This is a genomic window from Streptomyces sp. NBC_00009, from assembly GCF_045040855.1.
GTDB lineage: Bacteria > Actinomycetota > Actinomycetes > Streptomycetales > Streptomycetaceae > Streptomyces > Streptomyces aureus.
In genome coordinates this window covers 3,037,377-3,493,536 of record NZ_CP108312.1, presented here as the reverse complement: position 1 = coordinate 3,493,536, position 456,160 = coordinate 3,037,377, and the positions used below count along the sequence as shown (strand labels likewise).

General features: G+C 70.4%; 416 protein-coding genes, 4 tRNA genes, 3 rRNA genes, 8 pseudogenes and 2 riboswitches (2 of these 433 only partly in view). Of the genes and pseudogenes, 293 read left to right on the top strand and 138 right to left on the bottom strand.

The features are described from left to right. Both OHA58_RS15615 and OHA58_RS15610 read left to right on the top strand, forming a co-directional pair. A protein-coding gene (locus tag OHA58_RS15615; RefSeq protein WP_405479270.1) for an ATP-binding cassette domain-containing protein crosses the window boundary here: on the top strand, positions 1-606 show its 3' portion. It extends 372 nt beyond the left edge of the window; the window shows 606 of its 978 coding nt (coding positions 373-978); the start codon falls outside the window, past its left edge; its stop codon occupies positions 604-606. Beyond that, positions 603-1,373 carry an ABC transporter permease gene (locus OHA58_RS15610; protein ID WP_405479269.1) on the top strand — a complete coding sequence of 257 codons (771 nt, stop codon included), beginning with the start codon at positions 603-605 and terminating at the stop codon, positions 1,371-1,373. The genes OHA58_RS15615 and OHA58_RS15610 overlap by 4 nt, the downstream gene beginning before the upstream one ends. Positions 1,374-1,432: 59 nt before the next feature. Here OHA58_RS15610 and OHA58_RS15605 read toward each other — a convergent pair whose 3' ends face one another. Next, positions 1,433-2,845 (bottom strand): glutamate decarboxylase, encoded by a 1,413-nt coding sequence (locus OHA58_RS15605; RefSeq protein ID WP_405479267.1) that lies wholly within the window; start codon positions 2,843-2,845, stop codon positions 1,433-1,435. A 107-nt stretch (positions 2,846-2,952) separates the two neighbouring features. Then, positions 2,953-4,230 carry an ion channel protein gene (locus OHA58_RS15600; RefSeq protein ID WP_405479266.1) on the bottom strand — a complete coding sequence of 426 codons (1,278 nt, stop codon included), beginning with the start codon at positions 4,228-4,230 and terminating at the stop codon, positions 2,953-2,955. Between the two features lie 121 nt (positions 4,231-4,351). Here OHA58_RS15600 and OHA58_RS15595 point away from each other — a divergent pair, with 121 nt between their 5' ends. Next, positions 4,352-5,110 carry a MerR family transcriptional regulator gene (locus OHA58_RS15595; protein WP_405479264.1) on the top strand — a complete coding sequence of 253 codons (759 nt, stop codon included), beginning with the start codon at positions 4,352-4,354 and terminating at the stop codon, positions 5,108-5,110. A gap of 5 nt (positions 5,111-5,115) precedes the next feature. Here OHA58_RS15595 and OHA58_RS15590 read toward each other — a convergent pair whose 3' ends face one another. Beyond that, positions 5,116-5,481 carry a YbjQ family protein gene (locus tag OHA58_RS15590; RefSeq protein ID WP_405479263.1) on the bottom strand — a complete coding sequence of 122 codons (366 nt, stop codon included), beginning with the start codon at positions 5,479-5,481 and terminating at the stop codon, positions 5,116-5,118. Between the two features lie 131 nt (positions 5,482-5,612). On the opposite strand from OHA58_RS15590, the pseudogene OHA58_RS15585 reads away from it, so the two are divergent. After that, a pseudogene (locus OHA58_RS15585) lies at positions 5,613-6,275 on the top strand (DedA family protein); the annotation flags it as partial. A 79-nt stretch (positions 6,276-6,354) separates the two neighbouring features. On the opposite strand, the gene OHA58_RS15580 reads toward OHA58_RS15585, so the two are convergent. Beyond that, positions 6,355-8,052, bottom strand: coding sequence for a threonine/serine exporter family protein (locus tag OHA58_RS15580; protein WP_405479261.1), 1,698 nt, complete (start codon positions 8,050-8,052; stop codon positions 6,355-6,357). A 91-nt stretch (positions 8,053-8,143) separates the two neighbouring features. Continuing rightward, positions 8,144-8,635 carry an inorganic diphosphatase gene (locus OHA58_RS15575; RefSeq protein WP_100597700.1) on the bottom strand — a complete coding sequence of 164 codons (492 nt, stop codon included), beginning with the start codon at positions 8,633-8,635 and terminating at the stop codon, positions 8,144-8,146. A 131-nt stretch (positions 8,636-8,766) separates the two neighbouring features. Between OHA58_RS15575 and dacB the strand changes: the two genes are divergently transcribed. The 6 genes from dacB to folE all read left to right on the top strand — a co-directional run bounded on the left by dacB (position 8,767) and on the right by folE (position 16,205). Continuing rightward, entirely contained in the window at positions 8,767-10,206 is a 1,440-nt protein-coding gene (gene dacB, locus OHA58_RS15570; protein WP_405479258.1) for a D-alanyl-D-alanine carboxypeptidase/D-alanyl-D-alanine-endopeptidase, read from the top strand. 115 nt (positions 10,207-10,321) lie between these two features. Beyond that, entirely contained in the window at positions 10,322-11,464 is a 1,143-nt protein-coding gene (locus tag OHA58_RS15565; RefSeq protein ID WP_405479257.1) for a zinc-dependent metalloprotease, read from the top strand. Between the two features lie 215 nt (positions 11,465-11,679). Continuing rightward, a complete protein-coding gene (tilS, locus tag OHA58_RS15560) occupies positions 11,680-12,708 on the top strand; it encodes a tRNA lysidine(34) synthetase TilS (protein WP_405479256.1) in 1,029 nt (342 codons plus the stop codon). A gap of 45 nt (positions 12,709-12,753) precedes the next feature. Further along, on the top strand, positions 12,754-13,314 hold the full coding sequence (gene hpt / locus OHA58_RS15555) for a hypoxanthine phosphoribosyltransferase (protein ID WP_116511523.1): 561 nt from the start codon (positions 12,754-12,756) through the stop codon (positions 13,312-13,314). A 197-nt stretch (positions 13,315-13,511) separates the two neighbouring features. After that, the gene (ftsH, locus tag OHA58_RS15550) at positions 13,512-15,521 is read left to right on the top strand and encodes an ATP-dependent zinc metalloprotease FtsH (RefSeq protein ID WP_405479254.1); all 2,010 of its coding nucleotides are present in this window, start codon (positions 13,512-13,514) and stop codon (positions 15,519-15,521) included. A 78-nt stretch (positions 15,522-15,599) separates the two neighbouring features. Next, the gene (gene folE / locus OHA58_RS15545) at positions 15,600-16,205 is read left to right on the top strand and encodes a GTP cyclohydrolase I FolE (protein WP_405479252.1); all 606 of its coding nucleotides are present in this window, start codon (positions 15,600-15,602) and stop codon (positions 16,203-16,205) included. Between the two features lie 75 nt (positions 16,206-16,280). Here folE and OHA58_RS15540 read toward each other — a convergent pair whose 3' ends face one another. The 6 genes from OHA58_RS15540 to OHA58_RS15515 all read right to left on the bottom strand — a co-directional run bounded on the left by OHA58_RS15540 (position 16,281) and on the right by OHA58_RS15515 (position 21,313). Beyond that, positions 16,281-16,769 (bottom strand): DUF3180 domain-containing protein, encoded by a 489-nt coding sequence (locus tag OHA58_RS15540; RefSeq protein ID WP_266672938.1) that lies wholly within the window; start codon positions 16,767-16,769, stop codon positions 16,281-16,283. Between the two features lie 58 nt (positions 16,770-16,827). Continuing rightward, on the bottom strand, positions 16,828-17,454 hold the full coding sequence (gene folK, locus OHA58_RS15535; protein WP_405479250.1) for a 2-amino-4-hydroxy-6-hydroxymethyldihydropteridine diphosphokinase: 627 nt from the start codon (positions 17,452-17,454) through the stop codon (positions 16,828-16,830). Next, a complete protein-coding gene (gene folB, locus OHA58_RS15530; RefSeq protein ID WP_116511517.1) occupies positions 17,451-17,810 on the bottom strand; it encodes a dihydroneopterin aldolase in 360 nt (119 codons plus the stop codon). The genes folK and folB overlap by 4 nt, the downstream gene beginning before the upstream one ends. 213 nt (positions 17,811-18,023) lie before the next feature. Then, complete coding sequence (locus tag OHA58_RS15525) at positions 18,024-18,575, bottom strand: nuclear transport factor 2 family protein (protein ID WP_405479248.1); 552 nt, start codon at positions 18,573-18,575, stop codon at positions 18,024-18,026. Then, positions 18,572-19,435 carry a dihydropteroate synthase gene (folP, locus tag OHA58_RS15520; protein WP_405479247.1) on the bottom strand — a complete coding sequence of 288 codons (864 nt, stop codon included), beginning with the start codon at positions 19,433-19,435 and terminating at the stop codon, positions 18,572-18,574. Before folP ends, OHA58_RS15525 begins: the two co-directional genes overlap by 4 nt. Before the next feature lie 60 nt (positions 19,436-19,495). Beyond that, positions 19,496-21,313 (bottom strand): phosphatidylglycerol lysyltransferase domain-containing protein, encoded by a 1,818-nt coding sequence (locus tag OHA58_RS15515; RefSeq protein WP_405479246.1) that lies wholly within the window; start codon positions 21,311-21,313, stop codon positions 19,496-19,498. Between the two features lie 185 nt (positions 21,314-21,498). Here OHA58_RS15515 and OHA58_RS15510 point away from each other — a divergent pair, with 185 nt between their 5' ends. Next, positions 21,499-22,614 carry an alpha/beta hydrolase gene (locus OHA58_RS15510; RefSeq protein WP_405479244.1) on the top strand — a complete coding sequence of 372 codons (1,116 nt, stop codon included), beginning with the start codon at positions 21,499-21,501 and terminating at the stop codon, positions 22,612-22,614. Positions 22,615-22,658: 44 nt separating this feature from the next. Here the strand turns inward: OHA58_RS15510 and OHA58_RS15505 are convergent, their stop codons facing one another. After that, on the bottom strand, positions 22,659-23,807 hold the full coding sequence (locus tag OHA58_RS15505) for an ABC transporter ATP-binding protein (RefSeq protein WP_405479243.1): 1,149 nt from the start codon (positions 23,805-23,807) through the stop codon (positions 22,659-22,661). A 184-nt stretch (positions 23,808-23,991) separates the two neighbouring features. Between OHA58_RS15505 and OHA58_RS15500 the strand changes: the two genes are divergently transcribed. The 4 genes from OHA58_RS15500 to OHA58_RS15485 all read left to right on the top strand — a co-directional run bounded on the left by OHA58_RS15500 (position 23,992) and on the right by OHA58_RS15485 (position 27,763). Further along, positions 23,992-24,771: an ABC transporter permease gene (locus tag OHA58_RS15500; RefSeq protein ID WP_405479242.1), complete on the top strand. Its 780-nt coding sequence runs from the start codon at positions 23,992-23,994 to the stop codon at positions 24,769-24,771. Then, positions 24,768-25,487, top strand: a complete 720-nt coding sequence (locus OHA58_RS15495; protein ID WP_405479241.1) for an ABC transporter permease — start codon at positions 24,768-24,770, stop codon at positions 25,485-25,487. The genes OHA58_RS15500 and OHA58_RS15495 overlap by 4 nt, the downstream gene beginning before the upstream one ends. A 119-nt stretch (positions 25,488-25,606) precedes the next feature. Next, on the top strand, positions 25,607-26,584 hold the full coding sequence (locus OHA58_RS15490) for an ABC transporter substrate-binding protein (protein ID WP_405479239.1): 978 nt from the start codon (positions 25,607-25,609) through the stop codon (positions 26,582-26,584). Positions 26,585-26,713: 129 nt separating this feature from the next. Next, entirely contained in the window at positions 26,714-27,763 is a 1,050-nt protein-coding gene (locus OHA58_RS15485) for a hypothetical protein (RefSeq protein WP_405479237.1), read from the top strand. Positions 27,764-27,899: 136 nt separating this feature from the next. Here the strand turns inward: OHA58_RS15485 and OHA58_RS15480 are convergent, their stop codons facing one another. Both OHA58_RS15480 and OHA58_RS15475 read right to left on the bottom strand, forming a co-directional pair. Then, the gene (locus OHA58_RS15480; protein WP_405479236.1) at positions 27,900-29,246 is read right to left on the bottom strand and encodes a PH domain-containing protein; all 1,347 of its coding nucleotides are present in this window, start codon (positions 29,244-29,246) and stop codon (positions 27,900-27,902) included. Then, complete coding sequence (locus tag OHA58_RS15475) at positions 29,243-29,755, bottom strand: PH domain-containing protein (RefSeq protein WP_405479234.1); 513 nt, start codon at positions 29,753-29,755, stop codon at positions 29,243-29,245. The genes OHA58_RS15480 and OHA58_RS15475 overlap by 4 nt, the downstream gene beginning before the upstream one ends. 31 nt (positions 29,756-29,786) lie before the next feature. On the opposite strand from OHA58_RS15475, the gene OHA58_RS15470 reads away from it, so the two are divergent. Further along, on the top strand, positions 29,787-30,938 hold the full coding sequence (locus tag OHA58_RS15470) for an NADH-quinone oxidoreductase subunit D (protein WP_405479233.1): 1,152 nt from the start codon (positions 29,787-29,789) through the stop codon (positions 30,936-30,938). On the opposite strand, the gene OHA58_RS15465 is transcribed toward OHA58_RS15470, so the two are convergent. After that, complete coding sequence (locus tag OHA58_RS15465) at positions 30,903-31,928, bottom strand: SAM-dependent methyltransferase (RefSeq protein ID WP_405479231.1); 1,026 nt, start codon at positions 31,926-31,928, stop codon at positions 30,903-30,905. The two genes, OHA58_RS15470 and OHA58_RS15465, sit on opposite strands and share 36 nt — an antisense overlap. Before the next feature lie 243 nt (positions 31,929-32,171). Between OHA58_RS15465 and OHA58_RS15460 the strand changes: the two genes are divergently transcribed. Both OHA58_RS15460 and OHA58_RS15455 read left to right on the top strand, forming a co-directional pair. Further along, positions 32,172-33,374: a sensor histidine kinase gene (locus tag OHA58_RS15460; protein ID WP_405479230.1), complete on the top strand. Its 1,203-nt coding sequence runs from the start codon at positions 32,172-32,174 to the stop codon at positions 33,372-33,374. Between the two features lie 54 nt (positions 33,375-33,428). Next, positions 33,429-34,103 carry a response regulator gene (locus OHA58_RS15455; protein ID WP_405479229.1) on the top strand — a complete coding sequence of 225 codons (675 nt, stop codon included), beginning with the start codon at positions 33,429-33,431 and terminating at the stop codon, positions 34,101-34,103. A gap of 13 nt (positions 34,104-34,116) precedes the next feature. Here the strand turns inward: OHA58_RS15455 and OHA58_RS15450 are convergent, their stop codons facing one another. Then, complete coding sequence (locus OHA58_RS15450; RefSeq protein WP_405479228.1) at positions 34,117-35,223, bottom strand: DUF5937 family protein; 1,107 nt, start codon at positions 35,221-35,223, stop codon at positions 34,117-34,119. A gap of 232 nt (positions 35,224-35,455) precedes the next feature. Here OHA58_RS15450 and OHA58_RS15445 point away from each other — a divergent pair, with 232 nt between their 5' ends. Then, on the top strand, positions 35,456-35,674 hold the full coding sequence (locus OHA58_RS15445; protein ID WP_405479227.1) for a hypothetical protein: 219 nt from the start codon (positions 35,456-35,458) through the stop codon (positions 35,672-35,674). A 25-nt stretch (positions 35,675-35,699) separates the two neighbouring features. On the opposite strand, the gene OHA58_RS15440 is transcribed toward OHA58_RS15445, so the two are convergent. Next, entirely contained in the window at positions 35,700-36,890 is a 1,191-nt protein-coding gene (locus OHA58_RS15440) for a threonine aldolase family protein (protein ID WP_405479226.1), read from the bottom strand. Between the two features lie 156 nt (positions 36,891-37,046). On the opposite strand from OHA58_RS15440, the gene OHA58_RS15435 reads away from it, so the two are divergent. The 11 genes from OHA58_RS15435 (at position 37,047) to OHA58_RS15385 (ending at position 47,042) form a co-directional block, all read left to right on the top strand. Continuing rightward, positions 37,047-37,976 (top strand): Rossmann-like and DUF2520 domain-containing protein, encoded by a 930-nt coding sequence (locus OHA58_RS15435; protein ID WP_405479225.1) that lies wholly within the window; start codon positions 37,047-37,049, stop codon positions 37,974-37,976. Further along, positions 37,973-38,962, top strand: coding sequence for a pantoate--beta-alanine ligase (panC, locus tag OHA58_RS15430; RefSeq protein WP_405479224.1), 990 nt, complete (start codon positions 37,973-37,975; stop codon positions 38,960-38,962). Before OHA58_RS15435 ends, panC begins: the two co-directional genes overlap by 4 nt. After that, positions 38,959-40,713: an L-aspartate oxidase gene (locus OHA58_RS15425; protein ID WP_405479223.1), complete on the top strand. Its 1,755-nt coding sequence runs from the start codon at positions 38,959-38,961 to the stop codon at positions 40,711-40,713. The genes panC and OHA58_RS15425 overlap by 4 nt, the downstream gene beginning before the upstream one ends. A 5-nt stretch (positions 40,714-40,718) precedes the next feature. Next, positions 40,719-41,702: a carboxylating nicotinate-nucleotide diphosphorylase gene (gene nadC / locus OHA58_RS15420; RefSeq protein WP_405479222.1), complete on the top strand. Its 984-nt coding sequence runs from the start codon at positions 40,719-40,721 to the stop codon at positions 41,700-41,702. Positions 41,703-41,707: 5 nt separating this feature from the next. Beyond that, positions 41,708-42,505 (top strand): type III pantothenate kinase, encoded by a 798-nt coding sequence (locus OHA58_RS15415; RefSeq protein ID WP_405479221.1) that lies wholly within the window; start codon positions 41,708-41,710, stop codon positions 42,503-42,505. Positions 42,506-42,732: 227 nt separating this feature from the next. After that, positions 42,733-44,331 carry a hypothetical protein gene (locus OHA58_RS15410; RefSeq protein ID WP_405479220.1) on the top strand — a complete coding sequence of 533 codons (1,599 nt, stop codon included), beginning with the start codon at positions 42,733-42,735 and terminating at the stop codon, positions 44,329-44,331. A 127-nt stretch (positions 44,332-44,458) separates the two neighbouring features. After that, complete coding sequence (locus tag OHA58_RS15405; protein ID WP_405479218.1) at positions 44,459-45,094, top strand: hypothetical protein; 636 nt, start codon at positions 44,459-44,461, stop codon at positions 45,092-45,094. Between the two features lie 13 nt (positions 45,095-45,107). Next, entirely contained in the window at positions 45,108-45,290 is a 183-nt protein-coding gene (locus OHA58_RS15400) for a hypothetical protein (RefSeq protein ID WP_266672987.1), read from the top strand. 96 nt (positions 45,291-45,386) lie between these two features. Next, entirely contained in the window at positions 45,387-45,905 is a 519-nt protein-coding gene (locus OHA58_RS15395) for a BlaI/MecI/CopY family transcriptional regulator (protein ID WP_405484990.1), read from the top strand. 9 nt (positions 45,906-45,914) lie between these two features. Next, entirely contained in the window at positions 45,915-46,463 is a 549-nt protein-coding gene (locus OHA58_RS15390; protein WP_405479217.1) for an amino-acid N-acetyltransferase, read from the top strand. Positions 46,464-46,703: 240 nt separating this feature from the next. Further along, positions 46,704-47,042 carry an Lsr2 family protein gene (locus OHA58_RS15385; protein ID WP_405479215.1) on the top strand — a complete coding sequence of 113 codons (339 nt, stop codon included), beginning with the start codon at positions 46,704-46,706 and terminating at the stop codon, positions 47,040-47,042. Here OHA58_RS15385 and OHA58_RS15380 read toward each other — a convergent pair. Beyond that, on the bottom strand, positions 47,021-47,596 hold the full coding sequence (locus OHA58_RS15380; protein ID WP_405479214.1) for an SCO3374 family protein: 576 nt from the start codon (positions 47,594-47,596) through the stop codon (positions 47,021-47,023). The genes OHA58_RS15385 and OHA58_RS15380 overlap by 22 nt on opposite strands. Positions 47,597-48,028: 432 nt before the next feature. On the opposite strand from OHA58_RS15380, the gene OHA58_RS15375 reads away from it, so the two are divergent. Beyond that, complete coding sequence (locus OHA58_RS15375; RefSeq protein WP_405479213.1) at positions 48,029-50,557, top strand: ATP-dependent Clp protease ATP-binding subunit; 2,529 nt, start codon at positions 48,029-48,031, stop codon at positions 50,555-50,557. Positions 50,558-50,637: 80 nt separating this feature from the next. Here OHA58_RS15375 and OHA58_RS15370 read toward each other — a convergent pair whose 3' ends face one another. After that, a complete protein-coding gene (locus tag OHA58_RS15370; protein ID WP_405479211.1) occupies positions 50,638-53,676 on the bottom strand; it encodes an NACHT domain-containing protein in 3,039 nt (1,012 codons plus the stop codon). A 464-nt stretch (positions 53,677-54,140) separates the two neighbouring features. Here OHA58_RS15370 and OHA58_RS15365 point away from each other — a divergent pair, with 464 nt between their 5' ends. Next, entirely contained in the window at positions 54,141-54,839 is a 699-nt protein-coding gene (locus OHA58_RS15365) for a M23 family metallopeptidase (protein ID WP_405479209.1), read from the top strand. A gap of 68 nt (positions 54,840-54,907) precedes the next feature. Here OHA58_RS15365 and OHA58_RS15360 read toward each other — a convergent pair whose 3' ends face one another. Further along, entirely contained in the window at positions 54,908-55,480 is a 573-nt protein-coding gene (locus tag OHA58_RS15360) for a TetR/AcrR family transcriptional regulator (RefSeq protein ID WP_405479208.1), read from the bottom strand. A gap of 147 nt (positions 55,481-55,627) precedes the next feature. Here OHA58_RS15360 and OHA58_RS15355 point away from each other — a divergent pair, with 147 nt between their 5' ends. From OHA58_RS15355 to OHA58_RS15345, 3 genes are all read left to right on the top strand, one after another. Then, complete coding sequence (locus OHA58_RS15355; RefSeq protein WP_405479207.1) at positions 55,628-57,364, top strand: MDR family MFS transporter; 1,737 nt, start codon at positions 55,628-55,630, stop codon at positions 57,362-57,364. A 153-nt stretch (positions 57,365-57,517) separates the two neighbouring features. Beyond that, positions 57,518-57,955: a helix-turn-helix transcriptional regulator gene (locus OHA58_RS15350; protein ID WP_405484988.1), complete on the top strand. Its 438-nt coding sequence runs from the start codon at positions 57,518-57,520 to the stop codon at positions 57,953-57,955. Between the two features lie 52 nt (positions 57,956-58,007). Then, positions 58,008-58,454 carry a VOC family protein gene (locus OHA58_RS15345; protein WP_405479205.1) on the top strand — a complete coding sequence of 149 codons (447 nt, stop codon included), beginning with the start codon at positions 58,008-58,010 and terminating at the stop codon, positions 58,452-58,454. Between the two features lie 20 nt (positions 58,455-58,474). Here OHA58_RS15345 and cseC read toward each other — a convergent pair whose 3' ends face one another. From cseC to OHA58_RS15320, 5 genes are all read right to left on the bottom strand, one after another. Further along, entirely contained in the window at positions 58,475-59,854 is a 1,380-nt protein-coding gene (gene cseC / locus OHA58_RS15340; protein ID WP_405479204.1) for a two-component system sensor histidine kinase CseC, read from the bottom strand. A 170-nt stretch (positions 59,855-60,024) separates the two neighbouring features. After that, a complete protein-coding gene (cseB, locus tag OHA58_RS15335) occupies positions 60,025-60,741 on the bottom strand; it encodes a two-component system response regulator CseB (RefSeq protein WP_366121611.1) in 717 nt (238 codons plus the stop codon). A gap of 81 nt (positions 60,742-60,822) precedes the next feature. Beyond that, a complete protein-coding gene (locus tag OHA58_RS15330) occupies positions 60,823-61,479 on the bottom strand; it encodes a hypothetical protein (protein ID WP_384683103.1) in 657 nt (218 codons plus the stop codon). Next, entirely contained in the window at positions 61,467-62,015 is a 549-nt protein-coding gene (locus tag OHA58_RS15325; protein WP_405479202.1) for a SigE family RNA polymerase sigma factor, read from the bottom strand. The genes OHA58_RS15330 and OHA58_RS15325 overlap by 13 nt, the downstream gene beginning before the upstream one ends. A 181-nt stretch (positions 62,016-62,196) precedes the next feature. Further along, complete coding sequence (locus OHA58_RS15320; RefSeq protein ID WP_405479200.1) at positions 62,197-63,093, bottom strand: A/G-specific adenine glycosylase; 897 nt, start codon at positions 63,091-63,093, stop codon at positions 62,197-62,199. Between the two features lie 143 nt (positions 63,094-63,236). On the opposite strand from OHA58_RS15320, the gene OHA58_RS15315 reads away from it, so the two are divergent. From OHA58_RS15315 to OHA58_RS15305, 3 genes and pseudogenes are all read left to right on the top strand, one after another. Then, complete coding sequence (locus tag OHA58_RS15315) at positions 63,237-63,635, top strand: hypothetical protein (RefSeq protein WP_405479198.1); 399 nt, start codon at positions 63,237-63,239, stop codon at positions 63,633-63,635. Beyond that, positions 63,608-63,682: pseudogene (locus OHA58_RS15310) on the top strand (hypothetical protein); the annotation flags it as partial. The gene OHA58_RS15315 and the pseudogene OHA58_RS15310, both read left to right, overlap by 28 nt. 130 nt (positions 63,683-63,812) lie before the next feature. After that, a pseudogene (locus OHA58_RS15305) lies at positions 63,813-64,112 on the top strand (response regulator transcription factor); the annotation flags it as partial. On the opposite strand, the gene OHA58_RS15300 reads toward OHA58_RS15305, so the two are convergent. Continuing rightward, positions 64,113-64,754: a phosphatase PAP2 family protein gene (locus OHA58_RS15300; protein ID WP_405479197.1), complete on the bottom strand. Its 642-nt coding sequence runs from the start codon at positions 64,752-64,754 to the stop codon at positions 64,113-64,115. 185 nt (positions 64,755-64,939) lie between these two features. On the opposite strand from OHA58_RS15300, the gene OHA58_RS15295 reads away from it, so the two are divergent. Beyond that, positions 64,940-65,740 carry a hypothetical protein gene (locus tag OHA58_RS15295; protein WP_405479195.1) on the top strand — a complete coding sequence of 267 codons (801 nt, stop codon included), beginning with the start codon at positions 64,940-64,942 and terminating at the stop codon, positions 65,738-65,740. Between the two features lie 444 nt (positions 65,741-66,184). On the opposite strand, the gene disA is transcribed toward OHA58_RS15295, so the two are convergent. Beyond that, positions 66,185-67,309, bottom strand: coding sequence for a DNA integrity scanning diadenylate cyclase DisA (gene disA, locus OHA58_RS15290; protein WP_127832608.1), 1,125 nt, complete (start codon positions 67,307-67,309; stop codon positions 66,185-66,187). A gap of 112 nt (positions 67,310-67,421) precedes the next feature. Beyond that, entirely contained in the window at positions 67,422-68,831 is a 1,410-nt protein-coding gene (radA, locus tag OHA58_RS15285; RefSeq protein WP_405479193.1) for a DNA repair protein RadA, read from the bottom strand. Positions 68,832-69,108: 277 nt separating this feature from the next. Between radA and OHA58_RS15280 the strand changes: the two genes are divergently transcribed. Further along, the gene (locus tag OHA58_RS15280) at positions 69,109-70,827 is read left to right on the top strand and encodes a BACON domain-containing protein (RefSeq protein WP_405479191.1); all 1,719 of its coding nucleotides are present in this window, start codon (positions 69,109-69,111) and stop codon (positions 70,825-70,827) included. Between the two features lie 31 nt (positions 70,828-70,858). Here the strand turns inward: OHA58_RS15280 and OHA58_RS15275 are convergent, their stop codons facing one another. Further along, the gene (locus tag OHA58_RS15275; RefSeq protein WP_405479190.1) at positions 70,859-71,788 is read right to left on the bottom strand and encodes a hypothetical protein; all 930 of its coding nucleotides are present in this window, start codon (positions 71,786-71,788) and stop codon (positions 70,859-70,861) included. Positions 71,789-71,859: 71 nt separating this feature from the next. On the opposite strand from OHA58_RS15275, the gene OHA58_RS15270 reads away from it, so the two are divergent. From OHA58_RS15270 to ilvD, 4 genes are all read left to right on the top strand, one after another. Next, entirely contained in the window at positions 71,860-72,792 is a 933-nt protein-coding gene (locus OHA58_RS15270) for a Ppx/GppA family phosphatase (RefSeq protein ID WP_405479188.1), read from the top strand. Between the two features lie 191 nt (positions 72,793-72,983). Further along, entirely contained in the window at positions 72,984-73,808 is an 825-nt protein-coding gene (locus OHA58_RS15265) for a sugar phosphate isomerase/epimerase family protein (RefSeq protein WP_405479186.1), read from the top strand. Further along, the gene (locus OHA58_RS15260) at positions 73,805-74,437 is read left to right on the top strand and encodes a TetR family transcriptional regulator (protein WP_405479184.1); all 633 of its coding nucleotides are present in this window, start codon (positions 73,805-73,807) and stop codon (positions 74,435-74,437) included. The genes OHA58_RS15265 and OHA58_RS15260 overlap by 4 nt, the downstream gene beginning before the upstream one ends. A gap of 274 nt (positions 74,438-74,711) precedes the next feature. Further along, complete coding sequence (gene ilvD / locus OHA58_RS15255; protein ID WP_405479182.1) at positions 74,712-76,565, top strand: dihydroxy-acid dehydratase; 1,854 nt, start codon at positions 74,712-74,714, stop codon at positions 76,563-76,565. Between the two features lie 249 nt (positions 76,566-76,814). Here ilvD and OHA58_RS15250 read toward each other — a convergent pair whose 3' ends face one another. Continuing rightward, the gene (locus tag OHA58_RS15250; protein ID WP_405479180.1) at positions 76,815-79,058 is read right to left on the bottom strand and encodes a serine/threonine-protein kinase; all 2,244 of its coding nucleotides are present in this window, start codon (positions 79,056-79,058) and stop codon (positions 76,815-76,817) included. A 235-nt stretch (positions 79,059-79,293) separates the two neighbouring features. On the opposite strand from OHA58_RS15250, the gene OHA58_RS15245 reads away from it, so the two are divergent. Further along, complete coding sequence (locus tag OHA58_RS15245) at positions 79,294-79,593, top strand: peptidase (protein ID WP_405479178.1); 300 nt, start codon at positions 79,294-79,296, stop codon at positions 79,591-79,593. A gap of 88 nt (positions 79,594-79,681) precedes the next feature. Here the strand turns inward: OHA58_RS15245 and OHA58_RS15240 are convergent, their stop codons facing one another. Beyond that, a complete protein-coding gene (locus OHA58_RS15240) occupies positions 79,682-80,380 on the bottom strand; it encodes an alpha/beta fold hydrolase (protein WP_405479177.1) in 699 nt (232 codons plus the stop codon). Positions 80,381-80,519: 139 nt separating this feature from the next. On the opposite strand from OHA58_RS15240, the gene OHA58_RS15235 reads away from it, so the two are divergent. Further along, complete coding sequence (locus OHA58_RS15235) at positions 80,520-81,047, top strand: EamA/RhaT family transporter (RefSeq protein WP_405479176.1); 528 nt, start codon at positions 80,520-80,522, stop codon at positions 81,045-81,047. 111 nt (positions 81,048-81,158) lie between these two features. Beyond that, entirely contained in the window at positions 81,159-81,932 is a 774-nt protein-coding gene (locus OHA58_RS15230) for a class I SAM-dependent methyltransferase (RefSeq protein WP_405479175.1), read from the top strand. A 128-nt stretch (positions 81,933-82,060) separates the two neighbouring features. Here OHA58_RS15230 and OHA58_RS15225 read toward each other — a convergent pair whose 3' ends face one another. Next, entirely contained in the window at positions 82,061-83,572 is a 1,512-nt protein-coding gene (locus OHA58_RS15225) for a SulP family inorganic anion transporter (RefSeq protein ID WP_405479174.1), read from the bottom strand. 242 nt (positions 83,573-83,814) lie between these two features. Here OHA58_RS15225 and OHA58_RS15220 point away from each other — a divergent pair, with 242 nt between their 5' ends. The 3 genes from OHA58_RS15220 to proC all read left to right on the top strand — a co-directional run bounded on the left by OHA58_RS15220 (position 83,815) and on the right by proC (position 86,287). Further along, positions 83,815-84,669 (top strand): ABC transporter ATP-binding protein, encoded by an 855-nt coding sequence (locus OHA58_RS15220; RefSeq protein WP_405479172.1) that lies wholly within the window; start codon positions 83,815-83,817, stop codon positions 84,667-84,669. Next, positions 84,666-85,403, top strand: coding sequence for an ABC transporter permease (locus OHA58_RS15215; protein ID WP_116511397.1), 738 nt, complete (start codon positions 84,666-84,668; stop codon positions 85,401-85,403). Before OHA58_RS15220 ends, OHA58_RS15215 begins: the two co-directional genes overlap by 4 nt. A 71-nt stretch (positions 85,404-85,474) precedes the next feature. Beyond that, the gene (gene proC, locus OHA58_RS15210) at positions 85,475-86,287 is read left to right on the top strand and encodes a pyrroline-5-carboxylate reductase (RefSeq protein ID WP_405479170.1); all 813 of its coding nucleotides are present in this window, start codon (positions 85,475-85,477) and stop codon (positions 86,285-86,287) included. A 789-nt stretch (positions 86,288-87,076) separates the two neighbouring features. Here the strand turns inward: proC and OHA58_RS15205 are convergent. Further along, positions 87,077-87,679 carry a cysteine hydrolase family protein gene (locus OHA58_RS15205; protein ID WP_405479169.1) on the bottom strand — a complete coding sequence of 201 codons (603 nt, stop codon included), beginning with the start codon at positions 87,677-87,679 and terminating at the stop codon, positions 87,077-87,079. 74 nt (positions 87,680-87,753) lie between these two features. On the opposite strand from OHA58_RS15205, the gene OHA58_RS15200 reads away from it, so the two are divergent. Next, entirely contained in the window at positions 87,754-88,782 is a 1,029-nt protein-coding gene (locus OHA58_RS15200; RefSeq protein WP_405479167.1) for a GlxA family transcriptional regulator, read from the top strand. A gap of 95 nt (positions 88,783-88,877) precedes the next feature. Here the strand turns inward: OHA58_RS15200 and trpS (OHA58_RS15195) are convergent, their stop codons facing one another. Beyond that, the gene (gene trpS, locus OHA58_RS15195) at positions 88,878-89,876 is read right to left on the bottom strand and encodes a tryptophan--tRNA ligase (protein WP_405479165.1); all 999 of its coding nucleotides are present in this window, start codon (positions 89,874-89,876) and stop codon (positions 88,878-88,880) included. 875 nt (positions 89,877-90,751) lie between these two features. On the opposite strand from trpS (OHA58_RS15195), the gene OHA58_RS15190 reads away from it, so the two are divergent. The 12 genes from OHA58_RS15190 (at position 90,752) to OHA58_RS15135 (ending at position 103,882) form a co-directional block, all read left to right on the top strand. Beyond that, positions 90,752-92,279: ribosomal RNA gene (locus OHA58_RS15190) — 16S ribosomal RNA — on the top strand. 318 nt (positions 92,280-92,597) lie between these two features. Beyond that, positions 92,598-95,721 (top strand): 23S ribosomal RNA (locus OHA58_RS15185). 89 nt (positions 95,722-95,810) lie between these two features. Continuing rightward, positions 95,811-95,927 (top strand): 5S ribosomal RNA (rrf, locus tag OHA58_RS15180). Together the 16S, 23S and 5S rRNA genes form the textbook arrangement of a ribosomal RNA operon. A 70-nt stretch (positions 95,928-95,997) precedes the next feature. Next, the gene (locus OHA58_RS15175) at positions 95,998-96,642 is read left to right on the top strand and encodes an HAD family hydrolase (protein WP_405479163.1); all 645 of its coding nucleotides are present in this window, start codon (positions 95,998-96,000) and stop codon (positions 96,640-96,642) included. 136 nt (positions 96,643-96,778) lie between these two features. Continuing rightward, positions 96,779-97,507, top strand: coding sequence for a VC0807 family protein (locus OHA58_RS15170; RefSeq protein WP_405479161.1), 729 nt, complete (start codon positions 96,779-96,781; stop codon positions 97,505-97,507). A 130-nt stretch (positions 97,508-97,637) separates the two neighbouring features. Continuing rightward, positions 97,638-98,867 (top strand): MFS transporter, encoded by a 1,230-nt coding sequence (locus OHA58_RS15165; protein WP_405479159.1) that lies wholly within the window; start codon positions 97,638-97,640, stop codon positions 98,865-98,867. Beyond that, positions 98,818-99,993 (top strand): acetoin utilization protein AcuC, encoded by a 1,176-nt coding sequence (locus tag OHA58_RS15160; RefSeq protein ID WP_405479158.1) that lies wholly within the window; start codon positions 98,818-98,820, stop codon positions 99,991-99,993. The genes OHA58_RS15165 and OHA58_RS15160 overlap by 50 nt, the downstream gene beginning before the upstream one ends. Before the next feature lie 107 nt (positions 99,994-100,100). Continuing rightward, positions 100,101-100,916, top strand: a complete 816-nt coding sequence (locus tag OHA58_RS15155) for a phosphatase (RefSeq protein WP_405479156.1) — start codon at positions 100,101-100,103, stop codon at positions 100,914-100,916. Between the two features lie 129 nt (positions 100,917-101,045). After that, entirely contained in the window at positions 101,046-101,258 is a 213-nt protein-coding gene (locus OHA58_RS15150) for a helix-turn-helix domain-containing protein (RefSeq protein WP_127832639.1), read from the top strand. A gap of 120 nt (positions 101,259-101,378) precedes the next feature. Then, positions 101,379-101,477 (top strand): 30S ribosomal protein bS22, encoded by a 99-nt coding sequence (locus tag OHA58_RS15145; protein WP_003948845.1) that lies wholly within the window; start codon positions 101,379-101,381, stop codon positions 101,475-101,477. 276 nt (positions 101,478-101,753) lie between these two features. Then, a complete protein-coding gene (locus tag OHA58_RS15140; protein ID WP_116511381.1) occupies positions 101,754-102,815 on the top strand; it encodes an NAD-dependent epimerase/dehydratase family protein in 1,062 nt (353 codons plus the stop codon). A gap of 14 nt (positions 102,816-102,829) precedes the next feature. Next, positions 102,830-103,882 carry a lysophospholipid acyltransferase family protein gene (locus OHA58_RS15135; protein ID WP_405479154.1) on the top strand — a complete coding sequence of 351 codons (1,053 nt, stop codon included), beginning with the start codon at positions 102,830-102,832 and terminating at the stop codon, positions 103,880-103,882. A 117-nt stretch (positions 103,883-103,999) separates the two neighbouring features. Here OHA58_RS15135 and OHA58_RS15130 read toward each other — a convergent pair whose 3' ends face one another. From OHA58_RS15130 to OHA58_RS15120, 3 genes are all read right to left on the bottom strand, one after another. Then, positions 104,000-105,205, bottom strand: coding sequence for a DUF5667 domain-containing protein (locus OHA58_RS15130; RefSeq protein ID WP_405479152.1), 1,206 nt, complete (start codon positions 105,203-105,205; stop codon positions 104,000-104,002). Between the two features lie 257 nt (positions 105,206-105,462). Beyond that, positions 105,463-106,254 (bottom strand): ECF subfamily RNA polymerase sigma factor, BldN family, encoded by a 792-nt coding sequence (locus tag OHA58_RS15125; protein ID WP_100599392.1) that lies wholly within the window; start codon positions 106,252-106,254, stop codon positions 105,463-105,465. A gap of 326 nt (positions 106,255-106,580) precedes the next feature. Further along, the gene (locus tag OHA58_RS15120; protein ID WP_405479150.1) at positions 106,581-107,525 is read right to left on the bottom strand and encodes an HAD family hydrolase; all 945 of its coding nucleotides are present in this window, start codon (positions 107,523-107,525) and stop codon (positions 106,581-106,583) included. Between the two features lie 127 nt (positions 107,526-107,652). Here OHA58_RS15120 and OHA58_RS15115 point away from each other — a divergent pair, with 127 nt between their 5' ends. The 6 genes from OHA58_RS15115 (at position 107,653) to hemB (ending at position 114,128) form a co-directional block, all read left to right on the top strand. Beyond that, the gene (locus OHA58_RS15115; protein ID WP_405479148.1) at positions 107,653-107,940 is read left to right on the top strand and encodes a glutaredoxin family protein; all 288 of its coding nucleotides are present in this window, start codon (positions 107,653-107,655) and stop codon (positions 107,938-107,940) included. Positions 107,941-108,268: 328 nt separating this feature from the next. Then, the gene (locus OHA58_RS15110) at positions 108,269-109,039 is read left to right on the top strand and encodes a redox-sensing transcriptional repressor Rex (RefSeq protein ID WP_405479146.1); all 771 of its coding nucleotides are present in this window, start codon (positions 108,269-108,271) and stop codon (positions 109,037-109,039) included. Further along, positions 109,036-110,427: a glutamyl-tRNA reductase gene (locus OHA58_RS15105; protein ID WP_405479144.1), complete on the top strand. Its 1,392-nt coding sequence runs from the start codon at positions 109,036-109,038 to the stop codon at positions 110,425-110,427. Before OHA58_RS15110 ends, OHA58_RS15105 begins: the two co-directional genes overlap by 4 nt. Next, positions 110,424-111,386, top strand: coding sequence for a hydroxymethylbilane synthase (hemC, locus tag OHA58_RS15100; RefSeq protein ID WP_405479142.1), 963 nt, complete (start codon positions 110,424-110,426; stop codon positions 111,384-111,386). Before OHA58_RS15105 ends, hemC begins: the two co-directional genes overlap by 4 nt. Next, positions 111,383-113,068 carry a uroporphyrinogen-III synthase gene (locus tag OHA58_RS15095; protein ID WP_227296657.1) on the top strand — a complete coding sequence of 562 codons (1,686 nt, stop codon included), beginning with the start codon at positions 111,383-111,385 and terminating at the stop codon, positions 113,066-113,068. Before hemC ends, OHA58_RS15095 begins: the two co-directional genes overlap by 4 nt. A 70-nt stretch (positions 113,069-113,138) precedes the next feature. Then, positions 113,139-114,128 carry a porphobilinogen synthase gene (gene hemB, locus OHA58_RS15090; RefSeq protein WP_376543259.1) on the top strand — a complete coding sequence of 330 codons (990 nt, stop codon included), beginning with the start codon at positions 113,139-113,141 and terminating at the stop codon, positions 114,126-114,128. 73 nt (positions 114,129-114,201) lie between these two features. Here the strand turns inward: hemB and OHA58_RS15085 are convergent, their stop codons facing one another. After that, the gene (locus OHA58_RS15085) at positions 114,202-114,939 is read right to left on the bottom strand and encodes a DUF4232 domain-containing protein (protein WP_405479140.1); all 738 of its coding nucleotides are present in this window, start codon (positions 114,937-114,939) and stop codon (positions 114,202-114,204) included. A gap of 173 nt (positions 114,940-115,112) precedes the next feature. On the opposite strand from OHA58_RS15085, the gene OHA58_RS15080 reads away from it, so the two are divergent. Beyond that, positions 115,113-116,384, top strand: coding sequence for a helix-turn-helix domain-containing protein (locus tag OHA58_RS15080; RefSeq protein ID WP_405479139.1), 1,272 nt, complete (start codon positions 115,113-115,115; stop codon positions 116,382-116,384). 62 nt (positions 116,385-116,446) lie between these two features. Here the strand turns inward: OHA58_RS15080 and argS are convergent, their stop codons facing one another. Then, complete coding sequence (argS, locus tag OHA58_RS15075; protein WP_405479138.1) at positions 116,447-118,213, bottom strand: arginine--tRNA ligase; 1,767 nt, start codon at positions 118,211-118,213, stop codon at positions 116,447-116,449. 158 nt (positions 118,214-118,371) lie between these two features. On the opposite strand from argS, the gene lysS reads away from it, so the two are divergent. Continuing rightward, positions 118,372-120,126 (top strand): lysine--tRNA ligase, encoded by a 1,755-nt coding sequence (lysS, locus tag OHA58_RS15070; protein ID WP_405484986.1) that lies wholly within the window; start codon positions 118,372-118,374, stop codon positions 120,124-120,126. A gap of 57 nt (positions 120,127-120,183) precedes the next feature. Here the strand turns inward: lysS and OHA58_RS15065 are convergent, their stop codons facing one another. The 3 genes from OHA58_RS15065 to OHA58_RS15055 form a co-directional block, all read right to left on the bottom strand. After that, complete coding sequence (locus OHA58_RS15065; protein WP_405479137.1) at positions 120,184-121,518, bottom strand: DUF2637 domain-containing protein; 1,335 nt, start codon at positions 121,516-121,518, stop codon at positions 120,184-120,186. A gap of 199 nt (positions 121,519-121,717) precedes the next feature. Then, positions 121,718-122,593, bottom strand: coding sequence for a DUF3558 domain-containing protein (locus tag OHA58_RS15060; RefSeq protein ID WP_405479136.1), 876 nt, complete (start codon positions 122,591-122,593; stop codon positions 121,718-121,720). 130 nt (positions 122,594-122,723) lie between these two features. Further along, the gene (locus OHA58_RS15055) at positions 122,724-123,620 is read right to left on the bottom strand and encodes a DUF3558 domain-containing protein (protein WP_405479135.1); all 897 of its coding nucleotides are present in this window, start codon (positions 123,618-123,620) and stop codon (positions 122,724-122,726) included. A 213-nt stretch (positions 123,621-123,833) separates the two neighbouring features. On the opposite strand from OHA58_RS15055, the gene OHA58_RS15050 reads away from it, so the two are divergent. Continuing rightward, on the top strand, positions 123,834-125,027 hold the full coding sequence (locus tag OHA58_RS15050; protein ID WP_382613599.1) for an RtcB family protein: 1,194 nt from the start codon (positions 123,834-123,836) through the stop codon (positions 125,025-125,027). A gap of 42 nt (positions 125,028-125,069) precedes the next feature. Here OHA58_RS15050 and OHA58_RS15045 read toward each other — a convergent pair whose 3' ends face one another. The 3 genes from OHA58_RS15045 to OHA58_RS15035 form a co-directional block, all read right to left on the bottom strand. Next, positions 125,070-125,252, bottom strand: coding sequence for a hypothetical protein (locus OHA58_RS15045; protein ID WP_405479134.1), 183 nt, complete (start codon positions 125,250-125,252; stop codon positions 125,070-125,072). Next, positions 125,252-126,028 carry an SDR family NAD(P)-dependent oxidoreductase gene (locus OHA58_RS15040; protein ID WP_266673090.1) on the bottom strand — a complete coding sequence of 259 codons (777 nt, stop codon included), beginning with the start codon at positions 126,026-126,028 and terminating at the stop codon, positions 125,252-125,254. Before OHA58_RS15040 ends, OHA58_RS15045 begins: the two co-directional genes overlap by 1 nt. A 73-nt stretch (positions 126,029-126,101) precedes the next feature. Continuing rightward, complete coding sequence (locus OHA58_RS15035; protein WP_405479133.1) at positions 126,102-126,440, bottom strand: YnfA family protein; 339 nt, start codon at positions 126,438-126,440, stop codon at positions 126,102-126,104. A 244-nt stretch (positions 126,441-126,684) separates the two neighbouring features. On the opposite strand from OHA58_RS15035, the gene OHA58_RS15030 reads away from it, so the two are divergent. Further along, a complete protein-coding gene (locus tag OHA58_RS15030) occupies positions 126,685-127,122 on the top strand; it encodes a hypothetical protein (RefSeq protein WP_405479132.1) in 438 nt (145 codons plus the stop codon). Positions 127,123-127,193: 71 nt separating this feature from the next. Next, a complete protein-coding gene (locus OHA58_RS15025; RefSeq protein WP_405479131.1) occupies positions 127,194-127,625 on the top strand; it encodes a GNAT family N-acetyltransferase in 432 nt (143 codons plus the stop codon). A gap of 92 nt (positions 127,626-127,717) precedes the next feature. On the opposite strand, the gene OHA58_RS15020 is transcribed toward OHA58_RS15025, so the two are convergent. Continuing rightward, complete coding sequence (locus OHA58_RS15020; RefSeq protein WP_405479130.1) at positions 127,718-128,554, bottom strand: DUF6597 domain-containing transcriptional factor; 837 nt, start codon at positions 128,552-128,554, stop codon at positions 127,718-127,720. Positions 128,555-128,615: 61 nt separating this feature from the next. On the opposite strand from OHA58_RS15020, the gene OHA58_RS15015 reads away from it, so the two are divergent. From OHA58_RS15015 to OHA58_RS15005, 3 genes are all read left to right on the top strand, one after another. Beyond that, positions 128,616-129,251: a TIGR03086 family metal-binding protein gene (locus tag OHA58_RS15015; RefSeq protein ID WP_405479129.1), complete on the top strand. Its 636-nt coding sequence runs from the start codon at positions 128,616-128,618 to the stop codon at positions 129,249-129,251. A gap of 80 nt (positions 129,252-129,331) precedes the next feature. Continuing rightward, positions 129,332-130,429, top strand: coding sequence for an LLM class flavin-dependent oxidoreductase (locus OHA58_RS15010; RefSeq protein ID WP_405484984.1), 1,098 nt, complete (start codon positions 129,332-129,334; stop codon positions 130,427-130,429). Continuing rightward, positions 130,426-131,028, top strand: coding sequence for an FMN reductase (locus OHA58_RS15005; RefSeq protein ID WP_405479128.1), 603 nt, complete (start codon positions 130,426-130,428; stop codon positions 131,026-131,028). Before OHA58_RS15010 ends, OHA58_RS15005 begins: the two co-directional genes overlap by 4 nt. 15 nt (positions 131,029-131,043) lie before the next feature. On the opposite strand, the gene OHA58_RS15000 is transcribed toward OHA58_RS15005, so the two are convergent. Continuing rightward, complete coding sequence (locus OHA58_RS15000) at positions 131,044-132,378, bottom strand: hypothetical protein (protein ID WP_405484982.1); 1,335 nt, start codon at positions 132,376-132,378, stop codon at positions 131,044-131,046. Positions 132,379-133,105: 727 nt separating this feature from the next. Further along, positions 133,106-134,380 (bottom strand): glycosyltransferase family 4 protein, encoded by a 1,275-nt coding sequence (locus OHA58_RS14995; RefSeq protein ID WP_405479127.1) that lies wholly within the window; start codon positions 134,378-134,380, stop codon positions 133,106-133,108. A gap of 210 nt (positions 134,381-134,590) precedes the next feature. Between OHA58_RS14995 and OHA58_RS14990 the strand changes: the two genes are divergently transcribed. After that, on the top strand, positions 134,591-135,292 hold the full coding sequence (locus tag OHA58_RS14990; protein WP_376543288.1) for a response regulator transcription factor: 702 nt from the start codon (positions 134,591-134,593) through the stop codon (positions 135,290-135,292). Positions 135,293-135,294: 2 nt separating this feature from the next. Further along, the gene (locus tag OHA58_RS14985) at positions 135,295-136,764 is read left to right on the top strand and encodes an ATP-binding protein (RefSeq protein ID WP_405479126.1); all 1,470 of its coding nucleotides are present in this window, start codon (positions 135,295-135,297) and stop codon (positions 136,762-136,764) included. A 24-nt stretch (positions 136,765-136,788) separates the two neighbouring features. On the opposite strand, the gene OHA58_RS14980 is transcribed toward OHA58_RS14985, so the two are convergent. Further along, positions 136,789-137,388 carry a hypothetical protein gene (locus OHA58_RS14980; RefSeq protein ID WP_383997028.1) on the bottom strand — a complete coding sequence of 200 codons (600 nt, stop codon included), beginning with the start codon at positions 137,386-137,388 and terminating at the stop codon, positions 136,789-136,791. 283 nt (positions 137,389-137,671) lie between these two features. Between OHA58_RS14980 and hemL the strand changes: the two genes are divergently transcribed. The 8 genes from hemL (at position 137,672) to OHA58_RS14940 (ending at position 146,112) form a co-directional block, all read left to right on the top strand. Then, on the top strand, positions 137,672-139,036 hold the full coding sequence (gene hemL / locus OHA58_RS14975; RefSeq protein ID WP_405479125.1) for a glutamate-1-semialdehyde 2,1-aminomutase: 1,365 nt from the start codon (positions 137,672-137,674) through the stop codon (positions 139,034-139,036). Next, positions 139,033-139,746, top strand: a complete 714-nt coding sequence (locus OHA58_RS14970) for a histidine phosphatase family protein (RefSeq protein WP_383095284.1) — start codon at positions 139,033-139,035, stop codon at positions 139,744-139,746. The genes hemL and OHA58_RS14970 overlap by 4 nt, the downstream gene beginning before the upstream one ends. A 145-nt stretch (positions 139,747-139,891) precedes the next feature. Beyond that, positions 139,892-141,133 carry a hypothetical protein gene (locus tag OHA58_RS14965; protein WP_405479124.1) on the top strand — a complete coding sequence of 414 codons (1,242 nt, stop codon included), beginning with the start codon at positions 139,892-139,894 and terminating at the stop codon, positions 141,131-141,133. A 99-nt stretch (positions 141,134-141,232) separates the two neighbouring features. Beyond that, positions 141,233-141,853 carry a TlpA family protein disulfide reductase gene (locus tag OHA58_RS14960; protein WP_405479123.1) on the top strand — a complete coding sequence of 207 codons (621 nt, stop codon included), beginning with the start codon at positions 141,233-141,235 and terminating at the stop codon, positions 141,851-141,853. A 6-nt stretch (positions 141,854-141,859) separates the two neighbouring features. Continuing rightward, complete coding sequence (locus tag OHA58_RS14955; RefSeq protein WP_100597990.1) at positions 141,860-142,636, top strand: cytochrome c biogenesis CcdA family protein; 777 nt, start codon at positions 141,860-141,862, stop codon at positions 142,634-142,636. Positions 142,637-142,639: 3 nt separating this feature from the next. Then, complete coding sequence (locus OHA58_RS14950) at positions 142,640-144,340, top strand: cytochrome c biogenesis protein ResB (protein WP_405479122.1); 1,701 nt, start codon at positions 142,640-142,642, stop codon at positions 144,338-144,340. Continuing rightward, on the top strand, positions 144,337-145,428 hold the full coding sequence (gene ccsB / locus OHA58_RS14945; RefSeq protein ID WP_405479121.1) for a c-type cytochrome biogenesis protein CcsB: 1,092 nt from the start codon (positions 144,337-144,339) through the stop codon (positions 145,426-145,428). Before OHA58_RS14950 ends, ccsB begins: the two co-directional genes overlap by 4 nt. Positions 145,429-145,563: 135 nt before the next feature. Further along, the gene (locus OHA58_RS14940; protein WP_405479120.1) at positions 145,564-146,112 is read left to right on the top strand and encodes an SRPBCC domain-containing protein; all 549 of its coding nucleotides are present in this window, start codon (positions 145,564-145,566) and stop codon (positions 146,110-146,112) included. Here OHA58_RS14940 and OHA58_RS14935 read toward each other — a convergent pair whose 3' ends face one another. From OHA58_RS14935 to OHA58_RS14925, 3 genes are all read right to left on the bottom strand, one after another. Continuing rightward, entirely contained in the window at positions 146,113-147,096 is a 984-nt protein-coding gene (locus OHA58_RS14935; RefSeq protein WP_405479119.1) for an isopenicillin N synthase family dioxygenase, read from the bottom strand. It abuts the gene before it with no gap. Between the two features lie 80 nt (positions 147,097-147,176). Next, positions 147,177-147,635, bottom strand: coding sequence for a nucleoside deaminase (locus tag OHA58_RS14930; protein ID WP_405479118.1), 459 nt, complete (start codon positions 147,633-147,635; stop codon positions 147,177-147,179). Further along, the gene (locus OHA58_RS14925; protein WP_405479117.1) at positions 147,632-148,021 is read right to left on the bottom strand and encodes a PLD nuclease N-terminal domain-containing protein; all 390 of its coding nucleotides are present in this window, start codon (positions 148,019-148,021) and stop codon (positions 147,632-147,634) included. Before OHA58_RS14925 ends, OHA58_RS14930 begins: the two co-directional genes overlap by 4 nt. Before the next feature lie 168 nt (positions 148,022-148,189). Between OHA58_RS14925 and OHA58_RS14920 the strand changes: the two genes are divergently transcribed. The 3 genes from OHA58_RS14920 to OHA58_RS14910 are packed head-to-tail and all read left to right on the top strand — an operon-like array spanning position 148,190 to position 151,252. Next, the gene (locus OHA58_RS14920) at positions 148,190-149,641 is read left to right on the top strand and encodes a menaquinone biosynthesis decarboxylase (RefSeq protein WP_100597997.1); all 1,452 of its coding nucleotides are present in this window, start codon (positions 148,190-148,192) and stop codon (positions 149,639-149,641) included. Then, positions 149,638-150,540, top strand: a complete 903-nt coding sequence (gene mqnP, locus OHA58_RS14915; protein ID WP_405479116.1) for a menaquinone biosynthesis prenyltransferase MqnP — start codon at positions 149,638-149,640, stop codon at positions 150,538-150,540. The genes OHA58_RS14920 and mqnP overlap by 4 nt, the downstream gene beginning before the upstream one ends. A 31-nt stretch (positions 150,541-150,571) precedes the next feature. Then, entirely contained in the window at positions 150,572-151,252 is a 681-nt protein-coding gene (locus OHA58_RS14910) for a UbiX family flavin prenyltransferase (protein ID WP_327578229.1), read from the top strand. Here the strand turns inward: OHA58_RS14910 and OHA58_RS14905 are convergent. Then, entirely contained in the window at positions 151,249-151,380 is a 132-nt protein-coding gene (locus tag OHA58_RS14905; RefSeq protein ID WP_264484737.1) for a hypothetical protein, read from the bottom strand. The two genes, OHA58_RS14910 and OHA58_RS14905, sit on opposite strands and share 4 nt — an antisense overlap. A 172-nt stretch (positions 151,381-151,552) precedes the next feature. Here OHA58_RS14905 and OHA58_RS14900 point away from each other — a divergent pair, with 172 nt between their 5' ends. Together OHA58_RS14900 and mqnE are read left to right on the top strand one after the other, a co-directional pair. Beyond that, on the top strand, positions 151,553-152,008 hold the full coding sequence (locus OHA58_RS14900) for an Lrp/AsnC family transcriptional regulator (protein WP_116511305.1): 456 nt from the start codon (positions 151,553-151,555) through the stop codon (positions 152,006-152,008). Between the two features lie 89 nt (positions 152,009-152,097). Further along, positions 152,098-153,261, top strand: a complete 1,164-nt coding sequence (gene mqnE, locus OHA58_RS14895) for an aminofutalosine synthase MqnE (RefSeq protein ID WP_405484979.1) — start codon at positions 152,098-152,100, stop codon at positions 153,259-153,261. A gap of 130 nt (positions 153,262-153,391) precedes the next feature. Here mqnE and OHA58_RS14890 read toward each other — a convergent pair. After that, a pseudogene (locus OHA58_RS14890) lies at positions 153,392-153,910 on the bottom strand (GNAT family N-acetyltransferase); the annotation flags it as partial. 105 nt (positions 153,911-154,015) lie between these two features. Here OHA58_RS14890 and OHA58_RS14885 point away from each other — a divergent pair. From OHA58_RS14885 to OHA58_RS14875, 3 genes are all read left to right on the top strand, one after another. Next, a complete protein-coding gene (locus tag OHA58_RS14885; RefSeq protein WP_266673143.1) occupies positions 154,016-154,312 on the top strand; it encodes a DUF4229 domain-containing protein in 297 nt (98 codons plus the stop codon). A gap of 402 nt (positions 154,313-154,714) precedes the next feature. After that, positions 154,715-156,061 (top strand): dicarboxylate/amino acid:cation symporter, encoded by a 1,347-nt coding sequence (locus OHA58_RS14880; RefSeq protein ID WP_326774602.1) that lies wholly within the window; start codon positions 154,715-154,717, stop codon positions 156,059-156,061. 126 nt (positions 156,062-156,187) lie between these two features. Next, positions 156,188-156,835 (top strand): TetR/AcrR family transcriptional regulator, encoded by a 648-nt coding sequence (locus OHA58_RS14875; protein WP_405479115.1) that lies wholly within the window; start codon positions 156,188-156,190, stop codon positions 156,833-156,835. Here OHA58_RS14875 and OHA58_RS14870 read toward each other — a convergent pair. Both OHA58_RS14870 and OHA58_RS14865 read right to left on the bottom strand, forming a co-directional pair. Continuing rightward, the gene (locus OHA58_RS14870; protein ID WP_405479114.1) at positions 156,815-157,657 is read right to left on the bottom strand and encodes a MaoC family dehydratase; all 843 of its coding nucleotides are present in this window, start codon (positions 157,655-157,657) and stop codon (positions 156,815-156,817) included. The two genes, OHA58_RS14875 and OHA58_RS14870, sit on opposite strands and share 21 nt — an antisense overlap. Before the next feature lie 5 nt (positions 157,658-157,662). Then, a complete protein-coding gene (locus tag OHA58_RS14865) occupies positions 157,663-158,976 on the bottom strand; it encodes a 3-oxoacyl-ACP reductase (protein WP_405479113.1) in 1,314 nt (437 codons plus the stop codon). Positions 158,977-159,046: 70 nt separating this feature from the next. Between OHA58_RS14865 and OHA58_RS14860 the strand changes: the two genes are divergently transcribed. Then, the gene (locus tag OHA58_RS14860) at positions 159,047-160,348 is read left to right on the top strand and encodes an acetyl-CoA C-acetyltransferase (RefSeq protein WP_405479112.1); all 1,302 of its coding nucleotides are present in this window, start codon (positions 159,047-159,049) and stop codon (positions 160,346-160,348) included. Positions 160,349-160,361: 13 nt separating this feature from the next. Here the strand turns inward: OHA58_RS14860 and OHA58_RS14855 are convergent, their stop codons facing one another. Then, positions 160,362-161,234 (bottom strand): helix-turn-helix domain-containing protein, encoded by an 873-nt coding sequence (locus OHA58_RS14855; RefSeq protein WP_405479111.1) that lies wholly within the window; start codon positions 161,232-161,234, stop codon positions 160,362-160,364. Between the two features lie 276 nt (positions 161,235-161,510). Here OHA58_RS14855 and OHA58_RS14850 point away from each other — a divergent pair, with 276 nt between their 5' ends. Next, the gene (locus OHA58_RS14850; RefSeq protein ID WP_405479110.1) at positions 161,511-162,941 is read left to right on the top strand and encodes an MFS transporter; all 1,431 of its coding nucleotides are present in this window, start codon (positions 161,511-161,513) and stop codon (positions 162,939-162,941) included. Here the strand turns inward: OHA58_RS14850 and OHA58_RS14845 are convergent. The 3 genes from OHA58_RS14845 to OHA58_RS14835 form a co-directional block, all read right to left on the bottom strand. Then, positions 162,938-163,987, bottom strand: a complete 1,050-nt coding sequence (locus OHA58_RS14845) for an ATP-binding protein (protein ID WP_405479109.1) — start codon at positions 163,985-163,987, stop codon at positions 162,938-162,940. The genes OHA58_RS14850 and OHA58_RS14845 overlap by 4 nt on opposite strands. 296 nt (positions 163,988-164,283) lie before the next feature. Continuing rightward, positions 164,284-164,598: an AzlD domain-containing protein gene (locus OHA58_RS14840; protein ID WP_405479108.1), complete on the bottom strand. Its 315-nt coding sequence runs from the start codon at positions 164,596-164,598 to the stop codon at positions 164,284-164,286. Further along, positions 164,595-165,428 carry an AzlC family ABC transporter permease gene (locus OHA58_RS14835; RefSeq protein WP_405479107.1) on the bottom strand — a complete coding sequence of 278 codons (834 nt, stop codon included), beginning with the start codon at positions 165,426-165,428 and terminating at the stop codon, positions 164,595-164,597. Before OHA58_RS14835 ends, OHA58_RS14840 begins: the two co-directional genes overlap by 4 nt. A gap of 85 nt (positions 165,429-165,513) precedes the next feature. Between OHA58_RS14835 and OHA58_RS14830 the strand changes: the two genes are divergently transcribed. Then, positions 165,514-166,077: a helix-turn-helix domain-containing protein gene (locus OHA58_RS14830; protein WP_405479106.1), complete on the top strand. Its 564-nt coding sequence runs from the start codon at positions 165,514-165,516 to the stop codon at positions 166,075-166,077. A 121-nt stretch (positions 166,078-166,198) separates the two neighbouring features. On the opposite strand, the gene OHA58_RS14825 is transcribed toward OHA58_RS14830, so the two are convergent. After that, on the bottom strand, positions 166,199-166,402 hold the full coding sequence (locus tag OHA58_RS14825; RefSeq protein ID WP_006138897.1) for a cold-shock protein: 204 nt from the start codon (positions 166,400-166,402) through the stop codon (positions 166,199-166,201). Between the two features lie 292 nt (positions 166,403-166,694). Here OHA58_RS14825 and OHA58_RS14820 point away from each other — a divergent pair, with 292 nt between their 5' ends. The 8 genes from OHA58_RS14820 (at position 166,695) to OHA58_RS14785 (ending at position 176,410) form a co-directional block, all read left to right on the top strand. Beyond that, a complete protein-coding gene (locus OHA58_RS14820) occupies positions 166,695-167,558 on the top strand; it encodes a menaquinone biosynthetic enzyme MqnA/MqnD family protein (protein ID WP_399971014.1) in 864 nt (287 codons plus the stop codon). A 296-nt stretch (positions 167,559-167,854) separates the two neighbouring features. Then, positions 167,855-169,531, top strand: coding sequence for a serine/threonine-protein kinase (locus tag OHA58_RS14815; protein WP_405479105.1), 1,677 nt, complete (start codon positions 167,855-167,857; stop codon positions 169,529-169,531). Between the two features lie 54 nt (positions 169,532-169,585). Further along, the gene (locus tag OHA58_RS14810; RefSeq protein ID WP_405479104.1) at positions 169,586-170,281 is read left to right on the top strand and encodes a hypothetical protein; all 696 of its coding nucleotides are present in this window, start codon (positions 169,586-169,588) and stop codon (positions 170,279-170,281) included. Positions 170,282-170,329: 48 nt separating this feature from the next. After that, positions 170,330-171,067, top strand: coding sequence for a prepilin peptidase (locus OHA58_RS14805; protein ID WP_405479103.1), 738 nt, complete (start codon positions 170,330-170,332; stop codon positions 171,065-171,067). A 79-nt stretch (positions 171,068-171,146) separates the two neighbouring features. Further along, positions 171,147-172,346, top strand: a complete 1,200-nt coding sequence (gene mqnC, locus OHA58_RS14800) for a cyclic dehypoxanthinyl futalosine synthase (protein WP_266561359.1) — start codon at positions 171,147-171,149, stop codon at positions 172,344-172,346. Positions 172,347-172,353: 7 nt separating this feature from the next. After that, positions 172,354-172,953, top strand: a complete 600-nt coding sequence (locus OHA58_RS14795; RefSeq protein WP_405479102.1) for a hypothetical protein — start codon at positions 172,354-172,356, stop codon at positions 172,951-172,953. A 34-nt stretch (positions 172,954-172,987) separates the two neighbouring features. After that, positions 172,988-173,677, top strand: coding sequence for a demethylmenaquinone methyltransferase (locus tag OHA58_RS14790; RefSeq protein WP_405479101.1), 690 nt, complete (start codon positions 172,988-172,990; stop codon positions 173,675-173,677). 180 nt (positions 173,678-173,857) lie between these two features. Beyond that, the gene (locus tag OHA58_RS14785; RefSeq protein WP_405479100.1) at positions 173,858-176,410 is read left to right on the top strand and encodes a zinc ribbon domain-containing protein; all 2,553 of its coding nucleotides are present in this window, start codon (positions 173,858-173,860) and stop codon (positions 176,408-176,410) included. A 78-nt stretch (positions 176,411-176,488) separates the two neighbouring features. Here the strand turns inward: OHA58_RS14785 and OHA58_RS14780 are convergent, their stop codons facing one another. Continuing rightward, positions 176,489-176,830: a PASTA domain-containing protein gene (locus OHA58_RS14780; RefSeq protein ID WP_405479099.1), complete on the bottom strand. Its 342-nt coding sequence runs from the start codon at positions 176,828-176,830 to the stop codon at positions 176,489-176,491. Positions 176,831-176,941: 111 nt separating this feature from the next. Then, complete coding sequence (locus tag OHA58_RS14775) at positions 176,942-177,448, bottom strand: GNAT family N-acetyltransferase (RefSeq protein ID WP_405479098.1); 507 nt, start codon at positions 177,446-177,448, stop codon at positions 176,942-176,944. 98 nt (positions 177,449-177,546) lie between these two features. Here OHA58_RS14775 and OHA58_RS14770 point away from each other — a divergent pair, with 98 nt between their 5' ends. Both OHA58_RS14770 and OHA58_RS14765 read left to right on the top strand, forming a co-directional pair. Further along, positions 177,547-178,830, top strand: coding sequence for a geranylgeranyl reductase family protein (locus OHA58_RS14770; protein ID WP_405479097.1), 1,284 nt, complete (start codon positions 177,547-177,549; stop codon positions 178,828-178,830). A gap of 190 nt (positions 178,831-179,020) precedes the next feature. Beyond that, positions 179,021-179,347 (top strand): putative quinol monooxygenase, encoded by a 327-nt coding sequence (locus tag OHA58_RS14765; RefSeq protein ID WP_405479096.1) that lies wholly within the window; start codon positions 179,021-179,023, stop codon positions 179,345-179,347. 102 nt (positions 179,348-179,449) lie between these two features. Here OHA58_RS14765 and OHA58_RS14760 read toward each other — a convergent pair whose 3' ends face one another. Continuing rightward, positions 179,450-180,256 carry a C40 family peptidase gene (locus tag OHA58_RS14760; RefSeq protein ID WP_405479095.1) on the bottom strand — a complete coding sequence of 269 codons (807 nt, stop codon included), beginning with the start codon at positions 180,254-180,256 and terminating at the stop codon, positions 179,450-179,452. Between the two features lie 713 nt (positions 180,257-180,969). On the opposite strand from OHA58_RS14760, the gene OHA58_RS14755 reads away from it, so the two are divergent. From OHA58_RS14755 to recQ, 15 genes are all read left to right on the top strand, one after another. Next, entirely contained in the window at positions 180,970-181,329 is a 360-nt protein-coding gene (locus tag OHA58_RS14755) for an NADH-quinone oxidoreductase subunit A (RefSeq protein WP_007383963.1), read from the top strand. 13 nt (positions 181,330-181,342) lie between these two features. Continuing rightward, positions 181,343-181,897 carry an NADH-quinone oxidoreductase subunit B family protein gene (locus OHA58_RS14750; RefSeq protein ID WP_006133126.1) on the top strand — a complete coding sequence of 185 codons (555 nt, stop codon included), beginning with the start codon at positions 181,343-181,345 and terminating at the stop codon, positions 181,895-181,897. After that, positions 181,894-182,634, top strand: a complete 741-nt coding sequence (locus tag OHA58_RS14745) for an NADH-quinone oxidoreductase subunit C (RefSeq protein WP_227296709.1) — start codon at positions 181,894-181,896, stop codon at positions 182,632-182,634. Before OHA58_RS14750 ends, OHA58_RS14745 begins: the two co-directional genes overlap by 4 nt. Then, a complete protein-coding gene (locus tag OHA58_RS14740; protein ID WP_405479094.1) occupies positions 182,634-183,956 on the top strand; it encodes an NADH-quinone oxidoreductase subunit D in 1,323 nt (440 codons plus the stop codon). The genes OHA58_RS14745 and OHA58_RS14740 overlap by 1 nt, the downstream gene beginning before the upstream one ends. 41 nt (positions 183,957-183,997) lie before the next feature. After that, positions 183,998-184,735, top strand: a complete 738-nt coding sequence (nuoE, locus tag OHA58_RS14735; protein ID WP_405484977.1) for an NADH-quinone oxidoreductase subunit NuoE — start codon at positions 183,998-184,000, stop codon at positions 184,733-184,735. Continuing rightward, a complete protein-coding gene (nuoF, locus tag OHA58_RS14730) occupies positions 184,732-186,087 on the top strand; it encodes an NADH-quinone oxidoreductase subunit NuoF (RefSeq protein WP_405479093.1) in 1,356 nt (451 codons plus the stop codon). The genes nuoE and nuoF overlap by 4 nt, the downstream gene beginning before the upstream one ends. Continuing rightward, positions 186,084-188,606 carry an NADH-quinone oxidoreductase subunit G gene (locus OHA58_RS14725; RefSeq protein WP_405479092.1) on the top strand — a complete coding sequence of 841 codons (2,523 nt, stop codon included), beginning with the start codon at positions 186,084-186,086 and terminating at the stop codon, positions 188,604-188,606. Before nuoF ends, OHA58_RS14725 begins: the two co-directional genes overlap by 4 nt. Continuing rightward, positions 188,603-189,985 carry an NADH-quinone oxidoreductase subunit NuoH gene (gene nuoH / locus OHA58_RS14720; RefSeq protein ID WP_405479091.1) on the top strand — a complete coding sequence of 461 codons (1,383 nt, stop codon included), beginning with the start codon at positions 188,603-188,605 and terminating at the stop codon, positions 189,983-189,985. The genes OHA58_RS14725 and nuoH overlap by 4 nt, the downstream gene beginning before the upstream one ends. Beyond that, on the top strand, positions 189,978-190,589 hold the full coding sequence (gene nuoI, locus OHA58_RS14715; protein ID WP_227296714.1) for an NADH-quinone oxidoreductase subunit NuoI: 612 nt from the start codon (positions 189,978-189,980) through the stop codon (positions 190,587-190,589). Before nuoH ends, nuoI begins: the two co-directional genes overlap by 8 nt. Further along, complete coding sequence (locus OHA58_RS14710) at positions 190,586-191,410, top strand: NADH-quinone oxidoreductase subunit J (RefSeq protein WP_405479090.1); 825 nt, start codon at positions 190,586-190,588, stop codon at positions 191,408-191,410. The genes nuoI and OHA58_RS14710 overlap by 4 nt, the downstream gene beginning before the upstream one ends. Further along, positions 191,407-191,706: an NADH-quinone oxidoreductase subunit NuoK gene (gene nuoK, locus OHA58_RS14705; protein ID WP_100598032.1), complete on the top strand. Its 300-nt coding sequence runs from the start codon at positions 191,407-191,409 to the stop codon at positions 191,704-191,706. Before OHA58_RS14710 ends, nuoK (OHA58_RS14705) begins: the two co-directional genes overlap by 4 nt. 14 nt (positions 191,707-191,720) lie before the next feature. Then, positions 191,721-193,622 (top strand): NADH-quinone oxidoreductase subunit L, encoded by a 1,902-nt coding sequence (gene nuoL / locus OHA58_RS14700; RefSeq protein WP_405479089.1) that lies wholly within the window; start codon positions 191,721-191,723, stop codon positions 193,620-193,622. Positions 193,623-193,627: 5 nt separating this feature from the next. Continuing rightward, positions 193,628-195,199: an NADH-quinone oxidoreductase subunit M gene (locus OHA58_RS14695; RefSeq protein WP_405479088.1), complete on the top strand. Its 1,572-nt coding sequence runs from the start codon at positions 193,628-193,630 to the stop codon at positions 195,197-195,199. Next, complete coding sequence (gene nuoN / locus OHA58_RS14690) at positions 195,196-196,860, top strand: NADH-quinone oxidoreductase subunit NuoN (RefSeq protein ID WP_405479087.1); 1,665 nt, start codon at positions 195,196-195,198, stop codon at positions 196,858-196,860. The genes OHA58_RS14695 and nuoN overlap by 4 nt, the downstream gene beginning before the upstream one ends. A gap of 297 nt (positions 196,861-197,157) precedes the next feature. Further along, a complete protein-coding gene (gene recQ / locus OHA58_RS14685) occupies positions 197,158-199,152 on the top strand; it encodes a DNA helicase RecQ (RefSeq protein ID WP_405479086.1) in 1,995 nt (664 codons plus the stop codon). Positions 199,153-199,225: 73 nt separating this feature from the next. Here recQ and fahA read toward each other — a convergent pair whose 3' ends face one another. After that, positions 199,226-200,488 carry a fumarylacetoacetase gene (gene fahA, locus OHA58_RS14680; protein WP_405479085.1) on the bottom strand — a complete coding sequence of 421 codons (1,263 nt, stop codon included), beginning with the start codon at positions 200,486-200,488 and terminating at the stop codon, positions 199,226-199,228. Between the two features lie 213 nt (positions 200,489-200,701). On the opposite strand from fahA, the gene OHA58_RS14675 reads away from it, so the two are divergent. The 3 genes from OHA58_RS14675 (at position 200,702) to OHA58_RS14665 (ending at position 204,282) form a co-directional block, all read left to right on the top strand. Further along, positions 200,702-202,069, top strand: coding sequence for an ATP-grasp domain-containing protein (locus OHA58_RS14675; RefSeq protein ID WP_405479084.1), 1,368 nt, complete (start codon positions 200,702-200,704; stop codon positions 202,067-202,069). An 88-nt stretch (positions 202,070-202,157) separates the two neighbouring features. Next, complete coding sequence (locus OHA58_RS14670; protein ID WP_405479083.1) at positions 202,158-203,360, top strand: NAD(P)-binding domain-containing protein; 1,203 nt, start codon at positions 202,158-202,160, stop codon at positions 203,358-203,360. Positions 203,361-203,460: 100 nt separating this feature from the next. Next, complete coding sequence (locus OHA58_RS14665) at positions 203,461-204,282, top strand: HAD family hydrolase (protein ID WP_405479082.1); 822 nt, start codon at positions 203,461-203,463, stop codon at positions 204,280-204,282. Positions 204,283-204,318: 36 nt separating this feature from the next. Here the strand turns inward: OHA58_RS14665 and OHA58_RS14660 are convergent, their stop codons facing one another. Both OHA58_RS14660 and OHA58_RS14655 read right to left on the bottom strand, forming a co-directional pair. Beyond that, complete coding sequence (locus tag OHA58_RS14660) at positions 204,319-206,319, bottom strand: CocE/NonD family hydrolase (RefSeq protein WP_405484975.1); 2,001 nt, start codon at positions 206,317-206,319, stop codon at positions 204,319-204,321. A 28-nt stretch (positions 206,320-206,347) separates the two neighbouring features. Beyond that, positions 206,348-207,862 carry a peptide MFS transporter gene (locus OHA58_RS14655; protein ID WP_405479081.1) on the bottom strand — a complete coding sequence of 505 codons (1,515 nt, stop codon included), beginning with the start codon at positions 207,860-207,862 and terminating at the stop codon, positions 206,348-206,350. A 224-nt stretch (positions 207,863-208,086) separates the two neighbouring features. On the opposite strand from OHA58_RS14655, the gene OHA58_RS14650 reads away from it, so the two are divergent. Further along, positions 208,087-209,097 carry a polyprenyl synthetase family protein gene (locus OHA58_RS14650; RefSeq protein WP_116511201.1) on the top strand — a complete coding sequence of 337 codons (1,011 nt, stop codon included), beginning with the start codon at positions 208,087-208,089 and terminating at the stop codon, positions 209,095-209,097. 43 nt (positions 209,098-209,140) lie between these two features. On the opposite strand, the gene OHA58_RS14645 is transcribed toward OHA58_RS14650, so the two are convergent. Then, complete coding sequence (locus OHA58_RS14645; RefSeq protein WP_405479080.1) at positions 209,141-209,674, bottom strand: hypothetical protein; 534 nt, start codon at positions 209,672-209,674, stop codon at positions 209,141-209,143. Between the two features lie 393 nt (positions 209,675-210,067). Between OHA58_RS14645 and OHA58_RS14640 the strand changes: the two genes are divergently transcribed. From OHA58_RS14640 to OHA58_RS14620, 5 genes are all read left to right on the top strand, one after another. After that, positions 210,068-211,336, top strand: coding sequence for a LolA family protein (locus OHA58_RS14640; RefSeq protein WP_405479079.1), 1,269 nt, complete (start codon positions 210,068-210,070; stop codon positions 211,334-211,336). A 100-nt stretch (positions 211,337-211,436) separates the two neighbouring features. Further along, positions 211,437-212,393 carry an ABC transporter ATP-binding protein gene (locus OHA58_RS14635; RefSeq protein ID WP_405479078.1) on the top strand — a complete coding sequence of 319 codons (957 nt, stop codon included), beginning with the start codon at positions 211,437-211,439 and terminating at the stop codon, positions 212,391-212,393. Then, positions 212,380-213,288, top strand: coding sequence for an ABC transporter permease (locus OHA58_RS14630; protein WP_405479077.1), 909 nt, complete (start codon positions 212,380-212,382; stop codon positions 213,286-213,288). The genes OHA58_RS14635 and OHA58_RS14630 overlap by 14 nt, the downstream gene beginning before the upstream one ends. A 381-nt stretch (positions 213,289-213,669) precedes the next feature. Then, positions 213,670-215,535 carry an ABC transporter ATP-binding protein gene (locus OHA58_RS14625; RefSeq protein ID WP_405479076.1) on the top strand — a complete coding sequence of 622 codons (1,866 nt, stop codon included), beginning with the start codon at positions 213,670-213,672 and terminating at the stop codon, positions 215,533-215,535. Continuing rightward, positions 215,532-216,458, top strand: coding sequence for a serine/threonine-protein kinase (locus OHA58_RS14620; RefSeq protein ID WP_405479075.1), 927 nt, complete (start codon positions 215,532-215,534; stop codon positions 216,456-216,458). The genes OHA58_RS14625 and OHA58_RS14620 overlap by 4 nt, the downstream gene beginning before the upstream one ends. Before the next feature lie 60 nt (positions 216,459-216,518). On the opposite strand, the gene OHA58_RS14615 is transcribed toward OHA58_RS14620, so the two are convergent. Continuing rightward, a complete protein-coding gene (locus OHA58_RS14615; protein ID WP_405479074.1) occupies positions 216,519-217,265 on the bottom strand; it encodes a hypothetical protein in 747 nt (248 codons plus the stop codon). Continuing rightward, positions 217,258-217,842, bottom strand: a complete 585-nt coding sequence (locus tag OHA58_RS14610) for an RNA polymerase sigma factor (RefSeq protein ID WP_405479073.1) — start codon at positions 217,840-217,842, stop codon at positions 217,258-217,260. The genes OHA58_RS14615 and OHA58_RS14610 overlap by 8 nt, the downstream gene beginning before the upstream one ends. Positions 217,843-217,941: 99 nt before the next feature. Here OHA58_RS14610 and OHA58_RS14605 point away from each other — a divergent pair. Next, positions 217,942-218,064, top strand: a pseudogene (locus OHA58_RS14605) (ABC transporter permease); the annotation flags it as partial. A 12-nt stretch (positions 218,065-218,076) separates the two neighbouring features. Here OHA58_RS14605 and OHA58_RS14600 read toward each other — a convergent pair. Both OHA58_RS14600 and OHA58_RS14595 read right to left on the bottom strand, forming a co-directional pair. After that, on the bottom strand, positions 218,077-218,667 hold the full coding sequence (locus tag OHA58_RS14600; RefSeq protein ID WP_405479072.1) for a flavodoxin family protein: 591 nt from the start codon (positions 218,665-218,667) through the stop codon (positions 218,077-218,079). Positions 218,668-218,766: 99 nt separating this feature from the next. Beyond that, entirely contained in the window at positions 218,767-219,240 is a 474-nt protein-coding gene (locus tag OHA58_RS14595; RefSeq protein ID WP_405479071.1) for a winged helix-turn-helix transcriptional regulator, read from the bottom strand. 102 nt (positions 219,241-219,342) lie between these two features. Here OHA58_RS14595 and OHA58_RS14590 point away from each other — a divergent pair. Continuing rightward, positions 219,343-220,773, top strand: a pseudogene (locus OHA58_RS14590) (MFS transporter); the annotation flags it as partial. Here the strand turns inward: OHA58_RS14590 and rarD are convergent. Further along, the gene (gene rarD / locus OHA58_RS14585) at positions 220,694-221,689 is read right to left on the bottom strand and encodes an EamA family transporter RarD (RefSeq protein ID WP_405484973.1); all 996 of its coding nucleotides are present in this window, start codon (positions 221,687-221,689) and stop codon (positions 220,694-220,696) included. The pseudogene OHA58_RS14590 and the gene rarD overlap by 80 nt on opposite strands. Before the next feature lie 199 nt (positions 221,690-221,888). Continuing rightward, complete coding sequence (locus tag OHA58_RS14580; RefSeq protein WP_405479070.1) at positions 221,889-222,746, bottom strand: SDR family oxidoreductase; 858 nt, start codon at positions 222,744-222,746, stop codon at positions 221,889-221,891. 92 nt (positions 222,747-222,838) lie between these two features. Between OHA58_RS14580 and OHA58_RS14575 the strand changes: the two genes are divergently transcribed. Beyond that, positions 222,839-223,228 carry a winged helix-turn-helix transcriptional regulator gene (locus OHA58_RS14575; RefSeq protein WP_405479069.1) on the top strand — a complete coding sequence of 130 codons (390 nt, stop codon included), beginning with the start codon at positions 222,839-222,841 and terminating at the stop codon, positions 223,226-223,228. Positions 223,229-223,259: 31 nt separating this feature from the next. Here OHA58_RS14575 and OHA58_RS14570 read toward each other — a convergent pair whose 3' ends face one another. From OHA58_RS14570 to OHA58_RS14550, 5 genes are all read right to left on the bottom strand, one after another. Further along, positions 223,260-224,339, bottom strand: coding sequence for a 2-oxoacid:ferredoxin oxidoreductase subunit beta (locus tag OHA58_RS14570; RefSeq protein ID WP_405479068.1), 1,080 nt, complete (start codon positions 224,337-224,339; stop codon positions 223,260-223,262). Beyond that, positions 224,332-226,263 (bottom strand): 2-oxoacid:acceptor oxidoreductase subunit alpha, encoded by a 1,932-nt coding sequence (locus OHA58_RS14565; RefSeq protein WP_405479067.1) that lies wholly within the window; start codon positions 226,261-226,263, stop codon positions 224,332-224,334. The genes OHA58_RS14570 and OHA58_RS14565 overlap by 8 nt, the downstream gene beginning before the upstream one ends. 346 nt (positions 226,264-226,609) lie before the next feature. After that, on the bottom strand, positions 226,610-227,269 hold the full coding sequence (locus OHA58_RS14560; protein ID WP_276314690.1) for a response regulator transcription factor: 660 nt from the start codon (positions 227,267-227,269) through the stop codon (positions 226,610-226,612). Positions 227,270-227,443: 174 nt separating this feature from the next. Further along, on the bottom strand, positions 227,444-228,793 hold the full coding sequence (locus OHA58_RS14555) for a sensor histidine kinase (protein WP_405479066.1): 1,350 nt from the start codon (positions 228,791-228,793) through the stop codon (positions 227,444-227,446). Between the two features lie 123 nt (positions 228,794-228,916). After that, positions 228,917-230,095, bottom strand: a complete 1,179-nt coding sequence (locus tag OHA58_RS14550) for a sensor histidine kinase (protein WP_405479065.1) — start codon at positions 230,093-230,095, stop codon at positions 228,917-228,919. Positions 230,096-230,260: 165 nt separating this feature from the next. On the opposite strand from OHA58_RS14550, the gene OHA58_RS14545 reads away from it, so the two are divergent. The 20 genes from OHA58_RS14545 (at position 230,261) to OHA58_RS14450 (ending at position 255,646) form a co-directional block, all read left to right on the top strand. Continuing rightward, positions 230,261-230,653, top strand: coding sequence for an NADH-quinone oxidoreductase subunit A (locus OHA58_RS14545; protein ID WP_329571295.1), 393 nt, complete (start codon positions 230,261-230,263; stop codon positions 230,651-230,653). After that, positions 230,644-231,285 carry an NADH-quinone oxidoreductase subunit B gene (locus OHA58_RS14540; RefSeq protein ID WP_405479064.1) on the top strand — a complete coding sequence of 214 codons (642 nt, stop codon included), beginning with the start codon at positions 230,644-230,646 and terminating at the stop codon, positions 231,283-231,285. The genes OHA58_RS14545 and OHA58_RS14540 overlap by 10 nt, the downstream gene beginning before the upstream one ends. After that, complete coding sequence (locus tag OHA58_RS14535) at positions 231,282-232,475, top strand: NADH-quinone oxidoreductase subunit C (protein ID WP_405479063.1); 1,194 nt, start codon at positions 231,282-231,284, stop codon at positions 232,473-232,475. The genes OHA58_RS14540 and OHA58_RS14535 overlap by 4 nt, the downstream gene beginning before the upstream one ends. After that, complete coding sequence (locus OHA58_RS14530; RefSeq protein ID WP_405479062.1) at positions 232,472-233,440, top strand: NADH-quinone oxidoreductase subunit H; 969 nt, start codon at positions 232,472-232,474, stop codon at positions 233,438-233,440. Before OHA58_RS14535 ends, OHA58_RS14530 begins: the two co-directional genes overlap by 4 nt. Continuing rightward, positions 233,440-234,027 (top strand): NuoI/complex I 23 kDa subunit family protein, encoded by a 588-nt coding sequence (locus OHA58_RS14525; protein WP_405479061.1) that lies wholly within the window; start codon positions 233,440-233,442, stop codon positions 234,025-234,027. The genes OHA58_RS14530 and OHA58_RS14525 overlap by 1 nt, the downstream gene beginning before the upstream one ends. Further along, positions 234,024-234,644 (top strand): NADH-quinone oxidoreductase subunit J, encoded by a 621-nt coding sequence (locus OHA58_RS14520; RefSeq protein WP_405479060.1) that lies wholly within the window; start codon positions 234,024-234,026, stop codon positions 234,642-234,644. The genes OHA58_RS14525 and OHA58_RS14520 overlap by 4 nt, the downstream gene beginning before the upstream one ends. After that, positions 234,644-235,060 carry an NADH-quinone oxidoreductase subunit NuoK gene (nuoK, locus tag OHA58_RS14515; RefSeq protein WP_116511162.1) on the top strand — a complete coding sequence of 139 codons (417 nt, stop codon included), beginning with the start codon at positions 234,644-234,646 and terminating at the stop codon, positions 235,058-235,060. Before OHA58_RS14520 ends, nuoK (OHA58_RS14515) begins: the two co-directional genes overlap by 1 nt. Then, on the top strand, positions 235,057-237,051 hold the full coding sequence (locus tag OHA58_RS14510) for an NADH-quinone oxidoreductase subunit L (RefSeq protein WP_405479059.1): 1,995 nt from the start codon (positions 235,057-235,059) through the stop codon (positions 237,049-237,051). The genes nuoK (OHA58_RS14515) and OHA58_RS14510 overlap by 4 nt, the downstream gene beginning before the upstream one ends. Positions 237,052-237,057: 6 nt before the next feature. Continuing rightward, positions 237,058-238,632 carry a NuoM family protein gene (locus tag OHA58_RS14505; protein ID WP_405479058.1) on the top strand — a complete coding sequence of 525 codons (1,575 nt, stop codon included), beginning with the start codon at positions 237,058-237,060 and terminating at the stop codon, positions 238,630-238,632. Then, positions 238,629-240,170, top strand: coding sequence for an NADH-quinone oxidoreductase subunit N (locus OHA58_RS14500; protein WP_405479057.1), 1,542 nt, complete (start codon positions 238,629-238,631; stop codon positions 240,168-240,170). Before OHA58_RS14505 ends, OHA58_RS14500 begins: the two co-directional genes overlap by 4 nt. Before the next feature lie 51 nt (positions 240,171-240,221). Then, positions 240,222-240,677 carry an MscL family protein gene (locus OHA58_RS14495; RefSeq protein WP_405479056.1) on the top strand — a complete coding sequence of 152 codons (456 nt, stop codon included), beginning with the start codon at positions 240,222-240,224 and terminating at the stop codon, positions 240,675-240,677. A 189-nt stretch (positions 240,678-240,866) separates the two neighbouring features. Continuing rightward, the gene (gene htpX, locus OHA58_RS14490) at positions 240,867-241,730 is read left to right on the top strand and encodes a zinc metalloprotease HtpX (protein ID WP_266561267.1); all 864 of its coding nucleotides are present in this window, start codon (positions 240,867-240,869) and stop codon (positions 241,728-241,730) included. Further along, positions 241,727-242,119, top strand: a complete 393-nt coding sequence (locus OHA58_RS14485; RefSeq protein ID WP_405479055.1) for a YccF domain-containing protein — start codon at positions 241,727-241,729, stop codon at positions 242,117-242,119. Before htpX ends, OHA58_RS14485 begins: the two co-directional genes overlap by 4 nt. A gap of 175 nt (positions 242,120-242,294) precedes the next feature. Next, positions 242,295-245,372: an AAA family ATPase gene (locus tag OHA58_RS14480; RefSeq protein ID WP_405479054.1), complete on the top strand. Its 3,078-nt coding sequence runs from the start codon at positions 242,295-242,297 to the stop codon at positions 245,370-245,372. Continuing rightward, entirely contained in the window at positions 245,350-246,636 is a 1,287-nt protein-coding gene (locus tag OHA58_RS14475) for a serine/threonine-protein kinase (protein WP_405479053.1), read from the top strand. Before OHA58_RS14480 ends, OHA58_RS14475 begins: the two co-directional genes overlap by 23 nt. 3 nt (positions 246,637-246,639) lie before the next feature. After that, positions 246,640-251,391: a hypothetical protein gene (locus OHA58_RS14470; protein WP_405479052.1), complete on the top strand. Its 4,752-nt coding sequence runs from the start codon at positions 246,640-246,642 to the stop codon at positions 251,389-251,391. Next, positions 251,388-251,849, top strand: coding sequence for a hypothetical protein (locus tag OHA58_RS14465; RefSeq protein WP_405479051.1), 462 nt, complete (start codon positions 251,388-251,390; stop codon positions 251,847-251,849). The genes OHA58_RS14470 and OHA58_RS14465 overlap by 4 nt, the downstream gene beginning before the upstream one ends. After that, positions 251,833-252,507 carry a hypothetical protein gene (locus OHA58_RS14460; RefSeq protein ID WP_405479050.1) on the top strand — a complete coding sequence of 225 codons (675 nt, stop codon included), beginning with the start codon at positions 251,833-251,835 and terminating at the stop codon, positions 252,505-252,507. The genes OHA58_RS14465 and OHA58_RS14460 overlap by 17 nt, the downstream gene beginning before the upstream one ends. Before the next feature lie 32 nt (positions 252,508-252,539). After that, positions 252,540-255,167, top strand: a complete 2,628-nt coding sequence (locus OHA58_RS14455) for an Hsp70 family protein (protein ID WP_405479049.1) — start codon at positions 252,540-252,542, stop codon at positions 255,165-255,167. Further along, a complete protein-coding gene (locus OHA58_RS14450) occupies positions 255,164-255,646 on the top strand; it encodes a tetratricopeptide repeat protein (protein WP_405479048.1) in 483 nt (160 codons plus the stop codon). Before OHA58_RS14455 ends, OHA58_RS14450 begins: the two co-directional genes overlap by 4 nt. On the opposite strand, the gene OHA58_RS14445 is transcribed toward OHA58_RS14450, so the two are convergent. The 3 genes from OHA58_RS14445 to OHA58_RS14435 all read right to left on the bottom strand — a co-directional run bounded on the left by OHA58_RS14445 (position 255,534) and on the right by OHA58_RS14435 (position 258,635). Then, positions 255,534-257,597 (bottom strand): CHAT domain-containing protein, encoded by a 2,064-nt coding sequence (locus tag OHA58_RS14445; RefSeq protein ID WP_405479047.1) that lies wholly within the window; start codon positions 257,595-257,597, stop codon positions 255,534-255,536. The genes OHA58_RS14450 and OHA58_RS14445 overlap by 113 nt on opposite strands. After that, the gene (locus OHA58_RS14440; RefSeq protein WP_116511133.1) at positions 257,594-258,019 is read right to left on the bottom strand and encodes a hypothetical protein; all 426 of its coding nucleotides are present in this window, start codon (positions 258,017-258,019) and stop codon (positions 257,594-257,596) included. The genes OHA58_RS14445 and OHA58_RS14440 overlap by 4 nt, the downstream gene beginning before the upstream one ends. A gap of 127 nt (positions 258,020-258,146) precedes the next feature. Next, a complete protein-coding gene (locus tag OHA58_RS14435) occupies positions 258,147-258,635 on the bottom strand; it encodes a YajQ family cyclic di-GMP-binding protein (RefSeq protein WP_116511131.1) in 489 nt (162 codons plus the stop codon). Between the two features lie 216 nt (positions 258,636-258,851). Here OHA58_RS14435 and OHA58_RS14430 point away from each other — a divergent pair. Further along, positions 258,852-258,933: transfer RNA gene (locus OHA58_RS14430), tRNA-Tyr, on the top strand. A 213-nt stretch (positions 258,934-259,146) separates the two neighbouring features. Continuing rightward, on the top strand, positions 259,147-259,563 hold the full coding sequence (locus OHA58_RS14425) for a hypothetical protein (RefSeq protein ID WP_405479046.1): 417 nt from the start codon (positions 259,147-259,149) through the stop codon (positions 259,561-259,563). 7 nt (positions 259,564-259,570) lie between these two features. Here OHA58_RS14425 and OHA58_RS14420 read toward each other — a convergent pair. Continuing rightward, positions 259,571-259,714, bottom strand: a pseudogene (locus tag OHA58_RS14420) (site-specific integrase); the annotation flags it as partial. 140 nt (positions 259,715-259,854) lie between these two features. Here OHA58_RS14420 and OHA58_RS14415 point away from each other — a divergent pair. Beyond that, on the top strand, positions 259,855-260,736 hold the full coding sequence (locus OHA58_RS14415) for an NmrA/HSCARG family protein (protein ID WP_405479045.1): 882 nt from the start codon (positions 259,855-259,857) through the stop codon (positions 260,734-260,736). A 420-nt stretch (positions 260,737-261,156) separates the two neighbouring features. Here OHA58_RS14415 and nadE read toward each other — a convergent pair whose 3' ends face one another. Beyond that, positions 261,157-261,987, bottom strand: coding sequence for an ammonia-dependent NAD(+) synthetase (nadE, locus tag OHA58_RS14410; RefSeq protein WP_405479044.1), 831 nt, complete (start codon positions 261,985-261,987; stop codon positions 261,157-261,159). Between the two features lie 126 nt (positions 261,988-262,113). Between nadE and OHA58_RS14405 the strand changes: the two genes are divergently transcribed. After that, positions 262,114-262,338: a hypothetical protein gene (locus OHA58_RS14405; protein WP_405479043.1), complete on the top strand. Its 225-nt coding sequence runs from the start codon at positions 262,114-262,116 to the stop codon at positions 262,336-262,338. A gap of 7 nt (positions 262,339-262,345) precedes the next feature. Here the strand turns inward: OHA58_RS14405 and OHA58_RS14400 are convergent, their stop codons facing one another. After that, positions 262,346-263,002, bottom strand: a complete 657-nt coding sequence (locus tag OHA58_RS14400) for an SDR family oxidoreductase (RefSeq protein WP_405479042.1) — start codon at positions 263,000-263,002, stop codon at positions 262,346-262,348. Positions 263,003-263,289: 287 nt separating this feature from the next. Here OHA58_RS14400 and OHA58_RS14395 point away from each other — a divergent pair, with 287 nt between their 5' ends. Next, positions 263,290-264,162: a hypothetical protein gene (locus OHA58_RS14395; protein ID WP_405479041.1), complete on the top strand. Its 873-nt coding sequence runs from the start codon at positions 263,290-263,292 to the stop codon at positions 264,160-264,162. Between the two features lie 114 nt (positions 264,163-264,276). Here OHA58_RS14395 and OHA58_RS14390 read toward each other — a convergent pair whose 3' ends face one another. Continuing rightward, complete coding sequence (locus tag OHA58_RS14390) at positions 264,277-265,536, bottom strand: amidohydrolase family protein (protein ID WP_405479040.1); 1,260 nt, start codon at positions 265,534-265,536, stop codon at positions 264,277-264,279. A gap of 101 nt (positions 265,537-265,637) precedes the next feature. Next, positions 265,638-265,817 carry a hypothetical protein gene (locus OHA58_RS14385; RefSeq protein WP_405479039.1) on the bottom strand — a complete coding sequence of 60 codons (180 nt, stop codon included), beginning with the start codon at positions 265,815-265,817 and terminating at the stop codon, positions 265,638-265,640. A gap of 5 nt (positions 265,818-265,822) precedes the next feature. On the opposite strand from OHA58_RS14385, the gene OHA58_RS14380 reads away from it, so the two are divergent. The 9 genes from OHA58_RS14380 (at position 265,823) to OHA58_RS14340 (ending at position 271,115) form a co-directional block, all read left to right on the top strand. After that, positions 265,823-265,895: transfer RNA gene (locus OHA58_RS14380), tRNA-Thr, on the top strand. Between the two features lie 45 nt (positions 265,896-265,940). After that, positions 265,941-266,013, top strand: a tRNA-Met gene (locus tag OHA58_RS14375). A gap of 87 nt (positions 266,014-266,100) precedes the next feature. Further along, positions 266,101-266,265, top strand: coding sequence for a 50S ribosomal protein L33 (rpmG, locus tag OHA58_RS14370; RefSeq protein WP_100594914.1), 165 nt, complete (start codon positions 266,101-266,103; stop codon positions 266,263-266,265). Positions 266,266-266,392: 127 nt separating this feature from the next. Next, positions 266,393-266,845: a MaoC family dehydratase N-terminal domain-containing protein gene (locus OHA58_RS14365; protein ID WP_116511118.1), complete on the top strand. Its 453-nt coding sequence runs from the start codon at positions 266,393-266,395 to the stop codon at positions 266,843-266,845. Between the two features lie 2 nt (positions 266,846-266,847). Continuing rightward, on the top strand, positions 266,848-267,276 hold the full coding sequence (locus tag OHA58_RS14360) for a MaoC family dehydratase (protein WP_405479038.1): 429 nt from the start codon (positions 266,848-266,850) through the stop codon (positions 267,274-267,276). Positions 267,277-267,405: 129 nt separating this feature from the next. After that, positions 267,406-267,969 (top strand): TetR/AcrR family transcriptional regulator, encoded by a 564-nt coding sequence (locus OHA58_RS14355; protein ID WP_405479037.1) that lies wholly within the window; start codon positions 267,406-267,408, stop codon positions 267,967-267,969. Positions 267,970-268,057: 88 nt separating this feature from the next. Beyond that, the gene (locus tag OHA58_RS14350; protein ID WP_405479036.1) at positions 268,058-269,515 is read left to right on the top strand and encodes an MFS transporter; all 1,458 of its coding nucleotides are present in this window, start codon (positions 268,058-268,060) and stop codon (positions 269,513-269,515) included. A gap of 42 nt (positions 269,516-269,557) precedes the next feature. Continuing rightward, complete coding sequence (locus OHA58_RS14345; protein ID WP_356279168.1) at positions 269,558-269,938, top strand: DUF3291 domain-containing protein; 381 nt, start codon at positions 269,558-269,560, stop codon at positions 269,936-269,938. 40 nt (positions 269,939-269,978) lie between these two features. Next, positions 269,979-271,115 (top strand): UDP-N-acetylmuramate dehydrogenase, encoded by a 1,137-nt coding sequence (locus tag OHA58_RS14340; protein ID WP_405479035.1) that lies wholly within the window; start codon positions 269,979-269,981, stop codon positions 271,113-271,115. A 28-nt stretch (positions 271,116-271,143) separates the two neighbouring features. Here the strand turns inward: OHA58_RS14340 and OHA58_RS14335 are convergent, their stop codons facing one another. Next, a complete protein-coding gene (locus OHA58_RS14335) occupies positions 271,144-271,776 on the bottom strand; it encodes an NAD(P)-dependent oxidoreductase (RefSeq protein WP_405479034.1) in 633 nt (210 codons plus the stop codon). 88 nt (positions 271,777-271,864) lie between these two features. Here OHA58_RS14335 and OHA58_RS14330 point away from each other — a divergent pair, with 88 nt between their 5' ends. Genes OHA58_RS14330 through OHA58_RS14320 form a run of 3 tightly spaced genes read left to right on the top strand, consistent with a single transcriptional unit; the run spans position 271,865 to position 273,217 of the window. Next, positions 271,865-272,461: a TetR/AcrR family transcriptional regulator gene (locus OHA58_RS14330; RefSeq protein ID WP_405479033.1), complete on the top strand. Its 597-nt coding sequence runs from the start codon at positions 271,865-271,867 to the stop codon at positions 272,459-272,461. A gap of 31 nt (positions 272,462-272,492) precedes the next feature. After that, the gene (locus tag OHA58_RS14325) at positions 272,493-272,690 is read left to right on the top strand and encodes a hypothetical protein (protein WP_405479032.1); all 198 of its coding nucleotides are present in this window, start codon (positions 272,493-272,495) and stop codon (positions 272,688-272,690) included. Further along, positions 272,687-273,217 carry a DsbA family protein gene (locus tag OHA58_RS14320; RefSeq protein WP_405479031.1) on the top strand — a complete coding sequence of 177 codons (531 nt, stop codon included), beginning with the start codon at positions 272,687-272,689 and terminating at the stop codon, positions 273,215-273,217. Before OHA58_RS14325 ends, OHA58_RS14320 begins: the two co-directional genes overlap by 4 nt. A gap of 18 nt (positions 273,218-273,235) precedes the next feature. On the opposite strand, the gene OHA58_RS14315 is transcribed toward OHA58_RS14320, so the two are convergent. Both OHA58_RS14315 and OHA58_RS14310 read right to left on the bottom strand, forming a co-directional pair. Further along, on the bottom strand, positions 273,236-274,261 hold the full coding sequence (locus tag OHA58_RS14315; protein ID WP_405479030.1) for an adenosine deaminase: 1,026 nt from the start codon (positions 274,259-274,261) through the stop codon (positions 273,236-273,238). A gap of 229 nt (positions 274,262-274,490) precedes the next feature. After that, positions 274,491-275,729 (bottom strand): pyridoxal phosphate-dependent aminotransferase, encoded by a 1,239-nt coding sequence (locus OHA58_RS14310; protein WP_405479029.1) that lies wholly within the window; start codon positions 275,727-275,729, stop codon positions 274,491-274,493. 190 nt (positions 275,730-275,919) lie between these two features. Here OHA58_RS14310 and OHA58_RS14305 point away from each other — a divergent pair. From OHA58_RS14305 to OHA58_RS14255, 11 genes are all read left to right on the top strand, one after another. Further along, positions 275,920-275,992, top strand: a tRNA-Trp gene (locus OHA58_RS14305). 109 nt (positions 275,993-276,101) lie between these two features. After that, positions 276,102-276,389 carry a preprotein translocase subunit SecE gene (gene secE / locus OHA58_RS14300; RefSeq protein ID WP_100594904.1) on the top strand — a complete coding sequence of 96 codons (288 nt, stop codon included), beginning with the start codon at positions 276,102-276,104 and terminating at the stop codon, positions 276,387-276,389. A gap of 77 nt (positions 276,390-276,466) precedes the next feature. Next, positions 276,467-277,375 carry a transcription termination/antitermination protein NusG gene (gene nusG, locus OHA58_RS14295; RefSeq protein ID WP_405479028.1) on the top strand — a complete coding sequence of 303 codons (909 nt, stop codon included), beginning with the start codon at positions 276,467-276,469 and terminating at the stop codon, positions 277,373-277,375. 176 nt (positions 277,376-277,551) lie between these two features. Beyond that, positions 277,552-277,986 (top strand): 50S ribosomal protein L11, encoded by a 435-nt coding sequence (gene rplK, locus OHA58_RS14290; protein ID WP_100594902.1) that lies wholly within the window; start codon positions 277,552-277,554, stop codon positions 277,984-277,986. A gap of 82 nt (positions 277,987-278,068) precedes the next feature. Beyond that, complete coding sequence (rplA, locus tag OHA58_RS14285; protein WP_100594901.1) at positions 278,069-278,797, top strand: 50S ribosomal protein L1; 729 nt, start codon at positions 278,069-278,071, stop codon at positions 278,795-278,797. Between the two features lie 141 nt (positions 278,798-278,938). Further along, positions 278,939-279,658, top strand: coding sequence for a hypothetical protein (locus OHA58_RS14280; RefSeq protein ID WP_405479027.1), 720 nt, complete (start codon positions 278,939-278,941; stop codon positions 279,656-279,658). 59 nt (positions 279,659-279,717) lie between these two features. Continuing rightward, positions 279,718-280,566 carry a DUF1396 domain-containing protein gene (locus tag OHA58_RS14275; RefSeq protein ID WP_405479026.1) on the top strand — a complete coding sequence of 283 codons (849 nt, stop codon included), beginning with the start codon at positions 279,718-279,720 and terminating at the stop codon, positions 280,564-280,566. A 278-nt stretch (positions 280,567-280,844) separates the two neighbouring features. Next, positions 280,845-281,375, top strand: a complete 531-nt coding sequence (gene rplJ / locus OHA58_RS14270) for a 50S ribosomal protein L10 (RefSeq protein ID WP_405479025.1) — start codon at positions 280,845-280,847, stop codon at positions 281,373-281,375. A 111-nt stretch (positions 281,376-281,486) separates the two neighbouring features. Then, positions 281,487-281,870 (top strand): 50S ribosomal protein L7/L12, encoded by a 384-nt coding sequence (gene rplL / locus OHA58_RS14265; protein WP_405479024.1) that lies wholly within the window; start codon positions 281,487-281,489, stop codon positions 281,868-281,870. A 675-nt stretch (positions 281,871-282,545) separates the two neighbouring features. Then, entirely contained in the window at positions 282,546-286,031 is a 3,486-nt protein-coding gene (gene rpoB, locus OHA58_RS14260) for a DNA-directed RNA polymerase subunit beta (RefSeq protein ID WP_405479023.1), read from the top strand. A gap of 124 nt (positions 286,032-286,155) precedes the next feature. Further along, positions 286,156-290,055: a DNA-directed RNA polymerase subunit beta' gene (locus OHA58_RS14255; RefSeq protein ID WP_383087275.1), complete on the top strand. Its 3,900-nt coding sequence runs from the start codon at positions 286,156-286,158 to the stop codon at positions 290,053-290,055. A gap of 81 nt (positions 290,056-290,136) precedes the next feature. Here OHA58_RS14255 and OHA58_RS14250 read toward each other — a convergent pair whose 3' ends face one another. From OHA58_RS14250 to OHA58_RS14225, 6 genes are all read right to left on the bottom strand, one after another. Then, entirely contained in the window at positions 290,137-290,979 is an 843-nt protein-coding gene (locus OHA58_RS14250) for a M48 family metalloprotease (RefSeq protein ID WP_405479022.1), read from the bottom strand. 631 nt (positions 290,980-291,610) lie between these two features. Beyond that, on the bottom strand, positions 291,611-292,138 hold the full coding sequence (locus OHA58_RS14245) for a Pycsar system effector family protein (RefSeq protein WP_405479021.1): 528 nt from the start codon (positions 292,136-292,138) through the stop codon (positions 291,611-291,613). Further along, positions 292,135-293,286, bottom strand: coding sequence for a PE-PGRS family protein (locus OHA58_RS14240; protein WP_405479020.1), 1,152 nt, complete (start codon positions 293,284-293,286; stop codon positions 292,135-292,137). Before OHA58_RS14240 ends, OHA58_RS14245 begins: the two co-directional genes overlap by 4 nt. 3 nt (positions 293,287-293,289) lie before the next feature. Next, positions 293,290-295,431, bottom strand: a complete 2,142-nt coding sequence (locus OHA58_RS14235) for a hypothetical protein (RefSeq protein ID WP_405479019.1) — start codon at positions 295,429-295,431, stop codon at positions 293,290-293,292. Then, complete coding sequence (locus OHA58_RS14230) at positions 295,428-296,318, bottom strand: hypothetical protein (RefSeq protein ID WP_405479018.1); 891 nt, start codon at positions 296,316-296,318, stop codon at positions 295,428-295,430. The genes OHA58_RS14235 and OHA58_RS14230 overlap by 4 nt, the downstream gene beginning before the upstream one ends. Positions 296,319-296,463: 145 nt before the next feature. Next, positions 296,464-297,204 (bottom strand): Crp/Fnr family transcriptional regulator, encoded by a 741-nt coding sequence (locus tag OHA58_RS14225; RefSeq protein WP_405484971.1) that lies wholly within the window; start codon positions 297,202-297,204, stop codon positions 296,464-296,466. A gap of 332 nt (positions 297,205-297,536) precedes the next feature. Here OHA58_RS14225 and rpsL point away from each other — a divergent pair, with 332 nt between their 5' ends. The 4 genes from rpsL to tuf all read left to right on the top strand — a co-directional run bounded on the left by rpsL (position 297,537) and on the right by tuf (position 301,878). Continuing rightward, entirely contained in the window at positions 297,537-297,908 is a 372-nt protein-coding gene (rpsL, locus tag OHA58_RS14220; protein WP_003948652.1) for a 30S ribosomal protein S12, read from the top strand. Positions 297,909-297,910: 2 nt separating this feature from the next. Next, entirely contained in the window at positions 297,911-298,381 is a 471-nt protein-coding gene (rpsG, locus tag OHA58_RS14215) for a 30S ribosomal protein S7 (protein WP_116511074.1), read from the top strand. Positions 298,382-298,420: 39 nt separating this feature from the next. Next, positions 298,421-300,547 carry an elongation factor G gene (gene fusA / locus OHA58_RS14210; RefSeq protein ID WP_405479017.1) on the top strand — a complete coding sequence of 709 codons (2,127 nt, stop codon included), beginning with the start codon at positions 298,421-298,423 and terminating at the stop codon, positions 300,545-300,547. 137 nt (positions 300,548-300,684) lie between these two features. Then, positions 300,685-301,878 (top strand): elongation factor Tu, encoded by a 1,194-nt coding sequence (tuf, locus tag OHA58_RS14205; protein WP_405479016.1) that lies wholly within the window; start codon positions 300,685-300,687, stop codon positions 301,876-301,878. A 105-nt stretch (positions 301,879-301,983) separates the two neighbouring features. Here the strand turns inward: tuf and OHA58_RS14200 are convergent, their stop codons facing one another. Both OHA58_RS14200 and OHA58_RS14195 read right to left on the bottom strand, forming a co-directional pair. Then, positions 301,984-304,020, bottom strand: a complete 2,037-nt coding sequence (locus tag OHA58_RS14200) for a PIG-L family deacetylase (protein ID WP_405484969.1) — start codon at positions 304,018-304,020, stop codon at positions 301,984-301,986. 218 nt (positions 304,021-304,238) lie between these two features. After that, on the bottom strand, positions 304,239-304,550 hold the full coding sequence (locus tag OHA58_RS14195; RefSeq protein WP_405479015.1) for a hypothetical protein: 312 nt from the start codon (positions 304,548-304,550) through the stop codon (positions 304,239-304,241). Positions 304,551-305,057: 507 nt separating this feature from the next. Between OHA58_RS14195 and rpsJ the strand changes: the two genes are divergently transcribed. The 31 genes from rpsJ (at position 305,058) to truA (ending at position 322,406) form a co-directional block, all read left to right on the top strand. After that, positions 305,058-305,366 (top strand): 30S ribosomal protein S10, encoded by a 309-nt coding sequence (gene rpsJ, locus OHA58_RS14190; protein WP_003948644.1) that lies wholly within the window; start codon positions 305,058-305,060, stop codon positions 305,364-305,366. 14 nt (positions 305,367-305,380) lie between these two features. Then, the gene (gene rplC / locus OHA58_RS14185) at positions 305,381-306,025 is read left to right on the top strand and encodes a 50S ribosomal protein L3 (protein WP_100594886.1); all 645 of its coding nucleotides are present in this window, start codon (positions 305,381-305,383) and stop codon (positions 306,023-306,025) included. 7 nt (positions 306,026-306,032) lie between these two features. Next, positions 306,033-306,686, top strand: a complete 654-nt coding sequence (gene rplD, locus OHA58_RS14180; protein WP_100594885.1) for a 50S ribosomal protein L4 — start codon at positions 306,033-306,035, stop codon at positions 306,684-306,686. Further along, positions 306,686-307,102, top strand: a complete 417-nt coding sequence (gene rplW, locus OHA58_RS14175; RefSeq protein ID WP_405479014.1) for a 50S ribosomal protein L23 — start codon at positions 306,686-306,688, stop codon at positions 307,100-307,102. The genes rplD and rplW overlap by 1 nt, the downstream gene beginning before the upstream one ends. A gap of 39 nt (positions 307,103-307,141) precedes the next feature. Continuing rightward, on the top strand, positions 307,142-307,978 hold the full coding sequence (gene rplB, locus OHA58_RS14170; RefSeq protein ID WP_266561187.1) for a 50S ribosomal protein L2: 837 nt from the start codon (positions 307,142-307,144) through the stop codon (positions 307,976-307,978). Between the two features lie 12 nt (positions 307,979-307,990). Beyond that, positions 307,991-308,272, top strand: coding sequence for a 30S ribosomal protein S19 (gene rpsS, locus OHA58_RS14165; protein ID WP_266673342.1), 282 nt, complete (start codon positions 307,991-307,993; stop codon positions 308,270-308,272). A 42-nt stretch (positions 308,273-308,314) separates the two neighbouring features. Continuing rightward, positions 308,315-308,662 (top strand): 50S ribosomal protein L22, encoded by a 348-nt coding sequence (rplV, locus tag OHA58_RS14160; RefSeq protein ID WP_026249422.1) that lies wholly within the window; start codon positions 308,315-308,317, stop codon positions 308,660-308,662. Then, positions 308,662-309,504: a 30S ribosomal protein S3 gene (rpsC, locus tag OHA58_RS14155; protein ID WP_116511058.1), complete on the top strand. Its 843-nt coding sequence runs from the start codon at positions 308,662-308,664 to the stop codon at positions 309,502-309,504. Before rplV ends, rpsC begins: the two co-directional genes overlap by 1 nt. Before the next feature lie 5 nt (positions 309,505-309,509). Beyond that, positions 309,510-309,929 carry a 50S ribosomal protein L16 gene (gene rplP, locus OHA58_RS14150; RefSeq protein ID WP_030782563.1) on the top strand — a complete coding sequence of 140 codons (420 nt, stop codon included), beginning with the start codon at positions 309,510-309,512 and terminating at the stop codon, positions 309,927-309,929. Beyond that, entirely contained in the window at positions 309,929-310,153 is a 225-nt protein-coding gene (gene rpmC, locus OHA58_RS14145; protein ID WP_059079052.1) for a 50S ribosomal protein L29, read from the top strand. Before rplP ends, rpmC begins: the two co-directional genes overlap by 1 nt. Next, on the top strand, positions 310,153-310,437 hold the full coding sequence (gene rpsQ / locus OHA58_RS14140) for a 30S ribosomal protein S17 (RefSeq protein WP_100594880.1): 285 nt from the start codon (positions 310,153-310,155) through the stop codon (positions 310,435-310,437). Before rpmC ends, rpsQ begins: the two co-directional genes overlap by 1 nt. 128 nt (positions 310,438-310,565) lie before the next feature. Next, the gene (gene rplN, locus OHA58_RS14135; protein ID WP_003974257.1) at positions 310,566-310,934 is read left to right on the top strand and encodes a 50S ribosomal protein L14; all 369 of its coding nucleotides are present in this window, start codon (positions 310,566-310,568) and stop codon (positions 310,932-310,934) included. Between the two features lie 2 nt (positions 310,935-310,936). Continuing rightward, positions 310,937-311,260: a 50S ribosomal protein L24 gene (gene rplX / locus OHA58_RS14130; RefSeq protein ID WP_100594879.1), complete on the top strand. Its 324-nt coding sequence runs from the start codon at positions 310,937-310,939 to the stop codon at positions 311,258-311,260. After that, positions 311,260-311,817 (top strand): 50S ribosomal protein L5, encoded by a 558-nt coding sequence (gene rplE, locus OHA58_RS14125; protein ID WP_100594878.1) that lies wholly within the window; start codon positions 311,260-311,262, stop codon positions 311,815-311,817. Before rplX ends, rplE begins: the two co-directional genes overlap by 1 nt. 5 nt (positions 311,818-311,822) lie before the next feature. Then, on the top strand, positions 311,823-312,008 hold the full coding sequence (locus OHA58_RS14120) for a type Z 30S ribosomal protein S14 (RefSeq protein WP_003948630.1): 186 nt from the start codon (positions 311,823-311,825) through the stop codon (positions 312,006-312,008). Between the two features lie 223 nt (positions 312,009-312,231). Further along, a complete protein-coding gene (rpsH, locus tag OHA58_RS14115) occupies positions 312,232-312,630 on the top strand; it encodes a 30S ribosomal protein S8 (RefSeq protein ID WP_030221010.1) in 399 nt (132 codons plus the stop codon). A 21-nt stretch (positions 312,631-312,651) separates the two neighbouring features. Beyond that, positions 312,652-313,191: a 50S ribosomal protein L6 gene (gene rplF, locus OHA58_RS14110; protein WP_405479013.1), complete on the top strand. Its 540-nt coding sequence runs from the start codon at positions 312,652-312,654 to the stop codon at positions 313,189-313,191. A gap of 3 nt (positions 313,192-313,194) precedes the next feature. Next, positions 313,195-313,578, top strand: coding sequence for a 50S ribosomal protein L18 (rplR, locus tag OHA58_RS14105; protein ID WP_100594876.1), 384 nt, complete (start codon positions 313,195-313,197; stop codon positions 313,576-313,578). A gap of 42 nt (positions 313,579-313,620) precedes the next feature. After that, positions 313,621-314,223: a 30S ribosomal protein S5 gene (rpsE, locus tag OHA58_RS14100; RefSeq protein ID WP_326711615.1), complete on the top strand. Its 603-nt coding sequence runs from the start codon at positions 313,621-313,623 to the stop codon at positions 314,221-314,223. Beyond that, the gene (gene rpmD, locus OHA58_RS14095) at positions 314,223-314,405 is read left to right on the top strand and encodes a 50S ribosomal protein L30 (protein WP_041985698.1); all 183 of its coding nucleotides are present in this window, start codon (positions 314,223-314,225) and stop codon (positions 314,403-314,405) included. Before rpsE ends, rpmD begins: the two co-directional genes overlap by 1 nt. Positions 314,406-314,407: 2 nt before the next feature. Beyond that, the gene (rplO, locus tag OHA58_RS14090; protein ID WP_100594874.1) at positions 314,408-314,863 is read left to right on the top strand and encodes a 50S ribosomal protein L15; all 456 of its coding nucleotides are present in this window, start codon (positions 314,408-314,410) and stop codon (positions 314,861-314,863) included. Between the two features lie 281 nt (positions 314,864-315,144). Further along, positions 315,145-316,458, top strand: coding sequence for a preprotein translocase subunit SecY (gene secY / locus OHA58_RS14085; protein ID WP_116511045.1), 1,314 nt, complete (start codon positions 315,145-315,147; stop codon positions 316,456-316,458). After that, entirely contained in the window at positions 316,458-317,111 is a 654-nt protein-coding gene (locus tag OHA58_RS14080; RefSeq protein WP_116511042.1) for an adenylate kinase, read from the top strand. Before secY ends, OHA58_RS14080 begins: the two co-directional genes overlap by 1 nt. 103 nt (positions 317,112-317,214) lie before the next feature. Beyond that, complete coding sequence (map, locus tag OHA58_RS14075) at positions 317,215-318,051, top strand: type I methionyl aminopeptidase (protein WP_405479012.1); 837 nt, start codon at positions 317,215-317,217, stop codon at positions 318,049-318,051. 139 nt (positions 318,052-318,190) lie between these two features. Further along, a complete protein-coding gene (infA, locus tag OHA58_RS14070; RefSeq protein WP_003948620.1) occupies positions 318,191-318,412 on the top strand; it encodes a translation initiation factor IF-1 in 222 nt (73 codons plus the stop codon). Positions 318,413-318,471: 59 nt separating this feature from the next. After that, positions 318,472-318,585, top strand: a complete 114-nt coding sequence (rpmJ, locus tag OHA58_RS14065) for a 50S ribosomal protein L36 (RefSeq protein WP_003974245.1) — start codon at positions 318,472-318,474, stop codon at positions 318,583-318,585. A 187-nt stretch (positions 318,586-318,772) separates the two neighbouring features. Then, entirely contained in the window at positions 318,773-319,153 is a 381-nt protein-coding gene (gene rpsM / locus OHA58_RS14060; RefSeq protein ID WP_100594870.1) for a 30S ribosomal protein S13, read from the top strand. Positions 319,154-319,218: 65 nt separating this feature from the next. Beyond that, on the top strand, positions 319,219-319,623 hold the full coding sequence (rpsK, locus tag OHA58_RS14055) for a 30S ribosomal protein S11 (RefSeq protein ID WP_003956432.1): 405 nt from the start codon (positions 319,219-319,221) through the stop codon (positions 319,621-319,623). Positions 319,624-319,776: 153 nt separating this feature from the next. Next, entirely contained in the window at positions 319,777-320,799 is a 1,023-nt protein-coding gene (locus OHA58_RS14050) for a DNA-directed RNA polymerase subunit alpha (RefSeq protein ID WP_003966937.1), read from the top strand. 160 nt (positions 320,800-320,959) lie between these two features. After that, complete coding sequence (gene rplQ / locus OHA58_RS14045) at positions 320,960-321,457, top strand: 50S ribosomal protein L17 (RefSeq protein ID WP_405479011.1); 498 nt, start codon at positions 320,960-320,962, stop codon at positions 321,455-321,457. Positions 321,458-321,536: 79 nt separating this feature from the next. Continuing rightward, complete coding sequence (gene truA, locus OHA58_RS14040; protein WP_405479010.1) at positions 321,537-322,406, top strand: tRNA pseudouridine(38-40) synthase TruA; 870 nt, start codon at positions 321,537-321,539, stop codon at positions 322,404-322,406. Positions 322,407-322,410: 4 nt separating this feature from the next. On the opposite strand, the gene OHA58_RS14035 is transcribed toward truA, so the two are convergent. Further along, complete coding sequence (locus tag OHA58_RS14035) at positions 322,411-323,268, bottom strand: hypothetical protein (protein ID WP_405479009.1); 858 nt, start codon at positions 323,266-323,268, stop codon at positions 322,411-322,413. Between the two features lie 429 nt (positions 323,269-323,697). Between OHA58_RS14035 and rplM the strand changes: the two genes are divergently transcribed. The 3 genes from rplM to glmM all read left to right on the top strand — a co-directional run bounded on the left by rplM (position 323,698) and on the right by glmM (position 326,255). Further along, positions 323,698-324,141, top strand: a complete 444-nt coding sequence (gene rplM, locus OHA58_RS14030) for a 50S ribosomal protein L13 (protein ID WP_010986363.1) — start codon at positions 323,698-323,700, stop codon at positions 324,139-324,141. A 44-nt stretch (positions 324,142-324,185) separates the two neighbouring features. Further along, positions 324,186-324,707, top strand: a complete 522-nt coding sequence (gene rpsI, locus OHA58_RS14025; RefSeq protein ID WP_100594864.1) for a 30S ribosomal protein S9 — start codon at positions 324,186-324,188, stop codon at positions 324,705-324,707. A gap of 189 nt (positions 324,708-324,896) precedes the next feature. Beyond that, the gene (gene glmM, locus OHA58_RS14020) at positions 324,897-326,255 is read left to right on the top strand and encodes a phosphoglucosamine mutase (protein WP_405479008.1); all 1,359 of its coding nucleotides are present in this window, start codon (positions 324,897-324,899) and stop codon (positions 326,253-326,255) included. Between the two features lie 15 nt (positions 326,256-326,270). On the opposite strand, the gene OHA58_RS14015 is transcribed toward glmM, so the two are convergent. Together OHA58_RS14015 and coaA are read right to left on the bottom strand one after the other, a co-directional pair. Then, positions 326,271-327,221 carry a DUF389 domain-containing protein gene (locus tag OHA58_RS14015; RefSeq protein ID WP_405479007.1) on the bottom strand — a complete coding sequence of 317 codons (951 nt, stop codon included), beginning with the start codon at positions 327,219-327,221 and terminating at the stop codon, positions 326,271-326,273. A 25-nt stretch (positions 327,222-327,246) separates the two neighbouring features. Next, positions 327,247-328,236: a type I pantothenate kinase gene (coaA, locus tag OHA58_RS14010; protein WP_100594970.1), complete on the bottom strand. Its 990-nt coding sequence runs from the start codon at positions 328,234-328,236 to the stop codon at positions 327,247-327,249. A gap of 247 nt (positions 328,237-328,483) precedes the next feature. On the opposite strand from coaA, the gene OHA58_RS14005 reads away from it, so the two are divergent. The 8 genes from OHA58_RS14005 to OHA58_RS13970 all read left to right on the top strand — a co-directional run bounded on the left by OHA58_RS14005 (position 328,484) and on the right by OHA58_RS13970 (position 336,191). Further along, positions 328,484-328,717, top strand: coding sequence for a hypothetical protein (locus OHA58_RS14005; RefSeq protein WP_405479006.1), 234 nt, complete (start codon positions 328,484-328,486; stop codon positions 328,715-328,717). A 23-nt stretch (positions 328,718-328,740) separates the two neighbouring features. Then, positions 328,741-330,600: a glutamine--fructose-6-phosphate transaminase (isomerizing) gene (gene glmS, locus OHA58_RS14000; protein ID WP_405479005.1), complete on the top strand. Its 1,860-nt coding sequence runs from the start codon at positions 328,741-328,743 to the stop codon at positions 330,598-330,600. A gap of 30 nt (positions 330,601-330,630) precedes the next feature. Next, positions 330,631-330,999, top strand: coding sequence for a holo-ACP synthase (locus tag OHA58_RS13995; RefSeq protein ID WP_326711607.1), 369 nt, complete (start codon positions 330,631-330,633; stop codon positions 330,997-330,999). A gap of 158 nt (positions 331,000-331,157) precedes the next feature. Continuing rightward, the gene (locus OHA58_RS13990) at positions 331,158-332,603 is read left to right on the top strand and encodes an NAD(P)H-hydrate dehydratase (RefSeq protein WP_405479004.1); all 1,446 of its coding nucleotides are present in this window, start codon (positions 331,158-331,160) and stop codon (positions 332,601-332,603) included. A gap of 385 nt (positions 332,604-332,988) precedes the next feature. Then, positions 332,989-334,152, top strand: a complete 1,164-nt coding sequence (alr, locus tag OHA58_RS13985) for an alanine racemase (protein ID WP_405479003.1) — start codon at positions 332,989-332,991, stop codon at positions 334,150-334,152. After that, on the top strand, positions 334,145-335,350 hold the full coding sequence (locus OHA58_RS13980) for an alpha/beta fold hydrolase (RefSeq protein WP_405479002.1): 1,206 nt from the start codon (positions 334,145-334,147) through the stop codon (positions 335,348-335,350). The genes alr and OHA58_RS13980 overlap by 8 nt, the downstream gene beginning before the upstream one ends. Then, entirely contained in the window at positions 335,322-335,837 is a 516-nt protein-coding gene (gene tsaE, locus OHA58_RS13975; protein WP_405479001.1) for a tRNA (adenosine(37)-N6)-threonylcarbamoyltransferase complex ATPase subunit type 1 TsaE, read from the top strand. The genes OHA58_RS13980 and tsaE overlap by 29 nt, the downstream gene beginning before the upstream one ends. Before the next feature lie 135 nt (positions 335,838-335,972). Next, on the top strand, positions 335,973-336,191 hold the full coding sequence (locus OHA58_RS13970; RefSeq protein WP_405479000.1) for a hypothetical protein: 219 nt from the start codon (positions 335,973-335,975) through the stop codon (positions 336,189-336,191). Between the two features lie 32 nt (positions 336,192-336,223). On the opposite strand, the gene OHA58_RS13965 is transcribed toward OHA58_RS13970, so the two are convergent. Beyond that, positions 336,224-336,778 carry a hypothetical protein gene (locus tag OHA58_RS13965; protein ID WP_405478999.1) on the bottom strand — a complete coding sequence of 185 codons (555 nt, stop codon included), beginning with the start codon at positions 336,776-336,778 and terminating at the stop codon, positions 336,224-336,226. 108 nt (positions 336,779-336,886) lie between these two features. Here OHA58_RS13965 and tsaB point away from each other — a divergent pair, with 108 nt between their 5' ends. From tsaB to OHA58_RS13940, 5 genes are all read left to right on the top strand, one after another. After that, on the top strand, positions 336,887-337,540 hold the full coding sequence (gene tsaB, locus OHA58_RS13960) for a tRNA (adenosine(37)-N6)-threonylcarbamoyltransferase complex dimerization subunit type 1 TsaB (RefSeq protein ID WP_405478998.1): 654 nt from the start codon (positions 336,887-336,889) through the stop codon (positions 337,538-337,540). A 17-nt stretch (positions 337,541-337,557) separates the two neighbouring features. Then, positions 337,558-338,061 carry a ribosomal protein S18-alanine N-acetyltransferase gene (gene rimI / locus OHA58_RS13955; RefSeq protein ID WP_405484966.1) on the top strand — a complete coding sequence of 168 codons (504 nt, stop codon included), beginning with the start codon at positions 337,558-337,560 and terminating at the stop codon, positions 338,059-338,061. After that, positions 338,054-339,151 (top strand): tRNA (adenosine(37)-N6)-threonylcarbamoyltransferase complex transferase subunit TsaD, encoded by a 1,098-nt coding sequence (gene tsaD, locus OHA58_RS13950; protein ID WP_405478997.1) that lies wholly within the window; start codon positions 338,054-338,056, stop codon positions 339,149-339,151. Before rimI ends, tsaD begins: the two co-directional genes overlap by 8 nt. Then, a complete protein-coding gene (locus tag OHA58_RS13945) occupies positions 339,148-339,405 on the top strand; it encodes a hypothetical protein (RefSeq protein WP_266673399.1) in 258 nt (85 codons plus the stop codon). The genes tsaD and OHA58_RS13945 overlap by 4 nt, the downstream gene beginning before the upstream one ends. Before the next feature lie 130 nt (positions 339,406-339,535). Then, positions 339,536-340,522 carry an LCP family protein gene (locus OHA58_RS13940; RefSeq protein ID WP_405484964.1) on the top strand — a complete coding sequence of 329 codons (987 nt, stop codon included), beginning with the start codon at positions 339,536-339,538 and terminating at the stop codon, positions 340,520-340,522. Between the two features lie 16 nt (positions 340,523-340,538). On the opposite strand, the gene OHA58_RS13935 is transcribed toward OHA58_RS13940, so the two are convergent. After that, positions 340,539-341,123 carry a class I SAM-dependent methyltransferase gene (locus OHA58_RS13935; protein ID WP_405478996.1) on the bottom strand — a complete coding sequence of 195 codons (585 nt, stop codon included), beginning with the start codon at positions 341,121-341,123 and terminating at the stop codon, positions 340,539-340,541. A 209-nt stretch (positions 341,124-341,332) separates the two neighbouring features. On the opposite strand from OHA58_RS13935, the gene OHA58_RS13930 reads away from it, so the two are divergent. Together OHA58_RS13930 and OHA58_RS13925 are read left to right on the top strand one after the other, a co-directional pair. Next, positions 341,333-341,689 (top strand): YciI family protein, encoded by a 357-nt coding sequence (locus tag OHA58_RS13930; protein ID WP_405478995.1) that lies wholly within the window; start codon positions 341,333-341,335, stop codon positions 341,687-341,689. A gap of 56 nt (positions 341,690-341,745) precedes the next feature. After that, the gene (locus tag OHA58_RS13925) at positions 341,746-343,011 is read left to right on the top strand and encodes an RNA polymerase sigma factor (protein ID WP_405478994.1); all 1,266 of its coding nucleotides are present in this window, start codon (positions 341,746-341,748) and stop codon (positions 343,009-343,011) included. A gap of 38 nt (positions 343,012-343,049) precedes the next feature. Here OHA58_RS13925 and OHA58_RS13920 read toward each other — a convergent pair whose 3' ends face one another. Further along, positions 343,050-344,273, bottom strand: a complete 1,224-nt coding sequence (locus tag OHA58_RS13920; RefSeq protein ID WP_405478993.1) for a THUMP-like domain-containing protein — start codon at positions 344,271-344,273, stop codon at positions 343,050-343,052. 82 nt (positions 344,274-344,355) lie between these two features. Between OHA58_RS13920 and OHA58_RS13915 the strand changes: the two genes are divergently transcribed. The 4 genes from OHA58_RS13915 to groL all read left to right on the top strand — a co-directional run bounded on the left by OHA58_RS13915 (position 344,356) and on the right by groL (position 348,562). Beyond that, positions 344,356-345,291 (top strand): polysaccharide deacetylase family protein, encoded by a 936-nt coding sequence (locus OHA58_RS13915; protein WP_405478992.1) that lies wholly within the window; start codon positions 344,356-344,358, stop codon positions 345,289-345,291. Then, on the top strand, positions 345,291-346,304 hold the full coding sequence (locus tag OHA58_RS13910; RefSeq protein ID WP_405478991.1) for a polysaccharide deacetylase family protein: 1,014 nt from the start codon (positions 345,291-345,293) through the stop codon (positions 346,302-346,304). The genes OHA58_RS13915 and OHA58_RS13910 overlap by 1 nt, the downstream gene beginning before the upstream one ends. Before the next feature lie 213 nt (positions 346,305-346,517). Further along, positions 346,518-346,826 carry a co-chaperone GroES gene (gene groES / locus OHA58_RS13905; protein WP_017239619.1) on the top strand — a complete coding sequence of 103 codons (309 nt, stop codon included), beginning with the start codon at positions 346,518-346,520 and terminating at the stop codon, positions 346,824-346,826. A 110-nt stretch (positions 346,827-346,936) separates the two neighbouring features. After that, positions 346,937-348,562, top strand: a complete 1,626-nt coding sequence (gene groL / locus OHA58_RS13900) for a chaperonin GroEL (protein WP_405478990.1) — start codon at positions 346,937-346,939, stop codon at positions 348,560-348,562. Positions 348,563-348,696: 134 nt separating this feature from the next. Here groL and OHA58_RS13895 read toward each other — a convergent pair whose 3' ends face one another. The 3 genes from OHA58_RS13895 to OHA58_RS13885 form a co-directional block, all read right to left on the bottom strand. Further along, positions 348,697-349,404, bottom strand: a complete 708-nt coding sequence (locus tag OHA58_RS13895) for an ester cyclase (RefSeq protein ID WP_405478989.1) — start codon at positions 349,402-349,404, stop codon at positions 348,697-348,699. A 218-nt stretch (positions 349,405-349,622) separates the two neighbouring features. Next, positions 349,623-350,396: an SDR family NAD(P)-dependent oxidoreductase gene (locus OHA58_RS13890; protein WP_405478988.1), complete on the bottom strand. Its 774-nt coding sequence runs from the start codon at positions 350,394-350,396 to the stop codon at positions 349,623-349,625. A gap of 447 nt (positions 350,397-350,843) precedes the next feature. Then, complete coding sequence (locus OHA58_RS13885; protein ID WP_405478987.1) at positions 350,844-351,536, bottom strand: MOSC domain-containing protein; 693 nt, start codon at positions 351,534-351,536, stop codon at positions 350,844-350,846. An 80-nt stretch (positions 351,537-351,616) separates the two neighbouring features. Between OHA58_RS13885 and OHA58_RS13880 the strand changes: the two genes are divergently transcribed. Further along, complete coding sequence (locus tag OHA58_RS13880) at positions 351,617-352,567, top strand: LysR family transcriptional regulator (RefSeq protein WP_405478986.1); 951 nt, start codon at positions 351,617-351,619, stop codon at positions 352,565-352,567. A gap of 59 nt (positions 352,568-352,626) precedes the next feature. On the opposite strand, the gene OHA58_RS13875 is transcribed toward OHA58_RS13880, so the two are convergent. Then, the gene (locus OHA58_RS13875; protein ID WP_405478985.1) at positions 352,627-352,965 is read right to left on the bottom strand and encodes a WhiB family transcriptional regulator; all 339 of its coding nucleotides are present in this window, start codon (positions 352,963-352,965) and stop codon (positions 352,627-352,629) included. Between the two features lie 381 nt (positions 352,966-353,346). On the opposite strand from OHA58_RS13875, the gene OHA58_RS13870 reads away from it, so the two are divergent. The 4 genes from OHA58_RS13870 (at position 353,347) to OHA58_RS13855 (ending at position 357,853) form a co-directional block, all read left to right on the top strand. Next, positions 353,347-353,958, top strand: coding sequence for a response regulator transcription factor (locus OHA58_RS13870; RefSeq protein ID WP_003948568.1), 612 nt, complete (start codon positions 353,347-353,349; stop codon positions 353,956-353,958). Positions 353,959-354,211: 253 nt separating this feature from the next. Next, positions 354,212-354,796, top strand: coding sequence for a sigma-70 family RNA polymerase sigma factor (locus OHA58_RS13865; protein WP_116510977.1), 585 nt, complete (start codon positions 354,212-354,214; stop codon positions 354,794-354,796). Positions 354,797-355,107: 311 nt separating this feature from the next. Next, complete coding sequence (gene guaB / locus OHA58_RS13860) at positions 355,108-356,613, top strand: IMP dehydrogenase (protein ID WP_405478984.1); 1,506 nt, start codon at positions 355,108-355,110, stop codon at positions 356,611-356,613. A 115-nt stretch (positions 356,614-356,728) separates the two neighbouring features. Beyond that, complete coding sequence (locus tag OHA58_RS13855) at positions 356,729-357,853, top strand: GuaB3 family IMP dehydrogenase-related protein (protein ID WP_405478983.1); 1,125 nt, start codon at positions 356,729-356,731, stop codon at positions 357,851-357,853. An 86-nt stretch (positions 357,854-357,939) separates the two neighbouring features. On the opposite strand, the gene OHA58_RS13850 is transcribed toward OHA58_RS13855, so the two are convergent. Next, positions 357,940-359,193, bottom strand: a complete 1,254-nt coding sequence (locus OHA58_RS13850) for a nucleotide sugar dehydrogenase (protein WP_405478982.1) — start codon at positions 359,191-359,193, stop codon at positions 357,940-357,942. A gap of 285 nt (positions 359,194-359,478) precedes the next feature. On the opposite strand from OHA58_RS13850, the gene OHA58_RS13845 reads away from it, so the two are divergent. Continuing rightward, positions 359,479-361,185: a glycerol-3-phosphate dehydrogenase/oxidase gene (locus OHA58_RS13845; protein WP_405478981.1), complete on the top strand. Its 1,707-nt coding sequence runs from the start codon at positions 359,479-359,481 to the stop codon at positions 361,183-361,185. Positions 361,186-361,323: 138 nt separating this feature from the next. Here the strand turns inward: OHA58_RS13845 and OHA58_RS13840 are convergent, their stop codons facing one another. Continuing rightward, positions 361,324-362,373, bottom strand: a complete 1,050-nt coding sequence (locus OHA58_RS13840; protein ID WP_405478980.1) for a serine hydrolase domain-containing protein — start codon at positions 362,371-362,373, stop codon at positions 361,324-361,326. A 114-nt stretch (positions 362,374-362,487) separates the two neighbouring features. Between OHA58_RS13840 and OHA58_RS13835 the strand changes: the two genes are divergently transcribed. The 7 genes from OHA58_RS13835 to OHA58_RS13805 all read left to right on the top strand — a co-directional run bounded on the left by OHA58_RS13835 (position 362,488) and on the right by OHA58_RS13805 (position 376,176). Further along, entirely contained in the window at positions 362,488-364,581 is a 2,094-nt protein-coding gene (locus tag OHA58_RS13835; protein ID WP_405478979.1) for a serine/threonine-protein kinase, read from the top strand. 129 nt (positions 364,582-364,710) lie between these two features. After that, positions 364,711-367,233, top strand: coding sequence for a protein kinase (locus tag OHA58_RS13830; protein WP_405478978.1), 2,523 nt, complete (start codon positions 364,711-364,713; stop codon positions 367,231-367,233). 225 nt (positions 367,234-367,458) lie between these two features. Then, positions 367,459-369,024 carry a protein kinase domain-containing protein gene (locus OHA58_RS13825; RefSeq protein ID WP_405484962.1) on the top strand — a complete coding sequence of 522 codons (1,566 nt, stop codon included), beginning with the start codon at positions 367,459-367,461 and terminating at the stop codon, positions 369,022-369,024. Between the two features lie 99 nt (positions 369,025-369,123). Beyond that, complete coding sequence (locus OHA58_RS13820) at positions 369,124-370,716, top strand: serine/threonine-protein kinase (RefSeq protein ID WP_405478977.1); 1,593 nt, start codon at positions 369,124-369,126, stop codon at positions 370,714-370,716. A 70-nt stretch (positions 370,717-370,786) separates the two neighbouring features. Further along, entirely contained in the window at positions 370,787-372,523 is a 1,737-nt protein-coding gene (locus OHA58_RS13815) for a serine/threonine-protein kinase (RefSeq protein ID WP_405478976.1), read from the top strand. Between the two features lie 161 nt (positions 372,524-372,684). After that, a complete protein-coding gene (locus tag OHA58_RS13810; RefSeq protein WP_405478975.1) occupies positions 372,685-374,313 on the top strand; it encodes a succinic semialdehyde dehydrogenase in 1,629 nt (542 codons plus the stop codon). 30 nt (positions 374,314-374,343) lie between these two features. Then, complete coding sequence (locus tag OHA58_RS13805; RefSeq protein ID WP_405478974.1) at positions 374,344-376,176, top strand: GMC oxidoreductase; 1,833 nt, start codon at positions 374,344-374,346, stop codon at positions 376,174-376,176. A gap of 97 nt (positions 376,177-376,273) precedes the next feature. Here OHA58_RS13805 and OHA58_RS13800 read toward each other — a convergent pair whose 3' ends face one another. Next, a complete protein-coding gene (locus OHA58_RS13800; protein WP_405478973.1) occupies positions 376,274-377,302 on the bottom strand; it encodes an LAETG motif-containing sortase-dependent surface protein in 1,029 nt (342 codons plus the stop codon). Between the two features lie 300 nt (positions 377,303-377,602). Here OHA58_RS13800 and OHA58_RS13795 point away from each other — a divergent pair, with 300 nt between their 5' ends. Continuing rightward, positions 377,603-378,331: a hypothetical protein gene (locus OHA58_RS13795; protein ID WP_405478972.1), complete on the top strand. Its 729-nt coding sequence runs from the start codon at positions 377,603-377,605 to the stop codon at positions 378,329-378,331. A gap of 601 nt (positions 378,332-378,932) precedes the next feature. Here OHA58_RS13795 and OHA58_RS13790 read toward each other — a convergent pair. Next, positions 378,933-379,265: a chorismate mutase gene (locus OHA58_RS13790; protein WP_405478971.1), complete on the bottom strand. Its 333-nt coding sequence runs from the start codon at positions 379,263-379,265 to the stop codon at positions 378,933-378,935. Positions 379,266-379,587: 322 nt separating this feature from the next. On the opposite strand from OHA58_RS13790, the gene guaA reads away from it, so the two are divergent. Continuing rightward, positions 379,588-381,174: a glutamine-hydrolyzing GMP synthase gene (gene guaA, locus OHA58_RS13785; RefSeq protein ID WP_405478970.1), complete on the top strand. Its 1,587-nt coding sequence runs from the start codon at positions 379,588-379,590 to the stop codon at positions 381,172-381,174. Positions 381,175-381,263: 89 nt separating this feature from the next. On the opposite strand, the gene OHA58_RS13780 is transcribed toward guaA, so the two are convergent. Beyond that, a complete protein-coding gene (locus OHA58_RS13780; protein WP_405478969.1) occupies positions 381,264-381,743 on the bottom strand; it encodes a pyridoxamine 5'-phosphate oxidase family protein in 480 nt (159 codons plus the stop codon). 117 nt (positions 381,744-381,860) lie between these two features. On the opposite strand from OHA58_RS13780, the gene OHA58_RS13775 reads away from it, so the two are divergent. The 3 genes from OHA58_RS13775 (at position 381,861) to OHA58_RS13765 (ending at position 384,764) form a co-directional block, all read left to right on the top strand. Continuing rightward, complete coding sequence (locus tag OHA58_RS13775) at positions 381,861-382,652, top strand: class II aldolase/adducin family protein (protein WP_405478968.1); 792 nt, start codon at positions 381,861-381,863, stop codon at positions 382,650-382,652. A 193-nt stretch (positions 382,653-382,845) separates the two neighbouring features. Then, a complete protein-coding gene (locus OHA58_RS13770; protein WP_405478967.1) occupies positions 382,846-384,111 on the top strand; it encodes a hypothetical protein in 1,266 nt (421 codons plus the stop codon). Between the two features lie 125 nt (positions 384,112-384,236). Continuing rightward, positions 384,237-384,764: a DoxX family protein gene (locus OHA58_RS13765; protein WP_405478966.1), complete on the top strand. Its 528-nt coding sequence runs from the start codon at positions 384,237-384,239 to the stop codon at positions 384,762-384,764. A 121-nt stretch (positions 384,765-384,885) separates the two neighbouring features. Here the strand turns inward: OHA58_RS13765 and OHA58_RS13760 are convergent, their stop codons facing one another. Together OHA58_RS13760 and OHA58_RS13755 are read right to left on the bottom strand one after the other, a co-directional pair. Next, positions 384,886-385,110, bottom strand: coding sequence for a hypothetical protein (locus tag OHA58_RS13760; protein WP_405478965.1), 225 nt, complete (start codon positions 385,108-385,110; stop codon positions 384,886-384,888). Further along, positions 385,097-386,488 carry a PspC domain-containing protein gene (locus OHA58_RS13755; protein WP_405478964.1) on the bottom strand — a complete coding sequence of 464 codons (1,392 nt, stop codon included), beginning with the start codon at positions 386,486-386,488 and terminating at the stop codon, positions 385,097-385,099. The genes OHA58_RS13760 and OHA58_RS13755 overlap by 14 nt, the downstream gene beginning before the upstream one ends. Before the next feature lie 162 nt (positions 386,489-386,650). Here OHA58_RS13755 and OHA58_RS13750 point away from each other — a divergent pair, with 162 nt between their 5' ends. Both OHA58_RS13750 and OHA58_RS13745 read left to right on the top strand, forming a co-directional pair. Next, positions 386,651-387,940 carry a PspC domain-containing protein gene (locus tag OHA58_RS13750; RefSeq protein ID WP_405478963.1) on the top strand — a complete coding sequence of 430 codons (1,290 nt, stop codon included), beginning with the start codon at positions 386,651-386,653 and terminating at the stop codon, positions 387,938-387,940. Then, on the top strand, positions 387,937-388,662 hold the full coding sequence (locus OHA58_RS13745) for a response regulator transcription factor (RefSeq protein ID WP_266561056.1): 726 nt from the start codon (positions 387,937-387,939) through the stop codon (positions 388,660-388,662). The genes OHA58_RS13750 and OHA58_RS13745 overlap by 4 nt, the downstream gene beginning before the upstream one ends. A gap of 25 nt (positions 388,663-388,687) precedes the next feature. Here the strand turns inward: OHA58_RS13745 and OHA58_RS13740 are convergent, their stop codons facing one another. Together OHA58_RS13740 and OHA58_RS13735 are read right to left on the bottom strand one after the other, a co-directional pair. After that, positions 388,688-389,326 (bottom strand): hypothetical protein, encoded by a 639-nt coding sequence (locus OHA58_RS13740; RefSeq protein ID WP_405478962.1) that lies wholly within the window; start codon positions 389,324-389,326, stop codon positions 388,688-388,690. Between the two features lie 32 nt (positions 389,327-389,358). Further along, a complete protein-coding gene (locus tag OHA58_RS13735) occupies positions 389,359-390,429 on the bottom strand; it encodes an NlpC/P60 family protein (protein ID WP_405478961.1) in 1,071 nt (356 codons plus the stop codon). A 293-nt stretch (positions 390,430-390,722) separates the two neighbouring features. On the opposite strand from OHA58_RS13735, the gene OHA58_RS13730 reads away from it, so the two are divergent. Continuing rightward, the gene (locus tag OHA58_RS13730) at positions 390,723-391,076 is read left to right on the top strand and encodes a hypothetical protein (RefSeq protein ID WP_116510905.1); all 354 of its coding nucleotides are present in this window, start codon (positions 390,723-390,725) and stop codon (positions 391,074-391,076) included. On the opposite strand, the gene OHA58_RS13725 is transcribed toward OHA58_RS13730, so the two are convergent. Beyond that, positions 391,054-392,025: a tellurite resistance/C4-dicarboxylate transporter family protein gene (locus OHA58_RS13725; protein WP_405478960.1), complete on the bottom strand. Its 972-nt coding sequence runs from the start codon at positions 392,023-392,025 to the stop codon at positions 391,054-391,056. The genes OHA58_RS13730 and OHA58_RS13725 overlap by 23 nt on opposite strands. A 27-nt stretch (positions 392,026-392,052) precedes the next feature. Beyond that, positions 392,053-393,216 (bottom strand): NlpC/P60 family protein, encoded by a 1,164-nt coding sequence (locus OHA58_RS13720; protein ID WP_405478959.1) that lies wholly within the window; start codon positions 393,214-393,216, stop codon positions 392,053-392,055. An 8-nt stretch (positions 393,217-393,224) separates the two neighbouring features. Next, positions 393,225-393,388, bottom strand: a riboswitch (cyclic di-AMP (ydaO/yuaA leader). A gap of 254 nt (positions 393,389-393,642) precedes the next feature. On the opposite strand from OHA58_RS13720, the gene pcrA reads away from it, so the two are divergent. Next, complete coding sequence (pcrA, locus tag OHA58_RS13715; RefSeq protein WP_405478958.1) at positions 393,643-396,153, top strand: DNA helicase PcrA; 2,511 nt, start codon at positions 393,643-393,645, stop codon at positions 396,151-396,153. Positions 396,154-396,180: 27 nt separating this feature from the next. On the opposite strand, the gene OHA58_RS13710 is transcribed toward pcrA, so the two are convergent. Both OHA58_RS13710 and OHA58_RS13705 read right to left on the bottom strand, forming a co-directional pair. Continuing rightward, positions 396,181-397,782, bottom strand: coding sequence for a M23 family metallopeptidase (locus OHA58_RS13710; RefSeq protein WP_405478957.1), 1,602 nt, complete (start codon positions 397,780-397,782; stop codon positions 396,181-396,183). Positions 397,783-398,003: 221 nt separating this feature from the next. Next, positions 398,004-399,008 carry a lipase family alpha/beta hydrolase gene (locus tag OHA58_RS13705; RefSeq protein WP_405478956.1) on the bottom strand — a complete coding sequence of 335 codons (1,005 nt, stop codon included), beginning with the start codon at positions 399,006-399,008 and terminating at the stop codon, positions 398,004-398,006. Positions 399,009-399,447: 439 nt separating this feature from the next. On the opposite strand from OHA58_RS13705, the gene OHA58_RS13700 reads away from it, so the two are divergent. After that, complete coding sequence (locus OHA58_RS13700) at positions 399,448-399,864, top strand: cobalamin B12-binding domain-containing protein (RefSeq protein ID WP_100594811.1); 417 nt, start codon at positions 399,448-399,450, stop codon at positions 399,862-399,864. A 112-nt stretch (positions 399,865-399,976) separates the two neighbouring features. Here the strand turns inward: OHA58_RS13700 and OHA58_RS13695 are convergent, their stop codons facing one another. After that, positions 399,977-401,620: a DUF5691 domain-containing protein gene (locus OHA58_RS13695; protein ID WP_405478955.1), complete on the bottom strand. Its 1,644-nt coding sequence runs from the start codon at positions 401,618-401,620 to the stop codon at positions 399,977-399,979. 62 nt (positions 401,621-401,682) lie between these two features. Continuing rightward, the gene (locus OHA58_RS13690; protein WP_405478954.1) at positions 401,683-403,065 is read right to left on the bottom strand and encodes an SWIM zinc finger family protein; all 1,383 of its coding nucleotides are present in this window, start codon (positions 403,063-403,065) and stop codon (positions 401,683-401,685) included. 179 nt (positions 403,066-403,244) lie between these two features. Here OHA58_RS13690 and OHA58_RS13685 point away from each other — a divergent pair, with 179 nt between their 5' ends. The 7 genes from OHA58_RS13685 (at position 403,245) to sucD (ending at position 413,247) form a co-directional block, all read left to right on the top strand. Beyond that, positions 403,245-404,384: an AAA family ATPase gene (locus tag OHA58_RS13685; RefSeq protein ID WP_405478953.1), complete on the top strand. Its 1,140-nt coding sequence runs from the start codon at positions 403,245-403,247 to the stop codon at positions 404,382-404,384. Further along, entirely contained in the window at positions 404,381-406,783 is a 2,403-nt protein-coding gene (locus OHA58_RS13680) for a DUF5682 family protein (RefSeq protein WP_405478952.1), read from the top strand. Before OHA58_RS13685 ends, OHA58_RS13680 begins: the two co-directional genes overlap by 4 nt. After that, positions 406,783-407,988 carry a VWA domain-containing protein gene (locus OHA58_RS13675; RefSeq protein WP_405478951.1) on the top strand — a complete coding sequence of 402 codons (1,206 nt, stop codon included), beginning with the start codon at positions 406,783-406,785 and terminating at the stop codon, positions 407,986-407,988. The genes OHA58_RS13680 and OHA58_RS13675 overlap by 1 nt, the downstream gene beginning before the upstream one ends. A gap of 491 nt (positions 407,989-408,479) precedes the next feature. Continuing rightward, positions 408,480-409,094: a hypothetical protein gene (locus tag OHA58_RS13670; protein WP_405478950.1), complete on the top strand. Its 615-nt coding sequence runs from the start codon at positions 408,480-408,482 to the stop codon at positions 409,092-409,094. Between the two features lie 150 nt (positions 409,095-409,244). Then, positions 409,245-410,630, top strand: a complete 1,386-nt coding sequence (locus tag OHA58_RS13665; protein ID WP_405478949.1) for a hypothetical protein — start codon at positions 409,245-409,247, stop codon at positions 410,628-410,630. Between the two features lie 532 nt (positions 410,631-411,162). Beyond that, the gene (gene sucC / locus OHA58_RS13660) at positions 411,163-412,344 is read left to right on the top strand and encodes an ADP-forming succinate--CoA ligase subunit beta (protein ID WP_116510889.1); all 1,182 of its coding nucleotides are present in this window, start codon (positions 411,163-411,165) and stop codon (positions 412,342-412,344) included. A 21-nt stretch (positions 412,345-412,365) separates the two neighbouring features. Beyond that, positions 412,366-413,247, top strand: coding sequence for a succinate--CoA ligase subunit alpha (gene sucD, locus OHA58_RS13655; protein ID WP_405478948.1), 882 nt, complete (start codon positions 412,366-412,368; stop codon positions 413,245-413,247). Between the two features lie 128 nt (positions 413,248-413,375). Here the strand turns inward: sucD and OHA58_RS13650 are convergent, their stop codons facing one another. Continuing rightward, a complete protein-coding gene (locus OHA58_RS13650) occupies positions 413,376-414,554 on the bottom strand; it encodes a helix-turn-helix domain-containing protein (protein WP_405478947.1) in 1,179 nt (392 codons plus the stop codon). A 122-nt stretch (positions 414,555-414,676) separates the two neighbouring features. On the opposite strand from OHA58_RS13650, the pseudogene OHA58_RS13645 reads away from it, so the two are divergent. Beyond that, positions 414,677-415,927, top strand: a pseudogene (locus OHA58_RS13645) (DUF6350 family protein); the annotation flags it as partial. A gap of 404 nt (positions 415,928-416,331) precedes the next feature. On the opposite strand, the gene OHA58_RS13640 reads toward OHA58_RS13645, so the two are convergent. Continuing rightward, complete coding sequence (locus OHA58_RS13640; protein ID WP_405478946.1) at positions 416,332-417,168, bottom strand: hypothetical protein; 837 nt, start codon at positions 417,166-417,168, stop codon at positions 416,332-416,334. 213 nt (positions 417,169-417,381) lie between these two features. Between OHA58_RS13640 and purN the strand changes: the two genes are divergently transcribed. Further along, positions 417,382-418,047 carry a phosphoribosylglycinamide formyltransferase gene (purN, locus tag OHA58_RS13635; protein ID WP_405478945.1) on the top strand — a complete coding sequence of 222 codons (666 nt, stop codon included), beginning with the start codon at positions 417,382-417,384 and terminating at the stop codon, positions 418,045-418,047. Continuing rightward, on the top strand, positions 418,044-419,606 hold the full coding sequence (purH, locus tag OHA58_RS13630) for a bifunctional phosphoribosylaminoimidazolecarboxamide formyltransferase/IMP cyclohydrolase (protein ID WP_405478944.1): 1,563 nt from the start codon (positions 418,044-418,046) through the stop codon (positions 419,604-419,606). The genes purN and purH overlap by 4 nt, the downstream gene beginning before the upstream one ends. A 204-nt stretch (positions 419,607-419,810) precedes the next feature. Here the strand turns inward: purH and OHA58_RS13625 are convergent, their stop codons facing one another. Further along, the gene (locus OHA58_RS13625) at positions 419,811-420,425 is read right to left on the bottom strand and encodes a hypothetical protein (RefSeq protein ID WP_405478943.1); all 615 of its coding nucleotides are present in this window, start codon (positions 420,423-420,425) and stop codon (positions 419,811-419,813) included. Positions 420,426-420,661: 236 nt separating this feature from the next. On the opposite strand from OHA58_RS13625, the gene OHA58_RS13620 reads away from it, so the two are divergent. The 9 genes from OHA58_RS13620 (at position 420,662) to OHA58_RS13580 (ending at position 432,841) form a co-directional block, all read left to right on the top strand. Further along, positions 420,662-421,525, top strand: coding sequence for a bifunctional methylenetetrahydrofolate dehydrogenase/methenyltetrahydrofolate cyclohydrolase (locus OHA58_RS13620; RefSeq protein ID WP_405478942.1), 864 nt, complete (start codon positions 420,662-420,664; stop codon positions 421,523-421,525). Then, positions 421,512-421,991 carry a DUF3017 domain-containing protein gene (locus tag OHA58_RS13615; RefSeq protein ID WP_405478941.1) on the top strand — a complete coding sequence of 160 codons (480 nt, stop codon included), beginning with the start codon at positions 421,512-421,514 and terminating at the stop codon, positions 421,989-421,991. The genes OHA58_RS13620 and OHA58_RS13615 overlap by 14 nt, the downstream gene beginning before the upstream one ends. Before the next feature lie 645 nt (positions 421,992-422,636). Further along, on the top strand, positions 422,637-423,779 hold the full coding sequence (locus tag OHA58_RS13610) for an XRE family transcriptional regulator (RefSeq protein WP_405478940.1): 1,143 nt from the start codon (positions 422,637-422,639) through the stop codon (positions 423,777-423,779). Positions 423,780-424,122: 343 nt separating this feature from the next. Further along, positions 424,123-425,115 carry a malate dehydrogenase gene (locus OHA58_RS13605; protein WP_405478939.1) on the top strand — a complete coding sequence of 331 codons (993 nt, stop codon included), beginning with the start codon at positions 424,123-424,125 and terminating at the stop codon, positions 425,113-425,115. 349 nt (positions 425,116-425,464) lie between these two features. Then, the gene (locus OHA58_RS13600; protein ID WP_405478938.1) at positions 425,465-426,967 is read left to right on the top strand and encodes an aldehyde dehydrogenase family protein; all 1,503 of its coding nucleotides are present in this window, start codon (positions 425,465-425,467) and stop codon (positions 426,965-426,967) included. A 102-nt stretch (positions 426,968-427,069) separates the two neighbouring features. Continuing rightward, entirely contained in the window at positions 427,070-428,608 is a 1,539-nt protein-coding gene (locus OHA58_RS13595) for a GMC family oxidoreductase (protein WP_405478937.1), read from the top strand. Further along, complete coding sequence (locus OHA58_RS13590) at positions 428,608-429,846, top strand: glycine betaine/L-proline ABC transporter ATP-binding protein (protein WP_405478936.1); 1,239 nt, start codon at positions 428,608-428,610, stop codon at positions 429,844-429,846. Before OHA58_RS13595 ends, OHA58_RS13590 begins: the two co-directional genes overlap by 1 nt. Continuing rightward, positions 429,846-431,813: an ABC transporter permease gene (locus OHA58_RS13585; RefSeq protein WP_405478935.1), complete on the top strand. Its 1,968-nt coding sequence runs from the start codon at positions 429,846-429,848 to the stop codon at positions 431,811-431,813. The genes OHA58_RS13590 and OHA58_RS13585 overlap by 1 nt, the downstream gene beginning before the upstream one ends. Positions 431,814-431,899: 86 nt before the next feature. Then, positions 431,900-432,841: an ABC transporter substrate-binding protein gene (locus OHA58_RS13580; protein WP_405484960.1), complete on the top strand. Its 942-nt coding sequence runs from the start codon at positions 431,900-431,902 to the stop codon at positions 432,839-432,841. Between the two features lie 60 nt (positions 432,842-432,901). On the opposite strand, the gene OHA58_RS13575 is transcribed toward OHA58_RS13580, so the two are convergent. Together OHA58_RS13575 and OHA58_RS13570 are read right to left on the bottom strand one after the other, a co-directional pair. Further along, positions 432,902-433,390 (bottom strand): carboxymuconolactone decarboxylase family protein, encoded by a 489-nt coding sequence (locus OHA58_RS13575; RefSeq protein WP_405478934.1) that lies wholly within the window; start codon positions 433,388-433,390, stop codon positions 432,902-432,904. Beyond that, positions 433,387-433,929: a carboxymuconolactone decarboxylase family protein gene (locus OHA58_RS13570; protein WP_405478933.1), complete on the bottom strand. Its 543-nt coding sequence runs from the start codon at positions 433,927-433,929 to the stop codon at positions 433,387-433,389. Before OHA58_RS13570 ends, OHA58_RS13575 begins: the two co-directional genes overlap by 4 nt. A gap of 47 nt (positions 433,930-433,976) precedes the next feature. Between OHA58_RS13570 and OHA58_RS13565 the strand changes: the two genes are divergently transcribed. Then, the gene (locus OHA58_RS13565) at positions 433,977-435,401 is read left to right on the top strand and encodes a PLP-dependent aminotransferase family protein (protein WP_405478932.1); all 1,425 of its coding nucleotides are present in this window, start codon (positions 433,977-433,979) and stop codon (positions 435,399-435,401) included. A gap of 52 nt (positions 435,402-435,453) precedes the next feature. Here the strand turns inward: OHA58_RS13565 and OHA58_RS13560 are convergent, their stop codons facing one another. Both OHA58_RS13560 and rocD read right to left on the bottom strand, forming a co-directional pair. After that, on the bottom strand, positions 435,454-436,299 hold the full coding sequence (locus OHA58_RS13560; protein WP_405484958.1) for a hypothetical protein: 846 nt from the start codon (positions 436,297-436,299) through the stop codon (positions 435,454-435,456). Positions 436,300-436,459: 160 nt separating this feature from the next. Beyond that, complete coding sequence (gene rocD / locus OHA58_RS13555; protein ID WP_405478931.1) at positions 436,460-437,689, bottom strand: ornithine--oxo-acid transaminase; 1,230 nt, start codon at positions 437,687-437,689, stop codon at positions 436,460-436,462. Positions 437,690-437,806: 117 nt separating this feature from the next. Beyond that, a riboswitch (ZMP/ZTP riboswitch) is annotated at positions 437,807-437,893 on the top strand. Positions 437,894-437,954: 61 nt separating this feature from the next. Between rocD and OHA58_RS13550 the strand changes: the two genes are divergently transcribed. Continuing rightward, positions 437,955-439,403: a glycine hydroxymethyltransferase gene (locus tag OHA58_RS13550; RefSeq protein WP_405478930.1), complete on the top strand. Its 1,449-nt coding sequence runs from the start codon at positions 437,955-437,957 to the stop codon at positions 439,401-439,403. Positions 439,404-439,483: 80 nt separating this feature from the next. Here OHA58_RS13550 and OHA58_RS13545 read toward each other — a convergent pair whose 3' ends face one another. From OHA58_RS13545 to OHA58_RS13535, 3 genes are all read right to left on the bottom strand, one after another. Then, positions 439,484-440,239 carry a hypothetical protein gene (locus OHA58_RS13545; protein ID WP_405478929.1) on the bottom strand — a complete coding sequence of 252 codons (756 nt, stop codon included), beginning with the start codon at positions 440,237-440,239 and terminating at the stop codon, positions 439,484-439,486. A 134-nt stretch (positions 440,240-440,373) separates the two neighbouring features. Further along, positions 440,374-441,237, bottom strand: coding sequence for a hypothetical protein (locus OHA58_RS13540; RefSeq protein WP_405478928.1), 864 nt, complete (start codon positions 441,235-441,237; stop codon positions 440,374-440,376). Beyond that, complete coding sequence (locus OHA58_RS13535) at positions 441,230-441,877, bottom strand: RNA polymerase sigma factor (RefSeq protein WP_405478927.1); 648 nt, start codon at positions 441,875-441,877, stop codon at positions 441,230-441,232. Before OHA58_RS13535 ends, OHA58_RS13540 begins: the two co-directional genes overlap by 8 nt. A 206-nt stretch (positions 441,878-442,083) precedes the next feature. On the opposite strand from OHA58_RS13535, the gene trpS (OHA58_RS13530) reads away from it, so the two are divergent. Continuing rightward, a complete protein-coding gene (gene trpS / locus OHA58_RS13530) occupies positions 442,084-443,097 on the top strand; it encodes a tryptophan--tRNA ligase (protein ID WP_116510850.1) in 1,014 nt (337 codons plus the stop codon). A 74-nt stretch (positions 443,098-443,171) separates the two neighbouring features. Beyond that, on the top strand, positions 443,172-443,753 hold the full coding sequence (locus OHA58_RS13525) for a 2'-5' RNA ligase family protein (protein ID WP_405478926.1): 582 nt from the start codon (positions 443,172-443,174) through the stop codon (positions 443,751-443,753). 36 nt (positions 443,754-443,789) lie between these two features. Here the strand turns inward: OHA58_RS13525 and OHA58_RS13520 are convergent, their stop codons facing one another. Together OHA58_RS13520 and OHA58_RS13515 are read right to left on the bottom strand one after the other, a co-directional pair. Beyond that, positions 443,790-444,545, bottom strand: coding sequence for a decaprenylphospho-beta-D-erythro-pentofuranosid-2-ulose 2-reductase (locus OHA58_RS13520; protein WP_266673498.1), 756 nt, complete (start codon positions 444,543-444,545; stop codon positions 443,790-443,792). Positions 444,546-444,744: 199 nt separating this feature from the next. Further along, positions 444,745-446,082, bottom strand: coding sequence for an FAD-binding protein (locus OHA58_RS13515; protein WP_405484956.1), 1,338 nt, complete (start codon positions 446,080-446,082; stop codon positions 444,745-444,747). Between the two features lie 363 nt (positions 446,083-446,445). On the opposite strand from OHA58_RS13515, the gene OHA58_RS13510 reads away from it, so the two are divergent. From OHA58_RS13510 to OHA58_RS13495, 4 genes are all read left to right on the top strand, one after another. Then, on the top strand, positions 446,446-446,964 hold the full coding sequence (locus tag OHA58_RS13510; RefSeq protein ID WP_405478925.1) for a phosphatase PAP2 family protein: 519 nt from the start codon (positions 446,446-446,448) through the stop codon (positions 446,962-446,964). Positions 446,965-447,002: 38 nt separating this feature from the next. Further along, the gene (locus OHA58_RS13505; protein ID WP_405478924.1) at positions 447,003-448,013 is read left to right on the top strand and encodes a decaprenyl-phosphate phosphoribosyltransferase; all 1,011 of its coding nucleotides are present in this window, start codon (positions 447,003-447,005) and stop codon (positions 448,011-448,013) included. Positions 448,014-448,090: 77 nt separating this feature from the next. Further along, positions 448,091-448,597, top strand: a complete 507-nt coding sequence (locus OHA58_RS13500; RefSeq protein WP_405478923.1) for a GtrA family protein — start codon at positions 448,091-448,093, stop codon at positions 448,595-448,597. Next, the gene (locus tag OHA58_RS13495) at positions 448,585-449,505 is read left to right on the top strand and encodes a YihY/virulence factor BrkB family protein (protein WP_405478922.1); all 921 of its coding nucleotides are present in this window, start codon (positions 448,585-448,587) and stop codon (positions 449,503-449,505) included. Before OHA58_RS13500 ends, OHA58_RS13495 begins: the two co-directional genes overlap by 13 nt. Positions 449,506-449,580: 75 nt before the next feature. On the opposite strand, the gene OHA58_RS13490 is transcribed toward OHA58_RS13495, so the two are convergent. Further along, positions 449,581-451,104 carry a D-alanyl-D-alanine carboxypeptidase gene (locus tag OHA58_RS13490; protein ID WP_405478921.1) on the bottom strand — a complete coding sequence of 508 codons (1,524 nt, stop codon included), beginning with the start codon at positions 451,102-451,104 and terminating at the stop codon, positions 449,581-449,583. Here OHA58_RS13490 and OHA58_RS13485 point away from each other — a divergent pair. The 3 genes from OHA58_RS13485 (at position 451,043) to OHA58_RS13475 (ending at position 454,493) form a co-directional block, all read left to right on the top strand. Further along, positions 451,043-451,282, top strand: coding sequence for an SCO4848 family membrane protein (locus OHA58_RS13485; protein ID WP_227296876.1), 240 nt, complete (start codon positions 451,043-451,045; stop codon positions 451,280-451,282). The two genes, OHA58_RS13490 and OHA58_RS13485, sit on opposite strands and share 62 nt — an antisense overlap. A gap of 78 nt (positions 451,283-451,360) precedes the next feature. After that, entirely contained in the window at positions 451,361-452,680 is a 1,320-nt protein-coding gene (locus OHA58_RS13480; RefSeq protein ID WP_405478920.1) for a metallophosphoesterase, read from the top strand. A gap of 256 nt (positions 452,681-452,936) precedes the next feature. Continuing rightward, a complete protein-coding gene (locus OHA58_RS13475; RefSeq protein ID WP_405478919.1) occupies positions 452,937-454,493 on the top strand; it encodes an ABC transporter substrate-binding protein in 1,557 nt (518 codons plus the stop codon). Here the strand turns inward: OHA58_RS13475 and OHA58_RS13470 are convergent. Both OHA58_RS13470 and OHA58_RS13465 read right to left on the bottom strand, forming a co-directional pair. Continuing rightward, a complete protein-coding gene (locus tag OHA58_RS13470; protein ID WP_405478918.1) occupies positions 454,426-455,982 on the bottom strand; it encodes an ATP-binding protein in 1,557 nt (518 codons plus the stop codon). The two genes, OHA58_RS13475 and OHA58_RS13470, sit on opposite strands and share 68 nt — an antisense overlap. 158 nt (positions 455,983-456,140) lie before the next feature. After that, on the bottom strand, positions 456,141-456,160 hold the 3' portion of the coding sequence (locus OHA58_RS13465) for a response regulator transcription factor (RefSeq protein WP_405484954.1). The gene runs 655 nt beyond the window's last position; the window shows 20 of its 675 coding nt (coding positions 656-675); its start codon lies beyond the right edge, outside the window; the stop codon is at positions 456,141-456,143.

Below are 456,160 nucleotides of genomic sequence, written 5' to 3'. Positions count from 1 at the left end.
CTCGCCGGGACCGGGCGCAAGGCGGTCAGGCAGTACAGCGGCGGCATGCGGCGTCGGCTCGACCTGGCCGCCTCGCTCATCACGGACCCCGAGGTGCTCTTCCTGGACGAGCCGACGACGGGCCTCGATCCGCGCGGGCGCGCCGAGGTGTGGGGCGCGGTGCGCTCGCTGGTCGGGGGCGGTACGACGGTGCTGCTCACGACGCAGTATCTGGAGGAGGCAGACCAGCTCGCCGACTGCATCTCGGTCGTGGACCGGGGCCGGGTCGTCGCCGAGGGGACGGCCGACGAGCTGAAGGCGCGGCTCGGCGGTGACCGGATCGACGTCGTCGTGCGGAACGGGGCCCAACTGGACGTAGTAGCACGGCTGTTGCCGGACGGCGCCACGGTCGACGCGGACCGCCGGCTGGTCAGCGCGCCCGTCGCCGACCGGATGGCCGCGCTCACCAGGGCCGTGCGCGCGCTTCAGGACGCGGGTGTGGAGGCGGAGGACATCGCGGTGCGCAGACCGACCCTGGACGAGGTGTTCCTGCATCTGACGGGACCGGGACAGAAGGACACGGCGGAACGTGGACACGTGGCGGACCGGCCGGAGGTGACCGCATGAGTACGCCGATGAGCTGGGCCGTCGCCGACTCGTGGACCATGACGCGGCGCGAGCTCGCGCACTGGGCGCGGCAGCCCACGCAGATCGTGGTGGGTCTGGTCTTCCCGGTGATGCTGCTGCTGATGTTCGGCTTCCTGATCGGCGGCGGCAAGGGCGTCGAGGGCGAGTACGTCGACTATCTGGTGCCGGGCATGCTCGCGCTCACCATGGCATTCGGGCTCGAGGCGACGATGCTGGCGGTGACGCAGGATCTCAACAAGGGTGTGATCGACCGGTTCAGATCGATGCCGATGGTCAACGGAGCGGTGCTGGTGGGCCGTTCGGCCGCCGACATGCTCCAGTCGGCCGCCGCGCTTGTCGTGATGACCGGCGTCGGTTATGTGATCGGCTGGCGTCCGCACGGTTCGACCGGGGCCCTCCTGGGCGCGCTCGGCCTGCTGCTCCTCTTCCGGTTCGCGATGCTGTGGATCGGCATCCACCTGGCGATGGTGGCGGGGAAGCCGGAGCTGGTGCAGGCCGTGCAGATCCTGGTCTGGCCGGTCGGGTTCCTGTCGAACGCGCTCGCCGAGCCCGGCTCGATGCCCGGCTGGCTGGGCACGGTCGTCGAATGGAACCCGATGTCGCACACGGCGACGGCCGTACGGGACCTGTTCGGCGGCCCTGGTGGGGAGCCGGGGCACCTGTGGGCCGCGGTGCTCTGGCCGCTCGCGCTGCTCGCGGTGTTCTTCCCGCTGGCGGTACGGAAGTTCGCGGCGCTCAGCAAATAGGGCTCAGCATGTGCGGCGCTCAGCAAACAGGGCTCAGCGGATGGGGCCCGTAAACAGTGTCAGTGGTGGAAGCCGGTCGCCGCTTCCTTGTCGCGGGTCAGCGGGTGCGCCTGCTGGCGCAGTTCGGGCAGCAGGCGGTTGAGGTCGGAGAGGAAGAGCGCGGCCAGGTCTGCCGAGAAGCCGTTGCGGCACACCAGTCGCAGCACCGCCAGGTCCTGGCGGTGCGCGGGGAAGGTGTACGCGGGCACGAGCCAGCCGAATTCGCGCAGGCGGCGTGACACGTCGAAGACGTCGTACGCCTTCACCTCGGGTGCTGTCGTGAAGGTGACGACCGGTAGTTGGTCGCCGCGCGTGATGAGCTGGAAGTCGCCGAGGGTCTCGATGCGTTCGGCGAGGCCCCGGGCGACGTTCCGGGTCGACTGCTGGACCGCTCGGTAGCCCTCGCGGCCCAGGCGCAGGAACGTGTAGTACTGCGCGACGACCTGCGCGCCGGGCCGGGAGAAGTTGAGGGCGAAGGTAGGCATGTCGCCGCCCAGGTAGTTGACCCGGAAGACCAGATCCTCCGGCAGGTCGTCCGCCGTACGCCACAGGGCCCAGCCGACCCCGGGGTAGACGAGGCCGTACTTGTGGCCCGACGTGTTGATGGACGACACCCGCGGCAGACGGAAGTCCCAGACCAGCTCGGGGTCGATGAAGGGCGCGATCATGGCCCCGGAGGCGCCGTCGACATGGACGGGGATGTCGAGCCCGGTCTTCTCCTGGAGGGTGTCGAGGGCGGCGCACAGCTCCTCGATCGGCTCGTACGAGCCGTCGAACGTCGAGCCGAGGATGCCGACGACGCCGATGGTGTTCTCGTCGCACAGCTCGGCGGCGGCCTGCGGGTCGAGGTGGAAGCGGTCGCCCTCCATGGGGACCTGGCGCGCCTCGACCTCCCAGAAGTTGCAGAACTTCTCCCAGCAGACCTGGACGTTGATGCCCATGACGAGGTTCGGGCGGGCGTGCTTGGAGGGGTAGCGGTCGGCGTTCCGCTTCATCCAGCGGCGCTTGAGGGCCATCCCGGCGAGCATGCACGCCTCGCTCGACCCGGTGGTCGAACAGCCGACGGAGCCGTCCGGGTCGGGCGCGTTCCACAGGTGGGCGAGCATCGACACGCAGCGCCGCTCCAGCTCGGCGGTGCGCGGGTACTCGTCCTTGTCGATCATGTTCTTGTCGCGGCACTCGGCCATCAGGACGCCGGCCTGCGGTTCCATCCAAGTGGTGACGAAGGTGGCGAGGTTGAGCCGTGCGTTGCCGTCGAGCATCAGCTCGTCGTGGACCAGCTGGTACGCCGTCGAGGGTGGCATGGGGTCGTCGGGCAGCCGGTGCTTGGGCGGGGCGTCGGTCATGCCGCCGACCGGATTGGCCTCGCCGTAGAAGGGGTTGACGGCCATCGGGTGCTCGTCGTGCTGGTGGGGACCGTGGTGCAGCGGCATCGTCGCGGGCTCCCTCGATACGGGGTCGTGACCTCATCGCGAGGATACGGAGGGGTGGGGCGTACCGCCCGGCGAGAGAGCGCGGCCGCGCCGTTCGGCGGTACCGCTCAGCGCACGGACGTGCCGTCGTCGCGCAGCTGCATCTGGGGGCGTCCGGTGACCAGGAGCCAGGCCGGCAGCGAGGCGATGCACAGCAGGGCGATGATCGCCGGGGACGCGACGAGGACGGCCGCGGTGAACAGGCTGATCCAGCCCTGCCGGGTGATGGCGAGCAGGATGCCGAGGACGCCCGCCGAGACTCCGACGGCGGGGTGCACGCCCGGCACGAGCGCGTGGGCGAGGAGGCCGAAGGCCGACCCGATGAAGACCGCGGGGAAGATCCGGCCGCCGCGGAAGCCGCAGGAGGCGGCGACCAGGAGGGCCGCCAGCTTCACCACCGTCATCAGGGCGAACTGGCCGGCCGACCAGCCGTCGGGGTGCCGGGCCAGCTCGGCGACCTCGTCGAGGCCCTTGAAGAGCGTGAGATGTCCGCCGAGCGCGCCGAGCAGGCCGAGCACGAGCCCGCCCGCGGGCAGCATCAGCATGGGGTGCTTGAGGCGTCCGAACGCGGCGTGCGTGTGAGGGAAGGCGTAGACGGCCGCCATGCCGAGGACCGCGGCCGCAGAGGCGATCACCAGGGAGGCGAGGAGGTCGCCCCAGTCCGGCCGGGGGACGGAGGGCAGGCCGAGGTCGAAGGTGGGGTGTGCGACGAGGGCCGTGGTCATCGCGCCGGTGGCGGCCGCGGTGAGCGGCGCGAACAGGGCGTCCCACAGCGAGCCCCTGATCTTCCTGCCCGCGAGGGCCTCGGAGATGACGAGGGCGGCGGCGACGGGCGTGCCGAACAGCGCGCCGAGCGTCGCCGCCTCGGCCAGCGAGGCCCACAGCGCGGGGGCCACGGCCGGCAGGGCTTTCGCGCCGAGCCAGAACACGAGGGCGATGTTGGCGGCGATGATCGGGTTCTCGGGGCCGAGGCTGGGCCCGCCGGCCAGCATCAGCGCGGTCGCGACGAGCAGCCCGGGCAGCACGAACGGCGGCAGCGGCGCGCTCGCGAGCCCGATGGTGGCCGGGTCGGGGCCCGCGTGACCGGGCGCCTTCCAGACGACGAGGCCCACGAGGATGCCGGTCGCGGTCAGCATGACGATCATCCAGAGCGAGGAGTACCCGCCGATGCCGAGCGCGTCGGGCAGGTCCTTCCACAGCACGTGCTGGAGCTTCTCGGCGAGCTCGCTCACGCCGAGGAACAGCAGGCTGCACGCGACGCCCACGACGAGCGCGGGGACGACCAGCGGGAGCAACGTCCGTGCCGGGGTGCTCTCCTGGGGCGCGGCCTGCGCGTCGGTGGTCACCGGCACACCATAAGCGGACGAAAGCCGCACAACACCCGGAGGAAATGCCGCTTGCACCTCACGTGACGTGAGGCTGCACGCTGGGACCCGTACCGACAACGACAGGGAGGGGGCGGGAGCCGTGAGCTACTCCGTGGGGCAGGTCGCCGGGTTCGCCGGCGTCACGGTGCGCACGTTGCACCACTACGACGAGATCGGCCTGCTCGCGCCGGTCGGGCGCAGTCACGCGGGTCACCGGCGCTACAGCGACGCCGACCTGGACCGGCTCCAGCAGATCCTGTTCTACCGGGAGCTCGGCTTCCCGTTGGACGAAGTCCAGGCCCTGCTCGACGACCCGGCGACCGACCCGCGCGAACACCTCCGGCGCCAGCACCGGGTGCTGACCGCCCGTATCGAGAAGCTGCAGAAGATGGCCGACGCTGTCGAACACGCCATGGAGGCACAGAAGATGGGAATCCAGCTCACACCGGAAGAGCGCTTCGAGGTCTTCGGGGACAAGGACCCCGAGCAGTACCAGGAGGAGGCCGAGCAGCGCTGGGGGAACACCGAGGCCTGGGCCGAGTCCCAGCGCCGCGCGGCCACGTACACCAAGGAGGACTGGCAGCGCATCCAGGCGGAGGTCGACGACTGGGGCCGGCGGTACGCGGCGCTCGTGGCGGCCGGCGAGCAGCCGTCCGGCGAGGCGGCGATGGCCCTCGCCGAGGAGCACCGGCAGCACGTCAGCCAGAACTACTTCGAGGTCTCCTACGAGATGCACGTCTGCTTCGGCGACATGTACGTGGCCGACGAACGCTTCAAGGCGTTCTACGACTCCATGGGTGAGGGCGTCGCCGAGCACCTGCGGGACGCGATCCACGCGAACGCCGCCCGCAACGCGTAGCCGCGCTACATCGGCGCGATCACCACCGCCGTCCCGTACGCGCATACCTCCGTGCCGACGTCCGCCGCCTCCGTCACGTCGAAGCGGAACATCAGCACCCCGTTGGCGCCCCGCGTGCGGGCCTGCTCGACGAGCCGCTCCATCGCCTGGTTACGGGTCTCCACCAGCGTCTTGGTGAGGCCTTTCAGCTCGCCGCCGATCATCGATTTGAGGCCGGCGCCGATCTGACTGCCCAGGTGCCTGGAGCGGACGGTGAGGCCGAAGACCTCGCCGATCACCTTCTCCACCCGGTAGCCCGGCACGTCGTTCGTGGTGACGACGAGCACATCCGTCTGCGGATTCTGGCCGCCGCCGAAGTCTTCGATACCCATACACACAGGTTTGCCACAGTTGACGCACAGTGCATCCTGGGAGGGCCGCTGGAACCTGGTGCCGTCATCCGGCGTTGATAACTTTGCACCGCCATTGCCCTCGCTTCACCACCCCTCAGGAGTCCGGAACCGTGACGACGCTTGCTCTCGGACCAAGCTGGCTGGACCCGGACCACCTGCTCAACACGTTCGGCATCTGGGGCCTGCTCCTGATCGTGTTCGCGGAGTCCGGCCTGCTCATCGGCTTCTTCCTGCCGGGCGACTCCCTGCTGTTCACCTGCGGACTGCTGATCACCGCCGGCACGCTGGACTTCCCCCTGTGGGGCGCCGTCGGCCTGATCTGCGTCGCCGCGATCCTCGGTGACCAGGCGGGTTACCTCTTCGGCAAGAAGGTCGGCCCCTCGCTGTTCAACCGCCCGGACTCCCGCCTCTTCAAGCAGGAGAACGTGGTCAAGGCCCACGAGTTCTTCGAGAAGTACGGCCCGAAGTCCCTGGTCCTGGCCCGCTTCGTGCCCATCGTCCGCACCTTTACGCCGATCATCGCGGGCGTCAGCGGCATGAAGTACCGCTCGTTCATCACGTTCAACATCATCGGCGGCGTGCTCTGGGGCGCGGGCGTCACGCTCCTCGGCTCCTGGCTGGGCAACATCGAGTTCGTCCACAAGAACATCGAGGCGATCCTGATCCTGATCGTCCTCGTCTCGGTGGTCCCCATCGGGATCGAGTTCCTGAGGGCGCGCAGCAAGTCGAAGAAGGCCGAGGCGGCGATGCCCCAGCAGCAGACGCCGCCGCAGGGCCAGCGCGGCCGCCACGCGAAGCGCTAGACCGCCAGGGCGCCTCGCAGCGTCCTAGTTCCAGAGAAAAAGCGGAGTGCTAGAACCCTCGGGTCCGCTTCGCCGCCCGGCGCCCCGCCGCGCCGGGCGAGCGCAGGAACAGCCGCGCGATCTCAGACCCGAGGTTGACCCCGATCGCGATGGCCATGGCGAGAGCCGCCGCCTTCGTCAGCGACACCAGACCCGCGTCCACATCGTTCTGCGCGATGGCAAGGAGACCGAAGTACGTCGCGGAACCCGGCAGCAGCGGCCCGATCGCCGCCGTCACGTACGGCAGCGCGGACGCGAACCGGTAGCGCGAGAAGAGCTGCCCGAACAGGCCGACGAGCCCGGCAGCCGCCGCGGTCGAGGCGACCGGCGAGATCCCGCCGACGACGTGCATGGCCCCGTACACGACCCACGCCACACCGCCGTTCAGCGTCACCGCGAGCACGGTGGAGCGTTCCTGCTGGAGCAGGACGGCGAAGGCGAGCGAGAGCGCCATCGAGGCCGCGATCTGCCAGTAGGGGCGGTCGATGACCTGGAGGGCCGCCTCCGGGTTCAGCTGCGCGTGCAGCTGGACGCCGAGATAGAGCACGACCAGGACACCGATGACGATGCCGACGAAGAAGTACATGACTTCGAGCAGGCGCGCGGCCGCGGTGATGTAGTAGCCGGTCAGACCGTCCTGCACGCCCGCCACGAGGGCCCGCCCCGGCAGCAGCGCGAACAGCCCACCGGTGATCACCGCGGAGGCGCGTACGTCCACGAGGTTGTGCGCGAGGGTCAGCAGGATCCCTATGGCGGCGGGCGGCATCGCGGCGACGGTGAACTGGTAGAACTCCGGCAGCCCGCGGCCCGCGCACAGCCAGGCCAGCCGGTCGCCGAGGATCGCGCCGAGCGCCGCCGCGACGAAGACGATGAGGTCACCGCCGACGAGGATCGAGGCGCCGCCCGCCAGGAGCCCGGTGGCCGCGGAGAGCACCCAGCCGGGGTAGGGGTGGCGGTTGCGGCGGATCTCGGCGAGACGCCGGTAGGCCTCCTCCAGGGAGACTTCGACCTCCGGGTCGCTGATGTCGTACACCAGCTGGAACACGGCCGCGAGGCGCGTGTAGTCGGTGCCGCGCCGCCGCACGGTCCGTGACGCGGTCACCGGGTCGTCGACCAGCGACGGCTGGTACGAGATCGAGAGCAGCGTGAACGTCACCGTCGGCTCGCACCGGTCGAGGCCGTAGGAGCGGCACACGGCGAACATCGCCGCCTCCACGTCCTCGGCGCCCTCACCGCCCGCGAGGAGCAGCTCGCCGATACGCAGGGTCAGGTCGAGGACGCGCGGAACGGCCGGGCCCTCCTCGTCGTGCTTCTGCACGGGCTCGGCCGCGGGACGCTCGGCCACCGGCATGCGCAGCATCGTGCGCATCCGGTCCTGCCAGGGCGCCTCCTTGGTCAGCTTGACCATGGGGATGCCGTGCGCGGGTGTGAACGCGGGCGGCGCGTGCCGGGAGCTGTAGGTCTGCGGGGGCGTGAAGGCCGAACCGCCGGTGTCGGCGGGTGCGGCGGCCGGGGTGCTGAGCCCGTCGGGGAGCGCGAACTCGGACGTCGTCTGTGACTCGTCCTGCTCGGGCGCCGGGGTCTGCGGCACCACCCCGGGCGGCGGGGTGAAGGCGCTGCGTGCCTCGTCCGACTGCGGTTTGCGGTCTTCGGCCGCCTCCGGCTCCCGCTCCGTCACCAACTCGCCCTTCGTATGACGCCTGCGCACCTCCCGGTACGCCTCAGTATGAGCACAGATACGCGAACGGGCCGCCCCACCCCCGAAAGGAGTCGGACGGCCCGTGCGTGGCGGGGGGAGGTCAGTGACCGCCCTCGTCCTTGAAGCGCTTGTAGGACCGCTCGATCTCGGCCTCGGCCTCGGTGCGGCCGACCCAGTCGGCGCCCTCGACGGACTTGCCGGGCTCCAGGTCCTTGTAGACCTCGAAGAAGTGCTGGATCTCCAGGCGGTCGAACTCGGACACGTGGTGAATGTCGCGCAGGTGCTCCACGCGGGGGTCCGAGGCGGGGACGCACAGCAGCTTGTCGTCGCCGCCGGCCTCGTCCGTCATCCGGAACATGCCGATGGCGCGGCACTTGATGAGGCAGCCGGGGAAGGTCGGCTCCTCCAGGATGACCAGCGCGTCCAGCGGGTCCCCGTCCTCACCGAGCGTGTTCTCGACGAATCCGTAGTCGGCCGGGTAGCTGGTCGAGGTGAAGAGTCGACGGTCCAGGCGGATCCGACCGGTCTCGTGGTCCACCTCGTACTTGTTCCGCGAACCCTTCGGAATCTCGATCGTGACGTCGAACTCCACCGGTGGCTCCTCCATGATCAACACATACGACTGGTGGTTAAGTGTCCCTCACGCAGGTGTGTGATCGCGAAAGGGGCTGGTCCGTGGTGCCCGAGCTCAAGGCTTCGCAGGCAGTTTCACAGGCAGTGAAGGTGCTTACGAAGGTCAAGACCTGGCAGCTCACAGCGGGCGCTGCCACCCTGGGCCTGGCGCTCTCGGCCGTGGCGGTGGCCTCGGCCGGTCCGTGGGACTCCAGCGGTCAGCGTACGGCGGAGGCGCGCCGGGCTGTGTCCCAGGAGGCCGGGGGTGGCACAGATCACGGCCGCGGCGGGCGCTCCGACGAGCCGGACGCCGCCCCGAGCGCCCGTGCCGTCCTCGCGCCGCCGGGCGGCTCGGTCCCCGGCCCCACCAAGGGCGCGCTCGCCGACGTGCTCGACCCGCTCCTGAACGACCCGGCCCTCGGCAAGCGGCGCACCGCGGCCGTCGTCGACGCGGCCACCGGCGAGCGGCTGTACGGCAAGAGCTCCGGCGACGCCCTGACGCCCGCGTCGACCACCAAGCTCGCCACGGCGGTCGCCGCCCTGTCGATGCCGGGATCCGACCACCGCATCGACACGAAGACCGTCATCGAGCCCGACTCGTCGGCGCACCAGGTCGTCCTCGTCGGCGGCGGCGACCCCACGCTCACCGCCCGCAAGGACGCCGGACCGAACGCGAGCCTGCGCGCCCTCGCCGACGCCACCGCGAAGGAACTCAAGGACCGGGACACGGACGAGATCACGCTCTCGTACGACACCTCGCTCTACTCGGGGCCGCTCCTGCACCCCATCGGGCCCAACGAGAACATCGCGCCGGTCAGCGCCCTCATGGCCGACGAGGCGCGCATGGACGACTCGTCGAGCGGCCCGGCGCCCCGCGAGTCCGACCCGGCGGCCGCCGCCGCGCGGAAGTTCGCGGATCTGCTGCACGACCGCGGCATCAAGACGAAGGGCGAGCCGGGCCCGGGCAAGGCGTCGGGCAACGCCGAGAAGCTGGCCAAGGTGTCGTCGCCGCCCGTGTCGGCCCTGGTCGAGCGCATGCTGACGCACAGTGACAACGACATCGCGGAGGCCCTGGCCCGCCAGGTGGCGCTCACCACGGACGAGGCCGCGAGCTTCGACGGCGGGGGCGCGGCGATCCGCAAGGAGCTGGACAAGCTCCGACTCCCGCTCTCCGGAAGCCACTTCGCGGACGGCAGCGGCCTCGACCGCGCCGACAAGGTCTCCGCCGACCTGCTCACCCAGGTCCTCGCGCACGCCGTCGAACGCGAGCGCCCCGGGCTGCGCCCGGTCCTCACCGGACTGCCCGTCGCCGGCTTCACGGGCACGCTGAGCAAGCGGTACACCGACGCGGCCGACGCGGCGGGCATCGGCCTCGTACGGGCCAAGACCGGCACGCTGACCGGGGTGAACACGCTGGCCGGAACGGTCGTCGACGCGGACGGTCGGCTCCTGGTCTTCGCGTTCATGACGGACGGCACCGTGAACCCGGGACAGGCTCAGGCGGCCCTGGACCGGCTCGCGTCGACGGTCGCGAACTGCGGCTGCCGCTGACCCGCCCAGCACCCCGGCCCCGTCCGTCCCGGCCGTGTCCCCTAGGGGGCACAACCGGGGCGCTGTCCGGGGCCAAGCCCCTGTGCACCAGGACCCGAGCACGTACGGTTGACGCATGACGAGCATCGGTGGTGCTTCTGGGATGGTCGACTGGAATCTCGCGGTGGCGACCGCGACCCGACTCGTGCGGCCGGGTCCGGAGGTGACCCGGGACGAGGCGCGAGCCATCGTCGCGGAGCTGCGCCGGCACGCCAAGGCCTCCGAGGAACACGTCCGCGGCTTCACACGGATGGCGACCGACGAGGTGCACGACACGCCCGTCCTCGTCGTCGACCGCCCCGGCTGGGTCCGGGCGAACGTGGCGGGGTTCAGGGAGCTCCTCAAGCCCCTCCTGGACAAGATGGAGGAGCGGCGCGGCTCCGGCCCCGGCGGAGCGGTCCTCGGCGCCGTCGGCGGCAAGGTCACGGGCGTCGAGCTCGGCATGCTGCTGTCGTTCCTGTCCTCCCGCGTCCTCGGGCAGTACGAGACCTTCGCCCCCGCCACCCGGGACCTGCCGGCCGCGCCGAACGGCGGCGGAAGACTGCTCCTCGTCGCGCCGAACATCGTGCACGTGGAGCGCGAACTCGACGTGGATCCGCACGACTTCAGGCTCTGGGTGTGCCTGCACGAGGAGACGCACCGCACGCAGTTCACGGCCGTGCCCTGGCTGCGTGACCACCTCGAGGGCGAGATCCAGTCATTCCTCGCCGAGACCGACGTCGACCCGATGACGTTCCTGGAGCGCATCCGGGAGGCAGCCCAGTCCCTGGCGGGCGCACGCCCCGAGGGCGAGCAGGGCGAGGGTGACGACGGGGGCCGCTCCCTGGTCGAGCTCGTGCAGTCCCCGGCCCAGCGCGAGATCCTCGCCCGGCTCACCTCCGTGATGTCGCTGCTCGAAGGGCACGCGGACTTCGTGATGGACGGGGTCGGGCCCGCGGTGGTGCCGTCGGTGGCCGAGATCAGGGAGAAGTTCAAGGAGCGCCGTCAGAAGGGTGCGTCCCGCCTGGACCTGGCGCTGCGCAAGCTCCTGGGCCTCGACGCGAAGCTGCGCCAGTACCGCGACGGCGAGCGGTTCGTCAGGGCCGTGGTGAACGAGGTGGGTATGGACGGATTCAATCGCGTATGGACATCGCCGAACACGCTCCCCACCAAGGCGGAGATCGCCAAACCGGCGGACTGGGTCGCGCGGGTGCACCGCAAGTCGGAGGGTGCACCGTAAGGCAGGGTCGTGAAACAAATACGGCCAACGGCAGGAGGACGCCCCCGTAATCACCCATCCGAGGGACCGTGGGCCGTGGGTAGGCGTGCAATGCTCGGGGAATGGCTCGGCTCTGTCACCATCGACACACTCTGAGTGACTGAAATCACCGAGTCACTGTTGAGTGACTAGTCCGAGCCACACCCCCACCGAAAACTTCATGAAGGGAACCGGACATGGGTCCCCATCCTGCGGTCGCGGCGATACGCCTGGCGGTCCGCCGCGTACTCCACGACGTACTCAACGACCACGGCGCCAGCGCCCCCCACACGGTGCCAGAAGCCCCGCGCACCCCGCCCCTGGTGCTTGTCGCCTGCTCCGGCGGTGCCGACTCCATGGCGCTCGCCTCCGCCCTCGCCTTCGAGGCCCCCAAGCTCGGCATCCGCGCCGGTGGTGTGACGGTCGACCACGGTCTGCAGCCCGGCTCCGATCTCCGCGCCGCCGAAGTCGTCGCGCGGCTGACCGCCCTGCGCCTCGACCCCGTCGAGTCCGCGGCCGTGCACGTCGGCCGCGACGGCGGGCCCGAAGCCGCCGCGAGGGACGCCAGATACGCCGCGCTCGACGCCGCCGCGGAACAGCACGGCGCCGCCGCGATCCTGCTGGGCCACACCCGCGACGATCAGGCAGAGACGGTCCTGCTCGGCCTCGCCCGCGGCTCCGGCATCCGCTCTCTGTCGGGAATGGCCGCGACCTCGGGGGTCGACGGCCGTTACCGCAGGCCCTTCCTGCACGTCGACCGCCAGACCGCCCGCAAGGCGTGCATGGCCCAGTCGCTGCCCGTCTGGGACGACCCCCACAACGCCGATCCGGCGTACACACGTTCCCGGCTGCGCCACGAGGGGCTGCCCGCCCTGGAGAAGGCGCTCGGCAAGGGCGTCGTCGAGGCGCTCGCCCGTACGGCCCAGTTGTCCCGTGACGACGCCGACGCCCTGGACACGTGGGCCGCGCAGGCCGAAGCCATGGTGCGGGACCCCGCGGGCCTCCTGGAGTGCGCCAAGCTCTACGCGCTGCCGCCCGCCGTACGCCGCCGTGTACTGCGCCGCGCGGCCATCGAGGCCGGCGCCCCGGCGGGTGCTCTGTTCGCCCGGCACATCGAAGAGGTCGACCGTTTGATCACCGGTTGGCGCGGCCAGGGGGAGATCAACCTCCCCGGCAAGGTCGTGGCTCAGCGGCAGGGTGGCAGACTGGTCATCCGGCAAGGCTGACGAGGGGCGCGAGTCCTTCAGCGGCCGGTGGGACGACCGAAAGTGATGCGGGTGGACGCGAAAGACATGGGCACCGACCTTCAGTCGGTGCTCATCACCAAGGAAGAGATCGACGCGAAGCTGGCCGAGCTGGCCGCGAAGATCGATGCGGAATACGCGGGCAAGGACCTGCTGATCGTCGGTGTCCTCAAGGGCGCCGTGATGGTCATGGCGGACCTGGCGCGTGCGCTGTCCACCCCCGTCACGATGGACTGGATGGCGGTGTCCTCGTACGGCGCGGGCACCCAGTCGTCCGGCGTCGTGCGGATCCTCAAGGACCTCGACACCGACATCAAGGGCAAGCACGTCCTGATCGTCGAGGACATCATCGACTCCGGCCTGACGCTGTCGTGGCTGCTCACCAACCTCGGCACCCGCGAGCCCGCGAGCCTCGAGGTCTGCACGCTGCTGCGCAAGCCGGAGGCGGCGAAGGTGGCCATCGACGTGAAGTGGACCGGGTTCGAGATCCCGAACGAGTTCGTCGTCGGGTACGGCCTGGACTACGCGGAGAAGTACCGGAACCTGCCGTTCGTCGGCACTCTGGCTCCCCACGTCTACGGCGGCTGAGCGGCCGCCGAAGCCATGTGAGACGGTCGGGAACCCCTGCGGGTTCCCCGCCGTTGGAGCATGCGTGGGCGAGATTCTCAGCCGTCCCCTGCGGCTTCGGGTGACAATGCTGGGGTACCGTCCGAAGAACAGTCTTCAAAACAGCCTTTATCAAACTCACTATGGCAGGAGGGACGGGGCGGCATCGCTCCGTATGGATGGACGTGAAGCGATACTTCCGTGGGCCGGTCATGTGGATCGTGCTGGCCGTCCTTGCCGTGGTCGTGTTGATGCAGGTCGTCGGTTCGTCCGGTGGCTACAAGACAGTGGACACCGGCCAGGTCATTCAGGCCATCGACGACAACAAGGTGCAGTCGGCCAAGCTGACCACCGGCGACGAAAACAACATCAAGGTCGAGCTCAAGGACGGCCAGAAGGTCCAGGGCAGCAGCAAGATCCAGGCGAGCTACATCGGCGACCAGGGCGTCGAGGTGGCCAAGGATCTGCAGGCCAAGTTCGAGGACAAGAAGATCCCCGACGGGTACACCGTCGCTCCGACGAAGCAGAACGCCTTCGTGGGGATCCTGCTCTCCCTGCTCCCCTTCGTCCTGATCGTCGTCGTCTTCCTGTTCCTGATGAATCAGATGCAGGGCGGCGGCTCCCGAGTCATGCAGTTCGGGAAGTCCAAGGCGAAGCTCATCACCAAGGACACCCCGAAGACGACGTTCGCCGATGTGGCGGGCTCGGACGAGGCAGTCGAGGAGCTCCACGAGATCAAGGAGTTCCTCCAGGAGCCGGCGAAGTTCCAGGCCGTCGGCGCCAAGATCCCCAAGGGTGTGCTGCTCTACGGCCCGCCCGGAACCGGTAAGACGCTGCTCGCGCGCGCCGTAGCCGGTGAGGCGGGGGTTCCCTTCTACTCGATCTCGGGTTCCGACTTCGTCGAGATGTTCGTCGGTGTCGGTGCCTCCCGAGTCCGTGACCTGTTCGAGCAGGCCAAGGCGAACGCCCCGGCGATCGTCTTCGTCGACGAGATCGACGCTGTCGGCCGGCACCGCGGTGCGGGTCTCGGCGGCGGTCACGACGAGCGCGAGCAGACGCTCAACCAGCTGCTCGTCGAGATGGACGGCTTCGACGTGAAGGGCGGCGTCATCCTGATCGCCGCCACGAACCGGCCCGACATCCTCGACCCGGCACTGCTGCGCCCGGGACGTTTCGACCGGCAGATCGCGGTCGACCGCCCGGACATGCAGGGCCGTCTGGAGATCCTCAAGGTTCACCAGAAGGGCAAGCCGGTCGCACCCGATGTCGACCTCTCCGCCGTCGCCCGGCGTACCCCGGGCTTCACCGGCGCCGATCTGGCGAACGTGCTGAACGAAGCGGCGCTCCTCACGGCGCGCAGCGACCTCAAGCTCGTCGACAACTCGATGCTGGACGAGGCGATCGACCGCGTAGTGGCGGGCCCGCAGAAGCGGACCCGGATCATGTCCGACAAGGAGAAGAAGATCACCGCGTACCACGAGGGCGGACACGCCCTGGTCGCGGCGGCTTCGCCCAACTCCGACCCGGTGCACAAGATCACGATCCTGTCCCGTGGACGGGCCCTCGGTTACACGATGGTCCTGCCCGACGAGGACAAGTACTCCACCACGCGCAACGAGATGCTCGACCAGCTCGCCTACATGCTGGGCGGGCGCGCGGCCGAGGAGCTGGTCTTCCACGACCCGACCACGGGCGCGGCGAACGACATCGAGAAGGCGACCACGACCGCGCGGGCCATGGTCACGCAGTACGGCATGACCGAGCGGCTCGGCGCGATCAAGTTCGGCGGCGACAACACCGAGCCCTTCCTGGGCCGGGAGATGTCGCACCCGCGCGACTACTCGGAAGAGGTCGCCGCGCTCGTCGACGAAGAGGTCAAGAAGCTCATCGAGAACGCGCACAACGAGGCCTGGGAGATCCTGGTCGAGAACCGCGACGTCCTCGACCAGCTGGTGCTCCAGCTCCTGGAGAAGGAAACGCTGAACAAGGAGCAGATCGCCGAGATCTTCGCTCCGATCGTGAAGCGCCCGGCCCGCCCCGCGTGGACCGGCTCCTCCCGCCGCACCCCCTCGACCCGCCCGCCGGTGCTCTCCCCCAGGGAGCTGTCACTGACGAACGGTTCGAACGGCGCGGCAACGGGCGTCGAGTCCGGGCTGGACATCGCTCCTACGGACAGCCCCGAGGCCTGATCACCCGGAATGGATAACCGCGTCCCCCACGCCTTACGGTGTGGGGGACGCGGTTCTTTGTTCAAGGAAGAGGCACAGATGACCGACCCGGTGACGCTGGACGGCGAGGGTCCGATCGGCGAGTTCGACGAGAAGCGCGCCGAGAACGCCGTGCGTGAGCTGCTCATCGCTGTCGGGGAGGACCCGGACCGCGAGGGCCTCAAGCAGACGCCGGCGCGGGTGGCGCGGGCGTACAAGGAGATATTCGGGGGCCTGTGGCAGAAGCCAGAGGACGTCCTGACGACGACGTTCGACCTCGGTCACGACGAGATGGTCCTGGTGAAGGACATCGAGGTCCAGAGCAGCTGTGAGCACCATCTGGTGCCGTTCGTCGGCGTCGCCCACGTCGGCTACATCCCGTCGAGCGACGGCAAGATCACGGGCCTGTCGAAGCTGGCCCGCCTCGTGGACGTCTACGCCCGGCGCCCGCAGGTCCAGGAGCGTCTGACCACGCAGATCGCCGACTCCCTGATGGAGATCCTGGAGCCGCGCGGTGTGATCGTGGTCGTCGAGTGCGAGCACATGTGCATGACGATGCGCGGGGTGCGCAAGCAGGGCGCGAAGACCATCACGTCCGCGGTGCGCGGCCAGCTGCGCGACCCGGCGACGCGCAACGAGGCGATGAGCCTGATCATCGCGCGCTGAGCCCCTGCGGGGACGCGGCAGGCGCGTTGCGGGACCCCGGTGGCCCCCGGGCCCTCGGCGGGCGCCCTCGGCGGGTCAGGCCGCCGGTGCGGCCCCGCCGTGGTCCTCGTCGTCGTCCTCAGGGAGCTTGCAGACGCGCTCCAGGAAGAGGGCGGCCGCTATCACGGCGATGCCGGTGAGGACCGAGAAACCGGCGTAGATCGCCTGGTCGCGGCGGGCCGGGACGTCGAGGTGCTCGAGCAGGAAGGCGCCCGTGCCGCCGTACATCCCGGCGACCAGGGCGGCGACCAGGGCGCTGGCCTGGCCGAAGACGAGGGCGCGGGCCGCCATCAGCGGGTCGACGCCCTTGGCGCCGGGGCGCCGCTCGCGCTGGGCGCGCAGCCGGGCCCGGATGGAGAGCGCGGTCGCCAGCAGGATGACGGCGATCACGGCGAGGACGATCGGCGCCGCCAGCGGGACCCTCGGCAGCGTGCCGATCGAATCCCACAGGCGGGCGCCCGCCCAGCTCAGTACACCGGCGACCAGGAAGAGGCCGGCCAGCGTCCTGATGCGCAGTTGCTTCATTCCGGTGGTCGCCCCTCAGTCCCCGCGCTGTCTTCGTGTGCCCGCATGACCCTAACGACTATTCGGGCAGCTGGAGTTCCAGGTCGGCGCGCGGCGCGACGCCTTCGCGGGTGACCGCGGCGAGCAGCTCGGCGACCGGCCCGTGGCCCGGCAGCTGCGCCTCCGGCTCCACGTCGAACCAGGGTGCGAGGACGAAGGCCCGCTGGTGCGCGCGCGGGTGGGGGAGCGTGAGGACCGGGTCGTCGGAGACGACGTCGGCGTACGTGACGATGTCGACGTCGATCGTGCGGGCGCCCCAGCGCTCGTCACGGACGCGGTGGAAGGCCTCCTCGACGGCGTGCGCCCGCTCCAGGAGGGAGGACGGGGGAAGGGTCGTGCGGAGCACGATCACCGCGTTGAAGTACGCGGGCTGGCTGCCCGGCTCGACGCCCCACGGCTCGGTCTCGTAGACGGGCGAGACGGCCTTCACGCGGACGCCGGGGGTGTCCTCCAGCGCGTCGATGGCGCCCTGGAGCGTCTCGAGGCGGTTCCCCAGGTTCGAGCCGAGGGCGAGCACCGCGCGTTTGGGGTTGGAGAGTGTGGTGTCGGCCGCATCCACCTGCTCGACCACGGAGGCGGGCACCGGCTGTACCGTCGGGTCGCTCTGACCCTCGGTGAAAGATCCCTCGGTGAAAGATGCAGTCATACTCGGCTCCGGGTGATGGTGACGGTCACATCGTCGAAGGGGACGGTGATCGGGGCGTCCGGCTTGTGGACGCAGACCTCGACCTCCAGGACTCCTTCGTGCTTCAGGCACGTCCCGGCGATGCGCTCGGCGAGCGTCTCGATGAGATCGACCGGATCGCCTTCGACGACGGCCACGACCTCCTCCGCCACGATGCCGTAGTGCACGGTCTTCGCCAGGTCGTCGTCGGCCGCGGCCGCGCGTGTGTCCAGTCCGAGCACCAGGTCCACGATGAAGGTCTGGCCTTCCTCACGTTCCTTGGGGAAGACGCCATGGTGCCCGCGGGCCTTGAGGCCGCGCAGCGCGACACGATCCACGCGAATCACTCCTGCAATCGTCGGTAGCGGCGGGTTCGTACCGAGTGCGGTCGGCACACCAGCCTCGATCGAATCTACCTGCGAGCACCGACAGCGCTCGCCCGCGGGGGCTATGGACAGGGCGGCTCACCGCTGGTAGCCGCCCCTACCCACCAGCGCGCTCCGGCAATCACGTGGGGGCCACGTGTACCCGCCTACCCCGTCAGGAGCCACTCAGGAGGGTGTCTCGTCGCTTTCCTCGTCGGCGTCGCCCTCGGTCTCGGACTCGGCGAGTACGGGCGACGCGTGGTGTGACCACAGTTTCCAGCCGTCACGTGTGCGACGGAGCACATTTGTGGCGACGACGCGCTGGCCGACGAGCGGGCCGAGTTCGTCGCCCTCCTCGGGGGCCGGGCCGCCGCTGAGGATGTTCTCGGTGCAGGTGATCAGAGCGGTGTCGGCGACGATGCTGATGTGCACATCCGTGAGGAAGAACTGGATGTACTCGGTGTTCGCCATGATCAGCGCGTACGAGCGCAGGACCTCGCCGCGGCCGGTGAGCACGGGCCAGCCGGGGTGCACGCAGCTGATGGACGTGTCCTCGACCTCGTCGGAGTCCTCGCTGTACGAGACGTCCTCGGGGGCGAGCCAGAGCGCCGTCAGCAGTTCGAAGTCGCCCCGCTCCAGTGCCTCGTAGAAGGCGCGGTTTGCGCGGTCCACGGCCTCCGCGTCGGTGCGCCGGGCTGCCGCACCGCGCGGCTCCTCGGGCTCCCTCGGTGGGGTCACTGGGCTCCCTCTACGGCGCGGGCGACACGGACCGCGTCCGCCGTGGCGCGGACCTCGTGGACGCGGACCGCCCAGGCGCCCTGATGGGCCGCGATCGCGGAGACGGCGGCCGTGGCGGCGTCGCGCTCGCGGGCCGGGGGCGGGGCGCCCTGGTCGCCGGCCAGCACATGGCCGAGGAACCGCTTGCGGGAGGCGGCGACCAGCAGGGGGTGGCCGAGCGCGCGCAGCTCCTCCAGGTGGGCCAGGAGCTTCAGGTCGTGGGCGGCCTCCTTGGAGAAGCCGAGGCCAGGGTCGACGACGATGCGCTCGGGGGCGATGCCGCCCTCGATGACGGCCTCCACGCGCGCGTGGAGCTCGGCGACGACTTCTGAGACCACGTCCTCGTAGGTGCCCTTGACGTTGCCGCCCTCCAGGAAGCCGCGCCAGTGCATGACGACGAAGGGGGCGCCCGCCGCGGCGACGACGGGGATCATCGCCGGGTCGGCGAGGCCGCCGCTGACGTCGTTGACGAGGGAGGCGCCGGCCGCCAGGGAGCGCTCGGCCACGGAGGCGCGCATCGTGTCGACGGACACGGCGACGCCCTCGGAGGACAGGCCCTGCACGACGGGGATGACGCGCTTGAGCTCCTCGTCCTCGTCGACGCGGGTGGCGCCGGGGCGGGTCGACTCGCCGCCGACGTCGATGAGGTCGGCGCCCTGTGCGACCAGGTCGAGGCCGTGTTTCACGGCGGCCGTCGTGTCGAACCAGCGGCCCCCGTCGGAGAAGGAATCGGGCGTCACATTGACGACTCCCATGACCGCGCAGCGGTCCCATTCGGGAAGGCCTATGACGTGGCCGCGACGGCCCTGCGACGTGCTCATGCCTTCAAGCCTAGGCCCGGCGGCCCGGTGGCCGTGCCACGGAGGGATACCGGACCGGCCTCAGGCGGCCCGTACCCCGCGCGGACCGCCGTCGGGCGCGCCGTCGTGGGCGCAGGGCCGGGGCGCGGCCGTACGCCGCCGCAGGACGCGCGGCATGCCGAGGTTCACGAAGCCCTCCGCCTGCATGGCGGCGAAGCCGATCCGGGGCAGGTCGCGCGGGGAGCGGTAGACCACGAAGCGGGGCTCCCAGCGCGGCCGGAACTTCGCGTTGAACCGGTACAGCGACTCGATCTGGAACCAGCGGGACAGAAAGACGAGCAGCCCGCGCCAGGCCCGCAGGACCGGGCCCGCGCCGATCTTCTCGCCGCGCGCGAGGGCGGCACGGAACATCGCGAAGTTCAGCGAGATCCGCGTGATGCCGAGCTTCGGGGCGGCCTGGAGGGCGGCCACGATGAGGAGTTCGTTCATGCCGGGGTCGGCGGCGCGGTCGCGGCGCATCAGGTCGAGGGAGACGCCGTCGGTGCCCCAGGGGACGAAGTGGAGTACGGCCTTCAGGTCGCCGTGGCGTCCGGCCGGGTCGTCGGCCTTGTGAGCCGTGGCGACCAGACAGTTGCCGTCCGCGGCGTCGCCGATGCGGCCGAGCGCCATGGAGAAGCCGCGTTCGGTGTCGGTGCCGCGCCAGTCGTCGGCGGCGCGCCTGATCCGCTCCAGCTCCTGGTCGCCGAGGTCACGGATGCGCCGCACCCGGGTCTCGTAGCCATTGCGCTCGATCCTCTTGACCATCTGGCGTACGTTGCGCATCGCACGCCCGGCCAGGGAGAAATCCGCGGTGTCCACCACCGCCTCGTCGCCCAGTTCGAGTGCGTCGAGGCCGGTCTCGCGGGTCCAGACCTCGCCGCCCGTCTCGGAGCAGCCCATGACGGCCGGGGTCCACGAGTGGGCCTTGGCCTCGTCCATGAACCGCTCGATGGCTCCGGGCCACGCCTCGACGTCCCCGACGGGGTCGCCGCTCGCGAGCATCACGCCCGACACGACGCGGTAGCAGACGGCAGCCTTGCCGCTGGGCGAGAAGACGACCCCCTTGTCGCGGCGGAGCGCGAAGTGGCCGAGGGAGTCCCGGGCGCCGTGCTTGTCCAGGAGGGAGCGCAGCCGCGCCTCGTCGTCCTCGGTGAGACGTGCGGCCGGGTGTTCGGGGCGGAACGCCAGATAGATGGTCGTCAGCGCGGTGAGCAGGCCGAGCGCGCCGAGCGAGCAGGCCACGGTCCAGGAGGTGCGGCCCGCGTAGTCGACGGGCCCGTCCATGCCGAACAGGCCGTACAGGACGTGTTCCAGACGGTCGGACAGGCTCGGGTCGCCCACCAGCTTCTTGGGGTGGGCGCTCACGATGGCGAGGCCGATGACGATGGAACCGGCGCCCATGAGCACGAAGTTCGCCAGCGCCCGCCAGCGGCTGCGCGGGTCGGGCAGCGCCGCGAACTCACTCCGGTGGCGCAGCAGCATCGTGAGCAGTACGAGCGGGATCAGCACACCGAACAGGGAGTGCCGGTACGCGAACTGCGCGAGCGCGCCGAGTGGCAGGAGCACCACGGCCGCGCGCCAGGCCCGCCGCTTTCGGCGGCGCAGCCCGTGCGCGAGGAGGAGCAGCAGGACGCCCGTACTGATGGCGAGTGCGGCCGCGAACGGGCCGAGGGCGCCGGGCAGGACCTCGGCCAGCGCGTACATGCGGCTGTGCCGGAACCGCGGGAAGACGCCCGCCGCTATGTCGAGGAGTCCGACGAGGATGCAGGCCCGGGCGATCAGGGTGGGGACGGCCTCGGGCCGGGGGCCCCGCAGTATCCGGCGCAGATGCTGCGTTCTGCCCGGAACCTCGCCTGACATATCGGCATCTATCCTGACAGACATCGCATCCCGTAGTTCCGCGAGAGAGCTCGAAGCCGGTGCCATTTCCGGCATCCGGCCACATTGCGCCCTCTAGGACGGGACTTGTGGGAGGCGGGTTCACTCGGCCAGGTAAACCGGCGGAAAAGGTTCAGAAGCCAGAAAGCGCAGGCGGGTACAGCACGATGGGTCTCACGAGCAGCAAGGTCGTTGCGCTTGCGGTCATTCTGGCCGTGCTCCTCTTCGCCGGCACGGTCTGGCTGTGGCCACGCCTGGCGTGCCGCACCTGGGGATCCGTCGCCGGGCGGGTGGGCCTGCTGCTCGCGACGCAGCTGGCGCTGTTCCTCTCGGCCGGCCTCGGTGTCAACCAGGCGTTCGGGTTCTACGCCACGTGGGACGACCTCCTCGGGCGGGAGCAGGGCCAGGGCGTGGTCACCGACCTCGGCGCAGTGAGCACCCGGGGGCCCCTGCAGGTGGTCGGCACGCGGTACGTGAACGTGCCGGGCGGCTCACGGCCCAAGGTCGGCGGCCAGATCCAGAAGGTCGACATCGTCGGGAAGCGCTCGCACATCGCCACGTCCGCGTACGTCTATCTGCCGCCCGAGTACTTCAAGGGCCGCTACAGGGACCACACTTTCCCCGCCTCGGTCGTCCTCACTGGCTACCCCGGCACCGCCGAGGCGCTCATCAAGGGACTGCGCTACCCGACCACCGCCCACGAGCAGGCCAGGGCGGGCGCGATGCGGCCGATGATCCTGGTGATGATGCGCCCGACCGTGGCGCCGCCGCGGGACACGGAGTGCGTGGACGTGCCGCGCGGCCCGCAGACGGAGACGTTCTTCGCCAAAGACCTGCCTCAGGTCATCTCTGCGCACTACAGGGTCAACAGGAAGTCCGGCGGCTGGGGCATCGTGGGCGACTCCACGGGCGGCTACTGCGCCCTGAAACTCGCCATGCACCACCCCCGGGTCTACGGCGCGGGGGCGGGCCTGTCCGCGTACTACAAGGCGCCCATCGACCCCACCACGGGCGACCTCTTCCACGGCGACGAGGAACTGGAGCGCCACGCCGACCTGATGTGGACCCTGGAACACGGGAGGCCGCCCGCCACGTCGCTGCTGGTCACCACGAGCAGGCACGGCGAGAGCAACTACGGGAACACGATGAGGTTCATCCGCGAGGTGAAGCCGCCCACCGGTATCTCGTCGATCGTCCTGGACAGCGGCGGCCACAACTTCAACACCTGGCGCCGCGAGATCCCGGCCACGCTGGCGTGGGTGAGCGCGCGCATCACGGAGTAGTGGCTGGGGGCTCCGGGGGCTCACGCTTCGGGGCTCACGAACCGTCAGGCCCCCGTCACCGTCTCCAGTTCGACCTCCGCGCGCGGGATGTCCCGGGCGTCCGCCGCCGTCGAGCGGCGCAGCGCCTCGTGCAGCCGCGCGGGGGTGAGGACGCCGAGGAAGCGGCCCTCGCTGTGCTCGTCGATGACGGCGATCCAGCCCGCGTCGTGCTGGAGCATCGTGGCGAACGCCTGCTTGAGGGTGGCGCCGACCGGCAGCCACGCCTCCATACGGCGGGCATGCTCGCGGACCGTGCCGCTGTGCACGCGCGCGTGCTCCGCGGAGATCCAGCCGTGCAGGTTGTTGTCGCCGTCGAGGACCACCGCCCAGGGGGCGTCGAGCTTCGCCGGCAGCGGGTCGTCGAGATGCACGACGGGCGGCTGCTCCAGGTCGCTCTCCTCGATGGGCGTGACGGACAGGCGCTTGAGGCCGCGGTCCGCGCCGACGAAGTCGGCCACGTACTCGGTCGCGGGGGCGCCGAGGACGGTCGACGGGGTGTCGAACTGCTCGATCCGGCCCTGCCCGTACACGGCGATCCGGTCGCCGAGCCGGACGGCCTCCTCGATGTCGTGGGTGACGAACAGGACCGTCTTGCGCACGGCCTGCTGGAGGCGCAGGAACTCGTTCTGCAGGTGTTCGCGCACGACCGGGTCGACCGCGCCGAACGGCTCGTCCATCAGGAGTACGGGCGGATCCGCCGCCAACGCCCTTGCCACGCCGACGCGTTGGCGCTGTCCGCCGGAGAGCTGGTCGGGGTAGCGGTCGCCGAAGGTGCGCGGGTCGAGTCCGACGAGGTCGAGGAGTTCGGCGGCGCGCTCGCGGGCCTTGGCGCGCTTGACGCCGAGGAGGTGCGGGACGGTCGCCGTGTTGTCGAGGACCGTCTTGTGCGGGAAGAGGCCGACCTGCTGGATCACATAGCCGATGCGGCGCCGGAGTTGGACGGGGTCGATGCCGGATATGTCGTCGCCGTCGAGCAATATCCGGCCCTCGCTCGGTTCGATGAGCCGGTTGACCATCTTCATCGTGGTGGTCTTGCCGCAGCCCGACGGGCCGACGAGCGTGACGAGTTCCCCCTCGTTCACCTCGAAGGACAGGTCGTCGACGGCCGTTGTCCCGTCGGCGTAGCGCTTGGTGACGTGCTCGAACCGGATCATGGGTCCCCATTGTGCCGGGCAGTCGCCGCCTGCGGGCGGCCGCTGTGTGAAGGCCATGTTGCGTCGTGACGAGGGGTCTCGGCGATTGTCAGTGGTGGGGGCTAGGGTCGTCCGCAGTCGGAATCAGGCGCTCGCGCGAGCGGTTTCAGGACATATGTACGGGGATTCGGGGGAGGTGGGGCGGGTGAGCAGTCCCAATTGCATGGTGACCAATGAGTGGGTGTGCGGGGAATACCTGCGCACCCGCAGGCCGGAGCTGGTCGACGCGGTCGTCCAGCACATCGGCATCACGGCCGCTTCCGTTGTGATCGGCGTGCTGATCGCCTTCCCGCTGGCCCTCCTGGCCCGCCACCGGCGCGCCTTCGCGGGCCCGGTGCTCGGCCTGACGACGGTGCTCTACACGATCCCGTCGCTGGCCATGTTCTCGCTGCTGCTCCCGCTGTTCGGGCTCTCCGCCTCGCTCGTGATCACCGGACTCGTCCTCTACACCCTGACGATCCTGGTGCGGAATTTCCTGGCGGGCCTCCAGGCCGTGCCGGACGAGGCCAGGGAAGCGGCCCGCGGCATGGGGTACGGGCCGGTCCGGCTGTTGTGGGAGGTCGAACTGCCGCTGGCGCTGCCCGCCATGCTCGCGGGCGTGCGGATCGCCACGGTCTCCACGGTCGCGCTGACGACGGTCGGCGCGATCGTCGACTACGGCGGCCTGGGCACGCTGATCCTCGTAGGGCAGAGAACCGACTTCAAGGCGCAGGTGTTCACGGCGTCCGTGCTGTGCGTGCTCCTCGCCGTGGGCGCCGATCTGCTGCTGCTCGGCCTCCAGCGGTGGCTGACCCCCTGGACCCGCGTCGCGTCCGGGACGTCCCGCATACGCAGACGCACGGACCGCTCCGGCAGTCCGGACCGCCCGGGTGGCGGCTCCGGCGACACGGAGCGACGTAAGGAGAAGGCGGCGCAGGCGGCATGAGCGCGATATCGGGGGCCTACGACTGGCTGACGACAGGGGCCAACTGGCAGGGCGAGAAGGGGGTGTGGCACCGCCTGGCCGAGCATCTGTACTTCAGCGGCGTCACCCTCGCCGTGTCCTGCCTGATCGCCCTGCCGCTCGCGCTGTGGCTCGGGCACATCGGCAAGGGCGGCGGCCTCGCGGTCAACATCTCGAACGCGGGCCGCGCGGTGCCCACGCTCGCGGTGCTCGTCCTGCTCACGCTGACGCCGCTGGGCCGGCACGGGGACCTGCCGACGTTCATCGCGCTCGTGCTGTTCGCGGTGCCGCCGCTGCTGACCAACGCCTACATCGGGATGCGCGAGGTCGACCGGGCTGTCGTGGAGGCGGCGCGGGGGATGGGGATGAGCGGGGGACAGGTGTTCCGGCGGGTCGAACTCCCGCTGGCGTATCCGATGGTCATGACCGGGATCCGGCTGGCGGCGGTGCAGGTGATCGCCACGGCGACGCTCGCCGCGATGGCCGGCAAGGGCGGGCTCGGGCGGATCATCACGGCCGGGTTCAACCTCCAGGACACTCCTCAGGTGGTCGCCGGCGCGGTCCTGGTGGCGTTGCTCGCACTGCTCGTGGAGGGCGTCCTGGCGGGCGCGGGGCGGGTTCTGAATCCTTCCCCAAGCTCTCGGCTCCGCTCGAGCAGGGGAGGCCCCAATCCGGGCCGCTCCGGCGCGGCGCGCTGAGACCCGGCCGGGCGGCGCGGCGGGCTGAACCCCCGACGGGCGCCGCGGCGGGCGGGACGCCAACTTGATATCTCGTTACGGCTTTTCGATCATTCCGGCTTTCGATTGGGTGGACAACGATGAACAGCAGAACGCGACGGATCGCCGTGGCGGCGGTCGCCGTCGGCGCGCTCACCACCGGACTCACCGCGTGCGGCGGGGACAGCCTGGAGGGCGGCAAGAGCGACAAGGCCGGCTCCGGCTCGGCGGGGAGCGGCAAGAAGGGCACGGTCGTCGTCGGCGCCGCCGGGTTCACCGAGTCGAAGGTGATGGCGGAGCTCTACAAGCAGGCTCTGGCCGACGCCGGATACTCCGCCTCGGTCAAGACCGTCGAGAACCGCGAGATCTACGAGCCCCAGCTCGCCAAGGGCGCCATCGATGTCGTTCCCGAATACGCGGCGACGCTCGCGGAATTCCTCAATCTCAAGAAGAACGGCGCGGACGCCAAGCCCGTCGCCTCAAGTGATCTTGATGCGACGGTCACGGCGCTGCGCGGACTCGCCGGGCCCGAGGGACTGACCGTGCTCGACGCCGGAGAGGCCGTCGACCAGAACGCCTTCGCAGTGAGCGCGGATTACGCGAAGCAGCACCACCTGAAGACCCTTTCGGACCTCGGCAAGTCCGGCCAGAAGGTCAAGATCGCGGCCGGTGACGAATGCGAGAAGCGGCCCTTCTGCGCCCCGGGTCTCGAGAAGACGTACGGCATCAAGGTCAGCGGGATCGACCCCAAGGGCGTCGGCACCACGCAGGCCAAGCAGGCCGTCAAGAACGGTGAGGACCAGCTGGTTCTGACGACCACCACGGACGCCACGCTGAAGAACTTCGGCCTGGTGCTCCTGGAGGACGACAAGAAGCTCCAGAACGCGGACAACATCGTTCCGGTCGTGAACACCAAGGACGCGGGCGACAAGGAGATAGCCGCCGTACTCGGGAAGCTGACCAAGACGCTGACGACCGGCGATCTCGTCGAGCTCAACCGGAAGGTCGACGCGGATCGCCAGAAGGAGGCCGATGTGGCCAAGGAGTATCTCCAGTCGAAGGGCCTCCTGAAGAACTGAACGGTCCGCTGAGGGACTGATCGGCAAAGGCGCTGATTTCAGGGGTGAATGGGAGTGGCGGGACAGAAGACCACGGGATTTTGGCTGCCGGGGCACCACGATTCGCCTACGCGCGGTAAGTTTCTGGCCATGCCACGTGGACGTCACCGCCATTCCCCACCCCTGCACAGGCTGCTTCCCCCCTCGGCGATCGCAGGCGTCCCGCTCGTCTGCGCGGCCGGCGCCTGGCTGACCGCGGAGCCGCTCGTGCTGCGCGGCCTGGTCGGTGCTGTCGCCTGCGCCGCCGTGGTGGGCGCGGTCGTCATGCGCCGCTGGGACCGGCTGGCGGGCAAGCGCGTCGCCGAGCTGAACCGGTCGCGGGTGAGCGACGAATGGCGCCACGACGAGCGGGTCGCCGAGCTCGAGACGGACCTCGAGGAGTCGCGTGAGCTGCGCTTCAAGATGGAGGCGAAGCTGCGCGGCAAGCGCACGGAGCTGGCGGCCCTGCGCAACGAGCACGCGGCCCTGCTGCGGCGCTACGCGACCGCGGAGACGGAGCGTGCCAGCGCCCTGGAAGGCCGCAGGCAGCTCGCGATAGAGGCATCGGCCCCGGCGCGTGCGCTGCCCGCGGCCGCCTCCCCGGCACCCGGCGCCGAGCTCGTCCCGGGGCAGCGCGCCACATCGGCCGGCGCACCGGTGACTTCTCCGGTGCTCTATCTGCGGGCGAACGCCGCGCTCGACCGTATGGCGCGCGCCGCGAACCCCCCGCGGGGCGAGGGCCCGAAGGCCGAGGCTCCCGAGGGCGGTGAGCCGCAGGGGAAGCCCGAGGCGGCCCGCGCACCGGAGCACGAGCACGTGGCCGCCCTGCCGTCCGGCGTCCCCGGCCACTTCACCGTGCCGGCCGCGGCGGCGGTCGTGCCGCCCGCGGCGGTGCGGCGGCCTCTGGTCGAGGGCGGATTCGACTTCTTCGGTACGAAGGGCGTGGCGCCCGCGGCCCTGGAGGCCGTGCAGAACACGGACCTCGCGGATGTCGTCGGCGAGGAGGCGCTCGCACTCCACAAGGCGGACGCGGAGGCCGAGTTCAAGCAGGCCGACGCCGCGACCTCGGCCGAGGGCGTCAGTCAGGTCATCGACCTGACCGCTCACGACGAGACGGAACAGATCGACGTGGCAGAGCTGCGGTCAGCGATGCGGGCGTAGGTTCCGGCGAGGGAGAACGTAAGCACGTACGGCGGAGACGCACGTACGGAGGAGACGTAAGCACGTACGACGTAAATGGGGCGGGGCCTCGGTGTGTGTCACACCGGGGCCCCGCCCCATCGTCATGCCGCCGCCCTCACGGGGCCATCCAGCGGTCGGGCCGTGCCACCTTCCGTCCCGTCCGTGAGCGGTCCGCCTGGGCGCGCAGGAGTTCCGCCGCCTCCCCGGCGTCCCGCAGCCGGGCCGTCACCGTCTTGTTGGCGCCCGTGTCCACATGGACGTCGGCCACGCCCCGGAACCGCTCCCAGGGTCCCTGCGTGAGCCGCACACTCTGCACCTTCGCGTGCGGCACCAGCGCGAGCCGCCGCCGCATCAGACCGTGCCGGGACGCGAACACCGCGTCGGTCGTCACGAGCCCGTAGCCCCGCCACCACACGGGCACGCACCACGCCGCGCGCTTCGGCGGCCGGGTCAGCGCCTCCGGGCCGGGCACCGTCACCCCCGGAAGCACCCGCTCCACCACACCCTCCGCGATCTCGCGCGGCGCGACTGGCACGAGGACGGAGTTCGACGAGCCTGCCACGGCCAGCTCCACGCGCACCCAGCCACGCCGCCGCCACAGCAGCGGCTCCACGATCCGTACGGTCTGCACCCGTCCCGGTGGCACCGTCTCGTGGTCGCGGTCGAGGAGGCCGTGGTCGATGCGCAGGCCGTCCGGCGACTCGCCCACCGTCCAGTCGTACTCCTTGATGAAGCGGCCCACGCTGTTCGTGCCGGCGCCGCCCGCGAGCGGGACGGCCACGGCGAGCACCGTCCACAGGTTGTGGGTGGCGAACCACAGCAGCGTCGGCACGACGACCGCGGCGAGCAGCATCGCCCAGGGCGCGCCGGTGAGCAGGAGCGCGACGGCGAGCATGCGGGGCGGCACGTGCAGGATCTGCTCGGCCGGTGCCTCGCCGACGTCGCGCACGGTCTCGGGCGCGAACCCGGCCGCGCGGGCGAGCAGTTCGGCGCGCAGCTCGCGGGCCTCGCGCTCGCCGAGATAGGCGAGTTCGTCCTTCTTGTCCGCGCCTATGACGTCCAGTTTGAGCTTGGCGACGCCCACGAAGCGGGCGAGCAGCGGCTGGGTGACGTCCACGGCCTGGATCCGGTCGAGCCGGATGTGGGCGGTGCGGCGGAACAGCAGGCCCGTACGGATGCGCAGTTCGGCGTCGGTGACGGAGAAGTGCGTGAACCACCAGGTCAGGAACCCGTAGAGGGCGGCGGCCGGGATCAGTACGGCGATGCCGATGAGGAGGGTGGTCGCGGTGAGCTGGGCGAGCCTGCGCTGCGCCTCGTTCAGGTCGTGGACGGCCCAGCCGAGGACGATCGCGACGGGCGCCCAGGCCCGGCGCAGCGGCGTGACGGGGTGCAGACGCCGCTCGCGCGCCTCGGCGGTCAGATCCTGGTCCCGTACGTCCTCGTGGACGTCCGGGGCGGTCACAGCCCCGCCGATCGGGCCTCGCCGAGTTCGGTGAGCCGGTCGCGCAGGCGCTCGGCCTCGGCGGGCGTCAGGCCGGGGATCGTGGCGTCGGTCGCCGCGGCCGCCGTGTGCAGCTGGAGGCTCGCGAGCCCGAACTTCCGCTCGAGCGGCCCGGACGTGACCTCGACGAGCTGCATGCGCCCGTACGGCACGATCGTTTCCTCATGCCACAGCACGCCCCGGCTGATCAGCAGGTCGTCGGCGCGCTCTGCGTAGCGCCACGAGCGCCAGTTGCGCCCGAGCATCGGCCATCCCCACAGCAGCCCGGCGAGCGGCAGCAGCGCGAACGCCGCCCACACGCCGCCGGCGAACACCCCGAGCAGCACCCCCACCGCCACCGTCAGCGGCACGAGCCACAGCACGAGCAGCAGCCTGCGCACCTTCAGCAGCCCCCTGGGAAGCCCGGTCCACACCGGCTCCGCCCCGGCTCCCGCCCTCGGAGCCGCCGTCCCCTCAGTCCCCGTTTCCATGCACCCACCCTACGTACGAGACACTGTTCCCATGACGCCCACGACGGAGACCACGGTCGGCATCGGCGGCGCCGCCGAGACCACCGACATGGTGCTCAACATCGGCCCGCAGCACCCGTCCACGCACGGGGTGCTGCGCCTGCGCCTCGTGCTCGACGGCGAGCGCATCCAGCAGGCCGAGCCGGTCATCGGCTATATGCACCGCGGCGCGGAGAAGCTCTTCGAGGCCCGCGACTACCGGCAGATCGTGATGCTGGCCAACCGCCACGACTGGCTCTCCGCCTTCTCGAGCGAACTCGGGGTCGTCCTCGCCGTCGAGCGGATGCTCGGCATGGAGGTCCCTGAGCGCGCGGTGTGGCTGCGCACCCTGCTCGCGGAGCTGAACCGGGTCCTCAACCACCTGATGTTCCTTGGTTCGTACCCGCTCGAACTGGGCGGAATCACCCCGGTGTTCTATGCCTTCCGGGAGCGCGAGGAACTCCAGAACGTCATGGAGGAGATGTCCGGCGGCCGCATGCACTACATGTTCAACCGCGTCGGTGGCCTCAAGGAGGACGTGCCGGCCGGCTGGACCACCCGCGCACGCGCGGCGGTCGCCTCGGTGCGCTCGCGCATGGACGTGTACGACGACCTGGTCCTCGGCAACGAGATCTTCCGCGGCCGCACGCGCAACGTGGGCGTGCTGTCCCCGGAGGCGGTGCACTCCTACGGAGTGAGCGGTCCGATCGCCCGGGCCTCCGGCGTCGACTTCGACCTGCGCCGCGACGAGCCGTACCTCGCGTACGGGGAGCTCCAGGACACCCTGAAGGTCGTCACGCGGCGCGAGGGTGACTGCCTGGCCCGCTTCGAGGTCCTCCTGGGGCAGACCCACAACGCCCTGGACCTCGCCGACGCCTGCCTGGACCGGCTCGCCGAGCTGCCGCCCGGCCCCGTCAACCAGCGCCTCCCGAAGGTCCTCAAGGCGCCCGAGGGCCACACGTACGCGTGGACCGAGAACCCGCTCGGGATCAACGGCTACTACCTGGTCAGCAAGGGCGAGAAGACGCCGTACCGGCTCAAGCTGCGGTCCGCCTCGTACAACAACATCCAGGCGCTCACCGAACTGCTGCCCGGCACGCTCGTCTCGGACATGGTGGCGATCCTCGGGTCACTGTTCTTCGTCGTCGGCGACATCGACAAGTAGCAGGTCCCGCGCCCGTACGCCCACGGGCTGCACCAGCCAGCCGAAGTCGCCGAGCCCGCCCGCCGCGGTCAGCTCGGCGGCTTCGCCCGCCTTGGACAGGGCCCGCACGTAGGCCGCCGGATCGCTGGAGGCGAGCGACAGCGGCGGACGGCCGCCGCTCACCCCGAGGGCGTGCAGGGCCGCGCGCTGCGTGGGCAGCAGGGCGCCCGGGAGCGCGCACGCGTCGAGCGCCACATGGGCCGTGATGTCGCACGAGCCGTCCGGCACGGGCGGCGTCTCACGGCCCTCGCGGAAGCCCGTGAGCGTCCCGAAAGGGGGCCGGGCATCCCGGGAGTGCGCGTAGTCGACGGCGACCGCCGCACCGCGCTCCAGCGTCCCCGCGGCCGCGGCCCAGGCGGCGTCCCTGGGGAGGCCGATCTCCGCGCGGAGCCCCGGTTCACCGGCGAGCGGCCACCACCGGGCCAGCCACTCCGCCTCCGGCCCGTCCACCACGGGCTCCCCGAGCGCCTCGGTCCCGTCCTTCTGCACGAGGACGTGGCGCGGCACCCCAAAAGCGTCGGCCTCGACGACGTCCAGGGGGACGTTGTCGAGCCACTCGTTCGCGAAGAGGAGTCCGGTGACCTCCTTCGGGGGGTGTGCGCACCACTCGATGCGGTGGTCGAGGCCGGCGGGACGCTCCGCCCGTTCCACCGCGTACGCGCGCGTGCGGGCCGCCACGTCGGCGGGCAGCGCCCCCAGGACGCCGGTCACCAGCTCGCCGCGGCCCGCGCCCATGTCGACGAAGGCGAGTTCCGGCGGGCCCCCGAGCGCCTCGTCCACCCGGCACAGAAGCCGCGCGACGGCTCCGGCGAACAGCGGCGACGCATGCACCGACGTGCGGAAATGCCCCGCGGGCCCCTCGGGCCTGCGATAGAAGCCGCACGGCCCGTACAGCGCCTCCTCCGTCGCCTCGCGCCACCCACGCCCCGCACCCCACCGCTCGTTCGTCACAGGGAAAAGGCTAGGGCCTCTCGTTTGGACCGGGCTGGGCACGCGGGGTCCGGCACGCGCATCTGCAGCGGACCCCGCTCCCTGATCCAGCCCGATCCGAACGAGAGGCCTAGGTGTGGAGAAGAACGAGAGGCCTAGGCGTGGAGAAGGGGGCGGCCTCCACCTTGGGGAGTACGCCGGCGGTACTCGGATCGATCCTCCGGTTGACCTCTGCACACTGCACGCTTCTTTACGCTGGGTTACGTGCAGCGCCTCTACGACTTCTTCCGCCGACACCCGACGTGGGTCGACAGCTTCTGGGCCGTCGTCCTCCTCGGGGTCTCCGGCATGAGTCTGATCGCGGGGCAGGAGAACATGCAGGGCGACGCCCGCCTCCTGGGCATCCCCGTCGTCCTGGCGCTGAGCCTGGCCGTCGCCCTGCGCAGGCGCGTTCCCGAGCGGATGCTGGTCCTCATCGCCGTCGTGGGCGTCTTCCAGCTCGTCGCGGACGTCCGCGTGCAGCCGGCCGACTTCGCCATGCTGGTGATCATCTACACAGTGGCGGCGGACAGCCCGCGCTGGGCGTCCAGATTCGCGCTCATCGGCGGCCTGTGCGCGGCGCCTCTCTCGCAGCTGCGCTGGCCGATGCACGAGACGAGCACCGCGGGCAACGTGCTGATCACGGTCTTCCAGATAGTGCCGTTCGCGCTGGCCTGGGTGCTCGGTGACTCCGTCCGCACGCGCCGCGCCTACCTGGCGCAGCTGGAGGAGCGCGCCGCGCGTCTGGAGAAGGAGCGCGAGGCCCAGTCGAAGGTCGCCGTCGCCGCCGAGCGGGCCCGGATCGCGCGCGAGCTGCACGACGTCGTCGCCCACAACGTGTCGGTGATGGTGGTGCAGGCGGACGGCGCCGCGTACGTCATGGACACGGCTCCCGAGCAGGCGAGGAAGGCCCTGGAGACGATTTCCGGGACCGGCCGGCAGGCGCTCGCCGAGATGCGGCGCCTGCTCGGAGTGCTGCGCACCGGTGAGCACCAGGAGAGCGGCGAGTACGTGCCGCAGCCCGACGTCGAGCAGCTCGACGAGCTGATCGAGCAGGTGCGCACCGCGGGCCTGCCCGTCGACTTCAAGGTCGAGGGCACCCCGCGCCCGCTGCCCAGCGGAGTCGAGCTGACCGCGTACCGCATCGTGCAGGAGGCGCTCACCAACACCCGTAAGCACGGCGGCTCGAACGCGGGCGCGAGCGTCCGGCTCGTCTACTTCGACGACGGCCTCGGCCTGCTCGTCGAGGACGACGGCAAGGGCGCCCCGCACGAGCTGTACGAGGACGGGGGCGCCGACGGCCGCGGGCACGGACTCATCGGCATGCGGGAGCGCGTCGGTATGGTCGGCGGGACGCTCGACGCGGGACCGCGCCCCGGCGGCGGATTCCGGATCAGCGCGCTGCTGCCGCTCAAGCCCGCCCACTGACGCCGTACACGTACTGAACCCGACCCCGTACACGTACCGAAAGGGACCCCCTTCATGGCGATCCGCGTGATGCTCGTCGACGACCAGGTGCTGCTGCGCACCGGCTTCCGGATGGTGCTCGACGCCCAGCCGGACATGGAGGTCGTCGCCGAGGCGGGCGACGGGGTCGAGGCTCTGGAGGTGCTGCGCGGCACGGCGGTCGACGTGGTCCTGATGGACGTCCGCATGCCGAAGCTGGACGGCGTGGAGACGACCCGGCGGATCTGCCTGGAGGAGAACCCGCCGAAGGTGCTCATCCTGACGACGTTCGACCTCGACGAGTACGCCTTCTCGGGGCTGAAGGCCGGGGCGTCGGGGTTCATGCTCAAGGACGTGCCGCCCGGCGAGCTGCTCGGCGCGATCAGGGCCGTGCACAGCGGCGACGCGGTGGTCGCGCCGTCGACGACGCGGCGGCTGCTCGACCGCTTCGCGCCGATGCTGCCCAGCTCCGGGAAGGAGCCGCAGCTCGCCGAGCTCGGCCGGCTCACCGAGCGCGAGCGCGAGGTCATGATCCTCGTCGCGCAGGGCCTGTCGAACGGCGAGATCGCCGCCCGGCTCGTCCTGTCGGAGGCGACCGTGAAGACGCACGTGGGCCGCATCCTCACCAAGCTGAACCTGCGCGACCGCGTCCAGGTCGTCGTACTCGCCTACGAGACGGGGCTCGTCCGGGCCGGCGGAGGAGCCGTCTGACCTTCCCGGGCGGTCAGCGCAGTACGCCCTCGATGAAGTCGCTGCCCAGGCGGGCGACGGCCGTCAGATCCAGCTGGTGCTGGACGTAGCGGCCCCGGCGGCGCGTGGTGATCAGGCCCGCCTTCTTGAGCACGGTCAGGTGCCGGGATATCTCCGGTGCCGTCATCCCGTGCGCGTCGGAGAGCTCGCTCGTCGTGTACGCGCCGCGTGCGAGGTGGCGGCACAGGCGCATGCGTACGGGGTGCGCGAGGGCCGTCATCCGGCGCGTGAGCTGCTCGACGGTCGCCGGTGTGGTGAGGCCGGGTGAGCCGACGGGATACGTGATCGCCGGCTGCCATCCGAAGCGGTGCAGCACCATGAGGTGCGGCCAGCCGAGGGTGGTCGGCACGAGGACGAGGCCGCCGTCCTCCGTGGTCGTGCGGCCCACGGTGATCTTGTCGACGGTGATCAGCTTCGCCGTCTCGTCGAGCGTGACGACCGACGACACCGCCGTCAGTGCCTCGGCCAGGCCCTTGCGCCTCAGGAGCTCGGTCTTGTGCCGGGCGTCGGCCGCCAGCTCGTGGTGGACGCGGGCCCAGATGTCCGCGAAGAACGCCTCCTCGCAGTCCTCCACGAGCCGGCGGAACCAGGCGCGCACGGCGGGCGGGTCGTCCAGGAGCCGCTGGGTGAACTGGATCTGGGGCAGCCCGCGCGTGGCCGCGAGGTCCAGGGCGCGACGGCGCATGTCCGGGTCGTCCAGCGGGTTGGCCCCGCGCAGCGCGTAGCTGTTCTGGCAGGTGAACTCGAGTGCCGCGTCCACGAACTGACGGTCGGTCAGCTTGTCGAGCAGGTCGAGCTCCTCGGCGAGGGTGGCGCCGGGCAGGGTGGCCCGGCCCGGGATCCCGGCGAACGGCGCGAACACGTCCGAGAACGTCGCCCGCCACAGGAAGTCCGCCTCGCAGAGCCGGTCCGCGAGGCACGGGTCGAGGCGCGCGGACACCGCGGTCGTCCAGCCCTGGAGCCCCGGGTGGTGCGCGGGCTCGGCCAGCGCGTGCAGCGCCATGCCCAGCTCGGCCAGGGGTGAGGGCACGACACTGATCCGCTCCGGGGCCAGCCTGCTGATGTCGATGCTCACGCTCATGACCCCATGGTGCACGCAGGGTCGGACAACCGAGTTCTCGATTGACGGCTCCCGTCAATCCACGTGACCAGGCGGGGCCGCCGGGCGGAGTCTCCTTTAGGTCGGACCGAAGCGGCAAAGAGCGATGAATGCCAAACAGTGCCAATAAAGCCCTGCAAAGCAAATAAAGCTCTCCGAATGGCCGTATTCCTGGTCATGACGTGACAATGAGAAGACCAGTGAGGGGTACGTCATGAGCATCAATCAGCAGTACGCACTGGATGTCTACCGCGCCTCCCTGCACGGAGAGCCCGCCCCGCCGGCGCCGGGCGTCCACGACTGGAGCACCATCCGCGAGCTGCGCGACTACCGCCGCTTCCGCGCGGTCATCGCCGGCCGCCCGGCGCACGGCCGGATCCGGGCGGCCCTGTCCCGCCTGATCCACCCGCACCGCGGCGCGGCGGGCTGCTGACCCGCCGGTCCCTGACGGACGCCGGTCAGGCGTCCTGGGCGGCGGTCTCCGGGGGGATCAGTGCCACGAAGTCCGCGACGGCCGCGCGGACGTCGTCGGCGGTCCATTCGAGCCCGCGCGCGGAGACCGTGACCTCGGTGAACGAAAGCCCCGGAGGACCCTGCTCGTGCCAGCGCCGGAACAGCGACGTCCGCGTCTGCTCGGCCTGCGTCACCGACGCCTCGTCGAGCCGTTCGGAGGCGTACGGCAGCCAGACCTGGAACTCGTGCGTATGCGGCACCTCGGGGTGCACCCGCACCCACGGCACCCCGGCCTCGGTGAAGCCTTCGCGCAGCGCCTCGGCGACCACGCGCGCGTGGGCCACGTACTCGGGCACACGCGGCAGCTCCCGCTCCAGGCCGACCAGGGCCGAGAGCACCGCGGGGAACTGCTGGAAGAGCTGGCCGCCGTAGCGGTGGCGCCAGGTCTTCGCCTCCTCGATGAACGACCGGGGCCCGGCGAGCGCCGCTCCGCTGAGGCCGCCGAGGGTCTTGTAGAACGACACGTACACGCTGTCGGCGAGGTCGGCGATCTCGGCCAGGGAGCGCCCGAAGTGGGTGGTGCACTCCCACAGGCGCGCCCCGTCGAAGTGCACGACGGCGTCCCGTTCCCTGGCAGCCTCGGTGACGGCGACCAGCTCGTCCCAGGTGGGCAGTACGTAACCGGCGTCCCGGAGCGGCAGTTCGAGCATCAGCGCGCCGAAGGGCTCGGCGAAGTCGCGCACCTCGTCGGCATCGGGCAGCCGCGGCTCGGTCGTCGGGTGGACGGTGCGCAGGCCGCTCAGCGCGCTGAAGGCGCCGCGCTCGTGCCGCTCCGGGTGTGCCATCGGGTGCAGGGCGACCGTCGTGCTCCCCGTACGGCCCGCCCAGCAGCGCAGGGCGACCTGCTGCGCCATCGTGCCGGTGGGGAAGTAGGCGGCCGCCTCAGTACCGAGGAGCCCCGCCACGCGCTCCTCCAGGTCGGCGACGATGCCGTCGCCGTACAGATCGCCGGTCCTGCCCGGGTCGGCGACCGACCACGCGGCCTCCGTGAGGGCCGTCAGACGCTCACCCATGGTGGCGTCGAGGCCGTGCACGCCCAGGATCCGCTCGGCGCCCCGCACGGCCGCGGCGCGGCGCTCCCGCGCCTTCGTCGCGTCGTCCGCCGCGGGGTTCTCCCGCTCTTCGCTTTCCGTCATCTGCCGATGATGTCGTACGCGCGTGCGGTTGCCCACAGCCTGTGACTGGCTCCACGGGCTCCGGCCACGGGGCCGGAGCCCGTGGAGCAGATCGCGTTAACATGACGAGAAATCGTCCGGTACCCCGAGCGGACTGGAACGGAAGGCCGTCGTCCTGTGAACGCACCTCCTCGACCCGAACCCACCGACCCAAGGGACCGCCCCGCCCGGCTCACCGTCGGAGTGGTCGGCGCGGGCCGTGTCGGCCCCGCCCTCGCGGCCTCCCTGGCCCTCGCGGGGCACCGCCCGGTCGCCGTCTCCGGGGTCTCCGAGGCATCCGTGCGCCGGGCCGCACTCATGCTGCCCGACGTCCCCGTCGTGACGCCCGCCGAGGTCCTCGCACGCGCCGAACTCGTGCTCCTCACGGTGCCCGACGACGCGCTGCCCGGCCTCGTGGAAGGGCTCGTCGAGACCGGTTCCGTACGCCCGGGACAGCTGATCGTGCACACCTCGGGGCGCTACGGCACGAAGGTGCTCGACCCCGCGCTGCGGGCCGGCGCCCTGCCGCTCGCGCTGCACCCCGCCATGACGTTCACCGGCACCCCCGTAGACGTACAGCGGCTGGCCGGCTGCGCCTTCGGCGTGACTGCGCCCGAGGAGCTGCGGCTCGCCGCGGAGGCGCTCGTCATCGAGATGGGCGGCGAGCCCGAGTGGATCCGCGAGGAGTCGCGCCCGCTGTACCACGCGGCGCTCGCCCTCGGCGCGAACCACCTGGTCACGCTGGTCGCCGAGTCCATGGAACTGCTCCGGACCGCGGGTGTCGAAGCCCCCGACCGGATGCTCGGCCCGCTGCTCGGCGCGGCCCTCGACAACGTCCTCAGGTCCGGTGACGCGGCGCTCACCGGGCCCGTCGCGCGCGGGGACGCGGGCACGGTCGCCGCCCATGTCGCCGAGCTGCGCAAGCACGCGCCCGGGACCGTCGCCGGGTATCTGGCGATGGCCCGCGCCACCGCCGACCGTGCCCTCGCGCACGGCCTGCTCAAGCCCGAACTCGCCGAGGACCTGCTGGGGGTCCTGGCCGACGGCGCCGAGGGAGACAAGCGATGACCACATTGCTGCACACCGCCGATGAACTGCGCACGCGCACGCGTGCGGGCCGGCGCGCCGTCGTCATGACGATGGGCGCCCTGCACGACGGCCACGCCGAACTGATCCGCACGGCCCGCTCGATCGCGGGCGCCGACGGCGAAGTGGTGACGACGGTCTTCGTGAACCCGCTCCAGTTCGGCGCGGGCGAGGACCTCGACCGCTATCCGCGCACCCTCGACTCCGACGTCAAGATCGCCGAACAGGCGGGCGCCGACGTCGTGTTCGCGCCCTCCGCGGACGAGGTCTACCCCGGCGGCGAGCCCCAGGTCCGCGTCGCCGCGGGCCCCATGGGCGAACGCCTCGAAGGCGCCTCGCGACCCGGCCACTTCGACGGCATGCTCACCGTCGTCGCCAAGCTGCTGCACCTGACCGCGGCCGACATCGCGCTGTTCGGGCAGAAGGACGCCCAGCAGCTCGCCCTGGTCCGCCGCATGGTGCGCGACCTGAACTTCCCCGTGGAGATCGTCGGCGTACCCACCGTGCGCGAGGACGACGGCCTGGCCCTCTCCAGCCGCAACCGCTACCTCTCCGCCGAAGAGCGGCGCACCGCGCTCGCCCTGTCCCAGGCGCTCTTCGCCGGCCGCGACCGGCACGCCGCCCAGGAGGCCCTGCGCGCGCGTGCCCACGAGGCGCCCTCCACGCACGCGCGTGCCGATGCCCTGAACGCGATCGGCGAGGCCCGTGCCGCGGCCGACGCGCACGCCGTCGCGAAGGCATCGCCCGGCGGCCCCGAAGCCGTCCGCGCCGCGGCCCGTCAGGTCCTCGACGAGGCCGCCCGCGTCCGGCCGCCGCTCACGCTGGACTACCTCGCCCTCGTGGACCCGGCCGACTTCACCGACGTGAAGCGCGGCTACACCGGAGAAGCCGTGCTCGCCGTCGCCGCCAGGGTCGGTGCGACGCGGCTGATCGACAACATCCCCCTGACCTTCGGAGCTCCCGTATGAGTGCCACAGGGACCACAGCCACCGGTACAGCGACCGGCATACGCCTGCACGCGCCCGCGCCCGGCTGGTCCGTCACCGCCGATGTCGTGATCGTCGGCTCGGGTGTCGCCGGGCTCACCGCGGCCCTGCGCTGCCAGGCGGCCGGATTGCGGACCGTCGTCGTCACCAAGGCCCGTCTCGACGACGGCTCCACGCGCTGGGCACAGGGCGGCGTCGCCGCGGCGCTCGGCGAGGGCGACACCCCCGAGCAGCATCTCGACGACACGCTCGTCGCGGGAGCGGGCCTGTGCGACGAGGAAGCGGTCCGCACCCTCGTCACGGAGGGCCCCGACGCCGTACGGCGGCTCATCGCGACCGGCGCCCACTTCGACGAGTCGGCCGAAGGCGCCCTCGCGCTCACCCGGGAGGGCGGCCACCACCGCCGCCGCATCGCGCACGCGGGCGGCGACGCCACCGGCGCCGAGATCTCCCGCGCCCTCGTCGAGGCGGTACGCGCGCGTGGCATCAGGACCGTCGAGAACGCCTTGGTCCTCGACCTCCTCACGGACGCCGACGGCCGCACGGCGGGCGTCTCCCTGCACGTCATGGGGGAGGGCCAGCACGACGGCGTCGGCGCCGCGCTCGCGCCCGCCGTGGTCCTCGCGACCGGCGGCATGGGCCAGGTCTTCTCCGCCACGACCAATCCGCACGTCTCCACCGGCGACGGCGTCGCGCTCGCCCTGCGCGCGGGCGCGGAGGTCTCCGACCTGGAGTTCGTGCAGTTCCACCCGACCGTGCTCTTCCTCGGCGCGGACGCGGAGGGCCAGCAGCCGCTGGTCTCCGAGGCCGTACGCGGCGAGGGCGCCCACCTCGTCGACGCCGACGGGGTCCGCTTCATGGTCGGCCAGCACGAACTGGCCGAGCTGGCGCCCCGCGACATCGTCGCCAAGGGCATCACGCGCCGCATGCAGGAGCTGGGCGCCGAGCACATGTACCTGGACGCCCGGCACTTCGGCGCCGAGATGTGGGAGACCCGGTTCCCCACGATCCTCGCCGCCTGCCGCACCCACGGCATCGACCCGGTCACCGAGCCCATCCCCGTGGCGCCCGCCGCGCACTACGCCTCCGGAGGCGTCCGCACGGACCTCCAGGGCCGCACGACGGTCCCGGGCCTGTACGCGTGCGGAGAGGTCGCCTGCACCGGCGTCCACGGCGCGAACCGCCTCGCCTCCAACTCCCTTCTGGAGGGCCTGGTCTACGCCGAGCGCATCGCGGACGACATCGCCGCGAGCCACCGGGAGAACGGTCTCCACGCGCGCGTGCCCGCGCCCGTCCCGCACCCGGAGACCCCGACCCATCCCCTGATGCCGCCCGAGGCGCGGTTCGCCATCCAGCGCGTCATGACGCAGGGCGCCGGCGTGCTGCGTTCCGCGGACTCCCTCGCCGACGCCGCCGCGGGACTCGGCCGCATCCACGCCGAAGCGGCGGGCGCCCTCGCGGAGAACGGCAAGACCGCGGAGCCCGGCGTCGACACCTGGGAGGCCACCAACCTCCTGTGCGTCGCCCGCGTCCTCGTCGCCGCGGCCCGCCGCCGCGAGGAGACCCGCGGCTGCCACTGGCGCGAGGACCACGCCGACCGCGATGACGCGGCATGGCGCTGCCACATCGTCGTACGGCTGAATCCCGACCGGACCCTGGCCGCGCACACCACGCCCACCGCAGAATTCCCCCCGACCCGCCCCGAGTGCCGTACAAACCAGCAGGAGCAGTGAGAGACGTGAGTACCCCCGACCTCCCCCTCGCCGAGAGCGGCGGCTGCGGCGACGGCTGCGGCTGCGGCGGAGCCGACGCCGACATGATGGAGTGCGGCCTCGACCCCGCCCTCTCCCAGCTCCTGGCCGACGCGGGGCTCGACCCCGTGGAGGTCGAGGACATCGCGCACATGGCCATCGCCGAAGACCTCGACATGGCTACCGGCGGCGTGGACGTCACCACAGTCGCCACCATCCCCGAGGACGCCGTCGCCACCGCCGACTTCATCGCCCGCGAGGACGGCGTCGTGGCGGGCCTGCGCGTCGCCGAGGCCGTGCTCTCCGTGGTCTGCACGGACGAGTTCGAGGTCGAGCGGCACGCAGAGGACGGCGACCGGATCACCGCCGGGCAGAAGCTCCTCAGCGTCACCACCCGCACCCGCGACCTGCTGACCGCCGAGCGCAGCGCCCTCAACATCCTGTGCCGCCTGTCCGGCATCGCGACCGCCACGCGCGCGTGGGCGGACGCGCTGGAGGGGACCACGGCGAAGGTCCGCGACACCCGCAAGACGACGCCCGGCCTGCGCTCCCTGGAGAAGTTCGCCGTCCGCATGGGCGGCGGCGTCAACCACCGCATGTCGCTCTCCGACGCGGCCCTGGTCAAGGACAACCACGTGGTCGCCGCCGGCGGCGTGGCGCAGGCCTTCAAGGCCGTACGGGAGTCCTTCCCCGGCCTCGCCGTCGAGGTCGAGGTCGACACCCTGGACCAGCTGCGCGAGGTCGTCGAGGCGGGCGCCGACCTGATCCTCCTGGACAACTTCACGCCCGCCCGGACCCAGGAGGCGGTCGCGATCGTGGGCGGCCGCGCCCTCCTGGAGTCCTCGGGCCGGCTGACCCTGGTGAACGCGCGCGAGTACGCCGCGACGGGCGTCGACTTCCTCGCGGTGGGCGCGCTGACCCACTCGTCGCCGATCCTGGACATCGGCCTCGACCTGCGCGCGGCGGAGTAGTCGCCATGCTGCTCACCATCGACGTAGGCAACACGCACACCGTCCTCGGCCTGTTCGACGGGGAGGAGATCGTCGAGCACTGGCGCATCTCCACCGACGCCCGCCGCACCGCCGACGAACTCGCTGTGCTCCTCCAGGGCCTGATGGGCATGCACCCGCTGCTCGGCGACGAACTCGGCGACGGCATCGACGGCATCGCGATCTGCTCCACCGTCCCATCGGTCCTGCACGAGCTGCGCGAGGTCACCCGGCGCTACTACGGAGACGTGCCCTCGGTCCTCGTGGAGCCCGGCATCAAGACCGGCGTCCCGATCCTCATGGACAACCCCAAGGAGGTCGGCGCCGACCGCATCATCAACGCGGTGGCGGCGGTCGAGCTCTACGGGGGGCCCGCCATCGTCGTCGACTTCGGCACGGCGACCACCTTCGACGCGGTCTCCGCGCGCGGGGAGTACGCCGGCGGCGTCATCGCCCCCGGCATCGAGATCTCCGTGGAGGCCCTGGGCGTCAAGGGCGCCCAGCTCCGCAAGATCGAGATCGCCCGCCCGCGCAGCGTCATCGGCAAGAACACCGTCGAGGCCATGCAGTCCGGCATCCTGTACGGCTTCGCGGGCCAGGTCGACGGCGTCGTGACCCGCATGGCGCGCGAACTCGCCGACGACCCGGACGACGTGACCGTCATCGCCACCGGAGGCCTGGCGCCCATGGTGCTCGGTGAGGCCGCGGTGATCGACGAGCACGAGCCGTGGCTGACGCTGATCGGCCTGCGCCTGGTCTACGAGCGGAACGTCTCCCGCTCCTGACGCCGCTTCGGCAGCACGCCCTTTCGGCGACCGGTTATTTTCGGCGGCCGGCCTTTTCGGCAGCATGCCTTTTTTGGTGGCGCCTCAACTGCCCCTTCGCGCACGGACTTTCGACAAGGCGTGCGCGAAGGGCGCAACCGTTCGTACGCTTCGCTCGTCTCCGCAGAGACGGGGTACGAGTCGGCATGCGAGGGACGTGGGGCGAAATGTGGCGTAAGGGCAGACAGTTGGCGGCTGCGACGGCGGCGATCGCGCTGACCGGGGTCGGTCTCACGAGCGCCACGGCCCGGGCCGCTGACGGCCCCACGCCCCCCACGCAGTCCTACGCGGTCATCACCGCGCCCGCGCAGATAGCCGTTTCGGCGTCGGGCACGGCCATCGCGCCCGACGCGGGCTACAGCTTCGCCGACGACGGCGTGGACGGGCTCCCGCTGCCGGAGAATGCCAAGCTGGTGATCGACGCGAGCGGCCTCAAGGGCATCGCCACGATCAAGGCCAAGAACGACCAGTGCACAACAGACGGCGCCGTCGTCACGTGCCTGGACAACGGCAATCTGCACGGCCCGTTCGAGCCCTTCACGCTCAGCGCGGTCGCCGGCACGAAGCCCGGCGACACCGGAACGCTGCGTTACGAGGTCACGGCGGACAAGGCGACCCCCGACACCGAGACCTCCAAGGTCGTCATCGGCTCCCCGAAGATCCAGGTCGCCGCACTGCCCGCCAGGTCCGGCCTGACGCCCGGCCAGTCCGTCGACTACCCCGTGGTCCTGCGCAACACCGGCGACCTGCCCACCGAACAGATCACCGTCCGCCTCACCGGCAGCCCGGGGGTCACGTTCGCCGGGAAGCACAGCAACTGCCTCTATCTGCCGGGCGACTTCGGCAGAGATGACGCCGACGTGACCTGCGTCTTCAAGACGGCGATCGCCCCGGGTGACACGGTTGGATTCTCCGACCCGCTCGAAGGGTCCCTCGGCAAGGACGCCTTCCACACCTGGACCGACATCACCGCCGAGGCCCTCCCAGCCTCCTCCGGTACGGACACCGGCGGCACCCCCGGCAAGGGCGCAGCGCTCACCCTGACCCCCGCCACGGGCAAGGACTTCGCCGACAGCCACCGGGTGACGTACGCCGCCGACAACGCCGCCGACTTCCTCGCGGTCGGCGCCGTCCTCGTGCCCGGCAAGAAGGGCTCCACCCACCCGCTCGCCTTCGGCCTGCGCAACGCGGGCCCCGCCGTGGTCGCCCACCCCGGGAGCAAGCCCGTGGCCTACGCCGAGGTGACGCTCCCCAAGGGCGTCGTCGCCAAGAGCGTGCGCGTCGACGAGGAGCCCGACGACCAGGCGAGCGGCAACTGCTACACGTACACCGGCGGCAAGACCTCGCCCTTCGAGCCGGGCCATCGCCGCTACCTCTGCCCGGACACCGTCTCCGAGGAGAGCGGCGACGGCCAGATGTATCGCTTCCAGGTCGGCTACGAGAAGGACCTCGCCGCCGGCGCCGCCCGCGGCACGGTCACCGTGCGCCCCGGCGACGGGATCGTCCTGAACGACCCGGACCAGTCGAACGACGAGGCGGCGATCACTGTCGGCGACGCGTCCTCCTCCCCGTCGCCGTCCCCGTCGGCCTCGGGCGGCACAGCGACCCCCTCGCCCTCCGCTTCCGCCACGGCCTCCGTGACGTCGGGCGGCTCGGGGACGTCGGGCACGTCCGGGTCCATGGCGGCGACGGGTGCGGGGTTCCTGCCGTGGCTGGCCGCGGCGGCCGCGGCGGCGCTCGGCGTGGGCGCGATCGTGTTCGCCATGTCGCGCCGCCGGGCGGAGTGACCTGGGCGGGGTGCCCCGGGGGCGAGTGACCCGGGGCGAGTGACCCGGGTGGGCGGCCCGGCGGTGAGCCACGCCGCAAATTGGCGGTTAAGCGGATTTTGTCCGTCGTGCTGCGTATCGTCGGCCCATGCCCACGCCCTACGGAAACCGCGGCGGCATGGCGTTCGGCGCTGAAGAGCTGCGTGTGCTCCGACGCGCCCTCGCCCTTGCCCTTCACCCGAGTCCCGTCTCCGCCGAGGACATCCAGGACTGCCTCCGGCTCGCCGAATCGGTCGACGAGGCAGCCGACGAAGGCGCCCGCATCCGCGCCTTCCTGCTGGCTGACCTCGCCCGGTACCGGGCCGCCCTGCCCGGCACCACCACCGGCTACCTGGAACTGCTCGACGAGGCGCTCGCGGCGGGCTACCGGCCCGACGCCGACGACCTCGCCGCCCTGCGCGCCCTGCGCGCCAACCCCTCCGCCGCCATCCTCCTCGAACGCTGCCGCACGCTCGCCGAGCGCGACGTGCGGGCCAGACTCGAGGGCTGGGCACCGGCGCGCGCGGAAACGCGCGGCGCACAGCCCCGCGTCCCGGCCTCCCGTACCCGGCTGCTCGCCCTGCCCGGGGGCCTCGCCGCCACCGGGAAGCCGGCATCCGACCCCAGGCCCCCGGCGAACCCCCCGGCCCCGCCGCGCCCCATGCCCACCCCGGCCGAGGTCTTCCCGCCCAAGCGCCGCCCCGCGCCCCCTGCGGCCCCGCCGCAGGAGCTCGCCGTCGGATAGCTACTCTGGGGGCATGGACTACGTCTCCGCGCTCGTGCCCCCCGTAGTGATGGCCGTCTTCTTCATCGGTCTCATCGTGACGATCGTGAAGTCCCAGGGCGGCGACAAGAAGGCCAAGGAGGACGCGGCCGTCGACGCGGCGATCGCCCGCGCCGAGGCAGCTCGCCAGGCCGGCCCGCAGCTGAGCGACATCTGAGAAGGGCGCCCCATCGGGCGCCCTTTTTGTCGTTATTAGGCGCCGTTCGCCACGTCCGGCGCCCTATTGCCGACTTCTGCCACTAGTGTGCTGCTCGTGCCGCGCCCATTGGGAGAACTCGAAGACGCAGTGATGACACGGGTGTGGAAGTGGAACCGCCCCGTGACGGTTCGCGAAGTCCTGGAAGACCTCCAGCAGGAACGGTCCATCGCCTACACCACGGTCATGACCGTTTTGGACAATCTCCACCAGAAGGGCTGGGTGCGCCGCGAGGCGGAAGGCCGGGCCTATCGATATGAGGCCGTCTCCACCCGCGCCGCCTACTCCGCCGCGCTGATGAACGACGCATGGTCCCAGAGTGACAACCCAGCGGCGGCTCTCGTCGCCTTCTTCGGCATGATGTCGCCGGAACAACGCGAAGCACTGAGCGATGCCGTGCGCATGGTGCAGGGACCTCAGGCGCGGACCCTCACGACTCAAGAGCCGGAAGGATCTGGAGCCGACGAAGGGCGTGAAGAGCCACAGGACTCCGAACAGCCCGAAGGGTCTGAAGCATCGGAAGGGCCCGAGGAACCTGAAGGACCCGGGGAGCCGGCAACGGACGACGGGCGATAGCGTCCGCTCATGCCAGCACAGCTCCCCGAAGTCACCGCAAAAGCAGTCACCGTGCGCAGGGCGAGGACGGCCGATGTGCCGGCCGTGCGCCGACTCCTCGACGTGTACAGCCGCGAGGGGATCCTGCTCGACAAAGCCACCGTGACGCTTTACGAGGACATCCAGGAGTTCTGGGTCGCGGAACGGGGCGCCGGCTCAGACGCAATGGTCGTCGGCTGCGGCGCCCTGCATGTGATGTGGGAAGACCTCGCGGAAGTCCGCACCCTCGCCGTGAATCCGGTGGTCAGGGGCGCGGGTGTCGGTCATCAGCTGCTTCAGAAGTTGCTGCAGACCGCGCGCTGGATCGGTGTTCGCCGGGTTTTCTGTCTCACCTTCGAAGTGGAGTTCTTCGCGAACCACGGCTTCGTGGAGATCGGAGAGGCACCCGTCGATACGATCGACACCGATGTCTACAGCGAGCTCTTGCGTTCCTATGACGAGGGTGTCGCGGAGTTCCTCGGTCTCGAACGAGTGAAACCGAACACCTTGGGCAACAGCCGGATGCTTCTGCATCTGTGATCGCCCCCCGCCGGTATTCCTGAGCAGCTCCCTGCCCAGGTGCCCTATGTCCGAAACGCGCATCTTTCCGGGCTTCTCGGGGTCCTTGGTCTCTCCTGGATCTCTCCCAGGGGTTTGTGTTTTTCCAGCAAAAGCGGTTTGCTTTCCGACGTACTGCGTACTGCATATAACAAGGGGACGGCGAATCAACGACTGAGGTCGTGGAGTCCGGCCCTACAGATATCGATGAAAGGAAATCCGGTGGCACAGAAGGTTCAGGTCCTTCTTGTCGACGACCTCGACGGTGGCGAGGCGGACGAGACCGTGACGTTCGCGTTGGACGGCAAGACTTACGAGATCGACCTCACCACCGCCAACGCGGACAAGCTCCGCGGACTTCTTGAGCCGTATCTCAAGGGTGGCCGTCGCACCGGAGGCCGTGCCGCCGGCGGACGCGGCAAGGCGCGCGCCGCGGTGGCCGGCGGCAGCCAGGACACGGCGCAGATCCGTGCCTGGGCCAAGGAGAACGGTTACGAGGTCAACGACCGCGGCCGTGTCCCCGCGTCCATCCGTGAGGCCTACGAGAAGGCCAACGGCTGAGCGCAGGCACGTCGCAGCCGGATCCGGTGGCACTGAGTCGCCGCCGTTTCCACCAGCCGTACGAGACCGGGGGCGCCCCCACCGCCCCCTACGGCCGACAGCGCCGTCAGAGCCGGAAGCGTCGGCTCGACGTCGCATCCGGGCTCGGGGGGCCGCACCCAGACAGCGGCCTCCTGCGGGTCCGGCACTCCCGGGGGCGCGGGCGCGTCGATCCGCCCGCCTGCACCGACCACGGTGAGATCGAGGGGCAGCGCCCCCCACTCCAGCCAGTCGAGCAGCCCCGGCAGCTCCTCCGCGCTGCCCGCGGCCACCAGCAGGCGCATCGTCTCCCCTTGCAGGGCCACCGGACACCCGGGGTCCAGCCGCCGCAGCACGGCACGTCCCGCCTCGGCGGGCAGCTCCAGTACGTCGAAGCGCAGCCCCGTCAGCAGCTGAAGGCCCTCGGGGCCCGGCGCTGTGGCCCAGCCGAGCGCGTTCTCGTACCACTCCCGCACCGGGTCGCCCGCGTCGAGCGGCCGACGGGGCAGGGGCACGGTGGGCACGATGGAGACCATGTCCGGAGCAACCGCCGGGAACCCTCGTGAGTTACGCAGAGTTGTCAGGTGAGTGCGCAGAGTTTCTCAAATGGGGGCGTGCGGAGGCGTTGGGCGGCGCAAAGGTGTTCGCCCGTAGCGGAGGGAACCGGGGCGCGCCGCATGGACTGTCACTCCTGGCGGGTAAGACATCCCTAGTGAGGAGGGGCGACACGTGGGTTCTGGCCGTCTTGCGTTCGCCATCGGCGTACTGATGGTGGGGGTAACTGCCTGGCCTGCGGGAACATCGTCTCGCACCATCGGTGTTGGAGCAGTTGTCGGCGTTCGGGTCAGGAGGCCATCGACGGGTGTCGGCAGTTGGAATGAGCGGTCCCCGCTTGCGGGACTAAGCTGCGGAAGGACAGGGAGGGGAGCGTCCCCTTACTGCCTGACCGCTCTGAGGAGCGATTAACGATGTTCGAGAGGTTCACCGACCGCGCGCGGCGGGTTGTCGTCCTGGCTCAGGAAGAAGCCCGGATGCTCAACCACAACTACATCGGCACCGAGCACATCCTCCTGGGCCTGATCCATGAGGGTGAGGGTGTCGCCGCTAAGGCCCTGGAGAGCCTCGGGATTTCGCTCGAGGCGGTCCGCCAGCAGGTGGAGGAGATCATCGGCCAGGGCCAGCAGGCCCCGTCCGGGCACATCCCCTTCACCCCCCGTGCCAAGAAGGTCCTGGAGCTGTCGCTCCGCGAGGCTCTTCAACTGGGTCACAACTACATCGGCACGGAGCACATCCTGCTCGGCCTGATCCGAGAGGGCGAGGGCGTCGCCGCCCAGGTCCTGGTCAAGCTGGGCGCCGATCTCAACCGGGTGCGGCAGCAGGTCATCCAGCTGCTCTCCGGCTACCAGGGCAAGGAGACCGCCGGCGCCAGTGGCGGTCCTGCCGAGGGCACCCCCTCCACGTCCCTGGTCCTCGACCAGTTCGGCAGGAACCTCACGCAGGCCGCCCGCGAATCCAAGCTCGACCCGGTCATCGGGCGCGAGAAGGAGATCGAGCGGGTCATGCAGGTGCTGTCCCGCCGTACGAAGAACAACCCGGTCCTCATCGGCGAGCCCGGCGTCGGCAAGACCGCCGTCGTCGAGGGCCTGGCGCAGGCCATCGTCAAGGGCGAGGTGCCCGAGACCCTCAAGGACAAGCACCTCTACACCCTCGACCTGGGCGCGCTGGTCGCCGGTTCCCGCTACCGCGGTGACTTCGAGGAGCGCCTGAAGAAGGTCCTCAAGGAGATCCGCACCCGCGGCGACATCATCCTGTTCATCGACGAGCTGCACACGCTGGTCGGTGCGGGTGCCGCCGAGGGCGCCATCGACGCCGCTTCGATCCTGAAGCCGATGCTGGCCCGCGGTGAGCTCCAGACCATCGGTGCGACCACGCTCGACGAGTACCGCAAGCACCTGGAGAAGGACGCCGCTCTCGAGCGCCGCTTCCAGCCGATCCAGGTCGCGGAGCCGTCGCTGCCGCACACGATCGAGATCCTCAAGGGTCTGCGCGACCGCTACGAGGCCCACCACCGCGTCTCCATCACGGACGAGGCCCTCGTCCAGGCGGCGACGCTGGCCGACCGGTACATCTCGGACCGCTTCCTGCCGGACAAGGCGATCGACCTGATCGACGAGGCCGGTTCCCGGATGCGCATCCGCCGGATGACCGCGCCGCCGGACCTCCGCGAGTTCGACGAGAAGATCGCGGGCGTGCGCCGCGACAAGGAGTCGGCCATCGACTCCCAGGACTTCGAGAAGGCAGCTTCGCTCCGCGACAAGGAGAAGCAGCTGCTGGCGGCGAAGGCCAAGCGCGAGAAGGAGTGGAAGGCCGGCGACATGGACGTCGTCGCCGAGGTCGACGGCGAGCTGATCGCCGAGGTCCTCGCGACCGCGACCGGCATTCCCGTCTTCAAGCTGACCGAGGAGGAGTCCTCGCGTCTGCTGCGCATGGAGGACGAGCTCCACAAGCGCGTCATCGGTCAGAAGGACGCCGTCAAGGCGCTGTCGAAGGCGATCCGCCGTACGCGTGCCGGTCTGAAGGACCCGAAGCGCCCCGGTGGCTCGTTCATCTTCGCGGGCCCGTCCGGTGTCGGTAAGACCGAGCTGTCCAAGGCGCTCGCCGAGTTCCTCTTCGGTGACGAGGACGCGCTGATCTCCCTCGACATGTCGGAGTTCAGCGAGAAGCACACGGTCTCGCGTCTCTTCGGTTCGCCCCCCGGTTACGTGGGCTACGAAGAGGGCGGCCAGCTGACGGAGAAGGTGCGGCGCAAGCCGTTCTCGGTGGTTCTCTTCGACGAGGTCGAGAAGGCCCACCCGGACATCTTCAACTCGTTGCTGCAGATCCTGGAGGACGGTCGCCTGACCGACTCCCAGGGCCGGGTCGTGGACTTCAAGAACACGGTCATCATCATGACGACCAACCTCGGCACGCGGGACATCTCGAAGGGCTTCAACCTCGGCTTCGCGGCCCAGGGCGACACGAAGTCCAACTACGAGCGCATGAAGAACAAGGTCTCGGACGAGCTCAAGCAGCACTTCCGCCCCGAGTTCCTCAACCGCGTGGACGACGTCGTCGTCTTCCCGCAGCTGACCCAGGCCGACATCCTCCAGATCGTCGACCTGATGATCGGCAAGGTCGACGAGCGCCTCAAGGACCGGGACATGGGCATCGAGCTCAGCCAGTCCGCGAAGGAGCTCCTGGCCAAGAAGGGTTACGACCCCGTGCTCGGCGCGCGTCCGCTGCGACGCACGATCCAGCGCGAGATCGAGGACTCACTCTCCGAGAAGATCCTCTTCGGCGAGCTGCGTCCGGGCCACATCGTGGTCGTCGACACGGAGGGCGAGGGTGACGCCAAGACGTTCACCTTCCGCGGCGAGGAGAAGTCCCCGCTGCCGGACGTCCCGCCGATCGAGCAGGCGGCCGGCGGAGCCGGGCCGAATCTGAGCAAGGAGGCGTAACCCTTCGGGGATGCGCTGAGACAAAGGGGCTGCCCCAGGACTTCGGTCCTGGGGCAGCCCCTTTGTCGTGCTCCCGTGATTCAGCGACCCCAGCGGTGGACGGTGACCTCGGCTTGCGGGAAGAGGCCGGCGTACACCTCGTCGGCGGCCGGTGCGGCGTCCTCGGCGAAGAAGAGGCGTACGTCGTCCGCGTACGGGACGGCGGGGGCGAAGCGGGAGACGTGCTCCTCGGTTCCTCCCTCCAGATGGAGGGAGAGGATGCGGACGCCCGTCAGCTCGGTGGCCGGGCCGTGCGGTGGCAGGAGCCGGCCGCCCAGGGAGAGGCGGGTGAGCGCGGGGTGCCGGGCGAGCTGTTCCCAGTCGCGTGGGCCGAGCGCGGCCGCATCGCTGGACAGGTTCAGCCAGGTCAGCTCGGGGAACGCGTCCAGGCCGTTGAGTCCGGTGGTCTCCGTGGCGCCTCGGCCGAGGATGAGCTGGTCGAGCGGCGCCCCGACCGGCAGGAACGCGGCGAGCGAGCCGCCGGGGACCGGCTGGACGACGCTGAGCGAGGAGAGGCTGGTCACCCGGGACAGGCCGGTGAGGGCCGGCAGCGCGGGCAGGTCGATCACCGACAGATGCCGTAGCCGCATCTCGGCGAGGGGCGCCAGGTCGCGGACCTGTGGGCAGTACATCAGGGACAGGAAGCTGAGCGAGGGCAGCGCGTGCAGGGCCCGCAGGTCCTGTATGTGGGGGTTGCTGCGGAGGGTCAAGTGCTGGGCGGTGTCGGGGTCCAGCGCTCCCATGAACGTGTCGAGCGGATACTCCCCGCTGAGGTCGACCCGCCGCCACGGCGGCATCGTCCACATCGCCCGTACCTGCTCCTCGCTCGTGACGGTCAGGTCGAGCCCCTCCCGCCCCACATGCGCGAGCACCTCGTCCGCGTACTCCTGGGCGTCGAACCTCCGCCAGGTGCCGACGAGTTGGCGTCGTACGTCGAGTGATGTGTGGGCGCGGAAGCGCTTCAGGACCGGCAGGGAGCCCTCGTGGCCCAGGCGGGAGGCCGTGGTCACCACCGCGTGGGCCTCATCGTCCGTCAGGCCCTTTGGGCCGGGGAGGAGTTCGAGGACGAACGGGCCCGCCTGCGCGAGCTCTTCGGCCTCCTGGGGTGTCCGGGGCGGGATGAGGGCGGCGGCCCGTTCCCGTACCTCTTCGAGGACCTCCTGTTCGACCGCCGAGGCGTCCTGAAGGCTCGCCAGCGCGAGGAGGGTCACGCGCGGGCTGTCCACGGCCAGCAGGCCCCGCAGCAGCGTCGTCCGCTCGCGGGTACGGGCGTGGGCCACGGCCATCCGTACGACGTCCTCCCACTGCGTGTCGCCGGCGTGGCCGAGCAGGACGTCGAGGTGGCCCTCCTCGACCGCGTAGCGCGCGCCCAGGTGGTCGAGGAACGTCCGGTGCGCGAAGTCGACCACCTGCGGGGCGGGGCTGCGCAGGACGCCGCTGCGCAGCAGGAGATGGCGCAGGATCGTGGGGGCGTCGCCCTGGCGTGCGGCGTCGGGGACGGAGGGCAGGGCGCGTTCGAGGAGGGTGAGCGCGGTGGCCTCGTCCATCTCGGTGCGGCCCGCGAGCACCAGGGCGTAGGCGAGGCGCTGGAGGAGTTCGGTCTGGTCCTCGGTGTCGAGTTCGATGCCGTCGAGGCCGCCCATGCCGCGCTGGCGGTCGCGGTCGGTGAGGATCATCTGGAGCGCGGCGTCGTACAGGGCCTTGCGGCGCGGCGGGAGGTAGCCGCGGCGCGCGCGGTGGAGGGCGCAGATCATCCCGCACATGAGGGGGTTGGTCGCCAGGAGCGACAGGTCCGGCTTGGCGCGCAGGGCGTCCAGGAGCTGTTCCTCGTGCTCGGCCGCGCCGGCGGCCGCGTGCCAGCGCCGTACGAACGCGCCGACCGTCCGGCGGCCCATGGGGGCGAGGGACAGCTCGGCGAACCCGCCCCCGGCCAGCCAGTCGGAGCGTACGGCGGTGGGGCGGGCGGTGAGCAGCCAGCGGTTGCCGGGGAAGGCGCGGACGAGGCCGAGCAGCCAGTCGCGCACGCGGGGCCGGTCGGCCGAGGGGACCTCGTCCAGGCCGTCGACCATCACGAGGCCGCGCCCCGCCGTCAGGACGCGCTCGGCCCAGTCGTCGGGCGGGGTGTGCGGGCAGTCGGCGGAGGCGAGGAAAGCGGCGGGGGAGGGGAGCCCCGCGGCGCGGATCAGGGTGCGCAGCGGCAGCACGTAGGGGATACGGCCCGTGGTGGTGATCGCCAGCCATTGGATGAGGGTCGTCTTGCCGGAGCCCGCCTCACCGCGCAGCAGGACCCGGTCGTGGCCGTCGAACGCGTCCTCGGCCCTGACCTGGACCGTCGTCGCTCCCTGGGGTTCGCCGTGCGCGTCCTCGGGGCCGGCCTCGCGGGTGGCTTCGAGGCTCAGGTAGGCGACGTCGAGTGGCCACACGTCGGGGGAGCCGCGCAGGTCGAGGCCGAAGATGGTGACGCGGTTGTGGCGCTCCGCGAGGTGGGCGCGGTAGCGGGCCTCGAAGGCGGTGTCCTGTCCGTCGCGCGGCGGGGTGCGCGTGATCAGCGCGTCCACCTTGGCGATCAGCTCGGACTGGGCGCGGCTCTGCTCGACCAGGGTGCGGGCCACGAACGTGGAGCGCTGGGTGAAGAAGTGCAGGATGTGCAGGCAGGCCCACTCGGTGACCGAGTCGAGGAAGTAGGCGGCGTCGGTGGTGAGGCCGGGCGCGGGGGCCGCCTCGCGCAGGGTGCGGGCCAGCTGCCGGTGGCCGAGGCGGACCGCCTGGACGTCGTCCATGTCCAGGTCGCCGAGGGCGAGGAGCCTGCGGGCGAGGGCGGCCGTGACCGCCTCCTGCTCGTCCGCGGGGAACGGCGGCTCGCCCGGGGACTGCACGGCCTCCCGCACCAGACGGGCGGCGAGGTGCCCGACCTCCTTCTCCCCGAGGGTCCGCTTCTCGCCGCGGAAGGTGACGAGGCCCGAGAGGCGTACGGGCTTGTCCACCAGGCCCGCGCCGGGGCCGTCACGGGTGAGGAGCTGCTTCACCAGAGGCGAGAGCACGCTCGACGCCAGTCGTGTGCCGAGGACTGCGGGATCCATCTGCGCTTCCCCCCGAAAGGCCGTGAAACCAGGCGCTTCAGCGTAGCCCGCGTCACATTCGCGGGTCTTTGGATCTTGCCTCCCGGTGACATGGCGCACAGGCGTTTTGTCCGGTACTAGCCGCAATAGTGGATGCATTGCGGAGGTGGGGGGTTGTTACGGCATCGACGGGTTATACCGAAATGTCCGTTTCTTGGATCGGCAGGACGTGCGGCCGGTGGGACGCCGGAACGCAAGGGTGTGAAGTGGCCCTAAACCCGGAATCAGGGCATAAAACCGATAGATCGCAGGGGGTCTTCGGGGGCCGTCAAGAGATTGAAGTCCTGACCTTTTGGTACGGCTTTGGATAGTAGATGGGGGCTTTGAGTCGAGATGGGGTCCCGGGTTACCAATGAACAGCCAGCCCGGCACGTCACCAACGAGTGCCGGTCTGTTCCTGTCATCAACGCGGAGGTAATCCCCGAATGTCGAAGCGCTCCATGACTCCTTCTTCCGGCTCGTCCCTGCTCCGTACTCGGGCGGCCGTCGTGACCGTCGCCATGGGAGCCACGGCGCTGCTGGGTGCAGGGGCCGCGGTTGCCGCCGAAAGCACTCAGGGAGCCATCGCGCTGCCCAGCGTCGCTGCCGCTTCGGTCCAGGCGCAGGCCAAGGCCCAGGCCAAGGCCGCCGAGCAGGCCAAGGTGCACGCCGAGCAGGCCAAGGTGCACGCCGCGCAGGTCAAGAAGGCCGCGGCGAAGAAGGCCGTCAGCTGGATAGACCCGGTCAAGAGCTACAAGCTGTCCGCGAGCTTCGGCCTCGGCGGCAACATGTGGTCGCACAAGCACTCCGGCCAGGACTTCGCCGTGCCGATCGGCACGAACGTCATGGCCGTCCACGGCGGCACGGTCGTCAAGGCCGGCGGCAACGGCGCCGGTGACGGCCCGGCGTACGGCAACGCCGTCGTGATCAAGCACAGCAACGGCACGTACTCGCAGTACGCGCACCTGTCCCGCGTCGACGTGCACGTCGGCCAGGCGGTCGCCACCGGTCAGCACATCGCGCTCTCCGGCAACACCGGTAACTCCAGCGGCCCGCACCTGCACTTCGAGATCCGCACGACCCCGAACTACGGTTCCGCGGTCAACCCGGTCAACTTCCTGCGCTCGGTCGGCGTCAGCGTCTGACCTGCACAAGCGAGCTCATCTGCGTAAATGAGCTCACCTGCACGAAGAGCACAACTGCATGACGGAACTCAGGCGCCCCGCTGCGCCTGGGTGACGAGATCGGTGGCGACCTCGAGGATGGCCTTGCGCTTTTCCTCGGGGTCGCCTTCGACGTCCTTGAGGACGAACAGGCCCGCGTGCATCGAGAAGATCGCGCTGAAGCAGCGGACCCGCTCGGTCAGGGTGGCGTCCTCCGGCAGGAGCTGGTCGAGGAGCGCCTTCATGCGGTCCTTGAAGAGCTCGCCGATGCTCAGCTCGCGCATGGTCGCCTGGTTCTCCTGCATGAAGCGGAACAGCGGCCCCGCCCCGTGCAGTGCCAGGCTGTAGCGCTCCATGAGCTCCTGCTTGGTCTCCAGGGTGCTGGGCTGCTCCCGGCCCCACTCGATCAGCTCGTCGATGGGCCGCGTCAGGTCCTCGAAGAGGCTGACGACGATGTCTTCCTTGGTCTTGAAGTGGTAGTAGAGCGCCGCCTTGGTGACGTCGAGGTGCTCGGCGATCTCGCGCAGCGAGGTCTTCTCGTAGCCCTGCTCGGCGAACAGTTCCAGCGCCACGTCCTGGATGCGCTGCCGTGTGTTCCCGCGGCGCTGCTTGCTGCTGCCCATCTGTGGCTGCTCCTTCGTGCTGGTGGCGGGCCTTGGGCGAAAACTTACTTGACGCCCGGCTAGTTAGCGCTCTATCTTCCCTCAGTGTAGTCAACTTGCCGGGCGGCAAGTAAGTAGCGGCAAGTGAGTAACTGGGGAGTGGGGATCATGGCGGAGACCGGAACAGTGGCGGTGGACACCGGCGGGGGCGGCAGGGCGGCCACCAAGGAGCGGCAGCCGCGCAGCGTGCGCGTAGTCCTGATGGCGTTGATGATCGCGATGCTGCTCGCGATGCTCGACAACATGATCGTCGGCACCGCGATGCCCACGATCGTCGGCGACCTGGGCGGCCTCGAACACCTCTCGTGGGTCGTGACCGCGTACACGCTCGCGACCGCCGCCTCGACCCCCATCTGGGGCAAGGTCGGCGACATGTATGGCAGGAAGGGCGCCTTCCTGACCTCGATCGTGATCTTCCTGATCGGCTCCGGGCTCAGCGGCATGGCCCAGGACATGAACCAGCTCATCGCGTTCCGCGCGATCCAGGGTCTCGGCGCCGGTGGCCTGATGGTCGGCGTCATGGCCATCATCGGTGACCTGATTCCGCCGCGGGAGCGCGGCAAGTACCAGGGCATGATGGCCGGCGTCATGGCGCTCGCCATGATCGGCGGACCGCTCGTCGGCGGCGCCATCACCGACAACTGGGGCTGGCGCTGGTCCTTCTACATAAACCTGCCGCTCGGCCTCGTCGCCCTCGCCATGGTCACCGCGGTCCTGCACCTGCCGAAGAAGCGCTCCAAGGGGAAGATCGACTACCTGGGCGCCGCGCTGCTCACCGTCGGCATCACGTCGATCGTGCTCGTGACGACCTGGGGCGGCTCGCAGTACGCCTGGGGCTCCGCCGTGATCATGGAGCTCGCCGCGATCGGTGTCGCCGCGCTCGTCGGCTTCCTCTTCGTGCAGACGAAGGCGGCCGAGCCGATCATGCCGTTGCACATCTTCCGCAGCCGCAACTTCACGGTCATGTCCCTCATCGGCTTCGTCACCGGCTTCGTGATGTTCGGCGCCGTGCTCTTCCTGCCGCTGTACCAGCAGACCGTGCAGGGCGCGAACGCGACCAACTCCGGTCTGCTGCTCCTGCCGATGCTGCTCTCGATGATGGTCGTCTCGCTGATCGCGGGCCGGGTCACCACCAACACCGGCCGGTACAAGGTGTTCCCGCTGGTCGGCAGCGTCCTGATGGTGGCCGGACTCTTCCTGCTCGCGCAGATGGACACGGAGACCACGCGGCTCACGTCCGGCCTGTTCATGGCCGTGCTCGGCGCGGGCATGGGCTGCCTGATGCAGATCACGATGCTGGTCGCGCAGAACAGCGTCGACATGAAGGACATGGGCGTCGCCTCGTCCTCCACGACCCTGTTCCGTACGCTCGGCTCCTCCTTCGGCGTCGCGATCATGGGCGCGATCTTCAACAACCGCGTCCAGGACGTGATGGCCGAGCGGGCCGGGGCGATGGGCGGCAAGGTCGCGGAGCATTCCACGCAGCTGACGGCCGAGGGCCTGGCCAAGCTGCCGGACGTGGTGCGCGACGCCTACCTGCACGCGGTGTCGGCCGGTACGCACTCGGCGTTCCTGCTCGGTTCGATCATCGCGGTGGTGGCGCTGATCGCGGCGGTCTTCGTGAAGGAGGTGCCGCTGCGGGGCGCGGGCCCCGCCAAGGAGGCGTCGAGCTCTCCCGAGGCCGCGGGTCCGGCGGACGCGCAGCCGGTCGACATGGCCAAGGCCGGTACGGCTACGGCCGACGCGGCTGCGAACGGTACGGCCACGGCCGACGCGAAGCCGGTCGAGGGGGTCGCGGCCGGGGACGCCGCGGCGGACGGCAGGACGGTCTCCGAGACCGTCTGAGCGGGTCGTCCCGATCCTCCTCGGCTTCTGTGAAGGCCCCCGGTGCGCTGATGTGCACCGGGGGCCTTCGCCGTGCCGAGGCCGTTGTCAGTGGGGCGTGCCAGCATCGGTGACGTGGAGAAATTGCGGCAGCTGCGGCTCGCCAAGGACGCGATGGACCGCGACTGGGCCGAGGCGGAGCTCGATCTGGACGCGGTGGCGGCCCATGCCGGTTATTCGCGCTACCACTTCGTGCGGTGCTTCAAGGAGGCGTACGGGGAGACACCGGGGCAGTATCTGACGCGCCGTCGGATCGAGCGGGCCGAGGACATGCTGAGATCGGCGGACCTGTCGGTCACGGAGATCTGCGGCCTCGTGGGGTTCAGCAGCCTGGGCACGTTCTCGTCCCGGTTCAAGAGACAGACGGGCCTGACACCGAGCGAGTACCGGGCGAAGCACGTGGGGCGCGGGGCGGCGCTCATCCCCGGGTGTTACGCGATGTTGTGGGCCGGCGGCTTCCCCGGCAGGGGGCCGTCCGGGAGTGCGGGTCAGGGGGACGGCGAGGAGCGCAATTCTGGAGAAGCGGAGGCGGGGGGTGACTGCCTACGGTGACAGGGCACGGCCGGATTCCCCGGCGCGTGGCCCGACCACAGCGGAGCGCATCATGATCAAGGGACTCGCCATTTCCACCGTCTGGGTTCTCGACCAGGACCGGGCCAAGGCGTTCTACACCGAGAAGCTGGGCCTCGAGGTGCGTACGGACATGACCATGGGCGAGGGCGGTATGCGCTGGCTGACCGTGGGCGCCAAGGACCAGCCGGACGTCGAGCTGACGCTGATGGTGCCCGGGGTGCCCGCGATGGACCCCGAGTCGGCCGAGGCGGTGAAGAAGCTGGTCTCCAAGGGCATTCTCGGGGCCGGCGTCCTGGTCACGGACGACATCCACGGGGACTACGAGCGGCTCAAGGCGCGCGGGGTGCAGTTCCTCCAGGAGCCGCAGGAGCGCCCGTACGGGACCGAGGCGATCTTCCGCGACGACTCCGGGAACTGGTTCTCGTTCACGCAGCGGAACGAGGGGCTCGACCTCGACAAGGAGTGGGCCACCAGCTAGGGCCTCTCGTTCGGAGCCCCTCAGTCCGGCAGGCGCAGCATCGGGAAGCTTCCCGTGTTCGTCGGTGCGTGCTCCGGCAGCCACAGCACCGCAACCGCGCCCTCGGACGGAGTCTCCGAAGGAGCACCCGGCGGGCGCACGTTGCGGAACGTGAGGCGGGCGCCGAGCACGCGCGCCTGACCCGCGGCGATCGTCAGACCGAGACCGTGCCCATGGCCCGCGCGGTCCGCCGCGCCCGTACGGAAGCGGCTCGGCCCCTCGTCGAGCAACTCCTCAGGGAACCCGGGTCCGTGATCGCGCACGCGCACCACCCGGCCCTCGACGCTGACCTCGACCGGCGGCTTGCCGTGCTTCGCGGCGTTGGCCAGGAGGTTGAAGAGGATGCGTTCGAGGCGGCGCGGGTCGGTGGTGACCTCCGACTCGTGCACCACGCTCACCCGTACGTCCGCGTGGCGCGCGCCGACCCGCCGCGTCACGAACTCGCCCAGCAGCAGGTCCTGGAGCTCGGCGCGCTCGGCCGCGCTGTCCAGACGCGCCACTTCGAGCACGTCCTCGACGAGGGTGCGCATCGCCTGGGCCCGGTCCTTGACCAGCTCGCTCGGGCGTCCGGGCGGCAGCAGCTCGGCCGCGGTGAGCAGTCCGGTCACCGGCGTACGCAGCTCGTGCGCGATGTCCGCGGTGACCCGGCGCTCGGCCTCGAGGCGCTGCTTCAGGGCGTCGGCCATCGCGTCGACGGCCTGTGCGAGATCGTCGGTCTCGTCGCGTACGACGCCGCCGATGGCGTCCCCGACCCGTACGTCGGTCCGCCCCTGCGCGACCTCCCTGGCCGCGGACGCCGCCTTGCGCAGGCGCCGTGACACCTGGCCGCCGATGAGCACGCCGAGGGCGCACCCGCCGAAGACCACCGAGATCGAGCCGATGATCAGGGCCTGGTCGAGGTCCTTCATGACGGTGGCGCTGCGGTCGGTGAAGCGGGTGTGCACGGACAGCAGGCGCCCGTCGCCGAGCGGGACCGCGGCCCAGATGTCGGGTACGCCGCCGGCCTGTTCGGAGACGAAAGTGGCGCGCCGCCCGGCCATCGCCTTCTTGCGCAGGTCGGGGGGTATGCCCGGGTCGTCGACCTTGAAGCCGACGGGGAGGCCGCGCCCGGTGGCCTCGTACTGGCGCGCCACGAACTGGATGCGTTCGTCCTGCACGTCGCGCGCGTTGTCCAGCATCGAGACGCGCGCCGCGTTGTGCACGACCAGGCTCAGGGCGACGGCGACGAGCGCCCCCACCAGGGCGATGGCGACGCTGATCTTCCAGCGGACCCCGGTGTGCAGCACCGGGCGCAGCCGTCTCAGCGGCAGCCGCAGCGGCTGCCCGAGCCGGGCGCGCACGGTCGCGGCGGCCCCCCTCATATCCCGATTCCGTTCCTCGTCAGACAGCGAATGACCCGGCCGGCACACGTACCGACCGGGCAAACGGTTCCCCGGACACCCGGCCCGGACAAGCCATCCGGTCCCGACATGCCACCCAGCCCCGACATGCCACCCAGTCCCGACACGACACCCCGCCCAGGCACGGCCCGTCAGGCCTTGAGCTTGTAGCCGAAGCCGCGGACCGTTTCGATCCGGTCCTGGCCGATCTTCGTGCGCAGCCGCTGCACATGGACGTCGACGACGCGGGTGTCCCCGCCCCAGCCGTAGTCCCACACGCGTTCGAGGAGCTTGTCGCGGGAGAGGACCGTGCCGGGCGCGGAAGAGAACTCCAGGAGCAGCCGCATCTCGGTCGGTGTCAGTGCGACCGTGGCCCCGTCCTTGCGGACCTCCATGCCCTCGGTGTCGATCTCGAGATCGCCGAAGTGCAGGACACTGCCGGTCGCGCCGGAGTCGTCAGGGACGGCCGGCGCCGCGCCGGACGCCGACCCGCTCGCGTGCCCGAAGCGCCGCAGGACGGCCCGGATCCGCGCCACGAGGACGGCCCCGTCGAACGGCTTGGTCACGTAGTCGTCCGCGCCGGCCTCCAGGCCGAGCACCACGTCGATCGAGTCGGCCCGCGCCGACAGCATGATCACGGGGACGGTGGACTCGTCACGGATGCGGCGGCACAGGCTCACGCCGTCCAGGCCCGGCACCATCACGTCGAGCAGCGCGATGTCGGGCCGGTTCGCGCGGAACGCCTCCAGGCCCGCGAGGCCGTCCGGCATGGCCGTGACCACGAAGCCGTCCCGCTCGAGGGCGAGCTGGGTGGCCTCGCGGATGACGTCGTCGTCCTCGACGAAGAGGACGTGGGTGTGCTCTGCCATCCGAATCCGCTGCTCCTGATACGTCGTCCGAAAAGTGGTCTGGTCCGTCATCTGCATGGTCGGGGCTGCCCGGCCCGCCGCTCAGTTGTCGGACGGCTCGGGCGTGTCCCCGTTCACCGCGTTGCTGTAGTCGTTGTGCGTCCTGGCCTGCTCGACGAACCGGCCGGTGGTCCAGCGGTACGTCAGGACGTCCTCACCCGAGGGATATGCCACGGAGTCGCCCTTCTCGTACACCTGCTTGGTGACGACGAGGTCGCCCCGGTCTATCTCCGCGTACACCGGAGGCTCCTCGGCCTTGAAGACGTTCTCGTACTTCCCGCCGGTGTCGCGGTACACGTAGCTGCCGATGCTGACGGCGTCTCCGCAGGTCATGACGTTGACCACGACGTCGCTCGACGTGTTCCCCGTCAGGTTCCCGTAGGACACGTCGACCGGGTACTCGTGCCCCACGCAGGGCTTGAGGTCACGCTTGACCTCCGTGCTCACCGCCGGGTCGTCCTTGACGAGCCGGACCGCGTTCACCGTCTTGGGCGCAGGGGAGGCCGGGGAGGACGACACGGCTTTCGGGGCGGCCGAGGGCCCCGGGTCGGAGCGGGCGGGCCCTTCATCGCGGGCGCCGGTGCCGCCGGCCGAGCAGGCCGTGAGGGCGCCGAGGAAAAGGCCGATGGCGGCGAGCGCGGCCACCGCCGTACTCCCCGCCTTCAGGACCCGACCGGCACGTATGCCTAGGCCGCGCAACGCTCCGTCTCCTCCCGTTCGAGCACGCGGTGGCCGGACTCGTGGCGGTCCCGGCTCTCCAGCTCCTCACGGAGCCGGGCCAGCGCCCGGTGCAGCGTGCTCTTCACGGTTCCGGCCGACATGCCGAGGGCGGCGGCCGTCTCCTCTGTGGACATCTGCTCCCAGTGTCGCAGCACCACGACACTGCGCTGCTTCGGAGCCAGCACCTTCAGGACGTCCATGAGGAGCGCGCGGTCGGCGTGCTGCTCGGTCGAGTCGTCGATGCTCGCGTCGGGCAGCTGCTCGGTGGGCACCTCTTCGAGCTTGCGGGCGCGCCACCACTCCGTACGCGTATTGATCATGACGCGGCGCAGATAGGCGTCGGCGAGGCGCTTGTCGGCTATGCCGTCCCAGCGGCCGAACGTCCGCACCAGCGCCGTCTGGAGCAGGTCCTGGGCGTCGACGGGGTCCGGCACGAGGCGCCGGGCACTGCGCAGCAGGGCGTCCTGCCGAGTGCGGACGTACTCCTCGAACTCGAGCACCTCGCCGTGCGCCATGCCAACCGCCTCCCGTTCGCGAACCGTTCGCGCTTTCCCTGTCCGTCACCTGTGGGTGATCGGTACACGGAAGAAGCTACGGAGGCGTTGTCACGGGGTTGTCCGCTTCAGCCTGCGGCGGGCGCACGGCTGTCCGTCGGTTGTGTAACAGACGTAAGACGTGGGTAAACCTGTACGCCCGTCAGCTCAGCGGCAGCCGGTAGAAGCCGTCCGGCATCGGCTCCACGAGCCCGTCCGCGACGAGCCCGTCCAGGGCGCGCGCCCGCTGCACCGGCTCGTCCCACACGCGGTCCAACGCCGCCTGGGGAACGGGCGAGACGGCCTCCCGCAGCACGGCGAGCAGCTTCCCGCGCACCTGCCGGTCCGTGCCCGCGTATGTCTGCCCGCGGCGCGGCGGACCGACGTGGTCGGGCTTGCCGGCGAGCCGCCACGCGCACTGGGCGGCGATGGGACAGCGGTGGCAACTCTCGTTCTTCGCCGTGCAGATGAGGGCGCCGAGCTCCATGGAGGCAGCGGCCCAGCGCGAGGCCGTCGACTCCTGCTCGGGCAACAGGGCGCGGGCGAGCTTGCGTTCGGCCGCGGTCGTGGCGTTCGGCGGGTACTGCACACCGCTCACCGCCCGCGCGAACACGCGCCGCACGTTCGTGTCGAGGACGGCGTGCCGCTGCCCGTACGCGAAGGAGGCCACGGCAGCGGCCGTGTACTCGCCGATGCCGGGCAGCGCGAGCAGCTGGGAGTGAGCGGTGGGTACGTCGCCGCTGTGCCGCTCCGTTATGGCGACGGCGGCGCCGTGCAGCCGCAGCGCGCGGCGGGGATAGCCGAGCCTGCCCCAGGCGCGCACGGCCTCGCCGGGCGCCTCCTTGGCCAGATCGGCGGGGCGCGGCCACCGCGCGAGCCACTGCTCGTACACGGGAAGGACGCGGCTCACCGGCGTCTGCTGGAGCATGAACTCGCTGACCATCACGCCCCAGGGACCCGCGTCGGGGCGGCGCCACGGCAGGTCGCGGGCGTTCTCCGCGAACCAGTCGATGACGGGAGCGTGCAGGGACTCGGTGCTGGTGTTCGTGGGCGCAGTCATGGCAGGACGATCCTGCCATGGGGAGCGGGGACAGCGCGGCCACGTTGTGACGCAAACGGGTTGGCTCGGCCTCGCTCGCTTGACGCCCACCCTGACGATCGGCAGGGACGGCGACCCGGCCGGCGCTCGTACCTTCGGAAGACGTGAGACCTCCAGCCCGCAGCACGGGCCCCTTGCTCTGGGCCGCCCTGGCCGTCCCCGTCGCCGCCGCAGAGCGCCTCGGCCTGGAGCGAAGCCCGCTGTGGGCGCAGCTCACCGGCCTCGCGGAGCCGGCCGCCGCAACAGCCCTGCACCGCACCTGGCCCGCGACGGCGTTCCTGCTCGCGGTCGCACCGGGCATCGCGACGTCCCCCTCCCTCTTCACGCTCTCGTACGGCTGCGCGCCGGCGGTCTTCGCCTTCCTGCTGGGCCTGCGCGGCACGGCGACGGGTGTCGCGCCGCTCTCGTTCGCGGCGGGCACCGGATCATCGCCGACCGCGCGATGCTGCGGGAGCGCGCCTGGGTCGCCCAGGACATGCACGACTCACTGGGCCACGAACTGAGCCTCATCGCACTGCGCGCGGGCGCGCTCCAGGTAGCACCGGGCATGGCCGAGGCGCACCGCACGGCGGCGGCCGAACTGCGCGCGGCGGCGCCGGACGCGACGGACCGCCTGCACGGCGAGGAGACAGACGGACCGCCTGCACGGCGAGGAGACAGTACGAGCCGTGCCGGGCACGGCGGTGGCGGACGGCGCCGCGTTCCTGTCACCCGAGGTGGCGCGCCACGTCATCGACGGCTTCGGGGCACAGCGCCTGGGCCGATAGGCAGCGGCCAGGGCCCGCGTGGCCACGCTCACCCCACGTGAACGGGAGGTGCTGGGCCTGGTGGGCGCGGGCCTCTCGAACCCGGAGATCGGGCGCCGCCTGCACCTGGTGGAGGGCACGGTGAAGGCCTACGTGAGCGCGGTCCTGGACCGTCTGGAGGTCAGGAACAGAGTGCAGGCGGCCATCGTGGCGTACGAGGCGGGCCTGGTCTGATCACCGCCGATGACCGCAAACGGCCGCATACCCGCTCACCACCCCCGGCCCGGCGAACCAGCGAACAACCCCACTCCCGGACCCTCGCATGGCCACGACGACCCGAATCCCACTCCCCACACAGAGCCGCACCACGACGAACGAGACAAGAGCCCCGACCCCCAGCCCCACCGCCACGTCGTGCGGGTAGTGGACGCCGACGAAGACGCGGGAGAAGGCCATGAGGAGGGCGAGGGGGACGGTGAGCCGGCCGATGGCGGGCCAGGCGAGGGTGAGGCCGACGGCGGAGGCGGCAGCGATGGTGGCGTGGTTGCTGGGGAACGACCAGTCACCATGAGGGGGACACGCGACAAGAGAGGTCAGGGCGCCGGAGACGGCCCGGCAGGGACGCTCTTCGTCGACACCGGACTTGACCAGCTCGCTGCACACATAGGCGACGCCGGTGGCCAGCGGGGCGAGCACCGCGACGGCCAGGGCTCGTGGATCACCGCCCCGGGCCCGCCACCAGGCGGCGACGAAGAGCACGGCGAAGACCAACAGCCCCAGCTCGGTGAACACCTCCATGAGGTGCTGGAACCACGACGGGGTGTCATGGGCGAAGCCGGTGATGTCGCGATAGAGGTCGGAGTCGAAGATTCCCATGACACGGACGGTACGTAATGCCCCAGCACCATCACATCCCGCGATGGTCTCGTCCCGTACCTGACGAAAGACAGGGGTTGTCCCCGCGCCGAAACCGCCACCCGGGACTATGATCCGCAAAACTCGCGGGCCGAGGCGGCGGGTGGGGGCGGGAGAACGGGCTGATCTCTCGTACAGTTTGCGCCGTGGGATCTCTGCGCAATCCGATCGGGCCGCTTCCCTCCACCATTTACTGGCGACGGAGGGCCGTTCTGCTGTCCATGGTGGCGCTGCTCGCGCTGCTGATCGTATGGGCCGTCAACTCCGGTGGCGGAGGCAGCAAGACCGGCGCCGGTGGCTCGAACGGCAAGGACACCGCGCCCTCCTCCATCACGCCCGGCCCCTCCGGGTCCGGACCGGCGATCAGCGAACACCCGGGCGGCCGCGACGAGTCGGGCGGCGGCGGTGACGACGGTTCCTCCGACGGCGCCAACGGTGACACTTCGGGCTCGGGCTCCGACACGGCCGGCTCAGGGGCGGGATCCGATGACGGCGCGAAGGGCGGCACAGGCGCGGGCGACCAACTCCCCGCGGGCTCAAGCCTCCCCGACTGCACGGCAGGCGGCGTGACGCTGACGCTGCGCAGCGTCCACAACTCGTACGCGCCGGGCGAGAAGCCGAAGTTCGAGCTGACCGCCAAGAACACGACGGCGAAGGACTGCAAGGTCGATCTGGGCCCGAAGAGCGCAGTCCTGACGATCACTCAGGCATCCAGCGACACCGAGATCTGGTCCTCCGACGACTGCCCCAAGGGTGCCGGCAGCCTCCTGCTGCGCGTACCGGCAGGCGCCCACATCACGCACGCGATCGAGTGGGACCGCAAGGCCAGCGCCCCCGAGTGCGCAACCCCGAAGACGGACGCGGCAACGCCAGGCACCTACCTAGTAGAGGCAAAGGCACCCCAACTCCCCAAGGCCCAGGCATCCTTCGTACTGGCCAAGGACTAACACCACCAGCCCTCTGGCGGGCGAACCCACCCGAGCCCCGAGCCGCCCACCGCCGATCAGTCCCGTACGAGAGAGACGGGCCAACGAGCCCCAGCGGCCGCATGCGAGAGGGATGGGCGAACGAGCGCCCCACCGGCATCAGCCGAGCACAAAACGGGACGGGTCAACGAGCGCCCCACCGGCGATCAGTCGCGTACGAAACGGGAGGGGCCGTGGCGGGATGTGCGCGCGGAGCCACCAGCACCACGTACAGGTAATCAGCTGGGTGACGAGGCCCCGTAGAACAGCGAGCACGTACATCCCGGCGCGGTCCCGCACCCGAAGACGGCGGGGCGAGCCCACCGAGCCGCACTCGGGACCCCACCCCAGGCTCACAAGCAGCCCCCACAAGCAGCCCTCAAGCAGCCGCCCCCAAGAGGCGCCCCCAGGCACCCCTAGAAGCCCCTAGACGTACCGCTCCAGGATCGACGACTCGGCCAACCGCGAGAGCCCTTCCCGCACGCTCCGGGCACGGGCCTCCCCGACGCCGTCCACCGTCTGCAGATCATCGACGCTGGCGGCGAGCAGCTTCTGCAGCCCCCCGAAGTGCTCGACAAGCCGGTCAATGATGGCCCCGGGCAGCCGAGGCACCTTCGCCAACAGCCGGAACCCACGAGGCGAAACAGCCGAGTCCAAGGTCTCCGGAGACCCGGTGTACCCCAACGCACGTGCCACAGTAGGCAGTTCGAGAAGCTCGGCATGCGTCAGAGCGTCGAGTTCGAAGAGCGCCTCATCAACGGTCCGGGACCGCTTGGCCGTAGGTTCGGGCACGTAGTCCCGAACGACGAGCTCCCGCTCGGGCTCCACCCCGGCGATCAACTCGTCGAGCTGAAGGGCGAGCAGTCGCCCATCCGTCCCGAGCTCCACCACGTACTCGGCGATCTCGGTGGCGATGCGCCGCACCATCTCCAGCCGCTGCGCGACCGCGGTCACATCCCGCACGGTCACGAGATCCTCGATCTCGAGCGCGGAGAGCGTCCCGGCCACCTCGTCCAAGCGGAGCTTGTACCGCTCAAGAGTGGCGAGAGCCTGATTCGCACGCGAGAGAATCGCGGCCGAGTCCTCGAGAACGCGCCGCTGCCCGTCCACGTAAAGGGCGATGAGCCGCATCGACTGCGACACCGAGACCACGGGGAAGCTGACCTGCTTGCTCACCCGGTCCGCGGTGCGGTGCCGCGTGCCCGTCTCCTCCGTGGGGATCGTGGGGTCGGGCACCAACTGGACGCCCGCCCGCAGGATCTTGGTGATGTCCTTGTCGATGACGATGCCGCCGTCGAGCTTGCACAGCTCGCGCAGGCGCGTCGCGGTGAACTCGACGTCCAGGATGAAACCGCCGGTACACATCGACTCGACGGTCTTGTCCCAGCCGAGAACGATGAGTCCGCCGGTGTTGCCGCGGAGGATTCGCTCGAGGCCGTCACGCAGCGCCGTACCGGGCGCGACCGCGCTCAGTGAGGCGCGCATCAGCCCATCGGCACCGGAGCTCCCGCCGGACTTGCCGGGAGCTGCTGCCCGGTCGTTGGCTGCCACTGCACTCCTCCGGTCGCAGATGTCGCAGATATCGCAGAAGTCCCAGATCTTGCGGAACGCGCAGATCTTGAATGCCCAGGGTTCGTACGCACGGGCGAGACCAGGGCAAAGTCTACCGGCGCTCCTCCGTCTCCCGTGGGGCCTCTCGGCGACGGCTCCTGGGCAGTACGCGCAGAGCATCCCCCATGTCGGCGACTTCGGTGACCTTCATACCGGCGGGCACCTTGCCCGGATCGCTCGGCACGAGGGCGTGGGTGAAGCCGAGCCGGTGCGCCTCGGCGAGCCGGCGCTGCACGCCGGTCACCCGTCTGACCTCGCCCGCGAGGCCGACTTCACCGATCGCGACGAGGTTCTTGGGGAGCGGGGTGTCGCTGGCGGCACTGGCGAGGGCGAGGGCGATGGCGAGGTCGGCGGCGGGCTCGGAGAGCTTCACACCGCCGACGGTCGCGGAGTAGATGTCCCGCTTTCCGAGCGCACTGATCCGCCCGCGCTGCTCGAGCACGGCGAGCATCATCGAGACGCGAGACGTCTCCAGACCGGACGTGGTGCGCCGAGGGGACGGGATCTGGGAGTCGACGGTGAGGGCCTGAACCTCGGCGACGAGAGGCCGCCGCCCCTCCAGGGTGACGGTCAGACAGGTGCCCGGGACGGGTTCGGCGCGGCGGGTGAGGAACAGCCCGCTGGGGTCGGCGAGTCCGGTGATGCCTTCGTCGTGCAGCTCGAAGCAGCCGACCTCGTCGGTCGTCCCGTACCGGTTCTTCACGCCGCGTACGAGGCGCAGGCGCGCGTGCCGGTCGCCTTCGAAGGAGAGGACGACGTCCACGAGGTGCTCGAGGAGGCGGGGTCCGGCGATGGCGCCGTCCTTGGTGACGTGACCCACGAGGAGGGTGGCCATGCCGCGCTCCTTGGAGGCGCGGATCAGGGCGCCGGCCACCTCGCGGACCTGGGCCATGCCGCCGGGGGCGCCGTCGATCTCGGGGGAGGCGACGGTCTGTACGGAGTCCATGATCAGGAGGCTGGGCTTGACGGCGTCCAAGTGGCCGAGGACCGCGGACAGATCGGTCTCGGCGGCGAGATACAGATGGTCGTCGATCGCCTTGATGCGGTCGGCGCGCATCCGGACCTGGCTGGCCGACTCCTCGCCCGTGACGTACAGGGTGCGGTGCTCGTCGCTGGCGGCCTTGGCGGCGACGTCGAGCAGGAGGGTGGACTTACCGACGCCGGGCTCGCCCGCGACCAGGACGACGGCGCCGGGGACGAGGCCCCCGCCGAGGACCCGGTCGAGCTCGGGCACGCCGGTGGAGCGGGCGGTGGCCTGCCGGGCGTCGACCTGGCCGATCGGGACGGCGGACGTCGTGACCCGGCCGGGCGCGGTCGTCCGCACGGCGGGCGCGCCGTACTCCTCGACCGTCCCCCACGCCTGGCACTCGCCGCAGCGACCCAGCCATTTCGCCGTCTGCCAGCCGCACTCGGTGCAGCGGTAGGACGGCCGGTCTTTGCCGGATTTCGTACGGGCAGCCATGCACCGAACCGTAACCGAGACCACTGACAGCCCGGCGCCGACCACCATCCGCCGCCTCCCGCCGCCACCACCTGCCCCCTCCCGCCGCCGCCCGGAGGGCCCCCGCGCCGGGTGTGCGCCCGTGCGCCCCGGCGCACATATATGCGCCGAGCACATGTTCCCCTGTACGGAATTTGGTATTCCCGTCCCCTTTTGAGGGATCGTTTCACCCGTACGGATTAAATGTCCCCAAGGGGGAGGAAGGGTGCGGCACCATCCGCCTACGGTCGCACGGGTGATGACCAGCAGGCCGGAAACCCCCACGCAGACCACCGGCGCACACCGGGCGCACCGCGACGGGCGCGGGCGACCTGCGCCGCGGACCGTACCCCAGCGCCCGACATCGCGCTACGAGCCCTATCTGGACGGCCTGTTCACGTACTGCCTGTCCGTCCTGTGCGATCACGACGACGCCATCGCGGCGCTGGGCGACGCCCTGGCGCTCGCCGAACGCCGCGGCTCCCGCGGCCCCGAAACCGAGAGCGACCGTAAGGCGTGGCTGTACGCGCTCGCGCGCTGGTCGTGCCTGCGGGCGCTGGCGGAGGCGAAGCGCCGCAGACAGGGGACGCATGCCTCGGGCCGGCCCCACCCCGAAGCCCCGCACGCCAAAGAGGCCCCTTCCGAGGAGATCCAGGCGCAGCGCCGCCGAGAGCTCGCGCTCCTGGCCTGGCCGGAGGCCGCCGGTACGGCACCCGAGCAGCGCGAGGCGCTGGAGCTGGCCGTACGGCATCAGCTGTCGCCCCGGGAGGTCGCCGCCGCACTGGGTACGGACCCGGGGCTCACCCGGGAACTGCTCGCCTCCGCCGCCTGCGAGGTGGAACGCACTCGCGCCGCCCTCGCCGTGGTGGAAACGGGCACCTGCCCCAGCGTCGCCCGCCTCACCGGAGACAACCAGCTGCTGCTGAGCTCCGCCCTGCGCCGCGAACTGGTCCGGCACGTCGACGACTGCCCCCGCTGCCGCCGCACCGCCGAGCGCGCCGCCCCCGGCGCCTGGCCCGGCACGGCGATCACCCCGGCCGCCCTGCCTCTCGCGACGGCCCCGCGCGCGGCCCTGCACCGGGCGATGGCCCACGGCAACCGCCCCCAGCGAGGCGCGGCCCCCCGCTTCGACCGGCGCGGCTTCCCGATGGACCCCAAGGACAGGGCGGCCCGCCGGGACCGGCTACGCGCGCGTGCCGTCACGACGACGGTCGTCGCCACCGTCGTGGCCGCCCCGGTGCTGGCGCTGTGGGCGGCGTACCGGGGAGCGCCGCAGACGGGCGAGGGTCAGGACGGGCGCTCGATCAGCGCGAGCGAAGCCGGCGACCCGGGCGGGCTCGACGGCAACCGCGCGGACGGCGCTTACGAGAACGCGGGCAACGCACGCACGACCCCCGACCCGCGCTTCACCGCGGGCAGCCGCTCCCCGGACGTCTCCGTGGAGGTCATCAGCCCCGACGGGCCCTCGCACTCCGGCCCGGGCCGGCTCACCGTGGAGGCACAGCCGAGCGGCTCCGCGACCCTCATCACGCTGACGGCGTCCGGGAGTTCACCGGTCCACTGGTCCGCACACACGGGAGCGAGCTGGCTCTATCTGACGAGCACGTCGGGAACCCTGCTCCCCGGCGAGTCGTTCACGATCCGGGTGTACGTCGATCACGACCGGGAGCCCACCGGTCACTGGTCGGCGCGCATCGGTATCGACCCCTCAGGGGCAGTCATCTCAATAGAGGGACACGGGAGTTCGGGCCCCTCGCAGCCCGGCACCTCGGACCCGGGCCCCGACCCGTCGAACACGGGAAACCCGGGCCCCGGCCCGTCCGACCCCACGCCGTCCGACCCGGGCCCGTCCGACCCGGATCCCACACCGTCCGACCCGAGCCCCACGCCGTCCGATCCGTCACCGAGCCCGTCGGCCCCCACGGACTCGTCACCGCCGCCGAGTGACGGCGGCGGTGCGAGCCCGAGCGGCGGCTAGCGCGGGCCGGCGGGAGCCGGCAGGGGCGGTCTCAGGAAGCGGTGGTGGGATCGGCCGGATGCGGCGCGAGCAGCGGCAGCTGGGAGGCCAGGCGCTCCTCGCACAGCTCGGCGAGACGGTCGTAGCCCTCCTTGCCCATGAGCTCGGTCAGCTCGGGCCGGTAGGAGACGTACACCGGGTCGCCCGCCCCATGGGCCGACGTCGCCGAGGTGCACCACCAGTGCAGATCGTGGCCGCCCGGGCCCCAGCCGCGGCGGTCGTACTCACCGATGGACACCTGGAGCACACGGGTGTCGTCGGGCCGGTCGATCCACTCGTAGGTCCGGCGGACCGGCAGCTGCCAGCACACGTCCGGCTTGGTCTCCAGGGGCTCGCGGCCCTCCTTGATCGCCAGGATGTGCAGCGAGCAGCCCGCGCCGCCCTTGAAGCCGGGCCGGTTCTGGAAGATGCACGAGCCGTTGTACGGGCGGGTCTGGCGCTCGCCGTCCTCGTCCTTGGAGACCCAGCCCGTCTGCGTACCGACCTCGTGGTGCTGCCAGATGTCGGGCGTGAGCCGCGCCACGAACCCGGCCACGCGCTTCTCGTCGTCCTCGTCGGAGAAGTGGGCACCGAGCGTGCAGCAGCCGTCGTCCGCGCGGCCCGCCTGGATGCCCTGGCAGCCGCTCCCGAAGATGCAGCTCCAGCGCGAGGTCAGCCACGTCAGGTCGCAGCGGAAGATCTGCTCGTCGTCCGCGGGGTCGGGGAACTCGACCCAGGCACGGGCGAAGTCCAGACCCTTCTCGTCAGGGGCGGAACCTTTCGGCGATGACACCTTCGGCGATGAACCCTTCGTCCCGGACTGCTTCGTCCCTGATTCCTTGGACTTCGGCGCCTTCGACGGCTTAGTGGCCGACTTGGCTTCCTTGTCGCTCTTACCGCGCTTGTCGCGCTTGTCGGCGTTAGCCTTTTTCGTCTTTGGCACGGTTCCAGGGTAAGCGCGCTGCGGTGCCCTCGGGGACTGACGCCCGCCCCACGCGCAGTAGCGTTCCGTATATGAGACTCGGTGTCCTCGACGTGGGTTCGAACACGGTGCACTTGCTTGTGGTGGACGCGCACCCGGGCGCGCGCCCGCTGCCCGCGCACTCGCACAAGGCGGAGCTGCGGCTCGCGCAACTCCTCGACGACCGCGGCGCCATCAGCCCCGACGGCGTGGCCCGGCTGACCGCCACCGTGCGGGACGCCCTGGAGGCGGCCGAGGACAAGGGCGTCGAGGACCTCGTGCCCTTCGCCACCTCGGCCGTACGCGAGGCCAGCAACGCCGACGAGGTACTCGCGCGGGTCAAGGAGGACACCGGCGTCGAGCTGCGCGTCCTCACCGGTGAGGAGGAGGCCCGGCTCACCTTCCTCGCGGCCCGCCGCTGGTTCGGCTGGTCGGCCGGGAAGCTGCTCGTCCTGGACATCGGCGGCGGCTCCCTCGAGATCGCGTACGGCATCGACGAGGAGCCCGACGCCGCGGTGTCGCTGCCGCTCGGGGCGGGGCGCCTGACGGCGGCCTGGCTGCCGGGCGACCCGCCGGACCCCGCGGACATCAAGGCGCTGCGCAGGCACGTACGGGCGCAGATCGCGCGCTCGGTCGGCGAGTTCACGCGCTTCGGCAAGCCCGATCACGTCGTCGCCACGTCCAAGACGTTCAAGCAGCTCGCGCGCCTGGCCGGAGCGGCCCGCTCCACCGAGGGGCTGTACGTCCAGCGGGAGCTGAAGCGCAAGTCCCTGGAGGACTGGGTGCCGCGCCTGGCCGCGATGACGGAGGCGGAGCGCGCCGAGCTCCCCGGGGTCTCGGACGGCCGCGCGGGCCAGCTGCTCGCGGGCGCGCTGGTGGCCGAGGGGGCCATGGACCTGTTCGGGGTGGAGACCCTGGAGGTCTGCCCCTGGGCGCTCCGGGAGGGCGTGATCCTCAGGCGGCTCGACCACATGCCGACGGTCTGACGGGACGTACCGCGCCGGAGGCCGAGTCGCGATCACTGGCACCCGGGCGGCGGCTCCCGTCACCGCCCGGGGGAGGGCGGACCCGGGCGGCGGGCCCGCCCGGCAGGGCGCCGCCGTACTGAGGCGCACCCCACAGCACCCGCGGGCCGACCACCTCCCCGGGGCTCAGCCGGGGCCCGTACTCTGTCTCCGTGGCAGAACCAGTGGTGCGCATCCCGGATGCGAAGGTCGCCCTGTCGACGGCCTCGGTCTATCCGGAGTCGACGGCGACGGCCTTCGAGATCGCGGCACGCCTGGGCTACGACGGCGTCGAGGTCATGGTCTGGACCGACCCCGTCAGCCAGGACATCGAGGCCCTGCGCCGGCTCTCCGACTACCACCAGGTCCCGATCCTCGCCGTGCACGCGCCCTGTCTGCTGATCACGCAGCGCGTCTGGTCCACGGACCCGTGGACCAAGCTCCAGCGCGCGAAGTCGGCGGCCGAGAAGCTGGGCGCGTCCACGGTCGTCGTCCACCCGCCCTTCCGCTGGCAGCGCCAGTACGCGCGCGACTTCGTCGACGGCATCTGGCGTATGGCCGACGAGACGGACGTCCGCTTCGCTGTCGAGAACATGTACCCCTGGCGCTACCGCGACCGCGAGATGCTCGCGTACGCCCCCGACTGGGACGTCACCAAGGACGACTACCGGCACTTCACGATCGACCTCAGCCACACCGCGACGGCCCGCACCGACGCGATGTCAATGATCGACCGCATGGGCGACCGCCTCGGCCACGTCCACCTCGCGGACGGCAGGGGATCGGCGAAGGACGAGCACCTGGTCCCCGGCCGCGGCACGCAGCCCTGCGCCGAGCTCCTGGAGCGCCTCGCCCTGACCGGCTTCGACGGGCACGTCGTGATCGAGGTCAACACCCGCCGCGCCATGTCCAGCGCCGAACGTGAGGCCGACCTCGCCGAGGCCCTCGCCTTCACCCGACTGCACCTCGCGTCGGCGGTCCGGGTCCCCCGCTCATGACGGACCCGGAGGTCCCGCCCGTACGCCGCAGGGGGCGGCCCTCCCGTACACAGGCGGAGGCGGCCGGCCCCGCGACCCGCGACCGCATCCTGGAGGCCGCCCGCGCGGAGTTCTCCGAGCGCGGCTACGAGAAGACGTCGGTACGTGGCATCGCCAAGGCGGCGGGCGTGGACGCGGCGCTGGTGCACCACTACTTCGGTACGAAGGAGCAGGTCTTCGAGGCATCCATCGAGGTCGCCTTCGCCCCCGCCCTGGACGCACCGGCCGCGATCGAGGACGGCCCGCTGGACGGCGTCGGCGAGCGCCTCACCCGCTTCATCTTCTCCGTGTGGGAGAACCCGGCGACCCGCGCCCCGCTCCTCGCGATCGTCCGCTCGGCCGTGAACAACGAGACCGCGGCGGCCGTCTTCCGGCGCCTGGTCGCCGTACAGCTGCTGCGGAAGATCGCCCGGCAGCTGGACCTGCCGCCCGAGGAGGCCGAGCTCAGGGCGGAGCTGGCGGCGGCGCAGCTCGTGGGGGTCGCGATGCTGCGTTACGTGATCAAGGTGGAACCGCTGGCGTCGGCGGACATGGAGCGGATCGTCGAGCGGGTGGCACCGGTGGTGCAGGGGCATCTGACGGGGGAGTGACGCACGCCCCCACGTGGCATCTGACGGGGGAGTGACGCACGCCCCGCCTGGCATGCCCCACCCGAACCGTCGCGAGACCCGGCCGCCGAGTGCCCGGACGGGACGCGAGGGCCGGGGTACCCGGATGGGACACCACGGTCGGGGGCACGTACAGCGAGACGCGCGTCCCGTATTCCGGACACCTTGTCCGGATCTTGGATTGGCGGCGTACGCTCGATAGCAGCCCTATCTGCCGCACGGGCCCCTGAACGGGCCCTTGAAGGAGCGAGCGACGATGCCCGAGCTGAGGTCCCGCACAGTCACCCACGGACGCAACATGGCGGGTGCACGCGCCCTTATGCGCGCCTCCGGGGTACCCGGTGCGGACATCGGCCGGAAGCCGATCATCGCCGTGGCCAACTCGTTCACCGAGTTCGTGCCCGGCCACACCCACCTCCAGCCGGTCGGCCGCATCGTCTCCGACGCGATCACGGCGGCGGGCGGCATCGCGCGCGAGTTCAACACGATCGCCGTCGACGACGGCATCGCGATGGGCCACGGCGGCATGCTCTACTCGCTCCCCTCCCGCGACCTGATCGCGGACAGCGTCGAGTACATGGTCGAGGCGCACTGCGCCGACGCCCTGATCTGCATCTCGAACTGCGACAAGATCACCCCCGGCATGCTGATGGCGGCCCTGCGCCTGAACATCCCGACGGTCTTCGTCTCCGGCGGCCCGATGGAGTCCGGCCGCGCCACCCTGGTCGACGGCACCGTCCGCACGCTCGACCTGGTCGACGCGATCTCCGACGCCGTGAACGACAAGATCTCGGACGAGGACATCCTCCGTATCGAGGAGAACGCCTGTCCGACCTGCGGCTCCTGTTCCGGTATGTTCACGGCCAACTCGATGAACTGCCTGACGGAGGCCATCGGCCTCTCCCTCCCCGGCAACGGCACGGTCCTCGCGACGCACACGGCCCGCAAGGCGCTGTACGAGAACGCGGCCCGCACCGTCATGGACATCACGCGCCGGTACTACGAGGAGGACGACGAGTCGGTCCTGCCGCGTAACGTCGCCACCTTCGCCGCCTTCCAGAACGCCATGGCCCTCGACATCGCCATGGGCGGCTCCACCAACACGATCCTGCACCTGCTGGCCGCCGCTCAGGAGGCGGGCGTCGCCTTCGGTCTGGACGAGATCAACGAGGTCTCGCGCCGCGTGCCGTGCCTCGCCAAGGTCGCGCCGAACGTGGCGAAGGACCGCACGTACTACATGGAGGACGTGCACCGCGCCGGCGGCATCCCCGCCCTGCTGGGCGAGCTGTACCGCGCCGGCCTCCTGAACGAGGACGTCCACTCCGTCCACAGCCCGTCGCTCTCCGACTGGATGAAGACGTGGGACGTGCGTGCGGGCTCCCCGTCCGCGGAGGCCGTCGAGATGTGGCACGCGGCCCCCGGCTGCGTCCGCTCGGCGGAGGCGTTCTCCCAGTCGGAGCGCTGGGAGGCCCTCGACCTGGACGCCGAGAACGGCTGCATCCGGTCCGCCGAACACGCGTACTCGAAGGACGGCGGCCTCGCGGTCCTCAGGGGCAACCTGGCGGTCGACGGCTGCGTCGTGAAGACGGCGGGCGTCGACGAGTCGATCTGGACGTTCGAGGGTCCGGCGGTCGTCTGCGAATCGCAGGAGGACGCCGTCGACAAGATCCTCAAGAAGGAGATCACGCACGGCGACGTCGTGGTCATCCGCTACGAGGGCCCCAAGGGCGGCCCCGGCATGCAGGAGATGCTCTACCCGACGTCGTTCCTCAAGGGCCGCGGCCTCGGCAAGACCTGCGCCCTGGTCACGGACGGCCGCTTCTCCGGCGGCACGTCGGGCCTGTCCATCGGCCACGCCTCGCCCGAGGCGGCGTCCGGCGGCACGATCGCCCTCGTCCAGGACGGTGACCGCATCCGCATCGACATCCCGAACCGCTCGATCGAACTCCTCGTCTCCGACGACGAGCTGGCCACCCGCCGCACCGCCCTGAACGGCGTCTACGCCCCGGTCGCCCGGGATCGCAAGGTCTCGGCCGCCCTGCGCGCGTACGCCGCGATGGCGACGAGCGCGGACAAGGGCGCGGTGCGGGACGTCTCGAAGCTGGGCTGAGGACCGGCCGGCTGCCTCCGGTCGAACCGGTGGCCTGACCCTGGTTCTGGTTCTGGTTCTGGTTCTGGTTCTGGTTCTGCCTGAGGCGTGAGCCCGCCCGGCGGCGAATTCGCTGCCGGGCGGGCTCACGTCTGTACGAGGACGGGGTCAGGCATGCGTGTTGTCCCGGCCGAGGCCATCGGGGCCCGGCCCGGCCGAGGGCGCCAGGGCCCGGCCCGGCCGCGGGACCAGGGCCCGTACGGCCCCACGTCACCAGCGCCCAGGCTCCCGCCCGTCCACCCCGAACACACTTCCGTCGGGCGCGGTCCCGTAGACGCGTCCTCCCTCACCCACGACGGGCGCGGGCAACTCCCCGACCACCCGCCCGGGTTCACTCCCGAGCCGGGGGCGCGTCTGGCCGAGGGGCTTGCCGGTGCGGATGTCGGTGGCGAGCAGGCGGCCGTCGGGGGCGGTGAGGTAGACGTGGCGGTCGTCGGCCGCGGGTGCCGAGCCCCTGCTGATGGAGGTTTCCACCCGCCACCGCTGTGTGCCGGTCGTCGTGTCCACGGCCACGAGCGCCCCGCCCACGGCGAGGAGATACACGGAGTCGCCGTGCAGGGTTGCCGTCGCCTGAGGAAGGGCAGTCGTCAGCTGCGACCGGTGCACGCTGCCGCTCGCCGGGACGTAGCGGACCAGGGCGACGGTCTCGCTGGCCATGTTGCGCTCGGTGAAGCAGACCGCGCCCTTCGAGGCGCCGACCGGGGTCAGATTCCCGCTGATCCGCCGTTGCCACCGGACGGCCCCGGACTCCGGGTCCATGGCGCTGACCTGCGTACTCGACCCGTCCGGGGACATGGTCGTCGCGTAGGCGAGGCCCTTGCCGAAGTACGCGAGGGTGGGCTGCGTCTGAGCCGGCAGGCGGTGGCTCCAGAGCTTGCGACCCGTGGCGCCGTCGACCCCGGTGACCGTCCCGTCGGCCGAGGTGAGCAGCACTGTCCCGCCGGCGTGCAGCACGCGGCCGTTGTACGCGGCGATGTCCATGTCCCAGCGGGGCTTGCCCGTAGAGGGATCGAGCGCGCGCAGACGCATGCCGTCGGAACTGATCGCGTGGACGAGGCCGCCGGAGAACACGGGGGCCGTCGTGGGCGAGGCGCCCGAATCACTGTCGGCGCCGGTGGATCTGTGGCTCCACAGCACGCCTCCGTTGCGCGGATCGACGGAGGCGGCGAGCACGCCGGCCACCGCACAGCGCAGGGCTCCGCCACCGTACGAGCAAGTCGGCATCATTGCGGCCGAGTCGCCCGATCCGCCGCCCAACTCGCGGGCCCAGGGCTTGAAGCCGTGCACGGCACGACCGGCCGTGGAGGTCGAACGCGCGCTTGAGGGCCCGCTGTCACTCAGCGAGGTGAGGACGACGGTCGCCGCTGCGATCGAGAGGACGACGGCCAGGGCACCGCCGACGATCAGAGCACGCCGCCGACGGATGACGCCGGTTGCCCGGCTGCCGGGAGCCTCCGGCGTGTGGGCGGCGGGACCGTCGGGGGAGCGGCTCGCGCCCGCTTCTTCGGTCGGTGCACCGGACGAGCGGCTGTGCGTCTCCTCGGCAGCGTCGTGGGACGGCTCACGGTCCCCGACTCCGGCTCCGGCCCTCCGCTGTTGGGGTATGAACGCCTGGGTGTCGTACTGGGCGGAGACCCGGCGCAGCTCCTTCATCAGCTCGTCGGGGGTCGGCCGGTGCTCGGGCTCCTTGGCGAGACAGCGCTTGATCAGCGGGCCCAGATCGTCCGGGACGTCCGTCAGGTCGGGCTCGTCATGGACCACTTGGTACGCGACCAGGTAGGGGCTGTCGGAGTCGAAGGGGCCACGTCCGGTCGCCGCGTGCACCAGGACCGAACCGAGCGCGAAGACATCGGCCGCCGGTCCCACCTCGCGCGGCCGGCGGAACTGCTCCGGTGCCATGAACGGCGGCGTACCGATCAATTTGCCTGTCTCGGTCCGCAGTTCGCTGTCCTTCGGCCGGGAGATTCCGAAGTCGATCACCTTCGGGCTGTCCTCGGCCAGCAGTACGTTGCTCGGCTTCAGATCGCGGTGCACGACCCCGGCGCGGTGGATGTCCCGCAGAGCCTCGGCGAGCCCGGCCATCACCTGGCGCAGCCGGGCAGGCCGCAGCGGGCCGTGCTGCTTCACATGCTCGGCGAGGGTTAGGCCGGGAATGAACAGCGTGGCCATCCACGGCCGTTCGGCATCGGGATCGGCATCCACGACGGGCGCCGTGAAAGCGCCGCTCACCCGTCGTGCGGCCGCGATCTCCTGCCGGAAGCGTCCCCTGAACTCGGGGTCCCTGGCGAATTCGGCATGCACGACCTTCACCGCGAGTTGCATTCCCGAGGCGGACCGCGCCAGATGTACGACTCCCATGCCGCCGGAACCCAGACGCCCTTCCAGGCGGTAATGGCCGGCGTACTCAGGAAGTTCCGCTTCCGCACCGGGCCCGGCGCTGCGGCCTGGCGGCATGGTCCACCCCCGTGGCTGTCATCCGTGAGCGCCCCCGCGTGCAGCCGTTCGCACGAGCGACGCACGGAGCCTAGTCGATGATTCGTACGAGACGGACGAGGCTTGCTAGCCTCCGCGTGCATCAGCTGAACACACTGGTTTCAACGGGGGCTCAACGATCTCTGAACGAGGCCCCGGCGGAGCTCCAGAGGGTTCGGCGCCAAGAAGGCTCAGGAGTTCAACGGGGGAGGCCCGCATGGCGGTTGAGGAAATAGAGGGTGCAGGAGAGGCCGTGGCGGCCGCGGCGCAGCGCTATTACGCGGTCGCGCCCGGCACGACGCTGAACGTCCGCAGTGGTCCCGGCACGCACTACCGACTGGTCCGCGTGCTGCCGGAGGGCGCCACAGTGCCGATCTTCTGCCAGCGCCCGGGGGAGACCGTCAGCGGCCCTTACGGCACGACCAAGATCTGGGACAACATCGGCGTCGGTGAGTACGTCTCCGACGCCTACGTGAAGACAGGCAGCGACGGCTACGTGGCGCCGCGCTGCGCATAGCGGATGGCGGGGGCCGGTCGCGTACTCCGACGTGCGCGACCGGCCCCGTCACTTCACCGCGGGCCCCGGGCCGCCCTTACCCCGGCCCTCAACCCCCTGCCTCCTCAAGAAGAATCCGCGCCAGCTCCTCCGGCCGGGAGAACATCGGCCAGTGCCCCGTGTCCATCTCCCGCAGCCGCCAGTTCTCGCCGCGCAGAAGCTCGGCCACGTCGTCCGTCGGCTCGGGCCCGTCGAGCAGGCACTTGATGTACGTCGCCGGAAGCTCGCCCGGCGGGCGGGACAGCACGGCCGGCTCCGACAGGGACGCCCCCGGGTGCGGCGTGGACCCGCCCACGAACCGCGCGACCTGCGTGTCGTCGAGCCCCTGCCCCTCGCACTCGGGCGCAGTCAGCGGCGGCCAGTAACCATCGTTCGCCGCGAGTACGGCCGCCAGCGCCGCCGGCCCCTGCCACCACGCGGACACGAACGACTCCCCGTCCGCCGGAACACTCGAGTCGACGAACACCACGCGCTTCAGCCGGTCACCGATCCGCTCGGCGGCCTGACCGACCGGGATGCCCGAGTAGCTGTGCCCGACCAGGACGACATCGCGCAGTCCGAGGCGCTCCACCTCGTCGACGATGTCCTGGACATGGGTCTTCTGCCCGGCCGGAACGCCCTGCTTGTCGGCGACCCCGGAGAGCGTCACGGCGTGCGCGCCATGCCCGGCCGCGCGCAGCTCCGGCACCACGTCGTCCCACGCCCACGCCCCGAGCCACGCGCCTGCGACTAGTACGTATTCCGTCATGCGGGCAATGTAGGGGAGGGGTACGACAATCCCCGGACCTGCCTCGCGCCACCCAAGCCCCACCCAGGCCCCACATAGGCCTCACCCCAGCCCCACCTCCGACCCCGGAGCAGCCGGGGGCGCCAGCCATAATCGACACGTGAGCGACGAATCCGGCACCCCCCGCCCCGCCCCCGAGACCCCGGAAGCAGCCGGCGGCACCCCCGCGGGCCCCCAGCCCGAGGAGATCCGTTTCTTCGGCAGGACCTGGGTCGAGCACGACGGCGGCTACACCTGGCGCCGCGTCGCGGTCGCCGCGGGCGCGCTCGTCGGCGCGGCGGCCGGCTGCTTCGTGCTGCGCTTCGCGTACGAGGGCCTGGCCATCGCCGACGTCGGTTCCTTCGTGAACGTACTAGTGGTCCTGATGTTCGCGATCTGCAGCGCCCTCGCCTTCCGCCGCACGTGGGACGGCTTCTCCAAGCGTCCGGACCCCGAGGCGCAGGCGTCCCTGCGCGGCTTCATGTCGATCGGTTTCGTCGGCGTGCTGCTCGCCTACTGCCTGCGCTGCTTCTCCGAGGCCCCGGGCGAGAAGCTCCGCAGGCAGGAGTACGCGACCGCCCGCGAACAGTACGAACGCCGCAGCACGCGCCGCACCGGCAACCCGTCGAAGAAGAAGCGCAAGGGCTGACGCACCCCCAGGCGCAAACACAGCCCCCCACGCACGGACGGGCGACGAGGCACCGCCCGAGCCACACACCACGTACTGACGAGAGTCCCCCGCACAGGACAGGATGGCGGCATGCCCACCGTCTCGCGCGCCCACTCGTTCAACGCTGCGGCCGCCCAGTACGCCGCGAGCCGCCCGTCCTACCCGCCCGCCCTCCTGGACGCCGTCGAGGACGCCGCCGGACGGCCCCTCGCCGGCGCCCGCGTGGCCGACGTAGGCGCGGGAACCGGCATCTCGACCGCCCTCCTGCACGCGCGCGGCGCCCGCGTGGTCGCCGTCGAGCCGGGCGAGGGCATGGCGGTCGAATTCCGCCGGGCGCTGCCCGGCGTACCGATCGTGCGGGGCGACGGCAATGCCCTCCCCCTCGCCGACGCCTCCCTGGACCTCCTCACCTACGCCCAGTCGTGGCACTGGACCGAGTCGGCCCGCTCGGCCCCCGAGGCGATGCGGGTCCTGCGCCCGGGCGGCGCGCTCGCGCTGTGGTGGAACACCGTTGCCCTCGACGTCCCGTGGATCGCCGCGCAGCACGAGCGCATCGCGCGCCACGTAGGCGTGGAGACGGGCGCCAGGCAGCGCCCCGACGAGGCCCGCGCCACCGAACTGTCGGGCCTCACGGACCTGCCGGGACGCGGCGAGGTCACCCTTCGACATGTGCGCTGGAGCCGGCTTGTCCCGCTGGACACGCACCTCGCCAACATCGGCAGCCACTCGGCGTTCCTCGTCCTCCAAGAGGGCGACGCGCAGGCCTTCCTCGCCGAGGAGCGCGCCCGGGTCGGCGAACTCTTCCCGGACGGCACGGTGGAGGAGACCTACGTGGTCGAACTCCTGGTAGCCACCCGCACCTGACCCACAGCCACTACGACACCGGCGGCCGCCCCCGTCACCTCACGAAATCGGCCGCCGCCCCCCACAACCTCATGACACCGTCGTCCGCACCCGTCACCTCACGAAATCGGCCGCCGCCCCCCACAACCTCACGACACCGTCGTCCGCACCCGCCCCGCCACCCACCCCTCCAACGCCGTGGCGCACGCGTGATCAAGATGCCTCAGCCCACTCAGCTCCAGCCGCACGTCCCGGTCGGCAGGCAACGCCTCCAGCGCGTCGAGCAGCTTCGGCAGCCGCAGAAACGTGGCATTGCCGGCCACCCGTACGACCAGCCCCGCAGCCCCCCGGTCCTCGGTCCGCACCTGTACGTGGCTGATGTCCCACGCCGTCTTCGCGACGGCCAGCGCGAGCCCCGCCAGCACCCCCTCGAAGAGATTCGTCGCGACGATGGCGAACGCCGTCACCGCGAGCACCACCGCCTCGCCCCGATGCTCACGCCACAGCGGCACCAACTCCCGCACCGGCACCAGCTTGCAGCCCGCGTGCACCAGGAGCCCCGCGAGTGCCGCCACCGGAATCAGCCCCAGCGCGGCGGGCAGCACGGCCGCGAACAGCAGCAGCCACACCCCGTGAAGGATCCGCGACGCCTTGGTCCGCGCCCCGGCCCCCACATTGGCCGCGCTCCGCACGATCACGGCGGTCATGGGCAGCGCCCCGAGCACCCCGCACACCGTGTTCCCGGCGCCCTGGGCGATCAGCTCCTTGTCGTAGTCCGTTCGCGGTCCGCCGTGCAACCGGTCCACGGCCGCCGCGCTGAACAGGGACTCCGCGGACGCGATGAGCGCGAACGCGAGGACGGTCCCGACGACCCCGGCCTGCGTCAGCAGCCCCGCACTCGCCGGCGAGGGCAGCTGCACCGCGTCGAACAGTCCGCGCACCTCCACCCTGCGCACCGGTAACCCGAACGCCCCGGTCACCGCGGCCGCCAGCCCGATCGCTGCCAGCGGCGCGGGCAGCAGCCGCGCCGCAGACCGCCAGCGAGGCCACAGCACCAGTACGACAACGGTCCCGACGCCGACCGCGAGCGCGACGGGATCCGACGCACCGGGCAGCGCCGCGAGCCCGAGCACCTTGCCCACCCCGCTCGCGGGCACGGGCGCGGCGTCCCCCATCGCGTACACCTGACCTGCGACGAGTACGAGGCCGATCCCCGCGAGCATCCCCTGCACGACGGCGACGGACACAGCCCGGAACCACCGCCCGATCCGCAGCACCCCCAGCCCGATCTGCACGAGTCCGGCGGCCGCCACCAGGACGCCGAGCGCGGCGGGGCCGTGGGTGTGCACGGCCTCGTAGACGAGGACGGTCAGCCCGGCCGCGGGCCCGCTGACCTGCAGGCTGCTGCCGGGCAGCGCCCCGGCGACGAGACCGCCGACGATGCCCGTGATCAGCCCGAGCTCGGCCGGCACCCCGGAGGCGACGGCGACGCCGACACACAAGGGGAGCGCGACAAGAAAGACGACGAGGGACGCGCCCAGATCGGCACGGGAGAAGCGACGGGGGAGGCAACGGATGAGGCGACGGGGGAGGCGACGGGCGGGGGAGTCAGGGGTGAGCGAGAGACGGGCGAGGGAGCGGGAAATAGCTGCATGACGCATCTGGGGCGCACCTCCGGGGGAGATGCGTGGGCGCCGGCAGTGGGGGAGACCCCGGCACTGAAATCCATTGTCACGTAAGGGAGTTGAGGGCGGGCCGAACTGCGGTTACATCCCGATGTCCTCGGAAGCGCGGAGTCACCCGCCCCCGGACGCCCCGCTTCCGATCGCTCCCACGAGCGCCGGCGCCGCCAAAGCGCCCCCTGGCGCTTGACGCCCGGCCTCACCGGAGGGATATTCATCACATGATGAATATCCCCGAAGGGTCATCCTCCCCGGAACTCCCTCCCTCCCCCTCTCCCGCTGCTTCGCCCTCCTCCTCGCCCCCCTCTTCGCCGGAACCACCGGCTGCCGCCGTCCGCGCCACGGACCTCACGGTCGTCCGAGGCCCCCGCCCCGTCCTGCACGCCCTGGACTTCACCGTCCCCCGACGTCAGATCACCGGTCTCCTCGGCCCCTCGGGCTGCGGCAAGTCCACGCTCATGCGCGCGATCGTCGGAACCCAGGCCAAGGTCACCGGCACGCTCACCGTCCTCGGCCACCCGGCAGGCTCCGCCGAACTCCGCTCCCGCATCGGATACGTCACCCAAGCCCCCTCCGTATACGCAGACCTGACGGTCCGCCAGAACCTGGACTACTTCTCGGCAGTACTCCAGCCGGGCCGCGCCGCCGCCTCCCACCGCCGGGACGACGTCGCCCGCGTCATCACTGAAGTGGACCTCACCTCCCACGCCGACGCTCTCGCCGGCAACCTCTCGGGCGGCCAGCTCAGCCGGGTCTCCCTCGCCGTCGCCCTCCTCGGCACCCCCGAACTCCTCGTCCTCGACGAACCCACCGTCGGCCTCGACCCCGTCCTGCGCCGCGACCTGTGGAACCTCTTCCACTCCATCGCCGCCGAGCGCGGCGCCACGCTCCTCGTCTCCTCGCACGTCATGGACGAGGCCGAGCGCTGCCACCGCCTCCTCCTCATGCGCGAAGGCGAGATCCTCGCCGACGACAGCCCCGACGCCCTACGAGCCGGCACCGGCGCCGCGACCGTCGAAGACGCCTTCCTCCACCTTGTCGACCAGGCCAACACCCTCCAGCGGAGCCCCCGATGAACGCAGCCCGCACCCTCGCCACCGCAGCCCGAGTCCTGCGCCAGCTCCGCCACGACCCGCGCTCCATCGCCCTGATGCTGCTCGTCCCATGCGTGATGCTCTTCCTGCTCCGCTACGTCTTCGACGGCAGCCCCGGCACCTTCGACTCCATCGGCGCCTCCCTCCTCGGCATCTTCCCGCTCATCACGATGTTCCTGGTCACGTCCATCGCCACCCTGCGCGAACGCACCTCGGGCACCCTCGAACGCCTCCTCGCCATGCCCCTCGGCAAGGGCGACCTCATCGCCGGTTACGCCCTCGCCTTCGGCGCTCTCGCGGTAGTCCAGTCCGTACTGGCGACGGCCCTCGCCCTGTGGGGCCTCGGCCTCGACGTCACCGGCTCCGCCTGGCTCCTGCTCCTGGTCGCCCTCCTCGACGCCTTGCTCGGCACCGCCCTCGGCCTGTTCGTCTCCGCCTTCGCGGCCTCCGAGTTCCAGGCCGTCCAGTTCATGCCGGCGGTGATCTTTCCCCAGCTGCTCCTGTGCGGCCTGTTCATCTCGCGCGACAAGATGCAGCCCGTCCTCGAAGGGATTTCCAACGTCCTCCCCATGTCGTACGCCGTCGACGGCATGAACGAAGTCCTCCGCCACACCGACCTCACCGCCGACTTCATCCGCGACGCGGCCGTCGTCGCCGGCTGCGCCGTCCTCGTCCTGGCCCTCGGCGCCGCAACGCTCCGCCGCCGTACGGCCTGACCGCCGCCGATGCGAGGATGACCCCGACGGACGCAACCGCACCGAACCTCGCGCCCCGAAGGGTGGCCTCCATGCCCCAGCAGCACGTCGCAGTCCTCGGCACCGGAAAGATCGGCGAAGCCCTGCTCAGCGGAATGATCCGAGCGGGCTGGGCCCCTGCCAACCTCCTGGTCACGGCCCGCCGCCCCGAACGCGCCGAAGAGCTCCGCACCCGCTACGGCGTCACCCCCGTCACCAACGCGGAAGCCGCCAAGCAGGCCGACACCCTGATCCTCACGGTCAAGCCCCAGGACATGGGCACCCTCCTCACCGAACTCGCCCCGCACCTCCCCGCCGACCGCCTGATCATCAGCGGCGCGGCGGGCATCCCCACCACCTTCTTCGAGGAGCGCCTCCCCGAAGGCACCCCCGTCGTGCGCGTCATGACGAACACGCCCGCCCTCGTCGACGAGGCCATGTCCGTCATCTCCGCCGGCTCCCACGCCACGGCCGCCCACCTCGCCCACGCCGAGGAGATCTTCGGCGCCGTCGGCAAGACGCTCCGCGTCCCCGAGTCCCAGCAGGACGCCTGCACCGCCCTCTCCGGCTCCGGCCCGGCGTACTTCTTCTACCTGGTCGAAGCCATGACCGACGCGGGAATCCTGCTCGGCCTGCCCCGCGACAAGGCCCACGACCTGATCGTCCAGTCCGCGATCGGCGCCGCCGTGATGCTCCGCGACAGCGGCGAACACCCCGTCAAGCTCCGCGAAAACGTCACCTCCCCCGCCGGCACCACCATCAACGCCATCCGCGAACTCGAAAACCACGGAGTCCGCGCCGCCCTCATCGCCGCCCTGGAAGCCGCCCGAGACCGCAGCCGCGAACTGGCCTCCGGCAACAACTGACCCACCGACGTACGCCCCCCCGACGTACGCCCCCCCCCGACGTACGCCCCCCGGACCTATGGCCCCCACGGACGTACGCCCACACGGGCCTCAACACCCACGTGGCTGATTTCCCACCTGGGCGACGCCTGGCCTGGCTACCCCGGCCTGGGGCGATGCGAGGCCTGGCTACCCCGGCCGGCCGCCCCGGCCTCCCTGGCCATCTCCGGACCGGCTGATCCTGGCCCTTGCTGAAGCTCGGCCCGTCCCGCCCCCACGCGGCTTACCCGGAACCGGGGGCTGGCCCGACGGGGCGGCGAGCTTCACCTCGCCCGCCGCATCCTGACCCGACCTGACCCGACCCGACCCGACCCGGCCTGACCTGACCCGACCCGACCCGACCCGGCCTGACCTGACCTGACCCGACCCGACCCGATCCGACCCGGGCAGGGCCGGGATGCGGCGGGCCGCAGCGGCTCGCCGCACCTGGCTGCCGACCCGGTCGACCCAGCACGGTGGCGCACCGTCGCCCCCTCGTGCGCCAATCCACTCGCCCGCGTGAGCCAGGCCCTGCACGGACGACCCACCCCAGCGCCGCGACGACCTGCACCGACTTGGAACGCGGCAGCTCACCCCGCGGGGCGGCCGATCCGGTCATCCCGGCGCCCCACGAACCACGCGGCACGGTGATGCCGCACCGACGCCGCGACGGCTCACACCCGACGTGGACGCGGCTGCCCACGCCACCCGGCTGCCCCGGTGCCCACGCCCCCCGCACGCGTGTCGGCGACACCGAACCAGTACCGACCGTCACCCGCGAAGCGCCCCCGCCTCCGCCGCAGCCACAACCTCCGCCGTCGTGACCACCCGGGCGAAGCCACCCCCGTGCAGTGACACCGCTGAGGCCTGGGCCAGCTCCTCCCCTGTGCGGCGCCAGCCGAACGGGCCCTCCAGGTCGAAGGTGTGCGTCGCGTCCAATGCGAACAGCACCTCGTACCCCAGATTCCCGCCCATGCGTGCTGTGGTCTCCGCGCACATGTTGGTCTGGATCCCGGCCACCACGAACTGCCCGATGCCGGCCGCCCTGAGCCACGCGTCCAGGTCCGGCGTCCCGTAGAACGCCGAGTTCACGGACTTCGTCACCAGGAGCTCCGCCCCGTCCCCCTTCCCACGCCGCTCCTCCACGTACTCCTTGAAGCCGTTCCCGGCATACCCCGGCCGCAACGGCGACTGAGGCTTCGGCGAGTCATGCCGCACGAAGACGACCGGTCGCCCCGTCGACTGCCACGCGTCGATCAGCGACGCGATGTTCTCGTCAGCCCCAGGGTTGTTCCGCGGTCCCCAGAACCCCTCCTCCTCGAACCCCTTCTGCACGTCCACCACGATCAGCGCTGCGTTCTCTGCGATCTCCATGCCCACGATGCTCCCGTCGGGAGCGCATCTGCCCCAGAGACACAAAAGACAGCGATCGATGGTTTACTGCCACCGTGCCGCACCCAGACCCGCACCCAGATCCGCACACACTGCCGCGCCCCACTCAGCGCATCGCCCTCCTCGCCTTCCCCGGCATCCGGGCTTTCGACGTCTCCGTCATCACCGAGGTCTGGGGCACCGACCGCACCGACCGTGGCGTCCCCGCCTTCGACCTGCGGCGCATCGCCGAAGACCCGACACCCGTCCCCATGCGAGGTGGACTCACCCTCACCCCCGATCGCACCCTCACCTGGCTGACACGCCTCGCGCCAGCCACCGACCTGCTCGTCGTCCCCGGCCTCGACGACCACCTCACCCCCGCGCCCGAACCGGTCCTCGAGTCCCTGCGCCGAGCCCACGCCCGCGGAGTCACCATCGCGGCGCTCTGCGGAGGCGCCTTCACACTCGCCCAAGCCGGCCTACTGGACGGCCGCCGCGCGATCACCCACTGGAACCTCGTCGACCTGCTCCGCGCCCATCACCCCCTCGTCACCGTCGAACCCGACGCCCTCTTCATCGAGGACGACAACATCTGGACCGCCGCCGGCACGGCCGCCGGCATCGATCTCTGCCTGCACCTCGTCCGCAGGACCCACGGCGCGGAGACCGCCGCCACCATCGCCCGATCGATGGTCACGGCCCCCTTCCGCACCGGAACGCAGGCCCAGTTCATCGAGCACCCCACGCCACGAGCCGACCGCGACGCCGATGCCCTCACCTCCGTACGCGCATACGCCCTCCAGCACCTCCACGAACCGCTCACCGTCGCCGGCCTCGCCGCCCGCGCCGGCATGTCCCCACGCTCCTTCGCCCGTCACTTCACCGCAGCCACTGGCACCACCCCTCTGCGCTGGCTCCTGGATCAGCGCATGGCGGCAGCGCAGAAGCTGCTCGAACGCACCGACCTCCCCATGCCCGAGGTCGCACGCCGCGCGGGCTTCGGCAGCGAGGTCACGATGCGCCAGCACTTCGCATCGCGCCTCGCCACCAGCCCACGCTCCTACCGGGCCTCCTTCGCCCAGCGGCCCTTCACCCCCTCCTAGGAACGCGTCTCCCAGGAACGCCCATCCAGGAACGTGCCGCCTTATGGGCACGCTCAGATAGGGACGCTCAGATAGGGACGCTCAGATAGGAACGCTCAGGTAGGGGGAAGCAGCCCGATCGCCCGATAGGCGGCGTCCACGGTCGGCTTCGCCATCTCCCTCGCCCGCTCAGCTCCCCGCCGCAGCACCTCCTCTACATACGCGGGATCCGCAACCAGCTCCTTGTGCCTCTTCTGCAGTGGCGCAAGAAGCTCCACCACGGCCTCCGCGGTCGCCCTCTTCAGCGCGCCATACGACTCATATACACCGCTCAAGCCGTCTGGGTTCCCACCCTCACAAGCGGCCAGAATCTCCAGCAGATTCGACACCCCGGGCTTGGCCTCGCGGTCGTACTCGACCTCCGTGCCGCTGTCCGTGACCGCCCGCAGGATCTTCTTCCGCACGACGTCCGGCTCGTCGAGGAGATAGACGATCCCGGCCCCGCTCTCGTGCGACTTCCCCATCTTGGAAGTCGGGTCCTGGAGGTCCATGACTCGCGCCGCGACAGCGGGCGGCGTCGCCCGCGGCACCACGAAGGTGTGCCCGTACCGCTGGTTGAACCGCACCGCCAGATCCCGGGAGAGCTCGACGTGCTGCGTCTGGTCATCACCCACAGGAACCTCGTCCGCCCCGTAAGCGAGGATGTCCGCCGCCATCAGCACGGGGTACGTCAGGAGCGACAGCCGCACACTCCCGCCCCGCTCCTGCTCGCGGGCGGATTTCTCCTTGTACTGGATCATCCGCCGCATCTCGCCGTCCGTGGCGACGCACTCGAGCAGATACGACAGCCGGGCGTGCTCGTCCACATGACTCTGCACGAACACGGTGCACACCTCGGGATCGAGCCCCGAGGCAAGCAACAGCGTCGCTGCCTGCTTACTGAGTCGCCGCACCCGCCCGGGATCGTGGTCCACGGTCAACGCGTGCAGATCGACGACGCTGAACAGCGCGTCAGCTCTGTGCTGATCGACTTCAGCCCACTGACGTACGGCGCCCAGATAGTTCCCCAGCGTCAGATGCCCGGTCGGCTTGACCCCGCTGAAGATTCGCGTCATTACTCCACCTCCTGGTCAGGACCGCCGCGGCCCGGCTGCCGGGCTCCGTGGTCTCCAGGAGGGAGATACAAGAACGGCCGCCGAGGCGGCGGCCGTTGGGTGCATGCTTCTGCCGGCCGCCGTCAGGCGGCCCACCACTGCTGGGTGTGCGCATGCGTAGTCACGAGCCCAAGAGTAGACCTCACAGGCGTGAAGTTGACACCCCTGGGCCCGGTACGTAGTGTTCTCCGAGTTGCCCGACGTGAGCTCCGGTCCTTGACCGGTCCCCGGGTGGCCATTCCGCAAGAACCATTCAACGATCGATGTCGCGTCTCTCTGAGATGCGCCACGGCTCGTTTTCATGCGTCTTTGCGAAATGAGGAATCCGCGTTCGAAAGGACGCCCCCGATTAGCTCGGGAGCCAGGACTCCGCTAAAGTCTCACTCGTCGGAACGGCCCAACAGCCGCGAAGACAAGCCCCGCTGACTGGGAGTCAGGCCCGAAAGGATCTGATAGAGTCGGAACCGCCGGAAAGGGAAACGCGAAAAGCCGAAAGGCCGGAGCGGAAACCTGAAAGGCACCGAGGAAATCGGACACGAAAGAGTCTGATAGAGTCGGAAACGCAAGACCGAAGGGAAACTGCCCGGAGGAAAGCCTGAGAGAGTCTCTCGGGTGAGTACAAAGGAAGCGTCCGTTCCTTGAGAACTCAACAGCGTGCCAAAAGTCAACGCCAGATTGACAACCCCGGCCCACCTTTGGTGGGTTGGAGGTTCCTTTGAAAAAGTCCTCACTCCCACACCGGGGTGAGGCGCACTAGCGAGGACGCAGTGAATCGTGGGGATTATTCCTCCCGACGGTTCCGCTCTCGTGGTGTTCACCGGGATTACCCGGAAACATTCACGGAGAGTTTGATCCTGGCTCAGGACGAACGCTGGCGGCGTGCTTAACACATGCAAGTCGAACGATGAAGCCCTTCGGGGTGGATTAGTGGCGAACGGGTGAGTAACACGTGGGCAATCTGCCCTGCACTCTGGGACAAGCCCTGGAAACGGGGTCTAATACCGGATAACACCCTCTCTCGCATGGGAGGGGGTTGAAAGCTCCGGCGGTGCAGGATGAGCCCGCGGCCTATCAGCTTGTTGGTGAGGTAGAAGCTCACCAAGGCGACGACGGGTAGCCGGCCTGAGAGGGCGACCGGCCACACTGGGACTGAGACACGGCCCAGACTCCTACGGGAGGCAGCAGTGGGGAATATTGCACAATGGGCGAAAGCCTGATGCAGCGACGCCGCGTGAGGGATGACGGCCTTCGGGTTGTAAACCTCTTTCAGCAGGGAAGAAGCGAAAGTGACGGTACCTGCAGAAGAAGCGCCGGCTAACTACGTGCCAGCAGCCGCGGTAATACGTAGGGCGCAAGCGTTGTCCGGAATTATTGGGCGTAAAGAGCTCGTAGGCGGCTTGTCACGTCGGTTGTGAAAGCCCGGGGCTTAACCCCGGGTCTGCAGTCGATACGGGCAGGCTAGAGTGTGGTAGGGGAGATCGGAATTCCTGGTGTAGCGGTGAAATGCGCAGATATCAGGAGGAACACCGGTGGCGAAGGCGGATCTCTGGGCCATTACTGACGCTGAGGAGCGAAAGCGTGGGGAGCGAACAGGATTAGATACCCTGGTAGTCCACGCCGTAAACGGTGGGAACTAGGTGTTGGCGACATTCCACGTCGTCGGTGCCGCAGCTAACGCATTAAGTTCCCCGCCTGGGGAGTACGGCCGCAAGGCTAAAACTCAAAGGAATTGACGGGGGCCCGCACAAGCAGCGGAGCATGTGGCTTAATTCGACGCAACGCGAAGAACCTTACCAAGGCTTGACATATACCGGAAAGCATCAGAGATGGTGCCCCCCTTGTGGTCGGTATACAGGTGGTGCATGGCTGTCGTCAGCTCGTGTCGTGAGATGTTGGGTTAAGTCCCGCAACGAGCGCAACCCTTGTTCTGTGTTGCCAGCATGCCCTTCGGGGTGATGGGGACTCACAGGAGACTGCCGGGGTCAACTCGGAGGAAGGTGGGGACGACGTCAAGTCATCATGCCCCTTATGTCTTGGGCTGCACACGTGCTACAATGGCAGGTACAATGAGCTGCGATGCCGCGAGGCGGAGCGAATCTCAAAAAGCCTGTCTCAGTTCGGATTGGGGTCTGCAACTCGACCCCATGAAGTCGGAGTTGCTAGTAATCGCAGATCAGCATTGCTGCGGTGAATACGTTCCCGGGCCTTGTACACACCGCCCGTCACGTCACGAAAGTCGGTAACACCCGAAGCCGGTGGCCCAACCCCCTTGTGGGGAGGGAGCTGTCGAAGGTGGGACTGGCGATTGGGACGAAGTCGTAACAAGGTAGCCGTACCGGAAGGTGCGGCTGGATCACCTCCTTTCTAAGGAGCACTTTGGCTGCCAGGTTTTACTTGGTGGTCCAAGAGCCATTTCGTCGGCAAATGTTCGACGGTGGTTGCTCAAGGGTGGAACGTTGACTATTCGACCGGGTTTACGGGTCGGAGGCTGTGAGTACTGCTCTTCGGGGCGTGGAAAGCATGATCTCCGGGCGGAGCCGGGTCGGGCACGCTGTTGGGTGTCTGAAGGTACGGCCGAAACGGTCGCCTTCAGTGCCGACCCCAGTGCACTCGGACTACTGGTTCGGGGTGATGGGTGGTTGGTCGTTGTTTGAGAACTGCACAGTGGACGCGAGCATCTGTGGCCAAGTTTTTAAGGGCGCACGGTGGATGCCTTGGCACCAGGAACCGATGAAGGACGTGGGAGGCCACGATAGTCCCCGGGGAGCCGTCAACCAGGCTTTGATCCGGGGGTTTCCGAATGGGGAAACCCGGCAGTCGTCATGGGCTGTCACCCATACCTGAACACATAGGGTATGTGGAGGGAACGCGGGGAAGTGAAACATCTCAGTACCCGCAGGAAGAGAAAACAACCGTGATTCCGGGAGTAGTGGCGAGCGAAACTGGATGAGGCCAAACCATATGCGTGTGATACCCGGCAGGGGTTGCGCATGTGGGGTTGTGGGATCTCTCTTTTACAGTCTGCCGGCTGTGAGACGAGTCAGAAACCGTTGATGTAGGCGAAGGACATGCGAAAGGTCCGGCGTAGAGGGTAAGACCCCCGTAGTCGAAACATCAGCGGCTCGTTTGAGAGACACCCAAGTAGCACGGGGCCCGAGAAATCCCGTGTGAATCTGGCGGGACCACCCGCTAAGCCTAAATATTCCCTGGTGACCGATAGCGGATAGTACCGTGAGGGAATGGTGAAAAGTACCGCGGGAGCGGAGTGAAATAGTACCTGAAACCGTGTGCCTACAAGCCGTGGGAGCGTCGCTGTATGTGCTTGCACATACAGTCGTGACTGCGTGCCTTTTGAAGAATGAGCCTGCGAGTTTGCGGTGCGTTGCGAGGTTAACCCGTGTGGGGAAGCCGTAGCGAAAGCGAGTCCGAATAGGGCGATTCAGTAGCGCGCTCAAGACCCGAAGCGGAGTGATCTAGCCATGGGCAGGTTGAAGCGGAGGTAAGACTTCGTGGAGGACCGAACCCACCAGGGTTGAAAACCTGGGGGATGACCTGTGGTTAGGGGTGAAAGGCCAATCAAACTCCGTGATAGCTGGTTCTCCCCGAAATGCATTTAGGTGCAGCGTCGTGTGTTTCTTGCCGGAGGTAGAGCACTGGATAGGCGATGGGCCCTACCGGGTTACTGACCTTAGCCAAACTCCGAATGCCGGTAAGTGAGAGCACGGCAGTGAGACTGTGGGGGATAAGCTCCATGGTCGAGAGGGAAACAGCCCAGAGCATCGACTAAGGCCCCTAAGCGTACGCTAAGTGGGAAAGGATGTGGAGTCGCACAGACAACCAGGAGGTTGGCTTAGAAGCAGCCACCCTTGAAAGAGTGCGTAATAGCTCACTGGTCTAGTGATTCCGCGCCGACAATGTAGCGGGGCTCAAGCGTACCGCCGAAGTCGTGTCATTCATACACATATCCCCAACGGGAGTATGGATGGGTAGGGGAGCGTCGTGTGCCGGGTGAAGCAGCCGCGGAAGCGAGTTGTGGACGGTTCACGAGTGAGAATGCAGGCATGAGTAGCGATACACACGTGAGAAACGTGTGCGCCGATTGACTAAGGGTTCCTGGGTCAAGCTGATCTGCCCAGGGTAAGTCGGGACCTAAGGCGAGGCCGACAGGCGTAGTCGATGGATAACCGGTTGATATTCCGGTACCCGCTGTGAAGCGTCAAACATTGAATCAGGCGATGCTAAGTCCGTGAAGCCGTTCCGGACCCTTCGGGGAAAGGAAAGTGGTGGAGCCGACGGACCAGACTTGTAGTAGGTGAGTGATGGGGTGACGCAGGAAGGTAGTCCAGCCCGGGCGGTGGTTGTCCCGGGGTAAGGGTGTAGGGCGCTGTCTAGGTAAATCCGGACAGCATGAGCCTGAGACCTGATGCCGAGCCGATTGTGGTGAAGTGGATGATCCTATGCTGTCGAGAAAAGCCTCTAGCGAGTTTCATGGCGGCCCGTACCCTAAACCGACTCAGGTGGTCAGGTAGAGAATACCGAGGCGTTCGGGTGAACTATGGTTAAGGAACTCGGCAAAATGCCCCCGTAACTTCGGGAGAAGGGGGGCCATCACCGGTGATTGAATTTACTTCATGAGCTGGGGGTGGCCGCAGAGACCAGCGAGAAGCGACTGTTTACTAAAAACACAGGTCCGTGCGAAGCCGTAAGGCGATGTATACGGACTGACGCCTGCCCGGTGCTGGAACGTTAAGGGGACCGGTTAGTGCACTTTCGGGTGTGCGAAGCTGAGAACTTAAGCGCCAGTAAACGGCGGTGGTAACTATAACCATCCTAAGGTAGCGAAATTCCTTGTCGGGTAAGTTCCGACCTGCACGAATGGCGTAACGACTTCTCGACTGTCTCAACCATAGGCCCGGTGAAATTGCACTACGAGTAAAGATGCTCGTTTCGCGCAGCAGGACGGAAAGACCCCGGGACCTTTACTACAGTTTGATATTGGTGTTCGGTTCGGCTTGTGTAGGATAGGTGGGAGACTTTGAACTCTGGACGCCAGTTCAGGGGGAGTCGTCGTTGAAATACCACTCTGGTCGTGCTGGATGTCTAACCTGGGTCCGTGATCCGGATCAGGGACAGTGTCTGATGGGTAGTTTAACTGGGGCGGTTGCCTCCTAAAGAGTAACGGAGGCGCCCAAAGGTTCCCTCAGCCTGGTTGGTAATCAGGTGTTGAGTGTAAGTGCACAAGGGAGCTTGACTGTGAGACCGACGGGTCGAGCAGGGACGAAAGTCGGGACTAGTGATCCGGCGGTGGCTTGTGGAAGCGCCGTCGCTCAACGGATAAAAGGTACCCCGGGGATAACAGGCTGATCTTCCCCAAGAGTCCATATCGACGGGATGGTTTGGCACCTCGATGTCGGCTCGTCGCATCCTGGGGCTGGAGTCGGTCCCAAGGGTTGGGCTGTTCGCCCATTAAAGCGGTACGCGAGCTGGGTTTAGAACGTCGTGAGACAGTTCGGTCCCTATCCGCTGTGCGCGTAGGAATATTGAGAAGGGCTGTCCCTAGTACGAGAGGACCGGGACGGACGAACCTCTGGTGTGCCAGTTGTCCTGCCAAGGGCATGGCTGGTTGGCTACGTTCGGAAAGGATAACCGCTGAAAGCATCTAAGCGGGAAGCCTGCTTCGAGATGAGTATTCCCACCCCCTTTGAGGGGTTAAGGCTCCCAGTAGACGACTGGGTTGATAGGCCAGATCTGGAAGCCCGGTAACGGGTGGAGGTGACTGGTACTAATAGGCCGAGGGCTTGTCCTCAGTTGCTCGCGTCCACTGTGTTGGTTCTGAAACCACGAACAACCCCACGTTTGTCACAGAGCGTGGTGCGGTTGACAGTTTCATAGTGTTTCGGTGGTCATAGCGTGAGGGAAACGCCCGGTTACATTCCGAACCCGGAAGCTAAGCCTCACAGCGCCGATGGTACTGCAGGGGGGACCCTGTGGGAGAGTAGGACGCCGCCGAACTATTTTTGAAGAAACCCCCGTAACGGATGAGAATCCTGTTACGGGGGTTTTCTGCGTTTAGGGTCGAGCTATGCGATACGACCTGGTCATCTTCGACAACGACGGCGTTCTCGTCGACAGCGAGCCGATCTCCAACAAGCTTCTCGCCGGCTATCTCACCGAACTCGGGCACCCCACCTCGTACGAGGAATCCCTCAGGGACTACATGGGTTCTGCCATGCACCGCGTGCACGATCTTGTCGAGGAGCGGACCGGGCAGCGGCTGCCCGAGGATTTCGACGATGTTTTTCACGGGCGGGTATTCGCCGCCTTCGAGCGGGAGCTGGAGCCCGTGTCCGGGGCCGTGGAGGTCCTGGAGAAGCTGGCCACCGATGGAGTGCCGTACTGCGTGGCCTCCTCGGGGAGTCACGAGCGGATCCGCGTCGGGCATCGCAAGACCGGGCACGACAAGTGGTTCGATGACGGCCGGATCTTCAGTTCGCAGGATGTCGGGCGGGGGAAGCCGGCGCCGGATCTCTTCCTGTACGCGGCGCAGCGAATGGGCGTGGCGCCGGAGAGGTGCGCGGTCGTGGAGGACAGTCCGCTCGGCGTTCAGGCCGCCGTGGCCGCCGGTATGGACGTGTACGGGTTCACGGCCATGACGCCCGCGAGCCGGCTGAGCGCGGCCACCGAACTCTTCGGCGACATGCGGGAGTTGCCTGACCTGCTCACATGACATCTCCGTACGAGGCGCCCTGACATTTGTCATCGCGAGCTCCGGACGATCGTTTCTGTTGGGCGGAGGGGGTCCTCCACGAAGCTGAGTACATCGAGAACGGGACGTACACAGTGACGACGGAGGGAACCCGATCATGAGCCAGCTCGTTGTACAGACACCGGTCAAGTCCGCTGACGCGGCTGCCGCCCCGCAGAGCGACCGCGCGGCCCTCCTGGGAAGCCTCAAGCCGCTGGTCGTGGACGTGGTCGTGCCGATGGCGTCGTACTACGTGCTGAGCAAGGGGTTCGGCATGAGCACGCTGGCCGCCCTGGGGTGGAGCAGTGTGCTGCCGGCGCTGCGGACCGTGTGGGGGGTGCTGCGGGATCGGCGGCTCAATGTGCTGGCCGGAGTCATCCTCGTCGTCAACATGGTGGGGCTGCTGCTGAGCACGGTGACGGGCGATCCTCGGCTGATGCTGGCCAAGGACAGTGGGATCAGCAGTGTCGTGGGCATCTCGATGCTGGTGTCGGTCGTGGTCGGCAAGCCGCTCCTCACGTCCGCGCTGAAGCCCTTCGTGACCAAGGGGGATGCCGGGCGGACCGCGGTCTGGGAGCGGCTGTCGGCGGGGCCAGGTCGCTTTGTGCGGGCCGAGCGGGTGTTCACGGCGGTGTGGGGCCTGGCGCTGGTCACGGAGTGCGTGGTGCGGATCGTGGGGGCGTACACACTGCCGGTCGACACGATGGTCTGGCTCGGCAATGTGATCATGGCGGGCGCCGTGGTCCTGGCCATCCGGTTCGGCGGGCGTCTGGCCGTGGGGCCGATGGAGCGGATGGTCGAGGAGGAACTGGCGAGTGGCCTGGCTCAGGTGGAGCGCGTCGCCTGACACGGTCCCGGTACGTCCGCAGCGCACACCCTCTTCCCGGTCGCCCGATGACGGCGGCCGGGAACTTTCGTTCGAGATGCATCGAGATCCATCTACCCACGGGTAGCTCTGGGGCCTACGCTGTGCGGCCATGACAGAAGTGCTGCGGCGTGGCAGAGGCTCGCTGGCGTTCAGTTTCTTGGTGCAGGGTGCCACGTTCGCGCTCCTGGTGACTCGAATACCGGCTATCCAGGATCAGTACGGCATATCGGATGGGCTGTTGCCCGTCTTTCTCGCTGCGGTGCCGATCCTGGCCGGCGTCGGGAGCGTGTGTACCGAGAAGCTGGTCAAGAGGGTGCGGCCCAGCCGGGTCCTGCGGTGGTCGCAGCCGGTCGTGCTGCTGGCTCTGCTCGGGGTCGGGGCGGGGGGCTCGCTGTGGCAAGCGGCCCTGGCGCTGGGGGCGTTCGGGATCGCGGTGGGCGCGCTGGATGCGTCCATGAACATGCTCGGGGTGAGCCTGCAGAGGGCGTACGGGCGCAGCATCATGCTCGGGTTTCATGCGGCGTACAGCCTGGGCGGGATCGTGGGGGCGTCGCTCGCGTGGGTGGGGGCGCACTGGGAACTCTCGCTGTTCGTGTCGTATCTGCCGGTGGTCGTGCTGTTGTTGCCGGCGGCGTTCGTGGGGAGTCGCTGGTACGTCGACGGGGAGAGCGGCGCCGGTGAGGGTGCTCAGGGCGCCTCGGGTGGCCCGGTGGTGTTCAAGCTGCTGTTGCCGCTGTGTCTGGTGATGACGTTCGCGTACATCGGGGATTCGACGGTCTCCAACTGGAGTGCGAAGTACCTCCAGGACGTGCTGGGCAGTTCGGAGCAGCTGTCGACGGTTCCGTACAACGTCTACATGGTGATGACGCTGGTGGGGCGGGCGCTCGGGGACCTTGGGGTGCGGCGGTTCGGGGCGGTCGTGGTGGTGCGGTTCGGGGCCGTGGTCGCGGCGCTCGGGTTCGCTGTCGTGGCGGTGGCGCCAGGGCCCTGGGTAGGGATGCTCGGGTTCACGCTGCTGGGGCTCGGGTTGTGCGTGATCGTGCCGCAGACGTTCGCCGCTGCGGGCAGGCACGCTTTTGAGAATTACGGTCCGAACGCTTCGGATTCGGCGATTGCCCGGCTGAATGTCTTCAACTATGTGGGATTTCTGATCGGTTCGCCCCTTGTGGGGGCTCTGGGCGATGCGTGGAACTACCGGGGGGCGATGCTCGTTCCCATGGTGTTGGTGCTCGTGACACTCGTGTACGCCCGGTCCTTCGCCCCTGCAGCGGACCGATACGGTGACGGGCATGAGCGGCCGCGCACAGCTGATGTGGGACGAGGCAGTAACGGGCTATGACTTCGGCCCGGATCACCCGATGGATCCGGTCCGGCTGGCCCTGACGAGAAGTCTCGTCGGGGCTCTTGGGCTCGATCGTGAGGTGGACGTCGTCGCCGCCAAGCGGGCGGGTGAGTCGACGCTGCGGCTTGTGCACCGCGAGGACTATGTGGAGGCGGTCAAGGCCGCGTCCGCCGATCCGGCTTCGGCGGACGGGACCTATGGGCTGGGGACGGTCGACGATCCTGCCTTCGCCGGTATGCACGATGTGTCGGCGCTGATCGCTGGGCAGTCCGTGGGCGCGGCGGAGGCCGTGTGGCGGGGTGAGGCGCTGCACGCGGTGAACTTCGCGGGCGGGCTGCACCATGCGATGCCCGGGGGTGCTTCCGGGTTCTGTATCTACAACGACGCGGCGCTGGCCATCGCTCGTCTCCTTGAGCTGGGTGCCGAGCGGGTCGCGTACGTGGATGTGGACGTGCACCACGGGGACGGGGTGCAGGCGGCGTTCTGGGAGGACCCGCGGGTGCTCACCATTTCGCTGCACGAGCATCCGCGGACGCTGTTTCCGCAGACCGGGTGGCCCGAGGAGACGGGGGCCGACGGTCCGGCGGAGGGGGCGGCGGTCAATGTGGCGTTGCCGGCGGGGACCGGGGACGCGGGATGGCTGCGGGCTTTTCACGCCGTCGTGCCCGAGTTGCTGGCGGAGTTCAGGCCGCAGGTCCTCGTGACGCAGCACGGGGCCGATACGCACTTCGAGGACCCGCTGGCGCATCTGGCGGTGTCGCTCGACGCGCAGCGCGCCGTGCAGGTCGCCTGTCATGAGCTGGCGCACGAGCATGCGGACGGACGGTGGGTCGCGCTGGGCGGTGGCGGGTACGCCGTGGTGGACGTGGTGCCGCGGTCCTGGTCGCATCTGGTGGGGATCGCCGCCGGGCACGAGGTCGCGCCCGGGACGGTGATTCCGGAGAACTGGCGGCAGGAAGTGTTCGCCAGAACTCGGCAGTTGGCTCCCACGCGGATGACGGACGGGCGGTGGCCGGTCTCGTACAAGGAGTGGGAGTCGGGGTACGACCCGGCGGACCGGCTCGACCAGGCGGTTCTGGCGACTCGGCGTGCGGTGTTCCCGCTGCGCGGACTGTTGCCGTAGCGGTGTGGGGGCGGGCGGCCCGTGAGGGTACGGGGCGTTACGCCAAGTGTGGGGTGTTTTCGGGGTTTTAGGGGTGGCAGGGACCCCAATGCGCCAGCATCACACGGGTGTTGAGCACCGGAGCGCTGCGTGCGCATCTGCTGGCCGCCCATCTGGCCGGGCCCGTTGCGACCTCCCGTGAGGTGAGTCTGCGCAGCTATCGGCTCTTCGCGGCCAGGGATCCCCGGATACTTCTGGGCCTCGACCCGGAGTGGAGCTGGGGGCAGCGGGATCTGCTCGCGCTGATGGCCGACAAGTGCGGGGTGTCGGGCGATCCGGGGGACACCTCGGGGTTCGACGTGATCGATCCGGAGCGGACGCTGGCCGCGCTCGACGCGTTCGCGGCGCGGCTCGGTGAGGCCGCGCGGGGTCGGGTCCCGGTGCTGTTCGGGACGGGTCACCCGCATCGACTCCTCGGTTTCTACGCCGCGTTGGCGGACGCTCTGTCGGCGGCGGGATGTCCCGTCCTCACTCCCGCGCAGGGTGGGAGTGTCGACATAACGACCCGGTTCGGTCTACGCACGTACGACCTCGACTACGTCCATGGAGTCGCGCTGGTGCGGGAACCCGGCGCGCGTGAGCCGGGGAGTGAGACCGGCGCACACACCCACTCACCCCTCCCGGTTCGCACGGTGCTCGCGGCCGCCGCGCAGGCCGGCGGGCTGCTGCCGGAGCTGGTCGTGGGTGACCATGGATGGGTCTGCGGCGCAGGTCAGTTGGGGTTCGATGCCATCGGGCTCGCGGATACGGATGATCCCGCGCTGTTCGTGGGGGAGGCCGAGGGGCAGGTGTCCGTAGTCGTTCCGCTTGATGACGCTGTGCGGTCTGATTACTACCGACCGCTTACTCGCTATGTACTCAATCGAGCGTGTCTGTCACAGTAGGCGGCCATCCGCTGCTCCTCTTCCCCACTCGCACCACACGCCCCTAGTCTGGGGAGTGAGCACGCAACGACGTTGAGTCACCGGAAGGGGAAGCCGGTGGCCGTCGAGTGCGGAAGGTTCAGGTGTGTCATGGCTGCTGGTGAGAGTAGGCCTCTGAACGAGGTGCAGTTCCTGACCGTGGCGGAAGTCGCCTCGGTGATGCGAGTCTCGAAGATGACCGTGTACCGGCTGGTGCACAGTGGTCATCTGCCCGCGATCCGGGTCGGAAGGTCTTTCCGAGTCCCGGAACAAGCGGTTCACGAGTACCTCCGCGAGTCCTACGTGGGGGTGGGGACAGCCTGACGGCATCCTCCGGGATCCCTCGATTACAGGCTCAGCGCTGGGCCGGGTAGGCTAGGCCGACGTAGGTCGTGTGGGCCCAGACGCCCCGCACCGAGTGAAGAGAAGTGAGCGAGGGTAGTCGTGGGCTCTGTTATCAAGAAGCGGCGTAAGCGGATGGCCAAGAAGAAGCACCGCAAGCTGCTGAAGCGCACCCGCGTGCAGCGTCGCAACAAGAAGTAGGCGACCGCTGCAACAAGCGCGCTCTGTGGCCCCTCCACCGTCCGGTGGAGGGGCCACAGTCGTTCCACGGGCCTTATGAGGCCGCTTTCGCGGGGTTGTGTGGGAGCGTAGGGCCACGTCCCGGCGACCTCGGTCTGTACGTACGTCTGTGGCTGTCGTCACTTCCTGCATCGCGTGGTCATCACAGCGCAACATCGACCCGCTAACGTGGCGGCGAGAGCCAGGCGGTGCGGAACTGGGGCGCGGCAGGGCTGCGACGGAAGGTAGGCGCTGATCTTGGGCAAGGTCGTGCTCGTGACCGGGGTGGCCCGGCAGCTCGGGGGTCGTTTCGTACGACGCATCCAGCGTGATCCCGAGGTGGACCGGGTGATCGCTGTGGACGCGGTGGCGCCCGCGCATCATCTGGGGGGTGCCGACTTCCTCCAGGCGGACATACGGCAGCCGGCGATCGCCCGGGTGCTCGCGGAGCACTCCGTCGACACGGTCGTCCACCTGGACGTCACGGGCACCCCGCTGGCCAGCGGCGGCCGGGGCTCCGTCAAGGAGACCAACGTCATCGGCACGATGCAGTTGCTCGGCGCGTGCCAGAAGTCGCCGGCGGTCAAGCGGCTCGTGGTGAAGTCCAGTACGAACGTGTACGGGTCCGCGCCACGCGACCCGGCCGTATTCACCGAGACGACGCCGCCCAAGTCGCTGCCCAGCGGCGGCTTCGCCAAGGACACCGTGGAGGTCGAGGGGTATGTGCGCGGGTTCGCCCGGCGCCGGCCCGACGTCGCGGTGTGCGTGCTGCGGTTCGCGAACATCCTCGGTCCCGCCGCCGATTCGCCGCTCGCCGAGTACTTCTCGCTGCCGGTCCTGCCGACCGTCCTCGGCTATGACCCGCGCCTGCAGTTCGTGCACGAGGACGATGTCATCGAGGTGCTGCGGATCGCGTCGCACGAGCCGGCGCGGGGGACGCTCAACAGCGGCACGTTCAATGTCGCCGGTGACGGCGTGCTGCTTCTGTCGCAGTGCTCGCGCCGGCTCGGGCGGCCGACGGTGCCGGTGTTCCTGCCGGCCGTGACCTGGGTGGGATCGGCCCTGCGTACGCTGGGCGCGACGGACTTCTCGCCCGAGCAGATCAGGCTGCTCACGCACGGGCGGGTCGTGTCGACGGCCCAGATGCGCGAGACACTGGGCTATCGGCCCGAGTACACGACGGCGGAGACCTTCGCGGAGTTCGTCCGTGGCCGCGGGCCCGGACTTCTGCCGCCGGAGGCCCTCGCGGGGGCCGTTGACCGGATCGCCTCGCTGCCCTTCCTGGGCGGCGGCCACCCCCCGACGCAGAGCGCCAGCTGAGGAGCGCATCAACGATGGCGGATGCCAAGGTCATTCCGTTCGACGACGACCGGTCACGGGCCGGCGCCGGCAAGGTGGTTCCGCGCCGCCGTGGCGCGAGCGGCCGGCGCAAGGGCGAGCCCGCGGCCGTACGCGAGGTCGCGCCGCTGCCCGAGCAGCAAAACCACGAGCCGTCACCGCCCGCCGCCGCGCGGGAGCCGGATCCGCGGGAGCGGCCGCAGGCCGGCGGCGGCCTGGACCGGCGCATCGCGGGCGGCCTCGCTTTCCTGCGGCGGCGCCTGACGGGCGATTACGACGTCGACGAGTTCGGCTACGACAAGGAACTCACCGACCAGGTCCTGATGTCCCTGGTGCGGCCCCTGTACGAGAAGTACTTCCGGGTCGAGGTGAAGGGCATCGAGAACATCCCGGCGGACGGCGGTGCGCTGATCGTCGCCAATCACTCGGGGACGCTGCCGCTGGACGGCGTGATGATGCAGGTCGCCGTGCACGACAACCATCCGCAGAACCGGCATCTGCGGCTCCTGGCCGCGGACCTCGTGTTCATGCTGCCGGTGGTCAACGAGCTGGCGCGCAAGGCCGGCCACACGTTGGCCTGTGCGGAGGACGCGCAGCGGCTTCTGGAGCGGGGCGAGCTGGTCGGCGTGATGCCGGAGGGGTTCAAGGGCATCGGCAAGCCGTTCAGCGAGCGGTACAAGCTCCAGCGGTTCGGGCGTGGCGGGTTCGTCTCGACGGCGTTGCGCGCCGGGACGCCGATCGTGCCGTGCTCGATCGTCGGGGCGGAGGAGATCTACCCGATGATCGGCAACGCGAAGACGCTGGCGCGGCTCCTTGGCTTCCCGTACTTCCCGATCACGCCGACGTTCCCGTGGCTCGGTCCGTTGGGTGCGGTGCCGTTGCCGACGAAGTGGACGATTCAGTTCGGCGAGCCGATCCCGACGGACGGCTACCCGCCGGAGGCGGCCGAGGATCCGATGCTGATGTTCAACCTGACGGACCAGGTCAGGGAGCAGATCCAGCACACGCTGTACAAGCTGCTGGTGCAGCGGAGGTCTGTGTTCTTCTGACGCCGGCTGTGGTCCGGGGGAAGTGCCCGTAGGGACATAGGGCATAGGGACATACGTGAAGGGGGCGGTCACCGGATTTCGGTGGCCGCCCCCTTCACGTAACACGTGACGGAGTGACTAGTTCGCGTCCTCGCTGTCGATTCCCAGGCCGGGCAGCAGGCCTGGGAGGAGGGGCGGGAGTGTGACGTCGGGCTTCGGGGTGGTGTGTTTGCCTTCGGACGGGGTGGGGCTGGTGTCGTCCTTGGGCGGGTCGAGGAGGCCGCCGGTGGTGTCGCCGAGGAGGCCGTCGTCGTGGGTTCCGGAGGAGGACGGGCGGGGTTTGCCCGAGCTGTCCTGGTGGCCGTGCGAGCCTCCGCCGGCCGTCGGGGTGGAGCGGTCGTCGCCGGAGGAGCCGGGCGTCCTGTCGTGGATGCCGGGCTGTCCGCCGGTGCGGCCGTCCTTTTCGGGGGCCTGTGGGAGCAGGGACCGCAGCGGGTCGACCTCTTGGTCTATGGCGTCGAAGACCGAGCTGACCTGTGCGCCCACGTCGCCGAGTTGTACGGGCAGGCGGTCGCGCAGCGCGTCCCAGTTCTCGCGGTGGGACTGGGTGAACGACGACAGGGCCTGGATGGGGCCGAGCGAGCCGTCCCTGCGGTAGGCCTCGAGGAGCAGGCGGTGGCCCTCGGAGGCGTCGTACTGGACGCCGGAGAGCGTGCGCCTGACTTCGCCGAGGGATTCGTGGTCGAGCTGTCCGCTGCGGCCGCGCTCCATGAGCCGGCGCGCTTCGCTCAGGCGGGTGGAGGCCTGGTCGAGATAGATCCGGCCGCGGTCGGAGTCGCCGTCGGCCATGCCGAGTTTCAGGTCCTCCATCCCGCGTTTCAGTCCGTAGAGGTGGTCACCGGGGAGGGCGTCGGAGCTGGCAGCGGCGACGCCGCCGAAGGCTCCCGCGGCGACACCGACGGTGAGGCCGCCGGCCGCGATGCCCTTGGACAGGCGTGAGCGGGGTCGCAACTTCCGCAGTGGGCTCGCCCGGTGAGCGCCCTTGCGCGCGCGCTGCTCGGGCACGGAAGGGCCTGGGCCCGCACCCCCCGCAGCCGTGCCTTCGAGCAGCATGGCCTCCATGGCGGCCACGAGCTGGGCTCGTTGAACCACCTTGACCTCGGGGTCAAGCTCAGGCTTGGGCAGCTCGTCCAGTCCGGTCGCCAGAGCCAACAGCTTGCCCTGCTCGCCTTGTTCGGCGGGGGGCTCTTCTTGCTGTACGGCCGCAGCTTCCCGGTCGGACTGCTCCTCCAGGGCCTGGGCGAAGGCGTTCGCCCGCCGGTGTGCCGATACGTTCGCGATCACTGGCGGCACCTCCTCTCGTCATGACGGTCGACTCCCCAGGGGGTCCTGAGGGTTGCACACCCTGAGCGCTTCCACACGATCGAGTGAGTGGAAGCAGTCGGGGAGTGACCACAGGGAGCCTGCATCCCGCATAACGAGCGACGCGGCACTTGGGTTACGGACGGCGGATGATCGGACCGCGATCCCATCTGCCCCTCACAGAAGGTGAGTTGACGGCTACGGAGCGACGCGTCGGGTGGGGTGGGCCCCACCGGTCGCTAACGGGCGTCGTCCGGGAGCAGGCGCGCCAGGGTGCGTACGGCGCGGTACTGGAGCGTCTTGATCGCGCCCTCGTTCTTGCCCATGACCTTGGCGGTCTCGGCGACCGAGAGGCCCTGCAGGAAGCGCAGGGTCACGCACTCCTGCTGCTGGGGGTTGAGCCGGTGCACCGCGTCGAGCAGGGCGGCGTTCGACAGGGACTCCAGGACGGAGTCCTCGGGGCTGCGCTCGACCTCGTTCGCGTCGAGCATTTCGCCGGTGGTCACTTCGAGGCGGAAACGGCTCGACTTGAAGTGGTCGGCGACCAGGTTCCGCGCGATCGTGACCAGCCAGGCGCCGAAGTCGCGCCCCTGCCAGGTGAACGTGCCGATGCGGCGCAGGGCCCGCAGGAAGGTCTCGCTGGTGAGATCCTCGGCCGTCGCCTTCCCGCCGACGCGGTAGTAGATGTAGCGGTAGACGGTGTCGCTGTACTGGTCGTAGAGACGGCCGAACGCGTCGGCCTCGCCCGCCTGGGCGCGCTCGACGAGATCCATCATGCGGGCGCTGTCGCTGTCCGCGGCGGGGCGGCGTGCAGTGGACGTACCGGCGGAACCGGAGCGGGCTCGTCTTCCGACCGTGGTGCTCCCGTCAGCAAGGGCATAGCAAGGACCGGTAGGGCCGTTCGCGGCGGGTGCCGCGACGGCGAGGGCGGGGACGGCGTACGCGGTGGGGACGAAGCCGCGCAAGCGGTCGGAGACCGTTGCGCGCAGCGTAGCCAGGCCCGAGGCGTCAACCCCGACGTGTGGGTACACGGGACTCCCAGAGGCAGAGCTTCCATCACGTGCAGTGCGGGACCGTTCACTCGTCGTGTTGACGTGTGGGTACCGGTTTGCGTCTGAGGAGAATAACGCTTCGTGCAGGGAGCGCTACACCCAGTTGCTCAAATCACCGATTACGTCGCTTCCGTAACTGAACGGAGTCGGTTCAAGTACCGGAGAGTGACCGCTTGTTGATCGGATTAGGTCATGTTCCGTCTGAGCGCGGGGCGTGTTGTGGCCGAGTTGAACCAACGGGACTGGCGGGAGCCGTGCGGGGGTAAGGGGATGCGATTGGCGCTCCCGCCCGGGAGCGCCGCGGGTCAGCGGCGACGCCGGTGCAGGGCGACCGCCGCGGCCGTGCCGCCGGCCAGGGCGCCGACTCCCGCCGCGGCCGGGATGCCGACCTTCGCGGCCTTGCGGCCCGTGCGGTAGTCGCGCAGCCGCCAGTCACGTTCGCGTGCGTGCTTGCGCAGTTTGGTATCCGGATTGATCGCGTACGGATGTCCTACGAGCGACAGCATCGGGATGTCGTTGTGCGAGTCGCTGTACGCGGCGCAGCGGCGCAGGTCGAGGCCCTCGGCGGCGGCGAGCGCGCGGACGGCCTCGGCCTTCGCGGGGCCGTGCAGGGGTTCGCCGACGAGCTTGCCCGTGTAGACGCCGCCGACGGACTCGGCGACCGTGCCGAGGGCGCCGGTCAGGCCGAGGCGGCGGGCGATGATCGTCGCGGTCTCCACGGGGGCCGCGGTGACGAGCCACACCTTCTGGCCCGCGTCCAGGTGGGCCTGGGCGAGGGCGCGGGTGCCGGGCCAGATGCGCTCGGCCATGTACTCGTCGTAGATCTCTTCGCCGATGGACATCAGCTCGGCGACGCGGTGGCCCTTGACGATGGACAGCGCGCTGTCGCGGGCGTCCTGCATGTGCTCGGGGTCCTCGACCCCGGCGATTCTGAACCAGGCCTGCTGCCAGCCGAACTTGACCAGCTCGCGGCGCTGGAAGAACTTCCGTTTGTAGAGGCCGCGCCCGAAGTGGAAGATCGCGGCGCCCTGCATGACGGTGTTGTCGAGGTCGAAGAAGGCGGCGGCCCTGTCGTCGCCGACGACAGGGAACTCCGTTTCCGGGGTGCCTTCGTCGGGCTGTGTCGCCTCGCCGAGCTGTTCCAGCTCTTGCGACGACTTGCGGGCGGCCTCGGCCGAGGCCTCGCCAGCCAATACGCTCCGCGCGGTGGCGGAGCGCCTACGGGGTGTGAGCCATCCGAGAGCGGCCATGTCGTGAGCATAGCCAGTCTGTTCGGTGGTTCCGGAGTCGTGAGGATTCGGCGTTGTGAACTCTCCGCGACCGAGCCGTTAAACAACTGGCGGGAGAGGTGCGCCGGGAGGCGTCGGCGGAGCGAGAATGGCCGGTATGAGCCCCATTTTTCGCCGGAGCGAGAAGAAGAGCCCCGAGGAGCGCCTGGTCACCCTGGTCGGGAAGCCCGGCTGCCATCTGTGCGACGACGCGCAGGAGGTGATCGAGAGGGTGTGCGGCGAGCTCGGTGCGTCCTGGGAGAAGAAGGACATCACCCAGGACGAGGAGCTGTACCGCTTGTACTGGGAGCAGATCCCCGTGGTGCTCGTGGACGGAGCACAGCATGACTTCTGGAAGGTGAACGAAGATCGACTTCGGCGTGCGCTGACGGGCTGATCCGCCGGTGGTCCGCGGGGGAGTAGCGACCGTCACTGACCGAGCAGTCCAAGTGGTCCGGAAAGTCGCTTAGGATCGGGGGCGGTTTGGTCTCGGGGGCGCGGATCGTAGAGGAGAGTGTGCGGTTTTGCCCCCTTCAAGCAGGCAACGAAGCGGCTTGCGCGCCGGTTCCATATGCGCGCGCCAGGGGCGCGTGACCCCGGTCACGTTGCCCGGGCAAATCGGACACCATCTTTGTGCACGCGTTCACAAAGACATAGCCTGCATTCGACGGGGCGGTCCTGGGACGTACGACCGCCCGCAGCCCCGCTCTACCCGCAGGAGCACCGTGGCAACTGGCCGAACTCACCGACCGGCGACCCGCAGCCGAGGAATTCCCGAGGCCACCGTCGCCCGCCTTCCGCTGTACCTCCGGGCCCTCACCGGCCTGTCGGAGCGCTCGGTTCCCACGGTCTCGTCCGAGGAGCTCGCGGCCGCCGCGGGGGTCAACTCCGCGAAGCTGCGCAAGGACTTCTCGTACCTCGGCTCGTACGGCACCCGCGGTGTGGGCTACGACGTCGAGTACCTCGTCTACCAGATCTCCCGCGAACTCGGCCTCACCCAGGACTGGCCGATCGTGATGGTCGGTATCGGTAACCTCGGCGCCGCTCTGGCCAATTACGGCGGGTTCGCCTCCCGTGGCTTCCGCGTCGCCGCCCTGATCGACGCCGACCCGGCGATGACCGGCAAGTCCGTCGCGGGCATGGCCGTGCAGCACGCCGACGACCTCGAGAAGATCATCGACGACAACGGCGTGTCCATCGGCGTCATCGCGACGCCCGCGGGCGCGGCCCAGCAGGTCTGCGACCGGCTCGTCGCCGCCGGTGTCACCTCGATCCTCAACTTCGCGCCGACCGTCCTGTCCGTGCCGGACGGCGTCGACGTGCGCAAGGTCGACCTCTCCATCGAGCTCCAGATCCTCGCCTTCCACGAGCAGCGCAAGGCCGGCGAGGGCCAGGACGACACGGCGGAGGAAGCCGGCACCGAGACCCCGGCCGCCGCGGCGAAGCCGGCCCGCAAGGGACCCGACGGGGACGTCCCCGCCGTGATGCCGGCATGAGTCTCCTCGTCGTAGGCCTGAGCCACCGCAGCGCCCCCGTGAGCGTCCTCGAGCGCGCCGCGCTCTCCGCGGACGCCCAGGCGAAGCTGCTCCACGACACGCTTGCCGCGGAGCCCGCCGTCGAGGCGTCGGTGCTCTCGACGTGCAACCGCATCGAGCTGTACGCCGACGTGGACAAGTTCCACGCGGGTGTCGCCGAGCTCTCGACGCTGCTCGCCCAGCACAGCGGCGTCGGTCTCGAGGAGCTCACTCCTTATCTTTATGTGCACTACGAGGACCGGGCAGTCCACCACCTCTTCTCGGTGGCGTGCGGGCTCGACTCGATGGTCGTGGGCGAGGGCCAGATCCTCGGCCAGATCAAGGACGGCCTCGCGCGCTCCCAGGAGCTGCACACCGCGGGCCGTCTCCTCAACGACCTGTTCCAGCAGGCCCTGCGGGTCGGCAAGCGGGCCCACTCGGAGACCGGGATCGACCGTGCGGGCCAGTCCCTGGTCACGTTCGGTCTGGAGCAGCTGGCCGCGGGGCGCCCCGTCGACGTATGGGCCAAGGACAAGCGCGCCCTGGTGATCGGTGCGGGCTCGATGTCGTCGCTGGCCGCGGCGACGCTCGCGCGCACCGGGGTCGCCGAGGTCGTCGTCGCCAACCGCACGCTGGAGCGCGCCGAGCGTCTCGCCCACCTGCTCGGAGAGCAGCACGGACACAGTCTGAGCGAGCCCGGCGGCACGGGAGTGACTGCGCGCGCCGTCCCCATGGACGGCGTCGGCGACGAACTGACACGTGCCGATGTCGTCGTCTCCTGCACCGGAGCGACCGGCCTCGTCCTGACCGAGGCCCAGATCCTGCGCGCCACCGAGGGGCGTACGGGCGGGCTCTCGCTCCTCGACCTCGCGATGCCGCGCGACATCGACGGCGCCGCGCACCGCATCGGCGGCGTGCGCTTCGTCGACATCGAGTCGCTCGCGGAGGCCTCGGCCGACGCGCCGATGGCCGCCGACGTGGACCAGGTGCGGGGCATCGTCTCCGACGAGGTCGCCGCGTTCGGCGCCGCCCAGCGCGCCGCGACCATCACGCCGACCGTCGTCGCCCTGCGCACGATGGCCGCCGACGTGGTCACCGGCGAGATCGCGCGGCTCGACGGGCGCCTGCCGGAGCTCGACGAGAAGCAGCGCGCGGAGATCACCCAGACTGTGCGGCGCGTCGTGGACAAGCTCCTGCACGCGCCGACCGTACGGGTCAAGCAGCTGGCGGCCGAGCCGGGCGGTGCCGGGTACGCGGACGCGCTGCGGACCCTTTTCGACCTCGACCCGGAGGCGGTGGCCGCCGTCTCACGGGCCGATCTGAACGAGCTGAACGAGCCGGTAGCCAAGAATCGAGGCCGGGCATCATGACGAAGGACAGGGCACTCAGGCTCGGGACCAGGCGCAGCAAGCTCGCCATGGCCCAGTCGGGGCTCGTGGCTGAGGCCGTACGGCAGGTGACGGGACGGCCCGTCGAGCTGGTCGAGATCACCACGTACGGCGACACGTCCCGCGAGCACCTGGCGCAGATCGGCGGTACCGGCGTGTTCGTCGTGGCGCTGCGCGAGGCGCTGCTTCGCGGCGACGTCGACTTCGCCGTGCACTCCCTCAAGGACCTGCCGACCACGCCCCACCCCGACCTCACGCTGGCGGCCGTGCCGCTGCGCGAGGACCCGCGCGACGTACTCGTCGCCCGCGACGGACTGACCTTCGCCGAGCTCCCCGACGGGGCTCGCGTGGGGACCGGTTCGCCGCGCCGCATGTCGCAGCTGAACGCGTACGCGCGCAGCCACGGCATGCGCATACAGACCGTGCCGATCCGGGGGAACATCGACACCCGCGTCGGATACGTGCACAACGGGGAGCTCGACGCCGTCGTGCTCGCCGCCGCCGGACTGAACCGGATCGGCCGCATCGGGGAAGTGACGGACTTCCTCGCGGTCGACACTGTTCTGCCCGCCCCCGGCCAGGGGGCCCTGGCGATCGAGTGCGCCGCGTCCAACGCGGACCTCGCCGCCATGCTCGGAGAGCTCGACGACTCGTTCACACGAATCGCCGTGACCGCCGAGCGATCCCTGCTCGCCGCCCTGGAGGCCGGCTGCAGTGCACCTGTGGGTGCGCTGGCCGACCTGCTGGCCGACGGGCAGATTGCCAACGAAATGCGCCTGCGCGGCGTCGTCGGTACGACCGACGGCTCCGAGCTGGTGCAGCTGTCCACCACCGGTCCCGTGCCCGAGACGGAAGACCAGGCGCTGGCGCTCGGTCGCGAACTCGCTACCGAGATGCTCGCCAAGGGCGCGGCCGGTCTGATGGGGGAGCGAGCACTTTGAGCCCCACCACCTCTGACCCTTCGGCCACCTGGGCAACCGGGCACGTCACCTTCCTCGGTGCCGGTCCCGGAGATCCAGGACTACTGACACTGCGCGCCGTGGAGGCGCTCGCCCGAGCGGATGTGCTGATCGCCGAGCCCGAAGTGCTCGACGTCGTCCGCACACACGCGAAGGCGGGCGTGACCGTCCTCGGCGCGGAGAGCCCGGGCACACCGGGGCAGACGGCTGCTGACGATGCGTCAACTGCCGTCGCGGTCCCCGCGTTGAGGGACTGCGCCAATCTTGTCATGGAGGCCGCGCGGGGCGGCAAGCGGGTCGTACGTGCCGTCAGCGGCGACCCCGGACTCGACACCGACGCGGCCGGGGAGATGCTGGCCTGCGCGGCCGGCGGGGTCTCCTTCGAGGTCGTGCCCGGCATCGCGGCGGCTGTCGGTGTGCCCGCGTACGCCGGTGTTCCGCTGCGGGACGCGCAGGGCGCGGACGTGCGGTTCGTCGACGCCCGTACCGCCTCCGAGCGCTGCTGGACCGAGGTCGGCGCGTCCGACGGCACGGTCGTCGTCTCGACGACGCTCGACGCGGTGGCCGCGGCCGCCGGCGAGCTGGTCGCGGCGGGCCGCAAGCCGGACACCCCGCTGACCGTCACGGTCGCCGGTACGACGACCCGCCAGCGGACCTGGTCCGCGACGCTCGGCACGATCGCCCAGACCTTCAAGCAGGCGAAGGTGCTGCCCTCCCCGGAGGGCGGTCGCCCCGTCATAGCCGTGGTCGGCGAGCGCTCCGCGGCCGCCCAGCGCGACCAGCTCTCGTGGTTCGAGTCCAAGCCGCTGTTCGGCTGGAAGGTGCTCGTACCGCGGACCAAGGAGCAGGCGGCGTCGCTCTCCGACCAGCTCACGTCGTACGGCGCCGTGCCGCACGAGGTGCCGACGATCGCCGTCGAACCGCCGCGCACGCCCCAGCAGATGGAGCGCGCGGTCAAGGGCCTCGTCACCGGACGCTACGAGTGGATCGCCTTCACCTCGGTGAACGCGGTCAAGGCCGTGCGCGAGAAGTTCGAGGAGTACGGGCTCGACGCCCGTGCCTTCGCCGGGATCAAGGTCGCCGCGGTGGGCGAGCAGACCGCGAACGCGCTCATCGCGTTCGGCGTGAAGCCCGACCTCGTGCCGAGCGGTGAGCAGTCCGCCGCCGGTCTCCTCGAGGACTGGCCGCCGTACGACCCGGTCTTCGACCCGATCGACCGCGTCTTCCTGCCGCGCGCCGACATCGCCACCGAGACGCTCGTCGCCGGGCTCATCGAACTCGGGTGGGAGGTCGACGACGTGACCGCCTACCGGACGGTGCGGGCGTCGCCGCCGCCGGCGGAGACGCGCGAGGCGATCAAGGGCGGCGGGTTCGACGCCGTGCTGTTCACGTCGTCGTCGACCGTGCGGAACCTGGTCGGTATTGCCGGGAAGCCGCACAATGTGACCGTGATCGCGTGCATCGGCCCCGCGACCGCCAAGACCGCCGAGGAGCATGGGCTGCGCGTGGACGTCATGTCTCCGGAGCCGTCCGTGCACCGGCTGGCGCAGGCGCTGGCCGACTTCGGTGCGAGGCGGCGTACCGCCGCGCTCGAGGCGGGGGATCCTGTGTCCCGGCCGAGCGAGCGGCGGCCCGGTGCGCGGAGGCGTCGGGCGGCGCCGTAAGGCGGCTGCTGACGCAGGGAACAATGGGGGACAGCGGGGGCAACGGGACAGTGAGACACGGAGTGTTGGTGTGACTGAGTACGGATCCTTCCCGGGTGCGCGGCCGCGGCGGCTGCGCACCACCCCCGCCATGCGGCGCATGGTCGCCGAGACGCGACTGCACCCGGCCGACCTGATCCTTCCCGCCTTCGTGCGGGAGGGCATCGGCGAGCCGGTCGAGATCGGGTCCATGCCCGGTGTCGTCCAGCACACCCGGGACACCCTGAAGAAGGCGGCTGTCGAGGCGCTGGAGGCCGGGGTCTCCGGGATCATGCTCTTCGGCGTGCCGGACGACGCGAAGAAGGACGCCCTCGGGACGGCCGGTACGGACCCCGACGGCATCCTTCAGGTGGCACTGCGCGATGTGCGCGCCGAGGTCGGCGACGACCTCATCGTCATGTCCGACCTGTGCCTCGACGAGTTCACGGACCACGGGCACTGCGGTGTCCTGGACGCCGAGGGGCGCGTCGACAACGACGCGACGCTGGAGCGGTACGCCGAGATGGCGCAGGTCCAGGCCGACGCGGGCGCCCATGTCGTGGGCCCCAGCGGCATGATGGACGGGCAGGTCGGGGTGGTCCGCGACGCGCTCGACACCATCGGCAAGGAGGACGTCTCGATCCTCGCCTACACCGCGAAGTACTCGTCGGCGTTCTACGGGCCGTTCCGTGAGGCCGTCGGCTCCTCGCTGACCGGCGACCGCAAGACGTACCAGCAGGACCCGGCCAACGTCCGGGAGTCCCTGCGGGAGCTGGCGCTCGACCTCGAAGAGGGCGCCGACATGGTGATGGTCAAGCCGGCCGGTCCCTACCTCGACATCCTCGCCAAGGTCGCCGAGTCGGTGGACGTGCCGGTCGCCGCGTACCAGATCAGCGGCGAGTACGCGATGATCGAGGCCGCCGCGCAGCGCGGCTGGATCGAGCGCGACCGGGCCATCCTGGAGACGCTCCTCGGCATCAAGCGGGCCGGCGCGAACATGATCCTCACGTACTGGGCGACGGAGGTCGCACGCGGCCTGTGACCGCGCCCGACCCCTGAACTCCCGCTGCCCCGCCGGTACATGACCGGCGGGGCAGCTTTTTACGTTCTGCCGCTTACCAGGTCAGGGCGTCGCTCATCGACTGCTGCCAGTACGTGACCTTGAGCGAGTCGTCGATGTAGACGCCCTTCGCGGGCAGCGCGGCCTTGGCGCCGGGGCCGCCGTCGTTCGTGTTGCGGCCCTGGAAGAACACCTCAAGTGTCTTCTCCGTACGCCCGTTGGAGCCGCCGCCGTCGTCGCCGCCGGAGAGTGCGACGCCCGCGTAGGCGGACTGGCCCGGCGGCAGGGAGACCACCGCCTGCGGCTGCGAGTCGTCGATCACCGGCGGGACCGACTGGGCCTCGCCGAAACGGACGGCCGGGTAGCCGTACAGGTCGCATCGCTTCGAGCCGGTGTTGGTCACCGTCAGGAGCATGTGGTTGACGGGGCGCGAGACGGACTGGGCGGTGACCTTGACCGTGGAGCCGTTGCACGTGACGCGGGCGGTGGAGGCGGTGGGGTTGTTCTTGCCGGTGGAGGCGGGCTGGGGCTTCGGCTTGGTGGTGGCGCCGGTGCCGTTTCCGCTGCCGGCGCCCGTCCCGGAGCCGGTCTTGTCGCCCGTCGTGGATCCGGCGCTCGTGTCCTTGCCGCTGTCGCCGTCGGCCGGCGCCGACTTCGACGGCTGCTGCGACGCGCCCTCGTCGCGGACCCCGTCCCCGTTGTTGCAGGCGGTCAGGGAGAGCGCGGCCAGGGCGACCGTGGCGGCGGCCGTGAGGAGGCGGACACGGGAGCGGGTGGGTGCGGCGATGGACACTGGTGATCCCCTTCGGAAGCGGCGTGCTTGGATGACCAGAGCTTGTGCGGTGATCTGTCCCAATCGCCAGCGCTGCAGGACCACTTGGGACGCTGGAACGTTCGTACCGGCTCTGACCTGGGGAAACGACCATGCCCTGGAATGCCGGAATGGGATGAGGGGGTTGGGGAACGGTGGCTGAGGCTGACGGGACGGCCGAGTTCGCGACGCTGCTGCGAGGGCTGAAGGAGCGCTCGGGTCTGAGTTACGGCGTACTCGCGAAGCGGCTGCACATGAGTACGTCGACGCTGCACCGGTACTGCAACGGGGACGCGGTGCCGGTCGACTACGCGCCGGTCGAGCGGCTGGCGCGGGTGTGCAAGGCCGGTCCCGAGGAGCTCGTCGAGCTGCACCGGCTGTGGGTCCTCGCGGACGCGGCGCGCAGGACGAAGCCGGTGGCGGCGGTGGAGGAGCCCCCGGCGGTGGCACCCGCGCCCGATGCGGAGCCTGTGCCCGACGCGGCGCCTGCGCCCGACGCGGCGCCCGTGCCCGCCCCCGAGAAGCGCCGCTCCCGTCGCGCGGTCGTGCTCGCCGCCGCCCTGGCCGTCGTCGTGGCCGGGGGAGCCGGCGCGTTCGCCGTGCACCTCGCCGGAGGCGGAAGCGGAGGCGGAAGCGGTGACGGCGGCGGCCGGAAGGACCGCGCCGGGGCCACCTCGTCCGTCACGCCGGGAGCCCGTTCCGCGGACCCGTCCGGTACGGCGTCCCCGTCACCGGGCCGCAAGCACAAGCCCTCCGCGGACCCGTCCCGCAGCGGCGCCCCGGCCGGTGCCGCACCGGGCACCCCGTCCGCCCCGGCGGCAGGCGAAGGCACCGGCACCCCGCTGACCGTCGCCACCACCCCGTACGTCTACGAGAGCCCCTGCAGTCAGCACTTCCTGATCGACCGGCCGCCGGCCGAGGTGCCCCCGCCGCCCCTCGAACAGGACGCCCCGAACTGGGTCGGTGCGATCGGCGCGGTCGCTTCGGGGGAGCAGTTCATCAAGCTCACCGTCCAGGGGACCGGCAGTGACACCGTGGTCCTGGAGGACATGAACGTCCGCGTCATGAAGTCCGGTGCGCCGCTCGCGTGGAACGACTACTCGATGGGTGTGGGCTGCGGGGGCAACGTCGACACGAAGTCGTTCGGCGTGGATCTCGACGCGCCCCGCCCGGTCTCGGCGCCGAAGAACGGGCAGCGCGACTTCCCGTACAAGGTCAGCGAGAGCGACCCCGAGGTCTTCTACATCAAAGCGAACACCAAGGCCCACGACGTCAGTTGGGTCCTGGAGCTGAAGTGGTCGAGCGGCTCCCGCCACGGTGTTCTGAAGGTCGACGACCAGGGGCGGGCCTTCCGCACCAGCGCCGACGTCGGCCGCCCCGGCTACGACTACCCGATCGGGGCGGGCAGCTGGGGCAAGCGCCAGTAGCCCACCGAGACGACTGTGGCCCGCCGGATTTCTCCCGCGGGCCACAGTCGTATCGGGCTGGGTCAGAGCTTCTCGGGCGTCCTGATGCCCAGGAGCGCCATGCCCTGGTGCAGCGTGCGGGCCGTCAGGTCGCACAGGAACAGCCGGTTCTCGGCGACCTCCGGCGCGGGCGCCGGCTTCACGACCGGGCACTGGTCGTAGAACGTCGTGTACAGCGACGCCAGCTGGTACAGGTACGCGGCCAGCTTGTGCGGCTCGTACGACGACGCGACCTCGGCCAGCGTCTCGCCGAACTGGTCCAGGTGCAGGCCGAGGGCCCGCTCGGCCGGGGCCAGCTCCAGCTCCGGGTGCGCGAGAGGCCTGCGGTCGCCCGCCTTGCCGAAGATCGAGCGGATACGGGCGTACGCGTACTGGAGGTACACGCTCGTGTCGCCGTTCAGCGACACCATCTGGTCCAGGTCGAACTTGTAGTCCCGCACGGCGGAGGTCGACAGGTCGGCGTACTTCACCGCGCCGATGCCGACGTACACGCCGTTCTCGACGATCTCTTCCTCGGCCAGGCCCACCTTCTCGGCCTTCTCGCGCACGACGGACGTGGCACGGTCGATCGCCTCGTCGAGGAGGTCCACCAGGCGTACCGTCTCGCCCTCACGGGTCTTGAACGGCTTGCCGTCCTTGCCGAGGACCGTGCCGAAGGCCAGCTGGTGCGCCTTCACGTCCTCGTTCAGCCAGCCGGCGCGGCGGGCCGTCTCGAAGACCATCTTGAAGTGGAGCGACTGCCGGGCGTCCACGACGTAGAGGAGCGTCGACGCCTTGAGATTCTGGACGCGGTCCCGGATCGCGGAGAGGTCGGTCGCGGCGTAGCCGTAGCCGCCGTTCGACTTCTTGACGATCAGGGGGACCTTGTTGCCGTCGGGGCCCAGCACGTCGTCGAAGAAGACGCACAGCGCACCCTCGGAGCGGACGGCGACGCCCGACTCCTCCAGGATCCGGCAGGTCTCCTCGAGCATGTCGTTGTAGCCGGACTCGCCGACCACGTCCGGGTCGTCGATCTGCATGTCGAGCTTGTTGAAGACCGAGTAGAAGTAGATCTTCGACTCGTCGACGAACCGCTGCCACAGGGCGATGGTCTCCGCGTCCCCGGCCTGGAGGGCCACGACGCGGTCCCGGGAGCGGGCCTTGAACTCCTCGTCGGAGTCGAAGAGCGCGCGCGAGGCCTTGTAGAGCCGGTTCAGCGACGACATCGCCGCCTCGCCGTCCACCTTGCCGCCCTCGTGGTCCAGCTCGTGCGGGTGCTCCAGGAGGTACTGGATGAGCATGCCGAACTGGGTGCCCCAGTCGCCGATGTGGTGGCGCCGGACGACCTTCTCGCCGGTGAACTCCAGGATCTCGACCATCGCGGCGCCGATCACGGCGGACCGCAGGTGGCCGACGTGCATCTCCTTCGCCACGTTCGGCTGGGCGTAGTCGATGACCGTCGTGCCCGCGTCCTGCTGGAACGGCACGCCGAGGCGGTCGTCGGCGGCGCGGGCGGCCAGGGTCTCGATGATGGCCTTGTCGGCGATCGTGATGTTCAGGAAGCCGGGGCCCGAGACCTCGACGTCCTTGATCACGTCGTTGGCCGGGAGGGCGTCCAGGACGGTCGCCGCGAGCTCGCGCGGGTTCGCCTTCGCCTTCTTGGCGAGGGCCAGGATCCCGTTGGCCTGGAAGTCGGCCCGGTCACTTCGTCGCAGCAGCGGGTCCGCGGCGCCGGCCTCCGGCAGGGCGGCCGAGAGGGCGTCCGCGAGACGCTGGTGGACGGAAGCGGTGAGGGACGTGACCGAGGCCATGGGTGAGGTGCCGTTCTGCTCGGGTGCCTGGGTTTCTCCATATACAGAGAAGCTCAGTATCCCACGCGGTGAAAAGCGGTTTTCGCGGATGGGGGCGCAGCTGGGAGAATGGAACGGTCAGGCGTCCCTGACGCACTCCACGTATGAGGAAGAAGGACGTGCCGATCGTGGCTCAGAGCACAGAGACCACCGACTGGGTCTCCCGTTACGCGGACGAGGTCATTGCCGAGTCGGAGCGTCGTGCCCCGGGCAAACCCGTTGTCGTCGCGTCCGGACTCTCCCCGTCCGGCCCCATCCACCTGGGGAACCTGCGCGAGGTCATGACCCCGCACCTGGTCGCCGACGAGGTCCGCCGCCGCGGGTACGAGGTCCGGCACCTGATCTCGTGGGACGACTACGACCGGTACCGCAAGGTCCCGGCCGGTGTCCCCGGCGTCGACGAGTCCTGGGCCGAGCACATCGGCAAGCCGCTCACCTCGGTCCCGGCGCCCGCCGGATCGGCGTACCCGAACTGGGCGGAGCACTTCAAGGCCGCGATGACCGGGGCGCTCGGTGAGCTGGGCGTCGAGTTCGACGGCATCAGCCAGACCGAGCAGTACACGTCGGGCGTCTACCGCGAGCAGATCCTGCACGCGATGAAGCACCGCGGCGACATCGACGCGATCCTCGACCAGTACCGGACCAAGAAGAACCCCGACAAGAAGCCGCAGCAGCAGAAGCAGCAGAAGCCGGTCGACGAGGCCGAGCTGGAGGCCGCCGAGGGCTCCGGCGCGGCGAACGAGGACGACGGCAGCGGCGGCGCGGGCGGCTACTACCCGTACAAGCCGTTCTGCGGCGAGTGCGGCAAGGACCTCACCACCGTCACGTCGTACGACGACGAGACGACGGAGCTGTCCTACACCTGCACGCTCGACGGCCACAGCGAGACGGTCCGGCTGACGGAGTTCAACCGCGGCAAGCTGGTCTGGAAGGTCGACTGGCCGATGCGCTGGGCGTTCGAGGGCGTGATCTTCGAGCCGTCCGGTGTCGACCACTCGTCCCCGGGCTCGTCGTTCCAGGTCGGCGGGCAGATCGTCGGGATCTTCGGCGGCAAGCAGCCGATCGGCCCGATGTACGCGTTCGTCGGCATCAGCGGCATGGCGAAGATGTCCTCCAGCAAGGGCGGGGTCCCGACCCCGGCCGACGCGCTCCAGATCATGGAGCCGCAGCTCCTTCGCTGGCTGTACGCCCGCCGCCGGCCCAACCAGTCCTTCAAGATCGCCTTCGACCAGGAGATCCAGCGGCTCTACGACGAGTGGGACAAGCTCGCCGCGAAGGTCGCCGACGGCTCCGTGCTGCCGGCGGACGCCGCCGCGTACACGCGCGCCGTGGGCACCGCGGCCGGTGAACTGCCGCGCACGCCGCGGCCGTTGCCGTACCGGACGCTGGCCTCCGTCGCCGACATCACCGCCGGCCACGAGGACCAGACCCTCCGCATCCTCAGCGAGCTCGACCCGGAGAACCCGGTCACCACGCTCGACGAGGTGCGGCCGCGGCTCGACCGGGCCGAGACGTGGATCAGCAAGTACACGCCGGCCGAGTCCCGCACCCTGGTGCGTGCCGAGCCGGACACGCAGGCGCTGGCCGCGCTCGACGACGAGGCCCGCGAGTCGCTGCGGCTCCTCCTCGACGGTCTGGACTCGCACTGGTCCCTCGACGGCCTGACGCACCTCGTCTACGGCGTGCCGAAGGTCCAGGCGGGCTTCTCGCCGGACGCGACGCCGAAGGAGCTGCCGCCGGAGATCAAGACGGCCCAGCGGTCGTTCTTCGCGCTCCTGTACGACCTGCTCGTCGGCCGTGACACCGGGCCGCGGCTTCCCACGCTGCTGCTCGCCGTGGGCGCGGACCGGGTGCGCAAGTTGCTCGGAGCCTGAGACAGGGAAAGGGCCGCACCGGATGCTCCGGTGCGGCCCTTTCGCGTCTGTGGCGGGTCAGGCGATGTGGTCCTCGATGAACTCGCTGTTCAGCCGCTGCATGAACAGGTCCATGTAGCGCTGCAGTTCACGCGGTTCAAGGCTGGTTCCGAACGTCGCCTCGACGTTCGCGTGGAACGTGCCCGGGGTGGGCCCGCCCTCGCCGTCTATGGACTTGCGGAACACCTGGTACAGGTCCTCCTCCGTCGGCGGCTCCTCGCCGGTCTCGATGCCCTCACCGAGCTGGCGGGTGCGGTTGGGCCCGGACGGAACGGGGAACTCCGGCTCCTGCGCCTGCATCTGAGCCTGCGCCTGTGCCTGCATCTGCGCCTGTGCCTGCATCTGCGCGGGGATGAAGGCCTCGGCCGGGAACTGCTCTTGGACCTGGCCGGGAGCCAGGTCCTCCTGCTGCTCTTCGTACCACTGCTCGTACTGCTGCTCGGGGTTGTACGTCGGGTCGTAGCCGCCGTCGTACGACATCGCCTGCGGTGGGGTCGCGAACCACGGGCTCGACTCCTCACCGGCGGTAGCGGCAGCCGCAGCCTCGGCCGGAGTGCTGGGCCGGGCGGGGACCGGCTGCGGTCCGGTGGCCGCCGGAGCGGGACGTTCCAGCTCGGGCACGGGCACGGGGGCGGCCGGTGCCGGGGCCGGGGGCAGCAGCGCGGGCTCGATGCCGGCGGCCGCCAGGCCCGAGGGGGCGGTCTCCGCGAGCGGGACGCCGTAGCGCGCGAGGCGCAGCGGCATCAGGGACTCGACGGGAGCCTTGCGGCGCCAGGCGCGGCCGAAGCGGGACCGCAGCCGCGCCTGGTAGACCAGGCGCTCCTGCTCCAGCTTGATGACGGCCTCGTAACTGCGCAGCTCCCACAGCTTCATGCGGCGCCACAGCAGGAACGTGGGCAGCGGGGAGAGCAGCCAGCGCGTCAGGCGCACGCCCTCCATGTGCTTGTCGGCGGTGATGTCCGCGATGCGGCCGATCGCGTGCCGCGCGGCCTCGACCCCGACGACGAACAGGATCGGGATCACCGCGTGCATGCCCACACCCAGCGGGTCCGGCCAGGCGGCCGCGCCGTTGAACGCGATCGTCGCCGCCGTGAGCAGCCACGCCGTCTGGCGCAGCAGCGGGAACGGGATCCGGATCCAGGTCAGCAGCAGGTCCAGCGCGAGGAGCACGCAGATGCCCGCGTCGATGCCGATCGGGAACACGTAACTGAAGTTCCCGAAGCCCTTCTGCAGCGCGAGCGAGCGCACGGCCGCGTAGGAACCCGCGAAACCGATGCCGGCGATGACCACCACTCCGGCGACGACCACGCCGATGAGTATGCGGTGCGTCCGCGTCAGCTGTGGCACAGCCACCCGTGCTCCCCTCCCTGTACGCCTTGTTGCGCGCAACAGCCTCGCACATCGGCGCGGGGGCCCGTGGCCCGGTACGGCGGGAGCCCGGCCCCATAAGGGACCGGGCTCCGCAAAAGGCGTGACCGGCAAGTGAGTTGAGGCCTGCTCGGCGCCGACCGGAGGCCACGGAGGGCCACTTGGCGGCCGACTGCCTACGTGGTTACGACTTCGAGGACGCCTTGTCCGACGGCGTGGCCGAGGTCTTCGAGGACGACTTCTCGGACGGCTTCGCGGAAGACTTGTCGGACGTCTTGCCCGACGGCTTCGAGGAGGCCTTGTCCGACGGCTTCGCCGATGCGGAACCGGCGGTGTCCGAGCCACCCGCCCCGTTCGCCGCGACGACCGCCGCGACGGCGTCCTTCGCCGCCTTCTCGGCGTCCTTCACCAGCTCGTCGGCGCCCGGCGCCTTCTCGCCCGCGAGACCCGCGCCGTTGTAGTCGATCGTGACGACGACGTTCTCGACGCGCGTGACGACCGTCTGCTGCTTGAAGGTGCCTTCCTTCTTCTTCAGCTCGTACGTCACCGCCGTCGCCTCGTCGCCCGTGCCGCTGACCGGCTCCGACTTCGGGGACTTCGCGCCGTCCGTGGACTGCGCGTCGGTCACCTGCTTGGTGAAGTACTCGTGCGCCAGCTTGTTGCCGCTGCCGCGCGCCGCGTCTGAGTCGAAACGCATCAGCGACGCGTTCAGCCAGCGGAACTGCGACCCCTGCACGCCCTTGTTGTCGAGGCTCGACCAGGAGCAGGTGCCCCGCACCGACTCGTCGTCGGAGGAGCCCGCCTTGCCCGACTTCGCCTCAGGGACGAGATCGTCGAGCGTCTTCTTCGAGATCGCGGCGCACGGCTGCGGCAGCGAGTCGTACGCCGCCGCCTTCACCTTGGCGGCCGCGTCACTCGCGGACGCCGACGCCTTCGAAGAGCCCTTGTCGGCCCCGTCGCCGGAGTCCGAGCCGGAGGAGCAGCCGGATGCCACGAGGATCACCGGCACGGCGGCTGCGCAGACAAATATGCGGGTGAGTCGCTTGGTCGGTCGGTGCATGGTTCCTTATTCTCCGGGTTTGCCTGGTACGTACCCGAGAGGTGCGGCCCGGGTCCGATGGGCCACCGTACGCCCAAGCCGGGCAGCACGGCTCCGCTTCCGCGGACCCGCGCACCCGCGGTACCACCGGTTACCCGCCCAGCGTCCCGGCCAGCTTCCGGGCCAGTTCCTGCGCCCTGTCCTGCATTTCCTTGCTGTCCGGCACCTCCGCGGCGGGGCCGGGCTGCTGCTCGTACTCGATGGTCACGATGACGTTGGACGTGCGGAACACCACAGTCACCGTGCGGTGGCCGCCCGCCGACGCGGACGCCGTCAGCTGGTCGTCCAGGAACGCGTCGTCGGCCAGTCCTTCGAGAACGCGGGGCTGCAGGTCGGCGCCGGGCACGGAGTCGTCCGACGGGCTCGACGAGGCGTCGACCGACGCCTCTTCAGAGCCCTCTTCATCCGTCTTGTCCGAGTTCTCCCCTTCGTCCGCCGCGCCCTTCTCGGTGCCGTTCTCGGCGTCCGCGGTGTCCTTGTCGGTGCCGGCGGAGGAGGAGTGGGAGGTGGTCGGCGACGTCGTGTCCGTCGGGACCGGCTCCGGCAGATGCGCTTCGGTCCGCTTCGACGTGAAGACCTGGCGGGCCTCCGTGTCGTCGCTCACCGTGTTGTCGTAGGACACGACCCGCTCGAAGTCGATCAGCAGACGATGCGTCGCGTCCGCCCCGTCGTCCTTCCAGCGGCAGCCCACGCGCCGGTCCGTGTCGTACGTGACCGTGGCCGCGCCCTCGTACGCCTTGTCGCGCTGCTCGCCCTCGGGGAGCTCCTTGATGCCGGGCAGCATCTTGTCGAGGGTGCCCTTGTCGAGCTGCCGGCACGGCTCGGGCAGGGTTCGGTACTTGCCGGGCCGGGCGGCCACGGCGCTGGTGCCGACGTCGCCGGGCTTGGAGTCGGTCGCGTCACCGGTGGCCCCGGAACCTCCGGTGCAGCCGGTGAGCAGCGCTGCGAGGAGCGCGGCGACGCCGGGTACGTACGCCTTCCGCTGCACGGTGATGGCCCCTCTCGACAAGGTGACACGTCGTCGGACGTGCTTATTCGGTTGCCGTCGCAGGACGGCCGATGGACACAATGTGTATCGCACGCACTGCTGTGGACGCCGGTCCGATATCCCATTCGTTGACCTTGGCGCCGGTATTTGCGATTACCGACTTTTGATCAAGTACGCGAACGTACGGGAGCGTACGGGGGAAACGAGGACACTGTGTCGTATGTAGAGGTTCCGGGGGCGAAGGTGCCGATCCGGATGTGGACGGATCCGGCGTCGGTCGAGGACGTGGCGATGCAGCAGCTGCGCAATGTCTCGACGTTGCCGTGGATCAAGGGTCTGGCCGTGATGCCCGATGTGCACTTCGGCAAGGGCGCGACGGTCGGCTCGGTCATCGCGATGCACGGCGCGGTCTGCCCGGCGGCGGTGGGCGTGGACATCGGCTGCGGCATGTCGGCGGTGAAGACGTCCCTGACGGCGAACGACCTTCCCGGGGACCTGTCCCGGCTGCGCTCGAAGATCGAGCAGGCGATCCCGGTGGGCCGCGGTATGCACGACGCCCCGGTGGATCCGGGGCGGCTGCACGGCTTCGGCACGGGGGCCTGGGACGACTTCTGGGGGCGGTTCGAGGGGGTCGCGGACGCGGTGAAGTTCCGGGAGGAACGGGCCGCGAAGCAGATGGGGACGCTCGGCAGCGGGAATCATTTCTGGGAGTTTTGCCTCGATACCGACAATTCGGTCTGGGTCATGCTCCATTCGGGGTCGCGGAACATCGGCAAGGAACTGGCCGACCACCACATCGGCGTCGCGCAGAAGCTGTCGCACAATCAGGGCCTGGTCGACCGGGACCTCGCGGTGTTCATCGCGCAGACCCCGCAGATGGCGGCGTACCGCAACGACCTGTTCTGGGCGCAGGAATACGCGAAGTACAACCGCGCGGTCATGATGGCGCTCTCCCTGGACGTGATTCGCCGCGAGTTCAAGAAGGCGAAGCCGACGTTCGAGCCGGTCATCTCCTGCCACCACAACTACGTGTCGGAGGAGCGCTACGACGGCATGGACCTGCTCGTCACCCGGAAGGGCGCGATCCGTGCGGGTTCCGGTGAGTACGGGATCATCCCGGGCTCGATGGGCACGGGCTCGTACATCGTGAAGGGCCTCGGGAACGTGGCGTCGTTCAACTCGGCGTCGCACGGTGCCGGCCGCAGGATGAGCCGGAACGCCGCGAAGAAGCAGTTCTCGACGAAGGACCTGGAGGAGCAGACGCGGGGCGTGGAGTGCCGTAAGGACTCCGGCGTCGTCGACGAGATCCCGGGAGCCTACAAGCCGATCGAGAAGGTCATCGACCAGCAGCGCGACCTGGTCGAGGTCGTCGCGAAGCTGAAGCAGGTCATCTGCGTGAAGGGCTGAACCGCCCTCGGCGCGCACCTGCTTCGCTAGTCAGCTACTCAGCTACTTCGCGTGGGTGACCGCGTAGATCATGACCAGGGCCACCAGGTGGATGCCGAAGAGGAAGTAGGCCAGGTACCACCACATGTGGCGCTCGCCGCGTTTTTCCTCTTCGCGGCGGCGCTCGTCGTGTTCGCGTTCCAGGGCTTCCAGGGGGTCGGTGGACTCCTGGTGGTCGTGGGGCATCACAGCTCCCTGTGGACCTTGGTGTTGGAGGCCTGGGCGCGGGGGCGGACGACGAGCAGGTCGATGTTCACGTGGCTGGGGCGGGTGACCGCCCAGGTGATGGTGTCGGCCACGTCGTCCGCCGAGAGCGGTTCGGCGACGCCCGCGTAGACCTTCTCGGCCTTCTCGGTGTCGCCGCCGAAGCGGGTCAGGGCGAACTCCTCGGTCTTGACCATGCCGGGCGCGACCTCGATGACGCGGACCGGGGTGCCGACGATCTCCAGACGCAGGGTCTCGGCGAGGACGTGCTCGGCGTGCTTGGCCGCCACGTAGCCGGCGCCGCCCTCGTACGTGCCGTGCCCGGCCGTGGAGGAGAGGACGACGACCGTGCCGTCGCCGCTCGCGGTGAGCGCGGGGAGCAGGGCCTGGGTGACGTTCAGCGTGCCGATGACGTTCGTCTCGTACATCTGGCGCCACTCGGCGGGGTCGCCCGTCGCCACGGGGTCCGCGCCGAGCGCGCCGCCCGCGTTGTTCACGAGGACGCCGATGGTCTTGAAGGCCGTGGCGAACTCGTCGACCGCGGCGCGGTCCGTGATGTCGAGCGCGTAGGCCGCCGCCTGGTGGCCCGCGTCGTTGATCTCGGCGGCCAGCGCCTCGATGCGGTCCTTGCGGCGCGCGGTGAGCACGACCCGGTATCCGGCCGCCGCGAGCTGTCGTGCGGTGGCTGCGCCGATTCCGCTGCTCGCGCCGGTGATGACGGCGATGCGGGAGGCGGCTGCGGGCGCGGCGGCGGTCATGGACTTGCTCCTCGGACGTGAGTCGGACGTGCGATCGACTCCCGCCAGGATAGGCAGGCGGCGCGCGGTGGTGTCACCGGCCGCCGCGGGGCGCGTACATGATCACGGCCATGCCGGCCAGGCAGATGAGGGCTCCGGTGACGTCCCAGCGGTCGGGCCGGTAGCCGTCGGCGACCATGCCCCAGGCGAGCGAACCGGCGACGAACACGCCTCCGTAGGCGGCGAGGATGCGGCCGAACTCGGCGTCGGGCTGGAGCGTGGCCACGAAGCCGTAGATGCCGAGGGCGATGGCGCCCGCGCCGATCCACGCCCATCCCTTGTGTTCGCGCACGCCCTGCCAGACGAGCCAGGCGCCGCCGATCTCGAAGAGGGCGGCGACGACGAAGAGGAGGGCGGAGCGGGCGACAAGCATGCGGGACAGGCTGCCATGCCGGTTCTGTGCGGCGGTCGCACCGTCACCTGTTGGACGGCGCCTGCGGGGCGGGATGCGTGGGATACATCAGGAGACCCGCCTGGCCGTGACCGGTGATTCGTGGTCGGTGATCTGTGGCGGAGGACGAGAGGGCGGAGAGAACATGCTGGTGAGGCGTGGTGTGAGGCGTGGTGTGGGGCGTGGGGTCGGGCGTGGGCTCGGGGTTGTCGGGCTGAGTGCCGCCGTGGTGCTGGGGGCCGGTCCCGCCGTTGCCGACGGGCCCAGGCCGCGGCCCGTTCAGGAGGTCGATCTGGCGTATCACGGGCAGGTCGCCATGTCCGGGGGCCGGGTGGAGACCCGGCTGATCCCGCAGAACCACGGTCCGTCGTCGGTGGCGGACGCCACGCTGCGGCTGCGCTGGTCGGCGCCGGTCACGGCCATGCGGGGGCTGCCGCCGATGTGTGTGCGGGCGGGCGCACAGACGGTCCTGTGCCGGACCGGCGCGCTGCCGGCGGACAGCTGGGGCAGGCGGATCCGGGTGTCGGTGCGGCTGGCCGGGGCGCCTTCGGAGGTGACGGTGCGGATCGACACGATGTGGAGCGGAGGCACCGCAGACCACAATCCGCAGAACAGCACCCACAAGGTGCTGGCCCTGGACACCGGGGACGTCTACTACTTCTGACTCCTGTGAGCTGGGCGACTCCTACTGAGACGGGGGTGTGCAGCCCCGGGCGGGGCTCCTATCGTTCGGGCATGAAGATCACTGACATGGAGCCCGGCGATCCACGCCTCGGCGCCGAGGTCCTGCCCGTGCTCCAGGAGCTGCGCCCGCACCTGACCGGCGAGCTGTTCTGCGAGGTGTACGCGGAGGGGTACCCGCAGGGGCTGCGGTTCACGGCCGCGTACACCGACGACGGGTCGTGCGCGGGCGTCGCGGGGTGGCGCGTGGTCGCCAACACGAGCGCGCTGCGCAAGCTGTACGTCGACGACCTGGTGACCGCCGAGCGGGCCAGGTCGGGCGGTGTGGGCCGGGCGCTGCTCGCTTACCTGGAGGAGCGGGCGCGTGAACTGGGCTGCCGCACGCTCCAGTTGGACTCGGGGACGCGCCGGACGGACGCGCACCGCTTCTATCTGCGGGAGCGCATGGACATCACGGCGTTCCACTTCACGAAGAAGCTCGGCTGAGGGGCCGCAGGTCGCCCAGGGCGCGAGGCCTATGTGCGCCATCTTTCCCCGGCCGTCCTGCGTTCGGTGCTGTGCGTCTTCGGCTCATCGGCTCATCGGTTCCTCGGTGCGTAGGCCGTCGGCGGCACGCCCACGGTCCCGGTGAAATCTCTGACGAGGTGGGCCTGGTCGGCGTATCCGAGGTCGGCGGCGAGGGCGGACCAGTCGACGGCGGCGTCCGAGTCGGCGCGTTCCAGAGCCTGGTGGATGCGGTGGCGCAGGATGATCCACTTCGGTCCGACGCCGACGTAGGCGGAGAAGAGGCGTTGCAGGGCCCGTACGGAGAGGCCCTGTGCGGCCGCGAACTCGCCGACGCGGTGCACGGTGGCGTCGGTGCGGATGCGGTCGACGAGGCCCATGGCGAGGTCGGCCTGCGGGTCGTCGGCGGCGGCGCGGGCGAGCAGGAAGGCGTCGAGCGCGGCCACGCGCGCGTGCTCGTCGTCGGGGCCGGTGACCGCTCGCGCGATGTCGGGCGGGGCGCCGGTGAACACGTCGCCCACGGGCAGCTCCTGGCCGGTCCAGTGGATGACCGGCACGTCAGGGGCGTAGGGCCGGAAGCCTCCGCTGCGGAACTTCACCCCGCACACCCGGCCGCGGCCCGTCAGCTTCTTGGTGAACAGGCCGAGCGCGACGCCGGTGACCACGCCGACGGGCGGTCCGCCGGGGCCTTCGGCGCCGCCCTCGTCGTCGTAGTGCTCGAAGGTCAGGTTGACCGAGGGGTGCGGGACGATGTGGGACGCGTAGGGCTCGGAGAGGTCCCAGTCGATGAACCAGTAGTTCTCGACGTAGTGGCGCAGCGGCTCGGCGGGCTCGTGGCGGCGGAACCGTACGCGGGTCAGGAGCTCGTTCGGGTCGACGATGCCGCGGGTGCCACGGCTGGGTGCGGCCATGGCCGGATCGTATGTCGCCTTTCTTCAAGACGGGCCGGGTTCGGGCTCGTAGCTTGGCGCCATGAATGACATCCACGGGAACAACGGGAGTGCCGGGGACCCGCGCGGTATCGGCGATCTGCTGGACGTGGCCGTGGAGCGGGCCGTCCCGGTCGTCCGCGCCCTGCCCGACAGCCGTCTCGAAGCGGCGACGCCGTGCGCGGAATTCGACGTGAAGGCCCTGGTCAACCACCTCTTCCAGGTGATGGAGCAGTTCCAGCGGCTGGCCGCGAAGCAGGACGTCGACTTCTCGGCCTTCACGGAGTCCGCGGACCGGGTGGCGGAGGGGCCCGACTGGCGTGAGCGGTTCGGTGAGGAGGCCCACAAGCTGGTGGCGGCCTGGTCGGCGCCGGGTGCCGAGGAGGGGACGACCGGCGCGATGAACATGCCGGCGGCCACGGTCGGCTCCATGGTGCTGCTCGATCTGACCGTGCATGTCTGGGACCTGGCGCGGGCGACGGGGCAGGCGTACGTGCCCGAGGGGGAGGCGCTCGCCGTCGTGGAGCGGCTGGCCGGGACCGTCGCGGAGCTGGCGCCGACGGCGCGGTCGATGGGGGTGTTCGGGGAGGCGGTGCCGGAGCCCGCGGGGGCGTCGGCGTTCGAGCGGCTGCTCGCGGCGACGGGGCGGGATCCGCGGTGGGCGGCGCCGGTGAGCTGAGGACCCCCGAGGAATAGAGGCGGGGCCGTCACCGTTCGAGGGTATAGTTGAATCGTCAACAACCTCGAAGGGTGAGCACCATGCAGTTCGGGATCTTCAGCGTCGGTGACGTCACAGCCGATCCGACGACGGGCCGTACGCCGAGTGAGCACGAGCGCATCAAGGCCATGCTCGCCATCGCCCTGAAGGCCGAGGAGGTCGGGCTCGACGTCTTCGCCACCGGCGAGCACCACAACCCGCCCTTCGTGCCGTCGTCGCCGACCACGATGCTCGGCTACATCGCCGCCCGCACCGAGAACCTGATCCTCTCCACCTCCACGACGCTGATCACCACGAACGACCCGGTGAAGATCGCCGAGGACTTCGCGATGCTCCAGCACGTCGCGGACGGCCGCGTCGACCTGATGATGGGCCGCGGCAACACCGGCCCCGTCTACCCCTGGTTCGGCAAGGACATCCGCGAGGGCATCAACCTCGCCGTCGAGAACTACGCCCTGCTGCGCCGCCTGTGGGACGAGGACGTCGTGACGTGGGAGGGCAAGTTCCGTACGCCGCTGCAGTCCTTCACCTCGACGCCGCGCCCGCTCGACGGGGTTGCGCCCTTCGTGTGGCACGGCTCGATCCGCTCCCCCGAGATTGCCGAGCAGGCCGCGTTCTACGGCGACGGGTTCTTCCACAACAACATCTTCTGGCCGATGGAGCACACCAAGCAGATGGTGAACCTCTACCGGCGCCGCTTCGCCCACTACGGGCACGGTGCGCCGGAGCAGGCGATCGTCGGGCTCGGCGGCCAGGTGTTCATGCGCAAGAACTCGCAGGACGCGGTGCGGGAGTTCCGCCCGTACTTCGACAACGCGCCCGTCTACGGACACGGCCCCTCCCTGGAGGACTTCACCTCGCAGACCCCGCTGACCGTGGGATCCCCGCAGCAGGTGATCGAGCGGACCCTCGGCTTCCGGGAGCACGTCGGTGACTACCAGCGCCAGCTGTTCCTGATGGACCACGCCGGTCTGCCGCTGAAGACCGTCCTGGAGCAGCTCGACATCCTCGGCGAGGAGGTCGTGCCGGTGCTGCGAAAGGAGTTCGCGAAGAACCGTCCGGCGAACGTGCCGGACGCGCCGACGCACGCGTCGCGCGTCGCCGCCCAGGCCGACGTATCGGAAGGGAGTGCGGCATGAAGCTCGTCGTCGTGACGGCGGGACTCAGCGCCCCGTCGTCCAGCAGGATCCTCGCGGACCGGCTCACGCAGGCGGTGACCTCGCAGGTTGCGGGCGCCGACGTGGACGTGACCTTCGTCGAGCTGCGTGACCTCGCCGTCGAGATCGCCCACAACCTGGTCACAGGGTTCCCCGGGCCCGCCCTCAGGGAGGCGCTCGACGCGGTGGCCGGGGCGGACGGCCTGATCGCCGTGTCGCCGGTGTTCTCGGCCTCGTACAGCGGTCTGTTCAAGTCGTTCTTCGACGTGCTTGACAAGGACGCGCTCACCGGGAAGCCGGTGCTCGTCGGGGCGACCGGCGGCACGCCGCGGCACTCGCTCGTCCTGGAGCACGCGATGCGTCCGCTGTTCGCGTACCTGCGGGCCGTGGTCGTGCCGACCGCCGTGTACGCGGCGTCGCAGGACTGGGGAGCGGAGGGTCTCGAGCAGCGCGTCGAACGGGCGGGCGGCGAGCTCGCCCGGCTCATGACCGGGCTCGCGGCGGCCCGCCCGGCGCCGGTGGAGTGGGGCGACGACGTCATCCCCTTCGAGCGGCAGCTTGCCGCGCTGCGGGCGGAGTAGGCGTCGTCCGTCGGGTTACGGGCCCTGCGGGCCGGCCGGGGCGAGCCAGGCCGTCCAGCCGGGAGTGTGGTGCAGGGGATACGGCGTCCAGTCGCGCGCATAGTGCGGTGGGCGCTGTCCCTTTTCCGTGAGGACGGCGGTCGGCACCTTGGCGGCGCGGCCGAGGAGGCCCGCGACGGTCGTCGAGATGTTGTTGCCGTCCACCTGGGCGGAGGCGCAGCCCGCGTCGTAGGCGATGGGGAGGGCGCGCGGGCCCGAGACCAGGCAGGGCGGGCGCAGGCCGAGGGTGCGCAGTCCGTCGGCGGCGGCGCGGTAGCGCTCGTTCGTGAGGGCGGTGGACGCGGTGACCTGCGTCAGGACAGTGGCCTGCGAGACGAGCTGCGCCGCGATGAGCAGTCCTGCGAGGACGAGGGCGCGGCGCGAGTTCAGGCGCGTGACCAGGCCCGCGACCGGCAGTGCGAGGAGCGCGTAGGCCGGGAGCAGGAAGCGCGGGGCCGAGTAGTCGATCATGAGCAGATACGGCACGGAGAGCGCGGCGGCGACGGCCATGGGGAGCGCGGTCGGCAGGAGCCGGCGCTCGCGCATGGCGCAGGCGAGCGCGGCAGCGGCGAGCAGGGGCAGGGCCAGCCACCACAGGGTGAGGCCGGGGGAGTCCAGGGTCGCCGTGCACGGGCGGCACAGCAGGGGGCCGTTGAGGCTGGACCAGGCGTTGTCGAAGTTGAGGTGCAGGCCCATGTCGCCCTCGGTGGCGCTCGACACGTGCAGCCGGTCCTGTACTGAGCCGAAGCGGATGTACGCCTCCGCGACCCACTGGGCGAGGCCGACCGCGAGTCCGCCGACCAGGTAGGGCAAGGTGCGGCGGTTGCGGAAGAGGGCCGTGGCGATCAGGGGCAGGGCGAGCCAGACCGCGTCCGGGGCGCGGAACAGGGCGGTCACGGCGACACAGCCCGCGAGCCACCAGTGGGCGCGGGGTTCGCGCCCGGTCAGCGCGCGCAGGAACCAGCCGGTGGCGGCGACCGCGCCGAACGCGACCCAGAGGTTGGGCATGGCCTGAGGCCCGGAGATCTGGGTGATCCACAGCCCCGCGAACAGCAGCGCGGCGACGGCGGTGGTGCGGGCCCCGACGACAGGACGCCATACGCGGAACGCGGCGTACAGGGCGGCCGACGAGAGCAGCGTGAGCCCGATGCGCAGGACGGGCACGGACGGGGTGGCCGCGATGAACGGCGCGGTCAGGAAGCTGATGCCGCGGGAGCGCGGCGCGCTGAAGAAGGCGGCGGGGACACGCGGGTCGTACTGCGACACGTACACGGTCTCGTCCCACCCGAGCGCGTGCGCAAGCGGCGGCACGACGAGCAAGCACTGAACGAGGGCGTAGGCGAGGGCTACGAGGGCGAGCCACGGGGTGGCGCGGGGACGCCTTCCGGGGGCGCCGGATGTGGCACCGGGGGCGGCGGTGGTGGCTGGGCGGCCGGGGGTGGGCCCGGTGTGGCGGCGGGGGGTGGTGATGGCTGCGGCGTCGGCCCCCGGGCGGGTGGCCCCGGCCTCCGGTCGGTCCGTCTCCGGCCGGCCCGTGTCCGGTCGGCCCGTGTCCGGTCGGGTGGTGGAGGCTGTCGGGTCCGTGTCCGGGTGGGCGGTGGCTGTCGGGCCGGGCGGCTGGGCGAGATGCCGCCGAGGCGTCGAGTGGCCCGGCGCGGAAGGGCGCTCGGCCCACCTCCGTGCCGTGGTTCCGGTCTCCGGTCGGGCAGTGGTGGCTGCCGTACCCGGCTGGGCGTCGGGCCGGGACGCGGACGGCTCGGGCCCGGACAGGGACGGTCCGGACAGGGGTGGTCCGGACAGGGATGGTCCGGACCCGGATGCGGACGGTCCGGGCCCGGATGCGGACGGTCCGGGCTTCGGGTGGGGGTCGGGCCGGGGGGCGGGTCGCCGCCGGTTTTGATCGGCCCGCCTTCCCCGGCCCTCGGTGGCTCGGTCCCGCTTGGCTCCGGGGGCCTTGGGGCCTTGCGGGCGGGCCGGTTCTGGGGTGGGGGTGCCGAGGTGTGCGTCGTTGGTCGTCATGTGCCTTCCCGCTCGTGCGTCACGTGGGGCGTGGGTCCGAGCGGGCACCGCGCGCGGGCGCGGTGCGGGCCGGGCCGCGGGTCGAACGGGTCTTGCGCCGCGCCCAGTTGGCCGCCCGGTGGCGCAGCCGCTGCCATGAGCGCAGGCGCCGCGTCTCACGGAGTTTGGCGAACAGGAGCTCGTAGCGGGCGACGATCGGATCGGGGTCGTAGCGGCGGGCCGACGCGAACGCGGCGCGGGCCATGGCGTGCCGGTGCGGCGCGTCCTGGATGAGGTCGACCACGGCCTCGGCGAGGGCGCGCGCGTCCCCGACCGGTACGAGCCGGCCGTCGACGCCGTCCGTGATGATCTCGGCGGGGCCGAGCGGCGCGTTGGTGCTGACGGCCGGAACCCCGCACCGCATGGCCTCGACGAGCGTCATCCCGAAGGACTCCGCGTCGGAGGCGGACACCACGATCGAGGCCTTGGCGAACTCCGGCTCGATGGGTGAGCGCGCCCCCATCAGCTGGGCGCGCCCGGTCAGCCCGAGCCCGGCGATGAGATCGCGCAGCTTCGCTTCCTCGGGCCCGCCGCCGTAGATCCGCAGCTGCCACTCGGGTTCCTGCGCGGCGACGGCCGCGAAGGCCTCCAGGAGCAGGTCGAAGCGCTTGCCCGGCGCGAGACGCCCGGCGCTCGCGATGATCTTGGAAGTTCCCTCGGACGGGGGACAGGGCGCCTCCGGCACGATGTTCGGGACCGACAGAACCCGTACACCCGGCAGGGTCATGCGCGCCCGGTACACCTCGGCGTCCGCCGCGGTCATGGTGACGACGGCGTCGAGGGAGCGGTAGTGGCGGGCGAGTACCGCCCGGAGCTTCTTGCTGTGGGCGTCGTGGCGCAGGTGCTCCTGCCCGATGCGCAGCGCGGTGCGCGGGCCGTACATCGCCAGATAGACGTTGATGCCGGGGCGCGTACCGATCACGACGTCAGCGTCGCAGTGCTCCAGGTACTCACGCACGCGCAGATCGTGCAGACGGGTGTACTGCTTGTGGCGCTTCTCGGCGGCGGGAAAATCCTGCGCGGGTTCCCCGTACGCCGCGTACCGCGTGTCGACGCCGCCGATGCGCGTGTCGACGAGCGGGACCAGTGAGACGGCGGGGTCGACCGTGAAGCGCGGCTCCTCGCGGTGCCGGGACATCGAGACGATCTCCACCTCGTGGCCTCCGCACCCGGCGAGCGCCGCGGCGAGGTTGAGCGTGGTCCGTACGGTCCCTCCGATCGCGTACGCGTTGTGCAGCAGGAACACGATCTTCATGGACAGCCCTCCCGGCGGGCCCTGTGCCCGCAACATACGGCGGCAGCCTGGTCCAGCGAGGTAAGCCGCCGTTCGCGCCCGGGTGAGAGGCGGGTAAGAAGGCGTCCGGCGGGCCCCTGGTCAGGGGGTACGCCCCCAGGCGCGGGGGGCACACTGGAACGCGTGTCCCCAACCGCTGCGTCCGCCACGCCCCGCGCCGCGTCCCCGACCGTGCTGCTCGCCGAGGACGACCGTGCCATCCGCCATGCCCTGGAGCGGGCCCTGACCCTGGAGGGTTACGAGGTCACGGCCGTCGCCGACGGGGTGGAGGCGATCGCCCAGGCCCACCGCAGCGCGCCCGACATACTCGTCCTGGACGTGATGATGCCGGGCATCGACGGCCTTCAGGTGTGCCGGGTGCTGCGCGCCGAGGGCGACCGCACGCCGATCCTGATGCTGACGGCGCTCGTCGAGACACCCGACCGGATCGCGGGTCTGGACGCGGGCGCGGACGACTACGTCGTGAAGCCGTTCGACGTGGACGAGGTCTTCGCGCGGCTCCGTGCCCTGCTGCGCCGCACCAACGGCGCCGCCTCGGGCGACGGGCGCGACGCAGCACCGACCGGGCCGGACGGCCAGGTCGCCGCGGCCGACCTCCGGATGGACCCGCAGGCGAGGCGGGCCTGGCGCGGTGAGCGCGAACTGGAGCTCACCCGCACCGAGTTCGACCTCCTGGAGCTGCTCGTGCGCAACGCGGGCATCGTCCTCGACCACGCCACGATCTACGACCGCATCTGGGGCTACGACTTCGGCCCCGGCTCGAAGAACCTCGCCGTCTACGTCGGCTATCTGCGCCGCAAGGTCGACGAACCCGGCGCCCCCTCCCTGATCCACACCGTGCGCGGCGTCGGCTACGTGCTGCGGGAGGACTGAGGATGCCGCGTCGCCGCCTGCGCGCGTTCCTGCACGGGCGGCCGCGCGCCCGGTCCCTGCGGACCACGTTCGCCGTGTCGTTCGCGGCCGTCGCTGCGGCCGTCACCGTCCTGGTCGGCTTCCTCTCCTACGACGCCGCGGCGCGCCTCGTCCGTGTCGACCAGCAGGCCGTGTTCGACGAGGTCGTCCACGACCTGCGGCAGCAGGTGAAGGAGACCAAGCTCACCCCGTACGACTTCGCGTCCGGCGACCCGGACCACGACGGGCCGCGCGACGACCTGATCCGGCCGGCTCGTACGGATGTCCAGGTCCTCGGGCCGGGCGGCCGGATCGTCGACCGCGGCAGCCCGCAGCTGCCGGTGAACGCGGCCGACCGGCGCACCGCCGACGAGGCGCACGCCGGTGTGACGGAGGAGGCCGACGGGGCGGAGACGGGCGGGTCGCGGCGCGATGTGGAGATCGGCGGGGACGAGTACCGGATGACGGCCGTGTCGCTGGGCGGTGGGCGCGGCGCGGTCCAGGTCGCGCAGGAGTTCAGCGACACGGAGGACCTGCTGCGTGAACTCCAGCAGCGCACGGGCCTGTTGGCCGGTTCCGTGATCATCGCGGCGGGACTCGTCGGCTGGTGGCTGGCGCGCCGGATCACGGGGCGTCTGGTCAGGCTGGCCGAGGCGGCGGAGGACGTGGCGGGCACGGGGCACCTCGATGTGCGGGTGCCGGTCACCGGCGGCGACGAGGTGGGCAGCCTGGGGCGCTCCTTCGACCGGATGCTGGGGCGCCTTGCGCGCTCCATGGAGGACCAGCGCCGCCTGGTGCAGGACGCCGGCCATGAACTGCGTACGCCGCTCACCTCGCTGCGTACGAACATCTCGCTGCTGCGTCGTATAGAGGACCTGCCGCCCGCCGCCCGCGAGGAGCTGATCGCCGACCTCGCGCAGGAGTCGCGTGAACTGACCGATCTGGTCAACGAGTTGGTGGAGCTCGCCGCGGGCAAGGAGGACGACGAGCCGGTCGTCGAGGTGATGCTCGCCGAGACGGCCGAGGACACGGCGGTCCTCGCGCGCCGCCGCACGGGCCGCACGGTCACCGTGCGTTCGCGGGGCGACACGGCGATCCTGGGCCGCCCGGCCTCGCTCCAGAGGGCGGTGTCGAACCTGGTGGAGAACGCCGCCAAGTTCGACAGCGACGGCACCGAGCCGATCGAGATCGTGGTCACGGGAGGCCTCCCGGACGGCGTGCGCGTCGAGGTGCTCGACCGGGGTCCCGGCATCGCGGCCTCGGACCTGGACCGGGTCTTCGACCGCTTCTACCGCGCGCCGGCCGCCCGCAGCCTGCCCGGATCCGGCCTCGGACTGTCGATCGTCCAGGAGGTGGCGGCGGCCCACGGGGGCGTGCCGTTCGCGAAGGGGCGAGACGGCGGGGGAGCGGCGATCGGGTTCACGGTGCGGGGGGTGCCGCAGGAGCGGGACTGAGGCCGGCGGGCGTGGCGTGGGCGGTCAGGGCCAGACGAGGCAGTAGGCCTGGTGTCCCGCGTCGTGCAGCCGGTGGCTGAAGTCCTGCCATTCGTGCAGCAGTTGGTACACGTTGAACGCGTCGCGCGGGCCGCCGCGGTCCGGGACCGTCGACCAGATGAACGCCGCGGCGCCCACGGCCTCCTCGCCGACGCCGCGCAGCGGGTCGACGACCGTCATGGGCAGCTTCACGACCGCGTAGTCGGGGTGCAGGACGACCAGTTCCAGCGGGGGGACCTTGTGCAGGGGTATGCCCTCTATGCCGGTGAGGACCATCGCGGCCATCGTCTCCGGCTTGATCTTGGTGAACATGCCGCCCATGCCGAGCTCGTCGCCGCCGAGCTCCTCGGGGCGCATCGAGATGGGGACACGGGCCGCCGTGGCGCCGTCGGGCGCGCCGAAGTATTTGTACGTCACCCCCACCCGGCCACCATTCCTGCTCCCGGTCCCGCCCAGTGCCTGCCCGGCGTCCGCTTCTTCCGCCGGTGCCGCTGCCGCCTCCGCGTCGCGCCGGTGCTTTCCCCGCCGGGCACGCCGGGGGCCCAGATCGTCGGTCCCCTCGCCCAGTCCGCCACCGCGATGCATATCTCCACCCGACTGCTTTTCCAGGGCGCCTCGCCCCTTTTCTAGGCCGCGCGGCCACCACCGCGCAACCCGATCATCGTGTCAGTGACCTCCCCCACGGTCACTCGCCGAAACGTGCGGTGAAACACCTGCGCGGGCCGGGGAGCGAACCCCGCGCCGGCGTGCAGCGTGAACTGTCCGCGAGCGGCCCATCCCCTGGGAGTTTAGGTAGTCGGTTCCCGCTGTGGCCAGAGAAGCAGGGGATGAGCCGGGCTCCGGGGAGCCTGCCCGTACGCTGAGAGGCATGGCAGAGGCGAACAACATCCCCGGGTCCGCGGCGGCGCCGTCGGGCACGACCGCACCGTACCCCTATGAAGCACCGGTCTCGCAGGGTCTCTTCGACCGCGCGGCCCTCGTGACGCCGGGCGGCGTGAACTCGCCCGTACGCGCGTTCCGTGCCGTGGGCGGTACGCCCCGGTTCATGGTGTCCGGTACTGGTCCGTACCTCACGGATGCCGACGGTCGCGAGTACGTCGACCTCGTCTGCTCCTGGGGGCCGATGATCCTCGGCCATTCCCGTCCCGAGGTCATCGCGGCCGTCCAGGACGCCGTCGCGCGCGGCACGTCCTTCGGTACGCCGGGTGAGGGCGAGGTCGCCCTGGCCGAGGAGATCGTCGCGCGGATCGCGCCGGTCGAGCAGGTGCGGCTGGTGTCCAGCGGGACCGAGGCGACCATGTCCGCGATCCGGCTCGCCCGCGGGTTCACCGGGCGCGCCAAGGTGATCAAGTTCGCCGGCTGCTACCACGGGCACGTGGACGCGCTGCTCGCCGCCGCGGGTTCGGGTGTGGCGACCTTCGGGCTGCCGGACACCCCGGGTGTGACCGGCGCCCAGGCGGGCGACACCATCGTCGTCCCGTACAACGACCTCGACGCCGTGCGGGCCGCGTTCGCCGCGAACGAGGGCCAGGTCGCCTGTGTCATCACCGAGGCGTCGCCGGGCAACATGGGCGTCGTGCCGCCGCTCGAAGGCTTCAACCAGGGCCTCGCGGACCTGTGCCGCGAGAACGGCGCGCTGTACATCTCCGACGAGGTCATGACCGGCTTCCGCACGTCGAAGGCCGGCTGGTACGGCGTCGACGGGGTGGCGCCCGACCTGATGACGTTCGGCAAGGTCATGGGCGGTGGCTTCCCGGCCGCCGCGTTCGGTGGCCGCGCGGACGTCATGGGGCACCTCGCCCCGGCGGGCCCCGTCTATCAGGCGGGCACGCTGTCCGGGAACCCGATCGCGACGGCGGCCGGTGTCGCGCAGCTGCGGCTGCTCGACGACGCCGCGTACGCGAAGATCGACGCGGTCTCCGAGGAGCTGCGCACCCTGGTGGGCGCCGCGCTCACCAAGGAGGGCGTCGCGCACCGCGTGCAGAGCGCCTCGAACATGTTCTCCGTGTTCTTCACGGAGAACGAGGTCCGCAACTACGAGGACGCGAAGCGCCAAGAGTCCTTCCGCTTCACCGCGTTCTTCCACTCGATGCTGGCGCAGGGCGTCTATCTGCCGCCGTCGGCCTTCGAGTCCTGGTTCGTCTCCACTGCCCATGACGAGCGGGCGGTCGAGCGCATCGCCGCCGCGCTCCCCGGTGCCGCGCGCGCGGCTGCGGAGGCCACGCAAGCATGACCACTGCCGGCAAGTCCGACCAGGACATCACCGTCGTCCACGTGATGCGGCACGGAGAGGTGCACAACCCGGAGGGGATCCTGTACGGGCGGCTGCCCGACTACCACCTCTCCGAGCTCGGCCGGCAGATGGCCGACCGGGTCGCCGAGCACCTGTCCTCGCGTGACGTGACCCATGTCGTGGCCTCGCCGCTGGACCGGGCGCAGGAGACGGCGACGCCGATCGCGAAGGCGCACGGGCTCGACCTGGCGACCGACGACCGGCTCATCGAGGCGGGCAACGTCTTCCAGGGCAAGACGTTCGGCGTCGGCGACGGCGCGCTGCGCAAGCCGGAGAACTGGAAGCACCTCGTCAACCCGTTCAAGCCGTCGTGGGGCGAGCCGTACGTCGAGCAGGTCGTGCGGATGATGGGCGCCCTCGACGCGGCGAAGGACGCGGCGCGGGGTCACGAGGCGGTGTGCGTCAGCCATCAGCTGCCGATCTGGATCGTGCGCAGCTTCGTGGAGAAGCGTCGGCTGTGGCACGACCCGCGCAAGCGGCAGTGCACGCTCGCCTCGCTCACGACGTTCACCTATCGCGGCGACAAGATCGTGTCCGTCGGCTACACGGAGCCCGCGCGCGATCTCGTGCCCGCCCATCTTCTCGCGGGCGCGCAGCCTCGTCTTGGAAAAGGGGCCGTGAAGGGGAAGGACAAGGCGTTCGGCGCGTAGCGCCTTCGGCACTCGGCGTATCCGGCGTATGGCCGTCGGCATTGCCCAATTTTGTTCTCCCTGCCGGAACCGCAGTGTTCGTCGTGCCCTCTAAGGGGGTGCCCGTCTCGTACGGGAACGGGGCGCGACGAATGGGGACCAGGGCATGCCGGACATCACACGAAGGGGACTGATCGGGCTCGGAGCGGGGGCGGCGGCCGCCGCGCTCGCCGGGTGCGGTACCAGCAACGGGCAGAGCGGCGGGACGTCCGTGCCGCCGGGCGACAGGTCCAAGGGCGGGCCCGGTAAGCCCGACAAGCCCGCGGCCCGGCCGATCGGCGACGGCTCGACGTCGTACACCGGCAAGCAGCCGAACCAGCCGGGCACGCCCGTCCCCCTCGAACCCGGCCAGCGGCCGCCGCAGTTCGTGATTTTTTCCTGGGACGGCGCGGGCGAGGTCGGCAACGGTCTCTTCCCGCGCTTCCTCGAACTGGCCGAGAACCACGGCGCGCACATGACGTTCTTCCTTTCCGGCCTCTATCTGCTGCCGGAGTCGAAGAAGCGGCTGTACCGCCCGCCGAACAACGGGGTCGGCGCCTCCGACATCGGCTACCTCACCGACGCCCACATCAAGGAGACGCTGAAGTACGTCCGCCAGGCCTGGCTGGAAGGCCATGAGATCGGCACGCACTTCAACGGCCACTTCTGCGCGGGCACCGGCACCGTCGCCAACTGGACCCCGGCGCAGTGGCGCAGCGAGATCGACCAGGCCAAGTCGTTCGTCAAGGAGTGGCGCACGAATACGGGCTGGCACGACCTGCCCTCGCTGCCCTTCGACTACGAGAAGGAACTCGTCGGCGGCCGCACGCCCTGTCTGCTCGGCCAGGACAACCTGCTGCCCACGGCCCGCGAGCTCGGCTGGCGCTACGACGCCTCGTCGCCGGGCGGCCGGCAGCGCTGGCCCTCCAAGCGGGGCGGGGTGTGGGATCTGCCGCTCCAGGCCGTGCCGTTCCCCGGGCACAGCTTCGAGGTCCTCTCGATGGACTACAACATGCTGGCCAACCAGTCGGTGAACACCACCAGGGCGCCCGCCTACAACTACCCGCGCTGGCGCAAGCAGTCGGCCGAGGCCTACATAGCCGGCTTCAACCGGGCATACGAGACGAACCGGGCGCCGTTCTTCATAGGCAACCACTTCGAGGAGTGGAACGGCGGGATCTATATGGACTCCGTCGAAGAGGCGCTCAAGCACATAGCCGGCCAGAAGGACGTACGCCTCGTCTCCTTCCGGCAGTTCGTCGACTGGCTGGACGTCCAGGACCCGAAGGTCCTCGACAAGCTGCGTTCGCTCGACGTCGGAGTGCGCCCCGACGGCGGCTGGAACAGCTACCTCAAAGCCGCGGCGTGAGCATCGCGCCGCACCCTGAATGACCCCTCCTGAAATGGGGTTTTCCGTACGCAAGGGGGGTGCGGAAGATCCCCTAAACAGACATGCGAAACTTTTCACATGAGTGCCGACTGCCGCGTTTCCCCCCTCGCTGCATCCAAGCGCCGTACCGCCCTCCTCGCCGCGGGAGCCGCGGTCGCTGCGCTGACGCTCTCCGCATGCAGCTCCGGCGGGACGCGGGGCGGCGGCAACAACACCAACTTCGTGACGAACTCCGGCGGCATCTCCACCGTCGACAAGGGTGACCGGCACGACGCGCCGAAGCTGGACGGCAAGGACCTGGAGGGCAAGCCCCTCGACCTCGCCGACTACAAGGGCAAGGTCATCGTCCTGAACGTGTGGGGCTCCTGGTGCCCGCCGTGCCGCGCCGAGGCCAACTACTTCGCCAAGGTCGCGAACGAGACCAAGGGCAAGGACGTCCAGTTCATCGGGATCAACACCCGTGATCCGCAGACCGAACCGGCCCTCCAGTTCGAGAAGGACCACAACATCCCGTACCCGAGCTTCTACGACCCCTCGGGCAAGCTGATGCTGCGGTTCGAGAAGGGCACCCTCAACCCGCAGTCCATCCCGTCCACGCTCGTCCTCGACCGCGACGGCAAGATCGCCGCCCGCTCGCTGCGCGCGCTCAGCGAGGACAAGCTGCGCAAGATGGTCGACCCCGTGATCGCGGAGAAGTGAGCGACGGTGCACGCCACGCTCACCGCTCTCGCCGCTGAAGGCGGAGTGAGCAACACCGTCGAGAGCGGTGCGCTCCTGCTCGCTCTGCCGATCGCCGTGCTCGGCGGTCTCCTCTCGTTCTTCTCGCCCTGCGTCCTGCCTCTCGTGCCCGGCTATCTGTCGTACGTGACGGGGGTCAGCGGCACCGACCTGGCCGACGCGCGGCGGGGCCGGATGGCGCTCGGCGCCGGACTCTTCGTCCTCGGCTTCACCGCCGTCTTCGTCTCCGGCGGGGCCCTCTTCGGCTACTTCGGCGAGACGCTCCAGGAGTACCAGGACACCCTCACCAAGATCCTCGGTGTCCTGATGGTCCTCATGGGGATCTTCTTCATGGGCATGATGCCCTGGCTCACCCAGCGCGAATTCCGCTTCCACAAGCGGCCGGTGACCGGGCTGATCGGCGCACCGGTGCTCGGCGCCCTGTTCGGTATCGGCTGGACCCCCTGCATCGGTCCGACGCTCGCCTCCGTGACCGCCCTGTCGTTCAACGAGGCGAGCGCGGGGCGTGGGGCCATACTGACCGTTGCGTACTGCGCCGGGCTCGGTGTCCCCTTCGTGCTCGCCGCGGTCGCCTTCCGCAAGGCGCTCGGCGCCTTCGGCTGGGTCAAGAAGCACTACGCCTGGGTGATGCGGATCGGCGGCATCATGATGATCTTTACCGGAGTGCTGCTGCTCACAGGAGCCTGGGACACCCTCGTCCAGCAGATGCAGACCTGGTCCAACGGCTTCACGGTGGGAATCTGATCCATGAGCACGACTGAATCCGGCAAGACCGGCGAGGTGAGCGGCGACGAGCTCGGCGCCGCCGGCTCGCACCTGTCCACCGCTCCGCAGGAGGACCGCGGCCCGACCCTGCCCCGCCTTGGCGTCATCGGCTGGGTCCGCTGGTTCTGGCGGCAGCTCACCTCGATGCGCGTCGCGCTGATCCTGCTCTTCATGCTCTCGCTCGGGGCGATCCCCGGCTCGCTGATCCCGCAGTCCGGGGTCGACGAGATGAAGGTGCAGACGTTCAAGGACGCGCACACGACGGTCTCGCCGGTCTACGACAAGCTGGGCCTGTTCCACGTCTACAGCTCGGTGTGGTTCTCCGCGATCTACATCCTGCTGTTCATCTCCCTCATCGGCTGCATCGTCCCGCGCACCTGGCAGTTCGTCGGGCAGCTGCGCGGCCGTGCCCCGGGCGCCCCCAAGCGCTTCACGCATCTGCCCGCGTCCGCGACCTGGCGCACCGACGCCGAGCCGGAGCAGGTCCGCGCGGCGGCCCTCGAAATCCTCCGTAAGCGCCGCTTCCGCGCCCACATCGCCGGTGACGCCGTCGCCTCCGAGAAGGGCTATCTGCGCGAGGCCGGCAACCTGATCTTCCACATCGCGCTGATCGTGATGCTGATCGCCTTCGCCTGGGGCCAGCTCTTCAAGTCCGAGGGCGGCAAGCTGATGGTCGAGGGCGACGGAGGCTTCTCCAACGCCCTGCCGATGTACGACGACTTCAAGTCGGGCAACCTCTTCAACTCCGACACCGACCTGACGCCGTTCAGCTTCCAGCTCGACAAGTTCGACGGGACGTACGAGCGCAACGGGCCGAACAAGGGGAGCCCGCGCGTCTACCGCGCCAACGTGACCTACAGCGTCGGCGCGACCGGCAAGGAGCAGAAGACCGCGATCCAGGTCAACGACCCCCTCGAGATCGACGGCACCAAGGTCTACCTCAACGGCCACGGCTACGCGCCCACCGTCACCGTCCGGGACGGCCGCGGCAAGATCGTCTCCCGGCAGGCCGTGCCGCTGCTGCCCATCGACTCGAACGTCACCTCCACCGGTGCCATCAAGGTCATGGACGGCTACCGCGACAAGAACGGCAAGCGGGAACAGCTCGGCTTCAACGCCTTCTTCGTGCCGACCTTCGCGGGGTCCGGGAAGGGCAACATGTTCTCCCAGTTCCCCGCGCTCGACTACCCCGTCCTCGCGCTGTCCGCGTACCACGGAAGCCTGGGTGTCGACTCCGGTATCCCGCAGAACGTGTACCAACTGGACACCTCCAAGATGAAGAAGTTCACGGACTCGAAGGGGGAGCTGCTCAAGACGCGGCTGCGGCCCGGCGAGACCATGAAGCTTCCGAACGGCGCCGGGTCGATCACGTTCGACAAGGACATCAAGCAGTGGGCGAGCTTCCAGATCACCCACCAGCCCGGCGACGGCTGGGCCCTCGCCGGAGCGCTCGCCGCCATCGCGGGCCTCGCCGGCTCCCTGTTCATCCAGCGCCGCCGCGTCTGGGTCCGGGCGACCCCCGGAGCCGACGGAGTCACCGTCGTCGAGATGGGCGGTCTCGGCCGCAGCGAGTCCTCGAAGGTGGCCGAAGAACTCGGCGACCTGGCCGCACACCTCCACGAACGGGCGCCCAGCGCCGCCGATCCCCAACCTGCTGTTCCTGCCGAAGGGGCTGAGAAGTGAATCTCGCCGCCGCAACCAACGAGAATCTCGCGCACATCAGCAATGTGCTGATCTACTCGTCGATGGCCGTGTACCTCCTGGCCTTCTTCGCGCACATGGCCGAGTGGCTCTTCGGCAGCCGCAGCAAGGTCGGCCGCACCGCCGCCGCGCTGACACAGAAGGCCACCGCGCAGGCCGCGGCCGGCTCCGTGAAGGTGCAGGTCAAGGAGAAGAACGGCGGCACCGCCGTCCTGGAGCGGCCCAGCGTCGTGACCCGCGCCGTCTCCGGCACGCGTGACGTGCCGGACGGCCCCGGCGCCTCCGGCGGCGACGAGCAGGGCGACCTCTACGGCCGTATCGCGGTGTCCCTCACCGTGCTCGCGTTCCTCGTCGAGGCGAGCGGTGTTCTCACCCGCGCGCTCTCCGTGCAGCGCGCGCCGTGGGGCAACATGTACGAGTTCAACATCACCTTCTCCACCGTCGCCGTCGCTGTGTACCTCGGCCTCATGCTGGCGAAGAAGAACATCGGCTGGCTCGGCCTCCCGCTGGTCACCACGGTCCTCCTCGATCTCGGCCTCGCTGTCACTGTCTTGTACACCGCCAGCGACCAGTTGGTTCCCGCCCTTCACTCGTACTGGCTGTACATCCACGTCTCCACCGCGATCTTCTGCGGCGCGGTGTTCTACGTGGGCGCGGTCAGCACGCTGCTCTACCTCTTCCGCGACGCGTACGAGACCAAGCTGGCGAACGGCGGGCAGCCCGGGAAGTTCGCGACCTCCGTCATGGAGCGCCTGCCCGCCGCGGCCTCGCTCGACAAGTTCTCCTACCGCGTGAACGCGGCCGTCTTCCCGCTGTGGACGTTCACGATCATCGCGGGCGCGATCTGGGCCGGCGACGCCTGGGGCCGCTACTGGGGCTGGGACCCCAAGGAGACCTGGTCGTTCATCACCTGGGTCGCCTACGCCTGCTACCTGCACGCCCGCGCGACCGCCGGATGGAAGGGCCGCAAGGCCGCCTACCTGGCCCTCATCGCGTTCGCCTGCTGGCTGTTCAACTACTACGGCGTAAATATCTTCGTCACCGGCAAGCACTCCTACGCCGGCGTCTGACACCGCGGCATCCATCGACGGCCGACCCCTTGTGACTCACATCACAAGGGGTCGGCCGTCGGCGTACGGACAGGCGGGACACGGATCCCGGCGCCTAAGGGTGCGCGAAGCACGGGGGCGCGCAAGCCTGGAGGTATGACCGAATCCAGCCACCCCACCGAGCCCGCGGCATCCGCCACACCCGTCGCGCCCGGCACGAGCCGGACCGAGGGTCACACCCACATCCTGCACTTCACGATCCCTCTTCCGCACCCTGTGGAGGAGGTCTGGGCGGCGGTGGCCACCCCGGAGGGCCTGCCGGGGTGGCTGGCCGCCGCCGATGTGCTCGAACCACGGCTCGGCGGGGCGGTCACGCTGCGGTGGCTCAACAACGGGCGGGCCCACCCGGGCCGCGTCACCGCGTGGGACGGCGAACGCGTCGCCGAGTACACGCTCGAAGGGGCCCGCGGCCGCATGCGCTTCCACCTGGAGCCGACGGCCCCCGACGCGACGACCCTGCGGTTCACCGGCGAGATCGAGGGCGACGACGCGGCGCGCCTGGACTACCTGGCCGCCTGGCACGACCACCTCGAGCACCTGGCCGCCGCGCTCGACGGGCGCCCGACGGACGAGCGGGCGTGGGCGGCCTGGACCCCGGCCCGCTGGCAGCAGCTCAGGGACGGCTACCTCAAGGCCCCACAGTGATCAAGGCTCCACCGTGATGGCGTCCAGCTTCGCCCGCAGATACGTGTGCGAATCGACCGGCTCGTACGCGACCCGGCCCTTCGGCGCGGGGACGGACTCGACGGTCGTGCGCGGGTCGCACTCGTAGAAGTAGACGAGCGACATCAGCTCCTCGGCGGGCAGGTCGGCCGGGGGCGGCAGGACGCGGTGCCGGCCGGAGCGCCAGCGGTCGCCGGTCCAACGTGCCATCAGGTCACCGATGTTGATGGTGAACGCGTCCGGGTCGAACGGCGCGTCCTCCCAGCCGCCCTCGTCGGTGTAGACCTGGAGCCCGCCCTTGCCCGCCTGCCGGTCGAGAACGGTGACGGTCCCGAAGTCGGTGTGCGGGCCGATACGGAACTGGCCCTCCTCGGGCTCGCCGACGACGTCCGTGCCCGGGTACCAGTTGATGTTGAAGCCCCAAGTGGGGTGCGTGGTGTGCCGGGTGAAGAAGTCCGGCTCCTCGCCGAGCGCGACCGCGAGGAGTTCCAGCAGCAGGTCGGACAGCTCCCGCATCCGCCCGAGATACGTCTCGACGAGCGCGCGCAGCTCGGGCGTCTCGGCGGGCCAGGTGTTGGGCAGGAACCACTCCGCGTCGATCTCCGCGTCCCCGGTGGGCAGTTCGGAGGCGTACGACAGGGACTCCTTGAGGTCGGGCGGGGTCTCGGTGCCCTCCGCGTAGCCGTTCGCCTCGGCGCCGGGGCCCAGCCAGCCACGCCCGCCCACCTTCACGGCGTACGGCTCCTTCGCCGCGGGCGGCAGCCAGAAGAAGTCGCGCGCCGCCTCCCGGATCCGGGAGCGCAGGCCCGGGTCCACGCCGTGCCCGGTGACCAGCAGGAATCCGGCGGTCCGCAGCGCCTCGTCGACGGTACGGGCGATCTCGGTGCGCGCGGCGGGGCCGCCGGTGAGCCAGGGCCGCAGATCGATGGTGGGGATACGGGGCTGTGGCGCAGCGGGTTCCGTCATGACCCCACTGTGGACGCGGCGCAGCATCGGGGCAACGACGCCGGACCTGGCCGGATACGCGCCGTTCGTCGATGACCTCGCTATTCGCCGATGTCCTCGTTCCACAGCTCGGGCCGGGCCGCGATGAACTCCTCCATCATGGCGACGCACTCGGGGTCGTCGAGCACCACGATCTCCACGCCGTGCTCGGCCAGCCAGTCGTGGCCGCCGTGGAACGTCCGCGCCTCACCGACGACGACCCGCGAGATCCCGAACTGCCGCACCAGACCGGAGCAGTACCAGCACGGCGAGAGCGTCGTCACCATCGTCGTGCCCTTGTACGAGCGCTGCCGGCCCGCGTTGCGGAAGGCGTCCGTCTCGCCGTGCACGGACGGATCCCCGTCCTGCACACGGCGGTTGTGCCCGCGCCCGAGGACCTTCCCGTCCGCCGAGTAGAGGGCCGCGCCGATCGGGATGCCGCCCTCGGCGAGCCCCGCCCGCGCCTCCTCGACGGCCGTGGCCAGCCAGATCCGCGCCAGTTCGGGATCGAAGGCGCTCAAGCCTGCTCCCCGCCCTGCTCGCGCTTCTTGAGCTCCTCCTCGCGGCGGCGCAGATCGGCCTCCCAGTCCTTGAGGAGCGACTCGTCCTTTTTGTTCTCCTCGCGCAGGGAGTGCAGGAACTCGGGGTTGTCGTCGGGCGCGACGAACGTGGTGCGGTGGTTGCGGTGCCACTCGGAGGGCGTCGACCCGCCCGCGGGCGCGCGCCGCACCCGGCCCGCGACGAGCCAGGCGATCGGGCCGACGAGTACCTCGCCGAAGAGCAGGATGATGATGACCCACACGACCTTCGGCAGGCCCCTGACCTCCTCCTCCGGAGTGTTCAGGCAGTCGATGAAGGCGTAGATCCACAACGCCAGTACCAGCAGGAACGGCAAGTAGCGAAGCATGGTGTCGCGATCCCCCAAGGAGCGGCATGGGGACGACGCGGGCCCCCGGTGACCGGGTCAGGGTAGCGGGTGCGCGCTGCGCCATCCCGGGAGACGACCTCCGGACCCCCGGCCGAAGGGCAGGGGCGGGCGCAGGAAGAGCGTGCCCCCTCAGCGATACTGGCACGTATGGCTTACGACGATCTGCGCTCCCTGCTCCGGGCGCTGGAGCGCGAGGGTGACCTCAAGCGCATCAAGGCCGAGGTCGACCCCTATCTCGAGGTCGGTGAGATCGTCGACCGGGTGCAGAAGTCCGGCGGCCCCGCTCTCCTCTTCGAGAACGTGCGCGGCTCCTCGATGCCCCTCGCGATGAACGTGTACGGGACCGACCGGCGCCTGCTGAAGGCGCTCGGCCTGAAGTCCTACGAGGAGATCAGCGACAAGATCGGCGGCCTGCTGCGCCCCGAGCTGCCGCACGGCTTCGTGGGCGTGCGCGAGGCGTTCGGCAAGCTCGGCTCGATGGTCCACGTGCCGCCGAAGAAGGTGAAGGACGCGCCGGTGCAGGAGGTCGTCCTGCGCGGCGACGACGTGGACCTGGACCAGCTCCCGGCCCTGTTCACCTGGCCCGAGGACGGCGGCTCCTTCTTCAACCTCGGCCTGACGCACACCAAGGACCCCGAGAGCGGCATCCGCAACCTCGGGCTCTACCGGCTCCAGCGCCACGACCGGCGCACCATCGGCATGCACTGGCAGATCCACAAGGACAGCCGCAACCACTACCAGGTGGCCGCCAGGAAGGGCGAGAAGCTGCCGGTCGCGATCGCCTTCGGCTGCCCGCCCGCCGTGACGTACGCGTCGACGGCGCCGCTGCCCGGGGACATCGACGAGTACCTCTTCGCCGGGTTCATCCAGGGCAAGCGGATCGAGATGGTCGACTGCAAGACGGTGCCGCTCCAGGTGCCGGCGAACGCCGAGGTCGTCCTCGAGGGGTGGCTGGAGCCCGGGGAGATGCTCCCCGAGGGCCCGTTCGGTGACCACACCGGCTTCTACACGCCGCAGGAGCCCTTCCCCGCGCTGACGATCGACTGTGTGACGATGCGCAAGCGCCCGCTGCTCCAGTCGATCGTGGTGGGGCGCCCGCCGACGGAGGACGGCCCCCTCGGCCGGGCCACGGAGCGCTTCTTCCTGCCGCTCCTCAAGATCATCGTGCCGGACATCGTGGACTACCACCTGCCCGAGTCGGGCGGATTCCACAACTGCGCGATCGTCTCGATCGACAAGAAGTACCCGAAACACGCGCAGAAGGTGATGCACGCCGTGTGGGGCGCGCACATGATGTCGCTGACCAAGCTGATCGTGGTCGTCGACTCGGACTGCGACGTGCACGACCTGCACGAGGTCGCGTGGCGGGCGCTCGGCAACACGGACTACGCCCGTGACCTGACCGTCGCCGAGGGCCCCGTCGACCACCTCGACCACGCGTCGTACCAGCAGTTCTGGGGCGGCAAGGCGGGCATCGACGCGACGAAGAAGTGGCCCGAGGAGGGCTACACGCGAGACGGCGGCTGGCCCGAGATGGTGCTGTCCGACCCGCAGACGGCGGCGACGGTCGACCGCCGCTGGAAGGAGTACGGCCTGTGACCAGCGCTTCCGCCGCGATCCCGCAGCCGGGCCGGACCAAGGCGTTCCTGCGCCTCGTCATGATCGAGCACTCGGTGTTCGCACTGCCCTTCGCGTACATCGCCGCGCTCACCGCGATGTCCCGGATGGACGGGAACGTCCACTGGTGGCGGCTGCTGCTCGTGACGATCGCGATGGTCGGCCTGCGCACGTTCGCGATGGCCGTGAACCGGATCATCGACCGCGAGATCGACGCCCGTAACCCGAGGACCGCCCACCGCGAACTCGTCACGGGCGCGATGTCCGTGAAGTCCGCCTGGACCGGCGCGCTCATCGCGCTCGTCGTCTTCCTCGGCGCGGCCGCCCTGCTCAACCCGCTGTGCCTGGCGCTCGCGCCCATCGCGGTGATCCCGATGGTCGTCTATCCGTACGGCAAGCGGTTCACGAACTTCCCGCAGGCCATCCTGGGTCTCGCCCAGGCGATGGGCCCGGTCGGCGCCTGGCTCGCGATCACCGGCGAGTGGTCGTGGGACGCGGTGATCCTCGGGCTCGCGGTCGGCATCTGGATCGGCGGCTTCGACCTCATCTACGCCTGCCAGGACGTGGAGACCGACCGCGAGGTCGGCGTGATGTCGGTACCGGCCCGCTTCGGAGTCCCGGCGGCGATCTGGGGAGCGCGCGGCTGCCACACGCTCACCACGGCGCTGTTCGTCTGGTACGCCCTGGCCACGGACGCGGGCGCGTTCTTCTGGCTCGGCCTCGTCATCGTCGCGGGCGCCTTCCTCTACGAGCACACGATCGTGCGGCCGCGCGACCTGTCCCGGCTCAACCGGGCCTTCTTCCAGGTCAACAGCTTCATCGGGATCGCCCTGTTCGCGTGTGCGCTGCTCGACCTCCTCGTGCGCGGCCTGACTGTCTGACCGCGGCCGGGTGCCGGATAGGCTCGATGGCATGACCGCAGGAGAAATTGGGCGCCGGCCTTGGATCGTGGGGGTGTCCGGCGCATCGGGGACCCCGTATGCCGCCGCGGTTCTGCGCGCGCTGCTCGACGCGGGGGAGAGCGTGGACCTCGTGGTCTCGCGCGCCTCGCGGCTGACGCTGCTCGACGAGACGGGGATCGCCTTCCGGGACGCGCACTGGCGTCAGGACCTGGGGGAGTGGCTGGCCCGGGGGGCGGACGGGAAGCCGGACACGTTCGCGGTGGGCGCCGCTCTCGACCAGGTCAGGTACTGGTCCGCCGGGGATCTGGCGGCGGGACCGTCGTCCGGGTCGTATCCGGCGAAGGGCATGATCATCGTGCCCGCGTCCACGGCGTGCGTGGCGGGCGTGGCGCTCGGCCTGTCGAAGGATCTGCTCCAGCGCGCGGCGAGCGTGACGCTCAAGGAAGGGCGCAGGCTGGTCGTCGCGGTGCGCGAGACGCCGCTGAACGGACAGACGCTGAAGCATCTGGTGGCGCTGGACGAGGCGGGCGCGGTGGTGCTGCCCGCCTCTCCGGCGTTCTACGCGGGGGCGACGCACATCCAGGATCTGGTGGACTTCGTCGCCGGGCGGGCGCTCGACGCGGCAGGGGTGCCGCATCGGCTCTACCGCCGGTGGGAGGGAGAGCTCGGGGGCGGCTCTCCGGACCGTTAGCGCTTCTTGGCGCGCGCGGCCCGCTTCTCAGCGGTACGCGCCTCGACGGCGGACTGGTGGGCACGCGAGCGGTTGGCCTGGTCCTGCAGCTCGCGCATACGGGCGTAGGCCATCTCGATCGTGTACACGGTGACAACACTCCTGAATGATCGTCTTTGATCGGTAGTCGAAGATCGCTTGGTGGGGAAGCCGAAGGTGAAACCGGGTTTCGGCTAGAAGATTCACAGGGTCAACGCCCTGCACGCCTTAGATTCTACACATAAACTCGTGTTAACTCAGAATAATGAAAGGCATGGACCTATGGACGCCGTGGACAGGCAGCTCATTCAGGCCCTGCGTGAGAACGGCCGCGCCTCATATGCCGAGCTGGGACGCCTCGTAGGCCTGTCCGGGCCCAGCGTCACCGACCGCATCAACCGCCTCGAGGCGGCCGGTGTCATCACCGGCTACCGCGCGACGGTCGACTCGCCCTCGCTCGGTCTCGGGGTCACCGCCCTGATCGGCATCTCGCTCTCCGACGCCGCCGACCACGAGGACGTGGCGCGCCGGCTCAAGGACCTGTACGAGATCGAGGACTGCTGGTTCATCGCGGGCGACGACTCGTACATGCTCAAGGTGCGGGTCGGCGACGTGGACGGCCTGGAGCGCACCATCCGCCGGCTCAGCGGCACGAAGGGCGTCTCGCGCACGCGCACCACGATCGTGCTGTCCACCAAGTGGGAGAACCGGGTGGGGGAGCTGCCTGAGGAGGAGTGAGGGCGGGCACGAAGTGCCAGATGGGGGCCCCTCCGCCCGAACGGTGGGGGAGTACGGTTGGCCGCAGTCTTTGGTGAGGAGCAATGGCAATGGACGTAGGGCTCAAGCGCGAGCTGGAGCAGAAGGTGCGGGACGGCGAGAGGCTGTCCCGTGAGGACGGCATCGCGCTGTACGAGTCGGACGACCTGGCCTGGCTGGGCGGGCTCGCCCACGAGGTGCGTACGCGCAAGAACGGCGACGTCGTCCACTTCAACGTCAACCGCCACCTCAACATGACGAACGTGTGCACCGCGTCGTGCGCGTACTGCTCGTTCCAGCGCAAGCCGGGCGAGAAGGACGCGTACACGATGCGCATCGAGGAGGCCGTCCGCCTCGCCAAGGCGATGGAGAACGAGAACCTCACCGAGCTGCACATCGTCAACGGCCTGCACCCGACGCTGCCCTGGCGCTACTACCCGCGCTCCCTGAAGGCCCTCAAGGAGGCGCTGCCGAACGTCGCGCTGAAGGCGTTCACGGCGACGGAGATCCACCACTTCGAGACGATCTCCGGGCTCTCCGCCTCCGAGATCCTCGACGAGCTGATCGACGCCGGTCTGGAGTCGCTGACCGGCGGCGGCGCCGAGATCTTCGACTGGGAGGTCCGGCAGCACATCGTCGACCACGCCACCCACTGGGAGGACTGGTCGCGGATCCACCGCCTCGCGCACGAGAAGGGTCTCAAGACCCCGTCGACGATGCTGTACGGGCACATCGAGGAGCCCCGTCACCGCGTCGACCACGTGCTGCGCCTGCGTGAACTCCAGGACGAGACCGGCGGTTTCCAGGTCTTCATCCCGCTGCGCTACCAGCACGACTTCGTCGACATGAAGGACGGCAAGGTCCGTAACCGCCTCCAGGCGCGTACGACCATGGCGACCGGCACCGAGGCGCTCAAGACCTTCGCGGTCTCCCGGCTCCTGTTCGACAACGTGCCGCACGTGAAGTGCTTCTGGGTCATGCACGGCGTGCAGACCACCCAGCTCGCGCTCCAGCACGGCGCCGACGACATGGACGGCTCGGTCGTCGAGTACAAGATCACGCACGACGCGGACAACTACGGGACGCCGAACAAGCTGACCCGCGAGGACCTGCTCGACCTGATCCGCGACGCCGGCTTCCGGCCCGTCGAGCGGAACACCCGGTACGAGATCATCCGCGAGTACGACGGCCCGGACCCGGCGCGCCGTGAGACGCCGCAGGCTATGCGGGTCTGACGCCTTCTCGCCGTAGGGGCTTCTCGCTCTCGGCGGCTGCGGGTTGTTCGTGGTTGCTCGCGCCCCGCGGCGGAGCCGCTGATCGACCCAGCCCCGCGCCCCTGAAGGCATGCGGCTTCGCCGCTGCCTTCAGGGGCAGCATCATGTGGACGTCGTCGCGGTCGTCGCCGGGGGCCACCCGGATCGCGCCGGGGACGCGGCCGACCTCCTTGTAGCCGCACGCCGCGTAGAAGCGGTCGGCGCCGGTGCCGCCGCGGCAGGTGAGGCGGATCGCTTCGATGCCGTCGAAGGCGCGGGCGGCGTCGGCCGCGGCGGCCATCAGCTCCCGCCCGTACCCCTTGCCCTGGTACCGCGGGTGGACCATCACCGTGTACAGCCAGATGTAGTGCTTCTGCAGGCGGTGCTGGTTGTACGTGAAGAAGGCCGTCGCCGCGACCGTGCCCTCCTCGTCGCGTCCGACCAGGAGCCGGGTGCGGCCCTCGGCCATCGCGGCGAGGTGCCTGACCAGCTCGGGGCGTATGTCCTCGGTGGTGACGGGCGGGATGAAGCCGACCGCTCCGCCCGCGTTGGACACGTCGGCCCAGAGCGCGAGGACGTCGTCCCGCAGCGCCGGTCCGATCTGCGGGTCCAACTGAAACGTAAGGGCCATTGGGTCACTCTAATCATTACTTGCGGTACCGCTCAATGCCCTTCGGGGGCCGCATGCTTCACTGGAGGTGCGTAGGGCCGATTCGGAACGGAAGAGTGGATTGACATGCTCCGCTATACGCTGATGCGCTTCGGGATCTTCGCGGGCTGCTTCCTTGTCGTCTGGGGTCTCGCCTCGACGGGCATCGTGCCCCGCGGTGCCGGCAGCTCGTACTTCCTGTGGATCGCCCTGCTCGGCCTCGTCATCTCCGCGCCCATCAGCTACGTCGTGCTGCGCAAGGAACGCGACCGGGCCTCGGTCAAGATCGTCGAGCGCGTCGACCGCACGAAGGCCAACTACGAGCGCAATCGCACGCAGGAAGACCTCGCGGACGACGCGGCCCGCGCGCAGAGCGCCTCGTAACGCGCCTCGTCCCCGAAGGCCCCCGAAGGTCCCCGAAGTCCCGTGTAAGGGACTCGTAAGCTTCGTCACAGCACAGGTGGCCCCGGCATCGCTCGATGCCGGGGCCACCTGCGTTTTCCAGGCCGAAGGGCCATGGAGAGGTCATTTCTGTCCCAAAGAACCCCTTTGATGTTCTCAAAGCATGAGTGTTAACGTGATTGTCATGAAGACATCCGCAGCCCGCATGCCCATGAGCGAACCGCTCGTGGCGCGCCTGCATGTCGATCTCTGCCGTTGCGTCTCCGCGGCCTGTCGCCTCTGACGCGACCCCCCCCGGATGCAGCGGCGCCCCCGGTTCTTCCTCCCGCGGTGGCCGCTTCCTTACGTCCAACCCCACCCGCGCGTCATCACTGGAGTGTGTCCGTGTCCGCGAACACCGCGTCCGCGTCCGAGAAGCAGAAGCCCCGCTTCCGAATACCCATCCCCTTCTGGGCCCAGGTCCTGCTCGGCCTCGTCGTCGGCCTCGTGCTCGGCTACGTCGCCCGCACCTACGACGTGTCCTGGCTCGCCACGACCCTCGACAAGGTCGGCGGCATCTTCATCCAGCTCCTGAAGCTGGCCGTGGCCCCGCTGGTCTTCTTCGCGATCCTGGTGTCCATCACCAATCTGCGGAAGGTCAACAACGCCGCGCGGCTCGCCAGCCGCACCCTGCTCTGGTTCATGATCACCTCGCTGATCGCGGTCGTCATCGGCCTCGCGATCGGCCTGATCACCAACCCGGGCAACGGCTCGAACCTCACCCCGGCCGACGGCTCCAAGCCCGACCACGCCGGCTCCTGGCTGGACTTCCTGACCGGCATCGTCCCGACCGATGTCGTCACGCCGTTCACCGAGCTCAACGTCCTGCAGATCGTCTTCATGGCGGTCGTCGCCGGTGTCGCCATCCTGAAGATCGGCCCGAAGGCCCAGCCGATCCTCTCTCTGTCCGAGTCGGTGCTCGAACTGCTGCAGAAGGCCCTGTGGTGGGTCATCCTGCTCGCCCCGATCGGCTCCGCCGGCCTCATCGGCCGCGCCATCGTCCAGTACGGCTGGGACCTCCTCGGCAACTACGCGACGTTCACGATCGACATCTACGTCGGCTGCGCCCTGGTCCTCTTCGGCGTCTACCCGCTGCTCCTCGCGACCGTCGCCAAGCTGAACCCGCTCCAGTTCTTCAAGGGCGCCTGGCCCGCGATCCAGCTGGCCTTCGTGTCCCGCTCCTCCGTCGGCACGATGCCCGTCACCCAGCAGTCCGCCGAGCGCCTCGGCGTCCCGCGCAACTACGCCTCCTTCGCCGTGCCGTTCGGCGCGACGACCAAGATGGACGGCTGCGCCGCGATCTACCCGGCGATCTCCGCGATCTTCGTCGCGCAGATCTTCGACGTGCAGCTCGGCATCAAGGAGTACCTGCTCATCGCGTTCGTCTCGGTGATCGGCTCCGCCGCGACCGCCGGGCTGACCGGTGCCACGGTCATGCTGACGCTGACCCTGTCGACGCTCGGCCTCCCGATGGAGGGCGTGGGTCTGCTCCTCGCCATCGACCCGATCCTGGACATGATGCGCACCGCCACGAACGTGGCCGGACAGGCGCTCGTGCCGGTCATCGTGGCCGCCCGTGAGAACATCCTGGACCGCGTGAAGTACGACAACGCCACCGCGTCTCCCGTCGAGGAGCTCGTGGTCGAGAGCCAGCACGAGGACGAGCCTCAGGCGGTGGGTGCCGCCGCCTGAGTCCCCAGGCTCGTACCCGTCCGCACCCCGCACCCGCCGGTTCCCTCCGGTCGTGGTGCGGGGTGTGTGCGTTGTGGTGGCTACGCTTGCGGGCGGACGCGGTGTGGAGAGAGGCGGGCGGCCGGGGTGGGCGAAGTGAGGGCCAAGCGGATGCCGCGGGCCGTGCGGGAGCGTCAGATGCTCGACGCGGCGGTGCGGGTGTTCGGGGAGCGTGGGTACCGGGCCGCGTCGATGGATGACATCGCGGAGCTCGCCGGGGTGTCGAAACCGCTGGTGTACCTCTATCTGAACTCCAAGGAAGAGCTCTTCTCGGCGTGCATCCAGCGCGAGTCGGCGGCCCTGATCGCGGCGGTACGCGAGGGAGTCTCCGGCGGCGGGGGCGCCGACCGGCAGCTGCGGGACGGGCTCCGGGCCTTCTTCACGCACACAGCGCAGAACCCCGACGGCTGGGCCGTTCTGCACAGCCAGGCGCGGGCGGGCGGTGAACCGTTCGTCGTCGAGGTCGCCGCCATGCGGGAGGAGATCGTCGCGTTCGTGACCGGGCTGATCGTCGAGGCGGCTCGGGAGGCGCACGGCGATCCCGCGCTGCCCGACCGCGAGGTCGCCGGGCTCGCGCAGGCGCTGGTCGGGGCCGCGGAGTCGCTGGCCGCCTGGGCCAACACGGACCCGTCGGTCACGGCCAAGGAGGCCGCGGCCACGCTGATGAACTTCGCCTGGTCGGGCCTCGGGAACCTGATGGAGGGCCGGCGCTGGTCACCCGCCCCCGGCGCGTAGCACCTCGCCCGTGACATGGGTGCGCGCCGAGCGGAGCTCGAAGGCGGGCCCCCGGGACGCGTACGTCACGGTCGCCGGCAGGAGTACGGGGGCCTTGAACGCGGCGCGCACCTGCACCTCGCCCTCCGCGCCGTGTTCGGCGAGGCAGCGGGCGACCGTCCACATGCCGTGCGCGATGGCGCGCGGGAAGCCGAAGAGGCGGGCCGTGAGCGGGTGCAGATGGATGGGGTTGCGGTCGCCGGACGCGGCGCCGTAGCGGCGGCCCAGGTCGCCGGGCAGCTTCCATTCGGCCACGGCGGGCAGCGGCTCGGGACGCTCCTCGGCCGCCGCCCCGGCGGGTGTGCCGGTGCGGTGGCGCGCCAGGTAGGTGCTGGTCGAGGTCCACGCGCGTGTGTCGCCCGCCCGCAGCTCGGTGACGACCGTGGCCTCCGTACCGCGCCGGTGGGGCGCCAGCTCCTTTACGTATACGGAGAGTTCGTACGCCTCGTCGACCGGCAGGTCATGCCCCTGGGTGATGGTGATGGAGGTGTGGACGAGGCCGAGCAGGGGGAGCGGGAAGCGCCGCTCGGCCATGATCCGCATCGCCAGGGGGAAGCCGAGGACGTGCGGATACGTGACCGGGAGTGCGGCCGGGTCCGGGGCGAAGCCGCACACCTCGCGGTACGCGGCCAGGCGGGCGCGGTCGGCGCGTGCGGCCGGCAGGACCAGGCGGGTCGCGGGGGCCTCGGCGCCGGGGCCGGGGCGCTTGAGGGGGGAGAGCAGGGCGCCGCGGGCCAGGAGCGGAGGCAGGGAGGGGGCGGCGGTGAGCGTGACGGTCGTCATGGTCGTCAGGCCCCCAGCAGACTCTGGCCGCAGACGCGGACGACCTGGCCGTTGACGGCGCCGGAGGCGGGGTGCGCGAGCCAGGCCGTCGTCTCCGCCACGTCCACCGGGAGCCCGCCCTGTCCGAGGGAGTTCATGCGGCGTCCGGCCTCGCGGATGAACAGCGGGACCGCGGCCGTCATCTTCGTCTCGATGAAGCCGGGCGCCACCGCGTTGACCGTGACACCGCGTTCGGCGAGCGCCTTGGGGGCGAGGGACCGGGTCAGTCCGGCGATGCCCGCCTTGCTCGCCGCGTAGTTCGTCTGGCCCGCGTTCCCCGCGAGACCGGCGATGGACGCGGTGGCGACGATGCGGCCGCCGCGGCTGAGCGTGCCGGACTTGAGTAGGGCGTCCGTGGTGGTCAGGACGCTCGCGAGGTTCACGTCGAGGACCGTGGCCCAGCGGTCGGCGGGCATCTTGGCGAGGGTGCGGTCCCGGGTGATGCCCGCGTTGTGGACGAGGGTGTCCAGGGCGGGGACGGCGTCCGTGATCCGCTCGGCCGCGTCGGGGGACGTGATGTCGAGGGGCAGCGCGGTCGCGTCGAGCCGGGCGGCGAGGGCCTCAAGGTCTGCCTGCGCGGACGGCACGTCCAGGAGGATCAGGCGGGCCCCGTCCCGCGCGAGGACCTCCGCCACCGCCTCGCCGATGCCGCGGGCGGCGCCCGTGACCAGGGCCGTGCGGCCGGCCAGGGGGCGCGCCCAGTCGGCGGGCGCGGTGGTGTCGCCGGCCGCGACCTCGATCACCTGGCCGCTGACGTACGCGGACTTGGGCGACAGGAGGAAACGGAGCGTCGACTCGGCGGCTGCCACGGGCCCTTCGACGCGGACGAGGGTGACGGTGCGGCCGCGGCCGATCTCCTTGCCGAGGGAGCGCACGAACCCTTCGAGTGCCTGCTGGGCGGCGGCCTGGTGGTGGTCGTCGCGGGAGAGCGGGGCGCCGAGCACCACGATGCGGCCACTGGGTGCGACCGAGCGCGCGACCGGGTGCAGGGCCGCGTGCACCTCGGCGAGCGTGGCAATGCCCGTGACCGCGGTGGCGTCGAGGACGATCGCGGCGGGGCGCCCGGCCGCCGCCCGCACGTCGGGGCCGGTGCGCGCCAGCAGCTCCGCGAGCTCCGCCGTGTGCCCGGATTCACCCGCCGTGAGATGGAGCAACGGGCCGTCCAGCGCCGGTCGTTCGGGCGTCCAGCGGTGCAGCTGTGCGGGCTGGGGGAGGCCCAGGCGGCGGGTCAGGAAGCGGCCCGGGGCCGTGCCGGTGAAGTTCAGATAGCGGTCGGCCATTGTCCAACTCCCTGCTCGGTCGGTAATTTACTTCTGAGTAAGGTTACTCAACAGTCAGGAGTTGGTCGAGATGGAACGCCCAGCACGTCCGGTGCGCGGGGATCTGCCGCGCCGCGTCGCGGTCGTCGGCGGCAGCCGCATCCCGTTCGCCCGCTCCGACGGCCCCCACGCGACCGCCTCGAACCAGGACATGCTGACCGCGGCGCTCGACGGCCTGGCGGCGCGCTACGGCCTCCAAGGTCCGGGCGCCGTCGGCGAGTTCGTCGCCGGAGCCGTCCTCAAGCACAGCCGCGACTTCAACCTCGCGCGCGAGACGCTCCTCGGCTCCGCACTCGACCCGCGCACCCCGGCGTACGACATCCAGCAGGCCTGCGGCACCGGGCTCCAGGCCGTGATCGCCGCCGCCAACAAGATCGCGCTCGGGCAGCTCGACAGCGCGGTCGCCGGCGGCGCCGACACCGCGAGCGACGCGCCGCTCGGCGTCAACGACTCCCTGCGCCGCATCCTCCTCGACGCGCGGCGCGCCCGCTCCCTGCCCGCGCGCCTCAAGGCCCTGACCCGGGTGCGCCCCCAGCACCTCGTACCGGACATCCCGCGCAACGCCGAGCCGCGCACCGGGCTGGCCATGGGCGAGCACGCCGCCGTCACCGCGCGCGCCTGGGGCATCGCCCGCGAGGCGCAGGACGAGCTGGCCGCCGCCAGTCACCAGCGGCTCGCGGCCGCCTACGAGCGGGGCTTCCTGGACGACCTCGTCGTCCCGTACCGAGGGCTCGACCGCGACCAGAACCTGCGCCCGGGCTCGACCGTCGAGAAACTCGCCACGCTCAAGCCGGTGTTCGGCACGGACGGCCCGAACCCGACCATGACGGCCGGGAATTCGACCCCGCTGACCGACGGCGCGGCCGTGGTCCTGCTCGCGAGCGAGGAGTGGGCCGCCGGGCGGGGCCTCGAACCGCTGGCCTATCTCACGGCGTACGAGACCGGGGCGGTGGACTTCGTCGGCGGGGACGTGACCGGGGGTGAGGGGGACGGGCTGCTCATGGCGCCCGCCCACGCCGTGCCCCGGATGCTGGAGCGGGCCGGGCTCGGCATCGAGGACTTCGACCTCTTCGAGGTCCACGAGGCGTTCGCCTCACAGGTCCTCGCGACGCTGGCCGCCTGGGAGAAGCAGGGGCTCGCGCCCGTCGACCGGGCCCGCCTCAACATCGCAGGGTCCTCCCTCGCGACCGGTCACCCCTTCGCCGCGACCGGCGCCCGCATCGTGGCCACCCTGGCGAAACTCCTGAGCGAACGCGACGCCCCCTCCCGCGGACTGATCTCGATCTGCGCCGCCGGCGGGCAGGGCGTCACCGCGATTCTCGAACGCGCTTGAGGAGTAAGGGAGTTCAGGACTCCCGGCGGTCCGGGCGGGCCGCCGGGTCCAGGCGGAGCATCGCCGCCTCGTCCGGGCTGCCGGGCTCGGCCTGATACGTGACGAGGCGCTGGCCGCCCGTGCGCGCCAGCTGCATGACCTCGAAGGTGAGGGTCATCGGGCCGACCTTGGGGTGTGCGAACGTCTTGGTGCCGCCACCGCGCTCAAGGACCTCGTACCGGTCCCAGAGCTTCGCGAACTCCGGTGACTTCAGGACGAGTTCGCCGACGAGGGCGGCCAGCTCCGGCGAGTTCGGGTCCTTGCCGCCCACTGCGCGCAGGTGCGCCACCGACTGGGCGACCGTCTCCTCCCAGGGGACGTAGAGGGTGCGGCCCACGGGGTGCAGGAACAAATACCGGGTGATATTGCGATCCTCGTCCGGCCAGTCCCACAGGCCGGGCAGGAGGCGGCGGCCCGCCGGGTTCGCCGCCAGCACGTAGTTGTGCCGGCTCACCACGTACGCGGGCAGCGGACTCAGCGCCTCCAGGACCCGCCGGACCGAGTCGCGCACCGTGCGGTCGGTCGTGGGGTGCGGCTCGGTGAGGCGGCCCGAGGCCAGCTCGGCCAGGTCGTGCAGCCGCTCGTGCGCGTCGCCGCACAGCCGCAGGGCGCGGCTGATCGCGTCGATCACGGCCGTGGAGGGGTTCGTCTCGCGGCCGCGCTCCAGCCGCGTGTAGTAGTCGACGCTGACGCCGGCGAGCGTCGCCAGCTCCTCGCGGCGCAGGCCCGGCGTCCGCCGGATCCCCGCGCCCGCGGGCAGCCCCGCGTCCGCCGGGCTCACGAGCGCGCGCCGCGCTTTGAGGTACCTGCCCAGTTCCGTTCCGTCGTGCGTCGCTCCACCAGCCATACCTCCATTGTCCCTGCTCGGCGAGGTCTGTGGGGGGCCGTGTCAGGACCAGGAACAGCGCGCCCCGGTGAACGGCGCCCTGCCACCTGGCGCCAACACCCCGCAGAGTTGATCCCGTTGCGGGCGGCCCGGCCGCCGCGGACCCAGGGGGTGCACGACACCGGGCCGCGGCCGCGGTCGCCGGAGCCGCCCGCACGAAGCCGTACCGGGAGGAACCGACGGACCACGTCGCCCACCCGCTTCTCCACCCGTTTCTCCACCCGAGGAGCCCCGAAGATGCCGTCCGCCGCCACCCGCTCCGACCAGCGGAACCCGACTCGCGTCCATCCCTCGGAGGCCGGTTCGCCGGCACCTGTGCAGGCGCCCGGCTTCGCCCTCGGCGCCGCGCTCCTCGGGTTCACCGTCATCTCCATCGACGTGTCCGCAGTGAACATCGCCCTGCCCGCCATCCGTACGTCCCTGCACGGCGGCATCACCGGGCTCCAGTGGATCGTCGACGCGTACACCCTGATGTTCGCCGCGCTCATGCTCTCCGCAGGGGCGCTCGCCGACCGGGCCGGTGCGCGGCGCGCCTACGCCTGGGGCGTCGGACTGTTCACCCTCGCCTCGCTGGCCTGCGCCCTCGCGCCCGGCATCGGCACGCTCGTCGCGGCCCGTGTCGTCCAGGGCGGCGCCGCGGCCATCGTGATGCCGGCCTCGCTCGCGCTGATCCGCCAGGCCTACGACGACGCGCGCCACCGCGCACGGGCCATCGCCCTGTGGACGGTGGGCGGTTCGGTCGCCATGGCCGTCGGTCCCGTCCTCGGCGGCATACTCACCGAGGCCGCCGGCTGGCGCGCCGTCTTCTTCCTGAACCTGCCGGTGGGCGCCCTGATCCTGGCCCTCCTCACCCGCGTCCCGCGCTCCCCGCGCCGTCCCGCCCCGCTCGACCTGGCCGGCCAGGTCACCGCGGTCCTCGCGCTCGCCGGGCTCGCCTTCGCGGTCATCGAGGGCGGCCACGCGGGCTGGACCGCCCCGTCCGTCCTCGCGGCACTCGCCGTGGCCGTCGCCGGAGCGCTCGCCTTCCTCGCCGCCGAGAAGCGCCACCGCGCGCCCATGGTCCCGCTGCCCCTGCTGCGGCGGCGCGACGTGAGCGTGTCCCTCGCCATCGGCTTCGCCGTCAACGTCGCCTTCTACGGCGCGATCTTCCTGCTCGGCCTCTACTACCAGCAGCTGCGCGGCATGTCCGGCACCGAGGCGGGCCTCATGTTCGTACCGCTGGCGGCGATCATCACGTCGACCAACCTCGTCTCCCCGCCGATGGCCGAGCGCTTCGGCCGCCGTCCCGTCATCGTGACCGGACAGGCCGTCCTCGCCCTCGGCATGTTCTGCCTGCTGCCGCTGGCCGCGCACACGCCGGTCTGGCTGATCCTGCTCCTGCTCGTCCCGACGGGCATGGGCGGCGCGTTCGCGGTCCCCGCGCTCACCGCCCTGCTCATGGACAGCGTCCCGGCGGCCCGCGCGGGCACGGCCTCCGGCCTCCTGAACGCGTTCCGCCAGACCGGCGGCGCCCTCGCCGTCGCCCTCTTCGGCTCGCTGATCGCGGGCGGCGCCGGTGACGGCTTCTCGCTCGGGGGCATGCGGACGAGCCTGATCGTCGCGGGCGGCCTCCTGTGCGTGACGGCGGCGCTGGCGGCCTGGGCCCTGCCCGGGAAGAAGAAGGGCTAGGACGGCGAGGAGGCCGCGTTCCGCAGGCAGTGCGTAAGGCAGCGCCGCCGGAACTCGGCGTCCTCGCCCAGCCGTTCCAGCAGATGCTTGCCGTACGCGCGTGTGGCCGCCGTCATGCGGAAGGCGCCGGGGCTCGACGGCTCGGGTGTGAACAGGAAGTGGGCCGTGAGCCCCTCGAAGGCGCGGGCGAGTTCGTCGGCCGGCAGCCGGTCGTCCGCGCACACCGTCACCGTGTCGGACAGGGTGAAAGGCCCCGTGAAGACGGAGGCCCGCGCCCACAGCAGCCGTTCGCCGGGCGGGCAGAGACGCTGGCTCCACCGCAGCGAGGCGCGCAGTGTGCGCAGCCGGTGCGGCAGTCCGGGCGTCGGGGCGGGCAGGTCGAGCAGGAGCTCGGGGCGGCCGATGAGCGTCAGCAGGTCGTCGGCGTCGTGGCGTCTCAGCTGGCCCGCCGCGATGCGCAGGGCGAGCGGCAGACCGCCGAGTGCCGCGCAGATGCGGCGGGCCGGCTCGGGGTCCGGGTCCCGCGGCGCGCCGAGTGCCCGCGCGGCCGTCCTGAGCAGGCGGGCCGCGCCGCCGGGGGTGAGCGGGGGCAGCGGGAACGTGACCGGGGTGTCCAGCGGGGACCTGCTGGTGGCGAGGACGCGCAGCTCCGGGCACGCCTGTACGAGGTGCAGCAGCGTGGCGGCACACTCCGCGGCCTGCCGCTCGCAGGTGTCGACGACGAGGAGCACCGGGCGCCGCCCGATCGCGGCGGCCAGCGCGGGGAGTTGCAGCACCGAGGGATCGCCGTCGATGCGCAGGGCGCGGGCGAGCGCGTGCGGCACGAGCCCGGGGATGTCGAGCGCGGCCAGGTCGGCGGTGCCCTTCGCGGACCAGGGCTCGCGGCGCATGCGCCGTACGACTTCGGCGGCGAGCGCGCTCTTGCCGACGCCGCCCGGCCCGGCGACCGTCACCAGGCGCTCCGCGCGCAGCAGCCCTTCGAGCGCGGCCGCGGCGCCGCCCCGGCCGACGAGTCCCACGGCCCGGGTGTGCAGGAGCTCCGGCATGTTCTGGTGCCTCCGTCGTGCTGCCTCTTGCTGCGTTCCGGTCGGATGCGGCCAGCATGTGCCGGGGCGGGCGGTCCCCGGCATCGGTGCGTGCGCAGAAATCGGTGTACCTATCCTCTGCGCGGGGTCCGGTCGGTGACGCGGGCCGATCACAGTAGCGGCGGTTCCCCCGACGCCGGTCCGCGCGACCGATCGGAGCAGCTATCCGTTCGTACATGGCCAAATCGGCCCGGCCGGGAGCGAGTTGGAGGCGTTGTCCGCCCGATCCGGAACGGATTGCCGCACCTGCGTGGCCGCTACGACACACCCGCGAGCCGCAGGAGGCCCGTCGTCGCGGCGGCGCCCACGACGACGACGGCGAAGGGCGCCTTCCGCCACGCGAGCACCCCGCCGGCCAGCACTCCGGCGGGCCGCGCCCACCCGGCGAAGCCGTGCCCCTCGGTCAGTGCCCCCGTCGCGAGCAGACCCACCAGCAGCACGGTCGCCCCGACGGTCAGCAACTCCTGCACCCGCGCGGGCAGTTCGACCCTCCCGTGCAGCAGGGGCCCGGCGAGCCGGAAGACGTACGTCCCGGCGGCCAGGACGAGGACGGCGACGAGCGTGGCGTTCACGAGGAGGCTCCCGGGGAGGTCGTACGGGAGGGGGATCCCGGGCGGTGCGTGCGGGAAGGGGATCCCGGGCAGTGCGTGCGGGAAGGGGTTCCCCGCCGGGGCGTGCGGGCCACGAGCAATCCCGTCAGCGCCAGCAGGACCGGCACCCCCGCGGGCAGCACCGGCGTCGCGGCGACCGCGATCACCGCACCGGCCGCCGCGGCCCGCCGCACCCCGGCCGACCCGCGCAGCGCGGGCAGTACGAGTGCAAGGAGCACCGCCGGGAACGCCGCGTCCAGGCCGAACCGGGCGGTGTCCCCGAGCGTGGAGCCCGCGAGCGCCCCGGCGAGCACGCTGAGGTTCCAGGCGGCGAAGAGCCCGAGGCCCGATATCCAGAACGCCGCCCTGCGCCGCCGGGGATCGCGCTGCGCGAGGACGAACGCCGCCGTCTCGTCGGTGACGAGGTGCGCGCCGACGAGACGCACGGGCCAGGACCGGCCGAGCGCGTCCGCGACGGCCAGACTGAACGCGGCCGTGCGGGTGTTGAGCAGCAGCCCGGTCGCCGCGGCGGCCACGGGACCGCCACCCGCCGCGAGCACGGCGACGGTGCTGAACTGCGCCGACCCGGCGAAGACGATCAGTGACATCAGCACGGGAACCCAGACGGGCAGCCCGCCGGTGACCGCGATCGCGCCGAAGGAGACACCCACGACGGCGTCGGCGAGGCAGACGAGCGCGATGTCGCGCAGGAGGCGCCGGTCGGTGCGGGCGGGAACGGCGGCGGGGTCCGAGGGCGTGACCGAGGCCGCCGTTCGCTCAAGAGGGCTGTCTGTTCGGTGTGGCGAACGCATACTCGTAGAATGGACAGGAGACCGCCCGTTCGTCAAGGCGAACGTTTTGGTCCGCCCCAGCGAACGAACGGTGAGTAGGAGCAGCATGGCCGGCGAGACCCCCCGCCTCCCCCTCGACCGCATCGCCGCGGCCCTTCGCCGGGAGCGCGGCCGGGCCGGGATCTCCCTGTCCGAGCTGGCCAAGCGCGCGGGGATCGCCAAGTCCACGCTGTCGCAACTGGAGTCGGCGAGCGGGAACCCGAGTCTGGAGACCCTCTGGGCGCTGAGCGTCGCACTCGACGTTCCGCCGAGTCTGCTGCTCGACCCGCCGCGCCCCGTCGTCCAGGTCATCAGGGCGGGCCAGGGCGTCGCCGTTCCGTCGGAGCAGGCCGACTACGCGGCGACGCTGCTCTCGCCGAACCCGCCGGGCTCCCGCCGTGACCTCTACTTCCTTCAGGTCGAGCCCGGCGCGCCCCGTGAATCGGAGCCCCACATGCCGGGCGCCGTCGAGCACCTCGTGGTGGGCACCGGCCGGGTCCTCGCGGGACCCCAGGACGACCCGGTCGAACTCGGACCGGGCGACTATATGTCGTACCCCGGCGACGTCCCGCACACCTGCCGCGCCCTGGAGCCGGGCACGACGTGCGTTCTGGTCATGCAGTACGCGTGAGCCGAAAGGCAGGAGCCCCGTCTCCGCCGCGTGCCGGGGCACTTGGCGGAGCGGGGCTCCTTGGGTACTGCATCCGTTCCGGAGTCACGACGTCCCAAGGGCAAACCTGGGGACGCCCCACTTACATGGGGGTGACGTTCTCCGCCTGCGGGCCCTTCGGACCCTGCGTGACGTCGAAGCTCACGGCCTGGTTCTCCTCGAGGGAGCGGAAGCCGTTTGCGTTGATCGCGGAGTAGTGGACGAAGACGTCCGGGCCGCCGCCTTCCTGGGCGATGAAGCCAAAGCCCTTTTCAGCGTTGAACCACTTCACGGTTCCGGTAGCCATAAGCCCTCCTTGGGCCAAAGGGTCGCCCTGCTCCAGAACCTGCAAATGCACTTGCGAACAACTGCAAAAGTCTGAAAACGACGAGAGCCCGCGGTCACATGCTCCGCAGGCTCTGTACTGCAAGGGAAACCAAACTGCAACTTGCGGGCGAGCCTAGCACGCAGGCACCGGAATGCAATAGAGGGAAAGATCACGTCACCCGGAGGTTTGACACGGGGCGCCAAAGGGTTGACGGGGCCGACTCGGGGACCCTGAAGCCTGCACCGTACCGCATGGGGTCTAGCCTCGCGATGTGGACAATTCTCCCGAGACCCCGCAGCGCAACCGGCCACGAGTCGGCCACATCCAGTTCCTCAACTGCATGCCCCTGTACTGGGGACTTGCCAGGACGGGAACGCTCCTCGACCTCGAGCTCACGAAGGACACCCCGGAGAAGCTCAGCGAGAGCCTCGTCCGGGGCGACCTCGACATCGCGCCCATCACCCTCGTCGAGTTCCTGAAGGCCGCCGACCAGCTCGTCGCCTTCCCCGACCTCGCGGTCGGCTGCGACGGCCCGGTGATGTCGTGCGTGATCGTCTCGCAGGTACCTCTCGACCAGCTCGACGGGCGGCGGGTCGCGCTCGGCTCCACCTCGCGCACGTCCGTGCGCCTCGCGCAGCTGCTGCTCGCCGACCGTTTCGGCGTACAGCCCGACTACTACACGTGCCCGCCCGACCTGGGCCTGATGATGCAGGACGCGGACGCGGCCGTGCTCATCGGGGACGCGGCCCTGCGCGCCAACCTGCACGACGCGCCGCGTCTCGGGCTGCAGGTGCACGACCTGGGCGCCCTGTGGAAGGAGTGGACGGGACTGCCGTTCGTCTTCGCCGTGTGGGCCGCCCGCAAGGACTACGCGGAGCGCGAGCCGCTCATCACGCGCAAGGTGCACGAGGCGTTCCTCGCCTCCCGGGACGTGTCCCTGGAAGAGGTCACCAAGGTCGCCGAGCAGGCCTCCCGATGGGAGGTCTTCGACGAGCAGGTCCTCGAGCGCTATTTCACGACACTCGACTTCCGCTTCGGCGCGCGGCAGCTGGAGGGCGTCACGGAGTTCGCCCGCCGGGTAGGTCCGACGACCGGCTTCGCGGCCGATGTCCGGGTCGATCTGCTGCAGCCGTGACGCGGTAGCTCCGCCGGCCCCGGAAGGCGTACGGGAATTCCCCCGCGGAATTCGCGTACGCCTTCTGCGTGCCGCCCCTCTCGCCTGCGGGGCAATTCCGGCTATCCGGGAAACAACGGGCCGTTCGGTTGCGATCGACTGTGAACGTCAGGAATTTCACCGGTGAACGTTTTGAATACGCCGGGCCCGCGGATATCGGAGGGATGCGTTCCGTCGAGCGGTGGTATCCGGGGTGCCGTGACGGGGGAGGACTACCCTGGCCCGACTGGAGCGTGGGCACAGGGGGAGGCCAGGTCATGCAGCCGCTGGAAGCCGGCGAACCGACCACGATCGGGCCCTACCGGCTGCTCGGAAGGCTCGGTTCGGGCGGAATGGGCCGCGTCTATCTGGGGCGCAGCGCCGGAGGCCGCACCGTCGCCGTGAAGGTCGTCCATCCGCACTTCGCGCTTGACGAGGAGTTCCGGGCGCGCTTCCGGCGCGAGGTCGACGCCGCGCGCCGCGTCGGGGGCGCCTGGACCGCGCCGGTCCTCGACGCCGACCCGGAGGCGTCCGTGCCGTGGGTGGCGACCGGGTACGTGGCCGGCCCCTCCCTCGCGCAGGCCGTGAAGGAACGCGCCCTGCCCGACCACTCCGTACGGGTCCTGGGCGCGGGCCTCGCCGAGGCGCTCTCGGCGGTGCACGGTCTCGGGCTCGTCCACCGCGACGTGAAGCCGTCGAACGTGCTGCTCACCGTGGACGGCCCGCGCCTGATCGACTTCGGCATCGCCCGCGCCACCGACGGCACCGCCTCCCTCACCTCCACCGGCGTCTCGATCGGGTCGCCCGGATACATGGCCCCCGAGCAGATCCTCGGCAAGGGCGTCACGGGCGCCGCCGACGTCTTCTCCCTCGGCGCGGTCCTGGTCTACGCGGTGACCGGCACGTCCCCGTTCTCCGGCGACTCGTCCGCTGCGCTCCTCTACAAGGTGGTGCACGAGGAGCCCGAACTCGGCCTGGCGCGCGGGGAGCTGCGCGACGTCGCCGCCGCGTGCCTGGCGAAGGACCCGGCCGCGCGGCCCACCCCTGACGAGGTGGCGAGCGCTCTCGCTCCGCAGGGCGCGGCCCGGCTCGTGGCGGCGGGGTGGCTGCCGGGCGCGCTGGTGGAGCAGGTGGGGCGCAGCGCGGTGGCACTCCTGGACCTGGAGGGCGCGGCGCCGGCGGGTGCCGCTGAGCGTTCGGGACCCGTCGGCTTCAGCAAGCCCTCGGTCGACTGGCCGTCGGGCGCAGCGGCATCGCCGGCCGGGGTGTTCGGGCCGGCGGATCCCGCGTACGGGCCGGCCGCCCTGCACGTGCCCGCCCCTGCCGACGCTGCCGTGCCCGCGCCGCGCACCGAAGTGCCGGGTGCCGGGAAACTCTCCGTCAGTGTGGCCGCGACGTCCGTGCCCGGCGCCGGCGGGCGTGGACGCAGGCTCAGCTGCACGGTCGCGCTCGGTGTCGCGGGCGCGCTCGCCGCCGTCACCCTGGGTTCGGTGTTCCTCTTCGACCTGCTGCCCGGCTCCTCGAAGGGCGGAAGCGACACGGCAGGCGGCCATCCGCCCGCGGCGACGGCCTCGGCCTCCGACGCCGCCCCGAAGGGCACGGTCCCCGCCTCCTACGTGGGCACCTGGGAAGGCCCCGGCACCGGGCTCGGCGGCACGCTGCCGATGGGCACGTTCCGCGTCACCGTCGAACAGGGCCGGATCGGCGAGGAATTCGGCACGTTCCACCAGACCGACCCGATCGGCGCGGTCTGCGAGGACGTCCTCGTTCTCAAGAGGGTCGAGAAGGACCGGATCGTCGCCACGGGCATCGCCAAGAAGTCGAACGGCGGGCAGTGCACCACCGGTCGGCACGAAGTCCGCCTGGTCAAGTCGAAGTCGGGCGGCCGCCTCACCTACGAGACGGACAACCCGCGCGCGGGCGACCCCGTCGCCACGATGCGGCCCGCCGGCTGAGGTGGCAGAGGCGGGCCTTGCGCGACCGGGGAGACATGGAGGGGGAGCGGGGACATGGGATTCGGCAGGAACAGGGGAGCGAACGAGCCGCTGGTCGAGCCGGTGGCGTGGGAGGGCGTCAGCTGGTTCGTCGTGACCGACGTCGAGCGGGCCGCCTCGTTCCCGCGCAAGCCGGTGAAGGGGCGCCTCGCCGTACGCGTCCCCACGGCGGTCGCGGGCGTGCGCCACTTCGCGCCCGCTGCGTACGTCGTGGGCGGCGGCGAGGACGGCGGACCGCATGAGCTGTACGAGGCCGGGGGCGCGCAGCGGCTCGTGTGCACGGTGACGCCGGCGGGCGACGGGCACGTGGTCACCGACGCGGCGGGCGCCGAACTCGGCCACGTCCACCGCACACCCGCCGTCAAGCGCACTGTCCAGCACGGCCTTTGGCTGCGGCAGCCGGGCCGCCCCGATGCCGTCGCCCGCTACCACTGGGCCAAGGGCAGCGCGAAGGACATCGCGACGCGCGGCAAGGACGGCGCGGTGCGGGGCGCGGGCGCGCTCGTCGGCAGCGTCGTGGACTCCGTGCTCAGCCTGGGCGCGGAGGGCGGAGACCGGTCCAGCACGCGCACGGCGAAGCCCGTGACATGGCGGGCCGCAGAGGAGACCGTACTGACGCAGGGGTACGTGGACGGCGTCAAGTCGTATGTGCCGCAGGCCGGTTGGCTCGACCGGCGGATCGCGTTCGCGCTGGCGGTGCTCGGCCGGTAGGCGACGCCGGTACGTGAATCGCCGTTGGACATGGGGGAAGGGGCGGGGATGGTGGATGTGCTGCTGGCCGTGGCCGGGGCGGTGTGGGGCGCCGCCGCCGGGCTGTTCGTGCCGCGGGTCGCGTACCGGCTGTCCGTGGAGCCGGACGAGACGTGGCGGGCGAGCTGTCCGGACGGGCATCCGCTGCGGGGCGGTGTGCGCGGGTGGCTGGGCCGCGGGCGGTGCGCGGTGTGCGGCCGCACGCTCGGCCCCGGCGCCCTGACGCCCGTACTGCTCACCGCCGCCGTCTGCGCCGCGCTCGCCGCCGCCACCGGAACCCGCCCCGAACTCGGCGCCTGGCTCCTCCTCGCACCGTCCGCGGTGCTCCTCGCGGTGGTCGACGCCCGGGTGAAGCGGCTGCCCGACGTCCTCACCCTGCCGCTCGCCGCGGCCGCCCCGGCCCTGCTCGGCCTGGCGGCGCTGCTGCCCGAGCCGGGCGGCGACTGGCCGACGGCGCTGCTCGGCGCGCTCGCGCTCGGCGGCGGCTACCTCGTGCTCTTCCTCATCCACCCCAACGGGATGGGCTTCGGCGACGTGAAGCTGGCCGTCGGCCTGGGTGCGGTGCTCGGCTGGTACGGGTGGGGGCTCGTGTTCATCGGCACGTTCGCCGGGTTCCTGTTCGCCGCGCTGTACGGCACGGTTCTCGTGATCGCACGGCGGGCCGGCCGCAGGACGGCGATCCCGTTCGGGCCGTTCCTGCTCGCGGGCGCGCTGGCCGGCGTACTGATGGGTGCGTACGCCGCCTGACGTCGAGGGCAGGAGGCCCCTGGCGTACGCTGAGACCGCCCGTCCACAACCCTTACGAACGAAACGAAAGGGACGCCCGGTGACCGAGAAGGCCGACCTTCAGACCGTCCTCGACCGTGCCGCCGCGGGTGGACGCATCACCCCAGAAGAGGCGCTCGACCTCTACCGCGACGCTCCCCTGCACGCGCTCGGCGCGGCCGCCGACGCCATCAGGCGCCGCCGGTACGCCGGCACCGAGCACATCGCGACGTACATCATCGAGCGGAACATCAACTACACGAACGTCTGCGTGACGGCGTGCAAGTTCTGCGCCTTCTACGCCGCGCCCAAGGACACCGCCAAGGGCTGGACGCGCGACCTCGACGACATCCTGCGCCGCTGCGCCGAGACCGTCGAACTCGGCGGCACGCAGATCATGTTCCAGGGCGGCCACCACCCGGACTATGGCGTCGAGTACTACGAGAAGCACTTCTCCGCCATCAAGCAGGCGTTCCCCCAGCTGGTCATCCACTCCCTCGGCGCGTCCGAGGTCGAGCACATGGCCCGCATCTCCAAGGTCTCCGTCGAGGAGGCCATCGAGCGCATCCACGCGGCCGGCCTCGACTCCTTCGCGGGCGCCGGCGCCGAGCTCCTCCCGGCCCGCCCCCGCAAGGCGATCGCCCCGCTGAAGGAGTCCGGCGAGCGCTGGCTGGAGATCATGGAGGCGGCCCACCGCCTCGGCGTCGAGTCGACGTCCACGATGCTGATGGGCACCGGCGAGACCAACGCCGAGCGCATCGAGCACCTGAGCATGATCCGCGACGTACAGGACCGCACGGGCGGCTTCCGCGCCTTCATCCCGTACACGTACCAGCCGGAGAACAACCACCTGAAGGGCCGCACGCAGGCGACGCTCTTCGAGTACCTGCGGATGATCGCCATCGCGCGGATCTTCCTCGACAACGTGGCCCACATCCAGGGCTCCTGGCTGACCACCGGCAAGGAGGTCGGTCAGCTGTCGCTGCACTACGGCGCCGACGACCTTGGTTCGATCATGCTGGAGGAGAACGTCGTCTCCTCGGCCGGTGCCAAGCACCGCTCGAACCGCCTGGAGATCATCGACCTCATCCGCAAGGCGGGCCGCGTCCCCGCGCAGCGCGCCACGACGTACGAGCACCTCGTCGTGCACGACGACCCGGCGAACGACCCGGTCGACGACCGCGTCCAGTCGCACATCTCGTCCACCGCGATCGAGGGCGGCACGGCACACCCCGAGCTGAAGCTCGTCTCCACCAACTGAGGCTCATTTGCTGACGATCCACGTGGCCGAGGCCTCGCCCGAGGCCGCGGTCCTGGTCGACGGGGCGTCCGTCGCCGCCCTCGGCCCGTACGAGGACCTCGCCGCCGTCCGCCCGCAGGCGCGGGTGCGGCGGTGGCCCGGCATCCTCACGCCCGGCCTGCTCAACCCGTACGGGCCCGAGATCCTCGAAGGCACGTACCACCCGGACCCGCGCGAGGCCGACGAGTTCGGCACGCGGCCGGTCGTCGGGGAGCGCGCCCGGGAGATCTTCCGTGCCGATCCGTCCCGGGTCGGGGCCAGCGCGCGGCGCGGCATCCAGCAGCTGTTCGCGCACGGCACGGTCGCCGTGGCCGGGGAGCTGCGCTCCCGCGCCGTGGTGGACGCGGTGCGCAGGGCCGGACTCGCGATCGGGCAGCGCCCGCCGAACCAGCCGGGGCCGGTGTCCTTCTCGCCGGTGCCGCTCGTCCTGCTGCCGCCGCTGGTCGTGGGCGGACCGGCCAGGTTCGCCGTGTTCGACGTGCCGGACCGCGCCTCGCTCGTGCGGCTCGGCCCGGCCAGCTGTGTGGCCACGGTCATCGAAGGCCGCCTGGTGTACCGGCGCCGCTGACGTCGGCCCGGGGGCGTACTGCCACAATGGACGCGTGACCCGCGCATCCCTGGACAAGCAGCCGCACGAAGTCGCTTCGATGTTCGACGACGTGGCGGACCGGTACGACCTCACCAACGACGTGCTCTCGCTCGGCCAGGCCCGGCTGTGGCGCAAGGAGGTCGCGAAGGCCGTCGACGCGCGGCCCGCGCAGAAGGTCCTCGACCTCGCGGCCGGTACGGCGACGTCCTCGCAGCCGTTCGCGCAGGCCGGCGCCTATGTCGTGCCCTGCGACTTCTCGATCGGGATGCTCCAGGTCGGCAAGAAGCGGCACCCGTGGATGCCGTTCACCGCGGGCGACGCGACGAAGCTGCCGTTCAAGGACGACACCTTCGACGCCGTGACCATCTCCTTCGGCCTCAGGAACGTGCAGGACACGGACACGGCGCTGCGCGAGCTGTACCGGGTGACGAAGCCCGGCGGGCGCGTCGTGATCTGCGAGTTCTCGCAGCCGACGTGGGCGCCGTTCCGCACCGTCTACACCGAGTACCTGATGCGGGCCCTGCCGCCGGTGGCCCGCGCCGTGTCCTCGAACCCGGACGCGTACGTCTACCTCGCCGAGTCGATCCGCAGCTGGCCCGACCAGCCGGCGCTCGCGGCCCGCCTGAAGAAGGCCGGCTGGTCGGACGTGGCCTGGCGCAACCTGACGGGCGGCGTCGTGGCGCTGCACCGGGGCGTCAAGTAGCGGGCGTCAAGTAGCGGGTTCAAGGTAGCGGGCCCTCAATTCCCGTTCCGTGCCCATCCGTTGTGCCGAATCCCCGCCACGGGGAACCGGTCACCGGGAAAGATGTGTCCGTTGAGTACGTGGTGACAGCCGGTCACCCCTGGTGACGGTACGACTTTCCCGGATGACGGAGCATTTCCCATGGCGTCGTTCTGCCCGCACTGCGGAGCCCAGGCTCCCGACGAGGCCCGCTTCTGCATGAAGTGCGGGCGGGAACGAACGCCGGAGCGCGAGCCTACGGCTCAGGGGCCCGCGGCTCCTCCCGCGGCGCCGCCTGGTCAGCCGCCCGTTCCGCCGCTCGCGCCGCCAGCTGCCCCGCCGCCGCCCGCGTTCGCCCCCGGCGGGCCCTCGCCCGTCGGCGCCTTCTTCGGGCGCGCCTTCCGCGGCGACTGGGCCGGCTCGGCGCAGGCCGCGCTGTGGCCCGTCGGACTCCTGGTGATCGCCGCCGTCGCCCTCGCCATCCCTTCGTACGGGCAGGGCAGCGACGTCGTCGTCGGGTTCGGCGACCGGATGCGGATCTCGCTCGCGCTGCTGCTCCAGTCGCTCGGCGGCGGCTTCGAGGTGTCGGCCTCCGGCGGCTCCTCGCCCTTCGGCGGCGGGGACTCACCGTTCGGCTCCGGTGACGGTGACATGGGCGCGGAGCTCAGCGGCGGCGCCGCGCTCTCCCTCGTCCCTCTCACCGTCACCGCCCTGTGGATCCTGGCGCTCTGGATCGGCGTACGCGTCCTGCGCTCACGCCTCCGGGCCCGCGCGACGAGCCCGGCCGTCCCCGGCGGCCACCCCGTCCCCGGCACTCCCGGGCTCGAAGCCGCCCTGCGTGTCGCTCTGTTGGTGACCGTCGGCGTTCTCGTACTCGGCCTGTTCGCACAGCCCTCGATCCAGGGCGTGCGGATCTCGTCGTCACCCGTGCTCGCCGCGCTCGGCGCGCTCCTCGTCTCGCTCGTCGTCGCCGCGGGAATGCTGCACCGGGACGACCTGGCCCAGTGGCTCACCGCCCGGCCGGCGGCGCTGGCGCTGGTGCGGGCCACCGGGACGGCGTTGCGCGCGCTCGCCGTCGTCCTTGTGATCTGCTCGGTCGCCGCGTTCATCAGCATCGCCCAGATCGACGACCTGGGCGATGTCTCCGACGTGTCCGACCTCGGCCAGGCCGACCTGTCGCCGCTGGTCGTCGCCCTGCTCGTGCTGCCCAACCTCGGCGCCATGGCGCTCGGCCTCGGCTGGGGCGCGCCCATCTCCTTCGAGGCGGGCGGCAGTTCGACGTACGGGGGCGGGTACCAGCACCAGTCGTTCGGCCTCTCCGAGCTCGGCGACGTCACCAACTCCTGGGCGGTCGTGGGGGCGCTGGCCCTCGGCACCGTCTGCGCGCTGACCGTGGGCGTGATGGCGGCCCGACGGTCGGCCGACCGGCGCGAGCAGCTCCTTTCCGCCGGGATCTTCCTCGGTCTGTTCCTGCTGCTCGGCGCGCTCGGCGGCCTCGGCGTGAAGGCCACCGGCGCCGCGTCCGACCTCGGCGGCAGCGGCACGGGCAGCGCCGGCGTGGGCCTCGGCATGGCGGAGGCGCTCCTGTTCGGGCTGCTGTGGGTGTTCGCGGCGGCGTTCCTCGCGCCGTATCTGATGCAGATGGCGGGGGCGCGGACCGGGATCGTCCCGGAACCGCAGGTGCCGCCGGGGGCGTTCGGGCCTGCGCCGGATGCCCCTGTGCAGGCGTATCCCGCGTCGGCGGCTCCCGTTCAGGCGCCTACCGCGCCGGAAGCGCCCAACGAACCGCCCGCCCCCAACGAACCGCCCGCCCCCAACGACCCGCCGAACCCCGCCGTGGCGGCCGCCGCCCTGCCGACGGCCACCGCCGCTCCGGCGCCCACCCCCACGCCTCCTCCCGGGCCCACCCCCGGCCCCGCCCCCGCTGCTCTGTACGACCCGCACACCTTCCAGCTCGGCGTGCAGTCGGCCCAGCTCGGCGTACAGTCGGCCGCCGCCCCCGCCAAGTCCCCGCGCCGCGCCGGGATCTGGGTCGCCACCGTCGCCGGCGCGTTCGTCATCGGGGGCGGCGTGGCGGCTGGGGTGCTGCTGCTCCAGGACCACGGCGGCAAGGACGACAAGGCGGGCCGCGACGACAAGCCCGCCGTCAGCACCGAGCAGCCCGCCCCGTCGCAGACGCCGACCCCGGCGCCGAGCCCCACGCCGAGTGCGACGCCGGACCGGGCCACGGACGCCACGCCGAGCACGACCCCGGGCGCGACCGTTCCGTCCGGCTACCGCAAGGCCGTCGACCCCATGGGCTTCTCCTTCGTGATCCCCGACGTGTGGTCGCGCCAGGGCGTGGAGAACGGCAGCCAGATCACCTACGCGGGCAGCACCGGCGCCGAGCACTACCTCATCGGCGTCATCCCGGACGCGGGCTACACCTCGTACGACAACATCCTCAACATGGAGAAGCACGCCAGGGAGGACAAGAAGAAGCAGGACTACCAGCGGATCGACCTGCGCCGGAACACCTTCCAGGGGCGGCCCGGCGCGATCTGGGAGTACACCTACCGCGACGAGGGCGGCCGGACGATGCACGGCATCGACCAGTCGTACGTCGCCGAGGACGGCACCGAGTACACGATCTTCCTCGTGGGGCAGCAGGACGTGTGGGCCGACCTGAAGAAGACGTACCGGACCGGCCTGGAGTCCTGGCGCCTGACGAACTGACTCCGGCCGGGCGCCACGACGGTCACGGCCGGTCGTATGCGCCGGCCGCTGCGTGTGCTCACCACTATGTGCCCACCACTACGTGCCGACCACCGTGTACGTCTCGCCCGGCTCTTCCAGTTCGCGCTGCAGCCCGCCGCCGCGCGGCCCCGGCATACGGGGTTCGTTCACCCCGGAGCCGCCGTGGCCCTCGCCGTCCGCCAGGTCGAACCAGACGGTGACGACGGCGCCGCGGGGCACCTCGGTGTCGGGCGGCGGGTACTGGCGCACGACGTAGTCGACCACGGTGAGACGGAAGTCGGGGCGGTCGGGCGCGGTCAGCTGCACGCCGCGCGCCGCCGCGGCCTCGCGCGCGTCGACGGCCATCAGGCCGACGAACTTCGGGACGCGCACTTCGGGCGTCTTGGGTGTAATACGCACAGACTTCACCCCCAGCGGTACCCGAAGGGTAGCTCCGCCGGACCCCCGACCGGAAGCAGCACGGCTTACGAGGCGAGTCCGAAAAGACCTACAGCGCGAGCCTGAAGGGACCTATAGCGCGAGCCTGAAACAGAGGCCCGTGCGCGGGTCACCCGGGACGGTGAACGTTTCGGCGGGTTCCATGCCGAGGCGCCGCGTCACCGCCACCGACCGCTCGTTGCGCGAGTCGACCATCGCCACCACGCTCCGTACACCCGCGGCCCGTACGCGTTCCACGGTCGCCAGGGCAGCCGCCGTCGCGTAGCCGTGGCCCCAGTGCGCCCGTCCGAGCCGCCAGCCGATCTCGATCTCGCCCGCCGGACCCCAGGAGTGCGGCCAGGGCTGCGCGCCCGTGAAGCCGATGACGTCGCCGTCCGTGTCGGTCATCGTCCACAGGCAGAAGCCGCGCTCCGCGTCGTGCCGGCGCTGCCGGGCGGTCAGCTCCTCGTACACGGACAGTTCGGCAGAGGCCCCGCCGTGGAACTCCATGACCTCCGGGTCGTCGAAGACGCGGTGCCAGGCGAAGGCGTCCTCGTCAGTGGGGACACGCAGCTGTACATCAGGCAGAGCTCGGTTCACAGGGCGGCCCTTCGGCTGGGTGATCAGTACCGCTGCATAGACTGCCCACATCCGGTGCCGCGCGGCACGCAGATTTCGAGTCTTCGGGAGAACCCGCCGTGACCGAGCCCCTCTCCGAGCACAGCGCAGATGTGATCGTCGTCGGGGCCGGGCCAGCCGGTTCGACGACCGCGTACTACCTGGCCAAGGCCGGACTCGACGTCCTCCTTCTGGAGAAGACCGCGTTCCCCAGGGAAAAGGTGTGCGGCGATGGCCTCACTCCGCGGGCCACCAAGCAGCTCGTGTCGATGGGCATCGACATCTCCGAAGAGGCGGGCTGGCTGCGCAACAAGGGCCTGCGGATCATCGGCGGCGGCGTCCGGCTCCAGCTGGACTGGCCGGATCTCGCCTCCTACCCGGACTACGGACTCGTCCGCAAGCGCGACGACTTCGACGAGCAGCTCGCCCGGAACGCCCAGAAGGCGGGCGCGCGCCTGTACGAGCGCTGCAACGTCGGCGCCCCGATCATCGACGACCGCACGGGCCGCATCACCGGCGTCAACGCCAAGCTCGGTGAGGAGAAGCGCGAAGTCACCTTCCACGCGCCCCTCGTCGTCGCCGCGGACGGCAACTCGACCCGGCTGTCGCTCGCGATGGGCCTGCACCGGCGCGACGACCGCCCGATGGGCGTCGCCGTCCGCACGTACTTCACCTCGCCGCGCCACGACGACGACTACCTGGAGTCCTGGCTGGAGCTGTGGGACCGCCGCGGCGCCCAGGACCGGCTGCTGCCCGGCTACGGCTGGATCTTCGGCATGGGCGACGGCACGTCGAACGTCGGCCTCGGCATCCTCGACTCCTCCGCCGCGTTCAAGGAGCTCGACTGGCGCGAGGTCCTGAAGGCCTGGTGCGCCTCGATGCCGGAGGACTGGGGCTACACCCCGGACAACATGACGATGCCGATCCGCGGCGCCGCCCTGCCCATGGCCTTCAACCGCCAGCCGCACTACACCAAGGGCCTGCTCCTGGTCGGCGACGCGGGCGGCATGGTGAACCCGTTCAACGGCGAGGGCATCGCGTACGCCATGGAGTCCGGCCAGATCGCGGCCGACGTCATCGTGCAGGCGCACGCCCGCGCGACCGACGCCCAGCGCGAACTCGCCCTCCACCGTTACCCGAAGGTCCTCAAGGACACCTACGGCGGCTACTACACGCTCGGCCGCGCCTTCGTGAAGCTCATCGGCAACCCGAAGGTCATGAAGATCGCGACGCAGCGCGGCCTGACGCACCCGGTGCTCATGAAGTTCACGCTGAAGATGCTCGCCAACCTGACCGACCCGACGGGCGGCGACGCGATGGACCGCATCATCAACGGCCTGAGCAAGGTGGCGCCGAAGGCGTGAGCGGCCCGGACGCGCCCGGTCGGTGGGCTCTGCCGACCGTCGCGTTCCGCGGCAGGCAGCGGGCGCTCACGGCGCTCACGTCGCTCCTGGGGCGCTCCGCCCGCGCCGCGCAGGCCCGGCTTTTGCGGCGCTCCCAAAATCACGCGCGCCGAACTGGCCCGTGCGGGGCGGCACGGAGCACCCTGGCTGCATGATTTTCATCGCCGTGAAGTTCACCGCCCGGCCCGAGTACGCCGACTCCTGGCTGGAGCACACCGCCGATTTCACCCGCGCCACGCGCGCCGAGGACGGCAACCTCTTCTTCGACTGGTCCCGCAGCGTCGAGGACCCGAACCAGTACGTCCTCCTGGAGGGCTTCCGGGACGGGGACGCGGGGGCCGCGCACGTGGGCTCCGACCACTTCAAGGCCGGCCTGGAGACGATGTCCGGTCTGATCGCCTCCGTGCCGGAGATCATCAACACGGAGATCCCGGGCGGCAGTTGGGGCCCTATGAGTGAATTGTCTCCGAAGGGCTGACCTGGGTGTGACAGTCGCTTTGTCGGCATTCATGGCAAAAAGCCACCACTCCCGAGCAGGGGAGTGGTGGCCTTTTGCTAGATATGACGCGAAATGGGCGACTCAGAGAACGCGGACCGCACCGCTCGCCGGGTAGCCGGACAGGTCCTGGATGACAACGCCCTTGGAGGGGTTGGCGGCGTCCAGGTACTGGCCGTTACCGATGTACACACCCACGTGGTACGCCGAGCCGGCGGCGCCCCAGTAGAGGAGGTCGCCGACCTGCAGGTTGTCGAGGGAGACCGGGGTGCCGGCCGTCGACTGGTCCTGCGAGACGCGCGGCAGGCTGACGCCGGCCTGCGCGAACGCGGCCTGGGTCAGGCCGGAGCAGTCCCAGGAGTTGGGGCCGGTGCCGCCCATGACGTACGCGTCGCCGACCTGCGCCTTCAGGAAGGCGATGACGGACGCGACGCTGCCGCTGGCGGGGGCCGCGACGTCGGAGGCCGCGGAGGAGGCGGTGGAGAGGGTGGTGCGCTCGGCGGAGCGCGACGCACGCGCTTCCTCGGCCTTGCGCTTCGCCTCGGCCTCGGCCTTCTTCTTGGCCTCCGCCTTCTTCTCCGCGAGGGCCTGGTCCGCCTTGGCCTGCTTCGCGGCCTTTGCGACGGCCAGGTCCTGCTCGGCCTGCAGCGCGTACGAGTTCGCGGCCTGCTGGGTGGCGTCCGCGGACTGGGCGACCTGAGTGGAGAGGTCCGCCGTGATGGTCGGCATCTCGATGGTCTCGGTCACCGGCTCGGCGGCGAACGCCGGACCGGACGCACCGGCCACTGCCAGGGTGCTGAGGACGCCACCGGCAACTCCGGCGCGCAGGGCGATTTTCGACGCGCTGCGACGGGGCTTCCGGTGGCTGGGTATGTGAGCGGTGTGGGACATGAGTACAACCGCTATCAGGGCCTCCATGGTTCCTTCAAGAAACGTGTGGTGCGCCACAGTTGTCGTGTGAGCGTTTGAATCCCGGGCGTGGCGGCCTTTATTGACGCCGTAACGGGCAATCCGGACAGGGCTGATCAAGCCTGTGATCATGGGCTTTCTGCAATACGCCCGAATTGCCCTCGACCTACCACTCGTTGACACCGATGGCCAAGCCCGGTTTCTAACAGGTAACGGGCGGCGTGACGCAGGTCACAAAGGGGCCACCTTTGCCGCCGGGCGCTCCTCGTGGACGCGTGCCCGCGTCCACTTACGTCCACACCTCTCCCTCGGATGTGTGAACGGCGGCCACTATCAGCCGGTTCTGTCCAGCGCCAATTTGCCTGCGCGCGCCACCTCTTGATAGTGAGCCAACGCTTCTACCTGGGGTAACGAGCCAAGATGTCACCTCTGGTGATCACTCAGGCGCTTCGCGTGTGAAGATCACCGCTCATCCGACTTCATGATCCTTCGTCAGGTGGTGGAGATCACAAAGCTGTTGGCGCACCCCGTGTCGCAGATCACAGACCGGCAGGCATAGGATGCGGGGCAGTTGGGCTTGTGACCTGCTTCACATGTGAGCGATCTTCGTGCAGTCGGGGGTGGCTTCGCGGGGAGCGGGGGCGGGCCCGACGTATCCGCCAGCAGTCAGCGCCGACTGAGAGGAGCGAGGAGCGGTGAACGCGTATGCGCCCATCCTCGTACTGGGAGCCCTCGGGGCAGGCTTTGCGATCTTCTCCGTGGTCATGGCCACGCTTATCGGTCCAAAGCGGTACAACCGGGCCAAGCTCGAGGCCTACGAGTGCGGTATCGAGCCGACCCCCACGCCGGCCGGCGGCGGGCGCTTCCCCATCAAGTACTACCTGACGGCGATGCTCTTCATCGTCTTCGACATCGAGATCGTCTTCCTCTACCCCTGGGCCGTCACCTTCGACGCCCTGGGTGTTTTCGGGCTCGTGGAGATGCTGCTCTTCGTGCTCACCGTCTTCGTCGCGTACGCGTACGTATGGCGGCGCGGCGGCCTGGAATGGGACTGAGGGGCCTTAAGCCATGGGACTCGAAGAAAAGCTGCCGAGCGGCTTTCTGCTGACCACCGTCGAGCAGGCCGCGGGCTGGGTGCGCAAGTCATCCGTCTTCCCGGCCACGTTCGGCCTGGCGTGCTGCGCCATCGAGATGATGACGACGGGCGCCGGCCGCTATGACCTGGCGCGCTTCGGCATGGAGGTCTTCCGCGGCTCGCCGCGGCAGGCAGACCTGATGATCGTGGCCGGGCGCGTGAGCCAGAAGATGGCGCCCGTCCTGCGGCAGGTCTACGACCAGATGCCGAACCCCAAGTGGGTCATCTCCATGGGCGTGTGCGCCTCGTCGGGCGGGATGTTCAACAACTACGCGATCGTGCAGGGCGTCGACCACGTAGTCCCTGTGGACATCTATCTGCCCGGCTGTCCGCCGCGGCCGGAGATGCTGATGGACGCGATTCTCAAGCTCCATCAGAAGATCCAGTCCTCCAAGCTCGGCGTGAACGCCGAGGAGGCGGCCCGCGAGGCGGAGGAAGCGGCGCTCAAGGCGCTCCCGACGATCGAGATGAAGGGGCTGCTGCGGTGAGCGACGCGGACAGCAACGGGGTCAACCCCGAGAAGGACCTCAGCGCGGCCAACCTTCCGGGGCAGCGCGGCGACCAGGGCGAGGAGATCCGCGTCCAGCGCGGCATGTTCGGCGCCAACAACGGCGGCGACACGTCGGGATACGGCGGCCTCGTCCGCTCCGTACGGCTGCCGGGCGCCGCCTCGCGGCCGTACGGCGGCTGGTTCGACGAGGTGGCCGACGAGCTGGAGGGGGCCCTGGAGGAACAGGGCCTCGTCCCCGAGAACGCGATCGACAAGACCGTCGTCGACCGCGACGAGCTCACCTTCCATATCGAGCGCGAGTACCTGGTGCGCGTCGCCCAGACCCTGCGCGACGACCCGGCCCTGCGCTTCGAGCTCTGCACGGGCGTGAGCGGGGTGCACTACCCGGACGACAAGGGCCGGGAGCTGCACGCCGTCTACCACCTGCGCTCGATCACCCACAATCGCCTGATCCGCCTCGAGGTCAGCGCCCCCGACGCGGATCCGCACGTCCCCTCGCTGGTCGCCGTCTATCCGACGAACGACTGGCACGAGCGCGAGACGTACGACTTCTTCGGTCTGGTCTTCGACGGCCACCCGGCGCTGACGCGGATCATGATGCCGGACGACTGGCAGGGCTTCCCGCAGCGCAAGGACTACCCCCTCGGCGGCATCCCCGTCGAGTACAAGGGCGCCCAGATCCCGGCTCCGGACCAGCGGAGGTCGTACTCCTGATGTCTACTCCTTCTGCATCGCCGCGCGAGACGACCGAGGGGACCGTATATACGGTCACCGGCGGCGACTGGGACGAGGTCGTCCAGTCCGCGGCCAGGGCCGACGACGAGCGCATCATCGTCAACATGGGCCCGCAGCACCCGTCCACGCACGGCGTGCTCCGGCTGATCCTTGAGATCGACGGCGAGACGGTCACCGAGGCCCGCTGCGGCATCGGCTATCTGCACACCGGCATCGAGAAGAACCTCGAATACCGGAACTGGACGCAGGGCACCACCTTCGTCACGCGCATGGACTATCTGACGCCGTTCTACAACGAGGCGGCGTACTGCCTCGCCGTCGAGAAGCTCCTCGGCATCACGGACGAGATCCCGGACCGGGCGACGGTCATCCGCGTGCTCCTGATGGAGCTGAACCGGATGTCCTCGCACCTGGTCGCCATCGCCACCGGCGGCATGGAGCTCGGCGCGACGACGATCATGATCTACGGCTTCCGCGATCGTGAACTCATTCTCGATATCTACGAGCTGATCACCGGCCTGCGCATGAACCACGCGTACATCCGGCCCGGCGGACTCGCCCAGGACCTGCCGCCCGGCGCGGTGGACCAGATCCGCGAGTTCGTGAAGAAGATGTCGAAGAACCTTCCCGAGTACGACAAGCTCGCCACCGGGAACCCCATCTTCAAGGCCCGCATGCAGGACGTCGGCTATCTCGACCTCACCGGCTGCATGGCCCTCGGCGCCACCGGACCGATCCTGCGCTCGGCGGGCCTCCCGCACGACCTGCGCAAGTCGCAGCCGTACTGCGGTTACGAGAACTACGACTTCGAGGTCCCGACCGCCGACACCTGCGACGCCTACGGACGCTTCCTGATCCGCCTGGAGGAGATGCGCCAGTCGCTGCGCATCGTCGAGCAGTGCCTGGACCGGCTCGCTCCGGGCCCGGTCATGGTCGGCGACAAGAAGATCGCCTGGCCGGCGCAGCTCGCGCTCGGCCCGGACGGCCTCGGCAACTCGCTCGACCACATCAAGCAGATCATGGGCACCTCCATGGAGTCCCTGATCCACCACTTCAAGCTGGTGACCGAGGGCTTCCGGGTTCCGGCCGGGCAGGCGTACTCCGCCGTCGAGTCGCCCAAGGGCGAGCTCGGGGTGCACGTCGTGTCCGACGGCGGCACCCGTCCCTACCGGGTCCACTACCGCGACCCCTCCTTCACCAACCTTCAGGCCATGGCGGCGATGTGCGAGGGCGGCCAGGTCGCCGACGTCATCGTCGCCGTCGCGTCCATCGACCCCGTGATGGGAGGCGTCGACCGGTGACCACCACTCCTTCCGAGCAGGGCCAGGGCGTCAGCCTGGGCATGCCCCAACTGCCCGCGCCCGACTACCCGGACGACGTCCGAGCCCGGCTCGAGACGGACGCGCGCGAGATCATCGCCCGCTACCCGGACTCCCGCTCCGCGCTCCTCCCGCTGCTGCACCTCGTGCAGTCAGAAGAGGGTTATGTGACGCGCACGGGCATGCGGTTCTGCGCCGACATGCTGGGCCTGACCACGGCCGAGGTCACCGCCGTCGCGACCTTCTACACGATGTACCGGCGCAAGCCGAGCGGTGACTACCAGGTCGGGGTCTGCACGAACACGCTGTGCGCCGTGATGGGCGGCGACGCCATCTTCGAGGCCCTCCAGGAGCACCTGGGCGTCGGCAACGGCGGGACCACCGAGGACGGCAAGGTCACCCTCGAGCACATCGAGTGCAACGCGGCCTGCGACTTCGCGCCCGTCGTGATGGTCAACTGGGAGTTCTTCGACAACCAGACGGTGGGCAGCGCGAAGCGGCTGGTCGACGACCTGCGCGCGGGCGCGCAGGTCGAACCCACCCGCGGCGCCCCCCTGTGCACGTACAAGGAGACCGCGCGGATCCTCGCCGGCTTCCCGGACGAGCGGCCCGGCGCCGTCGAGGCGAGCGGCAGCGCGGGACCTGCCTCGCTGATCGGCCTGCGTCTCGCCAAGGGGGAGGCCGCCCCCGCGCGTGTGGTCCATCCGCGGGACGCCGGGGACGCGCCGCAGCAGGACACCTCAGCCGAGGAGGGGGAGTGATGACCTTGGCAGCCGAGATCGACAACGACACCAGCCCCGAGAAGCTGCTCGCACCGGTACTTTCGGCGTTCTGGGACGAGGACAAGTCCTGGTCCCTGGACGTCTACCGGCGGCACGACGGCTACGAGGGTCTGCGCAAGGCCCTCGCCATGTCGCCGGACGACCTGATCGCCTATGTGAAGGACTCCGGCCTGCGCGGCCGTGGCGGCGCGGGCTTCCCCACCGGAATGAAGTGGCAGTTCATTCCGCAGGGCGACGGCAAACCGCACTATCTAGTTGTCAACGCCGACGAGTCGGAGCCGGGGACCTGCAAGGACATCCCGCTCCTCTTCGCGAACCCGCATTCCCTCATCGAGGGGATCGTGATCGCGTGCTACGCGATCCGCTCTTCGCATGCCTTCATCTATCTGCGGGGCGAGGTCGTCCCCGTACTGCGACGGCTCCACGAGGCCGTACGGGAGGCCTACGCGGCGGGCTACCTCGGCGAGAACGTGCTGGGCAGTGGGCTGAACCTCGAACTCACGGTGCACGCGGGCGCGGGCGCGTACATCTGTGGCGAGGAGACCGCACTGCTCGACTCGCTGGAAGGCCGCCGTGGCCAGCCGCGGCTCCGTCCCCCCTTCCCCGCGGTCGCGGGGCTCTACGCGTGCCCCACTGTTGTCAACAACGTCGAGTCCATCGCGTCGGTTCCCGCGATCCTGAATCGCGGCAAGGACTGGTTCAAGTCGATGGGCAGTGAGAAGTCCCCGGGCTTCACGCTGTACTCGCTCAGCGGGCACGTCACCAACCCCGGCCAGTACGAGGCGCCGCTCGGCATCACGCTGCGCCAGCTCCTCGACATGAGCGGCGGCATGCGTCCGGGCCACCGCCTCAAGTTCTGGACGCCCGGCGGCAGTTCGACTCCGATGTTCACCGACGAGCACCTCGACGTGCCCCTCGACTACGAGGGCGTCGGCGCCGCGGGATCCATGCTCGGCACGAAGGCGCTCCAGTGCTTCGACGAGACGACCTGCGTCGTGCGGGCGGTCACCCGCTGGACCGAGTTCTACGCCCACGAGTCCTGCGGCAAGTGCACGCCGTGCCGTGAAGGGACGTACTGGCTCGTGCAGTTGCTGCGCGACATCGAGGCCGGCAAGGGCTCGATGGACGACCTCGACAAGCTGAACGACATCGCCGACAACATCAACGGCAAGTCGTTCTGCGCGCTCGGCGACGGCGCCGCGTCCCCGATCTTCTCCTCGCTCAAGTACTTCCGCGCGGAGTACGAGCAGCACATCACGGGCAAGGGCTGCCCCTTCGACCCCGCCAAGTCGACCGCTTGGGCGGACCAGCGCACGGAGGTGAACGCATGACGGTAACCACAGGCGCTCCCTCCGGGGGCGGTGAGGCGGCGGTGCCGCCGGAAGATCTCGTCTCACTGACGATCGACGGCATCGGGATCAGCGTGCCCAAGGGCACCCTGGTCATCCGCGCCGCCGAACAGCTCGGCATCGAGATCCCCCGCTTCTGCGACCACCCCCTGCTCGACCCGGCCGGCGCCTGCCGTCAGTGCATCGTCGAGGTCGAGGGCCAGCGCAAGCCGATGGCGTCCTGCACCATCACCTGCACCGACGGCATGGTGGTCAAGAGCCAGCTCACCTCGCCCGTCGCCGAGAAGGCGCAGCGCGGTGTGATGGAGCTGCTCCTCATCAACCACCCGCTGGACTGCCCGGTCTGCGACAAGGGCGGCGAGTGCCCGCTGCAGAACCAGGCCATGTCGCACGGCCAGTCCGACTCCCGCTTCGACGGGAAGAAGCGGACGTTCGAGAAGCCGGTCGCCATCTCGACGCAGATTCTGCTCGACCGTGAGCGGTGCGTGCTGTGCGCGCGCTGCACCCGGTTCTCGAACCAGATCGCCGGCGACCCGATGATCGAGCTGCTCGAGCGCGGCGCGCTCCAGCAGGTCGGCACCGGCGAGGGCGACCCCTTCGAGTCGTACTTCTCCGGGAACACGATCCAGATCTGCCCGGTCGGGGCGCTGACCTCGGCGGCGTACCGATTCCGCTCCCGGCCCTTCGACCTGGTCTCGTCGCCGAGCGTGTGCGAGCACTGCGCGGGCGGCTGCGCGACCCGCACCGACCACCGGCGCGGCAAGGTCATGCGCCGCCTCGCGGCCAACGACCCCGAGGTCAACGAGGAGTGGGTCTGCGACAAGGGCCGCTTCGGGTTCCGTTACGCGCAGAAGCCCGACCGGCTGACCACGCCGCTCGTGCGTAACGCGGACGGTGTGCTGGAGCCCGCGTCCTGGCCCGAGGCCCTGGACGTCGCGGCCCGGGGCCTTTCGTCGGCCCGCGGCCGCGCCGGGGTCCTGACCGGTGGCCGGCTCACCGTCGAGGACGCGTACGCGTACAGCAAGTTCGCGCGCGTGGCGCTCGACACGAACGACATCGACTTCCGCGCGCGCGTGCACAGCAGCGAGGAGGCCGACTTCCTCGCGGCGCGGGTCGCGGGACGCGGGCGTGACCTCGACGGTGTCGGGGTCACGTACACGTCTCTGGAGAAGGCGCCCGCCGTGCTCCTCGTCGGGATCGAGGCCGAGGAGGAGGCGCCCGGCGTCTTCCTGAAGCTGCGCAAGGCGTGGCGCGGGCACGGCCAGCGGACGTTCGGGCTCGCCCCGTTCGCGACCCGGGGCCTGGAGAAGGCGGGCGGCACGCTGCTGCCGGCGGCTCCGGGCACCGAGACCGAGTGGCTCGACGCGCTCGCCTCCGGCTTCGGCCTGGAGGACGGCGGAGCCGAGGCGTCCCAGGCGCTGCGCGCCGAGGGTGCCGTCATCGTCGTCGGCGAGCGGCTCGCGGCCGTGCCGGGCGCCCTGACAGCCGTCGTACGGGCCGCCACGGCGACCGGCGCCCAGCTGGTATGGATTCCGCGCCGGGCCGGGGAGCGCGGTGCGATCGAGGCGGGCGCGCTGCCGTCGCTGCTTCCGGGCGGACGCCCGGCCACCGACCCGCGCGCGCGGGAAGAGGTCGCAGCCGCCTGGGGAGTGTCCGAACTCCCGCACCGCTACGGGCGCGACACGGGCCAGATCGTGGAGGCCGCCGCCGGCGGCGAGCTGCGGGCCCTGGTCGTCGCCGGTGTCGAGGTCGCGGACCTGCCGGACCCGGCACGCGCGCGTGAAGCGCTGCACGAGGTGGCGTTCGTCGTCTCCCTGGAGCAGCGTCCCAGCGAGGTCACCGACCACGCGGACGTCGTGCTTCCGGTCGCCGCGGTCGCCGAGAAGGCGGGCACGTTCCTCAACTGGGAAGGCCGGGCACGCCTCTTCGAGGCCGCGCTCAAGCCCGACCAGATGACGCGCTCCGTGGCGCCCGCCGACGCGCGGGTGCTCCACATGCTCGCCGACGCCATGGCCCGCGCCGAAGGCGCTCATGGACAGGGTCACCTGGGCCTGCCGGACCTGCGGGCCGCGCGGGGGGAGCTCGACCGCCTCGGCGGCTGGAGCGGGCCCCGCGCGACGGACTCGCTGGAGTCGGCCACGCAGCTGCCGCGGCCCGCGTCCGGTGAGGCCGTTCTCGCGGGGCACCGGCTGCTGCTCGACCAGGGCCGCCTCCAGGAAGGCGACGACGCGCTCGCCGGCACGCGGCACGCGGCACGCGCGCGGGTGTCGGCCGCCACGGCCGCCGAGGCGGGCGTCAAGGACGGCGACGTCCTCGCCGTCACGGGACCTGCGGGGACGACCCAACTCCCGCTCCAGGTCACGGAGATGCCGGACCGCGTCGTGTGGCTTCCGCTGAACTCCACCGGCGGGGGCGTGGCCTCCGACACGGGGGCCGTGCCCGGCGCACTCGTCCGGATCGGTCCCGCGGGCATCGACGAGGCCAAGGAGGTGCAGTCATGAACCCGCTCGCTCTGGAAGACCTCTCGATGTTCGGCACAGACCCCTGGTGGCTGGTCGCGGTCAAGGCGGTCTTCTGCTTCGCCTTCCTGATGGTGACCGTGCTCTTCTCCATCGTGTGGGAGCGCAAGGTCGTCGCCTGGATGCAGCTGCGCATCGGCCCCAACCGGCACGGCCCCTGGGGCATGCTCCAGTCGCTGGCCGACGGCATCAAGCTGATGCTGAAGGAAGACGTCGTCGTCAAGCGCGCCGACAAGGTGGTCTACATCCTGGCGCCGGTCGTCGCCGCCATCCCGGCCTTCATGGCGATCGCCGTGATCCCCTTCGGGCCCTCCGGCAACGAGGTCTCGATCTTCGGCCAGCGCACCACGATGCAGCTCACCGACCTGCCGATCGCGATGCTCTACATCCTCGCGGTCGCCTCGGTCGGCATCTACGGGATCGTGCTCGCGGGTTGGAGTTCCGGATCGACCTACCCCTTGCTGGGTGGTCTGCGGTCCTGCGCCCAGATGATCTCGTACGAGATCGCGATGGGCGCGGCCTTTGCCTCGGTGTTCCTCTACTCCGGGTCGATGTCCACCTCGGAGATCGTGGCCCAGCAGCACGACCGCTGGTACATCGTGCTCCTGCCGGTCTCGTTCCTGATCTACATCGTGACGATGGTCGGCGAGACGAACCGCGCTCCGTTCGACATGCCGGAGTCCGAGGGCGACCTCGTCGGCGGCTTCAACACCGAGTACTCGTCGATCAAGTTCGCGCTGTTCATGCTCGCCGAGTACGTGAACATGGTGACGGTCTCGGCCGTTTCGGTGACGCTCTTCCTGGGCGGCTGGCGGGCCCCGTGGCCGGTGTCCACCTTCTGGGAGGGCGCGAACCACGGCTGGTGGCCGATGCTCTGGTTCGTCATCAAGGTCCAGCTGCTGCTGTTCTTCTTCATCTGGCTGCGCGGCACGCTCCCGCGCGTGCGTTACGACCAGCTGATGAAGCTCGGCTGGAAGGTCCTCATTCCGGTCTCCGTGGCCTGGCTGATGCTCGTCGCCACCGTGCGGACCCTGCGGAACGAGAACTACGACTTCGCCTCCATCGCCCTGTACGTGGGCGGCGGCGTCCTCGCCCTGCTGCTGCTCTCGTTCCTTGTCGACATCTTCAGGGACCGCGGCGGCAAGGAGCGTGCGGCCCGGGAGGCGGCCGAGGAGCCCGCGGCCTTCGACCCGATGGCAGGCGGCTTCCCGGTCCCGCCGCTGCCCGGCCAGACCCCGCCGGCCGTGCCGCGCCGACGCCCGCGCGGGGAGCGGGAGTTGATTGTCAGTGGCGGACCGGATACTGCCAGTGACGGACCCGGTGACGGTCCCAGTGACGGAAAGGAGGCGTCCCATGGCTGAGGAGTCGACAGAGGGCGGGCAGACCAAGCCCGGCTTCCAGAATCCCGTGGCCGGCTTCGGCGTGACCTTCAAGGCCATGTTCAAGAAGCGGCTGACGGAGCAGTACCCGGAGCAGCCCAAGACCACGGCCCCGCGCTTCCACGGCCGGCACCAGCTCAACCGTCATCCGGACGGCCTGGAGAAGTGCATCGGCTGCGAGTTGTGCGCCTGGGCCTGTCCCGCGGACGCCATCTACGTGGAGGGCGCGGACAACACCGACGAGGAGCGCTACTCGCCGGGTGAGCGGTACGGCCGCGTCTACCAGATCAACTACGCCCGCTGCATCCTGTGCGGCCTGTGCATCGAGGCGTGCCCCACGCGCGCGCTGACGATGACGAACGAGTTCGAGCTCGCCGACAGCAGCCGCGAGAACCTGATCTACACCAAGGAGCAGTTGCTCGCCGGGCTCGAGGAGGGCATGGTCGAATCGCCCCACTCGATCTTCCCCGGCACGGACGAGCAGGACTACTACCGGGGGCTGGTGACGGAGGCCGCGCCCGGCACGGTGCGTCAGGTCGCCGTCTCCAAGGGTGAGAAGCCCGAACCCGAGGGGGCGGAGGCATGAGCCAGCTCGCCGCCGCAGCCACTCTTGCTGCCGGCACCTCCACCGGTGAGGCCTTCCAGTTCTGGGTCCTCGGCACGGTCGCCGTCATCGGCGCCCTGTGCACGGTCCTGATGAAGAAGGCGGTGCACAGCGCCCTGTGCCTCGCCGGGACCATGATCATCCTGGCGGTCTTCTACCTGGCCAACGGCGCGTACTTCCTGGGCGTCGTCCAGATCATCGTCTACACCGGCGCGATCATGATGCTGTTCCTCTTCGTGGTCATGCTCGTCGGCGTCACCGCGGCGGACTCCCTGAAGGAGACCATCAAGGGGCAGCGCTGGCTGGCCCTGCTGTGCGGACTCGGCTTCGGGATCCTGCTCATCGCGGGCATCGGGAACGCCTCGCTCCACCAGTTCGTCGGACTGGGCAAGGCGAACGCCGGCGGGAACGTGGAAGGGCTCGCCGCCCTCCTCTTCACGAAGTACGTCTTCGCCTTCGAGATCACCGGCGCCCTGCTGATCACGGCCACCCTCGGCGCGATGGTGCTCACGCACCGGGAGCGCACCGAGCGGGCCATGACGCAGCGCGAGATGGCCGAGCAGCGCGTGCGTGAAGGCAAGCAGCTGCCGCCGCTGCCCGCCCCGGGTGTCTACGCCCGGCACAACGCGGTCGACATCGCGGGCCTGCTCCCCGACGGCACCCCGTCGGAGCTCACGGTCATGCAGACGCTGCGCCAGCGCGGCCAGATCCGCGACGTGTCGGACGAGGCGCTCGGTGACCTGAAGGCCCTGGAGCAGCGCTCGGCCGAGCGCCTTGAGCGGACCGAGGAGGCGTCGAAGTGAATCCGGTCAACTACCTGTATCTCGCTGCCCTGTTGTTCACGATCGGCGCCACCGGCGTGCTCATCAGGCGGAACGCGATCGTTCTGTTCATGTGCGTCGAGCTGATGCTCAACGCGTGCAACCTCGCGTTCGTCGCGTTCTCCCGGATGCACGGCAATCTCGACGGCCAGATCATCGCCTTCTTCACGATGGTCGTCGCCGCCGCGGAGGTCGTGGTCGGGCTCGCGATCATCGTGTCGCTGTTCCGTTCCCGCCACTCGGCCTCGGTCGACGACGCCAGCCTGATGAAGCTGTAAGGGGTCGCTGCACAGTGGAAAACCTGATTGCGCTGCTGGTAGCGGCGCCACTGCTCGGAGCGGCCGTACTGCTGTGCGGCGGGCGCCGGTTGGACCGTGTCGGCCATCTGCTCGGCACGCTGCTCGCGGCCGTCTCCTTCGTGATCGGCGTCGTCCTCTTTACCGACATGCTCGGCAAGGCCGCCGACGACCGCACCTTCACCCAGTACCTGTTCAGCTGGATTCCGGTCGAGGGCTTCCAGGCGGACGTCTCCTTCCAGCTCGACCAGCTGTCGATGACGTTCGTGCTCCTGATCACCGGTGTGGGCACACTGATCCACATCTACTCGATCGGGTACATGGAGCACGACGAGCGGCGCCGCCGCTTCTTCGGCTACCTGAACCTGTTCCTCGCGGCGATGCTCCTCCTGGTCCTCGCCGACAACTACCTGCTCCTGTACGTCGGCTGGGAGGGCGTGGGCCTCGCCTCGTACCTCCTGATCGGCTTCTGGCAGCACAAGCCCAGCGCGGCCACCGCGGCGAAGAAGGCCTTCCTGGTCAACCGCGTCGGCGACATGGGCCTGTCGATCGCCATCATGCTGATGTTCACGACGTTCGGGACGTTCGCCTTCGCGCCGGTCCTGAAGGCGGCGGAGGAGCACCAGGGCGGCGGCGCGACGCTGACGGGCATCGCCCTGATGCTGCTGCTCGCCGCGTGCGGCAAGTCCGCCCAGGTGCCGCTGCAGTCCTGGCTCGGTGACGCGATGGAGGGCCCGACCCCGGTCTCGGCCCTCATCCACGCCGCGACCATGGTGACCGCCGGTGTCTATCTGATCGTCCGCTCCGGCGCGGTGTTCAACGCGTCGCCGGACGCGCAGCTCGTCGTCGTCATCGTCGGTTCGGTCACGCTCCTGTTCGGTGCGATCGTCGGTTGCGCGAAAGACGACATCAAGAAGGCGCTGGCCGGCTCGACGATGTCGCAGATCGGCTACATGGTGCTGGCCGCGGGCCTCGGCCCCATCGGCTACGTCTTCGCGATCATGCACCTGGTGACGCACGGCTTCTTCAAGGCGGGCCTCTTCCTCGGCGCCGGTTCGGTCATGCACGGCATGAACGACGAGGTGGACATGAGGAAGTACGGCGCCCTCAGGAAGTACATGCCGGTCACGTTCGTCACGTTCGGGCTCGGCTATCTGGCGATCATCGGCTTCCCCGGTCTGTCCGGCTTCTTCTCCAAGGACAAGATCATCGAGGCGGCGTTCGCGAAGGGCGGCACGGAGGGCTGGATCCTCGGCTCGGTGGCCCTGCTCGGCGCGGCCATCACCGCGTACTACATGACGCGCGTGATGATCCTGACCTTCTTCGGTGAGAAGCGCTGGCAGCCCGACGCCGAGGGCCACGAGCCGCACCCGCACGAGTCGCCGAAGTCCATGACGATCCCGATGATCGTGCTCGCGTTCGGATCCGTCTTCGCGGGTGGCTTCTTCAGCATCGGCGACCGCTTCCTGCACTGGCTGGAGCCGGTCACCGAGCACAGCCACGGCAACGCGCCGATCAGCGCCACGACCGTCACCGCGGCCACCATGGTGGTCCTGGTGATCGGCGTGGTCCTGGCCTACCTCCAGTACGGCCGCCGCCCGGTCCCCGTCGTCGCCCCGCGCGGCTCGCTGCTCACCCGGGCCGCCCGCCGTGACCTGCTCCAGGACGACTTCAACCACGTGGTCCTGGTCCGCGGCGGCGAGCACCTCACCCGCTCCCTGGTCTACGTCGACCACACCCTTGTCGACGGCGTGGTCAACGGGACGGCGGCCTCGGTCGGCGGGCTCTCCGGCCGGCTGCGCAAGCTCCAGAACGGCTACGCCCGCTCGTACGCCGTCTCGATGTTCGGCGGTGCGGCACTCATCGTCGCCGCGACCCTGCTGATGAGGGCGGTCTGATAGCAATGTCCTTTCCTCTGCTGACAGCGACGGCGGTGCTCCCCGCCGTGGGAGCCATCGCCACGGCTGCCGTCCCGGCCGCGCGGCGCACGGCGGCGAAGTGGCTCGCGCTGCTCGTCTCGCTCGCCACGCTCGTGCTGGCCGCGGTCGTGCTCGTGCGCTTCGAGCCCGGCGGTGACCGCTACCAGCTCACCGAATCCCACTCCTGGATCAAGGACTTCGGGGTGCGGTACGAGCTGGGCGTGGACGGCATCGCGGTGGCGCTCATCGCGCTCACCGCCCTCCTCATCCCGTTCGTGATCCTCGCGGGCTGGCACGACGCCGACCCGCAGGAAACGGGAAGTTCGAGGTGGCGCCCGACGCAGGGCTTCTTCGCCCTGATCCTCGGTGTCGAGGCGATGGTGATCATCTCCTTCGAGGCCACCGACGTCTTCCTCTTCTACATCTTCTTCGAAGCCATGCTCATCCCGATGTACTTCCTCATCGGCGGCTTCGGGGACCGTGCCCACTCGGGCAGCGACGAGAACGCGGCGGCCCAACGCTCGTACGCCGCCGTGAAGTTCCTGCTCTACAACCTCGTCGGCGGCCTCATCATGCTGGCCGCCGTGATCGGTCTCTACGTAGTGGCGGGGAACTTCTCGCTCCAGGAGATCGCCGCCGCGCGGGCGAACGGTTCGCTGCACATGGCGACCAGCACCGAGCGCTGGCTCTTCCTCGGCTTCTTCTTCGCCTTCGCGGTGAAGGCGCCGCTGTGGCCGCTGCACACCTGGCTGCCGAACGCGATGGGGGAGGCCACCGCCCCGGTCGCCGTCCTCATCACGGCGGTGGTCGACAAGGTCGGCACGTTCGCGATGCTCCGCTTCTGCCTCCAGCTCTTCCCGGAGGCGTCGAAGTGGGCGACGCCGGTCATCCTCGTACTGGCCCTCATCAGCATCGTCTACGGCGCGCTGCTCGCGGTCGGCCAGCGGGACATCAAGCGCCTGGTGGCGTACGCGTCGATCTCGCACTTCGGGTTCATCGTCCTCGGCATCTTCGCGATGACGAGCCAGGGCCAGTCGGGCGCGACGCTCTACATGGTCAACCACGGGATCTCGACGGCCGCCCTGATGCTGGTGGCGGGCTTCCTGATCTCGCGCCGCGGCTCGCGCCTGATCGCGGACTACGGAGGCGTGCAGAAGGTCGCTCCGGTGCTCGCCGGCACGTTCCTGATCGGCGGCCTCGCGACCCTCTCGCTGCCGGGCCTCGCGCCCTTCGTGAGTGAGTTCCTGGTCCTGGTCGGCACGTTCTCGCGCTACCCGGTGATCGGGATCATCGCGACCTTCGGCATCGTGCTGGCCGCGCTCTACACGCTCGTCCTCTACCAGCGGACGATGACGGGCCCGGTGAAGCCGGAGGTCTCGGCCCTGCCGGACCTGCGGGTGCGGGAACTCGCGGTGGTCGTCCCGCTGATCGCCGCGCTGATCTTCCTGGGCGTCTACCCGAAGCCGGTCACCGACCTGGTGAACCCGGCGGTCAAGCAGACCCTGTCCGACGTACACAAGAAGGACCCGAAGCCAGCGGTGGAGGCGGCCAAGTGAGCGCAGCAGCCGTCCACAGCCTGTGGACAACGGCGGCCACGTCGCCGCTCAAGGAACAAATCTCGAAGATCGACGCGCCGAAGATCGAATACGGCCAATTGTCGCCCACCCTGATCGTCATCGGTGCGGCGGTCCTCGGGGTCCTTGTCGAGGCGTTCGTGCCGCGCAAGTCCCGCTACTACGTCCAGGTGTTCCTCGCCGTCGTCGCCCTGGCCGCCGCGTTCGCCGCGGTGGTCGGGCTCGCGGCCGGCGGGTACGGCACCACGAAGGCGCACATCGCGGCCATGGGCGCGATCGCCGTCGACGGCCCGGCCCTGTTCCTCCAGGGCGTGATCCTGCTGACCGGCCTCGTCGCGATCTTCACCTTCGCCGAGCGCCGCCTGGACCCGGAGGCGCACGGCAACCGCGTCGACTCGTTCGCCGCGCAGGCCTCGTCCGTTCCCGGCAGCGACAGCGAGAAGGCCGCGGTGAAGGCCGGGTTCACCACCACCGAGGTGTTCCCGCTCGCGCTCTTCGCGATCGGCGGCATGCTGGTCTTCCCCTCGGCGAACGACCTGCTGACGCTGTTCATCGCCCTGGAAGTCTTCTCCCTGCCGCTCTACCTCCTGTGCGCCGTGGCCCGCCGCAAGCGGCTCCTGTCGCAGGAGGCAGCGGTCAAGTACTTCCTCCTCGGCGCCTTCGCCTCGGCGTTCACCCTGTTCGGCATCGCCCTCCTGTACGGGTACGCGGGCTCGGTGTCGTACGCGACGATCGCCGACGTCGTCGACGGATCGATCCAGAACATCGACCCGGCGCTCGCCGACACCATGGGGAACGACGCGCTGCTGCTCATCGGCGTCGCCATGGTCGTCATGGGCCTGCTGTTCAAGGTCGGCGCCGTGCCGTTCCACATGTGGACCCCGGACGTCTACCAGGGCGCGCCCACGCCGGTCACGGGTTTCATGGCGGCCGCCACGAAGGTCGCCGCCTTCGGCGCCCTCCTGCGGCTCCTGTACGTCGTCCTGCCCGGCCTGCGCTGGGACTGGCGGCCGGTCATGTGGGCCATCGCGATCATCACGATGCTGGGCGGCGCGATCGTCGCGATCACCCAGACCGACATCAAGCGGCTCCTCGCGTACTCGTCGATCGCGCACGCCGGATTCATCCTCGCCGGTGTCATCGCCACGACACCCGACGGCATCTCGGCCGTGCTCTTCTACCTGGGCGCGTACTCGTTCGTGACCGTCGGTGCGTTCGCCGTGGTGACGCTGGTCAGGGACGCGGGCGGCGAGGCCACGCACCTGTCGAAGTGGGCGGGGCTCGGGCGCCGCTCGCCGCTGGTCGCGGCCGTCTTCGCGGTGTTCCTGCTCGCCTTCGCCGGTATCCCGCTGACCTCGGGCTTCGCCGGAAAGTTCGCCGTGTTCAAGGCGGCGGCGGAGGGCGGCGCCGGCGCGCTCGTCGTGGTCGGTGTGATCTCGTCGGCCATCGCGGCGTTCTTCTACATCCGTGTGATCGTGCTCATGTTCTTCAGCGAGCCGAAGGCGGACGGCCCGACGGTCGCCGTGCCCTCGCCGCTCACCATGACCACGATCGCGGTGGGTGTGGCGGTCACGGTGGTGCTGGGCCTCGCGCCGCAGTACTTCCTGGACCTGGCGAACCAGGCGAGCGTGTTCGTGCGGTAACCGCGCCACGTACGGTCGTCACCGCCCGGTGTCCCCGCGAGGGGGTGCCGGGCGGAGGCGTTCCGGGCCGCCGTGGGGACGCCTCCCCGGACCCCCGGCCGGGAGGCGGCTTCGACCCCAGCCTGTGGGCTGTGCCTCCCCGGGGGACGACCCCCGGACCCCCAGCAGGGAGGCAAGTTCGCCCCCAGCCTGTGGATAACTTTTCGGGCTGTCGGTGCGGAGCCCTATCGTGGCAGCAGTGGTCGAACCACGGAGTATGGACGTACGGGGGACAGGGCGATGAATGGGATCGGTGGCATGAGCGAGGTGACGGAGCCCGGCGTGGCGACGGCGATGCGCGGCGGCGCGCTGGAGACGCTGCACCGCGTCTTCGGATATGACGCGTTCCGCGGCGAGCAGGAAGTGATCATCGATCACGTCGTGGACGGCGGGGACGCCGTCGTCCTGATGCCGACCGGCGGCGGAAAGTCCCTGTGCTACCAGATCCCGGCCCTGGTCAGGCCCGGCACGGGCGTCGTGATCTCGCCCCTCATCGCCCTCATGCAGGACCAGGTGGACGCGCTGCGCGCGCTCGGCGTCCGCGCCGGGTTCATGAACTCGACGCAGGACTTCGACGAGCGCCGCACCGTCGAGGCCGAGTTCCTCGCGGGCGAGCTGGACGTCATCTATCTGGCGCCGGAGCGGCTGCGCCTCGACTCCACGCTCGACCTGCTCTCCCGCGGCAGGATCTCCGTCTTCGCGATCGACGAGGCGCACTGTGTGGCGCAGTGGGGGCACGACTTCCGCCCGGACTACCTGGCCCTGTCCGTCCTCGGGCAGCGCTGGCCGGACGTGCCGCGCATCGCGCTCACGGCGACCGCGACGCACGCCACGCACCAGGAGATCACCCAGCGCCTGGGCATGCCGGACGCGAAGCACTTCGTGGCGAGCTTCGACCGGCCCAACATCCAGTACCGGATCGTGCCGAAGGCCGACCCGAAGAAGCAGCTCCTCACCTTCCTCAAGCAGGAGCACGAGGGCGACGCGGGCATCGTGTACTGCCTGTCGCGCAAGTCGGTGGAGGCGACGGCCGAGTTCCTCAGCCGGAACGGCATCGAGGCGGTCCCGTACCACGCGGGTCTCGACGCGGGCACCCGCGCGGCGCACCAGTCCCGCTTCCTGCGCGAGGAGGGCCTGGTCGTCTGCGCGACCATCGCGTTCGGCATGGGCATCGACAAGCCCGACGTCCGGTTCGTCGCGCATCTCGACCTCCCGAAGTCCGTCGAGGGCTACTACCAGGAGACGGGCCGCGCCGGCCGTGACGGGCTCGCGTCCACGGCCTGGATGGCGTACGGGCTGCAGGACGTCGTCCAGCAGCGGAAGCTGATCAATATGGGGGAGGGGGACGAGGCGTTCCGGCGCCGGGCGGGGTCCCACCTCGACGCGATGCTGGCGCTGTGCGAGACGGCGCACTGCCGCAGGTCCCAGCTGCTCATGTACTTCGGGCAGGAGCCGCAGACGGCCAGCTGCGGCAACTGCGACACGTGCCTCTCGCCGCCGGAGACCTGGGACGGCACCGTCGCCGCGCAGAAGATCCTCTCCACGGTGGTGCGCCTCGACCGGGAGCGCAGGCAGAAGTTCGGCGCGGGCCAGATCATCGACATCCTGATGGGCCGGCGCACGGCCAAGGTCATCCAGTTCGACCACGACCAGCTCTCCGTCTTCGGCATCGGCGAGGATCTGAGCGAGGCCGAATGGCGCGGTGTGGTACGGCAGTTGCTGGCGCAGGGGCTCATCGCGGTCGAGGGTGAGTACGGGACGCTGGTGCTCACCGAGGACAGTGGGGGCGTCCTCGGGCGTCAGCGGGAGGTGCGGCTGCGCAAGGAGGCGCCCCGGCCCGCCACGTCCCGCTCGGCCTCGCGCGACCGCAAGGCGAAGTCGCCCGCGGCGGACCTGCCGGAGCAGCTGCTGCCCGTCTTCGAGGCGCTGCGCGCGTGGCGCGGCGCGCAGGCGAAGGAGAACGGGGTCCCGGCGTACGTCATCTTCCACGACGCGACGCTCAAGGAGATCGCCCTCCAGCACCCCACGTCCATCGGCCAGTTGGGCACGATCGGCGGCGTCGGCGAGAAGAAGCTGGCGACGTGGGGCGAGGGTGTCCTCGAGGTCCTGGCGGGCCTGGACGGCGCCGGTTCCGATTCCGGTGCCGGTTCCGGCGGCGGCCCGGCCCCGACCGGCCCCGCCGCCGGGGAGGCGCCGGAGCCGGACCCCGGCTGGCCCGAGGACGAGCCGGAGCCCGAGGACATCGACTGGTGACGGTGGTGGCGCCGCCCTCAGGCCACTGACGGCGCCGCCCTCAGGTCGCTGACCCGCGCCGCCCTCAGGCCTCTCACACCGCGGCGCCGGCCACGATCCGTCCGGTCACCTCGCCGAGGCCCACGCGGGTGTTGTTCGGGCCCGGGGCCCACGCCGTCATCGTGACCACGTCGCCGTCCTCGAGGAACGTCCGCTTGCCGTCGGGGAGTTCGATGGGGTCGCGGCCGTTCCAGGTGATCTCGATGAGGGAGCCGCGTGCGTTCTCCGAGGCGCCGCTGATCGTGCCGGAGCCGTACAGGTCGCCCGTGCGCAGGGAGGCGCCGGCCACCGTCATGTGCGCCAGCATCTGCGCCGCCGTCCAGTAGAGGGAGGCGGAGGAGGTCTCGGAGATGACGTGGCCGTTGAGGGTGACGGTGATGTGCAGGTCGTAGCCGCCGGGCTCGTCCGCGATGCCGTCGGCCAAGGGCGCCGAGTCGTCCAGATACGGCAGCAGCGGGTAGGTGCGCTCCGGGGGCGTCACGCGCGCCTCGTCCAGCGCGTCCAGCGGAGTGATCCAGGCCGAGACCGACGTGGCGAACGACTTGCCGAGGTGCGGGCCGAGCGGCACGGTCTCCCAGGACTGGATGTCGCGCGCCGACCAGTCGTTGAGGAGACAGAGCCCGAACACGTGGTCGCGGTACGCGGACAGCGGCACCGGTGTGCCCTGCGCGGACGGCGTCCCGACGACGAAGCCGAGCTCCGTCTCGATGTCGAGCCGCACCGAGGGGCCGAAGACGGGGGCCGGGGAGGCCGGGGGCTTCCGCTGGCCGGAGGGGCGGACCACGTCCGTGCCCGAGACCACGACCGTCCCGGCGCGACCGTGGTAACCCACTGGCAGATGCTTCCAGTTGGGCTTCAGCGGCTCCTCGTCCGGGCGGAACATCCGGCCCAGGTTTCGGGCATGGTTCTCCGAGGCGTAGAAGTCGACGTAGTCCGCGACCTCGAAGGGGAGGTGGAGGGTGACATCGGTGAGCGGGTGCAGCAGGGGCCGTACGGTCTCGCGGTGGGCCGGGACCGTGACCCAGGCGGTGAGCGCGCGGCGCACGTCCGACCAGGCGGTGCGGCCCGCCGCCATGAGCGGGTTCAGGGTGGGGCGGGCGAGCAGGGAGACGTAGGGCGAGCCGAGCGCTGCCGCCGCGGCGCCCGCGTCCAGCACGTACGAGCCGAGGCGCACGCCGACCCGGCGCGCTTCCACGGCGTCCCCCGGCAGGGAGAACACCCCGTACGGGAGGTTGTGCGGTCCGAAGGGGTCGCCTTCGGGGAGGTCGAGGGGGGTGAGCGGGGTCTGCTCGGACATGCGTACCTGCCTCGCTTTCCATATGGGTGGGCCACACGTTACGTGGGAGCGCCGCGTTCGGGCAGTGCCTAAAGAGTTCGCAATGTCCGGATAAGCCTTGCTGGAGTGGTCAATTCCGGCTTAGCGTCCTATCGGGGGACGCGGACGGGGTGGGTCCGGGTCCGAAGGGGGACAGGACACGTGGGGGGACCCGTGGCCAGGAGCGCCAGCTGCGTGCCGTTCGAAGTCGACCGGGACGTGCCGGGCCTGATCGTCAAGTTCGGCGACTATCCACTGCACCACGGAGGAGTGGGAGCAATCCGCAGCCTGGGGCGCCTCGGCGTGCCCATGTATGCGATCACGGAGGACCGTTACACGCCCGCGGCGTCCTCGCGCTATCTGCGCCGGGCCTTTCCCTGGCGGACCACCGGGGCCGAGGAACCGGAGCGGCTCATCGAGGGCATGCTGCGCATCGCGCGCCGGATCGGCAGGCCTACGGTCCTGATCCCGACCGACGAAGAGGCGGCGGTCCTCATCGCGGAGCACCAGGAGGAGCTGGCCGACGGCGGGAAGTTCCTGTTCCCGCGCGTCGAGCGGGACCTGCCGCGCCGGCTCGCCAGCAAGCAGAGGCTGCACGAGCTGTGTGTGGAGCACGGCGTCGCGTCGCCGGCGGCGGCGTTTCCCGAGTCGTACGCCGACATCGAGGAGTTCGCCGCGTCGGCCCGCTTCCCGGTGGTCGCCAAGAACCGTGAGGCGTTCACCCGCCGCAAACAGCCCGCGGTGAACGGGACGACGAAGATCGCGACCCCCGAGGGCCTGCTCGAACTCGCCCGTGACTGGGGCGAGCAGCCCGGCGTGATCCTCCAGGAGTATCTGCCGAGGGAGCAGGCCGAGGACTGGATCGTGCACGCGTACTTCGACGCGGACTCGACGCCGCTGGCCCTCTTCACCGGTGTCAAGGTGCGCTCCTGGCCGCCGCACGCGGGCATGACGGCGAACGCGTACGTCGTCGACAACCAGGAACTCGCGGACCTCGCCGCGCGTTTCATCAAACAGATCGGCTTCACCGGCGTCATCGACCTCGACCTGCGCTTCGACCGGCGCGACGGCCAATACAAGCTCCTCGACTTCAATCCGCGCATGGGCGCCCAGTTCCGGCTCTTCGAGAGCGAGTCCGGGATCGACGTCGTCCGTGCCATGCATCTCGACCTGACCGGCCGCGCCGTCCCGGAGGGGGAACAGCGAGCGGGCCACCGGTACGTGGTGGAGAACATCGACCTGCCCGCTCTCATCGCCTACCGCCGCAGCGGTTACACGACCCCGCACGCCCCGGCCCGCGCCACGGGCACGGAGCTCGCGTGGCTCGCCACCGACGACCTGCGGCCCCTGTTCACGATGCTCGCCCGGTTCGTGGGCCCGGGCGCCCGCCACCTCCATCAGCTGTGGCGGACCAACCGCCGCGGCAGCGGCACGACAAAGACCAAGACCAAGACCAAGGCCAAGACCAAGGCCAAGACCAAGGCCAAGACCAAGGCCAAGACCAAGGCCAAGACCAAGGCCAAGACCAAGGCCAAGACCAAGCCATATCCAGAGACCAAATAGCGCACCAGCAAAACGAGTTACGGCCACACAAGCACCAAGTGCCACCGCGAAGTAGGAAGCACATGTTCTTCCCTGGGGAGGGGACTTCGTGATTCATCCGGTAGCTGTCATCGGAGCGGGCCCGTACGGCCTGTCGACCGCCGCCCATCTGCGGGCGCGCGGCATTCCGGTACGCGCCTTCGGCGACCCCATGGTGAGCTGGCGCTCACACATGCCCGCGGGAATGCTCCTGAAGTCCGTGCCGTCCGCCTCGAACATCGACGCCCCCCAGCGGGGCCACGACCTCGTCGACTACTGCGACGCCGCCGGGATCCCGCGCCTGGTGACGGACGAGGACATCGTCCCCGTCGAGACGTTCGTCGCCTACGGGGACTGGTTCCAGCAGAAGCTCGTGCCCGACCTGGAGCGGGTCAGGGTCGTGTCGGTGGACCGGCGCGGACACGAGAACTTCGAGGTCAAGCTGGACTCCGGGGAGCAGTTCACGGCCCGCGCGGTCGTCGTGGCCACCGGCCTTTCGGGCCTCGACCACCTGCCGCACGAGCTCGCCGCGGCGGCGCCCGACGGGCCCGCCCCCGCAGGTCCCGTCTCCCACAGCTCGCAGCACCACGACCTGTCCCGGTTCTCCGGCAGGGAACTCATCGTGGTCGGCGCCGGACAGTCCGCCCTGGAGACCGCCGCGCTCGCCGCGGAGGCCGGGGCGAGCGTACGGATCGTGGCGCGTGGCAAGGGTTCCGTGCGGTTCGGCGCGCCGCCGTGGGACCAGCCGAAGCTGCGCCCCGAGACGCCGTTCGGCCGGGCCTGGTCGCTGTACGCGCTGACGTACTACCCCCACCCGTACCGCCATCTCCCGCCGCAGGCAAGGCACTTCCTCGTCCGGCGGGTGCTCGGGCCGCTCGGGGCGTGGTGGCTGCGCGAGCGGTTCGAGGACAAGGTGCGGGTGCGTGAGGTGGAGGGCATCGTGGGGTCCGCCGCGGCGGACGGGGGCGCGAGCCTCACCGTGCGGGCGCCCGGCGGGCGGCGCGAGGAGCTGACCGCGGACCATGTCATCGCCGCGACGGGCTACCGCGTCGACCTCGCCGCGATGGACTTCCTCGGCGACGGTCTGCGGACCCGGATATCCGCCAGCCGGGGCACCCCCCGGCTGAACGCCGGCTATGTGTCCTCGGTGCCGGGGCTCTACTTCACGGGCATGCTGGGCGGTTCGTCGTTCGGGCCGGTGATGCGGTTCGTGTGCGGCACCGAGTTCGCCTCGCCACGTCTGGCGAAGCACCTCGCGGCGGCCCACGCGTGAGGCGCCCCGCGCAAGGGTGAACGAGCGGGGCAGTGGACGGGTCAACGGAGGGGGTGACCGGGCGGAGTGACCCGGGGGAACGGTCCGTATTCTCTCGATCATGCCCGTTCCGTTTCGCTCCGCCCCGTTCGAACTCATCGCCACAGACCTGGACGGGACGCTGCTGCGCGGCGACGACACGGTTTCCGACCGGACGCGTGGTGCCCTCGCGGCCGCGGCCGCCGCGGGGGCCCGCCACCTCGTGGTGACGGGACGGCCCGCGCCGCGCGTGCGGCCGCTGCTCGACGAGCTCGGCGGCACCGGGCTCGCGGTCTGCGCCCAGGGCGCCCAGCTGTACGACGCGGCGACGGACCGCATCGTGTGGTCCCTGACCCTCGACCGTGACCTCGCCGAACAGGCCCTCGGCAAGATCGAGGCCGAGGTCGGCCAGGTCGACGCGGCGGTCGATCAGGACGGTACGGACGGCCTGACGCTCATCGAGCCCGGCTATGTGATGCCGCACCCCACGCTCCCCGCCGTGCGCATCGAGCGCCGTGAGGAGCTGTGGGCCGAGCCCATCAGCAAGGTGCTGCTCCGTCATCCCCGGCTGACCGACGACGAGTTGGCGACGGCGGCGCGGGCGGTCGTCGGCGACCTGGCGACGGTCACCATGTCGGGCCCCGGCACCGTGGAGCTCCAGCCGTGCGGCGTCACCAAGGCGACAGGGCTCGCGCTGGCCGCCGAGCGGCTCGGTCTGACACCGGAGCGCACGATGGCCTTCGGCGACATGCCGAACGACCTGCCGATGTTCGCGTGGGCCGGCCGCGGCGTCGCGATGGCCAACGCCCACGCCGAACTCAGGGCGGCGGCCGACGAGGTGACCCTGTCGAACGAGGAGGACGGCGTCGCCGTGATCCTCGAACGCCACTTCGCACGACGCTAGCCACGCGCCCCGCCGACCCGCCCCCGCCCCGCTGCCTCACCCCGCCGTACGCGGAATCCGCTGCTCCCACGTCCGGTGGAAGACCACCTCGCCGCCGTCCTGGCACACCACCTCGTTGCTGGTGATGAAGTCCGTCGCGTCGCAGGCGATTTCGGAGCGGGTCTTGATCGTCACATCCCACGCCAGCTCGGGCCGGTGCAGGCGGATCGACCAGTCGGAGCGGGTGCGCGCGCTCAGCGGGTCCGATTCCTGGATGACGTACGTCTCCACGGCGTCCTCGGTGAATTCGAGGCCGTCGGGGTAGACGCGGGTGCCGCCGTAGCGCGGGTCGACCTCGAGGCGCCATTCACCCTTGGCGATGTCGCGGACGCAGAGCCGCTCGGGGCGCTGTTCGTCCAGGGTGGCCGGGTGGACGACACCCATCGGCTCGGACTGTTCGGGCCGCTCGAAGCCGATGTCGGCGCCGTTCTCGGCGTCGACCATCCTGACCGGCAGTTCGAGGGTGCTGCCCGCCGGTTCGAGGGTGAAGCCGGCCTCGGATCCGGGCTGCGGCCAGATCCACGGCCAGTACGCGGACGACACCGCGAGGCGGATGCGGTGCCCGGCCGGGAAGGTGTGGCCGATCCCGTTCAGCTCGAAGGAGACCTCGTCCGTGGTGCCGGGGGGCCAGGCGACAGCCTTGTCGCGGCCCTCGCGCGAGGAGAGGCTCAGGACGCCGCGCGTGACGAGCGTCGAGGAGCCGTCCGGTGCCACGTCGCACACCCGGGCGGCGACCTGCCCCCGCGGTACCTCGCTGGTGATCCGCAGCGTCACCTGCGGCCGGCCGAGGACCTGCAGTTCCGAGGGCACCTCGAACTCGAAGCACGCCGACTTCGCGTCCTCGTCCCGCTGGTCCGGCGGCAGGTCCGCGTCGTTCCCGAAGGGGAAGAAACGGCCCGCGTCCAGGCCCGTCTGCTGGGGTGACTTCACGATCACGGGCGGGCCCTGAAGGGCGTACGCGAGGGGCGCGACGTTCGGGGACGGCCAGGACGGGTCGCCGACCCAGTGGCCCGGCAGCGTCGGGTAGACGGTGGCGGGCGGGTGCGAGTCGCTGATCCAGGAGCGGAGTTTGGGCTCCGCCATGACGCCGTTGTCCACGCCCTTGAGGTGGTGGTCCCACCAGCGGAGGGTCTCCTGGAGGAAGCCGATCGCGGGGCCCGGCGGCAGGCCGCGGTCCGGGTACTGGTGCGACCAGGGGCCGATGATCCCGCGTACCTGCTGGTCGGGCAGGTGCTCGACCAGGCGCAGGACGGTGTCGCGGTACGGGTCGTGCCAGCCGCCCACCGCGAGGACGGCCGCCCGCACGGCGGTGTAGTCCTCGCAGACGCTGCCGTGCTGCCAGTAGGCGTCGCGCGTCTGGTGGCCGAGCCAGGTGTGGATGAACGGGTCGACCGCTTCGAGGCGCTTCAGCCACATCGCGCGCCAGCCGTCGCCGACGAACTGGGGGTCGGGCGGCCGCGACACGAAGGCGAGCATGGTCGCCGCCCACGCGTGCATGTCCACCGCGAGGACGGAACCTCCCATGTAGTGCACGTCGTTGTCATAGCGGTCGTCCGTCGAGCAGACCGTGACGACCGCCTTGAGCGGCTCGGGCGCGAGGGCCGCGATCTGGAGGGAGTTGAAGCCGCCCCAGGAGATGCCGAACATGCCGACCTTGCCGCTGCACCAGGGCTGAGCGGCCAGCCAGTTGACGACGGCGACCCCGTCCGCGAGCTCCGTCGTGTCGTACTCGTCGCCGGGCAGGCCGTCCGAGTTGCCGTGCCCGCGCACGTCGACGCGTACGGAGGCGTAGCCGTGGCCCGCGTACCAGGGGTGGCGCTGCCAGTCGCGCGGCGCCGTCCAGTCGCTGAGGCGGTACGGGAGGTATTCGAGGAGGGCCGGCACCGGCTCGTCGGTCACCGGACGCCAGATGCGGGCGAACAGCGTGGTGCCGTCCGGCAGGGGTACGCGAATGTCTTCGCGGGTCGTCTCGTAGGGGAAGGAGGTGCGGATGGTGATGGCCGGGGTTTCTGACATGGGAGTCACCTCAGTGAACGGGGTGCATGGTCCTGCGCAGCCACGGCGCGAGCGCGACCACGACCAGGCCGATGGCGACGGCGATGGCGCCGTTGACGCCGAAGTACACGGGATTGGAGACCTCGCCGTAGAGCTTCACGGTCTGTGCCTGGATGCCGTTGGCGAGGGCGAGCGACAGGAACCAGAGCGACATGGTCTGGCTGGAGAAGGCCTTCGGCGCGAGCTTCGTCGTCGCCGACATGCCCGAGGTCTCCAGGAGGATGTCGCCGAGGCCGAGCAACAGATACGAGCCGACGATCCACCAGGCGGCCATCTTGTACGTGTCCCCGCTGTGCCCCGAGGTCGGGATGACCATGAGCAGGAACGACAGACCGCCCAGGATCACACCGAACGCGATCTTGTTGGAGGCATGCGGCTGACGCGGCCCCATCCGGGCCCACAGACCGGCCACCACGGGGGCGAGCGCGACCTCGAAGGCGCCGAGCGCGGACGCGTACCAGCTGGCAGGGAAGTGGAAGCCGAGGATCTCGGTCCTGGCGTTCGTCGAGGCCAGCAGGATCATCGTCGAGTACGCCTGGAACAGGATGAAGTTGAAGACCACCGAGGCCAGGAAGAGCACGACGTACGGCTTGAGCCTGCCGCGCTCCTCGGCGGTCACGCGGGGGCTGCGGAACATCACCGCGAAGTACACGACCGGCGCGATCACCGAGATGACCGTGAGGACGTCCACGAAGCGGTCCATCGTCAGCCAGCCGGCCCACACGAGGACCACGGCGAGTACGGCGACGGCGATCGCGCCCGCGATCATCAGCCGGACCGCGCGCCGCATCCCCTCGGGCGGCAGGGCGTACTCGGCGGCGTGCTTGCGTCCGGCCAGGTGACGCCGCCCGGCGACGTACTGGATGAGACCGAACGTCATGCCGATCGCGGCGGCCGAGAAGCCCCAGTGCCAGCCCTTGTGCTCGCCGAGCCAGCCAGTGATCAACGGGCCCGCGAAGGCGCCGATGTTGATGCCCATGTAGTAGAGCGCAAAACCGGCGTCGCGGCGCTCGTCGTCGGTGCGGTAGAGCTTGCCGACCATGGTGGCGACATTGGGTTTGACCAGGCCGGTTCCCGCGCTGATCAGGCCGAGGCCGACCCAGGTCATGGCCGCCGTCGGCACCGCCATGGCGTAGTGGCCGCAGGCGATCAGGATGCCGCCGTACAGGACTGCGCGGTACGAGCCGAGGATCCGGTCGGCGAGCCAGCCGCCCCCCACCGAGACGAGATAGACGAGCGTTCCGTACGCTGCCGATACGGACGCCGCCGTCCCTGCGGACATGCCCAGGCCACCGTGTGCCACCGTGTCCGCGAAGTAGAGGACGAGGATGGCCTGCATGCCGAGGAACGAGAAACGCTCCCAGACCTCGAGGCCCGACAGCGTGAGCAGGCCGCGCGGCTGGCCGAAGAACGCGTGGTCGTCGCCCGGCGGCGGCTGCTCGCTCTCCGGATCGTTCGGCTCGGTCGCGGCCGTGGTGCGGGACAAAGGGGAGACTCCCGGTCTACTCGGTCGTATGAGCTGATCAAGAACATACCGGGGGTGTTCGTGTGCCGCTCGGCCTGGTCTGTGCGGGCAGGCCCCCACTGTGATCGAAACGCGACCGGATACGCTGACTTGAGTGATGGCAGCGACACATCGACAAACCGTGTCATCGACCAAATGATCGACCGAGTTCGCCATGTGATCGTCAGCAGACAGGAGAACCTCTCGTGACCGTCGTCGGGACTTTCGGTCTTAGCGTGCGGGACCAGGCTCTCGAAGCCGATGTCCAGGCCGGGTTGGCGGCTGTCGAGGAGGGTCTGCTCGAGGCAACGAAGAGCGAGGTCCCCTTCATCACGGAGGCCGCGCAGCATCTCGTGCGCGCGGGCGGCAAGCGCTTCAGGCCCCTCCTCGCGATGCTCGCCGCGCAGTTCGGCGACCCGTACGCGCCGGGTGTCGTGCCCGCCGCCGTCGTCGTCGAGCTGACGCATCTCGCGACGCTCTACCACGACGACGTGATGGACGAGGCCGACGTGCGCCGCGGCGTCGACAGCGCCAACACCCGCTGGGGCAACTCCGTCGCGGTCCTGACCGGCGACTTCCTCTTCTCGCGCGCCTCCCACATGCTGGCCGACCTCGGGCCCGAGGCCGTCCGCATCCAGGCGGAGGCCTTCGAGCGCCTCGTCACCGGACAGATCCTGGAGACGGCCGGACCGCGCGACGGCCGCGACCCGGTCGACCACTACCTCGACGTCCTCGGTGGCAAGACCGGCTCGCTGATCGCCGTGGCCGTGCGGTTCGGCGCGATGATGGCGGGCGCCGACGAGCGCATCGTGGACGTCCTCGCGCAGTACGGCGAGCGGCTCGGCGTCGCCTTCCAGCTCGCCGACGACGTCCTGGACATCGCCTCCGACTCGCACGAGTCCGGCAAGACCCCCGGCACCGACCTGCGCGAGGGCATCCCCACGCTGCCGGTGCTTCGCCTGCGCGAGCGCGCCGAGCAGCTCGGCCTGCCCGAGGACCGCGCCCTGTGCGAGCTCCTCGACTCCGACCTGACGGACGACGCGCGCCACGCCGAGGCGCTCGAGCGGCTGCGCGTCCACCCGTCCCTGGAGCAGGCCCGCAGGGACACCGTGCGGTACGCGGAGGAGGCGCGGGCGACCCTCGCGCCGCTGCCCGAGTGCGACGCGAAGGCGGCCCTTCTGGAGCTGTGCGACGCGGTGGTGCACCGGGCGGGCTGACGCCCTCCCGCCTCACCGGGCCGCCACGCGCGGGTCGGCCCGGTCAGTAGCCGTTGCCGCTCGACCCCGCGCTGCCCTGTGCCCTGGCGCCGGTGGGTGTCGCCGCGAACCATGTGCCGTCCACGCCCTGCCCGTACGCCTCCTTCGGCTCGTCGTCCCTGGCGTAGCGGTAGAGCGGCCGGCCCGCGAGGGTGATCTGGGTCGTGCCGTCCGACCGTTTCACCGTCGAGACCAGCTTCGTGTCGATGCCCTTGACCGTGACGTTCTTGGCGTCGGTGGTCGTGGCGGCCGGCCAGAGCTTGGCGCAGTTGCCGTAGCAGGTCACCTTGGTGGGCTTGGCCGAGTCCTCGTCGAAGCGGTACAGGACGTAGCCCTTGCTGTCGGTGACGACGGTGCCGACCTTGTCGACCTTGGCCGCGGTCAGGGTGGCGGAACTGGTGGTGGCACTGCCGCTCTTGGTGTCGCTGCTCTTGCTCCCGCCGCCGCTGCTGCCGCATCCGCCGAGCGCGAGCGCGAAGACGGCGGCGCCCACGGCGACGTAACCGGTGATGCGGGTGTTCCTCCTGGTGGCGAGCATGGCGACCCCTTTGTCGGATGCGGATGTCTGCCACCCAGAAGTACGGATTTGTGCGGGGTTCTGCTCGATGGAGTGTTGGTGCGATGCGGATCGCACTGCTGAGACCCCGGCACGGTCGTCGGCGTGCCCTACCGGGCCGACCACGTGTTCGTACAGCGCTGATCGATACGAGGGACCGGTGGCGTCTCCCCTACGGGATGGCGGAGGCGTCGCCCTCCCGTGTCATACCGCGGGAGTACGCGGAGTTGATCCTGGGGTCTGACGCTTCCGTGCGGCCGATTTGGTCAGATTGATAGCACCACTCCCGACCAGTTCGGGTGAGAATGGCGGCTTGGGGTGGACAGACGAGCAAGGACGGTAGGCCGCCGCCCAACACGGAGGTAGGGCAACAACATGGCACCGTACGAATCCGAAAGCGCCGGTCGTCGCAAGGCGACCCGCTATGTGGTCCCGGTCGCGGTGGTGGGGGTGGCCGCGGCGACGATCGGGCTCGTCCCCGCGCTGGCCGACTCCGGCAATCCCGATCTGCCGAAGATCAGCGCACAGCAGCTCATCGAGAAGATCGCCAAGTCGGACGTGCAGCAGATGTCCGGCACGGTGAAGATCTCCACGGATCTCGGACTCCCGTCCCTGGGCGGTATGGCGGGCGGCTTCACCCCGGGCGCCGGCGGCTCCTCGGACGGCAAGGCGGGCTCCTCCGCCGACCCGCAGTCCAAGCTGATGGAGCTGGCCACCGGCACGCACACGCTGCGTATCGCGGCGGACGGCCCCGACCGGCACAAGCTGTCCGTCCTGGACGACGCAGCCGAGTACAGCGTGATCCACAACGGCGACGAGGTCTGGGCCTACGACAGCGCGTCGAACGAGGCGTACCACGCCAAGGACGCCGCTGCCGCAGGTGACCGGGCCGCGAAGCACCGCAAGGGCGAGACGCCGAAGGGTGTCCCGGCCACGCCGAAGGAGCTCGCGGACGAGGTCCTGAAGGCGTCCGGCAAGACGACGTCGATCTCCGTGGAAGGCACCTCGCAGGTCGCGGGGCGTGATGCGTACAAGCTGCTCGTCAAGCCGAAGCAGGCCGGTTCGACGGTCGGCGGGATCACCATCTCGGTGGACGCGAAGACCGGTGTGCCGCTGAAGTTCACGCTGACGCCCGCGGGCGGCGGCAAGGCGGTCGTGGACGCGGGCTTCACCAAGGTGGACTTCTCCAAGCCGGCCGCTTCGACGTTCGACTTCACCCCGCCGAAGGGCACCAAGGTCACCGAGGGCGACGACCTCAAGGCGCGGGACAAGTCCCACGCGCCGAAGGACCTGCCCAAGGACCTGCCCAAGGACCTGCCCAAGGGCATGCCGAAGGAGCTGAGGGACGCCCAGGGCGGCGGCATGAACGACCTGAAGGTCATCGGTGAGGGCTGGACGTCCATCGCCGAGCTGAAGCTGCCCGGCGGGCAGGGCCTGCCGACGGGCGGCTCGTCCTCGGGCGACGTCCCGCCGGAGGCGCAGAAGTTCATGGACGCGCTCGGCGACCATGTGACGGGCAAGTTCGGCTCGGGCACGGTCTTCTCGACGCGCCTGGTCAACGCGCTCATCACGGACGACGGCAAGGTCTACGCGGGCGCGGTCACCAAGGACGCGCTCGTGAAGGCGGCGAACGCGGCGCAGTAGCCGTACGCGGCACGAGAGTTGGCAGGCAGGAGTGGAGGCGCCGGTCCCGGTGCCTCCACTCCCGCACTCCACCAGGACCGACGGGCACGACGGGAGCGAGATGGCGGCGAGCACTGGCGAGGAGTCCGTGATCGAGACGAGGGCCCTCACCAAGCGCTACGGCGGCGACCAGTTGGCGGTCGACGGCCTCGACCTCACCGTCCCCGCCGGCAGCGTCTTCGGCTTCCTCGGGCCGAACGGCTCGGGCAAGACCACCACCATCCGCATGCTGATGGGCCTGATCGAGCCGACGTCCGGCGCGGCCAGCGTCCTCGGCCTCCCCATGCCCCGCGCCACGCGCACGGTCCTCCCGCACGTCGGCGCGCTCATCGAGGGCCCCGCCCTGTACGGGTTCCTGTCCGGCCGCGACAACCTCATCCGGTACGACTCCGCGGATCCGGCCGCCGACCCCCGCACCCGCCGCGCCCGTGTCGCCACCGCGCTCGACCGGGTGGGCCTGACGGCCGCCGCGGGCAAGAAGGCGAAGGCGTACTCGCTCGGCATGAAGCAGCGCCTCGGGCTCGCGGCCGCGCTGCTCCAGCCCCGCAGACTCCTCGTGCTCGACGAGCCGACGAACGGTCTCGACCCGCAGGGCATGCGCGAGATCCGTTCCCTGGTGCGGGAGCTGGCGTCGGACGGCACGACGGTCTTCCTCTCCTCGCACCTCCTCGACGAGATCGAGCAGGTCTGCACGCACGCGGCCGTGATGGCGCGGGGCCGGCTCATCACGCAGGGTCCGGTCGCCGAGCTGGCGGCGGGCGCCCGCGGCCGGCTCGTGGTCACGACCCCCGATCCGGGCGACGCGGCGCGCGTCCTGAAGGAGCGCGGCATCGCGGACCTGACCGTGACGGACGACCAGGTGACGGGCGAGCCGCCCGGTCCGGGCACCGACCTCGCCGAGCTGAACGCCGCGCTGGTCACCGCGGGCGTCCGTGTCCGCGGCTTCGGACTCGAACGGGCTTCGCTGGAGGACGCGTTCGTGGCCCTGACGGGAGAGGGATTCGATGTCGCAGGCTGAGGCCACGGCCGCCGGCACCACCGCCACCGTCGTGACGGACGCCTCGCCCGTGCGGAAGAGGATCTGGACGCTCGGCCTGTTCCGCAGCGAGCTGGTCACCACGTTCCGCCGCTGGCGCACGATCGCCCTGCTCGCCGTCCTGGCCGGGGTGCCCATCCTCGTCGGGATCGCCGTGAAGATCGAGACGAGCGGGGGTTCACCGGCCGCGGGCGGCGGCGGGGGAGGACCCGCGTTCATCGCGCAGATCACCAACAACGGCCTGTTCCTGGTCTTCACGTCGCTCGCCGCGACGCTCCCGTTCTTCCTGCCGATGGCTGTCGGGGTGATCGCGGGCGACGCGATCGCCGGCGAGGCGAACGCGGGGACGCTGCGCTATCTGCTCGTCGCCCCCGCGGGCCGCACGCGTCTGCTGCTCACCAAGTACGCGACGACGATGACGTTCTGCCTGGTCGCGACGTTGGTCGTGGCGGTGACGGCGCTCGCCACGGGCGCCCTGCTCTTCCCGCTCGGCGACCTCGTCACGATCTCCGGCACCCGGATCGGCTTCGGCGAGGGACTCGTACGGGCCCTGCTGATCGCCCTCGTCGTGGCCGCGTCACTCGTCGGCATCGCCGCGCTCGGACTGTTCGTCTCGACCCTCACCAACAGCGGGATCGCGGCGATGGCGACGACGGTGGGCCTGCTCATCACCGTCCAGATCCTCGACCAGATCCCTCAGCTGCACGCGATCCAGCCGTACCTGTTCTCGCACCGCTGGCTGTCCTTCGCCGACCTGATGCGCGAGCCGGTCTACTGGGACGACCTGCTCAAGAACCTGGGCCTCCAGGGCCTGTACGCGGCCGTGTTCGGCTCGGCGGCGTGGGCGCGCTTCACGGCGAAGGACATCACGGCGTAGCCAACTACCGCCATCCTGCAGATCAGCCTCGGCCTGACCCTGGCAAGCGAGGAAGCAACGGCCCGGCCCCAGCTGACCAGCGTCTGACAAGAAATTTCCTGGAGGCGCCATCCCGTGCGCGCTCTCGGACGTATCCCTGTTGGGGGATGCATCCAGGAGGAAACCTATGGCGATCTTCAGTCACCTCATTCCCGCAAAGCGCCGTGACCACAAGAGGGACACGACCTCAAGGCACGACGACACCAGCGGCAAGCGCCGTCATCGTCGTCACCGCCGCCGCCGTACCGGTGACCATCGTCACTGGTAACCGCACACGGCTGAGTGGGCCGGAGCCGGCAACTCCGGTCCGCTGAGTCCGCGATCTTCTAGGAACCCATTGCCATGGCGCGTGTCCCCCGGCATGTCCTGCGGCGTCTGCTGTCGGTGGGTGAGGATTCCGATGCCGTCGTCGCTGCCGCACCACCGGTGCCCCTGAGCGGGGTCTTCCGGCGTTTCTGGCCGTATACACGCGGGGGCAGGCGCTGGCTGGTCGTCCTCCTGTGCTTCAGCCTGATCGGGCCCGTGCTCGACGGGGCCGAGGTCTGGATTTTCAAGATCGTGGTGGACGACGTGCTCGTCCCGCACGATCTGAGCCCGTTCCTCTGGATCGCGCTCGCCTACCTGGGGCTCATCATCGGTTCCGGCGTGCTGGGCTTCGCCGACGACGTGACGTCCACCTGGGTCAGTGAGCGATTCCTGCTGGCTCTGCGGGCGGACGTGTTCCGGCATGTCCAGAGCCTCTCGCTGGGGTTCTTCGAACGACGGCGGCTGGGGGATGTGCTGTCGCGTGTCACGGGCGATGTCGACGCGGTCGAGACGTTCCTCCTGTCGGGCGTGGCGAACGCCCTCTATTACGTGGTCGAGGTGGGCGTCTTCCTCGGTCTGCTCTTCTACCTGCAGTGGGATCTGACCCTCCTCGCGCTCGTCATCGTGCCGCTGTTCTGGAGTGCGGCCCGCCACTTCTCCCGGCTGATCAAAGGCGCGTCACGGGAGCGCAGACGCCGGAGCGGTTCGCTCAGCGCGATCGCCGAGGAGTCGCTCGGCAACGTTGCATTGGTACAGGCGTACAACCGGCAGGGCTGGGAGGAGCGCCGGTTCGAGCGCGAGAGCGTGGGCAAGTTCCGGGCGGCGATGACGTCGGCACGGATCCGCGCCGTCTACGGGCCGATCGTCGAGATCATCGAGGTGACCGGCGCGCTGGCCGTCATGGCGCTGGGTACGTGGAAGCTGGCGCAGGGGCAGCTCACGCTGGGTGGCTTGCTGGTCTTCCTCGCGCTGATCAGCAAGCTCTACGGTCCGCTCCGCGATCTGTCCCGCCTCAGCAACACGTTCTACGCGGCGTCCGCCTCCGCCGAGCGGATCATCGAGTTGCTCGACCAGCGCCCCCAGGTCGTCGAGGCCGCCGGAGCCCGGCGGCTCGGGCGTGCCCGCGGAGATGTGGAGTTCGAGGGCGTCTCCTTCCGCTATCCGGGCACGTCCCGGTGGGCACTCGCAGGCGTGTCGTTCCGAGCGGCGCCCGGCGAGACGCTGGCGCTGGTCGGGGCGAGCGGCGCCGGCAAGTCCACCGTCGCGAAGCTGCAGCTGCGCTTCTACGACCCGGATCAGGGCACGGTCCGCATCGACGGAACCGACCTCAGAGACCTGTGGCTGTCCGAGGTGCGGGAAAGCGTCGCGGTGGTCCTGCAGGAGACGCTGGTCTTCCACGGCACCGTGCGGGAGAACATCGCCTACGGCCGCCCGGAGGCGACGAAGGCGGACATCGTCGCCGCGGCCCGCGCCGCCGACGCCGACGAGTTCATCCGGCTGCTTCCGGAGGGCTACGACACCGTGGTGGGCCAGCACGGCCGGACGCTGTCCGGTGGGCAGTGCCAGCGCCTCGCGATCGCCCGCGCGATGATCAGGAACGCTCCCGTGCTCCTGCTCGACGAACCGACCACCGGGCTGGACGCCCGGTCGGGTCGGCGGATCATGGAACCGCTGCGCCGGCTCATGGCCGGGCGGACCACCATCGTCATCTCGCACAATCTGCTCACCGTGCGCGACGCCACCCGCATCGTCGTGCTCGACAACGGGCGGGTGGTCGAGCGCGGCACACACGAAGACCTGCTGGCGCACGGCGGGACCTACGCCCAGCTGCACCGCCTGAACGCGGTGGCCGACCACAGCGCCTTCGCCGCCTCCCCGCGCACCGGGAAGGTGCGGTCATGAGCCGGGCCACCGCACCACCGCCTCCGCCCCTGATCCCCGGGACGAAACCCGCGCCGGGCTACGAGATCCTGGCGCACCTGGCGCGGACCGGCTGGCTCGACCTGTACGACGCCTGGAGCGAGGAACGGGACTGCCGGTGCGTCGTCAAGGTCGTCCGCCCCGACCGCCGCCACGAGGAACGACTGGGTGACCGGCTGCTGCGTGAGGGCCGCTGGCTTCGGGCCTTCACCCATCCGCACCTGGTCCGCGCGTACGACACATTCGAGTTCCCCGAGCCGCTCGTCGTACTGGAAACCCTGACCGGTGAGACGCTGTCCCACCTCATCCACCGGTTGCGGCGCCGGCCGGCCGCCGAGGACGTGGCCCTCCTCGGCGTGCACCTGTGTTCCGCGATGCACTACCTCCATGGTCAGGGCCTGCTGCACCTCGACCTCAAGCCGTCCAACGTCGTGGTCGACTGCGGGCACGCCAAGGTGCTCGACCTGAGCGTCGCACGGCCGCCCGGCATCGCTCCCGCGGGCGTCGGCACGTTCTGCTATCTCGCACCCGAGCAGGCGCGCGGCGGGCCGCTGACGGCCGCCGCCGACGCATGGGGCATCGGTGTCACGTTGTACGAGGTCGCCACCGGCGACCTGCCATACGACTGCGGTGAGACCGTGGACGAGGAGGGGGCAGAGACGGGGGCAGAGGCTGGATACGGGACCGGGACCGGGGACGACACGACCGGCCGGGACGACTGGTATCCGCAGCTCGAGGAACCTGCCCCGCCGATCGGGTCCCGCCGACGCCTGCCGCGGGACCTCGCCACGGTCATCGACGGCTGCCTGCGGCCCGATCCGGCAGCCCGGCCCACCATCGGGGAACTCGCCGACGCCTTCGACGCGGCTCTGCCGTGGCAGCGACGCCATGTGCCACAGGCATGACGGATCTGCGGGGGCGCGCCGGGGCCGTCACGTCACCGGTCCGACGGGGCGCAGCCAGGACTATGTCGCCTCTTCGAAGTGCGCGGTGGCCAGGACGGTGCCGTCGGCGGAGGTCAGGCGAGCGCCGGACAGCGTGGACGGGTCCACCGGTATCGGGACTTCCCAGGAGGCGTAGCCGTCGTGCAGGGCGAAAGTGCCCACGCGCACGGTTGTGCCGTCCGTCCGCTCCAGCAGACAGGTGACCTTCCCGCTGTACGTGATCCCGGCGTCGTTGAGATCGAGGGCCATATACACCCAGCCCGGCGATCCGGAACGGGCGAAGACCTTACCGGCCGAGTGGCCCTGGGCGCCGGGTGTCATCAGATCCGCGGCCATCACTCCCGTCCCGACCGCGGCGGGCCGCGACGGGGCGGCCGCGTTCTCGACGACCGTGCCGACGGCCCAGCCGCCGAACCCGGCGGCGAGCGCGAGGGCGGCAGCGGCGGACGCGACCCGCAGCCGAACCCGTCCGCGGAACCCCTTGCGCACGCGGCCTTGCCTGCGCGCGTGCCGACGACCGTCGTGCGCCGCCGCGGCCTGGGCCAGCGACCGCGCCACCCGGGTCTCGAACCCGACCGGCGGCTCGCTGCCCGGCAGCAGGCCGACCAGCCCGTCGCCGACGAGGGTCAGCTGCCCGATGTACTCCCGGCAGTCCGCGCACCGGTCCAGATGCGCGACAGCCTCGGCCCGCTCCCGGCCCGGGAGAACGCCCAGAGCCAGCTCGGCACCGATCTCCTGCAGCTTTTCGCAGGTCACGTCCTTAGACATCGTCGCCTCGCTTCGGAGACGTGAGCGTGGTCCGCAGTCTCCCCATCGCTGTCCTGATCCGCGTCTTGGCCGTGCCCAGAGGGATCTTCTCCTTGTCGGCGATTTGCTGAGCCGTCATTCCGTAGATGCCCGCCATCACCAGGGCACGGCCCTGCTCGCGCGGCAGTCGTGCCACGGCGGCCCGCAGCCTGGACGACGCCTCATCCGCGAGCGCGAACTGCTCGGGAGTCTGGGTCACGACACCGAGGAGCGCGTCGAGATCTTCGGGTGCGAGCGGCTCCGGCCGACGCGACCGGACGGCGTCGATGGCGAGGTTGTGCGCAATGGTCGTCAGCCAGGTCGTCACCGAACCGCGGCGGGAGTCATAGATCTGTGCGTGCCGCCACGCGCGCTCGAACGTCTGCTGGGCGATGTCCTCGGCGAGCTGCGGATCACCGAGGACAGCGACGGCGACGCCGAAAACCGTGTGCTGGAACCGCCGTACGAAAGCAACCGCGAGTTCTGGGTCGCCGGTAGCCAGTCCGGACAGCAGAGCCTCGTCCGGAAGGCGGCCTACTGGGAGCCCGGAACACTTCATATCCGTATATACGGATCATTCCGGTCAGGGGATTGCCTGGCGTCGACGGAAGATCGCCTTCCCATTGTCCTCCATGTCTACCGCCCAATCCATCGGGCCATGATGCGCGAGCCGGTCTACTGGGACGATCTGTTCAAGAACCTGGGCCTCCAGGGGCTGTACGCGGCTGTGTTCGGCTCGGCGGCGTGGGCGCGCTTCGCGGCGAAGGACATCACGGCGTGACCAACTGCCGTGCTACTGCACCTCGTACGGGAAGCGGGCGATCTCCGGCTGCCGTTCGGGTGCGAAGAACGTCTTGGCGCGCAGTAGCGCCTCCTCGTCCTTGAGCACGTCGCCGGGCTTGCTGCCGTTGCCGAGCAGGACGCCGCCGAAGCGCATGCCCATGTACGCGGCCGAGTTGCGCAGCGTGCCGACCAGGGGGTCCGCGACGACTTGCTCCTCGTGGGCGAGCGCCGTCACGCCCCACAGGGTGCGCCCTTCGAGGCTCGCCTTGAAGTCGATGCCGGGGGTACGCAGCCAGCCCGACCAGTAGTCGAGGTAGCGCTTGGTGGGGGCCGAGAGGGAGTACCAGTACAGCGGCGACGCGATGACGATGTCGGTGGCTTCGAGGGTCGCGTCCAGGAGCAGCGCCGTGTTGTCGCCGGTGGGCCGGGTGTGGTCGCTGTCGTGGCGCAGGTCCTCGAAGTCGGGGAGGGGGTGCGCGGTGAGGTCGATCCAGCGCTGCCCGACCTCGGGGGAGAGCTGCTCGGCGGCCTTGCGGGCCAGGATCTCGGTGTTGCCTTCGCCGCGGCTGCTGCCGAGCAGGAAGAGGAACGTGCGGGACATGGGGCACTCCGGGGTCGGTTGGTCGCGCCGATTACCTGCACGTGCAGTTTATGCACACGCAAGTAATTCCGTCCAGGGGGTTCGCCGGGGCCCGGGGGGTCACGGCGTGCTCGCGCCGACCGCCGCTCCGGCCGCCTCCTCCTCCGCCCGGGTGTCGTACGCGGCGCGGGCCGCGGCGATCTCGCCCTGGTGGCGCTCGGTCCAGGTCACCAGGGACCGGATCGTCTCGTGCAGCGTGCCACCAAGTGCCGTCAGCTCGTACTCGACCCGGGGCGGCACCACCGGGTACACCGTCCGCTCCACCAGGCCGTCCCGCTCCAGCTGCCGCAGCGTGACCGTCAGCATCCGCTGACTGATCCCGTCGATCTCGCGGCGCAGCTGCGTGAAACGCAGCCGGCGGTGTTCGAGGAGCGCGATGACGAGCAGGGACCACTTGTCGGCGACCCGGTCGAGGATCTGGCGCACCTCACAGCCCTCGCGGGTGTCCCACTGGAAGGGGTCCGGGTCGCCGTGTTCGGTGCCGGAGACGGTGCTCGCGCAGTTACTCGGTGACTTCGAAGTGCCTTCTTCCATGCCCGTCGATGCTGCCGCAGGATCGGGGTGGTTACAAGAGGGAACCGACCCTCCGTCGCGTAACCACCCTTCCCTTCAAGCGACTTGAGGAGCCGACCCGTCATGGGCACTCGCGCCTGGGCACTGCTGCTGGTCCTCTGCGGAACGATCTTCCTGGAGGGCATCGACGTCGCCATGCTCGCCGTCGCGATCCCCTCGATCCGGTCCGATCTGGCGCTCGGCACCGACACGGCCGCGTGGGTCATGAGCGCGTACGTCCTCGGCTACGCCGGATTCACGCTGCTCGGCGGCCGGGCGGCCGATCTGCTCGGGCGGCGCAGGATGTTCCTGTTCTGGCTGGCCGTCTTCCTGGCCTTCTCCGGGCTCGGCGGCTTCGCGACCGAGGGGTGGATGCTGATCGTCGCGCGCTTCGTCACCGGGGTCTCCGCCGCGTTCATGACGCCGGCCGCGCTGTCGCTCATCACCACCTCGTACGCCGAGGGGCCGCAGCGCAACAAGGCGCTCCTCGTCTTCGCGGGAACGGCCGCGGGCGGCTTCTCCCTCGGGCTCGTCATCGGCGGGCTGCTGACCGAACTCGGCTGGCGGTGGGTGTTCTTCGCGCCCGTACTGCTCGCCGGGGCGATCCTGGCCGCCGCGGTGCGGCTGATCCCCGCGCAGGCCGCGCCCGACCGGCGGGGCGGCGGGTTCGACGTGGCCGGAGCGGCCGCCGCCGCGGGCGCCATGCTCCTCGTCGCCTACGGCGTCGTGCGGCTCGAACACGGGCTCGCGGGCTGGCCGCTGACGGCCGCCGCCGTCGCCCTGGGGCTCGCACTCGTGGGTGTCTTCGTGGCCGTGGAGCGGCGCAGCGCGGCGCCTCTCGTGCGGCTCGGCATCTTCCGTACGGGGACGGTGGTCCGCGCCGACCTGGGGGCGCTGCTGTTCGTCGGCGCCTTCTTCGGTTTCCAGTTCGTGCTGACCCTGTACCTCCAGGAGCTGCGGGGCTGGTCGTCCCTGCAGACGGCGATCGCGCTCGTCGTGATGGGCTGCGACGCGGTCCTCGCGCCGACGCTCACCCCGCGCCTGGTCGAACGCTTCGGCAACGCGCGCGTCGTCCTCGGCGGCTTCCTGCTCGCGATCCTCGCGTACGGGCTCTTCCTGCCGGTCGGCCTGGACTGGACGTACGCCGCCATGTTCCCGACCTTGATCATCGCCGGGACCGCGTTCGCGCTCGCCTACGGTCCGCTGACCATCGCGGCGACGGACGGGGTCGCGGAGGAGGAGCAGGGGCTCGCGGGCGGGCTGCTCCACACCTCGACGCAGTTCGGTTCGGCGCTCGGCATCTCGGCGGTGACCGCGGTGTACGGGCTCGCCTCGAAGGGGGCCGGCGCGGCGGACACGCTCTCCGCCTTCCGCGCGGCCCTCGTGGTGCCAGTGGTGATGGTGACGCTGGGCGCGCTCGTGTCGGCGCGCGGGATCAGGCGGCCGGCTCGCGCCGCGGATCCGTCTGCGGATCCGACTGCGGCTGGGTCAGCGGCTGGGTCTGCGGCTGGGCCTGTGTCCGGGGATTCGTCGTCGACTCCGGCACCGTCTCCGGCACCGTCTCCGGAGCCGTCGCCCGCGCCTCCTGCTCGGCAAGCGCGATCCGCCCCCGCCGGGCCGTCCGCAGCGCGTCCCACGTCAGGAGCGTGAGCGCCACCCACACGAGAGCGAAGCCCGCCCAGCGTTCGGCGGGCATCGCCTCGTGGAAGTACAGGATGCCGAGCAGGAACTGGAAGACCGGCGCCAGGTACTGGAGCAGCCCCAGCGTCGACAGCGGTACGCGGATGGCGGCGGCGCCGAAGCAGACCAGGGGGATCGCGGTGACCAGGCCCGTCGCCGCGAGCAGCGTGGCGTGGCCCGCGCCGTTGCCGAAGGTGGACTCGCCCTGCGCGCCGATCCACAGCAGATAGGCGAGCGCGGGCACGAACTGGATCGCGGTCTCGGCGGCGAGCGACTCCAGGCCGCCGAGGTTGACCTTCTTCTTCACCAGGCCGTACGTGGCGAAGGAGAAGGCGAGGCAGAGGGAGATCCAGGGCGGCTGCCCGTATCCGAAGGCGAGGACGAGGACCGCGGCGAGGCCGACGCCGACCGCCGCCCACTGCGCGGGCCGCAGCCGCTCGCCCAGGAGCAGGACGCCCATGGCTATGGTGACCAGCGGATTGATGAAGTAGCCGAGTGAGGCCTCGACGACATGGCCCGCGTTCACGGCCCATATGTAGACGCCCCAGTTGACCGTGATGACGGCCGCGGCGACGGTGACGAGTGCCAGCCTGCGCGGGTTGCGCATCAGCTCACCGGCCCAGGCCCAGCGGCGTACGAAGAGCAGGGCGACGCCGACCACGGCCAGCGACCACACCATGCGGTGGGCGAGGATCTCACCGGCGCCGGCGGGCTTGAGCAGGGGCCAGAACAGGGGCACCAGGCCCCACATTCCGTAGGCCGCGATGCCGTTCAACAGTCCTGTGCGCTGTTCGCTTCTCGACTGCCCAGCCTCCACGGCCCCTCCTCCACACGCGCGGACGCCCCGTGGCGGCCACCCATGAAGGTAGCGCCGCGGGGCACCGGCTGTCATGTCCGTATCTCTATACGGTCATGACGGGGCATCCGTGCGGGTGGGAGATCGCCCGCTGCTAGGCGAGCGCGGCCTTGATCGCGTCCGCGAGCGGGGTGGTGGGGCGGCCGGTCAGCCGGGACAGGTCGCCGCCGGTGGCGGCGAGCAGGCCCTGCTCGATGGCGGTGTCGACGCCCACGAGGATGTCGGCGAACGGCGCGGGCAGACCCGCGCCGAGCAGGATCTCCCTGTTCTGCTCGGGCGTGACGGCGTTGTACGCGATCGTCCTGCCGGTCTGCTTCGACAGCTCGGCGGCGTACTCGGCGAAGGACCAGGCGACGTCGCCGCTCAGCTCGTACGCCTTGTTCTCGTGGCCCTCGCCGGTCAGGACGGCGACCGCGGCGGCGGCGTAGTCGGCGCGAGAGGCGGAGGCGATCCGGCCCTCGCCCGCGGAGGCGACGACGGCACCGTGCTCCAGGACCGGGGCCAGGCGCTCGGTGTAGTTCTCGTGGTACCAGCCGTTGCGCAGGAACGTGTACGGCAGGCCGGAGTCGAGGATCGCCTGCTCGGTCACCTTGTGCTCGGCCGCCAGATCGAAGTCGGCGTCGGGCCCGCCGAGGACGCCCGTGTACGCGAGCAGGGCGACGCCCGCGCCCTTCGCGGTGTCGATCACGGCCCGGTGCTGCGGCACGCGCTGCCCGACCTCGCTGCCGGAGATCAGCAGGACCCGGTCCCCGGCGGCGAAGGCTCCGGTCAGTGTCTCGGGCGCGCTGTAGTCGGCGATCCGCAGCTCGACGCCCCGGGCGGCGAGGCCGGCGGCCTTCTCCTTGTCGCGGACGACGGCGGCGATGCGCTCCGCCGGGACGCCGGCGGCGAGGAGGCCGTCGATGACGAGACGGCCGAGGTGTCCGGTGGCTCCGGTGACGACGATGCTCATGTCTGAAATCTCCCTTAGCTACTGGTTATGGCGCTGAGCCTACGCCGGGCGCTAACTATTGGAAAGTACCCACTTTGAAGTAAGGTACTGCCATGGCAGTAAGTAAGTGGGGCACCGACAGCGAAGAGCTGTGCCCGTACCGGCTCGTGCTCGAACACGTCACCAGCCGCTGGGGCGTCCTCGTCCTGATCGCCCTGGAGGAGCGCTCGTACCGCTTCAGCGAGCTGCGCCGCGAGATCGGCCGCGTCAGCGAGAGGAACGTCAGCGAGAAGATGCTCACGCAGACACTCCAGACCCTGGAGCGCGACGGCATGGTGCACCGCGATGCGAAGCCGGTCATCCCGCCACGCGTGGACTACTCGCTCACCGATCTCGGCCGCGAGGCGGCGGAACGGGTGAGAACGCTCGCGATGTGGACGGAGCGCCGCATGGAAGCGGTGACGGAGGCCAGAGCGGCATACGACGAAACCCGCGCCCCCTAAGGGGCGCGGGCTGTGTCGTCGGGCGGTCCGCCTAACCGACCACGGTCCAGGTGTCGCCGCCGGCCAGCAGCGCGGCCAGGTCGCCCTTCCCGTTCTGTTCGATCGCTTCGTCGAGCTGGTCGGACATCTGCACGTCGTAGACGGGCCGCTCGGTGGAGCGGAAGACGCCGATGGGTGTGTGGTGCAGGGTGTGCGGGTCGGCCAGGCGGGACAGGGCGAACGCGGTGGTGGGCGAGGCCGCGTGCGCGTCGTGGACGAGGATCTGTGACTGGTTGTCCTCGCTCACGTCGACGACCTCCAGGTCACCGGTCTGGGAGTCCCGCACGACGCCCTTGGCGAGGCCGGTGCCGAAGCGGATCGGCTGCCCGTGTTCGAGGCGGATCACCGCCTCCTCGGCCTGCTGCTTGTCTTTGAGGACTTCGAAGGCGCCGTCGTTGAAGATGTTGCAGTTCTGGTAGATCTCCACCAGGGCCGTGCCGGGGTGGGCGGCCGCCTGCCGCAGCACGTCGGTGAGGTGTTTGCGGTCGGAGTCGACGGTGCGGGCCACGAACGAGGCCTCCGCGCCGAGCGCGAGGGACACCGGGTTGAAGGGGGCGTCGAGGGAGCCCATCGGCGTCGACTTGGTGATCTTGCCGACCTCGGAGGTGGGCGAGTACTGGCCCTTGGTCAGCCCGTAGATCCGGTTGTTGAAGAGGAGGATCTTCAGGTTCACGTTGCGGCGCAGGGCGTGGATGAGGTGGTTGCCGCCGATGGACAGCGCGTCGCCGTCACCGGTGACCACCCACACCGACAGGTCCCGCCGGCTGGAGGCCAGACCGGTCGCGATGGCCGGGGCGCGGCCGTGGATGGAGTGCATCCCGTAGGTGTTCATGTAGTACGGGAAGCGGGACGAGCAGCCGATGCCCGAGACGAAGACGATGTTCTCCTTCGCCAGCCCGAGCTCCGGCATGAAGCCCTGCACGGCGGCCAGGATCGCGTAGTCACCACAACCCGGGCACCAGCGCACCTCCTGGTCCGACTTGAAGTCCTTCATGGACTGCTCGGCCTCGGCCTTGGGTACCAGCGAGAGCGCCTCGATCGTGCCCGTGCCTTTCGTGCCGGTGTCAGCCATGGATGGCCTCCTTGAGAGCCGTGGCGAGCTGCTCAGCCTTGAACGGCATGCCGTTGACCTGGTTGTAGGAGCGGGCGTCCACCAGATACCTGGCCCGGATGAGGGTGGCGAGCTGGCCGAGGTTCATCTCGGGAATCACCACCTTGTCGTAACGCCCCAGGACCTCGCCCAGATTCCGCGGGAACGGGTTCAGATGCCGCAGATGAGCCTGCGCGATGAGCTCGCCGGCGGTGCGCAGCCGGCGTACGGCGGCGGTGATGGGTCCATACGTCGAACCCCAGCCGAGGACCAGGGTGTTGGCCTCACCGGAGACGTCGTCGACCTCCAGGTCCGGGACCTCGATACCGTCGATCTTCGCCTGCCGGGTGCGGACCATGAACTCGTGGTTGGCCGGGTCGTAGGAAATGTTGCCCGTGCCGTCCTGCTTCTCGATCCCGCCGATACGGTGCTCAAGACCCGGCGTGCCCGGGATCGCCCACGGACGGGCCAAAGTCTTCGCATCGCGCTTGTAGGGCCAGAACACCTCGGTGCCGTCGGCCTCGGTGTGATTCGGGCCGGAGGCGAACTGGGTGCGCAGGTCGGGGAGTTGGTCGATCTCGGGGATGCGCCACGGCTCCGACCCGTTGGCCAGGTAGCCGTCGGAGAGGAGGAAGACCGGGGTGCGGTAGGTGATCGCGATGCGGGCCGCCTCGATCGCCGCGTCGAAGCAGTCGGCGGGCGTCCTCGGCGCGACCACCGGGACCGGCGCCTCACCGTTGCGGCCGTACATCGCCTGCAGCAGGTCCGCCTGCTCCGTCTTCGTCGGCAGGCCGGTGGACGGGCCGCCGCGCTGGATGTCCACGACGAGGAGCGGCAGTTCGAGACTCACGGCCAGGCCGATCGTCTCCGACTTCAGCGCCACACCGGGGCCCGATGTCGTGGTCACCGCCAGGGAACCGCCGAACGCCGCGCCCAGCGCCGCGCCGATGCCCGCGATCTCGTCCTCGGCCTGGAACGTGCGCACACCGAAGTTCTTGTGCTTGGACAGCTCGTGCAGGATGTCCGAGGCCGGGGTGATCGGATACGAGCCCAGGTAGAGCGGCAGGTCCGCCTGCCGGGAGGCGGCGATCAGGCCGTAGGACAGGGCCAGGTTCCCGGAGATGTTGCGGTACGTACCCGTCGGGAACGCGGACGCAGCCGGGGCAACCTCGTAGGAGACGGCGAAGTCCTCGGTGGTCTCGCCGAAGTTCCAGCCCGCGCGGAAGGCGGCGATGTTGGCCTCGGCGATCTGCGGCTTCTTCGCGAACTTCGACTTGAGGAACTTCTCCGTGCCCTCGGTGGGCCGGTGGTACATCCACGAGAGCAGGCCGAGCGCGAACATGTTCTTCGAGCGGCCCGCGTCCTTGCGGGACAGCTCGAACTCCTTGAGCGCCTCGACCGTCAGGGCCGTCAGCGGCACCGGGTGGACGCTGTAGCCGTCCAGGGAGCCGTCCTCCAGCGGGGAGGTCGCGTAACCGACCTTCTGCATCGCCCGTTTGGTGAACTCGTCCGTGTTGACGATGATCTCCGCGCCGCGCGGCACATCCGCGATGTTCGCCTTCAGGGCGGCCGGGTTCATCGCCACCAGCACGTTCGGCGCGTCGCCCGGGGTGAGGATGTCGTGGTCGGCGAAGTGCAGCTGGAAAGAGGAAACGCCCGGCAGGGTACCTGCGGGCGCGCGGATCTCGGCGGGGAAGTTCGGCAGCGTGGAGAGGTCGTTTCCGAACGACGCCGTCTCCGAAGTGAACCGGTCACCCGTCAGCTGCATACCATCGCCCGAGTCACCCGCAAACCGGATGATCACCCGGTCCAGACGCCGTACGTCTTTGCCGTTCGCCTGTTTGCGCTGCTCTCCGACCACTGCGTCATCTGCCTGCTCGGCCTGGCTACTGACCTGGCTGGTCACTGAACTGGACCTCCCTCGAGGCGGCTCTGCGGGAGCGGCCGGCCGACCGGCCTCTCCATGGCCCACCCTACGTCGGTAAGGGTCGCCTTCCCTGGATGGTTCGCATGGTGGACGCGACAATGAGACACCCTGATGACCTTGTTTGTCATGATTTACCCACCCCCATGGCCCCCTGTTCGAAGACGCGCCCACTCATCCTTTGGTTCTAGGGCCGGTTCAGGGTCGACCCCGGGGCCGACCCCGGAGCGGGGCCCTGAAGCCGACCCGGAGTCGGCCCTGAAGCCGACCCGGAGTGTCCTGGAGTCCGCCGACCGATTCCCGCCATATCTGACAGGGTGTCAGGCCGTCACGAGTTCAGGTAGGTGAGCACCGCCAGAACGCGCCGGTGATCCCCGTCACTCGGGGACAGCCCCAGCTTCAGGAAGATATTGCTGACGTGCTTCTCCACCGCGCCGTCGCTCACGACCAGTTGACGCGCGATCGCCGAGTTCGTCCGCCCCTCGGCCATCAGGCCGAGCACCTCGCGCTCACGCGGGGTCAGCCCCGCCAGCACGTCCTGTTTGCGGCTGCGCCCCAGGAGCTGGGCCACCACCTCGGGGTCGAGCGCCGTACCGCCCTGCGCCACCCGCACGACCGCGTCCACGAACTCGCGCACCTCGGCCACCCGGTCCTTGAGCAGATAGCCCACGCCGTGGCTGGAACCGGCGAGCAGTTCGGTCGCGTACTGCTCCTCCACGTACTGCGAAAGGACCAGCACCCCGAGCCCCGGGTGCTGCTTGCGCAGCAGGACCGCGGCGCGCACGCCCTCGTCCGTGTGGGTCGGCGGCATCCGCACGTCGGCGACCACGACGTCCGGCAGCGCGTCCTGCGCGGCCAGGTCGGTGATGGTCTTGACCAGTGCGTCCCCGTCACCCACGCCCGCCACCACGTCGTGCCCGCGGTCGGTCAGCAACCGGGTCAGGCCCTCCCTGAGCAGCACTGAATCCTCGGCGATGACCACTCGCACTCTGTCCTCCACGTTTCTCGGCCCCCACAGCCCGTCCCACCCGTTCAACAGTCACCAGCATCCCAGCATCCGGACGGTCCTGGGCCGTGGCGCCGGGATTGGCCGGGAAGAGGGAGGACACGCGTGTGCGGTGCGCCCCGGGAAGGGGTGCACCGCACACGCGGGCGCCGGTCGTCAGGCGCGCCGCCACGGCAGTTCCGCCGTGATCCGGGTCGGGCCCGCCGTCGGCGAGTCCACCAGGAGGATCCCGTCGACAGCGTCGAGCCGCTCGGCGAGCCCGGCGAGCCCGGAGCCGGCGGAGGCGTCGGCGCCGCCCACGCCGTTGTCCGTCACCTGGAGCATCAGCCGGTCCTCGACCCGCCACACGTCGACCGTGGCGCGGGTCGCCCGGCTGTGCTTGCTGACGTTCTGCAGGAGCTCGCCGACCGTGAAGTAGGCGATGCCCTCGATGGCCGGCGCGGGCCGCGCGGGCAGATCGACCTCGACCTGCACCGGGACCGTGCAGCGGGAGGCCACGGAGGACAGGGCCGCGTCCAGGCCGCGGTCGGTCAGGATGGCCGGGTGGATGCCGCGGGCCAGATCCCGCAGTTCCTGGAGCGCCGTCTTCACCTCGCCGTGCGCCTCGTCCACCATGCGCGCCGCCTCCTGCGGGTCCTCCGTCAGCTTCTCCTTGGCGAGCCCCAGATCCATCGCGAGGTTGACCAGGCGGGCCTGTGCGCCGTCGTGCAGGTCGCGCTCGATGCGGCGCAGGTCGGCGGCGGCCGTGTCGACGACGACGCCGCGGTCCGACTCCAGCTCCACGACCCGCGCGCCGAGCCGCGACGGGCCGAGCAGCCCGCTCACCAGCGCCCGGTCCACGGAGGCCAGCGCCCTGATGATCCACGGCGTCGCGAGCGTGATCAGCAGGCCGACCGCCGCGGTGACCGTGATCTCGAAGGGGTTGTCCAGGTAGATGTTGTGCGCGCCGTCGCCGTAGAGCTGGATCCCGCCCTGGCCGGCGTACATGGGGAAGACCCACTGCCACAGCGGATACGTGAGCAGAGACCAGCCCACCGTCCAGAAGACCAGCGCGACGTTGAACGCGAAGACCGCCCACGGGAAGTGCACGACCGTGTACAGCAGGTTGCGCCACGACTCGCCGCTCTTGAGGAGGGCACCCATCCACGCCATCGGGCCGTGGGTGCGGGGCCGCAGCGGACCCGGCGTGCCTACGTCGATGCCGAGGAGCGCGCGCGCCCTGGCCCGCTCCATCGAGGCGAACCCGCGCGCCCCGGCGAGGGCGGCGGCCAGCACCGGGATGCCGAGGAACGTGATCAGCAGCCCGGCGCCGAGCGACACCATCGTCACCGCGTACACGAACGTGATGATGCTGAGCGGGAGGCTCAGGAGCAGATAGCCGAGCTCGCGGAACGTACGGGCCTCGAACGGCGCGCGCAGCCCGGCCGGGAGACGGTGACGCCGTTCCCCGGCCACCGCGTCGTCGCGGTAGCCGTGTCCCTGTCCGTACTGCGTGGGCGTGATCATCGGTGGGGTCCGTCCGTTCTGCTCGTCCGCCTGGTACTTCCAGACTCCTCGCGGCGGCGCCTCGCGGCCATGGAGCCGGTCGGCGTCTTGGACCGGGGGTTTTCCCTACCCCCGCGGTGCCTCTCAGGCAGGTGTGCGGTCGCGCCAGGGCAGCTCCGCGGTCACCGTCGTCGGGCCGCCCTCCGGCGAGTCCACGACGAACAGGCCGTCCACCGCGCCGAGCCGGTCCGCGAGGCCCGACAGGCCCGTGCCCTTGTCGAGGCTCGCGCCGCCGCGTCCGTCGTCCTGCACCTGGATCAGCAGCCGGTCCGCGGAGCGCCACACGTCGACCGACGCCGACCGCGCCCCGCTGTGCTTGCTGACGTTCTGCAGCAGCTCGGACACCGTGAAGTACGCGATGCCCTCGATCGCCGCGGCGGGCCGCTGAGGCAGGTCCGCCGTGACCTTCACCGGAACCGTGCAGCGCGAGGCCACGGAGGAGAGCGCCGCGTCCAGGCCGCGGTCGGTGAGGACCGCCGGGTGGATGCCGCGGGCCAGATCCCGCAGTTCCTGAAGCGCCAGCTTCACCTCGCCGTGTGCCTCGTCGACCATGGCGGCAGCGGCGTCCGGGTCCTCGAGGAGCTTCTCCTTCGCGAGGCCGAGGCCCATCGCGAGGTTGACCAGGCGGGCCTGTGCGCCGTCGTGCAGGTCGCGTTCGATGCGGCGCAGGTCGGCGGCGGCCGTGTCGACGACGACGCCGCGGTCCGACTCCAGCTCGGCGATCCGCCGCTCCAGCTCGTCCGACGGCGACAGGAGTGCCCGCGCCATCGCCCGGTCCGCGTTGGCCAGGCCCCGCACGATGAACGGGAGGACCGGCCACAGCACGAAGAGCCCGGTCAGCGTGATGGCGAACGTGAGCACACCCCACGGCAGCCGTATGAACTCGTAGAGCACCGCCCGCCAGCCCACCGGGTCCTTCAGGCCGGACCACAGCCGGCCGAAGAAGCCCTCGTCGCGGCTGCGCGGCAGCGGGCTCGGCTCCTCGATGCGCAGCCCGAGCAGCGCGCGGGCCCGCCCCCGCTCCGCCTTCCCGAGCTGACGCGCGCCGAGCAGACCGGCCGCAAGCACGGGCAGACCGATCACCGTCACGGCCAGGCCGACGCCGGTGGCCAGCATCGTCACGACATAGACGAAGCCGAGCACGGCGATCGGCAGATTGCTGAGGAGATAAGCGATCTCCTTCCAGGTGTGCCGGTCGAAGGCGAAGCGCGGGGCCGGCGGACGGTCCACGTCCGGCTCTGTGGTGACGATGCGAGCGGTCATATGCGCCAGCGTGCCCGGCCGGGCGCCGAGGCGCCATGAGGCGGGCTGCCGGACCCGACGGGGGATAACCCCACCTCAACCCTGGACGCCTGCTTACCGTCTCTTTAACAGGCCCTAGACTCCCGTGCGTACAGATCGTCGAACACCACGGAGCGAGGGGCGGACGTGCCGGAATCGACCATCGTCGCCGCGGGCTACTTCCAGACGTACTCTGTAGTCGGCGCAATCGCCGTCGTGGGCGTCCTGTTCGTGGCCGTCGCCTTCGGCGCGGGGCGGCTGCTGAGGCCGGTGGTCCCGACCCCCGAGAAACTCCTGACGTACGAGTGCGGAGTCGACCCCGTAGGTGAAGGCTGGGCCCACACTCAGGTCCGCTACTACGTCTACGCGTTCCTCTACGTCATCTTCGCCGTCGACTCGATCTTCCTCTTCCCGTGGGCGACCGTCTTCGCCGATCCGCAGTTCGGCGCGGCGACGCTCGTGGAGATGTTCATCTTCCTCGGCTTCCTCGCCGTGGGCCTGCTGTACGCATACAAGAAGGGCGTCCTGACATGGACGTGACCCCGGACCTGCCCCCCTCGGAGCCGGTGCTCCTGCCGGAGCCTGTCAGCCCGAAGAAGCTGGGTGTGCTGTCCCGCCTGGCCCCCGAGCCGATGAAGGTGATCCTCAACTGGGGCCGCCGCTACTCGCTCTGGGTCTTCAACTTCGGCCTGGCCTGCTGCGCCATCGAGTTCATCGCGGCGTCCATGGCGCGGCACGACTTCATCCGCCTCGGCGTCATCCCCTTCGCGCCAGGCCCGCGCCAGGCCGACCTGATGGTCGTCTCCGGCACGGTCACGGACAAGATGGCCCCGGCCGTGAAGCGCCTGTACGAGCAGATGCCCGAGCCCAAGTACGTGATCTCGTTCGGCGCCTGCTCCAACTGCGGCGGCCCGTACTGGGACTCGTACTCGGTCACCAAGGGCGTCGACCAGATCATCCCGGTCGATGTGTACGTGCCCGGGTGCCCGCCCCGGCCGGAGGCGCTGCTCCAGGGCATCCTCAAGCTTCAGGAGAAGATCGCGCGCGAGTCGCTCGGCGAGCGCTACGGCGCCGACGCGGCGGCGGGACGGCCCTCGGCGGCCGCCCTCAGCAGCGGCCTCGTGAAGCCGCCGGTCCCGACGCGCGACGACTCCGGGGAGGGAGAGCGGTGACCGGCTGGCTGCCCCGACCCGTCGAGGAGCTCTTCGGCCCGGACGCCACGGCCGAGGAGTCGTACGAGGTCCTCACCGTCGACGTTCCCGCGGCCACGTGGATCGCCGCCCTCGAAACGGCCCGCACCACGCTGGGCTGCACCTACTTCGACTGGCTGAGCGCGGTCGACGAGCCCGGCACCGGTTTCCGCGTCTGCGCGCACGTCGTCGCCCTGTCTCCCGTACGCCGACTGCTCCTGCGCACGACCGTGCCGCACGACGCCCCCGTCCTGGCCACCGCGGTCGACGTGTACGCGGGCGCGGGCTGGCACGAGCGAGAGACGCACGAGATGTTCGGCGTCCGCTTCGAGGGCCACCCGCACCTGGTGCCGCTCCTCCTCCCCGACGGCTTCGAGGGCCATCCCCTGCGCAAGGACTTCGTGCTCGCGGCGCGGGTCGTGAAGGCGTGGCCGGGGGCCAAGGAGCCGGGGGAGTCCGAGCACGGGGGGCCGAAGCGGCGGCAGATGCTGCCGCCGGGTGTTCCGGACCCGAACGAGTGGGGCCCGCTGAAGGGCCAGCTTCCGCCCGCCCCGGCCCGCCCGGCCCGTGGCGCGGGCCGCGCGGCGGGCGAACGTCCGGTGCGGCGGACGCGCACGGCGGGGGAGGGTTCGGCCAGTCAGGCCGCCCCGGCCGCCCCGGCCGGCACGGATGCGGCGGCTGCCGCGCCGCCGAGGCGCTCGCGGAGCGCGTCGCAGGGGTCGGCTTCGCAGACGCCGACAACTCCTGAGGCGCCGACAACACCTGAGACCCCTGCGGCACCTGAGAGCCCTGCGGCGCCTAAGACTCCCGCGGCGCCTAAGACTCCCGCGGCGCCCGAGACTCCCGCGGCGCCGAAGCCGGACGCCGCGGGCAAGTCCGGTGCCACCGGCGACGCGCCCTGGCACCACGCCCGCCCGGCCTTCGACGAGCCGAAACCGGCCGCGCCGGAGGAGCCCACGCCTGAAACACCGGATGCCCCGGCTACCTCCGGAAGCCCGGACGCGCCGGATGCCCCGGCCACCTCCGGAACCCCGGACGCACCGGACGCCCCGGCTACCTCCGGAACCCCGGACGCCCCGGCTACCTCCGGAACCCCGGATGCCCCGGCTACCTCCGGAACCCCGGACGCCACCCCCGAAGCCCCCGAAACCCCCTCAGGAGGAACGGAGTGAACGACGTTCTCGACGTCGCTCTGCGGCTCATCGTCGTCTTCGTCGCCTTCCTCGTTCTGCCCCTTGTCGTCGGCCAGACCGAGCACAAGGTGATGGCGCACATGCAGGGCCGCCTCGGCCCCATGTACGCGGGCGGCTTCCACGGGTGGGCCCAGCTCGTCGCCGACGGCGTGAAGTTCGCGCAGAAGGAAGACGTCGTCCCCGCCGACGCGGACCGCCGCATCTTCCAGCTCGCGCCCGCCGTCGCCCTCCTGCCGTACCTCCTCGTCCTGCTCGCCATTCCCATCGGCCCGAGCGAGGGCGCGGTCGGCCAGGTCGTCGACGCCGGCATCTTCTTCGTACTCGCCGTCATGGGCGTCGGAGTGCTCGGCTCGCTCATGGCGGGCTGGGCGTCGGCCAACAAGTTCTCCCTCCTGGGCGGCCTGCGCACCGCCGCGCAGCTTCTCGCCTACGAACTGCCGATGCTGCTCGCCGCCGCCTCGGTCGCGATGGCCGCCGGTACCGTCTCGCTGCCCGGCATCGTCGACGCGTTCGAGTGGTGGTGGGTGCCGTGGCAGATCGTCGGCGCCCTCGTCTTCTTCGTGGCGGGCCTCGCCGAACTCCAGCGCCCGCCCTTCGACATGCCGGTCGCCGACTCCGAGATCATCTTCGGCGCGTACACCGAGTACACGGGCCTGCGCTTCGCTCTGTTCCTGCTCGCCGAGTACGCCGGGATCGTCGTCCTGTGCGGCCTCACCACCGTCCTGTTCCTGGGCGGCTGGCACGGGCCGTGGGGCGCCGACGGCCTCGGCTGGGTCTGGACGCTGCTGAAGGCGGCCGTCCTCGCGTTCGTCGTGATCTGGCTGCGCGTCACCTACCCCCGTCTCCGCGAGGACCAGCTCCAGAAGCTCTCCTGGACCTTCCTCGTCCCGCTCGCCCTCGCGCAGATCGCGCTCACCGGAATCGTGAAGGTGGCGATCAACTAATGGCTCCCATTCCCGGCTCAGGTCTGGCCAAGGGCCTCGCCGTCACCCTCCGCACCATGACGCGTAAGACCGTCACCGCGCAGTACCCGGACGTCCAGCCCGAACTGCCGCCGCGCACCCGTGGCGTCATCGGCCTGTTCGAGGAGAACTGCACGGTCTGCATGCTGTGCGCCCGCGAGTGCCCCGACTGGTGCATCTACATCGACTCCCACAAGGAGACGGTGCCGGCCGCCGTCGAGGGCGGCCGCGAGCGCAGCCGCAACGTCCTCGACCGCTTCGCCATCGACTTCGCCCTGTGCATGTACTGCGGTATCTGCATCGAGGTGTGTCCTTTCGACGCGCTGTTCTGGTCCCCGGAGTTCGAGTACGCGGAGACGGACATCCACGAACTCACCCACGAGCGCGACCGGCTCCGCGAGTGGATGTGGACGGTCCCGGCCCCGCCCGCGCTCGACCCGGCGGCCGAGGAACCCAAGGAACTCGCCGCCGCCCGGAAGGCCGCCGACAAGCTGGCCGCCGCGCAGGCCGCCGCCGCAGAAGAACCCGCACCCGGCGAACCCGCACCCGGAGAGGAGGGACCCGCGTGACCCCCATCGCAGCGGCCGCCGCCGCGGCCACGCAGACCCACGGATTCCTCTCGCCGACCGGCGTCGAGATCGCGTTCCTCCTCGTCGGCCTGGTCACCTTCGGCGCCGCGATCGTCACCGTCACCACCAAGCAGCTGGTGCACGCGGCCCTGTGGCTGGTCGTCGCCCTCGGCGGCCTCGCCGTCGAGTACCTGCTGCTCACCGCCGAGTTCATCGCCTGGATGCAGGTCCTCATCTACGTCGGCTCCGTCGTCGTCCTCCTCCTGTTCGGACTGATGCTCACGAGGGCGCCCATCGGCCGCTCCCCGGACGCCGACTCGGGCAACCGGTGGGCCGCGCTGACCGTCGCCGTCGCCGCGGCCGCCGCCCTCGTCTGGGTCGTCGTGGACGCCTTCCGCACCACCTGGGTCGACCTCGACGGCGCACCCCAGGGCACCACCGCGGTGACCGGATCGATCCTCTTCCAGCACTGGGTGCTGCCCTTCGAGGCGCTCTCGGTCCTGCTGCTCGCGGCCCTCGTCGGCGCGATCGTCCTGTCCCGCAGGACCACCAGGGCACAGGACGCGAACACCAAGGCGCAGGACACGAACACCAAGGCCCGGGAGGGGAACCGCTGATGCACCTCGCCTACCCCGCCGTCCTCTCCTCGCTGCTCTTCTGCACGGGCCTGTACGGAGTGCTGGCCCGCCGCAACGCGATCCTGGTCCTGATGTCCGTCGAGCTGATGCTCAACGCCGTCAACCTCAACCTCGTCGCCTTCGATGTCTGGCTCAGCAAGGCGGCCCGGGACACCCTCCACTCCGGCCAGGCGCTGACCCTGTTCACCATCGCCATCGCCGCGGCCGAGATCGGCATCGGCCTCGCGATCGTGCTCGCCGTGTACCGCGGTCGCGGCACCTCCGACATCGACAAGCTCCGTGACACCGCCGAGTCCCCGGACGACGGCGGACCCGACGGCTCCGCCCCCGACGGCTCCGCACCGGACGCCGGCGCCGAGGCGGTTACGGACGAGAAGGCCGAGGCCACCGCGTGACGACCACGACCCTCGCCGTACTCGTCCCCCTCCTCCCGTTCCTCGCCGCCGCGGCGGGACTGCTCCTGGGCCGCACCGCGCCCGGCTTCGTACGGCCCCTCGCCGTGCTGCCGACCCTCGCGGCGCTCGCCCTCACCGTCCTTGTCGCCGTGCGGCAGGGCGGCGGCCGGAGCATCGACGCGGCCACCGAACTCACCCCGACGGGCTCGGTCCCCATCGAGCTCGCCCTGCACATCGACGGCTTCGCCGCCCTCGTCGCCGTCCTGGTCTGCGTCGTCGCGTCGTGCGTGCAGATCTACTCGACGGCCTACCTGCGCGACGACCCGCGCTACCCGTCGTACGCCGCGCTCGTCTCCCTCTTCACCTCCGCGATGCTTCTCGTCGTCTACTCGGGCGACCTGATGGTGCTGCTCGTCGGCTGGGAAGTCATGGGCATCTGCTCGTACTTCCTCGTCGGCCACTACTGGGAGACACCGGAGGCGCGCGCCGCGTCCCTCAAGGCGTTCCTGGTCACGAAGCTCGGCGACGTCCCCTTCCTGATCGGCCTGTTCGCGCTCGCCGTGGACGCCGGGTCCTTCCGCATCACGACGGTCCTCGGCGCCGTCGCGAGCGGCGGCCTCGACCACCCCACGCTGATCGCGCTGCTGCTCCTCGCGGGAGTGGCGGGCAAGTCCGCGCAGTTCCCGCTGCACACCTGGCTGCCCGACGCGATGGCCGGCCCCACGCCGGTCTCCGCGCTGATCCACGCCGCGACGATGGTCGCCGCCGGTGTCTACTTCGTCGCCCGGCTCCTCCCCGTCTTCGCCGCCTCCGGCGCCGCCCTGGTCGTCCTCGCCGTCATGGCCGCCGTCACGATGACCGGCTCGGCGCTCGCCGCCCTCGCGCAGGACGACATCAAGCGCGTCCTCGCGTACTCGACGATCGGCCAGCTCGGCTACATGACCGGCGCCCTCGCCGTCGGCGACCGCGGCGCCGCCGTCTTCCACCTCCTGTCGCACGGCGCCTTCAAGGCGCTGCTGTTCCTCGGGGCGGGCGTGGTCATCCACGCCGCCGGCACCAACTCGCTCGCCGCCATGTCCCGTATGAAGGGCCTGCGCGACCGCGTCCCCGACGCCTACTGGACGATGACCGTGGCGCTCCTCGCGCTCGCCGCGATCCCGCCGTTCAGCGGCTTCTTCTCGAAGGAGGCCGTCCTCGGCTCCGCCGAGCACGCCGCCACCGGCCACGCCGAGGCGATCCCGTCCTCGGCGGGCTGGATCGTTCTCGTGTCCGGCCTTCTCACGGCCCTGCTCACCGCCGCGTACGCCACGCGCCTTTGGCTCCTGGTCTTCCGGGGCCACGGCGCCGAGGCCCCGGACCACGGCAAGCAGCCCCTCGCGATGAACGCCGTCCTGTGGGTCCTGGCGATCCCCTCGCTCGCCTTCGGTCTCACCGTCGGCGTCGTGCCCGACTGGTTCGACGGCCGTTCGCTGGCCCCGACCCTCACCACCTCCGTCCTCGGCACGGGCGTCGCCCTCGTCGGCGGGCTCGTCACCTACGCGGCCTGGCGCCACACCACGGCCCTCGCCGCGGGCGCCCCGCTCGGCGCCGTAGCCGCCCACCCCGACGCGGACGGCAGCGTCGTCGAGGCCGAGGCCATCGCGACCCACGCGGCCGCGTACGGGGACATCGCCTACGCCCCCGATCCGGCGGACCCGGGCCGTCTCCTGCTCGGCCCGCTGCACCGCCACGCGGCCACCGGCTTCCACCTGGACGCCGTCTACGCGGCCCTGTTCGTCCGGCCGGTCACGGCCGCGGCCTCACTGGTCCGCTTCCTCGACCGCGAGGTCGTCGAGACCTATGTGCGCGGCGCCGCCGCCGTACCCAACTGGCTGGGCCGGGCCGTCCGCCGTGCCCAGACCGGCAACGTGCAGACCTATCTCAGCGCCCTGCTCGCAGGGACCGTCGTCCTGGCGATCGCCGTCGTCCTCGTCGCCACCGCCGGAGCGTGAGCAGCCGTGATCGATATCAGCGAATCCGTGATGCAGTTCCTTCTCGCACTGATCGTCGTCGGCCCGCTCGTGGGCGCCGCCGCCGCTCTTCTCCCGGCCCCGCCCGGGCTGAAGGGGAAGTCCCCGGACCAGGCCGTGCTCCGCCACGGCGTGACCGTGACCGGCGTGATCCTCATCGCCGCGATCGTCCTCGCGCTCGGCTTCGACCATGACCACCCGTCAAAGATGCAGGCCACGACCGACATCAGCTGGATCCCCGCACTCGACGTGCGGATCCACCTCGGCATCGACGGCATCTCGCTCCCCCTCCTGGTCCTGACCGCGCTGCTGACCTTCCTCTGCGCGCTGTACTCCTACTTCAAAATGCCTGCGGGCCCGTCCCCCAAGGCATTCGTCGCGCTGATCCTCGTCCTGGAGTCCGGCACCCTCGCGACCTTCGCCGTGCTCGACCTGCTGCTCTTCTTCCTCGCCTTCGAGATGGTCCTCATCCCGATGTACTTCCTCATCGCCCGCTGGGGCGGTGAGCAACGGGCCAAGGCCGCCTGGAAGTTCATCCTCTTCACGCTCCTCGGCTCCGTCGTGATGCTGCTCGGCCTCCTCCTCATCGGACTCAACTCCGGCACATTCGACATGGTGGCACTCGCCTCTGACAACGGCCGGGGCCTGAGCACGTCCGTGCAGGTCACCGCCGTTCTGGCGATCGGGATCGGGCTCGCGGTCAAGACGCCGATGTGGCCGCTGCACAGCTGGCTGCCCGACGCCCACACCGCCGCGCCCACCGTCGGCTCGGTCCTCCTCGCCGGCGTGCTGCTCAAGATGGGCACGTACGGGTTCGTGCGGATCCTGCTGCCGGTGACGCCCGACGGCATGCACACCTTCGCGCCGTACCTCGCCGCCTTCGCCGTCGTCGGGATCATCTACGGGTCCCTGGCCTGCCTCGCCCTCGCGCGGCCCGGAGCCAAGGGCGACCTCAAGCGCCTCATCGCGTACTCGTCCGTCGGACACATGGGCTTCGTCCTGCTCGGCATCTCGACGATGTCGCCGACCGGCGTCAACGGCGCGCTCTTCGCGAACATCGCCCACGGCCTCATCACCGGCCTGCTGTTCTTCCTCGTCGGCGCGCTCAAGGACCGCACGGGCAGCACGGACCTCGACACCCTCGCCGAGCAGGGCGGCATGGCGCTCTACGGCAAGGCGCCCCGCCTCGGCGGGCTCCTCGCCTTCGCCGCCGTCGCCTCCCTCGGGCTGCCCGGCCTCGCCGGGTTCTGGGGCGAGATGCTCGCCCTGTTCGGCGCGTTCAAGCCGGCCGCCGACCTGAGCCGCCCCGCGTTCCTCACGTTCATGGCGATCGCCGCGTTCGGCACGCTGCTCACCGCCGCGTACATGCTCGCCGTCGTCCGCCGGGTCTGCATGGGCCCGCACGAGGCCGAGGCGCCGAAGCTCGCCGACGTCCAGGGCTACGAGTTCGCCGCCTGGACCCCGCTCGTCGCCCTCACCGTCGTCGGCGGGCTCTGGCCCGCGGCCCTGATCGGCCTCACCGACCCGGCCGTGCAGAAGCTCCTCGCAGGAGGCATCCAGTGACCGCCGTCGCCGCGCCGTCCGTGGCGTCCCTCGTCCAGTCCGTCGACTGGCTCGCGATCGCGCCGCCCACCATCGCGGCGGTCGTCGCCCTCGGGGTGCTCGTCGCGGACCTGTTCCTCGGCGAGCGCAGGAAGGCGCTGCTCGGCTGGGTCTCCGTCGCGGGTCTGGCCGCCGCCGCGCTCGCGCTGCTGCCCCTTCTGGACGGCGACCGCTCGACCTTCTGCCTCAAGACGCTCAAGGGCGAGCAGGCCGCGTGCAGCTACACGGCCGACCACTTCACGCTCGTCATCCAGTTCCTCGTCCTGGCCGGCGCCCTGCTGACCGCGCTCCTGTCCATCACCGGCATCAAGGACGCGAAGAACACGCCCAGGGCGCTCCCCGAGGGAGAGTTCTGGTTCCTGCTCCTGTCCTCCGCCGCGGGCGCCGCGCTGCTGCCCGCGTCCCGGGACCTGGCCACCCTCGTCGTCGCCCTGGAAGTGGCGTCCCTCCCGGCGTTCGCCCTCGTCGGCATCAAGCGCGACGACAGGCGCTCCTCCGAGGCGGCCCTGAAGTTCTTCCTCTCCTCGGTCACGGCGACCACGGTGACCCTCCTGGGTGTGAGCTTCGTCTACGCGACGACCGGCACCCTGCACCTCACGAAGATCGCCACCGCCCTGACGCACGTCGACGGGCAGTTCCAGACCCTGGCCCAGGCGGGCGTCGCCCTCACCCTCGTCGGGTTCGCGTTCAAGACCGCCGCCACCCCCTTCCACTTCTGGGTGCCCGACACCTACGTAGGGGCCCCCCTCCCGGTCGCCGCCTACTTGTCGGTGATCGGGAAGGCGGTCGGCTTCTCCGGGATCATCCTCGTCACCGTCGTCGCCTTCCCGTCCTACGCCGACGTGTGGGGCCCGGCGCTGGCCGCGCTCGCCGCGCTCACCATGACCGTGGGCAACGTGGCGGCCCTGCGCCAGCAGGCCACGCGCGCGTACAGCGCGGTACGCCTGCTCGCCTGGTCCTCGGTGGGCCAGGCCGGCTACCTCCTCGTCCCGATCGCCGCGGCCGCCTACTCCAAGGACGCCGACAAGGCCATCGGCTCCACCGTCGCGTACGCCCTCATGTACGCCGCCGTGAACCTCGGTGCCTTCGCCGTGGCCGCCCTCGTGGCCCGCACGAAGCCCCTGAACCGCATCAGCGACTACCGCGGCCTGTACGCGTCCCGGCCGCTCGCAGCGCTGGTCCTCGGCTTCTTCCTGCTGTCCCTCGCGGGCCTGCCGCCCGGCATCATCGGCCTCTTCGCGAAGGTCACCGTCTTCTCGGCGGCCGTCGACGCGGGCCTCGGCTGGCTCGCCGTGGTCATGGCCGTCAACGTGGTGATCGCGCTCTACTACTACCTTCGGTGGACCGCGACGCTCTTCCGCCCCGCCGAGGGAGAGCAGCCGGTACACCGGGTTCCGGCCCCGCTCACGGCGGCGATCGGGCTCACCGCGGTCATCGGAGTGGCCCTGTCGGGGGCACCCCAGATCGTTCTCCGTTTTGCTTCGACAGGCCTCTTCTAGGCACCCTCGTACCGACCTCTGCCTCAACGTCGTACACAGGGAGACACTGCCGTGCTGAGCGGGTTCAAGGACTTCATCCTTCGCGGGAACATCGTGACCATGGCGATCGGCCTCGCCGTCGGTTCCGCCTTCACCGCGGTCGTGACGGGCTTCAGCACGGCGTTCATCGCCCCGCTCATCGGCCTCGCCACGCGCTCGACCGGCGACTTCAGCGAGGCGCATTTCCGGGTCGAGGGCACGGACTTCCCGTACGGCAAGTTCGTCGCCGCGGCGATCGCCTTCGTGATCACCGCGGCGGTGCTCTACTTCCTCGTCGTCGTCCCGATGATGAAGTTCCAGGCCCGCATGGACCGCGGCAAGCCGGTCGACATCAAGGCCGCCCTGCGCGACTGCCCGCGCTGTTTCAGCCAGATCCCCGCGATCGCGACCCGCTGCTCCCACTGCACCAGCGAGCTCAAGGCCGACCCCGAGGCCCTCGCGCTCGCCGGGCTCCCCGAGCAGCGCTGAGCCGCCCCCTCGGGGCCGCGTCACACCCGTACGGCCTACACGCGCCCTTCGCGCGCACAAGGGAACTCGTCCCCCTCGTCTGGCGTTGACCAGAACGGGAGGGTCCACTGGACAGGGAAAGCACCCAGTGGAAGCACCAAGCACCAGCAAGCAGAGGGTTCCCCTGCCGCACCACATGGAGGGCGTACCGTGCACCGCCGGCACAACGGGCTGAAGACCGCCGTACTCCTCGGGGGGCTGTCGGCCCTCATCATCGTTATCGGCAGCTTCTTCGGTCGTACGGGGCTGATCGTGGGCCTCGGCATCGCCCTCGCGACGAACGCGTACGCGTACTGGAACAGCGACAAGCTGGCCCTGCGCGCGATGCGCGCGCGCCCCGTGAGCGAGTTCGAGGCCCCCGCGCTCTACCGCATGGTCCGCGAGCTGTCGACGCAGGCCCGCCAGCCCATGCCCCGCCTGTACATCTCGCCGACGGAAGCGCCCAACGCCTTCGCGACGGGCCGCAATCCGCGCAACGCCGCGGTGTGCTGCACCGAGGGCATCCTCCGGATCCTCGACGAGCGCGAGCTGCGCGGCGTCATCGGGCACGAGCTGAGCCATGTCTACAACCGCGACATCCTGATCTCGTCGGTCGCCGGCGCCCTGGCCTCGGTGATCATGTTCCTGGTCAACTTCGCCTGGCTGATCCCCGTCGGCCGTTCGAACGACGACGACGGCCCCGGCCTGCTCGGCATGCTGATGATCATGATCCTGGGCCCCATCGCGGCCACGGTCATCCAGCTCGCCATCAGCCGATCCCGGGAGTACGAGGCGGACGCGTCGGGCGCCCAGCTCACCGGTGACCCGCTGGCCCTGGCGAGCGCCCTGCGCAAACTCGACGCGGGGACCAAGCAGTTGCCGCTCCCCCCGGAGCCGCGGATCGAGACCGCAAGTCACATGATGATTGCGAACCCTTTCCGTCCCGGGCAGGGCATGTCCAAGATGTTCTCCACGCATCCGCCGATGGCGGAGCGCATCGCCCGGCTAGAGCAGATGGCAGGTCGTCACCCGTGAAGACAATCCTCAACATCATTTGGCTAGTGCTGAGCGGCTTCTGGCTGTTCCTCGGCTACCTGCTCGCGGGCCTGATCCTGTGCATCACGATCATCGGAATCCCGTTCGGCATCGCGGCGTTCAGGATCGGCGTGTACGCGTTGTGGCCGTTCGGCTATACGACGGTCGAGCGCCGGGACGCGGGCGCCCCGTCCTGCGTCGGGAACGTGCTGTGGCTGGTCCTGGCCGGCTGGTGGCTCGCTCTCGCCCACATCGTGACGGGCATCGCGCAGTGCATCACGATCATCGGCATCCCCCTGGGCATCGCCAACTTCAAGCTGATCCCGGTCTCCCTGATGCCGCTCGGCCGCGAAATCGTCCGCACGGACCAGCCGTTCGCATCGCGGTAGGCGCCGGCCGGACGTCGTAGCAGGAGGGGCTCAACTCGGCCGTACGGCCAAAGAGTTGTCCCCTCTTTTGCGTAGCAAAGGGACCCCGCGTACTCCGTGTGGAAGCATGGTCGGTGCACGGGGGAGGTGGGCAAGCAGGCCCGAAACGTCGTGAAGCCGTGGCCTGCGCGCGAAGATGCAGCACGATTCCGCAAAGAGTCCGGACAGTCCAGAGAACGGCCCCGAAGGCGGTCCCGGGAACGATCCCGATGGCCGTCCCGAAGGCGGCTCCGAAGAGCATCCCGAAGGCCGTTCCGTACGCCTCTTCACGGACGGCTTCCTCGATCCCGACGCCCTCGGGGACGAGCGCACCGCCGCCGTCCTGCTGTCCGCCGCGGAGCGCGCCACCGAGCGCTTACGCCCCGGCGACATCCTGTACGCGGCGCTCGACGCCCGCGACCCCGCGGTGCTCCCCGCGTTCGAGGGCGCGCTCGCCGAGGGGGCTGCCCCGCATCACCTCCTGGAGACAGTCGCCGTCTATGCGCCGCCGGGGAACGGCTACGCGTTCGACGGCGCGCGCGACCACGTGAGCCACGAACTGACCGCGGCCTTCGAGGAGTTCGAGTCCCGGTGCGCACGGGACGCGGTGGGCGCCGAGGTCCGCCTGGAGCTGCTGCTGTCCTGTCTGCTCGACGCCCCCTCCGCGGACGAGCGGGACTTCCTGACCCCGCTCCTCGATCTGCCCCTGGCCGCCGAGGCCCTGCGCAGGCAGGTCGGGGTCCACGCCGACGAGCCGCCCGAGCTGTACGACGACGCGTCGGGCCGGCTGCGCTCCGAGGAGTTCACGAACGACGCCTGGGCCGTCCTGGAGCTGGCCGCCCAGCGGGCCGCCGAGCTCGGCTACGACCGGCTGCTCCCGCCGCACTGTCTGATGGCTCTCCTGTCGGAGACCGAAGGGCCCGCCGAGCGCCTCTTCCGGCTCCAACTACCGCTCCAGGTCGGCCTGGTGAAGGCCGTGGAGATCATCACCCAGGCGTTCCGGATCACCGAGCGGGGGAGCCGGACCGCCCCGCGCCTCGACCGCGACGGGATCGGCGAGTCCCTGCGGGACCTGCTGCACGCGGCGCGCACGACGGCCGCTCGCTGGGACGCGGAGCAGATCGACACCCCGCACCTGCTCGCGGCCCTCCTGGACAGCCCGCCGCAGCGCCTCGCCTCCGTCCTGGCCGCCGAGCCGCTGCGCCTCGACATCAAGCGGCTGCGCGAGAGCGTGCGCGACGTACTCGGCGAGAGCCGTTCGACGGCGCCCCGCGAGGTGCCTTTCCGGCTGCCCGCGTTCCTGCCACCCTCCGAGGACCTCACCTGGCTCGCGAGGACGGGGGCCATCGGCCCGGCCGCCCACCTGGACGGCTACTTCGAGCCACTGTGCCGGGCCCTGCACCGTACGGAGAACAACCACGTACTGATCACCGGCCTGCCCGGCATCGGCACCACCACCCTGCTGCGCGAGCTCGCCCGGCGGGCCGCCACGGGTGAGATCCCGTTCCTGCGCCGCAAGCGGTTCCTGCGCGTCGACTGCAAGGACGTCGCCGCGGAAAGCAGCGGCGAGCAGCTGACGGCCCTGATCGGCCAGGTGGCGGGCCGCACCGACCTGGTCGTCTGCGTCGACGGGCTTGGCCCCCTGCTGCGCGGCCGGCACGGCGCCGACCACCTGCTGGAGCTGCGCCGCGCCCTCAAGGAGCGCAGCATCCATCTCATCGGGGTGCTTGCCGAGCACGACTACGAGGACCTGGTCGCCGCCGACCACGTCCTCCAGGAGCTGACCTGCCGTATCGACATGGCCGAGCCGGAGCGGGAGGCGGCGCGGGCCATGGTGCGCCTCGCGGCGGACGCGCTGGAGACGGAGTTCACCGGCATCCGGATCGAGCGCCACGCGGTGGCGAGGGCCGTGGTCCTCGCGGGTGACTTCGTCCGGCACCAGCGGCTGCCGCTGTCCGCCGTCAAGGTGCTGCGCCGCGCCTGCGAGGACCTCGACTACGCGCGCAGGCAGCACGGCGACGAGCGCAGCGCCGTGACGCTCGACGAAGTGGCCGACGTGGTGTCCGAGCTGTCCGGGATGCCGCGCGAGCAGATCGCCGGCACGGGCGGTGAGCGGGTCGACTACGCGACGGCGCTCGGCGCGGAGGTGGTCGGGCAGGACCAGGCGGTCCGGGTGGTCGCGGACGAGCTGCGGCGCATCAAGGCGGGCCTGGCCGCGGTCAGTTCGGGGCCCGCGTCGGTGCTGCTCTTCGCGGGCCTGACCGGCGTCGGCAAGACCGAGCTGGCCAAGCGGGTCGCCGGTCTCTACTCGGCGTCCAAGCGGCTGCAGACGTATCCGATGGAGAACTTCACGGAGCCGCACAGCGTGTCCGGCATCCTCGGCTCGCCGCCCGGCTACGTGGGGCACGAGCGTGGCGGGCGGCTCATCAACGAGCTCAACAGCGACCCGTACTGCGTGTTCCTCCTCGACGAGGCGGAGAAGGCGCACCCCGAGGTGCTGCGGCCCTTCCTCAACCTCTTCGACGAGGGCTGGATCACCGACCAGCGGGGCGTCAAGGCGCACGGCGACCGCGCCATCTTCATCCTCACCACGAACGCCGGACACGAGATCATCTCGCGCCTCGGCGAAGGCAGTTCGGACGAGGAGATCTCCGCCGCCGTACGCGCCAAGCTCGCGTCCGAGCGCAGCCGGGACGGCACGCCCGTCTTCACCCCCGAGTTCCTGGCCCGCGTCCGCCGCGTCATCGTCTTCCGCCCGCTCGGCGGCGACGCGATGACCGCCATCGGCCGCAAGGTGCTGGACCGGCAGGCGGCCTTCTGGCGCGAGAAGCGGGAGAAGGAGCTGACCGTCCCCGAGGAGCTGGTGCAGTACGCGGGCGCGCTCGGCCACCGCCTCAACTCCGAGGCGGGCGGGCGCGAGGGCGGCCGCATCATGGCCAAGGTGCTCTCCGACCTGGTCGAGAACCCCGTTCTCGCGGCGGCCGAGGAGCGGGCGGAGGAGTTCCGGGCCTGCGACCGGATCGTCGTCGACTTCGCGCCTCCACCGCCGCCGGGCGTGCGTGACGCCCTGTTCTCCGGCCGGGACGGGACGGGAAGCGGTTCCCGTACACGGGTGCGCTTCCTGTCGCCGGAACCGGCGGGCGGGGTGGAACTGTCCTCTGTGGAAGGCGGGTTGACCAAGTCCGGCCGGAGCGGAGAGGGGGACGCACACGATGAACCAGGCCGCACCGGATGAGTCCGACCTGCGCGGACTCGAAGGCCGGGTGGTCGACGGCCGCTACGCACTGAGCGGCTGGATCGGAGGCGGCGGCTTCGGGGCGGTCTTCCGCGCCGACCAGTACATCCTCGGCCATCCGGTGCGCAGTGTGGCCCTCAAGCTCTCCCGGCGCTCGGGCCTGACCGAGGAGAACGCCGCGGAGCTGTTCCAGGACGTCCTGCTGCTCGCTGAGGCGATGGACACCATGACGGACGCCGAGGCCCGCCGCCATCTCGTGCACGTGTACGACGGCGGCCTCGCCAAGGGTCTCGGTGGCCGCGCCTTCCTCGCCATGGAGTACGTCCCCGGGGCCACCCTCGCCGGCCAGTTCGCCGAGATGGGGCGCGTCCCGGCACCGCTGCTGGTCAAGTGGGCGCGGCAGATCTGCGTGGCCCTGCGCGGACTGCACCGCCTGGACCCGCCGCTGCTGCACCGCGACCTCAAGCCCGACAACGTCCTCCTGGGCAGCGACAACTGGGTCCGGCTCATCGACTTCGGCCTGGCCGCCCGGATGCTGGAGCTCGGCCACGTCCCGGGCACGGTCGGCACCCTCCAGTACATGGCGCCGGAGACCGCGGCCGGCTCCAGCGTCCCCGAGTCCGACCTGTACTCGCTGGGGCTCCTGATGTACGAGGGCCTGACCGGCCGCCACGCGTACGCGCATCTGACACCGCCGCCCGCGCTGCCCGAGTCGGCGCACGGCGACTGGCTCCAGGAGCAGAAGCGGGGCGCGCCGCCCGTACGCCCCTCGGTCCACAACAACCTCGTCCCGCCCGCCCTGGACGCCCTCGTGATGCGCCTGCTCGAACTGCGGCCCGCGCAGCGGTTCCGCAGCGCGGAGGAGGTGATCGCCGCCCTGGACGTGGCCCTGGAGAGGCCGGTCGTGCGGCAGCCGGGCGAGGCCGAGCTGGCGGAAGGGCGGCGGCTGAGGACGTCGGGGCAGGGCCCGGCCGCCGCGACCGTGCTCCGCAGGGGCCTCGAACGCAACCACGTCCCCGACCCGTTACGCCTGGGCCTGCTCACCGAACTGGGGCAGGTCCACGAGTCCGCGGGCGATCACCTGGCGGCCGCCCACTCCTGGGCCGACGCCTGTGAACTCGTCCGCGGGCGCGCCCTGATGCCGTCCGGAGCGGACCGCGCCAGGCTCGCCCGCCGCGCGGAGGAGGCGTTCCGCAAGGCCGGCAACCGTTTCCAGGCGGAGCGGTTCGGGCGCCTCGCCCGCGCCGAGCGGGACCGGGGGTGACGGGTGGAGCCCCAGCGGTCCCTGAGGAAAGGTCTGTCCCGGCGCGGCCGGCTGGAGAACGCCTGGGCGAGCGCGCTCGCCGACGCCGATCCGCGCGCCGGCCTCGTGAGCCTGCGCGCGGTCCTCGCGGGCATCGAGGAGTACCAGGACCGCACCGCTGACCTGTGGCCCTCCTTCCAGCAGTCCTTCCTCGGCCCCCGCTTCCTGCCCCTCGTCGAGGCCGCCGACCTGGACCGGCTCGCCCAGGTCGGCGAGCGGATGGCGGCCGAGGGGCGCATCGGACTCCACCAGAGCTGGGTTCCGCTCGCCGACGCCGCCGTGGCCCGGTCCGGCGCAGGTGACCGGGACTTCGCGGTGTCCCTGTACACGCGGCTCTACCGCAGCGCCTTCGTCCACGAGGAGTCCCGCTCCATAGCCGCCACCGCCCTGGCCAGGCTCGGCGCCGACCAGGACGACCAACTGGCCATCTACGTGGACATCTTCAGGCGGTACGCGACCGTGCCGCCCGAAGTGCACCAGATGGTGGTGGGCCTCCTCGGAGCCGGATTCGGCGACGAGACGGACCGCGTGGAGCGGGCCTTCGCGTTCGCCACGCAACTGTCCGCGGCGGGCCTGCGCCTCGCCGGCCTCGACCGGACGCTCGGTCTCGGCGCCCTGCTGCTGCACCGCGAAACGGCCGACGCGGCCGCCCACTTCACCCGCGCCTGTACCACCGACCCCACGGACGGCGAGGCCCTGCGCGGTCTCATCGCCGCCCGCCTGCACAGCGGCGCGTACGCCGAGGCCCTCACCGCCGTACGCGGACGGGAAGCGGCCCTCACACCGCGCGGCGCCGAACTGGCCGACCTGTGCCGGATGCTGGAGTGGCTCGAACTGGACCCCGGCCGCGACGGACCCCCGGGCCCCGCCACCCCGGCCCCGCTGACGGCCGTACGGCTTGCCACGATCGGCGACGGCGGCGACAGCCGTCCCTGGGGCCGCTACGCCCAGGGCCGCGCCCAGCTCCTCGAAGGCAACGCCGACCTGGCCGCCAAGAACCTCGTCGTGGTCGCCGACGAGTTCCCGGACCGGCCCGACCTCGGCTATCACGCGGCCTGGGCCCAGCTGCTGTGCGGCGAACACGAGGCGGCGGGACGCCGCTGCCGCGCGCTGCTCGCCGACGGCGACGCGCGCGCCTGGCCGCTCGGCTGCCTCCTGGCGGACGTCGATCCCGGCCACCGCGCCACCGACGAGGAACGTACGGTCATGCAGGGCGCGGCACACGCCTTCACCGCGGTCGTCACGGCCCGGCTGAGGCTCGTCGAGGGGCGGGACCCCGGCGTCGACCTGGCCTGGGACCCGCTCGGCGCCGAGGGTGCCACCGTCCCGGAACTCCTGGAGGCCCTGCGCACCCTCCTCGGCGTCGAGGTCGCCGGCGGCCGCCGGAACGCGGTCGGCCACCTCACCGCCCTCTCCCTCTTCGGCCGCCTGCCCCTGCCCGAACAGCTGTTGTGGCGCGCCCTGTCGGCCCTCCCGGAAGACCGCGACCGGGCCCACTCCCTGCTCGAACAGGCCCGCGGCCAGGGCCATGACCGCGCCGCCCTTGTCCTCGCCGTGACCGAGCTGAACGCCGGGCACCCCGACCGGGCGGCGGACCTGCTCGACGGCGTACGCGGCCCCAAGGCCGAACTCGTCCGCGCCCGCACCGAACTGGCCCTCGGCCGCACGGCCGTCGCCGGGCGGCGCCTCGACCGCCTGCCGACGCCCCGGGCCCGCTACGAAAGCGGCGTACTGGCGCTGCGCGAGGCCACGGCGCTGTGGGCCGGCGGGGAGACCGACCGGGCTGTCCAGCGCGCCGGGTGGGCGGCCGCGCGGCTCATCGACGCGCAGGTCACCGGGCCCGGCGCCCTCCCGCCCGTCCCCGCCGACGCCGGACGTCTCGCCCGCGCGGTCCGCCTCCTCGCCGAACGCGCGGCACGCCCCGCCGACGGTACGGGCGCCGCACCGTGGCGCATCGTCCGTCATCACCCCCGTACGGCCTGGCTGCTCGGGCTCGGACAGCTGCTGGTGGAGCCGCGCGGGGCGGAGCCCGTACTGGTGGAGGCGCTGGTGGGGTGGGCGGGGGAGGCCGATGGGCCGACCGCCGCTGATGTGGGCGACGCCCGTGCCGTGGAGGTGCTCGCCATGGCTCTGGGGCGGGCCTGCCTGCTGGCCGAAGGCCCGGCTGCGCAGGGCGAGTTGACCGAGGCGCTCGGTGTTCTCGCGCAGGCCTGGCCGCTGCCGGTGGTGGCGCGCGAGGCCCGTCGTGCCGCCTCGCTGGCCGGGCCGCACGACGAGACGGCCAAGGACGCGGACGCGGATGCAGATGTGGATGTGGATGCCGCGCCCGAGGTCAGGGACGACCCGCTGCTGGCCCTGCCCCTCGCGGCGGCCGCGCTCAAGGCCGGCGACAGGGCGGATGCGGTACGGCTGCTACGGGCTGTGGGCGACGTACAGGATGGCGGCACGGATGGCCCGGAGGGCGACGTACAGGATGAGGGCACGGAGGGTGCCGACGGCGCAGGCGGCACCGAAGAGGCCCATCGCGCCGCCGTGCAAGTGGTCGTCTTTCTCGCCCAGGCCCTCGAAGGCAAGCCGCCCGCCGAGCTGCCGTCCGTCGGCGGCAACCCCGCCCTGCCCGCCCCGCTCCTCGTCGTCCAGGCGGCCGGTCACCTCCCGGCCCAGCGCGCGAAGGCCGCCGAGGCGCTCACCCTGGCCCTGCGCGATCACGACCTGACCGGCCTGGTCGACGTGGCCGCGACCCTGCCCGCGCTCTGCGCCAGGGTGGCCCGCGCCAGGCGGCGGGACGGCCGCGCCCAGGCCCTGGCAGAGGTCGTACGCCGCCTGGCGGACCGCCTCACCGAAGACCCACCGGAAGCGGACGGTCTCGTACCTCTCGACGCCGTCACCCTCGCCCGGTGCGCCGCCGCCGTCGGGGACCACGAAGTCGCCGACAGGCTGTGGCGGGACGTCCTGAACGCCGATGCCGGTGCCAACGCGGACACGGCCGCCGCCGAGTACGGGAAGTACCTGTGCCACCGGGCGGTCGCCGCCAACGCGGACGGCGACCCCGCACGGGCCCTGGAACTCCTGGGCCGGGCCGCCGGTCATCTCCCCGGGGAGCACCCGGCCCACCGGCACCGCGCCGACCTGGAGCGCAACGACCGCTCCGATGCCCTTCTGAGCCACCTCTTCCCGGACGCGGCCCAGACCTGGGAACGCCCCGGCAGGTTCCCGGCCGTGGAAGCCGCGATGGCCGAGCACCCGGTGTGGCAGGCGCTCGCGGCGGACCGGGCGGGCGCCATAGAGAGGGAGCTGACGCGGTTCTTCGCGCGCAGGGCCGCCCGTAACGACATCCCCGTACTGCACTCGATGGCCGTGGTCTACCGCGAAGAGGCCCTGGCGAAGCTGGCCCGCACGGGAGCCGCCGACGAGGACCTGGTCACCGCGACCGTCCTGTGGGTCCTGCTGCTGTGCCACCCGGGTTTCTGGGAGGCGTTCGCCGACCGCTCGGGGTCCGGCGACGCGGGAAGCCCCGGCGCCGACGCGGCGACCGGTCCCGACGCCGAGTATCTGCGCACCTCCCTGACCGAGGAGCTCCTGACCCTGCACCGCAGCCACGGCGCCCGGGCCCTCGCCGAGCACCGCGAAGACCAGGCCCGCCTCCATCTGAACTGCCTGACCGCCCTGCGCCAGGGCACCCATGTCACCCGCACCCTGCTGGCGGAGGGGCCCCTGGCCGGGGTGCTGCCGGGCGTCGACGAGGACCTCTTCGCCGCCGTCTCTGACCGCGCGGGCGCCCTGCTCGACGACTGGTCCACCGACCTGGTGCGCGCGGCCGAGAAGCGCATCGACGACCCCGAGCGGGTCCGCGCCCTGCCGGACGGCATCGACAAGGACTACGAAGAGGGCATCAGCAGCCTGGCGAACGCCGTCGACCACGGCTTCGCACCCAGGAACGTCCTGTGCACCGTCGTCGCCTGGCACAACGAGTGGCAGAACTGCCTTTACCAGATGGGCGACCGGGACCACATGCGCACCGTCGTGACCAGGGCCGTGCGGTACGCGGAACTGCTCGCCCAGGGCGCCGTCGAGGGACGCCCGCACCTGCGCGAGAACCAGCTGCTCGCCGCCCACTACGTGGACCGCGGCCTCCTCGACCGGGACACCGGCAAGGCCATCGCGTACTTCGAACTGGCCAAGGAGTGGAACCCGGCCAACACCAACGCGCCGCAACTCCTGGAGCAGTACCGCCAGGACGCCCTGTTCAGCACCGCTCTCGAACACATCAAGGCGCGCCGCTACCCGAAGGCCCTCGCCGAACTCGACCGCGTCCCGAGGACCGACGCGACCAAGAAGACCCTCGACCGGCTCCGCACCAGCACCCTGATCAACCACGGCTACGTCCTGCTGGACGCCGAGCGGCTCGACGAGGCGGAGCGCTCGGTGCGCGACGCGGAGCGCATCGCGGCCGCCGGCGACGACCCCAAGATGCGCGAAGAGGCCGCCAAGGCGCTGCGCGCGGTGGCCACCGGGATGAACAACCGCGCGGTGGCCATGAGCAACGCCGCGCTCAGCAACCTCGAACGCTCCGTCCGCATCGGCCCGAACGCCGTGGAGGGTGAACTGCAGGCGGCCATCAACCTGTTGCGGCGGGCGGAGCGGATCGCCCCGGAAGCCGCCACCCGGGACAACATCACCCGTATCGAAGACCTCCTGCGAAGGCTGCGCCCATGACGACACTGCCGTCGGCGAACCGTCGGCCCAACCCCTTCCACGTACTCGGACTCCCCGTCGACGCCACCGAGGCGCACATCGTGGAACGCGCCGAGGAAGGCATCCAGACCGCGTCCACCGCCCAGGACCGCGACCTCTACGACTGGGCGATGCGGGAGCTGATCCGCAACCCGCGGGCCCGGCTGCGGTACGAGGTGACCGAGCCGCCGGGCACCGACTACCGCGACCGCCGGTGGGACGCGTTCGCCCGCACCCACCGCACCTACCCGGCGGACCTCGGGGGCCAGAACCTGCGGCCCGAGGACTTCGACCTGCCGGAGGCGCTGCGCCGCACCGTCCGCGCCCTCGCGACGGCGCCCGTCGCGGGGGTGGACGACGCCCTGTGTACGGCCCCTGCGGCAGCCCGTGCCCAGGACGAGGAACCGGAACTGGAGGTGCGCGATGTCCTCTTCGGATGAGCCCGACGCCGTGCGGCCCGGCTGGGAGAACTTCGCCGAACGCCCCGTCCCCGAGGTCCACGGCGCGACCACCGCACCGGAGGCCGAGCTGGCCGGCGTACTGCAGCGCCGCCACGAGGAGCTGGCCGCTGCCCGCGGCGCCTCCGCCTCGGCCGCGACGCGCGTGCACGCCACGCTCTTCGAACTGGCCATGCTCATCGGCACGTTGGAGCAGCAGGTCAACAGGGCGGGGGTGCCGCGCGAGGCCGTGGACGAGAAGCTCCGGCACCGTGAGCTGAAGAACGTGAAGGACCGGATGCTCGACGTGCTGCGCGGCGCCGGCGTGGAGGTGCGCGACCCGAAGGGCCTGACCGCCGACGAGGTCCTGGACTGGGCGGACCCGGTGCACTGGCTGCAGAGCCCGGAGTTCGACGCCGAGGTCGTGGCCGAGACGAACGAGTACGCGGTGTTCCACGACGGCGCCGTGGTGCGCTTCGCCCAGGTCGTCATGGGCGCACCCGCGCCCGCCCCCGCCTCTGCACCCGCGCTCGCCCCCGCCTCCGCCCCCAAGCCCGAACCCGAGCCCGAGGCACCCCCCGAGCCGGATTCCCAGGTGAAGCCCGAGCCCGGCACCGAGATGCCGCCGCCGGGACAGACACCTGCACCCACGGACACCTGAACGAGCAGGCCAAGAAGGAGCGGTCACCCCACATGAGCCAGCAGATCGTCAGCAAGGCCGTAGGCATCGACCTCGGCACGACCAACAGCGCCGTAGCCGTGATGAACCCCTCCGACAGCGACATCGTGATCCACCGCGATCCGGTCTCGAAGTCGTACACGACGCCCAGCTGCGTCTGGCGCAGCCCGGCCGGCGGCGAACTGGTCGTGGGCCGCAAGGCATTCGCTCGCAAGGGCAGCACCCCGGAGCCGGTCACCTCGGTGAAACGTCTGATGGGCAGCCGTACGACCGTCGACCTGGCCGGCGAGGAGTACACCCCGGCGCAGGTCTCGGCCGCGATCCTGGCCGAGATGAAGCGCCGGATCGAGACGGACGTGGCGGCGTTCGACAGCCCGGACGTCCGCTGGATCGTCGACCGGGCCGTGGTGACCGTGCCGGCCTACTTCGACCAGCCGCAGATCGATGCGACCCGCAAGGCCGCCGAGCAGGCCGGGCTCGAAGTCCTCGGCCTGCTCCACGAGCCGACCGCCGCCGCCAGCCACTACTGCTGGCGCACCACCACCCGTAACGGCACCTTCCTCGTGTACGACCTCGGCGGCGGCACCTTCGACGTCAGCGTCCTGCGCTGCACGGAGGGCACCTTCGAGGTCCTCGGCATCAGCGGCAACAACCGCCTGGGCGGCGACGACATCGACGAGGCCTTCGCCCGGCACCTCCAGAAGATGCTCCAGGCGGACGGCTACGCCCTCGACCTCGACCCCGAGAACGACCCCGAGGACCGGCTCCGCTTCAGCCAGCTGAAGATCCTCGCGGAGGGCGCGAAGAAGGCGCTCACGGACCAGCCCGACTACATGCTCCGCGACACCGGGCGCCTCACCGACCAGGAGAAGCGGCCGGTGGTCATCGACGCGCTCCTGGAGCGGCCCGAACTGGACGACATCGCCCGCCCGTTGATCGAGCGGACCTTCGCCTACTGCGACGAGGCCCTGCGGCGCGCAGGGGAGCGGGCCGGCATCACGCTCGCCGACGTCGACCACATCATCCTGGCGGGCGGCTCGACCCATATGCCGCTGGTCAGGGAGATGGTGACGCAGGAACTCTGCGCGAACCCCGCGCCCGGCTCCGCCCGCCAGGTCCGCGCGGCCTGCGAGGCGCCGGTCGTCGAGCACGCCGACACGGCCGTCGCGCTGGGCGCCGCGGTGCGCGCGGCGGCCGTCGGCGGCCTCGCCGTCTACGACGAGGCCCGCACCGTACGCGTCTCCTTCCACGGCTTCGCCGCCACGGGCTCCGAGGCCACCCACGTCGGCGGCACCGTCCAGGCGCTCGCCGACGGCCTCGACCTCTCCGGCGGCCGTGTCCACCTCACCACCACCGGCTTCGAGGACGAGGCGGACCTCACCGAGGAGGGCGCCTTCGCCTTCACCCAGGTCCCGGTGCAGCCGGACGCGGAGAGCCTGCTCACCTTCGAGGTGTACGACGCCGAGGGCGACGTGGTCGCCACGGCCGGCCGCGCGCTCGCCCACAGCGCGCGGCCCGGCGGCGGCGGCGGGGGAGCGGCCATCACGGCCAAGTCGGTCCTCCTGGAGGTGGACCTGGGCGACGGGCGCACCGGCCGCCGCGAACTGATCCCGGCCATGCAGCAGCTGCCCTTCGAGGCCGACTTCGACTTCGGGCACCCCGGTCGGGAGCAGGTCGAGCTGCGGCTGTTCCAGCAGGCCGTACCGATCCAGGTGATCAAGGTCGTGGTCCCCTCGTCGACGCCGCGGGGGACGGCGATCCGGATGAACGTGGCCATGCAGGAGGACGCGTCCATCACCGTCCGCGGCTCGATCGGCGAGGACACCACCTTCGACGCCCTGCTCGAAGTGCCGGTGGACCCGCCGATGCCCGACGCGTCGGTGGTCGAGGAGCTCTACCACCGCTTCGAGGAGAACGTCGGCTATCTCGCGACGGGCCCGCAGACCGTGGTCCGCGCCAAGTGGACCAAGGCCCGCCGCGCCTTCGAGGAGGCCCGCGACCGGGGCGACGTGGCGGCGGCGGTGCACGAGTTCCGCGAGCTGGAGGAGATCGTGGCCGTCCTGGGCGAGGCCGACCAGGAACTCCAGCCGCCCAAGCGGGAGTTCGACGCCCTGGTCGACGACTGCCTGCGGCTGCACGCCCATCTCTCCGAGTCGGGACCGGCGGGCGACAAGCCGTTCGACGGCCCCGAGGTGATCCGCGCGATCGAGGCCCAGCGCGCCGAGGGCGAACGTGCCCACGCCGCCGGTGACCAGCGCAGGTACGGCGAAGCGATCGCCCAGCTCCAGGGCCACTTCACCTATCTGAGGGGGCTGCTGCGCTCCTCCCCGGGCGGGGAGCTCTCCCCGCAGGAGCGCGCCGAGGGCCTGCTGCGCTTCGGGTTCCAGCGGGCGGAGGAGCTGAGCCGGGTCGCCGTGGCCACCGGCAGGACCTCGGAGGAACGCGATCTGACCGACGTGAGGAGCAGGCTGGAGCAGCTCGTGCCCCTCCTCGCCACGAACCCGGAGCAGGTGGGCCAGGAGGCGGGCAAGCTGGTCGCACGGCTGCGCCAGCTCGGCCAGATCCTGCTCACCGAACGGGCCGAGGCCGTCGGCATCCCGGTCGACAGCCCCGGGAGCCGGTCCGCAGGGGGGAACTGGTGACGTCGGACCCGGGCCGGCTGGCCTGCCCCCTGCCGCGCTGCCGGGCCGTCAACAGCGCGACGGCGGAGACCTGTCAGTCCTGCGCCACCCCGCTGCGCGCGTGGGCGCGCCTGAGGGCCCACCCGGCGAAGCTCTTCAACGCGGGTCTTGAGGCGGCCAGGTCCGGCCGCACGGCCACCGCGCGCGACCACTTCGCCGCCGTCGTCCACTGGTGCCCCGGTGACGCCGAGGCCCGCAGCGCCCTCGCGCTGGCCTGCCTCCTCCTGGACGACCCGGAGGAGGCCCGCGACCACTGGCACCAGGTCCTCACCCGCCGCCCGAACGACGCGACGGCGCTGAAGGGCCTGGCCCACCTGGACTCCCGGGTTACGGAGAGTCCGGAGCCCGCGGAGACTTCGACGCCCCCGCAGAATCCGAAGCAGCCGGAGCCTGGGAAGCCGCCGAAGCCTCCGGAGAAGGAGCCTGCAACGACTGAATGACCAGCTCCGGCGCCACCCCCAGGCGCCGCAGCATCGTCCGCGCCGTGGAGTCCTCGTCGGTGAGCATCGCTATCAGCAGCGTCTGCTCGTCGACGGGCTCCTGCGCCTCCCGGCAGGCCTCCTGCACCTTGGACAACGTCCGCGAGGAGAACTCCCTCGGCTTGGGATTCCCGAGCCCGGCCAGCTTCCGGAACGCGGCCGCGCCGTCCTCGCCCTGCGCGGCGAGCGCCCCGCGCAGCGCCTCGCTCCCGACGACCCCGAACGCGCGCAGCATCATGTACGTGCTGATCTTCTTGCGCTGTACCGAGGCGAGCAGCCGCGCGCACTGAACGGCGGCGGCCGCGCGCGGGTCGAGCGACGCGATGTCCACGCGCTCGTCGTCGCCCTGCGCCGGCGCGTCCGAGTGCGGCAGCAGCAGCCGCTCGGGTGCGACCCCGATGAGCTGCAACAGCTCGGCGCAGCTCCCGCCGCCCGTCGCGAGGAACGCCAGCGAGATGTCGTCGACGCCGATGTCCCGCCCGGCCTCCTGGGCCCGCGCCTCGGCCCCGTCGAGAACCCGGGTCACGGTGCCCGACAGCCCGATCCGCGGCCGGTGCCCGTTCACCGCGGTGAGCGACGCGCTGCTCGACCCGGCCTGGGTACCGCTCCCGCGCGGCGTCTGCCCCTGGATCTCACGCAGCACCTTGGCCAGCAGATCCATGCGCTGGGCCCCGATCCGCGCGGCGGCCCGTTCCCGTACCGCCTCGTCCTCGAGCAGGGCCATCAGTAGATCGACGGAGGTGACCAGGCCGCGTACAGCGGCGAACTCCCGTGTCTTGCGCAGGAGTTCGGCGGCCTCGGGGGTGAACTCGGGCCGCTCCGGCGCGGTGGGCGGCGGTGGGGCGGACCCGGCCGCGGTGGAGATCCGCACCTCGGGATCCCCGTAGAGCACGAACGACGCCCAGGCCCAGTCCGCCCGCTGCTCCAGATCGGCCCGCGCCTGCCGCATCGCGGCCCCGGCCGTGATCTGCTCCTGGAGCTGGCCGTAGAAGGCCTCGGCGAAGCGCAGCGCGCTCGCGTCGCCGACCGGCGTCCGGGTACCGACGACGGTCTTGGCCCCCATGACCATGAAGGACATGCAGGCGCTCATGGTGAGCGAGGCCTCGGCGAGCGCGCGCGAGGCCGGTTCGAGCGCGGGGTCGGCGGACGCGCAGCCGTTGATGAAGACGACGGGCGGCGCCCCGATCCCGGCCAGGGGCTGGAGGGCGTCCATGTCGATCAGCTTCCGGTTGTGCACCATGAGCCCGGCGGCCCCGGAGACCCCGGACACATGCCCCGAGTAGTGGAAGAGGTCGTACGGCTCCTCGTCCTCGGCCAGTTCCTGGATCACCCGGACCAGGGTCGCGTCCCGCCCGATGAGGACGGTGCACGCGACGCCGTGCCCCTCCAGCCAGGCGCTGATCCGCTCGGTCTCCTCACGGGCCGACGGCAGATCCCCCAGGGTGTCCCCGACGATCAGCGCCCGCCGCACCTGTGTGCACTCGCGCCCGCCCACCACCGGCCTGCTGACGACGGACCGCCGGCCGAGCTCGTGCACGAGGCCGAGGAAGCTCTCCCCGTCGTGCAGCAGTTCCCACGGCACCAGGGACTCGTTCGTGCTGACCAGGAGCGATCCCGTCGACTCCTTCAGCTGGCGCACCATCTCGCCCGAACCGGCGCGCGGAAAGAGCGAGTTGAAGAGGAGTCTCCCCTTCTGTCTGAGCACTCTGCCCAGCGTCGGATCGTCGTCACGGGCGTCCTTGAGCGCCTCGTCGATGTCCTTGCACAGGTCCTTGACCAGGTCCTGGCTGACATCGACGGCGTGTTCCTGCTCCAGCGGCCCCACCACGGACCCGCCACCGGACTTCAGCCCGTACGCGTACTGGGTGCGCCCCGGGCCGTGCGCCGAGGTGCGTACGTCGAGGGTGGTCATCGCCCGTCCTGCCGGTGCAGGTCCAGAAAGCGCGCGATGGCATCGCTCTGCGCGCGGTCCGACGGATACGTGATCTCGAGGCGCTGGTCACCGATGGTGATGACGACGGACGGGACCACGTCGTCCGCGCCGGCCGGGGCGGGCTGCCGCGCCGCCGCCTCCCGGCGCCCGGCGAGCCAGCCGCGTACGGCCTCGACGATCGACACCACGTCCACCGCCCCGCCCACGAGCAGCGTGCAGACCTGGACCAGCTCGGCGACCCGCTGGTCGGAGGCGGGCGCGGTGAGTCGTACCTGGTCGACACTGGCGGCCCCCGCGGCCGTCAGCGCCTCGTGGAGGGTGGCCAGTTCGGGCCCCGGATCCGGTCCGTGCAACGCCAGTTCGAGGGTGGAACCTGCGCCGACCGTGGGTTCTGCCGCCACAACAACCTCCAGTGCCCTGTGGGCAGCGGGAATCTAGTCCCACCAGCCTCGCACCGGGAGCGGCGGCAGACCATCACGTCAGGGCAATTGCCCCTGCTTCAGCGACAGTTGCGGTCACCCGCTGTCCCTACCGGTAGTTCACGAACTGCAGCGCGAAGTCGAAGTCCTGGCCCTTCAGCAGCGCCTGCACGGCCTGGAGATCGTCGCGGCTCTTCGAGCTGACCCGCAGCTCCTCGCCCTGGACCTGCGCCTTGACGCCCTTGGGGCCCTCGTCGCGAATGATCTTGGCGACCTTCTTGGCGTTGTCCTGTGAGATGCCCTCCTCGATGGAGGCGAAGATCTTGTACTCCTTGCCGGAGAGCTGCGGCTCTCCCGCGTCCAGCGCCTTCAGCGAGATCCCGCGCTTGACCAGCTTGGTCTGGAAGACGTCGAGGATCGCGTTGACGCGGTCCTCGGAGTTCGCCTCCATCAGGATCTTCTCGCCGGACCACGAGATCGAGGCGCCGACGTTCTTGAAGTCGTAGCGCTGCGAGATCTCCTTGGCGGCCTGGTTGAGGGCGTTGTCGACCTCCTGCCGCTCGACCTTCGAGACGATGTCGAAACTGGAGTCGGCCATGTCCTGTGGCTCCTTGTATCGGGTTGTGAAACGGCTTGCGTCTGAATGCGTCATCCACGGCCCTCGGTCCCCGGGCCGCATCCGCAAAGCCTAGCCACCACCCCGCCCCCGGGTGCCGATCAATCGGGTGGCGAAGCACCCCCGTCCATCAGGTATCGTTTACGTCGTTGCCACGGAGCACCGCCCCACAGCGGAGATCCGAAGCAGCAAACCCATGGCGGTGTGCCCGAGCGGCCAAAGGGAGCAGACTGTAAATCTGCCGGCTCAGCCTTCCCAGGTTCGAATCCTGGCGCCGCCACACGACCGAGAGGGTCCGTGACCAGCGAATACGCTGGGAGCGGGCCCTCTCGTCGTTTCCTCGGGCGGTAGATCCGCTTTAGGCGTATTGCCCCACTGTGTCTCAACCTGTTTCGCATGCTGACCAGCGTGTGTGGGGCAGCCGTGGGGCGCCCCACGGGCTACTAGTGCCGCATCAGGCGACGTTCGCCCTGTCGATGGCTACTCTGACGACGTGGCCGATGAGAAGGACAGTGGGAGCGGCTCGATCCGACGCCCCTCGTGGGACCACCCGGTAGTGGCCACCGTCGCGCTGGAACTGGGCGGCCTCGCTGTCTCCGGGTTGGTCGCTCTGGTGGGGTGGCCGTTCGGGTGGCTGCCCGACACCGGTTTCGTCCTCCTCGTGACGGGCCTGATCGCGATCGGGCCTGCGGCTGAGTTGTACCGCGGGGCGGACCCGCCGCGTCGGCTTGCTGTTGTCGCCGCTCTCCTTGCGCTGGCAACGGTGAGACTGCTCGTGGCTGCAGCAGTGAACTGGGCCTTTCCTGCGCTGGCTGATCCGGGCGTCGGTATCCTCGTCGGCTACCTTGTTGCGTTGCCCATCGGCGTGACTGTGTTGGCTTGGTTCCTCACCAGGGCGAACGTTGCCTGATGCGGCACTAGCCCTTCAACGCGGCCTCGATCCGAGCGTTGGCTGTGGCCGCCGCACCGTCCAGGCACTTCGCGTAGACGCGGAACAGGACGGCCACGCTGTGTCCCGCTCTCTGCGCGACCGCCTGTGGCTCGACTCCGGAGCTCAGCCATGGGGCACGCAACGAGCAGCCTGGCGGCCGTGACGTGGATCACAAGGGCTTGACCTCAACTTTGGTTGAGGGACCAGTGTTCTGAGCACCGAGGGGAGCCACTTAAGGCGCCCAGGACCTGCGCTATCGAGGAGCCTTAGATGTCTGACAACCGCGTCATTTTGGTGACTGGTGCGACCGGACGGCAGGGTGGCGCCACCGCGCGCGCACTGCTGTCTCGCGGCTGGACCGTGCACGCGCTGGTCCGTGACCCGAACAAGCCCGAGGCGCTGGCGCTGAAGGGAGCCGGCGCCGTCCTTGTCCGCGGCGACCTGGACGATGTGGCATCGCTGGACACGGCTCTGCGCGGCGCGTACGGAGTGTTCAGCGTGCAGACCTTTGCAGGACCGGACGGCTTTGCCGGCGAGATCCGTCAGGGCAAGGCCGTCGCGGAGGCGGCTGCCCGCGCGGGCGTCGCTCACTTCGTCTACAGCTCCGTCGACGGGGCCGACCACCCGGGCCAGGTGCAGCACTTCGCCAGCAAGGGCGAAGTCGAGCGCCACATCGCGGCGCTCGGTCTGCCCGCGACAATCCTTCGACCGACGTTCTTCATCACCAACTTCGAGCACCTGGGCCCCCAGTGGGTGGACGGCGAGCTCACCCTGTCGATGGCGTTGGCCCCGGACACGAAGCTGCAGATGATCACCCCAGACGACATCGGCGGCATCGCCGCCGACGCCCTCAATGACCCGGCCGACTACTTGGGGCGCACCGTCGAGATCGCCGCAGACGAGCTGACCGGCCCGCAGTTGGCCGAAGCCTTCGCTCGCGCCGCGGCCCGTCCGGTGCGCTTCATCTCCCAGCCGATCGAGGAGGTACGCGCCCACAGCGAAGAGTTGGCCGCCATGTTCGACTGGTTCAACACGGTCGGCTTCAAGGCTGACCTGGCGACGCTGCGTGCACAGCACCCCGGGCTGACGTCCCTGGAAGCATGGGTGGGCGAGCACTGGTCAACGCCTACAGCACCGGCCTTCGTGGCCTGAGACGCGCGTATCCGATGTTGTACAGACTGAGCGCTTCAGTTGGCCGATCGGGCCAACTGAAGCGCTCAGTCACAGGTCTGAAGCGTCCGTGCCCCATGTCGACGGGCTCCGTGACTCCGCTCCGGAGAGTCGTGGACGCTTCCACTTTCGCGAGATCAGGGCCCTACTGGGGCCAGCGTGGGGCAATGCGCTAGTCCCTCAGAAAAGGGCCAGTTCAGACCCGCTCGCCTGTGGGGACTGTAAATCTGCCGGCTCAGCCTTCCCAGGTTCGAATCCTGGCGCCGCCACATGGTGGAGAACCCCCTCCGAACTGCGGAAACGCAGTTCGGAGGGGGTTCTTTGTATTCCGGGGCCCGTGCGCGGGGGTACGAGACCGCCTCGGACAGGCGGTCTCGTACCTACGGCCCCACGCAGTGCCCTCTAGGGCGCGATGGGGAGTTGGCGCTTGTGGTCGGTGAGGCGGTAGCGGTGGACGATCGTCTCGAGGGCCCGCCCGTCCACCGGCTTGCCCTCCAGGAAGTCGTCGATGTCGTCGTAGGTGACCCCGAGCGCGTCCTCGTCGGCCTTGCCCGGGTCGAGGGTCTCCAGGTCGGCCGTCGGGACCTTCCACACCAGCTCGGCGGGCGCACCCAGCGCGTCCGCGACGGCGCGCACCCGGCGCTTGGTCAGGCCGGTCAGCGGGACGAGGTCGGCGGCGCCGTCGCCGAACTTGGTGAAGAAGCCGGAGACCGCCTCGGCGGCGTGGTCCGTGCCGATGACCAGGCCGTTGTGCGCGCCGGCCACCGCGTACTGGGCGACCATGCGCTGCCGCGCCTTGATGTTGCCGTGCACGAAGTCCTGGTGACCCTCGTCGCGGAAGTTCACGTCCGCGGCCAGTGAGGCCTCGAGCGCGGCGTCGCTGGCGGGCTTGATGTCCACGGTCAGCACGTGGTCGGCCCGGATGAAGGAGAGCGCGAGCTGGGCGTCGTGCTCGTCGGCCTGGACCCCGTAGGGCAGCCGCATCGCGTAGAACCGCGCCTCGTGTCCGGCGGCCCGGGCCCGCTCGACGGCGAGCTGGCACAGCCGGCCGGCGGTGGTGGAGTCGACGCCGCCGCTGATACCGAGCACGAGGGAGCGCAGCCCGGTGGAGGTCAGCCGTTCAGTGAGGAAGGCCACCCGGCGTTCGATCTCACGCTCGGCCTCGAAGGTCTCGGCGACCTGGAGTTCCCGGGCGATCTCCTGCTGCAGGTCGTTGGACGCCGCCTCGCTCACGTCTGCTCCTTGCTCCGGTTCATGAGGTGCTGTCGCGCCCACCCTACTGGGGGTGTCCGGCGGATCAGGGGGCGCGGGATGTGTCCGGACGGGGCGTGGACGAGGCCCGTGACGCAGACTGATCGCATGTCCGTACCGTCGGCGTCTCGCCGCAGAAACTGCCCCGAGTGCCGCCGCGACATCGCCGTCGTGGCCGGCCGCTTCGCCCGCCACGACCCGCCCGGGGCCCGCGGCGCGGGCGAGCTCGTGTCCTGCCCCGGCTCCCGCAGGCCCGCGCAGCTCGGCGCCGCGCAGCCGTCCCTCGACGGGTACGTGGTCCCGGTCGCGCCCGGCCAGCTCCCGCTCTTCTGAACCGCGCTCAGTTCCCCGCGACGGACTTGATTGCCACCGTCACCGGCGCCGACCCGGAGATCAGCTCCAGCGTCAGCCCCGCGGTGGCGGGCGTATCCACCAGCTCCGCGAGCACCGCCGCCACGTCGTCCCGCGGCACCGGACCCCGCCCGGTGGACGCCTCCAGGCGTACGAGTCCGGTGCCCGCGTCGTTCGTGAGCATCCCGGGACGCAGGATCGTCCAGTCGAGGCCGGTCCGGGCCCGTACGGACGCGTCCGCCTCGCCCTTCGCCCGCAGATACGCGTCGAAGACGTCGTCCCCCTGGTGGGCCGGGTCCGCGCCCATCGACGACACCACGATGTACCGCCGCACCCCGGCCCGCTCCGCCGCGTCCGCGAACAGCACGGCCGCGCCGCGGTCCACCGTGTCCTTGCGTCCGGCCGTGCTGCCGGGCCCCGCGCCGGCCGCGAACACCGCCGCGTCCGCGCCCTCCAGAAGCCCGGCGACCTCCTCCACGGACGCCGATTCCAGGTCGCACACAAGGGGCTCGGCCCCGGCCTCCCGCAGGTCGTCCGCCTGCTCGGCACGGCGGATGATGCCCGCGACCTCGTCTCCGCGTGCGGCGAGCAGACGCTCGAGCCGCAGCGCGATCTGACCATGACCCCCAGCGATGACAATGCGCATGCTTCCGACCGTACGCCGGGGCGCCCCCATTCGCCGCGCAACCTTGTACGCGCCTCGCGGGTCTCCTCAGCGACCCGTGCCGCCGACGGCCGCCGGGTCTCTCATCGGACCTCTGCGGGGAGTCGGACATCAGCGCCATACGCACCACCACCCTCACCGCGGCCGGCTGTGCCGCACTGCTGCTCGCGACCACCTCGGCCTGCGGCACCGTCGAGAACCTGACGGCAGGTCAGAAGATCGACAAGGCCGCCGACAGGCTCGGCGAACAGAAGTCGCTCTCCTTCGAGTTGGGCCTCGACGCGAAGCCGGACGCGCTCATGGAGCTGGCCGGCGGACAGGGCGACGAGGCCATGCCGCCGACGATCGCCAAGACCTTCGCCGGTGCCCACGTCACCTTCTCCGTACGGTCGAAGAAGCCGCTGTCCGAGTCGGGCGAGAAGGACTTCGTCGGGATGGGCATGAAGGTGTCGGTCCCGGGCGGCACCCTGGCCGAGTACCGGCTCGCCGGAGACTTCGTCTACTTCCGCCTCGACATGCAGAAGACGTCGGAGCTCATGGGCTTCCCCGTCCCCTCGCCGAAGGACCTGCCGAAGGGCGAGAAGGGGCTCGCGAAGGCCCTCGAAGGCGAGTGGGTCAAGGTGGACCTCTCGGACGTCAGGAAGAACACCTCGGGCAAGGGCTCCGACGATTCCAAGGGCTCCGGCGGGCTCGACGAGAAGACCCAGCGGAAGGTCCTCAAGGCCCTGCGCGGCGTCATCGCCGACGACGTCACCCTCCGCAGCGCCGGCACCGAGGACGGCACGGAGCGCATCGTCGCCAAGGCGTCCTTCCGTGAGCTCCTGACGGACCTCTTCGACAAGCTCGGCCCCCTGAAGGACGAGCTGCCGCCCGGCGCCGGATTCCCCACCGCCAAGGACCTCAAGGGCGCCCCGGCCAAGAAGGTCGCCGTCGACTTCTCGATCACCAACGGCACGCTGTCGAAGATCTCCTTCGACCTCGCGGCCCTCGCCGACGGCAAGAAGGGCGCGAAGGTCCCGCTGGTGCTCAAGTTCGGCAAGGCGGGCGACATCAGCGCACCGTCCGGCGCGACCGAGGTCCCGCTCGGCGAGCTCGCCGGCGGCAACCCGTTCATGTCGGGTGCCCCTATGGGCGGCTTCTGACAGTTCGACAGTTCGTCAATGCCGCGCGTGGGGGCGGCAGATGGGCCGACAGGAGCTGAAGCGGCAGAGGGGCCGGCAGGAAACCGAAGGGGTCCCGCGTGCGGGCGGGTCTGTTCAGCTCTGCCCGCCGCCCCCGCCCTCCAGCGGCTTCCCCGCCCGCCCCTGCCGCGGCAGATCGAGCGACGCCGAGTCGCAGTACTCCCGCACCGCACTGGTGCGCGCCACCACCCGCCCCCAATGCACCACGATCCGGCTGTACGCCAGCGAGAGGGCACCCGCGAGCTCATTGCCGCGTACGGCGATGAGCTCCGCGGGGAAGCCCGCCTCCACCCGCACCTCGGGCAGCCCGAGCGCGGCCCGCGCCGCCCCGCTGACGCAGTCGTACGCCTCCTCGGGGCGCAGCCCGTAGCGTGAGGCCAGCAGGTACGCGGCCTCCAGGGGATCGCCGCGGCCCACCGGGTTCGCCATGTCGCGCAGCGCCCCGCTGCCCGCGGCGACCCGCACCCCGGCCGCCCGCAGGAGCCGTACGGGAGCCGTGCCGCGCCGGTCGACGCCCGCGCAGCCGCCCTGCGGCAGGCAGACCACCGTGACGCCCGCGGCGGCGAGCTGGTCGGCGGTGCGGGCGGCGACCTCGCGCGGCAGCCGCCCGAGCCCGCCGCACGGCCCGATCGTGACGCCGGGACGCAGCCCTCCGGTCATCGTTGCGATCCGCCCGAGCCGGGCCGGATCGCCGCCGTCCGTATGCAGATCCACGGCGCAGCCGTGCTCCGCCGCGACCTCCAGGACTGCCTCCACGTAGCCGGTCGGGTCGGGGTCGAGATCCGGGCAACCGCCCACCACGGACGCGCCCATCTTCACCGCGTCCCGCAGCATCGACAGGCCGTCGGCCCCCGCGAGGCCCGTCAGGAGCCGGGGCATCGCCACGGTCCGCAGATCGGTCAGGCCGCGCAGCGACCGCCGCGCCTGGAGCACCGCCTCCATCGGGTCGAGGCCCTGCACATCCCCGATCCGCACATGCGCGCGCTGCGCGGTGGCCCCGTGCCCGAGCTGGAGCAGCGCGGCCTCGGTGGCCCGCCGCTGCACGTCGGGCCCGTCGTACGACACCGGCCCCTCCGTCTCCGCGGACAGCGCCGTGTCGCCATGGGTGTGGGGTTCGGCGGGGGCGGGGAGCAGGACGTAGCCGCGGAGGTCCACGCGCTTGGCGTGGGCAGTGAGGCTGCCGGCCGTGCCGACGGCCTCGATGCGCCCGTTGTCCAGCCGCACGTCCACGGTCCGGCCGTCGGTGAGCCTGGCGCCGCACAGGAGGAGGGCGGCGCTCTCGGCGGTGGAGTCGTTGCCGGGGGAGTGGGGGTGCTGCGGCTGGCTGTCGGGCATCGCGCTCCTGGGGTTCGGGGGCGGCGGCCGCGTGGGCGGGGGCCGCCCCGGACCGGGGCGGGCCGGAAGGGACGTACAAGATCACGCAGCGCGGGTCGAGCCTAGAGCTGCGGCATGCCCGCTTCGCGGAGGAGCGCAATAGTCGTACTGCTGTGGTGCGCGGTGCCGATGAGGCGGCCGTGGGCGGCTGTTGCGGCGCCGGAAGGGCCGTGGTCCTGCCCCTGGGCGGCGGCCGCGAAACGGATTTGGGCGATCGGCGGGCGAGCGTGTAATGTCTTCATCGCTCGCCCCAATAGCTCAGTCGGTAGAGCGTCTCCATGGTAAGGAGAAGGTCTACGGTTCGATTCCGTATTGGGGCTCTGGTGTGAAGTTCCCTCACCTTCGGGTGAGGGGCATCGCATCAAAGCGGTGTAGCTCAGTCGGTAGAGCAAGCGGCTCATAATCGCTGTGTCACCGGTTCAAGTCCGGTCACCGCTACACACAGTAGCCGATTGTGGGGTCGGTCCTCCGGTCGGCTACTATTCATGCGTTCATCCGTCAACCGTCCGTCCAAGGAGCACTCACGTGGCTGCCACCGACGTCCGCCCGAAGATCACGCTGGCCTGCGTGGAGTGCAAGGAGCGGAACTACATCACCAAGAAGAACCGGCGTAACGACCCGGACCGTCTTGAGATGAAGAAGCACTGCCCGCGCTGCAACCAGCACACGGCGCACCGCGAAACGCGCTAGCTCAGGCTCGTACATGAGGCCGTCCCCTTACTGAGGGGGCGGCCTCATGTCGTTATCGCGTGTGTGCGGCCGGCCGTAAGATCCGGCAACATCCGGCAACAGCGCAAATCCAGGAGGTGCCGAGTCCATGGCGCTCGACCAGTCCTTCGTGGGACGGTCCTACCCGCCCACCGACCCCTATGAGGTCGGCCGGGAGAAGATCCGTGAATTCGCGGAGGCGGTGCGGGACGCCAATCCCGCCTACGTCGATCCGGAGGCGGCCAAGGCGCTCGGCCACTCCGATGTGATCGCTCCGCCGACCTTCGTGTTCGCCATCACGTTCAAGGCCGCGGGCCAGGTGATCGAGGACCCGCAGCTGGGTCTCGACTACAGCCGCGTCGTGCACGGCGACCAGAAGTTCGCGTACACACGCCCGGTGCGCGCCGGTGACCGGCTCACCGTGACCTCGACGATCGAGGCGATCAAGTCCCTTGCGGGCAACGACATCCTGGACATCCGCGGCGAGGTCCACGACGAGGCCGGCGAGCACGTCGTGACCGCCTACACCAAGCTCGTGTCGCGCGCGGCCGAGGGGGCGTGATCATGACGACGACGATTCAGTACGCGGACGTGGAGATCGGCACGGAGCTGCCGGCCCAGGCGTTCCACGTGACCCGCGCGACGCTCGTGCAGTACGCGGGCGCCTCCGGGGACTTCAACCCGATCCACTGGAACGAGAAGTTCGCGGTCGAGGTCGGGCTCCCGGACGTCATCGCCCACGGCATGTTCACCATGGCCGAGGCGATCCGCGTCGTGACCGACTGGGTCGGTGACCCGGCCGCTGTCGTGGAGTACGGCGTGCGCTTCACCAAGCCCGTCATCGTCCCGAACGACGACAAGGGCGCGACGATCGAGGTCAGCGGCAAGGTCGCCGCCAAGCTCGACGACGGCCGCGTCCGCGTCGACCTCGTCGCGACGAGCGCGGGGCAGAAGGTGCTCGGGATGTCGCGGGCGGTCGTTCAGCTCGCCTGATCGGCATCTACTGATCGGCATCTACGTAGCTGTGCGTAAGGGGCGCCCTCCATGGAGGGCGCCCCTTACGCGTGTCCTTGCCCATATTCGGGGTTGACTTAGGTAGTGATTGGCCACTAACTTAGTCACATGGTCAGGATGAGTGCGGAGGAGCGACGCGAGAGCGTCATTCGTGCGGCGATGATCGAATTCGCCCGCGGCGGCTACAAGGGCACGTCCACCGAGGCGATCGCCAAGCGGGTGGGCGTCTCGCAGCCGTATCTCTTCCGGCTCTTCCCGGGCAAGGAGGCCATCTTCCTTGCGGCGGCCCGCCGTTGCTGCGAGCGGACCACCGAGGTGTTCCGCAAGGCGTCGGAGGGCCTCGAAGGCGAAGCGGCCCTGCGCGAGATGGGGGCGGCCTACCAGGCGCTCATCGCGGACGACCCGGACGTGCTGCTCATGCAGATGCAGATGTACGTCGCCGTCGCCTCCGCGGAGGCGGCAGGCGACCGGGAGTTCGGTGAGACGCTGCGGGCCGGCTGGATGGAGATGTACGACACGGCGCGGCTGGCGCTGGGCGCGGATGTCGGTGACACGACGCAGTTCATCGCCTACGGGATGCTCATCAACGTCCTGGTGTCCATGGGTTTCCAGCCTGACCACCGGGTCTGGGCCGGCTTCTACGAGTCGGCGCAGCCTCAGCGGTCGTCGTAGTGCAGCGCGTGTGTCACGGGGGTGCGCACTTTTGTGCCCGCGAAAGTTAGTCATCAATAACTAACCCAAGGGATCTCAGGGGGAAGCGATGTCACAGCGGACAGCAACACCACAGCGCGGGGGAGCCGTCTGGGCCCTCGTCATCACCGGCGTCGCCGGATTCATGGCGGCCCTCGACAACCTCGTCGTCACCACCGCTCTGCCCTCCATCCGCAACGACCTCGGCGGAGCGCTCGACGACCTGGAGTGGACGGTCAGCGCCTACACGCTCACCTTCGCCGTGCTGCTGATGTTCGGCGCGGCCCTGGGGGACCGGTTCGGCCGCCGCCGGCTCTTCCTCGTCGGCCTCACCGTCTTCACCGGCGCGTCCGCCGCCGCGGCCATGGCACCCGGCATCGACTCGCTGATCGCCGCCCGCGCGGTCCAGGGCGTAGGCGCCGCGATCATGATGCCGCTGACGCTCACCCTGCTGACCGCGGCCGTCCCGGCGGCGAAGCGCGGGATGGCGTACGGGATCTGGGGCGCCGTCAACGGGCTCGCGGTCGCGAGCGGGCCGCTGATCGGCGGCAGCCTCACCGAGCACGTCTCCTGGCACTGGATCTTCTGGCTGAACGTCCCGCTCGGCCTCGCCCTGCTCCCGCTCGCCCGGCTGCGCCTGAACGAGTCGTACGGGACCGGTGCGCGGCTCGACCTGGTCGGCACCCTGCTCGCCAGCAGCGGCCTCTTCGGCATTGTGTACGCCCTGGTCCGCGCGCCCCGCGACGGCTGGACCAGCGGGCTCGTCCTGCTGGGTCTGTTCGCCGGCGGCGCCCTGCTCGTCGCCTTCGCCCTGCACGGCACCCGCGCCAGGAACGCGATGCTGCCGATGCGCCTCTTCCGCTCCCGCGCCTTCGCCGGGATCAACGCGGCCAGCCTGCTGATGTTCCTCGGGATGTTCGGCTCGATCTTCCTGCTCAGCCAGTACATGCAGGGCGTCCTCGGCTACTCGCCCACCGAGGCGGGCCTGCGGATGCTGCCCTGGACCGGCATGCCGATGCTCGTCTCGCCGATCGCGGGGTACCTCTCCGACCGGATCGGCGGCCGCCTGGTCGTCGCCACCGGCCTCTTCCTCCAGGCCGCGGGCCTCGCCTACTACGCCTCCGTGATCGCCGTCGACGCCTCGTACACCGCCCAGCTGCCCGCCCTGATCATCAACGGCATCGGGATGTCGCTCTACTTCGCCCCCGCCTCCAACCTGGTCATGTCCAGCGTCCGTCCGCAGGAACAGGGCATCGCGTCCGGCACGAACAACGCGCTGCGCGAGGTGGGCGGAGCGCTCGGTATCGCCGTGATGTCGTCGATCTTCGCGGCGCAGGGCGGCTACGAGCCCGCGCAGAACTTCGTGGACGGCATCCAGCCCGCGCTGTGGGTGGGCGCGGCCACGGTGGCCGTCGCGGGAGCCGCGGCCCTGCTCATCCCCTCCCGCCGGCGTGCGGCCGAGGGACTCAAGAGCGAGCCCGAGCCCGAGCCCGAGTCCGCCCAGGTCCTGGAGACCCTCTCGCACTGAGAACGCCCTGCATCGAACCGGCACTCCCCGAAGGAGCACATCATGCCCACGTTGCCCTGGACCGTCCCGAACACCCCGCCGGCCGGCGCCGAGGCCCACGTCATGGCCTCCCGCTTCGAGACCCGCACCCTGTGGGGGGCCCTCCGTTTCTTCGCGAAGACCCCCTCTGTCTGGCGCCAGGTGAGCAAGGCACCCGGCGCGTACGGGGCCTCCGTGAAGGCGGCGCCCCTGCGGCGGACCTTCTGGACCCTGTCCGCCTGGGAGTCGCCCGACGCGCTGAAGCGCTTCGCGGGCTCGGCGCCCCACGGCCCCACGGCCGGTGGTCTGCGCTCACAGATGAAGGACGCGAAGTTCGTGCGCTGGCAGACCACCACGGACGAGCTGCCGCTCGACTGGGCGGAGGCGCTGCGGCGCCTGACGTGATCCGCGTGCCGCGCAGGACCACAGGCAAGCAGGACCCCAAGTGCGTACGAGAACGGCCCTGCCACGACCGCGAGAACGGCCCCGCCACGACCGGTGGGGCCGTTCTCGTACTCTTGAGCGCGTGCAGGAACTCCACGACGCCCCCCTCGCCCCCCTGACCACCTTCCGTCTCGGCGGCCCCGCGGCACGGCTGCTGACGGCGACAACCGACGACGAGGTGATCGCCGCCGTCCGTGAGGCCGATGCGGCGGGCACCCCGCTGCTGATCGTCGGCGGTGGCAGCAACCTGGTCATCGGCGACAAGGGCTTCGCGGGTACGGCCCTGCGGATCGCCACGAAGGGCTTCTCGCTCGACGGTACGAGCCTTGAGCTCGCGGCCGGCGAGGTGTGGACCGACGCGGTCGCCCGCACCGTCGAGGCCGGCCTCGCGGGCATCGAGTGCCTCGCCGGAATCCCCGGCGCCGCCGGCGCCACGCCGATCCAGAACGTGGGCGCCTACGGCCAGGAGGTCTCGTCGACGATCACCGAAGTGATCGCGTACGACCGGAAGACGTGCGAGACGGTCACGATTCCGAACGAGGAGTGCGCGTTCTCGTACCGGCACAGCCGTTTCAAAGCCGCTCCCGACCGCTTCGTGGTGCTGCGCGTGCGGTTCGGGCTCGAGGACGCGGGCGGCATGAGCGCCCCCATCAAGTACCCCGAGACGGCCCGCACCCTCGGCGTCGAGGCGGGCGACCGGGTCCCCGTGGCCCTCGCCCGCGAGACCGTCCTGAAGCTGCGCGCGGGCAAGGGCATGGTGCTCGATCCCGAGGACCACGACACCTGGTCGGCCGGGTCGTTCTTCACCAACCCGATCCTCACCGAGGAGGAGTTCGCCGCCTTCCACGCGCGCGTGGCGGACCGCCTCGGCCCCGACACCGCCCCGCCCGCCTTCCCGGCCGGCGAGGCCCGCGTGAAGACCTCGGCGGCCTGGCTCATCGACAAGGCGGGCTTCACCAAGGGCTACGGCAGCGGGCCCGCCCGTATCTCCACCAAGCACACGCTCGCCCTCACCAACCGCGGCGAGGCGACCACCGACGACCTCCTCGCGCTCGCCCGCGAGGTCGTGGCCGGCGTCCACGACGCCTTCGGCGTGACGCTGGTCAACGAGCCGGTCACGGTGGGCGTGACCCTCTGACCCGCCCGCTGACCTGCCCTCTGACCCGCTAGTAGGCGACCCCCACGCCCTGCTTCACCGTCGCGGGGTCGTCGATCATCGCCAGCATCGCGTGGGCCACGTCGGCCCGCGAGATGCTCCGGCCGCTGCGCGGATTCCTGCCGACCACGGTCCGATACGTGCCCGTGAGCGGCTTGTTCGTGAGCTTCGGCGGGCGTACGGAGGTCCAGTCCGTGGCGCTGGCCGCGAGCTCGCCCTCCATGGCCCGCAGATCGTCGTAGACGGGCTTGAGCAGCGAGTTGATGACGCCGAGCATGGCGCGGTCGACGAGCGGTGAGCGCTCGGGTTCGGGGCCGACCGGCGCCGCGCTCACGACGAGCAGACGCCGTACGTCCTCGGCCTCCACCGCGCCCAGCACCGACCGGGTCAGCTCGGCCGCGATGCCCGCGTCGGCGCGCCTGCGGGCGCCGAGCCCGGACAGGACCGCGTCGCGCCCGGCGACCGCGGGGCGCAGCGCCTCGGGGTCCCGCACATCCGCCCGGAACACCTCCAGGCCCGCGCCCGTCACCGTGAACCGCGCGGGGTCACGGACCACCGCGGTGACCTGATGGCCCGATGCCAGTGCCTGCCGGACGATCTCCTGGCCGATGCCGCCGGTCGCTCCGAAAACAGTGATCCTCATGGCACACCCTCCTAGGGTGGGTAAGTGTTCACTCACCCTCTAGAGTGAGTGGATACTCACCCGCTCGTCAAGCTCGGTTGGAGCCCGCATGCATCAGAAGCCGGCCCGGGTCCGCATCGTCGACGCCGCCCATGAACTCATGCTGAGCATCGGCCTCGCCCGCGCCACCACCAAGGAGATCGCCAAGGCGGCGGACTGTTCGGAAGCGGCGCTCTACAAGTACTTCGCGAACAAGGAAGAGCTGTTCGTGACCGTTCTCAGCGAGCGGCTGCCCAAGCTCGGACCGCTCCTGACCGAGCTGTCCAAGGAGCCGGGCGCGAAGAGCGTCGAGGAGAACCTCACGGAGATCGCCCGCGAGGCCGCCCTCTTCTACGAGCAGACCTTCCCGATGGCCGCCTCCCTGTACGCGGAACCCCAGCTCAAGCGCCGTCACGAGGAGGCGCTGCGGGAGATGGGTGCGGGCCCCCACCGCCCGATCCAGGGCCTGGACGCCTACCTCAGATCCGAGCAGGACGCGGGCCGCATCAGCCGCGACGCCGACACCTACGCCGCTGCGTCCCTCCTCCTCGGAGCCTGCGCCCAGCGCGCGTTCGCGTACGACATGGCCCCCGACCGCAAGCCCCCGCAGCCGCTGGACGAGTTCGCCGCGGGCCTCGCCCGAACCCTGCTCACAGGGATCGCATAGAGTCCCCGTTCTTTCTGGGGAGGGCAAGATCATGCCGCGTGGTAGAGGGCGCCGGGCCACCATGTCGGTGCTGGTGGCGGCGCTGACGGGCGTGCTCGCCGTGGGGTGCGGCCGGGGATCGTCCAGCGGGGACGCGACCGTCGACAAGAAGCCCGAGCGGTACCCGAGCTCCGGGCAACTGCCCGAACACCTCGCGGCCGACGGCACGACGGTCGTCGTCGGGTCATGAAGGCGGACACCGTCGTACGGCTCTACGAAGACCTGCGCTGCCCCGTCTGCCGTGACTTCGAGGAGGACGGCGGCGCGGGCGCGCTGCGGAAGATGACCCTCCACGGCGAGGTCAGGACCGAGTACACCCTGGCGTCGTTCCTCGACGACCGGCTGGGCGGCAAGGGCTCGAAGAAGGCGGCCAACGCGCTGCGGGCCGCCCTGGAACAGGGGAAGTTCGTCGAGTACCACGACCTCCTCTTCCAGGAGCAGCCCGAGGAGGCCGTCGACGGCTACACCGACGCGTTCCTGCTCCGCATGGCCTCACGTGTGAAGGGCCTGCGCGGCGCCGAGTTCGACGCGGCGGTGAAAGGCATGAAGTACCGCTCCTTCGTCACCGCCTCCGAGAAGGCATTCGAGGCCGACAAGGCGTCCGGCACCCCGGCCTTCGCGGTGAACGGCACCCTCCTCAAGGAGGACCGGCGGAGCCTGATGTTCGACCCCAAGTACGTTCCGCTGGTGGTCGGGACGTCAACCCTGCCGCAGTGACAGACGCACCGGACCTGATCAGAGGGCGGCGGTCAGCCAGTCGTCGACCCCTGACAGCAGCTTCGCCTTGATGTCCTGCGGCGCCGCCGAGCCGCGCACCGACTGCCTTGCCAGCTCGGCCAGTTCGGCGTCGTCGAAGTCGTGGTGCCGGCGCGCGATCTCGTACTGGGCGGCCAGGCGCGAGCCGAACAGGAGCGGGTCGTCGGCGCCGAGCGCCATCGGCACCCCGGCCTCGAACAAAGTGCGCAGGGGTACGTCCTCGGGCTTCTCGTAGACGCCGAGCGCGACATTGGAGGCGGGGCAGACCTCGCAGGTCACCCCCCGGTCCGCGAGACGCTTCAGGAGTCGCGGGTCCTCGGCGGCCCGCACCCCGTGCCCGATCCGCGCCGCCTCCAGGTCGTCCAGGCAGTCGCGTACGGAGGCGGGGCCGGTCAGCTCGCCGCCGTGCGGCGCGGCAAGGAGGCCGCCCTCCCTGGCGATGGCGAACGCGCGGTCGAAGTCCCGCGCCATGCCCCGTCGTTCGTCGTTGGAGAGCCCGAAGCCGACGATGCCGCGGTCCGCGTACCGCACGGCGAGGCGGGCCAGCGTGCGCGCGTCCAGCGGATGCTTCATACGGTTCGCGGCCACCAGGACCCGCATGCCGAGGCCCGTGTCGCGCGAGGCGGTCTCGACGGCGTCCAGGATGACTTCCAGAGCCGGGATCAGGCCCCCGAGCCGCGGCGCGTACGACGTCGGGTCGACCTGGATCTCCAGCCACCCCGACCCGTCCGCGAGATCCTCCAGCGCGGCCTCGCGCACCAGCCGCTGAATGTCCTCGGGCTCGCGCAGGCAGGACCGCGCGGCGTCGTAGAGCCGCTGGAAACGGAACCAGCCGCGCTCGTCGGTGGCCCGCAGCTTCGGCGGCTCGGCCCCGGTCAGGGCGTCGGGCAGCCTGACGCCGTACTTGTCGGCGAGTTCGAGCAGGGTCGTGGGCCGCATCGACCCGGTGAAGTGCAGATGAAGATGGGCCTTGGGCAACTGCCGGATATCACGAACCACACCCATCAACGCTCCGTAATCGCTAGGCTCTGCTCTGTGCCGGAAGGCGCCGGGCAGGGCTTGTCCGTCATGAGGCCGTCACGGCCGAGTGAGAAGCCCCTCGCGGGGAGGAGTCACTCCAGGATCTTGCCGCAGAAATCCTGGCCCAGGCAGCCGAGTTCACCGAACGAGCGCGTGCCTGAACGCACAAGCGGGCCCCCGGTCCGACCGGAGGCCCGCTTGTGCGTCGTACATGTCAGTCCCTGGCCTCGGCGAGCAGCTTCTGGATCCGCGAGACACCCTCGACCAGGTCCTCGTCGCCCAGGGCGTACGACAGACGCAGGTAGCCCGGCGTGCCGAAGGCCTCACCCGGGACGACCGCGACCTCGGCCTCCTCCAGGATCAGCGCGGCCAGCTCGACGGAGTCCTGCGGACGCTTGCCGCGGATCTCCTTGCCGAGCAGCTCCTTCACCGACGGGTACGCGTAGAAGGCGCCCTCGGGCTCGGGGCAGAACACGCCGTCGATCTCGTTCAGCATGCGCACGATGGTCTTGCGGCGGCGGTCGAAGGCCTCGCGCATCTTCGCGACGGCCGTCAGGTCGCCGGACACGGCGGCGAGCGCGGCGATCTGCGCGACGTTCGACACGTTCGACGTGGCGTGCGACTGCAGGTTGGTCGCGGCCTTCACGACGTCCTTCGGGCCGATGATCCACCCGACGCGCCAGCCGGTCATCGCGTACGTCTTGGCGACGCCGTTCACGACGATGCACTTGTCGCGCAGCTCGGGCAGGAGCGCCGGCAGGGACGTGAACTTGGCGTCCCCGTAGACCAGGTGCTCGTAGATCTCGTCCGTGAGGACCCACAGGCCGTGCTCGACGGCCCAGCGGCCGATCGCCTCGGCGTCGGCCTCGCTGTAGACCGCGCCCGTCGGGTTCGACGGCGACACGAACAGGACGACCTTGGTGCGCTCGGTGCGCGCCGCCTCCAGCTGCTCCACGGACACGCGGTACCCGGTCGTCTCGTCGGCCACGACCGCGACCGGGACACCACCGGCGAGACGGATCGACTCGGGGTACGTCGTCCAGTACGGCGCCGGGACGATGACCTCGTCGCCCGGGTCGAGGATCGCGGCGAAGGCCTCGTAGATGGCCTGCTTGCCGCCGTTGGTCACCAGGACCTGCGAGGCCTCGACCTCGTAGCCGGAGTCGCGCAGCGTCTTCGCGGCGATCGCGGCCTTCAGCTCGGGCAGACCGCCGGCGGGCGTGTACCGGTGGTACTTCGGGTTCTTGCAGGCCTCGATGGCCGCTTCGACGATGTAGTCCGGGGTCGGGAAGTCGGGCTCGCCCGCGCCGAAACCGATGACCGGACGCCCGGCGGCCTTGAGGGCCTTGGCCTTGGCGTCGACGGCGAGGGTCGCGGACTCGGAGATCGCGCCGATACGGGCGGAGACCCGGCGCTCGGTGGGCGAAGAGGAAGGAGTAGCAGCAGCGCTCATAACCCCATCGTTCCAGACCGGAAACCCGGCCGGCACACGGGTTTCACGGACGATCTACGACTGGCCCGCTTCTTTCTGTTCGACGGAGGGCCGCGGAACACGTACACTCACTGCTCGTTGGCCTTCACCGGCCGCCTTCTTCCGGCACACGACGTGCAGTCGGAGGGATGCGGTACGTTGGGGCAGACAAAGGGTCGTAGCTCAATTGGTAGAGCACTGGTCTCCAAAACCAGCGGTTGGGGGTTCAAGTCCCTCCGGCCCTGCTACACACTCCTTCGCCAGGACGTGTGCGCATGTACGTACTGCAAATGCACCGCCGTGCGGCTCAACCGGGCGCGGCACGGCCACGACCCGGAATTCAGGTGAGGACGCGTGACGGACGCCGTGGGCTCCATCGACATGCCTGATGCCCAGGATGAGGCGCCGGAGTCCCAGAAGAAGCCCCGTAAGGGTGGCAAGCGCGGAAAGAAGGGCCCCTTCGGCCGTCTCGCGCTCTTCTACCGCCAGATCGTCGCGGAACTCCGCAAGGTTGTCTGGCCGACTCGCAACCAGCTCACCACGTACACCAGTGTGGTGATTGTGTTCGTCGTCATCATGATCGGTCTGGTGACCGTGATTGACTATGGCTTCAACCACGCCGTCAAGTACATCTTCGGCTGAGCCGATAGCGAAGGGCGCCGTACCCGGCGCCCCTTTCGCGTGTTCCACCCCTATGTATCCAGGAAGAAGCAGCCACAGTGTCTGACCCGAACCTGAACGAGGCGATCGAGCCCGTCGAGTCCGCTGAGGACGAGCTCGACATTGTCGAGGCGGCGGACGCCGAGAACGCCGAGGACACGGTCCAGGCCGAGGCTGCCGACGAGGCAGCCACTGAGGCTGACGAGCACGCCGAGGACGAGGTCGAAGCCGCCGAGGAGTCCCTCGGGCACGACGCCGAGGACGACGCCGCCGAGCTGTCCGACGAGGACGCCCCCGAGGCCGAGGCCGACGACGAGTCCGTCGAAGAAGCCGCCGAGGAGTCCGAGCCGGTCGACCCGATCGTCGCCCTGCGCGAGGAACTGCGCACGCTGCCCGGCGAGTGGTACGTCATCCACACGTACGCCGGTTACGAGAACCGCGTGAAGACCAACCTCGAGCAGCGCGCCGTCTCGCTGAACGTCGAGGACTTCATCTTCCAGGCCGAGGTGCCGCAGGAAGAGGTCGCGCAGATCAAGAACGGCGAGCGCAAGACCGTCCGTCAGAACAAGCTCCCCGGCTACGTGCTGGTGCGCATGGACCTGACGAACGAGTCCTGGGGCGTCGTCCGCAACACTCCCGGCGTCACCGGCTTCGTGGGCAACGCCTACGACCCGTACCCGCTGACCCTGGACGAGATCGTCAAGATGCTCGCCCCGGAGGCCGAGGAGAAGGCCGCTCGTGAGGCCGCCGAGGCCGAGGGCAGGCCGGCTCCGTCCCGCAAGGTCGAGGTCCAGGTCCTGGACTTCGAGGTCGGCGACTCGGTCACCGTCACCGACGGTCCGTTCGCGACGCTGCAGGCGACGATCAACGAGATCAACGCCGACTCGAAGAAGGTCAAGGGCCTCGTCGAGATCTTCGGCCGCGAGACTCCGGTCGAGCTCAGCTTCGACCAGATCCAGAAGAACTAGCCCTTCCGGCACCTTCTGGAACAAGCACTTCCGAACAGGTCAGACGGGCTCTCAAAGCCGGTCTGACCTGCTCGGTTTTTAGCTGCACACAGATACCCGTTATCGTTGTGCGGTATGCCTCCATCCGGATGACCGGGTGGTCGGCTGAAAACTCTCACTAGGACCCGGAGAGAGCAATGCCTCCCAAGAAGAAGAAGGTCACGGGGCTTATCAAGCTCCAGATCCAGGCCGGTGCCGCCAACCCGGCCCCGCCGGTTGGTCCCGCGCTGGGCCAGCACGGCGTCAACATCATGGAGTTCTGCAAGGCCTACAACGCCGCGACCGAGTCGCAGCGTGGCTGGGTCATCCCGGTGGAGATCACGGTCTACGAAGACCGCTCCTTCACCTTCATCACCAAGACGCCCCCGGCCGCCAAGATGATCCTCAAGGCCGCGGGCATCGAGAAGGGCTCCGGCGAGCCTCACAAGACCAAGGTCGCGAAGATCACCGACGCGCAGGTCCGCGAGATCGCCACCACCAAGATGGCCGACCTGAACGCCAACGACCTGGACGCCGCCGCGAAGATCATCGCCGGTACCGCGCGTTCCATGGGCGTCACGGTCGAGGGCTGATCCTCACCCCGTTTGACCTTTCAGTGGTAGGGCCAGCGCTGGTCCGCACCACGAACTCCATACCTGAACTCCAGGAGTAGAAGTGAAGCGCAGCAAGACTCTCCGCGCTGCGGACGCGAAGATCGACCGGGACAAGCTCTACGCCCCGCTCGAGGCCGTCCGTATCGCCAAGGAGACCTCCGCGACGAAGTTCGACGGCACCGTCGAGGTCGCCATGCGTCTGGGTGTCGACCCGCGCAAGGCCGACCAGATGGTCCGTGGCACCGTGAACCTCCCGCACGGCACCGGCAAGACCGCCCGGGTCCTGGTCTTCGCGACCGGTGACCGTGCTGCGGCCGCGGAAGCCGCGGGCGCCGACATCGTCGGCTCCGACGAGCTCATCGACGAGATCTCCAAGGGCAACCGCCTGAACGAGTTCGACGCCGTTGTCGCCACCCCGGACCTCATGGGCAAGGTCGGCCGCCTCGGCCGCGTGCTCGGCCCCCGTGGCCTCATGCCGAACCCGAAGACCGGCACGGTGACCCCGGACGTGGTCAAGGCCGTGAACGAGATCAAGGGCGGCAAGATCGAGTTCCGCGTCGACAAGCACTCGAACCTCCACTTCATCATCGGCAAGGTGTCCTTCGACGACACCCAGCTGGTGGAGAACTACGGCGCGGCCCTGGACGAGATCCTTCGTCTGAAGCCGTCCGCCGCCAAGGGTCGCTACATCAAGAAGGCCGCCATCGCCACCACGATGGGCCCCGGCGTTCCGCTCGACCCGAACCGCACCCGCAACCTCCTCGTCGAGGAGGACCCGGCTGCGGTCTGAGCCTGACAGCTCAGCCAAGTCGGCTCGGGCCCCGCACCTTTCGAGGTGCGGGGCCCGTTCCCGTTTTTCCGCTAACCCCTCCGGGCACCGGTGGGCTCCGCTAGCGTGCGGGGTCGACCTGGGGCTCGGCGGGGGGAGCGTATGAACGGCAGGACATGGGTGCGGTACGCGACGGTCTGCCTGGCGATGGTCGGCCTGGCGTCCTGCGGCACGCACGAGGCGCCCAAGAGCGACGAGAGCGTCACCGGGGCGCTGAAGGCCGCCCGCTCCGAGGTCGCCGCCGCCGGGTCCGCGAGGATCGAGGCGACGAGCAGTACGGGCACCAGCCTGTCCTCGCAGAGCGCGGGCGTCCTGCGCTGGTCGGGCGGGCTGCGCGGCACCCTGAGGGTGACCACGACCGGCGGCTCGATGGCCTCGACGACCCGGCTCATGGGCGGCTCCCCGTCCCAGTCCCGCTTCCTGCCGGACGCGTACTACACGCGCATGACCGACAAGTTCGCCGCGCTGTCGGACGGCAAGCACTGGATCCGATACCCGTACGACACCGGGGCCGACCTCTCACCGGCGGCCTCCCTGAGGCTGCTGCTCTCCTCGGGGAACGCGCGCGAGGTGGGCCGGGAGACCGTGCGCGGCGTCCGCGCCACGCACTACACGGGCTCGGCCCACGGGCAGCGCGTCGATGTGTGGATCGACCGCGGACACCTCCTGGTCAAGCGCGTCCAGCGGGCCGATACGGCCTCCGGCGCCTTCTCCGGGACGGTGCATTACGCCGACTACGGCGCCCGCGCCTCGGCCGAGCGCCCGCCGGCGAGGGACACCGTCGACTTCAGGGATGTCGTTAATCGAAAGCCCGCCGCCTGAGCCTTCGGTATCGTGCGCCCACCTACGTGTATCGATCACGTGTTCCTAGGGGTGGGGTCATGGCAGTGAACAGAGCGGCGGGGGCCGTGGTGGCCGCCGCGGTGCTGTGTGGCGGGGCCACCGCCTGTACGTCGTCGGGGGGCGACGGGAAGGCGGGTTCTTCGCCGCGGACGGCGGCGGCCGCCGCCGTCCTCAAGGCCACGGAGAACGGGGAGCGGCTGACGTCGTTCGGCTACCGGATGACCGGCGAGGTCCCCGGCTCGGGCCGGATCGACGGCGAGGCCGCGATCAGCGTGAAGCCGATGGCGATGCGGATGAGAATGACCTCGCCCGACCAGGGCTCCGACGGCACCCTCGAGATGCGCGTCACCGGCGGCGCCCTGTACATGGGTGGCGGCAAGGGCGCGGCCAAGAAGACGGACGGCAGGAGCTGGCTCAAGTTCGACATCTCCGGGCCCGCGTCGCAGGAGGCCGCGGCGACGAACCCGCTGGCCGGCCAGGCGGACCAGAACCCGGCCGAGCAGGTCACGTTCCTCAACGGCTCCAGGGACCTCGAGCGCGTGGGCGAGGAGACCGTGGAGGGCGAGAAGACCGCGCACTACAAGGGCACCGTCACGCTCGACCAGATGCGCGAGAGCTACGAGGACGAGGACGCGGCCACCAGGAAGCGCCGCGACAAGAACCTCTCGATGTACGAGGGCCTGGGCGTCGACAAGCTCGCGGTGGACCTGTGGATCGACCAGGACGACCGCACCAAGCGCTTCCGTACCCGCGGCGCGGCGGACAAGGGCCGCTTCGACATGACGATGACCTTCTTCGACTACGACAAGCCGGTCACCGTACGGGCTCCGGCCGCCAAGGACGTGGTGGATCTGGCGCAGATGATGAAGGGCGCGACCAGCGGTTGAGCGTCCCCGGCGGGGGCCGACAAGGGCGGATTTGCCTGAGGCGGACCCCGTCACGTAATCTCCTTGAGAAGCCAAAGACCGCTGGTCGTTGCCGTGCCCTCGCAAGAGGAACCGGTGACCGAAGGATCTGCTGAAAGCGGACGACCTGCGCAGGTGACTGTGGATAGTTCCCGGATTCGTTCCGGTCGAGCTAAGCCCCGTGCGCCTGCGCCGGGGCGTTTTGTTTTGTACAGCCCCTTCTGAGCGGTCCTCATCACCCGGAAGGAGGCCGACGCTCTATGCCGACGCCCGACAAGGCTGCCGCGGTAGCCGAGCTCACGGACAAGTTCCGCAGCTCGAACGCCGCCGTGCTGACCGAGTACCGGGGTCTCACCGTGGCCCAGCTCAAGCAGCTGCGCCGTTCCCTCGGTGAGAACTCCGAGTACGCCGTGGTGAAGAACACGCTGACCAAGATCGCGGCCAACGAGGCCGGGATCAACACGCTGGACGACCTGTTCACGGGTCCGACAGCGGTTGCCTTCGTCACCGGTGACCCGGTGGAGTCGGCGAAGGGTCTTCGTGACTTCGCCAAGGACAACCCCAACCTCATCATCAAGGGCGGTGTCCTTGACGGTAAGGCGCTGTCCGCCGATGAGATCAAGAAGCTCGCGGACCTCGAGTCCCGCGAGGTTCTGCTCGCCAAGCTGGCGGGCGCCATGAAGGGCAAGCAGACTCAGGCTGCTCAGGTCTTCCAGGCGCTCCCGTCGAAGTTCATCCGCACTGCGGAGGCGCTTCGCGTCAAGCGCGACGAGCAGGGCGGTGCCGAGTAACTCGGCTCGCGCATTGACCGTCACCCACTAGGGAGACGGTCGCAGCGGGCCGATCGTACGCCCGCCGACATTTACATCCGGCACCTGCCGAATTAGTGGAAGGACGCCATCATGGCGAAGCTGTCCCAGGACGACCTGCTCGCGCAGTTCGAAGAGATGACCCTCATCGAGCTCTCCGAGTTCGTGAAGGCCTTCGAGGAGAAGTTCGACGTCACCGCCGCCGCGGCCGTCGCCGTTGCCGCCGCCGGTGGCGCCGGTGTCGCTGCTGCCGAGGTCGAGGAGCAGGACGAGTTCGACGTCATCCTCACCGGCGCCGGCGAGAAGAAGATCCAGGTCATCAAGGTCGTGCGCGAGCTCACCTCCCTGGGCCTCAAGGAGGCCAAGGACCTCGTCGACGGCGCCCCGAAGCCCGTCCTCGAGAAGGTCGCGAAGGACGCCGCGGAGAAGGCTGCCGAGTCCCTCAAGGGCGCCGGCGCCTCCGTCGAGGTCAAGTGACCTCGGGAGTCTGCTGACTCCTTGCTGAGCGGCTCTCGCGTAGGGCTGTAACGCGAACGTACTGAAGGGCGATCACCCAACTGGGTGGTCGCCCTTCAGGCTTTCCGGACGGCCGCTCGGCGTTCCAGTTCGGCTGCCTTGCACTGACGGTCCCGACGAGTATGGTGATCTTCGTTGTGCCTGGAGCCGGCGCCTGGAGCGAGTGGCGGCGGGTGCCTGCTGGTGAGTGCGGGGGTCGGGGCAGCCCCGTTCGTACAGGAGGGGGCCTTGACGAACCGCACGCAGCGCGCAATTCTCAGGACGCGTCGTCACAACGATCCGGATCCGAGGCATGGATCGACGACGAAGAGGGCAGTAAGGATGTGCGCGCCACGAGTGACGTGGTGACGTGTTGCAGCTGTTGAGAACAACGAGGGTCTGACGAGGGTCGTTGAGGACAACGAGGGTCTCAAAAAACCCGCACTGGACATCAGTGAGCCAAGTGGCTACACTGACCCTTTGCGCTGCCTGTTAGCTGCCTCCTGCCCGTCACCAGGGGCATGCCCTCGCTCCAGCACCGTGGACTGAAGCCGTCCTGACCTGGCCCTCACCGGCCGATTCGGGAAGCTTCTGCCTCCGTGCCAGCTTGGGACCGGTACGCGCGTAGTGAGTCCGAGCCCTCGGAAGGACCCCCTCTTGGCCGCCTCGCGCACTGCCTCGACCGCGAATACGAACAACGGCGCCAGCACCGCCCCGCTGCGCATTTCCTTTGCAAAGATCAAGGAGCCCCTCGAGGTTCCGAACCTTCTTGCGCTGCAGACCGAAAGCTTCGACTGGCTGCTCGGCAACGACGCGTGGAAGGCTCGTGTCGAGGCGGCTCTGGAAAGCGGACAGGACGTCCCCAGGAAGTCCGGTCTGGAGGAGATCTTCGAGGAGATCTCCCCGATCGAGGACTTCTCAGGGTCGATGTCCCTGACGTTCCGCGACCACCGTTTCGAGCCGCCGAAGAACTCGATCGACGAGTGCAAGGAGCGCGACTTCACGTTCGGCGCCCCGCTCTTCGTCACCGCCGAGTTCACCAACAACGAGACCGGCGAGATCAAGTCCCAGACGGTCTTCATGGGCGACTTCCCGCTCATGACCAACAAGGGCACCTTCGTCATCAACGGCACCGAGCGTGTCGTTGTGTCGCAGCTTGTCCGCTCGCCGGGCGTCTACTTCGACTCCTCGATCGACAAGACGTCCGACAAGGACATCTTCTCGGCCAAGGTCATCCCGTCCCGGGGTGCCTGGCTCGAGATGGAGATCGACAAGCGCGACATGGTCGGTGTCCGCATCGACCGCAAGCGCAAGCAGTCCGTCACCGTTCTCCTGAAGGCTCTCGGTTGGACGACCGAGCAGATCCTCGAGGAGTTCGGCGAGTACGAGTCCATGCGCGCCACCCTGGAGAAGGACCACACCCAGGGCCAGGACGACGCGCTCCTCGACATCTACCGCAAGCTGCGTCCGGGCGAGCCGCCGACGCGTGAGGCCGCGCAGACGCTGCTCGAGAACCTCTACTTCAACCCGAAGCGCTACGACCTCGCGAAGGTCGGCCGCTACAAGGTCAACAAGAAGCTGGGCGGCGAAGCCCCGCTGGACGCCGGCGTCCTGACCGTCGAGGACATCATCTCGTCGATCAAGTACCTGGTGAAGCTGCACGCCGGTGAGACCGAGACCGTTGGCGACAACGGCACGTCGATCGTCGTCGAGACCGACGACATCGACCACTTCGGCAACCGTCGTCTGCGCAACGTCGGCGAGCTCATCCAGAACCAGGTCCGCACGGGTCTGGCTCGTATGGAGCGCGTCGTCCGCGAGCGCATGACGACTCAGGACGTCGAGGCGATCACGCCGCAGACCCTGATCAACATCCGGCCGGTCGTCGCCTCCATCAAGGAGTTCTTCGGCACCAGCCAGCTGTCGCAGTTCATGGACCAGAACAACCCGCTGTCGGGTCTCACCCACAAGCGCCGCCTGTCGGCTCTTGGCCCGGGTGGTCTCTCCCGTGAGCGGGCCGGCTTCGAGGTCCGTGACGTGCACCCGTCTCACTACGGCCGCATGTGCCCGATTGAGACCCCTGAAGGCCCGAACATCGGTCTGATCGGTTCGCTCGCCTCGTACGGCCGCGTCAACGCGTTCGGCTTCGTCGAGACGCCGTACCGCAAGGTCGTCGAGGGCGTCGTCACCGACGACGTCGACTACCTGACGGCCGACGAGGAAGACCGCTTCGTGATCGCCCAGGCCAACGCCGGCCTCGGCGAGGACATGCGGTTCACGGAGAACCGCGTCCTGGTCCGCCGCCGTGGCGGCGAGATCGACTACATCCCGGGCGACGACGTCGACTACATGGACGTCTCGCCGCGCCAGATGGTGTCGGTCGCGACCGCGATGATCCCGTTCCTCGAGCACGACGACGCCAACCGTGCCCTCATGGGCGCGAACATGATGCGTCAGGCCGTTCCGCTCATCAAGTCCGAGGCGCCGCTCGTCGGCACGGGCATGGAGTACCGCTGCGCCACTGACGCGGGCGACGTGCTCAAGGCGGAGAAGGACGGTGTGGTCCAGGAGGTTTCCGCGGACTACATCACCACCGCCAACGACGACGGCACGTACACCACGTACCGCCTCGCGAAGTTCTCGCGCTCCAACCAGGGCACCTCCGTCAACCAGAAGGTTGTCGTGGACGAGGGCGCCCGCGTGATCGAGGGCCAGGTCCTGGCCGACGGTCCCGCGACCGAGAACGGCGAGATGGCGCTCGGCAAGAACCTGCTCGTGGCGTTCATGCCGTGGGAGGGTCACAACTACGAGGACGCGATCATCCTGTCGCAGCGCCTCGTGCAGGACGACGTCCTCTCCTCGATCCACATCGAGGAGCACGAGGTCGACGCCCGTGACACCAAGCTCGGCCCGGAGGAGATCACCCGGGACATCCCGAACGTCTCCGAAGAGGTCCTCGCCGACCTCGACGAGCGCGGCATCATCCGTATCGGTGCCGAGGTCGTCGCCGGCGACATCCTCGTCGGCAAGGTCACGCCCAAGGGTGAGACCGAGCTGACGCCCGAGGAGCGCCTGCTCCGCGCGATCTTCGGTGAGAAGGCGCGCGAGGTGCGCGACACCTCGCTGAAGGTGCCGCACGGTGAGATCGGCAAGGTCATCGGCGTCCGCGTCTTCGACCGTGAAGAGGGCGACGAGCTGCCGCCGGGCGTGAACCAGCTGGTTCGTGTCTACGTGGCGCAGAAGCGCAAGATCACGGACGGTGACAAGCTCGCCGGCCGCCACGGCAACAAGGGTGTTATCTCGAAGATCCTTCCGATCGAGGACATGCCGTTCCTCGAGGACGGAACTCCGGTCGACATCATCCTCAACCCGCTGGGTGTGCCGTCCCGAATGAACCCGGGACAGGTCCTGGAGATCCACCTCGGCTGGCTCGCCAGCCGCGGCTGGGACGTCTCCGGCCTCGGTGACGAGTGGGCCCAGCGCCTGCAGGCCATCGGCGCCGACCAGGTCGCCCCCGGTACCAACGTCGCGACCCCGGTCTTCGACGGTGCCCGTGAGGACGAGATCTCCGGTCTCTTCGAGGCCACGATCCCGAACCGCGACGGTGACCGTCTGGTCCAGCCGTCCGGCAAGGCCAACCTGTTCGACGGCCGCTCCGGTGAGCCGTTCCCGGACCCGATCTCGATCGGGTACATGTACATCCTCAAGCTGCACCACCTGGTCGACGACAAGCTCCACGCCCGTTCGACCGGTCCGTACTCCATGATCACCCAGCAGCCGCTGGGTGGTAAGGCTCAGTTCGGTGGCCAGCGATTCGGTGAGATGGAGGTGTGGGCGCTTGAGGCTTACGGTGCCGCGTACGCCCTCCAGGAGCTCCTGACGATCAAGTCCGACGACGTGACCGGCCGCGTGAAGGTCTACGAGGCCATCGTCAAGGGCGAAAACATTCCCGAGCCGGGCATTCCCGAGTCCTTCAAGGTGCTCATCAAGGAAATGCAGTCGCTCTGCCTCAACGTGGAGGTGCTGTCCTCGGACGGCATGTCCATCGAGATGCGCGACACCGACGAGGACGTCTTCCGCGCGGCGGAGGAGCTCGGTATCGACCTGTCCCGGCGCGAGCCGAGCAGCGTCGAAGAGGTCTGACGGGCCTGGTCGGGGGCTCCCACAAGGAGCCCCCGGCCATCCCCGGGACCGTTCAGACCATGATGAAGCGCCTTATTTCTCGCTAACGCGAGGGGCACAACCCCGAAAGAGGGATTGACGCACAGTGCTCGACGTCAACTTCTTCGACGAGCTGCGGATCGGCCTTGCCACCGCGGACGACATCCGGACCTGGTCTCACGGCGAGGTCAAGAAGCCCGAGACCATCAACTACCGCACCCTCAAGCCCGAGAAGGACGGACTCTTCTGCGAGAAGATCTTCGGTCCGACCCGGGACTGGGAGTGCTACTGCGGTAAGTACAAGCGTGTCCGCTTCAAGGGCATCATCTGCGAGCGCTGCGGCGTCGAGGTCACTCGCGCCAAGGTGCGTCGTGAGCGGATGGGCCACATTGAGCTGGCCGCCCCTGTCACGCACATCTGGTACTTCAAGGGCGTTCCGTCGCGCCTCGGCTACCTGCTTGATCTCGCCCCGAAGGACCTCGAGAAGGTCATCTACTTCGCGGCGTACATGATCACGTTCGTGGACGAGGAGCGCCGCACCCGCGACCTGCCCTCCCTCGAGGCGCACGTCCAGGTGGAGCGTCAGCAGATCGAGAACCGTCGCGACTCCGACCTGGAGGCCCGCGCCAAGAAGCTCGAGACCGACCTGGCCGAGCTCGAGGCCGAGGGTGCCAAGGCCGACGTGCGCCGCAAGGTGCGCGAAGGCGCGGAGCGCGAGATGAAGCAGCTGCGCGACCGTGCGCAGCGCGAGATCGACCGCCTCGACGAGGTGTGGAACCGCTTCAAGAACCTCAAGGTCCAGGACCTCGAAGGTGACGAGCTGCTCTACCGTGAGCTGCGTGACCGCTTCGGCACGTACTTCGACGGCTCCATGGGTGCCGCTGCCCTGCAGAAGCGCCTGGAGTCCTTCGACCTCGAGGAGGAGGCCGAGCGCCTCCGCGAGATCATCCGTACCGGCAAGGGCCAGAAGAAGACCCGTGCGCTCAAGCGCCTCAAGGTCGTCTCCGCGTTCCTGCAGACCAGCAACAGCCCCAAGGGCATGGTGCTCGACTGCGTGCCGGTCATCCCGCCGGACCTGCGTCCGATGGTGCAGCTGGACGGTGGCCGCTTCGCGACCTCCGACCTGAACGACCTGTACCGCCGCGTGATCAACCGCAACAACCGCCTGAAGCGACTCCTTGACCTCGGTGCCCCCGAGATCATCGTGAACAACGAGAAGCGCATGCTTCAGGAGGCCGTCGACGCGCTCTTCGACAACGGCCGTCGTGGTCGCCCGGTCACGGGCCCCGGCAACCGTCCGCTGAAGTCGCTGTCCGACATGCTCAAGGGCAAGCAGGGTCGTTTCCGTCAGAACCTGCTCGGTAAGCGAGTCGACTACTCGGCGCGTTCAGTCATCGTCGTCGGCCCGCAGCTGAAGCTGCACCAGTGTGGTCTCCCGAAGGCCATGGCGCTGGAGCTCTTCAAGCCGTTCGTGATGAAGCGCCTGGTCGACCTGAACCACGCGCAGAACATCAAGAGCGCCAAGCGCATGGTCGAGCGCGGCCGCACGGTCGTGTACGACGTCCTGGAAGAGGTCATCGCCGAGCACCCGGTTCTGCTGAACCGTGCGCCGACGCTGCACCGCCTCGGCATCCAGGCCTTCGAGCCGCAGCTGGTCGAGGGCAAGGCCATCCAGATCCACCCGCTCGTCTGCACCGCGTTCAACGCGGACTTCGACGGTGACCAGATGGCCGTGCACCTGCCGCTCTCCGCGGAGGCGCAGGCCGAGGCCCGCATCCTGATGCTGTCCTCGAACAACATCCTCAAGCCCGCCGACGGCCGTCCGGTGACGATGCCGACCCAGGACATGGTCCTCGGTCTGTTCTTCCTCACCACCGACGGTGAGCTGCGTGACGTCAAGGGCGAGGGCCGTGCGTTCGGCTCCACCGCCGAGGCGATCATGGCGTTCGACGCCGGCGAGCTCGCGCTCCAGTCGTCCGTCGACATCCGCTTCCCGGTGGGCACCATCCCGCCGCGTGGCTGGACCCCGCCGGCCGTCGAGGAAGGCGAGCCGGAGTACCAGTCGGGCGACAGCTTCCGGCTGCGTACGACCCTGGGCCGCGCGCTCTTCAACGAGCTGCTGCCCGAGGACTACCCGTTCGTCGACTACTCGGTGGGCAAGAAGCAGCTCTCCGAGATCGTCAACGACCTGGCCGAGCGCTACCCCAAGGTCATCGTGGCGGCGACGCTCGACAACCTGAAGGCGGCCGGCTTCTTCTGGGCGACCCGTTCCGGTGTCACCGTGGCCATCTCCGACGTCGTGGTCCCCGCGGCCAAGAAGGAGATCGTCGCGGGCTACGAGGCGCAGGACGAGAAGGTCCAGAAGCAGTACGAGCGCGGTCTGATCACCAAGGACGAGCGCACGCAGGAGCTCATCGCGATCTGGACCAAGGCGACCAACGAGGTTGCCGAGGCGATGAACGCGAACTTCCCCAAGACGAACCCCATCTTCATGATGGTTGACTCGGGTGCCCGAGGAAACATGATGCAGATGCGTCAGATCGCCGGTATGCGTGGTCTGGTGTCGAACGCGAAGAACGAGACCATCCCGCGTCCGATCAAGGCCTCCTTCCGTGAGGGCCTGACCGTGCTTGAGTACTTCATCTCCACGCACGGTGCCCGTAAGGGTCTCGCGGACACCGCCCTGCGTACCGCCGACTCGGGTTACCTGACCCGTCGTCTGGTGGACGTCTCGCAGGACGTCATCATCCGCGAGGAGGACTGCGGTACCGAGCGCGGCCTCAAGCTGCAGATCGGTGCGCGCGGCGAGGACGGCGTCCTTCGTAAGACGGACGACGTCGAGACCAGCGTCTACGCCCGTATGCTCGCCGAGGACGTCGTCATCGACGGCAAGGTGATCGCGCCGGCCAACGTCGACCTGGGCGACGTGCTCATCGACCAGCTGATCCAGCACGGTGTCGAGCAGGTCAAGACCCGCTCGATCCTCACCTGCGAGTCCACGGTCGGCACCTGTGCCTTCTGCTACGGACGCTCGCTGGCCACCGGCAAGCTGGTCGACATCGGTGAGGCGGTCGGCATCATCGCCGCCCAGTCCATCGGTGAGCCCGGTACCCAGCTGACGATGCGTACCTTCCACACCGGTGGTGTGGCCGGTGACGACATCACCCAGGGTCTGCCCCGTGTCGTCGAGCTCTTCGAGGCTCGTACGCCGAAGGGTGTCGCCCCGATCTCGGAGGCCAAGGGCCGCGTCCGTATCGAGGAGACCGAGAAGACCAAGAAGCTCGTCGTCACCCCGGACGACGGCAGCGACGAGACGGCGTTCCCGATCTCGAAGCGTGCCCGTCTCCTGGTCGGCGAGGGCGACGCGGTCGAGGTGGGCCAGAAGCTCACCGTCGGTGCCACGAACCCGCACGACGTGCTGCGGATCCTCGGTCAGCGTGCGGTCCAGGTCCACCTGGTCGGCGAAGTCCAGAAGGTCTACAACTCGCAGGGTGTGTCGATCCACGACAAGCACATCGAGATCATCATCCGGCAGATGCTGCGCCGCGTGACGATCATCGAGTCCGGCGACGCGGAGCTGCTGCCGGGCGAGCTCGTCGAGCGCTCGAAGTTCGAGACCGAGAACCGTCGTGTGGTCACCGAGGGCGGTCACCCCGCCTCCGGCCGTCCGCAGCTGATGGGTATCACCAAGGCCTCGCTGGCGACGGAATCCTGGCTGTCGGCCGCCTCCTTCCAGGAGACGACCCGAGTCCTGACGGATGCGGCGATCAACGCCAAGTCCGACAGCCTCATCGGCCTCAAGGAGAACGTCATCATCGGTAAGCTCATCCCGGCCGGTACGGGTCTGTCCCGCTACCGCAACATCCGGGTCGAGCCGACCGAAGAGGCCAAGGCCGCGATGTACTCGGCCGTCGGTTACGACGACATCGACTACTCGCCGTTCGGCACGGGCTCCGGCCAGGCCGTTCCGCTGGAGGACTACGACTACGGTCCGTACAACCAGTAAGGCGTACGTCTGACGAAGGGCGCCCACTCCGTTTTTACGGGGTGGGCGCCCTTCGGCGTTTCCAGGAGTAGTCGGCCGCGGTCAGCGGACGGTCTGGAGGTAGGGCTCCAGGGCACGCAGCCGGGTGTAGTTGTCGGGGTGGCTGGAGAGGAGCTTGGCCAGCCCGCCCGGCTCGCGGAGCTTCCTGCCCTGCGCGGCGGCGTGGGCCTTCGCCGCGTCCTGTTCGGCCTGGAAGTGGTGCAGGACCTGCGCCATCTCGGGCGCGAAGCCGAGGGCCGCGGACTGCTGGTCGGCCCGCAGCTCACCGCGCCGGCCCGCGGCCGCGAGCAGGTACGGGGCGAGCACGAGCGGGATGGTGATGTACCAGGCGGCGATGAAGCCGAACACCACGAAGGCGCCCATGAAGAGGTACATGAGGCCGGTCCCGGCGAACGAGAAGACGCGGGCGACGGCGAGCGCGACCCTGGCAAGGCCCCGGGTCACGGCCCAGGCGATCCTGCCCGGCAGCGAGTACCAGTAGCCGAGCAGGCCGGCCCAGGCGTGGCCGCCGGTGTGGTGGCCGAGCTCATGGGCGAGTACCGCGGCCAGGTTGCTGCTGGGGATCCTGTTGAGCGCGTACGTGGTGACGCCGACGACGTGTCCGGCGGCCGCCATCGCGTTCAGGTCGGTGCTGTTCTCGATCATCAGCTCATACGTGTCCGCCTCCACGCCCGCGCGGGCCGTGACCTCGCGCCAGATGGGCTCCAGGCGCGCGCGTTCCTCGGCCAGAGGCCGCCGGAGCTTCAGCACGTGCCGGGCGAAGGCCAGTTCGGTGGGCCGGTGGAAGACGAGCGCCCCGGAGGCGAGCCAGGCCAGGATCACGATCCAGCCGGCGGTGCTGCCGAACATCGCCACGGAGATCGCGCTGACCACGGCGAGGCTCACGAGGAACCCCGGAACCTGGGTCGCCAGCTGCCCGATCGCGGTGGCATCGGCCCCACGCTGATGCGCCGCGACGTGAACGCGTGAGCCGAGGTGACGGTAGTGGAGGTCGTCCGGGGCGGAGGGTTGGGGGCCGAAGGGGTGGGTGGGGGCTTGGTGTTGCGGGGCGGGGGTGCCGGGGTACTGGGGGTACGCGCTGGGGTGGCCGTGGCCGTGGCCGTAGCCGTAGCCGGGCTGTGGGGCGGCCGGGTATCCAGGCTGTGGGGCGGCCGGGTTCGGGTACTGGGGCGGTACGTAGGGGGCCTGGGGGGTGGTGGCGCCTGGGTACTGGGGCGGGGGCGCGGCCGCACCGGGATACGCGGGTGGGGACGTCGGCGTGCCGGGGTACTGCGGGGGTGGTGTGGGCGTACCTGGGTACTGCGGTGGTGCTGTGGCTGTACCTGGGTACTGCGGTGGCGCTGTGGCTGTACCTGGGTACTGCGGTGGCGCTGTGGCTGGACCTGGGTACTGCGGTGGTGCCGTGGCCGCGCCCGGGTACTGGGGTGGGGGAGTGGCGGTCACGGGCTGTTGGGGGTCCGGGGATGTCTGGTCCGGGGGCTGCGGCATGGGGACGGTTCCTTCTGGTGTGGGGGCGTCAGCCAATGAGCAGGGCGGTGGGGAGCAGGGCCGTGCCGGTGCAGAAGGCGATCAGGCCGGTGCGGATCCACTGGTGCTTGCGGGCGGCGATGCGGCTGGTTTCGGTGAGGGCCGCCGTGAGCGCGGCGGCGGGATCGCGGTCGGTGTCGGCGAGCGCGGACGCCAACAGGCCGTTGTGTATGGCTTGCCGGATGTCGCCGAAGTAGCACAGCGGTTGGCCCGGGGCCCAGGAGTCGGTGCGGTACCGGGGGAGTACGGCGAGGAGCAGCGCGAACAGGGAGAGCGCCAGGGCCGCGGCCCCGGCCCACCACAGGACGGATCCAGGTCCCGACAGTGCGGTGGGGTTCCAGTCCCGTCCTGCCAGCAGTCCGCTGAACGCTCCGGCCGTCATTCCGAGCGCCGCCACCAGCACGGACGCCTTGCTGTCCGCGCGGGCGATCTCGCCCCGTAACTCGCCGAGCAGCCGCTCGCCGGCGCGGGAGCCGAGGGTGACGGCGGGTTCGGGCGGGGCGTCGGGAGTGCTCATGCGTGGCCCGCTTCAGGTCCGGCCGCGCCCGAGCCGGGAGCCGGGGGCACCGCGGGGGTCGGCCCGGTGGCCGCGTAGGGCGGCCCGTAGGGGGTCCCGGGCGCCTGCTGGGGGACGTACGGCGTGCCGGACGTGGGCGGCGCGTACGGGTGCCCCGGCACCGCTTCCTGCCCCGCCGGAGCCGGAGCCGGAGCCGGAGCGGGAGGCTGCTGCTCGATCAAGTCGTTGACCGCCGGCAGCAGTGCGCGGGCGGACTCCGCCTTCTGGAAGTCCTCCAGCGAGTCCCCGGCGATCAGTTCCAACTCGTCCTTGATGAGCGAGAGCTGGTCCTTCTGGATGCTGCTCACGACCAGCCGCGTGTCTTCGGGGTGCTGGGCGAGGTGAAGGGCCCACGCTCCGACGCCGCCGTGCTGGAGCCAGTACCGGTAGAAGTCGATTTTCGCGGAGACCAGTTCCTGGTCCTGCTGCTGGCGCAGGACCTCCAGCTCGTGCTGCTGCCGGGCCTGGCGGAGCCGGAACTCGTGCGCGGGGTCGAGCAGGTCGGTCTCGTAGCGCAGGCTCCGCTGCTTGCGCCGGTGCGCGATCGCCTCGTCGTCCAGGCGCAGCCGCAGGACGCAGGTGACGGCCAGGCCGATGCCCACCGCGAAGCCGCCGGCCTCCACCGCTTCCTGGACCGCGCGCTCGGCGCGTGGGCTGTCCTCGATCGAGAAGCCGCGGCTGACCGGCCGCCCGAGCTGATGGAGTTCACGGGTCAGCCGCGTCGGGACGTCGCGCTCCCCGCTCGCCACATAGGCGATCGGATCCGCGACCCGCCAGGTCAGATCGGCCGTGGCGCCGAACGAGAACGCGTCGTCGTCGCTGGGCAGCGACAGTTCGAGCTGTACGGGATGACTGCCCATGTCGACCTCGTAGACCGAGGTGTAGCGGCGGCTCGCGGCGTCCGAGCGGCTCGGCCGGTGCGGCGGGACGTAGACGTCGTACGCGCCCTTCGCCGTGACGAAGACCAGCGCGTGGTCGATCGCGGTGACCGCGCGTCGGGCCGTGTAGTCGAAACGCGCGATGGGGCGGACGGTGAGTACGGGGTCGATCAGTGTGCTGTGCCGGTGGGCTCCTTGCTGCCACTCCGGCTGACGGCGGAAGTCCGCCATGGTTCAACTCCTCGTGGATCCGGGGGTGTTGGCGTTCGGATGCAGCACTGCGAGCAGGCGGTCGGCGGTGGGCGGGCGCAGGCCGCCGTCCGGGGAGCGCAGGCCGCGCAGCTCGTGGCTGAGCCGCTTGTGGTCGTCCGCCGTCACGACGAGCGCGGGCAGCAGAAGCTCCAGGGCGGTGGACACGGCGGCGCTGCGTTCGGCCGCGTACACCCAGGTGTGCAGGGCGTTCAGGGCGGGCCGGGTGTGGGCGCGGTCGCCGAGCGCGGTGCGCCAGAGCGTGGCGAGGTCACCGGCCGAGTCCGCCTCGTACATGCCGGTGTCGGCGTACCACTCGACGAGCGCGCCGTCCTCGGGGTTGTCGCAGGCGCGTACGAAGGCGTTGAGTGCGAGCGCCCGGACGGCCGGGGTGTCGTGGTGGAGCAGGCGGGCGAGTTCGGAGAGCATCTCGCCGCGGCGGTTGCCCACGGAGAGCAGCAGGGCCGTCGACTCGATGAGGTTGGCGCTCTCGGCCTTGCTGCTGCTGTCGGCGCGGGCGCGCGCGGCGAGCGCGCTCAGTGCTGGGCCGACCAGGTCCGGGCGGAGTGGTGTGAGCAGCCCGAACGCGCGGATCGCGGTCCAGCGGCGGGCCCAGTGGGGGTCCGTGCACCACTGGGTGAGCAGCCGCAGGACGGCGGGGGCGTCGAGGATCTGGGCGAGCGTCAGCGCGTTCGCGGCGGTGACGCGGGGGCCGAAGAACTTCGAGACGGCCCAGCCGTCGATCAGCAGCGCCACCGCCGAGGGCAGGTCGGCGCGGGCGAGCAGCGCGGTGGCCGCGGCGGCCCGGGTCCGTACGACGGGGCGGCCGTCCCTGGCCAGCTCCTTCAGCCAGGCGACGAGCGCGGGCCGGGCCGACGGATGGCCGGTCCACACCTCGGTGAGCAGGACGCGCGGGGTGTCCTCCTTGCGGAAGTACGCGGTGAACTGCGGCACGGGACCCCACTCGGTCTCCTCGTCCCGTACCTCTCCGTCGGCCCGCGCCTGCTCGAGCCGGGCCTCGGCGGCGGGCCCGAACACCGGGATCTCCGGCGGCTGTTCGGGATGCTGCAACCGCTGGAAATGGACGTAGAGCTTGTCCGCGAGCTCGGCCGCGAGGACGTACGGCGCCTGGTCGAAGACGGCGAGCGAGATCAGGAAGGCCTTGTCGCGCAGGGTGGACTCGGGGTCGCTCAGCCACCCACGGCACTGCCGTTCGACCGCGGCCTGCCCGAAGTCCGCGAGGCGGGCCAGGGCCTGCTCGCTCCCGTCGTAGCCGGTCAGCTGCTGCGCGAACCTGGTGGCCTCGGCGGGGTGGTGGTGCCCGCGGGAGAGGAAGTCCCGCACGGGGGCGAGGGAGAGCAGCTCGTCGGCGTCCGCGCCGCGACGCCGGCTCACGTGCGCGCGCACCACCGCCCCGGCCTCCGGCGGCTTCCAGACCGAAGGGGTGGCGCCGATCAGGAACGGCGAGTTCTCGACGGTCACCACCAGATACCCGTCGACCTTCTTGAGCCGGTCGCGGGCCGCGTACAGATGGGTGTCCCGCAGGGGCCGGTTGCGGCTCAGCGGCAGGTCGCGCAGGACGTGACCGCCGGGCGCCGAGAGCTGGGCAGTGAGGGCCGAGGAGCTCGTCTCCGGGGACAGGGCGTGCACGGCCGGTACGCCGAGGCGGTGCAGCAGCATGCACGCGGCGGCGTACCGGCCGCCGGCGTGGGCGCCCGCCAGGACCAGGACGCGCTCCTCGCGCAGCCGTGCCAGCGCGGACGCGAAGGCCGGGCCCTCGACGAAGACCGCGGCCAGCGCGTCGAGGTCCCCTTGGGGGATCTCCCCGGAGGTGTGCGTGGCCGCGGCGGCCGGACCGTTGTAGTAGTGGTTCTCCGTCTTGCCGCCGAGGAACACGTCACCGGCGACCTCACCGCCGGACACCCCGTGCTGGGCGCCGCCCACCAGGCTGCCCCCGAAGCCGGCCCTGTCGAGGATGAAAGCCGGGGTGTGCGAGAAGAGTTCGCGCTGCGCGGCGCGCGCCTCCTGCGTCCCCTCCTCGGTCCCGTCGGCGTCCTCGAAGTCCGTGCGGGGCTCTACGTGCGGTACGTCGTCGGGGGCGGGCGCCGAAGGCGGGGGCACGGTCACGCCGACTCACCCCCGGACCCGGATCCCGAACCCAGCCCTGAGCCCGACCCGCCCAGGTGCACGTCTCCCGTGACCCGGCCGCCGGAGACCCCGTGCTGGTCCCCGGCGACGAAGCTGCCGCCGAAGCTGGGGGAGCCGCCGTTGAAGGTGATGACGACGCCCCCCTGAGCGCCCCCCTGAGCGGCTCCCTGAGGGGCGGCATTCCCCTGGGACCCACCCGGCGCCGGACGCTCCCCCGAGCCGCCGTCCGGCACCGGGCTCACCCCGGGCCCCCGCTCACTGTGGTTCCGGACATCCCTGTGGTCGTCGGCGCCGCCGGGCGCGGTCCCGTGCAGCCAGGCCCGCAGGGGCCCGTTCTTGCTGTCCACCGTCACGGCGTGGAAGTCGGCCGCCGGTACGCCGGTCCTGTCGTGCCGCACGATCCCCGCGTACACGCTCTCCGACACGCAGAGCGCGAAGTCGTCCCCGCTGTCCCGCAGGGCCGCGCGCAGCACCTCGCCGTCCAGGAGCCGGCAGGCGTGGTTGAGGTCGGAGCCGACCCAGCCGTCGAGCTCGTCGACCGCGACGTACCCGGTGGCGAGCACGGCCCGCAGCCGGATCTGCGCCGAGCGCGACGCCATCCGGTTCACCGCCCGCAGCTCGGCCGGCACGTCGGTGAGCAGCGCCCGCAGGAGAGCGGTCACGGAGGCGTTGGCGTCGATCAGCTCCATGACGGAGTCGCCCCGGTCGGCGCGCAGACGCAGCGTCTCGTCGACGCCGGCGCTCTCGAGGGCCCGGTCGGTGATGTCGTAGAGCATCCGGCGCAGATACGCCTGCTCGACGTCGTCCCGGTCGCTGTACTTCTCGATGTCGAGCAGCAGGATGGTGCGGCTCACGGGGTCGCTCATGTTCGCCCTTCGGTGGGGGAGTGGTGCTGCCCAAGAGAGTGGCGACGACCGCGTGCGAGTGGTGAGGGAGGATGACGCACTCGGAGTGTGACCGTGTGCACAGAGTCGCTCTCGGGGTTGCCGGGGTCGCTGTCCGTGACCGGGGTCAGGGGCGCTCGGCCCGCGCTATTCGGCGCAGGATGTCCGGGCGCATGATCAGCAGCGCCCGCCGCCCGGTGGCCACCGCGTCGCGCTCCCGGAGCTCCTTGAGCAGCCGCTGCACCATCTCCCGCGAGGCGCCCACGGACCCGGCGAGCTCCTGCTTGCTCAGCGGCACGTCGAGCTCGATGCCCTCGTCCGTACGCCGCCCATGGGTGCGGGCCAGATCGAGCAGCAGGACGGCGAAGCGCTCCCGCACGCTCATGGAGGCGAACTCCAGGCGGCGCCGGTCGGCGGCCCGGGTGCGGTCGGCGGTGAGCCCGAGCAGGGCGAAGGAGACGGCGGGGGAGCGGCCGAGGAAGTCGGTGAACCGCTCGTGCTCCACGGCGACGGCCCGTACGGGTTCGAGGGCGGTCACGGTCGCCGAGCGGGGCCGGCCCGTCAGTGCGGCGGACTCCCCGATGATGTCGCCGGGACCGCGCAGGGCGAGCAGGGCCTCGTAACCATTGGCGGCCGACGCGGTCACCTTGGTCCAGCCGTGCACGATGAACAGGACGTGCGACGACGGCTCGTGCTGGTGCAGGAGCTCGATGCGGGGCGCGAAGCTCAGTTCGCGGCCGAGCGCGAGGAGGACCGAGCGGTCCGCGCTCTCCAGGCGGGCCAGGAAGGGGACGCGGTCGTCGAGACCTCCGTCACCGGTAAATGCGCCCCTGTCATGTGCCCCCCGATCGTTCCAGCGAGCGATCAAGCTACTCAAGCCGAGTGGTGCATGAACATGGAATGGCCAGGATCGGGCCACGAACGGATGGTTCGGGGGTGCGAGAAGTCCGGCGTGTCGCGGTGGACTGCATTTGTTTTGACCGAACCCGATGAGGTAGGTACGCTCAGACCTTGTGCCTGGGGTGTGCCTGGGCTCCTGTGCGTGTCGTCAGCCGCTACGGGAGTCCGCGATGGGCCGCCGTAATCTGCGCCCTTCCCGCTTGGCGGCGGGAGTTCACAGTATTCGACACACCCGACCGCGTGGGTCGGGAGATGTTCCAGGTTAGTTTTACTATTCGGCACACAGAAACCGGAGAAGTAGTGCCTACGATCCAGCAGCTGGTCCGGAAGGGCCGGCAGGACAAGGTCGAGAAGAACAAGACGCCCGCACTCGAGGGTTCGCCCCAGCGTCGCGGCGTCTGCACGCGTGTGTTCACGACCACCCCGAAGAAGCCGAACTCGGCCCTCCGTAAGGTCGCGCGTGTGCGTCTGACCAGCGGCATCGAGGTCACGGCCTACATTCCGGGTGAGGGACACAACCTGCAGGAGCACTCCATCGTGCTCGTGCGTGGCGGCCGTGTGAAGGACCTGCCTGGTGTTCGTTACAAGATCATCCGCGGTTCGCTTGACACCCAGGGTGTCAAGAACCGCAAGCAGGCCCGCAGCCGCTACGGCGCCAAGAAGGAGAAGTAAGAATGCCTCGTAAGGGCCCCGCCCCGAAGCGCCCGGTCATCATCGACCCGGTCTACGGTTCTCCTCTGGTGACCTCCCTCATCAACAAGGTGCTGCTGAACGGCAAGCGCTCCACCGCCGAGCGCATCGTGTACGGCGCCATGGAGGGTCTGCGTGAGAAGTCGGGCAACGACCCGGTCATCACGCTGAAGCGCGCGCTGGAGAACATCAAGCCGACCCTCGAGGTCAAGTCCCGCCGTGTCGGTGGCGCCACCTACCAGGTGCCGATCGAGGTCAAGCCCGGTCGCGCCAACACGCTCGCGCTGCGCTGGCTCGTGGGTTACTCCCGCGCCCGCCGCGAGAAGACCATGACCGAGCGCCTCATGAACGAGCTGCTCGACGCCTCGAACGGTCTTGGCGCTGCCGTCAAGAAGCGTGAGGACACCCACAAGATGGCCGAGTCCAACAAGGCCTTCGCGCACTACCGCTGGTAGTCGCTACCCACATCGAGACCGAGAGAAGACTGAGCCGAGATGGCTACCACTTCACTTGACCTGGCCCATGTGCGCAACATCGGCATCATGGCCCACATCGACGCGGGCAAGACGACGACCACCGAGCGGATCCTGTTCTACACCGGTGTTTCGTACAAGATCGGTGAGGTCCACGACGGCGCCGCGACCATGGACTGGATGGAGCAGGAGCAGGAGCGTGGCATCACGATCACCTCTGCTGCCACCACCTGTCACTGGCCGCTGAACGATGTCGACCACACCATCAACATCATCGACACCCCGGGCCACGTGGACTTCACCGTCGAGGTGGAGCGTTCGCTCCGCGTCCTCGACGGTGCCGTGACGGTGTTCGACGGCGTTGCCGGCGTTGAGCCCCAGTCCGAGACTGTCTGGCGTCAGGCGGACCGCTACGGCGTGCCGCGTATCTGCTTCGTCAACAAGCTCGACCGTACGGGCGCCGAGTTCCACCGCTGCGTTGACATGATTGTCAACCGCCTCGGTGCGACCCCGATCGTCATGCAGCTGCCCATCGGCGCCGAGATGGACTTCCAGGGTGTCGTCGACCTCGTCACGATGAAGGCGTTCGTCTGGTCCGCCGAGGCGGCCAAGGGCGAGGCGTACGACGTCGTCGACATCCCGGCCACGCACACCGAGGCCGCCGACGAGTGGCGCGGCAAGCTGCTCGAGGTCGTCGCGGAGAACGACGAAGAGATGATGGAGCTGTACCTCGAGGGCACCGAGCCTTCGGTGGACCAGCTGTACGCGGCGATCCGTCGCATCACCATCGCCTCCGGCAAGGGCGGCGACACCACCGTCACCCCCGTGTTCTGCGGCACCGCGTTCAAGAACAAGGGCGTTCAGCCCCTGCTCGACGCCGTCGTGCGCTACCTGCCGTCCCCCCTGGACGTCGAGGCCATCGAGGGCCACGACGTCAAGGACCCGGAGACGGTCGTCAAGCGCAAGCCGTCCGACGAGGAGCCCCTCTCGGCGCTGGCGTTCAAGATCATGAGCGACCCGCACCTCGGCAAGCTCACCTTCGTCCGGGTTTACTCGGGCCGCCTGGAGTCCGGCACTGCCGTGCTGAACTCCGTCAAGGGCAAGAAGGAGCGCATCGGCAAGATCTACCGTATGCACGCGAACAAGCGTGAGGAGATCGAGTCGGTGGGTGCCGGTGACATCGTCGCCGTCATGGGTCTGAAGCAGACCACCACGGGTGAGACGCTCTGTGACGACAAGCAGCCGGTGATCCTGGAGTCCATGGACTTCCCGGCGCCGGTCATCCAGGTCGCCATCGAGCCGAAGTCCAAGGGCGACCAGGAGAAGCTGGGTGTCGCCATCCAGCGCCTCTCGGAGGAGGACCCCTCCTTCCAGGTCCACTCGGACGAGGAGACCGGCCAGACCATCATCGGTGGTATGGGCGAGCTTCACCTCGAGGTGCTCGTCGACCGCATGAAGCGCGAGTTCCGCGTCGAGGCGAACGTCGGTAAGCCGCAGGTCGCTTACCGCGAGACGATCCGTCAGGCCGTCGAGCGTCACGACTACACCCACAAGAAGCAGACCGGTGGTACCGGTCAGTTCGCCAAGGTGCAGATCGCGATCGAGCCGATCGAGAGCGGCGAGTCGTCGTACGAGTTCGTGAACAAGGTCACCGGTGGCCGTATCCCGCGGGAGTACATCCCGTCGGTGGACGCCGGTGCGCAGGAGGCCATGCAGTTCGGCATCCTGGCCGGCTACGAGATGACTGGCGTCCGCGTCATCCTTCTCGACGGTGGCTACCACGAGGTCGACTCCTCCGAGCTCGCCTTCAAGATCGCCGGTTCGCAGGCCTTCAAGGAGGCCGCGCGCAAGGCCAAGCCCGTGCTGCTCGAGCCGATGATGGCCGTTGAGGTCACCACGCCCGAGGACTACATGGGCGATGTCATCGGCGACATCAACTCCCGCCGTGGCCAGATCCAGGCCATGGAGGAGCGCAGTGGCGCCCGTGTCGTGAAGGGCCTCGTGCCCCTCTCGGAGATGTTCGGCTACGTCGGAGACCTCCGCAGCAAGACGTCGGGTCGCGCAAGCTACTCGATGCAGTTCGACTCCTACGCCGAGGTTCCGCGGAACGTCGCCGAGGAGATCATCGCGAAGGCCAAGGGCGAGTAACTCACCCGAGCTCACGCTTTAGGCTTGACACCGACCGCTGGGGTCCGTAACCCCGGACCCCGGCGGCGGGTTTCCCAGCAAAGATCACCTGGCGCCGATGAAGCAAGGCGTACAGAACCACTCCACAGGAGGACCCAGTGGCGAAGGCGAAGTTCGAGCGGACTAAGCCGCACGTCAACATCGGCACCATCGGTCACATTGACCACGGTAAGACGACCCTCACGGCCGCCATTACCAAGGTGCTGCACGACGCGTACCCGGACCTGAACGAGGCCTCGGCCTTCGACCAGATCGACAAGGCTCCTGAGGAGCGCCAGCGCGGTATCACGATCTCGATCGCGCACGTCGAGTACCAGACGGAGACGCGTCACTACGCGCACGTCGACTGCCCCGGTCACGCGGACTACATCAAGAACATGATCACGGGTGCCGCGCAGATGGACGGCGCCATCCTCGTGGTCGCCGCCACCGACGGCCCGATGCCGCAGACCAAGGAGCACGTGCTCCTGGCCCGCCAGGTCGGCGTTCCGTACATCGTCGTCGCCCTGAACAAGGCCGACATGGTGGACGACGAGGAGATCCTGGAGCTCGTCGAGCTCGAGGTCCGTGAGCTCCTCTCCGAGTACGAGTTCCCGGGCGACGACCTGCCGGTCGTCAAGGTCTCGGCGCTCAAGGCGCTCGAGGGCGACAAGGAGTGGGGTCAGTCGATCCTGAACCTCATGGCCGCCGTCGACGAGTCCATCCCGCAGCCCGAGCGTGACGTCGACAAGCCGTTCCTCATGCCGATCGAGGACGTCTTCACGATCACCGGTCGCGGTACGGTCGTCACCGGCCGTATCGAGCGTGGTGTCCTCAAGGTCAACGAGACCGTCGACATCGTCGGTATCAAGACCGAGAAGACCACCACCACGGTCACCGGCATCGAGATGTTCCGCAAGCTGCTCGACGAGGGCCAGGCCGGTGAGAACGTCGGTCTGCTCCTCCGTGGCATCAAGCGCGAGGACGTCGAGCGCGGCCAGGTCATCATCAAGCCCGGTTCGGTCACGCCGCACACCGAGTTCGAGGCCCAGGCCTACATCCTGTCGAAGGACGAGGGTGGCCGTCACACCCCCTTCTTCAACAACTACCGCCCGCAGTTCTACTTCCGCACCACGGACGTGACCGGCGTTGTGACCCTCCCCGAGGGCACCGAGATGGTCATGCCGGGCGACAACACTGAGATGAAGGTCGAACTCATCCAGCCCGTCGCCATGGAAGAGGGCCTGAAGTTCGCCATCCGTGAGGGTGGCCGGACCGTGGGCGCCGGCCAGGTCACCAAGATCGTCAAGTAATTTCCTTGACGGTTTGACCTGGTAGCTCCAGCGAGCACCAGAAGGGGCCCGTACGACTTCGGTCGTACGGGCCCTTTCGCATGCCCGCTTATGCGGGGCCCGGGCTCAGATCTTGCGGGCGGTCCCGGTGCCGGTGGAGCTGTCCGGGCGCCACAGCCACGGCCGGGCGGCGGGGGAGAGGCCCGCGGCCACGGGGCCGCGCGGGGTGGCGCGCAGGGCGGGTCCGTCGAGGGTGACCAGGTCACGCGCGGCCCGCTGGATCCGGCCGCGGTGCAGCAGCTGGAGAGTGCCGCCGGTGTCCCGGCCCAGGAGGTACGGCCCGTCGGCGGTCACGGGGCCGTAGCCGGGGAAGTCGGCCGGGCGTCCGGCCGTCGCCGTCAGCGCCGACGAGGCGGGGGCCCGGTAGTAGAGCCGGCCGCCCGCGGCGGCGACGGCGTCGGCGGGTACCGGCAGGCCGGCGAGCGGCGCGGGCCCCTCCGGCGTCCACTGGTGCACCGTGTCGCGTCCCGGCGCGTACACATGGACGCCGCCGTCCTCGCCGACGACCGCGGTCAGACCGTCCTGCACGGGCCCGCCGCCGAGACCGCGCCACGGCGACCAGCGCCCGTCGAGGCCGCGTACCCGTGTGCTGATGCCCTGGTCCGCGTCCCGTACGAAGAGATGGACCTGCCCGTCGCGGGCGGTGACGGCGACGGGGACGCCGATGCGGCGGCCGCGCACGGGATCGGTCTCCGGGTTGCCGAGACCGGTCCAGGCGCCGAACTCCCCGCCGGGGGCGCGCTGTTCGAGGACCACGATCTCGCGCAGGTCGGAGCCGCCGCGCCCTTCGAGGGCCGCGAGGCGCAGGCCGAGCAGCAGTTGCCGTCCGTCGCGGAGGGTCGCGGAGCCGAGGGCCGGCGCGAGCGGGCCGCCGCCCAGGTCCGTGGGCCGGCCGAAGACCCCTTGTGGGGTCTCGCGCCAGCGGACGGCACGCATGCCGAGCACGCCGTAGCCGGTCAGCTTGCCGTCTGGTTCCTGGGCCAGCGCGATCCGTGGGCCCGGGTAGCGGTAGTGCGTCGAGCGGACCCAGCCCTTGCGGTTGGTGAGGGGGCGGTCCCCGCCGACGTTGTAGTCGCCGCAGCCGGAGGGGTTGCCGCACTGCCAGTCCGGGGCCGCGCCGTACGGCATCAGGTGGGCGGCCTTGGCGTGCAGCACGGCCTCGGGGAGGTTCTCGGGCCAGTGGTGGTTGTAGTAGCCGCGGAAGGCGGTGGCCGCGAACGGGGGCGGCCCGCCCGCCGCGGTCTGCGACCAGCGGATCAGCGCCGCCCAGGTGAACGCGGCCACGGCCGTGTGGTCGGCGTGGTCGGAGAAACCGGGCTGCTCGCTGTCACGTATGCGCGTACGCAGATCGCTGTGCTGGATGTCGGGGTCCGGGTCGAGCGTGTGCACGAGGGTGGGCCGGTAGCGCTCGAAGAGGGCCACGAGTACGTCGACGAGGCCGTCGTAGTCGTACATCTGTGCCCGGCGCACTGGTGACCCGTCGACGACGACCGTACGCAGCGGCAGTCCGCGCTCCCGCCACAGCGCCGGGGCGCCCATGTGGCCCGCCGGGGTGTGCATCGCGAGGTCGAGGAAGACCAGCTCGACGCGGCGGCCCCGGTGCTCCAGGGTGTTCACCTCGGCCTGGTGCCCGCCCGCGAGCGTGGTGACCTCGGTGCGCCAGCTGCTGAAGACCGGCAGGCCGAGCTGGGTCGCGTAGGACTGGCGGAGCCCCTGGTGACGGGCGGAGGCGTACGCGGACTTGTCGGCCGGGGGGTGCGGGCGGCCGGGGATCTTGTTGACGCCGTCGGCCTCGCCCGCGGTGACGTACACGCAGACCAGCGGGATGCCGGCGGCGACGGCCTGGCTGGTGTCCGGGTTCATGAAGTACAGGTCGTCGTCGGGGTGGGCGAGGACCTGGAGCAGCAGGGCGTGATCGCCCTCGGCGGCGGGGCGGCCGGAGGCGGGGGAGGGGGCGGTGGTGCGGGCCGGGGGCGCGGTCGTGGCCGTGTGGCCCACGAGGGCGGCCGCGGTGGCGGCGGCGACGGCGGCGCCCCCGATGAGCACGGTCCGGCGCCCGTGAACGCCGGGCGCCGCAGGGAAGCCCTCGCCCCCGTCGGCTATTCGCCCGCCGGTGCCGTCCTCCGCGTTCTGATCACGTTTGTCCTGCCCACGTCCACGTCGCACGCGTCGTCCTCCGTCCGCCGTACGCAGCGGTCGGAATGTGCGCTGCTTCTCGGTGCTTCAGCCGAGAAGAGGCTCGTCAGTGGGGTCAGGTTCCATGCAAGGACATGTTCTGTTCACTCGAACCGGCGTTCTTCGCGGGGTGCGGGTTTCGCAGGTCAGCCGCTGACGCCCCACCGCACCGCCGCCGCGACACCGAGCACCAGAGCGGGCGCGACCCACGCCCACCCCATGACACGCCGCACGGACGGCAGCAGCCAGAGCACTGCCACCGATGCGGCGGCCGCAATGGTGACGGCACACGACAGGGCGATGCCCGCGTACGCGTCGTCGTCCCAACTCCCGTACGGGCGGATGGACATGGCCGTCCAGCAGAAGTACGCAGCGATGAGCGTGAGCACGCCGAACGGCAGGGCGAGTACCACCCGCAGACAGCCGCGGTCGTCGTCCGGGCGTGCGAGGTCTGTCATCGGTGCGGATGCCCTCCGATCTCCTGCCGGGAGATGCCGGCGACCGTCCGGCACGACCACGCCGCCCCGCAACACCCACCCCGGTTTGACCTTCGTCACCCCAGGGGTACTCTCTACGGCTCGATTGGCCAGGCGCAGCCGCTCTGTGGCAGACTGTCGGGGTTGCTCGGTTGAGTGCCGATGCTGCGCGCCTCCCGCCGGGAGGACCGGAAGCGAGTCCCACAGTACTCGTCGCCCCATCTGCCAGAAGGTCGAAAGATCCGCAGGCAGCGCTAGGGCGGACGTACGGGAATCTTTCGGGAAGTGCAGCGAGGTCGTTCAGCCAGGCGCCCGGTGGGTTTCTTCCCCCGGCTTCGCGGTCCCAGGGCTGCAGCTCCCGAGCAGGGAAATCCGTATGGATATTTCTGTCAGTGAGACTGCGACACGCCCGACCGCGTGGGTCGGAGGAGGACGGAATAGGACCCGCCAGGTTCCAGAGCGTTTCGAGAGACAGGACTACTAGTAGCCATGGCGGGACAGAAGATCCGCATCCGGCTCAAGGCCTACGACCACGAGGTCATCGACAGCTCGGCGAAGAAGATCGTCGAGACGGTGACCCGCACTGGTGCGTCGGTCGCAGGCCCGGTGCCGCTGCCCACTGAGAAGAACGTGTACTGCGTCATCAAGTCGCCGCACAAGTACAAGGACTCTCGCGAGCACTTCGAGATGCGCACGCACAAGCGCCTGATCGACATTCTCGACCCGACGCCCAAGACCGTTGACTCGTTGATGCGCCTGGACCTTCCGGCCGGCGTTGACATCGAGATCAAGCTCTGAGAGGCGCGGAAGAGATGGCTAAGCAGATCAAGGGCATCCTGGGCGAGAAGCTCGGCATGACCCAGGTCTGGGACGACAACAACCGTGTCGTCCCGGTCACCGTGGTCAAGGCCGGTCCGAACGTCGTGACCCAGGTCCGTACGAACGACACTGACGGCTACGAGTCGGTCCAGATCGCCTTCGGCGAGATCGACCCGCGCAAGGTGAACAAGCCCCTCAAGGGCCACTTCGCCAAGGCCGATGTAACCCCGCGCCGCCACCTGGTGGAGCTCCGTACCCCCGGCGCCAGCGAGTACACGCTGGGCCAGGAGATCACTGCCGAGGTCTTCGAGGCCGGCGTCAAGGTTGACGTCACCGCGAAGAGCAAGGGCAAGGGCTTCGCCGGTGTCATGAAGCGCCACAACTTCAAGGGTGGCAAGGCGTCCCACGGTGCCCACCGTGTGCACCGCATGCCCGGTTCCATCGGTGGCTGTGCCACTCCCGGCCGTGTCTTCAAGGGCATGCGCATGGCGGGTCGCATGGGCAACGAGCGGGTCACCACCCAGAACCTGACCGTTCACGCCGTTGACGCGGAGAAGGGTCTGCTCCTCATCAAGGGCGCAGTTCCCGGTCCGAACGGTGGCCTCGTCCTGGTCCGCACCGCGGCCAAGGGGGTTTGAGGAACCGATGAGCACCATTGACATCCTTTCGCCTGCAGGCGACAAGGCCGGGACGGTCGAGCTCCCCGCGGAGATCTTCGACGTAGAGAAGATCAGCATCCCGCTTCTCCACCAGGTCGTCGTCGCTCAGCTGGCCGCTGCCCGTCAGGGCACGCACAAGACCAAGCGTCGCGGCGAGGTCCGCGGTGGTGGGCGCAAGCCTTACCGCCAGAAGGGCACCGGCCGCGCGCGCCAGGGTTCGACCCGTGCGCCGCAGTTCGCCGGCGGTGGCGTCGTCCACGGCCCGCAGCCGCGTGACTACTCGCAGCGGACCCCGAAGAAGATGAAGGCCGCGGCCCTGCGCCACGCCCTCACCGACCGGGCCCGCAACGCTCGCATCCACGTCGTCACCGGCGTGGTCGACGGCGGAGTCTCCACCAAGGCCGCCAAGTCGCTGCTCGCCAAGATCTCGGAGCGCAAGAACCTGCTCCTGGTGATCGACCGTGCCGACGAGGCCGCGCTGCTCTCCGCTCGCAACCTGCCCCAGGTCCACATCCTGGAGCCGGGCCAGCTGAACACGTACGACGTTCTCGTCTCGGACGACGTGGTCTTCACCCAGGCCGCCTTCGAGTCCTTCGTGTCCGGCCCGCAGGCCACTGACACCGAAGGGAGCGAAGCCTGATGGCTACGCGTCACCCGAGCATCGCCCCCAAGGCGGCCAAGGCCGCCAAGGCCGCGCGCATCGCCAAGGCGAAGCGCCACGAGGCCGAGGGCAAGAACACCGTTGAGACGCCGCTGAGCAAGAGCTTCACGGACCCCCGTGACGTCCTCCTCAAGCCGGTCGTCTCCGAGAAGAGCTACGCGCTCCTCGATGAGGGCAAGTACACCTTCATCGTTGACCCGCGTGCCAACAAGACCCAGATCAAGCAGGCCGTCCAGGCGGTCTTCTCGGTCAAGGTCACCGGAGTCAACACGATCAACCGCCAGGGCAAGCGCAAGCGGACCCGCACGGGCTTCGGCAAGCGTGCCGACAGCAAGCGCGCGATCGTGACCCTCGCTGAGGGCGACCGTATCGACATCTTCGGCCAGGCCTCCTAACGGAGCGCCCTGGTCCGAATATCGGACGAGGACTGAGAAATGGGTATCCGCAAGTACAAGCCGACGACGCCGGGCCGCCGTGGCTCCTCCGTCGCCGACTTCGTCGAGGTCACGCGGTCCACGCCGGAGAAGTCGCTGGTCCGCCCGCTGCACAGCAAGGGCGGCCGTAACAACGCCGGTCGTGTGACCGTTCGCCACCAGGGTGGCGGACACAAGCGCGCCTACCGAGTGATCGACTTCCGTCGTCACGACAAGGACGGCGTGCCGGCGAAGGTCGCGCACATCGAGTACGACCCCAACCGCACCGCGCGCATCGCGCTGCTGCACTACGCCGACGGCGAGAAGCGTTACATCGTCGCTCCGCGTGGCCTGTCGCAGGGCGACCGCATCGAGAACGGTCCTGGGGCCGACATCAAGCCGGGCAACAACCTGGCGCTCCGCAACATCCCGGTCGGTACCACGATCCACGCGATCGAGCTCCGTCCCGGTGGCGGTGCCAAGTTCGCTCGCTCCGCAGGTGCCTCCGTGCAGCTGCTGGCGAAGGAGGGCCAGATGGCCCACCTGCGCATGCCGTCCGGCGAGATTCGCCTGGTCGACGTTCGCTGCCGCGCCACCATCGGCGAGGTCGGCAACGCCGAGCAGTCGAACATCAACTGGGGCAAGGCCGGCCGCAAGCGCTGGCTCGGCGTTCGTCCGACCGTCCGCGGTGTGGCGATGAACCCGGTTGACCACCCGCACGGTGGTGGTGAGGGCAAGACCTCCGGTGGTCGCCACCCGGTCTCCCCGTGGGGTCAGAAGGAGGGTCGTACTCGTTCGCCGAAGAAGGCTTCGAACAAGTACATCGTCCGCCGCCGCAAGACGAACAAGAAGCGCTAGGAGCGGGTTTAGATGCCGCGCAGTCTCAAGAAGGGACCCTTCGTCGACGGACACCTCGTAAAGAAGGTGGACGTACAGAACGAAGCCGGTACCAAGAACGTCATCAAGACCTGGTCCCGTCGCTCGATGATCATCCCCAGCATGCTGGGTCACACCATCGCGGTGCACAATGGCAAGATCCACATCCCGGTGTTCGTCACCGAGTCGATGGTCGGCCACAAGCTCGGCGAGTTCTCGCCGACGCGCACCTTCCGGGGTCACGTCAAGGACGACCGGAAGTCGAAGCGCCGCTAAGGCGGGGTGGAATCGACTATGACGAACACTGAAGGGACAACCATGGAAGCCAGGGCCCAGGCGCGGTACATCCGCGTCACGCCCATGAAGGCCCGCCGAGTGGTGGACCTCATCCGTGGCATGGATGCCACGGAGGCTCAGGCGGTCCTGCGTTTCGCCCCGCAGGCCGCGAGCGTGCCGGTTGGCAAGGTGCTGGACAGCGCCATTGCCAACGCTGCACACAACTACGACCACACCGACGCCAATTCGCTGGTCATCAGCGAGGCGTACGTGGATGAGGGCCCGACCCTGAAGCGGTTCCGTCCGCGTGCTCAGGGCCGTGCCTACCGGATCCGTAAGCGGACCAGCCACATCACCGTGGTCGTCAGCAGCAAGGAAGGAACCCGGTAATGGGCCAGAAGGTAAACCCGCACGGGTTCCGGCTCGGTATCACCACGGACTTCAAGTCCCGTTGGTACGCCGACAAGCTGTACAAGGACTACGTCAAGGAAGACGTAGCCATCCGTCGCATGATGACCTCCGGCATGGAGCGCGCCGGTATCTCGAAGGTTGAGATCGAGCGCACCCGTGACCGCGTGCGTGTGGACATCCACACCGCTCGTCCGGGCATCGTCATCGGCCGCCGTGGCGCCGAGGCCGACCGCATCCGCGGTGACCTCGAGAAGCTCACGGGCAAGCAGGTCCAGCTGAACATCCTCGAGGTCAAGAACCCCGAGACCGACGCTCAGCTGGTTGCTCAGGCCGTTGCCGAGCAGCTGTCCTCCCGCGTCTCCTTCCGTCGCGCCATGCGTAAGAGCATGCAGACGGCGATGAAGGCCGGCGCCAAGGGCATCAAGATCCAGTGTGGTGGCCGTCTCGGCGGCGCCGAGATGTCCCGCTCGGAGTTCTACCGCGAGGGCCGTGTGCCCCTGCACACGCTCCGCGCGAACGTCGACTACGGCTTCTTCGAGGCCAAGACGACCTTCGGCCGTATCGGTGTGAAGGTCTGGATCTACAAGGGCGACGTCAAGAACATCGCCGAGGTCCGCGCCGAGAACGCTGCGGCCCGTGCGGGTAACCGCCCGGCCCGTGGTGGCGGCAACGACCGTCCGGCCCGCGGCGGTGGCCGTGGTGGCGAGCGTGGCGGCCGCGGCCGCAAGCCGCAGCAGCAGTCGGCTCCGGCCGCCGAGGCCCCCAAGGCTGACGCGCCCGCCGCTGCCGCTCCGGCTGAGAGCACCGGAACGGAGGCCTGACCGAAATGCTGATCCCCCGTAGGGTCAAGCACCGCAAGCAGCACCACCCCAAGCGCCGCGGTCAGGCCAAGGGTGGTACGACGGTTGCGTTCGGCGAGTACGGCATTCAGGCCCTCACGCCGGCATACGTGACCAACCGCCAGATCGAGGCGGCTCGTATCGCGATGACCCGCCACATCAAGCGTGGCGGCAAGGTCTGGATCAACATCTACCCGGACCGCCCGCTTACGAAGAAGCCCGCCGAGACCCGCATGGGTTCCGGTAAGGGTTCCCCCGAGTGGTGGGTCGCGAACGTTCACCCGGGTCGGGTGATGTTCGAGCTGTCCTACCCGAACGAGAAGATTGCGCGTGAGGCGCTTACCCGCGCTGCTCACAAGCTTCCGATGAAGTGCCGGATTGTTCGGCGCGAGGCAGGTGAGTCGTGATGTCGGCCGGTACCAAGGCGTCCGAGCTGCGCGAACTGGGCAACGAGGAGCTCCTCAACAAGCTCCGCGAGGCCAAGGAAGAGCTGTTCAACCTCCGTTTCCAGGCGGCGACCGGTCAGCTCGAGAACCACGGTCGGCTGAAGGCCGTCCGCAAGGACATCGCGCGGATCTACACCCTCATGCGTGAGCGCGAGCTGGGCATCGAGACGGTGGAGAACGCCTGATGAGCGAGAGCAACGTGACTGAAGAGACTGCCGCCCGCGGCTTCCGCAAGACCCGTGAGGGTCTGGTCGTCAGCGACAAGATGGACAAGACCGTCGTCGTCGCTGTCGAGGACCGCGTCAAGCACGCGCTGTACGGCAAGGTCATCCGCCGTACGAACAAGCTCAAGGCGCACGACGAGCAGAACGCTGCCGGCGTCGGCGACCGCGTCCTCATCATGGAGACGCGTCCGCTGTCGGCGACCAAGCGCTGGCGCATCGTCGAGATCCTCGAGAAGGCCAAGTAGGTAATTCCCGCAAGGGAATTCCAACAAATACAGCTCTGAGGGGTATCCCTCAGAGTTCGTTCCGCCAGGCTCCCGGGGCAGTTCACTGAACTGCCCCGGGGGAACCGGCAGACAATCAGGAGATAGACGTGATCCAGCAGGAGTCGCGACTGCGCGTCGCCGACAACACGGGTGCGAAGGAAATTCTCACCATCCGTGTTCTCGGTGGCTCGGGTCGCCGCTACGCGGGCATCGGTGACGTCATCGTCGCCACCGTCAAGGACGCGATCCCCGGCGGCAACGTGAAGAAGGGTGACGTCGTCAAGGCTGTCATCGTTCGCACCGTCAAGGAGCGCCGCCGTCCGGACGGCTCGTACATCCGCTTCGACGAGAACGCCGCCGTCATTCTGAAGAACGACGGCGACCCTCGTGGCACCCGTATCTTCGGCCCGGTGGGCCGTGAGCTGCGCGAGAAGAAGTTCATGAAGATCATCTCGCTCGCGCCGGAGGTGCTGTAAGCATGAAGATCAAGAAGGGCGACCTGGTACAGGTCATCACCGGTAAGGACAAGGGCAAGCAGGGCAAGGTCATCGCGGCCTTCCCCCGCGAGGACCGCGTCCTGGTCGAGGGTGTCAACCGGGTCAAGAAGCACACCAAGGCCGGCCCCACCGCCAGCGGTTCGCAGGCCGGTGGCATCGTCACGACCGAGGCCCCTGTCCACGTGAGCAACGTTCAGCTCGTGGTGGAGAAGGACGGCAACAAGGTCGTCACGCGTGTCGGTTACCGCTTCGACGACGAGGGCAACAAGGTTCGCGTTGCCAAGCGGACGGGTGAGGACATCTGATGGCTACCACCACGACTCCGCGTCTCAAGACGAAGTACCGCGAGGAGATCGCGGGCAAGCTGCAGGAAGAGTTCTCCTACGAGAACGTCATGCAGACCCCGGGCCTCGTCAAGATTGTGGTCAACATGGGTGTCGGCGACGCCGCCCGTGACTCCAAGCTCATGGACGGTGCCGTCCGTGACCTGACCACGATCACCGGTCAGAAGCCGGCCATCACCAAGGCCCGCAAGTCCATCGCGCAGTTCAAGCTGCGTGAGGGTCAGCCGATCGGTGCCCACGTCACGCTCCGTGGCGACCGCATGTGGGAGTTCCTGGACCGCACCCTGTCGCTCGCGCTTCCGCGCATCCGCGACTTCCGTGGTCTGTCTCCCAAGCAGTTCGACGGCCGTGGCAACTACACCTTCGGTCTCACGGAGCAGGTCATGTTCCACGAGATCGACCAGGACAAGATCGACCGCGTCCGGGGTATGGACATCACCGTGGTCACCACGGCGACCAACGACGCTGAGGGCCGCGCGCTCCTTCGTCACCTCGGCTTCCCCTTCAAGGAGGCGTAACCGAGATGGCGAAGAAGGCTCTTATTGCCAAGGCTGCTCGTAAGCCGAAGTTCGGTGTGCGTGGCTACACCCGCTGCCAGCGCTGCGGCCGCCCGCACTCCGTGTACCGCAAGTTCGGCCTGTGCCGCGTGTGCCTTCGTGAGATGGCTCACCGTGGCGAGCTGCCGGGCGTGACCAAGAGCTCCTGGTAATCCCCTTCTGTCCTTAAGGACTTGGGAATTACCGGACGCTCTCGGTAAGTATTTGGACGGCGGGAGCCCCCCTTCACATGCCGTAGGCTTGTGGGGTTGGGCGCCCGCCGCCCATACCGACTTACTACGCCGTAGGTCCCCGCACCGCACCCGTCCCGCCTCTGTGTGGGGAGAGGGATGGCGCATACAGGAAACCCCGGCGAGAGAGGCCGAAGGCCACTTCATGACCATGACTGATCCGATCGCGGACATGCTGACTCGTCTGCGTAACGCGAACTCGGCATACCACGACACCGTGGCAATGCCGCACAGCAAGATCAAGTCTCACATCGCGGAGATCCTCCAGCAGGAGGGCTTCATCACGGGCTGGAAGACCGAGGACGCCGAGGTTGGCAAGAACCTCGTCCTCGAGCTCAAGTTCGGCCCGAACCGTGAGCGCTCCATTGCGGGCATCAAGCGGATCTCCAAGCCCGGTCTCCGGGTTTACGCGAAGTCCACCAACCTGCCCAAGGTCCTCGGCGGCCTCGGCGTGGCGATCATCTCCACGTCGCACGGTCTTCTGACCGGCCAGCAGGCAGGCAAGAAGGGCGTAGGTGGGGAAGTCCTCGCCTACGTCTGGTAGTCGGGAACGGAGGAATAGCTAATGTCGCGTATTGGCAAGCTCCCCATCACGGTTCCCGCCGGCGTGGACGTCACCATCGACGGTCGTACGGTCTCGGTTAAGGGCCCCAAGGGTTCCCTCAGCCACACGATCGTCGCTCCGATCGTCATCACGAAGGACGAGGACGGCGTGCTGAACGTCGCCCGTCCCAATGATGAGCGTCAGAACAAGGCTCTGCACGGCCTGTCCCGCACGCTGGTGGCCAACATGATCACCGGCGTGACCCAGGGTTACGTGAAGAAGCTCGAGATCAGCGGTGTCGGTTACCGCGTCCTGGCGAAGGGCTCCAACCTGGAGTTCTCGCTCGGCTACAGCCACTCGATCCTGATCGAGGCGCCCGAGGGCATCTCCTTCAAGGTCGAGTCGCCGACCAAGTTCTCGGTCGAGGGCATCGACAAGCAGAAGGTCGGCGAGGTTGCGGCCAACATCCGCAAGCTGCGCAAGCCCGACCCGTACAAGGCCAAGGGCGTCAAGTACGAAGGCGAAGTCATCCGCCGCAAGGTCGGAAAGGCGGGTAAGTAAGCCATGGCATACGGTGTCAAGATTGCTAAGGGCGACGCTTACAAGCGTGCTGCCATCAAGCGCCGTCACATTCGTATCCGTAAGCATGTTTCGGGTACGGCCGAGCGTCCGCGCCTGGTCGTGACGCGTTCGAACCGCCACATCGTGGCCCAGGTCATCGACGACGTTAAGGGTCACACCCTCGCGTCGGCGTCGACCCTGGACACCTCGATCCGTGGTGTCGAGGCCGACAAGTCCGCGCAGGCCGGCAAGGTCGGCGCCCTGGTCGCCGAGCGTGCCAAGGCCGCGGGCGTCGAGGCTGTCGTGTTCGACCGTGGTGGTAACCAGTACGCCGGGCGCATCGCCGCTCTGGCGGACGCCGCCCGCGAAGCCGGTCTGAAGTTCTGATCCGGTTCCGTAGCTAGCGGAAAACGAAGAGAGGTAATTCCAATGGCTGGACCCCAGCGCCGCGGAAGCGGTGCCGGTGGCGGCGAGCGGCGGGACCGGAAGGGTCGCGACGGTGGCCCTGCCGCCGAGAAGACCGCATACGTTGAGCGCGTTGTCGCGATCAACCGCGTCGCCAAGGTTGTCAAGGGTGGCCGTCGCTTCAGCTTCACTGCGCTCGTCGTGGTGGGCGATGGCGATGGCACGGTAGGTGTCGGTTACGGCAAGGCCAAGGAGGTGCCGGCCGCCATCGCCAAGGGTGTTGAGGAGGCCAAGAAGCACTTCTTCAAGGTCCCCCGTATCCAGGGCACCATCCCGCACCCGATCACGGGCGAGAAGGCTGCGGGCGTTGTCCTGCTCAAGCCGGCTGCTCCCGGTACCGGCGTTATCGCCGGTGGCCCGGTGCGTGCCGTGCTCGAGTGCGCCGGCGTTCACGACATCCTGTCGAAGTCTCTCGGCTCGTCGAACGCGATCAACATCGTGCACGCGACCGTGGCGGCCCTCAAGGGCCTGCAGCGTCCCGAGGAGATCGCGGCTCGCCGTGGTCTGCCCCTCGAGGACGTCGCCCCCGCGGCTCTGCTTCGTGCACGTGCGGGAGCGGGTGCGTAATGGCTCGCCTCAAGATCACGCAGACGAAGTCGTACATCGGCAGCAAGCAGAACCACCGCGACACCCTGCGTTCGCTCGGGCTCAAGCGCCTGAACGACGTGGTCGTCAAGGAGGATCGTCCCGAGTTCCGCGGCATGGCTAACACCGTGCGGCACCTCGTGACGGTCGAGGAGGTCGACTGATCATGGCGGAGAACAACCCGCTCAAGATCCACAACCTCCGTCCCGCCCCGGGCGCCAAGACCGCGAAGACCCGTGTGGGTCGCGGTGAGGCGTCGAAGGGTAAGACGGCCGGTCGTGGTACCAAGGGCACGAAGGCCCGTTACCAGGTTCCGGAGCGCTTCGAGGGTGGCCAGATGCCCCTCCACATGCGTCTCCCGAAGCTCAAGGGCTTCAAGAACCCGTTCAAGACCGAGTTCCAGGTCGTGAACCTCGACAAGCTGAGCGCGCTGTACCCGGAAGGTGGCGAGGTCACCGTTGAGGGTCTCGTCGCCAAGGGTGCCGTTCGCAAGAACAGCCTCGTCAAGGTGCTCGGCCAGGGTGAGCTCACCGTGGCGCTGCAGGTGACGGTTGACGCCGTCTCCAACTCCGCCAAGGAGAAGATCACCGCCGCCGGCGGTACCGTCACCGAGCTCGTCTGACCTTTTCAGGCGTCTCGATGACATGAGCGATTCCCAACCGGGGATGCCCCATATTTGGGGCATCCCCGGTTGGTCGTTCCAAGGGGGGCATGGTCGCCGGTATGGTGGCCTGCACTGTGCTGTATCCGTCTGGGGCTGATGCCTCGGGCCGGGCGGCGTGTCCTGAAGGCGACGTGTCTGACGGATCTTCACCCGGTGCTTGACTGTTACGCATTCCTTCATTCATCGAACCTCAAGACCGTCACCTCTGACGCACGTGCGCGGGGGTCGCAGGAGGCACCGTGCTCACCGCGTTCGCCCGGGCGTTCAAGACGCCCGACCTGCGCAAGAAGCTGCTCTTCACGCTCGGCATCATCGTGATCTACCGCATCGGTACACACGTACCGATCCCGGGAGTCAGCTACTCGAACGTCCAGACATGCGTGGACGCGAACAAAGGCACGCAGGGGCTGTTCGGTCTCGTCAACATGTTCAGTGGTGGCGCGCTCCTGCAGATCACGATCTTCGCGCTCGGCATCATGCCGTACATCACCGCGAGCATCATCCTGCAGCTGCTCACCGTCGTGATCCCGCGGCTCGAGGCCCTGAAGAAGGAGGGTCAGGCGGGTACCGCGAAGATCACGCAGTACACGCGATACCTGACCGTGGCGCTCGCCATCCTCCAGGGCACCGGCCTCGTCGCGACCGCTCGCAGCGGCGCCCTCTTCCAGGGCTGCCCCGTCGCGAACCAGATCGTCCCGGACCAGTCGATCTTCGTGACGATCACGATGGTCATCACGATGACCGCCGGCACCGCCATCGTCATGTGGCTCGGTGAGCTCATCACCGACCGCGGCATCGGCAACGGCATGTCGATCCTGATGTTCATCTCGATCGCCGCCACCTTCCCGAGCGCCCTGTGGACCATCAAGACGACCGGTGACCTCGCCGGCGGCTGGATCGAGTTCGGCGCCGTGATCCTGGTGGGCCTCGTCATGGTCGGCCTGGTGGTGTTCGTCGAGCAGGCGCAGCGCCGCATCCCTGTCCAGTATGCGAAGCGCATGATCGGTCGCCGGTCTTACGGCGGTACGTCCACCTACATCCCGCTGAAGGTCAATCAGGCGGGTGTGATCCCTGTCATCTTCGCCTCGTCGCTGCTCTACATCCCGGCCCTCGTCGCGCAGTTCGCGGGAGGCAATTCCGGGTGGAAGACCTGGATCAACGACCATCTGACCAAGGGAAATCACCCCTATTACATCGTTTCGTACTTCCTGCTGATCGTTTTCTTCGCGTTCTTCTACGTGGCGATCTCGTTCAACCCCGAGGAAGTCGCGGACAACATGAAGAAGTATGGTGGCTTCATCCCGGGCATCCGGGCTGGCCGGCCGACCGCTGAGTACCTGAGCTACGTACTCAACCGGATTACCTGGCCGGGTTCGCTGTATCTGGGTCTGATCGCTCTCGTACCAACGATGGCGTTGGTTGGCTTCGGGGCAAGCCAGAACTTCCCGTTCGGTGGGACAAGCATCCTCATCATCGTGGGTGTCGGTCTGGAGACGGTGAAGCAGATCGAGAGCCAGCTTCAGCAGCGCAATTACGAAGGGTTCCTCCGCTGATGCGTATCGTCCTCGTCGGGCCGCCCGGTGCGGGCAAGGGAACGCAGGCCGCGTTCCTTGCCAAGAACCTGTCGATTCCGCACATCTCCACGGGCGACCTCTTCCGTGCCAACATCAGCCAGGGCACGGAGCTGGGCAAGCAGGCAAAGGCGTTCATGGACGCCGGCAACCTGGTTCCGGACGAGGTCACCATCGGGATGGCCAAGGACCGCATGGAGCAGCCGGACGCCGTGAACGGCTTCCTGCTCGACGGCTTCCCTCGCAACGTCTCGCAGGCCGAGGCGCTCGACGTCGCCCTCAAGGCGGACGAAGTGAAGCTCGACGCGGTCCTGGACCTCGAGGTCCCCGAGGACGAGGTGGTCAAGCGCATCGCCGGCCGCCGCATCTGCCGTAAGGACTCCGCGCACGTCTTCCACGTGTCGTACAAGCAGCCGAAGCAGGAAGGCGTCTGTGACGTCTGCGGCGGCGAGCTGTACCAGCGCGAGGACGACAGTGAGGACACCGTCCGCAAGCGGCTCGAGGTCTACCACACGCAGACCGAGCCGATCATCGACTACTACCGGGCCCAGGGCCTGGTGCGGACGATCTCGGCGCTCGGCAAGGTCGACGAGGTGACCGCGCGGGCCATGGACGCCCTCAAGCGCGACAAGTAAGTCGTTGTTACGCTGCTCCGGCCGCGGTGCCCGTACAGGGTGCCGCGGCCGTAGTGTTGTGTAGGTAAACCCGTAGTACGGAAGACGGAGAGCGCAGGCGCCCATGGTGCAGATCAAGACCCCCGAGCAGATCGCCAAGATGCGTGAGGCGGGGCTGGTCGTCGCCGCGATCCACGCGGCGACGCGTGAGGCCGCGGTGCCCGGTGCCACCACCCGGGACCTGGACGAGGTCGCGCGCAAGGTGCTCGACGAGCACGGGGCCAAGTCGAACTTCCTCGGCTACGGGGGATTCCCCGCGACCATCTGCACCTCGGTCAACGAGGTCGTCGTCCACGGCATCCCGGACGACAAGACCGTCCTCAAGGACGGCGACATCATCTCCATCGACTGCGGCGCGATCATCGACGGCTGGCACGGCGACGCCGCGTACACCGCGTTCGTGGGCACTGGTCACGCTCCGGAGCTCGTCGAGCTCTCCCGGGTGACCGAGGAGTCGATGTGGGCCGGCATCGCCGCGATGAAGAACGGCAACCGGCTCGTCGACATCTCCCGCGCCATCGAGTCCTACATCCGCCGCCAGCCCAAGCCGGGCGGTGGCAAGTACGGCATCGTCGAGGACTACGGCGGCCACGGCATCGGCACCGAGATGCACATGGACCCGCACCTCCTGAACTACGTCGAGCGCCGCCGTGGCAAGGGCCCCAAGCTCGTCCCCGGCTTCTGCCTCGCGATCGAGCCGATGGTCTCCCTCGGCACCCCGCGCACCGAGGTTCTCGAGGACGACTGGACGGTCATCACGACGGACGGCACCTGGTCCTCGCACTGGGAGCACTCCATCGCGCTGACCGAGCAGGGCCCGCTGGTCCTCACGTCGCCCGATGGCGGCAAGGCGAAGCTGGCCGAGCTCGGTGTCACTGCGGCTCCGGATCCCCTTGCATAATGATCTTTAGTGTGGGGCAAACTTCCCCGATTCGTCTTTCGGGATGCCCTGACGTAGACTGACTCGTCGGCTCTCGTGCACACGCATGCCTGCATGTATGTGCTGAGTCGATCAAGGTAGTCGATTCGAAGGGCAAAGCGTGGCCAAGAAGCAAGGTGCCATCGAGATCGAAGGCACTGTCGTCGAGTCTCTCCCGAACGCCATGTTCAAGGTGGAGCTCCAGAACGGCCACCAGGTCCTGGCTCACATCAGCGGCAAGATGCGTATGCACTACATCCGTATCCTCCCTGACGACCGGGTCGTGGTGGAGCTGTCTCCGTACGACCTGACGCGTGGCCGGATCGTCTACCGGTACAAGTAGATCTTGCCCGCACCCTGCCTCGCGCGGGGTGGTGGCACTGACCCGGAGAACCTCACCCAATGAAGGTCAAGCCGAGCGTCAAGAAGATCTGCGACAAGTGCAGGGTGATCCGCCGTCACGGCCGGGTCATGGTTATCTGCGACAACCCGCGCCACAAGCAGCGCCAGGGCTGACGCACGACTGCAGTTCGCAGATTTTCGCGCGACGCAAGTAAGCACACATGCAGGACCCGTCCCTCTTCAGATCCATTGGTAATGGAGGGCGACACCCCCGGTCGGAGGCCGGGGACCCAGGATGTACCTCGTACGGCACCTGGGAACGGTTCTGCTGAAGACCTCCGAGTATCAACAGGAGCCTTGAATGGCACGCCTTGAAGGCGTTGACCTCCCGCGCGACAAGCGCGTAGAGGTTGCCCTCACCTACGTGTTCGGCATTGGCCGCACGCTGTCCCAGCAGACGCTGGACGCCACCGGTGTGGACCGCAACATCCGCGTTCGTGATCTGTCCGAAGAGGACCTGATCAAGATCCGCGAGTACGTGGACGCGAACATCCAGACCGAGGGTGACCTCCGTCGCGAGATCCAGGCCGACATCCGCCGCAAGGTCGAGATCGGCTGCTACCAGGGTCTTCGCCACCGTCGTGGCCTGCCCGTCCGCGGTCAGCGCACCAGCACGAACGCTCGTACCCGCAAGGGCCCGCGTCGCGCCATCGCCGGTAAGAAGAAGCCGGGCAAGAAGTAGTCCTCGCTCAGCGGTCTATCGACAGCTGTCGCTGCAGGACCGACCACCTCCCGTAGGAGTAATAGATGCCCCCCAAGGGTCGTCAGGGCGCTGCCAAGAAGGTGCGCCGCAAGGAAAAGAAGAACGTCGCTCACGGGCACGCCCACATCAAGAGCACGTTCAACAACACGATCGTTTCGATCACCGACCCCTCGGGCAACGTGATCTCCTGGGCCTCCGCCGGCCACGTCGGCTTCAAGGGCTCGCGCAAGTCCACTCCGTTCGCCGCGCAGATGGCTGCCGAGTCGGCCGCGCGTCGCGCCCAGGAGCACGGCATGCGCAAGGTTGACGTCTTCGTCAAGGGTCCGGGCTCCGGCCGTGAGACCGCTATCCGCTCCCTCCAGGCCACGGGCCTCGAGGTCGGTTCGATCCAGGACGTCACGCCGACCCCGCACAACGGCTGCCGTCCGCCCAAGCGTCGCCGCGTCTGACCTGACGTACGACTGCTTGGTCTGAGGTTTTCGGGCGGTACGGCTCTTAGGGGCCGTATCGCCCGTACCCTTGTTACTGCATCAACATCGGGCTACCACCCGGTGGCATCAGGGCATCAAATAGTGGGTGCCCCTGTCTGAAGGAATCACTTCATGCTGATCGCTCAGCGTCCCTCGTTGACCGAAGAAGTCGTCGACGAGTTCCGCTCCCGGTTCGTGATCGAGCCGCTGGAGCCGGGCTTCGGTTACACCCTCGGCAACTCCCTGCGCCGGACCCTTCTCTCCTCGATCCCGGGTGCGGCGGTCACGTCCATCCGTATCGACGGTGTCCTGCACGAGTTCACCACCGTGCCGGGCGTCAAGGAAGACGTCACCGACCTCATCCTGAACATCAAGCAGCTGGTCGTCTCCTCGGAGCACGACGAGCCGGTCGTGATGTACCTGCGCAAGCAGGGCCCGGGTCTGGTCACCGCCGCCGACATCGCGCCCCCGGCCGGTGTCGAGGTGCACAACCCCGACCTCGTCCTCGCCACGCTCAACGGCAAGGGCAAGCTGGAGATGGAGCTGACCGTCGAGCGCGGTCGCGGCTACGTCTCCGCCGTCCAGAACAAGCAGGTCGGTCAGGAGATCGGGCGCATCCCGGTCGACTCGATCTACTCGCCGGTCCTGAAGGTCACGTACAAGGTCGAGGCGACCCGTGTCGAGCAGCGCACCGACTTCGACAAGCTGATCGTCGACGTCGAGACGAAGCAGGCCATGCGTCCGCGTGACGCCATGGCGTCGGCCGGTAAGACCCTGGTCGAGCTGTTCGGTCTCGCCCGCGAGCTGAACATCGACGCCGAGGGCATTGACATGGGCCCGTCCCCCACGGACGCCGCCCTGGCCGCCGATCTGGCGCTGCCGATCGAGGAGCTCGAGCTCACCGTTCGGTCGTACAACTGCCTCAAGCGCGAGGGCATCCACTCCGTGGGTGAGCTCGTCGCCCGCTCCGAGGCGGACCTGCTCGACATCCGCAACTTCGGTGCGAAGTCGATCGACGAGGTCAAGGCGAAGCTGGCCGGTATGGGCCTCGCGCTGAAGGACTCGCCTCCCGGCTTCGACCCGACCGCCGCGGCCGATGCCTTTGGCGCGGACGATGACGCGGATGCCGGCTTTGTCGAGACCGAGCAGTACTAGGCGCTCCGCGAGGACGCCGGATTTCGGCTGCGGGTCGGCTTCGGCTGGTCGCGCAGTTCCCCGCGCCCCCTTGCGGGGCGCGGGTCTTCGACGGGCATCCGCCCGCTCGGACACTGACCTCGGTACCTGATACGGCCGGGGCAGACACCTAGGAGAAACCATGCCGAAGCCCGCCAAGGGTGCCCGTCTGGGCGGCAGCGCTGCGCACGAGAAGCTGCTTCTCGCGAACCTCGCGAAGTCGCTCTTCGAGCACGGCAAGATCACGACGACCGAGGCCAAGGCCCGTCGTCTGCGTCCGTACGCGGAGCGTCTGGTCACCAAGGCGAAGAAGGGCGACCTTCACAACCGCCGTCAGGTGCTCCAGGTCATCACCGACAAGAGCGTCATCCACACGCTCTTCACGGAGATCGCCCCGCGCTACGAGAACCGTCCGGGTGGTTACACCCGTATCACCAAGATCGGTAACCGCCGTGGCGACAACGCGCCCATGGCTGTCATCGAGCTGGTCGAGGCGCTGACGGTTGCGCAGCAGGCCACCGGTGAGGCCGAGGCCGCCACCAAGCGTGCCGCCAAGGACACCGAGGCTGCCGCTCCGGCCGCCGAGGTCGTCGAGGACGCCGCAGCGGTCGAGGCCGCTGAGGAGTCCAAGGACGCCTGAGGCTCTGCCTTGATGTGAGCGGGTCCGCCCTTCGGGGCGGGCCCGCTTTCGTATTGCCTTCGCCTGAGAGGATCTGTGTGTGAGTGACGAGGTAGAGCCCGGGTTCGTGCGGGTGCGGCTGGATCTGTCGTACGACGGCAAGGACTTCTCCGGGTGGGCGAAGCAGGCCAGCGGCCGGCGGACCGTGCAGGGTGAGATCGAGGACGCGCTGAAGACCGTGACCCGGTCCGCGCAGACGTACGAGCTGACCGTGGCCGGGCGGACCGACGCGGGGGTGCACGCGCGCGGGCAGGTCGCGCATGTCGATCTTCCGGAGGACGTCTGGGCCGAGCACCAGGACAAGCTCCTGCGCCGGCTCGCGGGGCGGCTGCCGCACGATGTGCGGGTGTGGAAGGTGGCTCAGGCGCCGAGCGGGTTCAACGCGCGCTTCGCGGCCGTGTGGCGCCGGTACGTGTACCGGGTGACCGACGACCCCGGCGGCGTCGATCCGCTGTTGCGCAGTCATGTCCTGTGGCACGACTGGGTGTTGGACATGGACGCCATGAACGCGGCGGCGGAGCGGCTGATCGGGGAGCACGACTTCGCCGCGTACTGCAAGCGGCGCGAGGGCGCGACGACGATCCGTACGCTCCAGGAGCTGCGGTGGGAGCGGTCACCCGACGGGATCCTCGAAGCGACCGTCCGGGCCGACGCGTTCTGCCACAACATGGTGCGCTCGCTGGTCGGCGCGATGCTGTTCGTCGGTGACGGGCACCGGCCGCCGGACTGGCCCGCGAAGGTCCTGGCAACCGGCGTACGGGACTCGGCGGTGCACGTGGTGCGGCCGCACGGCCTGACGCTGGAGGAAGTCGGTTACCCCGCCGACGAGTTGCTCGCGGCGCGCAGCAAGGAGGCCAGGAACAAGCGGACGCTGCCGGGAGCGCCCTTCTCGGAGCCGGGGTGCTGCTGAGCCCCTACTGGGGCGCCTCGGCCGCAGAGGAGGCCTGCGCCTCGCCGCGCCTGGTGATCTGACGGAACGTGAACTCGGCGAGGTCGTCACCGGTGGTGAAGACGGCGCGGTCCTTGGTGGTGACGTCCCGGCCGCCGCTGGTGAACCCGGCGGTCGTGAAGTACGCGTAGCGGCCGTACGAGTTGGTGGTCGAGCGGCAGATCGTCGTACGGCAGAACGCGGGGACGCCCGAGCCGGACAGGGAGGTCACGGTGCCCTTGGTGTACTGGGTCTTGGCCTTGGTGGCCTGGGCCTCCGTGTCGAAGACGGCGACGCCGACGGTGACCGCGACGCCGTCCTTCGCGTAGGTGGCGCGGATCAGGCGGGTGCAGTCGTTGCCGGTCAGGACGCCGCCGAGCGCGCCCTGGGTGGCCGAGGCGCAGCTCTTGGTGCTGGACGTGGCGCCCTTCTTGTAGACGCGGTCGCCGACGGTGAGCTTGGTGCCGGGGAAGAGGGTGTCCGCGCTGAGCGGGGCCTTGTCCTTCTTGGCGCTGGAGATGAAGTCCTTGGGGTCGAGCGGGGGCGGCGGTGTCGTCTCCGCGAAGGTCGGCTCCGCGGTGGGGGAGCCGCTCGGGATGTCCGCCGTCGTCGGCAGCTGGTCGGCGGGCTTGTTGGCGGCCGAGCTGTTGCCGTTGGCGGAGACGATCGCGAACGCGACGGCCGAGCCGACGGCGACCGTGGCGAGCACGCCACCGCCGATCATCAGCCAGCGGCGTCGCCGCGCGCGTGCCTCGGACGCTTCGGCGAGCGCCGCCCAGTCCGGTCCCTGTGAACCACCACTGCCCCCGGAACCCCATTGGGGTCCCCCCTGCCCAAAGCTCATGGGGCGCATCTTAGACCGACGCGCAGGGCGTGCTGCGGCGTGGTGGGGAAGGGGCTGCGCAGGGTCGGGCCGGTCTTGTGTGCGCCTTGTGTGTGGCCGCTGTGTGCCGGGGGTCACGCCAGTACGGCGCTGCCTGCGGCGACGTGCGGTTACCCTGGAGATGGCAGGGCCGCCCGACGCGGCGGATCCGGCGATGCCGGTGTCCAGGTCCGCGTTTTGACCCGTACGGGGAAGCGCGGGTATCCTGCGTAGTCGTTGTGTGTATTGGCTTGCTCGCTCTCGCGTGAGGGGCCATGCACAGGTTCCCTGGAGCAGTTACCAGTGGGCGGCATACGGGCGCTGAACCCGGCACTGTCGTCCCCAGCTGCACGATCGCTTCAGTGATGCCACTTTCAGCACCCATCCACTGAAGAAGAAGAAGGCTGCTAAGTGCGTACGTACAGCCCCAAGCCCGGCGACATCACTCGCCAGTGGTACGTCATCGACGCCCAGGATGTCGTCCTGGGTCGTCTGGCGACCACTGCCGCGAACATCCTGCGGGGCAAGCACAAGCCGATCTACGCCCCTCACGTCGACGCTGGTGACTTCGTCATCATCATCAACGCGGACAAGGTGCACCTCTCCGGCAACAAGAAGACCCAGAAGCTGGCGTACCGCCACTCCGGCTACCCGGGTGGTCTGCGTTCCGTTCGTTACGACGAGCTGCTCGCCAAGAACCCCGAGAAGGCCGTCGAGAAGGCCATCAAGGGCATGATCCCCAAGAACACCCTGGGCCGTCAGGTGCTCTCGAAGCTGAAGGTCTACTCGGGCGACCAGCACCCCCACGCTGCCCAGCAGCCGGTGCCGTTCGAGATCACCCAGGTCGCGCAGTAGTTCCGGCCACACCCCCAAAGACAGAAAAGAATCTGAGGAGAATCGTGGCCGAGACCACCGTTGAGCAGCCGGTCGAAGAGACCGAGATTGTCGACGTCGAGCAGTACACCACCGAGTCCGAGGTGCCCGTCGAGGGCGAGTACACCTCGGAGTCGAACGCCGCGCGCTTCGGCGACCCGCAGCCGGCCGCCGGCCTGGGCCGTCGCAAGAACGCCATCGCGCGCGTTCGCATCGTGCCCGGCACCGGCAAGTGGAAGGTCAACGGGCGCACGCTCGAGGACTACTTCCCGAACAAGGTCCACCAGCAGGAAGTCAACGAGCCCTTCAAGGTGCTCGAGCTCGACAACCGCTACGACGTCATCGCCCGCATCTCGGGTGGCGGCGTCTCCGGTCAGGCCGGTGCGCTCCGTCTCGGTGTCGCCCGTGCGCTGAACGAGGCCGACGTCGACAACAACCGCGGCGCCCTCAAGAAGGCCGGTTACCTCAAGCGTGACGACCGTGCGGTCGAGCGCAAGAAGGCCGGTCTCAAGAAGGCCCGTAAGGCCCCGCAGTACAGCAAGCGCTAAATCGCTGCTGCTTGTTCGTTTCGTTCGCCCCGGCGGCACGCTGTGTGCCGCCGGGGCGTTCGTATATAGCGGGCCTGGGCGTATATGGGCACAAGGTGCTCATAATAACGACACAAGGTGCTCATAAGTTTGCATGCTCGGATGATTTCCGACGCTTCTTCGAGAATTGCGAAAGTTCGGAGGACACCAGTGGGACGACTGTTCGGCACGGACGGCGTACGAGGTGTCGCCAACGCGGATCTGACGGCCGAGCTCGCGCTCGGACTCTCCGTGGCGGCGGCTCATGTGCTCGGCGAGGCGGGGACGTTCGAGGGGCACCGTCCGGTGGCCGTGGTCGGTCGTGACCCGCGGGCTTCGGGCGAGTTCCTGGAGGCCGCGGTCGTCGCGGGTCTGGCGAGCGCGGGCGTCGACGTCCTGCGGGTCGGCGTGCTGCCCACCCCCGCGGTGGCGCATCTCACCGGCGCGCTGGGCGCCGACCTCGGCGTGATGCTGTCCGCCAGTCACAACGCGATGCCGGACAACGGCATCAAGTTCTTCGCGCGCGGCGGTCACAAGCTCGCCGACGAGCTGGAGGACCGTATCGAGCAGGTCTACGAGCAGCACCGCACCGGTGCGCCGTGGGACCGCCCGACCGGTGCCGGCGTCGGCCGCGTGAACTCGTACGACGCGGGTGCCGACCAGTACGTCGCCCACCTCATCGGTGTGCTGCCCAACCGCCTCGAGGGCCTGCGGATCGTCCTGGACGAGGCGCACGGCGCGGCGGCCCGGGTCTCGCCCGAGGCGTTCACGCGGGCCGGTGCCCAGATCGTCACGATCGGCGCCGACCCGGACGGCCTGAACATCAACGACGGCTGCGGCTCCACCCACCTCGACCTGCTGAAGGCCGCCGTCGTCGAGCACGGCGCCGACCTCGGCATCGCGCACGACGGTGACGCCGACCGCTGCCTGGCCGTCGACCACACGGGCGCCGAGATCGACGGGGACCAGATCCTCGCCGTGCTCGCCCTGTCGATGCGGGAGCACGGTGCCCTGCGCCAGGACACCGTTGTCGCGACCGTCATGTCGAACCTCGGCTTCAAGCTGGCCATGGAGCGCGAGGGCATCGAGTTCGTGGCGACCGCCGTCGGCGACCGGTACGTCCTGGAGTCGATGAAGGAGCACGGGTACGCGCTCGGCGGCGAGCAGTCCGGGCACGTGATCATCCTCGACCACGCGACGACCGGCGACGGCACGCTCACGGGTCTGCTGCTCGCGGCCCGCGTCGCCCAGACCGGCCGCACCCTCCAGGACCTCGCCTCCGTCATGGAGCGCCTGCCTCAGGTTCTGGTCAATGTGCGCGACGTCGACAAGTCCCGCGTCACGACGTCCGCCGAACTGGCCGCCGCCGTCACCGACGCCGAGCGCGAGCTGGGCGCGACGGGCCGGGTGCTGCTGCGTTCGTCCGGCACGGAGCCGCTGGTCCGCGTCATGGTCGAGGCCGCCGACATCGAGCAGGCCCGCTCGATCGCCGGTCGCCTCGCCGATGTCGTCAAGTCCACGCTCGGATAAGGCAGTTCAGAGGACCTAGGCCGGTCCGGCCGCAGGAGTGGCACGCTTGCGCTGTGTCGCCCAGAACCACTTCTGGGCGAGCAGCGTGAGCGTGCCGGCCAGGACGATGCCGCCGAGGTTCGCGAGGAGCTGGCCGGTCGATCCCCAGGTCTGGGCGTAGTCGCTGTACGCGAACGCCACCGCCGCGTTCGCCGCCGCCGGGACCGTCGTCACCGAGATGGCGACACCGATCAGCGCGCCCGACTTCGCCGACGTGAGGGACAGCGTCCCGGCGATGCCCGCGAGGAACGCCACGACGAACGACATCCAGTCCGGCTTCCAGATGAACGACGTGTTCGGCCGGTCCGCCTCGATCATCGAGCGCGTGAACAGGCCGAACAGGTCCAGGAGCCAGCTGAATCCGGCCGTGAGCACCATCGCGGCGGCGAATCCCGCCAGCAGCGCCCACAGCGATCGCCACACCAGGCGCGGGGCGCGCTGCACCAGCGCCGTGGAGATCCCGGCGAGCGGCCCGAACTCGGGGCCGACGGCCATCGCGCCGACGATCAGGATCGCGTTGTCCAGCATCACACCGCAGGCCGCGAGCATCGTCGCGACGGCCAGGAACGCCACGTAGGTGACGGTGAGCGTGGACTCCTCGTGCGTCGCGTCCGTCAGCTGCTCCCACAGGACCGCGTCCGCGCCCTCGCCCGGCGCCTCGTCCTCCGCCCTGTCGGCCAGCCTCGACAGCGACAGGTCGATGTTCTCGACGGCGATCGAGCCCGTCGTGTCGATGTGGAGGCCGCGCAGCCCGCTGATCAGCTCGTCGCCGGCCTCCCGAGCGACGTCGCACATCACGACGTCGCCCTTCGGGTCGCGGGCCGCGCCCGGCATCACCACGAGATGCGTGGTGCCGACGGTCCTCTCGATCAGGCGGGCCACCGCGTCGGTCTTGTCGGCCGGGGTGATCAGTCGCAGGTGCAGCATGCGCGAAGCGTAGCTTTCCGGCTTTCTACAGCTTCCGCAGGCTCAGCCGCTGCACCTTGTGGTCGGGGCCCTTGCGCACGACGAGCGTCGCGCGGCCGCGCGTGGGCGCCACATTCTCCAGCAGGTTCGGCTTGTTGATGGTCCGCCAGGTCGTCCGCGCGTAGTCGAGCGCCTCCTCCTCGGAGACCTGCGTGTACTTGCGGAAGTACGAGGACGGGTTCTGGAAGGCCGTCTGGCGGAGCTTCTTGAACCGGTTGAGGTACCAGCTCTCGATGTCCTCGGCGCGCGCGTCCACGTACACGCTGAAGTCGAAGTAGTCGGCGAGGCCGACGCGGGTGCGGCCGTCCTTGCCGGGCATGGCCGGCTGGAGCACGTTCAGGCCCTCGACGATGAGGATGTCGGGGCGGCGGACCGTGAGTTTCTGGCCGGGCACGATGTCGTAGATCAGGTGGGAGTAGACGGGCGCCGACACCTCGTCCTTGCCCGCCTTGATGTCGGCGACGAAGCGGGTCAGGGCGCGGCGGTCGTACGACTCGGGGAAGCCCTTGCGCGACATCAGGCCGCGCCGCTCCAGCTCCTTCGTCGGCAGCAGGAAGCCGTCCGTGGTGACCAGCTCCACGCGCGGGTGCTCGGGCCAGCGGGACAGGAGCGCCTGGAGGAGGCGGGCGACGGTCGACTTGCCCACCGCCACCGAACCGGCGACCCCTATGACGAAGGGCGTGCCCGACTGGGACGCCTTCTCGACGGTCTCGCCGAGGAAGGTGTTGAGGGCGCCGCGCAGGGTGTCGGTGGCGCCGACGTAGAGGTTGAGGAGGCGTGAGAGCGGGAGGTAGATGTCCCGGACCTCGTCCAGGTCGATGACATCGCCGAGGCCGCGCAGTTTCTCCAGCTCATCGGCGGTGAGGGGGAGCGGCGTCTTGTTGCGCAGCGCGCTCCACTCGGTGCGGGTGAGGTCGACGTAGGGAGTCGCCTCCGGCTTGTGCCGGTGGGCGCTCCGGGGTGCCGTCGGGGGCACGGAGACCGAAGAGATCACAGTCCATTGTTACGGCTGTGTGGACGGGGTGGGGGGTGGGGTGCGTCACCTTGGGGTCGGCGGGGTGCGTCGGAGTGGGGTTTTCGTGCACGGTTCGTGCCTGATGCGTGCCTGATGCGTGCTCGATTCCGGGAGTTCTGCGGTCGCAGGTCTGGACCGGGCGGGGGAACGGGGATACGTTCCCGGCACCCGGCGCCGAGCCGCGCCGTCCGGGTGGGAGGGAACCGTCATGGCCGTGCCCCGATTGCGTGACCTCGTCCGGCGCAGATCCGGGCTCATCGAGGACGACTTCGCCGGTCAGGTGCGCAGCGAGCTCGCCCTCGACCTGCCCGACGAGGACCTGCGCGAGGATCTCGACGACTGTCTCGACCTCTACGAGATGGGCAGCAAGCCGCGCTGCGAGGAAGTGGAGTATCTGCGTCTCCTCGAGGACGCGCGGGACCGGATCGTCTGGGGCTGCTGACCGCGCGGCCTTAGGCTGCCGCTATGTGCGGAATCGTGGGATACGTCGGATCTCAGTCGGCGCTCGACGTCGTGCTCGCCGGACTGAAGCGGCTCGAATACCGGGGTTACGACTCGGCCGGGGTCGCGGTGCTCGCCGACGGCGGCCTCGCCTCGGCCAGGAAGGCGGGCAAGCTCGCCAACCTGGAGAAGGAGCTCGTGGAGCGGCCGCTGCCGGCCGGGGCCACGGGCATCGGCCACACCCGCTGGGCCACCCACGGCGGCCCGACCGATGGGAACGCGCATCCGCACCTCGACAACGCCGGCCGCGTTGCTGTCGTCCACAACGGCATCATCGAGAACTTCGCCGAGCTGCGCGCCGAGCTCGCCGAGCGCGGGCACGTCCTGGAGTCCGAGACCGACACCGAGGTCGTCGCGCATCTGCTCGCCGAGGAGTTCTCCGTGTGCGCCGACCTCGCCGAGGCCATGCGGCTCGTCTGCCGGCGCCTCGAAGGGGCGTTCACGCTCGTCGCCGTGCACGCCGACGAGCCCGACGTCGTCGTGGGCGCCCGGCGCAACTCGCCTCTTGTCGTCGGCGTGGGGGAGGACGAGGCGTTCCTCGCCTCCGACGTCGCCGCCTTCATCGCGCATACGCGCTCGGCGATCGAACTGGGCCAGGACCAGGTCGTCGAGCTGCGGCGGGACGGCGTACGGGACGGGGTGACCGTCACCGACTTCGACGGGCGGCCCGCCGAGGTGCGGTCGTATCACGTCGACTGGGACGCCTCCGCCGCCGAGAAGGGCGGCTACGACTACTTCATGCTCAAGGAGATCGCCGAGCAGCCGAAGGCGGTCGCCGACACGCTGCTCGGGCGCATCGGCGTCGACGGGGCGCTGACGCTCGACGAACTCCGGATCCCCGCAGCCGTGTTGAAGGAAGTCGACAAGGTCGTGATCGTGGCGTGCGGGACCGCGTTCCACGCCGGTCTCATCGCCAAGTACGCCATCGAGCACTGGACCCGGATTCCTTGCGAGGTGGAGCTCGCGAGTGAGTTCCGGTACCGGGATCCCATTCTCGGCGGGCGCTCGCTCGTCATCGCCATCTCGCAGTCCGGCGAGACCATGGACACGCTGATGGCGCTGCGGCACGCCCGCGACCAGGGGGCGACCGTCCTCGCCATCTGCAACACGAACGGGTCGACCATTCCCCGCGAGTCCGACGCCGTTCTCTACACGCATGCCGGGCCCGAGGTCGCCGTCGCCTCCACCAAGGCGTTCCTCACGCAGCTCGTCGCCTGCTATCTCGTGGCCCTGTACCTGGGGCAGGTGCGCGGCACGAAGTGGGGGGACGAGATCCGCGCGGTGATCCGGGACCTGGCCGACATCTCCGGTGAGGTCGAGCGCGTTCTGGAGACCATGGAGCCCGTGCGGGCGCTGGCCCGGTCGCTCTCCGACAAGCGGACCGTGCTCTTCCTGGGGCGGCACGTGGGCTATCCCGTCGCCCTTGAAGGCGCCCTGAAGCTCAAGGAGCTCGCCTATATGCACGCGGAGGGCTTCGCCGCCGGTGAACTCAAGCACGGGCCCATCGCGTTGATCGAGGACGACGTGCCTGTGGTGGTCGTCGTGCCGTCGCCCAAGGGACGGTCCGTCCTCCACGACAAGATCGTGTCCAATATCCAGGAGATCCGGGCCCGCGGGGCGCGCACCATCGTGATCGCCGAGGAGGGGGACGAGGCGGTCGTCCCCTACGCCGACCATCTCGTACGGATCCCCGCCACCCCTACGCTCCTTCAGCCGCTGGTTGCGGCGGTGCCGTTGCAGGTGTTTGCTTGCGAGCTGGCCACGGCCCGGGGGAACGAGGTCGACCAGCCTCGCAACCTCGCCAAGTCCGTGACGGTGGAGTGAGGCGCTGGATCTGATTACTAGGGGCTGGATTTGATTATTGGGGTCGGGATCGACGTCGCCGAGATCGAGCGGTTCGAGGCGTCGCTTGCGCGTACGCCCGGAATGGCCGAACGGCTCTTCTGCGACCGGGAGTTGCTGCTTCCCAGCGGGGAGCGGCGCGGCGTTGCCTCGCTGGCCGCGCGGTTCGCGGCCAAGGAGGCACTGGCCAAGGCGCTGGGGGCGCCGGCCGGGTTGCGGTGGACCGATGCGGAGGTCTGTGTCGAGGACAGTGGGCAGCCGCGACTGCGGGTCACCGGGACCGTTGCTGCGCGTGCCGCGGAGATGGGTGTGCGGTCGTGGCATGTGTCGCTCAGCCATGATGCCGGGGTTGCGTCGGCGGTTGTGATCGCTGAGGGGTAGGGGCTCAGGGGCTCAGGGGCTCAGGGGCTCAGGGGTATGGGGTCAGGGGTAAGGGCTGAGGGGTAGGGGCTGGGGGCTGCGGCCTCTCGTCGGCTTGGGCTTTGGCTTTTGGCTTCGGCCGGGGGCGAGGTGCTCCTCTGTGCGGGAGACTCGGTTCCATGCGTACCGCCTACAGCGTGGACACCGTACGGACCGCCGAGCGTGCCCTCATGGCGCGGCTTCCCGAAGGCGCCCTGATGCAGCGGGCCGCCGCCGGGCTCGCCGTCGTCTGCGCCGGGCTGCTCGGCAAGGTGTACGGGGCCCGGGTCGTGCTCCTCGTCGGGTCCGGGGACAACGGGGGTGACGCCCTCTACGCCGGCGCCCGGCTCGCCCGTCGTGGCGCCGGGGTTGCCGCCGTGCTCCTGGACTCCGAGCGTGTGCACCGTGCCGGGCTTGCCGCGTTCCTCTCCGCCGGGGGGCGCGTCGCCGACTCCGGTGAGCGTGCTCTTGCCGGCGCCGATCTCGTCGTCGACGGGATCGTGGGCATCGGGGGGCGGGGTGGGCTTCGCGCGGCTGCCTTGCCCGTTGTCCGTGCTGCCTTGGAATCCCGTGCCGTTGTCGTCTCGGTGGATTTGCCCAGTGGCGTCGACGCCGATACCGGGCAGGTCGCCGGGGAGGCCGTCCGCGCCGATGTGACCGTCACCTTCGGTGCGTACAAGCCTGGGCTTCTCGTCGATCCCGGGCGGGAGTACGCCGGTGCCGTTCGGCTCGTCGACATCGGGCTTGAACTGGGGCGTGGCGAGGGGGATCTGGAGGCCCTTCAGCACGGTGACGTGGCCCGGCTGCTGCCTGAACCCACCGGAGAGAGCGACAAGTACCGGCGTGGCGTCGTGGGCATCGTCGCCGGGTCCGCCCGGTATCCCGGTGCCGCCGTGCTTGCCGTCGCCGGGGCTCTACGGGGTGGGGCCGGGGCCGTTCGGTACGTCGGGCCTGCGGCCGGCGCCGTCGTCTCGCGGTTCCCCGAGACCCTGGTGTCCGAAGGCGCTCCCGGGAAGGCGGGGCGGGTGCAGGCGTGGGTGGCCGGGCCCGGACTGGGTGACGACGCCTCCGGGCTCGCGGATGTCCTGGGTGCGGAGGTGCCCGTTCTGATCGACGCCGATGGGCTGCGGCTCGCCGACCCTGAGGCCGTTCGGGGGCGGGCCGCGCCTACGTTGCTCACGCCTCATGCGGGGGAGGCCGCCGCGTTGTTGGGGGTTGCCCGGGAGGAGGTGGAGGCGGAGCGGCTTGCGGCTGTGCGGGAGTTGGCTGACCGGTTCTCCGCCACGGTGCTCTTGAAGGGGTCCACCACCTTGGTTGCCGGGGGGCGGGGGGAGGGTGCGGTGCGTCCGGCTCGGGTCAATTCCACGGGTACCGCCTGGCTGGCCACCGCGGGGAGTGGCGACGTGTTGTCCGGGCTTTGCGGGTCGCTGCTCGCTGCGGGGCTTGGAGCGCTCGATGCCGGGTCTGTGGGGGCCTATCTGCATGGGCTTGCTGCTCGGCGTGTGTCTGGTGGGGCGCCTGTTGTTGCTCAGGATGTGGCTGGGGGGATTGCTGGGGCCTGGGGGGATGTTCGGCGCGGGGTGTAGGGGTTGGGCTTGGGCGTGGGTGTGGGGCTTGGGGTTGGGCTTGGGCGTGGGTGTGGGGGGCTTGGGTTCGGGGCGGTGGGGTTCCGCTTCGCCGTCGTGGGCGCTTCGCCGTCTTTGGGGCGGGGCCGCCCCGGGATGTACGTGCTCGCTGTTCTACGGGCCCGGCCCCTGCTGGTGAAGCGCCGGTAACGGGGTGGAGGTGGCTCCGCGCGCACATCCCGGTGCGTCCCCTCTTGTTGTCGTGCGGCTGCCGGGCCGTGGGGGATTCGTCCTCCCACCTGGTTGGCTGTGCTGCTGCCGGCCTGGCGATTTGGGTTGGTGTGGGTGGTTTGGTGGGTGGTGGTCACGTGGGGGTGTCGGGGGGCTCTGAGACACTGGGCGCACGATGACTGAGAGAGCACCTGCCGTGGGCCGTGCCCGGGCCGAGATCGATCTGGCCGCTCTGCGGGCCAATGTGCGATCCCTGCGCGATCGTGCGCCTGGGGCCGCCTTCATGGCTGTGGTCAAGGCTGATGCCTACGGCCACGGCATGATCCCCTGCGCGCGCGCCGCGCGGGAGGCCGGTGCCACCTGGATCGGTACGGCCACGCCCGAGGAGGCACTCGCGGTGCGTGCCGCGGGGATCGAGGGGCGCGTCATGTGCTGGCTCTGGACGCCCGGCGGGCCCTGGCGCGAGGGCATCGAGGCTGATCTCGACATGTCCGTGAGCGGCATGTGGGCTCTGGATGAGGTTGTTGCTGCGGCTCGGGTGGTGGGGCGTCCCGCTCGTATTCAGTTGAAGGCCGATACGGGGCTCGGACGTAATGGGTGTCTGCCCGGTGACTGGCCCGAGCTTGTGCGTTCTGCCGTTGCCGCGGAGCGCGAGGGGCTTGTTGTCGTTACGGGGCTCTGGTCCCACTTCGCCTGTGCCGATGAGCCGGGGCATCCGTCGATTGCCGCTCAGTTGGATCGTTTTCGCGAGATGGTCTCCTTTGCGGAGGGGGCCGGGGTCCGGCCTGAGGTCCGGCATATTGCCAATTCGCCGGGGACCCTGACTCTGCCTGAGACCCACTTCGATCTGGTGCGGCCCGGCATCGCCATGTACGGGATCTCGCCCAGCCCCGAGATCGGCACGCCGGCGGACTTCGGGCTGCGGCCCGTCATGACCCTGTCCGCCTCGCTCGCCCTGGTGAAGCACGCCCCGGGCGGGCTCGGCGTCAGTTACGGGCATCACTACGTCACCCCGGGCGAGACCACCCTGGGGCTCGTGCCCCTCGGGTACGGGGACGGGATCCCCCGGCATGCCTCTGGGACCGGGCCCGTACTCATCGGGGGCAAGCTGCGTACCGTCGCCGGGCGCGTCGCCATGGACCAGTTCGTCGTCGATCTCGGCGGAGACGAGCTGGCGGCCGGGGACGAGGCCGTGCTGTTCGGGCCCGGCGACCGGGGCGAGCCGACCGCCGAGGACTGGGCGCAGGCCGCCGGCACCATCGCGTACGAGATCGTCACCCGGATCGGGGCGCGTGTTCCGCGCGTCTATGTGGACGACGGAGGAGCGGCACGTGAGTGAGAGCAGCGCCGAGGTCACGGCGGCCGTCGCGAGCTGGCGGCGGGCCGGGCTCGCCGGCGCCGCGATAGGTGTCGTCGCGGCCGGTGCCGCTGCCGGTGTCGCCGTGGAGCGGCTCACCGTCGGCCGCGGCATGCGCAGAAAGGCGCGGCTCGCGCTGGATGCCTCCGGCCCCTACGGGTCCCTGCGCGGCACTCCCGGCAAGGCCTGTGCCGAGGACGGCACCGAGCTCCACTACGAGGTCGAGGAAGTGGAGACCGAGGGCGGTGTCGGCCCTCGCAGGCGTCGTCTTTTCGGCCGTAAGGCCCCCGCGCCGGTCACCGTGGTCTTCTGTCACGGGTACTGCCTCAATCAGGACTCCTGGCATTTCCAGCGCGCCGCCCTGCGGGGCGTGGTGCGCTCCGTCTACTGGGATCAGCGCAGCCATGGGCGGTCCGGGCGCGGGGTCCAGCAGGCCGACGGCGGGCCCGACGTCACCATCGACCAGCTCGGGCGCGATCTGAAGGCCGTCATCGACGCCGCCGCCCCCGAAGGGCCGCTCGTCCTCGTCGGGCACTCCATGGGCGGCATGACCGTGATGGCGTTCGCCGACCAGTTTCCCGAGGTCGTGGCCGAGCGCGTCGTCGGCGTCGCCCTCGTCGGGACCTCCTCCGGCAAGCTCGGCGAGGTCAGCTACGGGCTGCCCGTGGTCGGCGTCAACGCCGTCCGGCGCGTGCTCCCCGGCGTCCTGAAGGCCCTGGGCCAGCGCGCCGACCTCGTGGAGAAGGGGCGCCGTGCGACCGCCGACCTGTTCGCCGGCATCATCAAGCGCTACTCGTTCGCCTCACGTGACGTCGATCCCGCCGTCGCCCGCTTCGCCGAGCGCATGATCGAGAGCACGCCGATCGACGTCGTCGCCGAGTTCTACCCCGCCTTCCAGGAGCACGAGAAGAGCGCGGTCATCGAGCGGTTCGCGCAGCTTCCCGTCCTCGTACTGGCCGGAGACCAGGATCTCGTCACCCCCAGTGAGCACAGCGAGGCCATCGCCGGGCTGCTCCCCGACGCCGAGCTGGTGCTCGTGCCCGACGCCGGGCACCTGGTGATGCTGGAGCACCCCGAGGCCGTCACCGACCGGCTGGCCGACCTCCTCTCGCGCACGGGAGCCGTCCCCGCAGGGGCTACCGTGGGAAGTTATGGAGACACCGCACAGCCCGGCAGCTGACGCCGCCACCGCCTCGATCACCGTCAACTCGCCCACCCATATGGGGGATTTGGGCCGCCGCCTCGCCAAGCTGCTGCGCCCGGGCGACCTCGTCATGCTCACCGGCGAGCTGGGCGCGGGCAAGACCACGCTGACCCGCGGGCTCGGCGAGGGCCTCGGTGTGCGGGGCGCCGTGACCTCTCCGACCTTTGTCATCGCCCGCGTCCACCCGTCCCTCGGCGGCGGGCCCGCCCTGGTGCACGTGGACGCGTACCGGCTCGGCGGCGGGCTCGACGAGATGGAGGACCTCGACCTCGACGTCTCGCTGCCCGACTCCGTGATCGTCGTCGAGTGGGGCGACGGCAAGGTCGAGGACCTCGCCGACGACCGGCTCCATGTGGTGATTCACCGCGCCACGGGGGACACGGACGACGAGGTGCGCTCCGTGACGCTGCGTGGCCTCGGGGCGCGCTGGGCCGGCGCCGGCCTGGAGGCTCTGGCCGCCTGACGCTCGTACCTTCACCCGAACGTTCCGACATGGCGTCGGTAAAATGTTGCGCGGCGTGCGCTCGGCATGGTCACATGGAGACCAGTCCTGGTTAGGTCTACCTAACTTTGCTGCCCCGGAGCCCAGGAGGCATCCATGTCGGCTTCAGAACGTGACGTGCCGCAGCAGCCCCGCGTGGCGCCGGGTCACGGGGACATGTCCGGGATCGCCGCCTCGGGGCTGTCCATGAGCGATCTGCTCGCGTCCTGTGCCGCCGCCTCGGCCGTGTCCACGCCGCCTGCCGTCGAGGACGGGGAGGGGGAGGCCGAAAGCGCGGGTGCCTGTGCCGGTGAGGAGCGTCGCGACGCCGCGTGAGGGTTTTTGTGTCGTGCGTCAGGTGACGGGTTCTACTGGACCACGACGATCTTCTTGCCGATCGTCGCGAACTCCCACATCGCGTCGCCGTCCGCCCGCTTCTCGCGGATGCCGCCCGTCTTCTTGGCCGGGTCCGGCTCCGGCATCGAGCCGTCGACCGCCGCGCTGAAGCCGATCGCGACGCCTTCGACGTTCGCGAAGCGCACCACGTGCTCGATCGGTACGCCGTCGCTCCCGGGGATCGCGCGCGAGCGCGACGTCACCACGTACTTGCCCACGGGCGGGTCCACCGTGCTCGGCGTCACCGTGAAGGTGCGCTGCGCCTTGCCGCCCTCCGTGACCAGCCACACCCGGTCGTCGCCCACGGAGTAGACGACCCGCTCACCGGCGCCTGACCGCGCGGGTACCGCCGTCAGGTCCTTCTTGTCCTTGGGGGAGTGGGAGGCGGCCGCGGAGGGGGTCTTCCCGGCCTTCGGCGGGGCCAGGCTGTCCGGCGCGCTGGCCGAGGCCTGGTAGGTGAGGAAGCCGACCACGGCGAGCGCCGCCGCGGTGAGCCCGGCCACGAATCCCGAGCTGCTCCGTGCCACCTGTGTGCCCACCTCTCGTGCCCGTACGTCTTTGTGGTGACGGTAGCAGCAGGCGTGCGGCGCACCGGGGCGGCCGTGGGCGGGGCGCCGGAGCCGTAGGCTGTTTGCGTGCTCTTGCTCGCGCTGGATACCGCCACCCCCGCCGTCACCGTCGCCCTGCACGACGGCTCGTCCGTCGTCGCCGCATCGAGCCAGGTGGACGCCCGCCGGCACGGGGAGCTGCTGCTGCCCGCCGTCGACCGGGTGCTTGCCGAGGCCGGCGTCAGACTCGACGCCGTCACCGGCATCGTCGTCGGCGTGGGCCCCGGCCCCTACACCGGCCTCCGCGTCGGTCTGATGACCGCCGACACCTTCGGGCTCGCCCTCGGTGTGCCCGTCCACGGTCTGTGCACGCTGGACGGGCTCGCCTACGCCGCCGAGGTCGACGGCCCCTTCGTCGTCGCCACGGACGCGCGGCGCAAGGAGGTCTACTGGGCGCGCTACGAGGACGCGCGCACCCGCGTCACCGAGCCCGCCGTCGACCGCCCCGCCGACATCGCCGAGCAGGTCGCGGGCCTTCCCGCGGTCGGCGCCGGCGCCGTGCTGTACCCGGACACGTTCCCGGACGCGCGCGCCCCCGAGAACGTGTCGGCGGCCGCCCTCGCCGCCCTCGCCGCCGAGAAGCTCGCCGCCGGCGAGGAGCTCCAGGCGCCGCGCCCCCTGTATCTGCGCCGGCCCGACGCGCAGGTGCCCAAGAACTACAAGGTGGTCACTCCGAAGTGAGCGCTGCTCTGCGCGAGATGCGCTGGTGGGACATCGAATCCGTGCACGCGCTCGAGAAGGATCTCTTCCCGGACGACGCGTGGTCCCGCGGCATGTTCTGGTCCGAGCTCGCGCACGCGCGCGGCGCCGGGTCGACCCGCCGCTATGTCGTCGCCCACGACGGCGACCGGCTCGTCGGGTACGCGGGCCTCGCCGCGTCCGGCACGGACTACGAAGGCGGCTCCGGCGTGGGGGCCGACGTGCAGACCATCGCCGTCGTCCGTGACCAGTGGGGCACCGGGCTCGGCGCCCGGCTCCTCACCGCCCTGCTGCGCCACGCGACCGACCTCGAGTGCTCCGAGGTGACGCTCGAGGTGCGGGTCGACAACACCCGGGCGCAGAAGCTCTACCAGCGCTTCGGCTTCGAGCCCATCGGCTTCCGCCGCGGCTACTACCAGCCGGGCAACGTGGACGCGCTCGTGATGCGTCTGACCGACCCCTCGACCTCAGTGACACCCGTACAAGGAACCGAAAATGGCTGACGAACCGCTCGTCCTCGGCATCGAGACCTCCTGCGACGAGACCGGTGTCGGCATCGTCCGCGGCCACACGCTGCTCGCCGACGCGGTCGCCTCCAGCGTCGACGAGCACGCCCGCTTCGGCGGTGTCGTCCCCGAGGTCGCCTCGCGCGCACACCTGGAAGCCATGGTGCCGACCATCGAGCGCGCCCTGAAGGACGCCGGGGTCGCCGCCTCCGACCTGGACGGGATCTCCGTCACCGCGGGCCCGGGGCTCGCGGGCGCGCTCCTCGTGGGCGTCTCGGCGGCCAAGGCGTACGCGTACGCGCTCGGCAAGCCGCTCTACGGCGTGAACCACCTCGCCTCGCACATCTGCGTCGACCAGCTGGAGCACGGGCCGCTGCCCGAGCCCACGATGGCGCTGCTCGTCTCGGGCGGGCACTCGTCGCTGCTGCTCTCCTCCGACATCACGTCCGACGTGCGCCCCCTCGGCGCGACCATCGACGACGCGGCGGGCGAGGCCTTCGACAAGATCGCCCGGGTGCTGAACCTCGGCTTCCCCGGCGGTCCCGTCATCGACCGGTACGCGAAGGAGGGCGACCCCAACGCGATCACCTTCCCGCGCGGGCTCACCGGGCCGCGCGACCCGGCGTACGACTTCTCCTTCTCCGGGCTGAAGACGTCCGTGGCGCGCTGGATCGAGGCGAAGCGGGCCGCCGGTGAGGACGTTCCGGTGCGGGATGTGTCGGCGTCCTTCCAGGAGGCCGTCGTCGACGTGCTGACCCGCAAGGCCGTGCGCGCCTGCAAGGACGAGGGTGTCGACCACCTCATGATCGGCGGCGGTGTGGCCGCCAACTCGCGGCTGCGGGCCCTCGCCCAGGAGCGGTGCGAGGCGGCCGGGATCCAGCTGCGCGTGCCGCGGCCCAAGCTGTGCACGGACAACGGCGCGATGGTCGCGGCCCTCGGCGCCGAGATGGTGGCGCGCAACCGGTCCGCGTCCGCCTGGGACCTGTCGGCCGACTCCTCGCTGCCGGTGACGGAGACGCACGTGCCGGGGCACACGCACGACCACGATCACGTGCACGAGGTCGCGAAGGACAACCTGTACTCATGACCGTCGCGTTGATGTGGGAGGCCCGGGCGGCCGAGGGGCGGGGCGAGGAGCTGCTCGCCTGGGCGCGGGGGCAGGTCCTCGCGGCCGAGCCGCTGCGGCGCGAGTTCTTCCGCGCCCCGCAGGACCGGGTCCTCGTCATCACCTGGTGGGACGCGGCGTACGACGCCGAACTGCCTGAACTGCCGGAACCAGAGGGCGAGTTGGTGACCCGGACGGTGCATCGGTGGCGGTTCGAGGCGGTCGCTCCCGCCTGAGGCGGCATCGTCCGGAGACGTGAGAACCGTCTGAGATTCCCGAATAACGGCGCCCAGCTGGTTTACCGTTGTAATAATTCCGACTTATGTTCGCCCTGTGAAGCGAATACAGAGCCGTCGTGGGCGTTTGGTGAAGACGGCCGGTGTCGTGGCCGGTTGCGTGCTCGTCCTCACCGGGGGCGGGGCCGCGTGGGCGTACTGGCATCTGGACCACAACATCCGGGGCGTCGACATCGACAGCGCGCTCGGCGACGACCGGCCCCTGGAGCCGGCCCCGGCCACGCCGGAGCCCTCGGCGACCGCGCCGCCCGCGGGGGCGCTGAACATCCTCGTCCTCGGCTCCGACTCGCGCAGTGGCAGCAAGAACTCCGCGCTCGGCGGCGGCCACAGCGAGGGCGCCCGCTCCGACACCGCGATGGTGGTGCACCTGGACGCCGACCGTTCGGCGGCGACCGTCGTCAGCATCCCCCGCGACACCCTCGTCGAGCGGCCCGCGTGCCCGACCTCGTCCGGCGGCAGCACACAGGCCGCGTACGGCGTCATGTTCAACAGCGCGTACTCCGTGGGCGGTCCCGTCTGTGCCGTGAAGACGGTCGAGAAGCTCACCGGCGTGCGCATGGACCACTATCTGGAGATCGACTTCTCCGGCTTCGCCTCGGTCGTCGACGCGCTCGGCGGCGTGGACCTCACGACGACCGAGGACATCGACGACGACCTGAGCCACCTCCAGCTCGACGCGGGCTACCACCACCTCGACGGCAAGCAGGCCCTCGCCTTCGCCCGCACCCGCCACGGCGTCGGCGACGGCAGCGACCTCGGCCGCATCAAACTCCAGCAGCAGCTGGTGAAGGCCCTGGTGGAGGAGGTCTCGGGCAGCGATCTCCTGACGGACCCGGCCCACCTCTACAAGGTCGCCGACGCCCTCACAGGGAGCCTCACCACGGACACCGGCCTCGACTCCCTCGGCGAACTCCAGGGCCTGGCGGGCAGCTTGAAGGGGCTGTCGGCGGACGAGGTGAAGACGGTCACGATGCCGGTGCTCCCGGCTCCGTCCGACCCCAACCGTGTCGTCGCCGACGAGCCGGAGGCCGGGAAGCTGTGGGCCTCACTGCGGTGACGCGTCCGCGGGAAGATCACTTCGTGTACGTCAACAGGTAGCGCCAGAAGAGCAGTTGGCGCACCTGGCTGCTGGGGAGGAGCCGGTTGGCTTCCGTGCGGATGTCGGCGAGCGTCATGTCGGGTTGGCGCACAGGGGCCTTGAGGGGTGGCGGTGCGGCGCCGCGCAGCCGGTCGGCCACGTGGACCGCGGAGCGGGCCGCCGCGTTCGCGGGGACGGCCACCAGGTCCCACCGGGTGATGCCCGCGTAGCAGCCGAGGACGAGCAGGACGCCGCCCGGAGCGAGGGCCTCACGCAGCCGGGTCACCGTGGCGAAGGGCATGTGGTGCAGGCTCGCCAGGCACGTGATCACGTCGTAGTGGCCGCGCGGCAGGTCCGTCGTCGTCATGTCAGCACGGCGGTAGCGGGGACCCCCGCCGATCGACTCCGCCGCGGCCACGACCTCCGGCGACGGGTCGAGCGCGTCGACCTCGTAGCCGCGGCCGGCGAGCCGCCGCGCGAAACGGCCGGTGCCGCAGCCGATGTCCAGCGCGGTGCGGCCGCCGATGGGCAGGTGGCGCAGCAAGAGGCGGTGGTAGTGATCGTTGTGGTCGAAAGGCATGGGGCGCGATGGTGGCAGGGGGGCGATAAAGGGCGGGTGAGGGGCGGCCACGGGGAAGCGGGGGGACAGGCGGGCGTCGGGAAGGGTTGGAGAACTGGTGGGAAAACTTCCCTAAGAAATTTCTGCGCGCGTGTCGATCCGCGGGGATCCCGTTCGACGCGTAGACGAGAGCGGGGAGAAGCCCCGACCGCACCGAACGAGGAGTCACCATGCCGCGCTACATGACGCTGGTCCGTATCGACGAGAGCAAGGCCCCCGCCGAGGGCCCCCGCGAGGCCCTGATGCAGCGCATGGGTGAGCTGATCGAGGAGATGACCAAGGCCGGCGTGCTGCTCGACACCGGGGGGCTGCACCCCTCGTCCGAGGGCACCCGGGTGCACTACGAGAACGGCGAGATCACCGTCACCGACGGGCCGTTCACCGAGTCCAAGGAGGTCATCGGCGGCTACGCGATCATCCAGGCCAAGGACCGGGCCGAGATCCTGGAGTGGACCAAGCGGTTCCTGAAGGTCCACGAGGAGCACTGGACGGTCACCTCCGAGATCCGGGAGATCGCCGAGGGCTGAGCCACGCCGGACAGGCCCTTGGCCGCCCCGCGGGCGCGGGTGTCTGATGGTGGGCCGTGACAGCAGAACGTACTGCCGAAGCGGCCCACGCCATCGAGACCGTCTTCCGTCTGGAGGCGCCCCGCATCATCGCCGGTGTCACGCGCATCGTCCGGGACGTGGGCATAGCGGAGGAACTGGCGCAGGACGCGCTCGTCGCCGCCCTGGAGCAGTGGCCGGACGAGGGGATCCCGGACAACCCGGGCGCGTGGCTCATGGCCACCGCCAAGCACCGGGCGATCGACCTCGTGCGCCGCAAGGAGCGGTACGCGCGCAAACTGGCGGAGGTCGGCCGTGACCTGGAGACCGCGCCGCCCCACCTGGACGAGCCCGCGGACCCGGACGACATCGACGACGACCTGCTCCGCCTCGTCTTCACGGCCTGCCACCCGGTGCTGTCCGCCGAGGCCCGGGTCGCGCTCACGCTGCGGCTGCTCGGCGGCCTGACCACCGCCGAGATCGCCCGCGCGGTCCTGGCCCCCGAGGCGACGGTCGCCCAGCGCATCGTGCGCGCGAAACGCACCCTCGCCACGAAGAACGTCGCCTTCGAAGTGCCCTACGGCCCCGAGCGAGCGGCCCGCCTCGGCTCGGTCCTCGAGGTCATCTACCTCATCTTCAACGAGGGGTACGCGGCCACGGCGGGCGACGACTATCTGCGCCCCGGCCTGTGCGAGGACGCGCTGCGGCTCGCCCGGCTGCTGGCAGGCCTGATGCCGAAGGAGCCCGAAGTCCACGGCCTGGCCGCCCTGTTGGAGCTCCAGGCCTCGCGCTCGGCCGCCCGTACGGGCCCGTCGGGCGAGCCGGTTCTCCTCAAGGACCAGGACCGTACGCGCTGGAACCAGCTCCTGATCCGGCGCGGGTTCGCGGCGCTCGGCCGTGCGGACGCGGTGTCCACGGGCGGCGGCCCCGGCCCGTACGCCCTCCAGGCCGCCATCGCCGCCAGCCATGCGTACGCCCACACGTACGCGGAGACGAACTGGGAGGGGATCGCGACCCTGTACGGGCTGCTCGCAGCCCGGGCGCCGTCCCCCGTCGTCGAGCTGAACCGGGCGGTGGCGGTGTCCATGGCCGAGGGCCCCGCGGCCGGCCTCGCCCTGGTCGACGCCCTGGCCGGTGAACCGGCGCTGCGCGACTACCACTTGCTGCCGAGCGTGCGCGGAGACCTGCTCGAGCGGCTCGGGCGGCGCGAGGAGGCGCGGGCCGAGTTCGAGCGGGCCGCTTCGCTGACCCGCAACGAACGGGAGCGGGAGCTGCTGCTGGCGCGGGCGGAGGCGTGCGGTTAGGGCACCTCGTTCTCCGGCGAGGGCGGGGCTGTTGCCGCTCAGGAGTCGGCGTCGCCCCCGTTGGCCGGCCGCGCGGGCGCGCCAAGGAGCATCGTCGGGGCGCCCGCGACGCGGGTCAGGAAGACCGTCACCGCGTTCGGGCCGTGCCGCTTCGGCAGCGCCTTGCGGCGCAGCTCCTCCGGCTCCACCGCCGACCCCCGTTTCTTCACCGTCAGGATCCCGACCTCGCGCTCCCGCAGCAGCGCCTTCAACTTCTTCACGTTGAAGGGGAGCCGGTCCGTGATCTCGTACGCGGTGGCGTACGGCGTCGCGCGCAGCGTGTCGGACGTGACGTAGGCGATCGTCTCGTCGATCAGCCCGCCCCCGACCTCCTCGGCCACGTCGGCGACCAGGTGGGCGCGGATGACGGCGCCGTCGGGCTCGTACAAGTACCGTCCCACGGACCGCACTTCGGGGTCGGGGAGGCCGCGGCCGGTGAGTGCGCGCGGCCCGGGGAGCAGCGTCGCCCGCATGCGGCCCGGCTCGGTGCCGAACCAGAGCACGGCCTCCTTCACGTCCCCGCCGTCCGAGATCCACTCGGCGTCGGCCGCGTCGGGGATCGCTTCGTGGGGGATGCCGGGCGCGATCTTCAGGGCCGCGTGCCGGGCCCCGAGCGCCGCGCCGACCGCCCAGGACAGGGGCGGGGAGTACGCCTCCGGGTCGAAGATCCGGCCGCCCCCCTTGCCGCCGCCCCGGCGCGCGGGGTCGACGAACACCGCGTCGTACGGCTCCGTGTCGACCTCGGTGACATCGGCCTCGCGGACCTCGATCAGCCCGTCGAGGCCCAGCGCCTGAGCGTTCGCGCGGGCGACCTCGCAGGTCAGGGGGTCGCGGTCGACGGCGAGTACGGAGATCCCGGCGCGGGCCAGCGCGATCGCGTCGCCGCCGATGCCGCAGCACAGATCGGCGACGGAGTGCACCCCGAGCGCCTTGAACTCCTGCGCGCGATGGGTGGCGACGCTCGTGCGGGTCGCCTGCTCGACGCCGTTCGCCGTGAAGTACATGCGGCGCGCGTCCGCCTCGCCGAACTTCGCCGCGGCGCGCTGCCGCAGCCGGGCCTGCGCGATGGCCGCCGAGACGAGGTCCGCCGGGTGGTCGCGGCGCAGCCGGGTGGCGACGGCGAGCTCCTGGCCGGGGGTGATGTCCCGTACGTCGTCGAGGAGCGCCTGGCCCTCCGTGGAGAGCAGCGAGCTGAAGGAGGCGAGGTCGTTCACCAGGCCCATTGTGGGCCAGTCGGTGGACGGTGCGCGCCCGGCCGCGGTGTCGGGCCCTGATCAGTGTTGTGAGCTGCGAGGATCCGGCGCCATGCGACTTGTACGACAAAACGACAAAAGAGCCGTTAAGGGGACGCCGGGCCGGAGGGCCCGTCACGCCCGTACGCGGGCCGGTCTCGCCGTTCTCGCCGCCTGTGCGGTCGCTTCCGGGTGCGCCGCGGCCGACGGCAGGAAGGCCGTCGAGCCGGCGCCCGGCCAGGGGCCGCCCGCCCGCGGCCTCGACTCCTATGCGGGCAAGATGCCTGCCGCCCAGGCCGCCCGGGTCGCGATGGCCAAGAAGTGGCGCCTGTCGGAGCCGCCGCTCCTCGCGCCGCCCGCGCCCGCCGAGAAGCCCGTGATCAGGGCCCGTAAGGGCTTCGAGGTCGACGGCCAGGAGGATCTGCCGCCCGTCTTCACGACCGTGCCGACCAAGGACAAGGTCGTGTTCCTCACCATCGACGACGGCTCCGAGAAGGACCCGGAGTTCCTGAAGATGATGAGCGACCTGAAGATCCCTTACACCGCCTTCCTCAGCAACTACCTGGTGAAGGACGACTACGGCTACTTCGGGAAGATGCAGTCCCGCGGCGTCTCGCTGAACAACCACACGCTGACGCACCCGTATCTGCCCGGCCTGTCCTACGAGGGGCAGCTGCGCGAGATCTGCGGCATGCAGAACATCATGCAGGAGCAGTACGGGAAGCGGCCCGTCCTCTTCCGCCCGCCGTACGGCAACTACAACCGGGACACGCTGCGCGCCGCCAAGTCCTGCGGCATCAAGTACGCGCCGATCTGGAACGAAGAGGTGTACGTCGACCACGTCGAGTGGCGCGAGGTGGACCAGGACCTGCACCCGGGCGACATCATCCTGACCCACTTCCGGGGCCGCGAGGAGTGGAAGGGCACCATGCCCGACATGGTCCGCCTGCTCATGAAGTACGTGACCGACAAGGGGTACGCCGTGGCCAGGCTGGAGGACTACCTGTGATGTCCGTGCGGGCGCGCCGGGCCCCCGCGCGCACCGGGCCCCGGCGGCTGCTCGCCGCCGCCCTGGCCGCCGGTGTCCTCGCACCCGCGCTGCTCGCCGGGTGCGCCCAGTCCGTGGACCCGATCGAGCGGCTCAGCAGGAAGGCGGCCGAGAAGGTCCGCCATTCGCACGACGCGGCACCTACGGCCACGCCGGCCGTGGGCCTGGGGAGTGGGTCGTGGGGTGGGCTCGGGGCAGGGAAGACGGGGGCGGGAGGCGGGCCGGTGCGCGTCGCGCCTCTTCACACCCCCGCGCGTCACGGCGCAACTCCGCGTGGCGGCCGCGCCCCGGACGCCTACCGTCGCTGGGGACTCTCCGCGCCGCTCGCCCCGGCGCCGAGACCCCCGGCACGCCACGCGGCCGGGGCGGGACCGGGACCGCACGCGCTCCCGCGCGTCGTGGACCACGTCCGCACCAAGGACCACGTCGTCTTCCTGACCTTCGACGACGGCGTGGACCGCGACCCTCACTTCGCCGACATGGTCCGCGACCTGCGGCTGCCCGTCAGCGTCTTCCTCACGGACGGCGTCGCGGGCCCCGGCCACGACCACCTCGGCAGGCTGCGGACCCTCGGCGCGGGCGTGCAGAACCAGACCCTGAACCACCACGTCCTGCCCTCGCTCCCGTACGCCGAACAGCACGCCGAGATCTGCGGCCAGCAGGACCGGCTGAAGAACCGCTTCGGCACCCGCCCCCGCCTCCTCCGCCCGCCCTTCGGCGAGTACGACCAGAACACTCTGCGCGCCGCTGCCACCTGCGGGGTCGACGTCGTGGTCCTGTGGCGCGCCTCGGTGCGGAGCGACGACCTGCGTTACGCGGACGGGGGCCGGCTGCGTCCCGGCGACATCGTCCGGGCCCAGTTCCGTGACGGCGACGGCCCGCACGGGACGACGCTCACCGGGACGACGACGCGGCTGCTGCGCCGTATCCAGGCCCAGGGGTTCACGGTGGGGAGGCTCGAGGACTACCTGTGACGGACGGGCCGGAGGGGCCGTGCGGAAGACTCGCCATCAGTGAATTGGCACTCCGCTTGACCGAGTGCTAATCGCAGTCATAGTCTCGGCCCTGGCACTCCCCACTGGAGAGTGCCAATAGCGACGGGCAGGTCCGGCACCCGCGACGACGGATCCACCTGGTCGCCACCTCAGACAGTTAACCCCGTGATCTCCGAAGGGGGAGGTCGGATCGTGACGACCACCAGCTCCAAGGTTGCCATCAAGCCGCTCGAGGACCGCATTGTGGTCCAGCCGCTCGACGCCGAGCAGACCACCGCCTCTGGCCTGGTCATCCCGGACACCGCGAAGGAGAAGCCCCAGGAGGGCGTCGTCCTGGCCGTGGGCCCGGGCCGCTTCGAGAACGGCGAGCGTCTGCCGCTCGACGTGAAGACCGGCGACATCGTGCTGTACAGCAAGTACGGCGGCACCGAGGTGAAGTACAACGGCGAGGAGTACCTCGTCCTCTCGGCTCGCGACGTGCTCGCGATCGTCGAGAAGTAATTCACCCACTGTTTTAGTTCTGCGCCCCTGGCTCCCCGCTACTCAGCTGCGACTTTTCTCAGCATGCCGGGCGTCGGGGGCGCAGTTCGTTCGAGAGGACTAACAGCACCATGCCGAAGATCCTGAAGTTCGACGAGGACGCCCGTCGCGCCCTCGAGCGCGGTGTCAACAAGCTTGCCGACACGGTCAAGGTGACGATCGGCCCCAAGGGCCGCAACGTCGTCATCGACAAGAAGTTCGGCGCTCCCACCATCACCAACGACGGTGTCACGATCGCCCGCGAGGTCGAGATCGACGACCCGTACGAGAACCTCGGCGCCCAGCTGGTGAAGGAGGTGGCGACCAAGACCAACGACATCGCGGGTGACGGCACCACCACCGCCACCGTGCTCGCCCAGGCCCTGGTCAAGGAAGGCCTGCGCAACGTCGCCGCCGGCGCCTCCCCGGCCGCCCTGAAGAAGGGCATCGACGCCGCGGTCAAGGCCGTGTCCGAGGAGCTCCTCGCGACCGCCCGCCCGATCGAGGACAAGGCCGACATCGCGGCCGTCGCCGGTCTGTCGGCCCAGGACTCGCAGGTCGGCGAGCTCATCGCCGAGGCGATGGACAAGGTCGGCAAGGACGGTGTCATCACCGTCGAGGAGTCCAACACCTTCGGTCTGGAGCTGGACTTCACCGAGGGCATGGCGTTCGACAAGGGCTACCTGTCTCCGTACTTCGTGACGGACCAGGAGCGCATGGAGGCCGTGCTCGAGGACCCGTACATCCTGATCAACCAGGGCAAGATCTCGTCCATCCAGGACATGCTGCCGCTGCTTGAGAAGGTCATCCAGGCCGGTGGCTCCAGGCCGCTCCTGATCATCGCCGAGGACGTCGAGGGCGAGGCCCTGTCGACCCTGGTCGTGAACAAGATCCGCGGCACGTTCAACGCCGTCGCCGTCAAGGCGCCCGGCTTCGGTGACCGCCGCAAGGCGATGCTCGGCGACATGGCCACCCTCACCGGTGCCACCGTCATCGCCGAAGAGGTCGGCCTCAAGCTCGACCAGGCCGGTCTCGACGTGCTCGGTTCCGCCCGTCGCGTGACCATCACCAAGGACGACACCACGATCGTCGACGGTGGCGGCAACTCCGACGAGGTCGCGGGCCGCGTCAACCAGATCAAGGCCGAGATCGAGAACACGGACTCCGACTGGGACCGCGAGAAGCTCCAGGAGCGCCTCGCGAAGCTGGCCGGCGGCGTGTGCGTGATCAAGGTCGGCGCCGCCACCGAGGTGGAGCTGAAGGAGAAGAAGCACCGTCTGGAGGACGCCATCTCCGCGACCCGCGCCGCGGTCGAGGAGGGCATCGTCTCCGGTGGTGGCTCCGCTCTGGTGCACGCCGTCAAGATCCTCGAGGGCAACCTCGGCAAGACCGGCGACGAGGCCACCGGCGTCTCCGTCGTGCGCCGCGCCGCCGTCGAGCCGCTGCGCTGGATCGCCGAGAACGCCGGCCTCGAGGGCTACGTCATCACCTCGAAGGTCGCCGAGCTCGACAAGGGCCAGGGCTTCAACGCCGCGACCGGCGAGTACGGCGACCTGGTCAAGGCCGGCGTCATCGACCCGGTCAAGGTCACCCGCTCCGCCCTGGAGAACGCCGCGTCCATCGCGTCGCTGCTCCTCACGACCGAGACCCTGGTCGTCGAGAAGCCGGCGGACGAGGAGCCCGAGGCCGGCGGCCACGGGCACGGCCACTCCCACTAGTGCACTGAGCAACTAGTGCGGCGCCGGTCGCGCCGGCGTCTGTTCGTACGAGGCCCGGTTCCGCGTTCTTCGCGGGGCCGGGCCTCGGCGTGTGCGGCGCCGGGTCCGGGCCCGAGCGGTCAGGACTCGAGCGGTCAGGACTCGAGCTGATCGAGCGCACCGAGCTGGGCCATCAGCCCCAGCCGGTCGTTCTGCCACCAGCCCTCGACGATCTTCCCGTCCTCCCGGAACCGGAAGATGGTCGCGCCGGTCATCGTGACCTGCTTGCCCGTCGCCGGAATCCCCATGAAGTCGCCGTTGTGGTCGCCCTTGAAGGTCCACCGCGTGCACACGCGGTCGCCTTCGGTGATCTGGTCGTCGATGGTGAAGTCGATGTCGAACCCGCCGCGGTACATCTCGATCTCGCGCCGCATCGCGTCGAGACCGATGGTGTCCGTCACGTTGCCGGGGTCGTGGTCGTGGTAGTCCTCCGCGAGCAGGTCGTTGAGCGGCGGCAGTTCACCCTCGGTGGCGACCGTCTCGAAGAACCGGCGCGCGTTGCCCGCGTACAACTGCTCGTCCCGCACCACCTCGAGGTCGGTGAAGGTGGGCATCTCGTCGCAGAGGGCGACCATCTCCCGGAAGATCGTGTCGGTCTCCGGAAGGTTCGAGTTCCGCATCGCCTCCTCGTACGACGGGAACTCCACGATCTCGATGAAGTGCGACGCGTCGGACCGGTCCTTGCCGACGACGCTGTGCGTCGCGGTCCGCTTCCCCTTGGTCCGCTCCGCCCATGTGTCCATGAGCTGGTTCATCTCGTCGAATCGGCTGGTCTTGCAGTCGATCAGTTGCACGAACGTCATGACGCCACCTTCCGGCCCCCCTGCGTAAGGTCCGGACAGCTCTATCCTCCCACCGCCGTGTAACGACCCGGCGGGACCGGGACCGGGACCGGTGGAGGCGGGGCCGGGCTCTGGCGGGGCCGGTCTCTGGCAGGACCGGTCTCTGGCAGGGCCGGGCTCTCGCGGAACCGAGGCCCCGCCGGACCCGGACCCGGACCCGGCCCCAGGCTCGCCGTGCCTTACTGCGGCCCGTACTTGCGCCCCGTCTTCGCCGTGACGCCGCCGAGCAGCCCGCGAGGCGCCAGTTTCACGACGCCCATCAGCGTCTTGTACCGCGGATCCGGGATCGACAGCGACTTGCCGCGCGCCAGATCGGCAAGCGCCGCCGCCACCAGCTTGTCGGCGTCGAGCCACATCCACTTGGGGATGTTGTCGGTGCCCATGTCGGCCCGCTCGTGGAACTCCGTACGGACGAAGCCCGGGCAGAGCGCCATCAGCCGCACACCGCTGCCGGCCAGGTCCCGCGCCGCGCCCTGCGTGAACTGCACGACCCACGCCTTCGACGCGCCGTACGTCCCGCGCGGCACGAACGCCGCCACCGACGCCACGTTCACCACGCCGCCCCTGCCGCGCTCACGCATCGGCGCCACCGCGGCGGACGTGAGCCGCAGGACCGCCTCGCAGTGGACCTTCAGCATGGTCAACTCGTCGGCGAGCGGGACCTCCAGGTAATGGCCCTTGTTGCCGAAGCCCGCGTTGTTGATCAGCAGGTCCACCGGACGCTTGCGGTCGGTCAGCCGTGCCTCGACCGCGCCGATGCCCTCGTCGGTGGCGAGGTCCGCCGTGAGCACCTCGGCCTCGATGCCGTGCCGGTCGTGGAGCTCGGTGGCCTGCTCCCGCAGCCGCTTGGTGTCACGCGCCACCAGGACGAGGTCGTGGCCGTCCGCGGCGAGCCGGCGCGCGAACGCGGCACCGATCCCCGAGGTGGATCCCGTAATCAGAGCGGTAGTCATGGGGCAAGGCTAGTGACCGCCGTGGGCATGGCCACGCTCGGGAGTCCCCGCGCGTGGTCCCTTGTCCACGACCACGAACTGCCCCGTCACACCGCTGCCCTCGTGGGAGAGCGGACGGCAGCGGACATGTACGGAGTGTCGGGAAGGGACACCCACGCACCGTCCCTTCGCTTTCCGGTACCTCCAACTTGCCTATATGTACAGGCAGTTCGGGTCGCTTCGGGGGTCGTCCCCGATGTGGTGAGGGTGGGTCGGGCGGGAAGCTCGACGGATCTCCCGCTTCAAGAGCGTTCTCCTTGTGGCCGGTTCGGTCGTCACCGTCGTGGCGCTCGCGACCAGAGCCGCTTCCGCCGCGCGGGCCAGTTCCGCAACCGCCGCGCGTACCAAGGCCGCTGGGCCGCGCGGCCCAGGCCCGCCACCGTCGCGCGGCCCAGGCCCGCTCCACCCCTATGCCGCGTCGCCCGCCGCGTCCCCGCCTCCGTACTTCGCCACGTACGTACGAGCCGCCTCGACCGCCTCGGGGGCGAGTGCGTCCGCCGCGACGAGCAGCCGCGGGAGCAGGTCCCGGTCGGTGGTGACGGCCCGGAACTGGAAGGCGACGGTCACCTCGTGGTCGGGTCGGTGAACGATCTCGATCGTGTCGCCCGCCCGGATCGCGCCCGGCTCGATCACTCGCAGATACGCGCCAGGTGCGGCCCGCGCAGTGAAGCGCTTGACCCACCCCTTCTCGCCGAGGTGGCCCTGGAACGTGCGGCAGGGGATCCGGCCCGAGGCGACCTCGAGGACCAGGTCGGGGCCGACGCGCCAGCGCTCGCCGATCTTCGCGCCCGTCACGTCGACACCCTCGGTGGTGAGGTTCTCGCCGAACGAGCCGTTGCGCAGATCGTGGCCGAGCGTTCCCTGCCACTCGTCGAGGTCCTCGCGGGCGAAGGCGTAGACCGCCTGGTCGTCGCCGCCGTGATGGCGCATGTCGCACACGGCGTCCCCTTCGAGACCGCTGGCGCCGACCCCCTTGGGCCCGGGCGCCGCCACCCGGACGGGGCCCGGCACCGGCCGCTTGTCGATACCGGTCACGCCCTCGGCCTGGTCGGTGTGCTCGCTGGCCTCGGGGCGACCCACATTCAGAGACAGAAGCTTCATGACGGCACGCTAAGCGACGCGGCGCCAAAGCGTCGACGCATTATTTCCCGTTGCATCCAAGGCTGCCTTATGCTTGAGGAATGATCGAGGCCCGTCATCTCCGTGTCCTGCGCGCCGTGGCCGCCACCGGCTCCTTCTCGGCGGCCGCCCGCGAACTCGGCTGCACCCAGCCCGCGGTCAGCCAGCAGATGAAGGCCCTCGAATCCTCTGCGGGCACCCCGCTCCTCATCCGCACAGGCCGCGAGATGCGACTCACCCAGGCGGGTGAAGCTCTGGTGCGGCACGCGGCGGGAATCCTGGCCGGACTGACCGCGGCGGAGGAGGAGGTCGCCGCCATCGCGGGCCTGCGCGCAGGCCGTGTCCGGCTCGTCTCGTTCCCCAGCGGCAGCTCCACGCTCGTCCCCACGGCGCTGGCCGCCCTGCGCGCCGCGCACCCCGGCACCCGCGTCTCCCTGGTGGAGGCGGAGCCGCCGCGCTCGGTCGAGATGCTGCGTGAGGGCGACTGCGATGTGGCCCTGGCCTTCAGATATGAGGGGCGGCGCGAAGCGCCTCAGGACAAGGGTGGTGGCGGGAGACGGGAGGGCGAAGGGGCGCAGGCCGCGGAGGACTGGGACGACCTCGTCGTACGTCCGCTGCTGGCCGACCGGCTCGTCGGCCTCGTCCCTGAGGGGCACCGGCTGGCCAAGTCGGACGCGGTCTCCATCGGTGAGCTGGCCGACGAGCCCTGGATCGCGGGCTGCCCGCGCTGTCGCCGGCAGTTGGTGGAGGTCTGCGAGGGTGCGGGATTCACTCCGCGCATCGACTTCGCGACCGACGACTATCCGGCGGTGATCGGCCTGGTCGGTGCCGGCCTCGGTGTGGCGGTCCTGCCGGAGCTCGCCATCGAATCCGTACGCCCCAAGGGCGCACGCACAGTGACGGTGGAGCCGGCTGTGCAGCGCGAGATCGTCGCCCTCACACTGCCCGACCTGGCCCAGGTGCCGGCCGTGGCAGCCACGCTCGACCACCTGGCGCGGGCCGCGGCCCGCTGATCGGGCCCTCACAGGCCCACGGGCACGTCACTGCGTGCCCACCTTGAAGAAACGTTCCTTCATCTGTTCACCCCGGGTGGGGCGCCGCCCGCCGGTGCCGGTGCGGCGGCGACGAGCCGGTTGCGGGCGCGGCCCATGAGCTCCTCGCGCTCGTCCTCGGTCAGCCCGCCCCACACGCCGTACGGCTCGCGCACCTGGAGCGCATGAGCAGCGCACTCCGCGCGCACCGGACACCTCATGCAGACCTCTTTGGCCGAGTTCTCGCGGGCGCTGCGCGCCGCTCCCCGCTCCCCCTCCGGATGGAAGAAGAGCGAGCTGTCCACCCCGCGGCAGGCCGCGAGGAGCTGCCAGTCCCACAGATCTGCGTTCGGTCCGGGAAGGCGGGAGAAATCTGCCATTGCTGTGTCCCCTTGTAGCCGTTCTGACGCGGGAAGGTGCCCAAGAACCGTACATCTACTGTCTAAGGAGATGAAAATATGACTCATTGCGAATCTAGCCTCAGACACCACTAAAAGTGAAGAAAAAGGGCTAAATGGGGCATGGCTTGTGGTGAAACCTTGTGGGTCGCTTGCGCCGTCTGCTCTGTATCCGGTCCCTCACGTAGAGTGCCGAAGCAGACCGTCGAACCCGTAACTCTTTCGGGTGACCGTCGTTGAGAGTGCGGAGGCGGTTGAGACAACAAGCGCTCGGGCATCTGTCCGAGAGCGTCGACCGCACAGGTGACGATTCGTACCAGCCTGGAGGCCCAAGGTGACGCGCATCAGCTGCGGAGGACGGTCATGACATCCGTCCTCGTCTGCGACGACTCCCCGCTTGCCCGAGAAGCGCTCCGCCGCGCGGTCGCGACCGTCCCCGGCGTAGAGCGCGTGACGACCGCGGCCAACGGCGAGGAAGTCCTGCGCCGCTGGGGCGCCGACCGCTCGGACCTGATTCTGATGGACGTACGCATGCCCGGTCTGGGCGGCGTCGAGACGGTCCGGCGGCTGCTGTCCGCCGATCCCGGTGCGCGCATCATCATGCTCACCGTGGCCGAGGACCTGGACGGTGTCGCGCTCGCCGTCGCCGCCGGTGCCCGCGGCTATCTGCACAAGGACGCCTCGCGTGCCGAACTGCGTGCCACGGTCACGCAGGCGCTCGCCGACCCGACCTGGCGGCTCGCGCCGCGCAGACTGCGGTCGGCCGAGATGGGTGCGGCGCCGACGCTCACGGCGCGTGAGATCCAGGTGCTCGAGGGCATGAGCCACGGCCGGTCCAACGCGGAGATCGGGCGCGAGCTCTTCCTCTCCGAGGACACGGTCAAGACGCACGCACGCCGCCTCTTCAAGAAGCTCGGCGCCTCGGACCGCGCGCACGCCGTGGCGCTCGGCTTCCGCTGGGGCCTGGTCCGCTAAGGCGCACGGTGCGCCGCCGCGGGGGCACAGCGATCCCCGTCCGCCCCAGGGCGGACGGGGCTGCGGACGGCCGCCGGTCCTCGTTTCGCCGGACATGCCGCATCCTTGAGTTGTGGAGTTCCTCAGGGACGAGTCGGCCGAGCGGAAGGGGAGGGCGCACGAGATGAGTTCCGGCGCACCTGCTCATAACGCTTCAGTGCACAACTACGGACGCGGTGCCACGGACCGGACGCCGCCAAGGCACCATGGACCGATGCGCGACGACGAGGCAGCCGGCCGAGGAGCCATCGGTGCACTGGTCCACAGCGCCGTCGAGGGCGACGAGCAGGCCACGCACGACCTTCTCGCGCACGTCCACCCCCTCGCGATCCGCTACTGCCGAAGCCGTCTGACCCGACTGCCGGGTGACGCACGGCACTTCGTGGAGGATCTCGCGCAGGAAGTCTGTGTCGCGGTGCTCCTCGCGCTGCCGCGCTACAAGGACACCGGGCGCCCCTTCGAGGCGTTCGTCTTCGCCATCGCCGCGCACAAGGTCGCGGATCTCCAGCGCGCCGCCATGCGGCATCCCGGTTCCACCGCCGTGCCCTCCGACGAGATGCCGGAGCGGCCCGACGACTCGCTCGGACCGGAGGAGCGGGCCCTGCTCAGCAGCGATGCGGAGTGGGCGAAGAAGCTCCTCGCCAACCTTCCGGAGAACCAGCGCGAGCTGCTGCTGCTCCGGATCGCCGTCGGCCTCACCGCCGAGGAGACCGGACAGATGCTCGGCATGTCGCCGGGCGCCGTCCGCGTCGCCCAGCACCGCGCACTCAGCCGACTGCGGGCGCTCGCCGAGCAGTGAGCCGAGCAAGCCGAGTATCGAGGCGAGCAGCGGGCCGAACACCGAGGCGAGCAGTGAGTCGAGCGCCGGGCGGAGCAGTGAGTCGAGCGCCGAGCAAGCAAGCCGAACACTGAGGCGAGCACCGAGCCGAGCAGCGAGTCGTTGAGTGAGACGCGCCACGCGCGCGTGAGGCGGCGCACCAAGGGCGGGCCGCGATCCACGCACGTGTGAACGTACAAATCTGCTCGGTGATCTTGATCGTGGAATGAGACACCTCCGGATCCCGTTAGCATGGACATCCGCACCGATCAAGGCCATTTGGGGAAGGTGTCATGACTGCAAACGTCGACGGAGTGCCCGAGAAATTCGCGACACTCGGGCTGACCTACGACGACGTGCTGCTGCTGCCGGGCGCGTCCGAGGTCCTCCCGAACGCGGTCGACACCTCGTCCCGCATCTCCCGCAACGTGCGCGTGAACATTCCGCTGCTGTCGGCGGCGATGGACAAGGTCACCGAGTCCCGCATGGCCATCGCCATGGCGCGGCAGGGTGGCGTCGGTGTGCTGCACCGCAACCTGTCGATCGAGGACCAGGTCAACCAGGTCGACCTCGTGAAGCGTTCCGAGTCCGGCATGGTGACCGACCCGATCACCGTGCACCCGGACGCGACGCTGGCCGAGGCCGACGCGCTGTGTGCGAAGTTCCGCATCAGCGGCGTCCCGGTGACCGACCCGGCGGGCAAGCTGCTCGGCATCGTCACCAACCGCGACATGGCGTTCGAGTCCGACCGCAGCCGCCAGGTGCGCGAGGTCATGACGCCGATGCCGCTCGTGACCGGCAAGGTCGGCATCTCCGGCGTCGACGCCATGGAGCTGCTGCGCCGCCACAAGATCGAGAAGCTTCCGCTGGTCGACGAAGCGGGCGTCCTCAAGGGCCTCATCACGGTCAAGGACTTCGTGAAGGCCGAGCAGTACCCGCACGCCGCGAAGGACGCCGAGGGCCGCCTCCTCGTCGGTGCCGCGGTGGGCGCCAGCCCCGAGGCCCTGGAGCGCGCTCAGGCGCTGGCCGAGGCGGGCGCGGACTTCCTCATCGTCGACACGTCGCACGGACACAACAGCAACGCGCTGAACTGGATGGCGAAGATCAAGTCCAGCGTCGGCGTCGACGTCATCGGCGGCAACGTCGCGACGCGTGACGGCGCGCAGGCCCTGATCGACGCCGGTGTCGACGGCGTGAAGGTCGGTGTGGGCCCCGGCTCCATCTGCACCACGCGCGTGGTCGCCGGTATCGGCGTCCCGCAGGTCACCGCGATCTACGAGGCGGCTCTCGCCGCCCGTGCCGCCGGCGTCCCGGTCATCGGTGACGGCGGTCTGCAGTACTCCGGCGACATCGGCAAGGCGCTCGCCGCCGGTGCCGACACGGTGATGCTGGGCAGCCTTCTCGCGGGCTGTGAGGAGTCGCCGGGTGAGCTGATGTTCATCAACGGCAAGCAGTTCAAGTCGTACCGCGGCATGGGTTCCCTCGGGGCGATGCAGTCCCGCGGGCAGGGCCGGTCGTACTCCAAGGACCGCTACTTCCAGGCCGAGGTCGCCTCCGACGACAAGCTCGTGCCCGAGGGCATCGAGGGCCAGGTGCCCTACCGCGGCCCGCTGGCCAACGTGCTGCACCAGCTCGTCGGCGGTCTGCGCCAGACGATGGGCTATGTGGGCGCCGCCTCCATCGACGAGATGGAGACCAAGGGCCGCTTCGTGAGGATCACGTCCGCGGGCCTCAAGGAGAGCCACCCGCACGACATCCAGATGACGGTCGAAGCGCCGAACTACAGCCGCAGCAAGTAGCCGCCAAGTAGTCGCCGACAGTGCCAGGGGCGGCCCCGGGGTTCCCGGGGCCGCCCCTGGCGCGTATGTCGGGGATACTGGAAGGCGCTGAAACGCAGAGGGAAAGGCCACACACGTGACTGAGATCGAGATCGGGCGCGGCAAGCGCGGCCGCCGGGCGTACGCCTTCGACGACATCGCCGTCGTCCCGAGCCGCCGTACGCGTGACCCGAAGGAGGTCTCGATCGCCTGGCAGATCGACGCCTACCGTTTTGAGCTGCCGTTCCTGGCAGCTCCCATGGACTCCGTCGTCTCGCCGGCCACCGCCATCCGGATCGGTGAGCTCGGCGGCCTCGGCGTGCTGAACCTCGAGGGCCTGTGGACCCGCTACGAGGACCCGCAGCCGCTCCTCGACGAGATCGCCGAGCTGGACGCCGACGTCGCCACGCGGCGCCTTCAGGAGATCTACCAGGCCCCCATCAAGGAGGAGCTGATCGGGCAGCGTATCAAGGAGGTGCGCGACTCCGGTGTCGTCACCGCCGCCGCGCTGTCGCCGCAGCGCACCGCCGAGTTCTCCAAGGCCGTCGTGGACGCGGGCGTCGACATCTTCGTGATCCGCGGGACCACGGTGTCCGCCGAGCACGTCTCCGGCGCCGCCGAGCCGCTGAACCTGAAGCAGTTCATCTACGAGCTGGACGTGCCGGTCATCGTGGGCGGCTGTGCCACGTACACGGCCGCGCTGCACCTGATGCGTACCGGTGCGGCCGGTGTGCTCGTCGGCTTCGGTGGCGGCGCCGCGCACACCACGCGCAACGTGCTGGGCATCCAGGTGCCGATGGCGACCGCCGTGGCCGATGTGGCCGCCGCCCGCCGCGACTACATGGACGAGTCCGGCGGCCGGTACGTGCACGTGATCGCCGACGGCGGCGTGGGCTGGTCCGGCGACCTGCCGAAGGCCATCGCCTGCGGCGCCGACGCCGTGATGATGGGCTCCCCGCTGGCGCGCGCCACGGACGCGCCCGGCAAGGGCCACCACTGGGGCATGGAGGCCGTCCACGAGGACGTGCCGCGCGGCAAGAAGGTCGACCTCGGGACCGTCGGTACGACGGAGGAGGTCCTCACCGGGCCTTCGCACACCCCGGACGGTTCGATGAACTTCTTCGGCGCCCTCAAGCGCGCCATGGCGACGACCGGCTACAGCGAGCTCAAGGAGTTCCAGCGGGTCGAGGTCACGGTGGCGGACTCGCAGCACCGCCGCTGACGCAGTACTACGTGGAAGGGGCCCGCACCGTTTCGGTGCGGGCCCCTTCCACGTAGAGGGCCATTGCAGGTCTACGGAGAGGGGCTTTAAAGGCGGTGGGCCGCGCCTGTCGGGGTGGCGCCCCTGGTGTCCAGGAGGAGCTGGGCCTTCACGGACAGGCCCTGGAGGTCGTACGTGCGGTGCTGCTGGAGCAGGATCGTCAGGTCGGCGTCCGCGGCGGCCTCGTAGAGGGAGTCCGCGCGGGGGACCGGGTGGCCGAGGACGTTCCACGACGGGATGTGCGGGTCGTGGTAACTGACCGCCGCTCCCAGCTGCATCAGCCGGGTGGCGATCTCCTGGGCGGGGGTGCCCTCCAGGTCGGCGACGTCGGGCTTGTACGTGATGCCGAGGAGCAGGACGCGGGCGCCGCGGGCCGACTTGCCGTGTTCGTTGAGGAGGGTGGCGGCGCGCTGGATCACGTACTGGGGCATGTGGTGGTTGACCTGCTGGGCCAGTTCCACCATGCGCAGGGGGCGGACCGGGAGGGGCGGGCTTGAGAGGTCCTGGGGGACTCCGTGGCCGCCGACGCCGGGGCCGGGACGGAACGCCTGGAAGCCGAACGGCTTGGTCTCGGCGCAGCGGATGACGTCCCACAGGTCGACGCCCAGGTCGTGGCAGAGGACGGCCATCTCGTTGACCAGAGCGATGTTGACGTGGCGGTAGTTGGTCTCCAGGAGCTGGACGGTCTCGGCCTCGCGTGGTCCACGCGCGCGAACCACCTTGTCGGACAGGCGGCCGTAGAAGGCGGCAGCGGATTCGGTGCAGGCGGGGGTGAGGCCGCCGATGACCTTGGGGGTCGTGGCGTACGCGTGCGTGCGGCTGCCGGGGTCGAGGCGGCCGGGGGAGTAGGCGAGGTGGAAGTCGCGGCCGGCCCGCAGCCCCGAGCCGTCCTCCAGGAGGGGGCGCAGGACGCCTTCGGTGGTGCCGGGGGCGACCGGGGTCTCGATGATCACCGTGGTGTGGGGGCGCAGACGGGCGGCGAGGGCGCGCGTGGCGTCGGTGAGCTGCGTGAGGTCGAGGGAGCGGTCCGCGCCGAGTGGCGCGGGGGCGCAGATGACGGCGGTGCGGACGCGGCCGAGTTCGACGGGGTCGCCGGTCGGCCGGAAGCCCCCCGAGAGCATCCGGCGGATGTCGGCGGCGGTCAGGGTTCCCTCGGCGCCGTCGCCGGGGAGCCGGCCGGCCGCGAGGTCGGTGGCGCGTACGGGGTCGTAGCCGATGGTCGCGATGCCGGTGGCGACGGCGGCCTGGGCGAGGGGCAGGCCGAGGTGACCGAGTCCGATGACGGCGAGATCTGCGGGCATGGCGGTGGGCCGTCCTTCCCAATAGCCGGAGCGGGAGGAGAGCGCAAGCCCTGTGGACAAGATGGGCGAGCGCAATGTCAGACTAGGAGTAAATATGACCGTTATGCGGTATTGCCTGGCCGGGAATCCGGGAGTGTTGTCCACAGGCTGCGGGTGAGTGGTGGCTGAAGTCGGGCACGGCGGTCAGAATCGGTGCATGGGTGATGAGAGCCGGGGCGCATCAGACAGGTGACACCGGTGGGACCGACTGGACCGACGCCGACTGACCGACAGCGGGAGGTAGCAGTGAGGACAGCGACACTGGGACCGGCGGAGCGTGCCGAGGCGCTCGCGGGAATGGCCGAGCGGGAGCTGGACATCCTGGTCGTGGGCGCGGGGGTGGTAGGCGCGGGCACCGCGCTCGACGCCGCGACCCGGGGTCTGTCCACCGGGCTGGTCGAGGCGCGGGACTGGGCCTCCGGCACATCGAGCCGGTCGAGCAAGCTGATCCACGGCGGGCTCCGGTATCTCGAGATGCTCGACTTCGCACTTGTGCGCGAGGCGCTGAAGGAGCGCGGGCTGCTCCTGGAGCGGCTCGCCCCGCACCTCGTGAAGCCGGTCCCGTTCCTGTATCCCCTCCAGCACAAGGGCTGGGAGCGGCTGTACGCGGGCTCGGGCGTCGCCCTGTACGACGCGATGTCGATGGCGCGCGGGCATGGGCGCGGGCTGCCCATGCACCGCCATCTGAGCCGACGTCACGCGCTGCGGGTTGCGCCCGCGCTCAAGAAGGACGCGCTCGTCGGCGCCTTGCAGTACTACGACGCGCAGATGGACGACGCGCGGTATGTGGCGACGCTGGTGCGGACGGCCGCGATGTACGGGGCGAAAGTCGCCAACAGGGCGCGTGTGACCGGGTTTCTGCGGGAGGGCGAGCGCGTCGTCGGCGCCCGCGTCGAGGACGTGGAGGGCGGTGGGGAGTACGAGATCCGCGCCCGCCAGGTCGTGAACGCGACAGGCGTGTGGACGGACGACACCCAGGCGATGGTGGGCGAGCGGGGCCAGTTCCACGTACGCGCGTCCAAGGGCATCCACCTCGTCGTGCCCAAGGACCGGATCAACTCGTCGAGCGGGCTCATCCTGCGCACCGAGAAGAGCGTCCTGTTCGTGATCCCGTGGGGGCGCCACTGGATCGTGGGCACCACGGACACGGAATGGGACCTCGACAAGGCGCACCCCGCGGCCTCCAGCGCCGACATCGACTATCTGCTCGAGCATGTGAACTCGGTGCTCGCGGTGCCCCTCACGCGCGACGACGTCCAGGGGGTCTACGCGGGCCTGCGGCCCCTGCTCGCCGGCGAGTCCGACGCCACGAGCAAGCTCTCGCGCGAGCACACGGTGGCGCACCCCGTGCCGGGGCTCGTCGTCGTGGCGGGCGGCAAGTACACGACGTACCGGGTCATGGCCAAGGACGCCGTCGACGAGGCGGTGCACGGGCTCGACCAGCGCGTCGCCGACTGCGTCACCGAGGACATCCCGCTGATCGGGGCCGAGGGCTACCACGCGCTGTGGAACGCGCGGGCGAGGATCGCCGCGCGGACCGGGCTCCATGTGGTGCGGGTGGAGCATCTGCTCAACCGGTACGGGTCGTTGGCGGAGGAGGTGCTCGACCTGGTGGCCGCCGACCCCGGGCTCGGCGCGCCCCTCACCGGCGCCGACGACTATCTGCGGGCCGAAGTCGTGTACGCCGCCTCGCACGAGGGGGCGCGGCATCTCGACGATGTGCTGACGCGGCGCACGCGGATCTCGATCGAGACGTTCGACCGGGGGACGCGGTGTGCGCGTGAGGCGGCCGAGCTGATGGCTCCGGTGCTCGGCTGGGACAAGGACCAGATCGAGCGGGAGGTGGAGCACTACGAGAAGCGGGTGCAGGCCGAGCGGGAGTCTCAGCGTCAGCCCGATGACCTCTCGGCCGATGCGGCGCGACTGGGGGCGCCGGATATTGTGCCGCTGTGATGGGGTGCACCGGGGTTGCGCTGGGGGCTGTGCCCCCAGGCCCCCCTTTCGCCCTGCGGGCTCGTCCTCAAACGCCGGACGGGCTGAAATGGTGCGCTCGTCCTCAGGCGCCGGACGCGCTGAGTGGTGCGCTCTGCCTCAATCGTCCGACCCGTTGGTGGGTGTGGGTGGGCAGAACTCTGCCGTCAGTAGGCGGCGTTCCAGTTCGGGGGTGTTCTTCGCGGTGTCTGTGTTGGTGCGGAACGTGATGACGCTTGACGCCGTTCTCGTTGCCGCTGTGCGGACGTAGCTGCCCTCGATTCGGCCGTTGTGGCCCCATATCGTCGTTCCGCAGGGGAGTTTCGTGGGGTAGAGGCCCATGCCGTAGCGGCCTTGTGTGGTGCGGGTGTTGAGCATCGTGCGGAGTTGACTCGGGGGGAGGAGGCGGCCCTTCAGGAGGGCCGTGTAGAAGCGGTTCAGGTCGGTGAGGGTGGAGACCAGTTCGCCTGCGGCGCCGGCCACGCGGGGGTTCAGAGTGGTTACGTCGTCGCCTGTCGCGTCGTACGCGTGGCCGTGTGGCGTGGGCAGTGTGGTGCGGGTGCCGGGGAACGACGTGCCGGTGAGGTGGAGCGGTTCGATGATGCGGCGGCGGGCCTCGGTCGCGTACGAGTGGCCCGTGACCTGGCCGATGACCATGCCCAGCACGACGTAGTTGGTGTTCGAGTACGACCAGTGGTTGCGAGGGATCGGCGGATCGGCCTCGGCCAGTTGTACGGCCGTTTGGGGGGATATCGGGATCGTGCCGTGCGTGCGCGCCGTGAAGTCGGGCAGGCCGCTGGTGTGGGTGAGAAGCGAGTGGAGGGAGACGGAGTGGTCACGCAGTAGACCGGGGAGGTGGTCGTCCACCGTGTCCGAGAGGCGCAGGCGGTGTTCGGCGGCGAGTTGCAGCACGACCGTCGCGATGAACGACTTCGTGATGCTCCCGGCCCGGAAGTGGTCGGTGCGGCGGATCGTGGGTCCGGTGCGTACGAAGCGCGTCGTCATGCCCTCGCGGGCGAGCAGCGCCGCGGCGGGGGCCTTGCCCTCCGTGACCAGCAGCGGAAGAGTGGCGTCCGTGGCCGGGGCCGCGAGCGTCGTGGAACTGCCCGGAAACATACAGAAGAGGGTCGCTGCCAGGGGTATCGCCAGCAGTGTCCGAAGTACGGGCATGACGGTCCCTCCTTGTGTGCGGTCCATCATGCGGGACGGCCGACCCTGGGCGTGGAGTGGTCCCCGGGTAAGGGACAATGAAGGCTCTGTCAGGGCGGGTTGCAGAGGGGACGCATGTCGGAGGCGGAGCAGGCGGGCACAGCTCGTCAGGACAAGAGTGCACGTCTCCTCGCCGGGCGCTACCGGCTGGGAGAAGTCCTCGGCCGCGGCGGCATGGGCACCGTGTGGCGGGCGAAGGACGAGACGCTCGGCCGGACGGTCGCCGTCAAGGAACTGCGGTTCCCGTCGAGCATCGACGACGAGGAGAAGCGGCGCCTGATCACGCGAACGTTGCGTGAGGCGAAGGCGATCGCGCGGATCCGGAACAACAGCGCGGTGACGGTCTACGACGTGGTCGACGAGGACGACCGGCCGTGGATCGTGATGGAACTCGTCGAGGGCAAGTCCCTCGCGGAGCAGATCCGCGAGGACGGTTTGCTGGAGCCGCGGCGCGCCGCCGAGGTCGGGCTCGCGATCCTCGACGTGCTGCGCGCGGCGCACCGCGAGGGCATCCTGCACCGCGACGTGAAGCCGTCGAACGTGCTGATCGCCGAGGACGGGCGCGTCGTCCTCACGGACTTCGGCATCGCCCAGGTCGAGGGCGACCCCTCGATCACGTCCACCGGCATGCTCGTCGGCGCGCCCTCGTACATCTCGCCGGAGCGGGCGCGCGGGCACAAGCCCGGCCCCGCCGCCGACCTGTGGTCGCTCGGCGGACTGCTGTACGCGTCGGTGGAGGGAGTTCCTCCGTACGACAAGGGGTCCGCCATCGCGACCCTGACGGCCGTCATGACCGAGCCGGTCGACCCGCCCAAGAACGCGGGGCCGCTGGAGAAGGTCATCTACGGGCTGCTCGCCAAGGACCCGGAGCAGCGGCTCGACGACGCCGGGGCGCGGGCCCTCCTCAACGACGTCCTGCACGCTCCCGAGCCCAAGGACGAGGAACCCGAGCCGGTCGACGCGACCAAGGTTGTGCCGCTGCCGCCCATTCCCGAGCAGACGTCCAAGGTGCCCAGGACACCCAAGGTGCGCTTCGGTAAGGGAAGTTCGGCAGCAAAGGCTGCTGCGGGGGCTGCTGCGGGGTCAGGGTCCTCAGCTGCTTCCGTGAGTCCCGCGGACGCCGGTGACGGCACCGGCGCGGGCAAGAGGGGCGAAGAAGCCGCGGAGAAGCTGCGCGGTGCGCTGCGGTCGGTGCGGAAAGCCGCTGCTGCGGCCACCGCTGCGACGGCGGCCGGTGCGGCCGGCAAGAGTGGTGGGGCCGCGTCCGGCGGTACGGCGGAGGCCTCCGCGCATCCCGCGGTCGGGCAGGGCGGTTCGGGTGTTCCGGCGCAGCCCGCCGGGCCGCCTCGTACGCCGGCGACCAGGGCCTCGCTCACGGACGTGGTCCCGCGGCGCACCCTCGTGATCGTCGCGGTGCTCGTCGCGCTCGCCGTGATCGGCACCGTCATCGGCATCGCGTTCAGCGGTGGCGACGACGGCAGTTCCGCCAAGGGCGGCGACAAGTCCGCCTCCGCGGGAGCGACCGGAGGCAGCGGCGGAGGCAGCGGCAGCGGCAGCGATAGCAAGGACAAGGGCAGCGGGTCCGGAAACGACGCGGCTCAGGGCGGCGGCAAGGGCTCCGACAAGGGCCAGGGCTCCGGCTCGGACACCGGCAAGGGCGGCGACAAGGACAGCGACGCCGGCCAGGGTGCGTCGCCCGGCAGCACCAGCGGCGGCAGCGGGGTCCCGGGCAGCAGTGGCGCAGCCTCGACGTACAAGCACGACCAGGGCTTCTCCATCGGTCTCCCGAAGGGCTGGAAGTACAGCTCGACGAGCGCGGCGGGGGCTCGTTTCACGGGCCCCGACGGGCAGAAGCTGCTCGTCGGCTGGACGACGACGCCCAAGTCGAACCCGGTCCAGGACTGGCGCAACCAGGAGCACTACATGGTCCGCTCCCAGTACGACCGGATACGCATAGCGGCGGTCGAATACCGCGGCTGGAACACGGCCGACTGGGAGTTCACGTACGTCGACGGGGGCACCAAGTACCGCTCGATAGACCGCGGTTTCGTGGTCAACAGCGGTCTCGGGTACGGCCTGATGTACACGGCCAAGGCCGCCGACTGGGAGGGCGCGCAGCGCAAGGCCGCCTGGCAGACGTTCACCAAGACGTTCAAGCCGAAGTCCTGAGCCTGAAGGCAGTCCGGCACGTATCGTGAGTGCTTGCGGACCGTGCGCAGCCGTATCGGGACGCATCACTGCGCACAACAGGGCGCAAAGCGAGCGGAATTGACCACCGGGCGGACAGGGGGACGCGTCGTGGAGGAGTATGCCGGGCGAGTGCTCGCCGACCGCTACCGCCTGCCGCTGTCGCCGGCCGACGCGTACGAGTTCGCCCAGACGCGGGCGTTCGACACCTACAGTGGCCAGGAAGTCCTGGTCAGGCAGGTGCCGTTACCCGAAGTCGTCGAGGCCGAGGTGCTCGACGCCGAAGGGCTCCCGGACGGGTTCGTACCGCGTGAGTCGCGTGGCCGGCGCGAGCGGGGGGACGCGGCGCGGACCACGCGCAGGCCGGCGGATCCCGCGGTGCGCCGCGCCATCGAGGCCGCGCAGGCCGCCGCCCAGATACCCGACCACCCAAGGCTCGACCAGGTCTTCGATGTGTTCGCCGAGGGCGGTTCGCTGTGGATCGTCAGCGAGGTCGTCTCCGCACGGCCGCTCGCCGCGCTGCTCGCCGAGGAACCGCTGTCCCCGTACCGGGCGGCCGAGGTCGCGTCCGACGTCCTCACCGCACTGCGCGCGCTGCACGCCCACGGCTGGGTCCACCGGAACATCACCGCCCGCACGGTCCTCGTGTGCGACGACGGCCGGATCGTGCTGACCGGACTCGCTGCCGGTGCGGCGGAGGAGGCTCTGTGCGGCTACGACCCGACACCGACGCCTCCCGCTGCCGCGGCGCCTTTGGCCCCCCAGGAGCCGCAGCCTTCGGCGCCCGCGCCCCCTTACACGCCTCCCGCTGCTCTTGCTCCCGCGCCGTCCCGGCCCGCCGCTCTTGAGGCCGGGAGCGACCCGCGGGCCGCGCGCGCGGGAGCGATAGCCGCGTACCGGGCGGGTGCACGGGCCGCCGCGCGCGGGGGTGTGGACACGGACGGGACGCCGGGGCCGCCGCAGCGCGGACCGGGCGCGGAGCACGGGGGCGAGTCCGGCGCCGGTGCGCATGGCGGCGGCGCAGACAGCGGCGGCGCGGAGCCCGGCCGGATCGACGACCCCTACGGTGTACGCGGCTCCGCCGAGCGCCCCTGGCACGGGGCGACCCCGCGGCCCGGCATGGAGCAGCCCGAGCCGAGCGCTCCCACCCCTGAGTCTCCTGACCCCGCGCCCGGAGCGCCCGGAGCCACGCGGTGGGATCAGCTCATCCCCGCGCAGCAGCAGGCGGCCCCGGCGGCCGGTCGCGGGCCCACCACCGCTCTCGCCGCCGACCGCGCGCGGCAGGCGAGGATGACCGTCGTCGGGCCCGTCACCGAGCGCTGGGCGCCCGAGCAGGCGGGGCCCGTCCACGAGAACTGGCAGCTGGCCGCCCCGATCGGCCCGGCCACCGACCTGTGGGCCCTCGGCGCCCTCCTGTTCCGCGCGGTCCAGGGGCATGCCCCGTACCCGGAGGAGAACACCGGTGAGCTGGTGCAGATGGTGTGCGCCGAGCCGCCCGCGTTCGCCGAGGAGTGCGGGCCCCTGCGGCCCGTCGTCGAGTCGCTGCTGCGTCAGGACCCCACGGAGCGGCTCGACTTCGAGGAGCTGCGTGGGTGGCTCAGGTCGCTGGTGCGGTCCGCGCCGGAGCCGGAGGCGGGCACGAACGTCGTGGCCGCGCCCCCCTTCGACGCCACGCGGCTGCCGGTCGTACGGCGCCGGGGCGAGCTCGTACGCAGGCGCCGCCGGCGCTCCGACGCCCAGGCCGGGACCGGGGCCGGGCACGCGCGGCACAAGCGGGCCAAGGCGCATCCGCAGCAGGCCGAGCGCCGCATGCAGGCGGAGCGCCGCACGCGGCCGGAGCGGGGCTCGCCGGAGCGTCGCACCCAGTCGGACCGGCAGCCCAGGAAGCCCCGTTCGCTCGGCCGCACCCTGCTCGTTCTCGTACTGCTCGGCCTGGCCGCCGCGGTCGCGTACGCCGTGGTCTTCATGCCGAAGGCCGAGCCGAGCGGCGGCACGCCGGGCGACGGCGCGAAGGATCACGCGGGCGCCACCGGCGGAGGCCGGCCCGCGCCCGAGGGCGGCAGGTCCACGCCGGCGCCTTCGGCGGGCGAATCAGCCGAGGGCCAGGGGAAGAACGGCGGCAAGAACTCGTCGACCCCCTCCGCCACAGATCCGCAGACCGACTCGTCCGAACCCGAGGTCGCGCAGGGCTTCACTCTGCGCAAGGACCCCGAAGGGTTCCGCGTCGCCGTCGCCAAGGGCTGGAACCGGCAGGGCAGGAACGGACAGGGTCAGGTCCTCTACACGCACGGCGACTTCGAGCTCGTCGTCGTCCCGGGCCGCGACAGCACGTCCGCGTACGGCAGCGACCCGATGACGTACCAGCGGGAGAAGGAACGCGAGTTGCAGCCGTTCCGCGACTCGACGTGGGCGACGTCCAGCGGGATGCGGCGGATCGACGTGGGCGGGCGGGCCATGGCCGAGGGGCAGTTCACCTGGCAGAACTCGGCGGGCCGCGAGACGTACGTACGCAACCTCGCGATGATCGTGGGCGGCCGCTACCACGTGGTGCAGCTGCGGGGCCCCGAGGCCGAGCGCGACGAGGTGACGCGCCTGTACGAGCAGGCCTCGGCGACGTATCAGAGCACGGGCTGACGTATCGGAGCACGGACTGATACAACGCCAGACGTCGTACCGGCGTACTGAATGCACCCAGTTGATGACCTGTCGGCTCCCGTCCCGATAGGCGACAAGCGTCACAGTGCGGTCTCCGTGCACCCCCGCCGGTTCCCTGTGCCTGGGCCGCTCCCTAATGTGGCTCTGTCAAGGCCATGCGCGGCCGTGGCACGACCAATGCGCCTGCGGGGGAACGTGAATCAGATGCAGGGCCTGCTCCTCGCGGGCCGCTATCGACTCGGTGATTCGATCGGGCGCGGCGGCATGGGCCGGGTATGGCGCGCGCACGACGAAGTGCTCCACCGTGCCGTGGCCGTAAAGGAACTGACGGCGGCCCAGTACGTGCAGGAGGCCGACCGTGCCGTGCTGCTCGCGCGGACACAGACGGAGGCGCGGGCCGCCGCGCGGATCAACCACCCGGCGGTCGTCACCGTCCACGACGTGCTGGAGCACGACGACCGGCCGTGGATCGTGATGGAACTCGTCGACGGTCCCTCGCTCGCGGACGCCGTGAAGGAGTCGGGCCGCATCCTGCCGCGCGAGGCCGCCCGCATCGGCTTGTGGACGTTGCGGGCGCTGCGCGCCGCGCACGCGGCGGGGGTGCTGCACCGCGACGTCAAGCCGGGCAACGTCCTGCTCGCCCGCGACGGCCGGGTGCTGCTCACCGACTTCGGGATCGCGCAGGTCGAGGGCGACTCGACGATCACGCGGACCGGCGAGATAGTCGGCTCGGTCGACTATCTGGCGCCCGAGCGGGTCAGCGGCGCGGCGCCCGGACCCGCGTCCGACCTGTGGGCGCTGGGCGCCACGCTGTTCACGGCCGTCGAGGGGAAGTCCCCGTTCCGGCGCACGTCGCCGATCAGCACGATGCAGGCCGTCGTCGAGGACGAGCCGGGCGACCTCATATACGCGGATGCCCTCGCCCCTGTCATCCAGGCGCTGCTGCGCAAGGACCCGGCCGCGCGTCCGTCCGCCGACGAGGCCGAGTCGATGCTCGCAGAGGCCGCCGAGGGGCGGCGCCCCGACGCGGCGCAGGCCTACGTGCCCACGCAGGTGCATGCCGCGGCGCCGCCGACGCCCCCGGAGAAGTCGACTGCGATAGGCGTGCATCACGCCGCCATGCCGGCGGTCCCCGCGGCCGGTCGCCGCAAGTGGCCGCGGGTCGTCGCCGTGGCGCTGGCGGCCGCGCTCGTCGGCGGCGGCGGGGTGTTCGCCGCGAACCACTACCTGAGCCACCGGACCTCGTCGAACACGAGCTCCGGCAAGGACGGGGCCCCGAGTACCTCGTCGGGTTCCGGCAGCGGCGGGCACAAGGCCGGGAGCATCCCGGACAACTGGGTCCGCGTCGACGACGTCGAGGGCTACAGCCTCATGCTCCCGAAGGGCTGGAAGCGGCAGGCGGACGGCTCCCAGGTCGACTACACGCCGGACGGCGGCGCCCACTTCGTACGGATCGCGGTCGACAAGTCCCCCGACTGGCCCGATTCGTACCACCACCAGCTGGACCTGGAGCGGCAGGTCACGAAGCTGCCCGACTACCAGCAGGTCAACCTGCAGCCCAACACCTACCGCGACCGGCCGGGATCCCTGTGGGAGTTCACCTGGACCGCGGGCAACAAGGACACGACGTCGGGCCCGCGGCACGCCATCGAGCAGACGTACGTCGAGAACGACGGCACCGAGTACGCCATCTATCTGTCCGTGCCGTCGGCCGACTGGGACGAGGCGCGGCAGCAGTTCGACGCGATCCTGCGGAGCTGGGAACCGTAGGCACCCGTGGTGTGCGGCGGCCGCCTGTGGTTTCGTTGATCCCTTGACGGCCCGGAGCACGCCCCTCCGGGGCTCGTTCCGTGCGGCATGATGGAACGCATGGGGACCGAGGGGGAGGACAACGTCCGTGTGATCGCCGGGCGTTACCGGCTCGAGGCGCGTATCGGCCGGGGCGGAATGGGCGTCGTGTGGCGCGCCTCCGACCAGCTCCTCGGGCGGCGCGTCGCCGTCAAGGAGCTCGTGCTCGACGAGACGCTCTCCGCCGACGAGGCCCGCCGCCAGAAGGACCGCACCCTGCGCGAGGCCCGCGCGGTCGCCCAGCTCCGACACCCGAACGTCATCGTCGTCCACGACGTCGTGGAGCACGGCGAACGCCCGTACATCGTCATGGAGTTGATCGAAGGCGGCTCGCTCGCCGACCGGCTCTCGCGGACCGGACCCGTCGACGCGCGGGAGGCGGCGCGGATCGGGATCGCGCTGCTCGGCGCGCTGCGGGTCGCGCACGCGGCGGGGGTCCTGCACCGCGATCTGAAGCCGGCGAACGTGCTCGTCGAGGCGGGCAGCGAGCGCGTCGTGCTCACGGACTTCGGGATCGCGCAGGTCAGCGGCGCGACGACGCTCACCGAGACGGGTTCCTTCGTCGGCTCGCCCGAGTACACGGCGCCCGAGCGCATGGCGGGGGAGCGGACCGGGCCGGAGTCGGACCTGTGGTCGCTCGGCGCGATGCTGTGCGCCGCCCTGACGGGCGAATCACCGTTCCGGCGCGACTCGCTGGGCGGGATCATGCACGCCGTGGTCGTCGGCGAGATCAATCCGCCCGCCGAGGCCGAGCCGCTGCTGCCCGTCGTACGGGGCCTCCTTGAGCGCGATCCGGCGCTCAGGCTCGGCCTGGACGAGGCCGACCGGCTCCTTCGCGCGTACGTCGCCACGGGCACGACGCCGCGACCCGTGGCCGGCTACACGCCCACGGCCCGGAACACCCCCACGGCGCCCGCTCCGGCGCCCCCGCAGAAGCGTTCACCCCGCGCCGTTCTCGCGGCCGCCGCGCTCGTCGCCGCGATGGCCGGGGCCGGCGTCTCCGCGGCCGCGCTCCTCGTGAACGGCGGCGACGGCGGCGGCACCCACCGCCCCACGGCGTCCGCGCCGGGCCCCACCGGCGACGCGGCGTCCCCCTCGGACTCGGCCCCGGAGCCCCGCCCGACGGTCACGGTCACGGAGCAGCAGACCGGCACGCGTCCCGCGTCCCCCGCCGGTTACCGCACGGCCGTCGACCCGGAGGGGTTCTCCCTGGCCGTGCCGGACGACTTCAGCCGCAAGCCCGACGGACCCCGGATCTTCTACATGTCGCCGGGCGACACGTTCAGGATCGGCATCAAGGCGGCCGCCCCCGACCCGGGCGGGCCCGGCGCGGTGCAGCGCCGCTCCGACGCGAAGGGTCCCGCCAACAACCCGGGCTACCGGGACAGTTCCGTCACCGACACCACCCACGGGGGCCGGCCCGCCGCGCTCTGGCGGTTCACGTGGAACGGCTTCAGCACGGCGGAGGGCGCGAGGCACACGTACGACCTGTGCTGGGAGCAGGGCGGCCGGATGTACGACGTGTGGGTGTCGGCGCCGGTCGGGCGGATCACGGAGGCCAAGCGGTACTTCGACACGGCGGTCGCCACCTTCGTGCCCTCCGGGGGCGGCTGAGGCATCGGGGCGGTCACAACTGCGTGACCGGAGTGGATCCGGAGGCGTCCCGCACGGTAGGCATGGGGGCATGAGTAACAACGGGGGACCCGCCTACGGCCCGAACGATCCGACGAGCTTCGGACTCCGGCCGCCGCAGCAGCCGCACACGCCCCAGCAGGGGAACCCGTACGCCCAGGAGCCCCCGGCGCCGCAGCAGCCCCGCACCGCGTATCCCCAGCCGCAGTCCCCGCACCAGCCGCAGCCACCGCATCAGCCCCCGCACCAGCCGCCGCCCACCCAGGTCGTGCCGCCGCGGCAGAGTACGGAGCCCGAGCCGGGCGCGGGGCGCCTCATCGGCGGGCGCTACCGGCTCCTGAGCAAGCTCGGGCACGGCGGCATGGGCACCGTGTGGCGGGCCAAGGACGAGACGGTGGACCGTGAGGTGGCGGTCAAGGAGCCCCGCGTCCCCGACCATCTGCCGGCGCGCGAGCGCACCACCGTCTTCGAGCGGATGCGGCGCGAGGCGCGTGCGGCGGCCCGGCTCGACCATCCGGCCGTGGTCAACGTCCACGATGTCGCCGTCGAGGACGGACAGCCGTGGATCGTCATGGAGTTCGTGCAGGGGCGCACGCTCGGTGACGCGCTCCAGGAGGGCACGCTCGGCGCCCGCGAGGCTGCCAGGATCGGCCTCGAAGTGCTCGGCGCCCTTGAGGCCGCGCACGCCGCGGGCGTCCTGCACCGCGACGTGAAGCCCGACAACGTGATGCTGGGCCGCCACGACCGTGTGGTCCTCACCGACTTCGGCATCGCCCAGATCGAGGGCGAGACCAATCTGACGGACACCGGCGGCTTCGTCGGTTCGCCCGAGTTCATCGCCCCGGAGCGCGTCCTCGGGCAGCGCCCGGGCCCCGCGTCCGATCTGTGGTCCCTCGGCGTCGTCCTGTACGCGGCGACGGAGGGCGTCTCGCCGTTCCGCCGCAGCAACACGCCGGCGACGCTCCAGTCCGTGATCAACGCGACCCCGGCGGCGCCCGCCGCGGCCCAGGGCCCGCTCGCCGAGGCCATCAACGGTCTGCTCGCCAAGGACCCGGCCCACCGTCCGAACGCGGCGCGCGTCCGTGACCTCCTGGAGCGCGCGGCCAACCCGCCGCAGCAGCCGCCCACCCAGGTCGTCCAGCTCGCGGGCCCCGGCGGCAAGGGCGTCAGCCTCAGCCGCAAGGCGCTGCTCGGCGTCGGCGCGGCGGTCGTGGCGGCGGCGGTGGTGGCGTACCTGGTGCTCGCGAACCCGTTCGCGGGGCCGCTGCCGGACGGGTGGCAGGACCATCGGGAGAAGACGGTCGCGGCGACGTTCGCGGCGCCGCCGGAGTACGTCAGATTCGTGGCGGACAACAGCATCATCAAGACCGATCACTGGGTTTCCTACCGGGATCCGAGCTACGCGGTCTCCATCACCCTCTCGCTCAAGAAGAAGTCCGAGGACAGCGCGAACGGGATCGCGAGCTCCGCGTCCGCGCAGGCCTACAAGGACTCCGACGAGATCAACAAGGGTGACAACACGAAGATGGCGGACAAGCCCGTTCCGCACAGCAGGACCGCCAAGACCACGTACAACGACCGTGAGTCCGCCGAGAACACCATCACCTACACGGATGACAGCGATTCCGACGCGCCCAAGCCGCGCGAGGCGAAGGTCTTCTACTACAAGACCCGGTCGGGCGACATGTACCAGCTGTGGATCGACTACCCGGGCAAGGGCGACTTCACCGAGCGCGGGCGTGAGGTGGCGAAGGCGGCGATCGCCAACCTCGACATCGACAAAGTCTGATCGGCGAGCATCGACGTACATCGACGAACTCCGGGCGAAGCCCCTGACAACGCGCTGATCAGGGGCTTTGTTGCCAGCGATCGCTGGCGGCGTGTGAGTGCTTGGTGAAACCTCGTTACCCGTGGGTACCCAAAACGTTGACGGGCGCTTACGCTCGCGCCATGACGGACTCGCAGGCCATCTCCAAGGACCGTACGGACAAGACCGGTACGAACCCGGTCGCCCCCGCCCCGCAGGGCGCGCGCACCGCGGCCGACGTGGTGACGCCCGAGCTGGTCGCCCAGCTCACCAAGGGTGTGGCCGGCTCGGGCCGCACCGCCAACCACACGCCGTTCACCGGCGAGAAGCTGGCGGACCTGCCCGAGTCCACGCCCGAGGACGTCACGAAGGCCTTCGAGCGGGCCCGCGCCGCGCAGGCGGTCTGGGCGAAGGTGCCCGCGCGGCAGCGCGCCGCCGTGCTGCTCCGCTTCCACGACCTGGTGCTCGCCCGCCAGGCCGAGGTCCTCGACCTGATCCAGCTGGAGACCGGCAAGGCGCGCCTGCACGCGCACGAAGAGGTCCAGGCCGTCGCCGTCGCGGCCCGCCACTACGGCCGCAAGGCCCCCGCCTATCTGAAGCCGAAGCGGCACACGGGCGCCGTTCCGACCCTCACCAAGGTCACCGAGCTGCGCCAGCCGCGCGGTGTCGTGGGCCAGATCGCGCCCTGGAACTACCCGTTCGAGCTGTCGGTCGGCGACGCGCTCCCGGCGTTCGTGTCCGGCAACGCCGTCGTCATGAAGCCCGACACGGAGACCTGCCTGACGGCGCTGTGGGCGCGCGACCTGCTCATCGAGGCGGGGCTGCCCGCCGAGGTCTTCCAGGTCGTCCTCGGTGAAGGCCCGGTCGTGGGGCCCGAGTTGGTCAAGCACGCCGACTACGTCTCGTTCACCGGCTCCACCCGCACGGGCCGCGAGGTCGCCCAGGGCGCCGCCGCGCGCCTCGTCGGCGTCTCGCTCGAACTCGGCGGCAAGAACGCGATGCTGGTCCTCGAGGACGCCGACATCGACAAGGCGGCGGCCGGCGCGGTCCGCGCCTGCTTCTCCTCCGCGGGCCAGCTCTGCATCTCCATCGAGCGGCTCTACGTCCACGAGTCGATCGCCGACGCGTTCGTCGAGCGGTTCGGCGCGCGCACCAAAGCGATGCGCCTGGGCAAGTCCCTCGCGTACGGCGCGGACATGGGATCCCTGGTCGGCGAGCGGCAGTTGGAGACGGTGACGCGGCACGTCGACGAGGCGGTCGCCAAGGGTGCGAAGCTCGTGGCCGGTGGCGTCGCGCGCCCCGACATCGGCCCGTACTTCTTCGAGCCGACCATCCTCGACGGCGTCGAGGCGCCGATGGCCGTCTGCAGCGAGGAGACCTTCGGCCCGGTCGTCTCCATCTACCGCTTCACGGACGAGGACGAGGTCATCGGCCTCGCCAACGGGACGCCGTACGGCCTGAATTCCTCAGTCTGGACGAAGGACGCGAAGCGCGGCCACGACGTCGCCTCCCGGCTGCGCACCGGCACGGTGAACATCAACGAGGGCTACGCGCCCGCGTACGGCAGCGTTCAGTCGCCGATGGGCGGCATGAAGGACTCGGGTCTCGGCCGCCGCCACGGCTCCGAGGGCATCCTCAAGTACACCGAGGCGCAGACCGTCGCGCACCAGCGGATCATGCCGATGGCGCCGTCGTTCGGGATGGACGACGAGAAGTACGCCGCGTTCATGAGCCGCAGCCTGAAGGCGATGAAGACCTTCCGTCTTCGTTAGAGCACCACCCGTTCTCAACGAGGAGAGCCAGTGTCACAGGAGAACTCTGCCCGGAGTGAAGCCGGGAGCGCCGACGACGCCGCGTACGACTACGACGTCCTGGTCATCGGATCCGGGTTCGGCGGCTCCGTGTCCGCCCTGCGCCTGACCGAGAAGGGCTACCGCGTCGGCGTGCTCGAAGCGGGCCGCCGCTTCGAGCCCGGCACGCTGCCCAAGAACTCCTGGGACCTCAAGAACTACCTGTGGGCGCCCAAGTTCGGCATGTACGGCATCCAGCGCATCCACCTGCTCGGCAACGTGATGGTCCTCGCCGGGGCGGGCGTCGGCGGTGGCTCGCTGAACTACGCCAACACCCTCTACGTGCCCCCGAAGCCCTTCTTCGAGGACCCGCAGTGGAAGGACATCACCGACTGGCAGGACGAGCTGAAGCCGTACTACGACCAGGCGCAGCGCATGCTGGGCGTGCGGCTCAACCCGACCATGACCCCCGCCGACGTCCACCTCAAGGCGGCGGCCCAGGACATGGGCATCGGCGACACGTTCCACATGGCGCCGGTGGGTGTCTTCTTCGGTGACGGCAAGGACGCCTGCGGCGAGGACGGGGCCGGCTCGGCGAAGGCCGCGCCCGGCACGCAGGTCGACGACCCGTACTTCGGGGGCGCGGGCCCGGCCCGCAAGGCGTGCACCGAGTGCGGCGAGTGCATGACGGGCTGCCGCCACGGCGCGAAGAACACCCTCAACGAGAACTACCTGTACCTCGCCGAGAAGGCGGGCGCGGTCGTGCACCCGATGACGACGGTGGTCTCCGTCACCGACGACTCGCAGGGCGGCTACGCGGTCGCGACGCTCCCGACGGACGACAGGAAGAAGGGCGCGGGCCGTACGTTCAAGGCCCGGCGCGTCATCGTCGCGGCCGGCACGTACGGCACGCAGACCCTGTTGCACCGCATGAAGTCCGGCGGCCAACTCCCGTATCTGTCCGCCAGGTTGGGCGAGCTGACGCGCACGAACTCCGAGGCGCTCGTCGGCGCCCAGACCAACAACCGCCGTTACAAGAAGCGTCACGGCAAGCCCAAGGTCGACTTCACTCAGGGCGTCGCGATCACGTCCTCGATCCACCCGGACGAGAACACGCACATCGAGCCGGTCCGCTACGGCAAGGGCTCGAACGCGATGGGCGGCATGACGATCCTCCAGGTCCCGTACGCGCAGGGCTCGTCCCGTGTGGCCGGGTGGCTCGCCAACGTGGCCAAGCACCCGACGCTGCTGGCGCGTTCGCTCTCCAACCACCGCTGGTCCGAGCGGACCATCATCGGCCTGGTCATGCAGTCCCTCGACAACTCGCTGACGACGTATCTGAAGCCGGACGGCGTCGGCAAGGGCCTGCTCACGGCCGAGCAGGGCCATGGCGCGCCCAACCCCAAGCAGATCAAGGCCGCCGTGGACGCCGCGTCCACGATCGCCGCCGAGATCAACGGCTTCGCCGGCTCGAACATCGGCGAGCTGATGGGCACCCCGCTGACCGCGCACTTCCTGGGCGGCTGCCCGATCGGGGACTCCCCGGAGACGGGCGTCATCGACCCGTACCACCGCGTCTACGGGCACCCGGGCATCTCGGTCGTCGACGGCGCCGCGGTCACGGCGAACCTGGGCGTGAACCCGTCCCTGACCATCACGGCGCAGGCCGAGCGCGCGATGTCGTACTGGCCCAACAAGGGCGAGGAGGACCCGCGTCCGGCGCAGGGCGTGGCGTACGCGCGGCTGTCCGCGGTCGCGCCGAAGAACCCGGCGGTCCCGGAGGACGCGTTCGGCGCGCTGAAGCTGCCGTTCCTGGGGATGCCGGCGGTCCCGCCGAAGAAGTAGCCGTCACCTGTAGACCCGCCTATAGAAACGCGAAAGGACCTGCGCCCCCCTCCGAGCGCAGGTCCTTCTCGTGTGCGTAGTACGCCCCTAGGGGGTGTTACGCGGCAGCGCCGGCCTTGCGGCGACGCACGGCGAAGACGGCACCGGCACCGGCCACGACGGCGACGCCGCCGATGAGGCCGATGGTCGGGACCATGGAGGACGAACCGGTCTCCGCGAGGCTGCCGGTCACCTCCTGGGTGTTGTTGTCGTTCGGCTTCTCGGACGGCATCGGAACCTTGCCGCCTTCCTGCGGCTTGGTGCCGTCGGTGGGCGTGCCCGGCTTCACGATCTCGATGACGTAGCTGGCGGCGCTGTCGCTGATGCAGTCCAGCTCGTCGTCGTTGTAGAAGCCGCCGCCGATGGTCAGGCCGGAGCCGATCGGGGCGCTGGCCTTCACGTTCAGGCGCAGCTGGTAGTTGGTGGAGTGGCCGGCCTTGATGCCCGACAGGTCAAGGAAGCCGAACGAGTGGCCCTCGCCGTCGTCGATGTCGACCCAGGTGCCGTCGACCTTCGCCTGGAGGTGGACCTGGCTCGTCCTGAACGCGTTCTCGGCGTTCTCGTCGTTCGGGCCGACACCCGCGTAGAAGATGGCCTCGTCGAGGTCCGACTTCGTCGGGTTCTTCACGTTCAGCGTGAAGTTGTGCCAGCCGCTGCCCGCCGCGATCTTGCCGGGCAGGCCGTTGAGCGAGACGGCCAGCTTGGACTCGTAGTCCTTGTTGTCCTCCTCGCAGATGCCGGTCGGCTCGGACGGGTCGTCGCTCGGCGTCTCGGACGCGGACGGCGACGGCGTGGTCGAGCCGGTCGGCTTGACGCCCTGGGACTCGCCGGCGGCGGGAGTCGTGTCGCCCGCGGCGGGCGTGGTGCTGGTGCCCTCCGCCGGGGTGGTGCTCGCGGTCTCCGAGGGGGTCGTGGTCTCGGGGGCCGGCGTGGTGGTCTCGGGGGCCGGGCTGCTCGTCTCGTCGGAAACCGCGGCGGGAGCGGCGGGCGACTCCCCGTCCGCGAACGCGACCGGGGCCGACAGGAGCGCGATCGGGGCTATGGCAGCCGTCGCGGCCGCTGCGGCCAGGGCACGGCGAAGCTTCATGAAGACCTCGGAAAGTCCGGTGTACTGCTGCGGCGCAGTACGAGCTGGGAGGCCTCCGCGTTGTGGGGTCGCGGGTGTGGCCGTTGGTTCCGCAGATGTGACCGGCCACTGGCCGAAAAGGTTGCCCTTGAACTAACGCCACTCTTATGTGAGGTGGGTCACTGACAGGCGCGTACAACCTTTGTGGTGATTTCCGATCGTTACGCAAAGCGCTGGTAAAGCAGGGCGGTGGCGGGCTTGGATGACGGCTCGGCGCGGCCCGACGCGTGGCGCCGTGCCGTGGATACCGAAGGTGGGAATGTGAAGTCAGGTGTGAGGCGTGCCGTAGCGGCCGCCGCCGTGGTCGCGGCGCTGGGTGTGACGACGGCGTGCGGGGGGTCCTCCGAGACCACCGACGACGCCAAGAAGCCGGCCGCTTCGGAGAAGACCTCGGCGTCGGCGAAGCCCGCCGAGGAGGGCGCGAAGGCGCTCACCGCGGCCGAGCTCGAGAACGCCGTCGTCGCCGCGGGCGACGTCAAGGGCTACAAGGTCGAGAAGGTGGGCAAGAACGACCTGCCGCCGACCGAGAGCGTCCCCGCGAAGCCGGCCGCGTGCCAGCCGCTCGCCGACATGTTCATGTTCTCGACCCGGCCGACGGCGAAGGACCGGGTCGTGCGCACGCTCATGGCGACGGACGAGCTCGACCCCAAGGTGACCTCGCTCGCGCTGCTCGCGCACGACGGCGCCGACGCCGCCGAGGTCATGAAGGGCCTGCGCACGGCCTCGAAGAACTGCACCGCGTACGAGCACGTCGACTACAAGTACAGCGGCGTCAAGGAGCGGCCCGCGCCCGACGCGGGCGACGAGGCGGTCTCGTACGACCTGAAGGGCGTCATCGACGGCGACAAGGTCCCGATGACCTTCATCGTGGTGCGCAGCGGCTCGACGGTCGTGGCCTTCTACACCATGAACATGCTGGACTCGAGCAAGACCGACGTGCCGCAGGTGATCGTCGACGCGCAGCTCGCGAAGCTGGAGAAGGCCGCCTGATCCGCACGGTCCGGACCGGCTTGTGAGCACAGCGAAGGGCCCCGCGGACGCGTCCGCGGGGCCCTTCGCCTTCAGCACCGACGTCAGGGCGGCGTCGGTGCCGGGGAGCGGCGCCGGGGGGTTGCGCCGCTGGTGCGGGTCTGCCAGGGGTCGCCACCCCGGCGCGCGGTGGCGCGCGGATGGGGCGGACCTGCGGCAATTCACTTGTGCAGCCCGGGACTTGGGGCTTTGTGGGGTGTGGGGGTTCCTACGCATCGTGCTCGCGGGTCTGTCGTGCGCGCAACCGTTTCGACCGACCGTTTCGACCACAGGGGCGAAGGGGTTCTGCTGGGAGGCCGACCGGCCCCGGGCGTCCCCGGGACCGGCCGTTCTCTTGGGTGACCGGGCTGCTGTCCCCTGCCGTCCGGTCACAAACGCTGGAGCGAGGTCCCACGACGTACGGCATGGATCCCTACGTCTCATCGCTCCAGCGGAGCCACGCGTGGATTGAGCGGGCCCGCCCCTGGCTGGCACGGACATCGGGACCAACGAAGGGTGCCGCGCACCGGTCACGCGCCGTACGGGTGAGAGCGGATACGAACGTGGGTGCGTCGCGTAGGCCTCAGACCCGGCCGCGGCACAGCTCCAGGAGCGTCATCGCGAGGCCGGTGCCGGGCTTGCCGAGGGCGTCCCTGTAGTGGCCGAGGACCTCCAGCTCGCGGGCCAGGTTCACGCGGCGCCCGCCCGAGGTGATCCGCGCCTCCTGGATGACGGCCGAGACGGCCATCCGTTCCTGGATCAGGCCGATGATGCGGTCGTCGAGCGCGTCGATGCGCTCGCGGGCACCGGTGATCACGTCGGCGGCCTCGGAGGTGCGGGCGCCGGTCTTCTCGGCGGTGTCCATGGCTGTGGTGGTCATGGCGGCGGTGGTCATGGCGTTGGTGGTGGCAGTCATCCTGGGGCTCCTCGTCGTATGGGGACGGGTGTCCCGGAGCGGCAAGGACCGGATACGACAGAGCGCCCCGGGCCTTGTCGGCCCGGGGCGCCCGGTAAGTCGCTTGTCAGGTGATCAAGCAGCTCGACCATGGCAGCCGGCGGGCCGGTTGCCATAGGTAAAGAGGAAGTCGATGCGGTGCTTGGTCACAGGGCCAGTATGCCCCGGCCCGAGTGGCCCCGGCCACCGCGTCCGTGGGATGAGACGAAGAGTCTCCTCGCGGGCCCGTTAGAATCGACAAAACAGACCCCTGCTCGTGTTCCACCGCCGGAAGGCCGCCGCCGTGCCATCAGCGTCCCCCGCTGCCGCCCCTGACACCGTTCTGGTCGTCGACTTTGGTGCGCAGTACGCCCAGCTCATCGCCCGCCGCGTCCGCGAGGCCCGCGTCTACAGCGAGATCGTGCCGAGCACCATGCCGGTCGAGGAGATGCTCGCCAAGAACCCGAAGGGGATCATCCTCTCCGGCGGCCCCTCGTCCGTGTATGCGGAGGGCGCCCCGCGCCTGGACCGCGCCATCTTCGAGGCCGGCGTCCCCGTCTTCGGCATGTGCTACGGCTTCCAGCTGATGGCCACGACCCTCGGCGGCACCGTCGACGACAACGGCGCCCGTGAGTACGGCCGCACGCCGCTGTCCGTCTCCCGCCCCGGCTCCACCCTCTTCGAGGGCACCCCGACCGAGCAGCCCGTGTGGATGTCGCACGGCGACGCCTGCTCGGCCGCGCCCGAGGGCTTCACCGTCACCGCGTCCACGGACGTCGTGCCGGTCGCGGCCTTCGAGAACGACGCGAAGAAGCTGTACGGCGTGCAGTACCACCCCGAGGTCATGCACTCCACGCACGGCCAGCAGGTCCTCGAGCACTTCCTGTACCGGGGCGCCGGCATCGAGCCGACCTGGACCACGGGCAACGTGATCGAGGAGCAGGTCGCCGCGATCCGCGAGCAGGTCGGCACCAAGCGCGCGATCTGCGGCCTGTCCGGCGGCGTCGACTCCGCGGTGGCCGCGGCCCTCGTGCAGAAGGCCATCGGATCCCAGCTGACCTGCGTGTACGTCGACCACGGCCTGATGCGCAAGGGTGAGACCGAGCAGGTCGAGAAGGAGTTCGTCGCCTCGACCGGCGCGAACCTGAAGGTCGTCGACGCGAGCCAGCGCTTCCTCGACGCGCTGGCCGGCGTCTCCGACCCGGAGACCAAGCGGAAGATCATCGGCCGCGAGTTCATCCGTGTCTTCGAGCAGGCGCAGGCGGAGATCGTCGCCGAGGGTGCGGCCGACGGCGAGGACGTCGCGTTCCTCGTCCAGGGCACGCTCTACCCGGACGTCGTCGAGTCCGGCGGCGGCACCGGCACGGCGAACATCAAGTCCCACCACAACGTGGGCGGCCTCCCCGAGGACCTGGAGTTCGCGCTCGTCGAGCCGCTGCGCCAGCTCTTCAAGGACGAGGTCCGCATGGTCGGCGCCGAGCTCGGCCTGCCGGACGACATCGTCCAGCGCCAGCCGTTCCCGGGCCCCGGCCTCGGCATCCGCATCGTCGGTGAGGTCACCAAGGACCGGCTCGACCTGCTGCGCGAGGCCGACGCCATCGCCCGCGAGGAGCTGACGGCGGCCGGTCTCGACCGTGACATCTGGCAGTGCCCGGTCGTCCTGCTCGCGGACGTGCGCTCCGTCGGTGTCCAGGGCGACGGCCGCACCTACGGCCACCCGATCGTCCTGCGCCCCGTTTCCTCCGAGGACGCCATGACGGCGGACTGGACGCGCATGCCGTACGACGTCCTGGCGAAGATCTCGACCCGCATCACGAACGAGGTCGCGGACGTCAACCGCGTCGTGCTCGACGTGACGAGCAAGCCGCCGGGCACCATCGAGTGGGAGTAGTCGCTCCCCGACACCGTGTGTGAAGGCGCCGCCCACTGCTGCATGCAGGGGGCGGCGCCTTCGCGTGTGCCCTTGGCGTGCCGCGGGGCTCAGGTGCGCTTGGCGGTGCGTACCGGCTCGCCCGGCTTCCACACCTGTACGACCAGGTATTTGTCGTCCTCGATGAACGTGCGGGTGACCTCGGTCAGCTCGGTGCGGAAGAGGTGGAAGTCGTCCGGGTCGGGCACCTGGACCGAGTCCGTGTACGAGGCGATGACCTCGGGGTCCTCGACGAGCAGCGCGCGGCCCGAGATCCGTACGTCCCCGCCGCCCATGCCGGTGCCGCCGCCCGGGTTGGCCTGGATGGCGAAGCGCGGATCCCGGAGCAGATCGCGGGCCTTGAGCGAGCCCGGCATCATGCCGAGCCAGAACTCCCCGTGCAGGAACCGCACCTCCAGTCCGCTCGTGCGCGGCGAACCGTCCCTGCGGAGGGTCGCCAGGATGTGGTGCTGGAACTGACCGAAGCGCTCCTCGACCGTCTTGGCGAGGTCCGGTTCGGCCGCGGTGAATGTGGCCCAGTTCGACGTCATGCGTCGAGTCTGGCGCGGATACCCGACACCTCCTGTCCGGTATGAGCGGCAGTTCGGCGCACTCTCTTCACCGCCCGCCTCTGTCCTCCTGTGCTCCCCGGAGGTAACTTCCGCTCCATGTCCACGCACACGCCCCCGCCGGTACCCACCGAACACCTCCAGTTCGCGATGCCCCCCATCCATGACTCCCCGGCCGACGAGCGCCGGCACCGCAAGGAGCGGCTCGCGGGCGCGCTGCGCATCTTCGGGCGCCTCGGCTACGAGGACGGGGTGTCGGGGCACATCACGGCGCGGGACCCGGAGTACGACGACTGCTACTGGGTGAACCCGTTCGGGATGCCGTTCAAGCACGTCACCGTGTCCGACCTGGTCCTCGCCAATGGGGACGGGCAGGTCGTCGAGGGCCGCCGCCATGTGAACCAGGCCGCGTTCACCGTCCACGCCCAGGTCCACCGGGCGCGGCCCGACGTGGTCGCCGTCGCGCACTGCCACTCGCTGCACGGGCGGGCCCTGTCCACGCTGGGCGAGCTGATCGACCCGATCACCCAGGAGGCGTGCGCCTTCTACGAGGACCACGCGCTGCTCGACGAGTACACCGGCGTGGCCGTGGACCCGGACGAGGGGCGGCGGATCGCGGCCGCGCTCGGCTCGTACAAGGCACTCATCCTGCGCAACCACGGGCTGCTCACCGTGGGCGACTCCGTCGACTCGGCCGCGTGGTGGTTCCTGTCGATGGAGCGCTCCTGCCAGGTGCAGCTCGCCGCGCGGGCCGCGGGCCGCCCGATCCTGATCGACCACCGCCAGGCCGTGGCCTCGCGGGAACAGCTGGGCGGTGACCTGGTCGCGTGGATCAACCATCAGCCCCTGTGGCAGGACATCAGCAGCGCGGAGCCGGATCTGCTGTCCTGAGCGATGGGCTGTGGCGTCTTGAGCGGGGCTGTGGCCTCGGGGGTCAACGCGGGTGTTCACCGTTCACCCCCTCTGACCGGACCTGGCGGCCCTGGACGGCCTTGCGTACGGCACAATTCCCAGTCATTACACGGAAGTTGACGCGCGGCCGTTCGGGTCGGGCGGGCTCCGGATGGGAAGGCGGGCGTACCGGGTGGCGGTCCAGGAGGCGCGAGAGGGAACGCACAGCGGGGGCTGCACCTGCGGCGACTGCCCGCACGGGGCGCGCGAAGGGCACCGCAGGGCCGTGGCCGCGTTCCTCGCGAAGCGGGACGAACTGGCGGCCGGACAGGGGCTGCCCGCCGCTGTCGCGCACTCGGCGGGCGCGTCCCGCCAGTGGGTCTCGGACGAGCTGACGCAGTCCGCGCGGGACATGGCCGATCGCGGGCGCGCCGAGGGCGACGCGTGGCTCGCCGGGCTGTGGCCGCGCACCGTCGGCGTGGTGTGGGGCGGGTGTGCGCTGCTCCTGATCGTGCAGGCGCTCACGGCGATCGGCGCGGGCTGGACGACGGCACGCACGGCCGGGCTGCTGGCGGCGGTCGTCGTGGGCGGCCTCCTGACCGGCGCGGCCTACGTCCACCGGGCGGCCGGCGGGGTACTCGCCCCGGTCGTCGGTGAGGACAACCGCCTGTCCACCTCCCGCGCCGTCGCCGCCTGCTGGGTCCTCGTCGTGGTCTACGCGGTCCTTGTCCTGGCGGGCGAACTGGCCGGCGCCTCCGGCCACCGCGAACGGGACGCGCTGATCTCGGGTCTTGAACTCGCCCGGGGAGCCGGGGTGGTGACCGTCCTCGCCGTCGTCTGCGGGGTCGCCGTCCTGGTGCGCCGGGTCGTGGGGCTGCGCGTGCTCGGCCAGCGCCTGCAGAAGGTGCGCGCGGACCGGCCGCGCGCCGCCGACCTGCTCACCGACGACTCAGGCCACGGCACCTTCGCCGACATCCAGTACGTGCTGATCTCGGCCGTCGCCCTGGTGTTCGTCGCGGTGCGCCTCGCCCGCCGCCCCGGACAGCTGCCGGATCTGCCCTGGGGACTTGCCCTGCTGGTCCTGGTCTCGGCGGCCACGTATCTCGCGGCCAAGTACGCGGAGGGCGGCCGGCCCGTGATCCTTTCGGTCGTGCGGTCCCGTGAGGCCGGGGACCTGGACGCGCCGATCCGCACCGGGGACGACATCGAGATCCGCGGGGCCGGCTTCGTGCCGCCCGGCGCGGCCACCGCGGACCGGCTCGCCCGCATGGTCGTCCGCATCGGACCCGTGCACGTCCATGTGCCTCTCGTCCCGGTGCAGGGCGGCTTCACCAACCCCACCGACTCGGCCCTGACGGTCCCGGTCCCCGTGGACGTCGAGCCGGGGCGGGTCGACGTCCAGGTCGTCACCGCGGCGGGCGTGGAGACGAACCGGTGCGCGATCGACGTTTCGGACTGAGCGCCCGCGTCCGGCCTGCGGCAATGACCAAACGTTACTGAGCAGTCGCGTCCACTCGTACGTATGGTCTGGGGACGGGCAATTTTGCGGGCACCGATGCGGGCGCGAGAGGCGGCGGACGGGCGATGGCTCATGGCATGCGGACGGACACCCATACCAGTTACGTCAACGGCAGGGGCAGCTGGCGGGACGACGCTCAACGGTTCGCACTCCTTCCCTTGCGGATCTTCCTCGGCGTCACCTTCATCTACGCGGGGCTCGACAAACTGACCAACAGCGCGTTCTTCCACGCCACCGGATCGGGGTCGATCGGTGAGCAGATGCGCGGCGTGCGTGACATCTCCGCCATCCCCGCCATGGTCGACCTGGCGCTCAAGAACCCGGCCGGCTTCGGCTACGCGATCGCCTTCGGTGAACTGGCCGTCGGCATCGGCACGTTGATCGGTCTGCTCGCCCGGCTCGCCGCGGTCGGCGGGATGCTGATCTCGCTGAGCCTGTGGCTGACGGTGAGCTGGGCGACCGAGCCCTATTACCTGGGCAACGATCTCGCTTACCTGATGGCGTGGCTGCCGCTCGTGCTTGCGGGGGCGTCGGTGTTCTCGGTGGATGCGATGCTTGCGGCTCGGCGCCGGGCCCGGGGTGGGCTGAGCTGACGGGATCCTTGTGCGTGGCGACGCGTCCTTTTCCTGGGGCGCGTGTCGTGGTTCGGCCGCGGGTCGGATGGGGCTGGGCGCGCAGTTCCCCGCGCCCCTTAGTGGGCGCCTCTCGCGCCCCTTATCGGGAGCCGGAATCCGTTACGCGGGGTCTTTGGCGGCGGCGGATTGCGTAGGTTGCCGTGCCTGCTGCTCCGGCCAGGAGCAGGCCGGCGGTGACTACAGGGATCACCGTGAACCACGGCAGCTCCCAGCTTCCCAGCGCGTCGCCCAGGTAGAGGGCTCCGGCCGCGGTCAGGAACAGGCCCGCGATCAGCTTTCCCGGCTGGAACTCATGACGTGGCACGGGCCACCTCCGCCTGTCCGACACCGACTTCGAGCCGCAGCTCGACCGTGCCGCCGTCCTTGCTGCCCACCGGCGGTGCGAGGGTCACCCTTTGCTCCTGTCCCGGACGGATGTCCACGTCCTGTGTCTTTTCGTCCGGCAGCCGGATGTCACCGACGCCCACCTCGGCCCGCAGCACGACCGTCGTGTCCTTCGGCACGATGACCTTGAGCTGCCCCGCCCCGACCTCCGCCCGCGTCGTCAGCGTCTTGCCCTTGCCGACGTCGATCCCGCTCAGATCCAGCGTGCCGACGCCCGTCCCGAGCTCGTATCCCGGCGCGACCTGGGCGACGGAGGCCGGGGTCCAGTTGGTGCGCACCCAGTGGGTGGTGATGTTGGAGGGGAGCACGGCCGACGCGGCGAGGAGCCCGGCCGTGATGACCGCGAGGACGATCGAGCCGGCGCCGGTCCGCCCGACGAAGGCGCTGAGCGCGATGCCCATGCCGAAGACGACGAGCGCGCACGCGAGGCCGGCCTGGAGAGCCGTGCCGAGCGGGTGGCCGTGCCACGTCGCGGCGGTGCCCGCGCAGCCCGCGGCCAGTGCGAGGAGGAACGTCCAGCCACCGATCCAGCGCGGCCCGCGCTGTTTGGGCGTTCGGCTTTCCGGACCATGGGAGGGGACGTCAGGGCCCCAGACCGTACGGTGCGCGTGCGCCGTGGGCTCGTAACGGATGTCGACGCCGCTGTCGGGCCCCCAGAAGTACCCGGTCCCGCCGACGTGCGTGCCGTCCTTGACTATCGGGTCCCGCCACCAGGATGGCGCCCCGGTGACGGGCGGCGCCTGGGCCTCGGGCGGCGCGTCGGCCACGGTCTGCGCGGCCAGGGGGTCGGGGTCGGCCGCTCCGCGCTGCTGGGACCAGTACCCCGCGCCCGCGAGGAGCAGGGCGAGGACGGCGGCGAATGTGAGCACCCCGCCGTTGTTCAGCATGGAGAGGAAGAGCCCGCAGCCGACGAGCGCGAAGAGCACGGCCGTCAGCGCCGGGCCGTCCACGCGGCCGGAGAGGAGCTTGCGCGCCTCGTTCTCCTCCTCGTCGTCGTACGGGACGAAGAGCCAGGCGAAGCCGTAGAAGATCAGGCCGAGCCCGCCGGTCGCGGCGAGCACGGCGAGGCCGATCCGGAAGATCACCGGATCCATGTCGCAGTGCCGGCCGAGGCCCGCGCACACCCCGCCCAGCGTCCCGTGCCGCCGGTCGCGCCGGAACTTGCCCGGCGGCGCGGGGACGCCGGGCTCCTGTCCCGGTGCGGGCGGCGCGGACGCACCGCCGGAGCCGCGCCCGGACGCCGCGTCCTGCGGCTGCCCGGCCTGCGCTCCCGTCGAGGCGTGCTGGTGATCTGTCATGCATCCATGGTGACGGGCGCAGGTCCGCCGCGGCAGTCGGGACGACCCTGGACGAACCCTGAAATCGCCCCTGACGGCGCTCGGGGCCGGGCCGGAGATCAGGGGAGTCTCCGGGCTCAACCCTGATGCCCGGGGTCCGCCCCACGTGTGACCATCAATGGCATGCCGGAAGCCGCAGCACCACCCGTTGACGTCCCGCGGCCGCCGCGCAAGCTCTACCGCTCCAGCGACGGACGCTGGCTCGGCGGAGTGGCGCGGGGGCTCGCCGGGCATCTCGGCCTGCCCGTGATCTGGGTGCGGCTGGTGTTCGTGGGCCTGTTCATGGCGGACGGCCTCGGCGCGCTCCTGTACGCGGCGTTCTGGTTCTTCGTCCCGCTCGGCGTCGGCGGCGTGGGCAGCGAGCGGCCCCCGGCCTTCACCACGGAGACGGCGCAGGACGGGCGGCGCCGACTCGTCGCCCGTAAGCCGGACAAGGGGCAGATCGTCGCGCTGCTCCTCATGGTCGTCGTGTCGATGGTGTTCGTCGGCAATGTGAATCTGGCGGGGAACGCGAAGGCGTATCTGTGGCCGACGCTCCTCGTCGGTGCGGGCGTGGCCCTCGTCTGGCGCCAGGCGGACAATGCGCGCCGGGCCCGCTGGATGGAGGCCGGGCGCCGCAAGCGCACGCTGAATCTGGCGCGGGCCGCGGCCGGTGTCGTACTCGTCGGGGCCGGGGTCACCGGGATCTTCGTGCTCCAGGGGTCGGCCGAGCACCTCGGCTCCATCCTTCAGGCCGCCCTCGCCGTCCTCGTCGGAATCGCACTCCTTGCCGGCCCCTATCTCGTGCGCATGACGCAGGATCTGTCCGAGGAGCGCCTCATGCGGATCCGCGCGCAGGAGCGCGCCGAGGTCGCGGCCCATGTCCACGACTCGGTGCTGCACACGCTCACGCTGATCCAGCGGAACGCGGAGAGTGCGAGCGAGGTACGGCGCCTGGCCCGTGCCCAGGAGCGCGACCTGCGGGCCTGGCTCTACAGACCGGAGGGGAACGGGAAGGACGAGGCGGAGGAGCCAGGCACGGTCGCGGAGGCGGTCAAACGCAGCGCGGCCGAGGTCGAGGACAAGCACGGAGTGCCCCTCGAAGTCGTGGTGGTCGGCGACTGCCCGCTCGACGACGGTCTCTCGGCACAGATGCAGGCCGCGCGGGAAGCGATGGTGAATGCCGCCAAGTACGGTGGCGAGGGCGGTGCGGTCCAGGTCTATGCCGAGGTCGAGGAGGAGACGGTGTTCGTGTCCGTACGCGACCGGGGCCCCGGCTTCGACCTCGACTCGATTCCCGTGGACCGGATGGGCGTACGAGAATCGATCATCGGCCGGATGGAGCGCAACGGCGGCACGGCGCGGCTGCGCGCGGTGCCGGACGGTGGCACGGAGGTCGAACTGACCATGAAGAGGGCGGAGAAGACCCCATGAGTGACGAGCAGGTCAAGCCTGATGCGACCGCGGCGAGCGCGCCGGAGACGGAGCCGGTCGGCCGTCACGCACGCGTGGTCCTTGTCGACGACCACCGGATGTTCCGCACCGGCGTCCAGGCGGAGATCGGCCGCACGGAGACGACGGGCGTCGAGGTGGTCGGCGAAGCCGCGGACGTGGACCAGGCGGTCACGGTCATCACGGCCACGCGCCCCGAGGTCGTCCTCCTCGACGTGCACCTTCCCGGAGGCGGCGGCGTCGAAGTCCTGCGCCGCTGCGCCCCGTTGATGGCGGCCGCCGACAACCCGGTCCGCTTCCTGGCCCTTTCCGTCTCGGACGCGGCGGAGGATGTCATCGGCGTCATCCGCGGCGGCGCCCGCGGGTACGTCACCAAGACGATCACCGGCACGGACCTGGTCGACTCGATCTTCCGCGTCCAGGACGGCGACGCGGTCTTCTCGCCGCGCCTCGCGGGCTTCGTCCTCGACGCGTTCGCTTCGACGGACGCTCCGCCGGTCGACGAGGACCTCGACCGTCTGACGCAGCGCGAGCGCGAGGTCCTGCGCCTCATCGCCCGCGGCTACGCGTACAAGGAGATCGCCAAGCAGCTGTTCATCTCCGTCAAGACGGTCGAGTCCCATGTCTCGGCGGTCCTGAGAAAGCTCCAGCTGTCGAACCGCCATGAGCTGACCCGGTGGGCTACGGCGCGGCGCCTGGTGTGACGGTCCGGGGACCGGGGGCGCGCCGTCAGCGGTGCGCGCCGCCCCGTGCCGGCGCCGGGCTCAGCCTCCGCACCGCCCAGCGGTAGTGGCCCAGCGCCTTCCTGATGCCGATGAGGCCCGTCAGCCACATGAAGAGCCCCGCGCCCATCCCGAAGGCGACGTCTCCGTACGTGTCCCGTCCCGGCTCTGCGGTGGCGGCGGCTCCGAGGGATGCCCACAGGCCGAGCGCGCACAGCACGACGGACGACAGGAGCCAGACGGTGCTGACGCCGGGGGAGCGCAGGCGGGCGTCGGACGCCGGGTCGCTGTCCAAGGCGAGCCAGGCGTCAGTGAGTTCGCGTATCTTCCGGTCGCGGCGTATGCCGAGGGCGACGCCGATCACCGAAGGAACCAGCGCGCCCAGGCCGAGGATCGCGAAGACGGGGCCCATGACGAAGACCAGCGGATCCTCGTCCTCGAACAGCTGGATCACCAGGGACAGCAGGGCCCAGCCGACCACGGCGCCCGCCCCGCACAGCCACAGCAGCAGGAGCCGTCCCACCCCGAGATGCCTCTTCCGCAGCTCGTCGAGGGCCATGCCGCGGTCGGTGAGCAGCGTCTGCCGGTCCGGCCACGTACGGAGTTGGACAGGGGGCGGAGGCGGCGGCAGCGCACGGCTAGGCATGAGCCTGACAGTACCGGGGGCGCCGCACCGGCTCACGCCACCCGCGTAGCCCCCGCAAAGGGCATCTGGTCGATCGGGGCGATGCGGACCGGGGCGCTCGGGTTCGGGGCGTGGATCATTTTGCCGTTGCCGATGTAGAGGCCCACGTGGCTGATGCCCGAGTAGAAGAACACCAGGTCACCCGGCTGCAGTTGGGAGCGCGGGATGCGCGGGCCCGCGTTGATCTGGGAGTACGTGGTGCGCGGCAGGGAGATGCCCGCGGAGCGGTACGCGGCCTGGGTGAGGCCGGAGCAGTCGAAGGCGTTCGGGCCCGTGGCGCCCCACACATAGGGGCTGCCGAGGGCGCTGTAGGCGTAGGCGATGGCCGCCGCCGTGCGGGAGTCCGGGGCCTTGGGCAGGGCGCCGGACGGCATGTCGCGGGAGGAGTCCGAGCGGGAGGCGCGGCCGGCCGCGCCGGTGTCGCCGGCGCCCGCTCCGACGCCGGTGCGCTCGGCCGCCGGAAGCTGGTCGAGCAGACGCTTCGCCTCGGCCAGCTTCCCGGTGACCGCCTTCTTCTGCTTCTTCAGCTCGCCCTGCCGCTTGCGCAGCTCGGTGAGCCGGCCGTCCGCCTCGGCGCGCAGCTGGTCGATCTGCCGCAGCTCCCGCTGCACGCGTCCGACCGCGGAGGCCTGCCGGGTGCCGAGCCGGTCGGCGAGCGCCGCGTTGTCGAGGTACCGGGCGGGGTCGGAGGACAGGACGAGCTGGACCGCCGGGTCGAGGGCGCCGGTGCGGTACTGCGCGGCGGCGGCCGAACCGAGCGCCTCACGCTGGGTGTTGAGCCGGTCCGTCCTGCGGGCCGCCTCGTCACGCAGGGAGCCGAGCTTCTTCTCGGCCTTGTCCGCCTTCTCCTTGGCGCCGTTGTACTTCTCGGTGGCCTTCTCGGCCTCCTGGTAGAGCCGGTCGACCTTCGCCTTCACCTGACTCGGGGTGAGCCGGGGGTCCGCGTGCGCCGCGCCGTCCAGGGCGGTGGCGGTCGCCGCGGAGGCGAGAGCGAGGGTCGCCGCGGTGCGGGCCGTGGGGCCGGTGAGCGAGCGCTGTCGGGGCTTGCGGTGCGCTGCCGACACGAGGGGCACGTCCTTCCGGTACGTACTGCTTACGCGTCCGGCGGCGGCCCGCACAGGGGGAGCGGGCCGCCGCCGGACCTTTCTCGGCGGTAGGTGCCCGACTACCGCCCCTGAGCGGGGCGGCGGTGGGGAGCCGGTCACCTGAGGAAGGACGCTAAACCTGACCGTCACGGGTTGGTGATGGATTGTCCGCAACTGGCCCTTGTGTTCCGCGTGTGACCGTATGTGACCGGCGGGGGATCGGTGCGGGCCGGTTCATGGGGGCAGTGAGGCCCCGGCTAGGCTCGCCGGTCATGGACGTACTCATCCACCTCTTCGTCGGCCTGCACATCATCGGCATCGCCTCGCTTCTCGGTGGGTTCCTCACCCAGATGAAGGCGATGGGCAAGGGAACGGCCCGGTTCGTCCCGGCGATGCTGCACGGTGCGCTGACCATGCTGGTCACGGGTGTCGTCCTGGTGGGCCTGAATCAGGCGGACGACAACACCGTGAACAACATCAAGATCGGCGTGAAGCTCGCGCTGCTGATCGTGATCCTCGGCCTCGTGTACGTGAAGCGGGACGACGAGAAGGTGGACAAGGGCCTCTTCGGCCTCGTCGGCCTCCTGACCACCGCGAACATCTTCATCGCGGTGCTCTGGACCTGAGCCGGCGTGCTGCTCCGGACCTGAACGTCCCGATCAGGGTGGCGAGCCACGCGGCCACCGCGATCCACACCAGCACCTGCCCCGGCCCTCTGAGCCAGGGCACATCGGCGGCGGCGCCCACGGACAGTGCCGCCGCCGCTGCCATTCCCAGAGGGAAGACCGTCGACCAGCGCCGCACGTCGTAGCGCGGCCGGGGCCACCGCACCTCCGCCAGCGCCAGCACCACGTACCAGGCCATATCGAGCGCGAGCAGCAGAAAGCTCATGGTGCGCAGGGCGCCCGTGTCGTCCTCGTTCCACAGACCCGTAGCGACGAGCTTCGACGCGGCGAGGGCGGAGATGGCGAGCGCGCCGCCCGCGACCCACTGGTCCCCGGCGCCGGAGGCCACCTCGCGCAGGTCGAAGTGGAGCAGTGCGAAGCAGTACAGGACGACCCCGCCCCAGAAGAGCACCATCCCGGTGTACGCGAGCCAGTGCGCGCCGACCGCGGGCGCGAGCGTCGCCGCCAGGACGACGAGGCCCTGCGTCGCGACACAGCCGAGGAACACGCCCCCCGGCATCCGCGGCTCCCAGCGCCGTACGACGTTGATCAGGAGCGCCGGCCAGACGAGCGCGGCCAGGGCGAGGAGCGCCTCGGCCAGGGTCTGCCAGCCGAACATGGAGATCCGGGTGCCGAGGACGGTCGTCGCCGCGACCGCGGTGAGCGCGGGCGGGGTGCCGGCCTCGGACTGCCAGCGGTCGCGCTCCCGCACCAGCCGGTTCGCGAAGTCCGCCGCGAGGGCGAGCCAGAGGGCCGCGGCGAGCACCAGCATGATGCCCGACAGCACCGAGTGACCGGTCAGGTTCAGGCCGACCGAGATGATGCCGGTGGCCATGACGGCGGCGCCGGCGGCCGGCGGGAGCTGGGACCACGTGGGTCCGGGACGTGAGGTTGCGTTCGGGCCGCGCACCGCCCGAACGTAACCCCACGAAGCCGGTCAGGCCGGGCGCACCACGCTGTGGATCGGCATGTAGTAGATCGACTCGACGCGGACGTTCGCGCCCGGCTTGGGGGCGTGGATCATCTTGCCGTCGCCGATGTAGATGCCGACGTGGCTGATGTCGTCGTAGAAGAAGACCAGGTCACCGGGCTGGGCGTTGGCCGTGGTGACGGTCGTGCCGACCTTGACCTGGTCCCAGGTCGTGCGCGGCAGCGATATGCCGGCCGCCTTCCACGCGGCCTGCGTGAGGCCCGAGCAGTCGTACGAGTCCGGGCCGGTGGCGCCCCACACGTACGGCTTGCCCATCTGTGACTCGGCGAAGTCGATGACCTTCGCGGCCTTGGCGGCGTAGCCGGTGCCGGTGCTTCCGGAGCCCGTACCCGTACCCGAACCGCTGCCGGTACCCGGGTCCTCCTTCTGGCGTGCCTCCTCGGCCGCCTTGCGCTTGGCCTCCGCCTCGGCCTGCTGACGCGCCAGCTCCTCCGCCTTCTTCCTGGCGGCCTCCTGCTTCTTCTTCTCGATCGCCGCGAGCCGCGCCTTCTCCTCTGCGGTCAGCTTCGACAGGAGTTGCCGGGCATCGCCGAGCTTCTGCTGGACGTCCCTCTTCGTGCTCCTGAGCGTGGCCTGCGAAGTGGTCAGCGTCTCCAGGCTCTTGGCCGCCTCGGTGCGCTTCTTCGTGGTGGCGGCCTGCTCGGTCTGGTAGTCGTCGACGGCCTTCTTCTGGCGGCTCGTGAGCCGGCTCATCAGCTGGTCCTGGTCGAAGTAGTCCTGCGCGTCGTCGGCGAGGAGCAGCGTCGCGGTGTCGGAGACGGCGCCCGTGCGGTACTGGGCGGCGGCGAAGGTGCCGAGCTCCTGGCGGGCCTTGTTGAGCTTCTCGGTGCGCTGCGCGACGTCGTCGAGCAGGTCGCCGACGCGCTTCTGCTGCTTGGTGGTGCGCTCCTTGGCCGCGTTGTACTTCTCCGTGGCGACGCCCGCCTGGTGGTAGAGGGTGTCGACCTTCTTCTGGACCTCTTCCAGGCTCGGCTTCGGCGGCGCGGAGGGGGCAGCGGTCGCGCTCTGCGAGAGCAGGGCGATGGACGTGAGGGCCGCCGTGGTGATTCCGACGACAGGGGCCGTGCGGGGACCGGCTGTCCTGCTGCGCGGCTTGCGGTGCGACGCCAAGGGGCGCGTCTCCTTCCCATGACCGCCTACCGGGTTAGCTGTCGGGTTCGGGCGGAGATTCGGAAGGCTGCCCTACGGCCGCGCCCTGACGGGTCGTCGGCCGATTCACCCCAAAGGTCGTGGGTCCCCGGTTCCATGCCTCTCGGCGTACTGAACTCAGCGGGGGCGACCCGTTCGCGGCGCGGTTGCCGGCGGGGGGACGGGCGGCCCGCGGAGCACGCTAGCCAACTCGTGTGGCTGCTGTGAAGGTTGATGTTCGATATGCCCGATACATTTTCGTGACCTTCGGCAATCTTGTTCGTGACCTCCGGTAACTCTCACGGAGGGTGATTCCCGCACTACGAGAGGTGGCCGGGCCCGCGAAGTCGGGGGGAAGTTTCCGGGGCGGCCGTGGGTGTCAGTGGGGCGGCCTAGACTCGTAGAGCGATGAGCAGCCTCTTTGACGACAGCTTCCTGGCGGACCTCACGGCTTCGAAGGCCAGTGAGGAGCATGCCCCGCCGCCGCCCGAGGACGACACGGCTCCGGAGCACGTTCCGGACGACCTGTTCGGCGGGAAATTCGACGTGCCTCCGGCCAGAGACGCGTACTACCGCGGCGGCGCCCCCCGCCCGGCGCTCGACCCGGCGGCGCTCCTCGACGGGCTGAACGAGAACCAGAAGGCCGCCGTCGTCCACGGCGGCTCCCCGCTGCTCATCGTGGCGGGCGCGGGTTCCGGCAAGACCCGCGTGCTCACGCACCGCATCGCGTATCTCCTCGCCGAGCGCGGTGTGCACCCCGGCCAGATCCTCGCGATCACGTTCACGAACAAGGCCGCGGGCGAGATGAAGGAGCGCGTCGAGTCCCTCGTCGGCCCGCGGGCGAACGCGATGTGGGTGTCGACGTTCCACAGCGCCTGCGTCCGTATCCTGCGCCGCGAGTCGAAGAAGCTCGGCTTCACATCGTCGTTCTCGATCTACGACGCCGCCGACTCCAAGCGCCTCATGGCCCTGGTCTGCCGCGACCTCGACCTGGACCCGAAGAAGTTCCCGCCGAAGTCCTTCAGCGCCAAGATCTCGAACCTGAAGAACGAGCTCATCGACGAGGAGGACTTCGCAGCTCAGGCCGCCGACGGCTTCGAGAAGACCCTCGCCCAGGCCTACGCGATGTACCAGTCCCGCCTCCGCGAGGCGAACGCGCTGGACTTCGACGACCTGATCATGACGACGGTAAACCTCCTGCGCGCCTTCCCGGACGTCGCCGAGCACTACCACCGGCGCTTCCGCCACGTCCTGGTCGACGAGTACCAGGACACGAACCATGCGCAGTACGCGCTGGTCAGGGAGCTGGTGGGGTCGGCCGGCAGCGTCCGCGCGGAGGACGAGCCGCCCCGCACGGACGACCTCCCGCCGGCCGAGCTGTGCGTCGTGGGTGACGCCGACCAGTCGATCTACGCGTTCCGCGGAGCCACCATCCGCAACATCCTCCAGTTCGAGGAGGACTACACCGACGCGACGACGATCCTGCTCGAGCAGAACTACCGCTCGACGCAGACCATCCTCTCCGCGGCCAACGCGGTCATCGAGCGCAACGAATCCCGCCGCCCCAAGAACCTGTGGACGAACGCGGGCGCGGGCGCGCAGATCACCGGCTACGTCGCGGACACCGAGCACGACGAGGCGCAGTTCGTCGCCGACGAGATCGACCGGCTCACGGACGCGCGCGACGCGAAGGCCGGCGACGTCGCCGTCTTCTACCGGACGAACGCGCAGTCCCGTGTCTTCGAAGAGATCTTCATCCGCGTCGGCCTGCCCTACAAGGTCGTCGGCGGAGTCCGCTTCTACGAGCGCAAGGAGGTCAGGGACGTCCTGGCCTATCTGCGGGTGCTCGCCAACCCCGAGGACTCCGTCCCCCTGCGCCGCATTCTCAATGTGCCGAAGCGCGGCATCGGCGACCGCGCCGAGGCGATGATCGATGCGCTCTCCCAGCGCGAGAAGATCTCCTTCCCGCAGGCGCTGCGCCGCGTCGACGAGGCATACGGCATGGCGGCCCGCTCGACGAACGCGGTGAAGCGGTTCAACACGCTGATGGAGGACCTCCGCACGATCGTTGAGTCGGGCGCGGGCCCGGCCACGGTCCTGGAGGCCGTACTCGAACGGACCGGCTATCTCGCCGAGTTGCAGTCGTCGACGGACCCGCAGGACGAGACGCGCATCGAGAACCTTCAGGAACTCGCGGCCGTGGCACTGGAGTTCGAGCAGGAGAGCGCGACGGCGGACGGCGCGGCCGAGGGTGAGGGCGAGGCGAGCGTCGGTACGCTCTCCGAGTTCCTGGAGCGGGTCGCGCTCGTCGCCGACTCCGACCAGATCCCGGACGAGGAGGACGACGGCTCCGGCGTCATCACGCTGATGACACTGCACACGGCCAAGGGCCTTGAGTTCCCGGTCGTCTTCCTGACCGGCATGGAGGACGGCGTCTTCCCGCACATGCGCTCCCTCGGCCAGGTCAAGGAGCTGGAGGAGGAGCGCCGGCTCGCCTACGTCGGCATCACGCGCGCGCGTGAGCGCCTGTATCTGACGCGCTCCACGCTGCGCAGCGCCTGGGGCCAGCCCTCGTACAACCCGCCGTCGCGCTTCCTGGAGGAGATCCCGGACGCGCATCTGGAGTGGAAGCGGACCGGCGCCATGGCGCCCGCCAAGTCGGCGGGACCGACGAGCGGCATCGCTGCGTCCCTCTCGTCGTCGCGCTCGCGCTCGACACCGGCGTTCGCCACACGCCGGGCGACGGAGAAGCTCGTCGTCGCGCTCTCGGTGGGAGACCGGGTCACGCACGACCAGTTCGGCCTCGGCACGGTCGTCGGCGTCAAGGGCACGGGGGCGAACGCGGAGGCGACGGTCGACTTCGGCGAGCCCAAGCCGAAGCGCCTGCTGCTGCGGTACGCGCCGGTGGAGAAGCTGTAGGGAAGGCCGCTGACGGGAGGCTCGGCCCTACGTCGGGTCGAGCCCGTGGCTGCGGAGCCACGGGAGCGGGTCGACGGCCGAGCCGCCGCCGGGACGCACCTCGAAGTGCAGGTGCGGACCGGTGGAGTTGCCGGAGTTCCCGGAGTGCGCGATGACGTCACCGGCTTTGACCGGTCCGCTCATCACGGTGTGGCTGGAGAGGTGGCAGTACCAGGTCTCCGTGCCGTCCTTCGCCGTCAGGATCGTCATGTTCCCGTACGCGCTGTTCCACTGCGTACGGACGGTGCCGTCGGTCGCGGCCATCACCGGGGTGCCGTACGAGACGGGGAAGTCGATGCCGGTGTGCACGGACATCCAGTTGATGCCGGCCTGCCCGTAGTACGCGCTCAGCCCGCGCTGCTTGACCGGGAGGACGAACTTGGGCCGCAGGCGCTCCTTGCGCGCCGCTTCCTCCGCCGCCTGCTTCCGCTCGGCCTGCTGCTTGGCCCTGAGGTCGATACGTTCCTGGGTGCGGCTCGCCCGGTCGGCGAAGTCGCCCGCGTCCGCGGAGAGGCCCGCGAGCTGGGTGTCGAGCTTGTTGTTGGCGACGGAGGGCTTCACGGCGGTCGCGTCGGGCGCGGAGGCCGCCGTCGTGTCCTTGCTGTCGTCGCCGCCGAGCCCGCCGACGGAGGCCGCGGCGACTCCCGCGACGCCCATCACGCACACCGAGGGCACCGCGACCGTGAGCAGCGCGGAGCGCTTGGCGGGGGAGCGGCGGCGGGAGCGTGCGCGCTGGGCCGGCGTGACCGGGGCGGGCCGCTCGTTGCGGGCGACGATTTCCTCGACGTCGTCGAGGCCGTCGCCGTAGCTGTCGTGGTGACTGTCGTCGTGGCTCAACTCCGGCTCGGGGGCGTCGGGTTGGCCGTAGTCGTGCCGGGCGTCGGGGGCGCTGTCGTCACCTTCGGCGCCCGCGGAGTTCCATGCGGTGGCGTCGTACGCGCCGGTGTCGAAGACCGGCGCTTCGAAGGTCTGCGTCGCGAAGGGCTGGGCCTCAAATGCCTGCGTCTCATAGGCCTGCGTCTCATAGGCCTGCGCGTCGAACGCCTGGGTCTCGAACGCCTGGGTCTCGAAGGCCGCCGGCGCCTGGAACGTCTGCGTGACGAACGCGTCCTGCGTGGTGAATCCCTGCGCCTGCGCCCCGAAGGCGTTCGCGTCCCACTGCCCGGACTGGTCCGCCCACGCGCTGTTGTCCCACTGGCCGGAATGGTCCGGTCCGGACTGGGCCGGAATACCGCCGAGTTGCTCGTGAGCGGCGGTCCCCCAGACAGCGGTGGTGTCGTAGCTGCCGGTGCCGTACGCGGCGGCGTGCTGCTGCGCCGCGTACGGGTCGTGCTGCTGGGGTTCCTGCGTCGTCAGAGTCTGGTGCGCGCCGGTCGACCACTGACTGTTGTCGTACGCGCCGGTGTTGTGCGCGCCGGGCAGGTCGCCGAAGAGGGGGTCGGCGGCGAAACCGCCGGTGGCGTAGCCGTCGTAACCGGTGTGGCCGCCGTACTGGGCGCTCTGCTGGTCATATGCAGCGTAGGGCGCGTAGTCGGCGTCCTGAGCCGGGGCCGGGGTGGTCTGAGTCCCCGACGGGTGACGGTCGTTCACCAACTTCTCTTTCGCCTCGACAACAGGGGCTGCCAGAGCAGTGCGGTGACTGTACCCGGCGGTACGCGGGCACGACAATCTTCAGCAGGTTTCCCGCTCGCAGGAAACGGGCATTCGGCCGTCTTTCGGCGGACTGTGGGCAGAGCTTTGGCCCAGCGTTCGAGAATCGTTCGACGTTTGGCCAGTTCGGGGACCGTTCCGGGGGCAGGTTCAGGCCAGAGTCAGGCGACCGTCAGGCCGTTCACCGCGTCGGTGGTGCGCCCTCCTTCCGCCTCCTCGGCGTCGAGTGCCTGTCGGATGCCGGCGGCGACCGCCGGGTGGACGGGGAGCGCGAGGTGTCCGACGCCCGTGACACGGACGTTCTGCGCGATCAGGTCGGGGTGGTCGATGCAGGCCGTCTCCAGCGGAACCATGATCTGGTCGAGGTCGCTCCAGAAGCTCACGAAGTGGGTGCGGCAGCCGGGGGCGGGCCGCGACAGCTCCTCGATGACGGTCGAGCCGGGCCGCATCTGCCGGACGATCGGGTGCGCGTCCATCAGCGGCGCGACCGTGGTCCCGCTGTGCGGGGTGCCGAGCGACACGAGGGTGCGTACGCGCAGATCGCCGCCCAGGCACTGCACGTAGTAACGGGCGATGAGGCCGCCGAGGCTGTGCCCCACGATGTCCACGCGGTCGTGGCCCGTGCGTTCGCAGATCTCCTCGACATGGCGGGCGAGCAGCGCGGCGGCGGTGCGGATGTCGTAGGTCAGCGGCGAGTAGTTGAGGGACTCCACGTGGTGCCGGCCGTGCTGGGCGAGCGAGCGGCGCAGCAGGACGAAGACGGAGCGGTTGTCGATGAAGCCGTGCAGGAGAAGAACAGGCGGCTTGCTCTCGGCGGCCGGCAGGCGGGCGCTGCACGTGTTGTGGGTGTTGTCGGTGCTGTGAGCGTCTTGGGTGCCAGGACCGGGCAGGGTGGCGCTCTCCGTCAGGTACGAGGCCTCGTCGTCCCCCTCGGCCATGTCCTCCGGGGTGGGGGCGTAACGCAGCGGAGGGAGCGCGGGGGCGCTCCTGCGCTCCTGGATGATGCCGGACGGGTACAGGAGGAGGTGCCCGGCGAGAATCGCGACCTCGAGAGCGGTCGCCTTCAGCAGAGAGACGGAGACTCCGGTCAGTCTGGCGGGGAACACCAACCTGGCGGGGATCAGCTGACAGAGCGGGCGAAAAGGCAGGATCCTCGTTACTTCCATGGCCGACCTCCCGTCGGCACCCGGGAAAACGGCTCTGTCTCCCGTGTGCCCTCATGGGAAGCATGCGCCGAGGTGGCCGACGATGCGCGTCGTACGCGGGCAGTGATCCATTGGTGCCCGTGAGTGACGGTCGCGGTGTGTCACGAAATAACCGTACGTACCGCCCCGCTGATGCGCGCCGTGCCGCCCGCCGCGCGGCCGGCGGCGGTGTGGTGCGGCTGTCTCTTTGCGGCTCCCCTTGCGCCGGTCGCTCCCCGTATGCGGCTTCTGAGCCGCCTGCGGAGGCTGTGGCGCGCAGCGAACGTGTCCCATCGTGTGATTTCCCCCTCGCTCCGCACCGCGAAACGGCCGGTTGCGGGATGCTGTCGATAACGTTCGTTCACTTCCCGGGTACGCATCAGGTCAGGTATCGGGTAGAAGTCGCTTCATGGAGGCAGTGATGGGTGTGGCAGCCGGTCCGATCCGCGTGGTGGTCGCCAAGCCGGGGCTCGACGGTCACGATCGCGGGGCCAAGGTGATCGCGCGGGCGCTGCGCGACGCCGGTATGGAGGTCATCTACACCGGCCTGCACCAGACGCCGGAGCAGATCGTCGACACGGCGATCCAGGAGGACGCCGACGCGATCGGTCTCTCGATCCTCTCCGGGGCGCACAACACGCTCTTCGCACGCGTCATCGAGCTCCTCGTGGAGCGCGACGCCGCGGACATCAAGGTGTTCGGCGGCGGGATCATCCCCGAGGCGGACATCGCTCCGCTCAAGGAGAAGGGCGTCGCGGAGATCTTCACCCCGGGCGCGACGACGGCGTCGATCGTGGACTGGGTCAACGCGAACGTCCGCCAGCCTGCCGGGGCTTGATCCCTCCGGCCCCTCCCGGGTGAGGGCGCAGGGGTGCCGGTTCGGTGCGTGGGTCGTGCTCCGCCCGAACCGGACAGTTCCCCTGCTCTCCCTCGCCGGGTGCCTCCAGCGCTTACGTCCCTCTCAACTCGTCCCGCATCGCCCGCCGCAGGCGCAATGTGCTGACCAGCCGCTGGAACGCTTCCGACCAGTAGCCGCCGGCTCCGGGGGCCGCGTCCTCCGGTTCGTCCGGGGTGGCGGTGAGGCCGTCGAGGCGGGACGCCTCCGCGGGATCCAGGCAGCGTTCGGCCAGGCCCATGACGCCGCTGAAGCTCCAGGGATAACTGCCCGCGTCCCGCGCGATGTTCAGCGCGTCGACCACTGCCCGCCCGAGTGGCTCGGCCCACGGCTGGGCGCAGACCCCGAGCAACTGGAACGCCTCGGACAGGCCGTGCGTCGCGATGAACCCCGCCACCCACTCGGCGCGTTCGCCGTCGGGCAGCGCGCCGAGGAGCTTCGCCCGTTCGGACAGGGATACGGCGCCGGGGCCTCCGGCATCCGGTGACGCGGGCGCGCCCAGGAGCGCGCGCGACCATACGGCGTCCCGCTGGCGCACCGCGGCCCGGCACCACGCGGCGTGCAGTTCGCCCTGCCAGTCGTCGGCCACCGGCAGCGCGACGATCTCTTCCGGAGTGCGGCCTCCGAACCGCGCGGTCCAGCCGCCGAGTGGCGTCGCCTCGACCAACTGGCCCAGCCACCACGACCGTTCGCCCCGGCCTGTCGGCGGCTTGGCGACTACGCCGTCGCGCTCCATGCCCGCGTCGCACTCGTGCGGCGCCTCGACGGTGATCGTCGCCGCGCCCTGGGTGCGGTCGACGGCGACGCAGGAGGCGGCGCGCGACGCCATCCGGGCCGCGAGCGCCGAGCCGGGGAGTGCCGAGAGCAGCTCCGCGGCGGTGGCTCTGACGTTGCGGCTGCGGTCGGACAACGCCTGTTCCAGGAACGGCTCGTCGGTGTCGGTAAGCCCCGACCGCAGCGAGTCGAGGAACATCAGCCGGTCCTCGGCCCGCTCGGCGGACCAGGTGGTGACGAGCAGTTCGCGTGCCGCTGCTGGGCTGTGCGCACGTACTGCTGCCAGGAGCGTGACCCGCTCGGCGAACAGGCCCTCGTCCCACAGACGTTGCACGTCGGCCGCATCCCCGGGCGCCGGGAGCGCTGTGCCGCCGCCGGGGGTGGAGCGCAGCGCGAATCTCCAGTCGGGGTTCAGCCGGGCCAGCCACAGCGCGCGCGGGCCGGCGAACGTGAGGGCCTGCGGCCGCAGATCCGTGCGCCCGCGGGCCGCGTCGAGGAGTGCGGGGAGGAGATCCGGAGGCGGCGCGTACCCCTGTTCGTTGGCCCCGGCCAGCCACTGGGGCAGCAGCTCCATCAGGTCGGGGGCCGTTCCACGGCGACCGCCTCCGGCGCCGGGGCGGTCGGTGAGCAGCATCGCGAGTCTGCGCCGCGCGGGGGCCGGGAGCGGGGGCCGCGGGTCGTCCGCCGCCCGTGCCGGGGGCGCGGCAGCGGGCGCGGGCCGCAGCCCGGCCCGCCGTCGTACGGTCTGTACGGCGGCGGCGTCGAGAAGCGCGGTGGGTGCGTCGGCGCCGGTCGAGTGCCCTGGTGGTGTCCGCCGGTCCGTTCCGAGCAGGGCCACGGTAACCAGTTCTTCCCATGGGTCACCGATGGCGGTGGCGGTGGTGGTGCTCGTGGCCGTGGCGTCGGCGGTCGAAGGTCCGTTCATGTCGCTCCTCTCCATGGAATGGGTCCGCCTGGTTGTCTCCGTCGTCTTTGTCGTCCGGCTCGTCAGCACAGCGTCACCGCTTCTCCCGGGCCTTCGGGCCAGGCCGTGAGAGGGGTGAAGCCTCGGTGGCCGCATTCGCCGAAGACGGTGACCGGGGCTCCGCCGGACAGCGCGGCCAGCCGCCACAGCCCGGGACCCGACGCCGCCTTCGGAGTGATCGGGACCGCCAGTCGTTCCGAAGCCGGTCGCTCCAAGTCGTCGTCCGAGTCCGCCAGTTGCCAGCCGCCGCTTGCCTCGTCCGGGGTCGGTATGACCCGGCTCAGCGTCACCGGCCAGGACTCCAGCCATGGGTCGCGGCCCAGCGCGTCCCCGTACCGCGTCGCCGCCTCCGCCACGCCTGCCCCCTTGGGCCGTACGGGACTTGGGGCCGGCGCCGCGAACTGTTCGCCCAGGTCGGCGCGGAGCTGTCCGTCTCCCGCGTACGCGGTGAGCTCGGCGTCCAGTGCAAGGCCGACCGGCAGCGAGAGCGCCGGGGCGCGGCCCGCCGCCCCGTAGGAAAGGAGGAGCGCCGTGTGGCCGGACTCCGTCCCGTACAGCCATATCCGACGTGTGGTGAGCCGGCTGTCGGCCGTGTCGTACTGCGCCAGGACCAGCCATCGGTCCCGGGTGGGCCGCCCGTCCGCCGATGACGGCAGCCCGATGCGGGAGCGGACCGTCGCCGCGAGTCCGGCGGGGAGCAGGTCGCGGCGCAGCCAGCCGCGGTCGAGGAGGTGCAGCAGCGCGCATTCCTCCAGGAGCCGCACCGGCCAGTCGGGGCCGGACGCGGGTATCGATCCCAACTCCCTTACGCGCGCGGCCAGTCCGGGCGCCTGCGCGTCCACCATGCGGGCCGCCGTCTCCTCCCACATCCCGTAACCGGCCTGCTCGGCCGAGGCGAGGCCACCGCGCAGCAGGTCCGCGAGCCGCTGCTCCAGCTCGCTCGCGCCCGCCGTGACCCGCTCGGCACGGCGCTCGGCCCTGCGGCGCGCGGCCTCGGGATCAGCGGCAGCGCCCCCGGCCGCATCCGTCTCCCGCTTGGTCTGTGCCCGCTTCCTGCGCCCTTCGGCCCACTGCTCCGCCCAGTCCGGAAGCGTCTGCGCGTCCGGCACCGAGCCGTCCGCCCCCGCCCACAGCAGGAGCAGCCCGAGTGCGTGCTTGCACGGGAACTTACGGCTCGGACAACTGCACTTGTAGGCCGGGCCCGCCGCGTCCGCGACATCCACGACCGTCTGATACGGCTTGCTGCCACTGCCCTTGCAGAGCCCCCACACCATCCCCTCGCCCGAACTTCCCGCCTCGGACCACGGCCCGGCGACGCCGAGTTTGCTTCCCGCCTTGCGTGACGGAGCGTCAGGCGCCAGTGCCAGCACCTGGTCCGCCGTCCAGCGCACCCCCTGCTGAGTCATGTTCTCGAAGGTAGGTCCCGCCACTGACAATCGCCGGTGTCGCGGGTGTTGGCGCAGGTCAGAGGCGTGCGGCCGGTGATTGTCAGTGGCGTGGTGCACGGTGGAGTCACATCCCGGCCGAGTGCTCGGGATGTGCCGGACGTGCCGGCTGAGCCCGGCCGAGATCGAGGGGGATCGCCATGACCGTGTCCGTCGAACCGACCGAGAAGAGCGCCGCGTCCGCGGGGGATCAGGGAGCCGCGCAGGCGCTGCGGCCGCATGCCGAAGACGCCTTCGCCGTCGAACTCGCGGCGCTGGCCGCGCAGGACGACCGGCCGCGCCCGGAGCGCTGGCGTCTCTCGCCGTGGGCCGTCGCCACGTATCTGCTCGGCGGGACGCTGCCCGACGGGACCGTCATCACACCGAAGTACGTGGGGCCGCGCCGCATCGTCGAGGTCGCCGTCACCACGCTCGCCACGGACCGCGCCCTGCTGCTGCTCGGCGTGCCGGGCACCGCGAAGACATGGGTCTCCGAGCATCTCGCGGCGGCCGTCAGCGGCGACTCGACGCTGCTCGTCCAGGGCACGGCGGGCACCCCCGAGGAGGCGATCCGGTACGGGTGGAACTATGCGCGGCTGCTCGCGCACGGCCCCAGCCGCGACGCCCTCGTGCCCAGCCCCGTCATGCGCGCCATGTCCGAGGGCATGACGGCCCGGGTCGAGGAGCTGACCCGCATCCCGGCCGACGTGCAGGACACGCTGATCACGATCCTGTCGGAAAAGACCCTGCCGATACCGGAGTTGGGTCAGGAGGTGCAGGCCGTCAGGGGCTTCAACCTGATCGCCACGGCGAACGACCGGGATCGGGGGGTCAACGACCTGTCGAGCGCGCTGCGCCGCCGCTTCAACACCGTGGTGCTTCCGCTGCCGGAGAGCGCTGAGGCGGAGGTCGACATCGTCTCGCGCCGCGTCGACCAGATCGGCCGCTCCCTCGACCTGCCGGCCGCTCCGGACGGTTCGGACGAGATCCGCCGCATCGTCACGGTCTTCCGCGAGCTGCGCGGCGGCGTCACCGAGGACGGGCGTACGAAGCTGAAATCGCCGAGCGGCACGCTGTCCACTGCAGAGGCGATTTCCGTCGTGACGAGCGGGCTCGCGCTGGCCGCCCACTTCGGGGACGGGGTGCTGCGGCCGTCGGACGTCGCGGCGGGCATCCTCGGGGCCGTCGTCCGTGACCCGGCCGCGGACCGGGTGATCTGGCAGGAGTACCTGGAGGCCGTGGTGCGTGAGCGGGACGGCTGGAAGGACTTCTACCGCGCGTGCCGTGAGGTGAGCGTATGAGCGAGCGGGGGAGGGGGCCGCTGATGCTCGGGGTGCGCCATCACGGCCCCGGTTCGGCCAGGGCTGTGAGGGCCGCGCTCGACGCAGCCGGTCCGGGTGTCGTCCTGGTCGAGGGGCCGCCCGAGGCGGACGCCCTGGTGTCGCTCGCCGCCGACGAGGGCATGGTGCCGCCGGTCGCGCTGCTGGCGCATGTCGTGGACGAGCCGGGGCGTTCCGCGTTCTGGCCGCTCGCCGAGTTCTCCCCGGAGTGGGTTGCGATCCGCTGGGCCCTGGAGCGGGACGTGCCGGTCCGTTTCATCGACCTGCCGGCGGCGCACAGCCTGGCCCTGCGCGGGCAGGCCGAGATGTCGGACGGCCCCGAGGGGGGCGGCGAGCAGGGAGAGGGCCAGAGCGGGGAGGACGTCAGGGAGGCGATGCGTGTCGATCCGCTCGCAGTGCTCGCCGAGACCGCGGGACACGACGACCCGGAGCGCTGGTGGGAGGACGTCGTCGAGCACCGGGCCGGGGCGGGGGACGCGTTCGCGCCGTTCGAGGCGCTCGGCGAGGCGATGGGGGCGCTGCGGGAGGAGTACGGCGACGGGGGGCACGAGCGGGACCTCGTGCGGGAGGCCCATATGCGCCTTCAACTGCGTGCCGCACAGAAGGAGTTCGCGGACGGGGTCGCGGTGGTGTGCGGTGCGTGGCACGTTCCGGCGCTGCGCGTGAAGACGACCGTCGCCGCAGACCGGGCCGTCCTCAAGGGACTGCCCAAGGCCAAGGTCGACATGACCTGGGTGCCCTGGACGCACCGCCGTCTCGCGCGGGCCGGGGGATACGGAGCGGGCATCGACTCGCCCGGCTGGTACGGGCATCTGTTCAGCGCCCCGGACCGGCCCGTCGAACGCTGGATGACCAAGGTCGCCGGGCTGTTCAGGGACGAGGACAGGATCGTGTCGCCGGCACACGTCATCGAGGCGGTGCGGCTGGCCGAGACGCTCGCCGCGATGCGGGGCCGTCCGCTGGCTGGGCTGACCGAGACGACGGACGCGATCCGCGCCGTGATGTGCGAGGGGTCGGACGTACCCCTGTCGCTCGTCCACGACAAGCTCGTCGTGGGGGACGTGCTCGGCGAGGTCCCGGACGCGGCGCCCGCCGTGCCGCTGCAACGCGACCTCACACGGCTCCAGCGCTCCCTGCGGCTCAAACCGGAGGCACTGGAGCGGGAGTTGGAGCTCGACCTGCGCAAGGAGACCGACGCGGCGCGCAGCCGGCTCCTGCACCGGCTCCGCCTCCTCGACGTCGGCTGGGGCGAGCCGGCACGGTCCGTGCGCGCCTCCACCGGCACGTTCCGGGAGACCTGGCGGCTGCGCTGGGAACCCGAGCTGTCCGTGCGCGTCGCCGAGGCGGGGGTCTGGGGCACGACCGTGCTCTCGGCCGCCACCGCCAGAGCCGAGGCGGACGCGATCGGCGCACAGGCCCTCGCCGACGTCACGGCCCTCGCCGAGCGCTGCCTCCTCGCCGAACTGCCGGAAGCCCTCCCGGTGGTGATGCGCGTACTGGCCGACCGCGCCGCGATGGACGCGGACGTCGGCCATCTCGCCCAGGCCCTGCCCGCCCTCGTCCGCTCCCTGCGCTACGGCGACGTGCGGGGCACGGACACCCAGGCACTGAGCGAGGTCGCGGCCGGTCTCGCCGAGCGCGTCTTCGTGGGCCTGCCACCCGCGTGCGCGGGGCTCGACGGGGACGCCGCGGCCGAGATGCGCGGGCATGTGGACGCGGTCCACGCGGCGGTGGGGCTCCTGGAGGACGACGGGACGGCCGGACACAGAGGTCGCTGGCACTCCGTGCTGAGGGTCCTCGCCGCACGCGACAGCGTGGCCGGCGTGATCCGGGGGCGGTGCGCGCGCCTGCTCCTCGACGACGGGCAGCTGGCCGAGGGCGAGGCCGCGCGGCTGATGGGGCTCGCCCTCTCGCCCGGCACCGGGCCCGCCGAGGCCGCCGCCTGGATCGAGGGGTTCGTCGGCGGCGGCTCCGGCGGCGGGCTGCTCCTCGTACACGACGAGCGGCTGCTCACGCTCGTCGACGACTGGCTGACGGGCGTCTCCGCCGACGCGTTCACGGACGTACTGCCGCTGCTGCGCCGCACGTTCTCCGCCTACGAATCCGGTGTGCGCCGCACGCTGGGCGAGCTGGTGCGGCGCGGGCCCGCGGGGGCGGGACCCGCGGCGGCCGTGGGCACGGCACCGCCGGGGTTCGCGCCCGGCCTCGACCAGGCGCGCGCGGACGCGGTGCTGCCCGTGCTGCGGCTCCTGCTCGGGACGGACGACGCGGACGCCGACGCCACATCCGGCTCCGGCTCCGGATCCGACTCCGGTTCCGGTCCCGGCCGGGGTGACAACGACCTTGTGGGGGTGGCCTGATGGCGGTCGACCAGGTGGACGAGCTCAGCAGGGGAGCCCGGGACGAGCGGATGCGGCGCTGGCGGCTCGTGCTCGGCGGGGACGAGGCGGACGGCACCGGCTGCGCACTCGGCGGCCAGGACGCGGCGATGGACGGGGCCCTGACCGCGCTCTACGGGAGAGGGGACAAGAAGGAGGAGGGGCGGGGGCGCGACCGTGCGGCCGGCCTCGGGGCGTCCGCGCCGTCCGTGGCGCGCTGGCTCGGCGACATCCGGACGTACTTCCCGTCCTCCGTCGTCCAGGTCATGCAGCGCGACGCCATCGACCGCCTCGGCCTGTCCGCTTTGCTGCTCGAACCGGAGATGCTGGAAGCAGTCGACGCCGACGTGCACCTCGTCGGCACGCTGCTCTCCCTCAACAAGGCGATGCCGGAGACGACGAAGGAGACCGCACGCGCCGTCGTGCGCAAGGTCGTCGAGGACCTGGAGAAGCGCCTCGCCACGCGGACCCGCGCGACGCTCACGGGAGCGCTCGACCGCAGCGCCCGTATCAACAGGCCCCGCCACCACGACATCGACTGGAACCGCACGATCGCGGCCAACCTCAAGAACTATCTGCCGGAGTACCGCACGGTCGTCCCCGAGCGGCTCATCGGATACGGCCGCGCGTCCCAGTCGGTGAAGAAGGAGGTCATCCTCTGCATCGACCAGTCGGGCTCGATGGCGGCGTCCGTCGTCTACGCCTCCGTGTTCGGCGCCGTGCTGGCCTCAATGCGGTCCATCAACACCAGGCTCGTCGTGTTCGACACGGCCGTCGTCGACCTCACCGACCAGCTCGACGACCCGGTCGACGTCCTGTTCGGCACGCAGCTCGGCGGCGGCACCGACATCAACAGAGCGCTCGCGTACTGCCAGTCGCAGATCACCCGCCCCGCCGAGACCGTCGTCGTCCTCATCAGTGACCTCTACGAAGGCGGCATCCGGAACGAGATGCTGAAGCGGGTCGCCGCGATGAAGGCGTCGGGAGTGCAGTTCGTCACGTTGCTCGCGCTGTCCGACGAGGGGGCGCCCGCGTACGACAGGGAGCACGCGGCGGCGCTCGCGGCCTTGGGAGCACCGGCCTTCGCGTGCACTCCGGATCTCTTCCCGGAGGTGATGGCGGCGGCGATCGAGAAGCGGCCGCTGCCGATACCGGACTCCGGGAACCCGGCGCACGGGAAGCCGTAAATCCGGACATGACTACCCATCGGTAACAGGGGGCTTGCGCAACCTCGGGCGTCCCGTGCAAGGATCGGCGCGGCCGTTCTCATCCCCGCGCCCACGCGTCCCGCGTCCCCGCGCCCCTCGTACGGGAGGGTTCCCCCACCTTGACTTCCCCGATCGCTCTGCCTGTTGCTGCTCCGCGCGTCGTGCGCGCAGCGGCCGGGCGGCGTGCGCTGAACGTGGCGCTCCGGGTGATGTTCCTTGCGGGCGGCCTGATCGTGTTCGGCCTGCTGTGCGGGGGAAGGGCGCATGCGGCGGAGGGAGTTCTGCCGCCGACGGAGGCCGCTGGCGAGCAGACGGTTCACACAACCGTTCACGCAACCGCTCACGCAACCGCTCACGCGCAGGTTCACGCATCCGTCCCCGAGCGGGCGGCACACGACACGCCTCCCGCCACCGGTTCCCGAGCAGTCGGGGCCGTGCGGGAGCAAGCCGTTGAGCCCGTCCGGACCCGCGTGGCCGAGCCGGTCCGGACCCAGGTCGCCGCACCCGCCGTACGAGAAGTACGCGAAGTACGCGAAGTACGGGGAACGGTCCGGGACGCCGTGCGGGAAGAGGTCCGGGAAGTGGGTGAGTTCGCCGGAGGGATCGTGGGCGAGCTCGCCGACGAGGCTCCGCCGCGGTTCCTGCCCGCACCGCCGTCGATGCCGGGCCTGCCCGGCGAACCCGGCACCCCCGGTCCGGCAAGGGACGGCGCCCACGCGGCACCGGCTCCGAGCGCCGAAGCTGCCCATGCGACCGCCGGGCACAGTGATGCCGCGCGGCCCGGCAAGCGAGAGGCCGCCGAAGCCGTCGGTGACGTGTTCGCCCCGGCAGGCGGCAACGTACCCGTACGGACCCCGGCCGAACAGGCGGCCGGAACCTCGACTCCCGCCCCCGCCCCCGCGTTCCCCAGTGGCAGCGCGGTCGGCCAGTCGGCGGGGGACGGCAGTTCGACGCGGCACTCCGATCTCGCCGCGGCAGCCTTCGGCAGCGGCGCGACGGCCCGGCTGCTGTCCGGGGCGACGGCGTCGTCCCACGCCGCGCCCACCCGCGACAGGCACCGAGACATCCCCGAATTCCCCGGCTAGGGCAGCCCGTTCCCCGCACGTGACCTGCCGCGCGGGGGCGGCACAGGTCTGCCCGCCGACCGGACCACTCCGGCCGGACGCCGCCGGCCCACCGCTGGACCACTCCAGCGCGGGACCGGAACATGAGAATTCGAAGGATCTGACGCAAGCATGAACAAGAACATCCGCCGTTCCATCGTGATAGCCGCCGGCGTCTCCGGTGCGTGGGCGCTCGGTTCCGCCGTCGCCAGCGCCGACGAAATGCCCGCCCACTCCGTGGCGGTGCCGGACCTGGCCGGTGACGTGGTCGCCGACGTGCAGGGCACGGTCTCCCACGTCCAGGGCACCGTCGACGACGTCACCCACGGCACCGTCGGCTCGGTCACCGGCAAGGCCCAGGACACCGTGGCGGGCGTGACCGGCCAGGCCCGGACGACCGCGTCCGGCGCCGCCTCCACCGTCTCCGGAACCGTCTCCGGCACCGCCGCCAAGGCCGCTCCCCAGGCCGGTCGGGCCGTCACCGGCGCCCAGGGCACCGTCCGGCACGCCGACGCCCGCGTCGAGGCCGCCGCCGCGCACGCCAAGCAGCAGGCCCGCACCTACGTCGAGGGCGTCACCACCGTCGCCGACACCGCCCGCACCGCCGCCGCCCGCGCCGCGCACGCCCACACCGCCGGGGTCCCGAACGTGTCGGCCGACGCCGTCGCGCAGAACGCCGGCGCCCGGGCCGCAACCGTCCAGGACGGCGCCACCCAGGAGATCGACTACCTGTTCGGCCCCCTGTCCGCGTTCGCCCCCGACGTCGACCGCACGGTGACCGGCGCGCAGGGCCAGGTCCAGGGCGCCACCGCCCGGGTCCAGGGCATCGCCGCCCAGGCGTACGGCACCGCGGCGCAGGTCCCGGGCTACGCCCAGAACGTCCCGGCCACCGCCTCCGGCACCGTGGGCGGAGTGACGACCGCCGCCGGTCCCGTCGTCGACGAGACCTCGGCCGCGGTGCTTCCCCCCATCGCCGCGACCGCCGTGCACGGCGTGGTCCCGGTCGCCGGACAGGCCGTCGGTGACGTCGGCACGCTCGCGGGCGGTGCGGTCGGCGACGTGACGCCGTTCGCCGGTGGCGTCGTCAGCCACGTCTCGCCGCTGGCGGACGGGGTCGTGGGCCAGGTCCAGCCCTTCGCGCAGTCGGTCGTCGCGGACGACGTGACGCCGTTCGCGGGCGGTGTCGTCGGCGCGGTCCAGCCCCTCGTGCAGGCCGTGTACGACCAGGTGCAGCCGGTCGTGCAGGGTGTCGGCGGCAGCGCGACGTACCTGGCGCAGGGCGTCGTGGGCGACGTCGCGCCGTTCGCCGGTGGTGTGGTCGGCGACGTGACGCCGTTCGCCGGCGGGGTCGTCGGTGAGGTCTCGCCGTTCGCGCAGGACCTGACCGGCACGGTCGGCGCCGACGCGCAGCCGCTCGCCGGGAACGCGGTCCAGGGCGTCCAGGGCGTGGCCGCCTCGGTCGCCCCCAGCTACCTGACGAACGCCACGGACGCCGCCGCCAACGGATTCGGCATCTGAGGTTCCGCATCTGATGAAGTCCGCCTCCGCAACCGCGGAACGCGTCGGCGGACTGAAGCCGGCGGACTGAAGCCGGTGGACTGAAGTCGACGGACTGAAGTCGGCGGACTGTAATACGTCGTCTGCGGGCAGCCGGGGACCGGAGTGACAAGCCGGGCCCGGCCCGGCAGATGGCGGCGGGTGGTCCCCATTGGGGTGAGGATCACCCGCCCGGGCCCTTCCCGGTCCGGCGGCAGGGCTCTCCAGGTCCTCCCATCGGGTCTTTCAGGGGCTCTCAGGGGCCCCACCGGGCGCACCCCAGGCCGGTGGGGCCCCGCTCTGTGACTGTTATCACCGCTCAGGTGTGATCTGCGATTTAGGGACCCCGGGCGAGCGGCGATAACCTGCGAGACGGACATGCCGCGTACCGGACTCCGTCCTACGCCTCCCCTGTGACAGCGCAGTCACGTTGCCCTTCGCGGCACGCCCACGCAGACAGCTGACCACAAAGCAGCGAGATCGCAGCGAGATCACGGAAAAGGGACGGACGCGCGTGGACCTGTTCGAGTACCAGGCGAGGGACCTCTTCGCCAAGCACGGTGTACCGGTGCTGGCCGGTGAAGTCATCGACACGCCTGAGGCGGCGCGCGAGGCCACCGAGCGACTGGGCGGCAAGTCGGTCGTCAAGGCGCAGGTGAAGGTCGGCGGCCGTGGCAAGGCAGGCGGCGTCAAGCTCGCCGCCACCCCGGACGAGGCCGTCGCCCGCGCGACGGACATCCTCGGGATGGACATCAAGGGCCACACGGTCCACAAGGTGATGATCGCCGAGACCGCTCCGGAGATCCTCGAGGAGTACTACGTCTCGTACCTCCTCGACCGCACCAACCGCACCTTCCTCGCCATGGCGTCCGTCCAGGGCGGCGTGGAGATCGAGGTCGTCGCGGAGGAGAACCCCGACGCCCTCGCGAAGGTGCCGGTCGACGCCAACGAGGGTGTCTCCAAGGAGAAGGCCCAGGAGATCGTCGCCAAGGCGAAGTTCCCGGCCGAGGTCGCCGACCAGGTCGCCGACATCCTCGTCACCCTGTGGGACACCTTCATCAAGGAGGACGCCCTCCTCGTCGAGGTGAACCCGCTCGCCAAGGTCGCCTCCGGCAAGGTCATCGCCCTTGACGGCAAGGTCTCCCTCGACGAGAACGCGGACTTCCGCCAGCCCGAGCACGAGGCGCTCGAGGACAAGGACGCAGCCAACCCGCTCGAGGCTGCCGCCAAGGCCAAGAACCTCAACTACGTCAAGCTCGACGGCGAGGTCGGCATCATCGGTAACGGTGCCGGTCTGGTCATGTCGACCCTGGACGTCGTCGCGTACGCCGGTGAGAACCACGGCGGCGTGAAGCCGGCCAACTTCCTCGACATCGGTGGCGGCGCGTCCGCCCAGGTGATGGCGAACGGCCTGGAGATCATCCTCGGCGACCCGGACGTCAAGTCCGTGTTCGTCAACGTCTTCGGCGGCATCACCGCCTGCGACGAGGTCGCCAACGGCATCGTGCAGGCCCTGGCGCTCCTCGCCGACAAGGGCGAAGAGGTCACCAAGCCGCTGGTCGTGCGACTCGACGGCAACAACGCGGAGCTGGGTCGCAAGATCCTCAGCGACGCCAACCACCCGCTCGTCCAGCGTGTGGACACCATGGACGGCGCGGCCGACAAGGCCGCCGAGCTCGCCGCGGCTGCGAAGTAAGGAAGAGGGACTCAGACCACCATGGCTATCTTCCTCACCAAGGACAGCAAGGTCATCGTCCAGGGCATGACCGGTGCCACGGGCATGAAGCACACCAAGCTCATGCTCGGTGACGGCACGAACATCGTCGGCGGCGTGAACCCGCGCAAGGCCGGCACCTCCGTCGACTTCGACGGCACCGAGGTCCCGGTCTTCGGCACGGTCGCCGAGGCGATCGAGAAGACGGGCGCCAACGTCTCCGTCCTCTTCGTGCCGCCGGCCTTCTCCAAGGCCGCCGTCGTCGAGGCGATCGACGCCGAGATCCCCCTCGCGGTCGTCATCACCGAGGGCATCGCCGTCCACGACTCCGCCGCCTTCTGGGCGTACGCGAAGTCGAAGGGCAACAAGACCCGCATCGTCGGCCCGAACTGCCCCGGTCTCATCACCCCGGGCCAGTCGAACGCCGGCATCATCCCGGGCGACATCACGAAGCCGGGCCGCATCGGCCTGGTCTCGAAGTCCGGCACGCTGACGTACCAGATGATGTACGAGCTCCGTGACCTCGGCTTCTCCTCCGCCGTCGGCATCGGTGGCGACCCGGTCATCGGTACGACGCACATCGACGCCCTCGAGGCGTTCGAGGCCGACCCCGACACCGACCTGATCGTCATGATCGGCGAGATCGGCGGCGACGCCGAGGAGCGTGCGGCGGACTACATCGCCAAGCACGTCACCAAGCCGGTCGTCGGCTACGTCGCGGGCTTCACCGCCCCCGAGGGCAAGACGATGGGTCACGCGGGCGCGATCGTGTCCGGCTCTTCTGGCACCGCACAGGCCAAGAAGGAGGCCCTCGAGGCCGCCGGCGTGAAGGTCGGCAAGACGCCGACCGAGACGGCCAAGCTGGCGCGCGAGCTGCTCTCGTAGTTCCGTCACCTGCCTGACATCAGTGGGCCCGCACCCTTCCGGGGGTGCGGGCCCACTGTCGTTCATCCGTGCGGGAAGCCCGTGAGCAAAGCCCGTGAGAGAAGCCCGTACGGGAAGCCCGTGGGGGCTCAGTCGACCTCGGGGGCGAGGCGGTGCAGGCCGCTCTTTGCCGACTTGTGCAGCTTGTCGCGCAGCTTCTTGTCCGCGCGCGTGAGCGGCTCCGGCCCCGTCCGCGGCGGTACGTCGCTGATCACGGCGCCGGGGGCGGGGACGGGTTCGTAGCGGGTCGGGGCGGTGCGCACCGTGAGGGCCGTCGCGCCGATGATCAGGACGGTGAAGGCGATGGCCGAGCGGGTCCAGAACCGGGTCCGGCGCTCGCCGTCCGTGCGGACGAGGGTCGCCTGGGGGGCCTGGAGCTTCTCGGCGCCCGCGAGTTCGGTCAGGCGCCGGTGTAGCTGGTCGGGCACGGCGAGGGCGGGCAGCTGCTCGGCGACGGCCTCCCGCGCGTGGAGCAGCCGCTGCGCCGCCGCGGGCGTGGTGGCCTCAGTCTCGGCCGCGGTCTCGGGCAGATCGAGCCCGACCCCGTCGTAGAGGAGCAGGGTGCGGCGGTACGAGGACGGCAGGCTCAGGAGTACGTCGAGCAGCGCGCGGTCGTCGGCGTCGGCGGGCGGCGCCTCGGGGTGCCGGTGGCTCGGGCGGAGCCGGTGCCAGGGCGACATGGCGTACTCGTACGCGGCGGCCCTGACCCAGCCGGCGGGATCGCGGTCCACGGCGACCTCGGGCCAGCGCTGCCAGGCGAGCTGGAAGGCGCGCTCCACGGACTCCCTGGCGAGGGTGCGGCGGCCCGTGAGGAGGTAGGCCTGGCGGACCAGGCCGGGGGCCGCGTAGGTGTAGAGCCGGTCGAAGGCCTCCGTGGCGTCCTTCGGGGCCGCCGCCGGGCCGGGGTTCTCGCCCGCTTCGGCCTTGGCCGCGGGCAGCACCCACCCTCCGCCGCGCTCCTGGCCCCGGTCGAGCGGGGCGGAGTCCCAGCGTCCGACGGATCGTCTGCTCCGGACGGGCGCTGCCGTGGCGGTGGCCGCGGCCTTGGCGGCCGGCGCTTGTCTCTCCGCTTCGACGCTCGCCAGGAGCTTCGCGTACGTCTCCCTCTTGTGGCCCGTCGGGGTGCTGCGTCCGGATTCCCATGCGCGGACCGTTTCGCGGGTGACGCCTACTTTCGCGGCGACCTGAGCCTGGGTCAGCGACTTCGACTCGCGGAGCCTGCGGCGCTCCTTGGGGGCCGGCAGCGGGGAGGCAGGGCTATGCGTCATAGGGAATTCCACACACCCTTTCGCGTGAAAAACTACATAAACGTATCTTGAGCGACACATCCGGTCTTCGCCTGTTGCGCGGCTAAAGCGTGTGTCATTGGGAGCATGGCCGCGTGACCCAAATGACCGACCGTGGCCTGTCGTTGCCGCTCCTGCTCTCCCGCGTGCGTGACCGCTCTCCGGGGCCTGCTGCCTGCTTCTTCGGCGGGATCCTCGCGGCCGGGCTGGGGCTCGGCTCGTCCGCAGTGCTCGTCATGGTGCTGTGGATCAGTTCGCCCTATCCGGACAGCGGTCCCGGCGGGGCTCTGCACGCCGCCGCCGCGCTGTGGCTGCTCGCGCACGGCGCCGAGGTCATCAGGACGGACACGCTCTCCGGGACCCCGGCGCCGATCGGTGTCGCGCCACTGCTCCTTCTGGTGCTTCCGGTGTGGCTGCTGCACCGTGCGGCGCGTGACGCGGTGGAGGGCGAGGACGACGGGGACGCCCCGCAGATGGCCTGGCGGACAGCGTGGTGCGGGGTCGTGGTCGGGTACCTGCTGGTGGGCGGCGGCGCCGCGTTCTACGCGTCGGGCGGTGAGCTGCGGCCGTCCTGGCCGAGCGTCACCGCGCATCTGACGGTCGTCGCCGTGGCCGCCGCGGGCGCCGGGATCTGGACGGCCCACGGCCGCCCGCGCGCCCCGCTGCCGGCACTCCTGCGCCGTCGTCTCGACGCTCTCCCGGACGGCAGGCGCGAGATGTTCGTACGACGTCTGCTGCCGGTCGCCGCGCGGGCCGCGGCCGCCGGGGTACTCATGCTCGTGGCGGGCGGCGCGCTGGTCGTGGCGGCGTCGACGGTGTGGCACGCGGAGGCGGTGCGGCATTCGTTCGAGCAGATGACGGACGTGTGGTCGGGACGGCTCGCGGTGCTCCTGCTGGCCGCCGCGCTGGTGCCGAACGCGGCGGTGTGGGGCGCCGCGTACGCGCTCGGGCCCGGCGTCGCGCTCGGCGGGGGAAGCGTGGCCGGGCCTCTCGGGGTGTCGTCGGGTCCGCTGCTGCCCGCGTTCCCGCTGCTCGCGGTGGTGCCGGAGCCGGGTCCCGGGTCGCCGCTCACCTGGTCGTCGGGGGCGGTGCCGGTCGTGGCCGGGCTGACGGTGGCGTGGTTCGTGGCGGGGGCGGCGGCGCCCCGGCACGGGGAGCGGGACGAGGCGTGGTCGCGGGGGAGTACGGCAATGGCGGTGGCCGTCGCGGCGGTGCTGTGCGGGCTGCTCTTCGCGGGGCTCGCGATGGCGGCCGGCGGGCCGATGGGCGTCGCGGGACTCGCGGAGTTCGGGCCCGTGGGGTGGCTGACGGGGCTCGCGGCGACGGGGTGGACGGCGCTGGTGGGGGTGCCGGTGGCGGTGGGACTGCGGGCCCGGCGGGTCAGGGTGCCGCGTGACGAGCGGGTCGGTGAGCCGCTTGAGGGGCGGGCCGGGGAACCGCTCGAGGAGCGGGCCCCGTCGTGGTGGCGGCGCCCCCGGATCCCGTCCCCGAAGAGCTGGCTGCCGCGTCGGAGCCGGGAGGGGGCGACTCGGGCCGGGCAGGCGAAGTCGGCCGACGCCGCGTTCGAGCCGTACGACTTCTTCCCCGCGGACCCGTTCTCAGCGGACCCCTTCCCGGACGGGCCCTGGCCGGTCGAGGCCACGAGGGAAGCGCGCTGGGCAGCGCTCAAGGAGGCGTCGGACACGAGCAGGGACACGGACCCGGACGAGGGTGCCGGTGAGAGCGGAGGCGCGGCCCCCGAAGAACCGCCGGACCCGTCCTAGTCGCGCGTGCCGAGCAGTGTGCGCAGTTCCTTCGGGAGCTTGTCGTTGCACGCCTTCTGGGACGCGCTGGTCAGCGCGTCGTTCACGCACGTGTAGTAGTCGCTGTAGACCAGCTGTGCCGTGAACGTGGCGGCGACCAGTGCCAGGGCGAGGGAGCCGGTGACCAGGCCGCTGACGGCCGCCGTGGTCTGCGGTCTCGATCCGGCGGCGGGACCCGTGGGGGCCGGGGCGTCCGGGTTCGGCTTGCGGGGCTTGGCGCGCAGGGCGCTGATGCCCCAGTACAGGGCGAGCGCGCCGAGCAGCAGCGCCACGTAAGGCCAGCTGAACAGGGCGAAGAAGAAGCCCCACATGCCGGAGAGCAGGGCGAAGCGCGCGCGGCGCTGGGCCGGGTCCGTCGGGTCCCAGCGCATGCCGGAGCCGGGTCCCTGGGGGCCTTCGGGTCCGCCCTGGCCGCCGGGTCCGCCGCCCTGCCCGGGGCGGTCGCCGAAGCCGCCGCCCTGGGCGCGGCCCGGCTGCCGGTCGCTCCACTGACCGCCCCACGGGTTCCGGTCCCCGCCCGAGCCGTCGCCCTGCCCGTCCTGGCCGCCCTCGGGGCGGCGCGGCTGCCACGGGCGGTCGGGTGAGCCCTCGGGCGGCGGCGCGAACGGGTTGTCGTCCTCGGAGGACTTGGAGGGCTTGGAGAGCTTGGACGACTCGGGGGACTCGGGGGACTTCTTGGGGGAATCGGAGGACTTGGGCGGTGTGTCCTGGGGCGGAGGAGGCGTGGGACGGCCTTCGCGCAACAGGGTCGAGCCGGCGGGCAGCAGCGGCAGGCGGAGGCTTCGGTCCGGCATCAGGTGTGCGTCTTCCCCTAGGTCGATCGTGGCGCGGCTGCGGGTGAGCCCGTCCTGAAGTGAACGTCCCGCGAGCGGGCGGCGTTCCTTCGGTCGGCGAATCCGCCACAGACGCTACCTTCCGGCCGCGCCCCCGTCCCGTGGGGGCCGCTCCATGTGCCGGTATCGTTGCTGACGGTCGACCGCTTCGTAGAGTTCCCCGTATCGGGAACCATGAAGCCTTTGTGCGACCCTACAAACGCACTCCCGAGAAAGGCCCTCGCTGTGGCCAAGCGGCTCGTCGTGCTGGTCTCCGGATCAGGCACGAATCTGCAGGCTCTGCTCGACGCCCTCGCGGCCGAGGGCGCGGAGGGTTACGGCGCCCAGATCGTGGCCGTCGGCGCCGACCGTGACTCCATCGCCGGGCTTGAGCGCGCCGAGCGCGCCGGGCTGCCCACCTTCGTCTGCCGGGTGAAGGACTTCGCCACCCGCGAGGAGTGGGACCGGGCGCTCGCCGAGGCCACGGCGGCGTACGAGCCGGACCTCGTGGTCTCGGCCGGGTTCATGAAGATCGTGGGCAAGGAGTTCCTCGCCCGGTTCGGCGGGCGGTTCGTGAACACGCACCCCGCCCTGCTCCCCAGTTTTCCCGGGGCCCATGGTGTGCGCGACGCGCTCGCGTACGGCGCCAAGGTCACCGGATGCACCGTCCACTTCGTCGACGACGGCGTCGACACCGGCCCGATCATCGCTCAGGGCGTGGTCGAGGTCCGGGACGAGGACGACGCGAGCGCTCTGCACGAGCGCATCAAGGAAGTCGAGCGCAGGCTGCTCGTCGATGTCGTGGGGCGTCTGGCCCGCAACGGCTATCGCATTGAGGGACGAAAGGTAGTTATCCAGTGACCGCCGAGAGCAACAAGCGGCCCATTCGCCGGGCGCTCGTCAGCGTCTACGACAAGACCGGTCTGGAAGACCTCGCGCGCGGGCTGCACGAGGCGGGCGTGGAGCTGGTGTCGACCGGCTCGACCGCGGCGAAGATCGCCGCCGCCGGGGTTCCCGTCACCAAGGTCGAGGAGCTCACGGGCTTCCCCGAGTGCCTCGACGGGCGCGTCAAGACGCTGCACCCGAAGATCCACGCGGGCATCCTCGCGGACCTGCGTCTGGAGGACCACCGGCGCCAGCTCGCCGAGCTCGGTGTGGAGCCCTTCCAGCTTGTCGTCGTGAACCTGTACCCCTTCAAGGAGACCGTCGCCTCGGGCGCCACTCCCGACGAGTGTGTCGAGCAGATCGACATCGGCGGCCCCTCGATGGTGCGCGCCGCCGCCAAGAACCACCCGTCGGTGGCCGTCGTCACCAGCCCCGCCCGGTACGCCGACGTCCTCTCGGCCGTCCGCGACGGCGGCTTCGACCTGACCGCCCGCAAGCGTCTCGCCGGTGAGGCCTTCCAGCACACGGCGGCGTACGACGTCGCGGTGGCGTCCTGGTTCGCCGACGGCTACGCGGCTGCCGACGAGAGCGGCTTCCCCGAGTTCCTCGGCGCGACGTACGGGCGCAAGAACGTTCTGCGCTACGGCGAGAACCCGCACCAGGGCGCGGCCCTCTATGTGGACGGCACTGGCGGTCTCGCGGAGGCCGAGCAGCTGCACGGCAAGGAGATGTCGTACAACAACTACACGGACACGGACGCCGCGCGCCGTGCCGCGTACGACCACGACGACCCGTGCGTCGCGATCATTAAGCACGCCAACCCGTGCGGTGTCGCGGTCGCGTCGAGCGTCGCCGAGGCGCACCGCAAGGCGCACGCCTGTGACCCGGTCTCCGCGTACGGCGGTGTGATCGCCGTGAACCGTCCGGTCACCAAGGAGATGGCCGAGCAGGTCGCGGAGATCTTCACCGAGGTCATCGTCGCGCCCGAGTACGAGGACGGCGCGCTCGAGGCCCTCACCAAGAAGAAGAACATCCGCGTGCTGCGCGCCCACCAGGGTCCGTCGGCGGTCGTCGAGACGAAGCAGATCGACGGCGGCGCGCTCCTCCAGGTCACCGACCGCGTCCAGGCCGACGGCGACAACCCGGCGAGCTGGACCCTCGCCACGGGCGATGCGCTGTCCCCGGGCGAGGTCGACGAGCTGGCGTTCGCCTGGAAGGCGTGCCGCGCGGTGAAGAGCAACGCGATCCTGCTGGCCAAGGACGGCGCCTCGGTCGGCGTCGGCATGGGCCAGGTCAACCGTGTCGACTCCTGCAAGCTGGCCGTGGAGCGCGCGGGCGCGGAGCGGGCGCGCGGCTCCTTCGCCGCGTCGGATGCGTTCTTCCCGTTCCCGGACGGGCCGCAGATCCTGATCGACGCCGGTGTGAAGGCGATCGTCCAGCCCGGCGGTTCCATCCGTGACGAGCAGGTCATCGAGGCCGCGAGGAAGGCGGGCGTGACGATGTACTTCACCGGCACGCGCCACTTCTTCCACTGAGCGGACCCCTCGCACACGGCCGCGGGCCGTGCCTTCCCCCGTGAAGGCACGGCCCGCGGCCGTTCCCCGTGTCGCTACGGCTGTCAGGCTCTGCAGGGCCGGAGGGACCAGATGGGACAGCGAAGGGCCGCGCTCCCCTTGTGACGGGAGAGAGCGGCCCTTACGGGTGAAGGGCGGGAAACCCCTCGTTCGCTGCGAACTCGATCAGTAGCGCGGGCGGTTGAACCAGGCCGACGCCTGCGAGTTCACCATGGCGGCCATGATGATGCCGCCGATGGCCAGCGTGATGAGGGCGCTGAACACGCCGCTGCTTGTGCCGGACGCGATGTTGACGATGCCGCCGAGGATCATCAACGACGCGTACACGATGGTGGTGACACGCACGCCACTGCCGCCGGTGCTGAACTTCACGGCCAGAATGATGCCGAGCACCGCGAGGATGATCAGGATGGCAACGAAGACGAAGCCGAGGCTTGCGAGGCCGCTGGTCTTGTCACCGACGCCCGCGCTGCTGGACACGTCCTGTGCGGCACCGACGAGGAGCCCCACGGCGATCGCAGCGATGATCTGCAGGCCGGACATGATGTAGATGAGGACGCGAGCCGTGGTCATCAGGCCCGGCATCGTCATGGGCATCACGTTGCCGCCGGGGTACGCGGGCTGGCCCTGCGGGTAGCCGTAGCCGGGCTGCTGCGGGGGCTGGCCCTGCGGGTAGCCGTAGCCGGGCTGGCCCTGGGGAGCCTGGGGCGCCTGCGGCGGGTAGCCGGGCTGCTGACCCTGCGGCGGACCGTAGGGGTTGTTCGGGTCGCCGAAACTCATGGCTTTTTCCTCCGTTGTCTTAGTGCGGGGACAACGCGCGGCACCAAGTGGAGGAAAGGTCTACAGAGCGGTCGTCCCCCCGGTACTGCCCGCGGCACTGTTGCCGCTCATGGTTCTTTAGGTGCGGCTTATTTGTCCAGCCGCATTCCGTATGCGTTGTGGAAGTGCAACAACGGTGATCAAGCTGGGACGCCCGGATTGGAACCGGGGCGGTCCCATCCGCGAAGATGGGGGGCATGACCGCCCAGATTCTCGATGGCAAGGCCACCGCAGCCACGATCAAGTCCGATCTGTCCGCCCGCGTGGCGGCCCTGAGGGAGAAGGGCTTCACGCCCGGCCTCGGCACCGTCCTGGTCGGTGAGGACCCGGGCAGCCAGAAGTACGTCGCGGGCAAGCACCGCGACTGCGCCCAGGTCGGGATCGCCTCCATCCAGCGCCACCTGCCGGCCACTGCCACGCAGGAGGAGATCGAGGCGGTCGTCCGCGAGCTCAACGAGGACCCCGCCTGCACCGGCTACATCGTCCAGCTCCCGCTGCCCAAGGGCATCGACGAGAACCGCATCCTGGAGCTGATGGACCCGGCCAAGGACGCGGACGGCCTGCACCCGATGAACCTCGGCCGCCTCGTCCTGAACGAGCCGGCGCCGCTGCCCTGCACCCCCTTCGGCATCATCACGCTGCTGCGCGAGCACGGCGTGGAGATCAACGGCGCGGAGGTCGTGGTCGTCGGCCGCGGCGTCACCATCGGCCGCCCGATGCCGCTGCTGCTCACCCGCAAGTCCGAGAACGCGACCGTCACCCAGTGCCACACCGGCACCCGTGACCTGGCCGCCCACCTCAAGCGTGCCGACATCGTCGTCGCCGCGGCGGGCGTCCCGCACCTGATCAAGCCCGAGGACATCAAGCCGGGCGCCGCCGTGCTCGACGTCGGCGTCTCGCGCGACGAGAACGGCAAGATCGTCGGCGATGTCCACCCGGGCGTCACCGAGGTCGCCGGGTGGATCTCCCCGAACCCGGGCGGCGTCGGCCCCATGACCCGCGCCCAGCTCCTCGTGAACGTCGTCGAGGCCGCCGAACGGAACGCGCATGGTGTCGGCTGAGGCCGGCGCCGGCACCCCGGATGGCGCCGAGGGTGCCGAGGGTGCCGTGAGCGCGCCAGGCGCTGACGGGCAGCCGCGGCGCGCCTCGCGCCGGTTCCCGCTCTTCACCAAGGACACCGCGCGCCCCGAGGGCGGCGGCCGCGCGGCGCCGGGCGACGCCCCGGCCCCGGCGCGGCAGTGGCCGATCCTCGCGGTGATATCGCTGGTGGGCGTCGGACTGCTGCTCACCGCGTTCGACGTGTTCCGCGTCGGGACGCTGCTGATCGGCGTCGCCCTGATCGGCGGTGCGGTGCTGCGCTGGACGCTCCCGTCCGTGGGCATGCTCGCGGTGCGCTCCCGTTTCACCGACATGGTGACGTACGGGTTCCTGGGCGTCGTCATCGTGCTGCTCGCGCTGATGGTGCAGCCCGAGCCCTGGCTGACCATCCCGTTCCTGAACGACACGCTGCACTTCACGATCAGCTGACGCCCGCAGCGCGCGCACAAAGGCGGCGCCCGTCCTCTCCCCCGAGGGAGGACGGGCGCCGCCGGTCTTTGGGGTCCGGGTCGTCCACGTGGGCCGCACCCTCGCCGTGGAGATCTCCTCGCCGTGGTCTCCAGAGTCATGGACGCGTCAGGCGTCCTTCAAGGTTGAGCGGGCCGCTGTGGCACGGAAGTGACCATTCCGCCACGGTGTGCGAGGACGGCAACGATCGGTCCGCCGAACGCTTCCCGTAATGCGCCATTCCTCCTGTGTCGAAGTGTGTTGATGTATCGACAAGTTCGCGGATTTACCGTCTGTTGCCTCAACGGCGGGGTTAACGTGGGCAATCGGGACGGTCCGGGGCGACCCAGGCGCTGAGCTGGGGCGTTCGGAGTTCCGCGCGGGGGTGGGGGACCCCGGTGGGACACTGGACCGCGGGTCTCCGGTCGTGCAACGGTGCACGCCGGCGGGCCGAACGCCGTCGAATGCCCCCGTGCGCCCCCGCCTCCGGAACTGACATCCTGGCTTCGCGCATCCCACTGGGTAGCCAGAGTGGGCCGGCGGAGCCAACTCCGGCCGGGGGGCGGCGCGAGGGGTGCGGCGCGGCGCGGGGGATCAGGGCACGTATGGGGGGAATAGGGGGAAGCAATGCCTCGTTGGAGGGCGCTACCGGATGAACTCGACCCGCAGGTCAGGGAGTTCGCAAGCCAGCTCCGCAGGCTCGTCGACCGCAGCGGACTGAGCATCGCCGCGGTCGCGGACCGCACCGGGTACAGCAAGACGTCCTGGGAGCGGTATCTGAACGGCCGGCTGCTCGCGCCCAAGCGCGCGATCGTGACCCTGGCCGAGGTGACGGGCACCAATCCGGTCCATCTGACCACCATGTGGGAGCTCGCGGAGCGCGCCTGGAGCCGCTCCGAGATGCGTCACGACATGACGATGGAGGCGATACGGATCTCCCAGGCGCGCGCAGCGCTCGGGGAGTTCGGACCCACGGCCACGAAGAACGGCAAGAACGGCAGCGCGGGCGGCGGCAGCAGGACGGCGGCCAGGCCGTCCGGCGGCGGCGCGACCGGCGTCGCGGGGCCCGCGGGCGTCGCACCGACCGTGCCGCCACAGGGGCAGGCTCCCCTGGCGGACTCGCTGCCGTACGGGAGCGAGAGGGAGCAGGGGTTCCGCCCGGGGGAGCGCGCCGGGGGAGGAGTTCCGTATGCGGACGGGGCGGGGGCCTATGCGGGCGGCGGCGGCCGCGGGCCGGCCGGGCAGCCGGGGACCGGCGGCGGTTCGCCGGACCGGCAGCGGCGCAAGCGCCGGCTGACGATGTTCCTCGCGGGCGTCGTGGGCGCGCTCGTCGTCATCGCCGCGGCCGTGTACCTCACGGACGCGGGCAGGGGCGACAAGGACGACAAGGCGAAGCCGGAGGCGACGCCGACCAGCAGCGCCCCCGAACTGCCCGCGGGAGTTCAGTGCAGCGGCAAGGACTGCACCGGCAAGGACCCCGAGGCGATGGGCTGCGGCGGCGAGTTCGCGCAGACCACGGACTCCGTGCTCGTGGGTCAGGCCAAGATCGAGGTCCGCTACAGCAAGACGTGCGGGGCCGCGTGGGCGCGCATCACTCAGGCGGCGCCGGGCGACGAGGTCCGGATCCAGCAGGCCGGCACCACCGGTGTGCAGAAGGGCACGGTCAACGCGGACTTCGACGCGTACACCCCGATGGTGGCCGTCACGAAGGCGAGCGAGGCGAAGGCCTGCGCGACGCTGAAGGCCGGCCAGAAGGGCTGCACGCAGTAACGGCGCAGGCGTCGTGAAATTCAATGCGATATGGGGGGCATGCCTGCCCCGGTCCGGGGCAGGCGGAGCAGTACCCCCACGGGAGTCGTCACCAAGTGGCACCCCCCACAGGCGGCCGTCTGCCCACCTCTCCCGAGCAGGCGGCCGCCTGCCGTTGCGTCACCTCTCGTGTCGCGACGCCTCTCCCGTCGCGTCGCCTCCCGCTGCGGAGAGTGGGTGTTCTGTGGGGCGGGCCACATGCACCCGGAGGTGCGGGGGGTCCGGGGCGCGATAGCCTGACGGGCGGATCTCTTGATGCCGAGAGATCGATCAAAAAAAGCCCTGCTGTCATACGGAGAACGCCATGACCCGCACTCCCGTGAACGTCACCGTCACCGGCGCAGCCGGCCAGATCGGCTACGCACTGCTCTTCCGCATCGCCTCCGGCCAGCTGCTCGGCGCGGACGTGCCGGTCAACCTGCGCCTCCTGGAGATCACCCCGGCGCTCAAGGCCGCCGAGGGCACCGCCATGGAGCTCGACGACTGCGCCTTCCCGCTGCTGCAGAACATCGAGATCTCGGACGACCCGAACGTCGCGTTCGACGGCGCCAACGTCGCCCTCCTCGTCGGCGCCCGCCCCCGCACCAAGGGCATGGAGCGCGGCGACCTGCTCTCCGCCAACGGCGGCATCTTCAAGCCGCAGGGCAAGGCGATCAACGACAACGCCGCGGACGACATCAAGGTCCTCGTCGTCGGCAACCCGGCCAACACGAACGCGCTCATCGCGCAGGCCGCCGCCCCGGACGTACCGGCCGACCGCTTCACGGCCATGACGCGTCTGGACCACAACCGCGCGCTCACGCAGCTCGCGAAGAAGACCGGCACGACGGTCGCGGACATCAAGCGCCTCACCATCTGGGGCAACCACTCCGCCACCCAGTACCCGGACATCTTCCAGGCGTCCGTCGCGGGCAAGCCGGCCATCGAGGCCATCGGCGGCGACGAGCAGTGGCTGGCCGACGAGTTCATCCCGACCGTCGCCAAGCGCGGCGCCGCGATCATCGAGGCCCGTGGCGCGTCCTCGGCCGCCTCGGCCGCGAACGCCGCGATCGACCACGTCCACACGTGGGTCAACGGCACCGCCGAGGGCGACTGGACCTCCATGGGTATCCCGTCGGACGGCTCCTACGGCGTCCCGGAGGGCCTGATCTCCTCCTTCCCCGTCACCACCAAGGACGGCAAGTACGAGATCGTCCAGGGCCTGGACATCAACGAGTTCTCCCGCGCCCGCATCGACGCGTCGGTGAAGGAGCTCGAGGAGGAGCGCGCCGCGGTCCGCGAGCTCGGCCTCATCTGATCCACGCGTCCCGCAGGTACCCGTAGGTCACCTGCACGCGGCTTCACCCGCGCCCCCGTCCGTCCGGTCGATCCGGAGGGGCGGGGGCGCGGTGTTTGTGCGCGGTGTTTGTGCGCGGTTTGTCTGTACAGGGCATGTTTGCATGGGGCATGTACCCCGAGTAGCGATGCCAGTGGTGACATTTCGGACTTACTCGCCATGTATGCCGTGACACGGACCACTTTCGGCCACGGGTTGTGCATGCTTTCCGATCCCAGGGGCAGGGGGTTCCGACGTCGCAAGCTCTCCGTGAAAAGGGAGTTCCGCGATGTTCAGGGGGACTGTTCGGGAACGGAAGGCAAAACGGGACGTGTCTGAAAACCAGAGCATTTTTGTGGACGGAGAGTGGCGCAGCGCCGCCTCCGGGGCCACGCGCGAGATTCTCGACCCGGCGGATGCCCAGCCGTTCGCACTGATCGCCGAGGGCGGCACGCAGGACGCGGACGCCGCGGTGGCCGCCGCCCGCCGCGCCTTCGACGAGGGAACGTGGCCGGCGACGCCCGTCGCCGAGCGCGCCGCTCTGCTGCGCCGCGTCGCCGATCTCCTCGTACGCGACCGGGAGAAGATCGGTCTGCTCGAGAGCCGCGACGCGGGCAAGACCGTCGAGGAGGGGCGCGTCGACGTCGACTGTGTCGCCGACGCCTTCCGGTACTTCGCCGATCTGGTCGTCGGAGAGGGCGGCGGACGCGTCGTCGACGCCGGGTCCGACGAGATCCACAGCGTGGTCGTGCACGAGCCCGTCGGCGTCTGCTCCCTGATCACCCCGTGGAACTACCCGCTCCTCCAGGCCAGTTGGAAGGTCGCCCCGGCTCTCGCCGCCGGAAACACCTTCGTCATCAAGCCGAGCGAGATCACGCCACTGACCACCGTGGTCCTCATCGAGCTCCTGGCGGAGGCCGGCCTTCCCGCGGGCGTCGCCAACATCGTGACCGGACCGGGCCACACCGTGGGCGCCCGGCTCGCCGAGCACCCGGACGTCGACCTCGTCTCCTTCACCGGCGGCCTGATCAGCGGCACGAAGGTCGCGCAGGCCGCGGCCGCCGACGTGAAGAAGATCGCCCTCGAACTGGGCGGCAAGAACCCGAACGTCGTCTTCGCCGACTCCTGCGAGACCGAGGAAGGCTTCGACACCGCCGTCGACCAGGCGCTGAACGCCGCCTTCATCCACAGCGGACAGGTCTGCTCCGCCGGTTCCCGGCTCATCGTCGAGGAGTCCGTGCGCGAGCGCTTCGTCGCCGAACTCGCCCGCCGCGCCGAGAAGATCAGGCTCGGCCGCGGCACCGAGGACGGCGTCGAGTGCGGCCCCCTCGTCTCCGCGCAGCAGCGTGACAAGACCGAGTCGTACGTGGCGTCGGCCCTCGCCGAGGGCGCCGTGCTGCGCAGCGGCGGCAAGCGGCCCGAGCCCAGCGAAGTACGGCCCGCCGACGGGTACTTCTACGAGCCGACCGTCCTCGATCAGTGCCACCGCGAGATGCGCGTCGTCCGCGAGGAGGTCTTCGGGCCCGTCCTGACGGTCGAGACGTTCCGCACCGAGGACGAGGCCGTCGCGCTCGCCAACGACACCGAGTACGGGCTCGCCGGCGCCGTCTGGACCGCCGACGCGGGCCGCGCGCGGCGCGTCGCCGGACGCCTTCGCCACGGCACGATCTGGATCAACGACTTCCACCCCTACCTCCCGCAGGCGGAGTGGGGCGGCTTCGGCAAGAGCGGCATCGGCCGCGAGCTGGGCCCGGCCGGGCTCGCCGAGTACCGCGAGACCAAGCACGTCTACCAGAACCTGGCGCCGAAGCCCGTGCGCTGGTTCGCGGGCTGACCACTCACCCTTCGCACCGGGCTGACCACCCGTTTCTTTCGCGCTGGGCCGGCCGACCGCACTTCGCACTGCCCATTACGCGCAGAACCTTGGAGTTGACGCATGCCTGAGAAGTCCGTGAACACGTACGACTACGTCATCGTCGGCGGAGGTACCGCCGGGTCCGTCATAGCCTCCCGGCTGACCGAGGACCCCGGCGTCACCGTCGCCGTCATCGAGGGCGGCCCCAGCGACATCGACCGGGACGACGTCCTGACGCTGCGCCGCTGGCTCGGCCTCCTCGGGGGCGACCTCGACTACGGCTACACCACCACCGAGCAGCCGCGCGGCAACTCGCACATCCTGCACAGCCGCGCCAAGGTGCTCGGCGGCTGCTCGTCGCACAACACGCTCATCTCGTTCAAGCCGCTGCCCGGCGACTGGGACGAGTGGGCCGCGGCCGGCGCCGAGGGCTGGGACCACAAGGCGATGGACCCGTACTTCGGCAAGCTGCGCAACAACATCGTGGCGGTCGACGAGAAGGACCGGAACGCGATCGCCCGCGACTTCGTCGACGCCGCGCTGACCGCCACGGGCGTGCCGCGCGTGGACGGCTTCAACAAGGCGCCGTTCAAGGACGGCGTCGGCTTCTTCGACCTCGCGTACCACCCGGAGAACAACAAGCGCTCCAGCGCCTCCGTCGCCTATCTGCACCCGCACATGGAGGCCGGTGACCGGCCCAACCTGACGCTCCTCCTCGAGACTTGGGCGTACCGGCTGGAGATGGACGGCACGCGGGCGCGGGGCGTCCACGTGCGGACGAAGGACGGCGGGGAACTGCTCGTCGAGGCGCGGCACGAGGTCGTCGTGTGCGCCGGCGCCGTCGACACGCCCCGGCTGCTCATGCACTCCGGCATCGGGCCGAAGGCCGACCTGGAGAAGCTCGGGATTCCGGTCCTGCATGATCTGCCGGGCGTCGGCGAGAACCTGCTCGACCACCCCGAGTCCGTGATCGTGTGGGAGACGGACGGGCCGATCCCCGACAACTCCGCCATGGACAGCGACGCGGGCCTCTTCGTGCAGCGTGATCCGGAGGCGAGCGGGCCGGACCTGATGTTCCACTTCTACCAAATCCCGTTCACCGACAACCCGGAGCGCCTCGGCTACGTCAGGCCGGAGCACGGGGTGTCCATGACGCCGAACATCCCCAAGCCGCGCAGCCGCGGCCGCCTCTACCTGACCAGCGCGGACCCGGAGGAGAAGCCCGCCCTCGACTTCCGTTACTTCACGGACGAGGACGACTACGACGGCCGCACGCTGGTCGACGGCATCAGGATCGCGCGGGAGATCGCGAAGACCGAGCCGCTCGCCGGCTGGCTCAAGCGCGAGGTGTGCCCCGGGCCCGACGTCGTGGGCGACGAGGAGCTCGGCGAGTACGCGCGCAAGGTCGCGCACACCGTCTACCACCCCGCCGGGACCTGTCGCATGGGCGCGAAGAATGATGAACTCGCCGTCGTGGACCCGGAGTTGAGGATCCGGGGCCTGGAAGCGATCCGCATTGCCGACGCGTCCGTCTTCCCGACGATGCCGGCGGTGAACCCGATGATCGGGGTGCTCATGGTCGGGGAGAAGTGTGCCGAGCTGCTGGGTGGTGATGCGTGATGAGTACGAACACGATGGCGAACGCTGAGGTGACGGACGCGCAGGCGGGATCGCCGGTGTTCTCCGTGAACAACCTGTGGAAGGTCTTCGGTCCGAAGGCCGACCGGGTGCCGGGTGACGCGGAGCTGGCCGGTCTGAGCGCCGCCGAGCTGCGCGCCCGCACCGGGTGCACGGCCGCCGTGCGCGACGTCAGCTTCGACGTGCGCAAGGGCGAGGTCTTCGTCGTCATGGGCCTCTCCGGCTCCGGCAAGTCCACCCTCGTGCGCTGCCTGACCCGGCTCATCGAGCCGACCTCCGGCGGCATATCCATCGACGGCGAGGACGTCCTCGGCATGGACAAGGGGCGCCTGCGCGAACTGCGCCGGCACCGCGCCGCCATGGTCTTCCAGCACTTCGGGCTCCTTCCGCACCGCACCGTGCTCGACAACGTCGCGTACGGCCTGGAGATCCAGGGCATGGGCCGTGCCGAGCGGCGCGCCAAGGCGGCGGCGGTCGTCGAGAAGGTCGGCCTCGAAGGTCTTGAGCAGCGGCGACCCGGGCAGCTGTCCGGCGGTCAGCAGCAGCGTGTCGGGCTCGCGCGCGCCCTCGCGGTCGATCCCGAAGTGCTGCTGTTCGACGAGCCGTTCAGCGCCCTCGACCCGCTGATCCGCCGCGACATGCAGGAGGAGGTCATCCGGCTCCACCGTGAGGAGGGCCGGACGATGGTCTTCATCACGCACGACCTCAACGAGGCGCTGCGGCTCGGCGACCGGATCGCGCTCATGCGCGACGGCCGGATCGTGCAGCTGGGCACGCCCGAGGAGATCGTGGGCTCGCCCGCCGACGACTACGTACGCGAGTTCGTCCGGGACGTGCCGCGCGAGCAGGTCATGACGGTGCGCCGCGCGATGCGCCCCGCCGACGCCGACGAGGAGGGCCGCGGCCCGGCCATCGCGCCCGGCGCGACCGTGTCGGAGGCGATCGAGGCGGTCGCCAGGACCGGGTTCGCGGTGCGGGTCATGGACGAGGGGCGCTGCCTGGGCGTCGTGGACCACGCGCGGCTGCTGGGTGTGGTGGCGGGGACGGACGGGTCCTCCGGGGAGGGGTTCTCCGGGGAGGCGGACGTGGCCGGGGCTGACGCTTCTGGTTCGGGTTCCGGTTCGGCCGGGGCTGACGCTTCTGGTTCCGGTTCGGCCGTGGCAGGCGCCGGCGTCGACGCGCCCGCGCCCGTCACGCCGCCGGGCGAGGAGGTCGCCTGATGGCTGCCGCCAGTACCGCCACCGCGGCGGACACTCCGCGCTTCGGCGCGCTCCTGCGCAACCGTGTCCTCGGCAAGCTCCTGCTGCTCGCCGTCGTCGCGGCCGTCCTCGTACCGATCGTGAACGCCAAGTGGGCAAGCGGCAGTTGGCCGCACGCGCTCACCGTCGATCTGACCGGACCGCTGGGGAAGACCAGTGACTGGATCATCGACAACCGGGACAGCCACCCGCTGTTCCTCTACTTCTTCGGCCACGTCAGCAACGCCGTCGTCGTGAGCGTGCGCGGCGTCTACCTGGTGCTCCTCGCGGCCGGCTGGGCCGGCGTCACCGCCGCGGCCGGGCTCATCGCCTGGCGGGTCGCGGGCCTGAAGCTCGCGGCGTCCGCAGTCGTCGCGATCCTCGTGTGCGGCTGGTTCGGCATGTGGGTGCCGACCATGCAGACCCTCGCGCTGATGATCGTCGCGGTCCTCGCCTCGGTCGTGCTCGGCATGCTCCTGGGACTCGCGGCCGGACTCTCCGACCGCACGTACCGGGCGCTGCGGCCCGTCCTCGACACGATGCAGGTCTTTCCCGCGTACGCGTACCTGCTGCCTGTCGTCCTCGTGTTCGGCATCGGCGTGCCCGCGGCCGTCCTCGCGACCGTCGTCTACGCCGCCCCGCCGATGGCCCGTCTGACGGCGCTCGGCCTGCGCGGCGCCGACGGCGGCGTGATGGAGGCCGTCGCCTCGCTCGGCGCGACCGCGCGTCAGCGGCTCCTGACGGCCCGTCTCCCGCTTGCCCGCAAGCAACTCCTCCTCGGGCTCAACCAGACGATCATGATGGCGCTCTCGATGGCCGTCATCGCGTCGGTGATCGGCGCGGGCGGCCTCGGCGACCGCGTGTACCAGGCACTGGCCTCCGTGGACGTCGGCGCGGCCCTCGCGGCCGGCATCCCGATCGTGCTGCTCGCCGTGATCCTGGACCGTACGACGGCCGCGGCGGGGGAGCGGCTCGGCGCCGCCGAACCCGACGGCCGCCGCCTGCACGGCCCGTACGGCTGGGGCGTCGCCGCGGTTCTCACGGTGGCCGTCGCCCTCGTGGCCCGTCTCGCGGACCGGATCGACTGGCCCGAGACCTGGACCGTGAACATCGCGGACCCGGTCAACAACGCCGTCGACTGGATGACCGACCACCTCTACTCCGGTGTCCCCTACATCGGCGGAACCGCCGACTGGGCCGGGCACTTCACCACCTGGGTCCTCGACCCGCTGCGCGACGGGCTGCAGTGGCTGCCCTGGTGGTCCGTGCTCCTCATCGTCGCCGCGCTGGCCTGGCTGATCGGCACCTGGCGGACCGCCGTGACGGCTGTGCTCGCCATGGCCGCGATCGGTGTCCTCGGTGTGTGGAAGCCCTCGCTCGACACGCTGTCGCAGGTGCTCGCGGCCGTCGCCGTGACGCTCGTCGTCGGCTTCGCGGTCGGGATCGCGGCGGCGCGCAGCGCGCGACTCGAACGCCTGCTCAGGCCCGTGCTCGACGTCTTCCAGACGATGCCGCAGTTCGTGTATCTGATCCCGGTGGTCGCGCTGTTCGGCGTCGGCCGCGCCCCCGCGGTCGCCGCCGCCGTCGTCTACGCGCTGCCGGCCGTCATCCGCATCACCACGCAGGGACTCCGCCAGGTCGACGGGGCCGCCATGGAGTCGGCCCGGTCGATGGGCGCGACGAGTGGGCAGCAACTGCGCCAGGTCCAGCTGCCGCTGGCCCGGCCCGCGCTGCTCCTGGCCGTGAACCAGGGTGTCGTCCTCGTCCTCGCCGTCGTGATCATCGGCGGTCTGGTGGGCGGTGGCGCGCTCGGCTACGAGGTCGTGTTCGGCCTCGCCCAGGGCGACCTGGCGACCGGGCTCGTCGGCGGCGCGGCGATCGTGTGCCTCGGTCTCATGCTCGACCGGGTCACCCAGCCGACCGAACGCCGCGCGAAGAAGGGAGCGTGATCGCGATGCGAGCACTTCGATCATTCCGCCCGGTGTGGGCACGCAGGATGACCACGTTGCGCCCCGTGCGGGCGCGCCGGATGACCATGGGGCTCGCGGCCGCGGGCACCCTCCTGGTGGCGACCGGCTGCGGCGCCGCTGACATGACCAAGCAGTCCTCCCCGTACGCCAACGCGCAGGGCGCGAAGACGGTGACCCTGTCCGTGCAGTCCTGGGTCGGTGCGCAGGCCAACATCGCCGTGGCCGAGTACCTGCTCAAGCACGAGCTCGGCTACCGCGTCGACACCGTCCAGGTCGACGAGGTCCCCGCCTGGGACGCGCTCAGCCAGGGCCGCGTCGACGCGATCATGGAGGACTGGGGCCACCCCGACCAGGAGCAGCGGTACGTCAAGGACAAGAAGACGATCGTGAACGGCGGCGACCTCGGCGTCACCGGACACATCGGCTGGTTCGTCCCCACGTACTTCGCCAAGCAGCACCCGGACGTCACCGACTGGAAGAACCTCAACAAGTACGCGTCCCAGCTGCGCACCGCGGAGAGCGGCGGCAAGGGCCAGCTCCTCGACGGCTCCCCGTCGTACGTCACCAACGACAAGGCGCTGGTCGACAACCTGAAGCTGAAGTACCAGGTCGTGTTCTCCGGTTCCGAGGCGGCTCAGATCACCCAGATCAAGCAGTTCGCCAAGGCCAAGAAGCCGTTCCTGACGTACTGGTACCAGCCGCAGTGGCTGTTCAAGAAGGTGCCGATGACGGAGGTGAAGCTGCCGGCGTACAAGGGCGGCTGCGACGCCGACCCGAAGAAGGTGGCCTGCGCCTATCCGAAGACGCCGCTCCAGAAGTACCTCAACGCGGACTTCTCGAAGAACGGCGGCAAGGCGGCGGCCTTCCTGAAGAACTTCAAGTGGACCACCGAGGACCAGAACGAGGTCTCCCTGCTCATCGCCGACAAGAAGCTGTCGCCGGACGAGGCGGCGAAGAAGTGGATCGACGAGCACGAGTCGACGTGGCGGTCCTGGCTGCCCAAGTAGCCGTACGGCTCCTCCCCGCGCGCGTGCCGGGTGCCTTTCCTGACGGGGGCGCCCGGCACGTCACCACTGCGGTCCGCCCGGCGCGATCCGGCGGCTCACCATGAGCCGGTTCCAGCTGTTGATGACGGTGATCACTCCGAGGAGATGGGCGAGTTCGGCCTCGTCGAAGTGCTTGGCCGCCGCCTCATACGTCTCGTCCGGCACGTAGCCGTCGGTGAGGACGGTGACGGCCTCGGTGAGTGCGAGCGCGGCCCGCTCGCGCTCGGTGAACTGCTCGGGGGCCTCCGCCCACGCGTTGAGCAGCGCGATCCTTCCCCAAGCTCTCGACTTCGCTCGAGCAGGGGATACCCCAACGGCACTCTCGCCGTTCTTCTCGACGGCGAGGTCCACGTGCATGTCCAGGCAGAACGCGCACTCGTTGATCTGCGATGCCCGGATCATCACCAGCTCGGCGAGATCCGGGTCGCGGAGCCCCTTCTTCGCGGCGGCGCCGAGCGCGATCATCGCGTCGCGCACACCGGCGTCCAGGTGCGTCGTACGGGCTGTCACTTGAAGTCGCCCGCGGTGTAGTGCCCGGGCACCATCCGCGTCGACACACCGAACCGGTTCCACGCGTTGATCACCGTGATCGCGGCGATCAGCTGCGTCAGCTCCTTCTCGTCGTACAGCTTCGCCGCCTTCTCGTACGTCTCGTCCGGCACGAATCCGTCCGTGAGCACGGTGATCGCCTCGGTCAGCTCGACCGCCGCGATCTCCCTGGGCGTGTAGAAGTGCTGCGACTCCTCCCACGCGCTGAGCTGGATGATCCGCTCGACGCTCTCGCCCGCGGCGAGCGCGTCCTTGGAGTGCATGTCGAGGCAGAACGCGCAGTGGTTGAGCTGCGAAGCGCGGATCTTGATCAGCTCCAGCGTCACCGGATCGACGCCCTTACGGGCCTCCGCGTCGAGCCGGATCATGGCCTTGTAGACCTCCGGAGCGTGCTTGGCCCAGGCCAGCCGGGGCGCGTGCTCGTGGACGTACTCCTTGGTGGTCCGGCCGGCGTCAGTGATCGGGCTGGTGCTGTCGGTGGTGTTCTCGTTCGTCGTCATGACATTGACCCTACGAGCGGAGTAGCCCACGGGTATGGTCCATTTCCATGGTGGAATCCTGGGCCACTTCGCCCTCCGGTCAGGCGCTCGGTATCGATCTGCACGTCGAGCCGACCGGCTCCGGCCTGCGCAAAGGCCTCACCGACGCGCTCCGTGACGCCGTACGCGGCGGACGTCTCGCCCCCGGTGTCCGCCTCCCGTCGTCCCGCACACTCGCCGCCGATCTGGGCATCGCCCGCAACACGGTCGCCGATGCCTACGCCGACCTCGTCGCCGAGGGCTGGCTCACCGCGCGCCAGGGCTCGGGGACGCGCGTCGCGGAGCGACCGGTCGAGGCACCCCGGACGGCCTCGACCCGCGGGCGGCGCGCCCCGGCCGGCCTCCGCTACGACCTGCACCCCGGCACCCCCGACCTCTCCTCGTTCCCCCGCGCCGAATGGCTCAAGGCCTCGCGCCGTGCCCTCAACGCCGCCCCGAACGACGCCCTCGGCTACGGCGATGCCCGCGGCCGCATCGAACTGCGCACCGCACTCGCCGGCTACCTCGCCCGCGCCCGCGGCGTCCACGCCGACCCGGACCGCATCGTCATCTGCTCCGGCTTCGTCCACGGCCTGATGCTGCTCGGAGAGGTGCTGCGCAACAGGGGCGTGCGCGACGTCGCCGTGGAGACGTACGGGCTCGACATCCACTGGGACGTCCTGACGCGGTCGGGCCTGCGCACCCACCCCCTTCCCCTCGATCAACTCGGCACCCGCACCGACGAGTTGGCGACCGGCGAACCGAATGTGGGCGCCGCCCTCCTGACCCCCGCCCACCAGTTCCCGATGGGCGGGGCCCTGCACCCCGACCGCCGCGCCGCCGTCGTCGACTGGGCCCGCCGCACCGGCGGACTGATCCTGGAGGACGACTACGACGGCGAGTTCCGCTACGACCGCCAGCCCGTCGGCGCCCTCCAGGGCCTCGACCCCGACCGCGTCGTCTACTTCGGCACGGCCAGCAAATCGCTCGCACCCGGCCTGCGCCTCGGCTGGCTGGTGCTGCCGCCCTCCGTCATCGGGGAGGTGATCGAGGCGAAGGGCGTCGCCGACTGGTCGTGCGGCGTCCTCGACCAGCTGACCCTCGCGGAGTTCATCGACTCGGGCGCCTACGACCGCCATGTCCGCGGCGCCCGCCTGCGTTACCGCCGCCGCCGCGACCAACTTGTCGCCGCCCTCGCCGAACGCGCCCCCGACGTCAGTGCCACCGGAATCGCCGCTGGCCTGCACGCCGTCCTCCAACTCCCGCCCGGCACCGAACAGTCCGTGGTCCGCGCCGCCGCCTGGCAGCGCCTCGGAGTCTCCGGCCTCTCCAGCTTCCGCCACGACGCGGCCACCACCGAACCACCCCTGGACGCCCTGGTGGTCGGCTACGGAACCCCACCGGACCACGCCTGGACAAGTGCGCTGGAGGCCTTGTGCCGGGCGCTGCCGTAGGGGAGCGGCATCGGGCGGTCGGCGTCTCGGGTCGGGGCGGCCCGGGTTCGGGTCAGACCCGGGCCGGTGCGGACGCGTCCTCCACCGGCGCCTCCCCGAAGCGCGCCAACGCCAACGCCCCCGCCACGGCCACCACGAACCCGAGAACCGCCAGCCAGCCCAGCCCCTCGCGCGTGCGATCCCCGAGCCAGATCACCCCGACCAGCGCCGGCCCCACCGTCTCGCCCACGACCATCCCCGCGGTGGCCGTGGTGACCGACCCCTTCTGCAACGCCGAGGTCAGCAGCAGAAACGCCGCACCCCCACCGAGCAGCAGTGCGTACGTCGCCGGATTGCTCAGCAGCGCGCCGGGCGACACGTCGTCGATGAGCCGTACCGACACCTCCACCACCCCGAACCCGAACCCCGAGCCGAGCCCCAGCGCGAGCGCCCGGCCCCGCCCCGGCAGCCGCCCGGCCACCGCCCCGATCAACAGCACCCCGAGCGCCGTCCCCAGCATCGCGTACCGCAACGCGTCCGAACCGGCCTGCTCTCCCTCCGGCCCCGACGCCAGCCCCAACATCGCGAGCCCCGCCACCACCACCCCGACGGCGCCCCACTCGACGCCGCTCAGCCGTACGTCCAGCAGTCGCGTGGAGACCACCGCCGTCACCGCCAGACTCGCGGCGAGCGCCGCCCCGACGGCGTAGATCGGAATGGACCGCAGCGCCACGACCTGCAACACGAACCCGAGCAGGTCGAGCCCCAGCCCGGCGACATAACGCCACTGCCGCAGCGCCCGCAGCAACAGCGCGGCGTCGACGCCGGACCCCGACCCCGGCTCCGCGGCCCGCGCGGCCATCGCCTGCAACACGGAAGCCGTACCGAAACAGACCGCCGCCCCGAGCGCGCAAAGCATTCCAACAAGCACAAACCGACTGTAGAGCGTGTGCCTACGCCGACCGGCCCGTGAGCGGCCCCTCCTCCGGTGGTGCCCCGGTGAGCGGCTCCCCGTCCGGTGGTGCCCCCATAAGCGGCGGGACCACGAGTCGGCCGCCCGTGCCGGAGGCGCACCTCCGTCAGACCGCCAGGACCGCCCGGAGCTGGTCGAGCCCCCAGTCCAGGTCCTCCTTACTGATCATCAGAGGGGGAGCGATCCGGATCGTGCTGCCGTGGGTGTCCTTGACCAGGACGCCCTTGGCCATCAACTTCTCCGAGATCTCCCTTCCCGTCCCGTACGACGGATCGATGTCGACCCCCGCCCACAGCCCGCGCCCCCGCACCTGCGTCACCTTGCCCGTGCCCGTCAGCAGCCCGAGCTCCGCGTGGAGATGCACGCCCAGCTCCGCCGCCCGCTGCTGGAACTCCCCGGTGCGCAGCATCGCGATGACCTCGAGCGCCACCGCACAGGCCAGCGGATTCCCGCCGAACGTCGACCCGTGCTCACCCGGCTTGAACACCCCGAGCACCTCGCTGCTGGACACCACCGCCGACACCGGCACGATCCCACCGCCGAGCGCCTTGCCCAGCACGTACATGTCGGGCACCACGCCCTCGTGCTCACAGGCGAACGTCCGCCCGGTCCGCCCGAGCCCCGACTGGATCTCGTCCGCGATGAACAGCACGTTCCGCTCGCGGGTCAACTCCCTTACCGCCGGCAGATATCCGGCCGGCGGCACGAGGACACCGGCCTCGCCCTGGATCGGTTCGAGCAGCACCGCGACGGTGTTCTTCTCGGTGATAGCGCTGCGCAGCGCCGTCAGATCGCCGTACGGCACGATCTCGAACCCTGGCGTGTAGGGACCGAAGTCCGCGCGCGCCTCCTGGTCCGTGGAGAAGCTGATGATGGTCGTGGTGCGCCCGTGGAAGTTGTTGCCCGCCACGACGATCTTTGCTCTGCCGTCGAGCACCCCCTTGACCTGATACCCCCACTTTCTCGCCGTCTTCACGGCGGTCTCGACCGCCTCCGCCCCTGTGTTCATCGGCAGCACCATGTCCATGCCGCACAGCTCCGCGAGCTGGGTGCAGAACTCGGCGAACCGGTCGTGATAGAAGGCGCGGGACGTCAGCGTCACCCGCTCCAGCTGCGCCTTGGCGGCCTCGATGAGCCGCTGGTTCCCATGGCCGAAGTTGAGCGCCGAGTAGCCGGCGAGCATGTCGAGGTACCGGCGCCCTTCGACATCCGTCATCCATGCGCCCTCCGCCGTGGCGACCACGACGGGCAGCGGATGGTAGTTGTGCGCGCTGTGCGCTTCGGACGCGGTGATGAAGGCTTCCGTTGCGGCATTCGGAGGAGTCACAGCAGTCACGGGATCTCCGTTCTTACAGCTCTGATGGCGCGAAGACGTGGGCTTGTGGCCCCTTCCTATCGTCGCTCGCATCGTGGACCGGGAAGCCTCGCCCTGCGGCGCGCCGGGTAGTGTGGCCCGCAGGGCCGTGACTGGCGCGCTGGGATGGGACCGACCATCGGGGAGCGGCCTGTGAACTGTGTGCCGTGCGCCTGGGCCGAACCGTGAACCTCCTGCTCTCGACCTCGCTCGAGCAGGGGAGGTCCCATCCGTCCGGAGGTCCGTCATGTCAGAGCCCACCCTCTCTACCGAATCCGTAGCGTTCCGCAGCGCCCTCGACGTGATCCGGGCTGTCGAGCCCCGCGTGGCCGACGCCATCCGCCAGGAGATCGCCGACCAGCGCGAGATGCTCAAGCTGATCGCCAGCGAGAACTACGCGTCCCCGGCCACCCTCCTCGCGATGGGCAACTGGTTCAGCGACAAGTACGCCGAGGGCACCATCGGCCGCCGCTTCTACGCCGGCTGCCGCAACGTCGACACCGTCGAGGCCCTCGCCGCCGAACACGCCCGCGAGCTCTTCGGCGCCCGCCACGCCTATGTCCAGCCGCACTCCGGCATCGACGCCAACCTCGTCGCCTTCTGGGCCGTCCTCGCCCAGCGCGTCGAGGCGCCCGCCCTGGAGCTGGCCGGCGTCCGCAACGTGAACGACCTCTCCGACGCCGACTGGGCCGAGCTCCGTCATGCCTTCGGCAACCAGCGCATGCTCGGCATGTCCCTGGACGCCGGCGGCCACCTCACCCACGGCTTCCGCCCGAACATCTCCGGCAAGATGTTCGACCAGCGCAGCTACGGCACCGACCCGCAGACCGGCCTCGTCGACTACGAAGCCCTGCGCGCCACCGCCCGCGACTTCAAGCCGCTGATCATCGTCGCCGGCTACTCCGCGTACCCCCGCCTGGTGAACTTCCGCATCATGCGCGAGATCGCCGACGAGGTCGGGGCGACCCTCATGGTCGACATGGCGCACTTCGCGGGCCTGGTCGCCGGCAAGGTCCTCACCGGCGACTTCGACCCGGTGCCGCACGCCCAGATCGTCACCACCACGACGCACAAGTCGCTGCGCGGCCCGCGCGGCGGCATGGTGCTCTGCGACGACTCGCTCGTCGACCAGGTCGACCGCGGCTGCCCGATGGTCCTCGGCGGTCCGCTGCCGCACGTCATGGCCGCCAAGGCCGTCGCCCTGGCCGAGGCCCGCCGTCCCGAGTTCCGCGACTACGCCCAGTCCGTCGTCGACAACGCCCGTGCCCTCGCCGAGGGCCTGACCCGCCGCGGCGCCACCCTCGTCACGGGCGGCACGGACAACCACCTCAACCTGATCGATGTCGCCACCTCCTACGAGCTCACCGGCCGCCAGGCCGAGAACGCGCTCCTCGACTCTGGCATCGTCACCAACCGCAACTCCATCCCCTCCGACCCGAACGGTGCCTGGTACACGTCCGGCATCCGAATCGGCACCCCTGCCCTGACCACCCGTGGCCTGGGCACCGCGGAGATGGACGAGGTCGCGGGCCTCATCGACCGCGTGCTCACCGCCGCCGAATCGGGCACCACCAGCAAGGGCGCGCCCTCCAAGGCGCAGCACGTCCTGGACGAGAAGATCGCTGACGAGGTCTCCACGCGAGCGTCCGACCTGCTGAGCGGCTTCCCGCTCTACCCGGAGGTCGACCTCACCTGATCGCTTGACCGGCCCGTCACCAGCCGCACCGACGGGCCGGTCAGTGCGTTCCCCCCGCCGTGAGAGCTGGAGAGCGACCCTCAGGAATCGATCAGCTGCTGCCGTGGTCCCGCGTCGGGCGGGGTCCCGCCCGTCCCGCGACGACCCGGCAGCCTGTCGGCCAGGGGCCGCAGCACCAGAGCCAGCGCGGCACCCGCCGCCAGCCCCGGTATCGCCCACCACCAGTCCACCCCGTCATTCGACCCGGCCGCCGAGGCCCGCGCGCCTCCGGACGGCCCGCCATCGCGACCGTCGGCTGCCGGAGCCGGAGCTCCACCGAGCGCTTCCTTGGACCGGTCGGGCGACTTCCAGGGCACCGGGAAGATCGGGCTCCCGCCCTTTTCGGACCGCGCGCCCATGACCCCGAGGTCCTTCAGCAGCGCGCGCAGCTCCGCCGGCTTCCGCGCCTTGTGCCAGTACCCGTTGTAGGAGTCCGGCACGTGCGTCGCTGTGTGTATCCAGACGTCCTTCGTGCCCGGCGAGTCCGGATAGACCCGGTCGACCCGCCACGGCAGCACGTCGTGCACCAGCCATGTGACATTGAGCTGACGCCCCGCGCCTATGCCCAAGCCGGGCGGCTCCTCCCGCCGCCCCTGGTCCGGCTCGCCCAGGAGACTCTCCAGCGGCCCGTACTTCTTGTCACTGAAGTAGAGCGACGCGCTCTGGCCGCTCTCGGGCGACACCACCAGAACGCTCGTCGGTCCGCCCGCCGACGCCCCTGACGCGCTCAGCAGCATCGCGGCGAGTACCGCCGTCAGTGCCACCGCCAGCGCGGCCGGCCTTCGTACTGTTCGCATCCGTTCCCCCAGCTGCTCCCGGCACGGCCCGCCCGTGTCGATTCACTTCTGGTACACCGCTCGACCCGACCGGGTTCCCAACTTCGGTGTGCGAGTTCTCGGTTGTGTGAGTGCGCCGGCCCAGCCCGCGGACATCAGCGGAGGGCGTCCGGCTTCCGTACCGACCGTGCGATCTCCATCGCCCGCTCCCGGGAATCGACTCCCTCCAGGCGGAGCGTCATCTCCTGTCGGCGGGTCCACAGGAGCGTCGGGCCCGCGGTGCGTTCAGAACGGGTCCACCGGTCGCCGTTGCCGTCGAGCATCCAGAAACTGAGCAGATGCGGCTGGGCGAACCACAGCCCCGTATCCCGGCCGAGGTCGACCCAGCGCGGCTGCATGCGCACCGATTTCGTGTACCCGATGTCGAGCTGCGCCGGGTACTCGTCGAGTCGGATCGTGTGCCCGTCCTCGTGCCAGCACAGTGTGATCAAGAAGCGCGACTCCGGTTCCCGTGTCACCGTCACGGCGTCCGGCATCCCCAGCTCGCCCGGCACCAGCGGTTCGAATCCGGCGTCTCGTCGGGCCTCGCCCAGCGAGAGCGACGTGCCGCACCCGGGGATGTGCACACCGGACGACGGCAGGGCCGAGGGGTCGTACCGGACCTCCACCCCGCCGAAGCCGAACCACTCGGCAACCGCGGCCCGCACCGGAGGCGTGAGCACGAGCACGGTCAGCACTCCGCACAGCCCCGCCGTGAGCATCCGCCACCGCTTCCGTATCCAGCGGCGCGCCCGCCGCACCCGGACAGGGCCCGCCGTCGGCTCGGCCACCGGCGCCGGAACCGACTCGGCGAGTATCTGCGCCAGCACCCGCTCGGCCATCGACTCGCCGCCGGGGCCCAGACCGTCCAGGGACCTGCCCAGCGCCCGCAGCTCAGCCGGCAGCCCACGGTCCGCGCGGGGCCCGTGCTCCTTACCGGGGCGCCGGCTCCCGTCGTCCTCGTGACGCGGTTCACTCATACCCGTCACCTCCCTCCCGCAGGCCCAGCTCCGCCGGAAGAATCCGCTTCAGCTTCCGCAGCGCGCGATTGAGCCTCGACTTCACGGTGCCGCGCGGCCAACCGAGCGCGTCGGCCGTCTCCGCCTCGTCCATCTCGAGCAGATACCGGTACGTGACGACCAGCCGATGCTCCTCGCTCAGCTCCTCGAGCGCGGCGAGCAACGCCGTCCGCCGCTCGTCGTGGACGGCCGCGACCGCCGGATCCGTGGTCTCGGGTATCAGCGGCTCGGCCTGTATCAACGTCGCTTCCCGCCCCACGACCGAACGCTGTCGCACCGCCGAGCGCACTGTGTTCCTCGTCTCATTGGCGACGATCGCGAGCAGCCACGGCTTGAACGACGAGTCGTCCCGAAACTGTCCCAGGGCGCAGTACGCCTTGAAAAAGGCCTGCTGCACCACGTCCTCCGCGTCCGCTCCTGCCCCGAGGGCTCGGGCCGCCCGCAGCGCCAGCCCGGTGAAGGCGCGCACCAACACCGCGTACGCCTCCACATCTCCGGCGCGCACGCGAGCGATCACCGCACGCTCGTCGTCGACGACGCGGCCCCCCTCCAGGACCTCCCCCTGTGTCCTCACATCGTTGATACACCGCACCCCTCGCATCGGTTCCCACCCGTCGCACAGGTTTTTCCGAACTCGCTCCGCAAGGCAGGTCCGAAGGGAGACCGAAGCCCAGGTCCCGAAGCCAGGTTCCGGCGACACGCCGGGCGGGGTGGGCGACAGCGCTCCGTGCACGGTTTCAGCACTTGTCGTGCACCCGTCGCCCACCTGTTTCCAACCAATGAGAGACACCTGAGAGAATGAGGAGCATGGCCTCTGATCGTCCCCGCGTGCTCTCCGGAATCCAGCCCACTGCAGGCTCGTTCCACCTCGGCAACTACCTCGGCGCGGTCCGCCAGTGGGTGGCGCTGCAGGAGTCTCACGACGCGTTCTACATGGTTGTGGACCTGCACGCGATCACCGTGCCGCAGGACCCCAAGGAGCTCCGGGCCAACACCCGGCTCGCCGCGGCGCAGCTCCTCGCCGCCGGTCTGGACCCGGACCGCTGCACGCTGTTCGTGCAGAGCCACGTCCCCGAGCACGCACAGCTCGGCTGGGTCATGAACTGTCTGACGGGCTTCGGCGAGGCCTCCCGCATGACGCAGTTCAAGGACAAGTCCGCCAAGCAGGGCGCCGACCGCGCGACCGTCGGCCTCTTCACGTACCCGATCCTCCAGGTCGCGGACATCCTGCTCTACCAGGCCGACCAGGTACCCGTGGGAGAGGACCAGCGCCAGCACATCGAGCTGACGCGCGACCTCGCCGAGCGCTTCAACGGCCGCTTCGGCGAGACCTTCACGGTCCCGGCGCCGTACATCCTCAAGGAAACGGCGAAGATCTACGACCTCCAGGACCCGTCGATCAAGATGAGCAAGTCGGCGTCGACGCCGAAGGGGCTCGTCAACCTTCTCGACGAGCCGAAGACCACCGCCAAGAAGGTCAAGAGTGCGGTCACCGACACCGACACCGTGATCCGGTTCGATCCGGCGAACAAGCCGGGCGTCAGCAACCTCCTCGCCATCTACTCCACCCTCACCGGCACAGGTATCCCGGAACTGGAGCAGAACTACGAGGGCAAGATGTACGGTGCGCTCAAGACGGACCTGGCAGAGGTCATGGTGGACTTTGTGACACCGTTCCGGACCCGTACCCAGGAGTACCTGGACGACCCGGAGACGCTCGACTCGATCCTGGCCAAGGGCGCGGAGAAGGCGCGTGCTGTCGCCGCCGAAACCCTCGCCCAGGCGTACGACAAGGTCGGACTGCTGCCCGCGAAGCACTGAGCCCCAGCCCCGCCTGAACCGCCTTACCACCACCCGCCCACCACCCGCCCACCACACGACGACAGGAGTACGACGTGGGGACCGTAACGATCGGCGTTTCGATCGCGGTCCCGGAGCCACACGGCAGCCAGCTCCAGGAGCGGCGCGCGGGCTTCGGTGACCCCGCTGCGCACGGCATCCCCACGCACATCACTCTGCTCCCGCCGACCGAGGTGGAGGACAGGTCGCTGCCTTCGGTCGAGGCCCATCTCGAGGCGGTCGCCGCCGCGGGGCGGAACTTCGCGATGCGGCTCGCGGGGACGGGAACCTTCCGTCCGCTGTCTCCCGTTGTGTTCGTACAGGTCGTCGAGGGCGCCGAGGCCTGTACGTGGCTGCAGAAGCAGGTCCGTGACGCGTCCGGTCCGGTCGCGCGCGAGCTGCAGTTTCCCTATCACCCGCACGTCACGGTGGCGCACGGCATCGCGGAGGAAGCGATGGACCGGGCGTACGCGGAGCTCGCCGGGTACGAGGCGGCCTGGCCGTGCACCGGGTTCGCGCTGTACGAGCAGGGCGCCGACGGTATCTGGCGCAAGTTGCGCGAGTTCCCCTTCGGCGGCCCGGGAGTTCCCGCGCAGGGCCCCGACCGCTCGAAGCGGGGCCGACAGCCGGCTCGCTGACGCGAAGCGAATCGGCCGGCCGCTGTCGGACGTGACTTACATCGGCAGGCGCCGGAACACCGGACGCGGGACATGCCGCAGCGCCGACATCACCACGCGCAGGGCCCCCGGCACCCACACGGTCTCCGACCGGCGCCTGAGTCCCGTCTCGATGGCCTGTGCCACCGCCTCCGGCGTGGTGGCCATCGGTGCCTCCGCCATGCCCGCCGTCATCTTTGACCGTACGAAGCCGGGGCGCACGACCATCACATGCACGCCGGTGCCGTGCAGCGCGTCGCCGAGGCCCTGCGCGAAGGCGTCCAGGCCGGCCTTGCTCGACCCGTAGATGAAGTTGGACCGGCGGGCCCGCTCACCCGCGACCGAAGAGAGCACCACCAGCGAGCCGTGGCCCTGGGACTGCAGGGCGCGGGCGCAGATGAGGCCCGCCGATACCGCGCCGGTGTAGTTGGTCTGCGCGACGCGCACCGCGGCCAGCGGCTCGTCCTCGTCGCGGGCCTGGTCGCCAAGGATCCCGAACGCCAGCAGCACCATGTCGATGTCGCCCTCGGCGAACACCTTGCCCAGCGTCACCTCGTGCGCCTCGGAGTCGAGCGCGTCGAAGGCGACGGTACGGGCGTCGGCCCCCATGTCGCGGAGTTCGGCGGCCGCACGGTCGAGGGCGGGCGACGGGCGGCCGGCCAGCCACACCGTTCGGGTCCGCCGGGCCACGAGGCGTCGGGCGGTGGCGAGCGCGATCTCGGAGGTGCCGCCGAGGACGAGCAAGGACTGGGGGGTGCCGAAGGCGTCCTTCATGAGAACCAAACTCCAAATGGGCGGGACCGAAATCGGTGGGGGCGGGATGGGAACCCGGATGGCCCGAGCGGTGTACCAAAAGTGAATCGGTGCGGAGGGGCCGTGCCGGGTGAGGGGGATGCGACGTGCGTGCGATGTGGGGGAGCGGGACTGCCGGTAAGTGCGAGGGCCCCGGTCACGGCACTCGTTCTCATTCCGGTCAGAGTCCGAGGCGCCGGGACAGATCCGAGCGGAACACGCCTCGCGGGTCCAACTGGGCTCGTAGGGCGCGGAATTCATCGAGACGGGGATACATCGTCGACAGCAGTTCGGGCCTTAGCCGCGAGTCCTTGGCGAGGTAGATGCGCCCGTCCGCCGCGGCCACCTCCTCGTCGAGTTCGTCGAGGAACGCGCCGAGTCCCGGCAGGTTCGCGGGAATGTCGAGGGCCAGCGTCCAGCCGGGCATGGGAAAGGACAGCCAGCCGGGATCCGCGTCGCCGAAGCGCTTGAGGACCGCCAGGAAGGAGGGGCACCGGCGCTCGGAGATGCGCTGCACGATGCGGCGAAGTGCTTCCTCCTGGCCATATCCGACGACGAATTGGTACTGGACGAATCCACTGCGCCCGTAGATGCGATTCCAGTGCGGTACGCCGTCCAGGGGGTGGAAGAAAGAGGAGAGTCTCTGGATCTCGCCGACGCGCGACATGGGGGCCTTGCGGTACCAGAGCTCGTTGAAGAGGCCGACGGTCCTGCGGCCCAGGAGTCCTTCGGGTACGAATCTGGGTGCGGCCGGAAGCTGCCTGGGGCGGAATGTCAGTGGCGCCCTGCGCGCCCGTGCGGGAACGGCATCCAGCGGAGCGTGATCACCGCGGGTCAGTACCGAGCGGCCCATCGAGGCTCCGCGGGCCAGGAGGTCGATCCAGGCGACCGAATAGCGGTAGAGGTGATCGGTCTCGGTGAGGCGGGCCATCAAGTCGTCGAGGTCAACGGCACGTTCGGTGTCGACCGCCATGAACGAGGTTTCGACAGGGAGGAGTTGGATGGTGGCAGTGAGGATAATCCCGGTGAGTCCCATACCGCCGGCCGTCGCGTCGAACAGCTCGCTGCCGCGCTCGACGATCCGCACTTCGCCGTCGGCCGTGAGCAGTTCCAGGGCGAGCACGTGGCGGGAGAACGATCCCGAGACGTGGTGGTTCTTGCCGTGGATATCGGCGCCGATCGCGCCGCCCACCGTGACGTAGCGGGTGCCGGGTGTCACGGGGACGAACCAGCCCAGGGGGAGGAGGACTTCCATCAGGCGGTGCAGTGAGACGCCCGCGTCGCACAGCACGGTGCCGCCGGACGCGTCGATCGCGTGGATGCGGTCCAGGGCGGTCATGTCCAGGACACTGCCGCCGGCGTTCTGTGCCGCGTCTCCGTAAGCCCGGCCCAGGCCCCGGGCGATGTTGCCCCGGTGGCCCGGCGTCCCGCACGCACGGACCACGGCTGCCGCTTCCGCATAGGAGCGGGGGCGCACGATGCGGGCGGCGGTGGGGGCGGTGCGGCCCCAGCCGGTCATGGGGACGGTGTCGAGGATGCCGCCGGAGGGGTCGTCGTGGACGGAGTCGGGGGAAGGCGACGTGGTGGGGGGAGTGCTGGGTGCCGGGACGGCCGGCGAGATGAGCGCGGGTGCGGGCGCAGAGGCGGGCGCAGTTGTGGACGGCGCGGCAGGGGCGGCTGGGCCGGGGGGTGTGACGCCGGGGGCGACGGCGGGTGTGCGGGCGGTGGGGGGAGCGGGATCGGCAGCCATGACCGCGACCGTATCGCCCATAGATAGGGCCTTCGCCCGAAACAAACCAAGCCCTCACCGAAATGGGTGATTGAATGGGTGTCACCCAAAATTGTCTGAGTTATGCGGGTTTTGACCCGCAGAGTGAGCCACATGGACGATATGGACCGCCGATTGCTGTCGGCATTGCGCGACTGCGGTACGGACTGGCGCGTGGCAACGGCCGCGCGCGCACTCTCCTGGAGCGGGGAGCACGGGGCGCTCTGGCTCGGCGCCGGGCTGTTGGGGGCGGCGGTCGACCGGCAGCGGCGAGGGGCGTGGCTGCGCGGTACGGCGCTGACCGCTGCGGCGCACGTGGCCAGCATGGGGATCAAGCGGGTCGTCCGGCGGCCGCGGCCGGGCCCGGAGATCGGCGTGGTGCCGCTCGTGCGGACGGCGGGGCGGCATTCCTTCCCCAGTTCGCACGCGGCTTCGGCGGCCGCTGCGGCGGTCGCGTACGGGGCGTTGCGGCCGGCGGGGGCGCGGCTCGTCCCGCCGTTGGCGGCGGCAATGTGCGTCTCGCGCATGGTCGTCGGGGTGCACTACCCGTCGGACGTGGTGGCGGGGGCGGCGCTCGGGGCGGTCGCCGCGCGGCTCGGGGCTCATTGGGTGGCCGGGGGTGCCTTGCGATGACGGAACGGACTGAGCGAAGGGAAGGGGTGGGGGAAGCGATGGACGCGGGGGGAGTGGGAGACGGGACGCCGTTGGTGCATGCCTCTGCCCAAGGGCGGCAGGGGTCGGCCGCGGCGCTGTTGGACCGGCCGCGAGGGAAATCGGTGCCGGGGCCGCGCGCGACGACGGTCGGGTTGCCGGCCGGGCTGTTGAAGACGGCGAGACCGCGGCAATGGGTGAAGAACGTGCTGGTCGTGGCCGCACCCGCGGCGGCCGGTGGGCTGTTCTCGTGGCACGCGGCGGCTCAACTGGCCCTGGTGTTCCTGCTGTTCACGGCGGCCGCCTCCGCCGTGTATTTGATCAACGACGCGCGGGACGCCGAGGCGGACCGGGCGCACCCGGTCAAGCGGAACAGGCCCGTGGCCGCGGGACATGTTCCGGTGGTGGTGGCCTATGCGGTCGGGGGTGGGCTCGCGGTTCTCACGCCGCTGGTGGCCGCGACCTTGTGCAACCCGATGACGGCGGCGCTGTTGGCCGCCTACGTCGGGATGCAACTGGCGTACTGCATCAGCCTCAAGCACGTTCTCGTCGTCGATCTTGTCGTGGTGACCACCGGGTTTCTGATGCGGGCCGCGATCGGCGGGCTTGCGCTGGGGATTCCGCTGTCACGGTGGTTCTTGATCACGACGGGGTTCGGGGCGCTGTTCATGGTGTCGGCCAAGCGGTACTCCGAGGCCGTACAGATGGCCGGGAAGGCGGGGGCGACGCGGGCGTTGCTGTCGGAGTACACGACCGGCTATCTGCGGTTCGTCTGGCAGCTTGCCGCAGGGGTGGCCGTTCTCGCCTATTGCCTGTGGGCCATGGAGGAAGGCGGGGTGGCGAGAACCAGTCTGCTGCCGTGGAGACAGCTGTCGATGGTGCCCTTCATCCTCGCCGTCCTGCGCTACGCGGTCTTCGCCGACCGTGGCACGGCGGGCGAGCCGGAGGACGTCGTTCTGCGGGACAGAGCGCTGGCCGTGATCGGCTTGGCGTGGGTGGCGATGTACGGGCTCGCGGTCGCCAACTGGTGAACGTGCGAGGTGAGGGCGTGTCGGGTCAGGGCGTGCCGGGGGAAGGCCCGTGCAGGGAGGGCGCGTCCCGTGGGGGCATGGGGGAGGAGCGGTCGTGGTGGGTTCGGGGGTGGTGGTGGATGAAGGGTCTTGGGCCCGAGTTGGTGGGGTTCGCGCTTGTGGGGAGCTGCGCATACGTCGTCGACCTGGGGCTCTTCGTGTGGCTGCGGGGGCCGGCGGGCTGGGATCCGATCACCGCCAAGTCGCTGTCGTTTCTGGCCGGTTGCACGGTCGCGTACGGAGGGAACGCGCTCGGTACCTATCGGCGGACGGCGGTCGAGGTGCCACGGCTGCGGCAGTACGGGGTGTTCTTCGCCGTCAATGTGGCGGGGGCGGTGGTGCAGTTGTTGTGCATCGCTGTGTCGCATTACGGGCTCGGGCTCACGTCGCAGCGCGCGGACACGGTGTCCGGGGCGGGGGTGGGCATGATGCTGGCCACGGTTCTGAGGTTCTGGGGTACTCGGACCCTTGTCTTCCGGGCGGCGATTCCGGCGAGACGTGCGAGAACGGTCAGGGAGGGCAGGCTCGGATCATGGACTGGCTGAAGAGACTCCCCGGCGTCGGGCCGATCGTCGCTCGGCTCATGCGTACGCACGCATGGTGCGCCTACGAGCGGCTCGACCAGGTGCACTGGACGCGGCTCGCGGCGGCGATGACGTTCATCAGCTTCCTGGCACTGTTCCCGCTGCTGACCGTGGCCGCGGCGATCGCGGCCGGCACGCTCAGCGAGGAGCGGCAGAAGACGCTCCAGGACAAGATCGCGGAGCAGGTGCCCGGCATCTCCGACCAGTTGGACCTGGGCGCGCTCGTCGCGAACGCGGCAACGGTGGGTCTGGTGGCGGGGGCGTTGCTGCTCTTCGCCGGCATCGGGTGGGTCGGCTCGATAAGAGAGTGTCTGCGCGCCGTCTGGGAGTTGGAGGACCCGGAGGAGAACCCGGTCATGCGCAAGGTCACGGACGCCGGGGTCCTGGTAGGGCTGGGTGGGGCCGGACTTGTCTCGTTGGCGGCGTCGATGCTCGCCTCGAGCGCGGTGGGGTGGACGGCGGACGAGCTCGGCATCTCCCATGACGGATGGGGCGGCGCGCTGCTCAGGGCGGTGGCGTTCGCGATCGCCGTGCTCGCGGACTTCCTGCTGCTGCTCTATGTGCTGACGCTGCTGCCGGGGGTTCACCCGCATCGGCGGGAGCTGTTGACGGCGGCGCTGATGGGGGCGGCGGGGTTCGAGCTGCTGAAGCTGTTGCTGGGCAGCTATATGAAGGAGGTGGCGTCGAAGAGCATGTATGGGGCGTTCGGGACGCCGGTGGCCCTGATGCTGTGGATCAACTTCACGGCGAAGCTGCTGTTGTTCTGCGCGGCCTGGACGGCCACGCGGGGGCAGCCCGACTCGGAGGTGCAGGACGAGGCCGAGCCGGGGGCGGAGCCGCCGGGGGTGGCGCGGGCCGGCGCCGCCTGAGACAGACGGCGCCGGTGCACTTGAGCAGGACAGTGGTGGCGCCCCGGACAGTGGTGGCCCCCCGGACGGGTCCCGTCAGCGTTGGGGGAGGCGGCGTACCAGTTCGGGCAGGGGCCAGCGGCGGTTGACGAGGAAGGCGGCTGCGGCCAGGAGGATGAGGGCGCCGCCCGTGATGGCCAGGGCGATACCGATGCCGCTGGAGCCGTTCTGGACGGAGGCGTGGGCGGTCGAAGCCTTGTCGGGTGCGGCAGCTCCCTTGTCGCCCTTCGGGCTGGCGGAGGAGCCGTTGGCGCCGCCGGTGTCGGCGCTCTTGGGCGGGACGAGCTGTCCCACCGGGGTGACCTTGCCGTCGGCCTGGAAACCCCAGTCGAGGAGACGGGCCGCCTCCTGGTAGACCGCCTGGTTCTCGCCGGAGTCGGGGTTCATGACGGTGACGAGGAGGACCTTGCCGTTGCGTTCGGCGACGCCGGTGAAGGTGGCGCCGGCGTTGGTGGTGTTGCCGTTCTTGACCCCGGCGATGCCCTTGTAGGGGTCGAGGCCCATGTCGCCGGTGATGAGCCGGTTGGTGTTCTGGATCTCGAAGGAGCTGGTGGTCTTGCCCTTCTTCTGCGACTCGGGGAACTTCGCGGTCGCCGTCGCGCAGTACTCGCGGAAGTCCTTCTTCTGCAGGCCCGAGCGGGCGAAGAGAGTGAGGTCGTAGGCGGAGGAGACCTGGCCGGGGAAGTCGTAGCCGTCGGGGCTGACCACGTGGGTGTCGAGGGCCTGGAGCTCGTCGGCGTGGGACTGCATGTCCTTGACGGTCTGCGGGACACCGCCGTTGAGGGCGGACAGGACGTGGACCGCGTCGTTGCCGGAGCGGAGGAACACGCCGAGCCACAGGTCGTGGACGGTGTAGGTGTAGTCCTCCTTGACGCCGACCATGCTGGAGCCCTCGCCGATGCCGGCCAGGTCGGAGGGGACGACCTTGTGCGTCTGCGTCTTGGGGAACTTGGGGAGGACCGTGTCGGCGAAGAGCATCTTGAGGGTGCTGGCGGGGGGCAGGCGCCAGTGCGCGTTGTGCGAGGCGAGTACCTGGCCCGACTCGGCGTCCGTGACGATCCAGGAGCGTGCGCTCAGATCCTTGGGCAGGACGGGGGCGCCGTTCGCCAGATGCACCTGTGTGCCCGGCTTGCCCAGCTGCGCGCCGCCCACGGTCGACATCGAGGCCGGCGGCTTCGCCTTGCCTTTGGAGGACCCCGGCTTGTCGTCGGCTAGTGCGGGTGAGGCGCAGCAGACCGAGAGGAGAGTGGCGGAGGCGGCCACCGTGGCGGCGACGGCGGACCATCGCCCGGCACGCCGAGGACCGGAACGCTTCAGACCGGAACGATTGAAAGGGGACTCGGTCTTGGCAGAGACGGTCGTGAAATACGACTCATTCGAGGCAGGCACGGTCGTGAACGTACATGGCTGGGGCCCGTAAGTCTCCGCCGAGGTGTCCTGTGTCTCCTGCTCCCCACCCCGGCGGCGGCGCGGACGGAGGACTGGCGATACTGAGGGTATGAAGCTCAGTCGCCCCGTCTCCTGGTTCCTGCTCGCCTTCGGTGTCTGGAGCTGGGTCATCTGGGTCACTTTCGTCAAGAACCTGTGGAAGGACGGGAGCGGGCTTGCCTTCGACGACGCCGGCGACCCGACCGCCTACTTCTGGGTGCATCTGACGCTCGCCGTTGTCTCCTTTGTCTTGGGGACGGTGGTTGGGGGCATCGGGTTCCGCGGACTGCGTGCCCTGCGTCGTGCGTGACGCGATGAACACAGCGATGAACACGACCACGAACACCACTACGAACAGCGCGATGAACGCGACGGGGGGAGCAGCGTCGTGATCGCCGTCTTAGTGATCGCAGGGGTCGCCTTGCTCGCGGCCTTCGCCGGTCTGCACTGGTACGCGTGGCGCCGTCTGGTGCGCGACACCACGGCCCGCGCCGGTCTTGCGCGCCGGGCGGGCACGGTCGTGTTCGTGCTGGGGCCGTTGCTGATGTTCGCGGCGGTGGCGAGCGAACGGGCCGGTGCACCGTTCTGGTTGCAGCAGGTGCTGTCCTGGCCCGGGTTCCTGTGGATGGCCTTCTCCATCTATCTGGTGCTCGCGGTCCTGGTGGGTGAAGTGGTGCGCCCGCTGCTGCGGCGTTACCTCGACCGCAGGTCCGCGCCGGGCGGCGCGGAGTCGGGGCCCGTGCCGGAGCCCGTACTGGTTCCGACGCGCGAGCCCGACGAGCCGCCCACCGCAACCACCACCCCAACCCCCACCACCCCAACCCCCACCACCCCAACCCCCACCGCCACGCCCAAGCCCGTCACGCCATCGGCCGCGTCCGACCCCTCGCGTCGGCTCTTCGTCTCTCGCGTCGTCGGTGGTGCCGCGGTGGTCGCGGCCACCGGGATCGTCGGGAACGGTGCGTACGGCGTGCTGCGCGGGCCCAAGGTGAAGCGGGTCACGGTTCCGCTGGCCCGGCTGCCGCGTTCCGCGCACGGGTTCAGGATCGCGGTCGTCAGCGACATCCATCTGGGCCCGGTTCTGGGCCGGGGGTTCGCCCAGCGGGTGGTCGACACGATCAACTCCACGCAGCCCGACCTGATCGCGGTCGTCGGGGACCTGGTCGACGGCAGCGTCGAGGACCTGGCGCCGGCCGTCGCGCCGCTCGCGGGGTTGCGGGCCCGGCACGGCACGTACTTTGTGACGGGCAACCACGAGTACTTCTCGGGCGCCGAGCCATGGGTCGAGCACGTCCGTGAGATCGGCCTGCGGCCCCTGGAGAACGCGCGCGTGGAGATGGGCGCGTTCGACCTGGCCGGGGTGAACGACGTGACCGGCGAGAACTACGGCGACGGGCCCGACTACGACAAGGCGCTCGGCGACCGCGACCCCGGCCGCGCCGCCGTCCTCCTCGCCCACCAGCCCGTGATGATCCACGAGGCGGTGAAGCACGGCGTCGACCTCCAGCTGTCGGGTCACACCCACGGCGGCCAGCTCTGGCCGGGCAACTTCATCGCCGACGCGGCGAACCCGACGCTCGCGGGCCTGGAGCGGTACGGCGACACGCAGTTGTATGTGAGCCGGGGCGCCGGTGCGTGGGGCCCGCCGGTCCGGGTGGGCGCGCCCTCGGACATCACGGTCGTCGAGCTGGCGTCGAAGCGGGCGTGAGGTGGGGGGCCGGGGAGGTACCTCCCCGGCCCCCCACAAGGAGCCGCCCGCCGTCCCCTCTCCCGCCCCTCTCCCGTCCCCTCTCCCTCTCCCTCTCCCCCTCCCCAAAAAACGCCCCGCCCCGAAACAGGCTCGAAACCCCCTTGTTCACAAGCTGCTCACAGGGTGCCTCTCGGTCTTCGAAACCTCATCACCTTCTCTTCCCACGGCTCAAACTCCTGTGATTCAGTGATCCACGTCACTGGGGAGGGGCGCGATGCGGTCGATTCGCATGCGGGTTTTTGCGACGTTCATGGTGCTTGCCGCCGCCGGAGCCGGCGCATGGCAGCTTCTTCCGGATCGGGACGAGCAGGGGAAGACGATCACCGTCGGGACGACCGACGCCGTGACGTCGCTCGATCCGGCCGGTGCGTACGACGCCGGATCATGGGCGCTGTACAGCAACGTGTTCCAGTCACTCCTGACGTTCGACGCGGGTGGCGCCGCGCCCGTGCCGGATGCCGCGGAGCACTGCGGGTTCGTCGGTCACGGGCTGCGTACCTACCGTTGCGAGCTGCGTGACGGGCTGACGTTCCCGAGTGGTCGCGCGGTGACGGCCAAGGACGTGAAGTTCTCCTTCGACCGGGTCAGGGCCATCAACTCTCCGGTGGGTCCCGCCACCTTGCTCGACACCCTCGGCAAGGTCGAGACGAGCGGTGCGCGGACGGTGACCTTCCAGCTGTCCTCGCCCGACGCGACGTTCCCGTTCAAGGTCGCCACGGGCGCCGGTTCCATCGTCGACAGCACCCAGTACCCGGCGCACAGCCTGCGCACCCGTACCCGCGTCGACGGCACCGGCCCTTACAGCCTCAGCTCGTACACGCCCGGCAAGCAGGCCAAGCTCGTCCCCAACTCCCGCTACCAGGGCGCGGTCAAGAGCGTCGGGGAGCCCACCACCCTGCGCTACTTCAAGGACTCGGCCGCCCTCGAGTCCGCCTGGAAGGCCCGTTCGGTCGACGTCGCCGCTCGGCAGCTGCCGCCCGCGCTGCTCGCCTCGTACGCGCCGAGCGACAAGGGGGAGCGGCTCACCGAGGTCGAGAGCGCGGAGACCCGGAACCTCGTCCTCAACGTGCGGACGGGCCGGCCGCTGCACGACCGCCGGGTGCGGCAGGCCCTCGCCACGCTCCTCGACCGGGACCGGCTGGTCGCCTCGACGTACCAAGGCACCGTCGACTCCCTCTACTCCCTGATCCCGCGTGGCATCACCGGGCACACAACCGCGTTCTTCGACGCGTATCCGAAGCCGGACGCCGCCCGTGCGCGCACGCTGCTCCAGGAGGCCGGGGTGAGTACGCCGGTCCGCTTCGAGTTCGCGTACTCGCGCGGTGCCGCGTCCGCTTCGGAGGCGAAGGAGATCAAGCGGCAGCTCGAGGCGAGCGGGCTGTTCAAGGTGAGCCTGCGCTACTACGAGTGGACCGACTTCCAGAGGCGGTACGCGAGCGGGAAACTCGACGCGTACGCGGTCGGCTGGCTGCCCGACTTCCCCGATCCGGACACGTTCACCGCGCAGCTCGTGCGCACCGGGTCCGGCATGCACAACGGATACAGCAGCAAAGAGGTCGACGGCCTGATCCAGGCCAGTCAGCAGTACGAGGACCGCAGCCGCACCATGGGCGACTTCCGCAAGCTCCAGGAAGCGGTCGCACGCGACGTCCCGCTCATCCCTCTGTGGCAGCGCAAGGAGTATGTGCTCAGCACGGAGGACATCACCGGCGGGCAGTATCTGTCGGACGGGACCGGGGTGTTCCGGTTGTGGCAGCTCGGCTGGATCTGACCGGCTCCGACGAGGAGGCCTCACTCGCGGGAACGTCACTCATGGGAACCTCACTCACGGGAACCCCCTCAGCCACAGCCGAGCCCACAGGCTCCCCGCCCCCCGGCAGCACCACCGTCACCCGCACCCCCGCCCCCGGAGCCGTGCGCACGGACACCTCGCCGCCGTGCGCCGACACCACGCCCTGCACGATCGCCAGGCCCAGACCGCTGCCGGCACCTCCGCCCGCCCGGAAGAAGCGGTCGAAGATCCGCGCCGCGTCCTCCTCGTCAAGCCCGGGCCCCTCGTCGGCCACGCACAGCCGCACCGTCCCGTCCAGGCGTTCGAGCGAGACGCTGACCGGGGCGTCCTCCGGAGTGTGGGTACGTACGTTGGTGAGGAGGTTCCCGAGGACCTGGCGCAGGCCCGACTCGTCGGCGCGGACCAGCAGCGCGCCGTCAGCTGCGACCTGGACCGGGCGGTCCGGCTGCTGCACGCGCAGGTCGTCGGCGGCTTCGCGGACCAGCCGGCTCAGGTCGACGTTCCGCAGGCGCAGTTCGGGGCCCTGGTCGAGGCGGGCCAGGGTGAGCAGTTCGTCGACGAGCCGGCTCATGCGGTCGGCCTCGGCGTGGACGCGGCCCAGGGCGCGGGTGCGTTCGGCCGGGTCGCGGAGCATCCCCTTGTCGTAGAGCTGGAGGTAGCCGCGGATCGCGGCGAGCGGCGTGCGCAGTTCGTGGGAGGCGTCGGCGACGAACCGCCGCAGTTGCGCGGAGCTGCGCTCGCGGGTCTCGAAAGCCGTTTCGACCTGGTGGAGCATGGAGTTGAGGGCGAGCCGCAGCTGTTCGACCTCCAGGGCGGTGTCGTGGTGCGGCGGCACGCGTCGTGCGAGGTCTCCGTCGGCGATGGCCGACGCGGTCTCGACCATGTCTTCGAGGGGGCGCATCCGGTGGCTGACGCCGATCATCGTGAGGACGGCGAGCAGGGCGAGCAGGCCCGTGCCGAGGGCGATGTCGAGCCTGAGCGCCTTGTGGATGCCGGTCTGGACGTTGGCCGTCGAGGTGGCGAGCAGCACGGTCGTGCCGTCGGCGAGACGGGCGCCCACCGCACGGTACGGGTCGCCGTGCACGGTGACGTCGCGCGGCTCGTCGGCGGTGGCGAGCGCCTTCGGGTCGTCGACCGCGGAGGCGAGGTCGCGCTGGCGGGCGGTGGGACGCAGGGTGCCTACGGTGATGGGCTCGCCGGCCCGGTCGACGGCCACGAACACGGTTTCGTTGCGCGGCAGTGAACTCGCGCCCGCGTCCGTCGAGTTGGGGCCGGGGGAGAGTTTGTCGAGGGCGATGCCCAGTTCGCTGAGCGACTCGATCTGTTTGAGGGTGAGGCCGGTGCGCTGGAGCGAGGTGCGTGACGACGTCAGCTCGGCGTCGACGTTCTCGAGGAGGTAGTGGCGCATCCCGATGAGGCTGACGGCGGTCGCGGCGACGATGCCGAGGGCGAGCAGCGCGACGTTCACGAGGGTGAGCTTGGCGCGCAGGGAGTGGAACCGCCGGCTCCGGCCGGCCGCCTGCCCGCGGCGGCCATGGACCCGCCCGCGGCGGCCATGGACCCGCCCGAGTCGGCCACGGAGGCCCTCACTCGCGCCCCGCCCCCGGGTCACACTCCGCTCCCGGTTCACGCCCCACCCGCAAGCC

Bases quoted from the DNA above. Each gene is read 5' to 3' on its own strand.
- OHA58_RS13895 (WP_405478989.1), bottom strand. From the start codon at position 349,404: ATGACGTTCGTGCAACTGATCGACTGCAAGACCAGCCGATTCGACGAG.
- OHA58_RS13695 (WP_405478955.1), bottom strand. From the start codon at position 401,620: ATGAACGGACCTTCGACCGCCGACGCCACGGCCACGAGCACCACCACC.
- OHA58_RS13815 (WP_405478976.1), top strand. From the start codon at position 370,787: ATGAGTAACAACGGGGGACCCGCCTACGGCCCGAACGATCCGACGAGC.
- OHA58_RS13585 (WP_405478935.1), top strand. From the start codon at position 429,846: ATGGCTGCCGCCAGTACCGCCACCGCGGCGGACACTCCGCGCTTCGGC.
- OHA58_RS14275 (WP_405479026.1), top strand. From the start codon at position 279,718: ATGGCAGTGAACAGAGCGGCGGGGGCCGTGGTGGCCGCCGCGGTGCTG.
- OHA58_RS13730 (WP_116510905.1), top strand. From the start codon at position 390,723: ATGGACGTACTCATCCACCTCTTCGTCGGCCTGCACATCATCGGCATC.
- OHA58_RS14765 (WP_405479096.1), top strand. From the start codon at position 179,021: ATGATTTTCATCGCCGTGAAGTTCACCGCCCGGCCCGAGTACGCCGAC.
- OHA58_RS14435 (WP_116511131.1), bottom strand. From the start codon at position 258,635: ATGGCCGACTCCAGTTTCGACATCGTCTCGAAGGTCGAGCGGCAGGAG.
- OHA58_RS15175 (WP_405479163.1), top strand. From the start codon at position 95,998: ATGCGATACGACCTGGTCATCTTCGACAACGACGGCGTTCTCGTCGAC.
- rplF (WP_405479013.1), top strand. From the start codon at position 312,652: ATGTCGCGTATTGGCAAGCTCCCCATCACGGTTCCCGCCGGCGTGGAC.
- OHA58_RS13540 (WP_405478928.1), bottom strand. From the start codon at position 441,237: ATGAGTGAACCGCGTCACGAGGACGACGGGAGCCGGCGCCCCGGTAAG.
- OHA58_RS13780 (WP_405478969.1), bottom strand. From the start codon at position 381,743: ATGACGTCGAACTGGGCCACATTCACCGCGGCCGAACCGGACCTCGCC.
- OHA58_RS13930 (WP_405478995.1), top strand. From the start codon at position 341,333: ATGCCGCGCTACATGACGCTGGTCCGTATCGACGAGAGCAAGGCCCCC.
- rplP (WP_030782563.1), top strand. From the start codon at position 309,510: ATGCTGATCCCCCGTAGGGTCAAGCACCGCAAGCAGCACCACCCCAAG.
- OHA58_RS15160 (WP_405479158.1), top strand. From the start codon at position 98,818: ATGAGCGGCCGCGCACAGCTGATGTGGGACGAGGCAGTAACGGGCTAT.
- OHA58_RS14615 (WP_405479074.1), bottom strand. From the start codon at position 217,265: ATGTCTAAGGACGTGACCTGCGAAAAGCTGCAGGAGATCGGTGCCGAG.
- rplW (WP_405479014.1), top strand. From the start codon at position 306,686: ATGGCTACGCGTCACCCGAGCATCGCCCCCAAGGCGGCCAAGGCCGCC.
- OHA58_RS14600 (WP_405479072.1), bottom strand. From the start codon at position 218,667: ATGTCCCGCACGTTCCTCTTCCTGCTCGGCAGCAGCCGCGGCGAAGGC.
- OHA58_RS14910 (WP_327578229.1), top strand. From the start codon at position 150,572: ATGACCGCAGGAGAAATTGGGCGCCGGCCTTGGATCGTGGGGGTGTCC.
- OHA58_RS14555 (WP_405479066.1), bottom strand. From the start codon at position 228,793: ATGATCACGCCCACGCAGTACGGACAGGGACACGGCTACCGCGACGAC.
- OHA58_RS13810 (WP_405478975.1), top strand. From the start codon at position 372,685: ATGACGGACTCGCAGGCCATCTCCAAGGACCGTACGGACAAGACCGGT.
- OHA58_RS14080 (WP_116511042.1), top strand. From the start codon at position 316,458: ATGCGTATCGTCCTCGTCGGGCCGCCCGGTGCGGGCAAGGGAACGCAG.
- OHA58_RS15115 (WP_405479148.1), top strand. From the start codon at position 107,653: ATGGCCGGTATGAGCCCCATTTTTCGCCGGAGCGAGAAGAAGAGCCCC.
- OHA58_RS13840 (WP_405478980.1), bottom strand. From the start codon at position 362,373: ATGCCCGTACTTCGGACACTGCTGGCGATACCCCTGGCAGCGACCCTC.
- OHA58_RS14850 (WP_405479110.1), top strand. From the start codon at position 161,511: ATGCCGTCCGCCGCCACCCGCTCCGACCAGCGGAACCCGACTCGCGTC.
- OHA58_RS14465 (WP_405479051.1), top strand. From the start codon at position 251,388: ATGACGACACTGCCGTCGGCGAACCGTCGGCCCAACCCCTTCCACGTA.
- OHA58_RS13475 (WP_405478919.1), top strand. From the start codon at position 452,937: ATGCGGTCGATTCGCATGCGGGTTTTTGCGACGTTCATGGTGCTTGCC.
- rplK (WP_100594902.1), top strand. From the start codon at position 277,552: ATGCCTCCCAAGAAGAAGAAGGTCACGGGGCTTATCAAGCTCCAGATC.
- OHA58_RS14035 (WP_405479009.1), bottom strand. From the start codon at position 323,268: ATGAGCTTTGGGCAGGGGGGACCCCAATGGGGTTCCGGGGGCAGTGGT.
- OHA58_RS15415 (WP_405479221.1), top strand. From the start codon at position 41,708: ATGCTGCTCACCATCGACGTAGGCAACACGCACACCGTCCTCGGCCTG.
- OHA58_RS13915 (WP_405478992.1), top strand. From the start codon at position 344,356: ATGCGACTTGTACGACAAAACGACAAAAGAGCCGTTAAGGGGACGCCG.
- tsaD (WP_405478997.1), top strand. From the start codon at position 338,054: ATGGCTGACGAACCGCTCGTCCTCGGCATCGAGACCTCCTGCGACGAG.
- nuoK (WP_116511162.1), top strand. From the start codon at position 234,644: ATGCACCTCGCCTACCCCGCCGTCCTCTCCTCGCTGCTCTTCTGCACG.
- ftsH (WP_405479254.1), top strand. From the start codon at position 13,512: ATGGACGTGAAGCGATACTTCCGTGGGCCGGTCATGTGGATCGTGCTG.
- rpsS (WP_266673342.1), top strand. From the start codon at position 307,991: ATGCCGCGCAGTCTCAAGAAGGGACCCTTCGTCGACGGACACCTCGTA.
- ilvD (WP_405479182.1), top strand. From the start codon at position 74,712: ATGCCCGAGCTGAGGTCCCGCACAGTCACCCACGGACGCAACATGGCG.
- OHA58_RS15390 (WP_405479217.1), top strand. From the start codon at position 45,915: ATGCCAGCACAGCTCCCCGAAGTCACCGCAAAAGCAGTCACCGTGCGC.
- OHA58_RS14970 (WP_383095284.1), top strand. From the start codon at position 139,033: ATGACCACTGCCGGCAAGTCCGACCAGGACATCACCGTCGTCCACGTG.
- OHA58_RS14870 (WP_405479114.1), bottom strand. From the start codon at position 157,657: ATGACGACCGTCACGCTCACCGCCGCCCCCTCCCTGCCTCCGCTCCTG.
- rpsM (WP_100594870.1), top strand. From the start codon at position 318,773: ATGGCACGCCTTGAAGGCGTTGACCTCCCGCGCGACAAGCGCGTAGAG.
- OHA58_RS14240 (WP_405479020.1), bottom strand. From the start codon at position 293,286: ATGGCGGACTTCCGCCGTCAGCCGGAGTGGCAGCAAGGAGCCCACCGG.
- folE (WP_405479252.1), top strand. From the start codon at position 15,600: ATGACCGACCCGGTGACGCTGGACGGCGAGGGTCCGATCGGCGAGTTC.
- OHA58_RS15105 (WP_405479144.1), top strand. From the start codon at position 109,036: ATGAGTCTCCTCGTCGTAGGCCTGAGCCACCGCAGCGCCCCCGTGAGC.
- OHA58_RS14815 (WP_405479105.1), top strand. From the start codon at position 167,855: ATGCAGCCGCTGGAAGCCGGCGAACCGACCACGATCGGGCCCTACCGG.
- OHA58_RS13800 (WP_405478973.1), bottom strand. From the start codon at position 377,302: ATGAAGCTTCGCCGTGCCCTGGCCGCAGCGGCCGCGACGGCTGCCATA.
- OHA58_RS15490 (WP_405479239.1), top strand. From the start codon at position 25,607: ATGAACAGCAGAACGCGACGGATCGCCGTGGCGGCGGTCGCCGTCGGC.
- OHA58_RS14335 (WP_405479034.1), bottom strand. From the start codon at position 271,776: ATGAGGATCACTGTTTTCGGAGCGACCGGCGGCATCGGCCAGGAGATC.
- OHA58_RS14120 (WP_003948630.1), top strand. From the start codon at position 311,823: ATGGCGAAGAAGGCTCTTATTGCCAAGGCTGCTCGTAAGCCGAAGTTC.
- OHA58_RS13550 (WP_405478930.1), top strand. From the start codon at position 437,955: ATGTCAGAGCCCACCCTCTCTACCGAATCCGTAGCGTTCCGCAGCGCC.
- OHA58_RS15590 (WP_405479263.1), bottom strand. From the start codon at position 5,481: ATGGGTATCGAAGACTTCGGCGGCGGCCAGAATCCGCAGACGGATGTG.
- OHA58_RS15325 (WP_405479202.1), bottom strand. From the start codon at position 62,015: ATGGCGCACGGCGAGGTGCTCGAGTTCGAGGAGTACGTCCGCACTCGG.
- OHA58_RS13560 (WP_405484958.1), bottom strand. From the start codon at position 436,299: ATGCTTTGCGCGCTCGGGGCGGCGGTCTGTTTCGGTACGGCTTCCGTG.
- groL (WP_405478990.1), top strand. From the start codon at position 346,937: ATGCCGAAGATCCTGAAGTTCGACGAGGACGCCCGTCGCGCCCTCGAG.
- OHA58_RS14475 (WP_405479053.1), top strand. From the start codon at position 245,350: ATGAACCAGGCCGCACCGGATGAGTCCGACCTGCGCGGACTCGAAGGC.
- OHA58_RS15345 (WP_405479205.1), top strand. From the start codon at position 58,008: ATGATCAAGGGACTCGCCATTTCCACCGTCTGGGTTCTCGACCAGGAC.
- OHA58_RS15005 (WP_405479128.1), top strand. From the start codon at position 130,426: ATGAAGCTCGTCGTCGTGACGGCGGGACTCAGCGCCCCGTCGTCCAGC.
- OHA58_RS14995 (WP_405479127.1), bottom strand. From the start codon at position 134,380: ATGAAGATCGTGTTCCTGCTGCACAACGCGTACGCGATCGGAGGGACC.
- hemL (WP_405479125.1), top strand. From the start codon at position 137,672: ATGGCAGAGGCGAACAACATCCCCGGGTCCGCGGCGGCGCCGTCGGGC.
- OHA58_RS14550 (WP_405479065.1), bottom strand. From the start codon at position 230,095: ATGACCGCTCGCATCGTCACCACAGAGCCGGACGTGGACCGTCCGCCG.
- OHA58_RS14860 (WP_405479112.1), top strand. From the start codon at position 159,047: ATGGAACGCCCAGCACGTCCGGTGCGCGGGGATCTGCCGCGCCGCGTC.
- OHA58_RS14355 (WP_405479037.1), top strand. From the start codon at position 267,406: ATGGTCAGGATGAGTGCGGAGGAGCGACGCGAGAGCGTCATTCGTGCG.
- proC (WP_405479170.1), top strand. From the start codon at position 85,475: ATGCCCCAGCAGCACGTCGCAGTCCTCGGCACCGGAAAGATCGGCGAA.
- OHA58_RS14050 (WP_003966937.1), top strand. From the start codon at position 319,777: ATGCTGATCGCTCAGCGTCCCTCGTTGACCGAAGAAGTCGTCGACGAG.
- OHA58_RS15375 (WP_405479213.1), top strand. From the start codon at position 48,029: ATGTTCGAGAGGTTCACCGACCGCGCGCGGCGGGTTGTCGTCCTGGCT.
- OHA58_RS14595 (WP_405479071.1), bottom strand. From the start codon at position 219,240: ATGGAAGAAGGCACTTCGAAGTCACCGAGTAACTGCGCGAGCACCGTC.
- OHA58_RS14810 (WP_405479104.1), top strand. From the start codon at position 169,586: ATGGGATTCGGCAGGAACAGGGGAGCGAACGAGCCGCTGGTCGAGCCG.
- OHA58_RS14805 (WP_405479103.1), top strand. From the start codon at position 170,330: ATGGTGGATGTGCTGCTGGCCGTGGCCGGGGCGGTGTGGGGCGCCGCC.
- OHA58_RS13595 (WP_405478937.1), top strand. From the start codon at position 427,070: ATGCCTGAGAAGTCCGTGAACACGTACGACTACGTCATCGTCGGCGGA.
- OHA58_RS13665 (WP_405478949.1), top strand. From the start codon at position 409,245: ATGAACAAGAACATCCGCCGTTCCATCGTGATAGCCGCCGGCGTCTCC.
- OHA58_RS13685 (WP_405478953.1), top strand. From the start codon at position 403,245: ATGACCGTGTCCGTCGAACCGACCGAGAAGAGCGCCGCGTCCGCGGGG.
- hemC (WP_405479142.1), top strand. From the start codon at position 110,424: ATGACGAAGGACAGGGCACTCAGGCTCGGGACCAGGCGCAGCAAGCTC.
- nuoE (WP_405484977.1), top strand. From the start codon at position 183,998: ATGCCCCAACTGCCCGCGCCCGACTACCCGGACGACGTCCGAGCCCGG.
- OHA58_RS14785 (WP_405479100.1), top strand. From the start codon at position 173,858: ATGGCGTCGTTCTGCCCGCACTGCGGAGCCCAGGCTCCCGACGAGGCC.
- OHA58_RS14845 (WP_405479109.1), bottom strand. From the start codon at position 163,987: ATGCCGGAGCTCCTGCACACCCGGGCCGTGGGACTCGTCGGCCGGGGC.
- OHA58_RS13935 (WP_405478996.1), bottom strand. From the start codon at position 341,123: ATGCCTTTCGACCACAACGATCACTACCACCGCCTCTTGCTGCGCCAC.
- OHA58_RS14760 (WP_405479095.1), bottom strand. From the start codon at position 180,256: ATGTCCCACACCGCTCACATACCCAGCCACCGGAAGCCCCGTCGCAGC.
- sucD (WP_405478948.1), top strand. From the start codon at position 412,366: ATGGCTATCTTCCTCACCAAGGACAGCAAGGTCATCGTCCAGGGCATG.
- OHA58_RS13740 (WP_405478962.1), bottom strand. From the start codon at position 389,326: ATGCCTAGCCGTGCGCTGCCGCCGCCTCCGCCCCCTGTCCAACTCCGT.
- OHA58_RS14480 (WP_405479054.1), top strand. From the start codon at position 242,295: ATGCAGCACGATTCCGCAAAGAGTCCGGACAGTCCAGAGAACGGCCCC.
- OHA58_RS13705 (WP_405478956.1), bottom strand. From the start codon at position 399,008: ATGGAAGTAACGAGGATCCTGCCTTTTCGCCCGCTCTGTCAGCTGATC.
- OHA58_RS15135 (WP_405479154.1), top strand. From the start codon at position 102,830: ATGGCGGATGCCAAGGTCATTCCGTTCGACGACGACCGGTCACGGGCC.
- rarD (WP_405484973.1), bottom strand. From the start codon at position 221,689: ATGTGGGGCCTGGTGCCCCTGTTCTGGCCCCTGCTCAAGCCCGCCGGC.
- OHA58_RS14575 (WP_405479069.1), top strand. From the start codon at position 222,839: ATGGCAGTAAGTAAGTGGGGCACCGACAGCGAAGAGCTGTGCCCGTAC.
- fahA (WP_405479085.1), bottom strand. From the start codon at position 200,488: ATGTCCGAGCAGACCCCGCTCACCCCCCTCGACCTCCCCGAAGGCGAC.
- rpmJ (WP_003974245.1), top strand. From the start codon at position 318,472: ATGAAGGTCAAGCCGAGCGTCAAGAAGATCTGCGACAAGTGCAGGGTG.
- OHA58_RS14825 (WP_006138897.1), bottom strand. From the start codon at position 166,402: ATGGCTACCGGAACCGTGAAGTGGTTCAACGCTGAAAAGGGCTTTGGC.
- rplB (WP_266561187.1), top strand. From the start codon at position 307,142: ATGGGTATCCGCAAGTACAAGCCGACGACGCCGGGCCGCCGTGGCTCC.
- OHA58_RS15170 (WP_405479161.1), top strand. From the start codon at position 96,779: ATGAGCCAGCTCGTTGTACAGACACCGGTCAAGTCCGCTGACGCGGCT.
- OHA58_RS14835 (WP_405479107.1), bottom strand. From the start codon at position 165,428: ATGCGTTCGCCACACCGAACAGACAGCCCTCTTGAGCGAACGGCGGCC.
- OHA58_RS14445 (WP_405479047.1), bottom strand. From the start codon at position 257,597: ATGACCACCCTCGACGTACGCACCTCGGCGCACGGCCCGGGGCGCACC.
- OHA58_RS15245 (WP_405479178.1), top strand. From the start codon at position 79,294: ATGGCGGTTGAGGAAATAGAGGGTGCAGGAGAGGCCGTGGCGGCCGCG.
- OHA58_RS13615 (WP_405478941.1), top strand. From the start codon at position 421,512: ATGGTGTCGGCTGAGGCCGGCGCCGGCACCCCGGATGGCGCCGAGGGT.
- OHA58_RS14920 (WP_100597997.1), top strand. From the start codon at position 148,190: ATGGCTTACGACGATCTGCGCTCCCTGCTCCGGGCGCTGGAGCGCGAG.
- OHA58_RS15320 (WP_405479200.1), bottom strand. From the start codon at position 63,093: ATGACTGCGCCCACGAACACCAGCACCGAGTCCCTGCACGCTCCCGTC.
- rplL (WP_405479024.1), top strand. From the start codon at position 281,487: ATGGCGAAGCTGTCCCAGGACGACCTGCTCGCGCAGTTCGAAGAGATG.
- OHA58_RS14330 (WP_405479033.1), top strand. From the start codon at position 271,865: ATGCATCAGAAGCCGGCCCGGGTCCGCATCGTCGACGCCGCCCATGAA.
- alr (WP_405479003.1), top strand. From the start codon at position 332,989: ATGACTGAGAGAGCACCTGCCGTGGGCCGTGCCCGGGCCGAGATCGAT.
- OHA58_RS15270 (WP_405479188.1), top strand. From the start codon at position 71,860: ATGAGACTCGGTGTCCTCGACGTGGGTTCGAACACGGTGCACTTGCTT.
- OHA58_RS15515 (WP_405479246.1), bottom strand. From the start codon at position 21,313: ATGTCAGGCGAGGTTCCGGGCAGAACGCAGCATCTGCGCCGGATACTG.
- OHA58_RS13495 (WP_405478922.1), top strand. From the start codon at position 448,585: ATGGACTGGCTGAAGAGACTCCCCGGCGTCGGGCCGATCGTCGCTCGG.
- guaB (WP_405478984.1), top strand. From the start codon at position 355,108: ATGACTGCAAACGTCGACGGAGTGCCCGAGAAATTCGCGACACTCGGG.
- OHA58_RS15355 (WP_405479207.1), top strand. From the start codon at position 55,628: ATGGCGGAGACCGGAACAGTGGCGGTGGACACCGGCGGGGGCGGCAGG.
- OHA58_RS14415 (WP_405479045.1), top strand. From the start codon at position 259,855: ATGTCTGACAACCGCGTCATTTTGGTGACTGGTGCGACCGGACGGCAG.
- OHA58_RS13745 (WP_266561056.1), top strand. From the start codon at position 387,937: ATGAGTGACGAGCAGGTCAAGCCTGATGCGACCGCGGCGAGCGCGCCG.
- OHA58_RS13590 (WP_405478936.1), top strand. From the start codon at position 428,608: ATGAGTACGAACACGATGGCGAACGCTGAGGTGACGGACGCGCAGGCG.
- OHA58_RS14645 (WP_405479080.1), bottom strand. From the start codon at position 209,674: ATGCTCGCCACCAGGAGGAACACCCGCATCACCGGTTACGTCGCCGTG.
- rplV (WP_026249422.1), top strand. From the start codon at position 308,315: ATGGAAGCCAGGGCCCAGGCGCGGTACATCCGCGTCACGCCCATGAAG.
- OHA58_RS14365 (WP_116511118.1), top strand. From the start codon at position 266,393: ATGGCGCTCGACCAGTCCTTCGTGGGACGGTCCTACCCGCCCACCGAC.
- argS (WP_405479138.1), bottom strand. From the start codon at position 118,213: ATGGCCTCGGTCACGTCCCTCACCGCTTCCGTCCACCAGCGTCTCGCG.
- OHA58_RS15470 (WP_405479233.1), top strand. From the start codon at position 29,787: ATGACGCCCACGACGGAGACCACGGTCGGCATCGGCGGCGCCGCCGAG.
- cseC (WP_405479204.1), bottom strand. From the start codon at position 59,854: ATGAGGGGGGCCGCCGCGACCGTGCGCGCCCGGCTCGGGCAGCCGCTG.
- OHA58_RS14570 (WP_405479068.1), bottom strand. From the start codon at position 224,339: ATGGCTGACACCGGCACGAAAGGCACGGGCACGATCGAGGCGCTCTCG.
- mqnE (WP_405484979.1), top strand. From the start codon at position 152,098: ATGGACGTAGGGCTCAAGCGCGAGCTGGAGCAGAAGGTGCGGGACGGC.
- OHA58_RS14385 (WP_405479039.1), bottom strand. From the start codon at position 265,817: ATGAAGACATTACACGCTCGCCCGCCGATCGCCCAAATCCGTTTCGCG.
- OHA58_RS15445 (WP_405479227.1), top strand. From the start codon at position 35,456: ATGAGCATCAATCAGCAGTACGCACTGGATGTCTACCGCGCCTCCCTG.
- OHA58_RS15215 (WP_116511397.1), top strand. From the start codon at position 84,666: ATGAACGCAGCCCGCACCCTCGCCACCGCAGCCCGAGTCCTGCGCCAG.
- OHA58_RS15220 (WP_405479172.1), top strand. From the start codon at position 83,815: ATGATGAATATCCCCGAAGGGTCATCCTCCCCGGAACTCCCTCCCTCC.
- OHA58_RS13500 (WP_405478923.1), top strand. From the start codon at position 448,091: ATGGGGGAGGAGCGGTCGTGGTGGGTTCGGGGGTGGTGGTGGATGAAG.
- OHA58_RS15370 (WP_405479211.1), bottom strand. From the start codon at position 53,676: ATGGATCCCGCAGTCCTCGGCACACGACTGGCGTCGAGCGTGCTCTCG.
- OHA58_RS15365 (WP_405479209.1), top strand. From the start codon at position 54,141: ATGTCGAAGCGCTCCATGACTCCTTCTTCCGGCTCGTCCCTGCTCCGT.
- hpt (WP_116511523.1), top strand. From the start codon at position 12,754: ATGCGGGTGGACGCGAAAGACATGGGCACCGACCTTCAGTCGGTGCTC.
- OHA58_RS14620 (WP_405479075.1), top strand. From the start codon at position 215,532: ATGAGCCGGGCCACCGCACCACCGCCTCCGCCCCTGATCCCCGGGACG.
- OHA58_RS15540 (WP_266672938.1), bottom strand. From the start codon at position 16,769: ATGAAGCAACTGCGCATCAGGACGCTGGCCGGCCTCTTCCTGGTCGCC.
- OHA58_RS14940 (WP_405479120.1), top strand. From the start codon at position 145,564: ATGACCGAATCCAGCCACCCCACCGAGCCCGCGGCATCCGCCACACCC.
- OHA58_RS13675 (WP_405478951.1), top strand. From the start codon at position 406,783: ATGGCGGTCGACCAGGTGGACGAGCTCAGCAGGGGAGCCCGGGACGAG.
- tsaE (WP_405479001.1), top strand. From the start codon at position 335,322: ATGGAGACACCGCACAGCCCGGCAGCTGACGCCGCCACCGCCTCGATC.
- pcrA (WP_405478958.1), top strand. From the start codon at position 393,643: ATGAGCAGCCTCTTTGACGACAGCTTCCTGGCGGACCTCACGGCTTCG.
- OHA58_RS13885 (WP_405478987.1), bottom strand. From the start codon at position 351,536: ATGAAGCTTCTGTCTCTGAATGTGGGTCGCCCCGAGGCCAGCGAGCAC.
- OHA58_RS14455 (WP_405479049.1), top strand. From the start codon at position 252,540: ATGAGCCAGCAGATCGTCAGCAAGGCCGTAGGCATCGACCTCGGCACG.
- OHA58_RS14460 (WP_405479050.1), top strand. From the start codon at position 251,833: ATGTCCTCTTCGGATGAGCCCGACGCCGTGCGGCCCGGCTGGGAGAAC.
- nuoH (WP_405479091.1), top strand. From the start codon at position 188,603: ATGAACCCGCTCGCTCTGGAAGACCTCTCGATGTTCGGCACAGACCCC.
- OHA58_RS15250 (WP_405479180.1), bottom strand. From the start codon at position 79,058: ATGCCGCCAGGCCGCAGCGCCGGGCCCGGTGCGGAAGCGGAACTTCCT.
- OHA58_RS14885 (WP_266673143.1), top strand. From the start codon at position 154,016: ATGCTCCGCTATACGCTGATGCGCTTCGGGATCTTCGCGGGCTGCTTC.
- OHA58_RS14315 (WP_405479030.1), bottom strand. From the start codon at position 274,261: ATGGGTGTGGTTCGTGATATCCGGCAGTTGCCCAAGGCCCATCTTCAT.
- OHA58_RS14280 (WP_405479027.1), top strand. From the start codon at position 278,939: ATGAACGGCAGGACATGGGTGCGGTACGCGACGGTCTGCCTGGCGATG.
- cseB (WP_366121611.1), bottom strand. From the start codon at position 60,741: ATGGCAGAGCACACCCACGTCCTCTTCGTCGAGGACGACGACGTCATC.
- OHA58_RS14325 (WP_405479032.1), top strand. From the start codon at position 272,493: ATGCCGCGTGGTAGAGGGCGCCGGGCCACCATGTCGGTGCTGGTGGCG.
- OHA58_RS15505 (WP_405479243.1), bottom strand. From the start codon at position 23,807: ATGATCCGGTTCGAGCACGTCACCAAGCGCTACGCCGACGGGACAACG.
- OHA58_RS15610 (WP_405479269.1), top strand. From the start codon at position 603: ATGAGTACGCCGATGAGCTGGGCCGTCGCCGACTCGTGGACCATGACG.
- rplQ (WP_405479011.1), top strand. From the start codon at position 320,960: ATGCCGAAGCCCGCCAAGGGTGCCCGTCTGGGCGGCAGCGCTGCGCAC.
- OHA58_RS13680 (WP_405478952.1), top strand. From the start codon at position 404,381: ATGAGCGAGCGGGGGAGGGGGCCGCTGATGCTCGGGGTGCGCCATCAC.
- OHA58_RS15350 (WP_405484988.1), top strand. From the start codon at position 57,518: ATGGACCGCGACTGGGCCGAGGCGGAGCTCGATCTGGACGCGGTGGCG.
- OHA58_RS13545 (WP_405478929.1), bottom strand. From the start codon at position 440,239: ATGCGAACAGTACGAAGGCCGGCCGCGCTGGCGGTGGCACTGACGGCG.
- OHA58_RS13490 (WP_405478921.1), bottom strand. From the start codon at position 451,104: ATGACCCAGCTCCAGACACCGAAGGCGAGCAGGAACCAGGAGACGGGG.
- OHA58_RS14725 (WP_405479092.1), top strand. From the start codon at position 186,084: ATGACGGTAACCACAGGCGCTCCCTCCGGGGGCGGTGAGGCGGCGGTG.
- rimI (WP_405484966.1), top strand. From the start codon at position 337,558: ATGCGCTGGTGGGACATCGAATCCGTGCACGCGCTCGAGAAGGATCTC.
- OHA58_RS13825 (WP_405484962.1), top strand. From the start codon at position 367,459: ATGCAGGGCCTGCTCCTCGCGGGCCGCTATCGACTCGGTGATTCGATC.
- OHA58_RS13920 (WP_405478993.1), bottom strand. From the start codon at position 344,273: ATGGGCCTGGTGAACGACCTCGCCTCCTTCAGCTCGCTGCTCTCCACG.
- rpsG (WP_116511074.1), top strand. From the start codon at position 297,911: ATGCCTCGTAAGGGCCCCGCCCCGAAGCGCCCGGTCATCATCGACCCG.
- OHA58_RS14005 (WP_405479006.1), top strand. From the start codon at position 328,484: ATGGCCGTGCCCCGATTGCGTGACCTCGTCCGGCGCAGATCCGGGCTC.
- rpsJ (WP_003948644.1), top strand. From the start codon at position 305,058: ATGGCGGGACAGAAGATCCGCATCCGGCTCAAGGCCTACGACCACGAG.
- OHA58_RS15360 (WP_405479208.1), bottom strand. From the start codon at position 55,480: ATGGGCAGCAGCAAGCAGCGCCGCGGGAACACACGGCAGCGCATCCAG.
- OHA58_RS15020 (WP_405479130.1), bottom strand. From the start codon at position 128,554: ATGGCCGCACCCAGCCGTGGCACCCGCGGCATCGTCGACCCGAACGAG.
- OHA58_RS14935 (WP_405479119.1), bottom strand. From the start codon at position 147,096: ATGACGGAACCCGCTGCGCCACAGCCCCGTATCCCCACCATCGATCTG.
- rpmD (WP_041985698.1), top strand. From the start codon at position 314,223: ATGGCTCGCCTCAAGATCACGCAGACGAAGTCGTACATCGGCAGCAAG.
- rplC (WP_100594886.1), top strand. From the start codon at position 305,381: ATGGCTAAGCAGATCAAGGGCATCCTGGGCGAGAAGCTCGGCATGACC.
- OHA58_RS13650 (WP_405478947.1), bottom strand. From the start codon at position 414,554: ATGACGCATAGCCCTGCCTCCCCGCTGCCGGCCCCCAAGGAGCGCCGC.
- radA (WP_405479193.1), bottom strand. From the start codon at position 68,831: ATGGCTGCCCGTACGAAATCCGGCAAAGACCGGCCGTCCTACCGCTGC.
- OHA58_RS14635 (WP_405479078.1), top strand. From the start codon at position 211,437: ATGGCGGCGAGCACTGGCGAGGAGTCCGTGATCGAGACGAGGGCCCTC.
- fusA (WP_405479017.1), top strand. From the start codon at position 298,421: ATGGCTACCACTTCACTTGACCTGGCCCATGTGCGCAACATCGGCATC.
- OHA58_RS13520 (WP_266673498.1), bottom strand. From the start codon at position 444,545: ATGAAGGACGCCTTCGGCACCCCCCAGTCCTTGCTCGTCCTCGGCGGC.
- OHA58_RS13570 (WP_405478933.1), bottom strand. From the start codon at position 433,929: ATGACGACGAACGAGAACACCACCGACAGCACCAGCCCGATCACTGAC.
- OHA58_RS15425 (WP_405479223.1), top strand. From the start codon at position 38,959: ATGAGTGCCACAGGGACCACAGCCACCGGTACAGCGACCGGCATACGC.
- OHA58_RS15045 (WP_405479134.1), bottom strand. From the start codon at position 125,252: ATGCCCCACGACCACCAGGAGTCCACCGACCCCCTGGAAGCCCTGGAA.
- OHA58_RS13910 (WP_405478991.1), top strand. From the start codon at position 345,291: ATGTCCGTGCGGGCGCGCCGGGCCCCCGCGCGCACCGGGCCCCGGCGG.
- OHA58_RS13700 (WP_100594811.1), top strand. From the start codon at position 399,448: ATGGGTGTGGCAGCCGGTCCGATCCGCGTGGTGGTCGCCAAGCCGGGG.
- OHA58_RS15205 (WP_405479169.1), bottom strand. From the start codon at position 87,679: ATGGAGATCGCAGAGAACGCAGCGCTGATCGTGGTGGACGTGCAGAAG.
- OHA58_RS13535 (WP_405478927.1), bottom strand. From the start codon at position 441,877: ATGCGAGGGGTGCGGTGTATCAACGATGTGAGGACACAGGGGGAGGTC.
- OHA58_RS14855 (WP_405479111.1), bottom strand. From the start codon at position 161,234: ATGGCTGGTGGAGCGACGCACGACGGAACGGAACTGGGCAGGTACCTC.
- OHA58_RS13515 (WP_405484956.1), bottom strand. From the start codon at position 446,082: ATGACCGGCTGGGGCCGCACCGCCCCCACCGCCGCCCGCATCGTGCGC.
- OHA58_RS14625 (WP_405479076.1), top strand. From the start codon at position 213,670: ATGGCGCGTGTCCCCCGGCATGTCCTGCGGCGTCTGCTGTCGGTGGGT.
- rpsC (WP_116511058.1), top strand. From the start codon at position 308,662: ATGGGCCAGAAGGTAAACCCGCACGGGTTCCGGCTCGGTATCACCACG.
- OHA58_RS13750 (WP_405478963.1), top strand. From the start codon at position 386,651: ATGCCGGAAGCCGCAGCACCACCCGTTGACGTCCCGCGGCCGCCGCGC.
- OHA58_RS15035 (WP_405479133.1), bottom strand. From the start codon at position 126,440: ATGCTTGTCGCCCGCTCCGCCCTCCTCTTCGTCGTCGCCGCCCTCTTC.
- OHA58_RS15475 (WP_405479234.1), bottom strand. From the start codon at position 29,755: ATGGAAACGGGGACTGAGGGGACGGCGGCTCCGAGGGCGGGAGCCGGG.
- OHA58_RS15300 (WP_405479197.1), bottom strand. From the start codon at position 64,754: ATGGGAATCTTCGACTCCGACCTCTATCGCGACATCACCGGCTTCGCC.
- folP (WP_405479247.1), bottom strand. From the start codon at position 19,435: ATGAGCACGTCGCAGGGCCGTCGCGGCCACGTCATAGGCCTTCCCGAA.
- OHA58_RS15495 (WP_405479241.1), top strand. From the start codon at position 24,768: ATGAGCGCGATATCGGGGGCCTACGACTGGCTGACGACAGGGGCCAAC.
- OHA58_RS13775 (WP_405478968.1), top strand. From the start codon at position 381,861: ATGTCCACGCACACGCCCCCGCCGGTACCCACCGAACACCTCCAGTTC.
- rplO (WP_100594874.1), top strand. From the start codon at position 314,408: ATGGCGGAGAACAACCCGCTCAAGATCCACAACCTCCGTCCCGCCCCG.
- OHA58_RS14195 (WP_405479015.1), bottom strand. From the start codon at position 304,550: ATGACAGACCTCGCACGCCCGGACGACGACCGCGGCTGTCTGCGGGTG.
- glmS (WP_405479005.1), top strand. From the start codon at position 328,741: ATGTGCGGAATCGTGGGATACGTCGGATCTCAGTCGGCGCTCGACGTC.
- OHA58_RS14245 (WP_405479021.1), bottom strand. From the start codon at position 292,138: ATGAGCACTCCCGACGCCCCGCCCGAACCCGCCGTCACCCTCGGCTCC.
- OHA58_RS14830 (WP_405479106.1), top strand. From the start codon at position 165,514: ATGGCCGGCGAGACCCCCCGCCTCCCCCTCGACCGCATCGCCGCGGCC.
- OHA58_RS13820 (WP_405478977.1), top strand. From the start codon at position 369,124: ATGGGGACCGAGGGGGAGGACAACGTCCGTGTGATCGCCGGGCGTTAC.
- OHA58_RS15400 (WP_266672987.1), top strand. From the start codon at position 45,108: ATGGACTACGTCTCCGCGCTCGTGCCCCCCGTAGTGATGGCCGTCTTC.
- OHA58_RS13755 (WP_405478964.1), bottom strand. From the start codon at position 386,488: ATGACAGATCACCAGCACGCCTCGACGGGAGCGCAGGCCGGGCAGCCG.
- panC (WP_405479224.1), top strand. From the start codon at position 37,973: ATGACCACATTGCTGCACACCGCCGATGAACTGCGCACGCGCACGCGT.
- OHA58_RS15510 (WP_405479244.1), top strand. From the start codon at position 21,499: ATGGGTCTCACGAGCAGCAAGGTCGTTGCGCTTGCGGTCATTCTGGCC.
- OHA58_RS14525 (WP_405479061.1), top strand. From the start codon at position 233,440: ATGGCTCCCATTCCCGGCTCAGGTCTGGCCAAGGGCCTCGCCGTCACC.
- OHA58_RS15380 (WP_405479214.1), bottom strand. From the start codon at position 47,596: ATGGTCTCCATCGTGCCCACCGTGCCCCTGCCCCGTCGGCCGCTCGAC.
- rplD (WP_100594885.1), top strand. From the start codon at position 306,033: ATGAGCACCATTGACATCCTTTCGCCTGCAGGCGACAAGGCCGGGACG.
- folK (WP_405479250.1), bottom strand. From the start codon at position 17,454: ATGACTGCATCTTTCACCGAGGGATCTTTCACCGAGGGTCAGAGCGAC.
- OHA58_RS13945 (WP_266673399.1), top strand. From the start codon at position 339,148: ATGACCGTCGCGTTGATGTGGGAGGCCCGGGCGGCCGAGGGGCGGGGC.
- OHA58_RS13970 (WP_405479000.1), top strand. From the start codon at position 335,973: ATGTCGGCTTCAGAACGTGACGTGCCGCAGCAGCCCCGCGTGGCGCCG.
- OHA58_RS14015 (WP_405479007.1), bottom strand. From the start codon at position 327,221: ATGCTGCACCTGCGACTGATCACCCCGGCCGACAAGACCGACGCGGTG.
- OHA58_RS13870 (WP_003948568.1), top strand. From the start codon at position 353,347: ATGACATCCGTCCTCGTCTGCGACGACTCCCCGCTTGCCCGAGAAGCG.
- OHA58_RS14750 (WP_006133126.1), top strand. From the start codon at position 181,343: ATGGGACTCGAAGAAAAGCTGCCGAGCGGCTTTCTGCTGACCACCGTC.
- trpS (WP_405479165.1), bottom strand. From the start codon at position 89,876: ATGACGCGAATCTTCAGCGGGGTCAAGCCGACCGGGCATCTGACGCTG.
- rpsQ (WP_100594880.1), top strand. From the start codon at position 310,153: ATGAGCGAGAGCAACGTGACTGAAGAGACTGCCGCCCGCGGCTTCCGC.
- OHA58_RS14310 (WP_405479029.1), bottom strand. From the start codon at position 275,729: ATGAGCGCTGCTGCTACTCCTTCCTCTTCGCCCACCGAGCGCCGGGTC.
- OHA58_RS15405 (WP_405479218.1), top strand. From the start codon at position 44,459: ATGCCCACGCCCTACGGAAACCGCGGCGGCATGGCGTTCGGCGCTGAA.
- rpsH (WP_030221010.1), top strand. From the start codon at position 312,232: ATGACCATGACTGATCCGATCGCGGACATGCTGACTCGTCTGCGTAAC.
- OHA58_RS15440 (WP_405479226.1), bottom strand. From the start codon at position 36,890: ATGACGGAAAGCGAAGAGCGGGAGAACCCCGCGGCGGACGACGCGACG.
- OHA58_RS15455 (WP_405479229.1), top strand. From the start codon at position 33,429: ATGGCGATCCGCGTGATGCTCGTCGACGACCAGGTGCTGCTGCGCACC.
- OHA58_RS13505 (WP_405478924.1), top strand. From the start codon at position 447,003: ATGGACGCGGGGGGAGTGGGAGACGGGACGCCGTTGGTGCATGCCTCT.
- OHA58_RS15040 (WP_266673090.1), bottom strand. From the start codon at position 126,028: ATGACCGCCGCCGCGCCCGCAGCCGCCTCCCGCATCGCCGTCATCACC.
- OHA58_RS14925 (WP_405479117.1), bottom strand. From the start codon at position 148,021: ATGCTTCGCTACTTGCCGTTCCTGCTGGTACTGGCGTTGTGGATCTAC.
- OHA58_RS13890 (WP_405478988.1), bottom strand. From the start codon at position 350,396: ATGACTACCGCTCTGATTACGGGATCCACCTCGGGGATCGGTGCCGCG.
- OHA58_RS14345 (WP_356279168.1), top strand. From the start codon at position 269,558: ATGCCCACGTTGCCCTGGACCGTCCCGAACACCCCGCCGGCCGGCGCC.
- OHA58_RS14640 (WP_405479079.1), top strand. From the start codon at position 210,068: ATGGCACCGTACGAATCCGAAAGCGCCGGTCGTCGCAAGGCGACCCGC.
- OHA58_RS13580 (WP_405484960.1), top strand. From the start codon at position 431,900: ATGGGGCTCGCGGCCGCGGGCACCCTCCTGGTGGCGACCGGCTGCGGC.
- recQ (WP_405479086.1), top strand. From the start codon at position 197,158: ATGAGCGAGGTGACGGAGCCCGGCGTGGCGACGGCGATGCGCGGCGGC.
- nuoI (WP_227296714.1), top strand. From the start codon at position 189,978: ATGGCTGAGGAGTCGACAGAGGGCGGGCAGACCAAGCCCGGCTTCCAG.
- trpS (WP_116510850.1), top strand. From the start codon at position 442,084: ATGGCCTCTGATCGTCCCCGCGTGCTCTCCGGAATCCAGCCCACTGCA.
- OHA58_RS15240 (WP_405479177.1), bottom strand. From the start codon at position 80,380: ATGACGGAATACGTACTAGTCGCAGGCGCGTGGCTCGGGGCGTGGGCG.
- rpsK (WP_003956432.1), top strand. From the start codon at position 319,219: ATGCCCCCCAAGGGTCGTCAGGGCGCTGCCAAGAAGGTGCGCCGCAAG.
- OHA58_RS14405 (WP_405479043.1), top strand. From the start codon at position 262,114: ATGTCCGTACCGTCGGCGTCTCGCCGCAGAAACTGCCCCGAGTGCCGC.
- OHA58_RS14540 (WP_405479064.1), top strand. From the start codon at position 230,644: ATGGACGTGACCCCGGACCTGCCCCCCTCGGAGCCGGTGCTCCTGCCG.
- OHA58_RS13765 (WP_405478966.1), top strand. From the start codon at position 384,237: ATGGCTCATGGCATGCGGACGGACACCCATACCAGTTACGTCAACGGC.
- OHA58_RS14610 (WP_405479073.1), bottom strand. From the start codon at position 217,842: ATGAAGTGTTCCGGGCTCCCAGTAGGCCGCCTTCCGGACGAGGCTCTG.
- OHA58_RS15165 (WP_405479159.1), top strand. From the start codon at position 97,638: ATGACAGAAGTGCTGCGGCGTGGCAGAGGCTCGCTGGCGTTCAGTTTC.
- OHA58_RS13640 (WP_405478946.1), bottom strand. From the start codon at position 417,168: ATGCCGGACCGAAGCCTCCGCCTGCCGCTGCTGCCCGCCGGCTCGACC.
- rplJ (WP_405479025.1), top strand. From the start codon at position 280,845: ATGCCGACGCCCGACAAGGCTGCCGCGGTAGCCGAGCTCACGGACAAG.
- OHA58_RS13835 (WP_405478979.1), top strand. From the start codon at position 362,488: ATGTCGGAGGCGGAGCAGGCGGGCACAGCTCGTCAGGACAAGAGTGCA.
- OHA58_RS14900 (WP_116511305.1), top strand. From the start codon at position 151,553: ATGGACGCCGTGGACAGGCAGCTCATTCAGGCCCTGCGTGAGAACGGC.
- OHA58_RS14980 (WP_383997028.1), bottom strand. From the start codon at position 137,388: ATGCATCGCGGTGGCGGACTGGGCGAGGGGACCGACGATCTGGGCCCC.
- rplX (WP_100594879.1), top strand. From the start codon at position 310,937: ATGAAGATCAAGAAGGGCGACCTGGTACAGGTCATCACCGGTAAGGAC.
- OHA58_RS15120 (WP_405479150.1), bottom strand. From the start codon at position 107,525: ATGGCCGCTCTCGGATGGCTCACACCCCGTAGGCGCTCCGCCACCGCG.
- rplR (WP_100594876.1), top strand. From the start codon at position 313,195: ATGGCATACGGTGTCAAGATTGCTAAGGGCGACGCTTACAAGCGTGCT.
- rplE (WP_100594878.1), top strand. From the start codon at position 311,260: ATGGCTACCACCACGACTCCGCGTCTCAAGACGAAGTACCGCGAGGAG.
- OHA58_RS13865 (WP_116510977.1), top strand. From the start codon at position 354,212: ATGCGCGACGACGAGGCAGCCGGCCGAGGAGCCATCGGTGCACTGGTC.
- OHA58_RS13510 (WP_405478925.1), top strand. From the start codon at position 446,446: ATGGACGATATGGACCGCCGATTGCTGTCGGCATTGCGCGACTGCGGT.
- OHA58_RS14865 (WP_405479113.1), bottom strand. From the start codon at position 158,976: ATGGCCGACCGCTATCTGAACTTCACCGGCACGGCCCCGGGCCGCTTC.
- OHA58_RS14350 (WP_405479036.1), top strand. From the start codon at position 268,058: ATGTCACAGCGGACAGCAACACCACAGCGCGGGGGAGCCGTCTGGGCC.
- OHA58_RS15485 (WP_405479237.1), top strand. From the start codon at position 26,714: ATGCCACGTGGACGTCACCGCCATTCCCCACCCCTGCACAGGCTGCTT.
- OHA58_RS13690 (WP_405478954.1), bottom strand. From the start codon at position 403,065: ATGACTCAGCAGGGGGTGCGCTGGACGGCGGACCAGGTGCTGGCACTG.
- OHA58_RS15150 (WP_127832639.1), top strand. From the start codon at position 101,046: ATGGCTGCTGGTGAGAGTAGGCCTCTGAACGAGGTGCAGTTCCTGACC.
- OHA58_RS15230 (WP_405479175.1), top strand. From the start codon at position 81,159: ATGCCCACCGTCTCGCGCGCCCACTCGTTCAACGCTGCGGCCGCCCAG.
- OHA58_RS14695 (WP_405479088.1), top strand. From the start codon at position 193,628: ATGTCCTTTCCTCTGCTGACAGCGACGGCGGTGCTCCCCGCCGTGGGA.
- OHA58_RS13605 (WP_405478939.1), top strand. From the start codon at position 424,123: ATGACCCGCACTCCCGTGAACGTCACCGTCACCGGCGCAGCCGGCCAG.
- OHA58_RS13625 (WP_405478943.1), bottom strand. From the start codon at position 420,425: ATGAGTTTCGGCGACCCGAACAACCCCTACGGTCCGCCGCAGGGTCAG.
- OHA58_RS13880 (WP_405478986.1), top strand. From the start codon at position 351,617: ATGATCGAGGCCCGTCATCTCCGTGTCCTGCGCGCCGTGGCCGCCACC.
- map (WP_405479012.1), top strand. From the start codon at position 317,215: ATGGTGCAGATCAAGACCCCCGAGCAGATCGCCAAGATGCGTGAGGCG.
- OHA58_RS14360 (WP_405479038.1), top strand. From the start codon at position 266,848: ATGACGACGACGATTCAGTACGCGGACGTGGAGATCGGCACGGAGCTG.
- OHA58_RS13790 (WP_405478971.1), bottom strand. From the start codon at position 379,265: ATGACTGCCACCACCAACGCCATGACCACCGCCGCCATGACCACCACA.
- OHA58_RS15260 (WP_405479184.1), top strand. From the start codon at position 73,805: ATGACGGACCCGGAGGTCCCGCCCGTACGCCGCAGGGGGCGGCCCTCC.
- rpmC (WP_059079052.1), top strand. From the start codon at position 309,929: ATGTCGGCCGGTACCAAGGCGTCCGAGCTGCGCGAACTGGGCAACGAG.
- OHA58_RS15280 (WP_405479191.1), top strand. From the start codon at position 69,109: ATGACCAGCAGGCCGGAAACCCCCACGCAGACCACCGGCGCACACCGG.
- OHA58_RS14960 (WP_405479123.1), top strand. From the start codon at position 141,233: ATGAGTGCCGACTGCCGCGTTTCCCCCCTCGCTGCATCCAAGCGCCGT.
- OHA58_RS15225 (WP_405479174.1), bottom strand. From the start codon at position 83,572: ATGCGTCATGCAGCTATTTCCCGCTCCCTCGCCCGTCTCTCGCTCACC.
- OHA58_RS15565 (WP_405479257.1), top strand. From the start codon at position 10,322: ATGACGAGCATCGGTGGTGCTTCTGGGATGGTCGACTGGAATCTCGCG.
- OHA58_RS15450 (WP_405479228.1), bottom strand. From the start codon at position 35,223: ATGAGCGTGAGCATCGACATCAGCAGGCTGGCCCCGGAGCGGATCAGT.
- OHA58_RS13850 (WP_405478982.1), bottom strand. From the start codon at position 359,193: ATGCCCGCAGATCTCGCCGTCATCGGACTCGGTCACCTCGGCCTGCCC.
- OHA58_RS14950 (WP_405479122.1), top strand. From the start codon at position 142,640: ATGAGCACGACTGAATCCGGCAAGACCGGCGAGGTGAGCGGCGACGAG.
- OHA58_RS14665 (WP_405479082.1), top strand. From the start codon at position 203,461: ATGCCCGTTCCGTTTCGCTCCGCCCCGTTCGAACTCATCGCCACAGAC.
- OHA58_RS14965 (WP_405479124.1), top strand. From the start codon at position 139,892: ATGCCGGACATCACACGAAGGGGACTGATCGGGCTCGGAGCGGGGGCG.
- OHA58_RS15015 (WP_405479129.1), top strand. From the start codon at position 128,616: ATGAATGACATCCACGGGAACAACGGGAGTGCCGGGGACCCGCGCGGT.
- OHA58_RS15060 (WP_405479136.1), bottom strand. From the start codon at position 122,593: ATGCACCGACCGACCAAGCGACTCACCCGCATATTTGTCTGCGCAGCC.
- OHA58_RS13610 (WP_405478940.1), top strand. From the start codon at position 422,637: ATGCCTCGTTGGAGGGCGCTACCGGATGAACTCGACCCGCAGGTCAGG.
- OHA58_RS14710 (WP_405479090.1), top strand. From the start codon at position 190,586: ATGAGCCAGCTCGCCGCCGCAGCCACTCTTGCTGCCGGCACCTCCACC.
- OHA58_RS14230 (WP_405479018.1), bottom strand. From the start codon at position 296,318: ATGAGCGACCCCGTGAGCCGCACCATCCTGCTGCTCGACATCGAGAAG.
- OHA58_RS14580 (WP_405479070.1), bottom strand. From the start codon at position 222,746: ATGAGCATCGTCGTCACCGGAGCCACCGGACACCTCGGCCGTCTCGTC.
- OHA58_RS14320 (WP_405479031.1), top strand. From the start codon at position 272,687: ATGAAGGCGGACACCGTCGTACGGCTCTACGAAGACCTGCGCTGCCCC.
- OHA58_RS15605 (WP_405479267.1), bottom strand. From the start codon at position 2,845: ATGCCGCTGCACCACGGTCCCCACCAGCACGACGAGCACCCGATGGCC.
- OHA58_RS13620 (WP_405478942.1), top strand. From the start codon at position 420,662: ATGACCGCCCAGATTCTCGATGGCAAGGCCACCGCAGCCACGATCAAG.
- purN (WP_405478945.1), top strand. From the start codon at position 417,382: ATGAAGCCTTTGTGCGACCCTACAAACGCACTCCCGAGAAAGGCCCTC.
- OHA58_RS13485 (WP_227296876.1), top strand. From the start codon at position 451,043: ATGAAGCTCAGTCGCCCCGTCTCCTGGTTCCTGCTCGCCTTCGGTGTC.
- rpsE (WP_326711615.1), top strand. From the start codon at position 313,621: ATGGCTGGACCCCAGCGCCGCGGAAGCGGTGCCGGTGGCGGCGAGCGG.
- OHA58_RS14740 (WP_405479094.1), top strand. From the start codon at position 182,634: ATGTCTACTCCTTCTGCATCGCCGCGCGAGACGACCGAGGGGACCGTA.
- OHA58_RS14390 (WP_405479040.1), bottom strand. From the start codon at position 265,536: ATGCCCGACAGCCAGCCGCAGCACCCCCACTCCCCCGGCAACGACTCC.
- OHA58_RS15025 (WP_405479131.1), top strand. From the start codon at position 127,194: ATGAAGATCACTGACATGGAGCCCGGCGATCCACGCCTCGGCGCCGAG.
- tilS (WP_405479256.1), top strand. From the start codon at position 11,680: ATGGGTCCCCATCCTGCGGTCGCGGCGATACGCCTGGCGGTCCGCCGC.
- OHA58_RS15010 (WP_405484984.1), top strand. From the start codon at position 129,332: ATGCAGTTCGGGATCTTCAGCGTCGGTGACGTCACAGCCGATCCGACG.
- OHA58_RS14400 (WP_405479042.1), bottom strand. From the start codon at position 263,002: ATGCGCATTGTCATCGCTGGGGGTCATGGTCAGATCGCGCTGCGGCTC.
- OHA58_RS13875 (WP_405478985.1), bottom strand. From the start codon at position 352,965: ATGGCAGATTTCTCCCGCCTTCCCGGACCGAACGCAGATCTGTGGGAC.
- OHA58_RS14985 (WP_405479126.1), top strand. From the start codon at position 135,295: ATGCCGCGTCGCCGCCTGCGCGCGTTCCTGCACGGGCGGCCGCGCGCC.
- OHA58_RS14630 (WP_405479077.1), top strand. From the start codon at position 212,380: ATGTCGCAGGCTGAGGCCACGGCCGCCGGCACCACCGCCACCGTCGTG.
- OHA58_RS13990 (WP_405479004.1), top strand. From the start codon at position 331,158: ATGCGTACCGCCTACAGCGTGGACACCGTACGGACCGCCGAGCGTGCC.
- OHA58_RS13565 (WP_405478932.1), top strand. From the start codon at position 433,977: ATGGTGGAATCCTGGGCCACTTCGCCCTCCGGTCAGGCGCTCGGTATC.